Genomic DNA, 461,373 nt, shown 5'->3' with positions numbered 1-461,373 from the left:
TTGGAACACAAAGCGGTGATGCTCCATTGTTTCGAAAGCATTTATCCGCGCATGAGCAAGAATGCTATTTGTATCCTGATGGATTATTATGATGCCGAAGCAGGTGCTGAAGGCCTTGATATCAATCCCGGTGTTAAATTGGCCTATGATGAATTTTTTGCGGATAAACCGGAAAAGATCGTTTGCCTATGGGGCAATCAATATAATCATGCCTATTTCCGTAAAGTCTGATTAAATTTTGTGACTGCCACTTTAAAATAATGACGGACCTCGGTAACTGGAATAGCGGTTATTTGGGCTATTTCGGAAAAATCAAATTCTTCCTGATCTTTTAGGATCATAATTATTAGTTCCTTAGACGTTAAGCCATTTATTTGCACCACCGCCTTTTTTTCCAGAAACACTATAGTGTGCCTTGCCATTAGACGGTATAAAGCCAGGTCAATAGCAGTGTCAAAAATTTCTGTCCTCCACAAATTCAGGAAAACGTCTTGTATTAACTCATCAGTATCTTCATGATCAATGCCTAATTTCCTTAGAAAGTAATACAGCTTCCGGCTATAACTGTCTAAAATTTCTTTAAATGCTTCTTTCTTTGTCGTTTTGTTTTGAAAACGGCTCTTCAGCGTAATATCATCAGTTTCGACTAACATGGTTTCATGTATTTATTAAAAATCTATTCTAACTTCATCTTCTGTATTCTCACCGCATTCAGGATCGCCAGCAGGGCAACGCCTACGTCGGCAATGACCGCTTCCCATAAATTAGCCATGCCACCTGCGCCAAGAACCAAAACGATGACCTTCACCACCATGGCGATGGTGATGTTTTGCCACACGATCTGTTTAGTGATCCGTCCGATCTTTATCGCGACGGTAATTTTTGAAGGCTGATCGTTTTGAATAACAATATCAGCCGTTTCAATGGTAGCATCGCTCCCCAGTCCACCCATCGCTATACCGGCGTCGGCCAGTGCCACCACAGGTGCGTCATTTACACCATCGCCTATAAAAGCGATCCGGCTGCCCATATTTTTATATTCCTGTACCTTCTGTACTTTTCCATCAGGCAGCAGGTCGCCGAAAGCTTTATCGATTCCTAATGATTTGGCAACCTTATCCACTACGGCCTGTTTGTCACCGGAAAGCATCACGGTCTGAATCTTCAGGCTATGCATCTGATCAATGGCTTGTTTCGCGTCTTCTTTAATTTCATCTGCGATGGTCAGGTAGCCTGCGTATTTGTCATTAACAGCAACCACAACTACCGTGTCGACCAGCTTATCCACTTCCGTTGGATAAGGGATATTGTATTTTTTTAACAGCTTGGTATTGCCAGCTAAAACAGTCCTGCCTTCAACCGTTCCTTTCAAACCATGTCCGGAAATTTCTTCGACAGCATCTGCCTTAAGGTTACCAATACTATCACCGGCATAAGCAACTACCGCTTTAGCTATCGGATGGGTAGAATTGCTTTCAATCGCTGCCGCAACGCTAACCAGTTCCTTTTCATCAAAGTTATCGGTCACTACTTCCTGCACATTAAATACGCCTTTGGTCAGCGTACCCGTTTTATCCATGATGACCGTATTGATCGTGGTCATTACATCCAGAAAATTTGAGCCCTTAAAAAGAATACCGTTACGTGAGGCCAGCCCGATCCCTCCAAAGTAGCCCAGTGGAATAGAAACGACCAGCGCACAAGGGCAACTGATTACGAGGAACACCAACGCCCGGTAAAACCATTGATGGAAGTTGTAAGGGTCTGTAAAGAAGTAAGGCGCAAAACAAACTAACAGCGCCAGCGCAAATACAATCGGCGTATAAATCTTTGCAAAACGGCTGATAAATAGCTGTGTTTGCGATTTTCGTGACGTAGCATCCTGCACCATGTCGAGTATCTGGCTAAGTTTACTGTCTTTAAACAAAGCTTTGACCTGCACTTCGCTTACTTTGTCCAGGTTGATCATACCCGCAAGTACCTTTTCACCTTTTCTCTTCGTATCCGGTTTGCTTTCCCCGGTCAGGGCAGCGGTATTAAATGTTGCCGTATCCGAATAAAGCTCGCCATCGAGCGCAACTTTTTCGCCTGCTTTTACCTGGATGATCTCGTCTATTTTAATCTCTTTCGGATCGCTTATCAAGGTTTTGCCATCCCTTATCACGGTTACTTTATCAGGCCGGATGTCCAATAATGCTTTAATGCTTTTTTTCGCCCGGTTAACGGCCGAATCCTGGAACCACTCGCCAATGGAATAAAACACCATTACTGCGACGCCTTCACTGTAAGAACCGATGCTGAAAGCGCCAATGGTGGCAACACTCATCAAAAAGAACTCATTGAAAAAATCAAAGTGTTTCGCTTTGCGCCAGGCCATTCCCAAAACATTATATCCCGCCAATAAGAATGCCACCGAAAAAATGATCAGGTTAAGTGGGAAAGCTGGCTGGTATTTAAAGCCAAATTCAAGGGTTAGCATGATTGATAAAATCGCCAGCGCGGTTAGCAGCGGCCAGTGGCTTTGCCAGCCTTCTTCTTCCGCTGGTTTATTCAGGTCAAGCACTTCATCATCGTCTTCTTCCTCTTTCAATTCCCTGTCCTGCTCTTTCATGATATTCACCTGTGGTGTATCATTTTCAAGAATAGCTTCCTTTCCGGATGCTGTCGGTATTGCCCGCTTATTTTTGTTTTCTTTTTTCATTATTTGTACGCTAAATGAATTATCCTTCAGAATCTAAGAACCATAGTTCCGCCTCTGCGGTCGCTTTTTTCAAAGCGACTTCCGGTTGAGTTCCAGCAGCAACGTAGGCTGATGCCAGTTCCAATGCCTTTTCTTTTACTTCCGGGCGCAGATCTTTTAACTGATCATCGAATCCCTCAAATTTTTGTTCACTCATTTCAACCTATTCAAATTTAAGCAGGTATACCCTGCAATCGTAGTGCATTTATTTTTGACATTCAGGACATAAGCCCTTTACCAGCAAACTTGTTTCCTGCCGTTCGTAGCCTCCCGGTAATTTGACTTCCGGTATGTGTGTTCTGGGCAAACAATGCGTTTCCCCGCAATTAGTACAGTAGAAATGAACATGCAGGTCATGGTGACCATCAATTGTACAGGACGGCTGACAAAGCGCAAATTTGGTAATTCCAGTGCCATCATCTATCCGGTGGACCAATCCATGTTCTTCAAATGTTTTTATACTGCGGTACAAGGTTACCCGGTCTGTCTTTTCGAGGCTTAGCTCCATATCCGTCAGGCTTACCGCGTTGGTTTGTTTCAGAAGATAATCCAGCACAACCAACCGCATAGCGGTTGGATTGATCTGCTTTTGCAGCAAAATGTTCTCCAGTTCTTTCATTACTATTCTTCCTCCGCGCCACCTGTGGCTTTAGATTGCAAATAAAAGGCTCCCTTTAAGGCGACCTTCGCTGAAGCGGGCAGTTCATCAACCGGCCTGATCTGAATAAAGCCAAGTTCCGTAACCCCGGTGGTCACTTCCGCTTTTTTGAATCCGACTTTGCCGCCGGTGCTTTCGCCGGGAACAACTACAAAAATATACTGTTTGCCTTCGGCGCGAACAACGGCATCTACCGGCACTGCCGAAGTTAACCTGCTGCCGGTACTGATCAGCGCGGTAACATACATACCGGGGATCAGGTTCTTTTGTTCTTTGTTGTTGATGACCGCATGTACTGTGACCCCTTTGCTTTCATTTTCAAAAGATTTATTGATCCCGTTGATGGTGCCGGTAATAAGCTGGTTCTCCTGATTGGTCAACTGGAAGCTTACCTTCTGGCCGACTTTAACATGCATCAGGTCTTTTTCAAATACCGTGAGGTCGCAATGTATTTTGGAATTATCAACCACTTCCATAATGGAGGTGCCGGGCTGCACAAAAGCGCCGGTGTTGGCCGTGATCTGCCCGACCGTGCCGCCGATAGGCGAAAGTACCGGGAATTGCGAAACAATTTTACCACCCGAGATACTTCCGGGGGATATACCCAATTGCCGCAACTGGCTCTCATAAGCGGTTAAGCGGGAACGTTCGGCATTATAGGTGGCTTCCGCCGACTGGAAAGATTTACCGGTACCGGCACCAGCCGCCTGCAATTGCTTTTGACGGTTATATTCCGCATCCACATAAGTGAAATTATTCTTAGCGGCGAGATAATCCTGCTGGATCTTGATCAGGTCCTGGTTCTTGATAGTGGCCAGTAGCTGTCCGCGCCTGACCTGCTGTCCTTCAATAACGCTGATGTGCGCAATGATACCACCTGAGAGAATGCTCACATCCGCCTTGTTTTGCGGCGGAACCGCTAATTGTCCGTTGGCTTTGATCACGGAATCAAGGTTTTTTTGCGCGATTGGCCCGGTGACAATACCGACCGTTTGCATTTGTTCGGGGGTTAGTTCCAAGCCTCCGGGTTTTGGCTTTTCCGCTTCGGCGCTTTCCTTGTTTTCTTTGGTGTCTGCTTCCTTTTTAGCGGAATTTCCCGTACAGGATGTTAAGCCTGCGGCCAGCAGAAGGGCAATGGTGAAGTACTTATATTTTTGAATTTTCATGGTTATTCTCCTTTAATAAATTGTAGCTGGATGGCTGATTGGTTCAAACGGCTTACCGCTTCGATATAGGCTAACTTCACCTGAACGGCGGCCGACATATTCTGGATATACTCAATGTAGCCGATCTCACCCAGGTTGAACGATACCTGCGCGATGCGTAATTGTTCATCTGCCTGTTTCAATCCCTCAGACATATAATAATCTACGGATTGTTTGAATTTTTGATATTGCTGCATTTCCTGCTCATATTGCAAACGTACCTGTGATTGTGTCTGCTGGTAATTCGTTTGAGCCACCTGGGCGGATAAGCGTTCCGATTTAACCCTTGCGCGGTTTGCGCCGTTAAACAGCGGTAAGGCCACACCGACCTGTATACCGGCGATGCGGGTACCGGGTGAATAATCCCGGTTAATGCCCGCAGGGTTAAAGCCCGAGATCACTAATTGCTGGTTATAACCCAGTGTCAAATCAGGTAAACCTTTTGATTTTTCTAAAGCTATCCTGGCGTTAGCCACCTCAATGTTTTGCAGATCAATATTGACCTGCGGATTATTGCTAACATTAACCGAATCTGTAGTCATCGGTAAGAGGATCGGCAGTTTGCTTTCGGCGGCTATAATGGGTTCCGCAGTATTCAAGAGTTGCTGTAACACCAGTTCGTTGCTGCGCAGGTCTGCCTGCGCACCGATCTGCAGCGCAACGATCTCCTGGTACTTGTTCCGGGCGCTGATCAGTTCCAGGTTGGAGGTTTCGCCCGTCTTAAACCTGACCTCCGCTTTTTTGACGAAGCCTTTATAAACGCTGTCCTGATAGTCCAGTACGCGTAGTGTTTCCCGGTTCAGCAGATAGGCATACCAGGCGCTGCGTACCTGGCGGATGATCTCCGTTTTGGTTAAATGTCCGTTTCGTTCCGCTAATAAAGTTTGCTGGTTAAGCAGCTTACGCTGATTTTTGTAAACACCGGGCCAGGCGATGGTTTGTGTGATACCAATAGCATTATCCATGTTCCCGCCGCTGGTTGGGTCTTGCGTGACCATGACCTCGGTTTTAGGAATGTCTGTGCCTGACCTTTGCAATGCCCTGGCCTGTTCGACGGATAAGCGTGCCGAGCGTATTTGCAGGTTATTTTTTAAAGCTTTACTGATCGCGCTGTCTAAGGTTAACGGCATCCGGCTTTGAGCCGTTGCTTTGTTATTCTGGAGCAGACCAATACTAAAGATCAGCAATAGCGTGACTAATGCTTTGGGCACTTTGATCTGCCCGGCTTCCTTACGGTTAAACAGCAGATAAAGACAAGGCAGCACGAAGAGCGTTAAAAAGGTGGCGGTAATTAACCCGCCGATCACCACAGTTGCTAAAGGTCGTTGCACTTCGGCACCGGCGCTCGAAGATAAGGCCATAGGTAGAAAACCTAATGAAGCAACGGAGGCGGTCATGAGCACCGGTCGAAGCCTGGTCTTCGTACCTTCCAAAACACGATCATAAATATTGTCCATGCCTTCTTCCTTTAACTGGTTAAAGTAGCCGATCAGCACGATACCGTTTAAAACTGCCACGCCGAATAATGCAATAAAGCCAACACCGGCTGAGATAGAGAAAGGCATTCCGCGCAATAGCAATGCCGCTACGCCGCCCATAGAGGCCAATGGCACGGCCGTGAAAATGAGCAGGCTTTCTTTCACCGAGCGGAAAGTAACGTACAGCAGCACCAGAATAAACAATAAGGCTGCAGGTACAGCTACCATTAACCTGGACTTAGCAGCTTGCAGATTTTGGAACTGGCCGCCATAGGTAAGGTAATAACCCGAAGGCAATTTTAAAGCCTTGTCCAATTTACCCTGGATCTCTTTGACGGTGGTTTCTACATCCCGGCCCTGTACATTGAAGCCCACATAAATACGCCTTTTACCATCTTCTCGGGAAACCTGCGCAGGCGCATCTTTGAAGGAAATATCAGCGACCTGGCTTAAGGGCACCTTATTGCCTGACGGCAAGGGAACCAATAAGTTTTCAACCCCTGAAATATTTTCCCGCAGGTCACGGTTTAGCCGTACCACCATATCAAAGCGTTTTTCGCCTTCAAATACGACACCGGTTACGCTACCGGCAAATGCTGTTTTCAGGATCATGTTCACATCACTGATGTTTAAGCCGTACTGCGCCATTTTATCGCGGTTATAAGCCACCTGGATTTGCGGCAGGCCGCTTACTTTTTCAATATAGGGCTCGCTAACGCCTTTGACCGGCGCGATCAGCTTCGCCAGCTTTTTCGCTTGCACCGCCAGGATATCAAGGTCGTCGCCATAGATCTTGATAGCCACATCCTGCCGGATGCCGGTCATAAGCTCATTAAAACGCATCTGCATAGGCTGTGATATTTCCACATTGATACCGGGAATAGCGGATAAGGCGTCTTCCATTTTTTCGATCATTTCTTCTTTATTAGAAGCCGTTTTCCATTCGCCTTTTGGCTTCATGGCCAGCATCATATCGCCCTTTTCCATCGGCATCGGGTCGGTTGGAATTTCAGAACTGCCGATACGGGTAACCGCCTGTTTGATCTCAGGAAACCGTTCCTTTAACAGTTTCTCCGCTTTACCGAAGGTTTTGACCACTTCGGTGAGGGATGTGCCCTGCATCATAGAAATTTCAACAGTAAGGTCACCCTCATCCAAAGTCGGGATGAACTCGCCGCCCATGCGGCTGAATGCCCAGATAGCTATCCCAAATACGATAAACACTATGGTCACGGTAATGACCTTGATCTTTAATACGGCAATTAATGCCCGCTGGTATATGCGCTGCAAAAACTCGATAATGCGGTCTGATATGTTGCGCTTGTGCGCAGTTTTCTTGCTTAAAAACAAAGCGCTAGCCATCGGCACGTAAGTAAGCGAAAGAATAAAAGCGCCTAAAATGGCAAATGCAACTGTTTCCGCCATCGGCCTGAACATTTTACCTTCGATACCCACGAGGGATAATAAGGGCAGGTAAACGATCAGGATGATGATCTGCCCGAATGCCGCCGACTTCATTAGCTTGCTGGCGCTGTCACGCACCTCCACATCCATTTGTTCAGTGGTTAATTTTTCAACGCCTTTTTGCCGGTAACTGCCGGTGGTGATATGATGCACGACGCTTTCGACGATGATCACCGCGCCATCTACGATCAGCCCGAAATCAATTGCTCCTAAGCTCATGAGGTTACCCGAAACGCCGAACAGCCGCATCATGGAAAATGCAAACAACATGGCCAAAGGGATCACCGAAGCGACAACTAAACCTGCCCTTAAATTGCCCAACAGCAAGACCAATACGAAGATCACGATCAATGCACCTTCCAATAAGTTGCGTTTCACCGTGCCGATAGCCCGGCCTACCAATTCGGTGCGGTCAATGAATGGCTCGATCACCACACCTTCGGGCAGTGATTTTTGTATTTGCACCATTCGTTCTTTTACGTTTTCGATCACCTCGCTGAAATTCTCTCCTTTCAACATCAATGCAACACCGGCCACTACTTCGCCTTCACCATTGCGGGTAACCGCTCCATAGCGGGTAGCGCTGCCGAACTGCACGGTGGCAATATCCCGCACCAATATCGGCGAGCCTTTGGTATTGGCAACCACGATGCGGCGAATGTCGTCGAGGTTCTGCACTTGCCCTAAACCGCGAATAAAATAGGCGTTCCGCTGCTGCTCGATATAAGAGCCGCCGGTATTTTCATTGTTCTTTTGCAAGGCTTCGTAAACCTGCGGAATGGTTATGCCTAAAGAGTTCAACTTATCATTGTCCAAAGCGACCTCGTATTGCTTCACGTAACCGCCCCAGCCGCTTACTTCGGCCAGTCCAACCGTTCCGGCCAGCTGGGTTCGGACGATCCAGTCCTGGATGGTACGCAGGTCGGTTGGCGTATATTTATTTTCGTAACCTTTTTTGGTGTGGATCACATATTGGTAGATCTCCCCAAGGCCTGTAGTGATCGGTGCCAGTGATGGTTCGCCCAAACCTTCTGGAATGCTGTTTTCAGCCTCCTTTAATTGGGCATTCACCTGTTGCCTTGCCCAATAAATATCCACGTTATCTTTAAATACGATGGTGATCACGGATATGCCGGAACGGGAGATCGAACGTTTTTCGATGATCCCGGCAATATTGGCCATAGCTAATTCAATGGGAGCAGTTATGAACTGCTCCACTTCCTGTGCGCCGAGGCTCGGCGCTTGTGTAATGATCTGTACCTGGTTATTGGTAATATCGGGCTGCGCATCAACCGGCAGGTTATACGCTGAATAAATGCCTACCAGTATTAAAACCAGTGTCATGATCCCGATAGCTACCTTGTTCCTGATAGAGAACGCGATAATCTTGTCAAACATAAATTGTAAAAATTAATACGATACGGAAAAGCCATGCAAAGTTGATTGCAGGCGGAAACATCTAAAAATCGTATTAGCTTATTTGAGGGGGCTGCCAGATATTGATCGGCTGTTCCTGAAGGACAGGAATTATTAAGTGCGGATATTCTGTAAAAACCGTTTTAGTGAAAATACCGGTTCTGACTGTTTCTGTTAAGTGCCTGGCCGTAGAACAGCAAGAACAGGTACAGAACGGCGGGCAGGTTTCCTGACCGCGCTCATCATTTGGTGCGTGACTTTTTTGAACGGTTGTATGAGTAATGCTTGCGATCATATCCTCCCTGTCCTGGCACGGTAGTAATGCCAGAAGAACAAAGTAGATACTGAATATGAAAGCAATATATCTCATCTCATGCAAAGGTATAAAATAATAGGGCAAACATCCAAAATGAAAAAATCCTATAAATGAGAGCTGTACCGGCTTTGGATTGGTATATGAGTTGGGGGAGTCCGAACCTGTAGAAATAACTAAATTATTATCAATATGTATGTCATTATATTTAAGACATACACAAATTAGTATATACCGAGTTCTTTAGAACTATATGACAGTGTATTAGAACGTTAATACTTACGTATACGAATTAATTTCTAAATAAGAAAATATATTTGGTCAGAATTGAGCTTTTCAGTTTGGCATAAAATAGCGCAGGCAAGCAAAAGGCTGGATTTCTTTTCAGACAGGAAAAACCGGCATAAAAACTTTCTTATTTGATGAATCGTCTTGTCGCCCTGATTAGATTATAAACCATATATGATGACCATATTCTCATCAGTACATCAATAATAATCGTATAGCCTGAAAAGCTATCATCAAGCTTTCTCAGTGGGTTGATAAGGAATAAGTATTTGTCAATTGCGATCCTGAAACCATCTGAATCAGCATCAATAAAAGAAATATGCAATCCGTCTATTCCGTTGAAAGATATTAACACCATCAATAATGCGAAATGACCGACCAGCAAAGCAATCAGGGGGCGCGTAAAGCTTTGCCCGAAGTCACTGAACCAGTAACTAAATTTGATAATTACCGTCGTCCAGAAGTCATCCTCAAGGCGCAGGCTTTTATCGTACGCCAGCATTTCCTGCGTATGAAACTTTTGTTCATTGATTAAATCACCCTGCTTTCCCAGCGCGAATTTTAACTGCCGGAAAGTTTCGCGCAAATTGATAAAATAGCCGATCACAACAGGGTCTTCGCGTAACGGTTCACTATTGATGTTTTTAGCAAACCAATCCTCTTCGAGTTGTTTTAACTTACCTGGAAGGAGTTGCTCTTCGGCATTCAGGCCAATTCCGAAACCTTTTAGCGCTCTGATTTTGTAATTCCATTTAATATTTACAAATGTGGTATCGATCAAATGCGAATTGTAGAACGTTACGCTTTCAAACGATGTTAAATCCAGCGAATAGAATTCGGCCTTTCCCATATAAGATTCAGCAATGGAAATCTCTGACGGTTGCGGCCCTGGTAAAGGTTTAATATTGATCAGTCGGAACCCGTCCTCGTTCCGGTAACGGTACACAGACAGGACATTAACATTGATATCTTCTATAGAAATTTCAAGATCCTTCGAAGACTGAAAAATCGAAAGATGCTCAATGTCTGTGTTCTCCCCCGATATTTTGATATAGCCGGAAGTTTTTAGATTATGCAGCGTCAACTCGCGAAGTTTTGCTCCGCCCCAGTAACCAATATTTAATTCATCAAAGTCACCGCCTGCAATTTTTACAGTCGCATTTTCAAGAAAATTCCAGCGGCATTTATGGAAAGTGCCGCCTTCCACGTAGATCTGGCGGCCAAGTATCAGGTTGATCAGGTTAAATTCGTCAGTAAATTCCGACGTGCCGAAAACAAACAACTCGCCATCGCAAAGTGAATGGTTGATCGAAAGGTCATTTTGCACCTGACATTTGTAGAATTTAATGTCACCCTGAAAATAGCAGTTGAGGAACTTGATATGCGGTTTGAACTCCCCTGTAAAGAATACGTCCGATTCAAATATTTTATTCTCAACCGTTAATTTGGCATTTGAAATATCATCGTGAGGGTTATGTTTTTCAAAGGCTTGCAGGAAATTTTCGTAATAATTCTCCCAGTCCTTAATAACCTTATAACCGGCCAGATCTGCGGGTGGAATTCTATCAGTGTAACTCATGCTTACCGGTTAAGATTGAGTGGCTAATGATGTATGTTCTTTCAGCGCCAGGATATGCGAAGCATACCAAACCTGTTTAACTGTCGGCGTGTCCCCGTTTTTGAGTAACTCGCCGATCTGCCCGAATACAGAAGGGTATTTGACCGCTTTTGATTTTGCGAATTCCTGAACACGGTTAAATGCCGCTCCAACGTCTTCTCCCTCGCTTACGGCGTTGTTATATATCTGTACGATAAAATCAAAAATCTGCTGCCAGAATACCATCTCATTATTCACCATCCGGTCGAAGACTTCCGGTGCCTCCGTCCTTATCCGCCTTATTAGTTCCCGTTCAAAATCAACATGCGCTTCCTTAATGTTTTCGAGATTGGAAATGGAGGATTTGATAATTCCCAGCTTGTTCATCTCGGCTACTGTGAGAGATCTCCCATAACCTGTCAGCACGTTGTCGTAAAAACCAATGCCGTTGGTGTAAATTTCAATATTGTCTTTCAACAACTTGAAATCGACCTCAGCAAGTTTTGAATTTCTGGCATTACGTTTTTTACGTTCCTCATTGCTGATGGAATACTTTTTTATTATTTTCAGACTATTGGAAGTGGCCATGAATGCAGCAATTTCCCGGCATTCCGACACCTTATCCCATAATTCCTTTTTCCGGGTATTTTCGCCAACGTCGTCGCTGTCGGAATATTTTTTCAGCAGTTCATTTACCAGCTTCATCATGTCCTCCAGGTAAAGGGTCAGGTCGTCTTCAAGGCCTTCTTTCACCCATATTTTGGTCAGATCAAAACTGCTGCCTGATTTTGATCCATCGGTAAACCTGTAAAGAATAGAAATGGAATACGGAACCACGGCTGAACGGAGCTGACCTATTGAATTCTTACCCGCGCCATAAACTTTTTCCAGCTTGTTAAACAGGATCATTTTGGCAATGAGTTCTTCATAAAAGTTCCGGTCCACAATAACGCCCTTTTTCTTGTCGCCATCGCCGCAGATAGCGGTTATAAAATATTTGAAGACCTTGATTCCACCTTTTTTTACCATGTAAGGCTGGTCACCCCAGGATGAATAATACTTACCCAGCTGCTCTTTGGAGAACCGTCTTTCATCCGGATAGTCCTTCTCGATTTTTGTTTTGTTTCCAGACTTGCGTTTCATGGTGTTGAATTCGCCTTTTGCCCGGTCAAAAAACCATTTTTTGCCGCTTGGTGTAACAACGCTGGCGGTCATGGCTTTTAACTTAACGAGCTGCGGATTCTGCGAATCCAGATCGACGGTTGTTACCTTGGTTTGCGTATTGGAGTAGAGGCTGATCTCTTTTATAAATTTGTTCAGTTCGTCCTCAGCGGCTTCACTGACTACATTGATCTTTGCCGTCACAAACACCTTGCTGATGTCAATACCGCTTTTTCTGGCAAAATAGATAGCGGCGGTAGTCTGGCCGCCGTTAACAATCTGAAAGTCCGTCAGCGATCTGATCAGTGTCAGGCCACCCGACTCAAAGGTGTCGGATAATGTCGAGGTAATCGTCAGCCCGTTATTAAATGCTATGAACTTGGCAGGGTCTTTTCTGAGGGTTGTAAACATCCCCTTGTTTGCCTCATTTTTGAAATCAAGAAATGACCTGACGTTTTTTTCGAGAAGTCTTGTACTGTGAAGTTTATAAAGTTCTGCAAGATGCAGGGCGGGAAGTACACACAGGTACGATTCAAAATTCTGTTCGTTTGCAGCCTTTATCGCTTTGATGGGCGAATCAAATATACTTTCAAAATTGACGGTCAGAACCTCCCGGTTCCCCTGTGAAATTAAAATATCATAAAGGAAGTTGAGATCAATAAGCCTTCTGACAATCAGTATTTCCTTTGATAATCTTTGCCGGTCTTTAGTATAGGTTACTGTCAGATTTTCGTTTTCAAATTCAAGCCCTTTTGGTTGCGGAATACTACCGCGCGTCTCCACAGTTGCCGTTGCCGAAATTAAGAATATATCAACCACGTCAAACTGATCGGCGCCTTCTGAGGAAGAAAGGTGAGCTACCAGAGCGTTTACCGGATCGGAATCCTGCAGGCTTTCATTTAAGTGACCGTTCATTGCTTTCTTCAGAAATCTGGTCGTCCTTGCAAACTGCGTTTCGTAATATACTTTCTGGGAAATCTGAAGTTCGGCATTAGAAACTTTAATGTCGATGGAGGATTCATTCAGGATAATCAGCTGAAGCCGTTCTTCTGATTCATTGATGAGGTAACCGTTTACCTTCAATTTTTCGGTTTCCGATAAGAAACCGGTATCGTTCCATTCTTCAGAGTCGATAAGTTTGGCATCCAGCATGGAAGGCAGTACCGCATCGATAAATGAAGTTTCTGAAATAAAGCTGTCATCGTCCTGGGCGAGAACGAGCAGGTCTTTTCTGTAGCGTAAATATTCCTGAACTTCCATGCTTAATAATCCCTCCTGGTTAAAATATAGTCGTCAAGTGCAGAAATCCGAATGTTGTATTTTAAATTATTAATTTCCTGCGGTATGCCGGATACGGCCAGCCTGGGAAAGCCCTCTGCCAGGCAGTTATAGAAAGTTTCACTTATCAGCAGGTACCTGATGTCATTATATGCTTCGATATTGCGGAGGTTGAGTCCCTTCTGCGCAAGGGCTTTAAGGAATATGGAAGTGTCGCCGAGTCGTTCAACAATCAGCCCTCTGATTTCCAACGCCAGATCCTGCAAAGATAGGCCATCTGCGGGGTCAGGGTCAACAGCAACCACGACCAGTTCAAGACCTTTCTGAAACTCCGGCTCAAGTTGAAATTCACTGGAAATCCGCACGTCGGATTTTGCCACTTCCTTTGTTTTTATTTCCAAATTGCGGTCGTCAAGCACAAAATCCTGTGCTCTATCATAAGGCCCCTGCCAGCTATTAAGCACATCGTTTATGCTTGCAGAAGGGGCAGCTGCTACCAGCGATTTTAGTATTGTGAGTTCGCCGAACAGTCCTTTGATGATGTCCGCAGAAATCCGGTCAGAAAGTTTATCATCAAAAAACCCGCTCCATTTGTAGAACGCTTTTATCAATTCCCTTGAGTAAACATCGACATCAGAAATATCCTTTATTTTCTGGTAGAGCGAAATAATGAGATCGTTGAATAAATCATGGTAGGAATTGTCCGTGAGCTGAATGACAATATAGTTCGATCCTCTGTAAAATTCGATAGAAAGGTTCTGTTTAACAGTCCCCTGAAAATCAACATTGTTTGCAGGCGGTAATTCCAGGATCAGGCACCGGTTAAATAATTTATTAATCCCGATATTCAGTTCCGGAATACAATCTGCGCTGATCTTTTTAAACCTGAATTCAGCACTGCCGTCCTGAACAATTGTATTCCATTTTTCTTCAAGAAATTCTGTCGTCATCATCCAGATTATTCTTCATTAAGTGCGTCAATAAATTCTTCTTCCTGTTCTTCTTCGTTTTCTTCATTCATTCCCCTGTACCGCAGGTAATCTCCGCCAATATCAGCTCCCACGTCAGGGAAACCCAGGGCATAGCCAAAGAGCGGTATTTTAAGGTCAAGGTTCAGTTCCGCAGCTTTGTCCCGCAGTTCTTTATCCAAGACATTGCGTTCCGATTCAAAAACGCGCTCCAAATCAATCAGGTAGATCATCAGAATACCGTCCTTTTCATCCATTTCATAGCGGTAATCCTTATCCGGTATGGTCTGAATTTCCTCCGCTTTGTTTTTTGAATCAGCTGGTGACATTCCCGCATCTGTGAATTCTTTAATTTTCCGGTTCAGGAAACTCTTTTTGACCTTCGCGATCTGACCAGGGTCAAGTGTCAGTGCAAAATCGGCACCTGATGTTACGATCTGTGCGGAGCGGCCTGATACTTTAAATACCTCTCTGAACAGCAGTTCGTCTCTTGAAGGTGAACCTTCTTTTGGCCCCCGTCTGATGGACAGGTTGACATCCGCGGGCAGGCCTGAAACAGCTTTATCCAGGGGGATTTTAGTGACTGCATGGCGGTTTCGCTTTATGCCAATCGTCCAGTTCGTCAGTTTCCCCTGGGCGTTGCAAAGCGTTACATACTCTTTAACCCCTTGCAGATCAAAATCGAAAAAGGAGTTTTCAAGGTCAAGAAATTGAAACAACCCGGCAGAATCAGTTGAATAAAAACAGGTATCGATATCATCGCGGGAGTTCCAGTTCACCGATCTAATTAGCGCCGACAAACCTGCCCAGCTTTTTTCGATCCTTTGCTTATTGATGATGAATTTTGTCGACTGCTCAATTCCCGAACTGTAATTGAGCTTGACATCTTCCGCATTTTTTAGAATAGAAGCGCGGGTGATCTTAATTACCTTCGGGTTATTCCGCACTCTTATTTCAAAATCTGAGGGCCGCCCTTTTTTGCGGTTGATTTCTTTAAATACTTCTTCCAGTTCCTCCACGGTTACCGTCACCGTGTCGAACTTGTGAATATTTTCCCTGGTGGTAAACAGTTTGCAGCAATCCAGATAACCGGGACGGTAGCCGAACCAGCGGCCCATCTGAAGCAGGGTATCGGCGTAATCCGTGCTGCGGATAAAATAATTGATCGTTAATCCTTCCAGGGTAAACCCCCTCGAAAGACGGTTACCACCGATGGCGATGTATTTTTTCTCCGTTTTCTTGGTATAAACCAGTTCGTCTTCTGTGGCGCTGTTGATAGCCAGCACCTGAATGCCGCTGGCTGCCGAAATCAGCAGTTCCTTAATATTGTCAAACTCCCTGACGGTTAAAAATTCATCTTCGTAATCTTCGGCAAGATAGGTACGGATATTTCTGACTACCTCCGCATAGTATTTGAACCAGATCCTTTCAAATTCACTGTAGATGGAGCCAGCGCTGCTGGGCAGATCGGTATCAAGCCTGGTGAACAGTTCCTCTGCATATTTTTTTACCAGATCCTTTGTGGTGTTCTGCCAGTTTGTAAACCTTGAAATATGAATCAGCATGGTATTATGCGGCTGGAACAATTTGGAATCTATCATTTCGGATCGCCTGCTCAGCCGAATCGCTGTGGAGATAATAAAGCACATGATGGCCTCCTTCAGCGAATTCGGCAGATATTGGGGATAGGGATCATCCTTTTTTGACGCGCGGCTGTCGGGTTCATAATTATAAGAGGGCAATCCTGTTTCCTTAAAGACACGTGATGGAAAAGCATCCAGGTGATCGGTAACCGGGGGAGCGACCAGCGGCTCAATTTTTTTGACTTCCTCAATTCTCGTTTCAAAAAAGTGTTTCGCACCCACGTAAACGGATGGGGGAAACAGTAATTCGATAAAATCATCTGGTGCCAAGTTCGGCACCATTGCAAATTCCTTCACTACCGGCAAGCCATTTATTTTAGTCTTTACCTGCCATTTGCCATCGGGGGCTTCGTTTCTGTCCTGAAGGACATTTGCAAAAGGGGTTGCCGTATATCCGATATAGGTTTTCCGCTTGAACAGGCCAAGCAGCGCCCGGATATGACCATTAATTTTAGTGGCATACTCGCGACCCTGGTGCCCCATATTATTCAATGATGCGTTGTCGGCTTCGTCATCAACCAGCAGGAAAGGAATGCCGTGTTTGTCATTGTTTTCACTAAGGTAGTCGCTCAACCATAAAAGAAGATTAGTTAAAACGCTGCTGTTTTTTTTACATACCAGTACATTTTTGTAGTTCAGCGTAAATTCGGCAGCTTTGATATTTTTGTTAAAATCAGCTTTCGGCGAGGTAGGAATGATAACCTGCCGGATAGAATTATCGCCAAGTTCCCCGAACTTCAGAATATTTCCGACCCCCTTAAAATCAACGGTTCCTTTTTCGAGATCGGTGACGCCCCAGCCAATCACATCGTTTTCGATTCTGAGCTGCGTCTGCACCCGGAGATCTTCCATTATCCCGGACAACACGATGATGAGCGTATAATCCAGATCAATGGCACCGTTGATAACCGCATTAAAGTTGGCAGTTTTTCCGGATTGCACACTGCCCATCACCAGCCCCTTGATAAAAAAGGATTTGTCCTCCTTCGGGTCGCCAATTTTTTTGAGAATTTCGAGGGATGATCTTTGTGTTTCGGCTACGATCTTATCCGGTCTGCCATCATCCTTAAGATAGCGGAAATAGCGGTCGCTGTAATGCCAATTCGTGCTTTTTATCCTTGTTTCGTTAAGCCAGGATTCCTTCCAGGATTTTTGCAGGGACATGCTTGCCGTGATGTCAGTAGCGTTGTTAGCGCGGTACTCGCTGACTGCTGTCTGAAAACATTTCTTAAACGCTTCATCCGTCAGCTTCGTCCATCGGTATAAGCCCGAAATGATATCTATTGCCGATCTGGCCTTTGTTTCCAATTCCGGATTGTCAAAAAATGCGCGGGTCAGCGGATTGTTACCTTCGCGCAGTTCTGCTACTTCCGAATCAATGAATTTTAGGAGTTCGTCGGTGTAATTGCGGTTAATCATCAGTTCAGCAGGTTTAGTATTTCTTCGGGCAGTGAGGATTCGGTATAACCCAACCCATTCAGGATGTTATCCTTTATGTATTTATTCGATACTCCGCTACTCTTCAGGACAGTAATTGATTTAATGATATCATCTGCGGAAATCCCATCTTTCTCCTTTTCACCGGTAAATACGTTTGCATCATGCGCATGTCTGACGGTATTAACCGTGGTGTTTACCATTTTGATAATGAAATCCAGCATCGAATTTTGTTCACTGTTCAAACCGGTTCTCAGCGATTTGAGAAGCGGGAAATCGAAGTTGATTTCCATGGCAACTCCTTTGGAAGTAGCTTTTTTCTCAAAAAGCTGCAAATTGTCCTTTTTGCCTTTTTTTGCAAACTGCTGAATGCCCCGATTGTAGTACTCTCTTTCCGCTTCCGCCTTCAGCTGAACAACATAGCGTAGAAATGCGCTCTTCAGGTCAAAAGGAATAACGATCTGTGATTTGGCGACATTGAGGTGGAACAAATGATCTACTTTATTTCCTACCTCCACCCTTAAGCGGGCAAGCCGCAGGATAGGCGATTTCCTGATCACATCATTCCAGCCGCCGAAAACGATTATGCGGTCAGCCCGGTAAACGTAGATACCTTCCAGGTCCATAAGGCCCCTTGACTTTGTTGCCCACACAGAACCGTATTCCCTGCTTTCATCTATACTTCTTGACGGCAGGATAAATCCTTCCATTTTAACAACATCCTCTTTCAGCCATCGTTGTTTATTCGGAATCGGCCGGAAATCCTGTTCGCCGGGAAAAGGATTAAACGGTTGTATGACCCTGTTGTTTACCCGGATCAGAAGGGGGCTGTTTTTGCGTTCCAGAAACCGGTGAAATACCAAGGAAAGGTATTCCGTTGTGATTTCACTGATCTGATGTTTAATCGTTGTCCTCCGCGATTCCTCGTCGAGATATTCCTCGAACTTATAAAGACTATGCCAGACAACTATCGTATTCGCGTCAAAGTTTTCAGGCCGGTTCAGAAAGTTATTGCTCAAACCATAGTATTGTTCAAGCAGTTCATTTACTTCTTCCGGGGTGTTAACGATTATCCGCCATTTTTCTGATTTCTTAAGGAAGTCTACATCCCAGGTACGACCGTAAAAGTGCGTGGCACTTTTTTTTCTCGATAATACGGTAAATTTGCGGGACTGTGCAAATGAGGCCGTTTTTAAGCCAAGACCAAACCTGCCCAGATCTTTAACTGAGCGTACATTTTCAAGAAAAGAACTCGGAAAGTGCATGCTTTTTTTGAGCGTTTCCTCGTCCATGCCTGTGCCATCGTCCGCCAGGAACAGTACAAATGGTTCCGCATCTGTATTGATGATTACCTCGACATGACGTGCGTCTGCTGAAATGGAGTTGTCTATAAGATCAGCAAGTGAGGTTTCCAGCGAATAGCCCTGCTCTGCAATTGATTTGATAAGATACTCCGGGTTTGGGGGTACTTCCTCATATCTTTCACCGGGCTGGTTTGGTTCTTCCTGTTTCTTCATAGTTATTGTTTAAAACAGGACAAGATCATTGTTTACTGCTGCCTTTTCAGGAACAAGAATAGATTCGACCACGTTTGCGATCTGGTAGGCAAGGTACGGCGGCACCGCATTACCAACCTGGTGAAACTGTTGTGTCCGGCTGCCGCAAAAAAAGTAATTGTCCGGGAAAGTTTGTATCCGCGCAGCCTCCCTTACCGTTAGACTTCTGCACTGATCAGGATCATAATGAATAAAGTAATGGCCGTCTTTGGAAATATGGCTGGTCACGGTAGTTGCCGGTTCATTTGGCAGCTGGACCCGGAAACGGTCGTTAAATTTACCGGACTCTGCATTTTCGTGGTCGGGAATAAGATCTTCACCAAATTTTCGGTAATCTTCCATTCTGGGAAATTTATGAAAGAATTTGGTATACAGGGCCGCGAATAAATAACGCTTCAGATCAAGGGTAAGATGCCCTCTGGATATGTGGTGTACCGCTGCATTGAGCTTTGGATCGAGGTACCAGTCGTGGAGCGGGTGGTTTTGCGGCAAGGTATCACCGGACACCTCATAATATTCTTTACCGGTTATCTGCGGGTAAACCGGATTGAATTCGATGTCGTATTTCAGCCCGCTGAATGTTTTAAGCAGTTCCTCCGTATATTTTGATATCCTTTCAGACCATGCGGGGTAAGAGTCTTCCAGGTTATTATAGTTACGTTTCTTTTTCTGTACGCTTCCTGAAACCACGATGTCAGTATGGGTGAACTCCCGGTAAATTCCGCTGCGTACAGCCGGCAGCATTCCAATAACCGATCTGAGATCCACCTTTTTTGAAGGATTCAGTGTCGAAGGCTTGATTTGAATATCTTCCCTTATGCCGAGCAGAATTACCCGGTGACGTTTCTGGGGAATTCCATAATCTTCCGATTTAATCAGGTAGTCGGAATCACTTTTGATATTTGATCTGATAAGTGAATATATTTTATAGCCTGACGAGTTGAATTCTGGGAAAACTGATGATGGATGCTGAAGGTCATTTAATATTTTGGTAAATATTTTCTCACCGTTTAATTCAGCAGAAAGCAAGCCCTTCACATTTTCCATTACGAAAACAGAAGGCTGATGCCTGGCAATGATCCGCAGATATTCCTTATATAAATGTACGCGGTGATCACCTTCCTGGATGCCGCCAACACGCGAGCGCCCGGCAAGGGAGTACGCCTGACAGGGTGGGCCGCCAATCAGTACCCAGTTTGTTTCACCATTAAGACTTTCTTCGATACGCCTGTCAATTTCCGGTTCCGGTGTATCGCCGAGTGTAGCCTGCCACGCTTCATTTGTGGCTTCATTATATTCTTCTGGGTAACACTGATACAATTCTGCGATGGAAATATCGCGGCGAAGAAACTTATAATATTCTTCGGGCAGCTGTTTAAACGGAAACTGGCGTACAAATGAACGCAGCGTCAGTGTTTCGTGCGCATGGGTATCTTTTTCAATAGAAAGTTTGATCTTGAATACGCGTTCATTATCCGTTTCAGTCAGTGAACTAAATCCTTCAGCCAGTCCTCCAGGGCCTGCAAACAAATCAATGATGGGGAAAGGCATAGATTTTTTAAAGTAAAAATCTAAGATAGAAATATTAATGCTTACAACAATAATATTGTGTGTGCAGCGCGCAGGCTCATGTGTGCAATTCTTTTAAAAGGTTATCCAGCGTGCTGTCAGCGGTGTTTTTTCTGAGGTCACATTCCCATAGGGTCAGCACTTTCCAGCCTGCCTCACGGAGTCTGGAAACGGATGCCGCATCTTTATTGATGTTCGTATTGATTTTATTCAGCCACCATTCCGTGCGGGTTTTCGGAACCACAAAATAGCGGCAGCCTTCATGGCCGTGCCAGAAGCAACCGTGAACAAAGATGACGGTTTTATATTTCGGAAGTACAATATCGGGTTTGCCGGCAAGTGATTTATCGTGGAGTTTGTAGCGAAAGCCGCGTGAAAATAAAAATTTGCGGACGATCAGTTCGGGTTTGGTATCCTTACTGCGGATACGCGACATATTAAAACTTCTGGTTTCTCTGGAGTGAACATCCGTCATAAAAAGATCACAGCAACGACAGTGCCACTATTCGGGCAATGCCTGGGAAGGCAGGGGGATAAATTCATCAAGTCCCGTTTCTTTCAGGAATATCTCCATAGAAATATCATAGATATCAGCCCCGGCAGCTTCGCAAACCTCAAAACACTTATCATTTAACTGATTTCTCAGCAATGCCTCTGCTGGTGTGTAGGAAGGGTCGCCGGTTTGCATACTGACGTAATTGTCAAAATCATCATCGGGATGATAGTTCAGGCCTTCAGCCATCAGCTGATGAACAAATTCCTTAACGTCTTCAAGGGTCTTTATTTTGGTGATCATAGTTGATTATTTAATTTATTATCCGGTTTTCTTCCGCCTGCCGCAGCATAATTTCAAGGCCTTCTTCCCTGGACATGATTGCCCCGAATTCGTTTAGTGACTGTTCATCACTGTAAACGCCGTTCGGATCGTTCCACATAAGCCACTCGATAATATCAGTTCTGGTCAGTCCGTTTACCAGTTGCAGCAAAGCAGGTTCGCTAATTTCGACGACCGACTGATAAGAATATCCTGTTTTTTTCCAGAAGCTCATGCTCAATGAAATTTATTTTTTATTGTCCCTGTCATTCCAGGAATGAATATATGATTCAAGGTCCACCGCAACTACCACAAGCTGATCTTTTCTAACCCCAATTCGTTCAGCATTATCCGGGTTTCTGGCGTTGCGCTGCAGTTCTTTAAGCCCGACCACTAAAATCTCATCGTCTTCGTTAAAGTCAGCCGGATCTTCCGCAACGATATAAACTTCTTCCTCTTCCATGTCCGGCACATCCGAAACAATCTTGCATATCTGCCCCGGCTTTACCGGGATTAATGAAATGTCCATTTTCAAAATTAAATAATTATGATGAATGCCTCCGGGTTTATCACTGGTGATTTACATATCAGCATAAAATATCACTATAAACCTCTTAAATCTTTACAATAAATATAACAAATATCCCTCGTTTTACCAAAAAAATATGAAGTAATTAACTCATTATCAGTGATATTTATTAACAATTTTTCTAACACCTGAGATTCCGTCCTTTTTTTCAGGCAGGAATAAAAACCGGGAAAAGCCTCCTTTCAGAAAAGGCTCAACTGGATCATATTTACCTGTGTTTTTTCGATTTCTCTTAACGTAGCAATGATCACTGGCTGTTTATCATTGGTGGTGTCGGTACTACCAAGCTTTTTTGTCATCATGGACTTTAATTCATTCAATGCATGATTGAAGGCAGCATCACGGCTTCCAAATTGTTTGCCGTAGACCGACAGGCCATAGCAACCGCCTGCTACACCATAGCTATAGTTCATACCGTATGTCCAAATGTGGTTTGCACCTCTGCCTAAATAGATCAGGCTGTGGTTACCGCAATGGAGTTTATCACCAAATACTAATTCTTCTCTATCTAAAAACACGGGGCGTGTAAACCAATCGTACTTATCAAAGCTGATTTCCGTAAACCCGAATTCAAGGCCTTTACGATAAGCATATACATTCATAGTTATTTTTCTGAATGAATCACCGAAGCTGCGGAACCAATCCAGTTGTTGTTGATCTTTCGCTTTAATAGCAGCGATCATTTCCTGAAAGATACCCCGTTCGTAAGCAACCATGTGGTTGTCTTTCATGTAATCGGTGATTTGATTTTTTGATTGAAGATTTAATAGCAGGCTTTCCATAACATTACATTTTAGTTTTTTAATGCAAGGGTTTTAAAAGCACAGTGCGCAGTTGTCAAGGGCCCGGCCTGGTGCTGGGTTTCATACACCCTTGACGGCGGCGCAGGGGGCTTTACCTTTGCGGTTAAAAAACTGAAATTGTTGGGAAGCCTGTTTAATCGAAAAATGAAGCAACCCATTATGAAAGGGACAAGAGCAAGGGCCAGCATGCCGTTGGGCGCGCAAAATCGGCTGGTAAAGCGCAGCGTACGGACCGATTTGGACTGTGCGGTGGCTAAACGGCGGGCTGGCTTTTGCTGCGCGGCCGGTAATCTGTTGAACAGTAGTGAAACTGATTGCAGGCATGGCCGCATTAGCGATGAAAGCGGCATCCTTTTTTAGGAAAAAAAGATACAGCGGACAGCGCGGGCCGCAGGCAATGCCCGAACCCACTGAATAATGTTAACGGAGGTATGAAGGTTTTTAAAAAGGAATGACCATCTAAATCATTTTGTATCTTTAAACCTATAATGACTTTGCAAAATGATGATCAACCGATAGCTGATAGTTTCCCTGCGCCGTATCCAAAAACTTCGCCTACGGAACTGCAGTCTAAAATCACTTTCGAGTCCTTACTCAGTACGGTTTATGTTAAGCCGGACCTCCGGGTTATGGACAAGTACCCTAATACGGACGGGCATATCGAATTAACAGATCAGCACCAGCATCCTATCGGGAAAATCGAGGTTCAGCTGAAAACGCTGGCGGATGATGACCTGATCACCCCTAAATATCAGTGTGCTAAACATTTCCTGAAGTATTGCAGTGACAGCGTGCTACCGGTTATTTTGGTCGCGGTAAATAATGCGCAAAAAAAAGCTTTCTGGCTTTCTGTAGACGAGGATGTCATCATTGATGCCAACCAACGTATTACTGGTGAAAGTGTAAGTATTAAGATACCTTATGAAAATTGTTTAGACGGGCAAAACCATGCCTATTTAGCGGCATGGGAAAAACTAATCCGGGCGGCACAAACGAAGGTCAAGGGTTATAACGGCTTATTGCAGGAAAAAGGCTTGCTGGAAACCAAGTTAAAACAATTGGAGGAAGGCTTGCGTCCGTCCAGCTTAAGTCCGGAGGCCCTGACAGAAATCCATATCTTTTTAAATCATTATAACACGATACTGGATACCGAGTTTGCGGTCATGAAACAAACCCTGTACGCCCGTTATTGGAAAATTGGTATCGGCATTGCTTCCTATTCCGTAGATCGCTGTGCCTTTGTATTGATTCCGCTGGATTCGGGCCGTAACGATCCGATCATCCGGGAATTAGCAGCTGATTCATTTTTTAAACGGCATGAGGCGCTGTTTGATGGTACCATACTGAGTTATTCTGCCCATATCAGCCAAAATACCATCAGGAATAACCCCGAAGCGCTCAGTTATTCACTCATCAAATCGGAGTTTTTCCGCATCATGGAAAAATATAATCTCCCGGTAAATGAGCCGGTGATTGCCCATGAATACCTGGTCAATTTCATCGATTCGTTCCAAGTAACTTTGGGCTTTGAGCCGGAGCAAGATACCTACTCATTGAAGCAGTTAAATTTTATACTGAAAGAGGCATTGCCGGTGGAGATCGCGCAGAACTACAACTTCGCGGATTGGGTTAAAGATTTTAATTATAATATCGACAGCACTAAAAATACCAGACCACATCCGAATCTGACCAGGCGTAAGGAGAATGCTATCAGCCTGCTTAAAGCCGATTTTGTACCCGCAGTTAAAGTAACCGTCAGTTCAGAATTGTATCATATGGAACTGATCTACTATTACCTTGACCTGCTGCTGCAATCCGGCGAGCAAAATGCCATCAGAATGTACCAGCCGGAAATGGGACCGAAGATCAATATGAAATTCGACTGGGCCAACTGGAAAATGCCTGCAATCATCGCAAACCTGGAGCTGTTCTTTCAAAACTTCACCCGGCTGTATCAAAAATATGTTTACCAGAATTTCCGGCATTTACAGCAGGAACTGGATTTTTACGACGAAATTAATACGATCTTCTACGTGCTGGTATTTGATGATGACCCGGCCAAACAACCCTTTCTGGAGGTTTATAAACTCAATGCGGACACGGAAGTAGTTCCCAAAAGCTATTTCTTTAAGCAAAGTGATCCGGTCTGCCCGGTGAGCCGGAAAGAACGGTTTGAAATGGAAAAATGGGATTGCGACTTCAATGGCGTGCATTACAAAATCCTGTCGGTAAGCGTGGAAACGCTGGACTTCCTGTTTGAACTATCCCCAACCTACTGCCTGATCAATAAACAGGTCACGAAAAAGCTGAAGCAATTTTTTAAGAGTAAGGAAGAAGTGCAAGACACGTATTAGCAACGCAAACGCAATCGCCGAAGCTGAATATCAGGGAATGATACCCAATTCGGCCAGCACATCTTTTTTCAATTTGCTCAGCGGCCTTTTATTCAATTGATCATCATCCAGGTAAACGCCAAAAGCCAGGCGGTAAATCTCGTCTGTCGAAAGGGTTAACTTTAAAATAGAATTTAGGGAGCTGATATACGAGGCTGAATAAGCTTTCTTCAGGTAGATCAATTCCCTGATCTCATCGAGATGACCCGCATATATCTCCTTTAGCTTCATGGCCCTGATACTATTAGCTGTAAAATCATTACCGGAAACTATTTTGCTTTTTGCCACCAGGTGATCTTCCAGCGTGTAGGAAAATTTAAACGATAGCAATTTTTCCGTTTCAGGATGTTTCAGATAAGGATGAAAAATGTCTTTTAACGCTAAAGGCAAAGCGCCTTTAATGCTACTGTTGCAGACATTGCAGCTGGGAATTAAATTATAAAATGATAAAGCCAATAACGGATAGCTGCTTTGCGGGAACCAATGATCAAAGGTTGGCCGGGCTATAAATTCCCGGTTTTCAGTAATGATTGTATGGGTATATAGCCGGTTACAATAGATGCAGGTTTGTATCCCTAAATTTTCCGCCAGATGGTAGCCATGATAAAATCCAAAGGTTTTGTCAACGCTTTTGTCAATAAAGGCATCATACCTGATCAATGCCTTAATGCTGGCAATAGCTTTCTTACTGGAAAACCTTTTTTTGAAGTGGTTAAGTACATCAGGAGAACCGATAAGCAGGTCTTTTAAGTTCGTTTCATCATTCAAAAATGCGGCAACGGTAGAATGAATTCCAGTTACCTCATCTATTCTTTTATCCAGTCCTTTCGGATGGTCCTCAGAAAATCTTTTGCCCAATAACTTCTTTTTGATCACATACCGGACATTGGTATAATGTTCGTCCCTGGCCTGCAAAAAAGAAGGCGTTGTTTGGTCGATATAAAACATCAGATTTGCCTCCTTTTTTCCCGGAGCCTGCTGATTTCATCATCGATCAGGCGCGCCTCAAAACTTTGATCACCCAACGCCTCGGATAACATTTCGGCCAGTTTGAACTTAATAATGGGCTCGTCGATACAGTAAATTATCCGTTCAATAGCGATCTGCCTTTCCTCCGTCAGACGACCAGCGCCAATATCCTCAATAATGAAGTCAATCACTTCGGCAATATACGAGCCGATCTGCCCATCCTGCATAAAAAAGGAATCCTTCAGCAAATCCGCGATATTGGCACCAAGGGTGCGTTTAAAACCAGAGTTGCCGATTTTCGTTACCTGGTCAGTTTTTTCCAAAAACACCACGTTATTTTTTGGCAGATCGGATAAGGTAAGCGGATCATGGGAAGTAATGATGATCTGTATTTGATACCCCTCGAAAATGATTGGTATGATCTCGCGTAGGTATTTTACATACTCCTTTTTCCATTGTGGGTGAAAGGCATTGTCTCCCTCGTCGAGTAGTAACAGGATGTCCTTTTCAATGCCTTCCAGTGAATTGGAAGAATATCTATCAATGTCAACGCCCGTTTTGATATTATCGGCATGATCGTATAGGGTACTGAATAAATTTAAAAAGGACTGCTCGCCGGAACTGACATTGATCTCGGGTTTGAACTTAAACATCGGTTTGGTGTCGAAATTAAACCACTCTCCAATAAAAGAAACATTGAAAGCATCGTATAATTGGATCACCCGTAAAGCCTGGGCTTCGTTGATCACTATTGTCCGCCAATTATCCGTCAGAGTATCTTCGTTTACGAGCGACCGCACGTAATCCACCAGTTCCAGTAAAGTCAGGTGCTGTACAAACAGGTATTGTTCGCTACCTGCATATACCCCGGTGTTTTCCAGGAACCATTGAAAAGCTTCCCTAACGGTCAGTTTTTCAAGCACATTTTAAAAATCTTCGGGGATGATGCCCTCATCCAGGTAATGGTTTCCGGCCCTTTCCAAAAGGGACACCAATTTACCCAATGCCGTTTCAAACAGGTCATATTCAAACCGAATGCCATTGGAAAAAATTTTGGCTTCTTCTCCACGAATATCGCCTGTAAAATTCTTGCCCATTTGTATTTCCCGTTCGGATGCTTCCTGTTTAATCTTTTCATAGATCAGGGTAATGGCAGGTCGCAGCTGATAGGATGTATCATTAAATTTATCCGGCTTATGAATACTGGTATCAAAATACCCCAGGCTTAAAGTCACCTCATGGAATACCGGCAAAGTTATCTTTGTAAACTCGCGGTTCTTATAAAAATGGTTGAATTTGATCCAGCGTTTGGTGTTTTCTGAATTATGGGCTTCTAAAAAATCATCCAGTAAGCCACTGTCGCCGTGATTATCCAGTTTCATCAGCGTGAGTTTAGTGAGATCCTTGTAATTATTCCGGGCAGCATCTAATGAACTGTAATTTAGATAAGGCGTAAAATAAATTCGGTGAATCTTCTCGATATTCCGGGTCAGCTCATAACTGCCATCCTGTTCCTCCAGCACATAAGTGCAATAATATGCGTTGGCTATGTATTGCAGCAAGGTCGTCTTGCCGCCGCCATTATTACCCACTAAACAACTCAGCAGGGGGATGTCACTGCTCAGCAGGTCGTCAATATAATACCGGTTTAGCTCTACGGAATTCAGTTCCCCGTTTTTGAATTGATAGAGGTTGCGGCCACCCAGGTTAATAGTGACTTCCTGATGCCCCTCACCAAAAATTATCGATAAGTTGCCCTCCGGAATGTAAATTGCAGCGATCTTCATATAAATTTAGAAATTTAAAGATAGGAAAACCTTACCGATTGATATGACCGATGCAGCCAGCCTTTTGAACCATCATTTTACAGCCAGCCATGGGCTTGGCTATATACAGTTATTTACCGAAGAAAAGCTGGAAGATCATGAACTGCAAGGCCCTGAACGGGACTTATTCGCTTACCTGGATGCCATACTCAAATTGGGTTTATTAAACGGCAACAGCAAAGTTAAGGAGATCAATGAACACCGGCCAGGACAAGAAACACTGGCGGTGTTAGCCGACATTAGCCCCAGGATCATCAACCCTTATATCCGGGCCTACTTTTATGACATCTTACAGGTCAACAAGCAAGACAAATTTAACAACGCTCAAAAGGCCATTGACACCTACCTGTCGCTTATCGAAGAAGACAATACACTAAGCACCAAAAGAGATCGGTACATCCGCATCTTACGCATATTAGTTGGCTTAGGTAGGGGAAGATTGGCTCTACTGGATAAATATGTGCTGCCAATCCAACAGGAAATACTTGCCGCAGATATGCCGCAAGATTGCTACTCTATCACCAAACTTGCCGAAGAAATGATCCCATTGCAACTGGAACCGACCACGTACCAGTTGTTCATTCAAAAGGTAAAGGATGCGGTTCAGCCATTCCTTGAATCACGTGAACTTGAACGTTACCGGCAATGTAACCATGTGCTGGCTTTACTGATCCCTGCAGATGCAGTTAACTATGGTACCCAAGTTGCCAGGGGCTATATATTGGAAGCAGACGATTACGACCACCGTATGAATGCCCTGCAATATATGGTGGCTGACCTGTATAAGAAAGGCATCCGTCATTTTCAGCAATTGGGAATTAAGGATGCCGAAACGGAAACACTCCGGAAGAAGCTGGTTGAAATCCTGAAGAAAGCGGCAGCCCAGCACCAGCTGATCGGTGCATTACCCGCCATTCCATTAGATAAGCCGGAATTTGAAATGCCAGAATTCAGCCATTTATTCCAGGCCGTTTACTGGATGATCGACCGCGAATTTCCTGTTAAGCAGGAACTTGTCAAAGATCTGAAGGGTAAGTCCGACCAATTCCTGCACCTTAAATTTATGGGATCAACAATGACTGATGGAGAGGGAAATACTGTTGCCATTAGCGCAGACAATAGCGATCTGATCTATAAAGATGCCGCAATGATCAGAGACATTCACTGCAAAATGGTGCTTCGTCCAGCCTACGATAAATTTTCGGATAAATGTGCAATCAGCGAACCCGAAGTATTCTGGCTGATCAGCCACAGTAAATTTATCCCGCAGGACCGGCTGGATATCTACACCCACGGCCTTTATCATGGTTTCTGCGGCAATTTTGCGGTTGCGGCACATCTACTGATCCCCCAAATAGAGAACGGGCTGCGTCATGTGCTGCAAACCTATGGGGTCATCACCAGAAAGCTGACTGAAGATATTCAAACCGAAAATAGCCTGGCATTTTATTTCAACCACTTGAACGGTATTTTACACGAGGATCTGATCTTTGACCTGGAAGGCTTACTCAATGAATCGTTCGGCAACAATATCCGGAACCTGGTGGCCCACGGAAAATACGCCACTGGACAATTCTTTGCACCCGCCGGGTTTTATACCTGGTGGCTGGCCCTTAAATTGAGCTTGCATCTCGATAAATATCTCTTAAAAGAGATAACCGCGCTATCCTAAAAATCGCTAATTTTACATTAGCCAACATTTACGCCTATGGGATTCCTGTCATTTATCAGCAAAATACTCGGCTTTGGCCGCAGGTTCAACGGCACACCGGAACAATATCTGGCTATGGTTCAATACATGGCAAAGAAGAATAACCCTGATTATACCGCAGAAGAATTGTTGCAATGGGGAGAGGTGATGCAAAAGGTGATGAAGGTTAACCTTAATCCTTACCGGGATTTCCGCGACCTTGCTGAAAACGGTACCTCTGATTATTCTATGGTGGAGAAGGTTGATGATAAGGTGAAAGAGATGGAGCAGCGCCGCGATTTGAAACAGGCTATATACGGCCAAAATGCCGATCTTGGAGATGACGATGTAATGAAAAGCGAAGAGGACGGCGCTGTTTTCGCCCGTAAAATGGTTAAGGACCTGTCACAGCATGTCCGCTTTTCAGATGAGGAAGAACGAAAGCTTGATGAGTTATAGCTAACCGGGATGCTTCCCTGATACCACCCAAGACTGTTAACCGATAATTTTAATAATTTTACGGTAATGGAAGCAGAAAACCAGGCACCTGTTATTTACTCACCCGCTGCGGTGCTTAATCTTTTTAATAATTCAATTTCCCTAAAACAAACCCAAAGGATCATACAGCTTAAAGGTATTTTCCAGTTAGGTAAAGGTGCCTTTTACAATGGTTCTTATTATGATAGCCTCCGCGACGAATCTTCCGATGCGCAGATTACCCTGATTGTGCCTGCTCTTATCCGTAATGAGATGCAGCATAACAAAACAATCACTATAAACGGTTTTATAACGCGACGGGTGGTTAACAACGCCAGCCGCATCGATATTCAGTTAACGGTAACTGATTTGGTTGACCAAACCTTAAATAAGTATTCATCAGAAGAAATAAAACGGATAGAGATCCAGCAGGAAAAAGCAGCAGCGGGCTTCCGGGATGTGCAAAGCTGGATAAAAGAGAAGATCATTCAGGAACATCCGTTTAAAATCGGTGTGGTTGTCGGCAAAAATGCAATTATTGACAACGACATTAAACATCAGCTCAGAGAATCTATCGCCTTTTATCAACTCGATTTTCACCGCATCAACCTAAGCTCGGAAACTGAAATTATCAAGACCCTTAATCAGCTGGACGAACAGGGAACAGACATTATCGTTATTTCACGGGGTGGCGGAGAAAACCTCGAAATTTTTAATAAGCCTGCGATAGCCGAAAAAGCGACCGGATTAAATGCCTTGCTGATAACAGCTATTGGACATAAAGATGATGTAACATTGCTTCAAAAAGTTGCTGACAAGGCATTCATTACACCATCTGAATTTGGTCAGTTCCTGAATGATACTTATAATCAGACTATTGAGGAAGTGCAAAATTCAAGGGCGCAATTAGTTGAGTCGGTTAAGAAACAGCTAACAGCTAATTATGAAAAAGAAATCAATAATCTGAAACAGCAGATTAAAGCAGTTGAAGAACTTAAAAAGAAAAACAACGAGGACCTCGAAAAGGTGTATAGTGAAAAAATTAACGGATTAAACAGCCAGATCAGTTTGCTGACTAATACCTACAACCAGCAACTGGGCGAAAGCCAAAAGCTGCAAAATGAAAAGCAGGCGATATTTAATGACCAGGTTAACAATTATAAAGCCCAGCTATCCAAACTCGAGAACAAATCCTCGGTTAACTGGACAGCGGTTATCATCGCTGTAATCCTTGGCATCATAATCGGTATGCTGATTAAGAGTCATTAGCCAAAGCCAAAAATCCCGGTAACGGCTATAGTTTTGAAAGCAGGATCACGGAATTTTGCAGCTATACTATGCGACAGCAGATATCCTGCGGATCAAAATCCGTTTGCTGCGTTAGCATCATTAACCGGTTTATTAACAAAAGCTTTATAGTGACCGGTCTGACGAGACCTGATTTAAATCAATGCAGCAAATTGCATCAAAATCAAATGTCCTGCAATATTCCACTACCTGAGTATAATTGTAATCGCGGCCAGTTATGTTATTTATCAGATTTCTGGTCGCCTGCATAAAGCCGTCCTCCCTGTTGTTAAAGGCAGCAGAGGCAGCTCTTGCGCCATAATTACTTTCAGGTATCCGTATCCCAATTCTGCATTCAAGTAAGTGCCAGATCAGGCTGCCAATATTCAGAAAACCCGGCCATGGAACAAGATGGGTAAACAGACTATCCAAATCAGCCAGAACCCAATGAGTAATGGGCCTTCCGCCGCGCGCAATACGAATATAGTTGTCAATCTGATCAAGCAGACAGATAGAACTTAAGTGAGGATCGTAAGGGGGCCTGTGCTGTCGGTGAAAAAACATTTCAAAGGCAACAATTTCCGGGTTGGCTCTTAATAATCTGCGCTGCTTATTGAGTTGACGGGCAAAACGGCCATTGTCAAAATTGGGTTTTTCAATTTTACATTCGCAGACAGCAAGTTTAATTTCCCCGTTATATTTGAATGCAAACAGCGCATCAATACCGTGCTTTCTTTCAACGCTGTCACCGCTGCATGAAATGTTGTAAATGCCTTTATATTTATTGCCGCCGCTAACACGGGGATAAGCTGCAAGGGTCAGAAAACGACTAAGGTAATCACGTTCGTTAACAACTTCATTTATACTAAAATCATTCCGGGTGCGATGGTCTGCGTCAGTAAATATCTGACATATTTCTGCCATCAATGGTTCAGGTATCCAGGGCATAAATTGATTAATAGTTTAGTAAGCGTTTAAAATTACTATACAATAACTTAATCATATTAATCAATGACTTGCCGCCATCTGTCCATGTAGTCGTAGTCGCGCCAGTAACTCTCCAACCGAGTATGGGGCAAAGTGACGGGCTTTTCCTTAAAACTCCAGAGTTCCGCAGGATGCTCTTTTGCAACTTTGATTGCTCTTAAAAAAGTGTCCATTGACCTGATCTCAATGTGAAACCTCTTATGGTTGTAAATACGCCATTTTTGTGCGTGTTCAGTTCCCCAATGTTCACCGGAACCTGCAACCAAAATAAACCTGAATTCTGCCACCGCACCGAAAATGCGTTTTGCCTCTCCTTTATTTTCCTCAAAATACTGATCCCAGGTTTTGACCTGCTCCAATGCTCCCTGCAATTTGGCAGTTGGCTTACCATCTGCATTAAATAAGGACATTTTGGGTTTTTCCAGTTCGACAAGCACCCATTCCGGGCCGGAAGACTTATCATTTAACCATGCAAAATCACAGCGGAATTCGGCTCCAAAGTTTAATTCCCTGAAGACCGGCTGTATCCCATACTTTCTGTCGTAGAGATCATAAAAGAGAAAGCTGTTATCTTTCAATACTTTCAAAAGATCAGTTTCTGAGTCATTAGCAAAGGAGGCAAGTAAGTCCTTTTCCGCTTTAGCGATATCCCATGGCGAACTACCTTCATCATTGGGAACTTCCTGTTTATCTTCCGGTTGTTCAGGAGTAGTTGTAATAACTTCATCCTGTTCGGTTTTATCCCCGGCTTTCGCCGGGTCAACAATATCATTATTAGTTTCAGCGGCCTTAAGGATTTCAGTTTCCGGAGATTTATTGTCGTTCATAACTATGTTTCAGCGAAGATAAAGATAAGCTTTTGCTCAGTTGCTGCAATTGACAATACTGCCACCTGAACTTTTGCAACAACAATCAGCTGTTTCCATCAGTTAATATGATACTAAAAAACATAAGTGACTTGTTTGCCGTGGCCGATGAATCTCATTCCAGACTATTAACAATTTCTAAAGTTGTTTCTGCAGCTTCTTCGGTGCTTCCCAGCCTTAATTCGTCAAAGGCCTTATAAGGCGTCCACTTGGTCAGGCCGTCTGCCTCGGCGGCGATCCTGATACGGAGCCTTATGTCGCGGGTGAATTCCAGCAGATATTGATGGCCGTTACGTGTAATGTAAACATTGATGTCTTCGCCCCAGAAGAACTGTGTAGAACCACAGCGATTTTCGGTCCTTGCCCCGTGGTGCTGGCACAAGAGGTTGATGACCTCGTTTCTGCGATTGTCGATCATGACCTTATCAAACCAGGCGCTCGGCCTGATCAAATAACGATGACCGTAAAGTTCCTTTACTTTAGTAAGCTTATTCTCCTTTTGCGTCCAGTCGACAAAACGCTCGTCAAAGTACAGGTTCGTATGGATAAGCCTTAATTTAGCGTTCCCGTTATCCCAGCCGGATATCGCTGATGACCGGTTAATACCAGCGTTGATTACATGCTGCATGGCAGCTTCACTTTCACAGCCGCAAAGTTCATTGATGATTGTTTTGGCAATTTGATTTCTGCGAAGAATTAGCTGCCAGTTCTGGAAGTCATCAGCGTAGGTAAACGCATACAACGCTGACCAGTCCGGCAACGCGCTTATAAGGTAACGATACAGCCCGCGATCCTGCCTGAAGGCCTTGTTTGCGCCGTAATGACTAAACAGCAGAGCCGAGGTGGCAAATCTGTGTTCGAATTCGGCCAGGGTTGGATCGCCGAGCAACAGGAAGCCAATATTGCCCTGGAAAAGCGGATGGGCTTCGGCTTTTTTGATAATTTGTTCCCACCCTTCGTTTTCGAATAATCCGGCTTTCAGTTTCTCCTCTGCCAGCTGTTCCTTTTGGATATTACCGCTTCTTTCTGCCAGCGCTGTAAACTCCGGTGTCTTAAAGTAAGCATAAATATCCCCGCTGCCCGCTGCGAGGGAAGCTACTGTTTTCATAACAGCGATCATGGCACCGATGCTCCTGATGTCGGGGTCGATTATGATATTCCAGACCACCCGTATCCATTCTTTGAATTTTTGAATGTCATAAGTGTGTTCTTCCAGATATCCGGTAACCGCCGCTAACAGGATTCGCTGCACCTGGCTGATGCTTTCATCATAAATAAACCAATTGGGTGTACTGTTCAGGGATGTATTCAGGGCTGCACGGATGCTTTCCTGGTGAATTGCCAGCTGGTCCATAGCCCGCTCGAAACGGCCGGCAAAATCCCCGGAAAAGACAGGCCGGTAATAGGTGAACTCCCGGTAACGCGGCAAAGCGTCGCTGCCTTTATCGCCATATAGCTGGGTAAAGGTCTCTGACGTTTCAATTTGTGCCGCACTGCGGTCGGAACGGACTATAAATTCGTTGAGTACGTAACGGTTGATAAAACGAAAGTAATAGGGGTCGACGATCTTATCTTCTTCTTTTGGCTGCGCCCTTGCAACCGGCCAGAAAATGTCGGTCCAGCTGTTGTCAGTCTTGGAGGCGATTGCAAGGTAATGCGGCATCAACGTTTTACCATAGGAAACCTGCCGTGCAAGTTTCGTTGCATCGGGGTTTTCGTCCGACTTCATCCAGCCGATGAGATCGGCCTTAAAGTTTTCGAAACCCGTCAGCTGCTTACCGCGCGCGTTCATTTTGATATAGAGTTCATCGGTGAGTCTGAACCCATCGAGCGGCAGAATATAAAAGCACAGTCTGGCCAAACTTGCGAAAAGAGGTGACCCGCAGTTCGCATATCGCGCCTCAATGTCAGCAATGGTGCGCAGCATGGCTTTCACTGTAGGATCCTGCGCATAACCATTGTGGAACCAGTAAGCTTTCCTGATCTGTCCTGCAGCATCGCTCGTAAAAGTCAGGTGAGCAAGTTTCTGGCAGAAGTCTCTCGCTGTGGAGCGGGTGGCGTAACTGAATCTGGCCAGCTGTGCGCAGAAAAGCTGGCGGTCATGTGTGCCGAGTTCATTGTTGGAGACGACCCAATAAAGCAGGAAGAGTGTGGTCAGGCGCTGCTGACCGTCGAGTGGAAGGAACATTTCTGTTTCACCCGTTCCTTTTTTGACTGAGCCATAAATAAAATCAAGCTCCAACCCATTATCCTGTTCAAGAGCAGTAAATAATGCGGTAAGGAACCGTCCTCTGATCAGGTCCTCATCCGGACGTCCTTGGGCGTAATCGCGCTGTATAATCGGGATCGTAATGCCATCTATCTTTCGCGGATGGTCACCATCCGGTGTGGTTATTATAATTGTGCCGCCTAACAGGTCGAGCAGGTTATGCGTTTTCATGAGGTTTGGGTTTTAGAAAAACAGACATAGTATCTTCCAGGGCATTGCGGTAAGCTTTTACGTCATCCCCTGTCCAGGTGGCTTTGGGGTTGCCATCGAAGTATTTCAAAAAAACATGCTTTGTACAGATCGGCACAAAGGTGCCCGCTTTATCTTTTTCGATAATTATGCGCCGCTTTGAGGTGAAAAGCGCGTTGCCGTATCCGCGGTTAGTTCCTGCGTCCAGCAGAGTGAGGTTACCGAGACTGTGTTTTAATCTTTCTTCCATATTCGTTTCCCCGGAGATTAACAATACCTGTTCATGGAGTGACTCGAAACCTTCCCCATTAGCGACGTTAAGAAAGTGACGGACCGTAGTTTGCAGGGGTTCCGGCATCTCCTTTACATCTTCAATGGCATTCAGTAACCAAGTCTTTTGATCTTCCCATTTTTCCAGCTGGTTATCCGTAGCTGCGTTGATGTGTTCGATGTCCCAGTTATTTTCCTCGCCTTTCTTTTTTACTGTTTTAAAAGCTTTGAAGGGAAAACGGTAAACAAGATTTTCCTGCCCGGCTTTGCGGACGATATATTCAAGGTTAAACAAAAGGAAAAAGCGCTTTAGAAGTTCGCTACCTTCTTTATAGGTTACTTTCAGGTGGTATTCGTCGTCAACTTTTTCCCAATCGAGGTGTTCGAACTCTTTTTTGATCGTGTCGATTAATTCTCTGTCTGCATCTTCTTTGGTGAGAATATTTTTTTTGTTCAGTAGTTTAAGAATTTCCTCAACAGTTTTACCGGTATAGATCAAAAAGCCAATGTAATGGTACCATTTAGGATTATCGAACCATTTTTTAAAGGTAGCGAAGTATTCCTTCACGCGATCCCAGTTCGCCTTGATCACCTCATAGTCCGGCTCGTTACCAAAAAGTTTACTGAAAAAGCGGAAGGTGCGGTCTTTATCATTGCCGATCTCTTTATCCAGTTCTTTATTTTCTCCAACGATGTCGGTTTGCATAATATCAAAAATGAATTCGATATGAGATGAAGCGCTGTTACCGGATTTGTTCAGAAACCACCAGAAGTTTTCATCCTGTAACTGGTTTTCGATGTTGTCCCATTCCTGAGCAATCTCCAGTTGCATAAGCCTGGCAGCCTCACTTGAACCAAAATTACGCTCTTGCAGGAAAAGTGCTTTAATCAGCTCCGCGTTGGTCAGCGGAATCTTGCCAAGATTAATACGGATGAATGTATCAATAGCATTGGTGCTTCCGGGATGCATTTCATACCAGATCACCTGAACGACGCCTTCCTGCTTGTTATGTTTCTGATTGTAGACCAGTGTTTTAATAATAGTGTCGCACAGTTCATAAAACATTTCGCCGGACTGGACTTTTTCAGCGAACCAATTACTTATATAGTCATAGGATTTATAGACGTGGTAGAATTCAATGTTAGTTTCGTCTGCAATGATGTTATCCAGAAAAGGTGTTAGATCTGGACGCGTTTCGTAAACTAATTTAAACAACTTTTTGCCATAATATTTTTCAAGCGGCTGGCCGTGGTGATGTTCCTTTTGCAGATAGACCAGCAGTATCCGGATCGTTGTCAGCCTTTGCTGGCCATCGATTACCTCATAGTAATTCTTTTCTTCATCGAATTTTACGACGACTGGCTGGAGACAGTAAAATTCCCCCGGAGTCTTTTCCGTCTTTTTGGCAAAGGTGTATATATCTTCGAGTAAATCGGTTACTTGTCTTTCTGTCCAGCGATAACCGCGTTGGTAAGCCGGTACAAAAAAACATCTTCCAAGTAATTCGCTAACGGGCATGAGACCGATGGTATTTTCAATCATGCGCTAAAGCTAATGATAAAGGATTTTATTTAGCAAATTGGCGATTTGATTATAGAGCCTTTCAAAATCCGAAGAGCAACAAAAGTGGGAGCAAAAGATTCGTTACGGGTTGAATAAGTCAGACCGTTTCCCACTTACGTAATGATATATGGCGTTAACCTGGCATGACAACCAAAACCCGTCACAGCAACCAATCATGGTCTACCATAACTTCCATTATCTAAAAGAGGCTGACCTGGTCCGCCGGTGGTTCTTCCTGCCCATAAACTGGCAACTTCTTACCCCAGTCATAATACGCGTCCGGTATTATACCTTCCGGTTTTGGTTTACGGCTGCGTATGGAGTATACGGGATGATGTGCGACAGCATCGGATGGCATTTCAAAATGAAAGAACTCATCCATGTCGTCGTCACCAAGGTCATCCAGTACCCAGGCATGTTCCATTTCCGGTGTTAGGAACAATGGCATACGGTGCTTATTGTCGCCGGCATTATGTATCCACTGCATTTTATCGTTGGCATGCCGGGTGATCATCGTGAAAGATGCGACATTGTAGAACTCGCCGCTATGCTGATCTACTTCCTGGCTAACCTGGTAAAGTGCGGGCACATAGAATTGCTTGCGGCCTTCGAGGCTGATATGATAAGGGATCTTGTTTTTAAAGCCTTTAACTTCCCGGTGTTCGTAGATGCCGGTAACCGGAATCAGGCAACGGTTATTACGAATCCTATACCAGTAAGATTTTTTATCACCGATAATTCTTTCCGACCGGGCGTTAACGTAGTTGAGTCGCTGCTTTTGCCTTTCGTTAGGTTCGTCAATAAAGGTTGGTACCACGCCCCAACTCATATTCGCTAACACTAAAGCCTTCCTATTAACAACGATAGGATGCGTAGGCAATACCTCGCAGGTTACGTGCAACATTTCATTAGGGTAATGCGCCAAACTGGGGGCCAGTTGAATGCCTTTAAAATCCTGGGTGACGATTTGTATTTCTGAATGAAAGCTGATATCTCTGCACATAAGCTATTTGATCATATCATAAAAAAGGGCCGTATGGCTTTGGTCACCAGAGGTGATTTCTGCTTTCAGTCGGCCGTACACCACAAATATACGCACATCATAGTGATCTTGTTTTTTCATGCGGATATAGTGAATATACGCAGAAACATTTTTCACATAGGCTTTCTGCAGCCGTTTTTCATGACGGACATCTATTGTTTTATTGAAGAACATCGTAACGCCGGATTCGTTTTTTAAGAGCTTAACAACCGTTTGGTACTGGTTCAGGTCCAGCAGGTTTTGTGCTTTACCTTCATTCGGTCTTAATTCCTGTTCATGAGACTGCGCTTCCTGCTCATCTGCATATGCCGACAGTAAAAAAGTTTTTTGCAACGGCTGGCCCGGCCATGGAAAGCGTTGGATGACCACATAAGGATTACCTGCATCCATGAGTTTCTTCAAGGAGTCTTCCTTAATGCGCAGAAATGGATTATAAAACAAGCTATCAGTCATTTAGCCCAACTCTAAAATTATTTTCAAATATAAACAAAATGCTAATATTTTTAGTATTAGTTTTGTTATCCGTTTTTGGAACGAATAAAAGCAAAGTTATATAATGATTAAACACTGAAGTTTTAATACTAAAATCCGAGGCAAAATGAGCACAGACCGCCAGATCATCCACATGGACCAGGATGCATTTTTTGTATCCGTTGAAGTCCGTAAAAACCCAGAACTAACAGGCAAACCGGTGATCATCGGAAGCCTGTCGGATCGTGGTGTGGTGGCCTCGTGCAGTTATGAAGCACGTAAATTTGGTATCCACTCTGCCATGCCCGCCCGTATGGCGCGAATGCTTTGCCCTCACGGCATCTGGATCAAGGGCAACATGGATGAATATTCCAAAGCCTCCCACGAGATCACGGAAATCCTTAAAGAGAATGTGCCGCTCATTGAAAAAGCCAGCATAGACGAACATTATATCGATATGACCGGCATGGACAGGCATTTCGGTACGCTGCGTTACGCCAAAGAATTACGGGCAAAGGTGATGAAGGAAACCGCACTGCCAATTTCTTTCGGGCTTTCGGTCAATAAAACCGTTTCCAAAATGGCAACCAATGAATGCAAGCCAAACGGCGAACTGAATATCGAAAAGGCAGTAGTACGCCCCTTTCTGAACCCCTTATCCATCCGCAAAATTCCCGGCATAGGGGACAAAACGTTTGTCAAACTGAGCGATATGGGCATTAAGCGGATCTATGAACTTTCACAGGTTCACCCGGAATACATGAACAGTATCCTGGGGAAAAACGGCATCTGGCTTTTACAAAAAGCTAAGGGCATCGATGATTCGCCAATCATACCCTATCAGGAGCAAAAATCCATCGGAACGCAAACCATCTTCAAAAATGACAGTATCGACCTTGCAGCCATCAACGACCTGCTGACCTCGATGGTGATGGAACTGGCTTTTGAACTGCGTCAGAAAAAGAAACAAACCGCTTGTGTGACCGTGACCGTTCGATATTCCACCCGCGAGGATGTTACCAAACAGGCAACAATTCCCTATACCGCCTTAGACGGGCCGCTGATCAAAAAAGTGAAAGAGCTGTTTAAGGCGGCTTACCAAAAAAGGTTACTGATCAGGCTGGTGGGCATTCGTTTGTCTAATCTCGTGAATGGTTTCGAACAGATCGACCTGTATGCTGAATCTGAAGAACAATATAGTCTTTGCCAGGCAATGGACAAGATACGCCGACGTTTCGGCCCTGATTCCATCAAACTCGCTTCCGGTATTAATATCAATCTTTAAGTAGCTATGTATCTCAACGTTCACTCCCAATATAGCCTTCGTTATGGCACCATGTCGATCCCGGCATTGGTGGAAGAGGCTATTGCGCGGGGCGTGACCCAAATGGTGCTTACGGATATCAACAATTCGACCGGCATCATGGAATTTATGCGGGAATGTGAAGAAAAAGGAATTAAGCCCATTGCAGGCATGGAATTCAGGCGGGATAAACGGCTGCTTTATTTTGGGATCGCCCGGAATAAGGAGGGCATGAAGGAGTTGAATGATTTCCTGACGGAGCATAACCTGGAACAAAAGCCCTTACCTGATCTTGCGCCGGTGTTTGTAAATTCCTTTATTGTTTATCCCTATGGGCATCAGGAGCCACTGAATGAAAACGAATACCTGGGCATCCGCTATAACCAGCTCAATAGTTTATTCAACAAGGATCTCAGTGGAATCCGGGATAAACTGCTGGCTCTGCAGCCTGTCTTTATAACAGATAAAATTGAATACCGGTTACATGAATACCTGCGGGGTATTGATCTGAATGTGGTACTTACAGAAGTCACGCCGGAGGATAAATGTGCCGCGACGGATATGTTTTTAGCACCAGGTCAGCTGGAAGCGAAATTTTCGAGGTATGCCTTTATACTGGACAACACCCGCAACCTGATGAACCGCTGTGAGATGGATTACCCGAAAGGGAGGGTAAACCTAAATCGAAAAACCTTTACCGGTAACAAGAAAAATGACCGGGAGCTTTTGGAGAAACTGGCACTTAGCGGTATGGAATACCGGTATGGTAAATCCAACAAGGAAGCTCTAAAGAGAGTTAAGCATGAACTAAAGGTCATTTATGAACTTGACTTTTGTGCCTATTTTTTGATCACCTGGGATATTATCCGCTATTCCAGTTCGCAGGGTTATTACCATGTCGGGCGAGGTTCCGGGGCCAATAGCATAGTAGCCTATTGTCTCAAAATAACGGATGTTGACCCTATCGAACTTGACCTTTACTTTGAACGGTTCCTGAACGCGCAGCGTACTTCTCCGCCTGACTTTGATATTGATTATTCCTGGGACGAGCGGGAAGATGTTCAGGATTATATTTTTAAGCGGTATGGCAGCCAGCATACCGCTTTACTCGGTACGATGTCGACTTTTAAGGACCGCAGTATTATCCGGGAGATCGGTAAAGTCATGGGTTTACCGAAGTCTGAGATCGACGGCTTTACGGACACTACGCGATTAGCCTTTAACAGGGATAACGAAGCTTTTAGAAAGATAACCGCAATCTACGAGCGAATGGCCAATATGCCCAACCAGCGTTCCATTCATGCGGGTGGGGTGCTGATCACGGAAGAGCCGATCACTTACTATACCGCGCTTGACCTGCCGCCTAAAGGTATGGCGACAGTGCAGTGGGATATGTACGAAGCTGAGAAAATAGGCTTTGATAAATATGACATCCTGAGCCAAAGGGGTATCGGTCATATCAAGATGGCCGTTCAGCTGGTGGCGGAAAATCAGCAGTGCAAAATCGATATTCACCAGGTCAAAAACTTTATGAAAGACCCGGTAGTAAATGCCAATTTAAAGATCGGGAATACCAAGGGCTGCTTTTATATCGAGTCGCCCGCGATGATACAGCTCAACCGGAAACTGGGTTGCGATAATTACCTGGTGCTGGTTGCCGCCAGCTCTATTATCCGGCCGGGTGTGGCCAGTTCGGGCATGATGGGCACCTATATCAAATATCATCATGCCCCCGATAGCGTGCAATACCTGCACCCCGTCATGGAAGAAATATTAAAGGAAACCTATGGCGTGATGGTTTACCAGGAAGATGTAATTAAAGTTTGTATTCATTTTGCAGGGATGGATGGGACAGATGCCGATATTTTAAGACGTGGAATGAGCGGCAAGTACCGGTCAAAAAAAGAATTTGACCGACTGGTGGAAAGGTTTCACCAGGAAGCGATGGCGCTAGGGAGGCCGGAAGACGTAGTGAAAGAGGTATGGCGACAGGTATCCTCTTTTGCCGGTTACAGCTTTTCCAAAGCACATTCTGCCAGCTTCGCGGTGGAAAGCTATCAAAGTCTGTACCTGAAAACTTACTTTCCAAGGGAGTTCATGGTGGCGGTTTTAAATAATTACGGGGGATTTTATGACCGGGCGCTATACGTACAGGAGTTGCAGCGGTCGGGAGGGATCGTACATCTGCCATGTGTAAATAACAGCGACAGTATTGTCAATATAATTGGGGTGGACGTTTACCTCGGCTTTGTAGGTATTCACGGTTTGAATGAGACCTTCATCGAATCAATACCTGAAGAACGCCGGAGGAATGGACTCTATCAGAGCCTGGAGGATTTTGTAAAAAGAACAGGGATCGGTCTGGAACATGCGATTACCCTTATTCGCGTAGGTGCGCTCCGGTTTACCGGGAAAAGCAAAAAGGAATTATTGTGGGCGATACATCTTTTACTGGGCGCTAAAGCAAAACCCAACAATAATGCGGAACTGTTTTGCCTGGAGGCAAAAAACTATTCCTTACCTGTACTGGTAAATACCCAACTGGAAAATGCTTACCATGAACTGGAACTGCTCGGTTTTCCCTTAAGTATGACCATGTTTGATTTGTTGCAGACCGAATATCGTGGCGAAGTCGGTGCCAATGATCTGATCAATCATGTGGGTCAGCTCGTAAGAATGGTCGGACAGTATATCTGTGAGAAAACCGTACATACCAAAAACAATCAGAAAATGTGGTTCGGCAATTTTTTGGATGTTGAGGGGAACACCTTTGATACCGTACATTTTCCAAACAGGACACCCGTTTACCCTTTTCGTGGAAAAGGATGTTATTTAATACTCGGTAAAGTGGTTGCTGAATTCGGGTTTGCCAGCCTGGAGGTACTCAAATTTGCCAAGCTGCCAATTTTGCCCAATCCCGTCATTTCTTAACCTGATATAAAATGGATAGAATCAATATAAAATGCCCGATAGAAGGCCAGGAATTAGAACTGCAATTTGACAAAAAGGCAATGCCGGGTGAAGCCGGCCCCTGTTTTATGATCACCGTAGGCGGCTGCTTCAAGGGTTATATCTCAAGGCAAAAAAATGGCACCTATCAGCCGATTGGCACTCCTTATTATACTGCGCAGGATCTGCATGTTATAGGCGAGCATTTAAGAAAACAGATTTGGTGATTTCGCAACCGGACGAATTTCAAAGGGAACGGTATTAAAATAGAAAACCCCGATGCACTTGCTGCCCGGGGCTTTCAACCTAAACCTTATCACAATGCCGGCAAGGATGCAAGCATATAATGGTACAAAAATAGCAAAAATTCCTTTAAATGAGTGATCAGCGCAGCCGCTGGTAAATGTCGTCGCTGCTTTTTTGCGCTATTTCTCCGCAAATAATTGGCGAATCATCTTCAGCTTGTCCTCTGCTGCGGAAAACACTACGCTATTCGAGCACCAGTTCGGCATATATCCTGAAATTTGGGAAAACAAAAAACCCGCTGGGGCAGCGGGTCCTGTTAATTATCTTTTCAGCGTCCGGGCTTGCGCAGCTGGTAGCGCATATAGTTCTGAAACTGACGCTCCATATCACGGCGCTCATCATTTTTTTTCATGCGGCGATAAACGCCCCAAAGGAACAGCGCCCAAACCCCAAAGCCAACGGCATACAGCAGGAAGGGTGTTTTGGAATACAGGGCACCCATAAACGCACCGGTAGAAATAAAACAGGTAAATACCAAATAAACAAACGTTTTCATTACAGTAAAATGATCGGATTTCCTTGCTAAGCAACCTCGGGCAAATTGGCAAAAATACCCTCATGTTTTATATTTAAAGATACTAATTTAATTAGTTATTAGAAAGGATTTTAACAAAAAAGTTTAATTGATCTCGTAAATTTTATTGTTCAGCCGGGCCTGCTGTACATAGCCGCGCAGGGTATCTACGAGGTTGGAAGCCGGAATACCGCGCAGCCAGACAACGGGGTTTTCCGGGTCGGTACTTTTCAGTGTGAGGTTCATCAATCCGCAAACCTGTAATAAAAATGGCTGCGTTAAAATGTAGTCCTTGACCCTGTATAACTCAACCTGGTCGGTGCGTTTGAAAAAGATACCCCGCTTAATGCGGATGATCTCCGGTGTGATGGTATAACGAACGGAGCGGATAAACCAAAAGCGGTAAAGTCCGGATATAGCCGACAGCAAACTGATCCAAACCAGCCCCGGCCAGTAACGCCAGGCCAGCAACAAAAAGCCCAGGCTGCACAGCATAAAAGCCAAAACATGAACAAAGGCGAAAATCGCCGCCGGCCGGATCATGATCACCTGCGGCTCATCAATTATCAATGATTCCATATAAATTAAAAAGATTAATCAGATCTAAAGCCCGGCTTCCGCCTTCAGCTCGTCAAAAAAAGAATTATACACTTTGGGTTTGTCGGTGGCCACGCCAAACCGTATCCCGGCTGCCTTCTCGAAAGCGGCCAGGCTGAAGTTTTCCTGTCTGAAAGAAAAAATGCGGGAACGAAAACTGACAGTCACTTGCTCACCTGCACCTAAATAGACCGACAAAGGCCAGCCCTTTATTGCAGCTGCCAGCTTCACATCAGCTATGCCGCCCAGAACATCCAGCCCAAACAACAGCCGGAAGGCTTTACCTTCCAAATGCGCCCTGATCCACAACAAAACTGCCTCACTCACACCTGCCCCCAAACTCACGAACAGCAAATTTTCGGTTTGCGGAAAGGCAGCCGCCTTTTTGTTCAGCCAGGAAACGGCGTCGAGTGCCGAAGCGGACAGGATGACCAGCCGGACTTGCGAAAATTGCAGATTTCCCGCCAGCCAAAACCCATCCGTCACTGGTACCCGATGAAAAGCAAAACCATAGTGTTCCATTCCGTCACTATAAGCAAAGACCAGGTTACCCAAAGCGTCCGAATCATAAAATGGCCGGAAGAACCGTTGCACTTCCGGCCTGATACCTAAACGGGTAAAATAAGGGTGCATCAGCGGCTGATCGTTTCTGCCTGTTCCTCGTCCTCACCTTGTTCTGAGTGTGCAGTTGGCGCGGCCTGTCTTGCTTCCGCTTCTTTGAGTTTTTCCAAAGCCTTATGAAAGTTCCTGCCCGGTGCTGCCTCCTGCTTCCTGTTAAACAAGGCATTTAACCCTTTGAACAATATATAAGAAACACCGCCATCGATCAGCACAGAAGCGATCAAAGCCAAACGATCGGCACGTATAGCCTGTTTGTCTTTTGCAGAATATTGGATGGTCGTACCGTCTTCGGTTTCGACTTCTTTACCTTTACGGTAATTTTTCTTTTGCTGCTGTGTCAGCGGGATGCCGTTAATTTCATCTGGTGCAAAAATCTTCCCGGTATCAACTGTAATAAACTCATTGGTGTCCTTATCAAATTCGACGAGCACTTCGCGTTTATCGCCTTCGCCGTCACTAATGGTCTTTACGACGTTCACGGCTTCGCCCTTTTCCAGGCTTTCAATTTCGGTGTCGGTCAGGTATTCCGGCCCTTCGGCGAATTTATAGATCGGGTGCGCCAACAGTTCGACACCACCACTTTCATTGCGGCGCAGCGATAGCTTCGCATCCAATGCCGGGATATGCAAACCCTGCTGTTCCAGATTTTCCAAACGCAGCATATCCGTCCGGCGACCATTCAGCAAAGCGGCCAGGTCGTCATCGTCGATGTGCAGGACATTCCAATCGGCCAGCCCTAATTTTTGAAGTTCCTCCATCGGGAGTTCCTCTCTTTTGAATTGTTGTTTTATCATAGCGGATTAGCGTTCTATCTGGTATTGTTCATCCAGGGATTGATCAACGGCCTCGGTTTCATGATATGCAGCTTCTTCAGCGGAAATACCCCGGCTGGAAGACACTTCCTGTGAGTTATTCCGGGCATCCAGCAACTCGTTAAACAGTACATCTTTGGAACTCATTTTGAATTTGCGCTCACTTCCTAAATCCTGCATCTGGTAAACGTTGTTCTTCTGGGCCTTAACCACTTTAAACTCGGTGCCGTTATGGGGGATTACCTCGCCTTCGGTGAGTTTGGTGAGATCAATCTTTGGTGTATCTATTTGATTTTCTGCTACTCTTCCAATTTCTGTTTCTGATTGCTGAGTTTGTTCGACTTCCTGTTTTTCCTCGATCTGCTGCTCAAATCCTAAAATTTTATCCACGATCTTTTGCGCATCAGATACGGCTTTAAACAATTCGGCAGGGTCTTCTTTCATCATCACCGACCAACTTTGCACATAGCCAACATGGTCATTCAGGCCATACGGTAAATTCAGTTCCTTGCTCAAAAACAGAGAAGCTAAATTAGTGCGCAGTTCCTCACTGATCATGCCGCCCGGATCATTACCAGCCGGCGGACGGTCCAATGCTTCCACCGCATTGGTGCGGTGCGCCAACTGGTGCAGCGCTTCGGCATAATATTGTTCCGGGCTGGCAAACTGCTCCATTTCCGGGATAATGATCGCATCCAGCTGGCGGTCATAGAACATATCCTCGCCGCCATTTTCGATCACCACCTTGCTATTATCCAGGATAACCTGGGCACGTTCAGCGGGTGAAAGGATGTTAGGTTCTTTTTCCCATTTTTCAATATTGCGCATCTGCTCGCCGTTGAAGAGCCAGGCATCGACCTGTTTGGGTTCCTCCAGCCTGATCCGTTCGGTACGCTGCTTGCCGTTCTCTTTTAAAACGGGCTGGCCTTCATCGTCCACCATTTTCTGGTATTCATAATTGGACATAAACTGGATTAGTGAGCCGGTCGCGCCTTTGACTACCGCCGTATGGTTACGGTTAGCCTGGTTAGAGGTGCCCCAGCGCGGGTCGTCCCGCTTCTGCATTAAAAGGATCAGCGCCGACGGGCCCGCATAACGGTGGCCGCTTTCGATGTTGAACGGCAATGCCGAGTTTAAATTGTTGTTCGGCCGTTGAAAGATAGAAGTTCCGGCTTTCAGGTCCGCGATCATTTTTCCTGTGATCTGTTCGGACAGAGGTTTAAAAGGTGTACTCATTTTTCTTTATTTTTGATGATGGAACAATTTGATTTATTAAGACAAGCCGCCGATGGTATGATCGGCAACATGATTGCGGGTAAGGGCGACATTAAAGAGTTAAAATTCAATATAGATTTGGCAGGTAAGGGCTACCAGGTCTATTATCAGCGGGAAAGCGTAAACGGCCAGCAAATCTGGAAAATGACAGGCTGGGAACAAATTGGGGGGGTTAATGTAATAATCTATTTAAAAAAAGCAGCGGGTTGACAGGAACCTGCCGATAGCTGACGCTGAAATGCAAATGCTCGCCAGTCACGCGACCAGATGAACCCGTAATGCCCAATGGGGTATAGGAATTAACGGAATCCCCAGCTAAGACAAAAACCTGCGATAAATGGCCGTACAGCAAAGTAAAGTCACCGCTTGCCAGGCGGATATGCAACCCCGTCAACCGGTCATAGCCAACAAAGGCGACGTGGCCCGGCATCACCGCAAATAAGGTATCATGCCTGGCCTGGAGATCAACGCCAGAATGAAAACAGAACTGCCCAGTGACGGGATGAACCCTGTAACCATAGCCTGATGTTAATACCATGTGCCGCAGGGGCAACGCCAGCAAGCAGCAGTAAAATAATTTAATCACCGTCCGTATTGATTAGAGATGTCGCGGAAAATCTGATCTTTTAAGACTTCGACGCACATAGGTTGAATAGCCGGGAAGTCACGGGCCGTCTGCATGGCTTTGATTTTTTCAGTCACATCGCCGTAGCGCACCAGCAGCTCCACACTCCGCAATGCCCTGAATTCCACGGACGTCTTATCCTGTAACAGGTTCACGAGGTTATCCTGTATTTGATCCGAACGCAGAAAAGTAAACAGGGCATCGGCGGAAAAAAGCCCGACCTTATCCCGGAAGTCAACATAAATATTATCAAGGGCGATGTCGGCTTCGCTGATCACGCCTACCTGGTTGCGCTTGCCCAAAGGATCAGCGAAGAGTTCAGGATGCACAAATACCACCTCGCCCCGCAGCTTGTCATTTGCACCAGAAATTTTAAAGAAATCTAAATCGTTCATGTCATTCAGCGGCTCACGCTATAGTCCTGCTTCAATCCCAGTTCTTCTTCCAGCGACACCATGCTGTAGGCCAGCACCGCAGGGTTATCGCGCGAAATTTCAATCGCCTGCCTGTGATCCTTCGTTAAGTTTGAATTGGCGAGCATACCGACCCTCAGCAGGTCTTTAAAGTTCTGTGTATTCATTTTCAGATGGTCCTGCATGGTGTCAAAATGAATACTGGCGGGTTTTTTCAAAACCAGCAATGCATCAGCTGAAAACAATGCCTGCCCATGGTTGCCAAAGCTGACGATGACGTTATCGTTTTCGATCTCTGCGGAGGCAATGATGCCGATCTGGTTCTTTTTTTCGGCGGGGTCGGTCAATAATTGAGGGTGTACCAGCACTAAGGTGCCGGAGAGTTCGTCGTGTTTGTTCATGAGAAAATGGTTTAAAAATGATCGACTGGATTATTTAGGCCGTGGGATCGGCTTCATGCTGCCTTTGGGCAGCACCTGTACTTGCGGGATCGGTTTGCGGAAGCTTTCGACTATGGCATCGACCTCGCTGTTGATGCGCATAAAGTTCTCCCGCAGAATTTCGTCCTTGCGCCCCCCGAAGTCATAATAGACGGGCAAATCGCGATATCCCGCTTCTTCGGCGGAAAGCTCAGCGGCATTCAAATTCACTTTACAGTTAATGGCCGATGTTTCAAACTTGCCGGTGTACACTTCCTGCACATCCGCCGCGATCAGGCCAACCATTTCCCCTGTATTCAAGGAGGCCATTTTTCCCGCAGGGATCAATGGCTCCAGCTTTTCCTGTAAGGAAGTGGATGTTTTATTGCGGTCAATGGACAGGCTTTCGCCAATTTGTTTGTTTTTACCAAATATCCGTTCCAGCCAATCGAGGGTCTCCTTATTCCGGACGGAACCGGCAAGCACATTGCCTACTACTGCGGTAATGGTAGCAGCAGTATCTTTACCGTAGTGCTGGTTAAACTGCGGTAATTCTTGTAAACCCATCAAAATTGCCACCTTGTTCGACCGCGCAACTGCTTGCAGGTTGTCAATTTTATAAATATATAAAGTTGGAATTTCGTCAATGATTAAGGCCGACGGCAGATTACCCTTACTGTTAATGAGTTTTGTCAGCCGGTTCATCACTACGGAATAGCAGGCCGAATTGATATTTTGTGTGCTGGGGTCGTTGGCTAATACGACCATACCCGGCGTATCCTTATCGGATATTTTTAAATTGAAATCGTCCTCGGAGAAAACCCAGAAGGTTTCCTTTGTGGCCAAACGCGATATAAATATTTTCAGCGTACCGATCTGCCCCTCTAATTGCGGAAATGCTTTGGCGACATAAGCGGTTTTAAAAGGCGATAACAAGGAAACCAGTTCCGGTTCCGAAAACAGCGTATTAAAAATATCCTCGTAAGAATGGTTCAAAAATGATAGTACATGCGGTAAGCTTGAATATTTACCACCGGCATGTTTACTGAAAAAGTACACGCAAGCCGCTAAAAAGTTAACCGCAGACTGTGTAAAGAACTGGTCGCTGCCACCGCTCTTGTCGCCCTTCTTCATGGCTTCCACCAATCCCTCCGCACTTTCGGAAGCATCCGCCAGGGTCTTCAGATAATCATTCCGCCAGGGGTTTGTCCGCCTGCTTCGCTCAACGTCATTCAGGTTAATCACATGGAATTCATGCTTTTTGCACTTGCCCCGCTGTTTGGCCAGCAAATAATGGTAATAAGCGATCTTTCCTAAATCCGGAAATTTGTAATCATAAACACAGCAGCAAAATTCCTTGGCGATAAATTGCCGAATAAAGGGGTTGACAATACCAAAGGATTTGCCGGACCCCGGCGTACCAATTAAAATCGTAGCCCGGAACGGGTTTACGATGTTAATCCACCCATCCCTGACTTTGCCTTTGAAATAAAACAACATCGGAATGTTGACGGAATAAGGCGTAACCACCGGCTTTACCGGCTGCATAAAGCTTTCGCCCTCGACATTCCAGATATCCTTACCTAAACCGGACCGGATCATTTTGGAAACATTATCCATGGAAACGCTGATCAGAATAGCCCCGAACAGCGAACAAAGCATATAGGCCAGATCCCACCAACTGGTATATATGAATGCTAAGGCACCAACCCGGCCGTACAAAAACGCCGCACCAAAAAACAGCAACAGCCCTAAAGCCAGCGGGTAAAGGATATGAAGTTTCGGGTCAAGTTCCTGTTTCTTCTTGGCTAAAGTGCCAATGCTGACCAGGCAGATCAAAAAGAGAGTCGCCAGCTTACTGTACAGCAAATTACTGTAAATGACGACATGGCTCAGCTTTTCAATTGGCCCATAAAAAAAGCCCCAGAACGGGGCTTGCTTATAAACAAAGATGGCGGCTTCGAGCGCAATGGACACATAGATGAGGCATTGCATAAAACCATGAAGCTTATGCTGCTCGTGGGTTTCTTCCATAACAAAAATTGAAAAAAGTAAAATTCAAGGGTTAAAGCGTTCGATACTTGCAATTGTATCATGGATCGCGCCGCCGTGACTAAACAAGGCAATGCGCTCCAGTGAAAATTTCCTACCCGCCCCCATCACGATTGAGTGGTAGCCAAAGGTGATTACGATAGCGCCCGGCGACAGGCAGCGGGGTATTTCGTCTTTCAGTTGCCGGAACGGGCTGCAAATATTGCCTTTATACAACTCCATGCTTTTCCTTATTGCATAGGGAGGGTCGAGTAAAATCGTATTAAACATTTCTCCTGACCAGTTTCGCAAAAGTTCTAAAGCATCGAGATGATAATCGGCAGGCATAACAGGATCAAGGTCGTTCCTAACCTCATCCACATCGAGCAAGGTCGGGCCTGCAAACAGGTTGAGCACCCGGCCCTCGCAGCGCTTTTCCACCCATTGCCTTACCGGTTTAACTGAAAAAGTATAGCGGTGCAGAGGGCAGCGCAAATGCTCAAATAAGATCATAGAAAATAAATGGTTTATAAAATACCCTGGGCGGGATAATCATCCTGGCCCAATGCATCGGCGCGCAGGGTCCGCAGGTTTTCGGAATGATCAAGTGTATCAGTTGGTGTTTGCTCTTCGGTCAGTTCTTCGGTCTGTTCTTCTTCTGGCACCACTTTCATTTGCGTTTCCCTGATCTTGGCTGCGATCTCCTGTTCAAGCCTGCGCAGGTCTACCCTCAGTTCAACCAGTTCCTGTTCCTTTTCAAAGGTCTTTTGACTGAGTTCCGTTAAGGTCGGAACCTCTGTAAGCAATTCGGTTTGTTCTTTTTCATATTTTTCCCGTAAGCCGGTGACTTTATCAATGGCATTAAGGAAATAGCGCGCGGCCAGCTTGGGATTATCGATGTTAGGGTTCCCGCCATTGCTCTGGTATTTGATGCCACCAGGCCCTTCGGCGAACAGGTGATTTTGCATCCGGTATTTAAATAAACCCTGATCTTCATAACCTTCGCGCTGCTGCCGGATATAAAGGTTAAACCCGTATAAAGTCCCGATACGTTTTTCCTCGGGTTCGCCTTTACCGGGCTGCCAGCCACGATAGAGCGCGATAATCTTATTGCCCAAAGCTTCGGCATCTGCAGATGGAAAATCGGTCAATTGTATAGGGTTCAGCTTATTGCCCTCTTTGTTATGCTTTAACTGCGAATTGTACAGGGCTTCGTCCCGGAACAGGCTATCCATCGTGCCTTTGATTTCGCCCAGTCTTTTCCCGGCGGCTTCCAGGCTGTAACGGTTACGGGCGACTTCGCGAAAATGGGCCGATTTCCAGCCCTCCAGTTGCGCTACTTTCTTTTCTACCTTTGCCTTTTCCAAAAGTGTGGTGTCGCCGGAAAGGATGGCGATGTATTCGGAGAAGTTCATGCCGCTCTTTTCATCAAGCGCGCCCTCATCGAGTGTGCGCACATTCAGCTCGCAGTTCTTCATCTGTGAAATAAAGGTCTGCTTGTTTTTGAGCAGATTGAATTTATAGGCATCCAATGATTGCTCAACGCCATAAATAAAGTTCAGTACCTTATTATCGTAGAACTTTTTCGCCAGCCAGTTCCCTTGCCGCGCGCCTCTTCCATCGCGCTGCTCCAGGTCGCTCGGACGCCACGGGGTGTCGAAATGATGCATAGCCAATACCCTTGCCTGCACATTAGTTCCCGTACCTAATTTCTCGGTACTGCCGATCTGTATCCTGATCTCGCCGTTGTTCATCATTCTAAACATCTCGGGCCGTTTCTTGTCCGGCCAGTCATGGATAAATGAAATTTCGTGAGCAGGAATATTAAAATCATTGACCAGTTTGGTCTTAAGCGCATCATAAATATTGAACTCATCCGGTTTAGGGGTGCCGATATCGCTAAAAATCAGTTGGGTTCCTTTATGAGGTGTGCTTTCGTGATAGATCTCGGCAACCTTACGGGCACAAACATTCACTTTGTTATCAGGGTGGTCTTCATATTCCGGGTCAATCAGCCGCATATCCGCCGACATTTTCTTGGCGTAATTGGTGGCGATCAGCATCCTTGCATTATCTTCCTCGGCGGTCAGGCGCGGGCGGCCCAATAAGGTCGCGTCGCCCGTTTCCGCAAACTTCATCAGCTTTTTAATAAAGTCCTGCTGGTCAGGTGTGGGGTGAATATTTACTAATGTTTCAGAAAGCTCCGGCTTATCGAGGTTTATATGTTTCGCCGTTTTATAATCGGTGATCTCGTTATAAAAAAGCGCCAGCTCAGGTACTTTGATAAAATGACGGAAACGTTCTTTAGCCGTAATCTGATTAGTGACCGAAAATTCAAAGTCGGTAGTTTTCTTGGCGAATACCGCAGCCCAGGCATCAAAGTTGCTGATGCTCTGCCGTTCAAGTTCATTCGGCCGCAGGTATTTGAAGATCAAATACATTTCGGTCAGGCTGTTGGAGATCGGCGTACCTGATAGGAAAGTAACACAAAGGTCAGCATCAAACTTTTGTTGTAAGGTTCTTACCGCAAACAGCATGTTCAACGCCTTTTGGCTGCCATCCTGGTTGCCCAAACCGGCCACCCGGTTATGCCGGGTGGTAAAGGTCAGGTTCTTGAACTTATGCGATTCGTCCACAAAGAGGTGGTCGATATTCATTTCCAGGAAGTCGATGCCGGTGTCTTTTTTGTTTTCAAGCCCATATAATACACCCTCTAATTTGGCTTCGAGGTTCTTCTTGCGCAGTTCCAACCCTTTGAGGATCGAGCGCGAAACTTCGCCGCCCAGGGATTTGAGGGTATCAAGGTCGGCCTGAATATTATCCAGCTCGGCTTCTAATATTTCCTGCTGAACTTCGGGTGACTGCGGGATCTTGCCGAACTGGTCGTGTGTTAAGATGATACAGTCCCAATTATTATTCTTGATCTGGTGAAAGAGCGTTTGCCTTTTAACCGGGGTAAAATCATTTTCACCGGGTGCCAGTATTTTTGCTTGTGGGTAAGCCTTGCGGTAGGTATCGCTGATCTGCCCCACATTGGCTTTGAGCGCCAGGATCATCGGCTTTTGGACGATACCTAAACGTTTCATTTCCTGCGCGGCAACGATCATGGTCAGGGTCTTGCCCAAACCCACTTCATGATCAATCAGCGCGCCCCGGTTCTGAATAATACGCCAGGCGGCATTTCGCTGCGAACTGTACAAATCTTCGATGCCCAGTGCCTTTCGGTCAAGCCCCGGAAAAGCTAAATGGCTGCCGTCATATTCACGCAGCACATAACAGTTGAAAGTTTCATTGTACAGCGCTTCTATTTTGTTCTTTTCACTGCCAGGCAATTCGCGCAGCCATTCTTCAAACCGGCTGCGGATAGACTCGATCTTCTGGTGTCCTAACTGGATGGCCTCGTTGTCCGGCAGCCTGACCGCTGTATCACCCGAACCTACTTTATAGCTAAAATAAGGACTGGTGTTTTCCAGCGCATGTTCCAAAAGCGCCGCGCCCTTCATTTTGATGCCGGACTTCGGCATGATGGCAAATTCCTCGTCGGTTTTGGCATTGCCGTTTTTATAGGTAACCTTAAAACTGTCCGCAGAAGAAAAGTATTCGATATGCGTGTCCAGGCCAAACAGGTCGCTGGCAAATTGCTGGTAATAGCTCACCGGCATCCAGCGTTCGCCCAGGTTAAAATCCAATAATTCAAAGGGTATCTTTTCCGGCTGTACCCGACTGATCGCTGTCAGGCTTCGTGCAATTTGCAAATCATCGGGATGCGTCTCGGCTGCCCTTTCCGCCAACGCTAATTTCTGCACCACATTACCGGACAGGTAACTATCGTTGGTTTCCCAGGTGCGGTTGATTGGGTTCATCAATATTTTGCCATCCAGCTGGCGGATGATCGCGAAATCATCCAGCCCGGTCATGGTGCTCATATAATCCAGGTCAACGATACCCTTATCATTCAGGCTACGTGCCAATGCTTCGGTCGGATCATCGGTATGCAGGTTTTCCTGCTGCGGGAATACAGGGCCAAAAAAGATATCGGCTTTGGTCCAGGTCTCGTTTTCCCGGCGCTCCAATGATGAGAGTGCCACGAAACCCAAAGCGGCATCCAGTAATATCCGTTTCCGGTTGTTTCCCTTATTCAGGTCTCCATATTTGCCGGTAAAGCTTTCATAGTTCCGGTTGAGTATTGACCGCAAGTGCGGCTGCACCTGTAAAGTTTCCGCTTCCTTCGCATACAGTTCCATATAGCTGTCGCGCAGACCAATGTATTGCCTAAAAAAAGGGAGGTCGGTTTGCTGATCAAAAGGCTGGAAATCTGCCTGAGCGTTCTGGATCAGTCCGGTCAGACCGGCTTTGCCTTCATGAATCACTAAGGTATCCCGCTTATAAAACGGTTTGATAGCGGTAAATGGCACCGGCCTGTCAGGCAGTAGTTCAAAAGCAGGTTCCAAACTGCGGTCGCCTTCATAGCGGAAATCATGGCCGAAATATTTCAGTTTTGCAGATAAAGCTTTAAGTTCATAAGTCAGGGTATTGCCGCTGACCCATTTATTGGAAAAACTTAATTCCTGGACATTGCTGAATAACTTATACAGGTAGCGGCCGGATTGTTTCGCCTGCGCGGTAATCAAAACAATACTGTCATGGTCGAGCCTGGTGGTAGTGCGGATAGTGCTTATCTGCCTGCCGGTTGCCGGATCTACAAAGGCCTTATCCAGGTCAGATAAATAACCCTGCGCCTGGTCATTATTCAGGGTCGGGGCGTCGAACAGACCCAATTGTCCCTGACCGGAAATTGCTGAGGCCTGTACTGCAGGCATATCCTGAAAAGTAAAAAACCGTGCGTTCGGCACGGTTTTACTTTCAGTTTTGCTTTTCGATTGCTCATCAGCCAACCGCTGCTGTAAGGCTTTCCACCTGTCCAGATCAAAATTTGCAGCTAAACCTTCCGCGACCTGTTCAATGAGTTGCTGCCTGATGTCCTCCAACGGGCCTTTCTGCCAAATCCGCTGGCTTGGCTTGCCGTACTGGTTTTTGCCTTCCCCTATAGTATCGGCCAAACTTAGTTCAGGGTGCCGGTCGATATAAGCATTGACGGAAAATTTACCAAAGCTATTTTCCTGTTCGACGGTATCGATCAGTAGTAATTCGGTTGGGGTAAAAGCTCCTTTGTTGTCGTTCTTCTGAACCAGGAGCAAATGACTTGGCGCTTCCGTGTTGGCGGTATCCTTCATCAGGTTATCCGGCAAAACCGACAAGCTGATAAAATCTGCCGATGTAAATACATGCTTGCGCCCCAGGGTATTGGAGGCCGTATTTAAGAAAGCATCCGTCACCAAAAATGCAAGCAGGCCGCCGTCACCTAATTTATCCAGGCCTTTGGCAAAGAAATAGTCATGGATCTTGTTGGTTACCGCGCTGCCCTGGTAGGCCGGATCGAATACCTTGAAATTACCAAAGGGGATATTGCTGGTAATAAAATCATATTTGCCTTTTTCGTCCGGGGCTGTTTCCTCAAAACCACGAACCTGAACGATATTGTTTACCGGCAAAGTCAAGGCGAGCGCCATCAGCACCTTGCCGGTCAGGATGTCCTTTTCGACCGCGTTGACCTCCTGCAAATCCGGAAAGGCTTTAAGCGCTTCGGTGATGAAGATACCCGCGCCGCTGCTCGGCTCATACAAACGATAAGGCATAATGCCCTGTTGCTGCATGGCCTCATATAAAGCAGCAGGCAGCAACTCCGGTGTGTAAAATGCGGTATCGCTGCTGCTTTTAACCGCATCAATGGCCGCCTTGTAATCGGCAGGCGATAGTTTTTCCTGCAACAGTCCGTGCAGCTCCACCATCATCGGGTGCAAGCGAAGGTCATTTGCAGAGGCGTTCTGCTCCACCCAGGTTTCCACCGGCCCCGCGCCAAACAGGACCGCTTTTAAACCGCCGAAACCCGCGTAGCTTTTCAGCACTTCAATTTCTTTATCGTTGTAGCTTTCCTGGCCGGATAAGGCAATACGCAGGGCTGCGATATTCCCGGCCAGCTTCTTTGAACTGTTAAAAGCCATGATTCTGATCTCCTTCCAGGTATTCGGCAATGGTGCCGGTAACGGCGTAGCGCAGCAGGCGGCTGTCCTCGCTTTCGGGAAAGCCGAACTCATCAAACAAGTACTTGCATACCGCCAGCAAATTCAGCAGCTCATAAATGAGGATGCCGCTGACATGAAAAGCCAGGTGGGTTTGCTCAAATTCCTCCTCGAAGACCTCCTGCAAATAATCGTATCGCTCGCGTTCGTCCGGCTCCAGTAGCTTTAATGGGTTCATCAGATGGGGATTGTATCCGCATCGAGCACGTCCTGGTAAGTGATATTCAAATTGATCACCCGGCCGGAAATCTGCTTTTCGCTCAATTCGATATGCAGCACTTTATTTCCGGGAAAGGTTATTTTTTTTAGGACGATGATGTTGCGGTAGGTCTTTTGAAAAAGCGGGTTGTTAAATAAAATGAATTCGGGCTTGAGCTCCACTGACTGCACATTTGTAGCCTTGGTGATCTTTTTATCATCGATGTGAAAACGGAAGTCTTCAATATTGTAGGCAAGGTTCGTTTTGTTCCGGTAACCCAGGTCGATAAATACATAATCCCCGGCTGTATAGATATGGTATAGTTCTGCTTTCAAGTCGAAAGCTTTCGTTTTTTCAATGGCCCGCCACGGCCGTTTACAAAAGAGGTTGAGCGCCATTTGCTTTAACTGGTTTTGCGAAAGCCCGATACCCGAAATATCCAGTGGATGAGTGTTACCGGGATCAATCGCAATTTCCGTTCTGGCATCCCTGGCCGTTATCGAATCCGCCCTGATCACATGATATTGGGTAATAAATTTTTCACCCGCTATAGTGATCACCGCATCTGCCGAATTCACTGAATCCTTTAAGCGGATGCGCAGTACATTTTTTAGTGGCAGGTCGCCGATAACCGACTTGGCGGAAATGTCTACGTACTGGATCGGCTCCGGTGAGATAAACTGCACGGATACGTTTTCGGGCAGGTAAACAATTGGCAGGGAATTCTTTTTAACGCCCTCGGCGAATGGCGTTAATTGGGCATAGCTGTGCAGGCTTGCCATAAATACGGCAAGAAAAAGGTGTAATCGTTTCATGGTTAATAGTGTTGCTGCGCTTTTTCGAGCGCTTCGTTATCGATTAAATAGAGGTAAGAATTGTATTTGATCCTGGCCTTATCCTTACGGATCAGCCCGGCAATGGCAGATGAAGTGGATTCAAACATTTTACTGGCCGTGCTCATTGCAAACTGACTGGCAACCGATCCGGTGCCGCCACCGTCAATAGTCACACCCTGCACGGTATTGGTGCCGAGGTCTTTGGTAAAATCCCGAAAAGCCGATTCAGGCACATATAGCCCGGAAAGCCCGTCGAGGTCGTACACCTGCAATTTGACCGGCAATATTTTATTTTCGTACAAAATGGATTTGACCGTCAGTTCCACCCGCTGCCCGGAAAAGCCGGTGATCAGCGCATATAAATAGGTTCCTTTGGGGATGCGGTAATTCCCGGCATCAATATCATCCAAAAGCCGCAGGCGAATACGCGAACCGGCATAACCCGTCAGGTTCTCATCGATCACCACTTTAATGAAGTCCGGATGTTTTTCAGGCAGCACGGTATTAAATTCCGATGGTGAGGCATCTGCCAGCTTCACCGCTAATTTGGGTTCGGCTGCTTTTTGCGCGGCAACTTTAGACCGCGCCTCAGACTGCTGCCGTTCGGCTTTGACAGCCGGGTCGTTAGCCTTGTTCATACTATCAAGGTAGGCCATCTGTTGCCGGAAGGTTTCCATTGGGTCTTTAACCTTTTGATCATTGGCTGCGCTGTTTTCAGCGGGACGGCGGTTTTTTAAACCGTTCAGTGCTGCCAGCATGGCCTGGTCATTATTAACAGGCTGCTTGTGCACCGATGCGCCTGCCGGACTTTGCGCGTATTTGGCTTTCATCGCCTCATTGATCGAATCCAGCATTTTCTTTTCCTTGTCTGAATAGCTGCTTTGAAAGGCCGGATTACTTGTTTTCTCGGAGGGCAATGGGTTAACGGCGGTCATGCCGTCGCCTTCTTTATAAGTATTTCGGTAAGCGTCCAGCTTATCTTCCAGCTGTTTCTTTTGTACATCGCCGGATACCTGGCCTACGGAAGTGTTGATGCCATTTACCGGCTTATCTTCCGTCTTTTTGGCGGCAAAGCCGCTGTGATAAACAAAGAAGAACAAACACAGGAAAGGCAGCAGGATCAGCGGCAGGATGTATTTGGGTTGTTTTAAATTGATTTGCATAATGCTAATGGGGTAAGGTGAGACGGATGTGCTGCAGGCTGTCGAGATCGCGCACCAGGGTGATACTGTCAGATTTATTCAAAACTTGTTTAGCGGTAATACTATCTACCTGCCGCCTTAAATGAATGGTTGTCTTTAGTGCCGCACCTGCTGCCAGGATATTATCAAAACCGTTGTTTAACATTTCGCTTTGCGGCATGGCCTTGGGCTTTTCCTGTGACACCATTTTAGGATGAAGCAGGATAGCCAGCAAAGCCGAAGTCAATAATAGCGCCGTCATTAAACAAAACAGCAAGCGCGGATATTTGGCAGCCAACTCCTGACTGAACCGGCTGCCTTTATCCGCATAGACCGAAAATTCCTTTTTCAATTCACTATACAGCGTATCCCTGGGATCGCGGTTAGAACGTATTCTTCTGAACATTTTCGAGGTCTTTGTTTTCAAGTGTTTTCCAGTTCACAATGAGCACCCCATGCGGGTTATTATCGCTACGGGGAATATCTTTCAGATATCCTTCGGTAATCAGCGAACGGATGACCGTCGAACTGCGGCGGTCGATCTTCAGCTTGCCGAAATAGCGGAAATACCGCCTGGTCATATCCAATGAGATCGAATCCGTTTGCAGCGTAATGACCGAACTGGAAGACAGAATGGAGTTGAAAAAACCATTCTCCTTCAAATTATTGTACTGGTCAACGCCCGATTCATCTACGAGGTACATCGCCTTTTTTAACTGGTACTCGATATACTTATCATCCGGTGTCAGCGAAAAGAACAGGGCATGGAACAGGTCGATGTCTGCGCGGTACTCTGCCGGGCGGTTAACCTGCATATCCGTTTGACCAGCCTGCAATGGAATACCATTACTCAGGATGTAAATGCTTTTGCGGGCATCGCTGACCTGGCGGTAAGCATAGAAGCAGCAAATAGCCGACAAAACGATGGAGGTCAAAAAACTGCCCACAGCTACCCAGGTCGCCAGCCTTATTTTGGCTTCGATATTTTTTACGATCATAAAAGGTTGGAAAAAAGGTTAGATGAAACTGCCGACGATGCGGGTGGCTCCCGCCATTGTACTGGCACCACGGCCGAAATTGGAGGCTGCCGAGCTGATTCCTGATGTAGAAATTATCCAGGTAGAAATGCTGGGCACGGTAAACATACAGATCGCGCCGATGACAAAAACAATGATCACGGTACCAAATGATAAAATTCCATTACCGGCAAAAACCGCCAGCTTAGCCATATCGGCGGGCGCACCAGTCTTGCCAACGAGTTCCTGGTATTTACTGATCTCGGAAGTCAGCGCGTATTGCTGCATCAGTCCGCATAAATACATGATTAGGTAGGCGATCCCCGAATACAAATTGACCGAAACAAAACGGGCGACCCAGGTGCTGAAACTATCGCGGAAAGCAGGTAAAATACTGACCGCCACCGAAAACGGGCCGAGGATAATGAGGATCGAGGAATAGATAATTTGAATCATAAAAATTATGTACACAGCTATCCTAAGAATCCAGATGCCGAGCAATTCCAACAGCTGCGTAAAAAGCAATTGCATCCCGACAGTAAGCCGGTTCTTCAATTCCAATAGTGGGGACACTACATCGGCAATGCCCTGTTTGACCGTACTGGTCACGGTGTTCCAGGCCTGCCCGTACCAGGTATCGCTTTCCTTTTCGGCAACATCGGCCTGCGCCTGGAAGGTATAGAGTGAATTAGCAACCTGAAGCATCAGGTTAGCGCGTGTAAAGCGCAAACCGTCTACATCGCTCTGCACGCTGTCAAACATTTGCTCGGTCTGCTGGGCAACTAAATCCGTAGGGAAAGCAATCATTTTAACGAACCCGCCCCACCAGATAATGATCATCGCTAAACCAAAAGGCCGTAACAGCGGCATGATCTCCATACGCTTATCGCCCACCATCATTTCGTAACTCTTAATGGCAAAAAAGATGATCATAAAAATCGCGGCCAGCGCCTGCGCATCCGATATGAACAAATCGAAATGTGTCCAGATCGAATTTTTGAGGCCTTTTAAAAATACCATAACACCGCTTTCATAGACGGCATCTCCCTGTAAGTATTGCAGTGACTTTCGGCTGATGGCAGTATCGACGGTAGCCGTCTGGGCAAAGCCTGCCGTTCCCCAAAGGGTGAACAGCAGGCATAAAATGGATAATTTCTTCTTCATCAGTATTTAGCGTTCATTATAATTTTGTTGGCGATCTGCACATCACTGTTCGGCGTCCAGTTGGGAATAATGACCGTGCCTTTTTGCAAGGCCTGCTGATGCGCGGCCATATCCAAAGTCATTTGTGCAGTCGAGGTCCGTATCGCCCAAACGGATGAAAGGTTTTTGTAATCGTTCAGCATCCGGTAATAAGCCATGATCCGTGAACCGCGATCCATATCGGTGGAACGTGCGCCGTTCAGCCTCTCCTTTAATTTATCCAGTTCCCCGGTGTACCACCCGTAAAGTCCTTCGGATACTAATTTGCCGCTTACCTGCGGGGACAAGCCCCCTAAAATGGAAACCGGCGTATAATTCAGTAAGGGGTTAAATTGCTGCTTATAATATAATAGCCACAAGGGGTCGGCATCTGACAACAAACCCGACTGCAAAGCTATTTGCGATAGCGCCGTATTGCGTGCCGTATCGGATTGCAGCTTATAACGGTTATCGATACCGTTCATGGTCGCCACTAATGCCAGCCGCTGTGTTTGCTGTCCATTGGCGCTCAAAGGCCGGATGTCTGTTTTATGGTAATTCGGATCAAACAGTCCCCAAACCAGCCAGTAATAAGGGTTCAAACTTAAAAATCCCGCTTTGGGATAGAACTTGTTCTGGTCCCATTGCTGGAACACCATGCGCTGGCTTTGGTTATCCACCGCATCATCCTTGATGAGGGATTGCGCTTTAGCTGCGAACAGGCTAAAGCATAAGGCAAAAAGCATTAATATTTTTTTCATTCTTTGAGGTATTTAGCGTTAGTAATAATTTGCTGGACGAAGTATTTGTCCTTATTGATAAAGTCCTGCCAGGGGTTGATCGTGGCGATAATGCAGCGCTGTTTGGCCCAATACATGGCGCGCCAGGCACCATAGGCCAGACCGTCTAAAATCTGTAAGGTAGTCGTGACCTTTTTCAATAGCTGGTCGCGTCCGTTATAATCGGCCAGTATATTATCGCCGGATTTCAGCACGAAGGTCGATACCTCGCTGACCAGCGCCAATGACCGCACCTTCATTTCGTTGGCTATATTGGTGGCAAATAACAATAAGTAAGGATCGGATTTGCCTAAAGCCAATGCCTGGTTCAGATAACTGATCATATCGGCGGTAATGGTCGCCATGTATTTGACCTCCAAGCCATCCTTTAAAGCGGAGTTGACATTGGACAAACCGTTATAAATCATTTCTTGCGCCAGCACTACCGAACCTACGTTGGTATTGAGGTCTTCAATGTTATTGTTGATCTTGCCCAAATACTGATTGTGGGTTTCTTCTGCGCTGCTGCGAACCGCCTGATTAGCTTCGACGGAAGCGAAATATTTCGGGTCGAAAACGTATTGCTGTGCGGAGCAAGGCGAAAGGTAAAAGGCGAAAGCCGAAAGGAATAAAAGAAATAGCTTTTTCATTGTTTGAGGTATCTGGCGTTTTGAATAATACTTTCAGCGACGTTTTTATCCTGATCGATATAATTCTGAAATGGGTTGATGGAACGCAGCAGGGAGTTCAGGCTGGAATAGGTTAGCGTAGTGACGAGGTTGCCGGATAGTTCCTGTATTTCAGATAGCTGCATAAGCACGTAATCAAATAACAGTTTCCGGTCTGAAGCCTTCATCTGGTTGACATCGCCAATCGACAAGGTCAGTCCTGTCACATAACCGATCAGCCCCTGTGCTTTTTCGACAAACTCAATCTCTGTTTGATAACCCAAAAATGCAAGTGCCGGGTTCTTTTCCACCAGACTGATGATTTGCGCCTGGTAGCTTACGATCTGCTTCACTTCAGGCACCGCGTAAATTCCTATGTCCGCAATGTTAATGGCCGTTCCTAAAGTATTGTACCTGTTTTGTAGGGTGCGGTACATATTCTTCATCTTAGTAAGCAGCGTTAAATTCGCCTGCTCATTGGCCGTAACTGTCGCCTGGTTGTTCCGTGCCTTGACCTGCTGTGAATGTTCCGACTTGGACTGATCGATCAATTGGTGGATGCCTGCAATGTCGAGGGTGCTTTGCTGTGCGGATGCGGAAAGGGAAAAGCAAAAAGCTGAAAGCAGCAATACTATAAATAACTTCATTTCTTTAAGTATTTGGCGTTGTTTACTACATCATTTGCGATCTGGACATCCATGTTCTTCCATTCGGCCCAGGGATTGATCGAAGCCCATATCCCGCGCATTTTCGCCCAGTACATCGCGCGTCCCATACCGTAAGCAATGCCGCGCAGGATCTGCATTTCGCTCTCAATATGGTTGAGCAGCTTGCCGCGTTCGCCTGCATCCATCATATTATTTCCGCCTTTGAGCACAAAAGCGCTGACATCCGAGGCAAGTGTTACGGCGCGCGTTTGAAATTCACGCGCGCCTTCCTCGGCAAACAATAGAAGTACCGGATCAGATTTGGCGATGGTTATTGCCTGGCCCACATCATTTACAATATCAGTTCCGCAACTGGCGATCTCTTTGATGGAGGTGAGGTTATTAATAACCGAAGCTACCTGGCTCAGGCCGGTATAAATCTTGTTTTGGAGGTCATTGACAATAACCAGTTGCCCGGTCACGGCCAATTGGCCTTTTTGGATCGCACTTAGATTATTATTAGTTGTATTTAACTGGCCGTTGATCACGGCGCTGTTGACCGCAATAGCTGCCGAAGTCGCCGGGTCAACGACGATTTCCTGACCGAACACGGCTTTACACAGCAATACTGGCGGGAGGATAAGGAGCATTAATGTTATCTTCATAGATGTCATAGAAAAAAGGATGATCGATTTGATTAATATGGCTGACAAACTGTGCGAGGGACAGTTTACTGGCGTGAAAATCATTGACAAAAAGGTCTAACGCGTGCTGATACCTGCCAAAATATTCGATGTAAACTTCGAGTGCCGATTTCTCCGGCTTCTCCGTGGAGAAAGTCAAATACTGGTGCAGGCTGACCTCTACGCCATAGACCTCGCCAACCGCACCGCGCCGGATATACACTTCTTTAAAGCGCCCGCGTCCATCGGTATTCTCCAACTGGTTAATAGAAAATATCTTTTTTCGCTCAGTTTCATTTATCGATAACAGGGCGGCGATCTCGTTATAATTATCTTTAAACTTGGTCTGGTCAAGCAGGCAGATGGTATCTGAATTATTAATAATGCTGTCTTTAACTACCGCGTTACCAATGATATCGCCCAATTCCTGGGTAACCACAATGGCTTCTCCCCAAAACTTTCTGACTGTTTTGTAGAGGTATAAAAGGTAGGAAGCCATTAAAGGGCTTGCAATCGCTTTCCATGCCTCTTCGACGACCAAAGCCTTTCGGCGTGATGTCCTGAAACGCATCTTCTGAATGAATACATCCATTATCGCCAGCGTAACGATTGGAAATAGAACCCGATTTTCCTTCACGGCGTCAATTTCATAGACGATGAAGCGCTCGGTGAACAGCGATGAGTCTGTCGCTTCGTTCAGGATCTGTGCAAATTCGCCGCCCTTATAAAACTTCTTCAATACATAGCGAAACTCATCCACATCGAACGGAATGCGTTCTTCCTGCTTGATCTCCGGGATCTTCCAGAGCGCGAATTCATAAAAACTGTTGAAGTTTAAGTGTTCGATATGCGGCTTGCCCTCGGCTTTCAGGCGGCGCAACTGTTCTTCCTTAACGGCCTGGTGAAACTTTTCATCATAGGCCACGCGGAATGGATTGGCTTCGTTCGGTGTCAGCGTATCGCCGGAATGGGTCAGGCCATCTATCAAAACCTGGTCATCGCGCGACAGTTCACCGGCCAGATCATTGTCCAGCACTTCAATTTCAAAATCAGCAAATGGCAGAATGCCGCTACCGCCTTTCATTTCTTCCAGTACTTTTTTGCGGATGGCGAATTGGTCCTTTTTGGAGATCGGGGGCAGTTCTCCCTGCTCAAAGTATTGCAGGTAAAAGGCATTGATCACATTGCTAATCACATCCCGCTCCACCTGGCTGAAAGTACCATCGGCACCTTTCCAAAGCAGGCCGACCAGTGTGATCAGGAAATCCTTTTTCTCAATATTGAATTCTTCCACGGTAATCTGGAAGGGGTTCATCGTGATCGGCTTTTTATCAGTATAGGTAATGTACTTGCCCTTGTAATAAGCGCATAAGCCGGAATAAGAATGGCCGGTGTCCACAATGACCATATCCATATTGAACAGCATATACTGTTCGATCAGGCTATTCATGAAGAAGGATTTACCAGAACCGCTGGGGCCCAACACGAACTTGTTCCGGTTATTGATCCTGTTCGTCCGCATCGGGAGATCGGCTACGTCAATACCTACCGGTACGCCCTGCCGATCCGTAAAGCGTACCAAAAAATCGGAGGGCTCGTCGAGCGGCATCGATTCTTTCAGAAAGAAACAAACAGCGGCATCGCAGGTGGTCAGGAACCAGTCGTAATCTTTCAGTTCCACCGCATTACCCGGCAGGGCGCAGCGGTAAAGTTCCAGTTGGTTATAGCCATTCTTGCTGGCCATAATACCCAAGCCAAATAAGGCGCTTTCAATAAAATTGGCCGCTTTCTGTATTTTGTCCTGCTGTGCTGCCAGCACAATATTAAAATGGCAGTTGACCAATAACTGGTTCTCCCGTGCCACATCATTTAATAGCAAATCAATGTCCTCGACACATAAAGTATTTGCCGGGTCTGGTATGCCGGAGTGCCGCTTCTTTTTCAGTTCCAGCTTTTTGAGCGTCATGAACTGGCTGGGTATATCAATGACCTGGTTAAACAGGATTACCTCGAAATCGGGCACCCGGAACAGGAACGAAAGGAAATCCACCGGGAAACCCCGCAACGTTTCCTTTTCATTCATTTCGATGTGCGTACTTACCGATGGCGGCAAATCCACGTTATCGATATTGATCAGCGGGATATTGCGGATAGCGCGATCACCCATTTTGATCTCGGTATCGTTCGGCGCGAAGTTGTTGAGCACGATATGCTCCGGCTTAAAATCCATCGCCAGGAACTGCATGATCAGTAAATTGAGCTGCTGTTCTATCAGGATCACAGGTGCCGTCTTTGCGGCAACCAAAATGTCCATGACCTTGTCCAACTGCTGGCTGAAATCCCGCAGCATCTTTTTATCAAAAACATAAAAAGCACCCTTGCGTACCTGGCGGGTCAGTGTGATATAAGTATTGACCCTGATATAATCGCGCCCGGCAAAATGTTCATTATATTTCTGCTGCAAATACTCGCCGCCATCTTTGAGCGGGTATTCCTCTTTACTGATCACATCTGATTTTTGCAGTAAATACCCATCGCCCATGATCTTGACCACGTTTATCATCAGCGCGTGGAACTCATCGTAAGCCGCAGAGGCAGCCGAGAAGCGGGTAACTGGGTTAGTGATTTGAATAACCACCGAACATTCACCGCCTGCACCGACTAAAATATCGATACCATTATAATGGTCGATACCGATATAGGGAATGTTAAAGACTTGTTTTCCGGCCATAACGGGAGAGATTTTTGAAGTTGACCTGGTGAATGAATATGCCCGTCGGGCGGGCTTTGATATGGAGGCCTTGTTTCTGTTTAGCGGCGATAAAGACAAGCCCGCCTGCAACGGCGGCGATAAGGACGATCAGGCCCAGCCACATATTGACCAGCGCCATTGTTAATGCGCCCAATACCAGGCCGGCCAGTAAAGAGCCGACACCCCAATAGATAAACTTGCCTTTAAACCCACGGTATACGAGGGGCCTTTGGAGCCCCTTGTATACCTGGAATTGCCTGGCCATTAGGTGAGGCCAAAAAAGGCTTTGATCACAACGGCTGAAACCACGAGGAAAACGCAGCTTCCTCCCCAACCCATCAACTCCTTATTGATGTCCTGATCTCCACTGTTCCATTTAGAATAGACGCGGATAGCGCCGACAATACCGACGATACCGCCAATGACCAGCGTGACATTGGTCACCGGGGCGACATAGGTTTTTAAGGAGGTGGTAGCAGAGTTCAGGCCGGTAACACCGTTCTGGGCAAAGGCGGATGCCGTGCCCAGGGCAAGGACCACGGCTGTGGCCCACATTTTTTTGATTTTGTTCATTGTAGGGGTATTAAAAATTGAGTGGAATAAAAAAAGGCGGCCTCCCGATTTATCGGAAGAACCGCCGGGGTTATGGAGGGGTATTAAAGAATTTAGAGGCCGAATACGCCGCGCAGGAAAGCACCTGCCAGCACCATGAAAAAGGCGGCAAAAAACCAGGCGGCAACCTGCTCGTCGATACGCGGGTGGCCCATTTGCCAGTTATGGTAAATACGCACTGCGCCGATAATGCCAAACACGGCGGCGAGCACCAGCGAACAGTCCATCGCGGAAAAGAAAGTCGATCTTAAATTTTGCTGCGCCTGCTGCATTTCCGAAATGCCAGGCTGCGCGCTTGCGCCCAATGCCAGCAGGCAGCAGCAAAAAGTCAATAAAAATGCTTTCATATTAGAAGCTGACAGAGCGTGTATAGATGATGGCTTCCTGTTTGGCCAGGCGAAAGAGATCGGTGATCGGTATCCCACCGGAACCGATCACTTCACTTTTGATGGGGGATTTTGTTGGCTGTACAGCCTGGGCCGCCAGCTGAACCGGCGTGACCTGTTCGGTAAAGGTCAGTTCATGCGGATTTCCGCTGGCTACGTCCTGCCGTTTGCTATGCGCCAGGTCTGTCAGGATGACGATTAAATAGTAAAGGCCATACCCGCCAGCCAGCCAAAGTAAAAAATGGGTCCAGTTCATGTTTTGAGTTGTTTTAAGAATTGGTCAATAGCCAGCCGCAGTTCCGGGTGCTGTTTCAACAGGTCGCTGATGGCAAAGGCCATTACCTTGGTAATGTCAATGCCTGTGGCCAGCTTCAGCTGATTGAGGATTACGACCGTGTATTCATCGAGCCTGATGTGCACGACGCTGTGATGGTCGCTGTTATCATAGGCCCTGATTTGGTCTAATATCTCATTGAAGGCTGGGTCGCGCTGCTGGCGAAGGATTTTTGGGTTCATAGCTCGAAGTTGGCTAAGTGTGCTTTGATTAATGATTTGAGTTCGGGGTTCTGCTCGAATAGCTGCCTTATAGAAAAGCAGATCAGGCGCGTCACCTCTATGCCGGTGGCGATTTTCAGGTGATGGATCATTTGCGCAGTTTGCGCATCCACTCTTGCATGGATCAGTGTCTTGTTCGCGCTGACATCCAGACCGCGCATCAATGAAACGATCTCCGGGATGTCCGGCGGCTTTGCTGATTTGGGTTTAACCACTTTTACCGGCTTTTCCGGCGTGTCCGGTTTGGCCATTTTACTCCTTAACTGGTCGGCCAGCGTTTTGATCTCGCTCATAAATAAGGTTGGATAAAGTCTTTAAAAACCCTGTCGAAAACCGGCAGCAAAAGCGCCTGCACGTTGATTGGCGTCTGGAAAGTGTTGGTGCGCTGAAAATCGATACGGTCGGCAATAGCCTCGGTCACATGCCCCAAATGGTTCAATTGTTCGTTCACATCTACCTTGATCTCGTACTTCACATTGGCCTTAATGCGGTTGGGGACAAATAATAAATGCACCTCCGGGTTAATCTTCTTCAGTACCAAAGCAAAAGGGATCGTTGAATCAAAGCTGAACTCATCATAGGCAAATGGACAAATCGCTACCTGGGCTGCTTTAAAGACGCCGATAAGCCCATCATCATCCAGTTTACCCGGCAGGTCGATCAGCACAATGTCCTTTGGATTATCCCTGATGGTGTCCGCCATCATTGGAAAGTCTGCCAGCCCAAATGCCAATACTTCGTAAGGCTCGGCATTCTCCAGTATTTTTGCTTTCTCGAATTTTTGGGAGATCGACTGCTGGTAATCCATGTCCAGCACCGTGACCTTGCACTTTTTGGTTTGTGTTAGGTAATTGGCCAGCAAAAGTGTGAGCGTGCTCTTTCCGGCACCGCCTTTCTGGTTCCCGATAATAATGACCATAAGATTTGTTTTAATTGTCAGCGGAGATTAGTTCTTGCTTTTTTCTTTCGACGGCGCTTCATCCCTAATACCGCATCATCGTCTACGTCTGATGCCAGGTTGATACCGGGAATAGCCGGATGCTGTCGTTGCGGTTGTTCGGTGCTAAAGTGATTGGTTAACACCTGCTGCTGCTTTTCATTTAGCAGTTCATCAGTGTTGATGAATACACCGGCTGCCGGATCATGGAGGGTAAAGCCATTTTCGTTTTTAATTATGATCAGGCCCTGATGCTGTAAACCCTGAGTCAGATCAGGGTAATTGTACATCGCCGCTTTTAATAATGCGGCATAGTAGTTCAGTTGGTTCGTGTTATTTTCGTAACGAACCCGTGGCTTTTCTTTTTGAGCACTTTCTGTAACGTGCATGACCAATAATTCCTTTAAAGGCATGATCTCACCACCCTTGAAGATATTTTTACCGGAATGATCGATCACGGAATAGCCATAAGGCGGCTTATTGCCGGAAGCGTGAAATATCAATTCGACCCCGAATCTGACTTTCATAATAGCGTCAAATTCAGACTGGTACCCTTTTCGCCCTTTCACTAAAGAGGTATCATGAGCGGCTGAATATTTATGGAACCAGGCCTTTAATTGTACCTTTCGCTGCTGATCGGCATCCTTGTTCAGTCTTTGCGTGACCAAATTTCGGTTGATGGTTTCCTGTAACTTTCCGAATTTGATCACCTCGTAAAGCCCGTCCCGTTCCCGCAATACATAGCCCTTGCTTTCCAGGATCATCCGAAACTGCGCTTCAGTGGCAAACCGGAAGGCCAGCGCATTTTCAATATCGCTTTTAGCGTTATGTTTGGCATCAATACCCAAAACGCGGTTCAATGTCTCCACTGCCCGTATCTTTTCAAAGCGGTCGCTGATCTTTTTACCAGTGCGGTCGATGCGCGCTGTCACCAAATGGACGTGGTTATTGGCGGTATCCTTATGAAAAATGATCAGGTAGGGTTGTTTTTCATAACCCATCTGCGCCAGCCATTCCTCGCCTATGGCGGTCAGCTCTTTCTTGTCATAAGTGCGGCCTTCTGCTGAAATAACCACATGGAACTGCGGCCGCTTTACATGCTTATTCGTAGCCGATACCATTGCCAGGTGATTTTTGTAATCCTCCGGGCGCACGTTCATTAGGCCCTGCAAAGCGCCAAAGTTCGCCACATTCATCAACTCGCCCTTATTTGCATCAACCTTATCAGTATTATAGCTAACAGCGGGAAAGCCACCGGCAGGCGGCAGGATATGAACGATCATAATTTGTTTTAAGTGAACTTGTGTATTCAGAACTATTTCACTGCGCACAAACTCACTGCGAACAAGTTCACTTAAAACAAATTCGGACTGAATAAGTGCAGTGCAAACAAATTCGCTCCAACCAAATTCGTTGTGAACAAATTCGCAGCAATCAAGTTCCCACCGAACTAAGCTCCGGTCATCCGGAATACTTTGCGAAGGCTGGCATCCAATGCTTGTTGATTTTTGAGGTATTGCTCAAACAAAACATTAAACCGCTCGATCACGACAGGCGATAACATACCTCGCTTTTTCAGGATATTTGCATATTTTGCCAGCTGGTTAATGTTACTGCCGCAGCGTCCCATCTCGGCACCCACCTGATCCAGTAAAACAATCAGTTCCTTTGCATTCACGACCAGCAAACCGGCATTGCTTAACAGCCGCTGCCTGACCAGCTCTGTTTTGGTCACGCCTAATGTTTTCTCCAATTTGCAGATGATAGCATATTCATCTTCGGTAAAGCGGGCATCAATCTTTTTGTTCCTTTTACCGGCCAGCATTTGCGGCCTTCCCTTTGTTCTGCCTCTACCATTCATCAGAGTAAACGAGTTGCGAGTTTACGATACTCCCTGGTCTTCGCGCAGGTACGGAGCGAAGTCCAGGGCAAGATTGCGACTGGCTGGCAAAAAACGAGCGGAGCGGTTTTTTGTCGGACAGGAGCACATCTTGCAAGGGGAAAAACCAAAAGGGAACTTGTTCGTTTTTCATCGGTTTAGCTCATAGTTGGTTCGCCCAGCGACGATCAGATCGTTGTAATCATTATAGCCTCTATATATACCGGCGCGATCTTTGGCCCAGGGTAGTGCAGACGTAAAATCAAGCGTGGCCTGCCGTCCTGATTGGTCATTGTCCAGGTAGAGCGCAATGTCCCGGAAATCCTGAGCTTTAAATATTCCTGCCTGAAGCAAAGAAAGGGAGTTCAGAACGAGCACGCTGTCCGCTGCGAATGGGTTTTCTGTGAGCCAGCTCAGGTAATTAAAAAAACCTTCGAACACCGCCAGCTTCTTTTCCGAATTTGGAATAAAGCTGATCGCCTTATGGCCGAGGCAGCCTTTGAAATTCAGGTTGCGGATTTCCCAGGCACCATGTTCGTTTTGCCAGCCTGCAGCAAAGAAATTATTCCGCTTTTTATCTTCATCCTCAACGTAATAATATATTTCTTTGAGCCTGCCTTCCGCCACCTGACCGACACCCCGGCTTTCCAGGTAATTCAGGATGGCGGCATTGCTGCCGAGGTTTTTAATATCAAGGATTTCATAATTAGGTTCTTTTTCAGCCGACGGCTGTCTTTTATAAATCTGGGGACCTAAGACCGGAACTAAACCGCCGCAGGTCAACACGATCTTTTCCAATACTTCGGGAAAAGGCAAGCCTTTCCAATATTGCAAACCAAAATCTATAATGTTGCCGCCTTTGCCTTCGCCGAAATCGAACCAGGTACCCTGCTTATCATTGACCGAAAAGGAGGGTGTCGTGTCCGAATCGCGCAGCATACTCAAATAAAGCTGTTCATTGTGTATGCGCTTGACCGGCTCATAGCCCAGGTGTGTTAACAGGTCAACAAGGGAATAATTTTCTTTGATCTCGCTGGCTTTTAGTGGTTGTTTTTCCATAATTTCGGGCATAAAAAAAGGGGCACGAGGCCCCTTCAGGTTATTAATATGTTGTTCGGAACTACTCACGTCGTATTCTACAATACGGCCTCCCGGCTGCCAAGGCGCGTTCGCTTTATTGATACTATCTCAGCTTCGCAAAATTTCCATTTCTTAGGTGGATAATGCTTCGTTCCCCGATGTCAAAGACCGTAGAATTAGGATAACTTGTTCTTGCCTGATCGACGGTACAAAGGTTCGGAGAGTGCAGATTTTTACCGGGTTCCTTTAAGGGTCGGACCCTTAAATAATTATCAATTATTTGATTTTCAATAAGGTATAGGGCAATCCTGGTTAACCATTTTCCTCATTAATAAGAATAAAGAAATAATCAACCTCATCCCGGGATTGGATAGAAGACTTGCGATACTGAAATATTTTGCGGTTGATGATCCACTAAAATCATTTTCTCTTATGCAAAAAATCAGCCCTGTCTTATAAATTGGGGCAAATATTAATACAAATCGTTTAGTAAAAGATTTTGTAAAATTCAATTCCTAACATGTTTGGTAAAATTCCATTGAATACTTAGCGTAAAGTATTTTTCGACCGTTACCTAAAAAGTCAATCACTGTCATTTAATTGTAAAACATACAGTTAAAACCATAGGTTGTAAATTTCCCTATGTGGTTAAATTTGTAAATTGCCTTGACAAACATCTTAAATTCTTATACTATGAAAACAAACATTAACTTTTTAAAAGCAAGCTTTAAAGATTTTGAAAACATCCCTGATTTAAATGCGTTCCAAAGAGCTGAGGTATTTCAGGAATTTACAAACTATATGGGAGAAAGCGGCCAAATGAATTTCCGCTTTATGACCAGTAAGAAAGGATGTGGGCCTGAAATGTGGGTAACCTCACCGTTTAATAAGTCTCCTCAAAAATGTGTAAGCCTGGTATCCAATGATTATTTGAATTTCACGCAGCATCCTAAAGTCAAATTGGCAGCAATTCAGGGTATAGAGAAATATGGAACGGGCGCAGGTGCATCGCCGTTAATTGGTGGACACCATGATTATCATGAAATGCTACAGCGCAAAATATCCGGCTTTTTCAACAGAAGTGAAGACTCTGCATTAATTTACACAACGGGTTATACCGCAAACAGTGCAAGCCTTTTAGCCTTGTTAAAAGATAAAGACATTGCTATTTTGGATATGGCTGTTCACGCAAGCGTCTATGAGGGTTGCAGAGAAACAAACTTAAAAATGTTCTTACACAATGACCTTTATGCATTAGAGAAGATTTTAAAGGATGCCCAAGATAAGTACTTGACAAGACTGGTTATCATCGATGGTGTTTATTCACAGGATGGAGATCTGGCGAAAATGGATGAAATATATAAATTAACGAAACAATATGGTGGTTTCCTAATGGTTGACGACGCACATGGGATAGGCGTATTAGGAAAAAATGGCAGGGGAGCAATTGAAGTTTTTAATTTGACTGATAAAGTTGATATAATAGCCGGAACTCTTAGTAAGGCATTTGGGCATATTGGTGGTTTTATAGTCGCTGATCCCCAAATTATTAATTTCTTAAAATTTCAATCACGGCAACAAGTGTTTTCTTCAACATCCACACCGGCTGCAGCCGGCCTGCTAAAAGCTATTGATCTTATCGACGAAGAACCAAAATGGCGAAGTATGCTTGCTGACAACGTTGCTTATTTCAAAAAAGGCTTATTGGATTTGAAAATGGATATAGGTAATACAGAATCGCCAATTATACCTGTGAAGATTGGGGATGCACACAAAACAGGTGATGCTGGCCGGTTGCTATTGAAAGCCGGAGTATATGCCAATACTATTGTTTATCCGGGTGTTGCAAAGAAAAAAGCAAGAATCAGAACAAGTCTGATGGCAACGCATACGCGCGAACATTTGGATAAAGCGTTAAATGCATTTGAATATGTGGATCAAAAGTTGCATATTTCCTTAACAAAAAGGGAATGATAATGACCAAAAAAAGATACCAGGGAGAAACCAATGACAAAGAACGCTCCATGCATCGATTATTAGAAGCGGTTGGATGTGTAATAAAAGAAAAGGGATACGCCGGACTTGGCCCAACAAACATTGCTAAAGCGGCTGGCTTAAATAAGCGACTGATCTATTTCTATTTTGGTAGTGTTGATAATCTGATTGAAAAATATGTAAGAAGCAAAGACTATTTTGCAGGTGCATCTAACGGTGCAGATCAATTATTAGAACAGAATAATGGGTCAGGAACTTGTAAATTATTAGAGTCCATTTTAGTAAGCCAGTTAGAGCATTTCTACAATAATGAAGAAATGCAAAAAATAATCCTTTGGCAGATAAGTGAAAGGAGCCAGATTATGTTTGAAGTTGCAGAAACTCGCGAGCAGGTCGGGAGTCAATTTTTTGAATTGGCTGATAAGGAATTAAATCAAGAAAAAGCAGATTTACGGGCGGTAGCTGGTTTGCTTGTAGGTGGCATTTATTACATGGTTTTGCATGCCAAATCTAATGACAGCTTATTTTGCGAAATTGATATTAATACTGAAGCAGGATTTGATCGCATAAAAAATGCAATTGGCAATATCCTTTCCGATACCTACAGGCGGGCTAAGCTGCAAGAAAATTAGATATGGCATTTTAAATTATTGGGCAATTATTCTGAAGTCAGCCAAGGTAATTACTGTTGTTTTCTTATGCTTCCTCACCTCTAATAACAATTTGTCTCCTGTTATAAGGTAGTCAGCTTTTGATGTTTCAGATAATGTAAACAGGTAATTATCTTTAAGATCAGCGACAACATGCTCAATTTTTCCAATAGGATAAATAGTGGTTACTGTATCGTGTAAATCAACGACTTTTAAGATGGTGCTTGGTGAAAGGAATTTAGCCAGTTTTGGTCTACCTAAAACATTTGTAATTTCATTTCTTAACGTAGAGCACGTAGCTACGATAATTCCGTTGTCTGACAAATCGGCAATAAAATCTATCTGGCCATTAATGGATAAAGTAATCCAAATATTACAGTCAATAACAACAATCATGATTATTGTCCAGACCGAAAGGTATTAATCTCCGCAACGATTTCATCAAGATCAGGTTTTGGACCGGACTTAACGCTTTTGTTGATTTCCTCGGCCAATTGGCGAGCTTTAGTCTTGTTTTCTATTGTTACGCCCAGCTCTTTTAACAGTTGCTTTACTAATGAGCTTTTTTGCTCGGGAACATTTATCAGTAAGGTTTCCATAGTAACAAATTTAACGATTTTCAATAATTTAATAACCGAATTTTTGCAATATTTAAGCAACAATCTAAAATCTATCGTACAGTTTCAACCTCGGGCAATGTTAGTCACTATTTTTATTTCTTAAAATTTCGATTTTTTCACGCTCAACTTTTAGCAAGCTCTCGTAAAGTTCTATAATTTTTTCGACAGGATTATTGATGATGGTAAACTCGTAGCCATTATTTATTGATGAATGTGTAACAGAACTGCTGTCGTAGAAATTATGCGAATTATTTAATACGTTTTCATCGTTAAAGCGTTTTAAACCCTCTAAAGTAACCCCTAAAACGTTGGCAATTTGTTCTAATCTTTCTTCTTCAATCGACTCGCTTTGCTCCAATTTGGATACTGCTTGTTTGGTAATTCCCAATCCAGTTCCCACATCTTCTTGGGTCAGACCCCGTAATTTGCGAACTCTTTCAATTTTTCGTCCAATATGTAAAAGTTTTCCTTTAGCAGTAGTTTCCATGTGAGATATTCAATAGAATCAGATTTGATTACTTATTTTTTTAAAAGTTCATTTTTTTCCCGTTCAGTTTTTAACAGGCGCTCATATAATTCCGCAATCTTTTCAATGGGATTAAAAACAAAATTATTTGTCGCATTGTCCTTAATTTCATTGTTATAGATATTGTATTGATGATTGATTATATAGGTAATCTTATCTTCGTCAAAATTCTTAATTACCTCCGGGGTTACACCCAAAGCCTCAGCGATTTGCTTCAATAAATCGTCTTCGATTTCCTCTTGTTGCTCAATTTTGGAAACAGTTTGTTGCGAAACACCGAGTTTGCTCGCAAGGTATTCTTGCTTATACCCCCTGAATGTTCTAATACGCTCGACTTTCTGTCCTATGCTTAATGGCTTCTTGTTAAATATGGCTTCTTCCATCAGAAAATTTTATGCTTTAAAGTTAGTAAAAATCAAATTGAATAAAGTAAAGGTCAACCGAATAATTTTCCCTTCATAGGGAAAATTGAGTTAATTCGGACAATTAAATATGTGCAATATAGTCAATAGCGCCGACCAACAAAAAGCAGTACTTAACCGTCGAGTTAACTGCCGGTTTGCATTCGCTGTTGCGTCTAAAATATCCTTTTCTCCAGTTAATATTCAAACGGCTAATGAATACCTGGTTAAACCCTTTGCGCGAGGCAGAGGTTATTCCTTCCCCTTACAAGACCCGATCAAAAATGTCATCTGTTCACCGGAATGACTAAAGGGCGGCGGCAACCTGAATCAGTTAATAGTTAATCCCTGCAACGGTTGCCGTCTTTTTATGCCTTAATTGACCGATCCGCTAATTCTGCAATTAATTTTAAATGAAAACAACGCCTCAAAGCGTAGTGGCATTGCTATGTCCCTACTTTAAATATATAAAAGCCAAAATTCCCCTGCTTTTGTTGCCATTATTTATGTCCTTTTTAGCTACCCGGTCTGATGGCCAGCAGGTAAATGGTTTTACGATCACAGGGACAGTGCTATCTGCAGAAGATCAGAAACCGTTACCCGGCGCAACGATATTGGACGTTAAATCCAACAATAAAGCCTCGGCTGACGTGAATGGCAGATTTAAGCTTAACACAGCAGATACCAGTGGGTATTTGGTAATTTCTTACATCGGTTTTAAGACGACCCAAATAAGGTTCGGCCGCGGAGACCACCAGCCACTACGATTTTTGATCAATCCCGAAACTGCCATGCTGAAAGAAGTTTTGGTATCGACCGGCTATCAGACTCTGCCTAAAGAAAGGGCCACCGGTTCTTTTGTCCAGCTGGACTCAACGTTAATTTCCCGCAGGGTTAGTGGCGATGTACTGAGCAGGCTGGATGGTGTAGTTCCGGGTTTGCTTTTTAATAGGAATACTGTCAACGGTCAGGCTGGTCAAAGCGACATCAGCATACGCGGAATAAGCACCTTGTTTGCCAATAATCAGCCTTTGGTCGTTATAGATGGATTTCCCTATAATGGCGATCTGTCCAATTTAAATCCGAATGATATCCAAAGCGTAACGGTGTTAAAAGACGCGGCAGCCGCCTCCATTTGGGGCGTTCGCTCAGGGAACGGCGTAATTGTAATTACAACAAAGAAAGGGAAACGAAGCGGGGCACTGAAGATCGACCTGAATGCGAATATTACCCTAAGTGAGAAACCCAACCTTTACTACAACCCTAATTTTCTCCCGTCCGGTACTTTTATAGATTTAGAACAACAGCTATTTGACGCAGGCGCATATAACAGCGACCTGAGTACCGGTTATAAAGCCGTTTCTCCTGTTGTGCAAATTCTTGCGGCGCAAAAAGCCGGTACTATATCGGTATCCGATGCCACCGCGCAAATTAACGCCTTCAGGAACAATGATGTACGCAATGATCTTACTAAATATTTTTACAGGCATGCCATAACGCAACAGTACGCCCTAAGCTTTTCCGGGGGAAACGAACAAAGCGATTATTATTTTTCTTTGGGTGAGGATAACAGTTTAGCATCCCAGGTCGGTAATTCGAATAACCGGATCACGCTCAACTCGTTTTATAACTTTAACCCGGTAAAAAACCTGACCATTAACATTGGTTACAATCTGATAAAAACTGACGCAAAGAATAACAGTCCGGTTGGTTCAATCATAACAACCAGTAAAAATACTATTTACCCTTATGCCAGACTCGCTGCCGATAATGGTAGCGGTCTTTCTATCATTCACGATTATTCATCCGATTATGTTTACTCTACTGGCAATGGTAAGTTCCTTAACTGGATTTACAATCCTTTGCAGGAATTGGAAAATGCAGACAATAATTCTAAATCTCTGGACAACCGGATAAATTTTGGTGTGAACTATAAGTTTTTAAAGAACTTCAGCGCCGATCTTAAATACCAATATCAGAATTCGTCCTTAAATCTTAACGACTATTACAACTCAAACACTTACTATGCCCGTAATCTGATCAATACCTATTCAACCGTTGATGCTTCAGGGAATTTAAATACACCGATACCGGTTGGCGGCGTATTACAGACTTCGGATAGCTTTTTGATCTCCCAACAGGGCCGGGGACAGTTGAATTATAACAATGACTGGAACGACAAGAATCAGGTCACAGCCATTGCGGGATTTGAAATAAGCCAGGCCATTGCCAAATCTGATGCAAACACAGCTTACGGGTACGATAAGAGTACAGAGATCAGCAACGCGAATATCAATTACGCGACAAGCTATCCGCTTAATCCTAATGGCTCCGCCACCATTCCAACGACTTTAGCTTACGGCAAGACAACCAATAATTTTATTTCCTATTACAGCAACGCGGCTTACACCTATGATAGCAAATACACTTTTTCGTTAAGTGGCCGGATCGACAAATCAAACCTTTTTGGCGTAAATACCAACCAAAAGGCAGTCCCGCTCTATTCAGCGGGAATAGCATGGGAAGCCAGCAGGGAGAATTTCTATCATGTCGGATGGCTGCCGTATTTAAAAATAAGGGCGACCTACGGCTATAACGGCAATATCAATACCAATGCAACTGCGGTTACGACGCTCCGCCAGTTTCCGGCAAATTTCAACTCTTATCCTAACGGCAATCCTTATGACTTCATCGCTAATCCTGGTAATCCTGAATTGCGGTGGGAAAAAGACCGGATGATCAATTTAGCTGTCGACTATGGTTTTAAAAATCAAATGATTACCGGCAGCGTAGAATACTACTTAAAGTCAGGGCATGATCTGTTTGGCAATTCCCCTTTGGCTCCCTCAACCGGGTTAAATACCTTTTTTGGCAATACGGCAGATATTAAAGGGCATGGAATCGATATTGTCATTAACAGCCGTAATCTGCGAACACCCAATTTTTCATGGACAAGCAATTTGTTATTTTCTTATGTTTTAGACAAGGTCACTAAATATGATGCAACGATCAGCCCAAACAACTTTATCCAGCTGAGCAATGCGAGCGCCTTAAATCCTTTAGTAGGCAAAGCCCTTTATGGCATTTACAGTTATAAATGGGCGGGACTGACGCATGATTCTGGTGATCCGCAGGGTTATCTCAACGGCCAGGTAAGTACCGATTATTCTTCAATTTTATCTAAAACCTCGTTAAAGGAAATGGAGTATAATGGCCCGGCAAGGCCGACGACCTTTGGCGCATTCAGAAATAACTTCTCTTACAGGGAATTATCTCTTTCAGTAAACCTCAGCTACGAGTTTAATTACTATTTCAGAAGAAACTCTTATACGTCTTCCAACCTGCCCTGGCAGGGTAACTCGGATTACTTTCTCAGATGGCAAAAGCCCGGTGATGAAGGTAATACCAATGTGCCCTCCTTTCAACTGCCTCCATATACAACTGACCGGGATGCATTTTACCAGTACTCGTCCGCATTGGTCGATAAAGGCAATAACATCCGGTTAAAGGATATCAGGTTAAGCTATGAACTGGATAAATCAAAATTCAGGCACCTGCCTTTTGCACATATTTCCTTTTATGGCTATTTAGATAATATAGGCATCCTTTGGCGGGCCAACAAGGATCATTTAGACCCTGATCTGGTGATCGGCTCGTCACTTTCCGCCTACCCGTTACCAAGAACTTACGCATTCGGTTTTAAAGCTAACTTTTAATCACATGAAAAAGAACATTTACGCCATATTAATAATAGCCGCCTGCCTCTTAATGGTTAGTTGTAAAAAACAGGATGATTTCCTGAATGCCAAGCCCAATCAGGCGCTATTTGTACCATCTACTTTAAAAGACCTTGAAAATATTCTGAATGATCAGAATATTTTCAATACCGGTGATCCTGGCTTAGGCGAACTTGCCTCGGATGATTATTACGTAACTTCTGACATCTTAAATAATGAAGACATTACAGACCGGAATGGGTACATATGGGCCAAACAGCTTTACAACGTTGGGCAAAACGTCAATGACTGGAGTGTGCCATACCAACAGGTGTATCATGCCAATACGATCCTTGATTATTTACCCAAAATTTCAACCAGCCCTACACAGGTTGCCGAAGCAAACCAAATCAAAGGAAGCGCACTGTTTTTCAGATCGATGGCGTTTTATAACCTTGTCCAAACATTTGCGATGCCTTACGATGTGAAAACAGCATCGGTTGATTTAGGCATTCCATTGCGTTTAACCTCAGATTTAAATATAAAGTCAGTCCGGGCAACTGTGCAGCAATGCTACGACCAAATCATTGCCGATCTGCAAACCGCACTTCCCTTATTGCCTTTAAAAGCGAAATACCAAACCCTGCCATCCCAACCGGCGGCAAATGCATTGCTGGCGCGGGCCTACCTGGCGATGGCAAATTATCCTATGGCGCTCCAACATGCCGATGCCTGCCTTAACCAGTTTAACACCTTAACGGATTATAATACCTTAAACCCGACACCATATGCTATCAATACATCCCTTTTATCGGATGATATTTTCCATACGTCTCAGCAAGGGTGGGATCTGACCTTTCCGAATTATGTGGGAATCGCTGACTCAACATTATACAAATCCTATGCGGCCAACGATCTGAGGAAAACGGCCTGTTTTGTTTTGAACGGTGCGCTGCCTTATTTCTCGGGAACATATGACCTGCAATATAGTAACTACAGCGGTATAGCAACGGACGAAGTATATCTGATCCGTGCGGAATGCAATGCCAGGGCCGGAAACACCAGTGGGGCCTTAAAGGATTTAAACACATTGCTCGCCACACGGTGGAAATCGGGCACATTTATCGCCTATACCGCCAATTCGCCGGATCAGGCATTGACGGCGATTTTGTCCGAAAGACGGAAAGAGCTGTTGTTCAGGGGACTCCGGTGGACTGATCTACGACGATTGAATAAAGAGACACGTTTCGCCATCACTTTGACGCGGACTTATAATGGAACTACTTATACTTTGCCGCCCAATGATCCACGCTATGCGATGCCTATCCCGGATAATGAGATCAGTAACAGCGGCATCCAACAAAACCCCCGGTAAACTCAACAGATAAAAGTATGAGACGAATAATATTGATAGGTTGCCTTTTGATAACAGCAAGCAGCTTTGCGTTGGCACAACAAGCAAGGATTAGCGGTAAAGTAAACAGCTTAGCGGATGGAGATACTGTTTTACTGACGACCAATGATGTGGGTGACCCTTTTCTTTCAAACAATATCTCTTATAAGGCCACGATTACAAAAAAAGCTTTTTCGTTCAAAATTCCAACCGGCAAAACTCCAATGCATTTAAGCATCAGTTACATTGCCAGGAATAACGACGACCGACATGCTACCAATAAATTAAACAGGCTGGCATTGGATAATTATTACCTTGAAACCGGTGACAATATTTTTATTTCGGAGGATAATGAAAAATATCGTTTTCATGGCAGTGGTGCCGGAAAATTCAGCCTTATCAATGCTTTAAATGACTTACAGAAAAAGGTATATACCGGCATTAAATGGGGCGATCCCTCCGAAACGAAACGGTATTTTTTAAAGCACGATACTTTACTGTTGGAAAGAATGCGGCTGATCCGATCTGAAAAAAGATCCCTTTCGGAAAATGTCTTTTATCTGCTGGAAGCTGATGTCACAGGGGATTATTTAAGCCGGGTGGAATTTATTAATTCGATGCTGCCGAAATCGCTGATCAATACAGCCAGGCAAAATTTAAAAGGGTACAAAAGCATTGTCCCCAAAGAAATATTAAACTTTAGGCAACTTGACCGGCATGATATAACAAAACTTTCAGGTAATTATGCATCGGGTATAATTACCAGGTATAAATTCGACTCCTGCGCCTATGTAAATAAACCATTTTCCATATTTAAAAGCTATAATTTCTTTTTGCAACATCATTCAGGGGCGATTCGGCAACGTTTGTTACTTGGTATTATTTATTTAGACAAAGATTCCGGAAATGACCTTTATCCGCTTGTAAACAGTGCGATTGTCCGTATTGATTATCCCCCTTTTAAAAAGATATTAAATTCATTAAAATCCAACCGGCTTGCTGGCGCAGATGCCTATCCTTTTAATCTACCGGACACATCAGGGAAATTCCATAAACTCGGGGAATTTAAAGGAAAGGTGATATTACTTGATTTTTGGTTTACCGGATGCGGCATTTGTTTACAATCCGCGCCGTTCCTGAAGAAGATAGAAGAACATTTTAAGGAAGAGCCATTTGTTGTGATAACGGTAAGCCTCGACAATAAAATAAAGGTGTGGAAAGAAACGATCAAAAGCCACAAATACACCTCTGAAAATACCATAGACCTGTTCACGGAGGAAAAGAATTTCAATCATCCTATAGCCAAATACTATTTTATTGACGGTTGCCCTACTTTTATTTTGATTGATAAAGCCGGAAAATTGATGGTAAGTCCCGGAAGTCCAATAGCTGATAATGGCGCAAAACTTACCAGCCTGATCAGTAAAGCTTTAAAAGAATAGTGAATAAAGAGTTAAACTACACTTTCATGCAGTTTAACTCTTTAATTTTTCCGCAATTACATACCGTGTGATTTACCGGCATTATTAACCACCGTAAATTGAGCCGGGTAGGTATTTGGCGGTAACGAGGTCACATTGGCGCTGGTCGATGTGATGGTACAATCGAGCGCAGACGGCTGGCAGGCTGTACCCGGTTGCACGGCCCGCCAAACACTCTGTGTTGAATTGATTTTTTGTGAATAGTACACAGTACCAGTTAAACGTGTTTTGTGGCTGGTCGCATAAGCGCCGCCAACACCAGCAATTGCTGCTAAGGCTATAAAGCCCATTCTGATCTTTTTCATTTTGATAAAAATTATGTTCAATAAGATGACTGATTTTATCCAGGATCAGTACTTTAACCTGACTTCGCGCGTGAAATATCTTTACAAATGCTAAACCTGCATTCGGAGCTGTTTGTCCTGTAACGTTTTATGTCTTAGCCGGATCGCAGCGGCGATGATGACTGCGAAAAATATATTGAAAATCAAATGTTGCGGCCACGACAACATCCTGATCACGCCGCCGCACCCGCAAGGCACAAAAGCGAAAACATGCAACAGAATGGCCGCTGTATATCCTGTAAAGAGCAGCATCAGGGACAAGGCAAGATAAAGACCAAGTCCCCTTGTGCGTTTGAGCATTAATAATCCAGCTATGAAAATTTCCGAAAAGGGAATAGCCCATACCAGGATATTTTGCAGCCATTTAGGAAATGGCTGTTTCGACAGGTCATATTTAAAATACCACAGGTCGAATATCTTGCTAAAGCTTGCATACAGGAACAGAAGAATGACCAGAGCCGTTATGATATCCATGATTATTATTTTTTTCATGTTGTATATATGTTTATAACAATGTCCGTATCCTTTCATGGTCGGCATAGCCTATCAGAAAATGAATGATACCGGCATTGCCAGCCATGAGGTCACTTGCCGGATCTGTGTGGTTAGACTCTAACCAGTAAATAGAATTGTCATCAGGTTGCCGGAAAAGATGGCATAGCAGGTTTGCAATATGACCGGCCCGATTTAGCCAATCTTCATCACCAAAAACCCGGTAGGCATACAAAAAAACGTCACCAAGACCCGACAAGCCATTGGCATACGTAATATAATTGCTGGAAATATTTTTCGGATGATGATGTAGTGCTGATGCTGCCACATCTTTATAATCCTGGATTTTTAAGACCTGATAAGCTTTAATATAAGTCAATGCTACTCCCGTAAATCCAAATTCAAACCAGGGATCAACACTTCTATTTTTATTGCTTACCGGCCACAATGGTTTTCCGTCGATGTTTTTTCGCTGGCGTTTGAGCCAGTATAGTGATTTAATTATCGCCGATCTTACTTTCGTATCCTCGTATTTCTCATAATACGCCAATAAAAAGTAAATGACTCCTGCAATACCATAAGATAAACTATACAACTTGATCCCTTTCTTTTGACTTTCATCTTCCCTGATGTCCCAGGAACCATCAGGTTTTTGCTCCTTTATTATGGTGCCGACAATGGCTGAAACCATTGCGTACAGGTTGGGTAGTTTGGAACCGGACTGGCAATTCAATATGGCTAAGCCTTTCCCTGCAAGACCAGCAGCAATGCTCAGGCCACTTACCGTTCCATTGAGCGCCCTGTAAATCATATTGTTATTATTCACGCTGTTTTCCAATAATCCGGAAGCTATCATAGCGTTTATACCGACCGTGATACCGGCGGCTCCAAAAAAATAATCACCATAGTCAACAATACCTGTATCGCTGTTTGTATCCAGCAGCTTATAATTATGATAGATAAGGTCGTGCAATCCTGTTATATCGAATCCCGACTTATCTGCTTTGGCCAATACATAAATTATCCCTGAGACGCCATTTGCAAATCCGAGTGAAGATTCGGAAAACTTGAATTCGTTTAATATTTGATCGGCAGATCGAGTGTTCCTCGAAACCCAATAACCCATTGCATTGCGTAACTGTGGCAGATTTAAACCATTTATAGCTTTCTGAATAATATCATTAATATTGACGCGAGTTTCACTTTCTGCCCTGAGCTTATGATTCGAGGCTTCGGTCAGCAATAAGGCATCATATACCTCCAAAGTATGTTTTATGGATCTTATATCAGGCCTCATCGTGCTGTCCTCTTCTAAGCAGGAGCAGATCATGAAAGCCACCCGCTCGTTTCCCGTAAAAAACGTAAGATTTTCAAAGAGCATCTCGGAATCCGCCTTTAGAAATTTTGTCGGGGAAAGCCCTGTAAAAACTTTGATCATTAACCCTCCGAGGCCATAAATATCATCTTGAACACAGGGTATTTCTTGTCGTTGCTGTTGCGGCGAAATATAGCCGGGTGTTCCATAGGCAAAAGCCGGATCTGGTTTGCCTGAGCAATAGTCATAAACCAATTCGATGTCAATAGCTATAATTTCTCCGTTCTCCCGGATCAGGAAGTTGCCGGGATTTATATCTCTGTGCACTAAACCACTAATATGAAATTGATTTATGATTTCAATTATGGCCAGTAGGATTTTAATCAGTTGGCGCTTCGGAAGTACTGGCATGGAGAGCCAGACAAGACCCGCCTGTGTCGCGATGATCGTTTCGTTAATGTTTTGGCCGCTGACAAACTCGGTCACAAGGTAAGCATTACCCTGCCATTCGAAATATTCCAATGGTTTTGGTAGCGGTATTGCACCCTGCAATTTCTTTAGTAGTTCATGCTGCCATTCAAGCCGGTGTCTGATATTTCTACCATGATCATCTGAACACTGGTATGCCAGGCCCTGTTTGATCAAACACCAGTGAACATCCGTCCATGTTTTTACATTCAGACATTTATATACGCTGCCTTTGGCATCACCTTTTAACAGATGCACGATAAAATATCCTTTTAGCCACTTAATTTTTTTGGGACTAAGCCGCCTGGTAATTAAATCGAACGGCCACTTTAAGTTTACACTTTGTTCTTCTTTAACACCTGCATAAACGATACCTCGTAAATGAAAGGCGGCTGGAATTTCAGGTCCAACAAATCCTTTGGTTAATTCGATCAATTGACCGGCAATGACTGCCGCGTCTTCCTGACTGTGCGGATAAATTGTAATAACTTTTCCGATCTCAGAATAACCGAATCCGCCGTCTAAAATTAAAGTATGCGTCGTACTGTTTGCTGGCAGAATAAATGAACTTTTAAACTTAACCAGTGTTTCAAGGCATTCAACCATAAAGAGTGACATTTGCTGCCTGATAACTGAAAGATAGATAACCCAGCCAGACGCGGGCGGTGTATTACCGACTACTATATATGACCCCTCATGTTTATAGTCAAGACTAAAGTTGTTCAGATAGCAATCGTAATCAAGGATTTGGGAACTGCTGTATATTGTATTAACTCCGCAAACTGCGTTCCCGGTTTGTCTATTCAATAATGATGGTTCCATATACGGCTTTAATTATAGGTTAAACCTACGCACCGAAAAATTCTGTTTCGTTGAGGAAACATATCAATAAGGGTCATTTACCTTAAATAATTCTCACGGTTACCACGCCATATTTGTTACGGTATGTCAACAATCCTGACATTATTAAAATATGGGATATTATTTATTATTCGATTTATATAGGTTGTCGGCGGGCACCGGCAATGCACCGGTGAATTTTTGGCATGGCCAAAATAGAGCTAATCTCATCAATCAGAGCCATGAATAAATTGATTTACAATATTAATTTAGCAATATACCGTAAGGAATAAACTAAAGTAAACCGTAGCGAAAGTTACGGTAAATCAATAAGGTAGCCCCTTATGCAAACGGCTAAATGTCTCTTTTGTAACATTCAGATAAGATGCCACAAGATATTGAGGCACTCTTTTTAAAACAAAATCTTCGTTTTCATTTAAGAAATTATATCTGTCCTTGGCGGTTGCAATTCTAAGTAACTTCTCCCTGTATCGGGATTCGGCGGCAGTTTCGGCAATTAATAAAATCATTAATTCCATAGCCTCAGGCGTGGTTTCACCGATCTTTTTTAAACTTTTAAAAGAAAGCGCAATAAGATTTGTTTTAAAAACTGCGCTGATATATTCGTCACTTGGTTGCTGATTTACTATGCCTTGCGGTATAATCAGATCGCCATCCTGCTTGAACCAGGTACTTAACTTTTCAGTAGGGCCCTCAATCGCTCCCCGCACTATGCCTGATTCAACAAAGTAAATGGAACTGGCGTGATTGCCGGGTGAAACAAAGGTCTCCTGGGCCTCAAACCGGTTTACTTTAAAAGCTTCCATTAATGTGTTAGATAGTTTTAATGAAAGTGTTTTTGTACGGTTTAAGCGCTGTATGAAATTGGCGGCACTGCTCATTATTACTCTTATTTTTTAACAAATAAGCATAAACTTATAGTGCTCGTCAAGTGGCTGCAGGTTGCAGAAAAAATGCAACCTTTTAACGTAAAGCATTTTTTTGTAAAAATTTCGCAAAAGGCAATGCAAAATTCCCCAATGAGGGAAAATTATAATTAATTTTATTCAATTACTCCATTTAAGAATCCCTATAAAATAAACTACCCATGTAAATGTTTTCCCTAACACTGTGAAAGATTATGGCCGCTGCATTAACTAAACTGAAAGGATTTATTCAAACTTATACGAGTTTGATGTTTACGAATATTTCGCAAGGTGAACTTGACGAAATAAAAAGTTTCATAACTCAGGCCATTCTCACAATCCGATGGGAAATAGAAGAGGACATAAGCGCCATGAAAGATCAGTCCGCTAAAACCATCTATATACATGCCTTACAATTCCAGCTGACCTATATGGCTGATGGGATTAACGGGTTTCAACATGATGACAGTAATTTGTTAATAGCCTCAGGAATACTTGAGTGGCTGTCTATAAGCATTTATCAGTTATTAGATCATGTACGTGAATATTTTAGCGACTTCTTCGATTTTGACGCCGAACTCCCATCGCATTTTTTTGACCGGTTCGGAGCCGCAAACTCGCTTTTTTGTAACGTAATCAATGAGCGACTGACAAGCAATAATGTGGATCCGGAGCTGGCAGCGTTAATTTTAGGGTATAGCCAAGCAACAAACCAGACAGGGCGGTTTAAGATAAAAACATGGCGTCAATGGGATTACCTGGTAAAAACTGTTAATGTCATTTCTCAATATCTGGAAAATCCACCGAGGGAGGATATTGATCTCGAAGTATTGAAATTGTTGATATGCAAGGAGTTTAATAGTATCCAGGTATATGCTTACTTTCTGAAATATATCGAGCGGATTACCTTGAGTGATGCCGAATTTCATGAGCAGCAGCAGGACTTGATTTATCTATTAAAAATATTTCAGCAGGTAAGAGTAGAAGCCCGGCACTTGTACGATCCTAAAGTCCAATCCCTGAAACTCTCCGTTATTGAAAGCCTTGAGGCAGAACTGGCCTATATAGCACAGAAAGAAAAACTTTACACGCAAAACTTTAAGATTACAAGCCCAAATGAGCCTTCTAAATTTTATTTTGTCGTGGCGGTTACGCTGGCAGAACTGATGTTTTTTTTCAGAATATTGCTGGAGGTCGCTTTTATTCAAACAAAATTCAAATCTTATTTATACGAATTCGTGAATAATCATATCAAAACTGAAAGAGCGGAGAACATTTCAAAAAAAAGCCAGCGTAATCATTTTAGTAACAAGCCATTCCCGGATCGGATCGTTCAAAGCATAAGAAGTTGGCTACAAAAAATGATCGACCATATTGATCAGCATTACAAGTTTTAGGGTTAATTTTCCATCAATGAAAGTAAGTTTTGGGATTGCAGGAATTTAATCAATTCATTAAATTTTCTGTAATCAAAGCCGTCCATCTCTCTTAATCCATTCCATTTCTTAGCAATCACTTCCTGTAGATTGCTGAACCCTTGTTGTCTAAGATAGACCTTGCAATCGTCGCTTAATTTTATTTCGTCAAGTGACTGACAAAGTATTTTCAATTTATTTTCCTCCATAAAAAAATAGCGTGGGACACCAGTCATTCTGCTACAGGAGGTACGGCTAAGAACCTACACACAGGGTAAACCAATGCCCACGCATGCGTGGACGATCAGTCTATTACCCCCCTGTGTTAATTTTGAATTTAGCCGATTCCCTGTAACAAGGTTAATAGTATCGTATTATATTTTAAATTTCCTTTTTTCTATTTCATACTTCAAAGTTAAGCATCCTTTAACAATTGGCATTTATTGAAAAAAATAAAAAAATATTGCTAAAAAGGGTTGCATCTAAATCTACGTATTATCTGCTCAAATGCGTTCATATCTACTGTGTATGACACATTTATGTGCCATGTTAGCCACTTTACATCATAAGCCTGAAATACCAAGTTTGTCGCAGGTTTTAAAAAATGGTGTCAAAAATAATTTAAAGTTATGATAATCGAAGAAGCAAAAGCACGCTTAGTGCAACTTGATGAAGACCTGGAATTATTTGATGAAATGGGAATTCCAGCCGGGCAAAAATTAAATGGCAAGCTAAATGGTATCAGGCAGGCAATTGCCGACCTGAAAGCGTTGTTAATCCAGCAGTCCTTTTCCTCAACAGAAGAGGAAGTCCAGTTTTTTAAATATGTAAAACCGCAGTTCATCGCACGGCAGTTATTTGCTTTGGATGTTTTTACCATCGAAGCAGGTACACCGGTTGATACAGCTGAAGTAATTAAAAATTACTTTGAACAGGAATTAAGATATATGAGGAAATTTTACGATCAGAATAAATTTATGCATCAGTATTACCTGCTTGACGGCACTGAACTCGATGCTTTATTATTTGTCCGCAATGCTCAGCCGCCGGGTTCGCTCATCCATGACGTGCAGGGTTTTGATCCTCAATTTTCAACTGCCGGTGATTACGTATTTGCAAGGTTTATAACCAATGAGCGGATACAGGAATTTTTGACAGATCGCTTGTATAGCCCACAAGAAGCCGAAGCTTTATCCGGAATGACTAAGAAGAGAGTGACATTAAAGTGGACGGGCGATGCGATTAACCTGGCAGAAATGGCTTATGGTATTTGGCTGACTGGTCAGGTCAACCATGGCAACGCTGGGATTGCTGAAATTATGGGTTGGCTGGAAGTAAATTTTCAGGTAAACATTGGGCGGCCATTCAGAAGGTGGCAATCTATCTCCGGCAGGAAGCGGGTGAGCCAGGTTAAATATCTCGATCAGATGAAGGCAGCGATATTAAAGCGTTTGGATGACGAAAATGCCTGAAATAAAAGCCGGGGTGACCGGCTTTTATTTTACCTTTTGGGCTTTTTTGTGGTGCCTTCCATGAGCTGCATAATGTCCTCATAATTGTAATAAATGATGTGCCCGATCCGCGTGAATTTCAAAGTGCCGTTTGCGCGCAACGTGTGTAAGGTTCCCCCGGAAATCTTCAGCATATTTTTTACCTGGTAACTTTTTAAATATTTCTGAGGTTCCTCGATTCGTTTGGTTAAAAGTAATTTGAGATCCTGCAACATGGATTGCCTGAATTGCTCTAAATCATCCTTTGTTATTAGTTCTACTGTCATCTGTTTAAATTAGAGAAGACAAACCTATCTAATCTGTTTAACGCTGATTGTGTCCTTTCGGGGTGGCACCCTCAAATTTTAAGCACTTACAGCTAATCGCAGGGGGGCGTTATTTTCATACAGCTTATCATGCAATGCCTTCATATTGTTACTGATCTTCCTTTTGGTCATCTTTGCATAAATTTGAGTTGTCCTGATATCCTTATGACCGAGCATTTTGCTGACAGTTTCAATTGGTACATCGTTTTCCAAAGTAATTGTTGTTGCAAACGTGTGCCGGGCGGTGTGTGTGGTCAATAGTTTATTGATATCGCAGATGTCAGCCAGCTCTTTCAGATAGGAATTAAACCGCTGATTACTATTAACCGGCAACAATTTGTTTTCGTTGACGCAATAAGGATGACGTTTATATTTTTGGATGATCTCCAATGGGATAGGCAGTAGGGGTACGGTTTCTTCCGTACCTGACTTGGCCCGGTCTTTAGTGATCCACAAGCCGCCATCCACACCGGTAAAGATATTTTCAGGTTCAAGCGCATACACCGTTTCAAAGGCATAGCCGGTAAAGCAGCAGAAAACATAGACATCCCTCACTTCAGCGATCCGTTGGCAGCTTATTTTCTTGGTGTACATTTTAATGATTTCATCCATTTCCAGGTAATCGCGATCCGGGTCTTTGTAGGTACACTTAAAGTTGTTGATAGCGCTTTGGGCGATCATACCGTCATTCACGGCCTTTGTCATTACCTGCTTTAAAGTTTTGACGTATTTCATCGATGTGTTTTCATCTATATCCTGCATCAGTAAATAATGATAGAAGCCCGAAGCAAATGAATACTGGATTTGATCAAGGTTAATGTCTGTCGCTTTGAACTTCTTTTTCAGAAAGGCTTCTACTTTTCGCTGGAGGCGCTCGTAGCGGCCCAGCGTACCCTTTGTTCCTTTGCCTTTGTCTACCTTTTCTGCAAACTCATCGTTATGCACTTTAAAAGCCTGCATCAGGGTCGGTTTGGGTTCCGGTTTGAACAGGTAAGCGTCCTTGACCATTTTGGCGGTAACGTCTTCATGTTCTTCACAAAGCAGGTTATAGCACTTTTCCAGTTCCCTGGTGGTATAAGTGATATAGGTATTAATGGTAGCAGCATCTTTGCAAGCCCTGATGGCAAACCCGGTTTCATCATTCCAGTGATCTGCCATAATTTTCTTTCCGGATGAGAACTGATCTCTTAATCCGTTGACGGTGATGCGTACATAGATGGGGATCATCCCATCTGAGGTTTGTTTGGCTTTCCAAAGCCAGAACAAAATTGAAAGTTCCTGATTTACTTTCATTAGCCAGTTATTTGAGGTTAAACCATGGCCCCACCACAACCCCAAATTGAACTGTCGAAATAAATTCGGTATACTAAATTCCGTTTTTTTGCTAGTATACCGAATAGTATACCGAACGGCTTAAACTGTTTTGACCCTGCCTGAATGAAAAAGTGCCTTAGAATGGTTCAAAACGAGAAAAGCCATTCAACTTGAATGGCTTTATCTCTCCTTAAACGGATTTTGTGATCCCGCTGGGATTCGAACCCAGGACCACTACATTAAAAGTGTAATGCTCTACCAGCTGAGCTACGGAATCGTTTTATTTTTGCTTTAGTGAAAACGTTTAAGCGTTTTCTTTAAAGTGGTGCAAATATAGAAGTAAATACAATTCGGCGCAAGTGCAATCTACAAATATTTTTATAACATATAGTAAGGGCTTTATTGTCAGTGTACTAATTTTTAAATATTGCTATTTTGCCCTTATCTCCTGCTAGTAAAATCAAGTTTCCAGATTTCGCCTTCTCACAAACGTTATAACTTGCGGTGTCTATAGGCCTCCAAGTTGCGCCACCATCATTAGTTATATTGGAGCCCGAGGTTCCGGTTGACAAAAAAGTGTGATCAAACAAATAGGTAACGCACGACTGATAACCGCCTGGCATTTGCTTAGCCAACTGAAACTTCATCCTGCTTTCGTTACCACTGTAATAACAAGCAACAGAATCTGCTTTTTTATTTTGCTGATAATCGCCCCCTACTACAACGGTGCCACCACCGCCCACAGCAATTGAAAATCCACCCTGACTTGGCTGTCCGTGTATTAGTGGCACTTCAATGGTATTCCAGCTTTTCAAGCCCACCCCCAACAATATCCTTGATGTGCTTCCGCCCGTTAGCAGTAACACATTGTTGCGGCTATTTAAAACCCTTAGCGATGTACCGCTAGCAGCAAAAGCAGCTTCATTTGCTAAAGCTTCGGGCAAGGTTTTAAGTGCGTTCCAAGTCCGGCCGCTATCTGTGGTTTCCAACAATAGAAACTTTCCGTTAATCGGATCTCCCATCAATAAACCATGCTTTGCGTCAAAAAAGCCCATTCCATCCAGAAAATATGCTTTATCGTTATTCTGAAATGTAATATTCCAACTAGCACCGCCATTTACGGTTCTCAAAATAAGCGCAGGTGTTCCCGAACTCATGATAATTGCCTCCTTGTCAGAAAATGCTTCAACATCCCTGAAATCACTCTGCTCAAATCCTTTTACTTGTTGCCAGGCCCAGGTGTGCCCACCGTCGGTAGTAACCGCTACATGCCCCTTGCTGCCACTTACCCACGCAACTTTATCGCTTACAACAGACAAACCACGGATACTGGTAGATTTGCCCTGCTCAATTAATGTAATAGTTTGCGCTTGTAAGCAGTGAGTAATAAGCAAGCAAAAAATAATAAGGGCACTCTTCATATAACTATTATTTAACCCGTGTCCAGATTTCAGATCGGCCTAATAACGAAATGCCAATATATCCTCTGATCTTTAGTTTATTCCCGTTCAGCGTCATTTTGCAGCTATAAATTTTGCCATTTTTAGGGTCATAGATATTGCCGTCATCATACACGCTCTCTCCATCAAACTTAAAATCTTTCAGTATTTCCAATCCCAATATCGGGCGAGAATGTAAATTTTTATCCGGATTGTTTTTATCAGTTTTGGGCTGACCGGTTGTTTCATCGTTGGGCTGCTTTAACCAAGCCAACTTGCCATAAAATAAGCTACCTTTCTTATAAATCTGTATTTGCCCTTCCCCACTCGGATTGATCCACTTACCTAAAATAGCATCGGCACTTTGCGCAAAAGATGAAGCGCTAAATAAAAGCACACCCAATAGTGTTATAAAAAAACTGAACTTTTTTAACATAGATTTAAAAATTGATTACCCGAAAGTATCAGCTATAAATCACTATTTCAAACCCGTAAAGATTTTTATTATTTATTTGATGGCTTTTAGCATAATCTTCTATATTTGCAGCCTCATACTGATAAAGGCATTGCGTTTTTAAAACTTAAAGCCTACAAGTATCAGCCCAGGTGGCGAAATTGGTAAACGTTGCGGTCTCAGAAGCCGTTGAGAATTGTCTCTTGAGAGTTCGAGTCTCTCCCTGGGCACACCACCTTTTTAAATATAAGTTATACGTTGTAGGTTGAAGGTACACATCTTACAACCGTTTTCTGAAATACGCTCAGTTCACAACACATAACCTGTAATTTATTAAGCCCAGGTGGCGAAATTGGTAGACGCACCATCTTGAGGGGGTGGCATCCGTAAGGTTGTACGAGTTCGAATCTCGTTCTGGGCACAAAAAAAGCAACTCTTGTTAAGAGTTGCTTTTTTACTTTAAAGAAATTATTTTCCAATCACCATCCTATTTCCCTGGCTGTGCGCGTTAAATTCTGGCGCATACATGCTTTGTACACTACTTATGCCGGTTGAATAATTACCAGGCTGTACAACCGTTAACCGGTATTCAAACACATAATTACCTTTACTTAAGCGACTGATGAAAAAGTTGGTAGCCACATCTTTGGTTACCTGGTAATAATACAATCCGTCCTGATATTTATAGCCCGATAATGCATCAACCGGTTCAGTGCCAGCCGGGCGCATGTCTTTTAAATGAACATATTCATAGTCGCGCCCCGCCTTGAGGTATACCAACACTTTAAGTACATCTCCAATTTTGGGTGGATGAACAGCATCTACGGCTATTAAAACCAACCTTCCGTTTACATCGCGTTTTTCAACAAAATACTTTCGCTGCAATGTAAGGTCTGTATTCGATGGGGTAACCTTATCTAATTGTTCGGTGTACTGCCAGTACAATGCTCCCCAATTTATATGCTTACCAGTATTTACTACCTTCACTTTTCCGTACGCTGGTTTCACTTGCTCATCAATCCAATTGGTTTTCAGGTAGCCGGAGCCTGCTTCGGTCTTCAGTTCTGGTTTAAGTTCATTTAAAGATTTACCACCAAGTGTAATTGTGGGAGTTGTTGCTTGTGTAAGCAGGCTATCACCCTTCATGAGGAGCGCATAGCATGCAGCCGCTGTAGCTTTAGTAGTACGCCAATTGTTAGTCTGCTTATTGCGCAACAGCCATATCTTCATCTCCTCTACAGCCTTAGGTTGATTGCCAACTTCACTAAACAACTCAATAAGCAGTGCCTGCGTTTCGATAGGCGATTGGTACCAATACCAACCTAATTGGTTTTTGGACCAATACATACCCAGGTCGGCCGATTGTTGTGCAGTTTCATTCAGCGACCGAACGATAGCTTTGGCATCTTCGTGCTTGCCGTAGCGTTGCAAAGTAAGTGCAATTAAGGCCTGGCTGTACACATTTTGTAAAGGCCATTGCTTAGCAGCACGTTGCAGGTATTGCTGCTGTATTGTATACAAGTTGCTGCTCAATTTAGTTCCTAAGTGATAACTACGCGCATACCAGGCATGTATTTCGGTAGCGCTAAGCTCTTTTTCACTTTGATTGAAGGCCGTGCGCTGGTCATCATTCACTAATTCAGCGTCCAGATAGCGTATGGCATTGTTGCGAATGTTGGCTAGCTTGGTATTGGCTGGCAATATCACTTTTAAATTATAAAGCTGACCAATACCCGCAATAATATGTTGTGTAATATAACGGTCGGGGGATGTACCGCCGAACCAGGGAAAACCACCACCTGAAAGTTGCTGCTTTTGCAGTTTTTCCAATGCTGCGTCCTGCTCATAACTTAATTTATTCAGATCAAACAGTAAAGCAATACGCTTTTTCTGTTCTTGTTCATTTGCAGCATCTCTGAGCCAGGGTGTTTCTTCCAGTAAAACTGATTTTAACCCAGCGTTCTTTTCCAGGTTTGAAAGCAGTTCTTTGCTATCCGTTGCCTTCCAACTGTCAAACACCGCTTTTATTTGTGGATTATGGCTTACAACAGCAGCCGATAAACTATTAGCAAAGTAGCGACTAAAAGTTTGCTCCGAACATTCATAAGGGAACTCCATTAAGTAAGGCATAGCCTGCACGGCATACCACGCCGGGTTTTGTGTATATTCTAAAGTAAGGCTTTTATTAACGAGCGTATTGCTTTTGTTATTGTTAAACCTATCGAAACTAAACTCCTTTGTTTGGCCCGGCCGCACCATCATAGGCATGCTTTCGGTAATCAAGGTGCGGTTGGGCAGTACCGGCAGTGTGTTTTCTTCACCATCGCTATAAGATTCGCTGGCGGCAGTAACACGGTAGGTCAAGGCATCGAGCCCCGGTGGAACCACTATTGAAAAACTAACCGCTTTATTGCTGCCACCCTGCACTTCAATTTGCTGATTTGCTTCTGCAGGTTTAAGCAGTAAATTTACGGGCTGCATATTAAGCGCATTAAACAGGCGTAACTGCACGCTTCCTTTAAGCGGCTGGGCTGTTAAGTTGGCCACACGTGCCGAAAAAGTAATGGTATCGCCCTCACGCAAAAAGCGTGGCATATTGACACTTACCATCAGTTGCTTTTGGGTGATAACATCCTGGGTTATGTACCCTAAAGCCAAATTTTTTGTATGGGCCATAGCCCTGAAGCGCCACTTAGTGAGCGACTCAGGCATTGTGAAGTTGATGAGTGTCTGGCCATTTTCATCGGTACGCAACTGCGGATAAAAAAAGGCAGTTTCAATAAAATTCCTCCGCACTGCAATTTGGCCGCTCTGTTGGGCCGGTATGAGGCGGCCATTAACCCTTCTTGAGCCATCAGGATAAGCCACAGCTACTGAAGTGAAAATTTCGTTTGGTTGGTATTCTGTTACAGAGATACCGGCAGCCTTCCCCTGTAATGCCATACTTAGCGGCGCATTGCCCACAGGTTCGTCTATACGCACAGTGCTCACTACATCTGCATGTAAACTTGACGATCCCCTGATGCGTATAGTAGCTGCAGATAAATCAGAGCCTGTAAACCTGCGCGTTGCTAATTCACGTCGTAAAACCAACGTTTCCTTCAATGCTTTGCTATCAACTATTAACTTAATGGCGATCACATCAGCTTTGTTGGTCGCCTTCTCCTGTGTAATATAACCCACGAAACTGAATTGCAACTGGCCGCCTTTAGGCACTTTAATTTTGAACTTTCCGTTAGAATTAGTTATAGTACTTATGGTAGTGCCCTTTATTTTTACGGTTACACCTGGCAATGCCAAGCCATCGCCAGCACTTACAACTACGCCGGTTATATCGTATCCGTTTTTAACCAGAGCCGCATTGTTTTTGTAAGTTTCTTCTAACTGACTATTAAGCGGCGCCTTCTTTCCAATATCCTTAATACGTTGCAAATACTGCTGATAGGCGTAATTACTGCCTCCGTAATAATTATAGCCAAATAAGTTAATACGCTCATAACTCCTGCTAAGTGTTTGGTAATTTTTATAAATGTACAAAAGCTGTTGCGACTGTTGCTGTTGCGCAATAGCCCTGTCATTCCAATTAAAATAACGAAGGTTACGCTCATATGGAAACAAGCCGTTTCCCCAGGCATTCGGAAATCTGATATCATCCAGGGAAGCATCATACATACCGGCTAATACTTCGGCAGCCTGCTTTTCATTCTGATAACCTGATACCTGCAATTTCCATTCTTCCTTTTGGCCCGGTTGCAGTTTGTTCCGGAAGGTCAGCATCTTTAAACTGAGTTGCTTTTCGGGGTGCTGAATTTGGATAGGCTGGTAGCTGCTGTATAACCGGTTTTGATAAACCATCATAAACTGCACAGCGCTATTGTTATCGGCAGCAATAACCGGAACGGTTATTTTTTGCTGTTTTGAAGGTGTAATCCATTTAGAATAATTGAGCTTTGAACCGATATAGTGCTCTGACAGTATATAACTTTTTTGCCCAGTGCCCACCCAAAACTCAGCCTTTTCACCAGCTTTAACGCCGTTATATACAGGCACCACCCAGTTGGCCAGCGTTGGCAGCGTAGCAGGTTCATTAATTAAGTTCATGTAATACTTAACCGATGCAGTATCCCCTTTTGCAGACGTTGCCTGAACCATTATCTCGTACATACCTGACGGCTGTTTGCGCAAAACATCCAGGTTAACAACTGTTGTTGATTCAGGAGTTGCAGCAGCAGTCAACTCAGCAACTTTACTCTTTAAGGGCCAGTAAGCATACCGGTCCTCATTAGCGTACGTATATTCCGGAAAATACTGTTGATAATCAGCCCGGCTCATTAAATACTGATCGGGCAACGTCCACAGTCGTCGCTTGAATAATTTTTTGGGGCTTTGCAAGGCGTTTATGTGTACGCTTATAATGCCTTTTAGCCGTTGCGCATTTAATGTGGTTAGTGATACTTCAATTTTAGCCGGTTCTTTTGCCAACTGAGTGGCAGGCACAGCCGCTGTTAACCTGATGTCTGTATGTCCAATAGTTACATCAATAGACCCGTTATGCGTTTCGCCAACAGCATCTGTAACAGTTGCTGTAACCTGATAACGATACATTGTTGTAAGTAAGGGCTTATCGCCTGTAATAGCCTTAAAATTTATACTGAAACCGCCCTGGCTGTCTGACGTTATGGTGTCGGTTGCAATTAAGGCCGGTTCTTCATAATAATAGTAGGATGAGCCGTAAATAGCCCGCATGGCGGCATAATTGTAATTTGCAGTACGCCTTACCTCGTAAGCAATTCTTGCCTGCGAAAGGCCAAAGCCCGAAAAAGCCATCACTGTGCCCTTAACCTTTACACTATCATTTAACTTGTAACTCTCTTTTATCGCAGCATATTCTACCTTAAAGGTGGGCCGTTTATACTCTTCTACCTGTATATTTATATTGCCATTATCGGCTTGAAGGTTAACTGCACCATTCAGCATATTTTGCGGCAAAATGAATGACCCACTAAATGTGCCAAATTCATTTGTTACAAAGTATTGCAAGCCCAGCTCTTTTTGGTTTGCGTCTAAAAACTTTACTGCAATTTCTTTATTAGCCACAACATTACTTTTGTGTTTAACAGTTTCCATTTGCAGACCTTTAAAATACACAGTTTGCCCTGGGCGGTAAATTTGCCTGTCGGTAAATATTACAGTCTTAGGTTCCGGTTCATCATCTTCATCATCGGCCGCTTGGCCGCCCACATACCTTGACTTATCTACCAGCGTATCACCATTCAGCGTTAATCTTACCATCACCTGGCCTGCGTGCAACCTTTCGGCCTTAAACATGCCTTGTGCATCTGTCAAACCATCCTCTTCCGCATCTACATATTCGCCATCCCGTTTTAAGCTATCATATTTATATACCTTTCCTGATGCATGTACGTTTACGCCTTTTAAGGGTTGGCCGGTCTGCCTATCCATCACCCTAAACTCAATTTCCTCATCAGGGTTAACACGAACAACATTTGCTAACCTGGTTATGGCAAAGCTGACTACCTGCGTTGATAATGAATCGCCTTTGTGGCTAATCAGTACCACATAATTGCCCGGTGGCAAAGGCTCGAGCTTTATTTCGGTAGTATGCATGCTGTAATCATTCAGCTCGGGCAAATTTGTGCTTTGCTTACTATAGATTTCTAAATGATCAAAAAATGCCTGCAGCTCTTTGTAGCCGTTTTTACTTTCCCCGGCAGACCAACGCTGGCTTAATGTTGACTTATACAAGTCTTCATAATAATTTAACTGTGTTGTGCTTAATTTGTAAATCTTTAAATCGGCACGCTTAACGTTTTGATACCTTATGGCTGCCAGCAATGGTTTGTTTGGTACGTTTAAATGTTCTATAGTTACAGATGCAAAAGTTTCTTCCATTTGCTGAATAGCCACAGCCGCATTTTTGCCTCCCAAACTTTGCGGATAGGCGTTTACTGCTTTGCTGTAAGCTGCATGCGCTTTTACCAAATTATTCTTGGCTTTATAAAAGTGGCCAATTAACGTCCATGCTTCGGCGCTGATAGGTTTCTTAGCGTAGGTTTGGGTAATGGCATTCAGATTTAAAAGGTATAATGAATCCTTTTGAGCCAGGTGCGATTCGCTGTACAAGAAAGACAAACGACGTAAATCAAGATCTATCAGTGCTTCTGTGTTATTCTTTTTGATGTGGTACTGAAGACCTTGTTGTAATAGCTTAATGCCCTGATAGTAAGTAGAAGTAGTGTCTGTTGTACGCATAGATTGAGCTGCAAACGCATGGCTAACGTCAAATAAATGCACATCGTTCAAATTAAAGGGTGTTAGCGGTTTGGGCAATGAGGGTTCTTCGGCTAAAAAGAAAGTTAAGGCCCTGTGCAGCAGCAAGTCATACAAGGTGGGCCGCAGGTAACGGGTCTCTTTATCGCCAATTAACACACCTTCAAGTACTTCCACTTTTGTATGTTGAAGCCGGTCGGCCTGCTGTAATGAAATTTTGTACAGCTGGCTGGTTTGGTTTATTAGCGTTTGCAGATCCCAGTTGGTAAAATCAGCGTCCTGCGTTTGCAGCGTTGAGCGTTGCGTTATGCGCCAGCGGTTTTGCTGGTAATATTGCCAGTAAATATCGGCCAGCAGCGATTGCAGTACCGGCTTGGTAGGAAATGCCGACTTTTGGATATCAGCCTTTAGGGTATTAATGATGGCAACCAAAGCATTCTCTTCCAGATACGACTGCAAAGTCATCCGGTAAACAACCGCACGTATAATTTGAGAGGTATTATTGCTCTTGCGGGCCAGTTGATCCAATTTATCCACTTCAAGCAAAGCCGACTTGGGTAGGCCAATGCCAGTTAATGAATCGATACGTGAAATTATTGCAGGGTAAGTGTTTTGTGCACGGGTATTAACAAACGCAAAAACCAATACTGTTACAAACAATATTGAACGCCAGGAGAATGAACGAATGAAAGGCATAGGACCAAAGGTTTATGCCCGTAAGTTAGTAAATGTTTGTATTTGCTTAATGTTAAATTATCAAGCGCAAATGTTAATGTGTTACCCTTACTAATCATTTAAGTTTTGCATTACAGGGATACTAAACACAACTATTTATATGTTAATGTAAAAATATGTTAAACATAAGCGCTAAAGTATGGCTCCATGGGTTTGGCGTATTATATTTACCGCATCTTACCCAAAGGGTTTACACATGATATACCGTTACGTTGTTACTTTAATATTTTTAGCTGCATCGTTTTTGCCGGCCATGGCTCAAAAAGACAGCATTAGCTTAAATTCTGTTATCGAAAAAACCGGTAAACTCTCCAGCGCGCGCCCTGTGGAAAAGGTATACCTGCATTTTGACAAACCGTATTATGCGGTTGATGACACCATATGGTTTAAAGCCTATGTTACCGACAATTACAGACAGCCTACACCGCTCAGCAAAATTGTTTATGTGGAGATTATGAACAGCCGCGACTCGTTAGTGGATAACTTAAAGCTTCCGATTGCTAATGGTATGGCTTATGGCAACATTGCACTTAATGAGTTGAAGTACAGGCAGGATAACTATCACATCAGGGCTTACACCAGGTGGATGAGTAATTTCGATGCAGGTTACTTTTTCACAAAAAGCATTCCCGTTGGAAACGCGATTGACCGGGAAACCAGCTCTCATGTAACGTACAGCAAAACTGGTAGCGGCAAAAATGAGCGCATTAGCCTACGCGTAGTTTATAAAGATCCGGATGGCAATCCTCAAGCCAATAAACGTGTAACCTGGGAGGTAGTGAGCACCCTTGATGATATAGCGAAGGGCAAAAGTAACACTGATGCCAACGGCGCCATGACTATTAGCTTTGTAAACAGCAAAGGCACCGACCTAACTGGCGCTTCCATCGTAGCATTTATCGACTTAGGTAACAAAAAAACAGCCGGCCGCACCTTTTCGCTTAAACCAGTTCTGGGAAAAACAGATGTACAATTTTTTCCTGAAGGTGGCGAACTACTGGCTGGTGTACGCTCAAAAGTAGCCGTAAAAGCTGTAGGTGCTACCGGTACCGGCATGGGTTTTACCGGTACAGTAACCGACAACGCAGGAACAGTTTTGGCTAACATTAGTTCGCAACACGCAGGGATGGGCTTGTTTGTAGTAACGCCCGAAGCGGATAAGACTTACAAGGCCGATATAACCTTTGCTAATGGCACCAAGGAAACCGTTGATTTGCCTAAGGTACAGGCTAATGGCCTGAGCATAGGCGTAAATAATACCGATGCTGATAATCTAAGTATTAAGCTATCGGCTAGTCCGGCATTTTTTCAGGCCAACAAGGGCAAGTTCTTTTACATCATTGCACAAAGCGTAAACACCATTTGTTTTGCTGCGCAAACGGCGCTTAAAGAGCAGGTGTATTCGGCTACGATACCCAAAAATAAATTCCCTACCGGTGTTGTCCAGTTTACACTTATGTCTTCTTCAGGCGTCCCTATAAGCGAACGGTTGGTATTTGTTCAGCATAACGATCAACTCACCATGGGTCTTAACAGCGACAAACCAAGCTATGGTGTTAGGCAGAAAGTGAAGCTTACCGTTACCGCTAAAAATAAAACGGCGCCCGTTGAAGGCCATTTTTCGGTATCGGTTATTGATGAAAGTAAAGTGTTAGTTGATGAAGATAATGAAACAACCATCCTTTCCAGCTTACTACTTACCTCGGATTTGAAAGGTTATGTAGAAAAGCCGAACTACTATTTTTCAAAAATAAATGATAAAACTGAGGCTGATCTTGACCTCCTCATGCTAACCCAAGGCTATCGCCGGTTTAGCTATGCAGACGTGGTGGCCAACAGATACCCACAAGTAGCCTTTTTGCCCGAACAGGGTATCGAGCTTACCGGAACGCTCCGTAGTTTAAACGGTATGCCGCTTAAAGGCGGCAACGTGCGTTTGCTTATCCCCGATAAATATTTTTCGGCAAGCGCGGTAAGTGATCCTGAAGGAAGATTTAAATTTTCCAACCTGGTGTTTCCGGATTCGGCAAAAGTGGTTATTTCGGCCAAAAATAATTACAACGCTAAAAATATGATGGTAATGATGGAAGGCCAAACCTATCCCGCCATTCCTAAAAATCAGCCTTATCCAGACGAGGTTGTCAATATAGACAGTACGCTGAACACCTATCTTAAAAACAGCAAAAAGCAGTTCAACAGCATGCACGTTTTAAAGGAAGTTATTGTACGGGGAGAAAAACAAGCGCCTAAGATAGATCACTCTGCTTATCCTTCCCTTACGGGCCTGAGCAATATGCCAGATCACCTCATGACAAGCGACCGGTTTAAGGGCTGCAGCAACATGTTTTTGTGTTTGCAAAGCAGTATACCTGGCGTGACCTATGATAACAATTACTTTTATGTAACGCGCGATTATAACGCCGGCAAGAAAGTACCTATGCAGCTTTTTGTTACCGGAATGCCGGTTGATGCCAACTACCTAAATAGTGTATTACCTACCGACGTAGAATCGGTTGAGGTGTTTTTAAGAGATGATTTAGGTTTGGTTAGCAGTCAATATCAGGCTAATGGGATTATTGTTATTAACAGTAAAAAGAAACCTACAGGTACAAAAATAAGCCTTGCCGAATTGCAGGACTTACTACCGCAACCAGGCGTAGTAAATATGACACCCAAAGGCTACAATTTTACACGTGAGTTTTACTCGCCTAAATATGATGTGCCCAAACCAGTGGGGTTGGATTTACGTTCAACCATTTACTGGAACCCCAGAGTAGTTACTGATAAAACAGGTGCAACATCGTTAGAATTTTATAACGCAGATGGTAAGGGCAGCTACCGTGCTGTAATTGAGGGATTAGATAAAGACGGGAACTTAGGCCGCTTTATTTACCGGTACAAAGTACAGTAAGACTAATGACACTTAATACCTTACAAGAGCTTTACGGCAATATTGATATATACCTGTTCGATCAGTTATTGAAAGGCCGGTATGACGACTGCCGTAAAGTGCTTGACGTAGGTTGTGGGGCTGGCCGCAACCTGTTCTATTTTTTAAGAAACGGATTTGATGTTTACGGTATTGACCCTAATGCCGAAGCTGTAAAAGCAGTACAAGATTTATCGGCCGCGTTGGCTCCAGACAATCCGGCTATCAATTTTGCAGTAGCCACTGCTGAAAACTTGCCTTTTGACGACGCCGCTTTTGATTTGGCCATTTGTAGCGCTGTGCTTCACTTTGCGGAAAGTCCTGAACACTTTGATGCTATGCTGCGCTCCGTTTGGCGTGTAATTAAACCGGGCGGTTACCTCTTTGCCCGTTTAGCTTCAGATATTGGCATTGAAAATCTTGTAATGGATATAGGCGAAGGCCGTTACTTACTTCCTGATGGTTCAGAGCGCTTTTTAGTGAACAAGCCCATGCTATTACGCTATACCAGCGAACTCAACGGCCAACTTCATGAACCAATTAAAACCACCAACGTGCAAAATCTCCGCTGTATGACCACCTGGTGCGTTCAGAAACTTTGATCCAGGCCTCTAATCTGCGCCTTATACTGGGTAGGCAATATGGCTTCTTTCAACAACCAGTCTATCTTAACGCTCCTGGCCACTTTGTAGGCCCACAAAACCGGCCTTAATAGCGAAGTTTTGCCTAACGGAAGCATTTCTTTGATTGGTGTTGGCACAAGCAGCATTTGTACCTGTTTGAGCAGTAAGTAACGTAAATTACCCAGGTGCTGCTTATATTTAGTATACAAATCCACGCTGTAAGTACTCTTGATCAGGTCATCCTTTAAATGTTTTTTGCGCATCGGTTTCCATGCAGTATAGGTTAGCGGCAGCCCGCTTATGCCCATCCGGCTGCCAACCTTGTAAAAGGTATCAAATATCTCCTGTTTTTCTGCAGCAGTCAGCTTTCTTTCCAACAGCTCAAACGAGCGGATGGAGTAATCAATCAGCATAAACAATACGTCGCGGTAGGCCCAGTCGGGTATTTTTGCACCGCGCACCTGCTCAACGCCCTGGTGTATGGCCGTTATTTTATCGATGGCGGCAAGGGCATCGTCATGTTTCGAAAAAAGAATTAACCGGGCGTATTCCACTGTAGAAAACAAACGCCCGAGCGGATCGGCCGGCAAACGGCCAGTAAAGTATAGCCAGTCGACCGCCTTATTTAAAGCAAACTCGGCCGATGCACCTGCAAAAATAAACAGCACCGTATCAGCCTTGCCCCATATCTTCCGCACAATGGAGTGCTCATCTACAAAGTATTTCATCAGTTAATAAACGTTAGTTGGTTTAAAATAAATATAAAGGGAATCGTCATGCTACCTCAAACAGGTGCAGGGTGGTAATCTGATTAAGCGTTTTTAAATACTTGTGATGCATCTTTTTTATATAGCCCTTAAAGGTGTTACCGCCCGCCCTGAATAATTGGTAATGAGCGGCCCAAACTACTATGGCCGTCCCGTAAAAAAACGACTGATAAAAATACTTACGCCAGGTTTTACCCCATGCAGAGCGGTTGTCATAAATAACAGCTAACCTGTCGGTTTGAAAAGTAATGTGGTAAGCCTCATCAATCAAAATATCGGTACATATCTGTTTAAGCAGTTCGCAATTAGTGGCATCTTTTAAAGCCTGATAAAATATCTGTGCCGTACTTTCAACTGTTACCACTACCAGTGTCCAGGCCTCCATGCTGGTGTTAAAGTGCCGCATCCATCGAAACAGCGAATCACCGAGATTCTTTTTAATACGCGGCTGGTGAAGCGCATCCAGGTAACGACCCAGGTTTTCACCATGCTTCTGCTCCTCTTTGATGAAAAGTTCAACAGCTTTTACATAATCGGCATCGCTGGTGCGCCAGGCATACCGGTTAGCCGCCTTAATGAGCGTATACCCGTCTGATGTTTCGCCTAGTTGCCAGGCTTGCAGCGATGGCAATATTACCTTCACCTGTTGTGGTGTTAATGCCGGGGCCAAATCCCAGTTTATCCTTTGCTTGGTTAGGTTTGTGGTAAAATGGTTAATCCAGTGAGCACTTGTCTTCATAATTATATATTTTCATTTAAAAAGTACTTTCAAAAACAAAGTAAATAGAAATACCCTTACCTTCAAAGTGTTATTCTATTTATTTTTTGTTGGGCAAGTGAAATAGTAGATGGAGAGGAAAGAAAAAACTAGTAGAATGTCGGATTTGGCACCTTAATTTGTCGTTTATGTACAGTACTTATTAGCTATAATCGAGCTATGTTTGTATAACAACTTAAAAACCCAAAAAACATGGCAACTCAAATTTTTGTGAATATTCCGGTAAAGGATCTGAACAAATCAATAGCTTTTTTTACCGAACTAGGCTATACTTTTAACCCACAGTTTACCGATGAAAAAGCTACCTGCATGATTGTCAGCGAAACGATATATGTTATGCTGCTTACCGAACCCTTCTTTAAAAGTTTTACCAAAAAAGAAATTACCGATACAGCAGTGGCTAACGAATGCATCCTTTGCCTGTCGGCTGATAGCAGGGAAGCGGTAGATGAGATTATAAAAAAAGCTGTACAAGCCGGCGCTACTGCACTCAGCTCTGTACAAGACTACGGCTTTATGTATAACCATGGCTTTACCGACCTGGACGGCCACTTTTGGGAATACACTTGGATGGATCCCAGCCACATACAAAGCTAATTAACCTAAACACGCAAAGCCTTCCATAAGCCGGAAGGCTTTTGCATTTTTAATGCTCTGGGTTATATATGCAGAAGCGACTGTGAAAAATGTGCTACTTTAGTACCACCAATCCTAAAATTATGCGCAAACCTTTTTACGTCCACTTTATAGCGTTGATACTGCTTTGTTTAGCCGGCATCAGGCCATCCAATGCGCAAAGTGCCGATCATTTCTTTCCTAAAAAAGACTTGATGACTATTGGCTCGTACTATTACCCCGAGCAGTGGCCACATGCCTACTGGCAACGCGATTTAAAGAAAATGGCCGAGCTGGGTTTTGATTTTACGCACTATGGCGAATTTGCCTGGTCGTTTATTGAGCCGGAGGAAGGTAAGTTTGATCTTGCCTGGCTGGATGAGGCTGTTGAACTGGCGCATAAAAACGGCATAAAGGTAATCATGTGTACCTCCAGCCCTACCCCACCCGCCTGGCTGGCACAAAAGCATCCCGAAATTTTAATGGTGAACGATAATGGCACCACCATGCAGCACGGCTCGCGTCAGCAAATATCATGGAGCAGCCCGGTGTACAGACAGTATGTAAGCAAAATGGTAGAAGCACTGGCCAAACATTATGCTAATGATAAACGCATTTGGGGTTGGCAATTGGACAATGAGCCGTCACACTACGGCCAATATGATTACAGCGACGCCGCACAGAAAAGCTTTCGCGGCTGGCTCAAAAACAAATACAAGGTAATTGATTCGCTAAACGCCACCTGGGGCACTGCTTTCTGGAGCCTGCGTTATGACAACTTTGAGCAAGTACGCATCCCAAACGGCAAAGAGCTAATTGCACAGCCCAACCCGCATGCCGTGCTTGATTTTAAGCGTTTTAGTAGTGATGAAGTAACCGACTTTTTGGGCTTACAATACAAAATATTACGTAAATACATTCCGGCTAACCAGTGGATCACCACTAACCTTATGCCCGAGCATGCACCGGTTGAACCTACTCGCATGACCAATCTCGACTTTGTTACTTACACTAAATACCTGGTAGCAGGGTACGATAAGGGCTTAGGTCAGCAGGGCTTCAGAATGGGATCGCCTACCAGTATTGCTTATGCCAATGATTTGTTTCGCTCAATTAACGGTACCACAGGCGTAATGGAACTACAGCCCGGGCAGGTAAACTGGGGCAAGTTCAACCCACAGCCCATACCCGGCACCGTACGTATGTGGATATGGCATGCCTTTGCCGGCAGCAACAAGTTTGTATGCAACTACCGCTTCAAGCAACCCTTAACCGGCGGCGAGCAATACCATTATGGCATTATCAGCACAGATGGGGTTACGGTAAGCACCAGTGGTGTTGAGTATACTAATGTAATAAAGGAGCTAAACAGCATCAAACCGTATTATAACCCCAACGCTAAAATCCCGGCCGATTATGCTGCACGCTTAACCGCAGTATTGTACAGCCCCGACAGCCGCTGGGAAGAAGACAACCAGCCACAAAGCTATCAGTGGGATTACATGCAGCACTTAATGCGCTATTACGGCAGCTTAAAGCAATTAAATGTGCCGGTAGATGTAATTACAGAAGACAAAGATTTTTCGAAATACCCGGTGATGGTAGCGCCATCCTACCAACTGCTGGATGCCAAACTGGTTGAACGCTGGAAGCAATATGTTGAAAAAGGAGGACATTTAGTATTAACAAGCCGTACAGGGCAAAAAAACCGCAACGGCAAGTTATGGGAGATGAAATGGGCCGAGCCTATTTACAGCCTCATAGGGGCCAAAATTCCGTTTTATGATCTGATGCCTGATAGCGTAAAGGGAACCATTTTGATGAATAACCAAACATTCAATTGGAACAACTGGGCCGATATTATAGAACCCGATGCCAATACGCAGGTATGGGCCACTTACTCCAATCAATTTTACACCGGTCGTGCAGCTGTGGTATCACATAAACAGGGTAAGGGCTCTGTTACCTATGTAGGCCCCGATACAGACGATGGCGCCCTTGAAAAAGCAGCACTGCGCCGGGTGTATAAGCAAGCGGGTATTCCAGTTAAAGATTTACCAGCGGGCGTAATACTCGAGTGGCGTGACGGTTTCTGGGTGGGTGTAAATTATTCTGACAAACTGTATACGGTTGACTTACCTGTTAAAGCTAAGGTGCTGGTTGGCGATAAAGTACTTAAACCTGCCGGGGTAATAGTGTGGCAAGAGTAATTTGCTAGGTGATAAAAGTGGCTAAGGCATTTTACTATTCTCTAATTTTGCAGTTCTTAACAACAAAAATGGGAGATCATTTATGTTCATATCTATCGCTGACGCAAGCCGTTAACAGCAGATGCAAAAGTATTCACTGCCTGGTACAGTCAAAATACTTTTGCAATACCATTAACGAGATGAGATCCTCTTTCTGTTTATTCTGAAACTGCTTTACATACACATTGGCATTTTTGACGATGGCTTCAGCTTCGTGTGGATGTGCTATATAATATTTCAGTCGATCTTCCAGGTCGGAATAGTCCGCTTTTATTTCTATATAATGTACGTTGGGCATCAGCCGACCTTCCATAAACCAGGTTTCGTAAGTAGGTTTGGGCATTACTGCTATAGAGTTGGATGACATGATCCATTTTAAATTGGTGGCTACATCGTACCCTTCCAAGCTCAAAATAAATTTATAATTGAGGTGAGCGCTGATGGACAATTTAGGCTTAATCCATTCGGCCCGGCCTCCGTTTGTGTTTACCTGGCCCAAATTGCACAAAGTATTGCCAAAATACATCTCCATAAACTTAACCCTATGTGGCTGGTTTACCGCCGAGCGGCCAATGAGCATATCCTTTTTGGCATTGAACGGCTTACCATCTTTTACAAATACAAAGTGCCGCTTTTTGTCGAGTTTTAGCAGTATGGCATTAGCATTATTACCATTAATGGGGCGGCTTTTTTGAAGAGTGGGCACTTCGGGCACATGTATCACATCACCGAAAAGAAAGCATGCTTTTAGCGTTTCTTTAAAGTAACGGGTGTACTCAAAAGTGTCAAAGCCGTACGCTTTCGGACTTTTAAAAACAGGCATATCCTTAAGCACAACCGCCTCTGCACCCAACGCCGTGTTTTCTGTTAACTTATTGTAGTAATTTACCCTATCCAGTACCTCTGCTTTGTTGTAATGCTTTATAGATTGCAGTTTGTGGTGCAAACGCTTTTGATGCAAAGCCCTGGGTAAAAGCTGCCGCAATAGGTTTAAGGCATAATAAGGCAGCTTGTTCTTTCGTAACGCTCTGCCTATACGCTCTAAAGCCATGTTTTATACCGCCAGTCTTTGCAGGTACATTTGGATGGTATTCTCCAGGCCATAATACAAGGAATCGCATATAAGAGCATGACCAATGCTTACTTCCCGCAAACCAGGAATGTGCTGGGCAAAGTATTTTAAATTTTTTAAGTCCAGGTCATGGCCTGCATTCAAACCTAAGCCAACTTTTTGAGCCATTTCGCCGGCCTGTACATACGGGGCAGCGGCCAGCTCAATGCCCTGATGGTAGTGAGAGGCATACGCTTCGGTGTACAGCTCAATACGATCTGTACCGGTTTCGGCGGCGGCTTCAACCATGTCAGTTATCGGGTCAACAAATAATGAAACGCGTATGCCTTCGTCCTTAAAGCATTTTACCATATCCTGCAGGTAGCGCTTGTGGGTAATGGTATCCCAGCCATGGTTTGAGGTAAGCTGGTTAAGCGCATCGGGCACCAGGGTAACCTGGTGAGGCTTTACCGCCAGTACCAGGTCAACAAATTTCTTTTCCTCACAGTTGCCTTCAATATTAAACTCAGTGGTTACGGTTTCTTTAAGCGCATATACATCGTCGTAACGTATATGCCGCTCATCGGGTCGCGGATGCACGGTTATACCCTGCGCTCCAAAACGTTCACAGTCTTTTGCTACCTGAATGAGATCGGGATTATTACCACCGCGCGAATTACGCAACGTGGCTACTTTGTTTACATTAACAGAAAGGCGAATCATCGGCAAAAAATTTAGTGCAAATAAAAGATGTTTATTTATAACAGCACAACATTAAATAGGATTGCTATAGATTTAAATTACTCTCGAGCCCGAGCAATCACCATGCGGTAATCATCCTGGTCTGTATAGGTTACTCCATCGCTGTTCCAGTAAGAATTCTTTGCCCTCACCGGAGAAATGTTATGTTGAGCAAACTTTGTTCTAAGTTCATTATAAGCGTGCTCGGTTTCCGGATAAAATACCAACAGATAATCCTCATCGGGCTGATGCTGGGGTAAGTTATCAGACACAGTAAACTCGAGGTGCCAGTTGTTGTTGGCTAATCCTAAAAATATGCCATCATAACCATCATGCCCATCAAACCGGCCCAGTATTTCCAAGCCAAGCACATGGTGATAAAAGTGTATGAGGGGCTGCAGGTTGGCCGTATGCCGCGCCACCCGCATTTTCATAAAGCAGGGTTGGTAACTGTAATACCCGAGCCGTTTACGTAAAATGTGTTAACCGTTACCGGTAGTTTGCCAGCGGCGGTAAGTTGCCTGGTTAATACTTTGGTAGCGGCCCTTTGCATACTCTCATCTTTTTGATAAGCAGCTACCACAATGCCTGCTTTTTCTATACCCGGCATGTTACCCAAGGTATAAGGGTTAGCAAATACGCTGATAGCACTGTTTGGAAAGGAGGCCAGTTGTATGACAGCATTTTTAACATCAGCATTAAAATCGAGCTTACTTTGCGGACGCAAACGGGTGTCATGCACACCAACAATTACTTGTGCATAACTTTTCAGTTCGCTCAATAATCTATTTACCTCGGCAGATGACGCCCCTTTATCTAGGTTAAAGATTTTGCTGTTGGTGTAAGTTTTAGCCAGTTCCTGCTGAAAAGGCGTAGCCGACGATGTACCTATGCTTACCAAAGCTGTGTTTTGTGCAAAATTGAGGCGCTGTAAAAGGCCGTTATCCTGCAACAAGGTAACTGATGCATCGCTTAACTGCTGTACCAGGTCTTTAGCGGTAGAACGGTTTAGATCGTTAGGAATGCCTTGTGTGTTAACCGGCTGGTAGTGGTGCAGCCCAACAAAGTATTTGGCGGCTAAAACTTTTTTCACCTTGGCATCCAGTTCTGCCTCGCTTATCATCTTCTTGCGAACAGCCTTTTTAATTTTTTTGATCGCCCGTAAAGAGTTTTCAGATAACTCGATAATATCGTTGCCAGCCATGAATGCCCGCAGATCTGCTTCCCCTTCAGGAAAATATTTCACCACACCTTTCATTTCCATAGCGTCAGAAACGATCAGTCCTTTAAAGCCAAGGCTGTCTTTAAGTAAAGTGGTAACTATTGGCCTTGATAATGATGACGGCAGGTTTTTAGTAGTATCCAGCGCCGGGATACTCATGTGCGCTACCATAATACCGCTAATACCGGCTTGTATGGCCTGTTTAAACGGATATTCCTCCAAAGTATCTAACCGCTGGCGGGTAAAGTTCAGCAAAGGCAAATCGTAGTGGGAATCTACATTGGTATCACCATGGCCTGGGAAGTGTTTGGCTGTGGTAAGCAAGCCGGCTTGTTGCATGCCTTGCATATAAGCTACAGCGCGTAAGGCAACCTTGTACTTATCATCGCCGAACGACCGGTAGTTAATTACAGGATTGTTTGGGTTGTTATTTACATCTACAACCGGGGCAAAGTTAAGGTGCATACCCAGGCGTTTAAAATCATAAGCTACTTGCTGCCCCATTTGGTTAATCAACGCGTTATCCTGTATGGCGCCCAAGGTCATTTGGTAGGGATAGGATATAGTTGAATCCAAACGCATGCCCAGCCCCCACTCGCCATCCATAGCTACGAGTAAAGGTATTTTAGCCAGTTTTTGATACTGATTAGTTAAGTTGGCCTGCCTTACCGGCCCTCCCTGAAAAAACACCAAACCGCCTGGCTGCTCTTTCTTAATTACTTCGGCAACCGAGTCGGCATAAGCCTGGCCTTTGTTGGTATGGGCGCGTATAAAAAACAGCTGCGCAACTTTTTGCCTGCGGTTCAGCTTACTGAATACCGAATCTACCCAATGGTTTTGGGTATTTAGTAACGATATATAATCGGTTTGCTGTGCAAAGCTGCTGCCTGAGGTAAGGCTTATAAACGCCAGCAATGCCAAACGCTTTTTCAAATTGATCATAAAAATAAGCTCAGTCAAAAATAAGTAACCTGCCCTTGATAAGCACCAAACGTACTTAATGTTTAAACATTTTAAACAAAATTATTTACCGCTCAAATAAACCAATGCGTATTAATTGAATCTATAAAGCATTCAAGTATGAATTAAAAACTAACTCATGAAAAGAAAATTATTACTGGCAGCCATGGTGCTGCTTATAGTAGGCACTGCCGATGCACAACGCCGGGGTTATCGCAAACAGCGCTCATCCGACGATTTTTATCAGCCGCGTGTGGGCTTAACCGGTGGGTTGAACATTGCCAACACGGTGAGTTCACGCAACTCCGATTTTAGTACCGATACTAAGCTGGGCGCTAACTTTGGTCTGTTTGTCGACATTCCCATTGTTTACCCACTGTCTTTTCAACCCGAGATATTGTACTCGCAAAAAGGCTACCGTGCTAATACCGCTTATGGCGATTTTGCTCAACGCGCCAACTTTATCGACGTGCCGATTTTAGCAAAACTGAAGCTTGCTCCTGCTTTTAATGTACTGGTTGGACCGCAGGTGTCATTCCTGATGAATACCCGTAATACTTATTATGACGGTTTTGATGTAATACAGCAAGAAAAATACTCTTACAACGGCGATAAAACCTTTGTAGGCGGCGTAATAGGTATTCAGCTTGATTTGAACCGCAATGTAGATTTGCGCGGCCGTTATACCATAGATTTTCAAGAGAATAATCCGAACGGATCTTCGGGCGTTCCGGATTACCGTAACCAGGTTTGGCAAATTGGCCTGGGCTTTAAGTTCTAATCCCTTATATATATTAGCCGTTACCTCGAGCCGCCTGCCTTGCAGGCGGCTTTTTTATTTAAACACTTCCAACTTAAAAGCGATGAAAATGCGTTAAAGGATTATATTTTTGCCGGGCCAGATACTTTACGTGCCGCACAGCCTTTACATTTATGCAAAACTTAGTTAACGAAGCGCCTAAAAAGCACAATTACGATTTTATTGACCATATCAGGTGTATAGCTATGATGGCCATTGTAGCGGAACATGTTTTAGGCGCCGGCGTTGCACTTACACCGGGTACTGCTAAGGTAACGGCTTACAACTTGCTTACGCAGTTAACCAAATTTGGCACCATCACCTTTTTTTTGCTGGCTGGCTTTTTAATTGGCGATAAATTTACCGATTACACGCCCTGGCAATACTTAAAACGTCGTTTTAGTAACACGTTCAGCCCGTGGCTATTTTGGTCGGTGCTGTTTATTGTGTGCTTTGCAATCAATCTGAAAGTAAAAGCCAATATGTATCATGATGACCGGTTTAACTGGCCTAATATATGGCAGGAAATACAGCAGGTTTATCTGTATACCAATTATTGGTTTATTATTAACTTTATGGTGAGCATTACCCTACTGCTTATTTTTAAAAAGCATTTATATAGTAAATGGTTTGGCATAGCGCTACTGGCATGCACCTTATTTTATTGCGTAAACGCCTATTACGCGTGGATTAACCCTGCTCATACAACCGCTATATTGGGCTACGTTTTCTTTTTATGGTTAGGTGCCCAGTTGCGCAAGTACTGGCCTCAGGTTGAGGCTGCAGTAAACGGGTTACCCTACTTTGTAGCTGTATTAGCAATAATAGTTACTTACCTGGCGGCTAATTTTGAGGTTTATGCTTTAACTTCTATCCATAGCGGACATGCCACTAACACTTTGCGCTTTAGTAACATTTTATATTCTTTAGCAGTGTTCACCTTACTGCTTAAAGTGCGAACCATAAAAGGTTTAAATTACTTACAACCCCGCCAAAGTACTTACGGCGTTTATCTGATTCATCCCATCATTCTGGTTTTTTTAACGCCCGAGATTTTAAGGCCGTTACATATTGAGGCAAATGAGATAGGGCTGGGCGCTTATATAGCGTATAAGCTTCTATTCTTTTTGGTTACGTATGGCATTACGCTAATCGTGATCAGACTTATAAACCTGACTAAAGGAAAGACATTGATTGGGAATTAGCTGGCAACTTCTCCAGCTTTTTAACCGACCGATAGGTTAACCACAGCGGTATAAAGCATATTACGCCAAATGAGCTATCAATAAAACGCCAAAAAACGGGTATGTGGCGAATGGGGCCTGCAATAAAAGCTAAAGGAAAGATCAGCACGCAGGCAATCATACCAAATTGTATCACCCAAATGTTTTTAACCGGGTCAATCAATGGGCCAACAAATAAAATTGCCAGTACCACATGTGCAAACGCAAGCCAATCGGTACCATAACTCAGGTAAGGATATTGCTGGTTTGTTTGGCGGATAGCCTCATAAATCATGTTGAGCCATTTTTGCATACCCACCGGCAAAGCGCCTGAATGATGAGTTAGCCAGGCCAGTTCACTCTCTAGCGGGAAGGCTGTTAGGCCACTAATGGCCAAGCCAATGATAATGATCCATACGTATGTTTTGATTTGGCTACGCAGTTGTTGCTGTACTAAGTTCATGATGGTAAAGATTTACTGGTGAATTTTCGGCCGCACGCTTGATAAAATCGTTTCGTTGCTGCAGCATTTTTTGCAAATAGCTATGGAGCACAAGTTTGTCTGTTATTTTGCCCAGCCAGCCTAAAGGCGATTTAAAAACAAACTCATCGGTCATCAAGGTGCCGTTATTTTGCGCCCGAAAAGCATGGTAATGCCTGAACCACTTGAAGGGCCCTTTTACCATCTGGTCTACAAAATAAACCGGATATTTCATTTCGGTTAATTGCACAGTCATGGTAAAAGGCAGGCCAAAATGCCGGGCTTTCCAGGTAACCGTATCTCCAGGTCCAATCAGTCCGCTGGTTACACCTGCTATTGCTTTCTCGCTATGCTGCTGCATAGATTGCAGATGCAGATCAATACTGCGCGACAGATCAAAGCATCCCTCAACGGGCGCTTGTATAAAGGTTTGTAACGTAATTACTGGCATGGTTACTCTACGCGTTGTTTAATCACTTTTAATATATTGTTCTGAATATCCTTCATGATCCGGCCTGCCCACTAGGAGGCGTAGAAATTAAAGGTAGTGCACAGGGAACGAGCAGCAGGAAACTTACCGTCATTATACCCATTAAAGCTGAAAGACCTTTGAACAAAAAAACGGCATACACACCAAATGCGAACAATAAGGGCACTGCTATAACCAAAAAAGCTTTTGTTGATGACTTCATTATATTATATCCCTAACTGCTGCTTCAGCGTTACCGAATTGAAACCGATATCCCGCGTCTAACAAACGTTTAGGCGCCACCCAACGACTTTTAAGGATAAGCTCCGTTTCGGTACCAATAACCACTGCACCTATGGCTAGCAGCCATGCAGGGGCCGGCAAACCGAACGGCATTCCATAGGTTTTGCGGATAATACGCATCAACTCGGCATTGCCAACAGTATTAGGTGCGGTGCAATTGATTGTGCCATCTAAATCATCATGCTCCATAAGCCAATGGGTTATGCTGGCTGCGTCGTGCTCATGCACCCAACCTACTTTTTGCTGCCCGTTACCTTGTTTGCCGCCCATACCCAGCTTTACCAGGTTAAGCAACCGCGGGAAAACACCATCGCTGCGGCCCAATACAATACCCATGCGCAGAGCCACTTTACGGGTAGCCGGGGTATGGCAGTTAAAGAAGCTTTGCTCCCACTGCTTGCATATATCTACAGAAAATCCTTCGCCTATTTCTCCTGTAGCTTCGTCTTGCGGATGATCTTCGGCATGGCGATAAATAGTAGCAGATGTGACGTTGATCCATAACCTTGGAGGCTGTGCAAGGTTTTCAATCACTTTACCCAGCAAAGTGGTAGGCACAATACGGGATAATAGAATTTCCTGCTTGTTGCGCTCATTATAGCGGCAGTTCACATTTTTGCCGCAAAGATTAATCACTACATCAGCGCCTTGTAAAGCTGTAGTCCATGCACCCTCGGTTTTGCCATCCCAAACCAACGTTGTAATGTTACCCTTTGCAGGGGCGGCCTTGCGACTTAAAATGATAACCTGCTCAGCTAATGACTGGTAATAATTAGCGAGTACAGTACCTAGGTAACCGTTGCCACCTGCCAATATTATTTTATGATACATAATGATTTAGTTGAGTTTAAAGATAAGAAACAACACCAGTAACCGGTAAACTACCCACGTGATGGTAAGCAGCCAGCCCAATTGAAGTAGCTGTGTGCGACGAATATGCTCTAAAAGCATCAATCCGGCTACGCCCATAAAGCCTGCTGTATATAACCATGCGCTGAATGCCAACCATTTGCCTATCCATAAAACAGGTAACAATAATAATGCACCTGCCAGTGATATAGTCATCATGTTACCCAGGTAGTCCCACCGTTTAGCGGGCATGTACAGGCTAACGATCAAACCTTGAAAAATGATTTGCCCACCACATATCATGTACTCACGATACACGTTACCTAACGGAACGAGACCGGTAAGCCGGTGCGTGTAAATAGTTAATATAAAGCCAACCACCAGCCAGCTAAACAGCAGGTATAGTAACCGGTAGCTTAACCTGAACGTTGGCTGTAAACCTTGCTCACCTTTATGTGGAGCCGGAATAATAACCCGGCGGTTGTAAGAGATAAAGGCGTATACTTTACGCATTAACCAAACAAACGGCCCGAATGCAAATAATGGCATAAATACCGGAAAGGCATGACCTAATACCTTGAACACACTATCGACCCCATAAGTTACCTCGCCGGTTTGCGTGTTTACAAGGGCTATCTCATTTACGGCTCGCTGACGGTCAACTACCGGGCAGGCAACCTCGGGCATTTGCTGGTAGCTGGCACGGCCGTCGGCATTCAGCATACCGGTTTGTGTAAAGGCCCGGGTATACGCTTTACACATAGGGCATTCGGCATCGTAAAGAATGATGTGGTTTTGCAGTGTTTTCATGATCGCTTAGTTAATTCAGGCGTATAACAAGATTAAGCCCAAGGATACCTTACAACTTTACATAACTTAATTTAGCCGGCTTGTTAAGTTGCGCCTTGTTGCGCAGTTTAAAAAATACGATAAGATTAAGAAAGTGCATGGCACCCAAAATAAGAATGATACAGCCTAGTTTGCGGCTCAGCACCTCTATTAAAACCCGTGCATCGGTTATAGAACCGCCCTCTCTGAGCGCCAAACTTATATAACCTATGTTTACCAGGTAAAAGCCTACCAGCAAAAGCTTGTTCACAGAATCGGCCAGGGGGGTGTTGCCGTGAAAAATATCGACTAAAAATATGCGGCCGTTTTTAAACAGCACCTTGGCTACCCATACGGTGAGGGCTATACTAACCAGTAAATAAATGGCATAAGTTAAAATGAAGTAGTTCATGATCTAATTGTTTTAAGTTAAGATAATATATATTGTATTTTCAGTAATTTATGAAATATTGAGTCAAAAAAATAAGACCTATTTAAAGATCTTAAAAATTGATCCCCAAAACCAGTTCTCCTCGGCCTTGAGCATGGTTTCCAACGTCTTGTTCACGTTGCCGGCCAGCTTGCTAATATCGCCAACAGATTTTTTGAAGGTCTTATATTCCGGATCCTTTTCATCGCCTTTTACAGTGGATAATTCATTCAATATTTTAAGTACCGGATCAAGCTCCCGCTTTTTACGCTCCTGAGCTACCTGCCTGGCTATTGCCCAAGTGTCTTTCTCGGCAAAAAAGTACTCCTTTCGCTCACCCGCTTTATGCTGCTTTTCTATAAGTCCCCATCCTATCAGGTCGCGAAGGGTCATGTTGGCGTTACCACGTGATATGCTTAGCGCCTCCATAATTTCTTCAGTGGTCATAGCCTCGGGCGACATCAGCAGCAGCGCGTGTACCTGTGCCATGGTGCGGTTAATCCCCCACTCTGATCCTAACTTGCCCCAGGCCTCAATAAACTTCCGCTTCGCTTCCGCTAATTCCATAGTCAAATGTAGAACTTCTTATTAAACTTTCAAAACTTATTGAAACTTTTTTTTCAGTGCACTTATTAATTAAAACTCATCACCTTTCCGCTTATCCAATTTCTCGAAAGGAATAACGCCGATACGACTAGCCCACTGCTCATAAAGTGCTTCCAGCGCTTTCATTTTCTGAGGATATTTTGCGGCAAGATTATTTGTCTCAGAGCGATCTTGCGCTATGTTATATAATTGCCACTGGTTGGCTGGGTATTCCGACACCAGTTTCCAGTTGCCCTGCCTAACGGCCCGGTTACCCTCGTGCTCAAAAAACAGTGCGTTATGCCCTTTCCAGATTTGCCCCTTTATAAGCGGCAACAGGCTTATGCCTTCGGTTGGTTTAATTGCATTGTTGTTATAGGTTTTAGGATATTTCGCTCCTGCCAAATCCAAACAGGTAGCCATTAAATCAACAATGTGCCCGGGCTGTTCGCTTTTTTTGTGCGCTTTAATAACCGCAGGATAACTTACAATAAAAGGCGTAGCTATACCGCCCTCATAAACCCAGTGCTTAAATAATGTTAGTGGGGTATTACTAACGTTAGCACCGGTAAAGCCATAGGCTGTAAATGATGATGGATCACTTGCCGGCTTTTGACTGGCGGCAATCATTTCGGGTGTAAAGCCATTACCGCGAATACTTTCGCTACTGGCGCCGTTATCAGACATGAACATGATGATTGTATTCTGATCCTGCCCTGTTTCTTTCAATGCCTGGCGTATGCGGCCAATGTTCTGGTCCATACGATCAACCATGGCCGAGTAAACAGCCATCTTTTCATCCCAGGCCTGCTTCTCTTGTTCGCTCAGGCTACTCCAGTCGGGTACATTCTTATCGCGTGGCGATAGCTGCGTTGAGCTATTGATAACGCCCAACTGTTTCATGCGGTTAAAGCGTTGCTCGCGCACTTTGTCCCAGCCAGCCATAAACTTGCCTTTGTACTTTGCTATGTCTTCGGGCAATGCATTAAGCGGCCAGTGCGGGGCGGTAAAAGCCATGTATAAAAAGAAAGGCTTACCGCTACTTTTATTATCCCTTATGTATTTTACCGCATAGCTGGCATAACCGTCGGTAGCGTAAAAACCTTTTTCGGGCGTATACGGCTGATCATCTAACGCCACAGTAAGGTGCTGGTTGGGCCGGTATGGGTTAGTGGGATTAAAGTAACTTCCGGCTCCATCTATAAGCCCGAAGTAATGGTCGAAGCCGCGTTTTACAGGCCAGTTCTGTGGCGCTGTACCAACATGCCATTTACCAGCCATATAGGTATTATACCCACTGCCTTTCAGCGCTTCGGCAATGGTTACACAGTTGTTGTTAAGATAACCTTGATAGGCTGGTTCCTTACGTGTATTTACCATATCGCCCACGCCGGCCTGGTGCTGATAAAGCCCCGTAAGCAAAGAGGCGCGCGAGGGGCAGCAGCGCGAAGCGTTATAAAACTGGGTCATCACTAACCCGGTTTTGGCCATATTATCAAGGTTGGGCGTTTGTGTGGTAGCTCCAAAGCAGCCAATGTCCGAATAGCCCATATCATCGGCCAGTATAATAATGATGTTTGGTTTCTTAACCGGTTTTCCGGGTTTGTGTTGGGCTCTAACTGATGGCATACCTGAAAACAGCAAGCCAGCCAGGATTAGTAAAGATTTAAATTGCATAAAACTCGTTTATGATTGGTTGATGGTAAATATAAATACTTGGTGTACTTATTTAGCCAGCAAACCAGTTAAGAGCAGGACAGTTGAAAGCTTAGCACCTGCGCACGTAATTGCATTTACGCAGAAAAATGGAGAGTAAAGCATTAGCCGCTGCTGATATACACAAAGTAAGGCCAGCGGCTAATGCTTTTAATAAAAGTAAACGAAAAGATATTTAGCCACTAAAGCTATTGTTGCTGGAAAGATGGATGCAACGTAATTTGTGCGGCAATACCCAATATTTCATCTCCGGAGAAAGCGCCGCCGCCTTCAAAATCAAAATCGCGGTCGCTGCGTACAGTTATGGTTCCTAATAAGCCATCATCTGGTATATCTACCGAGCGGGCCTGTTCGTGGTCAATCCAATCCTGTGCCCTGTCGGCAGCAAAAATTTTATACGTATTGGTAGTTCCTTGCGGTTCAATTTTAAGCAGGCGCTGGCTTGGGCCAACTGGTATTTCAAAAGTTTCCATAGCAATAAATTGGTACTTACACAGAGACGCATCAGCCCGCAAAATGTTTGCCCTTGGTTACGGCATTGCAGGCATGCCCATTGCTTCCCACTCCTCTTGCGAGGGGCCGTATAAGCCTGGTACAGGCAAGCCTACCATGCGCATAATAATCGTCATTTGGCTACGATGATGCGCCTCATGCTGTACCAGTACGGATAGTACGGTACTTTTAGTCCAGGTTTGGCCGTACATATTCACTTCATCCTGTAAGTCAGCATCTGTCAACCGGCTGCTCACGTTTTCGGCTAATTGCGCATTGTACTTTTGATGAGCGGCGGCAATTTGGGCAAAGGTGGCAGGTATGGACTGGTGTTCGAGCAAGTCGTCATCAAACAACCCGGCCTTACTGCCCATCTCCGTTATGGTTTCGGTAATATGCCAGGCCAAAAACTCGAGCGTACGAATTTTAGGGTGAATCTTAATGGCCTTGGCATCTTCGGTAATGTAAGAAAACAGCTTGGCGGTGTTAGCTGCTTCGTTTTGCCAGTCGGTTAAAAAATCGCTGATGGTATGATACATGATGAGGTTAATTTTGAGATGTTAAAAGTGAACATTTTATAGTAATAGACATACTAATTTTTTTAGAATAAATAAACCATTATAAATCAGTTTTCTAAAATCCATTCTGAAAATAAATTAATCAAACCTTAATTACTTTGGCCAAAAACCGGTTACTTTGTAATTGCAAATGGCTTTATACATTACTTCACTTAACTCAGGGAGCAACGGCAACTGTTACTATGTGGGCAATCAGCATGAGGCTGTGCTGATTGACGTAGGCATATCATGCCGCGAAACCGAAAAACGCATGCAACGCCTGGGCCTTTCTATGCAAAAAGTGAAAGCTATATTCATTTCGCATGAGCACTCAGACCATATTCGCGGCGTTGCTGTGCTTTCTAAAAAATACCAGTTGCCGGTATATATTACCCATGCCACCATGCAATATGGCCGCTTATTTTTAGAGCAGCATTTGGTACGCACTTTTAGAGGCTACGAGCCTGTAAAGGCAGGCAACCTTACCATATCGGCATTCCCTAAATTCCATGATGCTGCCGAGCCGCATAGTTTCGTTGTGTCTTACAATGATATTAATGTAGGCGTGTTTACCGATATAGGTGCACCCTGCCAGCATCTTATCACACATTTTAAGCAATGCCATGCTGCCTTTTTAGAAACTAATTACGACGAGCAAATGCTGGCACAGGGTAATTACCCTTATCATTTAAAAAGGCGTATAACCGGTGGGCGCGGTCACTTATCCAACCGGCAGGCGCTGGACTTGTTCATCAATCATAAACCCGACTTTATGAGCCATGTGTTGTTGTCGCATTTATCTAAAGATAATAACTGCCCTAAACTGGCACGTAACCTTTTTGTTGAACATGCAGGTGTTACGCAGGTACATGTGGCCAGCCGCTATGAGGAATCGCCGGTTTTTATGATCACCAATAACAATTATGCTGCTATAGCAGTGCAAAACTATCAGCCGTTATCACCCCGGGCCATGCAGTATTCTTTATTTTAAAATTCTTTAAGCCCCCAAAATATATTATCCGTATCTATGTGGACATGCTTTTTATCTCTGATAAAGTGAGAATGCAGACATGCCCTGTTAAACTATTAGATGGAATCCCTACAGAATGATATTGCTGCACTTCGTGCGTTAATAGAGGAATCGCCCACCCCTATAGGGCTTTACACCGGCCCCGAGATGCGCATACATTTTGCTAACAAGGCTATGATTGTTGGCACATGGGGTAAGGAGGCTTCGGTTATAGGTAAGACATTGCATGAAGCCCTACCCGAACTGGATGGCCAGCCCTTTCATCAGCTCCTGCAAGACGTTTACAGCAGCGGTACTACTTATGAAGCTAAGGAAGATTTAGTTAAGCTTGTTGTAGATGGCGTTTTGCAAGATTATTTTTACAATTTTACTTACAAGCCTTTATTTGATAAAGACGGCATTGTTTGGGCAATATTAAATACAGCTACCAATGTAACGGACCTGGTACTGGCCCGTAAGCGTGCTGATGAAGCCGAGCAGCAACTGGCTTTCTCACTTACAGCTGCCGGTATCGGAACCTGGGATTTAGATCTTCAACATCAGTTAGTAACTTGGGACGACCGGGTTAAACAGCTTTTCGGGTTTTCGAAAGATGATGTGGTTGCTTATGACGAGGTTTTAAATTGCATGCATCCTGATGACCAGCTCATGGTTGACGGGGCAGTGAACTGGGCACTCAACCCGCAGTCGGGCGGTCAGTATAACATAAAGTTCAGAACCATTGGCGTGGAGGATGGACAGCTGCGCTGGCTGCATTGCAGAGGCAAGGCTTATTTTAACGAAGAAGGAAAAGCTATTCGTTTTTCAGGTATTGCCCAAGATATTAGCAGTCAGGTAATAGCTGATGAAAAAGCTCATACTGCCGAGCAACTGGCTCAGCTCGCCTTAGAAAATATTGACGCGGGCAGCTTTTTAATTCACCTGCCTACTAATAATATTACCTACACACCCTTATTCGCCAAAACTTTAACCGGAAACGACACTACAGGCATTACACGCAATGCCTTTATAGATTACGTACATCCCGATGACCGGCAACTACGCCAGGCAGCTTATGATGAAGCGATGAAAACCGGCAAGTTACTTTACGAGGCACGCTTTGTATGGAACGATGGCTCGGTACATTGGGCAAAGGTGCTGGGCAGATATTCCTTTGAAAACGGTAAGCCTGTGCATTTTGCAGGTATTGTACAGGATATAACTGCTGAAGCCGAAGCCAGACAGGAGCAACAAAAACTTTTATGGCTTATTGAAAACAGCAACGATTTTATTAGCCTGAGCGACTGGAGCGGCAAATTAACTTACCTTAACCATGCAGGCGTACGGATGATGGACTTTGACAGCTTGGAAGGAGCGAAACGTCATCTTGCAGAATATGTAATGCCGGCTGAGGTTGAAAGGATTGATCAGGTCATTAACCCTACTTTGTTAAAAGAGGGGCGATGGGAAGGGCAGGTAATGTACCGCAACTTTAAAACCGGCGAACCTATTCCCGGCTTTGCAACAACCTTGCTTTTAAGAGACACAGCAACGGGCGAACCTGTTGGCAACGCGTCGGTAGTGCGCGATTTAAGGCCTGAGATTGAAGCTCGCAAGGCGCTTATTGATAGTGAAGAAGTATTTAGGGCTATAACCACTGCTTCGCCTGCCGCTTTGTGGATGTGTAACGATGAAGGCGGCATTACTTACGTTAATAAAGTGTGGATCAATTGGACGGGAAGAGAACTGAGTGCACATCTTGGTGCCGGCTGGCTCAATTCTATTGCAACTGAAGACCTTGAATTTGCATCCAATAAATTTAAGGGGGATTTTCAGGCACAGCGATTTCACGAATGTCAATTCAGGCTTAAACACGTAGATGGTACTACCCGCTGGGTGGTATGTACGGGCAACCCGCAGTATAGTGCCGAAGGCTTTTTTAAAGGTTATATAGGCGCTTGCGTGGATATTACCGAGCAAAAGCAATTACAGCAGCAAAAAGACGAGTTTATAGGCATAGCCAGCCACGAGCTTAAAACACCGGTAACCAGCATAAAGGCTTATACGCAAGTATTGCAAGCTGTTTTTCAGCGCGAGGGCGATGAAAAGAAGGCAAACATGCTCAACAAAATGAATGCCCAGGTTGACCGCTTAACCAGCCTCATTGGCGACTTGCTGGATGTCACTAAAATACAATCGGGCCGCCTGCAGTTTAATGACGACTATTTTGATTTCGGTGCACTAGCCGGTGAGTTGATTGAAGACTTACAACGTACTACAACAAAACACCAAATAATTACCGAACTGCAACCCGGAATTACAGTTTACGCTGACCGAGACCGTATAGGGCAGGTAATTACTAACTTAATAACCAACGCCATTAAGTACTCGCCACTTGCAGATAAAATCATTATCAAAACAACCGTTGAAGGTGATGAATTGAATTTATGCGTGCAAGATTTTGGTATTGGCATAAGTGCCGATAAAAAGGACAGAGTATTTGAGCAATTTTATCGTGTAAGCGGCGATAAGCAACACACTTTTCCGGGGCTGGGCCTTGGGCTGTATATATCGTCAGAAATTATACAGCGCGAGGGAGGACGAATTTGGGTTAACTCTGTTGTAGGTGAAGGGTCCACCTTTTGCATTTCACTACCATTACACCGCTAGGACTGATATAGTCCCAAACGTATATCACAAAAGCCTTCTACTACTTATTTTACAAGTTGCAACAATTATTTTTAAATAATTTTTTAACTGATTTTACAATTATTTAAGTTTGTAGTTACCTAATGATAACATGGCAAAGCGAATACTGATTGCAGACGACGATCCGGGAATTGTAGATGCGGTAGAAATGATTCTTGAATTTTACGGGTACGAGGTGTCTTCTACCTATAACGGTATCGATGTTTTGGCTATTCAGGATGATTATCCGGATGTTTTAGTATTGGATATATGGATGTCGGGCTGTGATGGTCGCGATATTTGTAAGGAGTTAAAATCTAAAGCAGACACCCGCCATATCCCGGTGCTTATGGTGTCGGCCAGTAAAGACATTAAGGAATCGGCTTTGGAAGCTGGAGCCAACGACTTTTTAGCTAAACCTTTTGATATGGAGGAGCTAGTGAGTAAGATAGAAATGCTTTCTAACCAGCCTTCGTTTGTATAAAAGGCTATTATAACTGCCTTACATCCCTATTAATAAGGCAATGCGTAAAGTACTAGCTTACAATTTTAAAATTTGTGCGCATACCTCTTAATTTTAAACTAAGCTTCCTAATATTAATAATTTTAGTAGTTTTGTTTTAATTAAAAAATCTGACTCATTTTAGCACTTCCCGTACTCCAGCGTAGCGTAACACTATGCTTATGCACAACCTCTCAGCCTTTTTAATTTTAAAGCTGACAATATGTTGAAACGTATCTTGGTACTTGACGATAATATGGATATCCTGGAGATAGTGCATGAAGTTCTTACCTACGAGCAATTTGAGGTTAAAAGCACATCAGAGAGTAAATCTATAGTGACTGTAGCTGAAGACTACAAGCCCGATCTAATTATTTTGGATTATAAACTGATGGATGACAATGGTGGCGAGATATGCCGCATGTTTAAATCGCACAAATCCTTACATAAAATACCGGTCATTATCTTTTCGGCTTACACCTCCAAACTCGATTTCTTTAGTTTCGGTTGTGATGCGGTGATCGCAAAACCTTTTGATCTTAACGAATTTATAGATACTGTTAACAACTGCCTGAGATTAAATTAATCAAAGGTTAGTTTGTTACTTATTGGATATATATAAGGCAAACAGGCTTTAACAACCTGTATGCCCTTATGATTCGTTACTGTTAAAACCTGTAACCTAAGTTAACGTATACAAATTTCCCTTCTTTAGAGTGGCCTATGGTTGCCTGAATCAATAACAATTCGGCCGGAACCAGGAAGATACCGCCACCATACCCATCATGCCACTGTGACGATTTTTCACCTGGTGTCCAAACCCTGCCTACGTCATTAAAGCCAATAATACCCAAGCTGCCCGGAAACAGGTACGAATTAAAATCGAGTACTTTTAAACGCGCTTCAATATTGTTATATACCATGCTCTTACCAGTAAACCGCCACGTACGGAAACCACGAAGGTTATCTGACCCGCCCAGCTTTAGCTGTTGAAAATATTCGGCATGGCCTAAGGTAGTTCCGCCACCCAACCTGGTTGCAATTACAAATACCGAATCACGATCGGGGTTAACGAAAAAGCTAAACTCTGTTTGCAACTGCGCATACCGCTGGTTTCGGTGGCTTAGTTCCTGCAATCCTCTTAAAGTAGTATTCCAATAAACACCTTTTGAGGTTAGTAACTGGTTATTCCGGGTATCTATTTCTGCACCGGTAATTAAACCTGCGTAAGTTTTAGTACCAAACACCTGTTCTTGCGGATTTTGCAAATTGTAAATACCCAAGTAACGATTTACATTTTCGGTAGCATCTGCGTAATAAAATTGTCCGGTTACACCGGCGCTTAACTTAACCTTATTGTAAGTATGTGCCAGCCGTACATCGCCATATATATGGTCGTACTGGTTACGGAACAATTGGATACCGTTATTATCCGGATTGAACGAAGTTTCGTTGCCAACACCAAAGAAGTTACTGATGTTGTGCGGACCTCTTGAAGTAAGATGCGCTATAATGTCATTATTGCCAATTGCATTCTTAAAATCACCGTTATAACGTATCAGGAAAGATTTACGGCCAAACGCATAGTTTGCTATCACTTCCTGCCGCCATTCATAAGGATCGTTCCTAAAACCTTGCTTGGTATAGGCGTACCCTAGGCTTAGTATAACACCATAATCATTATTATACCGGGCAAATACAATGGGTTCGGGCCGGTCATACTTGAAGTTTTTGCGGTCAAAATACGTAACTGTGGTATCGGCTCCGGTGCGTACACGTGCCAAGCTGCGGTCTGGCAATACATTAGTTTCATCCTTGCGGTCATATACATAGAGCTTGTGTTTATTATCAACCTCCTTGCTTACCACAAACGTATCTACGCTGCCAGTTGCCCCAATCATTCTAACCTTTATAGGCGACTTAACGCTACCGGTTACCTCAAACTTATCGCCACCACCGAAACCGTAAACCCTTATTTCGTCGGTTACATCGGGGTTAAACGTACGCTCGTATACTTCGCGGCCCACCGTGTTGTCTTTCTTAATATTCCGAACAACCAGCTTAACCCGGCCGCTGTCGCGCATTTTTACCTCTATCAACTCATCCTTTTCACTTGCCGGCACATCCACTGTTTTTGACAAAAAACGGTAATACTCCATGCCTATCTTATTAAGGTTATCACGGCGTGCCAAAAGAGTTTTGGTTATCTTTTTACCGGATAGGGCATATACCTTTGGCGGCATACGGTGCATGGCTTTATCAACCACCTCATTGGTTAAATGCGCTTGTACGTACTCAATCTGTTCTTTCCAATCCTTCTCGCTCAGCTCATTTAAGAAGTACCGGTCAAAGTTACGGCCGTTAAAGTTCCAGGCACCAACATCGCGTACATTGTCACTATAAGGCTGAAACTTAGCTTTTAACCACTGGTGTGATACAATCCAGGGCAGCACGCCCGATGTTTTGTAATAGACCTGGTCGCGGTCGCGTGGGATGGGTGTATAAACTGTTTCCTTTTTGTCTTTAGCTTTATCCCAGCGCCACTGGTCATCATGGCGGTCCCAGTCGCCCAAAACGTGGTCAAGCAAACGTGCCCTTAAAACCAGCTTTTGGTCAACGCGAACGTCGTTATCTTCGCGTAGCTTCTTTTGTACCTTTTTGGTATTATCGGTATTGTCTGATTCGAGCGGTTCACGTTCTTCAAACAGATATACCGCATTTTTATAATCTTTACGAAACTTACCCAGTACCGGATCGTCGCCTATATAAACTATTTCCGGGTTAGAATGCTTTATCTGCAGCGCCTCGGCCAAAACCGGTACCGTTAACGAGGCAAAAGGATTAGCGGTAGATGTTTGATCCTGAATGATAGCTTTGGTTAAGCCCGAACGTAATTGCGGCGGCAAAACACGCTCCGGATACTTTTGTACCGAACGCAACACCCACTCCTGCCCTGTTTTGTCTTTTAAGCGCAGCGATTTGGTTTGCATGCCGCCTCCTTTTTCTTCAATAACCAATCCGCCCTTTTCGGTGGCAAGGTTAACAATACGCAGTTTAACGGGTGTGCCCCACTCTTTACGATAATTTTCGCCCAGAAGGAAACGATGAACTCCGCTCACGCGGTTATAGTCCGGCGCTACGGCGATGGTTATGCTGTCGGCTTTAGGTTTGCTTTGTGCTGAAATACTGGTAACAGGCGCTATAATGGCACCCGCCAAAATTAATAACGAAGTAGGTAAATAATGTCTGTATGAGGGCATCTTAGTGATAAACCGTTTGTAAGTATCTGTTAATTTATGTTTAGCTGCTTGTAAACTTCAACATTAACACTAAAAGGTTGATTTTGTGAGAGCCGAAGCAACGATGTGTAAAAAATTTATTAAAAACTCATTAAAATTTTAGACGTGCTGTAATATACTAACACAAATAACGTATAAACAAACTTATGGGCTTTATTATTGAGCCGATAAATTTACATTTGTAACATTGCCTGAGCACGGCTTAATTAGCGCAGATACGCTTAATCCTTTTAAGAACTTTTGATTGAATGCAGAATAAAAAACGAACCTTGTTTTATTTGGCGGACGGCGCCCACAGCGAAATAATGCCCGAACTGATAAACCAAGGTATACTACCCAATATAAAAAGGATTATTGACGAGGGCACTATCCGCAAAGCCACCACCTGTTTTCCTTCAACTACCGGACCTGCTTATTTGCCATTTTTAACCGGGCATTTCCCAGGCACTATGGGTATTACCGGTATACGCTGGTTTGATAAAAAAGAGTTTAAACGTACACGCTGGAACAAAAATGCCATGCGTTCCTACTGCGGACCTGAAGCGGCCTGGTTCAACACCGATATGCCGGCCGATAAGCCTACCCTATTTGAATTGATGGGCGAATCGTACAATCTGTACAACATGATTACGCGCAACGTACCCGACGAGTATGATTTAGGTAAGATGGGAAAAGGGTTATTATACACCCGCGCACATTTTTGGAAACGGCATCACCCGGTTGACCTGCAAGGCCACCAGCGTATTATGGATATGCTGCACTCGGGCAAGGATTTCGACTTTTTATTTGCCGTGTTTCCGAGTGTAGACTGGGATTCGCATTATCATCATGTGCGTGATGAGCGTACCATCGAAGCTTATAAGATTGTAGATAACAGCTTAGGCGAAGTGCGTGCGCTGCTGGAGAAGAAAGGATGGTGGGATGATACCTTATTCATCATGACCTCAGACCATGGCCTTACCCCTACCGATAAGCATTTAGACCTTGGCGACTGGATGACCAACCATGGCTTAAAATCTGTTTACTATCCAACAATATGGAAAAGCAATCCTAAATCGGCCGTAATGATATCGGGCAACTCATTCGGCAGTATTCACCTGCTGAACCATGAGGGCGATCATGTACTGCGCGAGAATGAGATTTTGACTGCCATGGGCAGCACCCGTTTAAACAGCCTCATTGCCGAAAAAGCGGTAGACTTTGCCATTTACCGCGGCAACCGGGAAGAAAGCTTTGTAGTACATAATTCGGACGGAAAAGCCACTATAGAAGTTGATGGCGAAACGTTCAATTACCGGCCTGAAAGTGCCGATCCGCTAAAGTTAGGTAAAGACATCAGCGTAAATGGCCATCGGGCTGCTCTTGAGGAAACTTTCGAAAGCGATTATCCTGATTCGTTATACCAAATTTACCAGTTGTTTCAGAGCCGCCGCGCCGGCGATATTGTGATAAGCGCCCGTGTGGGTTATGACCTGCGCGACTTTTGGGAATACCCTGAACACCTGGGCTCACATGGTTCGCTGCATAAATCACACATTAACGTGCCGCTTATTTACAACCAAAAAAACTGGAACACACACGCTGCCCGTACTGCCGATCTATTTAACTCGATATTAAAATGGAAAGGCATAACGCCTAAAGCATCAGAAGGTGAAGCTTTATATTAACCTGCACTAAAATTGTAATATATTAGCGACTACATATGTCGGACACAAACGAAGCCAAACCCGTTGCGCTAACGCCCCAGCAAGAAACGCAAATTGAAGCCGAAGGCAAGCAGGAAGCACAGTCGGTGTTTAATAAAAAGTTAATAATTAAAGGCAGCTTATGGTTTGCCTTAATTACGGTATTAACCATAGCCGGCATCTTTTTTTACAACAACACGGGCCAAACTATTGAGGCGTTAAAACACATCTCGTATAAATACATTGCCATCTGTTTGGTAATGCTGTTTGTTGATTTGATGCTGGGCAGCTGGCGTAATCACATTTATATACGTAAGCTTAATCCGGCTGTATCACATTGGGTAAGTTTTAGAGCCAATGTGGCCAACATGTTTATGGGTGCAGTAACACCCGCCCACGGCGGTGCCGGCCCGGCGCAGATTTATGTATACACCAGCAATGGTGTTACCTTTATTGATGCCTTTGCCGTAAGCCTAATTAACATGGGCGCTACGCTTATATTTATGCCGCTGGCAGGCTTTGTGGCCATTATGCTAATGGATACCAGTTACGTAAGCGGTATAGTGCCTGCCATGTTAAAATACGGTTTCAGCTTTTTCCTCATCTTTTTGCTGGCTTTTCTTTTAGCTTTCTGGAAACCGGTTTGGGTTGGTATTATCATCAAAAAAATTGCAAACGGGCTATCAGCTATCTTCCCTAAACGCCGTGAAAAACTCGAAGTTTGGGCTGAAAGATCTTTTTTAAATATTTCTAAATATCAGCAAACTTGTAGCGTAATTATTAAGCAACATCCTTTCCTTTTTCCATTGAGCTTAATTATTACTACCCTGCTGTACATGAATAAGTACTGCATGCAGTATGTAATTTTGCTAGGTTTGGGGGTAAACGCCAGTTTAGTTCAGGTAATATCGATACAAATTCTTATTCAGTTTATGATTTACTTTGCCCCCAGCCCTGGCGGCAGCGGCTTTGCTGAGGTAAGTATATCAGTACTATTCGGCAAAATCGTACCTTCAGGCCTGTTGTCTATATTTACATTATTGCAACGTTCGTTCCTACTCTTTTTCCCGGCCATAATAGGTGCTTATACAGTAATTAATCTTTTAAGGAAACAAACACAACAGCAACACCGTACACAGGTAAAAACTGATGGCGCTGCTTAATAGTAAGATTCAGCACAATTAAACGCAGCGCTAATCGTTTACAGTCTTCAGGTTATTTGAAAATATATTTTGAAACTGTTAATTTTTAGTTAATTTTATAAACACAACCTTTATAGGTTGATTTGAAAACCTAAGTTACGCTAACCAACCTTTCATTATTATAGTAAGTCGTTATTTGATAGTACATATACTTAGTAACCCCTTTTACTTAAAATAGATGAAATTTAAACTTATTGTGTTGATGCTCGTACTCCAGGCGTCGTTCGTTAAATCGCAAAACTGGGACATCAGCTTATTAAACAAGTTTAACCCTAACAACGGCAACCAAAGCTCGAGCTGGAAATTTGTTTCAAACAATGCCATTTATATGTCTGCGGCAACGCCGCTTGCACTTGCTGTTGCCGGAATAGCCACACACGATCAAAAATTAAAGCAAACCGCCTTAAACACGGGTGTAGCTTTAGTGGGTAATACAGCCATTACCTTCTTTATGAAGAACAGCATACAACGCCCACGGCCATTTGTTACCTGGGGAGATAAAGTGATGCTACAGGGTAATACCTCACCAAGCGATTATTCTTTCCCATCCGGACACACATCAACCGCTTTTTCAGTAGCTACATCTGTAAGTTTAGCTTACCCTAAATGGTATGTGATTGCGCCAAGCTTTGCATTTGCTTCGGCAACTGCTTACTCACGTATGTACCGGGGCGCTCATTATCCAAGTGATGTATTGTGCGGTATGCTGGTTGGCTCTGGCTCAGCTTATTTAACACACAAACTGCAAAAGATGATGTATCGTAAAAGCATGGAGCGCCGTGCCAAAGCATTAGCATTATCGCAGCAAGAAACTAACCCGGTTTTCATCTCAGGCAATTAAGTTTAAACTCTACATAAAAGCAAAAGAGCAACCCAATGGGTTGCTCTTTTGCTTTTACCGGTGTTAGCAACAGGTAAAGTTTATTCTTCAAAGTTTATGCTAACCCTTAAAGCTTTTAAGCCAACTACACCTTGCAGTTCTTCCAAATCAAGTTTTTCAACCTCGGGCTGAAGCATCTTTTGAGCTTGCAGCTGTTTAATGTAAGTGAGTTGTTCATCGGCCTCAGCCTCAGTAAAATACACCAGTGCTATTTTGCCGGGTTGGGTTAGGCGCTCATCGCTATCCTTTAACAGCACTTTGTCAATTCTCTTTTTTATAACCTCATAACGGATGTTATAAGCCCCCTCCACATCAAACCGACGCTCATCGTTACGGAAGCTGATATCAATAGGTACGCTGTGTATGAATATAAGCTGGGTAGTTTGCAGCGAAGCCGGCATATGATCAAGTAGATTGTGCGTAAGCCTCGATACCTCAACCATTGAAGTGAGTTGCCACATGCGCATCTGCTTCAAAAAATCGGGGGCAAAAGGCTGCTTAGGTGCTATAGCCTGACCAACGTATACGTCGTACTCCACACCATCCGTCCTAAACTTTTCAAAATAGCAAGGGTATATCTGCTGCAGCTGTTTTTCGGCCTGTTCAAAATAATTGCTTATAGTAGCGTTAATCATTTGCATGGCTGTTTCCAGGCGGTTACGCTGCGTAAAAGCAGGCCCTTCGCAATCCTGTGCAATCATCTCCAGGAAACGGTCAACAATCTCGCCCGATTCGGGATGCTCCGTTCTCAAATTGGCCAGCGTTAGTCCCGCCTCACTTTCCAGGAACTCGTTGATCAGCATTTCATCACTGGTGTTCACTTGCTTTTCAACTACCTGCAACCAGTCACTAGCTTTTTCAGTCAGCGGTTGCCACTGCTTTCCGGGATACCGGTCTTCCAAAATATGCAGTATTTTAAGCAGTAATTTTATTACCCGTTTCAAGTCATTCTGCAGCGCTATATTACGCTCGATGGTGGAATTACGTATATCAATAGCTCCGTACAGCGGATAAACATCTTTAAACTCAATAAGTGTTTGTGAGGTACGCCTGCGCCTGGCCTTAGGGTTCTTGATCTGCTCCCAAGCCACTTCATTAAACTTCCATTGCACGGCTGGCTGCAAGGAGGTAAACTTGTCTCTGATTACATCATCAATACAAGCATTAAAATACTCAATGCTGTTTTGCAGGAGTTGTGCAATTAGCGGAATGGCAAACTCTAACCTGGAAAGCAGGTTTTCATAAAACACCAGTTCCTTTTCAGAATAAACCTCCATTACCCCGGCAATATGCTTGTTATAAAACACCGGAATAACCGCGTAAGACTTAATACCAGCATCACGTAGCGTTTTCAGGAAGAAAAATTTTTGCTGCCTGGTTTCCGAAATAGAACTGAAAAATACGGCCTTAGGCTCTTTCTCGTACCGGCTTACCAGCGCATTATAGGTCTCTTCGGCTACACCATATTTTCGGGCCGATTGCATCAAAATACTCTCAGAACAAGACGACAAGTCAAACAGCGGCTGACCATTAAGCTTTATAAATGGCAATAAACCAAAACAAACATGGTTGCTTTCGCTCAGCGTTTTGAGCGATTGAATAACATTGCGATAAAGTTCCTTTTGGTCTTCCACCGGATCGGTAATGGCATCGCGTATATCTTCGATAGCCTTGCGTGCGGTTACGTCTTCCAAACTAATAACCGAAAACCCTTCAAACTTAAACAAGCTTAAAGGCAATACTTCTGTAAGTACCTCTACACTGGTGTCCTCGTGGAGGTAATTTTCTATGGTTTCGAAATCGAGCTCGGGCAGTTTGCCTTTTACTTCAATTTCAATAAAGGCTGTATCAATATTAATATGATAGTACCTGCTCAGGCCCGTATCGGCGTTTACATACGAGTAGTATATATTGTTGCTAAGTGCAGAGGTAAAGCCATAAAGGCGCTTTAAAATAAGCCTGTAAATGTACTCCAGCTGCTGTTTACGAAACATATCATCATTAGTGATAATGGATGATGATGCCTCGCGGATATCCTTACTGGTAATAAGCTTATAAAAAGAGTCGGTGCTATACAATATCTGGTTAGGTACCGGTGTACTTAACGCCCAATAGCATTCTTCCTCGTTAAGCAACACTGGCGACAGTGCGCTGTATATTAATTCCAGCGCATGCTCATTGGGCGGTACCCCTTCGTCAGAAGACACCTTTATATCCTCAGTCTCCGATTCAAAATGCTCCAGCGCAAAGCTGTAAAACCTTGCTTTGATGGTATCATCTGCAGGCCGTCGCTTTTGTAAATGATTTACAAATGGTTTGAATGATAAAGCAGTTTCTACCAGGTCGTGCCCGGCCAGATGTTTATTAATATAAAATGATTTTTTCTGCATTGAACTGCTTTTTCCCTTTATTTAGAAAACACAGCGTTAACCAAAAGTTTACGTCTTGTTAAAAATTTCTAAGAATATTACAATTGCAGGTAACTACCTGTTAAAATCGGGTAAACTTCATAACACTGCCTTTGCTAAACTCATCCCCTTCGCTTGAGATGTAGAGATTACCCTTCTTGTCAAACGCAATACCCTCCGGCTGCAAAAACGTTTTATGATTAAGCGGATAAACTTCTTTAACCTGCCACTTTTCATCAGCTACCACTAACAGGCCATTTACAGCCGATACGATGAACCACTCATTGGTAATCGGGTTTTTAGCCATAGCCGATGGCCTGAACTTGATCTTATCATCGCCTAATAACTTAGTAATTTGTTTAACCTCAATTTTAAAGTTGCCGGCCATTTGCAAACTATCATTAGGCTGAATGTTGAACACGTAACCTGTACTGCTTTTGGTTGTTTTTTCATCTGCACAATTTTTGCATAGTACATACAACTTATGCGCTGCTGCATCGGCGTACATACTTTCGTACTCGCCGGGTGGGAGAATATTAACCAGCTCTTTTACGTTCGACAGTTCTTGCTCACCAATTTCGCTAATGGGAAACATGTAAAGTTTACCATTGCTTTTAAGTACAATAACCTGGTCTCCGTTGATGGCTACATCTTCATAATCGCCATGTTTGCCAAATTTGGTGTGGCTTACTTTCATGTCTTCGGTAAGCTTACCATAATACAATTTGCCGTCCTCATCCTGTATAGCGTACAATGTGCGGCCGTCGCCGTCTTTAAAAGTATGCCCCGATATCTCCAGCAAATCTTCCGGCATTTTGTACTTAGTTCCCTCTTTTAAATTGTATCCTTTGGGGCTTTTATATTGTTTTTGCTGACTTTGCGCACAAGAGCAGAGCATCAAACTCAGGCCGATAGAAATAAATAATGCAATATTTTTCATGGTTGAAAAAGTTTTAAAATGGCTAAACGCTTTGCGCTTTTTTCTGCAGCAAGGCATATATCTGTTGTTGCGACCTTACAGCCGGTTCATTGTGCATAACAGGTATATTGTTTAATTGTGTGTCTATATATACAGCCTGTGTGTTATCCTGCAATTGCAGATCAATCAGCTGCATAATCTCCTGTTTTACATCTGCATTGTATACAGGAAAGCATACCTCAATACGGTGGTAAATATTGCGGTTCATCCAGTCTGACGAGCCCATAAAAACCTCTGTACTGCCATTATTGCCAAATATGAATATTCGGCCATGTTCCAGGTAGCGGTCTACAATACGGGTTACCGTAATATTTTCACTCTGACCAGGAACGCCAGGCACCAGCCTGCAAATGCTACGCACAATCAACTGCACTTTAACCCCGGCGTTTGAGGCCTCGTAAAGTTTATTAATCAGCTTTTCTTCCTCCAGGTTATTCATCTTAATGATGATGGACGATGGCAGACCTTGCTGATGGTTTTCAATCTCGCGGTCTATAAGCTGCATAAAGCGCTCTTGCAAGTTAAACTGTGCCACCAGCAGATGTTTAAACGGCCTGATACTAACCTCGGCAGGCTTCTTCCTCTTCGACAGAAAGATAAAGAGCAGTTCCATTTCGCGCAGCAAGTCGCGGTTGCCTGTGAGTAAGATATGATCGGTATAAAACCGGGCGGTGTTCTCGTTAAAATTACCTGTGGCCAGCAAGCCTCTGTACTGCATGCGCTCGCCCGAGCGTAACTTAACCAGGGCTATTTTGGCGTGCACCTTAAGGGCGGTAACACTATAAATTAGCCTTGCACCTGCCGCCTTCAGTTTTTTGGCCCATTTAATATTGTTAGCTTCGTCAAAACGGGCTTTCAGCTCCACCATTACGTTTACCTTTTTGCCATTTTTGGCCGCACTGATGAGTGCATTTACGATTTTAGAATCGCTGGCCACCCGGTATAGGGATACATAAATCTCTTCCACATCGGGCCTTATGGCAGCTTCGTTAAAAAAACGCAGTATGGTATCGTAGCTGTGATACGGCGGATGCAAAACGTAATCCTTCATACCCATCATATCGAGCAATGATTGTGTTTCAGACAACGCATCAAAACGCAACGCCGGCCATTTTTCGGCTTTCAGGGCTGGGTTACTAACCGGTAACGAGGCTAGATCTTTTAAGTTATGGTAACGTCCTCCCTCAACAATACTACTCTCATTCAGGTTGAGTATGCTGCTTACATTTTGTATTACCCGGAGGGATAGGCCAGGTTCATGTAAAAAGCGGGTAGCAAAACCATAATCCCGCTTGCGCAACTGCCGCTCCAACTGATCGGCTAAATCGCCGGTATACTCGTCTTCAAAATCAAATTCAGCATCGCGGGTAATTTTAAAGCTGTGGCATCCTTTTATTTCCTCTGAGAAAATCTTGTCGAGATTATAGCGTATAATATCATCCAATAAAACGATGTAATATGCTCCCTGAACGGTCAGGCTGTAAAAGCGCGGTAGTTCATCAGATGGTATATTTAAGGCAACAATGCGTTCCTGCCCACCACCCTCATTACCCAGTTCAATTAAAAAGTAAAGCTTATTGTTCTCGGGGAAAAAACTACCTCCCGCTGTAAGTGTAACCGGCTGCAAAAATGCCATCACCTGGCTCAAAAAGTAGTCGGCTATTTGCCGAACAATCTGTGGTGGGAATTCTTCTTTATAAAGCAGATTAACACCCTGTGCTTTCAATTCGGGCAGAATGCTCTGGGTAAGGATCTGCCCGTACTGCTCCTGGTTTTTTTGTATAAGTTGCTGGGCTTTAAGCAAATCATCAGCCTGAACATTTACCCCTCCTGTTTCCTTATTGCGGCTGTGCAAACGGTTTAAGGCCGATAGTACCGGCATCCGCACACGATAAAACTCATCCAGGTTTGAGGAATAGATAGACAAAAAGTTAATCCTTTCCAGTAATGGCAAGCTTTTGCGTTCAGCCTCCTGCAGCACACGCTCATTGAACGAAAGCCAGCTTACATCGCGGTTAAAGAATTTTGGATGCATATCTCTTTAGTGTTTACCACCATCGCCATTAACAGCAGAGGCAATAATGAATGCCAATACTGAGGCTATTAAACCAAACATAAATATGTTATAGGATATGCGCAGCAGCCGGTACTTACGGCCCAGGACAACGCCCTGCGAGTATACGTCAATAATAAGGCTGCCGTACAAATATTCACGATCGGCCATTACGTTACGCATCCCGGCTATATATTCGGGCAAATTCATACGGTAAAAATTACCGAAGAAAAGCAAATTCACTTTTTTATCATTAACGTCCTGTTGAGAAAACCGGCCTTCGGGTATAGAGGGGCGGGTGGCCAGTATGGCAAAAATCATGGTTGTTAAACTAACCACCAGAATAATGAATGTAGGGATAATCAGGTAACTGTAATCCTCCAGGCGGCGCAACAGTAAACTAATAATGGCCGACAGAATGATCGAATTAACCGTAATCATGATATGCGCCTTATTGTCGGCCATATCACTAAGACGCTGGTGATTGCTCGAACTAACCCTGAACATGGTTTCAATACCTTTATCAGGGCGCTCTTTCTTTTTCCCGGTCTTTTCTTGAAATATAGTAGCCTCCTTGTCGGTTGCACCGGGAGTCTCTGTTTTCTTGCCAATATCGGCCAGATTTACGCCTTGTTGGGCTGGCGCTTGTTGTATGGGCACTGCCGGCTCCTGCACTTCTTCTTTACTCCCTGCTTCAGCGGCTTTATTTTTTTCTTCCCAGGCAGCAACTTTATCTTTTAATTCCTGAATATTTTTTTCTTTTTGATCGGCAAGCAGCATCCGTGCGTAATCTGTATGGTAATGCTGGCTTTCCATAAACTTAATGGTCTTTATGCGCCAGTCCTGCTTTGTATAATCGTAGTTTAAAGCTGTTTTACACTCCTTACGCAATTGCTTGTTCTTAGCATCAAAGCCTTCGGTGCCCAGATGAAATAAATCAGCGTCGCATATAATTTCTTGCAACAGCCCTACCGGGTTTTGCGGCATGCGGGTAGCCATAATACAGTTTTTCACTTCCTGTATCACCGCTTCGTCGGCGTACTGTGCCCTTAAAAATTCTTCGGCTAAATGTGCGCTTCGCTCCTCATGGTTGCTCATGTTCTCGAGGTAACCGGTATCATGAAACCAGGCCGCCGCCGTTACCACAAAAAAATCATGATCATCCAGCTGGTAATGATTGGCTATTTGCACTGCCGCTGCAACCACATCCTCTGTATGGGTACGGTTATGATAGAGTAAACTTTCGTTGTTACGAAGCTTAAAATACGATAAGACCTGCTGTTTTACTTTTTCCAGCAGTTGTTGATAGTTCATAGGCGATTTTAAAAACGTTGCGAAATATGGATAAGTATCTGGTTAAAGGACGCCTCCAATAAATTAATCCACTGCATAATACCTAAAATACATGCATTTGGTTTTAACATCTTTGCAGGCGCGCACCTTAAACTAACGCTTGTTAAAGTTAGTAATTACCAGTAAATATTTACAAGGGTAACACTTAAGCTGCTTTTTACTGTTGATAAACATCAAGAAACACTTTTTGCCTACCTTGCAAACAAATGTTACAACACCTGATGAAGAGCATCATTCTTTTTAAGACACTGCCTGTAATAGCCATTTTTATACTTTTTAATTTGCGGCTAGAAGCCCAGGTTATGCAAGAGCCGTTTGGCCGAAGCCTGGACGACCGGATCATGATTCATTTGGCCGAAAACCGCACACCCGAACGCACCGGCTTTTACTATTTCATGTCGAAAACCAATATTTACGGAAATTTACTCACACCGGCGGGCTTACTCATAGGCGGCACCATAAGCAATGATAAAGCCATGCGCCAAAATGCATTGTATGTTGCCAGCAGTTCTGCTATTTCATATGGTACTATATTACTAATCAAGCGAATTTTTAAGCGCCCGCGGCCATTCAGGGGTAATTTCCGCATTGTACCTGTATATATTGCCGGCGATTATTCATTCCCTTCAGGGCATGCTTCATCTTCCATGAGCACGGCTACATCACTTTCTATGCTTTACCCTAAATGGTATGTGATAGCTCCCGCATTTTTATGGGCTGGCTCCGTTAGTTATTCGAGAATGTACCTGGGCCTGCATTACCCCAGCGATGTTGCCACCGGAACGCTTATAGGTGCCGGTACATCCGTTTATTTAAACACAATCAGGAACAGGGTGCAATAGTTTTTTGGCGTTTAACACGCAGTCACGTGCAAGAGTGAACCCTTTTATCTTTCATGTCGTTCTTGATTCTATACTCTCGCCTCTACCCCTCTCAAAGCAAAACTATTTTCCTATTTTTGCACACTACGAGTAAAGCTAGTTCATAGCTTGAAAATTTATGCATGGATATTTCAGTTGTTGTACCCTTATTTAACGAAGTAGAATCGTTACCCGAACTAACCACTTGGATTAGCCGGGTAATGGATGAAAACCGTTTTACTTACGAAATACTTTTGGTTGATGATGGCAGTAAGGACGGATCATGGGAAATGATCTGCAAGCTGCACGGCCATAACCCGCACGTTAAGGGTATCAAATTCAGGCGCAATTATGGAAAATCTGCCGCCTTAAATACAGGTTTTGAGGCCGCGCAAGGCAATGTGGTGATTACTATGGATGCCGATTTGCAGGATAGCCCCGACGAAATACCCGAGCTATACCGCCGTATTAGTGAAGAAAATTATGATCTGATATCAGGCTGGAAAGCTAAACGGTATGATCCGCTAACCAAAACCATACCTACCCGTTTATTTAACGCGGCTACACGCAGCATGTCTGGCATTAATAATCTGCACGATTTTAATTGCGGCTTAAAGGCCTATCGCAAAGCTGTGGTCAAAAATATTGAGGTTTATGGCGAGATGCACCGTTACATACCGGTAATTGCCAAATGGGCCGGCTTCACTAAAATTGGCGAACAGGTAGTGGAACATCGCGCCCGCAAATACGGCAAAACCAAATTTGGCATGAGCCGCTTTATTAACGGCTTCCTCGACCTGCTTTCCATCTTTTTTGTAGGAAAATTTGGCAAACGCCCCATGCACTTTTTTGGTTCAATGGGTGTGCTGAGCTTTTTCATCGGCTTAGTAATGACCACATGGATTATTGCGGAAAAGCTGATTCACATTGCGCACAATGAAAAATATCGCGATGCAACAGATAGCACCATGTTTTACCTTGCTTTGGTGGCCATTGTGGTAGGTTCGCAGCTATTTTTAACCGGGTTTGTGGCCGAACTGGTATCACGCAATTCGCCTGAGCGAAACAATTATCAAATAGAAGACAAAGTTTAATTTCGAATTAAGCCCCTGTCATTCCGAACCATAGCGAGCAGTATTTCCGGAAGTACCTGGTAATGGCTTTGAAACGATTTATCGTTAACACTCGAAATGACATAATCCATATTATTTGCAGATAAACTTATCATCTGCATATTTGCACATTCGCCCGTTTAAATAATGTTTTTCTCCATCATCATACCACTTTATAACCGCCCGCAGGAGATTAAAGAACTGCTGGAAAGCCTTATGCGCCAAACTTACCGGCAGTTTGAGGTTTTAGTAATTGAGGATGGTTCGGTTAAAGATGCAAAAGACATTGTAGCCGCATTTGCAGCAGATCTGGACGTACACTATTATTTCAAGCCCAACGAAGGCCAGGGTTTTAGCCGCAACTTTGGTTTTGAACGAGCCAAAGGCGACTATTTTATCATCTTCGACTCAGATATACTGGTGCCTGAAAATTACCTTGAGGTGGTCAACAATCGCCTCGAAACCGATTACCTGGATGCTTATGGCGGGCCTGATGATGCACATCCATCATTTACGCCCATGCAAAAGGCCATTAGTTATTCCATGACCTCGCCATTTACTACAGGCGGCATACGTGGCAATAAAAAAGGTATTGGCCAGTTTCATCCGCGCAGCTTTAATATGGGCGTATCACGACAGGTGTGGCAAAAACTTGGCGGCTTCATCATTACCCGCTTGGGTGAGGATATTGAGTACAGTATCCGCATTCATACCGCCGGTTTTAAAATAGGCTTGATACCCGAAGCCAAGGTTTACCACAAGCGGCGCACCAGTTACAGCCAGTTTTATAAGCAGCTTCATTTTTTTGGTAGGTCGCGCATCAATATCTACAAATTCTTTCCGTCAGAGTTGAAGGCCGTGCATTTTTTCCCGGCAGTATTTACACTTGGGGTTATGTTTACGCTTATAGCTAATTTGTTTGGCTGGCCTGTTGCCTGGTTGGGCAATGCGGTATTGGTGATATTCACTTTGTTAATATTTTTTCATTCGCTGTCTAAAAACAAATCGTTAAAAGTTGCATTTTTGAGCATAGGCGCAGCCTTCATTCAACTTATAGCTTACGGCCTGGGTTTTATGCAGGACTATGGTAAGCGCATTATTTTAAAACAATCATAAGCACCTATGTATCATCCTTTTTCCATAGCCGACACTATAAGAACAGCATGGAATGTTATCAAAAAAAATTATATCACGCTGATTGTTTACTCCATGATATCGTTGATCTTTTACGAGATCATCAAATTTCTCACTGGCTTTGTAGTTATATATGATAATGAGTATAAACAGGTAGCATTCGTTTTCTTCATGATGCTTGTACAATCCTACCTGGTACTGAGCTTTTACAAACTTATTTTAACCCTTATGGATAGGGAGTATTACGAATTTGAGTTTCGTGATATATTGCCATCATTCCGGATGGCTCTTTCCTTTGTCACAATCGGGGTGCTTTACACTATTCTGATCGGTACTATTATATTTCTGAATTTACAATTGGATATTGCACCAACCGTACGTAATGTAGTTGATAAGTTAGAAATAATAGCAGTTGGTTACCTTCTGGTACGCTCTATATACTGCCTTTGCTTTATTGTAGATGAAGATTCGGGGCCTATTGAGTCGCTTAAACAAAGCTTTTACATCACCTGGAATAACTTTTTCAAGCTGTTGGGCCTTATACTCATTGTAGTAGGTTTTATTGCCTTACTTCTAATTATCATCAATTTAATTATTACATTTTTATTTGATGTGGATAGCAGCAGTTACATCTTTAAAATAGCTTCAATATGCTGGTTTGCGGTTTCTTTTCCGCTCGTACAGGTGATGATCATGGTATCATACCGTAAATTAGTTTACAGCCATAAGGATGTAGATGATGACGTGTCAGAAACTTTATAAGCCATGGGGTTAAAATCCGTTTTAAGTAAACTTTTTGCAGCCCGGGTAAACCGCCACATAAACCACATGCGGCAAAATGCCGTGCAGCTACAGCACCAAACGCTGCTGCACTTAATTAAACAAGCGTCAGCAACCGCCTTTGGCAAAGACCACCACTTCCAAAACATTCATACCTACGAAGATTTTAAACTTAACGTACCCGTGCGCGATTACGAGGACTTGCGCCCGTACATTGACCGGGTTACGCATGGCGAACCGGATGTAATGTGGCCGGGCAAGCCTGCTTATCTTGCCAAAACATCGGGTACTACATCGGGCGTTAAATATATACCAATCTCAAAAGAGAGCATGCCCGAGCATATCAAAGCCGCACGCAATGCATTGCTTAGTTACATTCATGAAACCGGCAAGGCGGATTTTGTAGACGGAAAGATGATATTTTTGCAAGGCAGCCCGGTAATGAGCAAAAAAGCCGGTATTGCTACAGGTCGTTTATCGGGCATAGTGGCGCACCATGTACCTGCATATCTGCAAAAAAACAGACTGCCCAGTTACGAAGTAAATTGTATTGACGACTGGGAGCAAAAAGTGGATGCCATAGTGGAAGAAACTTACGATGCCGATATGCGCCTTATATCGGGCATACCGCCCTGGTGCCAAATGTACTTTGACCGGCTTTCGGCGAAAGCTGGCGGTAAAAAGATCAAAGACATTTTTCCTAACTTTAAGTTGTTTGTTTACGGTGGGGTAAATTACGAACCCTATCGGGCACGAATTGAAGAAAGCATAGGCTTTGGTATAGACACGATAGAAACTTACCCTGCATCAGAAGGCTTTATTGCCTTTCAGGATTCTCAAAAAGACAAAGGCTTACTTTTGCTGGCAGATTCGGGCATATTTTACGAGTTTATCCCTTCAGAAGAATATTTTAATGAAAATCCCAGCCGTCTAAGCCTCGGTCAGGTTGAATTAAATAAGAACTATGCCCTTATACTCAATACAAATGCCGGCTTATGGGGTTACAGCATTGGCGATACCGTCAAGTTCACATCCCTTAACCCTTACAAAATTGTAGTAAGCGGCCGCATTAAACACTATATATCAGCATTTGGCGAGCATGTGATTGGCGAGGAAGTAGAACATGCTTTAATGAGTGTAGCCCGTGAAGAAGGTGTAGATGTAGTAGAATTTACAGTAGCACCGCAGGTTAACCCGGCCGATGGTTTGCCCTACCACGAATGGTTTGTTGAGTTTGGCAAAACACCTGCAGATATGCCGGCTTTTGCACAAAAGGTGGACAGGGTGCTGCAGCAAAAAAATATTTATTACTATGACCTCATTGAGGGTAACATTTTGCGCCCTTTGGTAGTCAGATGTCTGCAACCGGATAGTTTTATTAATTTTATGCGCTCGCAAGGGAAGCTTGGCGGGCAAAACAAAGTACCCCGGCTATCAAACGATCGTAAGATTGCGGATGCCCTTGCTGGTTATATTATTTAATCTTAATTTTAAATCTTTTATAAATTAAACATCGTAGGTCATTGTAAATCCATCTACGTAATATCGGGCGGAGCTTCTTTAGCCCTGGTCCGTTATAGCTCAGTATAAATGCACAGTTCGTCCCAAACAGGAATTAAAAACATAGCTATTCTCGGCTCAACCGGCAGCATTGGCACACAAACGCTCGAGGTAATTTCCGAAAATCCAGACCGGTTTAAGGCCCATGTGCTTACCGCGCATCGCAATGCCGATTTACTGATTGAGCAGGCTTTACAATACGCCCCCGCCTATGCAGTAATATGTGATGTAAGCCTTTATGCACAGGTTAAGCAGGCTCTTGCGCATACCCAAACCAAAGTACTGGCTGGTTATGATGAGGTAAAACATATAGTTACCTTGCCCGAAATTGATGTGGTGCTTACCGCTATGGTAGGGTTTGCCGGGCTTGAGCCAACCATTAACGCGGTAAAAGCAGGTAAGGATATTGCCTTGGCCAACAAGGAAACTTTGGTGGTAGCCGGTGAGTTGATTACTGCGCTGGCTAAGCAGCACAACGTAAAGTTGCTACCGGTTGATTCCGAACATTCGGCTATCTTTCAGTGCCTGGCGGGCGAGGAATTGAACCCTATAGAAAAAATCATATTAACCGCCTCTGGTGGCCCTTTTAGGGGCAAGGATAAAAACTTTTTATCCAACGTTACCCGCCATCAGGCGCTAAAGCATCCTAATTGGGTAATGGGTGCCAAAATCACTATTGATTCGGCCTCGCTCATGAACAAAGGGTTGGAAGTGATAGAAGCTAAATGGCTGTTCGACTTATCGCTGGAGCAAATTGAAGTGATTGTTCACCCGCAGTCTATCGTTCATTCACTGGTGCAGTTTGAGGATGGCTCCATGAAGGCACAAATGGGTTTGCCCGACATGAAATTGCCTATACAATACGCCTTAGGTTACCCTGAGCGTATCAAAAACAACTACAAGCGGTTTGATTTTACCGCCTACCCGAATCTTAGTTTCGAGAAGCCCGATATGGCAACTTTCCGTAACCTGGCCCTTGCTTATGAAGCATTGGGCACCGCCGGCAATATGCCTTGCATAGTAAATGCTGCCAACGAGGTGGCCGTGGCCGGTTTCCTGGCCGATCAGGTGAGCTTTTTGGGCATGAGTGATGTAATTGAACACTGCATGCAGAAAATACCGGTCATGACACAACCAACTTTAGCCGATTATTTGGCTACTGATAAAGAAACACGCATCTTAGCACAAAATTTAATTGAACAAATGCCGTTAAAGGCATTGACTGTTTAGAACGTAATTTACAGAATGGATATAGTGATAATGGTAGGCCAGTTGATACTGGGCCTTTCTATCTTGGTTATTTTGCATGAGTTTGGTCACTTTATAGCGGCCCGTGCCTTCGGCATAAAAGTTGAAAAATTTTACCTGTTTTTTGATGCCTGGAACTTTAGCCTGTTTAAATTCAATTACAAAGGCGTAGAGTATGGCATGGGTTGGCTGCCGCTGGGTGGCTACGTTAAAATTGCCGGTATGATTGATGAATCAATGGATACTGAGCAGATGGCTGGTCCGCCGCAGCCTTGGGAGTTTCGTTCCAAACCGGCCTGGCAGCGTTTAATTGTAATGCTGGGCGGTATTTTTGTGAACATTGTACTCGGTATATTAATTTTTTGGGTACTAACCATTAAGTACGGCGAAACTTATATTCCTAACGAAAGCTTAAAATACGGTATAGTACCTGGCAGTATTGGAAAAGGGATTGGCCTTAAAGCCGGCGACAAAGTTGTTGCTCTTAACGGGCAAAAAGTTGATCGTTTCGAAGACCTCGTAAGCTCAAAAGTATTAATGGGAAACAGCGTTTTAACAGTAGAGCGTAACAACCAAACATTAAACATAAAAGTGCCCGGCAATATCCTTAATGATGTTTCGGATTTGGGCATCGAGCAATTTATTAGCCGTATGCCGCGTACCACTTTCCGGGTAGATTCGGTAGTGGCAGGTAGCAATGCACAAAAGGCTGGCTTAAAACCAGGCGACAGCGTGCTAGCTGTAAACGGTACTCCAGTACGCTTTTATGATGAGTTTCAGGCGCAGTTAATGCAGTATAAAAATAAGCCGGTTGGCTTAACTGTAAAACGCAATGAAGCTACCTTACCACTAACTGCACAGGTAAACAAGGATGGCATGCTTGGTTTTAAAGACGGTCGCTTCGGCATCCGTGTAAAAACCGACTTACCAGAGGAAAAAACATTAAAATTTGGTTTCTTTGGCTCGCTGCCTGTTGGTGCGTCAAAAGCCTGGGGCACCTTTAGCGATAATGCAAAAGGCCTTGGTAAAGTATTTACCGGGCAGGTAAAGGCAAATAAAGCACTATCAAGCCCAATTGGCATTGCCCGTTTATTTGGCAGCCAGGTTGACTGGTTACGTTTTTGGAGCCTGGTAGGATTATTGTCAATGGCTTTGGCTTTGATGAATCTGCTGCCAATCCCGGCGCTGGATGGTGGTCATGCGCTGTTTCTTATCATTGAAATGATTAAAGGCAAACCGCTAAGTGATAAATTTTTAGAGCGTGCGCAAATGGTAGGGTTTGTAATATTAATTACCTTAATGGTTTTTGTATTTGGTAACGATATTTTTAAGATCATTAAAAAGTAGTTAGCACACTCAATAAACCAAAACCCGCCAGGCTAAGTGCTAGTAGAGTAACAACGGTCAAATTTTGGCAAGGGTTATCCAAAGCACAAAGCACAGCTCGAAATTCAGTAACAAATGCTTGCTAATATTAGTCGTGAATATGACGACTAATATTAGCAAGCATTTGTCAATTAACGCCCAGTCTTGTAGGCATTATATGGCTGTTAAAAACAAGCCTATTGCGGTGTAAACTTTTCTTATGACCAGTATACTTACAATTTGCCTGTTAAGTTGTTGTACTCATAATCATGAAAAGACGAATACTGCTTATAGTAACCTTGATAGTTCTTTTAGTAATAGGTGGCGTAGTTTACTACCGCTATTATTTTGTGTTTGGCGACGGTACCAAAGCCGGTACCATGAATTACTTTGTACACAAAGGCTATATGTTTAAAACCTACGAGGGCAGGTTAATACAATCGGGAATCAGAACACCTACGCAGGGAAGCGTGCAATCTAATGAGTTCAGATTCTCAGTTGCTGATGAAAAAGTTGCTGAAAAACTCAACCGTAGTGCTGGCGCTTTCCTGGAACTTCATTATAAAGAATACAAGCATGCCCTACCTTGGCGTGGTGTAAGTAATTTTGTTGTGGACAGTGTATTATCGGTACGGCCATTTACGCCGCCAAACCAGCCTTATTAGGTCGGTATTAAGCTTGCGGCTGTGCCGGCCGCTCGCGCTTAAATAGAACGCCCAACACGGCCGATACTGCAAAAACTAATATAACCGAAACAAAAAGCGATCTGAAAAAGCTCTGAACCGTTACCTTACTACCCGCGGCGAAGGTTTGATTCATACTAACAACTTCCTGTTCAATTCTTTTGGCTGGTGTGTGGCTTGATTGCATAGCCGCTTTACGTGATGCGACAAATGATACGTGCGCTTTTTCAGCCAGCTCAGGATTTATCTTTCCCGAAAACAAGGCGATGCCGTTGTTCCAGATCAGGGTGGTAAAAATGAGCATAATAAATATGCCGGTAATGGCCTGCTTAAGGTTCCAGTACCGGCCTATTTTGTTTCTGAGTCCGCTTATAAAGAGCAGCGCTGCGCCAAAAAGTATTATATAATAAACCGGATATAGAACAACAAAGGTCAGGATAGGCGACGTGGATGCATGAGCCAGATAGTAGAGTTTTAGTATATCTACTACCAGCATAAGTATCCCAAATAATACGCCCCTTATCGCGCCCTCTTTTCTTACAGCCTGATTTAAGTTTTCCATTCAGTTGGTTAAATTCAGTCCTGATTAAAAGCTTCCAAAATGGCAATTACAGCCATGTCAAAGCCTTTTTCAACTGCGAATTGCGCTATTTCCTCTTTGTCGCTGTTGCCGGGTTTGGTGTTTTGGAAAAAGCTCATGATTGGATAAAACAAATCCTTCAGCTCTGCATCTTCTGATAGTTTAACAGCCACTTTCTGAATTTCCTCAGGCGAACTTTCTACCAGGATTTGGTTAGCTATAATAGGTTCATAAATCTGGTGCTCATCCTGAAACTCATCATCATCAACCAGCAGGAACTCCGTTAAGTAGTCTTCGAGTGATGGCTCAATACCTTCATCACGGCACTCGTTCAAGTATAGCAACAGGTTTAAAAGCTCGGTACCACGCTCAAGTGTTTCTTCCTCAATCGCAGCCCACTCTGGAGTATCAAGGTAATCTTCTTCCAGGCGGTTAATATCAGCACTAAAAAAGTTCACCATCAGCAAATCAAAGAACACCTCACGTAAGTGTTCTGCCTGCGGAAAATCGTTAAACACATTATCCAGTGCGTTCGCCTTGTCTAAAAATTCATCATCGGCTGTAAATACAGTGGTAAGCCTTTCTGTTAGCTGGTTAACGTTTATGGGTGTATAAGCTGTGTATGCCTGCAATGCCGCACTGATGGCATTTTCTATGTGTTGATCTATCATTTAATGAATGCTTAGTTTGTAAATACTTGTTTGTTGTTACAAGTTAACAGTATTTTACCTTTTAAGTTCTGCCCAAAAAACGGGGAGTTACATGATTTTGAATGGTTACTTTGCTTATCAAAAGTCCAGCTCTGACCGGTATTAAAAACAACCAGATTTGCTGGCTTGTTAGTGGTTAAATCAGGCGTTTGTACGTTTAAAACCTTACGTGGGTTGATGGCCATTTTTTCTACAATCAGCTCAGCAGAAAGGCCCGCTTGTAAAGCCAGCGAGAATGCAGTTTGCAACCCAACAATCCCGAAAGCGGCAATTTCAAATTCAACTTCTTTAAGTTCTTTTTCCTGGGGTGTATGCTGCGATACGATGGCATCAATAGTGCCATCTTTCAATCCTTGTAAAAGGGCGTCAATATCGCTTTGTGTACGCAGTGGCGGTTTTACCTTATACTGGCTGTCAAAGCCCAGCAGCGCCTCATCGGTTAGTACCAGATGATGTGCGGCCACATCGCAGGTTACACGGAGGCCCTTACGCTTAGCTTCGCGTATAAGCTCTACGGAACGAGTAGTGGTTATGGTACTAAAGTGTATAGGCGATCCGGTATATTCAGCCAGGTACAGATCACGGGCTATCATCAGTTCTTCGGCCAGTGAGGGAATGCCTTTCATACCTAAAAGCGTACTTACTACCCCCTCGTGTACTTTTGCCTTACCGGCTATAGCTACATCCTCGGGATAAGAAAATATCAGCGCATCAAAACCCTGGGCATATAATAAAGCACGTTCCATTAATCCGGCATCTTTAACCGGACTATTGCCATCGGTAAAGGCTTTGGCACCGCTACGGTACATATCATACATCTCGGCTAAATCCTTACCCTCGCGCTTATAAGATATCGTGCCCAGCGGATACACATCTACCAGTTTATTGCGGGTGGTGTTTAAAACATATTCTACCTCGGTTTTGGAGTGAATAGGTGGTTGCGTATCGGGCATGAGTGCTAAACCGGTGAAACCTCCGGCCGCTGCGGCTGCAAGGCCTGTACTAAAATCTTCCTTAGTTTCCAGACCAGGTTCACCCATGTTGCAGTTTAAATCAAAAAAGCCGGGCGCTATGTAACTGCCTGCTGCATCAAACACATCAACATCCGCATTTATGCTTTCGGCCACCTCGGCAATAAAGCCATCTTTAATTAAAACATCAGCAACTTTTTGGTAGAATGGCGAGCCGGGGTACAGAACAGTGGCAGATTTGATGAGCAGATTCATGTAAAGGAGGCTTTATGCTTACGCTATTAATACGATTTTAGGCTGGGCTGCTTTGCTGTTGTTTACCTGTTTTATATAAGCGAACAAGCAGTATTTCGCCAGCCACAAAAATCAGTGCCAAAATTATACAAAGTTTCCATAATTGCAGGCCAAAATTTGTATCGGTAACCGTATTGCTCATTGAACCCTTACCAGGCTGCCATACTTCGCTGCCTTTTGGTAGCAGTCCTATTAACGCCGACTTGTCCATATACGTCAAATCCGACTCCAGCTTATTGTTATTGAAAGCAATGATGGCCGCCAGACTATCCTGCTTACTAAGCTGATAATTACCAGGTTGCTGCAGCTGATCGGCAAGGTATAGCAATGTAGTGCCTTCCTGCTGGCGTGCATCCGGTATAATTGTCTGATTGTCTTTTGTAAGTTTCAAGATCTGTTTCTCGCCAACTTGCAAGGGTACCGTTTCAATAACGGCATCGTTGCCAAGCGTGTAAAACAAGGGCTGGTCATGTCCGCTTAACAGCGCCATTCTAAACAATATAGGAAGCAATAACGCATGCCTTGGCAGATTGCTATAGTCTTCCTGTAAAGGCACGGCCGATACGTATATTTTGCCACTACCGCTTTTATAACCACTCCAAAACGGTTGCCCGCCGGGTAAATCCATTAAACTTTCCCTTCGGGTTTGCGTAGCGGCACTTAGTTGATAGTACTTTTTAACGATAGGCAGATCCGGACTGCGTGGCACGTCTTCAAAAACGGTTTTAAATAACGCGTTTTGTATATTTAAACTGCTTACACGCGTTGCCTCGGTTAGCAGTTTCTGGGGAAAAGCGGCCCCCGCCGGTTGCAGCAATGACTGGTAACTTACAAGATCGGCCCCATCGGCCGGGAAAACAGCCAGTGTACCACCTTTGCTTACATAACTTTTTAGTTGCTGGGCCAAACCGCTTGAGATGGATTTAACATCACTGATTACAATGAGCGGATAGGCACTTAACCGGCTGTAGTTTACACTACCTTCATTAGTAAACACGGGCGAAAAAAAGTTATCAGAGCTAAATGCAGCACGCAGGTAAGCATTGGGCTGTCCGCCGTTAACGAGCAGTACCGGCAATTTATCTTTTACGTTAAAGCTAAAGTAAAACTGGTTGTCAAATGTCACCGGGTTATCCTGCAGCTGTATCTGTGCTTGTTGCCAGCCACTTTGCAAGCCCGAAAAGGTAAGCGTGTCCTGGCGGATAGCACGAGCTTTCACATCATAACTTGCCAAGGCTTTCTGCATACCATTAACCAGCAGTTTGAGAGGAATGCCACTGGCATCTTCGGCAGCATAATTGTGCAGTTTAACTACCAGCTTTTCAGTTTCGCCGGGGCGGTGCACGGCGCTAACCAGCCAAACAGAATCTACTGCGATGTTGGGCAAGGTGTTGGCCTTTATCTGGATAAGATTAACCTTGGTTCCTGTATCCGGCTTAAGTGTGGCCAATCCGGTTGCTTTTGCCTGAAAATCAGATATTACATAAGCTTGTTGTAAACTGCCCGGTTGCGTTTGTAAAAGGCTGAGCTGACGCGAAATTATTTGCTGCAGGTTACGGCTTTGCGCACTTATTTTAACTGCATCAACCGCATCGTTAAATTCCTGACGGTTGAGTAGTCGCTGGTGTTTACCCTCAAAATCTTGCGTGAGGATTTGAAAGCGATCATTTATAGCATACGCCGCAGCTATTTCTTTAGCTCTGCGCTTTGCTTCATCAAGCAAGCTTCCCTCAGGGTTAAGGGTTTGCATAGAATAGGAGTTGTCGATAAATACACTAACTGCCTGTTGCTGCCCGGGAGGAATGGTATTTTGGCTTGGCAAATACGGCTTGGCAAAGGCCAGCACTAAAAAACCAAGTGCCAATAAGCGGCTAAGCAGTATGAGCCGCTCGCGCAGGTTACGGCGCGACGACTGTTGTTCCTTAATGTCTTTAAGAAACTGAACATTACTGAAATTAACCTTTTTATACCGCCTAAAATTGAACAAATGCACTAGCACCGGAATAGCCAGTGTTATAAGCGCAAACAGAAAAGCAGGGTAGACAAAATGCATTCGGAAAATTTATACTTGCCGCTGGTGCTGCTAACAAATATACCCCAATAGCACTAACTTACAAAGCCATTGCTGGGTATTAACGTACTGCTGGCCTGAAAAGTGATGGTGAAAGCGCTTCCCTTACCGGGCATACTTTTGATTTGCAGCTTTCCATCCAGCTTTTTAATCAGATCACGAATCACCATTAAGCCAAAACCACTACCCTCTTCGTTCTGGGTACCTTTAGTTGAGTAATAATTTTCACTGTTAATACGCTCCAAAACGTCGGTACTCATGCCTATGCCAGTATCTTTTACGGTAAAACTGGTTTCATTGGCGGTAGTTTCGGCACTTATTTCGATACGGCCGCCAGCTGGTGTAAATTTTATAGCGTTGTTGAGCAGGTTTCTAAAAACAATACGCAGACTTTCAGCCTCGGTGAGCCAATTTAGCTGAGCCGGTAAAATGTTATCTACGTTAATATTTTTGTCGCTAATGGGTATTTTCTGCTCCTCGATAATGTTATCGGCTATCTGGTGCAAATTAACTTCAACTTTCTCGAGTGGAACACCACGCAATTGCGCTCTTATCCAAAACAACAAATTATCGGTCAAAGCCATTACACGAGTGTATTGTGCTTCCAACTGGCCAAATAGGTCTTTTGTTTCCTCCTGAGACAGTAAGCCTTCATTAACCAAGTGAACCAAGCTTTGCGTTGTGGCCAATGGTTTCCGCAAATCATGCGAGATGATAGACAGCAATTTATTTTTCAGGGCATTATCATCTTCCAGCTTTTTGTTTTGCTTGGTAATCTCGGTGTTCAGTTTATCCAGCAAAGCCAGGTTCCATTGAATCTCATTGTTTTTTGCATTAAGTTGAGTGGTATATTTCTTTGCCTTTTTGTAGTTGTAACCCAAAGCGAACACCACTATCACAAAAACAATTAGGAAACCGGTGTATAATAATATTACGCTCTTTTGCTGTTCCGATCTCTTTTGTGCCTTTTCAATATTTTGCTGTAACCTAACTTGCTGCTGCTCCTGCATCCGCAACGCATCAATAAAATCGCTTGATTCCTTGCGTTCCCTTTCGTTAATTGTATTATCTACATAAATAAGCTCATCCTGCCATTGAATAATAGCATCCTTATCGCGCCAGGCTTTGCTGACAGTTAACAGCAACTGTACCGATGTTTTCACCAATGCCAGGGCAGCAGTACTATCGGCTTTGCTATGAGCAAGCCTGGCAAAAGGCATAGCTTTATCAAATTCCTTTTTGCCAATATAAATTTTACTTAGCTCAATATATGACAATGCTTTGCCGTAAGTATCACCGGCTAAAGTATCCAGATGTAAAGCCTTATGTAAATAGTATATGGCCGAATCGGGCTTTTTCAGGGTTTGCAAAAGCAAGGCACGGTTATAATAGCTCTTTTTTTCACCATATCTATATTTTGAACGGCGACTCAAAAGATAAGCTTTGTCAAGAAAACGACGTGCCTCATCATACCGTTTCTGGTCTGCCTTAAGTAAGCCAAGCCGCAGTTGTATATTCACTACATCAATTGGCATATTTAAATCGGTAAACGTTTTCAACGTTCCGTATAGTAGTTTTTCAGCTTCTTTTAATCCGCCGCTTTTACGTTTTATGGAGCTGATATGCTGCTCGGCCCGGGCAACATTGTATATATCGTGATTGCGTCGACTTAGCTGCATAGAGCGATAATACAGCTCAAGAGCTCTTTTAGAATAGCCGCGCTGACTTAATACCTCGGCCTGATAAAGGTAAGCTATGGCCAGGCCTTTTAAATAATTATACTCGGTAGCCAGCAGCTCGGCCTGTGTAAGCAAGGTGAACGCCCTGCCCGCATCTTGCCTAATCAGTGGAACAGCTTTGTTGTTTAAAGAATCAACACGAGCAATAATGCGCGGGTGACGGCGCACAGAATCCTGCGCCCGCGCTGTTATCATAAACAAGCTCAAAAATAATGATAGCAGGCCTGTAACAAGCATTTTATTGTTTGTTATGTGGCCACACTTGTACATGATATATATAGTAATGATAGTAATTGTTGTTTTAGTTTGACTGAACTATTAACGGAATAAATCACTTTTTAATTTATTCAAACCCAGCCGTATAAGCATTTAATTTTTAGAGCTGAATACGTGTTATAACTATTGGTTGTTGCGCTTAAACTGATTTTTAATTTTTCATGTAAATAATGCGTCCAACTCGTTAAATGTTTGACCTTATATCTACTTAATAGTTTATACAAGGTTGTTATTAACATAATATACGGTATTTGACATGACTAAGACCGAACAAAATTTTTGGTGGTATGTTGTTTAAACGTCTATTTAAACATATATGGAATACAGAAAACTAGGAGAAACAGAGCTGGCGGTTTCGGCCATTACTTTTGGCGCATGGGCTGCCGGCGGATGGATGTGGGGCGGAAATGATGATCAGGATGCCATTAATGCCATGAGAGCAGCTTATGACGAGGGCATAACTAGTATTGATACGGCTCCCATTTACGGGCAAGGTAAAAGTGAGGAGCTGGTTGGCCAGGCTATTAAAGATCTTCCGCGCGATAAGGTGCAGATCTTAACCAAGTATGGTATGCGCTGGGATTTAGTTAAAGGCACATTTGGCTTCAAGTCGCAAGATAATAACGGCAACGACTTAGACGTATACAAATATGCTGGCAAGGAAAGCATTATTAAAGAGTGTGAAGACAGCCTTAAACGCTTGGGTACCGACTATGTTGATTTGTACCAGATACATTGGCCCGACGAAAGTACGCCTATAGCCGAAACAATGGAAGCTATTTTACGCCTGCAGGAACAAGGCAAAATACGGGAAGCCGGTGTAAGTAACTACAGCGTAGCTCAAATGCAGGAGGCCGAAAAGACGATTAAACTGGCATCAAATCAGGTTCCGTACAGTATGGTGAAACGCGACATAGAAGCCGACCTGGTGCCGTACTGCATCGAGAACCACAAAGGCATTTTAGCTTACAGCCCAATGGAACGCGGCTTATTAACCGGTAAAATGAAAGCTGGCCAACAGTTTGGCGAAGGTGATCACCGTGCCGGGCTAAAGTTTTTTAAGGATGAGAATATTAAGCGCACTAACGAGTTCCTGAGTAAAATTAAGCCGCTGGCTGACGAAAAGAATGCCACATTAGGCCAGTTGGTTATACGGTGGACAATTGAACGGCCGGGTATAACCGTAGCGCTGGTAGGTGCACGTAATGCAGAACAAGCCACCCAAAATGCTCAAGCCATTAATGTAAAATTAAGCGCCGAGGAGATAAATTTCATAACCGGCGAACTAGACAAATTAGAGTTGGTAGATTAATCACCAACTTCTACCTATTCTCCACTTGTAAAAAAAAGCCTTTCTTTTCTCATCAAATGGTTTAAAGAAAGGCTTTTAAATTATCTATGTCTTCTACGCTTTTTTGTAGTTTGTTTTTTGCGCGATGATGTGCGACGCTTGACCGACCTCCGGCTTGTTGATTTTTTGCGAACGCTTGAACTTTTAGAACCCGATTGAGTTTCCGTTTGCTGATTTCGACTTGCCACTGGTGCAATTGCTGTTTCTTTCGTTACAGAATCGGTACTTAACTGATCGGCCGAAAGGCTATTGCCCCTTAAAGTATATTGAATAAGACGCTTTTGAATAGGCTTTTTGGCCAGTGAGTCATTTTCATCATATACATCAAACTCGCGCATCAAGTTGCCGTCTTTGATAAAAAAGTTATCATTCCCCCTGTAACCTTTACGTTGCGAACGAGTAAGACGCGGAAAATCAATTTTGCGGGCATTATCGTCTTTATATTCAAAGGCAAATACCTCTGCTGCATTGGTGCTGTCGGCCGCCTGGGTATGAATGAACAGCTCCGGGTCGCCATCAGTATCCATATCGGCATTATAAACATCCACAATACGGCCTTCTAAGTCGCCTGTGGTGGTGGTATATTTCATGGACGCCGAATCCGACCGCAAAATTTCGAAAGCGCCCATACTTTCCGATCCTCTGCCCCATGCAAGCACATCATAATATTGCCCTGGAGACACCTCAATAGTTTTATGGAAACGGAACGGCGCCATTACCCTAGGAGCCTGCGTAGCAGCAGGTGCCGGCACCGATGCTTTGTCTGATGAGTTGCCTCCACATGCGGCCGCAAACGTCATATAGCCCAGCAGCAGGTATACGTATTGCTTCATTTTCATTAATCAGGTTTTATCAATAGTTTAAATTAGGGTTCTATTCTTCTTTTAATTGAACGATAGAATTATTGCAGACAGAAAATGCTTATAGTGCTCTGCAGTATGCCGAGGCCTTATTACTTTTAATTCACCATCGTTTCTGCCGAAAACTCGCCTTTAGGTTTGCCTGGCATAGTCAGGTACACCCGTAAGGTACTAAAAGCGCCGCCTTCAAAATACTTTAAAGTAAATTTATGCAATCCTTTTTGCAATAAAACTTCGCCTGGTTGCTCGTACAAGCTGTGCTTACCATCGTTATCTACCACCAACTGGTCATCGATGTAAATCACCGAGCCATCATCAGATTGGGTAGAAAAAATGTATTTACCATCAGCATCTATATTAAAATAACCCTCGTAAGTAACGCCAAACGTACGGTTAGCTTTTTTAAAGGCTGCTGTGTTAAATGTTTTTACCACGCCTGTATCTAAAACGCGTGCGCCATCCAACTGGCCTGTATTAGTAAACAACCCGGCAACTAACTCATATTTTACCCCAGGTATTTTACCGCCAAAGGTAACAGCAGGCAGAGGTGCACGATTATAAACCACTGTACGCGTTACTAAACTGCGCTTACCGCTTGGTGTAATAACGATTGTTTTTATCTCGCGGTATTGCTCTGCCGGAATATTTAACGTGAAAGGCTTAGTATAAACCAAATCTGTTGACGTGGGTTCATAGCCATCAATAGTGTAATAAATTTTGGCGCCTTCTACAGGTACTTTCAAGTTAACGGTTAATTGCGAGCCGGTGTATGATGTATCCTTAGCACCAATAGCCGCAGGTACACGATAATTGATATTGTTTTGATCTAACCAGGCCAAATGACCAGGCAAACGCGTTTCCGCAAAATCAGAATAGTTCTTGTTAGCAATGGGCGACCACGCCACTTCCGACAAAGCCATCATCCGTGGCAGCAGCATATACTCTGCCTTGGCTTCGGTACTTATGTATTCAGTCCATAAATTAGCCTGTACACCTAAAATATACTTTTGCTGAGCAGGGGTAAGTGCAGGTGTTAACGGATTATAAGCGTATGTTTTTGATAAAGGTGTAAAACCACCAATGCTTAGTGGCTCCAAATCAGACCTGGCCTGTGCATGGTCGAGGTACAAACCACTGCTGCTGGGCGTCATGATTACGTTATGGTTTTGTTTAGCAGCTGCTATCCCACCAGCTTCGCCGCGCCAGCTCATTACGGTAGCGTTAGGGGCTAGTCCACCTTCCAATATTTCATCCCACCCAATAATGCTGCGACCTTTGCTATTCACAAACTTTTCCATACGTTGTATAAAATAGCTTTGTAAACCATGCTCATCTTTCAGTTTCAGCCTTTTAATGATGGCCTGCGCCTCGGGCGATGATTTCCAAACAACTTTAGGCGCTTCGTCGCCCCCTATGTGTATGTATTTGCTCGGGAACAGGTCAATAACTTCGGTTAACACGTCCTGTAAAAAGCTGAAGGTTTTTTCGGTGGGGCAAAATATATTGTTAAACACCCCCCAGGTACCCGATACTTTATATTCTAGATTAGCATTGCAGCTTAGCTCTGGGTAGGCTGCAAGCGCAGCCATAGCGTGGCCGGGCATCTCTATCTCGGGCACTACGTTAATATACTTACTGGCTGCGTATTGTACTACCTCGCGTATTTGTTCTTGTGTATAATATCCGCCATAAGGCGTATTGTCAAACTGCTGGGGCATACGGTCATGGTAATTACCAATCAAAGTTTCGGCACGCTGGCTGCCTACTTGTGTTAAGCGTGGATATTTTTTTATTTCTATTCGCCAGCCCTGGTCATCGGTTAAGTGCCAGTGAAAAGTATTGAGCTTGTATGCTGCCATTAAATCCAGGTAACGTTTAACAAATTCTACCGGGAAAAAGTGACGGCAAACATCAAGGTGTATACCCCGGTAGCCAAAGCGCGGATAGTCTTCAATACGGGCACATGGTATTTTAGCAGTTGCGCTCCTTTCGAGCGGTAATAACTGCATTAGGGTTTGAATGCCGTAAAACAACCCAGCGCCTTTGCCTGCAATAGTAATTTGCTGCGGTGCTATAGTAAGACGATAACCTTCAGCTGGCAAATTTTCGGTACCGGCGGCAGTAAGCACAATGGCATTGTTGGCCGCATTACCTGTAAAAGCCTGCAAACGGTTTTTAAGCATATACTTATTTTGCAGGTAGCCGCTTAAAAATTGTACAGCTTTGTTGGTAATGGAGTCGGCTTGTATTATGGTTTCCTGGCTTAGCGTAAAGTAACCCGCCTGCTTTTGCAGCGTTACCGGGGCAGGTATGATACCCATGTAAGGGTCGGTTGGAGGCGTTTGAGCCTGCGAAGTGCTGATAGCTAATAAGATATTTAAACAGAACAGTAAACGGAACTTAAGAGACATAAAAAGATTTAACCAGTTTAATAACAACGAACCGTGAAGTTAATAGAATTTCGGGCCATTGCCATTCATTAGAACGAAAAAAGCATAATTCATGTTATAACGTGTTTCTTAAAAGCGTTCACTTTATAAGATATTACTTAAATACAAATGCCGGCCTTTCAGAACCAGCCTGTAGTATACCTTACTTAAATCTGCTTTTTAACTTTAATACAGGCATTTCAATAAAACGGTATGAAGCCTCCACCAAAAGCAAAGTCACAGCAATGCGGATAAGAGTTATAAGCAGTAAATTGGCTACACTATGATTCTCTCTAAATCTCTCAAAAAAGAAAAATATAGGCGGATGATAGATGTAGATTCCGTAAGATCTCATTCCTACCCAACGGGCAACTTTGTTTGTTAGAAGGCCATACTCGGGTAAGTTAATTGCAGCCAAAACAAAAAGACCGCATAACAGATTAGTGAACAGAAATCCGCCGTTATTGAAAAGACGGCTGTCTTTGTCGAGCGTAAAAAGCAAAACCGTAAATAGCATCATTACAAGTAAAAGCAGCGCTTTATAGTTAAGCTTTGAGTTATTAAAAAAACTGACGCCATTTAACTGGCAGTAGGCTAACACAGCACCTATCAGCATACAGTCAATCCTTGTAAATGTAAACCTGTACGTATCTATTCTAAATATACCGTAACTAATTACACCATCGTAATTAAATAAAAACAACCGGAGAGCACTTACTAGTACGATAAGTAACAATATGAAATAAATCCGGTGAGAAAACTTGAGCTTGCTAATCAAATAAAAGATTAAAGCGGGCCATATAAAGTAAAAATGCTCTTCGACCGATAACGACCACAAGTGACTCAAGGAACCCAACACATCTGGCGTGAGATTAGCAAAATAAAAAAAAGCGGCAAGTGATGCCAAATACCTGTTAGGATTACCGGGGTTTGTGTAGGACCAAAGTATATTGGCCAATAAAATACATACCAATAATGGTGGCAGCAACCGCAATAGCCGCCTGATATAAAATTTCTTAAATGACAGCTTCTTGGTATTAGCTATCTCAATCTCAAGTAGCGAAGTGATTAGATAGCCGCTTAAAACAAAAAACAGATCAACACCCAGCCAGCCGCCTTTTAACGTGCCATAAAAGCAGTGGAACAACAGTACAATTATGATAGCAAAGCATCTAACACCGTCTAAACTTTTTAGGTAAGTTAATTTTAATCTCATTAGCTTAAACATCCGGACGAGGTATATTATTGTATACTTCCGGAAAGGTCTAAAACTACAAAAATAAAGCTTAAATACAGGTTAACTGTATAATAAGGCATTCTTATAACCTGGTTAAATGTTGTAATAAATGCAAAAAGCCGCCTTTAGATTGGCGGCTTTTAAAAGTTTTTGTATTATGATCTTATTGATGAGCCATCATTTCTTCAGCTTCTTTAGCTGCTAAGTAACGCTCCGCATCGAGCGCGGCCATACAGCCCGTGCCTGCGGCAGTTACTGCCTGGCGGTAAACGTTATCCTGTGCGTCACCGCAGCAAAACACGCCTTCGATATTCGTTTGTGTAGTACCAGGCTTGGTTTTAATGTAGCCGGTCTCGTCCATATCAATCCAGCCTTTGAATATATCGGTGTTAGGATGATGGCCTATGGCTACAAAGAAGCCGGTTACATCCAGCGTTCTTTCTTCCTGCGTGCGGTTATTGATAATAACAACGCCGTTAACACCTTGCTCGTTACCTACAATTTCTTTGGTTTCGGTGTTATAAAGTACCTCAATGTTAGGCGTGTTCAATACCCGGCTTACCATTGCCTTAGATGCACGGAACTCCTCGCGGCGTACCAGCATATATACCTTGCGGCAAAGTTTTGACAAGTAAGTGGCTTCCTCGGCAGCGGTATCACCAGCGCCTACTATGGCTATATCCTGACCGCGGAAAAAGAAACCGTCACAAACCGCACAGGCTGATACACCAAAGCCATTAAACTTTTGTTCAGACTCCAGTCCCAGCCATTTTGCTGATGCACCGGTTGAAATGATTACAGTATCGGCCAAAATGGTCTTAACCTCGTCAACTACAACTTTATGCGGCAGGCTCGAAAAATCTACAGAACTTATGTATCCGAACCGGATATCCGAACCAAAGCGCTCGGCCTGCTTACGCAAATCTTCCATCATTTCAGGGCCCATTACACCATTAGGGTAGCCCGGAAAATTTTCAACATCGGTGGTTTGGGTAAGTTGGCCGCCAGCCAGCATACCTGTATATAAAACAGGTTTAAGATCGGCGCGGGCAGCATATATTGCTGCAGTATACCCCGCAGGACCTGAACCTATAATTAAGCACTTTACGTGTTCTGTATCTTGAGACATCAGCATAAGTATTAAGCTACAAATTTAAGCTTTTAATGCCTATACCACAAATGCCATACCGTCAATTAATTGACATGATTATTATGAGATTGCCCTTATAAAAGGAGCATTTATCGGTGGTAGGAGTAACAACTTGTCAGTTATTTAAATCAGTTTACTTTATAAGATAACCTCATGCGCAAGCCATGGGTATACTGGTCAGCGCATTTACATGGCATCCCTAAAATTCAATATTTTAATTCTTCCCTTCTGTCTTTTTGGTTAACAGCTCTATAATCTTTTCCTTGTCTTTTAGCTGGCTTTTTAACTGTTTAATTTGCTTTTTCAGGATATCGCCCTCGTTACTGTAAGATACCGATGGCTCGGCCAGTTGCAGATTGTCCCCTGCCATTTGGTAAGAATTACCTGCTTCGGCTAACTGGTTGTTTAAAAAAGCAGGTAGGGGTATTTGCAAAACCTCGCTTATCTTTTTGAGCGTTTTAACTTTAATGCTGTCTGTAGCCAACATCTTGTAAAAGCCCGCTTCGGTCATTTCAATTTGCTTGGATAGTTCAGCTAAGGTCATACCCATGGCTTTTGTGCGTATTCTGATATTACGCTCAATTACACCAAATAAATTATCAGGTTGTTTTTCAGCCATTTAAAAAATTTTAAGAAAAAAAAGTTTATTAACTTTACACTTTTACTAAACTTTAATATAGCTTAGTGGTTGTAATATATTACAAAACTTGGAAAATATTTTCTTTTTGAAGAATTTATGGATGAAATTGAATTTAAGTACCGTATAGAAGAACTGTTGAACCAGCTTTCTGTTAAACAATACCGACAAGCCGTACGCTTGATACCACAATACTTAGCCGTTAGTCCTAAAACATTTGCCAATTACAGAAATATCAGGTTGAACGACAGCCGCGACATTCCTCATGAAAAAGTTGCTATTATGGAAAAACTGTTTGCCCTGCAACCTGGCGAACTACAAAATTTTACAATAGACGCTTCTCCAATCTTTTAACTATTCAAAAACCAAACAATTAACTACACCTTATTACTGGTCTACCATGCCGTATATAAACGACGATTATTTTATTTCTTTGCTGGAAGAACAGCGCCGTAATCAGTTAGCTATTGATGAGCAAATTCAGGTAGAGCTCCTGGGCCTTACCGAGAGCATTGTAGCCAAACAACTGAGACGCAGATACATGGAACACCTGGCTATCCGGATATTGCAGATCGACAGCTTCCTGGAGCAGTGGCTCAATGGTATTCATTTACCGTCAGACCGGCCAGTAGAATAGTTGTGATTATTTAATTGTCCGCTTTATTACAACTTTCGCAACCTCATGCTCGGTTAATTCCGAACTCAACTCAGGTTGCGGTCTTTAAACCATACGTCGTCGGGTTCGGCTTTAAATCCGTCCATCAGGTTCACCAATTCTATAGCGCTGGCCGAGGTTAATACCAGGTCGCGGTTTACAGGCTTTAAAAAACGTTGCTCTACCATTACGTCCATTTGCTTCAACAGAAAATCATAAAATCCGTTTACATTTAAAATACCAATTGGCTTTTGGTGCAAGCCCAGTTGCAGCCAGGTGAGTACTTCAAAAAACTCTTCAAGCGTACCAAAGCCACCCGGTAAGGTGATAATACCATCGCACAAATCATTCATCATTTGCTTGCGCTCATGCATATTTTGCACCACATGCAACTCTGTTAAACCGGTATGCCCAACCTCCTTGTTCAATAAAAACTCGGGGATAACACCAACCGCCTTACCACCGTTTTTAAGGACCGCATTGGCAATCATACCCATTACCCCTACCCGACCACCACCAAAAACTAAAGTAATATCGCGACTTACCATTACTTGTGCCAATTGGTCTATGGCCTCGGTTAGCATAGGGTCGCCGTTAAAGTTGGCACCACAGAATACACATATAGATTTCATGAGAGGAATTAAGTAGTTGAGTGGGTTAAACAAGTTTCTTATTTACTTACTTGTAGAAAGCTTGTCCAAAAGTAAGTAACGTTCCGGATATTTTTCGCCTTGTGCCCTGCTCTCTACATCTATAATCATAACCTGGCGTGGGGTGGTACTTTGCAAAGTGTTCCAGGCGGGTAAACCTTTACCGTTAGGGTTGCCGGTTTTGATAAAGTTTACAAAGTAGTTCTGCAGGGTTTCCGACACTTTGAAATCATCAGGCGTCCAGTTATAAGCCTTGTTGTAGCGCAGGTTTCCAAGTGCATACTCAATCTCGGCCGAGTGTACGGCGCCTGGAGATTTGGCCGGGTCTCCTCGTTTACGGGTATAATAATAACGGTATACCGGTTTCCCTCCGGTTTTGCTATGGAGGTCGGTGAGTTTCCAACTGGCAAAAGCAATGAACCGATCAGATGCCAGGTCAGTAGCTGCCTGTTCAACTTCGGCCCCGTCTTTGGCCGCGTAGGCCTTCAATACTGCTGCTGCATTTTCTGCATAAAGCTTTTGAACGGCCAGTTGATAGGCATTAACCGTTACAGAGTCCTTACCCAGTATAGCCCGGTAACCGCTTTCGGCCGAATTCCAACCGGCTAATAAAGGCACTTTCATTTGCTGCCCGGCATTAAATATCTCCGAAGGCGTTTTGGGTAAAAAATAGCCGTCAACAGTAGTCGGAAAACGTGTGGCGGCCGATAGTTCAAGAAGCTTGTCGGCAGGCATATTTCGCAAATGGGCCAGCGAAGAAACACCAACCTGCGTCGCAAACTTCACGCCCACCTGTTCAGCATCAGCCAGTGGTACAGGCGACAGGTTACCCATTAATGAACCGCTTTCGGCAATAGCACCGGCAAACAAGCCTTTGGATAACGGTGATGCCATTTGCCCGCTTACCGACATAGAGCCGGCCGATTCACCCGCTATGGTTACTTTTTTAGGATCTCCACCAAAGGCTGCTATATTTTTTTGAACCCACAATAAAGCAGCATGCTGGTCCATTAAGCCATAATTGCCGGATGAGTGGTTGGGCGATTCTTTAGTCAGTTCGGGGTGAGCCATAAAGCCAAAAACACCCAGGCGGTAATTCACCGTAATAGCTACGATACCTTTGGTTGCCATACTTTCACCATCGTACCGCCCCTCAGAGCCATCGCCTGCTATAAAACCGCCGCCATAAAAGTATACCATTACCGGCAGGCGCTCTTTAGCAGATTTGGCGGGCGTCCAAACATTCAGGTATAAACAATCCTCGCTCCTGCCATCGCTTCTAAAAATCATATCGCTGTAAATAGCACGCTGCATAGCCTGCGGACCAAAATGATCGGCTTTGCGCACGCCCTCCCAGTTTTTTGGCGATTGCGGCGCCGCCCAGCGCAGGTTACCTACTGGCGGCTGTGCAAACGGCACACCTTTAAAGGCCCGTATGCCGCTAGCCTCCGTTACACCCTGTAGTACGCCATTAGCCGTTTTAATTTGAAGACTACCGGTTGTTGCCGTTTGGGCATGTACACTTATGACAAAAAATGTCAGAAACAGAATATTCAGAACTCTCATATATTTTGCGCTTTGGAGATGCGGTTAATTGGTAACGCAAATTTATAGTAATTGATGAACGTTTGGATTACTTTATTTACCACAAGGCAGATGAAATTGTAAAAAGTGCGACACAAAAAAAGCCCGGCTTTGCCGGGCTTTGATAAGATTACACTTTATCTAAAGGTTATTGTTTGGGTTTGCCATCGGCGTCCAATTCAACAATTGGGTAGCCCAACTTTTGTAAGCCTGGCAGTATACGTGCCTTATCACCAACTACCAGAATAACCATTTTATTGGTATCCAGGTATTTTGCCGATAACTGGTTCAATTCGGCTGGTGTAATGGTTGATAAGATTTTGTTTTGGTCATCAACGTATGTTGGCTTCAAATCATACTCCAGCAAGCGCGAGATGAAAGCTGCTTTCTGGTCGTTGGTTTCATACCGACGGGCATCACTTTGTCCTATCGAAGTTTGGGTAAACTTCAACTCCTCAGGGGTAATACCGTTTTGCTGATAATTACGTATCTCTTTCATAAACTCAACAACCGAACTGTCGGTGGCAGTGGCTAATACACCTGCAGAAGCGGTAAAATCGCCGCCATATTTGTTTGAGCTAAAGCCTGAGCGTGCACCGTAAGTCCAGCCGCGTTTTTCGCGCAGGTTTAAGTTAATATGGCTGTTAAAAGCACCACCTAAAATATAGTTGGCAATAATTAATTTATAATAATCGCCGGTTGGGTCGTAGTTCAACTTATCCAGGTAACCTATACGAATCTCAGACTGAGCCGCTCCCGGAATATCAACCAAATACATAGTTGTTTTATCAAACGTTTTACCTTCGACCGGAGTTGGAAGGGATACTTTTTTATCTGCCCATGAGTTAAGGAAGGCTAGATTACCTCTTGCAGTTCCCTGGTTCACGTCGCCAACAATCACAATTTGAGTTACCGAAGGTGAAAAATACTTATCGTAGTAATCCTGTACGTCCTGCAATGTAATGCCGGCAACAGTTTCCTCATTACCGCCTGTTGCATAAGTGCGCACATTATCAGTACCGTACAGTATTTTACTATATACGCTTGATGCCACACCTGCTGGTTGTGTTTTAGCTTGCTTAAAGCCTTCCAGCGTTTGTTTTTTTATACGGTCCAAAGCATCCTGCGTAAACTTAGGGTTCAGCATTCGTTCCTGCAGCAACGTCATGGTTTTAGGCAGGTATTTAGTTAACGAAGACACGCTGATGCCGATATTATCAAATCCGGCGTAGATAAAGATCTGGCTACCCAATTTATTCAGTTCAGAAGTGATCTGCTCTGCTGTATAATTCTTAGTGTCTTCATTCATCATTCGGGCAACAATACCCGCCAAGCCTGCTTTGCCAGGGTTATTAATGGCATGCAAACCACCGCCTTTAATAGAGATATCCATAGACACCGATGGAATTTCGCTGTTTTGGGTACCTAATATCTTAATACCGTTAGCCGTTGTTGCCGACCATATAGCCGGAACTTTTATAGCAGGGTTAGCACCGTTACCAGGTTTAGCAGCACGGTCAAAGTTATCGGTTGGCTTTTTATAAGTTAAGCCAGCGTAACCATAGTCGGGCGCTTTGTAACCAGCTGTGTTAACGGTATAATTATCGGCAGCAACGGGTTGCAAGGCACCACCTTTTGGCAATACACTTAATATAACCGCAGGTTTGCCTTTAACGTACTTGTTATACACACGCATTACATCCTCTTTGGTAACTGCACGTATATCGGCCAGTTCACGGCCAATTTGATTTGGGTTACCAGTAAGGTATTGCGCTTGCGCCAGTTCAGATACCTTACCACTAACGCTCGAAAGGCTGTTGATGTAGTTGGCTTCGGCACTTGCTTTAAAACGCACCAGGGCTTCGTCGCTAACACCAGTTTTTTCAAACTCAGTCAACGATTCGTCTACCAGTTTCTTTGCATCAGCCAAAGTTTGACCGGGGAAAGGAACTACACGGATGGTAATTTCGCCGGCCAGTTCGGTATTTGATGAACCCATTGATGCTTGGGCAGCTTTACGGGTTTTTACAAAGTTTTTGTAAAAGATGGAATTTCTTCCCTGACCGATAATTTCTGATAAAGCATCCAGCGGAGACATGTCTTTATCATACACCTTAACACCCGGATAGGTGATAGATAACAAAGGCAGCTTAGCATAATTGTCGGTATATGACACATAGCGGTCGGCTGTTAAAACCGGTGCCGGGAATGATGCATTTTTAACAACCGGGCCACGAGGGATGCTGCCAAAATACTTGTTTACTAATGCCAGCGTTTGTTTGGGATCCAAATCGCCACCAATGGTAATGGTTGCGTTATTAGGGCCGTACCAACGTAAAAAGAAATTCTTTAAGTCGTTTACACCAACTTTGTTTAACTCCTCAATGTAACCAATGGTTAACCATGAGTATGGATGCCCATAGGGATAAAGGTTTTTGGACGTGTATTCGCCTGCCAAGCCATACGGGCGGTTATCGTAATTTTGTCCGCGCTCGTTTTTCACGGTAGCACGCTGCACTTCAAATTTTTGCTGCGTTACGGCATCTAATAAAAAGCCCATACGGTCGGATTCCAGCCAAAGCATTTTTTCAAGCTGGTTGGCCGGTACGGTCTCGTAGTAGTTGGTACGGTCGCGGTTGGTTGAACCGTTAAGGGTACCGCCCGCTTCAGTAATAATTTTAAAGTGATCACCATTCGCCACATGATCGCTTCCCTGAAACATCATGTGTTCAAAAAAGTGGGCGAAGCCCGATTTACCTATCTCTTCGCGTGCCGAGCCTACATGGTAAGTTACATCAACATGCACTAAAGGGTCAGAGTGATCTTCGGCTAAAACAACGGTTAATCCATTGGGGAGCACGTACTTTTCATATGGTATTACCAGCTCAGTTCCCTTGCGGGTAACTTTTTCGACCAGTTTAGGCTGACCGCCGGTTTGAGCAATTGCACCCAACGACATTAATGCCACCGCAGGTACCAAAAGCGCACTTTTAAAAGATTTATTCATTTGTTTAAGGGTTGGTTTAACTATGTTTTACGTTAATTTTTTGGCGTAATAATATTAAGGATATTAAAACTCAAAAGGAAGCGAAAAGCAATTGTAACTAACTTGTGACAAACAACACACTCTTAGCCAAAAAAAGGTATTGGCAAATAAAAAAAGCAGGTTATCAGCTGCTATATTGCAACAATAACCTGCTCAGTTTATGCTTATCAGGATAATTACCTGGTGTAGTTAGGCGCTTCTTTAGTAATGGTAATATCGTGTGGGTGCGACTCACGTATACCTGCAGCTGTAATGCGTACAAAACGTGCCTTTTGCAGCGCAGCAATATCTTTGGCGCCACAGTAACCCATGCTGGCTTTTAAACCACCCACAAACTGGTAAGCTACCTCGGCAAGCGTACCTTTAAACGGCACCCTGCCAACAATACCCTCGGGCACTAATTTCTTTATATCATCTTCCACATCCTGAAAATAGCGGTCCTTTGAGCCAGATTCCATGGCTTCGATTGAACCCATACCCCGGTATGATTTAAAGCGACGGCCTTCGTAAATGATGCTTTCGCCAGGTGATTCCTCTACCCCTGCAAACAGCGAGCCTGCCATTATTGAACTGGCACCCGCGGCAATGGCCTTAGCAATATCGCCGGTATGTTTTATACCACCATCGGCAATAACCGGAACACCGGTACCCTCAAGCGCTTTGGCACATTCGTAAACGGCATACAATTGGGGTACACCAACGCCGGCTATAATACGCGTAGTACAAATACTACCCGGACCAATACCTACTTTAACCGCATCAGCACCAGCCTCGGCCAGGGCTCTGGCAGCATCGCCGGTGGCAATGTTGCCGGCTATTACCTGTAACTCGGGGTATTTGGATTTTACTTGCTTTAACTGGTTAATAACCCCTTTAGAGTGGCCGTGTGCCGTATCAATGGCTATTACGTCAACACCGGCTTTCACCAGGGCATCTACGCGTTCCATAGTATCGGCGGTTACGCCCACAGCAGCTCCTACCCTTAACCGGCCATGCTCGTCTTTGCAAGCTATAGGGTAGTTTTTAAATTTCTGGATATCTTTAAAAGTAATTAACCCGCATAAACGGCCTTCACCATCTACAACCGGTAATTTTTCTATTTTTTGATCTTGCAGTATTTCCTCTGCCTGCATTAACGTAGTACCCTGGGGTGCGGTGATCAGGTTATCAGTGGTCATTACCTCGCGCACCGGCTTGCTCATTTCTTTCTGAAAACGCAAATCGCGGTTGGTAACAATACCTTTTAGTTTATGGTCGGCATCTATAACCGGAATTCCACCTATGCGAAACTCGCGCATAATTTTGAAGGCATCGGCTACAATGGCATTTTCATCCAGCGTTACCGGGTCCTGTATCATACCACTTTCAGACCGTTTTACTTTGCGCACCTCATCGGCCTGGGCCTGTATGCTCATATTTTTGTGCAGCATACCTAAACCTCCTGCCTGTGCAATAGCAATAGCCAGTGCCGATTCGGTAACCGTATCCATAGCGGCCGAAACAATTGGAATGTTTAGCTTAATCTTTTTGGTTAGATACGAGGCGGTATCTACTTCGCGCGGTAAAACTTCAGAATATGCCGGTAAAAGTAAGACATCATCATACGTTAAACCTTCGGCAACAAATTTGGAGGGGTCGAGCTGCATGGCAAATAATTATTTGTTATTTGCCGGGCAAAGGTAATGTTAAATATGCAGATGTGCAAATAAGCCTGTTTGCCGACGCAGCGAAATGACAATTGGATGTGCAAGCATCTCATCAGTTCATTATAGATTTTTAAAACTATGACCATCAAACTTGCTATCACAACTTATAACGCTGGTTTGCACATTGCCTAAACAAAAAACAGCCATGTATCAACATGGCTGTTTATTCACTCTGCACCTTAAAATCACACTCACATTACTGATGCTATTAATACAAACCAAATGCCACTTTTAACTTTTTGAGAAATAAATTTTACTTCACATTAATATTAGTTAATCCCGACTTATTTCAGAGACTTTTAAACGTTTTGACCGCCGCAAACACTATGAATAGTGATCATGAAACAATATTGATGTTCAATCTATGTAGTCACTCCTGCATAAATTAGGACATTTTGCACTATATAACATACCTCAGTAACTAAGCATACAGCACCATTCATCATAAGTCCAAGTTTGTCTCGGCCTCTGGCTTTTCCTCTGTTTTTCAACGCTGTTTCTTTTTCTCTTCGTTTTCTTTTTTCATACGGTCACGCACGCCATCTTCAACTCCTCGGCCTGTTGACATAGGCTGATGAACGGAGCCTGAGGTTGCCTCCTTAGGCATGGATTTTTTATACTGTTGTTTGTGTACGATATTCCCGGAAAGCCACTCGGTAAAACGCGGAAATAAACGGTGCGAATTACGGGCACCGCGGGCTTTCCAGCCAACGGGCAGTTCTTTACGCGGCCGCAGGGATACGCGGATGACCGCATTTACCACTTTCTCGGGCCCATCCATAGCAGCCATGCGCGCAGTACCGCCACTATAATTGGCCGCGTGGCCCCAAAAAGGGGTATCAACCGCCCAGGGTTCAACGGTAACTACCTTGATTTGTTTTAACCCGCTCAGGCGCAATTCCTGGCTTAGTGCTTCATCAAATTTCAGTATAGCGCCCTTAGTTGCCGCATAAGTTGCATGATAAGCCAGCGGACTTTCGCTTTCAACAGACCCCATATTAATAAGCGTACCGTACCCCTGCGCTTTAAACAGTTTCACAGCGGCGTAGCTGGCATAAATAACACCTTTCAGGTTTACGTCAATTACCTTAGCCTGGTCTTCAAGCGGTATCTCCCAAAAGCGGCCAATGGCACCAACACCCGACATGTTTACCCATACATCAACTTTGCCATACTGCTTCACAACGGCTGCTGCCAGGTTTTGTACGTCGTCAGGTTTGCTAATATCGGTTGTTACCACCATAGCCGTACCGCCATTAGCACGTACTTTACCGGCCACTTCCTCCAGCAGATCGGTACGGCGGCTGGCCAGTACCACGTTGGCACCATAGGAGCCCAACTGCTCGGCCACACCACGGCCAAACCCGCTCGACGCACCTACAATGACATAGGTTTTACCTTTTACTTTAGCCTGGCCAGATGAACCTAATTTAGCGGTGGCGCAACCCGTAAGCATAAACCCCACAAGCAGGCAAAATGCAAAGCTGATGTAAAATTGTTTTAGCTGATGTTTTTGAGATTGTTTAACAGCTAGCGTGAGTTTGCTTAGACAGCCGTTTGTGTTATTTAATAAATGCGCAATCATATTTCTCTGTATTTATTTAAAGTGCAATTGAACGTGCTTTTTAAATAAGGGCTGATATATACAGGGGAGCGGCTATGATGCTTAAAAATATTTCATACTAACCAATTAAACAGGGGATAGTTTGGAGCGCATGTTTTGAAATTTGATGTGACCGGTAAAAAAGAAAAAGGGGAATTGCAATTAGCAATCCCCCTCCCTTTATAGTTCCACAGTATGGATTATGGCCTATTTTGTAGTACCATACAACTGGTTAAACAACAGTTTAAATGTACTATGTGCCTGCGCACGGAAAGTAATCTCCGGACCGAATACATAAAGCTTACCTGAACCATAAGGCGCTACAAAAGCGGCCATTGAACCTTTCAAGTATTTTTGGCCCCATGCCCAGCCGCTGCGTAAAGGCTTGTCGGTTGTATAGGTGGCCAGAGCCTTGATACCTTGTGCATTTGCATTGGGGTCAACCTTAAATGCCGGACTACTATCGAACATTACATCGCCAATGGCTGGCATACCCCAGGTAGCAGGCTGGGTGGTATCATACGTTACTTGTAATACGCTGCCAGGTATGTAAAATTTGTCGCCAGGCAAAGGCCTTTCTTGTCCGTTTACGGTTTCGGTTAAGGCATTTTTTACCGGCAATTGCAGGTGGTAAGCCAGGTTGGCGCTGCTGCCAATGGTTACAATGCTGCCACCTGCCTCTAAAAAGGCTTTCAGCTGCGGTACCGATTTATCGGCCGTAATGCGGCCGGTTTGCGTACGGTATTCGGCTGGTAACTCGTCGGGGTTAGGTGCGCGGCCGCCGAACTCGCCAAAGCCGCCGCCCTGACGTGGGTTTGCCGATGGGATAGCGCCGCCTACAAACACCAATACATCATACTTGCTTTTCAGGGCACCGGCATCAATTTGCTGGGCGTAAACGCGCTCAAAGTCAAAGTGCTGCTGTTCCAGCAACCAGCGTATCCATCCTGAAGGGATAGAACCGCCGTAAGTGTCCCACAAGCCAATGCGCAACTTATTTACCTTAACTGCACCCTTTGGTTTCTTGTTGGCAATAACTGCCTTTATACCAGTATTAGTTATTTTAGACAAAGCATTATGTGCTGCATCGCTTGCCGGAATGTAGAATGCACCAGCAGCCATACCTTCGGTTGCTGTTGGTACGCGGTACACATCAACACCAGCTTTCAGCAAATCATTCACGGCCGTAAAAGCGTTATTCACTTCGGGGCTAATAAGGTAACCGGCTTTGGCTACGTTAGGTGTGGCATGCAGCGGTGGTGTTTGCAGTTGGCCATAAGGCAGGCGTTTAAACGGCCCGTCAAAACCATCCAGCATACGGTCAAATTTAACGCCCATCTGGAATGCAAGTGTCCAGCCAGCGTTATCATAAGGGCGAATTGGAGGACCTCCGGGATATTGAAAATCGTTAGGGTGATCCTGCGGCTCAAACATATCCAGCACATGCGGACGGAAAGGCTGATCTGTTTTAACAATATAAGAGCCAGCCGGATAACTCACGCCATTCACTTTAAAATCGGCAGTAGCTTTTTGGATAACTATACCCGCACGCACCAGCGTATTAATGAATTTTACAGCTGTAGGAAAATCGGCCTGGTTAGCCGGGATGATATATCCACGCGGATCACGTAGTGTTGGGTCTTTCAGTACCTGGTCATAATATTTAAGCGGCACGCCGCCAAACCCGCGGCCACCCGCACCGGCAGTTTGCCCGGCAGGCTGATCTTTACGATAGGCTGCATTAACAGAATCAGCACGTTTGGGTGATAAAGTCCAATTATCTTTACTACCCCGGTTAATAGAATTTTTACCCATTACATACATGTTGTACAGTAACAGGTCGCGCTGGCGCACGGCATAGCCCAAAACCGCATAGTTTAACGACAGTGAATAATCTATAGACTGCTTATAGTGCCACGGCTGTGGCGTAACCGGAAACGGCGTATTACTGCTTGGTATTAAACGCTCGGGCACCAGGGGCACGCTGGCCGGGGTTGGGTTGCCAATAATTTCGGTTAGCAAACCCACCATATTGTGAAAGTAAGTGGTAGTGCGCAAGCCGCCGTTCCACCAGGTAGAGAAAGAGGTGCCGTTACGCTCGGTATAACCGGGTTTATTTTCGGCATTTAGACGGCTACTCATGGCGGCGCCTAAGGCATCAATACTGGTTACCAGCAGCGGATCATACACGTAGTTGAATGGATCGCGGTAAGGCGGGCCAGCCACTACCGAACCAGCCGGACCGGTTTGGTGATGATTGTACACAATTTGCGGAAACCACTCTAAATATTGCTGACGCGTAATATTTTGTGATTCTTTCATGTTCATCATGTAAAAATCGCGGTTGTTATCATGTCCTATATACTTTTCATACAGGCGCGGAATGTTCATATTACGCTTGGCCGGGTCTTTTTGGCTCATGTACCAGCTCGATACCAGCTCCTGCCCATCGGGATTGGCATGTACCAGGAGGATAACCGCATCATTTAATATACGCATGGTTTCTGCATCAGTACGGCTGGTGAGTTCGTAAGCGGTTTCAATTAGCTGGTGTGTACCTACGGTTTCGGTAGCATGCAAGCCGCCATCAATCCAAACAATAGCTTTACCCTGAGCTGCGAGGCTTTTAGCCTGTTCATCGGTCAGATTTTCGCTGAGCGCCAGTTTGCGCGATATATCTTTGTATTTATCTAAGTTTTTAATGTTTTCGGGTGATGAAACGATCAGCATCCACTGGTGGCGGCCTTCTTCGGTTAGGCCAATATCAACCAGCTTGGTACGGGGTGATGCAGACAGCTTTTTAAAGTAGGCTTCTGTTTGGGTGTAAGTTGCCAGTTGGTAATCGTCGCCTATGTTGAACCCAAAGTGCTCTTTGGGCGAGGGGACGGTTTGCGCCTGCACAGCCGTGGTAAGCCACACCGTGACGGCGAGAGTGCCGAGTAAGTTTAGTTTCATCAGGAAAGGAGTTTTAGTTTTACTCTCCTAATGTACTTAAAATGATAACCGCTTACATGTAACTTTTTTGTGGGAGCCCTGCGTAAAGTTAAGTTTATCAAGAGTCTTTAACTCATTGCCAACGTCCGTTTTGAGGGGGCTATAAAAGCGTTTTTCTCAACCTAAGTGCTTGTTTATTAAAGCTAACTCTTAGTTACCGGCCGTCACCTCCGTTACTTTAATAAGAAAGTTACGATCGACCATTAATCGCCCTGTAGCATTGGTAACGGTCAATGTTTGCCACTCGGTTGTGGGATTAATAACTGTAACGTTAGAGGGATCGAATGATATCTTAAGTGGCATATCAAAACCATCTACACAGCCCCACCAGCGATAATGTAATTTACCTGCTTGAAAATAATACTCGAGAACCGGAATTTTAGTTGTCTGTAAATATTGGGCAAAAACTTTTGAAAAGTCCTTTTTTGTATATCCGTTAAGAAGCTTTAAGATTTGTCCGGTATTTATGACCTGGTGATAAAATTTTCGGTTTATTTCATGTAGCCAGCCTCTAAAAACGGAATCGCCCACAAGCTGCCTTATGGTATGAAGCATGGCGCTTCCTTTGTAATACTTGTCTGATGTGTTTGTTCCTAAAATGGGGCTGTCGTTTTTTATCCTTTTCCATGTACCAAGTGCATACTCATTTCCAGCCTCCCTGCCAAACACAAAGTCGGTATACAAAGTCTCGAGATATTTAGTAAATCCTTCATGTATCCAGGTATCGCCATAAGTGGCCGCTGTAATGCTGTTTCCAAACCATTCATGCCCGCTTTCGTGAACCAGCATAAAATCCCATTTCAGCCCCCAGCCCGTTCCAGATATGAAGTCCTTTCCCCGATACCCATTCTGAAATCCGTTACCATAAGCAACTGCGCTTTGATGTTCCATTCCGGGCAATGGCGCCTCTACCAGCTTATAACTGTCGGCGTAAAATGGATAAGGCCCTAACCAGTATTCAAAAGCGCGCAGCATCGTATCTGTCTGTTTAAAATGCTCCTTACCTCTATTTAAATTATAATCTAATACCCAAAAGTCGCAATCAAGTACCTTGTTCAGCCCGGCATATTGCTTATGCCAGGTTACATAATGGCCAACATACGGAACGATGTTATAGCTGTTGATGGGGCTCTTAACCACCCACGTATAGGTAGCGGTTCCGTTATTACTGATTCTCCTTTTAAGCCTCCCGTTGGCTACTGCTACCAAAGTATCTGGCACGGTAATGTCGAATGACATGCCATTATCAGGTTCATCAGCCAGGACATCCTTACAAGGCAGCCAGATACTTGCCCCTGATCCTTCACAGGCTACACTGATCCAAGGTCTGCCTTTTTCATCTTTAGTCCATATCCAACCGTTATCAACCGGCGGATTCAAAGCCTCCCGAGGTTTTCCTTCGAACTGGATAATTATGGTATGCTTTTCCCCTGCTTTAATAACTTTAGGAAAGATAATTATATAGGCGCCCTCAGTTTTTCTTTTAAATAAAACATCCCTGTTATTCCAAACTACGCGGGTAATTTTCATGGGCTGTTGTAGGTCAACCTGCAAAGAGGCCCCGGCGTGTTTTGCCAGAAAAGCAATATGATTTTCTCCGGAAATAGATTTTTGACGATAATCAGGAGTCACAGCAATCCGGTAATGCGTTACATTCCACCAAGATTGTTCTGTTACGGTGTCTGATAAAACCAGTTCCGTACGCACACTGGAGCTATTTTGTGTTTTACCGTTTGCGTAAAAAGCGGTAAAAAGCAAAGTATGTAATAAGAAAGACAATCTGATAAGTGAAAATAGGCTCAGCATGTAGTTTGTGATATTTCGGTCTTTCATAAAGGTAAGGTTTTACGCATTAGCAAGTCCAAGAAACTCACTTATTGCTTGAGTCCGACTAATCTAAAATCAACATCGGTACGGCTAGTTAGCTCGTAAGCGGTTTCTATTAGCTGATACGCAGATCAAAATTACTGTGATTTCAGCTTGGCAGCCGGATTGAACCGTACAGCCTGATTGATTTGCAAACAAACAGTTACCAGTACTATACTAATAGAGATGAACAACGCGGCTAAAAATGGAGAGATGTTCATGCTAACGCGATAGGCAAATGTTTCTAACCACCTATGCCCAACTATAAAGGCAATAGGCCAGGCTATGCAGTTGGCCATTAATACGATGTAGAAAAACGGCTTGCTTAAGTTAATTATCAATTGCTGTGTATTAGCGCCAAGCACTTTTCTGATAGTTGTTTCTTTCATACGTACACGAATAGCTTGCGCTGCCAATGAGAAGAAGCCAAGAGAGGCAATAAATACTGCTAAAGCCGAAAAAAAAGTCAACACGGTTTGTAACTGCTCCTGCTTTACAAAAAGCTGTCCGTACAACTCGTCCAGGAAATGATAATTAAAATTGTCGCCATCGAGCTTGTTGATATCAACCCATCTTTTACCCAGGGTTTTTAAAATTGCCGGAATCCGATTGGCCTCTGCACTGATCATAATTTGCGTTTTTGACAATCCGCAGTTATCGTTCATTAAGTAAACGGTAGGCTGAATACTTTCCTCAAACCCTTGAGATTTAATATCTTTTACTATACCAATTATTTTGTATGAAGCTCCGCAACCCTGTATGCTACCACCAACAGGTTCCTTTAAATTCATTGCTTTGGCGGCAGATTCGTTAATCACTGCATTTAAAGAATCGCCTGGAATGGGGGAATTAAAAATGTGTCCGGCTTTTAATTTGATATTTAAGGTTTCGAAGTAATTGTAATCTACACCAATAGTATTTAAAGCATAGGGTTTGCCCTGAACTGCGTACTCATGTGTAACCGGCAATATGCCACCCGGAACATTCGTTGCTACAGTGACTTCTTTTACACCTGGAATTTCTTTGATCCTATTCCGCACAGGTTCGAAAGTTTTAGGGTTGTTATATAAGGCCAGATTATCAATGTATAACACCTGTTTAACTGTAAATCCTGGGCTTTCAGTCTTCATAAAAGTTACCTGCTGATTAATAACCACCAGCGTAATTATAAACGTAATGGCAATAGTGAACTGAAGTACGGTTACTGCGCTTCGTATCCAGGAAAGCTTTCCTTGCTTTGCAAGTTGGTTGCCCCGTAATACTTCTACAGGTTTAAAACCGGCCATAACCCAGGCCGGATAAACACCTGCTAATAAGGTAAGCGCAATTAAAGTAATGACGAGCCGAACCAGGATGGAAAAGTTAATACCTGAAACCAGCAGTTCGACCTGTAGTAACCTGTTGAAATATGGGAGCCCGATATACACCAGCCCGAATGCAATAAACAAAGCTGCCAGGCATTGAATAAATATTTCCAGCAAAAACTGCAGGGCTATGTGCCTTTTAATCACACCATTTACCTTTTTAATTCCTACTTCTTTTGAGCGTGTATCGGCTTGAGAGACATAAAGGTTGGTGAAATTAACAGCAGTTACAATGAGTATAATAACTGCTAGAACAGCCAGACTGTTGACAATTTGGTTGTTAACATGAGAACCGTAATGTGGCTTTAAATGCAGGTTTTCTAAAGCATCTAAATATATTGCAGGCCTGTTAAACCGGCTTATTGCTTCTCTGGCTACCTGGCTGGTATCAGTTAACGCAGCCTTTTTATAGATCTGGTCAATTTTTTTTGAGAGTGCGGCAATATCGGCATGAGGCTTAACGAGCAAATAGGTCTGATAAATTTGTGTTGCATAGCTTTGATCTTTGCCTGAGGTAATATCTGCCGAAAAACCGATACAATCAAATTTCAAGTTCGTGTTACCTGGTATATCGTCTGCAACTCCTGCAACAGGCATGGGCATGCCCGACCTTGACATCATGTTAACCGTTTTACTCTGAACCATTTTATCGCCTGGAAAAAGCACCGCAGCTGTTTCCTTAGAGAGTAAAATAGTTGGGCTTTGATTTTGAGGATTTAACTTAAACCCTTTAGGTTTTATACCCAATATCGTGGAAATGGAATAATCTGCACCCACCCATTTTTTGATCAGGAACCTCCCCGATGAAGTATAAAAAGGAATCTGAAACAAAGCGGTATTTATTCTGCCGGTTTCTTCAACTTCCGGGCACTGGCTTTTTATATCTGCTGCTAATTTACCAGGCGTATAAGGCGATGGTCCGTTGGGCATTTCCCTTTCCACCAAATAGATGCGATCTACGTTCTTGTTCCATTGGTCATAACTTGTTTCGTTGTTTACATACAAGCTAACAAAAATGAAAGCCGCTAAACCAATAGCTAATCCGGCTATATTTAAGAAATAGAAAGTCTTTCCTTTCAAAAAAGTACGAAATGCAATCTTAAAGTCTATGCTATTCATAGCGGTCGGTAGTCAATAAAAGGTATCTGTTTCAAATCCATCTACATTTAAGCCACTTAAACAAAGGTTTAATTATCAATTGGTTAAAGATACCTAAAGTGTACGATTGTGAACACTTGCGTCCGGTTTTGTAGCAAACATAATGTACGTTAAAGCATGTTGCCATTTTAATAATAAAAACTCATCACTTATTACGCAAGAGTAAATTAAAGAATTTCTGTACCAACGGTTTCCCTTTTACGGATGATAGGTAGGGCTACTTTTCTCAAAACAACTTTACCTGCATAATGGTTATAACTATAGCAGCATTCAACTGGCTGCGCTTTAACTTAAACAGATACTGCCATGAGAAATTACGAGACCTTAGTGGATGCCACTAACGACCTGATGCAAAGAGGATACGACGCCAATCTGAGCTTTGAAGATGATGGCGAAACCATAGATGATAAATCAAGAGATATACATATGCATGCTGATGACTTTGAAGTAGACGAGTTTTACCGCTTCGAAGGTCCCAGCAATCCATCTGACATGGCCATTGTGTATGCCATATCATCGGCCAAACATAACCTTAAAGGGGTATTGGTTGATGCTTACGGTACTTATGGTAACACCAGCACATCAGCTATCGAAGCTAAATTGCACCACCACCAGGTGAGTGATAAACTGCACGGCGAAGATCGCCCAACAGCGTCTTAATCCATACGGTTACTTTGCAACGCTTTTAGCAAACGGCGGCCCTTTGCCTGTATGGCAGGGCTGCCGTTTTGCATTAAATAATGTAGCTGGCTTTGCAACTCTTCGGCAATCCAGTCGTACCGCTTGTGCAAATTAAACAGTGTTTCACTTGCAAATGCTTTTACGGCTACTTTTGCTTTCTTATCTATTAACCAGTCGAAACATCGTTCCACAACCGGTTCCATATCGGTTGCCGCAATCATCATTTTCACATCCTGGGGTGCTTTGCCCGATGTTAAAAACACATATATGCGTGCATACTGCCTGTGGCAGCTATGATGCTTAGCTTTTACGCCATATTGAACAAGCATTTCCAAGTGCGGCGCATAGCGGCTTAAATTACCGGTTACTAATGTGTCCAGCAGCCACACCGCACGAAAAGCTATCTTACCGTCAGGGTGTAGCGTTAAGTTAAGTAAATCGGTAAATATAAAGCCTTCCGTTTCTAACTCTTTAGCTAATTTGTTTACCCAATTACTGGCCGTTCGGGCCGATAACAGCTTCAGTAATGTTTGTTGGTCTGTCATGTATAGGTTTAGAGCTATGTAAATCTATAAACTTTTCGGTTTAAATATCTTGTGGCGTATTGCAACGTTTTCGGCAATATGCTATCTAACAATCCTATTACACAGGACGGTTAACAGACAGTAATTACAAAATAATGTAATATAATAGCAAACCAATAAAGAGTTGCCCAACATGGGCCGCTAACCAATTAACCGAACATGAAAAACCTTACTACCTTGCTGTGCAGGCTTTTATCCCTTGCGCTTGTTTTAAATGTTGCCACGAGCTACGCCAAAGCTCCGGGGGCTCCCTCCTATTTACGCACTTGCGACAAGGTAAAGCCCACAGGCACCGATAACAAACCCTTTTTTGGCTGGTACGCGAACGATGTGGACAACAACGAAGTGCAGTCGGCTTACCAGATAGTGGTGGCATCCAGCCTGCAGAGCCTCAACAGTGATAATGCCGACGTATGGAATAGCGGCAAGGTAACTTCGGCTATGCAAAATTATGTGGAGCTACCCCAAAGGCTGCTAAAACCAGCCTCCCGATATTACTGGAAAGTGCGCACCTGGGATAGAACAGGCATTGCAGGCCCGTACTCGGCCGCATCTTACTTTGATACAGGTTTGTTTACCACTGCAGACTGGAGCGGGGCCAAATGGGTTAAGCGCAACACTACCGATAAGGATGATTATACCTACTATCGCAAAAACGTAAAACTTGGCGCCAAGCCCATTAAAAGGGCCATTGTTTATGTAGCGGCCTGCCATAACTACGAACTGTATTTGAACGGAAAGCTGGTTTCAAAAGGCTCATCTAACCATTACCCGCAATACGCTTATTATAATGCTTTTGATGTAACACTTTTAATTAAAGGCGGCCAAGCCAACAACCTGGCAGCCTTAACACATTGGTATGGGGGCGGCCAGGGCCGTGCTACCGGCAGCCGGGGCTTCATCCTTAAAATGGTAACCGAGTACGCCGATGGCAGCAAAACAACCACCGGTACTGATGCCACCTGGAAACAAAAACAAGCCGCTTACTGGACAGCTGGTCAGCCGCCGCGCAACGGTGAGGGTAACGGTTTTGTGGATAAGATAGACTCTCGTAACATTATTACTGGCTGGAACACCGCTGCATATAATGATGCAGCTTGGGATGCCGCTGTTGAAATTGGCGCTCCTCCGGTTGAGCCCTGGATAAACCCGCTACGGGCAGACCTTACACGTGTTATTGAAGAAAAGATTAAACCCGTATCGGTAAAAAGTTTGGGTAATGGTAAGTACCTTATTGATTTAGGAAAGATATATGCCGGCATGCCGTCTATCAATTTCCAGGGCGGTAAGGCAGGCGATGTGGTCAACATCCGTGGCTCTTACCTGCTGGATGATGAAGGCAATGCCTCAACGCGCAGAGGCAATCAAAGCACCAACCTGGCTTATTCCTTTACGCTCAACGGCAAGCAAGCCCTGTTTCAGCCCATGGTTTATTTGGCATACCGCTATATCCAGGTAGATAATTCGCCTAACGTGTTAACTACAGAAAATGTGCAGTTCATTACCCGGCACTTTGAGCTCGATCCATCGCGGGCGCAGTTCATATCATCGGATGATATGCTGAACCAGGTATGGAACCTTCAGCTACGTTCGTTGGTGCAGGGTGCGCAGGAAGGATTTGTAGATACCCCTACCCGAGAAAAAGGCGCCTTTTTGGGCGATGGCAGCTATCAAGGTCCGCCGGCTATGGCTACCATGGGCGAGCGCGCCATGAATCACCGCGTACTACTTGAGTTTTTAGACTCACAGGATCAGTACTGGCCCGATGGTCGCCTCAACGCCGTTTACCCCAACGTGGATGGCAAGCGTGACATTCCTGATTATACACAAGAATACCTGATTTGGATATGGGACTACTACCTGCAAAGCGGAAACAAAGAATTTTTGAGAACCAACTACGACAAACTTAAAAAAGTGGCCGATTATGTACATACCTACACTAACCCAACCACAGGCCTTATTCATAACCTGGCCGGTGGCGGCGGAGCTTACAAATACGGCATTATAGACTGGCCTCAAACTATGCGCTACGGGTATGATATGGCTACTGAATCGCGCACGGTAATTGATGCCCTTGCGTATATAGATTATGACATTATGGCTAAGGTAGCCGCGGCACTCGGAAATAACAACGATCAGGCGACTTACACTGGTTATGCAAGCGCTATAAAACAGGCCATAAATGCGAAGTTATTGAATGCCAATGGTGTTTATATTGACGGTTTGATGGCCGATTTATCGCAAAGCAAGCACATTTCGCAACAGGCTAATATGTATGCGTATGCCACGGGCATAGTGCCCGAGCAGAATAAGCAAGCCGTATTCGATGCCGTTAAAGAACGTAAAATGGCATCGGGCATGGTTACCCTGCGTTACCTGCCTGAAGCTATTGGACAAGCTAATGATGGGCAGCATATGCTCGACTTGTATACCAACCCCACATGGGACGGTTGGGCAAAAACCATTACCAAGGGCGGCACCATGACTTGGGAAGCCTGGGATGCCGATGTAGCCAACGAAAGCCTTTCGCACCCCTGGGGCGCTATTGGCTTGCTGGCGATGCAAGAGTACATGCTTGGCCTCAAAGTACTTAAGCCACAGCACGAACTGGTACAAGTAAAACCGCTTGACTTTCATAACCGGCTCAAATTTATTAGAGGAACATTCCCGACCGATAAAGGCAATATAACCCTCAGTTGGAACCGCGATAACAAACAATTCAGCATGACGGTTAAAATGCCAGTTAATGTTTTTGCTAAAGTTTACATACCTAAGTGTGGTGCTACCAGCAATCGGTTAATGATTGACGGAAAAGCCATAACCGGTACTAATGAAGGTGATTATACCCTGGCAGGCACTTACGGATCGGGCATACATACCTTTAGCAGGGCGCTGTAAAATATCGGTGGATAACAATTGTTTACGTGTGTATTTTAAATTATCATGGTTATCCGGCCTGTGTCATAAAGTGGCGTAGGTTAGCAATACAGCATTTTCTATTTCCTATTTAAAAATGAAAACCTTTACATTTGCCGGTCTATAAAAAACTTGTTCTGAAACTACATGGTTAAATTCGACCGCTTTACACTGAGCAATGGCCTGCGGGTAATTGTTCATGAAGATCATACAACACCCATGGCAGTGGTTAACATCTTATATGATGTTGGCGCGCGCGATGAAAATCCCGAACAAACCGGATTTGCCCACTTATTTGAGCATCTCATGTTCGGCGGCTCTGTAAACATTCCGGTATATGACGAGCCTCTGCAGCGCGTGGGCGGCGAAAACAATGCCTTCACCAGCAACGATATTACCAACTACTATATCACCTTGCCGGCCGCCAACCTTGAAACAGCCTTTTGGCTGGAGAGCGACCGCATGCTGAGCCTGGCTTTTAGCGAAAAAAGCCTGGAGGTGCAGCGTAACGTGGTAATGGAAGAATTTAAGCAGCGCTACCTAAACCAGCCTTATGGTGATGTTTGGCTGCGCTTGCGCCCGTTGGTTTACAAAAAGCATCCATATCAATGGGCCACCATTGGTAAAAACCTGGAGCATATTGAGCACGCTAAGATTGAGGATGTAAAAGCTTTCTTCAAAAAGCATTACACACCCCAAAATGCCATTATGGTAGTAGGCGGCGATGTTACTACCGAGCAGGTTAAAGAACTGGCCGATAAATGGTTCGCCTCTATTCCGGCAGGCCAAAAGTACTATCGCAACCTGCCCGAGGAGCCGGATCAGCATGAGGAACGCCGCGAGGTGGTTACTGCCAAGGTACCGTTAAACGATGTTTACATTGCTTTCCAGGTGCCGGCACGTACCGATGGTGATTACTTTGCACTGGATCTGATATCAGACATTCTTTCACGCGGGCAGTCATCACGCCTGCACCGTGCGCTGGTACGCGAAAAGCCATTGTTTAGCGAGATACACGCTTACCTCACCGGCAGCTTTGATAAAGGCATGCTGGTGGTAGAAGGCAAACCGCTGGAGGACGTGAGCATCGAACAGGCCGAGGCCGCCATTTGGGACGAGCTAACCAAGCTTTGTGATGCCCCCATCCCTGAAGATGAGTTGACCAAAGTGAAGAACAAAACCGAAAGCACGATGGTGTTTGCCGAGATGGCCCTGCTGGATAAAGCCATGAACCTGGCTTACTTTGAGCTTTTGGGAGATGCCGACCTGTTTAACCAGGAGACAGAGAAATATCTGGCTGTAACGGCCGATGAAATTCAGCAACAGGCCAAAACTGTTTTCCGTAAGGATAACTCGTCAACCTTAATTTACCTGGCCGAAAAATAAAAGCTTCATGTTAAACAGAACAACAGCGCCTGAATTTCAGGCCATCGATCATATTAATCTTATAGAGCCGGGCCATACCGTGCTGCCTAACGGCTGCCAGGTATACTGGTTTAATTCTGGCGACCAGGAACTGGTGCGTATGGAGTGGATTTTTGGTAACCTCCGTTTTGATGTAGCTAAACCGCTGCTCAATATGGCAGTAAACACCATGCTTACCGAGGGTACAAGCACTTTAAGTGCAGCCGAGATTGCCGATAAGATAGATTATTATGGTGCATTTTTACAGGCCGAGTATGGGTACGATCAGTCGAACCTTACTTTGTACAGCCTTAACCGCCACCTGGATCATACGCTGCCGGTTATATTGGACGTTTTAACGGATAGCCAATTTCCTGAGAAAGAATTGGATACCTTTATACGTAACCAACAGCAAAAACTGCAAGTGAGCTTGCAAAAGAACGATATACTGGCCCGCCGCGCTTTTAACAAAGCCGTTTATGGGAACAGTATATATGGCCAAAGTGCCGAAGCTGCCGATTACCAGCAATTGCAACGCGCCGATATGCTGAGCCATTTTAAGCAAATGTACCAGCCTGCCAATTGTACCCTGGTTGTGGCAGGCAAAGTTGATGATGATACCTTGCAGCGCATTACAAGCGCCTTTGGCAGCTGGACTAATACCGCCGAACAAGCCGATACTACGCAGCCGCTATTAACACCACAAACTGAGCGCTTTTATTTTACCGAAAAGCCAGATGCCCTGCAATCGGCCATACGCATGGGCATACCCATGGTAAACCGTGCTCACCCAGATTTTCCGGCCCTGCAGGTGCTCAACACGGTACTGGGTGGTTACTTTGGTTCGAGGTTAATGAACAACATTCGTGAGGATAAGGGTTACACCTATGGTATTGGATCGGGCATATCATCGCTTAAACATGGCGGCGCATTTTTTATTGCTACCGAGGTTGGCGCTGATGTTTGCCGTAGCGCCGTAAGCGAAATTGAGAAAGAAATAAACCTGCTAAAAACAGAACTAATCTCAGAGGGTGAATTATCACTCGTGCGCAATTACATGTTGGGTTCGTTGCTGGGTAGTCTGGAAAATGTTTTCTCGCACGCCGATAAATTCAAGAATGCCTACTTCTCTGGCTTAACATACGAGTACTACACCCGTTACACCCATATCATTAAAACCGTTACCGCCGAAGAACTACGCCAACTGGCCAACCAGTACTGGAACTTCGATGAGTTTTATAAAGTGATTGTAGGTAAATATTAGGCGAATCAGAAGGTACATTTTCTATTCGGATTTATCATCAATAAACAAGGGCTGCCAGGCAGCCCTCGATTATATGATAAAGTTTTGCATTGCTCCGTTCTAACCATCTGTAAGCAAGAGTCAGTTTGTTAACTTTGTATTAAGCATTGGTTAATAGCGCATATCGCCCCCAAGGGAATATCACCATATGTTATAAATTGAATTAAAATGGTAAGGAATTCTTTCCGCCTCAACACTATTGGCGTTGAGAATGAGTACCAAACAACGGCAGGATTATGCATTTACCTTTACGCCTGCTTATTTACAATATAGTTGGTACATTTGCCGCCAAAATAAGCGCTAAAGGCACTCCTAATCCTGCATGAAACAACATTTGCAACATCCTGTATTTACGGTAATATCGGCACTGGCGGCTGAGCAGCAGGTACAGGCCTATGCTATTGGCGGTTTTGTGCGTGATATTTTTTTACACCGACCCTCTAAAGACATTGATATTGTGGTGGTAGGCAACGGCATAGCCTTTGCCGAACAGGTGGCCAAAAAGCTGCACGTAAAAGTTTCGGTTTTTAAAAGCTTTGGCACGGCCATGCTTAAGTATCAGGATATAGAGGTAGAGTTTGTTGGGGCGCGTAAGGAATCCTACCGTGCACAGTCGCGCAAACCGGTGGTAGAAAACGGCACGCTGGAAGATGACCAAAAGCGCCGCGACTTTACCATTAACGCCCTGGCCATAGCCCTTCACGGCGATGAATTTGGCAATTTGATAGATCCGTTCGGCGGCATGCAGGATATGGAAAAAAAGCTCATTCGCACACCATTAAACCCCGAAGAAACCTTTTCGGACGACCCCCTGCGTATGATGCGTGCCATACGCTTTGCCGCCCAGCTTAACTTTATTATTGATGCGCAGGCCATTGAAGCTATTAAGCTGAACAGAGAGCGCATACATATTGTATCGCAGGAGCGCGTTACCGATGAGCTGAATAAGATCATCCTCTCACCCCTGCCCTCCATTGGGTTTAAATATTTGATGGATACCGGCTTGCTGAAACTTATTTTTCCGCAGATGGCAGCCTTATATGGGGTGGATTTTGTGAACGGCCGGGGCCATAAGGATAATTTTTACCATACCCTGCAAGTATTAGACAACATATCGGCCACTACTAATGATTTGTGGTTACGTTGGTCGGCTATATTGCATGATATTGCCAAGCCGGCAACCAAACGTTTTGAACCGGGCCACGGCTGGACCTTTCATGGCCATGAAGACCGCGGCGCCCGAATGGTACCTAAACTGTTTACGCAGTTAAAGCTGCCGCTTAATGATCGTATGAAATTTGTGCAAAAACTGGTACAGCTGCATATGCGGCCTATCGTTTTAACACAGGATATTGTAACCGATTCGGCCGTGCGCCGTCTGTTATTTGAGGCAGGTGACGATATTGAATGTCTGATGTTGTTATGCAAAGCAGACATTACCACTAAAAATGAGTACAAAGTAAAAAAGTACAGGCAAAATTTTGAGCTGGTACAGCAAAAATTAAAAGATGTTGAAGAGCGCGACAAAGTGCGCAACTGGCAACCTCCTATAACCGGCAACGATATTATGCTACTATTTGGCCTGAAAGAAGGCCGGGAGGTGGGTATTATTAAAAATCAGATTCGCGAAGCGATACTGGAAGGTGACATACCTAATACTTACGAGGCTGCTTTAGCGTTTACGATTTTAAAGGGTCAGGAAATTGGCTTAAAAGTTGTGGAAAACACAAATTAAATTAAAGAAGTAATTAAACACACAAAAATTAACCTTATAAAATGGCACTATACCGGTTCAGGGTAACTTTCGAAGATTATGATGATGTGAGCAGAGAAGTTGATATCAAATCGACTCATACCTTTGCCGACCTGCATCAGGCTATTCATCAGTCTATCGGTTACAGCCCTGATTATTCGTCTTCTTTTTACATCAGTAACGACCAATGGACCAAGGGCGAAGAGATAGCTTTTAAACCTAGCGAACGTAAGATAAACCGTGGAGTTGCATTAATGGAGAACTCAAAACTGAGCAGCTTTATTGATGATCCGCATCAAAAATTTTATTACACCTCAAACTTCGACCGTCCCTTTGATTTTCATGTGGAGCTGGTAAAAATTCTGGATGAAACACCGGGTGTTACCTATCCTGCTACAGTAAAAAGCGCAGGCGAGGCACCTAAGCAGTTCGGTAACGTTTACAACCCAACTGCAGTTGCACCTGTAAATGAAGATTTTGATTTTTTGAACGAAATGGAATACAACCCTGAGGAAACCGAAGATTTTACCGAGGTAACTGACACGGGTGTAGACGCAGAAGAGCATGACGAAACCGAAAGCAATGACGAGGAAGACGAGTTTGGCAGCGAATTTTCGGACAATGAAGGTTTTGACGAAGACGAACGTAGCAGCAGCCGCGGCCGTGGTGGCGACGATTATTAACATACTTTAACTTTTTTATACAAAAGCAGTTGCTGTGCAACTGCTTTTTCTGTTTAAGAGAATGATTATGGTGTGACAGAGATTTGTAAGGCTTGGCTTTTGCCTCCTTTGTGTACATGAAAAAGCAACAGCAAACTAAAGAGCTTGATGACTAAAAATTTAAGCGTTGCGTCGCTTTTTTATAAAAGCTACCACCTGCCGCAGAGATTGCTTAGTTCTCATAATTACACAAATGTGATACGACCTTAAAAAAGCGCTCAAAACAGCGTTAAGCTTAAAAACAGCTGTTTTGTGCAACGCTACTCATGAAATCCTTACTTTTGCAACAATTATAAAGCTTCACATTTTATGACCAGCAGCCCCTACCTCATTAGTATAGTCGGCCCAACGGCCGTTGGTAAAACTGCTGCTGCCATAGCGCTTGCACGTTATTACCAAACCGAAATCCTATCAGCCGACTCGCGCCAATTTTACCGCGAAATGAGCATTGGCACGGCTAAGCCCACACCCGAAGAACTGGCTGCAGCTAAACATCATTTTGTAAATTCGCACAGCGTAAACGAACCATTCAGCGTTGGAAATTTTGAGCGTGATGGTTTGTCGGCATTAAATGAGCTGTTTCAAAAGCATTCTGTTGTAATTATGGCAGGCGGCTCGGGGCTGTATATTAAAGCCATTACAGAAGGGTTTGACGAATTGCCCGGCATTGATCCATCCATCCGTGAAAAGCTTAACCTTCAGTATGCCGAACAAGGCATTGCTATACTGCAAGAAAAGCTTCAGACGGTTGATCCAGTTTACTACCAGCAGGTTGATCTGAATAATCCCCAACGGCTAATACGCGCACTGGAGGTATTCGAGAGCACAGGCGCGCTTTATTCATCATACCGCAAAGGCAGCTACAAGCAGCGGCTTTTTACCAGCATCAAAGTTGGCCTGGATATGCCGCGCGAGGAATTATATGACCGCATTAATAAACGGGTGGATGATATGATTGTTGATGGGCTGGTGGCCGAAGTGCAGCAACTGCTCCCCTACCGTCATCTCAACGCACTGAACACAGTAGGCTATTCTGAAATTTTCGATTACCTGGACGGTAAAACTGGTTTACCTGAAGCCATTGCGCTTATTAAGCAAAACACCCGCCGCTTTGCCAAACGCCAATTAACCTGGTTCAGAAAAGACAAAGACATCCAATGGTTTAAACCAAACGATGTCTCTGCTATGATTGAATATATTGATAAAATTATTGCTGGTTTAAGCGCTTAATACATTCTTCTAAACTATGGCGCCAGTAAGGTATCTCTATATTAAAAGTTGATTTTACTTTAGCCTTGTCCATTACTGAGTAAGTTGGCCGGGTGGCTGGTGTAGGGTATTGTGCAGTGCGTATTGGAGATACTTTAACTTCTGTGCCCGATATATCGAAAATAGCCATAGCAAAATCATACCACGAAGTTACCCCTTCATTACTATAGTGGTAAATACCGTATTGCTTATTGTCATTGCTAATGATATGTAAAATACATCCGGCTAAATCAATCGCATAGGTCGGTGTACCCACTTGGTCGGCTATGATGCTGAGCTGATCCTTTTCGGCCCCCAAACGCAGCATCGTTTTCACAAAGTTATTGCCGTACTCTGAGTAAAGCCAGCTGGTGCGCAATGTATAATGCGCTGGTAAAACCTCAGCAATAGCTTGCTCACCTTCTAATTTTGTTAAACCATAAACACTAACCGGATTAGCAGCATCCTCTTCGGTAAGCGGATCGGGGCTGCTTCCGTCAAAAACAAAATCAGTTGATACATGCACTAAGGTAGCCGCATACTTTTTACATAGCTTAGCTAAATTAGCAGCACCATCTTTATTTACCTTACGAGCCGTATCTACATCACTTTCGGCTTTATCAACTGCGGTGTAGGCAGCGCAATTAATGGCGTACTGTGGTTGGTACTTGTTAAAAAGCTTATCCAAGCCAGCTTCATTCAAAATATTGGCCTCGTCCTCGCCCGGGAAAACGATTTCGGTAATTTGCTGCTCATCAGCTACTTTTTTTATACAATGTCCTAACTGGCCTGAAGCGCCGAATACCAATATTTTACTCATACATCAATTATTATTAACGCAACTAATATAGCAAATTACCTATAGCCGTTATTTATTAAGTTCTTTAAATAGCTAAACTGTTGATTAGCAAGGGCAGTAGATCAATTGTTATTGCTCTTTTTTTGAAAATTACTGATGGCAAAAAGATGAAAATGATATTTGCTTGACCGTTAAAATTTTATAACATCTTAATAACCCTGTTTTGTAAGGATATATTTTTGCCCTTTAAAACAATATTTTTACTAATGATTAGTTATTATCTTAGTTTGCGTATAAAAACGCTTATTTTATTATATTTTATCATTGTCATACAAATTATTATTATTATTGTAATGAATTAAGTTGTTTTTTCATTAAGTTGCAAGAAACAATATTAATCTTAACTGGTTAAATAACCTTTAATTGGTTGTAACTTTAAAGGCTTTTGTGTTCTACTTACTTTGCTTATGGCAGTATTTGGTTCATCAGCTAACAACAGGGTGAAACCTTATTCCGATTACGTTTTGAAAATAATTGCAAGATCAATGAACATTAAGTTTTCTCAGATTGCTATCACTCTTTCAGCAGCTTTGGCTATTACCGCTTGTAAAAACAACAAGCGTCTGGAAGGAATGGATAACATTTCGAAATCAAAAGTGTCAGTGCAAACACTAACACCAATGGCTCCGCATGGTATGGTGTATGTACCCGCAGGTACTATAATTGAGCGCGAATTGGTAACTGATACCGCAATGGCGGTAGATACAGTGCCAAAAACAGTAACTGTAAGCGCCTTTTTTATGGATCAGACCGAAGTGACCAACAAACAGTATCGCATGTTTGTGGATTGGGCAGCAGATTCAGTTGCCGTTACCGATTACTTGAAAGATGAAAAATATTTCCAAAAAATAGGCAAAGCCCCTAAAGCTATTAAAAGAGGTAAGGGTGCAGCTGCAGTTGATGTACCTGTTTTTAGAGATACTACCAAAAGGATTGACTGGGGAAAAGTTGGTAACAAACCCCTTTGGCAAAGCAATGACCCTGTTATTAAAGGCTTTTTATTAGGCAAGCTTTATACCATGGAAAACGGCAGGCCAACGTTAATTAAAGATGCCGTAAAATATCGTTACACCCGCCTTAACGTTACCCGGTCAGGTGTAACCAGTTACATTTCTGATACCGTTTCAGTTGTGCCTGATACCAAAGTATGGTCTACCGATTTCCCTAACTCTCAAATGGAGATTATGGATAATAATTACTATACCAACGGCGGTTATAATGAGCATCCGGTTGTAGGTGTAACCTGGAAACAAGCCCGTGCTTATACCGACTGGCGCAGCAAAATGGTTTATGCAAGTGCCGGAGACCGTGCCCTGGCTAAACAATTTAACTTAAAATTCAATCTGCCTACTGAGGCCCAATGGGAGTACGCAGCTTCTAAAGATATGAAGCCTGAAGACTTTGATAAGCTTTCAACAGTGAACCTGAAAGACAAAAAAGCCAAAAAGAAGGTTGATGCACTTGCGGTTAATTTTAAGCAGCAGGAAGGCGATTACCGCCAGGATGGCGCCACTACAACCATGCACGTAAAATCATATGCTCCTAACTCAGTTGGCTTGTACAACATGATGGGTAACGTATCTGAATGGACACTTGATGCATTTAGCCCTTCTTACAAAGAACTGGTGCATGATTTAAATCCGGTTTTACTTTATGATGCTGCCGACACTGAAGCAGAAGCAATGAGAAGGAAAGTAGTAAGAGGCGGTTCATGGAAGGACAATGCTAATTTATTAACTCCATCCACACGCAGTTACGAAATACAGAACGTAGCGCACTCGTACATCGGTTTTAGATGTGTGATGCCGGCACCTGATATTGTTATTGAGCAAACTAAGACCCGTAAATTAGCTAAAAACTAACTAATTAAAAACGTAGCCGTTGCAAGCATTGCATTGCAACATAAAAATGATCCAAAATGAAAAATTCAGCACGTAATATAAGTATAGCTGCCCTGTGCCTTTTAGGTGCGGTATTAGTTAGCGAGCCTTCTTTTGCACAAAGGAAAAAGGCAAAAAGCACCAAGTCCCGTACAGTAAAAACTAAACCCAGAACAAGCACGGCTACCCAATACCCATCAGCCAACCTGTCAGAACAAAATGCCGCTAACACAACGGCTCCAGTGAACACCACTGCCTCTGTACAAACTGCAGTAAAAGATTCGTTACCAACCGACTCTTTACCTCCAATGGACGGCTACTACAGAAATGAGATGTTCAACAATGCTAAAGCATTTAACTATCCGGCCATCAACTCACGCGACGTTAAGTTTTACAAACGTGTTTGGAGAGATATTGATATTAATGATCCTAAAAATTCCCTTTTTAACACCCCAGGAGCAACGCTTGCTGATATTGTGTTAGAAGGTCTTAAAAAAGGAAAGCTTACTGCTTACGAGCCCAGTGCAACTAACAACGATAGCACTTTTGCAAGGCGCTTAAATGTAAACAACGCCCTGTCAAAGTTACAGGACAGTGCTATGGTTGATCAGTTTGATGCTAACGGTAACAAAATTGGCTCAAAGATGGTACTGAACGACTTCAATGCCGCCCGTGTAACTAAATTCAGAACTAAAGAAGATATTTACTTTGATAAAAAACGTTCAATGGTGGTTACCCGCATTATCGGTATTGCGCCGTTAATGTCTATACAGGCGGGTGGCGCTACTGTTGGTGAAGCTCCCGCTTTCTGGCTGTATTTCCCTCAGTGCCGCGATTATTTTGCAACAAAAGACCTTTCAGATCCGGATCGTAACTTATATGACACCACTCTGGACGATATCTTTGTTCAAAGAAAGTATTCCAGCACTATTGTACGTGCAACTGGTTCAGCAACAAACCGTGCAAATACCAATACACTGGCTTCTACCGCTGGCTTGCCAGGTGGAGCAGGGTTAGACTCTTTAAATAAAGTAAATACAGGTGAGACAGCTAAATTAGTTGAAGGCAAGATCCAAAACTTTAAAGCCAATACCTGGAGCTATAAAATACAAAAAACACCTACTGAGGCAGAAAAGAAAGCACAAAAAGCGGCTGAAAAACAAGCGGCAATTGCAGAAAAGAATGCCAAGAAAGCAGCTGAAAAGCCAGCTAAGACCAAAAAGTCTTAACAAAATAGATATTACTTAAAAGCGTCTCAAATGTATTTGAGACGCTTTTTTTTTGCTAAGCGCAGCATTGAATATAAACAAAAATGCAACCTTTTATCAGTTGCCACGTATTGCTATTAAATTAATATTTAGGTATCTTTAAGGGCGCCGCTATCTAATTTTCCGATACTTCAAATACACTTTCCGATCAGCTGTATCGACATAATTTGCAAAATACACACTACATATTTATGAGTAATGACATCCAATCCTTTTTGAAAGAAGGTGCCAGATTTGAGGACAAAGGAAAATACATTGAGTTTCCTATACTGAGGCAATCTGAATCTTTAAAAGCGAATGCCTACTATTTTGGCAACTTTGAATGGGCTGAAGAGTACCTTACTTATTGCCACCGAAGCGAAACATTTAAGAACAGGTGGTTAGCTGCAACGGGCGACTGGACCGGTAAAACAGTAATAGACATTGGCTGCGGACCTGGCAACATTCATGCTACTATACAGGGCAAACCCAAGCATCTAATTGGTATTGATGTGGCGCCTAAGTCGTTAGAATTAGCAAACGATTTGGGATACACAGCCGTTTTGGCCGATGCTAACAACTTGCCGTTTAAAACAGGAATTGCTGACATAGTAACTTTGAACGCAACCCTGCACCATACAGAGAATATTGACTCTGTACTGAAAGAAGCAGCAAGATTAGTTAAGCCCGGCGGCGTATTGGTAACCGACCACGATCCCCAGCGCTCAGCCTGGGATTATAAAGGTCCTGCCTTGTTGTTATGGAATGCACGCTTGCTCTACTATCGCTTAATTGGCTACAGCTTTCATAAGTCGCCAGAACAGCAGAAGTGGGCATTAGCTTGCGAAACTCATCACAAACCGGGTCATGGCGTAACCAAGGAGCTGTTTGAAAGCATTTTAGAGCCGCATGGCTTTCAAGTTAATGTTTACCCACACAATCATGAATTGGGGAAAGAAGTGTTGGAAGGAAAAACGGGACCGGTAGAATTTAAATACAAGTTGGGCAACATCCTATCGGGCAGAAACCCTAATACAAATAAAAGCGCTTTAACCTTAATGTGCGTTGCACGAAAGAATTAATTCAATAAATAAAAAAAGGCCCTGTTGTAACAGGGCCTTTTTTTATTTATTGAAAGCGTCGAACTCTTTGTGTTCGATGATATGCTGAGGGAGTGATTTGAAGTACTCGTAGGTGATCTTCAGTCCTTCCTGGCGTGATACCTTGGGCTCCCAGCCCAATATGGCTTTGGCCTTGGTGATGTCGGGCCTTCTTTGCTTCGGATCATCCGTTGGCAGCGGCTTGGAGATGAGCTGCTGGTTGGTACCGGTCAGCTTGATGATCTCCTCTCCAAATTCCCTTATAGTGATCTCATCAGGGTTACCAATGTTCATCGGCTGTACGTAATCGCTCAAAAGCAACCTGTAAATGCCCTCCACCAGGTCATCCACATAGCAGAATGCCCTGGTCTGGCTGCCGTCACCGAACATGGTCAGCGGCTCGCCTCTTAAGGCCTGGCCAATGAAAGCCGGCAGCACCCGCCCGTCGTTCAGGCGCATCCTTGGTCCGTAGGTGTTAAAGATACGTACAATGCGGGTCTCCACCCCGTGGAAGGTGTGGTAGGCCATCGTAATGGCTTCCTGGAAGCGCTTGGCCTCGTCATACACGCCTCTTGGTCCTACCGGGTTTACGTTGCCCCAGTATTCCTCCGGCTGCGGGTTTACGTTCGGGTCGCCGTACACCTCCGAGGTGGAGGCGATCAGCATCCGGGCACCTTTGGCCCGGGCCAGTCCTAAAAGGTTATGCGTGCCCAGCGAGCCTACCTTAAGCGTCTGGATCGGGATCTTTAGATAATCGATCGGGCTTGCCGGTGAGGCAAAGTGCAGGATGTAATCCAAATGCCCCGGTATGTGCACAAACTTGGATACGTCATGGTTATAAAACTCGAACTGCTCAAGCTTGAACAAATGCTCGATGTTCTTCAGGTCGCCCGTAATGAGGTTGTCCATACCGATCACCCGGCACCCTTCTTTGATAAAGCGGTCGCACAGGTGCGAGCCCAGAAAGCCTGCCGCTCCGGTAATGAGTACTCTTTTGCCTTTTATGTCTTGGTTCATAGTGGTTATTGGTTATACTTCATGGTTCATAGACCACGGTTCATCGCTTTTGTTGGTTGATGATCAATATTGGGTAGCATATCGTTTAAACGAGAAGTTCTTCTCACTTTATGTACCATCAACTATAAACCATCGAACGCAACTACTTCACTTCCTTGCGTCCAATAGAGTTATAGTAAAAGCCGCAGTCGATCATCTTGTCCAGGTCGTACAGGTTACGCCCATCAAAGATCACCTTGGCTTTCAAAAGGCTTTCTACCTTGTTAAAGTCCGGCGTGCGGAACAGTGACCATTCGGTCACGATCAGCAGCGCATCGGCGCCTTCCAGTGCTTCGTACTGGTTTTCGGCATACTTGATCTTATCACCGATCAGGTTCTCGACATTTTTCATCCCCTCGGGGTCAAAGGCGGTTACCGTAGCGCCGGCTGCTACCAGGGCATCGATGATGTACAGGGCCGGTGCCTCGCGGATATCATCCGTCTCGGGCTTAAAGGCCAGGCCCCACAGGGCAAAGTGCTTGCCGGCAAGTTCGCCGTTATAGTATTTCTTTACCTTTTCGGTCAGTACCGTCTTTTGGATCTCGTTCACTTCCATCACCGAGTTGAGGATCTTAAAGTCGTAGCGGTTCTCCTGGGCCGATTTAGCCAGGGCCTGTACGTCTTTAGGAAAGCAGCTGCCGCCGTAGCCAATGCCGGCAAACAAAAAGCGTTTTCCGATGCGTTCATCTGCCCCGATGCCTTTGCGCACCATATCCACGTCCGCTCCTACCAGCTCGCACATATTGGCAATCTCGTTCATAAACGAGATCTTGGTGGCCAGAAACGAGTTGGCCGCATACTTGGTAAGCTCTGAGCTCCGCTCATCCATAAAGATGATGGGGTTACCCTGGCGCACGTATGGGCCGTAAAGCTCGCCCATGAGTTTGCGTGCACGTTCATCAGAGGTGCCTACCACTACGCGGTCGGGCTTCATGAAGTCTTCTACAGCTACCCCTTCTCTTAAGAACTCAGGGTTGCTCACCACGGCATATTCCACCCCGGGTGCTGCATGCTGCTGCATAACGGCCGTTACCTTATCTGCCGTGCCCACCGGTACGGTTGATTTGGTCACGATCACTTTATAATCGGTCAGCAGTTTGGCAATGTCGCCGGCTGCACCCAGCACGTAACTGAGGTCGGCTGCGCCGTCGCCGCCCGGAGGGGTAGGCAGGGCCAAAAAGATGATCTTGGCCTCCCCGATGCCTTCGGCCAGGTTGGAGGTGAACGACAGGCGTCCCTGGGCGATGTTGCGGTGAAACAACAGCTCCAGTCCTGGCTCATAGATGGGCAGCTGACCTGCCTTCATCATCTCTACCTTCTTTTCATTGATGTCTACGCAGACCACCTCATTGCCCGTCTCTGCCAAACAGGTCCCCGTTACCAATCCCACATAGCCTGTCCCTACTACCGCTATTCTCATATAATATTGTTCTAATTATAAATTTTTATTGTGTTACTGTATGTTTTGTTAAAAAGTCCTGGTAAGCTAACCGGATACCTTCTGGCAGGTCTATTGTATGTTTCCAGCCCTTACTGTGCAATTTGGAGACATCCATTAACTTGCGCGGGGTACCATCCGGTTTCGAGGTATCAAAGGTAATCTCTCCTGGATAACCCACGGTTGCTTTAACCAGCTCCGCCAGCTCTTTTATAGACAGGTCTTCACCTGTCCCTACGTTTACTAAACCAGCTTCGTTGTAATTCTCCATCAGGTAATAGCATGCTGCAGCTAAATCATCGGCAAACAAAAACTCTCTTTTAGGCGAGCCGGTTCCCCAAATGGTAACCGAAGGTAAACCTTGCTCTTTGGCCTCATGAAACCTGCGGATCATGGCTGGCAAAACATGCGAATTCTGCGGATGGTAATTATCGTTATAACCGTACAAATTGGTTGGCATAACCGAGATATAATTACAGCCGTACTGTGCACGGTAAGCATCACACATTTTTATACCGGCGATCTTAGCTATAGCATAAGGCTCATTGGTGTCTTCTAACGGGCCGGTAAGCAGGTAATCTTCTCTTAAGGGCTGTGGCGCCATTTTAGGATAGATACAACTGGATCCCAGGAACATCAGCTTTTTTACGCCGTTGAGGTGAGCCGATTGAATGATATTATTCTGTATCTGTAAATTATCGTACAAAAACTCAGCCCGGTACGTGTTATTAGCTACAATACCACCCACCTTAGCGGCTGCCAAAAACACATAGTCAGGCTTTTCCTGTTCAAAAAACACAGCTACCGCTTCCTGATTGCGTAAATCAAGCTCTGATGAACCGCGCGTTACAAAATTTGTAAACCCTTCCTGCTCCAACTTGCGCTTTATAGCCGACCCCACCATTCCGCGGTGACCGGCTATATATATCTTCGCTCCTTTTTCCATCACGAAGCCTATTCGAACTGGTTTTTGATTTGGTAACCTGAGTCTTTCAGCAGTTTTTCACGTTGGAACAGGTCTACGTCCATAGCCACCATCTCAGCCACCAAACCTTGCAGGTCATACTTCGGTTTCCAGCCCAGCTTGGTCATTGATTTAGTTGGGTCACCAATCAGTAATTCTACCTCCGTAGGACGGAAATACTTAGGATCTACAGCTACCACTTCGGTACCTGCTGCAACCTGAAACTCCGGTTTTGAGCAGCTTACCACATAACCTTTTTCCTCTACACCTTCGCCTTTGAATTCAACCTCGATACCCACTTCGGCAAAAGCCATGCGCACAAAGTCGCGTACATAAGTGGTTACACCGGTGGCTATCACAAAGTCTTCAGGTGTTTCCTGCTGCAGGATCAGGTACATTGCCTCCACATAGTCTTTGGCATGTCCCCAGTCGCGCTGTGCATCCAGGTTACCCAGGTAAAGCTTGTCTTGCAAACCCATGGCTATCTTGGCTACCGCACGGGTGATCTTACGCGTTACGAAGGTCTCACCCCTGAGCGGACTCTCATGGTTGAACAGGATGCCGTTACAGGCATAAATGCCGTAGGCTTCCCGGTAGTTAACCGTAATCCAGTAAGCATACAGCTTGGCTACGGCATAAGGGCTTCTGGGATAGAAAGGCGTCGTCTCACTTTGCGGAACGGCTTGTACCAAACCGTAAAGCTCGGAGGTGGAAGCCTGGTAGATGCGGGTCTTTTTTTCTAATCCTAAAATACGGATAGCCTCCAGCAAACGCAGGGTACCGATACCATCGGCATTGGCTGTATACTCGGGCGTATCAAAGCTTACCTTAACATGGCTCATCGCACCCAGGTTATAGATCTCATCGGGCTGTACCTGCTGGATGATGCGGATCAGATTGGTGGAGTCAGACAAATCGCCGTAGTGCAAAACCAGGCTGGGATGTAGTTCATGCGGATCCTGGTACAGGTGGTCTATCCTATCAGTGTTGAACAACGATGAACGGCGTTTGATGCCGTGTACTTCGTAGCCTTTTTCCAGTAGTAACTCTGTTAAATAGGCCCCATCCTGACCTGTTATCCCTGTTAGTAGTGCTTTCTTCATGCGTATAATCTGAGTGAAGTTATGTTATATTTTAATTATTTTTAGGTAAATCCAATTCAAAAACAGGAGATTTATTTACTACCTGATCAATTAGAATACCCATTACATTATCAATATTGAGATACTTAAGTGCGTACTGCCGGGCATTATTACACTTTCTAATCGTCTCTTCTTTATTGTATCTTAATTGCAAAACTTTATCAGCTAAAATTTCGAAATTCTCAGGCTCAATAATATAACCTAAGTCATATTTATTCACAATGTTGTATAAAGAGCTTCCGGCAAGGCAAGTTACAATACATGTACCACCAACGGCTAATATAGTAGTGAGTTTGGATGGCATTACTAAATCACTTGCATTTGCTTTTTGCAGAACCAAATGAACATCAGCCAGATTCAAAAACTCATTGAAACTTTCTTTACCCTGCACAGGAACAAAGTTAATATTACTTAAGCCTTTCTCCCTGGCTATTTCTATCAACCGTTCTTTGTAAGGGCCTGATCCGCAAATTATGAATTTTACCTGGGTTTCCTGCTTTAGTATTTCGGCTGCAAATATTACGTTCTCGAGTCCTTGCTTTTCGCCTATAGCTCCTGAATAAAGTACAATGAGATCATTAGGCTGATAGCCCCACTTGAGCTTTATTTTGTCTTTTTCAGATATCGGAAAAAAGTACGAAGTATCGGCCCAGTTAGGAAAAAGTAAAACATCTTTGTCAACCTTCGCTTTTACTTTATCAACCATACCTTCAGATATAGTACTTATGTAATCCACCTTTGACAGTAAGTTATACTCAATTTCATATAACTTATCTAATAACTTATTGCTGGATAGCATTCCAAGGTCTTGAGCAGCCTCAATCTGCATATCTTGTATATGGTAAAGTAGCTTTCCGCCACTATAATTTTTCACCATTAACCCCAGGTAGGCCAAATGAAAAGGTGGAGCAACAGTTATTATCAAATCAAACTTCTTTGATGATAACAGCAACTTAAAAATTACCCAAGATTTAAAAAACCAGAATGATATATCTTGAACCATTCGGCGCTTTCCTGTAGGACGGGTGGGAATATAAGACGGACAACGATAAACGGTTACCTTGGCATCACTATCAGGATAATCTATGATTTCTTTTTTATACCACCTGTTGCTGTAAGGGGCCTGTACTTTCCACTGTGGGTAATATGGAAACGTAGTTATAACCGTACAGTCATAACCGTTTTTAGCCAACCATTCTATCATTTCGCCGTTATACTTCCCTATACCAGTAGGCTCGGGAGAAAAGTTATGGCTAATTAATAGGATTTTTTCCCTTTTCATTCAAGATAGTTTGATTCCGGCTAAGACAAATTAATTGTAAATATATAAAATATTTGCAAACAAGTTAAAAATACAGACTATTTCTTACAGATAACACAATCATCGTATTTATAATATACAAAATTATTAATTTATAGTAAAATGTAAATATTAATTCTACCACCTGTATTTAACAAAAGCGGCAGGATTTCCCCTGTAAACTCCGTTATCTGCTAAGCTATTTGTAACTACGCTTGATGCAGTAATTACAGCGTCGATTCCAATCACAACATTAGGCCCAACAAAGCAGCATGCACCAACCCAGCACCCGTCTAACAACGTAATAGGCCCATTACGATACGGCATAGAAGGGTCTTTATAATTATGATTTCCGCCGCATAAAAAGGCTCTTTGCGAAATACATACGTTATCACCAATAATTACCTTTTCAAAATTTAAAATGTATGCTTCTTCACCAATCCACACATCGTTACCGATATCCAGCTTCCAGGGAAAATGAATATTGATACGAGGTTTTAAAATCACCCTGCTCCCAACTCTTGCACCGAAAGCCTTCAATAAAAAAGCCTTAACGCTACTTGGAAAAGGCAACGGTGAAAGGAAAAAAATGACCTTAATAAGGTACCAGCACACTTCCTTAACTTTGCCGGTACCTCTGTTAAAGTTATTTGCGTTAAAGTCCTTTAAACTTACTTTGGAAACATTAGGTTGTGCATCTATTTCCATTATAGCTTTTTATCTTTCAGCTTTTCTTCTTCAATTAAGCGCAGCGCCAGGAGCATTTCAACCATTGTGCGTTGCAAAGTATAATGCCAGCCAGCCCAACCGTCTAATATTAATCCTTTCACAAAAAGCGAATAGAAAAACACGATGAACGGCGCCAATATTTTGTTTTTACGTATTTTAGAACTAAAAGATACCTTGTCATTGGCAGTATTTAACAATTTATTGCATTCTTTTATCGAATAGCTGTCCTGGTTGCTTAACCAGCGGCTTAATGATTTGCGGTCGTCATGCAAAATTGGGTTTGCAAACTCACCAGTTTCACCATTTATTCTAAGCCTTTGCGTATGGCCGTCATCGTAATAGATACAGTCGGCTTTTTTAAACAGAACAGGACGGGGTGTTGTATTATCCTTTCGCAAAGGCTTGCCAAATACCAAAAAAGTAAAATTCGATAAGTAGGCCGACCGGTTATCCTGCTTTATGAACGTTAGTATCTCTTCACAAAAGGCGGTAGTAAGTACATAGTCAGCATCGAGGCTTAACATCCATTTGGCATTGGCTAATGAAAGGCCGTAATTCCACTGTGTAGCGTGCGTATCAAACTGGCGTTGTACAAGCGTAACGTTTGGGTAAGAATTGGCAATGTTAACTGTTTCGTCGGTACTGAAGCTATCAACAATTATGATTTTACCGATCCAGGTTAGCTTATCTAAAACTCGTTTTAAATTAGGCTCCTCGTTTTTTGTTAAGATAACAGCTTGTAATATATCTGCACTCGTATTTTCCATGTATTATGCTTTCAAATATAAGCAGCCTATTTATTAATTCTTTATTTAATGATATTGTCAATTGCCTGATATAATTTGCTTATAAGCATGTATATAACCGGCAATAAGCTTTGATTCGGCAAACACACCGTTTATGATTTCCCGGCCATTGCGGCGAATATGCTGCCGCTTTTCTACCTGACTCTCAGCTTCTGTAAGCTTTGCGGCTATGTCATCAACCGTTAAGGTGCAAACCCAACCGGCATCGTTATTCTTAACGAAGCCTGCTAAAGCTACATCTTCAGAAATAAGCACAGGAGTGCCCATGTGCAATGCCTCCACCACTACATTGGCAAAGTTTTCATTGAAAGAGGTTAAGACAAATAGATCGGCCTGCAAGAGTTCAGTGAACTTATCCTCCCTCGATTTCCATCCCAGCCATTCTACGTTATGACTTATATTTAACTGTGTTGCCAAGGCTTTTAGTTGTGCAATATAATCTGCGTCCCCGTCGCCGGCAATCTTAAGCTTAACCTTAAAGTTAAATTGACTAATGGCTTGAAACAGTATTTCAAGACCTTTTTTAGGGTGTATTCTTGATAAAAACAACAATGTGAACACATCATTTTCCTGGCGTACAATGTCCGTGCCCGGCAATGATAATATGTTAGGCATCACAAAACCCTGCCAACCAGGTATAAGTGCCCTGCACTCCTGATATTCTGCATCGGCTGTGGCATGAAAGTGCGTTTTTTTCAGCAAGCTATAGCCAAATAATTTGTGCATAAGCTGTTTGGCTTTACTGCTGCCGGATGTAAATATATAATTGCTCAGCATACCCCTGGGTGCAACGATTACTTTTGCCTTTTTCATTAAGCAAATTTTTACGGCCACCATAACGAGTATATTCCACCAGGAATGAATATGTATTACATCGTATTGCTTGGCTGTTTGGTACAGTGTACGCCAAAGTGCCGGCGATACATGCGTTGGATCTTTAGTTATGCGCTTAAAATACGTTACCTGCACACCATCAACGTTCATAGTCTGGCCTGGCGCTATGTCAAGCTCAGTTGGCCCGTTTGCTGTTGTTGTATACACATGTACGGTATTCCCGTCTGCAGCTAATCCTTCACATAAACGTGCAACCGACTCAATGGGGCCGCCATACACGTAAGCGGGTTTGTAAGAAGGTACGATGTGTAAAATTTTCATAGTATGACAGGCAGTCTTTAGTTACGCCTTGTTAAGTAATTCCTTGTAAATTTCTTCAATCTGGTTAAGTGCTTTAGCCGAACTGAACCTGCTGCCGTTGTTTAGACCGTTATTAATTACCTGTTCCAGCTCAGAGGGCGATAGATTAATTACCTTATTAACTACCGCGGCAGCTTCTGTAGCCCATAAATTGCCCACATTGCCAAGCCTTTTGCGTGGGATATAAAATGCAGCGCTGCCGCCCACCTCGGTCATAGGCGCTTCGTCGGTTGTAATTACCGGGCAGCCGGAGGCCATTGCCTCGGCTATAGGCCAGCCAAATCCTTCGGCTAATGACGGAAACAAAAAAACACTTGCGCCATTGTAAGCCCACTTTATAAAATCATCGGTTCTGCTACTGAGTAGATGAATATCTTTTTGATAAGGCGAGTTGCTCCATTCTGACAGTAATGCGGCATTAGCCTTAGCGCCCACCATAAGCAGCGGCAAGCTTTGATTATAAGCTTTACGCCAGGCATTATATATTTTAATGACACCAACACGGTTTTTGTACCATTGATTTCCACCTATGTGCAGCAAGTAGCCAGCCTGGGTTTGTATGCCGGTTTCGCGCTCAATCAAACTTCTTGCTTCGTCCCTGTTTTGCGGGCTGAAGTTTTGTGTAAGGCCGTTATAAACCATTTTTGAATGCCGTGGCATGTAGCCTAACATTTGGTGCAAATCCTGCCGCGTGTTGTTCGATACGGAAATGAAATTTTTCCCTTGCTTGTACCCATCCCCTATAAACTTTTGATATTTTTTACCCGTACTGCTTGTTGGATTTTCGGGTATGTGTCCAAGCGCCGACTTTTGAGCTAAAAAATCATGACAGTGAATTACGTGCGGCAGGTGAGCCACCAAAGGCACCCAGGGGCCTAAGGCATGATCTGCAAACACAAATAAGGTATTAGCCGGTAAAGCTTTTAAACGTGCCCGTGTTTGTGAAGGAAATACCAGGTACTGATCAATATAACCCAGCCATTTTTTTAGGCTTGCTGGTACCGGCACCTTGTAAAACAAAGCCTTAGGAGTCCAAACCTCTACCTCGTGACCGCGTTGCTGCATACCTTCAGCCAAAAATTTAGCAAAACGAGGCATGCTTTGTGAACCCAGAAAAGGTGGATGTGTAAAGAGAACTATTTGCATTAAATAAATATATCAGACGGTACTTACAGGTTGTGGTTTTTTGGCTACAACCTTCCTTGGCTCATTAGTTGCGGCTATAACCAGCCCTATGGTTAGCACACTAAAACCCAAAGATGTAGGCTGCGCCCAGTTACCCTGCGGCCCCAATAACAAGCTCACGGATAACAACGTCCAGGGCAGCACTTCTCCGGTAGCCAGTTTACTATAAGCCATTTTAAACGTTTTTATACTGAGACTGGTGCGAATAATGAGTGCAATGATACCCAGTATAAGCCCCATTTCAGCAATCATCCTGCCTACCTCGCCCTCTGCAATACCCGAGGTAATAATACCCGTTGTTAGCTTACTACCTACGTTGGTTAGCAAGCCTATACCGAAGCCGAAAATCGGGGCGTCTAACGCCGAAGAAAGGGGCGTAATGATATCTCCTAAATAACGGTCAACCAGCGTACCCTCCAATCCGCCTTCGCTATTACCGGCCGATTCAAAACGATGGGTAAATGCCTCAGTAGCCGTTTGGAAAAAGCTCAGCTTGCTCAATATCATCAAAAGCAGAAATAAACCTACACTGGCCGCTATCACTTTCCCGATATACTTTGGCTTACGGGCCGAGGCCAGTACAACAAACAATGCTACCACACAAATGGAAAAAAGCAACGCCCGGCTTATAGAAAGCGGGATGGATGCAACGAGGCAAAACGTGGCTGCCAACAATACAATGCGGTTTATAAGTTTTTGATTGAGCCAGAAATAAAATACATAGCAACTTAAAAAAGTATAAAATAACGACACGCCATTAGTGAACGAGAAAGTGCCCGGCGGGCGGAAATACCCCATCGCACCGGAGAAGCCTCCGCCTTCATCACCGCCAACTGCGCGGTTAACCCAGGCCGACTGCGGACTGTAGAACTGGGCAGTTACAAGCACAGTCATGGGCAGAGCTATCCATAAGGTTGCTCTGCCGATTTCTATAACGTCGTTCTTGTTAAAAACCCTTCCTATCAGGAAAATAAAAGGCAGATAGAACAAAAAAGTCCTGGCTCCAAATAAGGCGACAAGTATGTTTCCGTGCCCAAACAGCACCGCCGTAAAAATACTGATCACGCCAATTACAACAGACGTGCTGATGTAGTTAGATTTAGGTAAGATGCCTAATTTATTTGCTTTGTACATAGCCCAAATTACAATAGGATCTCGTACCAGCAAAAGCGGTGTTGCTAAAAAGGGTAAAACCCATTTACGCAATGCACCTTCAAAAATAAGTAACAGGAAATAACTCCATAGCGCAATCTTTAACGATCTGTAAGGATCGTTCTTTTTAGCTGCATTTTGCCTTACTTGCCGCGCTACAGCTGGTTTACCTATATACTTTATTTCTTCAGCCATTCCATATCATTTAAGTAAATGTAACGATAATTAACACTACGTTCATTTACGGTTTAACGTCGCAATGGCGCGGGCCAGTTCCTGCCCGTATACATGCCAGGTGCGCTTGCTTGCAGTTTCCTGAGCTGCACGGCCCATTAAACGAATCCTACGTCTGTCATTAATCAAGTTTTCCAGGGCCAGGGTTATAGCCTGTGTCGAGCCGGCTTCAATAAGCAGTCCATTCTCGCCATTAGTTATGAGATCCGGCCCTGCGGTTCTGTCTGTGGTGATTACCGTTAATCCCTGAGACATGGCCTCCGTAATAACTAACCCAAAGCCTTCAAACAGTGATGGAAACACCAGTACATCCTGTGTACGCATCAATTTTAAAATATCTGCATGGGGCAGGCTGGGTATCCATTTATGTTTGTTTAATGCATTGTCTAACGCTGCACAATCATTACTTGCTTTACGCCCCACCACGGTTAGGTCCACAAAATCGGCTAACTCACCTGCCGCGGCAAAAAGATTGGCGATACCTTTACGTTGCGATAGTCCTCCAACAAACAGCACCCGTAATTTTCCATTACTGTTATAATCACTCCGCGGCTCAACTGCCGGAAAGCCATAAGGAATTACCGTAACGGGTGCCAGCCTCCCATTAAAATCGGCCAGTGTTTTTGCAGTAAAGCTACTTGCCACAAATATATGATCGGCCAATTGTAGCTCTTCGTCTTTATAACCGAGTTTAGTATCCGAATCTTTGAAGCCGGTTAAGGTCGAAGCCCATTCGGGCCATTTTTCAATCTCTTGTTTTAGCAAACGCCTTGCTGTACGCCAGTAGCCTATAGGCAAATCATAATAACAGGGAATATTAAGCCGCTTTGCTTCATTAAATGAATACCGAGCCCCATCCTCATAGGCATATACCGCAGTGTAGGCTGTGCTACCAGCCTGTGATTTTAAATTTCTGGCTACCCATTTATCATGCTGCCGGTAAACAGCATCAACAGAAAACATACCTTGCTCGTGCCTGGTCAATTTACTTAAGTGTAATTTAGAAGCCAGTAACCTGCCGGTCTCAAACCAAGGATAAAACTTGGTACGCGCCTGCAAAGCCGGATGAAACTGCCTGCGTTTAATTTCAGCCAAAGCACCTATACCACTTACGCGGTCGAGCCAGTCTCCAGGAAAAGAAGCTATAGCCGTATAAAAGCCCGACAGCGTCTCAGCTTCATTCAAGCCTTGCGCAACAGCTCTCACGTTGGCATTTCCGGTGGGATGGGATAAAATTATCTTCATACTACTTTAAGGTAGTTACGGCTTTTTCTATAACTTTCAGATATTCTTCAGCCACCTTTTGTGGCTCATGGCTTTTAAGATGCTCCGGCGCCGCATTTCTCAACTCCAGTTCAAGCGAAGAACTTCCTAACAAATGTGCTAATGAATCGGCCAGGGCATTAACACTGCCACGTTTTACTACCAAACCTGCTTTACCTACTGCATCAGGTAAGCCACCTCCGTCAGACACTATGGGTAAACAACCGCAAGCCATTCCCTCGAGTGCTACATTACCAAATGGTTCTTCCCAAATGGATGGCACTAATAGATACTGATGCTGATTAAGGTGTTGAACCAGCTTTTCGCCACTTAAAGCGCCTGTGAAGGTTACTTGTTCTGTCAGGCTCAATGCAGTTACCATTTGTTCCAACTTGGTTTGCTCAGGACCGTTGCCTATTATCGTTAACGACTTTCTGATTCCTTTGTCTGCCAATATATTGATAGCGTTGATGGCGATATCGGCACCCTTATCAGACACGAGCCGGCCCATAAATACAAAATCTTTACTCCGTTCTGTACCTGCAATAACCTTAAACAGCGTGTTGCGATACGGATTACCTATAACGATGGCTGCTGGCCAGCAGCGTTTACGGATAGCATCGCTTACGGCAATTACACCCGACGCCCGCTTGAGCCATTGAACTTTTAACTTGTCTTGCCAGGCAATGCTGCCATCCATACGGTTTATCCAGGTTCGAAGCGCAACTACAATGGGTTTACGAAAGAACAGGGCTGGCCATGACAAACGCAGCGATGGATTATTTTCAAAAACTACATCGGCCCAACGGTGCGCTTTAAAAAGCATTGCCCTGTTGGGTTGCCTTATAACTCTGAATGGAAACTCCTTGTCGCCGCTAGCGGCTGTCCAGGTAAGCATCTCAACCTCGTGCCCGGCAGCATGGAACTGCAAAGCAAGTATTTCGGAGTTTACCTCAATACCACCGATATCCGGATAAAACTTGTGAGTGATAAATAATATCTTGAGTGGCATGGCTATTAATTAACTTTAATACTGTTTAAATCGGCCAGGAATTGATTGGTTACGGTTGAAAGCTTGATAAGCTCACAGGCAGCCTCGACCGCAGCTTTTGCTTTTTCAACTTCCGTAAGGTTGGGATGAAGCACAATGCAGTCCTTTAACCGATCATCTAAAAAGCCTATATTGTTATTGTTAAAACCAGGATGTATGTTGGGTGCTGCCACCGGAACGCCATGTTCAATAAATGCAGCTGCACTTCCGCTTTTACCAAGCGCATGCCGTGGAACTGAGGTTATACCAAGATGGCAGCTTTGCAGTGCCTGTGACAATTCCTGATCATTTAAAAAGCCGGTAGAAGTCACTTGCTCAATAATCGACTGCGCTTTCAACACTGCTGCACCTTTATGAACTTTGCCGCCCTTGCCACCTATAAAAACCACTTCCAATGCTCTGTTTTCTTTAGATAAGGCGTCTTTTAAGCCTTTGATAAAAATAATAACATTGTTCGACACATCGGCCTGGCTAAAAAAACCCAGTATAAATTTTCGGACGTTACTGTTATACAACACGTTACCATGATGCATACTAATGTTCGAAAACAATGGCAGCGGGTTGATTTTTCTTTTAGATAACGCCGCTAATTGTTGTTTGTACTGGGGCAATTGCGTGTGTATTATCGAAGGATCTACGGATTTAATTAGATTGCCGATAATTCCCTTTTGCAATAAAGCGTAAATCTTTTTTTTGAAGTCGAATTGTTGCGCACCAACCCATAGTTCATGAAACATGATGTGCCATTTGTTATGCGTACCTAATTTACTTAACATACTGGCTAACTGGTAGGGTAAGCCCTTGCGTTGAAAGCTGTAAGGCACAAATTGCAGGCTGATCCAGTGGGGATCAAAGTGCTTAATATCTTCTACTACCTGATTAAAGCTGCTACTGGTATTAATACGTAAGATGCTGATTTTATTGCCCTCAATTTCTTGCCTTTCACGTGTGATTTGCGGAACATGCTGGTCATTCAAAGCAACAATCATTACCTGGTTACCCTGGCGTGTTAATTGCCCTGCTAAGCAGCGTGTATAATCACCCACCCCATCCTTTCCGGGCTCCAAACAACCACAAATGAATGCAATTTTCAAATCAGCTAATATTATAGTGTAATGAATAGGTATTACTCGTACTTACTAAAACAAGAATTTAGCAGCCCTTTGAACTGTCCGGTAAGTTGCTCCTTACGCTCTGCATCTTTTACAAAGAATCTTGCTGCGAGCAACTCAATGCTGTGCCGCAGCATTAATACAACCGGAAAAATAGCATATACAGCCGCCGGGCGATGCCTTAGAAAATAACGGAGGCGGCCACGATGAAACTGCTTGGCCCTAGATTTTGACCATGCCGATAAACTTTGCATATTGTCATGAATCACTTCATTGCTTTCGATGATCCCCATTTTCCACCCCAGGATTTGCAGCCTTTTTGCCCAATCTAAATCACAGTCTGAAAATGGGAACATTTGGGCATCCAGTCCGCCCGATTCCTGCCAGGCTTTCACCTTAACCAGCAGGGGGCTTGTATACACAATATCTGCATAACTGAATTTTATACCCGCAATTTGCTCATGCCAGCGGTACGGAATCCTTTCCAGTTTAAACTTGTGCACCACCTGTTTCCCCAAGGCAAAGTTCGTAATTTTAGGAAAAGGTGATCCGGCACCGGCAAAACTTCCGTCATGCCTTTTTACAGTGAACCCGCAGGCGGCCAATTTACTGTCATGCTCCAGCATTTGCTGTGCTTGCTTTAACGGCCCGGCACTCAAAATTTGATTATCCGTCTCGTAAAACAACAAATACTTCAACGATTTATACTCGCTTATGGCATAGGCTACACCGGCATTCAGCCCTGCTGCAAAAGACGTATCATCTCCCGGCTGGGGGATCATCAATCTAACAGGAATGTTCAATGATAAAGCCTCGCTTTGAAGCCATTCTACACTACCATCCTTTGATCCGGCATCGTATACAACTGCAACACAATTATCTTTAAATTCCGAACCAGGCAGCCAATCAGATAATACCGAGAGGCATTCCTTTAATAAGGATAGTCTGTTAAACGAGTTTATGATAACGGCTAATTCTGTTGTAATCATTGCTAAGTTTATGGTGTAAGGCGTTTGTAGCATACGCCCGTATACTGTTAACGTATTGTGCTTTTTGCGCCTAAGCTTTCTAAAATATTTATGGTATCAGTGGCATGTTTTTTCCAGGTTTGCTGCTGCACATCTTTATACGCTTGTAAACCATATGCTTTTATCTCATCCCGGTTGTTCAGCGCGTAGGTAATATTATTTAATAAACCCGCAGTATCTCCAAGATTGCTTATCAACATATTTTCCTTGTTGCGGCCAAAGTCGCGTAGCGCCCCTTCCAAATAGCCCACTACACATAATCCGCAAGCCATGGCTTCTAATGTGCTCTTGCCAAATCCTTCACCGTATGATGGCATTAAAAACACATCATTATCCAGGTATATATCCGCTAGTTCGTTACGTTTTACCCAAGGTTTAATCACAAGAGATTCACTATCTAAAAAGTCAAAATCCTGCCGGGCCTGTACTAAGGCATCGTCGTTAATTATAAATGTAACAACAAACTCTCCCGACCGATCGCTAAGCTGTTTAAATGCGCTTTGTAAATCTTTTATTCCCTTACGCACCAGATATTGCCCGGCAAACAAAAAGTGTACTTTCGTACTTGCTTTGGGGCGCAGGCCAATGCCGATATAACTGCTGTCTAATCCGTAACTTATTTTAAATATTTTGCCCGAATGTTCGGGATAATCATTCCTGAGGTATTCTGCATCATCCGAACCTGCACAGAAAACGGCATCACTGTACTTTACTGTTAGCACCGAGCAGTGCTTTAAAAATTTGATGAGCAACCATTTTTTCAGAGCGGCTACCGACGTTTCTTTTTTTGAAAAATTATATCTCGTTAGTGCTAACCGCAGTTCCCAGCCATGTGTCCGGTTGATAAAAAGTGTTTGCGGATATTGTTGCCTCAGGTTTTTGAAGGCATACCAGGCATGAGGTTGGCTAACTATCACAACATCATAATTGTGTTTAAGCAAGGCTTCCTTTAACTGGTTATATTGAACAAAAGGTAGTTCCAAGATCCGGCCGTAGTTGGGTCCTTTTACATACTTTCTATCCTTATGCCATAAGTAATCTACTTTATGCCCAAGTTGTTCCACATGGTTACCAATAGTGATTAAGCTACCGGCAGCACCGCTATCAGGCTTGTAAAGAAAATCACTTACAAATAAGATCTCCATCTAAAGTTTATTATCTGGTTGCGCTAAGCCATAACCGGCCATTAACCTAATCAATGCACTAAATCTTAACCCAGCCAATTAGGTTTACTGTTTACGACTTAACGGTCTGTTTAAGTTGCTTTATTCTTTCAAAATTTTTCAGCAAGTGCTTAACCGTATATTCTTTATTAGTAACCAGGGCCTTTGTTATGGCTGCCATAGTAGAAATTTTGTTACCCGCTGTTGGTTGATAAACGAACGACAATGACAGCAGTGCGTAAACCATGCTGTCCAGAATTTCTACGCTATTGTTAAAAGACCTCCTTACCGGTATAAAGTTGTGGTGTATAAAGGTATCAGACAGATGCCTGATACGATAGCCCAGATACTTTAACCGGGCACCATACTCTAAATACACGTAACCAAACCTGAAGTACTCGTTATTCAATATATTCCGGTCAACTACCTCGCGCGGATATATCGAGGCTCCGCATGATATGGCATGACTGTTTTGGCTGTCTTTAGGCTGCGTGGAAAACCCTCTTGGATGCAATTCGCCCGGGCCGCGGTAAGGTGCGGCGTTGGGTGGAACCCTTGGTGGCGAATACTCTCCTATCACCCAAATGGCTTTAGGATCTTCTTTGATCTTTTGTAGACAAGCTTCGAAGTGACCAACCGGAAAAGTATGATCATCGTCCATAGTACGGATGTGTGTTCCTTTACAATGCTTAGCCACAAAGTTGCGGTTAGCATATAGCCCTTTTTGTGGGCCCCTTAGGTATTGTGCATGATATGCCTCGGCAATCTCCCTGTTTTTTTGGATGGATTCCGACTCCGATGAATCATCAGATATTAAAACCTCGAACCACAAATGGGGTTGTTGGTAAAGGCTTGCTAAACATTGCTCCAGCAGATCGGGCCGATTGCGGGTAACTATGGCAATACTTAATTTATATTCAACAACATCTGCCATGCTTAACCTTTCCTATAAAAGCGGTGAATAAAAGATGACAGTAAAAGGGATGTCTTTTTTAATCGCTGCTCATAATCGCTATGTGCTTTTATGGGATACTTGGCATAAAGCCAGTAATGCTTATCGGCCAGTGAGGGGCCTTTGCCTCGCAATGCAGTACGTATAAACTTCTTTTTCCATGGCTTGGTAGATCCCAAAGCGTGTGACATAATTTTACCGCCACTAATCAAATCCATGCCTTCGGGCCCAATTTCGCTGATAGGCGAAAGGCTGCACATGGCAGTAATGTTCAATCCGTCCTGATCCTGTGCCTGAAAAAGATGTGACCTGGTTAATTTATGTTTAAACTGACTGGCGCTTAATTCGAAGTATTTAAACCCGGCATCCATTACACTTACCCAAGTTTGCAAAAACTCTATATGGCGTTTATTTACGCCGCAAAAGCCACCGTTTATGTACGAATATAAATCGCGCGTAACTGTTTTACCACACTTCTCGATCACCTTAAACCACCACTGCCTGAGCGGATGACTGGGCGGCATATCATTCATTGATCGCTCATGCACTAAGGCAACGCCACACTGCACCCAGCTCTCGAAAAACTCCCACTCGCATTTTACGGTTATGTCCGGGTCAAAGTAGAATATATTGTCGGCACTTTTAGCAGGGCCATCCCATAGCTCTAACAAAAAGTTTGGCTTATAATTCGTTAAATGATACTCTGTAGTAAGCGGTAAAAAATGGAGTTGAATCTGATCAGAAACGGTAAAGGTATAAGCCGTGGGCCAATTAGGGAGGCTGCTCTCTTTTGCATCTGCCGCCCAAAAGGGTAAACTTCCCCTGTATCCGGCAAAAATATCACCTGCAAATCCGTTCTTCTGTAAAGAATTAACAAGTGAGGCCACACCAAAATGATAATGCCCCTCAAAAAGTGTACATATTACAGAACTCATAGGGTTAGCTTTTTCCAATCAATTTTGCCCAAAAGCCTTTTTTTGGCTCGGCTTCACCATAATAACTATAATCATACTGGTAGCCATATCCAAACGAGGAGGCATCAATAGAATTAAAAATAATGTTAAGGTTTCTGAATACTCTTTTAACGTAAAGCTCATTAAGCAGCGTTATATGCGCTTTACGTGTAAAGTTATGCCTTATCAAAAAGAAAGTAACATCGGCATACTGCCCTAATATCTGCGCGTCAGTTACTAAGCCAATTGGTGGTGCATCGATAAGTATGTAGTCATAATCCCGCTTAAGCTCGGCAATCATGACAGGCATATTCCTATTCATCAAAATTTCGGCAGGATTTGGTGGAATAGTTCCACTCTCTATCATGTAAAAATTCTCCTGCTGAGGTACCTCTCTTATAATGTCTTTATAGGCAACCTTACCAATCAAATAGTCTGACAAGCCTACTTTCTTTTCCATGCCCAGGGTTGATAACAACTTTGGCTTCCGTAGGTCTAACTCCAATATAATTACCTTTTTGCCGGTGCTCGCCAAGCTTGCACCAAGGTTCAAGGAAATAAAAGACTTACCTTCACCACTCACTGTTGATGTAAAGAGAATGGTTTTACTATCCGGATTTGCGATCAGGAAATCGAGATTGGTTCTTAAGGCCCTCACCTGCTCAGCAATAACAGACCTTGGCTTGGCTGTAATTGTTAAGGCATTGGCATCATCTGAATGGGATATCTGTGCTATAATAGGCGCCCTTGTAGTTCGGGTAATGTCCGATTTACGACGAACGGTGTTATTCAGCATGTCTTTCAGGAGTATCACACCCAAGGGCAAACCTATGCCCAAACACACAAATATCATGTATAAGGTAGATTTCACAGGCTTTATAGGTGCTCCTGTGGCACGAGCTGGATTTATTACCCTACCATCTGCCGTATTTTGAGCCAGGGCAAGCCCGGTTTCTTCGCGTTTCTGTAAGAGGAAGTTGAATAAGTTATTTTTAATACTTTGGTTCCGCATTACATCTACTAATTCACGCTCTCTAACAGGCACTTGCTGTAAGTCAGATTCGAACTTTGAGTTCAGCTTTTCAACCTCACGCTTACTTAGCAATAAATTGCTGCGCAAGGTGCCCAGCGTTTCTTTAAGAGATCTTTTAAGAGATAGTATCTGATCATTAATCGATGCAACAACAGGATTAGTTTCAGGAATTGTTCTGAGCAGGCTTTGCTTTTGCAACTTAAGTGTTCCTAACTGGCTAACCATCGAGGTTATGGTACCATCCGAAAGGCCCAGCATAGAGGGCTGAACTACGTCCACATTATCGGGCTTTGCTAAAAAGCCTTCTATTTGCTTTAACATGGTTAACTGCAGATTTATGTCGGTAACTTTAGCGTCATTTGCTGTTACTCTTCCATAAATTTGCGATGCCTGGGTACCTAAATCAACTGTGTTGTTTTGTGACTTAAACTGCTGAACATTTCTTTCCTCTGTACCTAGTTCGCGCTGAAGTACTTTAATACGTTCATCAATCCATGCTATGGTATTGGCAATAGTTTGTGTCTTGTCGCTCAATGATGCCTCAATGTAGGCTTGAACCACGGCATTCAAAAAGTCTTCGCCACGCTTAGGTATAGCATCTTCGGTAGAAAGAACGAGCATGTTGCTTTGTTTACTAACGGGCGCAACCATTAATCTGCTCAGGTATACCCGTGCTACGTCTTCTACCGAACTAAAGCTGACAAAGTATGGTTCCTTTGTATAGGCTTGAACAGGCTTAACCAAAATAACACCAGCCGCCGTACTTGTTGGCTTATTGAAAGGCACTTTCTGTCCGTTAAATAAAACTTCGTTATTGTTGATAACCTGAATAGGCCATGGTTTGGTGTAAGTATTACGCGATGGCGTAATCATCTCAACTTTGGCGGGTTCGTTTAAGTAGAGTAAACGTTTATTTAACCTGCCTTCGGCATAATATTCAGTTTGCAGCGCTAAATCCTTAACCACTTTTTCAATTAACGAGCTTGACTTGATGATCAAGATCTCGTTTTCAACTTCAAGGTTCGGCGGTGTAACACCCAGTTCTTCCAAAACCATTTTGTTGGTGGCCTGCTTGGCGTCTTTTAGTAGAATTTGAGTTTGGATGGAATACTGCGGAACCTGCGTTTTTACGTAGAAATATCCTATTACCGAAAACACAAATAACGAAAGCAAGAACCACTTCCAATATCGTAAATAACCTAATATAAGGTCAACAATACCCCCTTCGCTCTCAGCACCGGTTTGTATCGTTGGATCGTATAATTCTTCTTCTGTATTCATGATTGAATTTGATGGCAGAGACAGCCCTTATAAAACCTGGGTAAATAGCGCTATAGCCAAGGTTATTACACCGGCAACAATCGGGAAAATTCTAAAGAAAGAGTTGTTCTGAACTGCCTTACCAGCAGAAGGCTCCGCATAAACCAAATCGTTTGAACGCAAATAGTAGTAAGGAGAATTAAACACATCCCTACTATTGAGATTTACATGGCCGAACTGCTTCTTACCATCAACCTCCCGGATAACCAGGATATTGTCTCTTCGGGCATATGTAGTTAAATCTCCGGCCAAACCTAAGGCTTCGGGTAAGGATACCCGTTCGTTAGGTATGTTAAAAACGCCAATGTTATTAAATTCGCCCAGGAAAGTAACACGGTAATTAACTATACGTAAGGTTACTGTAGGCTCTCTTAGGTACTTTTTAAGGCTATCTTTAACCAAGTTCTTCGCCTCACGTGTGGTTAAACCGGCAAGCTTAATGCTCCCTATAAGTGGTAAATCGATTTGCCCGGCTTGGTCTACCAGGTAGCCGGGTGCTTCCTGCGAATTAATAGCGCCTCCGGCAGCTGCTCCGCCAGCACCCTGATAGGGATTGAAAAAACTCGTTGCTGTTGCACTTAATGAATTAACCGTTACAGACAAGATATCCCCTGGTTGTATTGCCGAAGGAAAAGCTTTGGTATATCCGATGGTATCGGGATCGGTAACTGCGTTTTTTTGGAAGAGAGTTAGCTGCTTTACACTTTTGCATGAAGAAAACAGAGACAAACAGCTTAACAGCAAGACAAATATTCGAAAGTAACTTCTTTTCATTTACAGGAAGATATTGAACAGCACTTTATTTCTATAAATAATTATAGCGTATCTAATCAAGTATAAAGGCCACTTTAAGCAACCTATTATCGTCTAAAACAAACCCTCAATTCAAATTTCAAGGCAATTTGCGCCTTAAAATTAGCAATTTTTTAAATATAATTAAATATAATTGAATTATTAATAAACTTTATGCTTGTCCCATTGTACCACCAAAGTTGAGCGGGAAGCCAGGAGCATCGTTTTGGAGCTTTATACGGCCGTTTACCGCCTCAAACTTTTCAATATTATCTTCGAGTGCCGAAAGTAATCTTTTAGCGTGCTCGGGGGTTAAAATAATTCTTGATTTTACCTTTGCTTTAGGCACTCCCGGCATTACTCTTATAAAATCGAGTACAAATTCTGTATTAGAGTGCGTTATCACAGCCAAATTTGAATAAATTCCTTCTGCAATTTCTTCCGATAACTCTATGTTTAGCTGGTTTTCGTTTGCTTCTTCCATATTGCTAAAATACTAAACCTTATTATTTGTTATAGTGAATTTATATTTATTTAAAAGTTAATATTTAAGCATTGCTATTAACAAAAAAAGCCATCCTGTAAACAGGATGGCTTTGTAATTATTCTTTTGTTAATTACGCTTCTACGTCTTCAGTTTTTGAAGCCATTAAGCGGTCAAACTCTTCTTGTGAACCTACGCGGATATTGTCATATGCACGCAAGCCGGTTCCTGAAGGAATTAAGTGACCTACAATAACGTTTTCTTTCAAACCTAACATTAAGTCGCGCTTTCCGGCAATTGCAGCTTCGTTCAGTACTTTCGTAGTTTCCTGGAACGATGCAGCCGAGATGAACGACTTGGTACCTAATGATGCACGGGTAATACCTTGCAGTATTGGGCTCGAAGTTGCCGCAATAGCGTCTCTTACCTCAACCAGTTTCTGATCCTTACGTTTCAAAACAGAGTTCTCATCTCTTAAGCGACGTAATGATACAATCTGACCTGGTTTAAGCGTAGCAGATTCTCCCGGATCAACAACAACCTTTTTATCAAAGATCTCATCATTCTCGATCATGAAATCCCAGCTGTCAACGGCTTCTCTTTCCAGGAAGCGGGTATCGCCCGGATCCTCGATAGATACTTTCTGCATCATCTGGTGAACGATAACCTCAAAGTGTTTATCGTTAATTTTCACACCTTGCAAACGGTAAACCTCTTGTATACCATTTACCAGGTACTCTTGCACAGCAGCAGGGCCTTTAATAGCCAAGATGTCGGCAGGAGAGATTGAACCATCAGACAATGGCATACCAGCTTTCACAAAGTCGTTATCCTGCACCAGAATGTGTTTAGACAATGGCACCAGGTATTTTTTAACCTGACCATCTCTCGACTCGATAGTGATTTCGCGATTACCACGTTTTACACCACCTAAGGTTACCACACCATCAATCTCGGTTACTACAGCCGGGTTAGATGGGTTACGTGCTTCGAACAACTCGGTTACACGTGGCAAACCACCAGTGATATCCCGGGTTTTACCGGTTGAACGAGGAATTTTAGCAATTACCTGTCCGGTTTGTATTTTTTCGCCTTCTTCGATAGAGATGTGGGCACCTACCGGAATGTTATATCCTTTAATGATGTCTCCGCCACGTTCAGCAATCTGGATAACCGGGTTCTTGGTTTTGTCGCGGGTATCGATAATTACTTTCTCACGGTGACCGGTTTGCTCATCTGATTCCTCACGGAAGGTAATACCTTCTAATACAGCATCAAATTTAGCTACACCGGCAAACTCAGAGATGATAACGGCATTGTAAGGATCCCATGAACAGATACGATCGCCTTTGGTAATGTTGCTGCCATCTTTAATGTACAGGTAAGAACCATAAGGGATGTTATTTGTCATGATAACCTTGTTACTGCCCGGCTCAATAATGCGGAACTCGCCTGAACGGCCCAGAACCACTTCTACTGTGCCATCTTCGTCGGTCTCAAACGGTACAGTACGTACGTTTTCAAACTCAATGATACCATCGTAACGGGCATTGATTTGTGACTCAGCAGCGATGTTTGATGCAGTACCACCCACGTGGAAAGTACGCAGGGTTAACTGTGTACCCGGCTCACCGATTGATTGTGCTGCAATTACACCCACAGCTTCACCGGCTTGTACACGCTTCCCTGTTGCCAGGTTACGGCCATAGCACAAAGCACATACGCCACGCTTGCTTTCGCAAGTTAATACCGAACGAATTTCAATACCTTCAAGTGGCGAATTTTCTATCTTCTTAGCAATTTCCTCATCAATATCCTGACCAGCACCTACCAATTGTTCGTTGGTTAACGGGTCAAACACATCGTGCAGTGAGGTACGGCCTAAAATACGGTCGTATAATGGCTCAACAATATCCTCATTATCTTTCAGCGCTGTAGTGAATATACCGCGTAAAGTTCCGCAATCTGTTTCACCCACAATCATATCCTGGGCAACGTCATGCAAACGACGGGTTAAGTAACCAGCATCCGCTGTTTTCAAAGCGGTATCCGCCAAACCTTTACGGGCACCGTGGGTAGAGATAAAGTACTCTAATACCGACAGACCTTCTTTAAAGTTAGACAAGATTGGGTTTTCGATAATTTCACCGCCCGAACCTGATTTTTGAGGCTTGGCCATCAAACCACGCATACCTGCCAGCTGACGGATCTGCTCCTTGGAACCACGTGCACCTGAATCCAACATCATGTAAACAGAGTTGAAGCCTTGGTTGTCGGTCGAAAGGATTTCCATCACATTCGCAGTCAAACGGTTGTTGATACGGGTCCAGATATCGATGATTTGGTTGTAACGCTCGTTGTTGGTAATGAAACCCATGTTATAGTTATTCATTACTTCTTCAACCTCGCGTGATGCCTGCTGAATCAGATCAACTTTTTGTGCAGGAATGTTTACGTCCTGCAGGTTGAACGACAAGCCACCACGGAATGCCATTTGGAAACCTAATTCCTTAATATCATCCAGGAACTGGGCAGCACGGGCCATACCGGTGTTTTTAACAACTTCGCCGATAATGTCACGCAGTGATTTTTTGGTCAGCAACTCGTTGATGTAACCTACTTCTTCTGGCACGTGCTGGTTAAACAGTACGCGGCCTACAGTAGTATCAATCAATTTGTTTACGATGCTGCCATCGCGTTCTTTAAAGTTTGCTTTTACTTTGATAAAGGCGTGCAGGTCAACTTTCTTCTCGTTGTAAGCAATAATAACTTCCTCAGCAGAATAAAAGCTTAAACCTTCTCCTTTAACAACACGGGTATCGTCAGTTTTACGGCCTTTAGTAATATAGTAAAGACCCAAAACCATATCCTGTGATGGTACTGTAATAGGCGTACCGTTAGCAGGGTTCAGAATGTTGTGTGACGCCAGCATTAATATTTGGGCTTCCAGAATAGCAGCGTTACCAAGTGGTACGTGCACAGCCATCTGGTCACCGTCAAAGTCGGCGTTGAACGCGGTACAAGTTAATGGGTGCAACTGGATAGCTTTTCCTTCAACCAGTTTTGGCTGGAATGCCTGGATACCTAACCTGTGCAGCGTAGGCGCACGGTTTAGTAATACAGGGTGTCCTTTCAGCACGTTCTCTAATATATCCCAAACTAATGGGTCTTTGCGGTCAACAATCTTTTTGGCAGATTTTACTGTTTTAACCACACCACGCTCAATCATTTTGCGAATGATGAATGGTTTAAACAGCTCGGCAGCCATATCTTTAGGTAAACCACACTCGTGTAATTTAAGGTTAGGACCTACAACAATTACCGAACGGGCAGAATAGTCCACACGTTTACCTAATAAGTTCTGACGGAAACGGCCCTGTTTACCTTTCAGGATGTCTGAAAGTGATTTAAGGGCACGGTTACCTTCCGTTTTTACCGCGTTAACTTTACGTGAGTTGTCGAATAACGAATCCACAGCTTCCTGTAGCATACGTTTCTCGTTACGTAAAATCACCTCTGGTGCCTTAATCTCGATCAAACGTTTTAAACGGTTGTTACGGATAATTACACGACGGTAAAGGTCATTCAAATCGGAGGTTGCGAAACGACCACCTTCCAGTGGCACTAACGGACGCAACTCCGGCGGAATAACAGGAACGATCTTTACGATCATCCACTCTGGGTTATTATCAATACGGTTCTTCGCATCGCGGAAAGCCTCAACAACCTGCAAACGCTTCAAAGCTTCGTTTTTACGTTGCTGTGAAGTTTCATTAGCAGCCTGGTGACGCAGATCGTATGATAACTGGTCTAAGTCTATACGTTTTAATAACTCTTCCAAAGCCTCAGCACCCATTTTGGCTACAAATTTCTGAGGATCTTTGTCGTCCAGGTACTGATTTTCTTTTGGTAAGGTATCTAATACGTCCAGGTATTCTTCTTCAGTCAGGAAATCCATTTTAGAGATTCCGTCTGTTTCTTTAATACCTGGTTGAATTACTACGTAACGCTCGTAGTAAATAATTAAATCTAACTTTTTAGTTGGTAAGCCCAGCAGGTAACCAATTTTATTTGGCAACGAGCGGAAATACCAGATGTGTGCCACAGGAACCACCAGGTTGATGTGTCCCATGCGCTCACGACGTACTTTCTTTTCGGTTACTTCAACACCGCAACGGTCACACACGATACCTTTGTAACGGATACGTTTGTATTTGCCGCAATGGCACTCATAATCTTTAACCGGACCAAAAATACGCTCGCAGAATAAACCATCACGCTCAGGCTTGTAGGTCCGGTAGTTGATGGTTTCTGGTTTCAGAACTTCACCACTTGAACGCTCCAGGATAGACTCTGGTGAGGCCAAACTGATGGTAATGGTAGTGAAGTTACTTTTGATTTTATTATCTTTTTTGTAAGACATATATCGTTTTTGATGATTTAGTGATAAGTGACGGTGGTAACCGGAGCACTTTTCTTGCACATAAAAGTTAACAAAGGATTGGATGACTGCTCATCCAATCCCTCACTAATCAATTTTATTCTAATGTGATATCCAAACCTAAACCTCTTAACTCGTGAACCAATACGTTGAATGATTCAGGAACTGATGGTGTAGGCAGGTTTTCGCCTTTAACAATGGCTTCGTAAGTTTTGGCACGGCCAATTACGTCATCCGATTTTACAGTAAGGATCTCTTGTAGAATGTTGGCAGCACCAAACGCTTCCAGAGCCCAAACCTCCATCTCACCAAAACGCTGACCACCAAACTGAGCTTTACCACCCAGCGGCTGTTGCGTAATCAATGAGTATGGTCCGATTGAACGGGCGTGCATCTTATCATCAACCATGTGACCCAGTTTAAGCATATAGATGATACCTACTGTGGTTGGCTGGTCAAAACGTTCGCCGGTTAAACCATTATACAAGTAAGTACGGCCGGTAGCCGGTAAACCTGCTTTAGCAATCCAGTCTTCCACTTCCTGATAGGTTGCACCATCAAAAATCGGAGTAGCGAATTTAATGCCCAGCTCTTTACCTGCCCAACCTAACACAGTCTCATAGATCTGCCCCAAGTTCATACGCGAAGGTACACCCAGTGGGTTCAGAACGATGTCAACCGGTGTTCCGTCTTCCAGGAATGGCATGTCCTCGTCACGTACAATCCGCGCTACGATACCTTTGTTACCGTGGCGACCGGCCATTTTATCACCCACTTTAAGCTTACGCTTTTTAGCGATGTAAACTTTAGCCATTTGAACTATACCCGACGGAAGCTCGTCACCTACACTAATGGCAAACTTATCGCGACGGTAAGCACCCAGCTCTTCATTTACCTTAATACCGTAGTTATGCAGTAACAACTTAATCTGATCGTTTTTATCGTCGTCAGTTGTCCACTTGGTTGGGTTAATGTTTTCGTAAGGAAGCTCAGTTAATGTTTTTTGAGTGAATTTAACACCTTTTGGCACCAACAGCTCTTTGTAAACATTGTAAACACCTTGTGAGGTCTTACCATTTACAATCTCGAATAACTTATCAACCAAACGATTTTTAAGGTCTTTTATAGCCTTATCGTGTTTAGCGTCCAGTTTCTCTAACTGTGCTTTTTCCTCAGCTTTTGAAGTCTTTTTAGCACGAGAGAATAACTTGGTATCGATAACCACACCGCTAATTGAAGGCGGAGTTTTCAAAGAAGCGTCTTTTACGTCGCCCGCTTTGTCACCAAAGATAGCACGTAACAACTTTTCTTCCGGTGAAGGGTCAGACTCGCCTTTAGGGGTAATCTTACCAATCAAAATATCGCCTTCTTTAACCTCAGCACCTACACGGATGATACCGTCTTCATCAAGGTCTTTGGTAGCTTCTTCTGATACGTTAGGGATATCTGGTGTTAATTCCTCTTCACCACGTTTAGTGTCACGAACTTCAAGCTCAAACTCTTCAACGTGTAATGAGGTGAAAATATCCTGTGATACCACACGCTCAGAAATCACGATCGCATCCTCAAAGTTATATCCTTGCCAAGGCATGAACGCTACTTTCATATTACGACCTAAAGCCAGCTCACCATCTTGTGTGGCATAACCTTCACAAAGCACTTGTCCTTTTTCAACCCTCTGGCCTTTTTTAACAATCGGCTTCAAGTTCATGGTAGTGCTTTGGTTTGTTTTTTGGAACTTAATCAGGCGGTAACCTTTAGTATCCTCGTCAAACGACACCAAACGGTCATCGTCGTTACGGTCATATTTGATACGGATCTCGTTGGCATCTACATACTCAACAATACCATCGCCTTCGGCGTTAACCAGCGTACGTGAATCTTTCGCTACACGGCCTTCCAAACCAGTACCTACAATTGGCGCCTCAGGGCGTAAAAGTGGCACGGCCTGGCGTTGCATGTTCGAACCCATCAACGCACGGTTAGCATCATCATGCTCCAAGAACGGAATCAATGACGCTGCAATCGAAGTGATCTGGTTTGGTGCAATGTCCATATAATCCAAACGCTCAGGCTCAATAATCGGGAAGTCACCTTCAAAACGAGCTTTTACGCGTGGCGTAGCAAACACACCTTTATCATCATACACCGCATTAGCCTGACCGATGGTTTTACCATCCTCATCCTCTGCAGATAAGTAAATTACCGGCTCATCAACTGCAACCACGCCGTTATCCACACGTTTGTATGGCGTTTCGATGAAGCCCAGGTTGTTGATCTTGGCATGCACACATAGTGAAGAGATCAAACCGATGTTCGGTCCCTCTGGTGTTTCAATGGTACACAAACGACCATAGTGCGTGTAGTGCACGTCACGTACCTCAAAACCGGCACGCTCACGAGACAGACCACCAGGGCCAAGCGCCGACAAGCGGCGTTTGTGTGTAATCTCAGCCAACGGATTGGTTTGATCCATGAACTGAGATAATTGGTTGGTACCAAAGAATGAGTTGATTACTGATGACAAGGTACGCGCGTTGATCAGGTCGGTTGGCGTGAACACCTCGTTGTCACGAATGTTCATACGCTCACGGATGGTACGTGCCATACGTGCTAAACCAACACCAAATTGTGCGTACAATTGCTCACCTACCGTACGTACACGACGATTTGATAAGTGGTCAATATCATCCACCTCAGCTTTAGAGTTAATCAATTTAATTAAGTACTTAACAATGGCAATAATATCTTGCTTGGTTAATACTTTAATCTCGTCTGATGTATCCAGCTTCAGTTTACGGTTGATGCGGTAACGACCCACATCGCCCAGGTCATATCTTTTATCTGAGAAGAACAAACGATCGATGATACCACGAGCAGTTTCCTCATCAGGTGGTTCAGCGTTACGTAACTGGCGGTAGATGTGCTCAACCGCTTCTTTCTCAGAGTTCGAAGTATCTTTCTGTAATGTATTATATATAATGGTATAATCGCCGCTGGTAGATGCATCTTCCTTGTTCAGGATAATGCTCTTTACACCTGCATCGATTATCTGATCAATATTATCATCATTCAGTATGGTTTCGCGCTCCAGGATGATCTCATTACGGTCAATAGACACCACTTCACCGGTATCCTCGTCCACAAAGTCTTCCACCCATTTTTTAAGCACCCTTGCAGCAAGCTTGCGGCCAACAAATTTCTTGAGGCCAGATTTGCTTACTTTCACTTCATCAGCCAGTTCAAATAACTCCAGAATGTCTTTATCTGAATCGTAACCGATAGCACGAAGCAAGGTAGTAACCGGGAATTTCTTTTTACGGTCAATGTAGGCATACATTACGTTGTTAACGTCTGTAGCAAACTCTATCCATGAACCTTTGAAAGGTATAACACGGGCAGAGTATAATTTAGTACCGTTGGTGTGGCGGCTTTGGCCGAAGAACACACCAGGTGAACGGTGCAGCTGCGATACGATTACACGCTCAGCACCATTAATAACGAAGGTACCTTTTGGCGTCATGTAAGGAATGGTACCCAGGTACACATCCTGTACAATGGTTTCAAAGTCTTCGTGCTCTTCATCATTACATGAAAGGCGAAGCTTTGCCTTTAAAGGCACACTGTAAGTTAAACCACGGTCGATACACTCTTGAATATCGTAGCGTGGCGGATCAATAAAATAGTCCAAAAACTCCAACACGAAAATGTTACGAGAATCGGAGATAGGAAAGTTTTCGGCAAACACTTTAAACAAGCCTTCTTTATGACGGTTGTCTGAAGTGGTTTCCAGCTGGAAAAATTCCTGGAAAGATTTCAACTGAACATCCAGAAAGTCAGGGTAGTCGAGGACGTGCCTGCTGGTTGCAAAGTTCACTCTTTGATTATTTTTGTTTGCCAAGGGATTATAATTTTAATATGGATTAAACTCTTATTGGTTTATTTAAAGTTGTTCCTGAACTTCAAACAAAAATCAAAACGTTATAAACGGCAATAGACCCCGACCAAATACAGGTCGGAGTCTTATGCTTAAGGGCTCTATTGAGATAAATTATTTAATCTCAACTACAGCTCCGGCTTCTTCTAAGGCTTTCTTCAAAGATTCAGCTTCGTCTTTAGCAACACCAGTTTTTACTTCTTTAGGTGCACCATCAACTAAGTCTTTAGCTTCTTTCAAACCAAGGCCGGTTAAGTCTTTTACTAACTTAACAACAGCTAACTTCTGACCGCCAGCTTCTTTCAAGATAACGTCAAACGCAGTTTGCTCAGCAGCAGCAGGAGCAGCATCGCCACCACCAGCAGCCGGCGCAGCAACAGCAACAGCTGCAGCAGCAGGCTCAATACCATACTCGTCTTTCAGGATCTGAGCTAATTCGTTAACTTCTTTTACTGTTAAGTTTACCAACTGTTCAGCAAACGCTTTTAAATCTGCCATTTTATTCTAAATTTTACTTTTAATACTTTGTTTTGTAAATGCGCCCTTAAGGTGTACGCTTAACCTTCTCTTTCTTGTAATGTTTTTACCAAGCCTGCAATAGTAGTTCCGCCTGATTGAAGGGCAGAAAGTACGTTTTTAGCAGGTGATTGCAATAAGCCAATGATTTCGCCAACCAATTCTTCTTTTGATTTAAGGGTCAACAGTGCATCAAGCTGACTGTCGCCTACAAATGCTGAAGAATATACGTAAGCCGCTTTCAGAACTGGTTTATCACCTTGTTTTCTTAATTCTTTGATCAGTTTGGCCGGAGCTTTTGCTGACTTAGAGAATAAGATTGTTGAAGTTCCTTTAAGCGAATCGAATAATTGATCATAATCGCCTTCGGCAGCTAGTAAAGCTTTTTTAATCAAGCTGTTTTTAGCCACTTGCATGGTAATGTCGTTGTCAAAACATTTACGACGGATGTCGTTAACTTTAGCAACGGTTAAATCTGCAGTATCAGTAATATAGAAATTACCATACTCTTTGATCTGCTCGGTTAGAGCTTCAACCAGTTCGTATTTTTCTTCTTTATTCATGATTAGATCCCCGCTACTGTTTTGGTTTCAACTTCGATTCCGCGAGACATAGTTGAAGAGACGTGAATGCTCTTGAAATATGTTCCTTTTGCTGCTGATGGTTTTAATTTTGAAATGGTTTGCAATACTTCCAAAGCATTTTCATAAATTTTTTCAGCAGGGAAAGATACTTTTCCGATGGAGGCGTGAATGATACCGGTTTTGTCAACCTTAAAATCGATTTTACCAGCTTTAACCTCATTTACAGCTTTACCCACTTCTGGAGTTACTGTACCTGATTTAGGATTAGGCATCAGGTTACGCGGACCCAAAATACGGCCCAAACGTCCTACCTTAGCCATTACGCTTGGCATTGTGATGATAATGTCAACATCAGTCCATCCGCCTTCTATTTTAGCGATGTAGTCATCCAAACCTACGTAATCTGCACCGGCGTCTTTTGCTTCTTGCTCCTTATCAGGAGTACAAAGCACCAAAACGCGTACAGTTTTACCGGTTCCATGAGGTAAGGTTGCTATACCACGCACCATTTGATTGGCTTTGCGCGGGTCAACACCTAAACGTACGTCTATATCAACAGATGCGTCAAACTTAGTAGTGGTAATGTCCTTTACTAAGCTGGCTGCATCCTGTAAAGAGTATGCTTTGTTAGCCTCAATTTTGGATAGTACTGCTTTTTGATTTTTTGTTAATCTAGCCACTGTCTTAAACTGATTTGTGTGTTAAATAATTTATTCCGGATTTCGGATCTTAGATTTCGGAACTAAAAATGAATTTCGAAATCATCAATCCAGCGTCCGAAATTTAGTTGTTCCAGGGTGCTGTACCAGATACGGTAATACCCATGCTGCGAGCAGTACCAGCCACCATTTTCATGGCCGATTCTACTGTGAATGCGTTTAAGTCAGGCATTTTATCTTTAGCTATCGTTTCAACCTGCTCCCAATTTACATTGGCAACTTTTTTACGGTTTGGCTCGGCCGATCCACCTTTTAAACCTGAGGCTTCCAACAATTGGATTGCAACCGGAGGGGTTTTGATGATAAAATCGAATGACTTATCGGTATACACAGTAATTACTACCGGCAACACTTTACCAGGTTTATCCTGAGTACGTGCATTGAATTGCTTGCAAAATTCCATAATGTTCACACCTTTTGCACCCAATGCAGGCCCAATTGGAGGTGATGGATTTGCAGCGCCACCCTTAACTTGTAGTTTTACTAACGCACCGACTTCTTTTGCCATCTTTAATAAAATTTAATGTACTTAATGTTAGTAAGTTGGAAGCAATGTAACATTTAAGCGCTGAACATAAAAAATTCAGCCCGCAAAGATATGAACTTTACGGGCTGAATGCAAATTTATTCTGATTATTCTTTTTCTACCTGCATGTAGTTTAACTCTAGCGGCGTTCGGCGGCCAAATATCTTAACCATAACCTTCAGCTTCTTCTTCTCTTCGTTAACCTCTTCAATTACACCGCTAAAGCCATTGAACGGTCCGTCCATTACTTTAACGTTCTCACCTACATAATAAGGTACGTTTACCGTTTCGCCTTGCGCGGCCATCTCGTCAACCTTACCCAGTATACGGTTTACTTCGGCTTGGCGCAATGGTATAGCATTGCCAGCTTTATCACCCAAGAAACCTATTACACTGTTGATATTTTTGATAATGTGTTCAAGCTCGCCATCAAGCGCGGCTTCAACCATTACATAGCCAGGGAAGTAGTTACGCTCTTTAGCAATCTTCTTGCCATCGCGCATTTGGTAATATTTTTCGGTTGGTATTAGTACCTGTGGTATCAGGTGTGATATACCCAGGCGGTTAACCTCGGCATCAATGTATTGCTTTACCTTTTTTTCTTTACCACTAACGGCCCTAACCACATACCACTTTAACTGATCACTCATCTTTCGTTTACTAATTAGGCAAGTGAACTATAAAACAGTCTTAAAACGTAGCTAATAACCTGATCCATACCGAAGATAACCAGTGCGATAATTAAAGCAGCAACCAGCACCAGTATAGCGCTGCTTTGCAGCTCGCGCCAGGTTGGCCAGGTTACTTTCTCGGTTAACTCGATATAAGATTCTTTGATATATTCAGCTACTGCAGACATTTTTTGAATTACTTAAATGCACGGGAACAAGGATTCGAACCCTGATCAAAGGTTTTGGAGACCTCTATTCTACCGTTGAACTATTCCCGTTTGTTAATCCTAAACCTAATAGGCTTAAGAATTCTTTTCAAGTTATTAAAACAAAGTACCCGGCAATAAAGCCAAGTACTTTGTTTATAAATTAACCTATACCTTTTTCTTCCCTGTTAGGGGTTGAGGGCTAGGTCTTATTTTAAGATTTCAGTTACCTGACCAGCACCTACTGTACGGCCACCTTCGCGGATAGCGAAACGTAAACCTTTTTCCATTGCGATAGCGTTGATTAACGATACAGTGATTGTAACGTTATCACCTGGCATAACCATTTCTACGCCTTCAGCCAATGAAATTTCACCAGTTACGTCAGTGGTACGGAAGTAGAACTGCGGACGGTATTTGTTGAAGAATGGTGTGTGACGACCACCTTCAGCTTTTGATAATACGTAAACTTCTGCTTTGAAATCGGTGTGAGGAGTTACTGAACCTGGTTTACAGATAACCATACCACGACGGATGGCTTCTTTTTCAATACCACGTAACAATAAACCTACGTTATCACCTGCTTCACCACGGTCAAGGATTTTGCGGAACATCTCAACACCAGTAACAACTGATTTTAAGTTTTCAGCACCCATACCTAAGATGTCAACTTGATCACCAGAGTTGATGATACCACGCTCAATACGGCCGGTAGCAACAGTTCCACGACCAGTGATTGAGAATACGTCCTCAACTGGCATCAGGAATGGAAGATCAGTTAAACGTGGAGGAATTGGAATGTAGCTATCAACTGCATTCATCAAATCCATAATTTTTTCAACCCATTTAGGCTCGCCGTTAAGACCACCTAAAGCTGAACCTTGGATTACTGGAATATCATCACCAGGGAAATCATAGAATGATAATAATTCACGGATTTCCATTTCAACTAATTCTAATAACTCAGGATCGTCAACCATGTCAACTTTGTTCATGAAAACTGTCAAAGCAGGTACACCTACTTGACGAGCTAACAGGATGTGCTCACGAGTTTGTGGCATTGGACCGTCAGTTGCAGCAACTACCAGGATAGCGCCGTCCATTTGGGCAGCACCAGTAACCATGTTTTTCACATAGTCAGCGTGACCTGGACAGTCAACGTGTGCGTAGTGACGGTTTGAAGTTGAGTACTCAACGTGTGCAGTGTTGATAGTAATACCACGTTCTTTTTCTTCAGGAGCCGAGTCGATTGAATCGAAAGAACGAGCCTCAGATAAACCTGCATCAGCCAATACTTTTGTAATAGCTGCGGTAAGGGTTGTTTTACCGTGGTCAACGTGACCGATTGTACCGATGTTTAAGTGCGGCTTACTGCGGTCAAACTTTTCTTTTGCCATGATTTATAAAATGTTTGTAGGTTAATTTACTTTTTAATTGTCGTTTTTTATACGCCGAGCCAACGAAGGGATTTGAACCCTTGGCCTCTTCCTTACCAAGGAAGTGCTCTACCCCTGAGCTACGTCGGCTTATTCATTTAGTTTTCAGTTGCCAATTTTCAGTTGTCGGGTATTAACCGACTGCTGCGAACCGCTTGCTGCTAACTGGAAACAGAGCGGAAGACGAGGTTCGAACTCGCGACCTATAGCTTGGAAGGCTATCGCTCTACCAACTGAGCTACTTCCGCATAAAAGTTGGCAGTCTTCAGTTATTGGCTGGCAGCAACTGCAAACTAATAACTTAAAACTGCCAACTAAATTGTGGGGAGGGAAGGATTCGAACCTTCGTAGCCGAAGCAGCGGATTTACAGTCCGCCCCATTTGACCGCTCTGGTACCTCCCCAGAGCTTGATTTCGGATGACATAGATGCTTGATTCCGGATTAACCGTAAATCTCAACACCCTGATTTAAAAAAAATCGAAATCCGAAATTTAAACTTGAGCCCCCTATCGGAATCGAACCAATGACCTACTGATTACAAGTCAGTTGCTCTACCAGCTGAGCTAAGGAGGCTTAATTTTTATATTTTAAAGAACCGTTTCCTTTTCGTTAAGTACCTCTCCGAAAGGGAATGCAAATCTACACAAATTTAAACCCGTGCAAAATATTTTTCAAAAAAAAATCAGCAGGTTAAAAACCTGCTGATTCTATTATTTGTATTGTGCTGATTTTCAATATTCCTCGTCTTCGACAGCCAGTGTATTTACTTTTCTGGCTTCGTCTGTTATAGCAGTTTGTTTCTGTTTATGCTTCTGAATTTGCTTGCGTAAACTCTCAACTGCCAGGTCTGTGCCCTCCTCAAAGCTCTTACATTGGTGGCGGGCAAACAACTGGTTGCCTTTAATCAACAACTTAATCTCCGTTATTTTATTTTCATCCTCGCCAGTATTCTCCAGTCGCAAAAAAACGTCGCCGCTGGTTATACTGTCACTAAACTGTTCTAGCTTGTTAGCTTTTTTCTGAATAAAATCAATCAACTTTTTGTCTGCACTGAAATGAATCGCATGAACAGTAATTTTCATATGTTCCTCCTTGTTAATTAGCCTTTGGATGGGCTTGTTTATAAATAGATTTAAGTCGTTCAACGGAGTTGTGGGTGTACACCTGAGTAGCGCTCAGGCTGGCATGCCCCAGCAGATCCTTAATTGCATTAAGGTCTGCACCTTTGTTCAATAAGCTTGTTGCAAACGTATGCCGCAGCACGTGCGGGCTTTTCTTGTCCTGAGTGGATATGTAGTTTAAATATTTATGCACTATCAAGTATACCATTTTGGCGTAAGCATCGGCTCCTTTATTGGTAACGATTAATTTTAACGAATTGTTATCAAAAATTTCACTTTTCTTTAACACCAGGTAATGTTGCAGCAATTGCTGCAGTTCTCGGTTAAGCGGAATGATGCGTTGTTTATTGCGTTTGCCCAGCACTTTAACCGTGCCTTCGTACAGGTCAATATCCGCCTCTGTGATACCCAGCAGCTCGGCCAAGCGCATACCGGTACCAAACAGCAGCTCTATCACTAACTTATTGCGCACGCCTTTAAAATCGGCTTCAAAAACATGGTCGCTGTCCAGCATACGCGACAGCTTCTCCTCCTCTACTACAACAGGCAGTTGTTTGGCTATTTTTGGTGTTTGTATACGACCTGTGGGTGAGGCCGTTATGTGTTGGTTTTCCAGTAAAAACTTAAAATACTTACGCAACGTGGCCACCTTGCGGTTGATTGACCGGCTAGTGAGCTTCTGATTCATGAGCTCTACCATCCAGTTACGGATATGGTGATGCGTTACCTCAGATGGATGCGCAATAATAACATCAGGATGATTGAGGAATTGATAGAATTGAGTCAGGTCAGACTCGTAAGCAGCAACCGTATGAGGCGAATAACGTTTCTCATACTTGATGTAGGCTATAAACTGCTCTAAAAACATAAAAACTATTTGTGCAATGCCGGATGGGCAAAGTACAAATAGTTTTAATATATCAAAACAGGAAGTTTAAATTAAACTGTTTCCTGATTCATGCCTTGTTTGTAGATGGCGTGTTTCACCACATTTCTGCGGGTAACTGATTTTTTCTCGTAAGCCTGGCGACTGCGCAGTTCGCGTAAAACACCGGTTTTCTCAAATTTCTTTTTGAAACGTTTTAGGGCTTTATCTAACGATTCGCCGTCTTTTACATTGATAATAATCATAATCCTTCTAAATACCTCCTTTCAGGGAAGGCAAAGGTAAGTATAAGGTTTTGATTTTTAATACCTTTTTTTAAAGATTGTATTGATGTGCAAAAGATGTGCAGGCTTGGCACTTACAGCAGGTGCAAAAATTTAATACTCTGCTAATACGACCAATTTATCACTCAAAGGCGCAATCTTCTCTTTGCCTTTTAAAAAGCCCAACCCTACCACAAAGCTAAATCCTGCTACAATGCCGCCCATTTCTTTGATCAGCTCGGTAGTAGCAATAACGGTGCCGCCGGTGGCCAGCAAATCATCATGTATTAATATATGCTGTCCGGGGGCAAAAGCATCGGTATGCAACTCAATAGTAGCGGTGCCATACTCCAGCTCATAAACTTTTTGCTTTACCGTATAAGGCAGTTTACCGGCTTTACGTACCGGAATAAAAGGAACGCCCAGTTTGCCTGCCAGTTGTAACCCAAATAAAAAGCCGCGGCTCTCCACTCCTGCTACTGCATCAATCTTTACATGCTGCAAACGGGTGGCAAAAGCTTCAACAATACGCTCGCATAATATAGGGTCTTTAAGGATAGGGGTAATATCCTTAAATACAATACCTGGCTTAGGAAAATCGGGTACATCACGTATTGCGTTCTTAATTTGCTGCTCAATCATGGGGTTAAAGATAATGTGCAGAGGTGTGGATATGCAAATCTGCAGATGATTTTCGGTGTGCAGAAGTGATATACTATGGCAAATGTATCTGGAACAAACAGGATAGCTCATTCCATTTTCTATTTGTGTAATTCGCACATCCGCACATTTGCATATCTACACATCAAACATTTTGCACGTCAAAAAATCCGCTATCTTTGACGCGCTATGAGTAAAAATACCGACGAACTGTTTAAAAATGTGATTGCCCATGCTAAGGAGTATGGTTTTGTGTTTCCATCCAGTGAAATTTATGACGGCTTAAGCGCCGTATACGATTATGGCCAAAACGGCGCCGAACTGAAAAACAACATCAAGACTTACTGGTGGAAGAGTATGGTGCAACTAAACGAGAACATTGTGGGTATCGACTCGGCCATATTTATGCATCCTAAAATATGGAAAGCCAGCGGTCACGTAGACGGCTTTAGCGACCCTATGATTGATAATAAGGACTCTAAAAAGCGCTATCGTGCCGACCAGTTGCTAGAAGACAAGATAGACCGTTATGATAAAGACGGCAAAACCGACCAGGCTGAGCAGTTGCAAATTGAACTGGATAAAGCCATGAAAGCCGATGACCTGCCCCTCCTGCGTGAACTGGTTATTGAGCACGAAATTGCCTGCCCGGTAAGCGGCACCCGTAACTGGACCGAGGTACGCCAGTTTAACCTAATGTTTAGCACCCAAATGGGTGCAGTGGCCGATGACTCTGACGTAGTATACCTGCGCCCCGAAACTGCACAGGGTATCTTTGTAAACTACCTGAACGTGCAGAAATCGGGCCGGATGAAAATCCCATTCGGTATTGCACAAATTGGTAAGGCTTTCCGTAATGAGGTTATTGCCCGTCAGTTCATCATCCGCATGCGCGAGTTTGAGCAAATGGAAATGCAATTTTTTGTTCGTCCTGGCACCGAAATGCAATGGTATGAGCACTGGAAACAAACCCGTTTGAGGTGGCACCTGGCCTTAGGTACCCACAATGCAAAATACCGCTACCACGACCATACCAAGTTGGCGCACTACGCCAATGCTGCTGTTGATATTGAATTTGAATTTCCGTTCGGCTTCAAAGAAGTGGAAGGCATACATAGCCGTACCAATTTTGATTTAAGCCAACACCAAGAGTTTTCGGGTAAAAAAATGCAATATTTTGATCCGGAAACCGATCCTGAAACCGGCAAACCTTATGGCAACTATATACCCTATGTAATTGAAACATCCATAGGTTTAGACCGCATGTTCCTGCTTACGTTGATGAATGCCTACGAGGAAGAAGACTTGAGCACCGATGAAAAGCAGGACAGCCGCACCGTATTAAGGTTACACCCTTGCCTGGCGCCGGTTAAAGCCGCTATTTTCCCTCTAACCAAAAAAGATGGCTTGCCCGAAAAAGCGAAAGAGATTATGGACACCCTCAAGCTGGACTTTAACCTGCAGTACGAAGAGAAAGACGCCATTGGCAAGCGGTACCGCCGCCAGGATGCCATAGGCACGCCATTCTGTATTACGGTAGATCACCAAACGCTGGAAGATAATACCGTAACCATCCGTCACCGTGATACCATGGCCCAGGAACGCGTTCCGGCCGACCAACTGGATAAAATCATCGGCGATCTGGTAAGCTGGAAGAACGTATTGCAATAACAAACCCCAAGCACTCGTCAAAGGACGGCTTTGAATAGCATACTTGTTAAGACCTGTCATCCCCAACCATGGTGACAGGTCTTTTTTGTTAGCTCATCGCTTAAGATTTTTCGTTAATACTCGAAATGCTAGGTCTTATATTTAAGTAATTCCCGCACGATCTCCGGGCTGCTCTCATTGCCATTCGACTAGAGCCGTACAGTGGCTATGCGAGCAGCAGTAACCAAATTATAATTTCACAAAAAGCCTGGTGATGGTTATCATTGGGCTTTTTTTATCACTTGCTTTTATCAAAGTTTTTGTGGTACTTCAAACAAACCTTATTAAAACATGAAAATATTTTTCAGCTTCCTTATTGCCGCTATTTTTTGCACTGGCAATAGCAAAGCACAAGACACCAGAATAGCCCGCGCTCAGAACCTGGCCTGCGGATGCCTCGATAGTTTAAAAAGCCTGCCTTTTAAGCAACGGGCCGATTCGTGCCTGAGTAAATCTGGTGCACAAGCGCTATCAGAAGGGATGAAAAGTGGTACTAAAGTACCAACAACCGTTGAAGGTATGCGCAGTTTCCTTACCAGTGTACAAAAGGAAGTGTATAGCAGTTGCCCAACTTACAGGCAGGGGTATAATGAAGAACAGATGAAAGTCTATGAAGCCTTGTCGGCCAACCCCGAAGCCAAAAAGCTTTATAGTAATGGCGGCAATTTAATGGAGGCCCAAAAATGGGATGAGGCTATTGCAGCTTATGAAAAAGCAGTAAAGCTCGACCCTAAGTTTGCCTATGCTTATGATAACATAGCCATCTGCTACCGAAAAAAACAAGACTATAAAACCGCCATCAAATATTACCAAAAATCGCTTGAAGTTTTCCCGGCAGGTAACCTGGCGTTGCAAAATCTGGCAGCGGTATACTCCTATGATAACAACAATACCGAGGCCTTAAACCAGTATAATAAGCTAAAGTACCTATACCCGCAGGATGCAGAGGGCTACTTTGGCGCAGGTAAACTTCAGGCTATTGCAGCTAACTATGAAGTTGCTTTAGATGATATTTTTACAGCACACCTGCTTTACGCAAAAAATAATTCGGCCTATGTTAAAGACAGCCAGCAATTGGTTGCTTATGTATACACTAAAATGAAAGCTAATAACCAGGAGGATGCCTTTATGAAGAAAGCTAAGCAATATAATATCAACATCAATACTTCGGGCACAAATAAATAAGTACTAAAGCAACACGGCATTTAATAGCAAAAGCTATCCTAAACAGGTAGCTTTTGCTATTTCAAAACTTTACAGGCTGTTATTGCTTATGTAAGTATTACGTACCATTATGCAAACCAAGCAATACCCATTTTACCTTCAGGCCACGGTTATACTATTCGGGCTTATTCTATTTGTTTATGTGTTATCAACCCTGGCCGATATACTGATACCGCTGGCTTTTGCAGCTTTTATTGCCATATTACTGAACCGGCTCGTTAACCGCCTGCAAAAGATAGGTGTGCCCCGGGTACTGTCTATTGTTATATCGATGCTCATTGCCATCGTATTTATTGGCGGTATATTTTATTTTCTTTCAGCACAATTAGCCTCATTCGGTTCCACTGTACCGGCTATGAAGAGTAAGTTTTCGCAAGTAGTTACTGATGTTCAAAAATTCATCTTTCAGCATTTTGGTGTGGATACCCAGCGGCAGGGAAAGTTTATTAAAGATACCGTTAATAACAGTAAGGCCCTGGTTGGCCAAACCATCAACACGGTTTTAGGTACTTTAAGCTTGGTGTTCCTTATTCCGGTTTATGTGTTCCTTATGCTATTGTACAAAACTTTAATCATCAACTTCCTCTTCGAAGTATTTTCGGAAGAAAACTCTGCGAGGGTAGCCGAAATTTTGCAAGAAACCAAGGCAGCCATTCAAAGCTATATTGTAGGCCTGCTAACCGAAACTTTAATTGTGGCCATCCTTAACTCTGCTGCTCTTTTAATACTCGGGGTTCCTTATGCCATATTGTTGGGCGTAATAGGCGCTTTGCTGAATATGCTACCTTACATTGGCGGCTTAATTGCCATAGCTTTACCTATTTTAATGGCTACTGTAACTAAAGACGGCTATACCACACAGTTGCTGGTGATAGCCGCCTATCTTTTCATTCAGTTTATTGATAACAATATATTGGTCCCTAAAATCGTTTCGTCGAAAGTTCAGATCAATGCATTAATATCCATTATCATTGTTTTACTGGGTGGCGCATTATGGGGCATATCGGGTATGTTTTTGTCGATACCTTTTATTGCAGTACTCAAAATCGTATTCGACCGTATAGACGACCTGAAACCCTGGGGTAAACTATTGGGCGATAACGTACCTACCCGAAATATAGGGCAGATATGGCTACGTCGCAGGCAACGGGTAAGTACCCCGGCACAATAAAAGTCAATAGGAAAACTGGGGTGTTCAATTAAACTGTTGGCATAACACGGTTGAACACCCTGAAGATGCAGAACCCGTCTTTTTATACTTAACAACGATCAACTCACTGACGCAACCTTATTACTGAGCGCTAGAACCTTGAATCAGCGGGTATTGAAAGCCCAACAAAAGTCGAACACTTGTTTGAGCAGCATCAACGCAGCAAGAGATCATCACTGCAAGGCGTTATCTGAATTTAAGTACCACTGTTTTGCCTGATACACCTTCCAACAATGGCTTAAAGATAGTCTGCGCACTTTCGCGGGCTTTGCCGGTGATGTTCATTTCGCGGGCATTATCGCCCAGCCGCTTTTCGGCAAGTTTGTAAATATCTTCTATCATGGCCTTGGTGGTACTTGGCAGTATCACTCCACTTACGTCATATACTTTTGATCGTTGATGATCCAGCTTAGTATAGCAAATTTCGGGCTGTGGCAAAACTACTGTAATGCGGTTGCCCGAGCTGTCGCGGGTAATATCCTGCTTGCGCACTTTGGTTAAATCAATACAGGCGGTCACCTCCCCTACAGCTACAAACAGCACCCGCTCATCAGGCAGCAGGGTATGTATCTGCTTTTTTTCGAGCACATCTTTCATACTGTACTTAACCAGTTCAAGCTTACCCATGCTGGTTATCTTTTCTACCATTACATCTTCGGTCACTTCGGTACGTACGGCCGTAAACTGGTGCTTCATGTAAAAAAACAGGAAGATAAGAAAGCCAATGATGACAAGTGAGGCGATCAAAGTAAGGGGCGTTCTGGAACGGGTCATGATTTGAATGGATTTGCTATTACTGTAAAGCCTTTTTAGTGCGATATTGTTTAGACCCCACGCAACCAACATAGTTTAAACTACCTAATAATAGTTACATAGCCCGATAGTACTGGCTCACCCGCCTTTGGATCTATAACGTAATTAATAAACCCCATCCGGCAGTGAGCTGTGTTAACAGGCATTAACCAAATTACTTTGTCAACATCATAATTTTGCAGGTCAGTATACGATATATTAGGCGCTTGGGCGTGTGCACCAACAGAAAAGATAAAAGATATAATTAAATATAATGACCACACAACCATGTTGCCGGGCATGCTGCTTCTGAAGCGATGGAGTCAGTGAGTGATTGCCTTGATTTAAACAAACTCAGATAGCTATAAAGCTCTGGGACGCTTATAAACAACCATGCCGGATAAAGACCAAACTTTACCCGGCATGGCTAGATTATAAAGGTCAGTATGACCTATATATGCTTTTACGTGTTATTAAACGCCGTAAATTACATTGAGCGTAAAAGGCACGCTTAACGCTTTTGATATTATACAGTTCTTTTTGGCATCTTCAGCAACAGCCTTAAACTGCTCTTCAGATACGCCTTCGATAGTACCGGCTTTGAGTTCAAGATGAATTCCGGTTATGCTCAGGGCAGCCATATCTAAATCAAGCACGGCGGCGGTATCTAAATTACCCGGGGTAAAACCTTGCTGAGTTAAAGCAGCGCCAACGGCCATAGTAAAGCAACCGGCATGTGCGGCTGCAATCAACTCCTCGGGGTTGGTGCCTACACCTTGCTCAAAACGGGTTTTAAAAGAGTACTGTGTTTGATTTAAAGTAGTGCTTTGGGTGGTTAAGTGGCCACTGCCATCTTTTAAGGTACCATTCCAGTGGGCGGTTGCTGTGCGTTTCATGTTTTAAGTAGTTATGGGTTAAAAATTAGTTCTCATAAAAATCAATGCCATTTGGCGCGCTCATACTGCACTGGCCATTTTACGCTTTCTCCTAACTCATGTGCAGCCCTCAATGCAAAATGCGGGTCGCGCAGCATTTCGCGGGCAAAGAGCACTAAATCGGCTTGTTCTTTTTGTATAATATCGTTGGCCTGTTGTGCCGTGGTAATTAAACCTACAGCACCGGTTAGTATACCGGCTTCGCGTTTTACCTGTTCTGCAAATTGCACCTGGTACCCAGGTTTAACTGGTATGCTTGCTTTGGCTACGTTACCGCCGGTTGAGCAATCAATCAAATCTACACCTTTTTCTTTTAAAATTACAGCCAGCTTCACCGAATCCTCAGCCGTCCAGCCACCTTCTGCCCAGTCGGTTGCCGAGATGCGTACGAACAAAGGATAATCTTTCGGCCAAACTTCCTGTACCGTTTCCGTAACTTCCAGTAACAGCCGTATGCGATTCTCAAACGAGCCGCCATACTCATCGATACGCTGGTTGCTTAACGGTGAGTAAAACTGGTGCAAAAGGTAACCATGTGCAGCATGTAATTCGGCCACTTTAAATCCAGCTTCAACGGCACGCAGGGTTGCCGCTTTAAAATCGGCCTTTACTTTTTCAATACCTGCTTTATCCAATTCCACAGGCGCTTCTTCCCCATCAGTAAACGGCAGGGCGCTTGGAGCTACGGTTAACCATCCATTTGCCTGATCGCTTGGTATTTGCTTACCGCCGGTCCAGGGTTCGCTATGGCTGGCTTTGCGGCCGGCATGTGCAAGTTGTACACCGGCTACACAGCCTTGCTGTTCTATAAAATCTATGATTTGTTTAAGGCGGCTTATGTGCTCATCTTTCCATATGCCTAAATCAGCAAAGGTGATGCGACCCTCGGCCGATACAGCCGTTGCTTCGGTAATAATTAACCCGGCACCACCTGTGGCCATGCTGCCCAAATGTACCAGGTGCCAGTCGTTAGCAAAGCCATCCTCACTGGAGTACTCGCACATGGGCGATACAGTTATACGGTTTTTAAGCTCTACGCTTTTAATTTTTAGAGGTGTGAATAACGTTTTCATTGTAACCCAAATGTATAGCAATAACCCACGCAACAAATTAGTGTTTGAACAGATATACCAATACTTGAAATTGAAATGATAATATAGCCGAACAATTACATAAGCTTTACAGTTGATAAATCATGAGCATTAAAACGCAATACGTTAGTTTGAACATAGCCAATGGTAGCAGCATGCTGGCCTACACCGCCAAACCATATACCACTAGCGCCGGTACACCGGCCATTATTGTTTTACAGGAGGCGTTTGGCGTAAATGGCCATATACGTAAAGTAACTGAACGCTTTGCACAAGAAGGCTACATAGCCATAGCGCCCGAGCTGTTTCACCGTACAGGCCCCGAAAAATTTGAGGGCAGCTATGACAACTTTCCGGCCGTAATGCCGCACATGCAGGCACTAACGCCCGAAGGACTAACAGCCGACTTACAGGCCGCTTACCAATGGCTTACCCAACAGCCGATTGACCAAGATAAGATTTACAGCGTAGGTTATTGCCTGGGCGGGCGCGTATCGTTTTTAGCCAACGCCATATTGCCGCTTAAAGCTGGCGTATCCTACTACGGGGGTGGCGTAGATCAGTTGGCCGACAAAGCGCCAGACCTGCACGGCCGTCATCTGTTTTTTTGGGGCGGCAAAGACCAGCACATCAAGCCCGAAAACATCCAAAATATAATACAAGCGGTAGAAAACGCCGGCAAGGATTATGTGAACGTAAAGTTCTCCTACGCCGACCATGGTTTTAACTGCGATGAACGTGCCAGCTACAACGAAGCCGCATCAAAAGAAGCATGGGCGCTCACGCTGGCTTTTTTGAAGAATAATTAGTTATAATAGATAGACCTGTCATTTCCAGTGTTAATGAGAATCTTTCAGATGCGATTAATTTGTTTTCGAAAAGACCTCTCCCTGCTCTTTGAGGTGACATAACTAAATTAGGATAAATATAGGGCCCTCCTTACTGGTGGGTTTCGGAGGGACGGCAATTGAGCACATATACTACATTAATAATCCTTAGCGGATTAGTCATTTTTTCGTACCTATTCGACCTCATTGCCGGTAAAACCAAAATACCGTCGGTGTTACTGTTGCTCTTTCTGGGTGTGGGCATCAGGCAGGGGTTAGATTATTTTAATATTAAACTGTTTGATCTTTCAACCATATTACCAACCCTCGGCACCCTAGGATTAATACTTATTGTTTTTGAAGGTGCACTGGAGCTAAAGTATTCGCCGGCTAAAAATTCGGTTATTAAAAGATCCTTTTTTTCGGCATTAATTATTCTGTTGGTTACCACCTTCAGTATCTCCTGGCTGCTTTATGAGCTAAGCGGGGGCGATTATTACCGATGCTTTGTAAACGCTATACCGTTCTGCGTAGTAAGCTCAGCCATTGCTATACCTTCGGCATCCAGCATCAGCAAGCATAAAAAGGAATTCATTATTTACGAATCGTCTTTTTCAGACATTCTTACAGTAGTGCTGTTCAACTTCATGCTCAGCAATCAACATATTAATGTAGGGTCGTTTGCCAAACTTGGGGCCGAATTGGCTACCATAATGGCTTTTGCGCTTGGCGCTTGTTTGCTCCTGCTTTACCTTATTGGCCGCATTACGCACCACGTTAAGTTTTTTTTGATTATTGCGCTGCTCATCCTGGTTTATGCCATTGGCCAATCATACCATTTATCCTCACTTATTATTGTATTGGCACTTGGGCTATTCCTTAACAATGCCGACCAGATACGCCTGCCCTGGTTTCGAAAATATTTTATTTACCATGGTCTAAGTATCGACCTAAAACAACTACTGCAACTTTCAGCCGAGAGCGCTTTTCTGATGCGAACGTTCTTCTTCGTTATATTTGGCTTTACAATGGACGTTTACCAATTGCAAAAGTGGTCGGTACTTATTATAGGCGGCCTTATCCTGGTAGCTATTTATTTAATCCGTTTTCTGTATATAAAGCTGGTATCCAAAACCGACCTGATGCCCGAATTGGTAATTGTTCCGCGCGGATTGATCAGCGTACTACTCTATTATAACCTGCCCCCTGCCCTGCGCCTCCCTGGTGTAGAAACGGGTCTGCTTTTCGTAGTTATTTTGGCCACTAGCATAATCATGAGTATTGGCCTGTTTGCCTATAACCGAAGGGTGGGTAAAACTGAGTTTGAAAATGTTTAATTGTTAAGTCGAGTACACAACACGTTCAAGCTTATTTGGGATGGGTGCGTTAAAAAACTACTTAACTACCCGACCAATCAACTACTCACTAAACTTATTATCTTCGCCTCATGGCCACTAACCAAGCTAAACAACGAATTGAGACCTTAACAGCTGAGCTTAAACAACATAATTACAACTATTATGTGCTGGCCCAGCCTACTATATCCGATTATGATTTTGACCAGTTGTTGAAGGAACTTACCAAACTGGAAAAAGAATTCCCTGAATATGCCGATCCGGAATCGCCCACACAACGGGTAGGCGGAGAAGTAACCAAAGAATTCAAAACGGTAAAACACCGCTGGCCTATGCTCTCATTAGGCAATACCTATAATGAGCAGGAACTGCTGGATTTTGACCAACGCGTACGTAAAGCCATAGGCGATAATTTTGAATATGTAGTGGAGCTAAAGTTTGATGGCCTGAGCATGAGCATGGCCTACGAACAAGGCAAGCTTGTACGTGCCGTTACGCGTGGCAACGGTGTAGAAGGCGATGACGTTACCACCAATGTGCGCACTATACACAGCGTACCTAAAAAACTGGCGCCGGGTCACTATCCCGACTTTTTTGAGATACGCGGCGAGGTACTGATGCACCGCAAGGCATTTGAACGGCTTAATAATGAGCGTATAGAAAAAGGCGAAATAGCTTATGCCAACCCACGTAACTTCGCCTCGGGTACCATGAAATTGCAAGATTCGGCCGAGGTGGCCCGGCGTCCGCTGGATTGCTTTTTGTATTTTTTGTATACCGAAAAGCCATTGTTTAAAACCCACTGGGATAGCCTGCAAGCTGTTAAAAGCTGGGGCTTTCATGTAAGTGAACACACCCGTTTATGCAAAGGCATGGATGAAGTACTGGCTTTTATAAACGAGTGGGAACAAAAACGCTTTGACCTGAGCTTTGATATTGATGGCATTGTAATTAAAGTGAACAATTATGCACAGCAGGAAGAACTGGGCTTTACTGCCAAAGTACCACGGTGGGCCATATCCTATAAATACAAGGCCGAACAGGTAGAAACCCTGTTAGAAAGAGTAGCCTACAACGTAGGCCGTACGGGTGCGGTTACACCTGTAGCCAACTTAAAACCGGTATTACTGGCCGGCACAACCGTAAAACGTGCCACCTTGCACAATGCCAACGAGATACTACGGCTTGATTTACACGAGGGCGATTCGGTATATGTGGAGAAAGGCGGAGAGATTATACCCAAAATCATCAGCGTAAACCCTAATAAACGCAACCCCGATGCTAAGCCGATAGCTTACATTACCAACTGTCCATCGTGCAATACACCGCTGGAACGCAAGGAAGGCGAAGCGGCATTTTATTGTCCTAATGACGAAGGTTGCCCGCCCCAGATTGTAAGCAAGATGCAGCACTTTGTGGGCCGCCGGGCCATGGATATAGACGGACTGGGGGATGAAACCATTGAGACCTTATATCAGCATGGTTTTCTTTCCCACATCAGCGATATTTACGAACTGCATTTGCAGGCCGACTCGCTGAAGAAGATGGACCGTTTTGGCGAAAGATCAATCACAAACATGCTGGCGGGTATCGAAAAATCAAAAGAAATGCCTTTTGAGAAAGTACTGTTTGGCTTAGGCATACGCTATGTAGGTGAAACGGTAGCACGCAAACTGGTAGCCCACTTTAAAACCATTGAACGCTTGCAAGCCGCCACCCTGGAGGAGCTAATTGCTGTGGAAGAAATTGGCGAACGCATTGCCCAAAGCCTGGTTGAATACATGGGCGGCGAGGTACACCAACAGGAATTGCAAAAACTCAAAACGCTGGGCCTGCAATTTGCAGCGGAAGAAAAAGAAGTAACGCTGCAAAGCGAAAAGCTCTCTGGCCAAACCTTCATCATATCGGGTGTATTTGAAAAATACTCGCGCGATGATCTCAAAGAAATGATTGAGCAAAACGGCGGCAAAATACTCAGCAGCATATCGGCCAAACTTAACTACCTGGTAGCCGGCGATAACATGGGCCCTGCTAAACTTGAGAAAGCAAACAAGCTCAATATTCCGATTATAAGCGATGATGAGCTATTGAAAATGATTGAGTAGACGTATGAAGAATGTGAAGTGACTTTGAGTGGTTTTGAAATAGTAAGTACCAGGGCTATTCCATTGGTAAAAGCAGCCGGATCTCCTTGTATAAGACTCAGACCCGAATCTGGGCAAGCCGAAATACGCAGCGTTAACTTTAACACATTTTAACAAGGCACATCAACGAATTTTCGCATCTTTAGGGCACACCCCTAATCATAATGAAAAGTACCTTATCACTGCTCGCCTTTCTATTGTTATGCGTTAACGCACTGGCCCAAACTTTTACGCTGAGTGGAACGGTTAAAGATAATACCGGCCAGCCCATACCGTTTGCTACAGTAGTCATTAAAAATACAAGCAAAGGCTCACCGGCCAATAGTGATGGGCAGTATACCCTTACATTGCCTACCGGCAACTATGATTTATTGTTTAAGGCTATTGGCTACCGGCAAGAAACACGTCAGGTTAGTTTAAAAGCAAACCAAACTATTGATATCCAGTTACAACCCGAAGCTTACCAGCTGCAAAACGTAGTGGTAAAAGCCGGCGCCGAAGATCCGGCCTATGGCATTATTCGCAAGGCTATTCGCAAGCGCAAAACTTACCAAAACGAAGTTAAGTCATATACATGTGATACTTACATCAAAGGCTTACAGCGACTATTAGCCGCGCCCAAAAAATTTATGGGACGCAATGTTGATGACTTTGCCAAGCAAATGGGGCTCGACTCAAACCGTAAAGGTATTTTGTACTTGTCCGAGTCTGAATCTAAACTGAGTTACCTGCGGCCTAATCAGTATCATGAGGAAATGGTCTCCTCCAAAGTATCGGGCAGTAACAGAGCGTTCAGCTTCAACCGCGCATCAGATCTGAGCGTAAACTTTTATGATAACCTGCAAAACTGGGAAGGGTTGAGCAACCGGCCACTCGTATCGCCCATTGCTGATAATGCCTTATCGTTTTACAATTATAAATATATGGGTGAAACGGTCGAAAATGGCGAAACTATTAACCGTATACAAGTAACACCAAAGCGCCGTTACGAGCCTGCTTTTGAAGGCTATATTTATATTATAGAAGACAGTTGGCGTATTCACAGTATTGATGTGTTCCTGACCAAATCATCGGGCATTAACTTGCTGGATACTATTACGGTTAAGCAGCAATTTATTCCCGTGGAAAAACAAGCATGGATGCCATCGTCAGTAAAATTCGAATTCAGGGGAGGATTTTTCGGGTTTAAGTTTGGCGGTTATTATGTGGCTGTATATAAAAATTACGACATCGATCCACCATTTAATAAGAAAACCTTTGCCGAAGTAATGAAAGTAACGGCCGGGGTTAACAAAAAGGATTCGACCTACTGGCAGCAGGCGCGGCCCATACCCTTAACTGACGAAGAAAAGACAGACTATCAAAAGAAAGCTGTACTGGCCCAAAAGCGCGAATCAAAGCCTTATCTGGACTCATTAGATCGTAAGTTTAACAAGGTATCTGTTCCACGTTTCTTATTGTCGGGTATAAACATACGCAACCGTTACCAAAAAACATATTTTAGCACTCAAGGGATTCTCGGTTCCATGTTGTATAATACGGTTGAAGGCTTTGCCATAAATTACGGCGCTACCTACACACGGCAGATTGATAGCTTAAATAACAAGTACCTGCGCCTCGGCGGCCGCATACGCTATGGCTTTAGTAACCATTTGCTGCATGGAAGTGTTAATGCCGTTATACCGGTTAAAAGCTTCACCATTGGCGTTAACGTAGGTTCGGATGTGGTGGATTTGAACAACATGGAGCCATTAACACCATCTATCAGTACATTTTCCAGTCTGTTTTACCGCAATAACTTTCAGAAACTGTATGATAAGCATTTTGCTGCGATCAGCGTGTCGCACCGGCTGGCTGGCGGGCTAACAGCAACGGCCAGCGCCGAGTATGCCGACAGGCGCTGGCTGGATAACACATCGTTTTACAGCTTTTTTTACCGCGACAGGCAATACACATCCAACAACCCGTTTGTGCCAGCAATGGAAGGGGTGCCACTGTTCGAACGAAATCAGTCGTTTAAAATCGGCGCCAGGCTAAGCTATAATTTTAGCAACCGCTATGTCACCTATCCAACCGGGCGTTATTATTTGCCGTCCGAATACCCTACATTAACACTTAATTATACTAAGGGCTTAAAAAACGTGCTGGGTTCTGATGTAGATTTCGACCTGCTATCGGCCAGCTTAACTAAACAGGATATTAATTTAGGATTGTATGGCAAGCTGTCATTTTATGTTGCCGCAGGCAAATTTTCAAATAACAACAGGTTGTATTACATCGATTACAAGCATTTTTTGGGTACGCAAACCAGAGTATTTGATAATTCGGTTAACTCATTTCTATTGCTCGATTTTTACCGCAATAGCACGCCGAACCAATATGCAGAAGGCCATATAGAACAAAACTTTGGCGGCATTGTGCTGAGTAAAATACCGCTTATACGCAAGTTAAAGTTACAGGAATTGGTACAGGTAAATTACCTGCATACACCGGCACTCAAAAACTATACAGAAGTAGGCTTGGGAGTAAGATATTTGAACTTTACATTTATGTACGGCCGCACATTAAATGGAGGTGGACGCGAATCATCGGCGTTCCGTTTTGGTGTTAAATTATAGCATGCAGTTTAACAGGGTACCGGCTGCCGGTTTATGAAACATTTACAGAATGTTATGATTTAAGTAGCTATGAAAACGCTATCTTAGCACCCCTTTTAATAATATAGATGGAAATGTTTCACGGAACCGGAGTAGCTATGGTAACTCCGTTTGATGCCAATGGCCAGGTTGATTACGCAGGCCTTGAAAATTTAATTGATTACCTAGTTGAGGGTGGTATTAACTACCTGGTATCATTAGGTACAACCGGCGAGAGCGCCACTTTAAATAAGGAAGAGAAGAAGAAGATATGGGCTTTTACGGCCGAAAAAGTTAATAAACGTGTAAACCTGGTAGCCGGCATTGGCGGCAATAACACCCATGAAGTTGTTGAAGCCGTGAAGGAGTTTGATACCAATGGCTATGACGCTATCTTGTCTGCAAGTCCTTACTACAACAAACCTACTCAGGAAGGCATATACCAACACTACAAGGCCATTGCCGAAAGCGCTGCGCTGCCTATTATACTTTACAACGTGCCCGGTCGTACGGGCAGCAACGTAAGTGCCGAAACAACCGTTAGGTTAGCCAATGATTTCAAGAACATTATAGGCACAAAAGAAGCGTCGGGCAACTTTGATCAGTTTAACCAGATCATGCGCGATAAGCCGGCAGATTTTCTGTTCATATCAGGCGATGACCCGGTAACCCTGCCAATGATGGCGATGGGTGCGGTAGGCTTAATATCGGTTATAGGCAATGCTTTACCCAAACAACTGTCGACCATGGTTAATACCTGTTTAAGCGGCAACTTTAAAGCAGCACAACAAGGACACTACGAACTTATTGAGTTTACCCGCCTAATGTTTGCCGATGGAAGCCCGGGCGGTATTAAAACGGCCTTAAAACAGTTAGGGGTTTGCGGCGATGCACTTCGCTTACCATTGGTACAAGTAAGTGAACCTGTTGCAAATAAAATTGCCGCCGAACTAAAGAGTATTGTGGGGTAAGTAGTCTCCCGCTTTCAACATCAAACAAAAAAGCCTGCTAAGCAGGCTTTTTTGTTTGATGTAAACGTTTGTATAAACCGGCAAACATACCCGTGCTGATCTTGTAAACAAAATAATAAACATAAAAAAAGCCGGCTTGTGAGCCAGCTCTTTTTATACTTTACTAAGTAAAGACTCCGCTTATTTTTCAGCTTTGTTTTTTGACTCTTGAACCTCAAGACGGATAGCTTGCGCTAAGTTCTTCAGGTCTTGCATTCCTTTACGTACGCGGGTACCAGCAGCGCTGTTGCCTTTGTTGTAAAATTTGTCAGCATCGCCTTCTAATGATGCAATAAGTTCTTTTACTTCGTTAAATTTTTCCATTTTGAATTACTCCTTTAAAGATTGAGGTTAATTGTTTTATCTAAGGCTAATCTAAAGCGTTTTTTCGAATAAAAAAATATCTAAACCCCAAAAAGTGCGTTTAAAGCACTTTTTAAGCACTTTTTAATTTAAGCAGCCACTTTGGTTGAATTCTATTATCAATAGCATCCAATAAATTCGAAATTGGTAACAATACAATCCATTAATTGAAAAGTTTTCACGTATTTGGTACCATTTTAACGTCAGCATGAAGCTAAAATTACACAATTGAGGTTTGCAAAGGCGTACCTGCTAAATAAGTAAGCAGTTAGCAGTAACAAAAAAAGCCTTGCATGTATGGCAAGGCTTTTTTATTACTATAGTAATTTAATCAGGCAATCGCCATAGAATCTTCTTTGTATACCCCTTCTTTTAGCTTTTGTGCTACTTCACTGTAAGCATCAAGCGTGCGCTGCACATCTTCTAACGAATGCGTTGCAGTGGGGATAAGCCGGAGCACGATCAGTCCTTTTGGAATAACCGGATATACGACGATTGAACAGAATATACCGTAGTTCTCACGCAAATCGCGGGTGAGGCTTGTGGCTTCCAATAACTCACCTTTCAAAAATACCGGTGTTACCATCGTATTGGTGTTGCCAATATCAAATCCACGTTCTTTTAAGCCGGCTTGCAAAGTATGGGCAATAGTCCAAAGCTTTTCGCGCAGTTCGGGTTTTGATTTAAGCAGTTCGAAACGCTTTTGTAAACCAATAACCATAGGCATAGGTAATGCTTTAGCAAACGTTTGCGAACGCATATTATAGCGCAGGTAAGCAATAATATCTGCTTTGGCTGCCACGAAAGCGCCAATACCGGCCATCGATTTAGCGAAGGTACCAAAGTATACATCCACACCTTCAATACAATCCTGCTCCTCATGTGTACCTGCACCAGTTGGGCCCATGGTACCGAAACCGTGTGCATCGTCAATCAGCAAACGGAAGTTGTATTTATCTTTTAATGCTACAATCTCTTTCAACTTGCCCTGCGCGCCCGACATACCAAAAACACCTTCGGTAATCACCAGTATGCCGCCACCTGTTTGTTCAGTTAGCTTGGTGGCACGCTCCAGTTGCTTTTCAAAGCTTTCGATATCATTATGCTGGTATACATAACGCTTGCCCATGTGCAGGCGTACGCCATCAATAATACAGGCGTGTGATTCGGCATCGTACACTATCACATCATTACGGTCAACCAGTGTATCAATAATAGATACCATGCCCTGGTAACCGTAGTTAAGTAAGAAGCCAGCTTCCATGCCTACAAATTCGGCCAGTCCTTGCTCTAATGATTCGTGCTCTTTGGTATTGCCAGACATCATGCGGGCACCCATCGGGTAAGCCATCCCATAGTCAGCGGCAGCTTGCGCATCAGCTTTACGAACCTCCGGATGATTGGCCAAACCCAGGTAATTGTTCAGGCTCCAAACCAGGTGCTCTTTGCCATTAAAATTCATATGTGCCGATATTTCGCCCTCCAGTTTGGGGAACGAGAAATAACCGTGCGACCATTTCTGGTGCATCCCAATAGGACCACCTAAGTTTTTCGATATCTTGTCAAATAAATCCAAAATGCGTATCTCTAATCGTTAAATATCTACGCAAATATAGTGCTAAAAGTGCAGGGTAGCAATCGTTATAACTTATTATAATAGCTTATAACTAATTACTTGTGTTAAATAGCCATCTTTAATTGGCATTATTGAGATTTGCCATACGTGATTAATTGAATAGTATGATGCTAACACTTGAAAAAACTGTGGCTTAGATAAATACAAAGCATACAGTGTTAACATTAAAAATCTGTATTTTGCTTTAAAGTATCAACACGACCTTATTATGAAAACTCACATTCAGGAAGTATTGCAATTAACCCAACAACATCTGGAGACCATAAGCCAAGAACTTGTAACCGATTTGAATAGTGTGGCCAGAGGCGATTATAGCCTGTACAAACACCACACACCTAACGACATATACCTAATTGATATTGAAATTTTTGCGGACGGATACAGGCCTGTTGTTTACCTTATGGATCAGGATGAAACACAGTTAGGATTTAAACCTCTTTTGGCCAGTTACCCCGACGGAGTGCTGAGTGGCTATGACTATGACCTGGACTATGACAGTTATGATTTAAGCGACCAGGAAATAGATGATTTTTACGAAAAGCAAAAAGACCTGTTTATAAACTGGTTCATACAATGCTGGGCAAAAGTTGACAACTCCGGCTTGACAAAGCCCGTTTACCTAATGATGCATGATGATGCAGAATCATTTGATTTGCGCCGCAATAAATGGGCAAATGATGACGAAAAGTGGGGGTAGCTATTGCAAAGCTGTAGGCTAAAATTGTAAGGCATGGCCGTCGATAGACTGGAAGTTTTTCCAACAACTGTTCCTTTTTGCAGAACAATGCAAAAAGGTACAGTTGTGACCATCACATTCAAAAGCGCTTTTACAGTCGGTAATTAGAAAACCTCGGGCTTTCTTCCGGTCAGTATTAAATCCAAATCTTTAATTCTTGTCTCTTTTCTTTTTCTATAAAATTTATTTACCATGTTTGGGTAAAAGATAATTGCCATAACTGCAGGGAGTACCAGTAAAAACAGGGCTCCTCTTAACAGCCAGTATAAACCTGCACCTTCGCTAAAAAGAATATTATTGTAATAATTGTCATAAGGATTAAAGTGCCCGCCTACTACAGCTGCTAAAAACGCGCGAACTATAAGCATGCCAAACCAAAGCCCTAAGCCAACCAGAGCATATTTTTTAAAAATGGCTGCTCGCAAAGGTGGCTCCATATACTGTTCAACGGGTCTCTCTCCTATTATTTTGCCAGAAATATCGTCCATGTAAACATCATAAAAAGTATCGCCGTACATGCAGGACAGAGACCAGCATGGCAGATAAAAAGCGTTAGCCGCCTCCAACTCGTAGGTTAAGTAATGCTTAAACAAACTTGAATCTTTACCGTATTGGTTGCTTAACTGAACGTATACACTGTTTGCCACACTTAAGTTGCCATAGGTGTTCCAACAGGAATTACGATCAGCAATTTTGTTTAATGTTACGCCGTCAGTTTCAACGTCGTCAAATGGAACAATTAGACTTTTATCGATTGATGTTACAAAGTTACTTATTACGCTTCCATCTTCTTCAGCTTTACCGCCATAAGCGTATATCGAGAATGCTCCGCTTAAAGGCTGGTCGGCCCCATCAACTTTTCCTTTTTTGTTTAATGCATTAAAATGGCCCTTGTATTTCCCTTCGAAATACCATAGTGGAAAATAAGCCTTCTCCAACTCAAAATCGGCAGATAATATATCAGTAGGCGTTTGGTCACCCTCAATTATCCAATGCAATAATTTGCTTTTAACCTCGGTTATGTCTCGCTTAAAGGGAATGCAGCCCGCATTTGAGGTTTTAGAGCCTGCGCTGACTGGCTTTTTACCGGCTTTAATTTTATAAGCATTGCCACAATACTCACACTTGTTGGCATGCGTTGCAAAATTGTAAATAAGCTTAGCGCCGCAGCCAGTACAGTGCAATACTTCTTCAGTTTCCTTAATGTTCATTTATGGTATATCAGCTTTATTACCGACAGACTAACATAAAAAAAAGCCCTTGCTTACGCAAGGGCTTTTTTTTATGCAGATGAATTTCGCTTAGTCTACATTATCGTGCAAAAACGAGTTGTTCTTGCGAATCTCCGGGTTACCGTCGTTTTCAGACAGGGAGAACTTAGAGATAGAGCTTTCGTTAGAAGCCGGTGTTTGCTGCAGCGAAATTTCTTTACGCTTGTAGGCCGGTACGTTTTCCAGCTCCTGGATGTTGCCGTTGCGCAACTTCATGCTCAGGTCCTTCAGTCGCATAATGCGCTCGCGCGATTTACGCAACTGCTCTTCTATAGACTCATTGGTTTTGCTTTCATCAGCGCTTACCATGGGTGCAGGTGTTGGTTCTGGCTCAGGTTGTACCGGGGCTGGCTGTGGCAAAGGCTCAAAGTTCATTACCGTTTCGGTAACTTTAAATACAAGGCCATTTTCTTCTGGTTCCGGAGCTTCTTCAGGCTCCTCATCCATCAGGTTATGGCGTACCACACCTTGCTCCTCTTCGTTATGTGCCAACAAATCAAACAGATTGTTTTGCTTTTGCTGTGACGTAACCACTTTAGCCGTTACATCCTCTTTAACCGAAGGCTTAACAAACTCGTTGACCGGTTTTACCAGTGGTGTATTTTCGGGCATCAGCATGGATACCACCTTTTTGTTGCTTTGCTCTTTCTCGCGCTCGTCTTTGGTTTGGAAACCGGTTGCTATGATGGTAACCGAAATTTTGTTACCCAGGCTTTCGTCTATACAGTTACCCCAAATCAGGTCGGCTGCTAAACCGGCTTCTTCTTGTATGTAATCGGTAATAATGCTCACCTCGTCCATAGTAACCTCCTGCTCAGTACCCGAGCTGATGTTTAACAGGATGTAGCGGGCACCTTCAATCTGGTTATCTTTTAACAACGGTGATGACAGGGCTCCTTCAACCGCACGTGAGGCACGGTTATCACCATCGGCAGCATAACTACCCATGATGGCCACACCGCTATCTTTCATTACGGTACGCACGTCTTTAAAATCAACGTTGATATAGCCGGGGTGTGTAATAATTTCAGCTATGCCTTTGGCGGCAGTAGTTAAAATATCATCAGCCTGAGCAAATGCCGATCCTAAGGTAAGATTACCAAAGATCTGACGCATTTTATCGTTTGAGATCACCAAAAAAGAATCCACATACTTTTTCAGTTCTTCCAAACCCTCTTCGGCCTGCATTTTACGACGCTTACCCTCAAAAGAGAACGGCGTAGTTATGATACCCACGGTTAAAATATCCATTTCGCGGGCTGCTTTTGCAATAATTGGGCTTGCACCTGTACCGGTACCACCACCCATACCTGCGGTAATAAACAGCATTTTGGTATTGCTGCCCAGCATTTGCTTCACATCCTCAATGTTTTCAATAGCCGAGTTTTTACCTACTTCCGGAATTGAACCGGCACCCATACCCTCTGTTAAACTTGCACCTAATTGTACCTTGTTAGGTATAGGGCTAAGCTCAAGCGCCTGCGCATCTGTGTTACAAATTATGAAGTCAACGCCGGTAATACCTTGCTTGTACATGTGGTTTACCGCGTTACCGCCGCCACCGCCAACACCAACAACTTTGATGATTGACGATTTTTCTTTTAACATCTCGAACTGCATGATACTAATTTTCAGGGATATGTGAATCGATGGATATGCTATTTTATGTTATGTAATATTAAGACTTTTTTTGATGATATCTTGTCAACTTTTAACAGTTTATTAATAAAATATCACCTGCTAATTATTTCAAAAAATCCTCGTCTTTAATATCGTCTTTAATGAACTTTTTGCCTGTTTCCAAAATTTTGCCCAGTAAACCAAACTTGCGCTCATCGGTGTATTTGGCTTTTTCAACTTTGGCTGCAGGCAAGGTAACCGCCTGGTTGTTGTACTCCATTTTTTGAATACCTTTTATAAGCAAACCAATACCGGTAGCAAATGTTGGGCTTTGCAGCTCTTCATAAGTACCCTTTGGCAATACTTCATTTTTGGCCAGGTGCTCATTGGGGTAACCAATACGGCAATCTAAACCGGTAACATATTCCACCAGTTGCGATAAGTGCTTTAGCTGTGCACCACCACCGGTTATTACAATACCGGCAATCAGTTTCTTTTCGTAACCAGATGATTTGATTTCGTAGTATACGTGCTCAATAATTTCCTCAATACGGGCCTGGATGATGTACGCCAGGTTTTTTACCGAAATTTCTTTCGCTTCCCTACCGCGCAAACCCGGTACGCATACAATTTCGTTTTCTTTGTTCTCGTCTGCCAGGGCCGAACCAAATCTTACTTTCAGTTGCTCAGCAATATTGCGCATAACAGAACAGCCTTCGCGAATATCCTCGGTGATGCTGTTACCGCCAAAAGGAATAACTGCGGTATGACGAATGATACCTTCGTGAAAAATAGCCACGTCGGTTGTACCACCACCAATATCAACCAGCACTACACCTGCTTCTTTTTCCTCATCGCTCAATACCGATTCTGAAGAGGCCAATGGCTCCAGTATCAGCTCCTGGCTTTCTAACTGTGCTTTGGTTACACATTTTACAATGTTTTTAATTGCGGTAACCTGACCTGATATGATATGGAAATTTGCCTCAAGCCTAACACCCGACATCCCGATCGGATCTTTAATGCCCGGCTCATTATCAACCGTAAATTCCTGTGGTAACACATGAATGATCTCCTCTCCCGGAGGCATCACCAGGTTATACATATCTTCAATCAGCTTGTCAATATCCTTGCGGCCGATTTCTGTATTCAAATCACGACGGGTAATTAAGCCGCGATGCTGTAAGCTTTTAATATGCTGACCGGCAATACCCACGTTTACGATACGAATTTCGACGTTCGATTGTGAGCCTGCCACATCAACTGCTTGCAAAATACCCTGCACGGTTTTATCAATGTTCGATACCATCCCACGGGTTACACCGGCCGATTCTGCCTTGCCAATTCCCAGTACTTCTATCTTTCCGTTTTTGCTCCTGCGCCCAACAATAGCGCATATTTTAGTAGTACCAATATCCAGTCCTACTACTATTGGCGAGCTCTTTTCCTGCGGTATGCTTTTTTCCATAACTAATTCAATTGGGATGATGTATCTTTAAATAACTGCTGTTTCTTAACTAATGAATCTGCCTTGTTAGGCTTTATAACTTTTACTGATGTGCTATCAGTATAACCTTCTGTTTTGATGCCTACCACTTGGTTGGCGTATTTAATGTTGATGACTTTGTATTTATCCCACCCTACCTGTGGCAAGGCCTGTTTATAAAATATTTCCAGGTTATGAAACTTACTGGCCAGCGAGTCGGCATTGCCTAATAGTATCTTATGGTTGCCTACACGGGGTATCAACTCAATCTCGCGGCTTTGGTTTACATAAATTTGCGCTATCTGTGCATTCCAAAGGGTGTCTTTTCTGATAAACGCTACTGTGTTGAAAACGTCCCTGGCCAGCCTGGTTTGCAAGGTATCTATACGATTGGCAAAAAGTTCGTCTATATAACCATTGGCCACTAACACCCTTGCGGTAAAATTGTTAGACAGTGGTATTTTTAAACCATGCTCATCCACATAAAAGTCCTGATCAAACCGGTTCAGGACGCGCAGCACCGGATGGCGTTGCGTTATCTGCACCCTGATCAGTCCATCCATATCGGCAAATACCTTGGCCGATTCGATAAACGGATTAGCCTGCAATTTTTTTTCCAGGGCATGTATATTAATATTCTCCATTTTGCGGCCTACCAGCGTATGGCTGCTTACCTGCAAAATATTGTCTACCTCGTTCTGATCAATAAAGTACTCGTTGCCTGGTATAAATACCCTTACACCGGTACAAACCACTGCTGATTTTTTAATGCTGATGAAACTCATCAGCACAATAAGGCCGGTAATGCTAATTAACCAGCTAAACATAATGCCAATGCGCTTCCAGGGTATTCTATTCCACATATCCAAACGCTTGTTTTAAAGGTTCAACTAATTGGTCAATATCGCCGGCGCCTACCGTCAGCAACAATTGGGGCTGCAGGTCTTGTACGCGTTTTATCACTTCTTGTTTGCTGAGCAGGTGTTTATCTGCCAACTGCATTCGGTTTAAAATGGTATGCGCATCCACACCGTCTATAGGCAGCTCACGAGCCGGGTAAATATCCAGCATCAGCAATTCATCGGTCATATCCAAGGCTTCAGCAAATCCATCGGCAAAATCGCGTGTGCGGGTAAACAGATGCGGCTGGAATACCGTGGTGAGCTTAACATCTGGATATAGTTTTTTAACGGATGCAATACAAGCTTTCAGCTCCTCGGGGTGATGAGCATAGTCATCTATATACACATGCTTCTCTGTTCTTACAATGTACTCGAACCTGCGTTTTACACCTTTAAAAGATGCCAGCGCTGCCTTGATCACATTGCCGGTAACATTTAAATACAAGGCTGCTTGTATGGCCGCAACTGCATTTTCGATATTATGCAAACCCGGTATGCCCATTTCAATATCATTGATGGCAGTATCGCCATTTTGGAAATCGAAATAAAAGCTACCGTTTTGGATACGGATGTTGTGAGCAATGGCATCGGCAGCTTCGGCGCCAATGGTATACGTGGCACGCTCATGGTTTAGCGGCAAGCCTTGTTTAGCTATCAGTTTGCCGCCCGCCTTAATTTGCGAAGCAAACATGCGGAACGAATCGGTAAGCTGCCCATGGTCGCCGTAAATATCCAAATGATCAGCATCCATAGAAGTGATCACGGCAATATCCGGGTACAGGGTCAGGAAGGAGCGGTCATACTCATCCGCCTCAACAACTACCAAATTAGAGCCCCCGTAAAGTACATTACTGTTGTAATTGGTTGCAATACCACCTAAAAATGCCGTACAATCTTTACCGGCTGCGGTAAGGATGTGCGTTATAAGGCTTGAAGTGGTAGTTTTGCCGTGTGTACCCGCTACGGCTACAGTAAACAAGCCTTTGCTAATAATGCCCAGCACCTGTGAGCGCTTGTAAAGCTCAAACCTATTTGCTTTAAAATAATTGAGTATGGCCGAATCTTGAGGAATAGCCGGTGTGAAGATAATTAACGTACCCTGGTTAGGTTCGTCAAACTCGGCAGGCACCAGACTGGCATCATCGGTAAAAATAATGTCCATTCCTTCTGCATTCAAAGCGTCGGTTAATGGTGTTTCGGTTTTATCGTATCCGCATACCATACAGCCCAAATGGTTGAAATACCGGGCAAGGCCACTCATGCCTATCCCCCCGATTCCAACCAGGTAAACGCGTTGTATGTTGCGTAGTTCCATCATTCTTTTATTCCGTACTGTCCTTTCGATTGCTAAGGAGATATCTTTTCTAAGCGATAAGCCTTTATTGTTTGAAAAGATCTCTCACTACCGTTCGAGATGACATTTTTATTTTAGGTTCTTTTATTTATTCTCTTTTATAATATCTATCACGTGCTGCGCAATCACATCATCGGCGCTTGGTAAGGCCAGTTTGCTGATGCTTGCACTTAGCTTAGCCTGCTGCCCGGGATTGCGTAACAACTCCAGTGCGGCCGGTATCAGTTTGGTTTCGGCATTGGTATCGCTAATAAATAAAGCAGCGTTACTTTGTACCAGGGCCATTGCGTTTTTGGTTTGATGATCTTCGGCCACATTGGGCGAAGGCACCAATATAACCGGCTTGCCCACAATACATAACTCCGCAATAGTGCCGGCACCCGCACGCGAAATAATTACATCGGCTGCAGCATAGGCCAAATCCATGCGGTTTAAAAACTCCAGTATGCAAATGTTAGGGTGATAACTTTCGCCCAATTTGCTCATAATACCCTGGTAGTAAACCTTGCCGGTTTGCCAAATAAGCTGCACATCTGCAGCAATAATCTTATCCAAATCGGCCAGCAGACTATGATTGAGGGTACGTGCACCTAAACTACCACCAGTTACCAAGATGGTCTTTTTATTGGGCGACAGTTTAAACTGCGCCATAGCCTCCTCACGCTTGCCCACCGTATCTACCGACTGCTTACGCACAGGATTGCCTGTTTTTACGATTTTGCCAGCCGGAAAAAATTTTTCCATCCCATCAAAGGCAACACATATCTTTTTTGCCTTTTTGCTTAGCCATTTATTGGTAATACCTGCATAAGAGTTTTGCTCTTGTATTAAAGTAGGGATGCCTTTTAATGAGGCCGCGTACAACAGCGGGCCTGAAGCATAACCTCCTACACCTACTGCAGCATCGGGTTTAAAATCGTTTATTATACCAGCCGCTTTGCCAATGCTCGCAATAAGCTTAACCGGAAATAAAATATTGCGCCAAACAGCTTTACGCTGTATGCCCTGTATATCCAGTCCGATAATCTTGTAGCCAGCCGCCGGAACTTTTTCCATCTCCATGCGGCCATTGGCACCTACAAACAATATCTCGGTTGCCGGATTAAGCTTTTTTAATGCATTGGCAATAGCTACCGCCGGAAATATATGCCCGCCAGTACCACCACCACTTATAATGATACGTGGCCCTTGGCTTCCTGAAGAGGGAGTTGGAATAGCGGTATTTTCTGATCCGATCGACATTGTTATATATGCGTTTTATTGTTGTATCTTGATTTCGATTCTTGGCTCTTGTAGTTTAAGCTACTTCCAAAATCTTCCCTACAACTATTTTTTTATTCGCTTCTTTCTCTTTACTTGCTTCATTCTCATCAATATGGCGACTTACAGATAGAATGATACCAAAAGCCACGCTGGTGAATAGTATGGATGTACCACCCATGCTTACCAACGGCAGCGGCACACCGGTTACAGGCCCCAAACCTACGGCTACGGCCATGTTGGCAAAAGCCTGTATGGTTAAGCTAAAACTTAAGCCCGCAGCCAATAAAGCCCCGAAGGCCTTAGGCGCTTTGGTCACTATCTTAATGCATCGGTACAGCAGGAACAGGTATATCAGAATTATGAACAACCCGCCCATTAGTCCATACTCTTCAATAATGGTGGCGTAAATAAAATCCGAATAAGGGTGCGGTAAAAAGTTACGCTCGGTACTGTTACCCGGTCCCTTACCTACAACACCGCCGGTAGCGATAGCTATTTTAGCATGGTCTGACTGGAACGACTTATCATGATCCACCTTTTCGGGGTGCATGAAGGTGTTGATACGTGAGATATAGGTTTTACGACGCGGGCCTAATAAGATTACACCGGTAAGCAATACTGCGCCTGCCAAACATACTACAGCAATTTGCTTTACGCTGATACGACCAATAATCAATAACAGGATGCTTACACCAAAAAGCATCATGGCAGTTGATAAGTTGGCCAGCGCAATTAAGATGAACACTACGCATACCGAACCCATAATGGGAATGAAAGATTGCTTAACGTCCTTTATATTTTCCTGTTTGCGCGACAGTGTACGTGCCAGGTAGGTAATTAAAGCCAGTTTAGCCAAATCGGATGTTTGGAATGTTAATCCGGTACCCGGTATGGCTATCCAACGGCTGGCATCGTTTACGTGGTTACCAAAAATGAGCGTATACAGCAGCAACGGAATGGTAATGGCCATCAGCAATTTAGAGATACCAGCATAATACCGGTAATCCAGCTTGTGCGATATATACATTAGTGCAACCCCGCCAATCATCATAAACATGTGCTTCAGCAGGTACGTTTCATTGGCCTTACCCTGCTTGTAAGCGAGTGTGCCGGTTGAACTGTACACAGCCAGCAATGATATTACTGAAAGTACGATCACAATAAGCCATATCCACCTATCGCCTTTTGTTCTGCTTAATATCCTATGCATCTTCTAAAATATAATTATGCTGATTCTTTTAAATGACCACACATCTTCCCTATCACAATTTTTATTCATTTATACATCTGCACACTCGCCGTAAAAAGCGATTACAGCTCCATTACAGCTTGCTTAAACTGGTTGCCGCGTTCTTCGTAGTTTTTAAACAAATCGAAGCTGGCACAAGCAGGTGAAAGCAACACGGTATCACCTTTAGTAGCCAGTTTATAGGCGGCAGCTACAGCATCTTTAGCCGATGTTGTATCTACAATATTTTTCACCTCATCGGCAAAGGCATCATGTATACGCTGGTTGTTTGTACCCAGGCATACAATAGCTTTTACTTTGCTTTTTACCAGGCTGGTTAATTCGTTATAATCATTCCCTTTGTCTACACCACCTAAAATAAGCACCACCTTGTTATCGGGCATGCTTTCTAACGCATACCAGGTAGAGTTTACATTGGTAGCTTTAGAATCGTTGATGAACCTGATGCCCGATATATCGGCCACGTGCTCTAAACGATGGGGTACACTTTTGAAATCGCCCATGCTCTCACGGATATTGTCATTCCGCAATTCCAGTACTTTCGACACAATCCCGGACGCCATTGAATTGTAGATGTTGTGCTTACCCTGTAAGGCTAATTTGGTGATAGTCATTTGAAGATGGTTGTTTGGTGTATTTATGGTTAGTTCTTCGCCATTGAGGTATGCGCCCAATGGTAATGTTTTGCTTATTGAAAATGGAAGCAGCTGCGCTGCAAACGTGCGTGTTGCCATACCTTTCAAGGTTTCGGCATCATCAGCACAGTAAATAAAGTAATCATCGGCGGTTTGATTTTGCGCAATGCGGAACTTGCTATCGGCATAGTTCTGCAGCTGGTAATCGTACCGGTCCAAGTGATCGGGCGTAATATTGAGCAGCACGGCAATATTTACCCTAAACTTGTACATATCATCGAGCATAAAGCTGCTTAGCTCCAGCACATAGTGGTCAAACTTTTGGGTTGCCACCTGGTAGGCAAAGCTTTTGCCTATGTTACCTGCAAGGCCAACATTTAATCCCGCATTTTTCAGAATGTGATAGGTTAAGCTGCTGGTGGTAGTTTTACCGTTTGAACCAGTGATGCCAATGATGTTGGCATTAGTATACCTACCGGCAAATTCAATTTCGGAAATTACCGGAATTCCTTTTTCGCGCAGCGCCTTAATTAGCGGTGCTTTTTCGGGTATGCCCGGGCTTTTTACCACCTCTGCAGCTTTAAATATCTCCGCTTCGGTATGTTGCTTCTCCTCAAAGCGGATATTCCAGCCTTGCAGTTGTGCTTTATATTGGTCGGCAATGGCACCGAAATCTGAAACAAAAACATCATACCCCTGCTGCTGGGCCAGGTAAGCCGCACCCACGCCGCTTTCGCCAGCGCCAAGCACCACTAGCCTTTTGCCTGTGGCAGTCGCAGTTGTTGATATGTTATTTGGTTCGTTCATTTAGTCTTATCTTGTCGCTTCGCTCTACTCTTATCTCAGCTTCAGTGTAATTACGGTTATAATGGCCAGCATAATACCGATAATCCAAAAACGGGTTACAATTTTAGCTTCATGGAAACCTCTTTTTTGGTAGTGGTGATGCAGCGGTGCCATCAGGAACACCCGGCGCCCTTCGCCAAAGCGCTTTTTGGTGAATTTAAACCAGCTCACCTGCATAATTACCGATGCATTCTCTACCACGAATATGCCGCACAGTAGAGGCAGCATCAGTTCCTTACGAATCAGGATGGCAAACACGGCTATGATACCGCCAATGGCTAAACTGCCCGTATCACCCATAAATACCTGGGCAGGGAACGAGTTATACCATAAAAACCCTACGCATGCCCCTACAAAGGCACCGGCAAAAATCACCAGCTCACCTGTGTTGGGTATATACATAATGTTCAGGTAATCGGCAATGAGCACGTTACCCGATACATAAGCCAGTACTGCCAGTGTTACCCCAATTATAGCCGATGTACCGGTGGCTAAACCATCAATCCCATCAGTAATATTTGCACCGTTTGATACGAACGTGATAATCATAATCACAAAAAACATGAACACCATGAGTGCATAACGCTCGTAATTACCGCCTAAAAACTTGAGCACCTTACCGTAATCAAACTCATTGTTCTTATAAAAGGGAACGGTAGTTTTGGTGGTCTTTACATCCTGAGTATAAACCGGCGTGCCGTTCTTTAAATGATAACTTACCGGTGCGTCATATTTAACTGGCAGCTTTACTTCCTGGCGCATCTTGATGTCAGTATGAAAATACATAGTCCAGCCTACAATGAGGGCCAGGCTCACCTGACCTGTAATTTTGAACCTGCCAGCCAAGCCTTCTTTGTTCTTTTTAAATACTTTTATGTAATCATCTAAAAAGCCAATTGCACCCAGCCAAACTGTAGTAACCAGCATTAGAATGATATATATATTATCCAACCGGGCAAAAAGCAGTGTAGGCACCAGGATACCCAGCAGAATAATAACACCACCCATAGTTGGCGTACCTGCTTTTTGCATTTGTCCTTCCAAACCCAAGTTACGCACGGTTTCGCCAACCTGCTTAAAGCGCAGATAATCGATTAAACGGCGCCCCCAAACGGTAGTAACCACCAGCGATACAATAACCGCCATAGCCATACGGAACGTCAAGTACTGAAACACCCCTGCACCAGGGATATTGTAGTTGCGATCCAGATAGCTAAACAGGTAATAGAGCATGAGTTTTGGTTATTGAGTTGATTGTGTTATTAGTTAATTAAGTTATTCTTTATTTTCCTGCCATTGCGTTACTTGCAATCAGGGCTAGTGCCTATGTACTTAGTGATGCGAATGCATTTAGCAGTTCTTCTTTATCATCGAAGTGATTTCTCACGCCGTTTACCTCTTGATACTTTTCATGTCCCTTACCTGCCAATACTATAATATCGCCGGGTTGCGCCAAATGCACTGCAGTTTTGATGGCCTCGCGACGATCAACAATACTGATGGTTTTGCGCTGGTTAGCCGGATCCACACCCGCTTCCATATCACGGATAATCTGCGCCGGATCTTCGGTTCTCGGGTTGTCTGAAGTGAGGATCACCTTATCGCTCCAATCGCAGGCGGTTTTGGCCATTACCGGGCGTTTGGTTTTATCACGGTCGCCACCACAACCAATCACGGTAATAACTTTTTCAGTTCCTTTGCGGATGTCCTGCACCGTGCTCAATACGTTTTGTACCGCATCGGGCGTGTGTGCATAATCTACAATACCGATAATCTTGTTATCAGATATAGTATAATCGAACCTGCCTTCGGCACCTGATAATTTACTTAAGCTAGTTAATATAGCTGCCTTTTCTTGCCCCAGTAACGTAGCAGCGGCATATACGGCTAAAAGGTTGTAGGCATTAAAGCTGCCCACCATTTTAAACCATACCTCATCACCATCCACATTTAGCAGTAAACCACCAAACTGGTTCTCCAGGATTTTCACCTTAAAGTCGGCCATGTTTTTAAGGCCGTAAGTCTTTTTAGCGGCTTTGCTATTTTGCAGCATCACATTACCGTTTTTATCATCGGCATTGGTTAGTGCAAAAGCTGTTTTGGGCAGCATGTCAAAAAAACCTTTTTTGGCTTTTAAGTAGCCGTCGAACGTTTTGTGATAATCGAGGTGATCGTGCGTAAGATTAGAAAAAATACCACCGGCAAAGGTTAAACCATCAATACGGTGCTGGGCTACAGCATGCGAGCTTACTTCCATAAAGCAGTAATCGCAACCTTGAGCAACCATTTTATCCAGCAACTCATTCAAAACTACCGGATCGGGCGTGGTATGGGTTGATGGTATGACCTGTCCGTTAATCTGATTTTCAACAGTGGAAATTAGCCCGCATTTATAACCTAAATCGCGAAACAACTGGTAAAGCAGCGTAGCCGTAGTAGTTTTACCATTAGTACCGGTTACCCCTACCAGCTTTAGTTTGCCCGATGGACTATCATAAAAGTTGGATGCCAGGATGCCTAATGCTGCGGCTGAGTTAGCTACCATCAGGTAGTCTGCCTCATCGGCCGTATGACCGGGCAGGTCTTCGCAAACGATTACCACGGCGCCATCTTTAACGGCCTGCTCTATAAAGTCATGACCATCAACTGCAGTGCCGCGCACCGCTACAAACAGCGAGCCAGGCACTACCTTGCGCGAATCAAAGACCACGTTAGCGATCTCTACATCGGCAGCACCTTGCAATTCAGTAAAGGCCAGGCCTTCGAGTATGTCGCTTAGGTTTCTCATTCCAGTTCTAAAGTTATTTTGGCTCCTTTAGGTATCATGCTACCACCCGTTACCGATTGTTTAGCCACTACCCCGCTGCCCCGCACCGTTGTTTTGTAGCCGGCATTGCCCATTACGTACAACGCGTCGCTCAGGGTCATTCCGGTTACGGATGGTACAGTGCCTTGTTTAAATTTAATTTCCTGCGATGCAATACCATTGCTGGTATCGGCCGTACGGGGTGTATTCGATGCATACAATGGCTTTACACCCAGTTTTTGGTAAACTTGTTGCACAGCTTTTAAGTTGCCCGTTTTTATTTGCGGCATTTGTGTATTACCAACGTAATGCGATGGCAAGTTTTGGTGCATTTCTAAATCGCTGGAGTATACCTTATCTGCAATTTCCCGAAACACCGGACCAGCCACCAACGCACCGTAGTAACCGTTTTTGGGGTCGTTGATAACTACGATGAGCGAATACTTAGGCTTATCGGCCGGGAAATAACCGGCAAAAGAAGCTTGATATTGCCGCCTGGCTTTGTAACCTTTATTGGCATCAGCCACCTGTGCCGTGCCCGATTTACCCGCAATGCGGTACAAGGGATTATAAATAATGTTTTTACCAGTGCCCTCAGTTATTACACCCTCCATCATTTCCTGCATCTTCTTCAGGGTAACGTCAGAGCATATTTTATCATTAATAACACGAGCTTTAAACTGCTCAACCGGGTTGCCCAACCTTCTGATTTCTTTTACAAAAATTGGCGCTATGTATTTACCATTGTTAGCTATAGCGTTATAGAAAGACAACATTTTTAGCGGCGTAAGCTGCATTTCATAACCATAAGCCATTTGCGGCAGGGTCATGTTTTTGTTCCAGCTCGTATTTTTAGGGTTCTTAACAACAGGTTGCGCTTCGCCCGGAATTTGCAGGCCCAGTTTTTCATTCAAATGCCAATCATACAAGTGATCGGTAAACTTCGATTGATCTTCCTTGTAGCTTTTATTAACCAGGTAGGCAACCGCGGCGTTCGATGACTCTTCAAACGCCTTTTTAACGGTTACCACTCCAATACTCCCGTGCGAATCTTTAATAGTATGGCCGGGTATTTTATAGGTACCTGTACCAACCAGGGTACTGGTGTCAACCATTTTATCTTCAAGCAAGGCCAGATAAGAGGCTATCTTAAAAGTAGAACCAGGGTCCTGATTACCGGCAATTGCATAATTAAATTTTTCCTGATACTCGCCCGGGGCAACCTTTGAGTAATTAGCCACTGCACGAACTTCGCCGGTAGCAACCTCCATTAATATAGCAGCACCATGATGCGCATCACTTTTTATTAATTGCTTTAGTAATGCGTTTTGAACTACATCCTGAAAGTTCACATCAATGGTTGATATAATATCAGCGCCTTCTTTAGGTGCAATTTCTTCTTCCTGATTAACCGGCATCCAAACGCCACCGGCAATGCGCTGCATCAAACGCTTGCCGCTCTCGCCCTCTATATAGCTGGCATAGGCACCCTCTAAACCAACCGGATTTTTTACGTTTTTATTAGAATATCCAATGGTACGCGCGGCCAGCGAACGGAACGGCAAAATACGCTTGTTTTGCTGCACTATGATCAAACCGCCTTTATACCGCCCCATATTAAAAATAGGAAACTTGCGAATCTTCTTTAAATCCTGGTAAGACACTTTGCGGCGAATGAGCTGATAACGCAGGCTATCCTTACGTGCATCACGTAAGATCATGGAATACTCGCGGGCCGATTTATCACCAAAAAACTGGGACATTTTCATGGCCAGCGAGTCGACTTTCTCGTAGAAAACATCATCATCGGCAATGCCGCCGGCTAACATATCCATATGCAGCTCATACTCGGGTACAGAGGTAGCCAATAAACTACCGTCTACCGCAAAAATATTCCCCCGCGCAGCATCAATATTCACATAGCGGGTTGATAAGCTATCAGCCATAGCCTTCCACTTTTTGCCCTGCGCAAACTGCAGATAGCACAGTTTAAAAAACACGGCAAAAGCCAGTACTACAATAAGTCCGAATGCCAGGTAAACACGCAGTAATATATTGGTCCTGATGTTCATTTTACTACCTCCGCATCTGTTAATTTCTGTGGCGGCTCAACCGATTCGGTCACCCCTAATGTATCTGCCCGCTTAGCCACTTCAGTTAGTGTACTCTTGTAAGCCATTTCGGCCTTTGTAGTCTTAAAATCCCAGCTCAACTCTTTTACTTCCTTGCTTAACTTATCAATGTTGCGTAACGTGTTTTCGGCAACATGACGGTTTGCTATATAAACCATTCCTAACAGGGCTAAAAAAAACACAAAAGGCAAAGCCCGGGTAACATCATCAGTAGTGACAACACCCTTGCTTAACAAGTTGGTAAAAAAGTTTTCGGGCACATCCTGCACCGGGCGCTCTTCTACTACAAGCTCCTTTTCAGCTTCTTCTTCCTGAATTTCTGTACGCAAACGGTTACTCATTTCTTTACAGCTATCCTTAGTTTAGCACTACGTGCCCTGTTGTTTTCTTTTATTTCCTCATCAGTAGCGGTAATTGCGCCGCGGCTTATCGCCTCCAGCGGTTTTTGATCGTTACCGTAAAAATCTTTTTCAACCTCGCCGCTAAATTTTCCTTTAGCAATAAAGTTCTTAACCAGCCTATCTTCCAACGAATGATAAGACATAACTACCAACCTACCGCCCGAAACCAGCACATCTGCCGTTTGGATTAAAAAATCCTTTAAAGCCTCCAGCTCCTGGTTTACCTCAATACGCAAGGCCTGAAAAACCTGCGCCAGGTACTTATTCTCTTTACCACGCGGTATTAAACCAGCAATGGCATTTTTCAAGTCGGCCACGGTATCCATCGGGCTGTTTAACCGGGCAGTAACTATGTTACGCGCCAGTGATTTGGCATTTTGTATTTCGCCGTAAATGCCAAAAATGCGATGCAAATCAGCCTCGGCATAAGTATTCACCACCTGCTTGGCAGTCAGTTCTGACGACTGATTCATGCGCATATCCAGCTCCGCATCAAAACGGATGGAAAAACCACGCTCGGCCTGATCAAACTGGTAAGACGAAACACCCAGATCGGCCAGGATCCCATCAACCGGAATAGCCCCATGCAAACGGCAAAAATTCTTCAAATACCGAAAATTCTGATCTACAAACTGAAAGCGCCCATCATCAATAATATTCTGCTGCGCATCCGCATCTTGATCAAAGGCAATCAACCGTCCACCCTCGCCTAAATGCTTCAGAATTTCGCGCGAGTGACCACCACCACCAAAGGTTACATCTACATAGGTGCCATTAGGCTTAATATTCAAGGCCTCAATACACTCCTGAAGCATAACCGGCTTATGATAATTATTCATCACCCCTCCTTCCTAAACCACCCATTACCTCTTCGGCCAGGTTGGCAAAGTTTTCGGGCGCGCTGTCCAGTTGCGCATCATAAGCAGCCTGATCCCAAACTTCTATTTTATTAAACTGACAAGACAAAACCACATCGGCGCCAATACCAGCATACTCCAGCAACGCCTTAGGCAACAACACCCGGTTATTAGCATCAAGCGTTAACTCAGATGCCCCACGGGTAAAGTAGCGTATAAATTCACGGGTACGTTTCTCGTATTGATTAAGCTTACTCAGGTCATCTACAATTTTATCCCACTCCTTGCGAGTATAGATTACCAAATGCTTTTCAAAGCCACGGTTGATCACAAGGCCCTCACGCTCAGCTTCGGGAAGCTGCTTCTTGAGGCCCGAAGGGATCATCATCCGCCCTTTGGCATCCAGTTTACAATCAAATTCTCCTAAAAAGTGGGACATGCAGAGTCTTATCCTAAAATTCCAACGTAAAAGTAACACAGAATTTCCACTTTCCTCCACTTTTCCCCACTAAAAAGTTTTCAACACCCACCGTTCATAACTTTCCTTCCACTAGGCCAAACAATTGACATTTTGCTACCACCAAGCACATTTTCTTATTGAAAAATTGAGTTGTTTTTTAGTTAAAATTTTAATTAAATAATTACAAATCAGCGCTATTTAATCAACATTATCTATCGGCATGCATTTGTCTTTTGTTGGTGACTACATTTCTTCGTCAAGCTGTCTGATCAACATTTAATTGACTGATCGTTAAATACTTGGCCAAATACGCAGCATTATTATCAAATTTGGACCTCGACGGTGTAATGCCCGAGCAATAATGCCTGTTTATATCGGGTTGTTTTGCGGTTTAAGTCGTTAGAATCATGCATCGAACGGAAAACGACACTGATGATTTTGACTACCCTCCAACATCTCATTAAGTCTTTGTGCGTTTATCCGTTTTAAGCAATCTTCTCAGCTATTGGTACTAATACCTTCTGCGTTTAGTGGAATGATGAAGAGGAAATTATGCCTTTCTTAAACCGGACTTTCTTTACTGTATTTAACGCATTTTTGATAAGATGAAAGTTGCACGCATCAAAAAGCACTATTTAAAATCTGCTTAAGCACACTCCTGCAAATTTTATTACCTTTCAGGCAGCTATGATTATTATTATACAGTGCCGCGACCGGGTAGGCCTGGTTTCAGGCATTTCGGGGGCCCTGGCGCAGGCCGGTATCAATATCATCTCGATGGATGAATATGTGGACAAGGCCGAGAACCGCTTTTTTGTACGCGTTGAAGCTGAAGCTCCTGCCAGCCGCCTGCTGGATGAAAGTCAGCTAAGGCAAATATTGCCCGATGACGCCATCATCACTATTAACCCGCTGCCCGAAAAAAAGATAGTGGTACTGGTAACCAAAGAATACCACTGTTTGGCCGATATACTGGTACGTAACTACTTTAAAACTTTAGGCGCAACCGTGTCAGCAGTAATAGGTAACCACGATGTGTTACAAGACATTTGCAAGCGCTTTGACATTCCCTTTCACTATATATCGCATGAACAGCTGAGTAAGCCGGAGTTTGAAGAGGCGGTTGGTGATATAATTGATACCTACCAGCCCGATTTTGTAGTGCTGGCTAAATTTATGCGCATATTATCGCCCACATTTGTGGCTCGTTTTATCAGGCGTATTATCAATATTCACCACTCGTTTCTACCAGCATTTATTGGAGCTAACCCTTACCGGCAGGCGCATGAGCGCGGGGTAAAACTCATAGGTGCCACTGCCCACTATGTAACTAATGACTTGGATGAAGGTCCCATTATAGCCCAGCAAACCATCCCGGTTCACCATGGCTTTACTGCACAGGATATGATGAAAGCCGGACGAGAAATTGAAACCGCCGTACTAGCTAAAGCGCTCCGACTGGTATTGCACGACCGTGTGTTTGTGTACAAGAACAGAACTGTAATTTTTGAGTAATAACTCCTCCAACCTCCCCCCGGAAAGACAGCTTAAAAGAAACAAGAAAATGAAAACGAAAATATTTGTCATCCTCTTTACAAGCGTCTTAGTCATTACAGCTTGTGCAATACAGCATAAAGTGGCAGATCATGAGCGTTTAATTGGCCACTGGATTTTGATAGAAACGTTGAATGACCCTGGTGATGGCAGCGCTAAATGGAAACCACAAACTAAAGCCGACGCTGAGTACATAACTTTTGGCGCGGCGGGACACATAACTGGCAACTCCATTGAAGGAGCTACGGACTACAACATAATTGATAGCAACCATTTGACTATCAATATTAAAGACAATACAGCACCAATTACTTACCGTTATAAAACTAATAACAACACACTGGAACTAAACCCGCCATGCCGCGAAGCCTGCGGCATGCGCTACGTAAAAAGAAAGCGCTAGCCTATTACATTTAAACCGAACCACTATTTTTAGCCCATGGATTATTCGCAAAGCTTACCTAAACTTAACCACGAAGAGATACGCGTGCTGGGCTCGCTGATGGAAAAAAGCCGCACCACGCCCGATTATTACCCCATGACCATCAACAGCCTCACGGCTGCCTGCAACCAAAAATCATCGCGTAAACCGGTGGTACAGTATGATGAGGATACGGTTGTTCGGGCGCTCGATTCGCTTAAGAAAAAGGGCCTGGTTTCGACTGCTACAGGTGGCTCCAGCAGGGCGGTAAAGTACAAGCATAATTTTGCTATCGTGTTTCCAGTCATCCCATCGGAAGTGGCTATTATTTGTTTGTTGCTGTTGCGCGGTCCGCAAACGCCCGGCGAGCTAAACACCAACTCGGGCCGGCTGTATGAGTTTGAAACGCTGGATGATGTACAGCAGGCCTTGGAAAAACTAAGCAGCGGCGACCTGCCCTACCTTACGCTCTTACCACGCCGCAGCGGACAGAAAGAAGCGCGTTACATGCATTTATTAGGCGAAACATTGGAAATACCTGAAGACGACGAACCCGAACTAAACACATCATCATCCGGTTTGGCCGTAGCAGCTTTAGAAGAGCGGGTTGCCCGACTGGAAGAAGAACTGGCTACCATGCGCACTGAATTTGATAAGCTGATGAAAGAGTTAATAGGCTAAGCCTTTATTTCGTTTGCAAATTGCAGCAAATACCTTTAAAGCAACGTATTGTAATTAATTACAACCAGTAAAACCAATACAATAATGAAGCTGTATTTTCTACTTATAACTTTCCTTCTATTGAGTTGCAAAAAGGAAGGAAGCGATACTTTATTAAGTAAACAAATGGTGGGCCGTTGGCAAATGACCAGTTATGGAGGTGGCTTTGACGGGCGTGTATACCGTACCAGTCCTGACTCCGTGGTTATTTTGTTTAAAGCTGATGAAACCTACCAACGGTTCATTGAAGGACGCATAGCCAACACAGGCAAGTACCAGCTCGGCCAAGCACAAAGTATTTTATAGTGGCAAAACCGACAACGCCATTAAATTCGATGATGATGCTATTTGGAACATCATCAACATTAATGGCAATACACTTAACCTCAATCAAAATGCCTATGACGGTGGCGGAGCCTACCACGTTAGGAAAATAGCTTTTAAGACGTATGCGGAACTTTTTTAGCCGTACGTTTGGATATAACCAATCCGGCTATAACCATTATGCCGCCAATAATAGAGTATAGCGTTATCTTTTCGCCGAGCAGGAAGTAGCCGTATATAAAGCCAAGTATTGGTACTAAGTACAGCCATGTACCTGCCGAGACGGTATCGCGCTTAATGAGGTACAGCCACAATAAATTAGCTATAAACGACAGCATTATGATAAGCCAAGCTAATGACCAAAGCAGATTGGCATCCACCCTGTGTATGTGATAGCTGCTGAGCAACCAGCAAAATGGCAGTACCAGCAACCCACCTATAAACACTTGCCATATATTAAACACCATGTTGCTCAGTGCTACATTAACAAACGAGAAGTAAATGCTGCTTAAAGCGTACGATACCATATAGACAACCAACAGCGCAAAACCGGCCGGCGTAATACTGGCCGCAGGCAAGGCGGCCAAAGCGGCCAATAGCAAACCCGAAAAAGCTACCAGCATGCCTGCAATTTCTGCTCGGCTTAGCTTCCGCTTTAAAATAAGGGCTGAGAATAAAGCCATGAGCAAGGGCGCCACTGCCGTAAACAACATACTGATACCTGCTGAGGCGTATTTTTGCGCGGCGAAAAACGATCCAAGGGTGAGCGTGGTGTTCAAAAAGCCGTAAATAATGATAGGTTTCCACTCATAGCGATGCGGCAAAAACCGATGCTTTTTATGCAATAGAAAAAAAGGTGCGAATAAAAATCCGGTAGCAATAAAGCGTATAGCGGCCAGCATTAACGCATCAACTGAGCGCATGCCAAACTTGGCAGCTATAGCCCCACTTGCCCAAAGAACAGCAAATAGTAACCCGGGCAGAACATTTTTATACATGACTGGCAAAGGTAAAATTTTCTGAGAATGCCTAAATGATGTTTAAGAGGCAATGCAATTGCAAACTCGATATAGATGCAAGCCACAGACGAGCCGTCATAGAATTTTAATGTTCCTATTCTACGAGTCTATTTTTGTTTTAACATCGCTAAAGCTAATCTTATAGATACTCATTAATTGTAAGGCCTCAGCTAAACCACCTAAAGATGTAATAATCCAAATGTTATTTTCTCTATGGTTGTTAGCATTTAAAGCAATATATTTATTTAACGTCTTGAGGTTTATATCACCTCCCAACTCTTTTCTACCTCGTTAAAATATAAGTTTGTATCATATAAATAATATGTTGGGTAATCACATACTGCTTCTATTACTAATTTTATTATAGATAAATACCTTTCATCCAAAATAGAATTACACCTTTCTTGTAAAACTAGTACGTCCACAGATTCTTTTACAGCACTCTCACCTTTAAATAACTCGGATGTGCTTTTGAAGTATACACGCGGTGTGTTGCCTTCTTAAAGTCGGTATCTTTAGCTTTCATAATATCCTGAAACTGCTGCGTGTTACGGTCGATAAGCGGAAACCAGGTGCTTTGTACCTGTACCATAATGCGGTGGCCTTTCTTGAAGGTGTGCAGCACATCCTGCAGTTCAAAGTTAACCGGACTTATTTGCCCAGGTATGAATGCGCTGGGTTTATCTAAACCCGTACGGTATTTGCCCCGCATGCTTTCGCTGCGTACCATTTGCTGGTAGCCGGCCATTTGTACACTTGGCCGGGTCCATTTATTGCTGGTGGCGGTGTCGGGGTAAACATCAAGTACTTTTACCACCCAGTCGGCATCTGTACCAGTAGTAGATACTTTAAGGTTGGCCCATATGTTACCGGCCAGGGTTACGTCGTTATTTAAAACGTCGGTTTGGTAGGTTAGCACATCGGGCATGACGGCTACAAAGCGCTGATCGGCCGTCATGTAATCACGCTCCATATCCATTGTTTTTTTACTATAGTAAGGCACTGGTTTATTTGGGTCTGATACAAACTCATTAAACGTATCCTTACCTAAAGCCGGAGCCGTGAACGATAGCTTACCGCCCGGCAAAAAATACAGGAATTGTTCCTTAGCTGGTGCCGGCGGCCAGGTATTATAGGTTTTCCACTGGTTTACACCGGTTTGGAAGGTGGTTATCTTAGGCAGATCGAGTGGCGTACCTTTCAGGTAGTGGCTAAAAAAAGCAAATTCGATGTTGTCGCGGTAATAAGGCGCGGTTGCTCCGCCAAAATCCACATCGCCCAGGTGATCGCCCGCGCCCCGGGCCCAGCCGCCATGCACCCATGGCCCCATAGCAAAGTAAACTGGTGTGTTGGGGTTTTTAGCCGCTAATGTTTTGTAAGTATTAATAGCGCCGTACAAGTCTTCGGCATCGTACCAGCCACCGGTTACCAGGGTAGCCGTTTTAATATCATGCAGGTGCGTAAGCACGTTGCGGTCTTTCCAGTGCTGATCATAATCGGGGTGATTCATCATTTCATTCCACAGGCGGATGGTGTCTTTATAGTATTTGGCGTTGGTATTACGCATGGATCCCATCTTTAAGAAGAAATCATAACCATCATCCGTACCCGGGTCAAAGCTTTTGCCTCGACGTTGGGTAGGCTTATCATCCTGCCGGTTGGTAAAGCCAGGGTAAAAGCCAAAGTTAGCAGCCAAAAAGAAAGCACCATTATGCCAGGCATCATCGCGCCACAAATCGGCAATGGGTGCTTGCGGAGAGGCTGCAACCAGTGCCGGGTGACGGCTTAGCAAAGCGGTGGTAGTATAAAAGCCAGGGTAAGAAATACCCCAAACGCCTAACTTGCCGTTGTTATTAGCTACATTCTTTAATAACCAATCTATCGTATCATAAGTATCGGTACCTTCATCTACATCCTTGTTGGTTTTATGTACCTCCAGTTCAGGCGTCATTTCCTCGTAAATACCTTCGCTCATCCAGCGGCCACGCACGTCCTGGTAAACAAAAATGTATCCATCCTGCATAAACTGCGGCGATGGACCAAGTGTTGGCCGGTATTTATCCGATCCGTAAGGTGCTACGCTATAGCAGGTGCGGTCCATCATGAAGGGATATTTTTTCGATTGGTCTTTAGGTAAATATACCGCCGTGAACAGCTTTTTACCGTCGCGCATGGGTATCTGGTACTCATACTTAGTATAATGATCTTTAATATAAGCCGCATCGGGAGCACCGGTTTGAGCGAAGCCTATGGTGATGAGGAGGGAAAGAACACAGGACAGAAGAATTTTCATAATGAATTTTGGAAACCTAAACATACAAAAAAGACCGCTTTTGTTGAAAGCGGCCTTTTAACTAATCTATGTCATGCCGAACTTGTATCGGCACATTGAATATCACGCAGAGATTGCTTCATTTCCTCGCAATAACGGATATTTTCTTATTTACTCATTTATCGCCTTCACACCCGGCAGCTCTTTGCCTTCCATGTATTCGAGCAAGGCGCCGCCGCCGGTTGATACGTAGCTTACGCCATCTACCAGGTTAAACTTAGCTACGGCTGCTGCAGAGTCGCCGCCGCCTATGAGTGAGAAGGCACCGTTTTGAGTAGCTTCAACCACTGCTTCGGCTACGGCTTTGGTGCCTTTTTCAAATTTTTCCATTTCAAAAACGCCCATCGGGCCGTTCCACAATACGGTTTTTGATTCGGCCACTACTTTGGTAAATGCGGCAATAGAATCCGGACCGATATCCAAACCCATCCAGCCATCTTTAATATCGCTGTTAGAAGCAGTATCGGTATTAGCATCGTTCGAGAAAGCATCCGCAATGATGGAGTCAGTAGGCAATAATAAGTTTACCCCTTTGCTTTTGGCTTTTTCAATCAGTTGCAGCGCCAGATCAAGCTTATCATCCTCAACCAGCGATTTACCAATGTTGCCACCTTGTGCCTTAGCAAATGTATAGGCCATCCCGCCGCCGATAATCAGGTTATCCACCTTGTCGAGCATGTTCTCAATCAGCAACAACTTGTCGCTCACTTTGGCTCCGCCCATAATAGCGGTAAAAGGTTTAGCGGCGCCATTTAAAACTTTCTCGGCGTTGGCAAGCTCGGCACCCATCAGGTAACCAAAGTATTTAGCTTCGGGGAAAAATTGCGCGATGATAGCCGTTGAGGCGTGTGCACGATGGGCGGTACCAAAGGCATCATTCACGTATACATCACCTAATTTTGATAATTTTTCGGCAAAATCTTTATCGCCTTTTTCTTCTTCTTTATAAAAGCGTAAGTTTTCAAGCAACAATACTTCACCATCTTTCAAGGCAGCAGCCTTTTCGGTAGCGTCGGCACCAATACAGTCATCGGCAAACTGCACTTCCTTACCTAATAGTTCAGACAGGTGCGGGATGATGTGCTTCAGTGAATATTTTTCAGTAGGACCTTCTTTTGGGCGGCCCAGGTGCGACATCAGGATCAGCGAACCGCCATCAGCCAGAATCTTTTTCAAGGTTGGCAGGGCAGCGGTAATGCGGTTATCGTCGGTTATATTATAATCTTTATCCAGCGGAACATTAAAGTCAACCCTGATAAGGGCTTTTTTTCCGGCAAAATTGAATTGGTCAATTGTTTTCATGGAGGTTACACTTCAAAATGAGCTGCCAAATTCAGAAATATAATTCATAATCAGTAAGCTAATTTTAAAAAAGTGTGCAGTATACACTAAGGGATTATTTAAATGAGTAGATTCCTGGCCAAAATGCCTTATTATATTATTAAATAGCTTAGATGACCATAGGCGAATTTTATAAGCAACCAGCTGTGATAGAATGCATTAATCAGACCATTATACGTAATGCTGTAAAAATTGGCAACAAAATTGCTTAGATAGATTTGACTTTTGCCACTTTATTTAGTCAGATATTTATTCACCTTACTTAAAAACATTTATTATGATACAGGCAATGCGTTTATTAATAGTTACAGGAATATCGGTAGGTTTGGTTGCATGCCATTCTAACCCTAACTCATCTACTGCTACTACCGCTCCGGTGGTTGCTAAAGTAGACAGCCCAAAAGTTACTCAGGCAGACACAGCAGGGCTTGCTGCTTTTAGAGCAGAAAAAAAGGCTCGTTATGAAGACAGCTTGAAGAATGTAGGTGCCATGCGTGAGCGAAGCCGTACAAAAACAACGTACGCTGCTACACGCCCTAGATCATCTTATACTTCATCGGCATCAAGGTCATCTTATGCTGCATCAGGTTATGGCAGCAGTCCGGCATACCCTACTGCTAAAAAGAAAAGCCATGCAGGACGTAATGGTGCTCTAATTGGTGCTGGTGCCGGCGCTTTAACTGGTGCATTGGTTACCAAGAAAAACAGAGGTGTAGGTGCACTGATTGGTGGTGTTGCAGGCGGCGCCGCTGGCTTTGGTATTGGTAAGATTGTTGAGAAAAAGAAAGAAAAAGATCAGTAATCAATAACTCAGGACACAAAAAAAGCAACCCAATAAGGGTTGCTTTTTTTTATAGACACTTTCCGTATCAGTAGCATGTTTTACAGGCTACAACTGCTACATTATTTTCAAATACATGGCATAATGTGGGCCAATGCCTGGTATGTCAAACTCTTTTGAAACCACTTCGAAACCTACATTACCGTAAAAATTTACCGCTACTTGGCGGGCATTACACCATACGTAGTTCACTTTTTGCCCCCGCAGGTACACAATAGCAAAATTAACCAGTTGGGTACCCAAGCCCTTACCCTGGTATTGCTTTAACGTGGCCATACCGCGTAACTGGTAGCCTCGGCCTTGAAAATCGCCGTAACTCTGTGGATGGAATGAAGCTATACTTACCAATTGCTCCCCATTAAAATATCCTAAATGAAAGCTTTCAGGGTTGTCATCACCTGCAAAGCGGCATTGTTCCAGGGTTAATTTGCCTTCTCTTAAAATTTCGTTACGGATAGGTAAGATATCGTCTTTGGAAATGAATTTTACCACTTAATTATTCGTTATGGAGTTGTTAGTTAATCTATTACGTTAAAATTACAGTCATCTCTAATGTTGAAAATCCTTTCGAACGGACAAACCTATCGCTTTGAAAAATTTCAGGTTAACATTCGAAATTGACATACTCAGTGTAGTTTCTTATCTCAATGCCGCTATACGCTCCACTAAATCGGCCAGGCGGCTACTGTAGCCCATTTCGTTATCGTACCAGCCTACTACTTTTACCAGGCCGCCTACTATAGAGGTTAGCTGGGCATCAAAAATACAACTGTGCGTGTTATCTAATATATCGGTAGATACAATGGGATCTTCGGTATATTCCAAAATATCTTTCATGGGTCCTTGGGCAGCTTGCTTGAAGGCCTGGTTAATAGCCTCTACAGTAGCTTCCGTTTTTAGTGTACAGGTAAAATCGGTTAATGAGCCATTGAGCACGGGTACACGGATGCCCGCCCCGCCCAGCTTACCATCCAGATGCGGAAATATAGAGGTGATAGCCTTGGCCGCACCGGTTGTGGTAGGAATAATAGAGGCCGAAGCTGCACGAGCACGACGCAGGTCTTTATGCGGCGCATCATGCAGGTTTTGGTCACCCGTCATAGAGTGCACTGTGGTGATATAACCGTCGCCAATGCCCCAGTTATCTTCGAGCACTTTTACCAGGGCCGCCACGTTATTAGTGGTGCATGAGGCATTGGAGAGTACCGGCGAGCGCAGATCTATCTGCTCATCATTTACACCCAGCACTACCGTAGGCACCGTTTTACCTCCGGCCGGTGCCGATAAAATCACCTGCTTTGCACCCGCAGCCAAGTGCTGGTTAGCACCATCTAACGAGGCAAATTTACCTGTGGATTCAATCACCAAGTCAATATCCAACTCGCCCCATGGCAAATTAACCGGAATGCTTTCGGCCAGTACCCGTATACGCTTGCCGTTAATGTACAGGCTGGTCTCATCATAATCAACCTGGCCTTTAAAGCCCCGGTGTACGGTATCATACTTAAACAGGTGAGCTAGCGTGTGGGTATTAGTAATATCGTTTATAGCTACCACCTCAACACCCGGCCGGTTTAAAATACTGCGTAAAAATATGCGGCCTATTCGGCCAAATCCATTGATAGCGATCCTCATAGCTCAATCAAAAATCAGCTTGCAAAGCTATAAAATATAAAACTTACACCTGCGCAATAAACACACCGGCCGGTCATAATATAGCTATAACCGTTATAATCCTTAATTTAGCGCTTTAGTTATCTACATCACCACCATGAAAAAACAGTATTGGGCACCGCTCATTTTAGGCATTACCTTACTCGTAACGCTGGTAATAGGGGTGTTTAGCTACATTGCCCCCCCTGCTATTTTCCCCGACCCCAGCTGGGGTTTTCAAACCATGCGATCCATGGAAATGGGCGGCGACTTCAATATGCTGGTTGGGCCCGATCAGGATAATATAAGCAAAGATACAGGCATGTTCCTCACCTGGTGGTCTCCGGGACAATACCTGGTACCTTATTTTTTTAAAACGGTATTTGGCTTAAACACCGGCCAGGCATCTGCTGTTACCAGCGTACTCTGCGAAATGCTGGGCCTGTTTGGCTTTTACGCTTTCTTTAAAAAAGTAGGCTTTAAACCGCTGTTAGCTGCTGCCAGTGTGGCCTTTATAGCCTGCCAGCAATTTTACTACATCCCCTATATATTTTATAATGGCGGCGAGGTGCTCATGTTTGCTTACGCAGGATGGTTCTTGTACGGGTGCTTCTCCTTCAGAAAGATCGATGTGCTCTTGATCCTGTTTGTGTTGATAGCTGGTTGGGTTGGGTTCTTTACCAAGTCATCTATGATGCTGGTGTACATGGCGGGCTTGTTGTGCATGTGGATCAATATTTCACCGCGACGAAAAGACTATGCCGCTTGGCTTAAAAACGGCTTTGCCATAGGCATTCCAGCTCTAATATCGTTGGCCTGCGTTTATCTGTTCTTTTTAAGCAAGGGCGACAATCCTGCCGCTGCCCACAGTGCCGGGTGGCGCGTTATTTGGGAAACGTTTACTTTTCCGCTCGCCTCGCCCCTGCTGGCCGGCTTTTCGGTTGACGAATTAGCGAAAGGACTGGTTTACCACCCCGATGGCCCTATGTTTCCTCACGTTTGGACGGTTATTATTTTGGTAGCTTTGGCTGTAGCAAGCTTGTGGTTGGTGCTGAGCATTGTAAGGCATATACCCCACTCTCCATATAAAATAGCGGTGGCCGTTTATTATATCGTATTTGTATTATTTTTCGGCTATTCATTCTTCAGGCAGGCGGCTATATCATACGAGGGGCGGCATTTCAGGCTGGTGGGTTTGCTGGTGATACCCGGCGCTTTGTATCTGGTGAGCAGGGCCGGGCTATTTTATAGGGCAGCTTTTGCAGTGTTATGGGTGTTTATAACCTTTAGCAGCTTTAAATCCTTAATTCACGAATACCATTACAACAGTACAGAAGGAGTACGCGGCCCTAGCGGCTTAACACAGCAATTTATTGACCAGCCCACGCTCAACTACCTTTTACAGGCAGATAACCGCGAGCGCGACGGTATTTTTGTTTTTACCAGCGCCGATATAGGTTTGGAGATACGCCACAACCGCATAATTACAATTGAGCCTATTGGTTTGGATGTGAAGGTAGATTACCAGGATTATCTGTATAATGGTCATGCCGGACCGCTACACATCGTATTACCTGCCGATTATGAGCAAAATGGCCGGGCACAGTTTATCCTCAAATGCTTTCCGGGTTACAAGGGGTTTGTTACCAAGAAGTTGAGTGAGGATTATACCGTTTTTGAAGCGAGGTAAAGCGTGCCAACCTTTGCAGAATATGGTTGTGCTGATGAACTTAGGCTTGTGTAAGGCGTAAGTGGGTTAGTACTAATGGGCTTAAAAGTAAGCTTACCAATACTAATTCAACATTTAATGCAAAAGCTAACGGTTTCCTTTATTTATTAATCTCTATCCACAACAAATCTTTCAACGCATCCAACCCTTGTTGGGCTACGGCTGAGATGAACACCGAGGGGATGTTGGTTGGCAATTCAGCTTTCATTTCCTGCTGCAATTCTTCGTCCAGCATGTCTGATTTGGTGATGGCAAGTACGTGAGGTTTATGTGAAAGTTCAGGATTGTACTCCTGAAGTTCATTTAATAAAATGGCGTACTCTTCTTTAATAGTGCGGTTGGTGTCAGCCGGAATCATGAACAACAGTACTGAGTTACGCTCAATGTGACGCAAGAAGCGGAAGCCCAAACCTTTGCCTTTTGATGCGCCTTCAATAATGCCCGGTATATCGGCCATTACAAATGATTTGCCGCCACGGTAGGCCACAATGCCTAAATTAGGTACCAGCGTGGTAAAGGCATAATCGGCAATCTCGGGCTTAGCAGCCGATACTACAGATAATAAGGTTGATTTACCGGCATTAGGGAAACCTACTAAACCTACATCGGCTAATAACTTTAACTCTAATATATTCCAGTGTTCCTGTCCGGGTTCGCCGGGTTGGGCAAAGCGCGGGGTTTGCTGCGTGGCCGATTTGAAGTGCCAGTTACCTAATCCGCCGCGGCCGCCGTCAGTTAATATTTTAGTTTCGCCATCTTTGGTTATTTCAAAGATTACTTCGCCGGTCTCGGCATCCTTGGCTATAGTGCCCAGGGGCACTTCCAATATCTCGTCGCGGCCGGTTTTGCCTGTACACAAGGCGCTGCCACCGCTTTCGCCATCGCCGGCTATAACATGCTTACGATATTTAAGGTGCAGCAAGGTCCACAACTGGGCATTGCCTTTTACAATTACATGCCCGCCGCGGCCACCATCACCACCATCAGGACCGCCCTTGGCCGTGTGTTTATCGCGGTGTAAGTGCGCCGAACCACCTCCACCTTTACCTGAACGGCAGCAAATTTTTACGTAATCGACGAAATTGGAACCTTGACTCATGTGCTATTCTTTTTCAAATTCCGAATATCAACCCGAAACTGCTTTTTTTACTATTGCCATTACAAGTGCTAATAGGATATCTTGTTACTGGTTGTTCATCCTTTTGTACAAGATCTCTCACTATTATTCGAGATGACAGTCGTATTTATATTATAAATGTCTTAAAACAACAATTTCGGATTCAAACAGTTCGTTGTGACCCGTCTAAATCCGAAATCGCGAATGCTGTATTGTTATTTCTTAATACTGCTCCACCACAGCACTCACAGCGCTGAAAATATCGTCAATACCACCTATACCGTTAATGCTGGTAAACTTACCCTGTGCTTTGTAAAACTCGGCAACGGGGGTAGTTTTGCTGTTGTACTCGTTGATACGTTTACGGATGATTTCCGGATTGGCATCATCGGGTCTGCCAGAATCCTTACCGCGTAACAGCAGGCGGCTTTCCAGTTCCTGATCGTCAACCACCAAAGCAATCATACCTGATATGCTGGTATTTTTACCTTCTAACAAAGTATCCAGTGCAGCGGCTTGCGCTACCGTACGTGGGAAACCGTCGAAAATAAAACCTTTAGCATCGGGATTGGCGTCGAGCTTATTGCTTATCATACCAATAACTACTTCATCGGGAACCAAAACACCTTCATCCATCAACTTTTTAGCTTCGAGGCCTAAAGTGGTACCCTGTGCAATTTCATTACGTAATATGTCACCGGTTGAAAGGTGGATTAAGCCGTATTTTTCAATCAGTTTTTGAGATTGTGTTCCCTTGCCAGCCCCGGGCGGGCCAAACAAAACTAAGTTCAGCATCCTTTGATTTTAAATTTAAATAAAAAGCCTTTCTGCAATTATACGGAAAGGCTTTATGATTAAAAAGTGCACTCGAAGGGAGTCGAACCCCTAACCTTCTGATCCGTAGTCAGACGCTCTATCCAATTGAGCTACGAGTGCTTCCTGAAACGGAATGCAAAAGTAGCATATTTTGCCATTCCGTTCAAATATTTTTTAAAATTTACTGTAACTTTTTTTCAATTGCATTAAAATCAGGCAGATCGCCAGCTGATTCCAACACCTCTGCATATATGATACGCTGTTCTTCGTCGATTACAAAGGCTGCACGCTTGGATACACCTTTTAATCCAAATACAAATTCATCGTAAATAGCGCCATAATCGGCAGACGCCTGCTTATTGAAGTCAGACAGCAGCGGAAACTGGTATTCGTTCTCTTCTTTAAACTTAGCCAAGGTAAAAGGCGAATCAACTGAAATGCCTAAAACTTGGGCATTAATGCCTTCATAAAAACCAAAATTGTCTCTAAGCGTGCAAAGCTGCGTAGTGCAGGTACCGGTAAACGCCATAGGAAAAAAGTGAAGAACCACTTTTTTGCCTTTAAAATCAACTAATGATATTTCTTTTAAATCAGATGATATGAGTGTAAACTGCGGGGCCACCTGGCCAATAATTAATGACATAGGTTAATCTTATTTTACCTCAAAATAAACACTTATAACTGTAATTAACTATAGCCTGGCGCTATAAGGAGCAATTATGAGATTACATTAACCAAACTTAACTTACAAGCTAACGTTGATTTGTTAAAATTTACTGCAATGAAAGCACTGGTAATAACCAAACCGGGGGGCCCGGAAGTACTACAGATAAGAGACAGACCTGTACCCCAGCCTAAACCGCATGAAGTGCTTATTAAAGTAGCGGCCGCAGGTATAAACAGGCCCGATGTAGCACAGCGTAAAGGCGCATATCCACCACCGCCCGATGCACCGCAAGATATACCCGGCCTGGAGGTTGCCGGTACAATTGAAGCTATTGGTGATGCGGTTACCCTTTGGCAAACCGGCGACAAGGTTTGCGCACTGGTGAGTGGCGGCGGTTATGCCGAATATTGTACAGCACCTGAAGGGCAGTGTTTACCCGTTCAGCCAAACCTGACTTTGACCGAGGCCGCATCCTTACCCGAAACGTTTTTTACGGTATGGAGCAATGTTTTTGATCGCGGCCGTTTGCAACCAGGCGAAAGTTTATTGGTGCATGGGGGCAGCAGCGGCATTGGGGTAACGGCCATACAAATGGCTAAAGCGCTTGGCAGCGTCGTTTATGTTACCGCAGGTAGCGATGATAAATGCCGTTTTTGCGAGCAGTTAGGTGCCACCAAAGCAGTTAATTACAAAACTGAATACTTTATACATACCATAGCACAACTTACCGGCGGCAAAGGCGTAAATGTAATACTGGATATGATAGGCGGCGATTACACCCAGGGCAATATCCAATCGCTTGCTGAAGAGGGCCGGCTGGTGCTGATTAACACCATGAAAGGCAAAGACGTGCAGGTAGACCTTTCCATGGTAATGCGCAAGAGGCTTTTCATCACTGGTTCAACGCTTCGGCCAAGGGATAGGCCATTTAAATCGGCCATTGCTACGGCATTAAAAAAAACTGTTTGGCCCTTGATCGAAGCAGGGCAAATTAAGCCGGTTATCCATCAAACATTTGCAGCACAGGACGCCGCAAAAGCGCATGCGTTAATGGAAAGCAGCACACATATAGGCAAGATTGTGCTGGAATTTAGTTAGCCATAGCTTATAGTTGGACGTTTATGGCAAAATAAAAATGGTTGATGGTTAATGATGCTAACCAGTAGCTACCATGAACCATCAACCATTAAAATAACTTAACGGGTATTACTTTACCGGGAAAATGACGCTATTAAAGCTGTTTACATCGGCCTGCGGAATATTTGACCCATATTTGGTATTGATGGCTTTGATAAACTCATTAGCTTCGATAGCATAACCTTTAGGGGTTAAATGCACCCCATCCAGCGAAAAAATACCGCCGCGTACAAAATCGGCGCTTAAGTTTACACCATTTATTAATAAGCCTTTCTGCTTTAAAGCATTCAAGAAGGTAAAGGCATCAAACACAGCTAATCCTTTATTATTAGCTATTGTGTTAATGCTTTGATTATATGAGTTTACATAATCTCTAACTCTAGCAGCTTCTATTGGGTCTAAAATAAACTCATTCTCTATAGGATTTGATGGTGAGAAGCCATAACCCGTTGCTAACCGGTCGGTTGGGAATTTAAGGGTCACCAAGTCAGTAGCTGTTGCTGCACGGGTTTCATAGGTACCGTCGGCTTTAGAGGCCCTAACCCACAATGCAGTAAGTGTAGGAACGGCCTTTTGTGCGCCAGCTAGCAAAGCTGGTATAGTAACCGTATTAAAAAACGGAATTGCACTTACATCGGGAATGGTAGCCACTGCCCCTTTTTTGCCACCTGCTGTTAACCGTTCAATAACAGTGGTTAAGGCTGTTGTAAATTGACTTTTATCAGTCAAACTACTATTAGGATATTTAACAATGTCTCCACCGGCTGTTGCATAGCCTAATGCATCGTTGTTACCCAACCAGCATGTAAAAAAGGTATAAGGCTTCGCTGTAACGTAATCTAAGTAAGGCGTGTTAGCTAACGGAACAGATGCTGCAAGCAAACGCTCGTAATATCCATTTAAATTACCGTAAGCTGGAAAACCCGGTGCGGTTATTCCAGCAGCATCGGTAAGTTTAATACCTGGTATACCATAATTACTATTGTCGCCTGCATACTTTGTATACAACTCGCCGCCCGTTATGGGGTTAGCGCCACGTATAGCGGTTCCGGCCACCTTGGTAATATTGGGTGTACCATCAGCATTAAAACTAATTATATTACGATAACCCGATCCGCTGGCCTGCGCCTCGCTGAACAGTGGCTGTGCAAAATTACCGCCACCAACAGCTTTCAATTGCTGAGCAATAATATTTGGAAAAGAGTTGATCTGTCCGCTACGATACAAACCATCATCGGCATAACCGGCAGTTTGTGAGTCACCTACGGCAATGTAGGTTGTAAAATCGGCCGAGCCGCTGGTAGCCGGAGCTACATCGACAGTGGGTTTACAGGCGGCTAAAACCAGCAAACCCGCTAAAAATATATTTTTGTAATTATTTAGTTTCATCTTAAATCTCTTTTAATGTGTATTAATTTCCCTTCCCATGGAGGCCTAGCAGGGCGCTGTTTACCAATGATAAACCAACGCTACACCCGGTATATACACATTGCTTTTAAACGTTCCTGATAATTGTGTTTCGATATTGGTTTGTGTACGGGTACCGAGGCGCTCGTATTCAAAAGACAGGTCTAAATCAAAATGCTTGTTAACCAAGTAACTTAAGCCCGCAGTGTAAAAACTGCGGTTGGCATCGGGCACTTCCGGAGTTACATAACCATCCCTAACAGGGGTTGAGGCATAACCGCCACCCGCACGTAACATCAATTTATCAGTTGCCTTATACTGGGCACCCACACGTAAGCTTACTGCATTTTTGTAATTACGTGGCGAGTAAGTATCCTGCAAGGTTGTGGTGTTATTGCCATAATCAAAAGCCAAGGCTTTGTAAGTATCAAAATGCACGTAGTTGGCATCAAAAGCTACCAGCCATTTTTGCGCAAAGCTGTAACCAAAACCTATGGAGGTAGTTGCAGCCAAAGGCAGCTCGGCTTTAAATGTGTTAGGGCTTGGAAAACTGGTTTGTAAACTTCCCGGCACTGTAAGTACAGCATCTCCATCGTTTAGCTTAGTATTTACTTTTGAGCGGTGGGTAATACCAATAGTTAATCCTTTCTTGGTGTCAATAAATACCCCAGCGTTAAAGCCGTAGCCATTACCGCCACCTTTCAGTTCTGCTTCGCCCTGCGGATTGTTTGCATCTGCCAGCGGAATGGCACGTTTAAGGTTTACGCTGCCATGGTTGTACACAAAACCGGCACCTACGCTTATTACATCGCTTATTTTGTAACTCACTGTAGGCTGAAAAAAGATGGTTTTCAGGTCGAGCGAAACTAAAGTGTACTTACCCGGCCAATTAGTGCCCCAGTCGGTTAAACCACCATATGGCGTGTAAACGCCTAAGCCTACTTTCCATTTAGCGGTCTTAGGTCCCCAAACGGCATAAACGTTAAATGGCGGCGCTATTTTATCGGCCGTGTTGTATTGTACGTTAGAGCCGGTGGCTACAAACCCCGATTTGAACATAAGCGGACTTATGCCTGCCTGTACATAATTTTCGGATAGTTTGGCAACAGCGCCGGGGTTAAAAAACACCGAGGAACCATCCAACAACAAACCGGTACCCGTATGGCCCATCCCAATTTGCTTTTGGCCTTCCAGGTTAACCTGAAAGCCTTGTGCAAAAACCGAAAATGGCACGCAAGCCAGCATCAGCAGTATAATTTTTCTCATAATTAGAAATTGGTTTTATTTAACTGACAATTTTTATAAAAAGGCTGCTAAGATAAATAAATTAACAAAGTTCGTATGGTTCAGGTTTTACTTAAAATTCTTTCATTTAAGTAGTTAAAAATTCATTATAAACCTTAACTTTGCGCTCCGAAATAGTGTGATATACTCATACGCACTCGTTTCATTATCAGTAAATAAAAATTACGCAAGGTATATATGCCAAACATTGGAAAAATCTCACAAATCATTGGTCCGGTAGTTGACGTAAGCTTTAGCGATGATGCACATCTTCCCAAAATTTACGATGCGCTGCAAATCACTAAAAGCAATGGACAAAAAGTTGTTTTAGAAGTTCAGCAACACCTGGGCGAGGATCGCGTTCGTGCTATTGCCATGGACTCAACCGACGGCTTATTGCGCGGCATGCCGGTAACCGACCTTGAATCACCTATCCGTATGCCTATTGGCGACGATATCAAGGGCCGGGTATTTAACGTAGTTGGTGAAGCTATTGATGGTATTCCATCTTTGGATACAACCAATGGCCGCCCTATTCACGCTACGCCTCCAAGATTTGAAGATTTATCAACCGAATCAGAAGTACTGTTTACCGGTATTAAAGTAATTGACCTGCTGGAGCCTTATGCTAAAGGTGGTAAAATTGGATTGTTTGGTGGTGCTGGTGTTGGTAAAACGGTATTAATTCAGGAACTGATCAACAACATTGCTAAAGCATACTCTGGTTTATCAGTATTTGCCGGTGTAGGTGAGCGTACCCGCGAAGGTAACGACTTATTGCGCGAGATGCTGGAATCGGGTATTATTAAATACGGCGAAGCCTTTATGCATTCAATGGAAGAAGGTGGCTGGGATCTTTCAAAAATCGACAAAGAAGAATTGAAAGACTCTAAAGCAACCTTTGTATTCGGTCAAATGAACGAGCCGCCGGGTGCACGTGCACGTGTTGCCTTATCAGGTTTAACTATTGCCGAGTATTTCCGTGATGGTGATGCTGAAGGTAAAGGTCGCGATATTCTGTTCTTTATCGATAACATTTTCCGCTTTACCCAAGCTGGTTCTGAAGTATCGGCACTGTTAGGCCGTATGCCATCAGCGGTAGGTTACCAGCCAACACTTGCTACCGAGATGGGTGTGATGCAGGAGCGTATTACATCAACCAAACGTGGTTCTATTACATCTGTACAAGCGGTTTACGTACCTGCGGATGACTTGACCGACCCTGCGCCGGCCACAACCTTCGCTCACTTGGACGCTACAACGGTATTGTCTCGTAAAATTGCCGAGTTGGGTATCTACCCTGCGGTTGACCCTCTTGATTCAACTTCACGTATCCTGAGCCCTACTATACTAGGTGCTGAGCATTATGATACTGCACAACGTGTTAAAGAAATTTTGCAACGCTATAAAGAGTTACAAGACATCATTGCCATTTTAGGTATGGATGAGTTATCTGAAGAAGATAAACTTACTGTATCACGTGCACGTCGCGTACAACGCTTCTTGTCACAACCTTTCCACGTGGCCGAGCAATTTACCGGTTTAAAAGGTGTATTGGTTGATATTAAAGATACCATCAAAGGCTTTAACATGATAATGGATGGCGAAGTGGATGAATATCCTGAAGCCGCTTTTAACTTGGTAGGCAGCATTGAAGATGCTATCGAAAAAGGTAAAAAACTGTTAGCAGAAGCGAATAACTAATAGATGTGAGACATTAGATTTGAGATTTGAGATAAAGACAATGATTAAACGCATCGGTCTCACATCTCAAATCTCACATCTCAAATCTAACCCCAATGACTTTAGAAATTCTTACTCCCGATAAAAAAGTGTTTGAAGGTGAGGTTAACTCTGTTACCGTACCGGGCACTATGGGATCATTTGAGATATTAAATAACCACGCGCCTATCATCTCTACTTTAGAAGATGGCAAGCTTACCGTTCGCGGCACCGGCAAAGAGGATGTATTTCTGATTAAAGGTGGTGTGGTTGAAGTGAATAACAACAAAGTGATGGTATTAGCCGAAGGTATTACCCACCGTTAGTATTCCAATACCATTATAAACAAGAAACGCCCGACTGCACAGTCGGGCGTTTCTTGTTTATAAGCCTCTCTACTGTCCACATATTCCCTTCTGCAGTTTCGGGCAGGCGGCAAAAATCCTGTTCAAGCAATAGCTATATGCTAATACTACATACCGGTACCCTTGCATAACACATCTTTGCAACACATTCTGTTAATTTCCATCCCGTTAATTGCTGTTCAAGCAAAACCCTTACTAAGCCATACCACCGCCCGGACAAATTAAGTACTCATTATAAAAGAGCGCAGGGACTAAAAACAGCAACGAAAAACTTTTAGAACTCAATGCTAAAGCACAACCGCCGCCTAGCTTTTTTCGCTTCTACGTATTTTTAAGTCATAATTAAGCAGCAATGCTATGCATGCATAACATACATACCGAAAACCAATTTAAACTTTGGTATACTACGTTAAGAACATAATTCTGTATATATTAATAATTGTAAAACATTATTCTGCAATTCACATCTAATCAGAATAAAAAACTTTGCAAAAAAATTTAATTTGGCTATTGCCACTTTTAACGCATCTCCCTACCTTACAAATATTGATTGTAACCTAAGTCGACAACCTATTTAGCACGCGGGCGCATTTGTACCAACAATAAAGCGTTTGCTCAGAAGTTGAAAAGGCCGCATCAAATTTAACCAAAAAGAGCTGTTCAAACTAAAATGAGTTATACAACCGATACTACCGAAGCAACAGAGTTAAACCGCTACAGCAAAACCCTTACGGCCGACCCTACCCAGCCGGCAGCACAGGCCATGTTATATGGCATTGGCTTAACCGATGATGACATGAAAAAGGCGCAGGTGGGTATTGCCAGTATGGGTTATGACGGCAACACCTGTAACATGCACCTTAATGATTTGGCCCAGGTGGTTAAAAAAGGTGTTTGGGGCGAAAACCTGGTGGGCTTAATTTTTAACACCATTGGTGTAAGCGATGGCATGAGCAATGGTACCGACGGCATGCGCTACTCACTGGTTAGCCGCGATGTAATTGCCGATTCGATTGAAGCGGTTTGCGGTGCACAATATTACGATGCATTAATTGCCCTGCCTGGTTGTGATAAAAATATGCCTGGCTCATTAATAGCTATGGGTCGGTTAAACCGCCCATCTATTATGGTATATGGTGGTACTATAAAACCTGGCCATTATAAAGGCGAGGATTTGAACATCGTATCGGCATTTGAGGCGCTGGGCAAAAAAATTGCCGGCACTTTAGACGATATTGACTTTAAAGAGATCATTAAAAATGCTTGTCCTGGCGCTGGTGCTTGTGGAGGCATATATACGGCAAATACTATGGCCGCCGCTATTGAGGCGCTGGGCATGAGTTTGCCATACTCATCATCAAACCCGGCATTAAGCGAAGACAAACAAAAAGAGTGTTTGGCCGCTGGCAAAGCAATTTATAAGTTACTGGAGCGCGACATTAAGCCATCGGACATCATGACCCGCAAGGCGTTTGAAAATGCTATTGTTACCATTATGGTAATGGGTGGCTCTACGAACGCCGTGCTGCACATGATAGCTATTGCCAAGAGTGTTGATGTACCTTTAACATTGGATGATTTTCAAACCATCAGTAACCGTATACCGCTATTGGCCGATATGAAACCGAGCGGTAAATACATGATGGAAGATTTGCACAAGGTTGGCGGCATACCTGCCGTTATGAAATACCTGCTTAAATTAGGCTGGCTGCATGGCGATTGCTTAACCGTAACCGGAAATACACTGGCCGAAAACCTGGCCGATGTACCTGACTTTGATTTTGAGAAGCAAGACATTATTATGCCGGTTGAAAAAGCAATTAAAGCAACCGGGCACTTACAGATACTATACGGCAACCTGGCAACTGGCGGTAGTGTAGCCAAAATTACCGGCAAAGAAGGGGAGCGTTTTAGCGGCCCTGCCAGGGTGTTTGAAGGTGAACAATCACTTATAGCCGGTATAACCAGCGGCCGCGTACGCCCGGGAGACGTGGTGGTAATAACCCACGTAGGCCCTAAAGGAGCGCCTGGCATGCCCGAAATGCTCAAGCCAACATCGGCCATATTTGGAGCAGGTTTGGGCAGTTCGGTAGCGCTGATTACCGATGGCCGCTTTTCCGGCGGCACACATGGCTTTGTGGTAGGCCACATTACGCCTGAGGCCTGGGAAGGTGGCAACATAGCCTTAGTGAAAGACGATGACCACATTACTATTGATGCGATAAGTAACACGATCACCTTAGATATTAGCGAAGAGGAACTGGCACAGCGCCGCAGCCAATGGCAGCAGCCTAAGCCGCCGGTTAGCAAAGGCTTACTATTTAAATATTTTAAAAGCGTAAAAGACGCCAGCCAAGGCTGCGTTACCGACGAAGAGTAAATCGGGCTGTAGGTTGTAATATACTGTGTTATAAGCTTTAAATAAAAACAGCACATATAGCCCACACCTTAAAAAAAGAACAAACAACTTAGAACGAATACCATGGAAGTTGCACAACAAGACGTACTTACTGCACCTGAAGAGCAGGCCGCTGTTGAAATGACGGGATCGGCTGCGCTGTTGGAAGCCCTGATTGTGGAAGGCGTTGATACCATTTTCGGTTATCCGGGTGGTGCCATTATGCCTATTTATGATGCTTTGTATGATTACAAAGAAAAGCTCAATCACATCCTCGTGCGCCACGAGCAAGGAGGCATTCACGCCGGGCAAGGCTACGCCCGTTCATCAGGCAAGGTAGGCGTCGTCTTTGCAACAAGCGGTCCTGGTGCCACTAACCTGGTAACCGGCCTGGCCGATGCGCAGATAGATAGCACACCATTGGTATGTATAACCGGACAAGTGTTTGCCCACTTGCTGGGTACCGATGCCTTTCAGGAAACCGACGTAATTAACATCACCACCCCGGTAACCAAATGGAACTACCAGGTAACCGATGCTAACGAAATTCCGGAGGCTATCGCAAAAGCGTTTTACATAGCACGCACCGGCCGGCCCGGTCCGGTATTGATTGATATCACCAAGAACGCGCAGATACAAAAATTCCAGTATAAAGGATATGAACCGTGCAAGCACATCCGTAGCTACAGGCCCAAACCAATTGTTAGGCCGCAGTTTATTGAGCAGGCTGCACAGGTCATTAATGAGGCTAAAAAACCTTTTATCCTTTGGGGGCAAGGCGTTCTGTTAGGCAGTGCCGAGCAGGAGTTTAAAGCCTTTGTTGAAAAAAGCGGCATTCCGGCTGCATGGACAATTTTAGGCGCCGGCGCTATCCCAACCGATCATCCTCAGAACGTGGGTATGCTGGGAATGCACGGCAATTATGGCCCCAACGTATTAACCAACGAGTGTGATGTGTTGATTGCCATTGGCATGCGTTTCGATGACCGCGTAACCGGCCGTTTAGATAAATATGCCAAACAGGCTAAAGTTATCCACCTGGATATTGACCCGGCCGAAATTGACAAGAACGTAAAAACGCATGTTGCCGTTTGGGGCGATTGTAAGGAAACCTTACCCCTGCTAACGCAGCTGGTTGAAGCCAAACAACATACCGAATGGCTGGAGAAATTTAATGACTTTACCCGCAAAGAGTTGGAAGCCGTTATTGATGCCGAGCTGCACCCGCAAACCGGCGAAATGACCATGGGCGAGGTAATTGATCAACTCAATAACTTAACCAACGGTGATGCAGTAATTGTAACCGACGTAGGCCAGCACCAAATGGTAGGCTGCCGTTATGCTAAATTTAACCACACCCGCAGCAATGTAACCAGCGGCGGCTTAGGCACCATGGGCTTTGCTTTACCTGCGGCTATCGGCGCTAAGTTTGGCGCACAGGAACGCACCGTTGTAGCTGTAATTGGCGATGGCGGCTTCCAAATGACACTGCAGGAACTGGGCACTATTATGCAAAGCGGTGTTGACGTAAAGATCCTGATCCTGAACAACCGTTTCCTGGGCATGGTACGCCAATGGCAGGAACTGTTTAACGAGCGTCGTTACTCCTTTGTAGATATCCAAAGCCCCGATTTTGTACAGGTGGCTAAAGCTTACGGCATTGCCGGCAAGTGTATAAGCGAGCGCGAAGATTTGGGTTCGTCACTTCAGGAAATGCTGCAACACCCCGGCTCGTTTTTATTGGAAGTAATGGTGACTAAAGAGAACAACGTTTTCCCGATGGTACCACAGGGATGCAGTGTAAGCGAAATCAGACTTAAATAAACCACACCTCATGAGCAACGAAGAGATATTACCTGAGGGTAAACAGGAATTTAACATCACGGTATATACCGAAAACCAAATTGGTTTACTGAATCGCATCGCTATTATTTTTACTCGCCGTAAAATTAATATCGACAGCCTGAACACTTCTCCATCAGAAATTGAAAGCATTCACCGCTTCAATATCGTAATTGACGAAACTGAGGAAGTAGTGCGCAAAGTTTGTCGCCAGATTGAGAAGCAGGTAGAGGTTTTAAAAGTTTACTACCACACCAACGCCGATATTATTTGGCAAGAAATGGCCCTGTACAAGGTGCCTGCCGATATAATTGCTGAAAAGGCCTCAGTTGAACGCCTGCTACGCGAGAATGGGGCACGTGCGGTAGTAATTCGTAAAGATTACATCGTATTTGAAACCACAGGTCACCGCGAGGAAACGGACAATTTGATAAAAGTACTGCAACCTTATGGCTTAATTGAATTTGTACGCAGCGCTCGCATTGCCATTATTAAAGATAGTGATGGTTTTAACCGCAAGCTGCGCGAGTTTGAACAACGCGAACCGGGTGAGGATGTAATCGAAAACGAATATTTAAACCAGGGGCAAAAAGTATTCACCATGTAGGTTTAAGGTTTTGGGTTGAAAGAATCTGACGATTCATACCCTTAACCAATAATTATCAACCCATAACGAAAAATTAAAAAACGAAATCATAACACAATAACTAAATAAAGAAATGGCACAATTAAATTTTGGCGGTACCGAAGAAAACGTAGTAACCCGCGACGAATTTCCTTTATCAAAAGCACAGGCTGTATTAAAAGATGAAGTAGTAGCGGTAATTGGCTACGGCGTTCAGGGTCCGGGCCAGGCGCTTAACCAAAAAGACAATGGTATTAACGTTATTGTTGGTCAGCGTAAAAACTCAAAAACCTGGGATAAAGCCATAAGCGACGGCTTTGTACCCGGCGAAACTTTATTTGAGATTGAAGAAGCACTGGAGCGTGGTACCATCATTTGCTACCTGTTAAGCGACGCTGCCCAGATTGAATTATGGCCAACTGTTCAAAAGCACTTAACGCCAGGTAAAGCCCTGTATTTTTCACACGGTTTCGGTATCACCTTTAACGAGCAAACCGGCATCGTTCCGCCAGAAGGTGTTGACGTGTTCCTGGTAGCGCCAAAAGGTTCTGGTACATCATTGCGCCGCATGTTTTTACAAGGCCGTGGTTTAAACTCAAGCTTTGCTATCTTCCAGGATGCAACCGGTAAGGCATGGGAACGTGTTATTGCTTTGGGTATTGCCGTAGGTAGTGGTTACCTGTTCGAGACCGACTTTAAAAAAGAAGTGTTTAGCGATTTAACCGGTGAGCGTGGTACGCTGATGGGTTGTATACAAGGCATCTTCGCCGCCCAATATGATGTCTTGCGCAGCAAAGGCCACTCACCGTCAGAAGCCTTTAACGAAACGGTTGAAGAATTAACCCAATCATTAATGCCACTGGTAGCCGAAAACGGCATGGACTGGATGTATGCCAATTGCTCAACCACTGCACAACGTGGCGCTTTAGACTGGTGGAAAAAATTCCGTGATGCTACCAAACCGGTATTTGAAGAATTATATGAAAGCGTAGCTACCGGTAAAGAATCTCAGCGTTCAATTGACAGCAACAGTCAGCCTGATTACCGCGTAAAACTGAATGAAGAACTGAAAGAACTTCGCGAGAGTGAAATGTGGCAAGCCGGCAAAACGGTTCGCAGCCTGCGCCCTGAAAACCAGGAAGTAGAAGCATAAATTTGCGGTAGAAAGTACAAAGTAGTAAGTACGAGGTTCAAGGTTTTAAATTCGACCTGAGTAACGTACTTGCTACTTTGTACTTACTACTAATTACCTTAAAAGATATATGGGAAAAACACTGTTTGATAAGATTTGGGACGCGCACATAGTAAGCAGCAACGAAGGCTTCCCGGATATTTTATACATTGATACACATTTTATACACGAGGTAACCAGCCCTCAGGCCTTTGATGGTTTACGCCAGCGGGGCTTGCCTGTTTTAAGGCCAAAGCAAACGGTGGCTACGGCCGACCATAACGTACCCACCTGGGACCAGCACCTACCCATCCGCGAAGAGCTTTCGCGCTACCAGGTTGATATGCTGACCAAAAACTGTGCTGAATTTGGCATTGAGCTTTACGGCTTAGGGCATCCCTACCAGGGCATTGTACACGTAATTGGTCCGGAGCTGGGCATAACCCGCCCGGGTTGCACCTATGTTTGCGGCGATAGCCACACGTCAACCCACGGTGCTTTTGGCGCTATTGCATTTGGTATAGGCACCTCGCAGGTGGAACAGGTTTTAGCTACGCAGTGCCTGTTGCAGCAGCGCCCTAAACGCATGAAAATTGAAGTGAACGGCCAGTTGCAAAAAGGTGTGGGTGCTAAGGATATCATCCTGTATATCATTTCCAAAATTTCCGCTGCCGGAGGTACCGGGTATTTTGTAGAGTATGCAGGCGATACCATACGTTCCCTAAGCATGGAAGGCCGCATGACTATCTGTAATATGAGCATCGAAATGGGTGCCCGTGGTGGTTTAATAGCGCCTGATGAAACTACAGTTGAATACGTAAAAGGCCGTGAGTTTGCGCCCAAAGGCGAAGAGTGGGATAAAGCTGTTGACTACTGGAAAACACTATACTCCGACGCAGATGCGGTATTTGACAGCGAACTTTACTTTGATGCGGCCGATATTGAGCCGATGATTACCTACGGCACTAACCCAGGCATGGGTATTGGCATCAGTCAGCACGTGCCCGAAACGGCCAGCTTTGAGGCTAAAGAACAAGGCTCATACGCCAAGGCGCTTAACTATATGGGTTTGCATGATGATGAATCGCTGCTTGGTAAACCTATCGATTATGTTTTTATAGGCAGCTGTACCAACTCCCGCATTGAAGACTTACGCCTGGTTGCCGACTTTATAAAGGGCAAACACAAGGCCGATAATGTTACCGTATGGGTAGTGCCGGGCTCTAAACAAGTACAATTGCAAGCCATTGAAGAAGGCTTGGATAAAGTATTTGAAGCAGCAGGTTTCCCACTGCGCGAACCAGGTTGCAGTGCCTGTTTAGGCATGAACGAAGATAAGATACCGGCAGGCAAATATTGTGTATCTACCTCCAACCGTAACTTTGAAGGCCGCCAGGGACCAGACTCTCGTACATTTTTGGCCAGCCCCTTAACTGCTGCAGCGGCAGCTATTACCGGTAGGGTGACGGATGTGAGAGCGTTATTACAAGAGGAGGAAGTAGCATAATGGCGACTAAAATATTTAAACACTTACAAACTTCGATAGTGCCTTTGCCTATCGAGAATATAGACACCGACCAGATCATACCGGCCCGGTTTCTGAAAGCCACAACCCGCGAAGGCTTTGGTAATAATCTGTTTCGCGACTGGCGCTTTGATAACGAAGGCCAGCCCAAGCAGGATTTTATATTGAATGATCCGACTTACTCGGGCAAAATCCTGGTAGCCGGTAAAAACTTCGGTTGCGGCAGTAGTCGTGAACATGCTGCCTGGGCCATAGCCGATTACGGTTTTGATGTAGTGGTAAGCAGCTTTTTTGCCGACATTTTTAAAGGCAATGCCTTAAACAATGGCCTGTTGCCTATCCAGGTAAGCGACGAATTTTTGAAAAAATTATTTGAAGTAGTTTTTTCTGATCCAAACGCCGAGGTAGAAGTTGATCTGGAAAACCAGTTCATCAAAATTGTGAGCACCGGCCAGCAGGAAAGCTTCGAGATTAATCCATACAAAAAAGCCTGCTTAATAAACGGCTATGATGATATTGATTATATCTTAAGCAAAAAACAATTAGTAGAAGAATACGAAGCGAAGTGAGTTGTATGTCGTGAGCCGTAAAGCCATTCTAACACTTAAAACTCACAACTTTCAACCTACAACTAAATAACAAATGGGAATTAAAAAACACATACTGGTCATCCCGGGTGATGGCATCGGGCCTGAGGTTACTACCTGGGGCAAAGCTGTTTTACAACATATAGCTGCCGCGTTTGGCCACGAGTTTACCTTTGATGAGGCATTGATGGGCCACGCCGGCATCGAGGCAACAGGCAGCCCCCTACCTGACGAAACTTTAGAAAAAGCCAAAGCTAGCGATGCTATATTGTTTGGCGCAATTGGCCATATCAAATACGATAATGATCCATCTGCCAAAGTTCGTCCCGAACAAGGCCTGTTAAAGATACGCAAGGAGCTTGGCTTGTACGCTAACCTGCGTCCCATCATGTTGTTTGACGAACTACTGGATGCATCGAGCTTAAAACCGGCTGTGCTACGGGGTACCGATATCCTTTTCTTCCGCGAGCTGACCGGTGATGTTTACTTTGGCGAAAAAAACCGTAGCGAGGACCGTAATACCGCGTCCGACCTGATGATCTATCATCGTTATGAGATAGAGCGCATTGCCCGTAAAGCTTATGAAGCCGCAAGGGTACGCAGCAAACGGCTATGTTCGGTAGACAAAGCCAACGTGTTGGAATCATCGCGCCTTTGGCGCGAGGTGGTGCAGGAACTGGCCAAAGAATACCCTGATGTAGAAACCGAACACATGTTTATTGACAATGCCGCCATGCAGCTGGTTAAAAACCCTAAAAAGTTTGATGTGGTGTTAACTGCAAATCTTTTTGGCGATATTTTAACTGATGAAGCCTCACAAATTGCAGGATCAATGGGTATGCTGGCTTCAGCATCAGTAGGTGATGGTACCGGTTTTTTTGAGCCTATACATGGTTCTGCACATGATATTGCTGGACAAAACAAAGCTAATCCGCTGGCCTCTATCCTTTCTGTAGCCTTAATGCTGGAGATAAGCTTTGGCCTTAAAGAGGAAGCCAAACGAATTACTACCGCTATAGATCATGTACTGAAAGCAGGTTACCGTACAGGCGACATTGCAGATGCGCATACAAATACCGAAAAGATATTGGGAACCGATGCCATGGGTAAAAAGGTATTAGAGTTTTTAGCCAATCCGGCATTATAACGCATTGTTTGCTTGATTTGCAGGAAATTAACAGAATATAAATTTATAAACCATTAATTAAAAATCACACCTCGGGAAAATTGGAGGAACTTCGTATGAAATGGAATGCAGACTTATATGATGATAAACATGGTTTTGTTTCGCAATTTGGTGCAAGTGTACTTGAACTGCTGGATGTAAAGCCTGGCGAATCAGTACTGGATATTGGCTGCGGAACAGGTGATTTAACCAAGCAAATACAAGAGCAGGGCGCAGATGTATCAGGTACCGATTATTCGGCCGAAATGATTGCCCAGGCTCGTTTCAAATACCCGGACGTACCGTTCGAGGTGACCGACGCTGCCAACTTTTCGGTGGAATATCCCTACGATGCGGTATTTTCTAATGCTGCGCTGCACTGGATTCATAATTCGGGCGGTGTTATTAAATCGGTTTATGAAGCACTGAAACCTGGCGGCCGCTTTGTGGCCGAAATGGGCGGCAAAGGCAACATAGGTAAATTACGGGCGGCTATAAAACAAGTACTGCAAAAGCATGGCTATACTCACCAGGCCGAAACACAGATATGGTATTTTCCATCGCTGGGCGAGTACACCAGTTTACTGGAGAGGCACGGGTTCCGGGTAACTTACGCTATTCACTTTGACCGGAAGACTCCCCTACAGGATGGCGATCAGGGCGTAGCCAAGTGGATTAAAATGTTTGGAGCACAATATTTTACTGGCATACCCCAAGCCGAGCATGCCAAATTACTAAAAGAAATAACAACCCTACTGGAGCCCCATTACAACGAAAACGGGCAATGGTACGCAGATTATAAAAGACTAAGATTTAAAGCAGTGAAAGAGATTTAAGCATTTAGTGTGAGATATGAGAGTAACTCACATTTAAGCTCATCTTCTGATAAAAAAATAACTAAACATGATAAAAGATTAAGGATAGAGACCCCGCAAAAGCTTGTCTCAAATCTAAAATCTTACATCTCAAATTTAAAACAATGTTACACGATCCAAACCGAGTTTACGTATTTGACACCACCTTACGCGATGGTGAGCAGGTACCGGGCTGCCAGTTAACCACGCCTGAAAAGATAGAGATTGCGCGCGAGCTGGAAGCGCTGGGCGTTGACATTATCGAGGCCGGTTTCCCGGCATCGAGCCCCGGCGATTTTCAAAGCGTGGTAGAAATTGCCAAAGCTGTTCAATCACCAACCGTTTGCGCCCTTACCCGTGCACACAAAGGAGACATTGATGCCGCTGTTGAGGCTTTGCGATACGCAAAGCGTCCGCGTATACATACCGGCATCGGCTCGTCTGACATGCACATCAAGCATAAATTTAACAGCACCCGCGAAGAAATATTGGAGCGCGCTGTTGAAGCCGTTAAGTACGCCAAAAAATCGGTTGAGGATATTGAATTTTATGCCGAGGATGCCGGCCGTGCTGATATAGAATTTTTAGCTAAGATGGTAGAAGCGGTTATAGCAGCCGGCGCTACCGTGGTTAACATCCCCGACACTAACGGTTATTGCCTGCCCGACCAATATGGCAGCAAGATCCGTTTCCTGAAGGAGAATGTTAAGAACATCGATCAGGCCATCATATCCGTACACTGCCACAACGATTTGGGTTTGGCTACAGCTAATTCGGTAGCAGGCTTGCAAAATGGCGCCCGCCAAATTGAAGGCACTATTAACGGTATTGGCGAACGTGCAGGTAACACGTCTATTGAGGAAGTCGTCATGATCCTGAAAACGCACCAAACGCTGGGTTTACATACAAACATTAATACCCAAAGCTTTTACGAGCTAAGCCGCATGATCAGCACACAAATGCGCATGCCGGTTCAACCCAACAAAGCGATAGTTGGCAGCAATGCCTTTGCACACAGCTCAGGCATCCACCAGGATGGTTTCCTGAAAAACCGCGAAAATTACGAGATCATTCGTCCCGAAGATGTAGGCTTCCCGAGCGCCAGCATCGTATTAACAGCACGCAGTGGTCGGCATGCATTAAAATTCCACCTCGAGCGTTTGGGTCATAGTCTGAGCAAGGATGAACTGGCTACTGCTTATCAGCAATTTTTAGCACTGGCCGATAGTAAATTGAACATTGATGATAATGACCTGCTTACTTTGGTAGCGCATCGTTTGGTTAAACAATAACACATGGAAACCGATACCACAAGGCAGCTTCAGTTTGCAGCAGCAAAGGAACGCCTTAAAAACGTTGTAAAGCGCACCCCTCTGGAGTTTAACCAGGGCCTGTCAGACAAATATGAATGCGAAGTGTACCTAAAGCGTGAGGACATGCAGGTGGTACGCTCGTATAAATTGCGTGGCGCTTATAACATGATTAGCCAGCTTAGCCCAGAGCAGCTGGCTAAAGGCGTGGTATGCGCCAGCGCGGGTAACCATGCACAGGGCGTTGCTTTTTCTTGCCGCAGGCTGGGTATTCAAGGTGTAATTTTTATGCCCGAAATTACCCCCAAGCAAAAGGTAAAGCAAACCCAGATGTTTGGCAACGGTAACGTAGAGATTGTGCTAACCGGCGATACCTTTGACGACTGTTTGCAGGAGGCATTGGCCTATACTGAAGCCCATGAAATGACCTTCATCCCTCCTTTTGATGATTACCGTATTATTGAAGGCCAGGGTACCGTTGGCATGGAAGTTTTGGAAGACCTGCCAGACACCGAACTGGTAATTATGCCGGTAGGCGGTGGTGGCTTAGCTGCCGGCGCAGGCAGCTTCTTTAAACAAATTAATCCCAATATCAAGCTTATCGGCGTTGAGCCTGAAGGTGCCCCCTCCATGGTTGAAGCTATACGCCGTGGTCAGCCTTATACCCTATTGCAAATTAACCGTTTTGTGGATGGTGCCGCAGTTAAGCGTGTGGGCCATCTTACCTACCAGCTGTGCAGCGAGGTACTGGACGAAATGCTTTCGGTACCCGAAGGTAAGGTTTGTACTACCATCCTGAAACTATATAATGAAGATGCGATTGTTGTGGAGCCGGCAGGAGCGCTATCGGTAGCAGTACTTGATCTGGTAAAAGAGCAGATTAAGGGCAAAAAAGTAGTTTGCATTATCAGCGGCGGCAACAACGATATCGACCGCATGGGCGAGATCAAGGAACAATCGTTGCTTTATGAAGGATTAAAGCACTACTTTATTGTACGCTTTCCGCAACGTCCGGGTGCATTAAAGCTGTTTGTAAATAATGTATTGGGTCCTCATGATGACATTACCCGTTTCGAGTTCATCAAAAAAACTGAGAGAGAACGGGGACCTGCACTGGTAGGTATCGAACTAAAATCGGCCGATGACTATCCCGCTTTACTTCAACGTATGGAAGCCCACCGCTTTGATGTCATGGAAATAAACCGCGATCAAACGCTGTTTGAGTATTTAGTATAGATTACTAAAAAAGCAGCAGTCCTAATTACACATCCTTTAAAAAATCGACAGCTTTTCTACACAACTCTTGTAGTGCTAAAGGCAAATCTTGTTGCACATATGGGTGTGTAGCGCCAAAAACATGGTCGGCGTTTGGAATGAGCGCCAAGCGGGCATTGGGCTGCATGGCCTTTAGGTCGTGTGCATGGCTTGGAAGTACTACTGTGTCAGCCGTGCCATGCAACAGTAACCAGGGCTGTTGTACATCAGCCGCGCGGGCCAGCACATTCAGCCGGCCTGGGTTGCGTTCTAGGTCGTCTAACAAAGTTGATTTTACGGGCATGTCCTGTCCGGTACGTTTATTGGTAAAGTTAAGCACACCGGCCAGCTTCCATTGCTTTTCAATCTCCTTGGGCCATAAATTACGGAACGACGCAACAGACGCCATAGTGATTAAACGGCTCACCCGCTTATCCTCTGCCGCTTTAACAATGCTAATACCGCCGCCCATACTATGCCCTATCAAACAAACAGATTGCACCGCCGGTATAACCGAACCACTGCAAGCAAAATCAATTACATACTGCAGGTCTTCCAATTCTATCGAAAAAGTATTCTCGCTAAAAGCAATCATATCGGTAAGGTCATTCGCATCCTCAGGTGTTGTACCGTTGTGCGAAAAGTTGAATTTTAAAAACCGGTAACCGTTTTGCGCAAAGTAGCGGGCTACCAAGTGATGAGTTCCCCAATCCTTAAAACCTTTAAAACCGTGTACAAATATAAGGAGCGGCGCGTGCGGGTTGGTCTCTTCAAAAGTGAGGTCCATTAGCATGTTGCGCCCTTTTGCGCCGGGCAGGGTATGGCTTTGTGTAATAATCATAAATGCTAAATACTCATTTAAGCAACAGGTTTACGTTTTGTTTGCATATGCCAAAAAAGCCACAACATGAGCACCGGTTGCAAAAACAGCCGTAGCCAGGCCAACAACGGCGTTATAAATAAACTACCTACCCACACAGGTGCCTGGTGCAGCATGGTTATATGTACGGGCATAAACAAGGCCAGCATCATTATAAGTCCTGAAACACCATAATTACGGGTAGTTGGCAAAACAAGCAGCAGGCCAAAAAATATTTCAAAACCGCCTGAAATGTAGTTTAACTGATTGGGGTAAGGCAAATAATCAGGAATAATTTTTAGATAACCATCTGGATGTACGAAGTGATTAATACCGGCCGCTATATAGCCAATAACCAGGATAACCAGACTAATTTTTTTGAGCATTTTATTCGGGCAGTAAGCGTATAATAATTTAAGTAACAGGTTGTTTTAATAATATGCAAGTATTTAAAAGGTAAAAAGGCAACTGCGCACCTTTGCTTAAATATGGTTTAACCGCTTTATTTGCATCCAGGCAACCATTTCAATTGTTTTAGCGTATTTATTTATACTCGTTCTAAATTAATGTGTTTGACAAAGGGTTGACATAGCAACAAGGTATAAGATACTACTTTTGTGAGTTGAATTTTTTGTACCAATAACAAGGCTTTGAAGTATTTAAAAGTTATAGCTTTTACGCATAAGCAAATTGAACTGAAGGAACTCGGGAAGTTAGTGCTATGCCAGGAAAATCTGACGGAGAAACTTCAGCAGGTGAAGGATCAGTTTAACATCCCTGAACTGTTTTACCTCTCAACCTGTAACCGTGTCGAATTTGTGATGGCCACTTCACAGCCTGTTGACAGGGATTTTGCACAGCAGTTCTTACAGGCGCTTAGTGTGGGTTTATGCCCGTACTATATGAATACTTTTATCGATGCGGCATCCATATACGAAAACCACGAGGCGCTTAACCACCTCCTGCGTACGTCATGCTCGCTCGAAAGTTTAGTTGTTGGCGAAAAAGAAATTTTGGCCCAGTTGCGCAAAGCTTATGAAAACTGCCGCCAAGCCGGCTTAACCGGCGACTTTTTACGCATGGTAATGAACTGTGTGGTAAAAACGGCTAAGGAGGTTTACACCCATACTAATATATCACGAAATCCCATTTCGGTTGTGTCATTAGCTTACCGCAAGCTTAAGGAGTTAAAGCAATGCTCAAACGCCCGGGTACTTATTATTGGCGCAGGCGAAACTAACCGCAACATATCCAAATACCTGCAAAAGCATAAATACAGCAACTTCTCGGTGTTTAACCGTACGCTGGCCAATGCCGAAAAACTGGCGGCTGACCTGAACGGCGAGGCTTACGACCTGGAAGCGCTTAAAAGTTTTAAAAAAGGTTTTGACGTCATCATTACCTGCACATCGGCTACTCAGCCTATCATCACTACCGAGATTTACGAATCGTTACTAAACGGTGAAACCAGCCGGAAAACCGTTGTTGATTTAGCAGTGCCTAATGATACTGCCGCCGAAGTACTGGAGTTGTTTTCTGTAAATTATATTGAAGTGAACTCACTGAACGAAATTGCCAAGAAAAACCTGCAAGAACGTTACCAGGAACTGGTACATGCCGAAAAAATCATTAACCAAAATATAGACGAGTTTTTGCCCCTGCTTAAACAGCGCCGTATTGAGGTAGCCATGCGCCAGGTGCCCGAGACCATTAAGCAAATCAAGGAAAAGGCGCTTTATACCGTTTTTGCCGACGAGGTACAAGCCATGGACGAACAGTCACGCCAGGTGTTGGAGAAGGTTATCAGTTACATGGAAAAGAAATACATCAGTGTGCCCATGGTTATGGCCAAAGAGATCATGATTGAAACCAACTGATAAAAACAACATCTACCTGTTATAAAATATAAAACAATGAGCAATTTTTGCAAAAAGCCCTGCATGTTATTGCTACATGGCACTGTGTTCATTTAGCATCGTTAACGTAACTCCTTTAGTTTCCTGCATAACTCCCCTCAGCGGCAGTTATTAATTTCACTTATACCAGCGCTTCAACTGCGTATTGGTGATGGTTTTTTTATTATACTAAATACGTTAACCATGTTTTCTTCAATTTTCACACCTAAACCCCTAAAGCAACAAAACGAGGGGGTGGCCACTATACTTGCGTTTGCATTATTGCCTTTATCGGGCTTTGCTACTGATATTTATATCCCTTCACTGCCATCAATGGCAACATCGCTGCATGTGGGCAGCATACAGGTTCAATTCACCCTTACTTTATTTTTAATAAGCTACGGCCTCACTCAATTGTTTGTAGGCAGCTTGCTGGATAGTTTTGGCCGCTATAAGATAGGATTAATTTCCCTGATGCTTTTTACTGTAGCCAGCTTGGTTATTGCCAATACCCAAAGCATTTATATTATTTACCTTATGCGCATACTGCATGGCATTACCGTAGGCGGTATTGTAGTGGCCAAGCGAGCTTACTTTATTGATGTATTTAGCGGCGATAAGCTGAAACATTACCTCAGCCTGTTCTCTATCATCTGGTCAACCGGACCAATTATAGCACCGTTTATTGGTGGTTATTTCCAGGTTGCTTTCGGTTGGAAATCCAATTTTTACTTTCTGGCGCTGTTTGCCGCGGTTGCTTTGGTATTAGAGGTAATTTATAGCGGCGAAACGCTGCAACATTACGCAGAGTTTGCCATTAAGAAGATAGCCGGCATTTACGCAACTATGTTTAAAACGGTAAGCTTTACCCTTGGTATTGTGATGCTGGGCCTGGCTTATACCATGGTTATGATCTATAATATGACAGGGCCGTTCATCATTGAGCATAAACTTCAGCTGTCTCCGGTTGTGGCTGGCTATAGCTCGCTGGTGCTGGGTTTTGCCTGGATGGTAGGTGGCTTTATTGGTAAGGCAACCATTAACCGGCCATTTTTTAACCGGCTTGCATTAAACATTGGGTTACAGCTCATTTTTGCCTTAGCTATGCTGTTAAGTATAAAGCTTGTAGAAAATTTATACTCAATGCTATTTTTTGCCTTTATTATTCACGTAGCTGCGGGGTTTACTTTCAACAACTTCTTTACCTACTGCTTAAGCCGCTTCCCAAAAAATGCCGGCATAGCCAGCGGTTTAACCGGCGGCATCAACTACGTTATTGTCTCTTTTTTGAGCTACGGTATTGTGGCTGCTTTCCCGGCAAAAGATGAGTATAACCTAGGATTTAGTTATCTGATGCTCATCCTTATTTCTGTAGCAGTAATGTTATGGCTTAAAATAAGAAAAACAGCTTGGTAAGATAAGCTCCCTTCCAGGGGGAGAGGTTTGAATAATAAAAGGATAACAATCAACCTGTCATTTCGATCCTGAAGTATCCTTCAAGGAGGATCCATTACTATCGTTTAGATGACACGTTGGCGTTGGTGATAAGTTTGCACCTAAATTTTGGCCCTCGTTTCTCGGCTACCAGCTCTACTTATCGTCAATTTATCCTCACATTGTGATAAAAATTCCTTATAAAACCGTCTAAAAGTTAAATTTGCATGTAAATCAAAAATCAATCTTGGACAGGACAGTTATTATCGGAACCCGTGGTAGTGAATTAGCCTTATGGCAGGCCAACTTTGTTAAAGACAGCTTGGCGGCAATTGGTGTAACAGCACAGTTAAAAATCATTAAAACACAGGGCGACCGCATCCTGAACCTTAGTCTTGATAAACTGGAAGGCAAAGGCTTTTTTACCAAGGAACTGGAAGAAGAATTAATGGCAGGCACCATCGATGTTGCAGTACATTCGCACAAGGACCTGCCCACAGAGCATCCGCCGGGACTCATTATCGCAGCAGTTTCAGAACGGGAAGACCCTTCTGAACTGTTGTTGATCTTGAAGGATTGTGTGGATGTTCATCAAAAATTATCGGTAAAATTTGGTGGTTTGGTAGGCACCTCATCTAATCGCCGGAAGGCACAATTACGTGCTCTTCGCCCCGATTTGGAGATGGATGACCTGCGTGGTAATGTACCTACCCGTATAGGTAAACTGCGTAGCGAAAACTACCATGCCATTATGCTGGCCAAAGCCGGCGTAAAGCGTTTAGGCATTGACTTGAGCGATTTCCATGTAGAGGAACTAACCCCTACTGAGTTTGTGCCTGCACCCGCACAAGGTGCGCTGGCCATACAAATACGCGAAAAAGATACCGACTTATACAATACATTACAGCAACTACACCACCCTGAGGTGGCCGAGGCATTAGCTATAGAACGCAGTGTGCTTAAAAGTTTTGGCGGCGGCTGCCACATGCCGTTAGGCTGCTATTGCCGTAAGCACGAGGGCGTTTACCAGGTATTTACTTCTAAGGCCGATACCGAAGACGATTTGCCTGACCGTATGTTTATCACCTCGCCTACTACCGACGGCTTGGTTGACAAGATTTTAGCAAAATTTGATAAGAACCGCAAATTGGCTGGGCAGGTATTCATCTCACGCGAATTACCGCCATCCAGCTATTTTAGGCGTGTTTTGCAAAAGCATGGTATGGAGGTTGAGGCACGCTCCCTTATACGCACGGTACCTATCATGACCATCTTAAACCCGCACATACTCCAAAATATAGATTGGGTATTTTTTACCAGCAAAAATGCGGTCGAATACTTTTTTCAATTAAAGCCACAGTTTGCAAAACCGGTTAAGTTTGGTGTAATGGGTAGCGGCTCTGAAGATATGCTGCGTCGTAACGGCCACTTTGCCGACTACGTAGGCGAAAGCGTAGACACGGCGGAGGTGGCTCAGGAATTTGCTAAAATAGCCAATGGCTTAACCATCTTATTCCCCGGAGCAGAGAGCCCTATGCGCAGTATTCACAAAGCATTATCGACCGAAACTAAGATAATTGATCTGCCTGTGTATGCCACCATGCCCGAAGAGGTAGCCTGCGGTACTTCAGCCGATATACTGGTGTTCACTAGTCCGTCTAACGCTGACGCCTATTTTAAAGATAATTTACTGGATAACAATCAGCGGGTAATTGCCATTGGGAAATCGACCGGCAAAAAGCTTGAAGATCTCAATATACCCTACACACTGCCTTTCTCGCCCGATGAAGTAGGACTGGCCGAGGCTGTGTTTGGACTATAACAGCCCCTTTCCACCTCCCCGGTAGGGAGGCTTAATTTATAAGGGGACCATTTTTACATTTTAAACAAAAGTCTTCCTTACCCGGGGGATTTTAGAACGGCTTATGCTACAACGACCCAGAAGAAATAGAAAGAGTGAAGTAATCCGGCAGATGGTGCAGGAAACATATGTGAGTGCGGCAAATTTGATATTCCCGTTGTTTATTATCGATGGCGAAAATCAAAAAACAGAAGTTTCTTCAATGCCTGGTATTTTCAGATACTCGGTTGATAACCTTTTACGCGAGGTAGAAAGTTGCATGAAGTTGGGCTTAAAGACTTTTGATTTGTTTCCTAACATTGATGAAGCTTTAAAAGACACGTTCGCAACTGAGAGTTACCGTGAGGAAAGTTTGTACCTCCGCGCCATCAGAGAGGTAAAAAAGGAATTCCCGGAAGCTTGCGTAATTACCGACGTTGCCATGGATCCATACAGCAGCGACGGACATGACGGGATTGTAGACAATGGTGAGATTTTAAATGATGCTACTTTAGAAGTACTGGGCAAAATGGCTTTGGCTCATGCCCGCGCCGGTGCCGATATTATAGCACCATCAGATATGATGGATGGCCGCGTAGGCTTCATCCGTCAGGTATTGGACGAACATGGCTATAGTGGTGTATCTATCATGTCCTATTCGGCCAAGTACGCCAGTGCATTCTACGGCCCGTTCCGTGATGCGCTGAACTCCGCTCCCAAATTTGGCGACAAAAAAACCTACCAAATGAATCCTGCCAACCAGCGCGAAGCCCTTATTGAGGCCAACCTGGACGAGCAGGAAGGGGCCGACTTTTTAATGGTAAAACCGGCATTACCTTACCTGGACGTAATAAAATTACTGAAAGACAATACCGAACTACCTATTGCAGCCTACAACGTAAGCGGCGAGTATGCTATGATTAAAGCAGCCATACAAAAAGGCTGGCTTAACGAGCAGCGCGCTATTACCGAAGTGCTTACCAGCATTCGTCGGGCAGGCGCAACTGCCATACTTACTTACCACGCTAAAGAGGTTTTGGAGAATAAGTGGCTGTAACATAAGGTAAATAAACCAGGAAGAACTACAAACGTTATGGTGAGGAACGAAGCAATCTATGCCTAGCACAAAAAATTATGTATAGTTCAGTAATTGCTTCGTTACCTGAAAGGACGAGATAGATATTAATCGAATGTCAGAAATAAAAGAAATAAGCCGCGAGAACTCGTCGGAATTGTACGCTAAGGCTAAAACCTATTTCCCGGGTGGAGTTAATTCACCGGTTAGGGCATTTAAATCGGTTTATGGTACGCCGCTGTTCATCAAAAAAGGTGATGGCGCCTATCTGTGGGACGCTGATGATAACCAGTTTATCGATTTCTGCGGATCATGGGGTCCGCTTATTTTAGGCCATAATCATCCCGCCATTCGCGAGAAGGTGATTGAAGTAATGCAAAACGGCATGTCATTCGGCGCACCTACCGCACTGGAAAATGAGCTGGCCGAACTAATTTTGAGCAATAACAGGTTCATTGAAAAAATACGTTTTGTAAGCTCAGGTACTGAAGCGGTAATGTCGGCCATAAGGCTGGCCCGCGGCTATACTAAGCGCGATAAGATATTAAAGTTTGAAGGCTGCTACCACGGTCACGTTGATGCGCTGCTGGTAAAAGCTGGCTCGGGCCTGGTAACCTTTGGCGAAACATCATCAGCCGGTGTACCCAAAGCCTTTGCAGACGAAACAATAGTTATTGCCCTGAATGATAAAGAGGCACTGGCTAAAGCGTTTGGAGACTTTAAAGACCAAATTGCCGCCGTAATTATTGAACCTATACCAGCCAATAACGGGTTGCTGCTACAGCACCAGGAGTTTTTGCAATACCTGCGCGAGGTTTGTACAACCAACGGCACGCTGCTGATCTTCGACGAGGTGATCTCTGGTTTCCGGGTGAGCTTTACAGGTGCAGCCGGTTTGTATAATATCAATCCTGATATTATAACCTACGGCAAAATTATAGGTGGTGGCCTGCCTGTAGGCGCTTACGGCGCATCGGCTCAAATTATGAGCAATGTATCGCCTGAAGGGCCCGTTTATCAGGCTGGTACATTATCGGGTAACCCGGTAGCCATGGCAGCGGGTATAGCGCAGTTAACCGAATTATTAAAGCCGGGCTTTTATGAGGATCTGAACAACAAAACAAAATCCTTTGTAAATGATATTCTGACGTTTGCAAACCAGCGTAACTACCCGGTTAATATATCGCACATCGGATCGATATTTTGGTTTGCATTTGATACTACTGATACTATTCGCAAAGCTGAGGATATTGATCCGCACAGTATGGACCGCTTTAAAACCATGCACCAGCATTTGCTGAATAGTGGCGTTTATTTTGGTCCGTCGGGTTACGAGGTAGGCTTTATATCGGCCGCCCACACAATGGCTATACTGGATACCGCAAAACAAGCTATATTTGATAGCTTGGATGTGGTGTTTGCTCCCTCCCCACCCTCATCGGAAGGGACGGCTCTTGCCAGTAAAGATGATTTCAGAGAATAATTCACCTATTTTAAATACCCATCCTTTGAGGGTGGATTAAGAGGGGCTATGAAAAGACCATTTGCTATATTTTACGCGCTCATCATTTACACCTTAATGGAGTTGGTATGGTGGGGATATATGCTCATAAAACTACAGCCCGAACGTACCGGAATGATACTGGGCGAAGGCTCCATGTTTATCATTGTTATAATGGGTGGAGCTACCTTGTTCCATAAATCGTTAAATAAAGAGCGCCGCCTGCAGGACCAGAAAAAAAACTTCCTGCTTTCGGTTACACACGAGCTGAAATCGCCGTTGGCCGCTATAAAGCTTTATCTGGAAACCATACAAAAACGCAGCCTGAGCAAGCAACAGGTAGATGATTTTGTGGGCAAATGCTTGTTAGACATTGACCGCCTGAACGATATGGTGGAAAACATGTTGCTTGCCGCCAAGATAGAAAATCAATCCTATACGTTTCCCAAACAGGAATTTAACCTTTCGGTACTGGTTGATGGTATTGTGAACCGCCTGCAAATTAACAAATGCGACCTTACACAGCAGTTGATTAATGCCGAGATTGAGCCAAAAATAGAAGTTACAGGTGATAAATTTGCCTTAACGTCAGTTGTAACCAACCTCATAGAAAACGCCATAAAGTACTCGGGCCCCTGCGAAACCGTAGATGTGAAGCTGTTTAACAAGAACGGCAAAGTACACCTGCAAGTGGCCGATCATGGTATTGGTATAGCAGATGAAGAAAAAAGCCGTATTTTTGACAGGTTTTACCGTGTAGGAAGCGAAGAAACCCGTAACACAAAAGGCACGGGTTTAGGTTTATACATTGTAAAACAAGTACTGGATAAACACCAGGCCATTATCAATGTAAGTGATAACAGGCCCGCCGGCAGTGTTTTTGAAGTTATATTTGGTTAAACCTGTTTTCAACACAACCTACATGACAAAAAAGAGAATCTTATTGGCTGAGGACGAAGAACATCTACTCGAAGCCATCAAATTAAATCTGGAGCTGGAGGGTTATAAAGTAACCACCGCCAACAATGGTAAAAAAGCACTACAAAAATTTAAAGAGGAACGCTTTAACCTGGTAATACTGGATGTAATGATGCCCGAGGTTGACGGCTTTGTTGTAGCCGAAACCATCCGTTTGGAAAACTCGGAGGTACCGATCATGTTCCTCACCGCTAAGAATACCAATGAGGATAAGATACAAGGCCTTAGAAAAGGAGCAGATGATTACCTAACCAAACCTTTTAACCTGGAAGAACTCATTTTACGGGTTAACAATCTGGTTAAACGCGGCCTGAAAGGCGAAGACCTGAAAGAGTTCAACAGCTATAAAATTGGCGACAAAACTATTCACTTCAATTCTTTCGAGCTGATTAACGAGGACAATTCGGTTACACCGCTTACCAAAAAGGAAACCATGTTGCTTAAGCTGCTGATTGAGCGCCGTAATGAGGCCGTATCGCGTGAGCAGATCCTGGAAACCGTGTGGAATTATGACGTTTACCCATCTACCCGTACTATTGATAATTTTATATTAACCTTCCGCAAGTATTTTGAACCCGATCCTAAAAATCCGGTATATTTTCATTCTATACGCGGCGTGGGTTATAAGTTTACCGATAATCACCATTAATGTTCACTAATCAGGCCCGCATCGGGGTAGCTGTCGCTTTCGGCCTGCTAATGGGTTTCTTTATCTACCAGCAAACTTACCAGTTGGCAGCCATAGCTTTACTGTTTATTGGCTTACTTATTTGGGGTTACTTTAAAGAGGGAACCATTATATTGGCCGCTAAGCAGTTTCATGTTAAAAACTACGAAAAGGCAGAGGCCCTGCTTTTGCAGATAAAACGCCCAGAATGGCTGAGCAAAAAGCGCCGAGGTTTTTATGAGTTTATTATGGGTGGTATAAGCTTGCACAAGCAGGAATACCAGGCTGCCGAACAACACTACGAGGTAGCTACACAATACCCATTGCGGTCGGTTAACGATCATGTGGCCGCATTGGTACACATTGTTAACATTAATATAAGGCAGGGCAATTACGATAAGGCGCGTGCCTACCTGCAGCTGGCCGAAGATAAAGGCGAGCAGGTGAACGCCAAGATGAAGGCCGTGATAGACAAGCTGCATAAGGAATTGCAATTACACAAAAATTAACACAGCAGGCCGTTGAGGCTATGCTTTTTTATATGGAAGATTCATTATTTTTAAAAGCCGCATTCTCGCAAAAAACAGAGCGCCCACCCGTATGGATGATGCGCCAGGCCGGTCGTTTTATGCCCCAGTACTGGGAAATTAAAAACAAGTACTCGTTTTTGGAGATGTGCAAAACGCCCGAAATTGCAGCCGATGTAACCATGCTGCCGGTTGATTTGCTCGACATTGATGCTGCCATCCTGTTCTCTGATATATTGGTAACCGGCGAGGCTATGGGCGGCGATTTAAGCTTTACGCAGGGCGTGGGCCCTAAGTTTGCCAATCCTGTACGTACCCAGGCCGATGTGGACAACCTGAGCGTAAATGTGCTTGACAGGTTACAGTATGTGGCCGATGCCATTAAAGTTATACAACAACGCCTGAACGGTCGTATCCCGCTGATAGGTTTTGCCGGTGCACCGTTTACTGTGATGAGCTACCTGGTTGAGGGCGGCTCCTCGCGCGATTTCAAATTGACCAAGCTGATGCTGCACAACCAGCCTGAGTTGGCTCATCAATTATTAAGCAAAATTGCACAGGTAACGGCAGATTACCTGAACCTGCAGATTGAAGCAGGTGTAAATGCCGTACAGATATTTGACAGCTGGGCACAGGCCCTCGCTTGGGACGATTATAAAGAGTTTTCGCACAACTACATCGTAGAAATCATCAGCAGGCTTAACCGTAAAGATATCCCGGTGATTTCTTTTTGTAAAGGCAGTTCGGTATTTGCGCCGTTAATGGCCGAAGCCAAACCTGACGTAGTATCGATTGACTGGAACGTAGATTTGCTGGATATTAAACGCCGCCTGCCTCAAGGCGTGGCTGTGCAAGGTAACCTCGATCCGCACATATTATATGCCGATAAAAAGGTAATTAAAGACCGTATACACCGTTTGTTCGACCGCATGAAGAACGAACCTGGCTTCATCTTCAACCTGGGTCATGGCATTATGCCCGATATTCCGTTTGATAACGTTAAGTATGCGGTTGAGGTAATAAAGGAGTACAGCTACTAATTAAAAACAGAACCATGTCGTTGCGAGCGTAAGCGGGTAATCTCCTCCTTACTTACCTGTAGGCCAAGATTGCCATGCCGCTGTTGTGACTCGCAATGACACGATGATAACAAAAAATGTACTTCTATATTAAAGCCATACATATCATTTTTGTAGTCAGCTGGATGGCTGGACTGTTTTATGCGGTGCGCCTGTTTATATACCATACTGAGGCGCAAGAAAAACCCGAGGTAGAACGCAACATCCTTACGGCCGAATACGAACGCATTGAACGCCGCCTATGGAATATCATAGCCACCCCGGCTATGATCATGACACTTATTGCGGGTATCGCTATGGTAATCATAGAACCTTACCTCATGCACCAGAACTGGCTCATTGTAAAGCTATGCTTTGTAGTGGGTTTAGTATGCTATCATCTTGTTTGTGCCAATATGATGGAGCAGATGCGTAAAGGCATTTTCAAATGGACTTCTTTCCAACTACGCCTTTGGAATGAGGTAGCTACCATCTTTCTTTTTGCCATTGTATTCCTGGCCGTTCTTAAAAATGCCGTTGACTGGATCTACGGAATGCTTGGCCTTATCGCTTTTGCCATGATCATCATGTCGGCAGTAAAGATTTATAAGAATTACAGAGTTAAAAAAGGGATTAAGTAAGGCAGCGTGGTTCTAATTTAATGTAGCGACGCGGCCAAACTCAGGATAAATTTCTTCAGCCACTTAATTTAAGCCTAATACTCCAAATATTTCTCTACCTGCACACCCATGTGGCTGTAATTGTCAAACAAGCCCGGCTCGTGGTTAAGGAGGTGGATTTCTATTGGGCCGTACTCTAAGTGAATTTCTTCATAGGCCCCTTTAAACAGAATCTCTTTAATGGTCCACTCTATGTTTTTGCCTGTGGCAATAGGCTTTATCCATTCGGGATAGATCACCACCTGGCCTTTCACGCCTTTTACACGCAAGGCCCTTGCCTCTTCCCGCATCAGCACATTGCAGTGCGAAAGCAAGCGGGCGGTGTATAAGTTTTTGGGCTGGTTATATACATTTTTTGGAACACCGCTTTCCAGTATCTGTCCGTCTTTAATAACCACCAGTTCATCAGCCATCGAGAGCACTTCGGCCGGGTCGTGCGATACGATGATTACCGTAAGGCCGGTTTCCTTAACAATCCTGCGGATATCCTGCTGCAAGCCGTCTCTAAAGGTGGTGTCAACCTGGTTAAAGGGCTCATCCAGCAATAACACCTCGGGTTGGGTAACCAGTGCCCGTGCAATAGCTACACGCTGTTTTTCACCGCCACTCAGGTCGGCCACACGTTTATCGGCCAGGCGATGCATGTTCAGCTGCTTCAGCACCCGTTCGGTACCCTCCTGCTTGGCTTGCAAATTAGTATTGGGAAGTAAAATGGCTATATTGTCCCATACCTTGGCAAAAAGGTTGAGATCATCAGTATGCTGCGTTACCATTTTCATGGCATCGTGCCCGGGTATCAGTTTTTCTTCCGGTCCCCAAATACGCTCTCCTTTAAATTCAACACGCCCGCTATCAACACTAAGCAAACCGAACATTAAACGCAACAATGTGCTTTTGCCGCTGCCGCTCTCGCCTATTATAGCGGTAATTTTACCCTGCTGAATACTTAGATCGATACCTTTTACACCCGACTGCTGCTTACCGGGATATACTTTATTAACTGCAATAGCCTGCAAGAAAGGGGTGGTTTTTACCATTGCGCAAAGATACATAAAAGCAACAAAGGCTACCCGTTTAAGGTAGCCTTTGTTGCTTTTATAGTTAAGCCGTTAAAAGCCAAGCATTATACCAAAGGAGAAGTTACGCAAACCTTCCTGAGCGGCGGTATCAAACATGTCGTTAAAGTAATACTTTCCAAAAACTCCCCATGCGCCGTAACCTACCCGGCCGGTTAAGCCGTAACGTACTTTGGTAAAGTTGTAACTATCGTTAAACTTCTGTTTACCGTTCTCATCGCTTTTTTGCTTTACACGGCCGTTGTAAAGAATGCCGATCATTGGTCCGCCTGCTATGTGAACAGCTTTACCTCGGCTATCGTCATGACTTCTCCAGTCAAAAGTTAATGGAATGCGGAAGTAGCTTGATGTAAAACGATTTTTATCGTATTGAATATTATCACGCGTATAAACCAACCCTTCTTTTGGCCCGTCGGGCTGAATGGTAATGTTTTCGCGCAGGCGGAAGTGTGTCCAATCAAAACCACCCGATACATAAATGCGGAATGAACTGGTGAAGCGGTAACCGGCCTGGATCACATCAAAGCCTACGTTACTGCTTTTCCACGAGCGGTAACGCAAAAAATTATTGGTTGGCGACAGGTCGAAGCTACCATTATCAACCAAGGTAGCTAAGCCCAAGTCCAAACGTGCTAACGTTAACCCCCATGAAAAGCCGGAGGATTTAGATACCTGCTTTACCGTATCAGGCTGATTTACATATACACCTTTGGTATCCTCGCCCGAACCAATAGTGAATTTGAATCTCCTTTTTTTGGTTTTAATAGTGTCTGATTGGGTTTTTACGGTATCGCCCTTGTCATTTACTACAGTTGTAGTAGTAACTTTGGTAGTGGTAACAGTTTGTGCAGATGCACAGGTAACAGCCGCAAAAAATATAGCAGTAAGTAAAAAGCGTTTCATGTGTGGTTAAGTATAATAGATTAGGGATTTATTTTTCTTTCTTTATTTTGATGATACCCAGATTTAGCCCGGTAACATTCGCCTGGTCGTCGTCGGTTTCGGTAAATTCGATCAATTTGTCTTCACGTTTATCTACCTTGGCTACAACCGCATTAATAAGGCCGCCCAGGGTACTGATGCCACGCTTTCTCCTCTTTTCTGGCTGGTGTGCCATAGCCGGTTCAACAGCTGGTTGGGTAATCGGTTTTAAAGCAGCTGCATCATTTTCATCAAGCTTATTGGTTAAAGGCATTTCGGGCACTACCGCATTAGGGATAGTTTGTGCCGGCACGGCCGCCAGTACCGGTACAGGTTGCACGGTGGGCTGATCATTAGCTGGCTCGTTTGCCGGTTCAATGCGTTTATTGGACAGCTGATTGCCAGAACTGATACGATGCTTTACCCCAGTTACCTGCATTACGTTTTGTATAGCAGGTTGCTCATAAGTTGAAGTTTGCAATGCTTCAGGCGACCTCATTTTCAACTTTACTTCTCTTTCAATGGTTTTCACTAATGGCTTGTTCCGGTTTACGGCAACTTGATTTTGCGCTACCTTAGCCGGCTTGTTTAACAGAAACAAGCTTCCAATGCCAAGCACTACCAGTATACTGGCGGCTATGCTCCATACAGGCGCTAATGAACGCTTTTGGGGTGTACCCAACTCAGCCGATATGTTTCCCCAAACGCGGGCCGAAGGCTCAACCTCCAAATTACCCAGCTTTGTACGGAACAAGTCGTCCAGTTCGTTATCTTGCATATTCATATCTCGTTCCCTCAGTTTGTTCAATTTTTTGTTTCAATAAAGTGCGCGCCCTCGATAATTGTGATTTGGACGCACCCTCAGTAATGCCGGCCATCTCTGCAATTTCGCGGTGTGAGTAGCCCTCAATGGCATACAAGTTAAACACCATGCGGTAACCTGCCGGTAGCTGATTAACTATTAGCAGCAAATCCTTTGTCTCCAGGCTTGATGCAGCTACAGCGTTAACCGGTGGCTCGTAACCGCTTTCCTCCATATCTACCAGCGTCATTTTATGATGCTTGCGGTAATACTCAATAGCGGCATGCACCATAATGCGGCGCATCCATCCCTCAAAACTCCCCTCGCCCCGGTAATCATTTATTTTCTGAAACACGCGTACAAAACCGTTCTGCATCATATCTTCAGCTTCCATCTTATCTACCGCATAACGCATGCACACGGCCAGCATTTTTGCAGCAAACTGTTTGTAAAGTAGTTCCTGTGCCTTGCGGTCAGCTGCTTTACATTTTGCGATGAGGTCTTCGGTTGAATATTTATGTTTTAAAAACATCATTTGTTATGAAGATGGCAGATAGCGACAAATGGTTGCATCACCTTTAAAGTTTTTTTAAAAATATCCATAAAAGCGCAATAAACCACTTTTTATATCTTTAACCGCTATGAAAAAAATCCTGCCTGCACTCTTATTATTACTATTGACAACCTTAGGCCTGAGTGCCCAAACACTACCAGCCGCAGCGCCTTATACACTGTTTAAGCCCGATCGCGTATTTGATGGCCATGACCTGCATACAGGTTGGGTGGTGCTGGTGCAAGGCAAAGAGATTGCAGCAGCAGGGCCAGCCAACCAAATAAAAGTACCTGCACAAGCCACCGTTACCGAACTAAAAGGCATGACCTTACTGCCGGGACTGATTGAAGGCCACTCGCACCTGTTTTTGCACCCCTATAACGAAACCACCTGGAACGACCAGGTGCTTACCGAGAGCCGTGCCGAGCGTACGGCCCGCGCCGTGGCACATGCACGCGAAACATTGATGGCCGGCATTACCACCACCCGCGAGCTTGGAACCGAAGGGGCCGGCTATGATGATGTGGGCTTAAAGGCAGCTATCAATAAAGGCCTGATACCGGGTCCACGTATACTGACGGCAACGCGGGCTATTGTAGCTACCGGCAGCTATGGCCCTAAAAGCCCCGTAGCCGAAATTAGCTTACCCCAAGGTGCCGAGGAAGCAGACGGGGCCGAGGGTTTAACCCGCGCTATCCGTTCGCAAATTGGCCATGGTGCCGATGTGATAAAACTCTACGCTGATTACCGCTGGGGACTTGGCGATCAAGCTGCGCCTACCTTTACGCTGGAAGAATTGAAACTGGCCGTGCAGGTGGCCGGCAGCAGCGGACGCATGGTGGCAGTACACTCCAGTACGGCCGAGGGTATGCGCAGGGCAACGCTGGCAGGTGTAACTACTATTGAGCACGGCGACAACGGCACGCCGGAGATATTTAAACTAATGAAAGAACATAACGTAGCCTTGTGTCCCACACTCGCCGCCGGTGAGGCAACCAGCAGCTATAAAGGATGGAGAAAAGGCATAGACCCTGAGCCTGAACGCATCAAACAGAAACACATCAGCTTTGCCAATGCGCTTAAAGCAGGCGTTACCATTTGCTTTGGCGGCGATGTTGGCGTATTTGCCCACGGCGACAACGCCCGAGAATTGCTATTGATGGTTGATTACGGCATGAAACCGCTGGACGCCCTACGCTCAGCCACATCGGTAAACGCAGAAGTATTTAAGCTGAACCACTTAGGTTTGATTAAGCCCGGTTACATGGCCGATTTAATTGCTGTAGAGGGTAACCCGGCTGAAGATATTACGGCGGTAAAAATGGTTAGAATGGTGATTAAAGATGGCGTAAGGGTAAAATAACCAATAGACTTCTAGCTATTTTATCAAAAAATCCGGTGCTTAATTCCCTGCACTTATATGAGGAAAATGTAAAGTTATTTTACAATTGGTATAAAATGCTTGTTGCCTTGTATATTGCTGCCTTTAATTCAGTTACGTATGCAACTTAAAGGTTCCCGCAAAGTGGGCAACAAATTTCAAAATCCTATACCTACCGACGAAGCCGGCTTTAATAAGTTACTGCCCATTATGTGGGAATATATTGTAAACAAAGCCGAAAACACACCGCGTAAAACACTTGGACCATTTACTACTGATGCATCGGTGTACCACACGCCGCCGGCAAGCGGCCTGCGGGTAACCTGGATGGGGCACTCAAGCCAGCTTATAGAAATTGATGGCAAGCGCATTTTAACTGACCCCGTTTGGAGCAGCCGCGCTTCTTTCGTACAATGGGCCGGTCCAAAACGCTTCTTTCCTGCCCCGTTGCCTTTAAATAGCCTGCCTAAGCTTGATGCCGTACTTATATCGCATGATCACTACGACCATTTTGATGACGCTACCATACGCACCCTGGCTAAGCTGAATATACCATTTTACACCTCGTTAGGTGTTGGCCGCTACCTGCGCCAATGGGGCGTTGCCGACCACCTGATTACCGAAATGGACTGGGGCGATACAGCGCAAATTGGCAACGATTGCACACTTACCACCGCACCTACCCGCCATTTTTCGGGCCGGGGCATTGTTAACCGTAATGAGACGTTATGGTCGGCCTTTGTAATAAAAGGGCATACGCATAATATATTCTTTGGGGCAGATTCAGGCTGGTTTAACGGCTTTGCCGACATTGGTGAGGCATACGGCCCGTTTGATTTAACCATGCTGGAGATTGGCGCCTATGGTAAAAACTGGCCAGATATACATATGGGGCCGCTTAGTGCCTTTAATGCACATAAAGCTTTAAAAGGCAAGCAAATGATGCCCATACACTGGGGCACCTTTAATCTGGCCTTACATGCCTGGTACGAGCCTATTGAGATTCTACTGGAATTGGCCGCAAAAGAAAGCATCACTCTTTTTGTACCTGAACCGGGCAGACCTACCGAGGTAACCGGCGCAGATTTCAACTCAGAATGGTGGATAAAATATAAAAGTTAGAATTATATGTTGCTTAAAATCGGTCGTTTGGTACAGGTCAAAGCAACATATAGTTCTTCGTACGTGATATCTTCGATGTTATACCCTTGCTGCCAGCTATTAAAACACCTCTTTAATATGCTTGTAATTGGCTTTAATAGTGTCCCAAACTTCGCCAGCCTGACCGTTAAGCATTAGTTTTGACATAGCCAGGGTCATTCCTTTTACTTGTCCAAACTCTACACGAGGCGGCATTGCCAGAGCATTAGGATCAGTCATTACGTCTAACAATACAGGGCCGTTAAACATCATGGCTTCGCGCATGGCTTGCTCAACCTGGTCGGGGTCGGTTACTTTTACACCTTTAATACCCATAGCCTGCGCTACTAATGCAAAATCGGGGTTAACCATATCGGTTTGCCAATCGGGCAGACCAGCTACTTCCATTTCTAATTTCACCATACCCAAAGAGCGGTTGTTGAAAACCACTATTTTAATAGGTAGCTTATACTGCGCAATGGTAGCCAAATCGCCCAGTAACATAGAGATACCACCATCACCGGCCATAGCAATCACCTGCCTGTCAGGGCAAGCCAGCGCTGCACCAATGGCCTGCGGCATGGCATTGGCCATAGAGCCGTGGTTAAAAGAGCCAATCATACTCCGTTTTCCGGTAGCGTGGATATGACGGGCACCCCACACGCAGCACATGCCGGTATCTACTGTAAATATAGCATTGTGGTTAGCCAGCCTGTCCAGCACATCGGCCACAAACTCCGGGTGAATGTTATTAACCGATCCTTTATCATCTATGTAAGTACGAAGATTATCTTTTACATGCGCATAGAGCTTAAGTTGCTCCTGCAAAAAGCTATCGTTGGTTTTTTGTAGTATGAGTGGCAACAGCGCTTGGAGCGTATCTTCAATCTTACCGCATAAGCCTACATCCACCTTGGCGCGGCGGCCAATGCGTTCGGGTTTAATATCCACCTGCACAATCTTACACTCCTTAGGCATGAACTGCTCATACGGAAAATCGGTACCCAGCAGTATCAGCAAGTCAGACTCGTGCATGGCGTGATATGCCGACGGCAAGCCCAATAAACCAGTCATCCCTATCTCGTTAGGGTTATCATACTGCACAAACATCTTACCGCGGAACGAGTAGCCTACGGGTGCATTTATCCGTTTAGATAACTCCACCACCTCATCATGCGCGTTGGCGCAGCCAATGCCACAAAATATAGTGATCTTTTCGTGTTCGTTAATCAATGCCGCCAGGTTGTTTAAATCACGGTCGGTTGGGCGTATCACCGGGTTGGTATGGTAATTCTTTAAGGCTGATGGCGTTTCTGCAGCTTCCATTTCGGTTACATCGCCGGGTAAGCCTATTACCGATACCCCTTTTTTAGTAATAGCGTGTTGTATACCGGCCTGCAGCATACGCGGCAGTTGTGCCGGGGTGGTGGCTAACTGGTTGTAATAGCTGCAATCATCAAACAATTTTATGGTATTGGTTTCCTGAAAGTATTCGGTACCGTACTGGTGCGACGGACAGGTAGAAGCTAAAGCAATAACCGGCGCGCCCGACCGGTGCGCATCGTACAAACCATTCACTAAATGCACGTGGCCCGGGCCGCTACTGCCTGCACAACAGGCAATACCTAACAGTTCGGCCTCGGCGGCGGCGGCGTAGGCACCCGCTTCCTCATGGCGCATGTGTATCCATTGCATGCGGTTATCGCTACGCCTTACGGCATCATTTACATGATTTAAACTATCGCCGGTTACGGCATATATTCTTTTTACACCGGCGGCTGTTAACATCTCCACCACTTGCTCTGCTACTTTTTGGGCCATACTTCAGGGTATTTAATTACTTAAGATAACCTGATTGCCTTTACCGGGTTTTTTAATTTTACATAAAGCGCTATCTTTATTACAAATGGCTGAAGAAATTAAAAACATTCAACTGAAGTATAGCTGTAACGCCAATTGGGAAGCTATGCCCGAAACCGAAGGTGGCCGGCAGTGCGATAAATGTCAAAAGAAGGTTCATGACTTTACCAACAGCAAAGCTGAAGAGTTTGAACGAATTTTGGCAGAGAATAATTACAGCATATGTGGGCGTTTCATTAAGACACAGGTAACATCAGCACCGGATAGAATTTCTACGTGGAAGAAATGGGCTTCGGCTGCTATGCTATTGGTAGGGTTTAACTTAGCAGCATGCCAAGACAAGGAGCGAAAAGCAACTGTTTTAACAGGTACCCCATTAATTCCGCTCGATACTGCTGAGCAAGAAGATGTTAAAGGAGAAGTATCACCGGATGTCATTAAACAACTTGCCTCATCATGCAAAAAAGTGAAAATTTCGCCGAATGATGTTTTTACATCAGTAGAAGTTGTACCTGTGTTTCCGGGTGGAGAAAAAAAGTTTATGGCTTTTATGGATAAACATTTAAAGTCAGGTAAAACTGTAAAAAGGAGCCGGGTACATATAGCCTTTATCATAGAAAAAGACGGCTCGCTAAGTAACATTAAACCTGTTGGCCCGAGTACAGAACCGGCCGCTTTAAAGGAAGCCATTAGAGTGCTTAAACTTTCACCCAGATGGATACCAGGTAAGCAAAACAACGAACCTGTAAGGGTGCAGTATGTTGTACCGGTTATTTTCAACTAAAATCCAGGTCTCCGCTTTTAATCGATTTTGCAAATCCTGTTTATTCGTCGGTGGAACGTATATCCCTTTTTAACCGTGGATATTAACATCTCCACTATTGCTCTGCCGCTTTTTGTCCTATCTCTCAGGAATTTTGTTGTTATATACACCGATTGCCTTTAAGGTTTTATAATTTTGAATTAAGCGTTATCTTTATTCAAATGGCTAACGAAATTAAAAACGTTCAATTGCAGTTTCGCTGTAATGCAAATTGGGAAGCTATGCCCGAAACCGAAGGTGGCCGGCAGTGCGATAAGTGTCAAAAAAAAGTTCATGACTTTACCAACAGTAAAGCTGAAGAGTTTGAGCGAATTTTGGCAGAAAACAATTATAATATTTGCGGCAGGTTTAAATTAGAACAATTAGCACCGCCAAGTTTGCCGCTATGGAAAAAATGGCTATCGGCTGCTATGGTGCTTATTGGTTTCAATTGGTTTGCAAGCAAAGCGCATGCACAAAATGTAAAAGCGACATCCGTTAAGGATACAACAAGAAGCAGTAGCAAAGCCACTGTCTCAAGCACGTTGAATGCTACATCTTCCGGTAAGTTTCCCGATGGGATATTTGGTTCTTTTGAAATCTTACCTAAACCTCCTGCAAATTTTCAAGACTTTTTAGATAAAAATCTGGATAAGAAAAAGGCATTAACGCCAGGCAGGCTAGTCTTAACCTTTGTTATTGAAACAGATGGTTCTTTAAGCGACATCCATGCCATCGGAAAATACCAAGACGAGGGCGCCGTTAATGAAGCAATAAGAATTTTCAAACTATCGCCCAAATGGACGCCCGGTCAAATACTTGATAAAGTGGTAAGAGTTCAGTATACCGTGCCTATTTTTTTCAACTAAAATGCAAATTCTCCGCCTTTAACCGCTTTTGCAAGTCTTGCTTGTAATTGCGGCCTATTGGCAATTCATGCCCGCTTACTTCTACTACGGTAGCGTAAAAGGAATCAATCTTTGAAATTGCCACGATAAACGAACGGTGAATACGCACAAATCGCCGCTCGGGCAGCATCTCCTCCAGAAAGCTGATCTTTTGCTTGCTAATGTATACTTGCGAGGCCGTAACCACCTTCACATAATCGCGCAGGCTCTCAATCCACAAGATATCGTTGATGTTGAGCTTTATGGTTTTACGTTCTACTTTGAGGTACAGATAAGCGTCGGTATCGCCAACCGGAACTTCATGCGACAGCACGGCAGCCTGTTTATGGTGCTCATTGAGTTGATAAATCTTATCCATGGCCCGTAAAAAGCGGTCGAACGAAATCGGCTTTAGCAGATAATCAACCGCATTCAATTCAAAGCCTTCCAATGCAAACTCGCTGTAAGCTGTAGTGAAAATTACCTTCGGCGGGTTCTTCAGGCTCCGCAAAAAATCATTGCCGTTAATGCCCGGCATCTTAATATCCAGAAACATCAGGTCTACTGGTTTTTGCTGTATAATCTGGAATGCCTGTATTGCGCTGTTACAGCGACCGGCAATTTCCATCTGGTCAAAATTGCCCAGGTAATTTTCAATCACCTCAATGGCGTGTGGTTCATCGTCAACAATAAGGGTGCGTATTTTCATGCTGAGGTTAGGTTAGGCACAGGTTGGTTTTGCGAAATAATGGTAAGTTCTAATACAATCAGAAATGTATCTTCATCATCCATTATTTTGAGCTGATAGGCAGATGGATATAGTAGTTCAAGGCGCTTCCTAACATTCTGCAAACCTATGTTGCCATGATGCACATCTGCATCCGCAGGCGTTGTTTCGGGCTTGCTATTGGCTACTTTAAGTTTAAGCTGTTCATTGTTAACCTGAAGATCAATATTTACCCAGGCCTCACCTACTGTATTACTGGCGCCGTGTTTAAAAGCGTTTTCAATAAAAGTGAGCATAATGAGCGGTGCAGTCAACTTATTTTCCAAATTACCACTTACCGTAAAATTCAGATCTATGCGCTCTTCATAACGGATCTTTTCCAAACTGATGTACTGCTGCAGCATCAACACCTCTTTTTGCAGACTTACGTAAGGTGTGTTACACTCATACAGCATATACCGCAGCATATCTGAAAGACCCAGCACCACCTGCGATGCTTTAGATGAGTTGGTAAGTGTAAGTGCGTATAAATTATTAAGGGTATTAAATAGAAAATGAGGGTGTATTTGTCCCTTAAGTGCCCTTAACTCGGCCTGTAATGCTGCCTGCTTGCGCTCGTACCACATCCGGAAAAGCTTGATACCCAAGGCCGCCCACACCACAAAATGCATCATTTTAAATGCGTTTATAAAAAGCACCTCATCAGTTATTTTTTGCAAGAAGGTGCGTTTATAAATACTATCTACAAACTCCTGCTCAATGTTTGGAAATTGCTGAATAATGTAAGGACTGGCTATGAAGATATCTACCAGCCGACTACAGATGATAACAGAAAACATAAGAACCAATAACCTGAGTGCAAAACCTACGTACTTACCTCTGTACAAATATTTAGGTAGCAGGAAATAGGCCAGCACGTAAAAATAAGTCATGTGAATAGGCGCATAGAAAAGATTATTGCGAAAGGAAACCCAAAATGTGCTTTTTACGGCGTACATACCAGCAAATAGCCAAAATATAACTGTCCAGAAAATTACATGCTGTGCTACTCTGTTAATTTGCAGTTTTCCTATAGTTATAACCGTGCTGCTTTCCATTCTACTAATTTACTCTAAGTCAGCAAAATCAGCCAATGTTTATGTTAAATGTAGACTAAAAACACCCTTTCATCGACCAACAACAGATGATTTGGTGCAAACGCATGCTTAATGCATACCAACTGTGTTTGGCTGTTAAAACGCACGGTTTAACAGTTAACTCATGGTGTGTAACTACTGCTGTTTTAAAGAACAGGAAGTCAGGATAAATTTGGTTAACAATTAAAGCACCATGAAAAAGATATTTTTAACCTTAACCCTTATCACCGTTTACTTTTTAAAAAGTTATGCACAAACAAATCACGCCACCTGGGTAATTGAAAGCGAAAGCCCTAAAGCCAAAATGCAAACCGTAAAGTTTTATGACGATAACTCGCAGCTTATTTATACCGAAACTATAAACGCACGGCTTAACATCAGTAAAAAGAAGGTACAAAAAGCATTGAACCGGATTTTAGACAGCCTGCTTACCCAACAAAACTATCGGGAAAATAAAAATGTATTGGCGGCTTCATTTAAGCTGAAGCCATAAAGATTTTTTGTTTTAATGAACGTAAGCGGTGCTGGCGCGAGGCTGGTACCGCTTTTTTTGTGAAGTGGTTTTAAATTACATATCAAATACTTACCTTCATTTACCAATTACCAAAAATGAAAATCTTTGCTGCTGCTATTCTATGTTTATGTGCTTGGAGTACAGCTTGTGGACCGCCGCAGGCACAACAGCAACAGGCCATGCCCAAACCTAAGCCAGACGCACAAACCGTACGAATTGATGAACCGGTTTGTGGACCATCAAGACAGATGATTTTAAAAGGCGGCATTTACAACTATGCCGAAATTTTTCCGGTATTTCCGGGCGGGGATAAAGGTTTTAAGGATTATATCACTAAAAATATCCGCACTATTAAAGGAGTTCAGTGCCGGGTTGTTGCATGTGTGGTTATAGAAAAGAATGGCTCAGTGTCTAACATCAAGATAATAAGAAGCTGTAGTGCTAAAACCGACAGGGAAGCTATCAGACTGCTTAAACATTCACCACGTTGGATACCGGGTAAACAGAAAGGAAAACCAGTTAGAGTACAGTATTATTTACCTATTTTATTTTCTTAAAGCGTCACAGCTGGATCAACCCAGTTGCCATCCTCCTGGATGATGCCAATCAGTTCGTCTAATGCGCTGGTGGTGTTTACATTCTTTTTCACTACTTCCTTACCCCGGTATAATGTAATTTTACCCGGACCAGCACCTACATAGCCATAATCAGCATCGGCCATTTCGCCCGGGCCGTTCACAATACAGCCCATAATGCCAATTTTCAGTCCTTTGAGGTGACTGGTGCGGCTGCGGATCATTTGCGTGGTTTCCTGCAAATCGAACAGTGTGCGTCCGCAGCTTGGGCAGCTGATGTATTCGGTTTTAGATATACGCGAACGGGTGGCTTGCAAAATGCCAAACGCTGTTGAGGTAATTACCGCAGGCGGCATACCGGGTGCATCAATCCAAACCCCGTCGCCAAAGCCATCAACCAGCAAAGCGCCCATATCGGTAGCGGCATAAAGTTGCAATTCAGTTACCTGATCAGTTGGGTGGGTAGCAGAAATTAAAACTTTGGAGTTATCAGCATTAACTATAGACGATGTACCGGTATTTGGTGCTATGTTTAGTTGCTCTGCTCCCTGTTCGTGGCTCTCTGCGCCAAACCCGTAGCTTCTTTTAATAATAACCGGCGTAGCTATGCCCGCCGCTGCTAATCTGAAAAAGAAGGAGCGCTGCTCGGCCATGCCGTGCAGTGCATCAGTTTCTAAAACCAAAACCAGTCCTTTATCATCATGAGCGAGTTTAATTAGCTGGGCGGCATCAAAATCGGCCAGGGCAATCTTCACCAGGTTTAAAGCTGATGAACGGTCTTCGGCTGCCAGGTATTCGGCTAACGTAAATACCGGGTGGCAATTCTTTTTATGTGTTAAGGTTTGCCAGGTGGTGTAATTGTATAACTGCTTTAAATTACCCGGAAAGGTAAACGAAGGCAGCTGATTGGCCAGGTAAACAAAATCAACCGACTGATCGGCCATATTATATTTATCCAGCACGGGCGAGTACAGGTAACCGGCATCATTCAATACAGATGGGTCTTTCAGGTTACTCGTGCTCAAATCCAGCACCACACGTGGTACCATATGCCCGCCAATAAAGGCGTTAGCCTCATCGGTAACACGCTTTTGATACTCATAGGGGCTATGCTGAGGAGCGGAGATCGGAGCTATTAGAGGAATGGCAGAAGATACCTTGCTTATGGATTGTGACTCTTGATTTTTTTCCACGCCCTTTGCGCCCCGCTCTAAATACCGGTTCACTAATGCAATAGCTACAGGCGCTTCAGCCTCAGGCTCTTCGGTTAGGGATACACGTACGGTATCGCCCAGGCCATCTTCCAGCAGGGTACCAATGCCTACCGCCGATTTGATACGGCCATCCTCACCATCGCCGGCTTCAGTTACGCCCAGGTGCAGCGGATAGTTCATGCCTTCAGCCACCATAGTATCAACCAGCAAACGGTAAGCCTGTACCATTACCTGCGGGTTGCTGCTTTTCATACTAATAACCAGGTTATAGTAATTCAAAGCTTCGCACATGCGTATAAATTCCATGGCGGACTCTACCATGCCCTGCGGCGTATCGCCATACCGGCTCATAATGCGGTCGCTCAGCGAGCCGTGGTTGGTGCCGATGCGCATGGCGGTACCGTACTCTTTGCAGATATTTACAAGCGGGGTAAACTTTTGAAAGATACGGTCCAGTTCGCCCTGGTATTCCAGGTCGGTATATTCCAGTTCGTCAAATTTCTTTTTATCGGCGTAGTTACCAGGGTTAACGCGTACTTTCTCTACAATACGGGCAGCCACCTCAGCAGCATTGGGCGTAAAATGAATATCGGCCACCAGCGGCACCGTGTAACCACGCGCACGTAACTGCTTTTTAATCTCGGCTAAATTCTGTGCTTCCTTTATACTGGGTGCCGTAATACGTACATACTCACAACCGGCATCAACCATACGAATGGTTTGCTCTACCGTACCTATGGTGTCCATGGTATCGGTAGTGGTCATGCTTTGAATACGGATGGGGTTACTGCCACCCATTGGCACATCGCCAATGGTTACCTCGCGGGTTACAAAACGGGAGTATTGGGTTAATGAGTTACAATAACGGCCAGGCAGCACTTTTACAGCATCAGCATTCATCATATGCACAGAGAGATAACTTTGATTATAAATACAAAGTTAAGCATTATCCGCTTATGCTTGTTTCAAGAGAATGTTAATTTAAAGCTCGTCCTTCCTGATCACGTACGTCTTAGCCAGCATATCGTGTATGCCCTGCTTGTGCTGCATAAAAAGCACGCTCCAAAAACCAGCGCCGCAAAACAAAAAAGAAAATATTTTAGCAGCGCTTCTAATCATTGCTTTTAATGGGTTTATCTTCCTGCCCTCGCCATCCACTATAACTAACCGGCACAGGGCCTGCCCCAAAGTACTGCTTAAAGGCAGTGCACACAACAACAGGTTATAAACAAAAAGTGTGATCAGATAAATACGCTGAACCAGATCCCGCGTATGCGGTTCTTCAATGTTAAAGGTATTGATACTAAACGGAAGATAATCGGCAAATAACACAAAACCGAAGCCTATCAAAAAGGAAACAATGACATGGTCTATGATAAAGGCAAGTAGGCGTATCCAAAAACTAGCCAGGTTGGTTTCGGTAGCAAAGTAGTAACCCTCGTACCGGAAGTATTCTGCGAAGTCTAAAATATCACTGGCTTTTTCCCAACTGGTAAAATCGGTACGTACCATATCATTAGGCTCCAGGCGACCATCAGTCAGTTCTTCAAACGTAAACGGACCTTTTTCGCCGTCATTATCTTTTACATAAAAATTGTCCATGCAGTACGCTGTGTTTAACAGGCCGGGCAAAAGTAACCTTTTAGTATTGCTTACCCAAACCCTTACGAGCTCATGGCATATACCACAATATTTACGCCGAACTTAGTGTTATCCTCGGCCAAAAAGCGCTTATTCCTGAAATCGTAATCCCACTCGCACCCGTAATCCTTATTACTATACAAAACGGCTATCCGGCCATTTATGGTGATGGCTTTCAGGTAATCATGCACCAGGTCATCTCCCCAGCCATTCAACTCAAATGATGTATTGGGCGGACCTTTTTCGAACGTAAAGAAGGAGCGATACAACTCGTGATTGTTGGGGATCTTTTTTAACGCCTGCGGCCCAAAAAGTGATGCCATTTGCGCCTCAAATGATTTGGCAAAAAGACCATCTATATCATGGTTGCAATCGTCTACAAATACAAAGCCGCCATTTTGAACATACTTTTTAAAATTGGCCCGTTCTTGCGCATCAAACTGTACCAGCTTGTGCCCGCTCAGGTAGCTAAACGGCGAGTTAAACACATCGGGGCTGCTTAAGGCCACCACCTTCTCTTTATTATCAATAGGAATGGTAGTGTACTCCAGCAATGAGTTCAGGATATTGGTGGGCATCCGCTGATCGGTGTCCCAATCGCCTGAATGATAGCTAAAGCGGGTAAAAGTAAACTTGGAATTTAATGACATTGCTGTTAAAACTTTAAAAGTAGAAGAAAATTTTAATGCTCTGACAGATTTTGCTTACCGTGTTTGTAATTTTTTAAATACTTAATTTAATTTTTCGCAAAATCTAATGCCTTTTAATCCAAATCACAATATATTGTGATGCGAAACTGAACAACACCTTTATAAATTAGAGGGCGCTATAAAATAAGAGCTTTGGAACTAACAGAAACCCACGTAAAATCGCTGCTGGCTAAGCTTCCGCAGCTAAAAACTGAAATACAAAAGGTGATAGTAGGCCAGGAACACATTCTGGATGAACTCCTGGTAGCTTTTTTGGCCGGTGGGCACTGCCTGCTGGAAGGTGTACCCGGGCTGGCTAAAACCTTACTGGTTAAGACCATGTCTCAGGCTTTGCACCTGTCATTCCGCCGTATACAGTTTACACCCGATTTAATGCCTACCGATATTGTAGGCACCGAAATACTGGAGGAAGACCACGTAACCGGCAAGCGCTTTTTTAAATTTAACAAAGGCCCATTGTTTGCCAACATTATACTGGCCGACGAGATAAACCGCACGCCGCCCAAAACGCAGTCGGCTTTGCTGGAAGCCATGCAGGAGTTTGAGGTTACTTACGGTGGGCAAACTTACCCGCTCGATAAGCCTTTTTTCATCCTGGCTACCCAAAATCCTATTGAGCAAGCGGGCACCTACCCCCTGCCCGAGGCACAGTTAGACCGCTTTTTACTACTGGTACAAATTGGCTACCCTACCGCTGAAGAAGAGTTCGCCATATTAAACCGTACTACCGGCACCAGCAAAGCCACCATTAACCCGGTTATTAGCGCTGAAGAGATACAGCAGGCCCAGGCCCTGGTGCGCCAGGTAAGCATTAGCGAAGAACTGGTGCGCTATGTAAGTGAGCTTATACGTGCTACCCGGCCCGATACCTCTACCCTGCCTTATGTAAAAGAGTGGGTACGCTGGGGCGCTGGCCCGCGTGCGGGGCAGGCGTTAATATTAACTGCTAAAGCGCGTGCATTGCTCAAAGGCCGCTATGCCGTGTTATTAGAAGACATACATGCCATGGCTACTCCTGTGCTACGCCACCGCGTACTCATGAACTTTAAAGCCGAAGCTGAAGGAATTACCTCAGACAAAGCCACCGCTGAATTGATTAAATTAATAGAAAGACCACGGGTTTAGTAATAAGAATTAAGGTTATGCAACCGCAATAATCCGAACATCCGAAATAAAATCATGCTCGACCCGAAAGTACTCATGACGATCAAGAACCTGCCTTTGCTGGCTAAAACGGTAATTGATGGATTTATGAACGGCTTTAACAAAAGCACCGTTAAGGGGCCCGGATTGGAGTTTAGCCAATACCGCAGCTACCAGCCCGGCGATGATCTGCGCTGGCTAGACTGGCGCATGTATGCCCGCAGCGACCGGTACTATATTCGTGAGTCAGAAATTGAGACCAGCATTTCAGTACGTTTTTTGATTGATGCCAGCGCCTCCATGAACCATCATGATGGCACCCTCACTAAAATAGAGTACGCCCGTTTCCTGGCAGCGTCACTGGCTTATTTGGCCAATTTACAAGGAGATGCAGTGGGCTTGTATGTTTTTAAAGAAGGTGGCCTGTTTTCACTGGCCTCGCGGCCCGATCCGCAACATTTACAGCGGCTATATCACCAGTTAGAAAACATAAAGCCGGCCGGTAGTTTTACTCAACCCGTACATTATAAACAATTATTTGCCGGTACAGGCCGAAAGGAACTACTGGTATTTATTACCGACATGTACCAGCCCGAGTGCGAGATCATGAAATTGTTAGATTCACTCGCGGCACTCAGGCACGAGATCATTGTATTTCAATTAATGGGGCAAAACGAGCTGGATTTTGACTTTAAGGGCTATTCCGCTTTAGAAGATCTGGAAACGGGCCAAGTAATACAGGTAGGGCCACAGGCCAGGCAGCAATACCAGCAAGCCTTACAAGCCCACCTCGAAAACATACGCATGCAATTACTCGGCAAACACATTGTACACCGTATGCTCAGCACAGCCCAACCTCTTGATGTTGCTTTGCGTGACTTCTTGGTGCAGCGGAACAAAGGGTAAACCGGCCGCGCCACACCGACGGAACGGAGATAAAAGAGATAGAAAACGATGACAATATACATCAATAACGCAATTGCAAATCAAGAGTCGTCTTTTCGGGAGAAGATTATTGGTAGTGTAAAATATGGCGACGGCGCTCATAAGTGTTACGTCGTTTAAAACGAGTTACATGTTTCAATTTATAAATCCCATATGGTTTTTCAGTGCTGCCGCAATAGCAATTCCGGTATTGATACACCTGTGGAATATACGGCCGGGCAAAGTGCTAAAAGTGGGCAGCATATCGCTTATTAATGCTGCCTCACGTAAAAGCAGCCGGAGTTTTAAATTGCTGGATGTACCACTATTTATTTTGCGCTGCCTGTTGCTGTTATTGGTAGCATTATTACTGGCCATGCCGGTATGGCAAAAAAAAGCGCAAGCGGTTAAAGTAAAAGGCTGGCTACTGATACCCAAAGAGAACCTTACCGAAACTTACAAAAAATTTAAGCGTACTATTGACTCGCTTAACCGTGCAGGTTACGAGTTTCATTATTTTAATACGGGCTTTGCAAAATCTAACCTTAAACAGATACTGCTGCACCCAAAAGATTCAATTCTTGCCTCGCCACCCGCTCCCGCCGCTCCGCTTGCCAACTACTGGAGCCTGTTCAAACAACTTAATAACCGCGTAAGTTCACCATTGCCCGTTTTTGTGTTCACACCTAACCAGGCCAAATATTTTAGGGGTAACAAGCCAGAGATAGCGCTTGATTTGCATTGGCAAACCTACACCCCGGCCGATTCAGCAAGCAGCTGGATACAGGATGCATGGTTTACCAACGCCGGCGATATAAGGGTTATACAGGGCAACAGTACACCATTGGGCACTGCCTATACCTATAGCACAGTAAGCGCAACGCGAAGCAATCCGGCGTTCAGCATACAAACCGCCGGAGACAATGCGCAGGTGAAGCCTGCTAATAACAACCAGGCGCCGTTTAATATTGATACCACCACTCATCGGCTCCTCATTTATGCCGATAACAGTACGGATGCCGCCTACCTGAAAGCAGCCTTACAAGCGGTAAGCAGCTTTACACAGCGTAAAACCGTATTGAGGATAATTACTAACCCAGGTCAGATCTCTCCACAAACGCAATGGCTCTTCTGGCTGTCGGACAAGGCGCTTAACCATCGGGCAATAAAAAGCTGCAATCACATCTTTGCTTACCAAAAAGGCAAAATCTTAAATGTAAACACTTTAATGAGTAACGCGGGCTACTTTTCAACCGCGCTGCCTGATGAAGGTAAAGTGCAGTTATTTAAAGCCGTGAGCGGAGATAGTCTAGATCCTAGTATATGGCGGGATGGTTTTGGTAAACCCATATTATCTGCACAGCAGTACGGTAAAACCAGCATTTATCGCTTTTACAGCCGTTTCAACCCGGCCTGGAATAACTTGGTTTGGAGCAATGCCTTCCCCGCATGGTTACTTCAATTAATGCAGGCAAGCCACCAGGCAAACCAGCCTAATTCAGATAAAAGAATATTAAGCCGCCAGCAATATATGCCGGTTATCACTTCAGCAACGCACACCATCGCAGCTGGCAAGCCGGCTGAAAACAAAAGCCTCGGCCGCTATTTCTGGCTGGCGCTGGTTATAGTATTTGCTGCCGAACGCTGGCTGGCCCATCGCACACCTCAAACTCATAACGCCTAAATGGAACAGGCCGCATTACATAAAATAAAGCAATTACAGCAGCGCTACATTGGCTATCAGTTACTGGCCGATGCCTTGCTGGCTACAGGCTGCGCCTTTTTAATAGCCAGCATTTTGTATCGCCCATGGCAAGCACGTGCTGTGTGGTGTGGCATAGTATCCTTCATGGTTGTTATGGGCATACTGGCAACCATCCGCCGGCCATGGAATACCACCCTGGCTACTCTTTGCCGTTATTTGAATGTTACTTACCCGCAGCTGGAAGAAAGCAGTGCGCTGGTGATTAAACCAGCCGCGGAATTAAATTTGCTTGAGAGCCTGCAACGCTCCAAAGTGGAACAGGAAATTGTGCACCTGCCGGGCCAGCCGCCGCTGGTCATGCATCGGGTAAAAAAAGCTGCAGGATTATTGGCATTAGCCTTAATTTTAAGCGCGGGCATGCTTTGGTTGGGTAAGCACTGGCCGACCGCAAAAGGAGGTTACTACTTTGGCGACAAAAAAACTACTGCTCAAAACGCTGCACCGCCAGAAAAGGTACTGCCGCAAATCGATGGTGTAACCTTAAAAATAACGCCGCCCGCGTATACAGGCAAGCCAGCACGCCAGCAGGATAAATTTACCATTATTGCCGAAGAAGGCGCAGTAGTAACCTGGCACATCAGCACCAACATTGCCGTTAATAGCGTAACGCTCCTGTTCAATGAACATGAAAAGCTGGCATTAACGCACCAAAAGTCCACTGAATGGGCGGCACAACGCCTGCTCAGCAAACCTGGCTTTTACCAGGTAAGTATTGATGGCAAACTATCCGACCTTTATCAAATACAGGTGGTAAAGGATGAATTACCGGCCATTCACATTAAATCGCCCAGGCAATATACCCATATTGATGCCGGCGAGGTTCCCCGTGTTATTATCAATGCCAATGTAAGTGATGATTATGGCGTTAACAATGCTCAGATTTTTGCTACGGTGGCTAAAGGCAGCGGCGAGTCTGTAAAGTTTAAGGATACGGTTTTCAGCTTCAATACATCGTTCGGTAAGCACAACCGGCAATACAATCTGCAACGCACTATTGATTTACCAAAGCTGAACATGAAACCCGGTGATGAACTTTACTTTTACGTGCAGGCACAGGATACACATCAGCAAAAAAACCGCACGGATGTGCTCATTGTATCCATACAGGACACAGCACAACTGCTCAGCATGGACGGATTGGTGGCAGCTGCAAACATAAAACCCGAATATTTCAGAAGCCAGCGGCAAATTATTCTGGACACCGAAAAGTTATTAAAAGAAAAAGACAGCATTGGCGTAACCACCTTTAAAAATCGTTGTAATGATTTAGGCACCGATCAAAAAATGCTGCGCCTGCGCTATGGCAAATTTTTAGGAGATGAAGAAGAAGGCAGTCATGAAGACAATGAACATGATGAACTTGGCAAAGCAGAAAATTTTGGCAACGCCGCTATGGTGATGGATGCTTACACCGATAAGCATGATAATGCAGAAGATGCCACATTTTTGGAACCTGCCGTAAAAGCGCAATTAAAGGCTACGCTGAACGAAATGTGGAAAGCCGAGCTGCGCCTACGCCTTTACAAACCCCTGGAAGCACTGCCGTTTGAATATAAAGCTTTACGGTTGTTAAAAGACCTACAGCAAAAATCGCGCTCATTTGTGGCCAAAACCAATTACAACCCGCCCCCGCTTAAACCCGAAAAACGCCTGAGCGGCGACCTCAGCAAAATCGGCTCACCAGTTAATCAGCAAACGTCAAGGCCGGGGATGGATAAATATGAAACACTGAAAAAAGCAGCCGGCATACTGGAGCAGTCTAAACATCAGGCGCTAAGCATCGCTGATAAACGCATACTGCAACTGGCTGCGCAGCAGTTAGCCGTACGGGCGTCGGCACAACCTGGCATCTACTTAAAAGCGGTTGGCGCATTACGACGTATGTTAACCAGCAATGTAGTACAGCCGACCGACCGCAGTATAATTGAAAAGGCTATACAAAAAAGTTTGCCATCCAGTAAAACCTCACCTTACCCTGCGTCAGCCACTGCCGACATGGGTTTGGCTCAACGTTATTATCAAAATTTAAACCGGTAAGCAAGCATGAACTGGATTATATCGGTCAGTATTATTTGTATTGTATTAGCACTTGTTTTTAGCTGGCAGGAATATCGCCGTACCGACCGCAGGCGTTTATTTTGGCGTTTGTTGGCTGTATGGCTGGCTGTGGCTGCCCTTGGCTGCATAGCTTTACCTGTTACTTACAACGGCACCACACAAACCGCTGCACAAACAACCAATGCTGTGCTTTTAACAGACGGATTTAACACCGATGATATAAATAGTAGCGATTCAGTGTTTACCACCGATGCCAGCATCAAAAAACGTTACAAAAAATCGATTCTACTCGGCAGCTTAGAAGAGTTAAGAAACCACAAACCGGCTTTTACTGGTGTAAGAATTTTAGGTTATGGCCTAACAGCTAACGAGTTAGAATTGTTAAGTGATTTACCGATTGGCTATCGCCCGCCAAAGCGGCCTACTGGCCTCCAATCCATAAGCTGGCCAGCCACATTAAAAACGGGTGAGTCGTTGTTGGTACAAGGCAGCTTTCAAAATAATGAAGAGAAACCTGTTAAGTTCTTATTCAAAGGTTTGAATACAGTGTTGGATTCTATTATCCTGCCGGCCACTAAAACAACCAGCTTTCAACTTAGCACATTACCTAAACCAACGGGGCGGGTTGTTTACCAGTTACTGGCCTTGGCTGGCAACGATACCTTAGCTGCCGAAGATCTGCCCGTTCAGATTGAACCGACTAGGCCGTTAAAAGTGTTGATGCTGAATGCGGCTCCCAACTTTGAAACACGTTTCCTTAAAAACTGGTTGGGCGAAAATGGCTACGCGGTTGCCAGCCGCTCTGTGATTAGTAAAGATAAAATCAGTGAAGAATACACCAACCTTGATAAATTGAACTTACAAAAGCTTTCAGCCGGGGTGTTAGATAGATTTGATGTAGTACTGGGTGATCTCTCTGCCCTAAAATCACTCACTGCTGCAGAAGGAGCACTATTGAAGCAACAGGTAACTCAAAAAGGATTAGGCGTTATTGTTCGGGCCGATAGCTCAGATAAGGCTGCCTCATGGCTGCAGCGCGATTTTCCTGTTACCACCGTTGCTGTAAAAGAACAGCCTTTGGTGCAGCTTATTTTACAGGGCCAGGCACGTAAAACAGCCAAATTAGGAATTGACGCAGCATACATTAATTATCATAACAACACCCAAAGCCTGGCAACTGATGCACAACGCCACGAACTGGCTGGCATAGCGCTCGCCGGCGCTGGTAAGGTGATATTCACTACTTTAAATCATACTTATAGCTGGCTGCTGGCTGGCAACAAAACAGATTATGCGGCGCTATGGTCGCTGCTCATCAGTAAATCAGCCCGTAAACTACCACCATTACAAAACTGGCATATTGCATCGGCATTGCCTTCAGAAAACGAACAGGTAAGGCTAGTATTGCAAAGTCCGGTATCGCCCCAAGATGTGATCATCAATGGCCAAAAAATAGCGCCCGAGCAAAGTGCAGCCATCCCTTACGAATGGAATTTCAGTTACTGGCCTCATAAAACAGGTTGGCAGGTGGCAAATTCAGGCAATGGGCCGTCATTTTGGTGGTACAACTATGCAAAAACAGGCTGGAGAAGCTTAAAGCAGCTTAAAAGAATAGCTGAAACGTCAACATTTGCCGCCGTTCAGCAAAAAAAGATGGCTGTAACAAAACAAATACAGCAAAAAATAAAAATTGAGGTTCCTAAACTGATTTTTTATTTACTTTTATTAGCGTCTTGTACCTTTTTATGGGTCGAGCGCAAATTTATAAGCTAGAAAACTAAACAACTCATACCAACTAATTACTAAAAGGAGGATTAAACCTTGAAACGTAGAAATTTTATTTATCTGTCGGGTGTAGGTGCCGGTGCCTTAATGCTGCCCAACCTGCCATCCTTCGGTAGCCCAATCGATCCGGCTCAGGCACTGGAGCAGGTTGACGTGCGCATCAAAAAAGAACTGGCTGATGTAGCACTCAACACGGCTAAATCTAAAGGTGCCAGCTATGCCGACATTCGCATAGGCCGCTACCTCAACCAGGCTGTTATAACCCGCGAAACCCGCGTACTTAACGTAGCCAACGCCGAATCGTACGGCGTAGGTATACGCGTGTTGGTAAATGGTTGCTGGGGCTTTGCCTGTACCAATACCGTAACTAAAGACGGTGTAGCCAAAACAGCCGAACGTGCCGTTGCCGTGGCTAAGGCTAATGCTAAAATTGGCGGTCCGCCGGTACAACTGGCTCCGCAAAAAGGTTATGGCGAGGTAAGCTGGAAAACCCCAATTGAGAAAAATGCATTCGAGGTTCCTATTAAGGAAAAGGTAGACCTGCTGATGGCTGTAAATGGTGCAGCATTAGCAGGTGGTGCAAGCTTTGTAAATTCGACCATACTGGCTATTAACGAGCAAAAATACTTTGCTTCAACCGATGGCTCTTACATCGATCAGGACATACACCGTTTGTACCCCAACTTTAGCGTTACCAAGATAGACCCAGCTAAGGGCGCTTTTGAAACGCGCGCCGCCTTGAGCTCGCCGGTAGGTATGGGTTACGAGTACTTAACCCCATCAGAAGCTGAAAAAATGCAAGGCGTTGTTACCCGTTACAGAAACCGGTACGATATGCTGGAGGATGTGAAGAACGCCGCCAAAAATGCTACTGAAAAGGTATCAGCAAAATCGGTTGAGCCAGGCAAATACGACCTGGTATTGGATCCATCGCATCTTTGGTTAACCATACATGAATCGGTTGCCCACCCTACCGAGTTAGACCGTGTACTGGGTTATGAAGCTAATTATGCAGGCACCAGTTTCCTGTCTTTAGACAAGTTAAAATCGGGTAACTTTAAATTCGGCAGCACTAACATGAATGTTGTAGCCGATAAGAACCAGAAAGGCTCTTTAGGCGCTGTGGGTTATGATGACGAAGGCGTTAAACCTAAACAGTGGGAAATTGTAAAAGACGGCACACTGGTTAATTTCCAGGCCATACGCGATCAGGCACACATGCTGGGTTTAAAAGAATCACAAGGCTGCTGCTACGCTCAAACCTGGGCCGACGTGCAGTTTCAACGCATGCCTAACGTATCGTTAATGCCAGGCAAAACACCACTTAGCGTAGCCGAAATGATTAAGAAGGTCGAAAAAGGTATCTACATTGTAGGTAACGGTTCATTCTCTATCGATCAGCAACGTTACAACTTCCAGTTTGGCGGCCAGTTGTTCTATGAGATTAAAAACGGGCAGATTGTGGGCATGCTGAACGACGTGGCATACCAGGCTACCAACCAGGAGTTCTGGAACTCACTGGCTGCAGTTTGCGATGAGCGCGATTACCGACTGGGCGGTGCGTTTAACGATGGCAAGGGTCAGCCGAGCCAGTCGAACGCCGTATCGCATGGGTCGTCGACCTCGTTATTTAAAGGAGTAAATGTTATAAACACTAAACGTAGAATCGGATAATCAGCATATGCCAATACTTAGCAAAGAAGAAGCACAGGCTTTATTAAAGAAAGTGCTCAGTTACTCAAAAGCCGATGAATGCGAGATAGGCTTAAACGGTCAGGAAGGCGGCAACATCCGTACCGCATTAAACGCCGTATCAACTGCAGGCGATATCAGCACCCTGGGTTTGGCGGTAAGCTCAACCTTCGGTAAAAAAACCGGAACCGCTACCATCAATGAGTTCGATGACGCCTCATTAGAAAAAGTGGTGCGCCGCTCAGAAGAACTGGCCCAGCTGGCTCCGGAAAACCCGGAGCATATGCCACCTTTAGGCGGCCAAACTTTTGCCGAAGCTAACACCTATAATGCCAAAACTGCAGCCATGACGCCCGAAAGTCGCGCCGAAATGGTTGCAGCCAGTTTAAAAGCATCAAAAGAAGCCGGTTTAGAAGCCGCAGGCTTTTTAGAAAATACTACCGGCTTTTATGCCACCATGAACAACAAAGGTTTGTTTGCCTATAACAAGTCAACCGATGTTACTTTCTCGGTAACCACACGTAATAAAGAAGGAACAGGTTCGGGCTATGCAGCACGCGGTTTTACCGATGTAAGCAAGCTGGACACCTATGCCGCTACTAAGATTGCCACTCAAAAAGCAAACGGCTCCATAGGCGCACGTGCCATCGAGCCTGGCAAATACACCGTTATACTGGAACCCACAGCGGCGGTGTACATGATGGAAAACATGTTCCGTTTTGATGCACGCAGTGCTGATGAAGGCCGCAGTTACCTGAGCAAGCGAGGCGGAGGCACCCGTTTAGGCGAAAAACTAATGGACGATAAAGTAAATATCTATTCTGATCCATTTAACGCCGACCTGCCGGCCAGCACTTGGAGCGGCGAGGGTTTACCTTTAGAAAAAACTTACTGGATACAGAATGGTGTAGTTAAAAACTTAAGCTATTCGCGCTATTGGGCCGAGAAAAAAGGTGTGAAACCAATGCCTGGTCCAAGCAATATTATTATGGACGGCGGCACGGCCACACTGGATGAAATGATAAAAAGTACAGAGCGCGGCATATTAGTATCGCGCTTGTGGTACATTCGTATGGTTGACCCGCAGGTACTGGCTCTAACCGGCTTAACCCGCGATGGCACTTTTTATATCGAGAACGGCAAAATTAAGTTCCCAATTAAGAACATGCGCTTTAACGAGAGCCCGATTATCATGTTAAACAACGTAGAAACATTGGGCAAGCCAGAGCGTGCTATCAGTGTAGAAAGTTACCGTAGCTACATGATACCGCCGATGAAGATTCGGGACTTTACGTTCACGTCACTTTCAGACGCGGTGTAATCACGTCTAAAGTCAATGTTATAAGCCGTTCTGCCAGCCAGAACGGCTTTTTCTTTTTAACCTTTTTTAACAAACGCTTCAGTCTTGAAACACTAAATTTAAACATGCCTAAATTTAGCTTACTATTATGCGTTGCGCTCTGCCTTGCCGCCTTTTTGAGTTATGGACAACAAGCTGTAAAAGGCAGGGTATTAGAGGATAAGACCCGTGTTGGTTTGGCTGGTATACATGTGCAAAATCTTAACACCAAACAAAGCGCGGTTAGCGATAATAAGGGCAAGTTCATTATTAAAGCTAGCCTAAACGATTTACTCTTGTTTAAAGGCTTCGCCTACCAGAACGACACATTGCTTATTACTAAACTTAATGACTTTGAAGTGTTCCTGCTACCACAGCAACATATGCTTAACGGCGTCGAAGTAAAAACTAGGGAAGGACCAAGCCTGATATTTTCAGACCCTTACTTTCATGGGCAAACCACTGCTTACCAAACCGATCGGGCTGGCAACTTCAAAGGCGGGGTAGCCTTTAGGTTCTGGTACTGGAAAAAGGATGAGCGACGCAAGCAACGGCAGGAACAAATGCTCCGAAATGAAGAGACTAAAACACAGATAGCCAAAGTATTCAGCACCGCCAACGTTTCTAATTACATACCGCTCCGCGGCACCGAATTGGAGGCTTTCGTACGCCGTTATACGCCTGCTGTAAATATCTACCGGGCCAATGATTTTGTGTTAGTTAAATACCTGAATAACTGCTATAAGAAGTTCATGCAGTTACATCCATCTCAAAGGCAAATTTTGCCTGATTCAGGCGTTTTTAAGCAGTGATTTTTGCGCGTATATTACTATATTACGCAATCAAATACCACTGCTTTGAATAGAAAGGACTTTTTATACCTCACCGGTATGGGCATGGGCGCAGCATTGTTGCAGAGCCTCCCGGTTATAGGCTCGCCGGTACCTCATGATACGGTTTTACAACCGGTTGATAACGCTATCAAAAAACGCATGGCCGATGTAGCGCTTAATGCTGCTAAAAGCAAAGGTGCCACTTATGGCGATGTAAGGCTGGGCCGTTATCTAAATCAATCTATAAGCACCCGCGAACTGCGTGTGCAAAACATAACCAGTGCCGAATCATACGGTATGGGTATACGGGTGCTGGCTAACGGCTGCTGGGGCTTTGCCGCTACCGATAAACTGGATAATGACAGCATTGCCAAAGCCGCCGCACAAGCTGTGTCTATAGCTAAAGAAAACGCACGCCTGCAAAGTGAGCCGGTGCAACTTGCTCCGCAAAAAGGCTATGGTGAAGTAAGCTGGAAAACACCAATTGAAAAGAACGCTTTTGAAATACCGGTTAAGGATAAAGTTGATCTGTTACTGGCTGCCAATAATGTGGCGTTAAAAGCAGGAGCCAGCTTTATTAACAATAACCTGTTCATGATTAATGAGCAGAAATACTTTGCCTCAACCGAAGGCTCTTACATTGACCAGGATATTCACCGGTTATGGCCATCCTTTACTATCACTAAAACCGATTCTAAAAACGGTGGTTTCGAAACCCGCAACTCATTGAGCGCCCCGGTAGGTATGGGCTTTGAGTATTTGATACCCGACGAAAAAGAAAAGATACAAGGCATATTCCCGATTTATAAAAAACGGTATGACATGCTGGAGGATGTGCGTATAGGCACCGCTCAGCTGGAAGAAAAACTTAAAGCCAAACCGGTTGAACCTGGCAAGTATGACCTGATATTAGACCCCACTAATCTGTTCCTTACCATACATGAATCGGTTGGCCATCCTACCGAGCTTGACCGTGTACTGGGTTACGAGGCCAATTTTGCCGGTACCAGCTTTTTAACGCTTGATAAATGGGAATCAAAAAAATTCCAGTTTGGCAGTAAGATGGTAAACTTTGTAGGCGATAAAACACGTCCCGGTTCACTTGGTGCGGTTGGGTATGATGATGAAGGTGTGAAGAGCGGACAGTGGGATATAATAAAAGATGGCGTGCTGGTTAACTACCAGGCCACGCGCGACCAGGCGCACATATTAGGCCTGCCCGCTTCACAAGGCTGCTGTTATGCCCAAACCTGGAGCGATGTGCAGTTTCAGCGTATGCCAAATGTAAGCCTGCAACCAGGCAAAACGCCGTTGAAGGTTGCCGAACTGATAAAAAATACCGAGAAAGGCTTATACATGTTTGGCCGTAACTCCTACTCTATCGATCAGCAACGTTACAACTTTCAGTTTAGCAGCCAGCTTTGTTATGAAATTAAAGATGGCAAAATTTTAGGCATGGTTAAAGGTGCCGCCTACCAGGCCAACACCCAGGAGTTCTGGAACTCTTGCTCAGCCATTTGTGATGAAAGCGATTTCCGTATGGGCGGATCTTTCTTTGACGGTAAAGGCCAACCCTCACAGGTTAGCGCTGTATCGCATGGCTGCTCAACCACCAAATTTGATAAGGTAAATGTGATCAGTACGGCGAGGAGATTAGGGTAGAAAGTTAAAGACATTTCGCATCCCTCCTCGGGAGGGCGGGGAAGAATTAATAATTGCATAGCTTTTTGACAAGTAACTCCAACAGATGGATATACAAGCAACCCGCCCCCAAGTTAGGGAGGGACGTTTTAATATATAGTAAGACATTAGAACCAATCAACTATTCAAAAAAAGACATTGAACAGAAAAAACTTCCTTTACCTCACCGGGATGGGTTTCGGTGGGGCTATGCTGAGCCGGATACCGGTGTTCGGCGCACCAGTTTCGCCGGAGGCGATGCTGCAAAGTAGCGTTGATGTGGCCACCAAAAAGCGCATGGCTGATGTAGTACTGAATGCCGCCCGATCAAAAGGCGCTACCTATGCCGATGTGCGCATAGGCCGTTACCTGAACCAGTATGTGATTACGCGCGAAAACAAAGTACAAAATATAGTCAACACCGAATCTTATGGCATGGGCATACGGGTGCTGGCCAACGGCTGCTGGGGCTTTGCCGCTACCGATAAGTTAGATACCGACAGTATTGCAAAAGCCGCCGCACAAGCTGTAGCCATTGCCAAAGAAAATGCGCGGTTGCTAAGCGAGCCGGTGCAGTTGTTGCCGCAAAAAGGCTATGGCGAGGTGAGCTGGAAAGCGCCTATTGAACGCAATGCCTTTGAGGTACCTATTAAAGAAAAGGTCGACTTATTGCTATCCGTAAACGATGCAGCCTTGAAAGCCGGAGCCAACTATGTAAATTCCATAATGTTTCTGGTGAATGAGCAAAAATACTTCGCGTCTACTGATGGTTCTTATATAGACCAGGACGTACACCGTATCTGGCCGCTATTTTCAGTAACCAAAATTGATGCGAAGACCGGCAAGTTTGAAACACGCCAGTCGTTAAGCTCACCACGCGGCATGGGGTACGAGTACGTAATGCCACGCGAAAGTGACAAAATAAAAGGTGCGCCTACCGTTTTGTACCGCGACCGCTACGATATGCTGGAAGATGCCCGCGCCGCCGCTACACAAGCTGAACAAAAGCTGAAAGCCAAATCAGTTGAACCAGGTAAGTATGATTTAATACTGGATCCTTCACACCTTTGGTTAACCATTCACGAGTCGGTGGGTCACCCTTCGGAGCTTGACCGGGTACTGGGTTATGAGGCTAACTTTGCCGGTACCAGCTTTTTGACGCTGGACAAATGGCAGTCTAAAAAATTCCAGTTTGGCAGCAAGAACGTGAATATTGTGGCCGATAAACTACAGCCTGGTTCGCTTGGCGCTGTGGGCTATGATGATGAAGGCGTTAAAACCAAACAGTGGGACATAATTAAAGACGGTGTGCTGGTTAATTACCAATCCATACGTGATCAGGGCCATATTATTGGCTTAACCGAATCGCAGGGCTGCTGTTATGCCGATAACTGGTCGTCAGTACAGTTTCAGCGCATGCCAAACATCAGCCTGCAACCGGGCAAAACGCCGCTTAAAGTGGCCGACATGATTAAGAATACCGAAAAGGGTATTTACATTATTGGCGACAGCTCTTTTTCTATCGATCAGCAACGTTATAACTTCCAGTTTAGCGGACAGTTATATTACGAAATCAAGAATGGGCAGATTGTAGGTATGCTGAACGATGTAGCCTATCAATCAAATACCCAGGAATTCTGGAACTCCTGTTCGGCCGTTGCCGACCAGAGCGATTACCGTTTGGGTGGTTCGTTCTTTGACGGTAAAGGGCAGCCAACCCAATCAAGCGCCGTATCACATGGCTCGTCAACAGCCCGTTTTAATGGGGTAAACATTATTAACACAGCACGTAAAATCTAACAAACTTATCATGGCTATATTAACCGAAGAACAAGCGCGTGAGCTTTTGAAGAAAGCGCTGAGCTACTCAAAAGCCGATCAGTGCGAAATAGTACTCACCGGGGGCGACTCATCCAACATTCGCTATGCCCGCAACTCTGTATCTACCAGTGGTGCCATAAACCGCAGCACAATGATCATATCATCGGCCTTTGGCAAAAAGCTGGGCACTGCTACCATCAATGAATTTGATGACGCATCATTACAAAAAGCAATAAGCCGCTCGGAAGAGCTGGCCCAGCTGGCGCCCGAGAATCCGGAGTTTATGCCCTTTTTGGGTCCGCAAACTTACGGCCCACCAACCCCTCGTTTTGTACCGGCTACTGCCGCCATTACACCTAAACAGCGGGCCGATATGGTGCAGCAAAGCTTGCAGGTAGCTAAAGACAATAACCTTACCGCTGCAGGTTTCCTGGAAAACAGCTCAGGCTTTTCAGCCCTGCTCAACTCAAAAGGATTATTTGCTTACACAACCGCAACTGATATTAACTTTTCGGTAACCCTGCGCACAGCCGATGGCAAAGGGTCAGGCTACGCAACCAAAGCTTTTAACGATGTAAGCAAGATGGATACGCTTGCCTTCTCAAAAATTGCAGCTAAAAAAGCAACCGGCTCTGCTACCGCCAAGGCACTGGAACCTGGTAAGTATACTGTTATTTTGGAGCCGGCTGCCGGCATTGTGTTATTGGAGCAATTATTTGGCAGCCTGGACGCACGTAGCGCCGATGAAGGCCGCAGTTTTTTAAGCCTGCCGGGCGGCAAAACCCGCCTGGGCGAAAAGCTGGTGGACGAACGTGTAAACATCTACTCAGACCCATCGCACCCTGAACTACCTACCGCCCGCTGGAACGGCGATGGCCGCCCAATGGAAAAAATAAACTGGATAGAAAAAGGTGTTGTTAAAAATCTTTCATACTCCCGTTATTGGGCCGAAAAGAAAGGCGTTAAAGCTATACCCGGTCCCGATGCCGTGATTATGGAAGGTGGTACGCAAACTTTAGAAGAGTTAATTAAGGGAACAGAAAGGGGTATATTAGTAACCCGCCTCTGGTACATTCGCCCGGTTGACCCTCAAACTTTGCTTTACACGGGCCTAACCCGCGATGGTACTTTTTACATTGAGAATGGCCAGATCAAATTTCCGGTAAAAAACTTCCGCTTTAACGAGAGCCCGGTTATAATGCTCAACAACCTGGAAGCTCTGGGCAGAAGCGAGCGCACAGTAAGCGGCGAAAGTGGCACTAACGCGCTGATACCTCCCTTAAAAATTCGCGATTTTACGTTCAGTTCATTGTCTGATGCGGTGTAAGTAATCTCCAAATCCTTATAAGCGTGTGCCTAACCAGTACACGCTTTTTGTTTTTAGATGCCGGTTGTGTACTAAACAGCACCCTTCTGTTGGCCGTGATGGTTAATACCAAATCGCAGTTTTTGCATTAACAGATTTGCATAAAACAAAAGCGGCTGAAGTTTTACAACTACAACCGCTTTACAATCAATCAGTCAAAAAAGAAAGTATTATTAATACCTGCGTACGTTGAAGTCGGATACGCCGCCCTTTAGTTTCAGGTAAATTTTATTTTTAGCAGCCTCAAAACCTGGTGTGGTATAGTGGCTACTGCTTATTTTGGTAAAGCCATCAAAATCGTTAGACGACAGGCCACTGGATACAGCTATATCGCAAGCCGCGTTCTTAGGAATCCGGATAGTAACTTCAGAAGCCCCGGTAGATACCGTAACATCAGTAAGAGGCAGATTGGCTGCCATTTTAATATCACATGATGCTGCACCGCCGCTAATATTAAGGCTTCGTACTTTGTAGGGTGTTAAATCGAAATCGACTTTTGCAGCGCCACCGCGCAGATTAAGATCCCATATCGGTGCCGTATTTAAGCTAATTTGTGCAACGTTCATATGGCCGCCATTTAAGCGGAAATGCTGATTGTGCTTATCCATATCAAAATCTACCACGGTAACCGAGTCCTCTTTAGAGGTACTTAAATTGTAGTTGCCATAATACTCACGTGTGGCAGCCTTAAACAAACTATCGGTTGATGTATTCAGGACATAAGTGGTTGCACCACCGCTTACGTTTAAACGGGCATGCTTAATATCGGCCGTATAGGGTTGCTGAAAAACATTAGTTGCATTAGCTTTCAGTGCTTTAATGTCGTCATCCTTATCGTCATCTATGTCAATATCAACATCGTTGTCATCATCGTCATCAATATTGTAATGAAAGTTAAACAACGAGCTATCATTATGGCGGCGGCCTGCATTACTGAAAAGCACAAAGCCTAAACCGATTACCAGTACGCCAACTTTTACAATGGTTGCCCATACTGTCCGGGTATTGGCCAACAGCAGGTTTATGCCACCAATCACCAAAAATATAGGCCAAAGGCGAACAATGTTATACCAGTGAAAATCAACCACACCAAAATTGTGCAGTAAAAATGCGGCGCCTATAATGACGAGCACGAGACCCGAAAACAATCTGTCGTTTTTCATACCTTATGCAATTGGAGGGTTAGGGTTTGTAGTATTCTTTTTGCCGGCAGAGAATATTAGCATCAGACCAATGATAACCAGGGGCACGGGCCACAGATGGCTAAAATCCCAATCGGGTATAATGTTAAACTCATCCAGCAATAAAATACCACCCAGTACAATCAGTATAGTACCAGCTACCAAGCCAAAGCTGCCTTTACTTTTGGTTTTATAAACAAACGGCTGTGCAGGTTCGGCTTCGGGATTCATCGGTGGCACGGTGTAATCTACACCCGGCTGGGCTACATAATTCTCTTTTTTGGGCAATACTATCCATAAAACAATGTACAGCAACACGCCAGAACCTTTAAGCACCAGAGCGAGCACAAACAATGCCCTGATGATAGAAACGTCTATGTCGAAATAATCGGCCAGGCCTTTACATACACCGCCAACTGTTTTATTCAGTTCATCGCGGTAAAGTCTTTTACTATTCATATTGTTAAGTATTTTAAAATGGTTAATTATAACTGGCCCAAAACCGGCTTAATCACTATCTCATCTACGTTAGCGCCTTTGCTCATTTGGTAAGCGTTTAATACTGCAGCTGCTACATCTTCGGGCATTACGAACCGCTCGGGGTGCACCTCCGTTCCGGCCCATGAACCTGTTAGTGTTGATCCTGGCAGCACGGCAGTTACTTTTACGCTATGAGCCTGCATTTCGAGCCTCATTACAATATTAAGACTGTACAGCGCAGCTTTTGTTACACTATAAGTACCAGCATTTATTGCCGGCTGTAAAGATGCAGCCGAGCATATATTAAAAATGTGCCCTAAACGCCTACCAATCATGTCCTTACCAAAAAAACGGTATAACTCATAAGCCGGCATCAGGTTGGTATTAATCTGCTGCATAAAGGCATCGTCTTCATCATCTAAAACACTTGATGGCAAAAACATGCCTACATTGTTAACCACCACTTTTATAAAGCCTAATTGCTGCTGCGCCCGGCTGGCAAAATCCAATAACTCTATTTTTTTGCTGCAATCGGTTTTTTGTGTGTAAATCTGTATGTTAGGATTAACCAAAAGCAGTTCTTGCTTTAATTCTTCTAAATCTTTTACCTTGCGCGAACAAATTGCAAGGTTTAATCCTTGTTTAGCAAATGCAACTGCAATTGCACGGCCTATGCCTTGTGTAGCACCGGTAATGAGGGCGTTTTCCATAATTTTAAAGTAACACAATATAGTTAAGCCGTAAAGCTTAATGATAAAAATGTATTTTTAACAGCATATTTAAAAGTTTACATGTTTCAAACTCTAGGCAAATACATCCTGTTAATCCGCCTGAGCTTTCGTAAGCCCGAAAAATTTTCGGTTTACTGGGCCGAGGTCATGCGCGAAATGGTATCTATCGGTATCGGATCGCTGGGCATTATCAGCATCATATCCGTTTTTATTGGCGCTGTGGCAACTATACAAGTAGCATTTCAGCTGGCCAGTCCGCTTGTACCGCGCAGTATTGCGGGCAGCATCTCGCGCGACTCCACCATACTGGAGTTTAGCCCGACCATATCGGCACTGGTATTAGCCGGCCGGGTTGGTTCCAGCATTGCCTCACAAATTGGTACCATGCGGGTAACCGAGCAAATTGATGCCTTAGAGATTATGGGTGTTAATGCCCCTGGTTACCTTATTGCACCTAAAATTATAGCAGGCATTATTATGGTGCCCTTACTGGTTATTTACTCCATGGTGCTTGGCATCTTAGGCGGTTACATTGCCTGTGCCGTTACAGGAGACATTGCCACCACTGATTATGTAGCCGGCTTACGTGATGGCTTTAATCCGTTAATAATTCAGGTTGCCTTGGTAAAAGCAACTTGCTTTGGATTTATCATTACTTCTATCTGTGCTTACCAGGGCTTTTATACCTCGGGCGGTGCGCTTGAGGTTGGCCAATCGGCCACTACTGGTGTGGTGTACAGCTGTATATTTATTCTATTTGCTGATTTAATGGTTACTTCGTTAATGTTATGATTGATATTAAAGACATCTATAAAACCTTTGGTGAGAACGAAGTACTTAAAGGCATTACCGCTACTTTTGAAGCGGGCAAAAACAACCTTATTATAGGGGGTTCGGGCTCGGGTAAAACTACTTTACTTAAATGTATTGTGGGATTACATGAACCTACTAAAGGCAATGTAAATTTCGACGGGCAGGACTTCACCGGTATGGATTTTGAACAACGTGTTCCGATACGTAAAGAAATTGGCATGTTGTTCCAGAATTCAGCCTTATTCGATTCTATGACCGTAGAGCAGAATATTATGTTTCCGCTAAACCTGTTTTCGGAAATGAGCCAGTCGGAAAAGCAGGAACGTGCCAATTTTTGTCTTGAACGTGTTAACCTGAAAGATAAGAATAAGCTATTTCCGGCCGAGCTATCAGGTGGTATGAAAAAGCGTGTGGGCATTGCGCGGGCTATAGCAATGGAACCGAAATACCTGTTTGTGGATGAACCCAACTCGGGCCTCGACCCTAAAACATCCATTGTAATTGATGAGTTAATTAATGAACTTACCCAGGAATATAAAATTACCACAGTAATTGTAACGCACGATATGAACTCCGTTATGGGTATAGGAGATCATATCATCTTTTTGCATCAGGGTCAAAAATGGTGGGAAGGCACTAACAAAGACATTGCCCATACCGATAACCAGGAACTAAATGACTTTGTATTTGCCAGTAAGTTTACCCAAGCCGCGAAAGAAAAGTTATAGGAATTAGCTCCCGATATAAAGCCATAAGTGTAAGGTAATTTTTACCGTACACTTATGGCTTTCTTATATCACTATTAGATTCTGAGTGCCAACTTCCATCGTCAATCAATTTTGATTACGCTAATTTATCTTTTGAAAGCATCCTAACTACCATAAACGGCCAGATCAATACTGCAATTAAACAGGCCATGGCGTAATACCTTCTTTTTTCCTTAAAGGGGAGTTTGTGGAGTACAGAATCTCCTGAGTCTTCGAGCAGATAATTCCAAAACGAAGAATGCCTGAATGCAACAACGTACATGGATAATATGCCCAGTGATAAATAGCCTATTAGGTATTTCATATTATAAGAGACGTTTTATTGCACCACGGTGTTACAAGATTTTGTAACACCGTGGTTAACAACAGTAATGTTAACAGCTCAATTAGTATTATAAAAACGCTTAAGCATGGTTGTACCTGTAATGAGAAAAATTGTACAAGAATATTTTCTTCACAGACTAATATAAGCAAATAACGCTAAAGTTGGCAATCGCCTTCATAGTGTGCATGAAATCAATGTACTACGCGCTGTATTACCGGAAAGCCACTCATGTATTTGATACCCAAGCACCCTCTCTTAAACTTAAACTTCAGGATGTCGCCCGGAGCAAGATTTCTGAAATAAACATATAGGTAACAAAGTCCTGAAACTTTTAATTCAGGATAAGCATATAGTTTAATAAAATAATTTGCATTCCGATGTCTTGACCTTTGCTCCAACTTTACCAATTGTTTTTCTAGTGTTTCTACTTCAGAGGCTCCTATGCGGTTTACAAATAGCAAGATGGGATCGGTAACTAAAATTTTCAAACCCCAGGTTACCATTACTAGGACAAATGTAAAACCACCTATGGCACGTAGCCAATCGCTTTTATCAAAATGAGGATGTATGATATATAAAGCTATTACGGCAACCATGCCAGATGGCAAATAAGCTAAATACTTCCAAACACCATCTATTTGTAAACCATCAGGTACAATCTGTATATCACCAACCAACAGTGGTATAACTGAAAACGCTAAACCGAAAGCAAAAGCCGGATGTATGTACAGTACACCGTAAATACAAACCGGAATAAAGCATATTGCCTTTTGCCAAAGTGGTGCAAACATCAGCATGATAAATGCCCAAATAAAACCCGCAGCTGCAAATAAAAAGATCATTGAGTGTATGAACAGCTGAGCGGCTAAAATGATTGACGTACCAAGTAATGTTGACTTTAAATGTGGTTAATCTTCAAAACACTGATAACAGTGTAACCTTAGCCTGAAACGTACTTAACCTCATAAAGCTTTTTTTGTAAATCTTCTGGTTTGAAAGGCTTTAAAACACAGTCATCAATACACGGAAACTTCATAACCTCATCTATCGCGGTACCTACCGATGCCGTGAGCGCTATAATACGTGGTGCAACAAAGTCAGGTTTCTCTATACTCTTTATAGCTTTAGAGGCTTCAAATCCATCCATTACCGGCATGTTGATGTCCATAAGCACCACATCATAATCATTTTGCATACATGTTTCTAACGCCGCCCTCCCGTTCACCGCTTCATCTGCTTTTATTCCCCATTTGGCCAGTACTTTCTTAACAACCATCAAATTCAACTTTTCGTCATCCACCGCAAGTATTTTCAGTTTGGCCAGATCCACATTAGCCGATGCGGTTACAAGCGTATCTGCTAATTCTTGCTGTGCAGCTACGTTATAAATAACGGCGAAGCTAAAGCAAGAACCTTTTTCCTCTATGCTTTCTATTTCGAGCTGGCTTCCATGCAGTTTTAACAACTGGTAGGCAATGGTTACCCCAAGGGTGGTTTGATATTGGCGCTGGGTGCGGGGCAGCTCTCTTTTAAATGGGTCCAGCAGTTGTTGCTGCTTCATTTCAGAAATGCCTATTCCAGAATCCTTCACTTTAAAGTTCACTTCAATTTCAGATGCGTCGTCACAGTTACAGATAGCCTCAATACTAACAAAGCCTTCATTCGTAAATTTGATTGCGTTACCAATAAGATGAAAAAGCACCTGGCTCAAACGCAATTCATCACCGTAAACCGATAAACCTTTAAACTTCTCATCGATGATACAATTAAACTTTAAACCTTTTTGCGCTGCCTGTTCACGGAATGTGCCACATACATTAGTAACAATTTGATATAACGAAAACGGTTTGTTTTGCAACTGTACTTGTCCGTTATCCAGGTTGTTAAAATCTATAATATCATTAACAGTTGCCATGAGGTTCTCGGTCGAGAAGTTAAGAACCTGTAAGTTTTCTTCCTGCTCCGGTAATTTACTGCCCGAGAGTAAGAGGTTGCTCATACCAACAATAGCGTTCAACGGTGTCCTGATTTCATGTGACATCGTATTTAAAAAGTTAGTTTTTGCTAAGGCTTGCTCACGGGAATATTCCAAGGCCTGCTCCAGGTGTCGTTTAAAGGACGTTTCCCTTTTCTTGAATTTGGCCAGCGACTTAAAAAAAAGATTGTGGATATACAGAATAAGCGAAAAATTAGACAGAGCTGCGATGGCGTAACCGGCATAGCTAACATTCACTGTTCTTGAAGGGATATCTACGTTTAAAAAGTCATTAAAGAAAACATCTCCCAGCACGGGCAATATTGCTGCAATTGCATATCGAAGACCGATTTTAGAACCCAAAATGTAATAACCGGCGGCAATTACCAGCAAGCAATATTGAATATTAATTACATAAAGACTTTGATGTACCAGCAACACATTGGTCCATATTAAAAGTGTAAGACTGGTCAGAAAAAAATGGGCAGCCACATGCCAGGCTTTGTTGCTCCAAAACAGATACATTGCCGTTACAAATAGTGCGAAAAAGAACGCAACGCGATATAACAGCAAATTAGGGGCATTAAAAAGATAGATAATAAACAGTGTAGCAGTTAATAAACAAAAGGTAGCAATACAGGCAAATAGAATACGTAAGCGCGTCCAGTTCAATAGACTAACATCTTTCGAAATAAGCTTACGAAAGAGGTGAAAATAATATGTCCTCATAGGCGTATTGACTATTTATTAATATCTCATTTTTGCTTTATACGCAATAAAAAATAATTTGTTGATGTTCAGAAGCTTACCACTTCACTCCGATTTTCTCTATTGGGCACACACGATAATGGCTGAAATAAGTAAAAGAAGACACAGAACGTAACTCCACATTAAATTTTCTGAAACTTATAAAATAAGCATTACTATAATTATTATCCGAAGCTACACTGCCGAAGTATATTGCGCTTGATTGCGCAACAGCTACTTTGCCCCCTAACTAGTTGCGTCTAAACCGGTGTTATAATTATCCTTACAACATATTACCTATCTTTGCCCCAGCTAACACATTATAACTGATAACAGACTACTAAATACAATGATCCAACTCCTTACCCCTTCGCACTGGAAAGATTACGAACTGATTGATTGCGGCGATTTTGAAAAGCTGGAACGCTTTGGGCAGGTGATACTTATACGACCCGAACCGCAGGCAGTGTGGAGCAAAGCGCTACCGCAAACAGAGTGGCAGCGTTTGCACCATATACGCTTTAAGGGTCGCTCGGCCACGGCAGGTGAATGGGTAAAAAAGAATTCAAACACACCTGACCGCTGGCACATTGAATACAAAAACGACCATGCAACCATTAAAATGCGTATGGCGCTTACCTCGTTCAAACACCTGGGCATCTTCCCTGAACAGGCCGTTAACTGGGATTATATTGCCGAGAATTTAAAGCGCTTTAAAACGCAAAAGCCAAAAGTACTTAACCTGTTTGCGTACACCGGGGGTGCATCGCTTATTGCCCAAGCAGCAGGGGCCGATACCACGCATGTTGATTCGATTAAACAAGTGGTTACCTGGGCTAACGAAAACCAGGAACTATCGGGCCTGAAAGACATACGCTGGGTGGTAGAGGATGCCTTAAAATTTGTAAAGCGCGAATTAAAACGCGGCAAAAAGTATAACGGTATCATTTTAGATCCGCCGGCTTATGGTCATGGCCCTAACGGCGAAAAATGGAAGCTGGAAGACCAGATTAACGAAATGTTACAGGAAGTTGTACAACTGCTTGACCCGGAAGAACACTTTTTAATACTCAACACTTATTCGCTAGGTTTCTCTTCAGTTATTGTCGAAAACTTAATTAAAGGTGCATTTCCGGCAGTGCAAAACCTCGAAATTGGAGAACTTTACTTACAGGCAACTGCAGGTTCAAAGCTGCCGCTAGGGGTTTTTGGAAAGTTCTATAAAATTTAAGTTACAATTTCCGTAAAACTTATTGGCGTAATAGTTATATTTACAACGCCATAACAAGCAAAAAATTTTATTGTAACTAAAATATTTTACACAACAAGATACCAGCCCTCAGGCTATTTTTTATGAGTAATTTTAAAGCTTTTGCTTTCTCTTCTACGGTATTACTTTCCTCACTTTTCCTGTTATCTAACTGCACAGAAAACAGCAAAGCCGGAAAAGTAAGCACCTCTACAACTACCACCACAACTGCTTCGACAACTTCTGCTACAGATACTACCAAGCCAGCCTATCAGCCGGTAGACAAGGCACTGTATGACAGCTTGAATAAGCGCCTGGCTAATGGCGATACGACAGGGCACTGGCCGGTTAAAAACCAACCCTACCCTGTCCCGGGCGCTATATTGCCGTTTAAGCGCATAGTAGCCTTTTATGGCAACCTGTTTTCTAAAAAGATGGGTATTTTAGGTGAGCTACCTCCTAAAGAGATGCTGGCTAAGCTAAAAACAGAAGTTAAGAACTGGGAAAAGGCCGACCCAAAAACACCTGTACAACCCGCATTGCATTACATTGCAGTAGTTGCACAAGGTGATGGCGGCAAGGATGGCAAGTTCCGTTACCGCATGCCATTTAAGCAAATTGATACGGTACTATCTTTAGCCAAAAAATCAAATGCAATTGTATTTTTAGATGTGCAGGTGGCGTTGAGTAATATCCGCTCGGAGTTACCTCAGTTAGAGAAGTACCTGATTATGCCGCAAGTGCACTTTGGTATGGACCCCGAATTTTCGATGAAAGACGGAAGCAAGCCTGGCCGCAAAATTGGCACTTACGATGCGGCTGATGTTAACTATGCAAGTGAATACTTAGCTGGCTTGGTAAAGAAATACAATCTGCCACCTAAGATTTTAATTGTACACCGTTTTACACGTAAAATGGTTACCAACTATAAAAACATTAAGCTACGCCCAGAAGTTCAGGTGGTTATTGACATGGATGGATGGGGCGAGCCGGATTTAAAATTGGGCACTTATCGCAACCATATCTTCCCGGAACCCGTACAATTCACCGGCTTTAAATTATTTTACAAAAACGATCTAAAAAAAGCGCCGCATCATATGCTGACGCCACAAGAAGTGTTGAAATACAAACCGCAACCTATTTATATACAGTACCAGTAACATAAAAGACCCTACTGGATGTGGCGAAGCCCGATGGTAACATCGGGCTTTTGTTATTAATACTAGTGTGGAAACAGGTTGCAAATAAACATAACAGGTGTAGAGCCTTAAGCTATAACCTATAATAGTCTATATTAAATACGGTAAGCTGCAATGTATTGCGTATTTTTGTTTTTGATTTTATATATTAAAAGGTTTAATTTAACATTTGCTCAAGTATAATTTTGTAACAAACAAAAGCGATATACGTGTCTTTAGGTCATTGTAAGCTGCTCATTTATTTACTATTAGTGTTTAAAGTTGAAAACAAAAGCTCGCAATTTCTCAAACCCGCTTGAGGGGGCATGGTACCAGTACAAATTATTTGTCGATAGAGCGATAACGGGGATGCCCGTATATCAAACTAAAGACATAAGCTACTGGCAGGAACGCCTTTTTGTAAATCTCATTGTCTTTTCGCTTCCGCTAAGCTTACTTGCTGTGGTTCCGAGTATGATTGCTGCATACCTGCAAGGGCATCTATTTATACCGCTTATTGACGGATTGGCCGTTACTTCCATATCTTTTATAACGCTGAGCAACCGTTTTAAACTGGCTTTTAAAAAGGCCTTTGTAGCCGTAGTACTGTACGCGGTTGCTATATGTTTAACTACCATACTAGGATCATTTGGTATCGGTGCTATCTACTTTTTGGCCTTAAGCGTTTACATTACGCTTCAATTTTCATCCCGAATTGCTTATCGTACCATTGCTGTTAACGCTTGTCTTTATATAAGCTTTGCATGTATCATTTATTTCAAACTATTCAATTCGCCCCTAAGTGTTAAGTACACCTTGCCGTTCTGGATCGTTTACGCACTTAACTTTATGTTTTTGAATGTGGCTGTGGTGGTGCAAATCAGCCATATTATACGGGGGGTAAAAAAAACCTTTATACAAGAGGCCCGCTTGATGAATGAGCTGCAAACAGAAATGGCCGAAAAGATACAACGCAATGAAGTATTAAAAGAGTCGGAAGCGCATTACAAGAGTCTTTTTCAGCAGAATCCATCGCCCATGTGGATATTTGACACCGAAACCTTGCAGTTGCTGCAAGTAAACGATGCGGCTATCAGAAGATACGGCTACTCGCGCGAGGAATTTTTAAGCATGTCTATCAAGGAACTCCGCCCTGAGGAAAAACTTAATGATTTGACCGCATTTTTAGACAGATCATCAAAACGCAAAACCATTTCGTTAGTGAATACCGTGCACCGGCATAAAAACGGCGACTTGTTTTACGCCGAAGTAAGATGCAGCAATATTCCGTTTAAGGGCAAAAAAGCCAGGCTGGTTATGGCACGTAATATCACTGCGCAATTAGAATATACCCAGGCCATTGAAAAGCAAAACGCTAAGCTTAGAGAAATATCGCACATGCAATCGCATGTAGTTAGAGCCCCTTTAGCCCGCATTTTAGGCTTAACAGACCTGGTGCTGCAAAGCAGCCAAGACCACCCCGACAAACAACTGTTCGAATACCTCGATATTTCTGTTAAGGAGCTTGACGACGTTATCAAAACCATTATCCAGAATAGCGAAGAGGTAATCCCTGAAAAAAAGGATGACGAATACCTACGGCTTGAGAGCAAATAAAACAGGTTAATTGCCGGGATGGTTTGCCTTTATTGCCTGACTATCCTTTACCACTTCAATTGCTGGGTTAACTTTAAGCAATTCGTCTACAAATAAATCTTTGTCTTTAGGGGATATATAAATATCCTCAAACTTATTGTATTTGATGATACATCCTTTTGCTGCCAGCGCCGGCTTAAGGCCTACATACTGAGACTTACTGATAATAACAGTGTGAATGCTGCCAATATCGATAACGCCATTTATCGGGCCCGACCGGTATCGCAGTTCCTTGTCTTCAATAACATAATAAGTACCCAGCCACATCCATAGCAGCATACCTGCTATAAGCGCAACTAATAACACAAACCACTGCTCGGCGCCGCCGTGCTGCATAATCTCTACGCCACTGGATGCCAGCAAAGCTATAGCGCCCCACACCACTATGCTTATCCATATATCACGCTTTGAGTTAAATCTCATTGTAATAAGCTTTTGTAAACAATACTTATTTAGCCTGTAATATTAATTTGGCCGCGGGCAATCCATCAGCCGTTGCAGTAAGTGTTATTGTACCCGCCTGCTTACCAGCTGATTGAATTATGGCCAGCGCCAAACCATGAAATGCCTTGCGATAATTTGCCTTAAACGGGTCATGACTTAGAGGGTCGCCGTTATCAACGCCGGCTATAAAGCCTTTACCCTGCAGGTTAAAATTAACCTGATTGGTGGCGTCGGGTACCACGTTACCGGCAGCATCCAATATGCGTACTGTCACAAAAGAAAGGTCCTGCCCGTCTGCCTTTATTTGTTTGCGATCGGCCACCAGCTCTATACGAGCCGGAGCGCCGGCAGTATTAATGGTGCGGGTTAACACTACTTTGCCATTTTTACGCGATACCGCTTTGAGCGTGCCAGCCTGGTATTGCACACGCCACATTACATGCAAATCATCACCTGTTTTTTTGCGGATGCCTAATGATTTGCCGTTCAGATACAGTTCCACCTCATCGGCGTTATTATAATAGGACCACACGTCAACCGTTTTGCCCGGTTTCCAGTTCCAATGCGGAAAAATGTGCAGTACCGGCTTACTGGTCCACTCGGCCTGGTACATGTAAAAAATATCTTTAGGAAATCCGGCCAGATCTATCACACCAAAATAAGAGCTGCGTGCCGGCCAACTGTAAGGCGTAGGCTCGCCCAGGTAATCAAAGCCTGTCCAGATGAACATGCTGTTCAGATAATCATGTTTTTTAATCAGCTTCCAGGTTTCCTCATGTGTAGAGCCCCATCGCGCCGAAACGTTATCATAAGCCGATACGGTAAAATCTTCGTTCATCGTCCCTACCCCGTTCTGGCTATCCTTATTATTTGGCCAGCGACGTATACTGTCTGACGGCATATCATACACGCCACGGGTTTCCAGCGCCGATGTAGTTTCGGTACCAATAAATATCTTGCCAGGGAAAGTCTCATGAAACTTTTCATACTCGCGGTGGTGATAGTTATAACCTACCAGTTCAAACTCGCCCGATTTTACGATGAAGTTTCCGCTCGACGGCCTGTCGTTAGCCGTAACAATTGGCCGGGTAACATCATATTGGCGTACGGTACGTGCCAAGTCATGCGCTATAGCTATCCCGGTGCTATCTGCCTGCTCGCGTATCTCGTTGCCTACGCTCCACATAATAATGCTGGGATGGTTACGGTCGCGCAATAACTGATCGGCCAGGTCGCGGGTATGCCACTCGTCGAAATATAAATGGTAGTCATATTTTGCCTTCTCCTTGCGCCATACGTCAAATGCTTCGTCCATTACCAAAAAGCCCATGCGGTCGCACAGGTCTAACAGCTCAGGTGCAGGCGGATTGTGCGAAGTACGGATAGCATTAACACCCATGCTTTTCAATATCTCCAGCTGGCGCTCTAACGCACGCATATTAACAGCGGCACCAAGGCTGCCCAGATCATGGTGGTTACACACGCCCAGCAGCTTCATATTCTTACCGTTCAGGAAGAAGCCTTTATCTTTATCAAAGCTAAAATAACGGATGCCCAGCGGTGTAGTGTAAGTATCAACTACCTGTTTGTTATGCATTATTTGGGTAACCGCTTTGTACAAGTAAGGGTTAGTTGTTGACCACAAACGCGGATTGTTAAGGACTACATCTTGTACATGCGTACCGGCAGTGTCGTTTAGCTGATAACCAGTTGTGCCAAAAGCAGCAACAGTTGCACCAGCTGCATCTAAAACACGTGTTTTGATCTCTATACTTTGTTTAGCGCCTGTGGAATTTTTAAGACTCACCGCAAATTTAATGGTAGCTTTTGCAGCACTCACTTGTGGCGTAACTACATAAGTACCCCAATGATTGATAGCTATTTTGCCAGTACTTACCAGCCAAACATTACGGTAAATACCCGACCCACTGTACCAGCGCGAGTTAGGCTGTACGCTGTTATCAACTTTTACGGCAATTACATTCTGCTGCCCGCCAAAGTTCAGATAAGGCGTTAAATCATACCTAAAGGAGATATAACCATTAGGCCTGAAACCCAGCTGATGCCCGTTGATCCAAACGGTGCTTTTTTGGTAAACTCCATCAAAATCAATATATACCTGCTTGCCTTGCAGTGTTTGCGGCACGATAAATGTTTTGCGGTACCAGCCAATGCCGCCCGGCAATGCGCCGCCCTCGGGTGTGGCAGGATTATCTTTGCTAAAGGTTCCTTCAATGCTCCAGTCGTGGGGCAGGTTTAACTTACGCCATTGCTCATCTTTAAAACTGGCTTGCTCAGCACCGCCGGCATCACCTAAATGAAAGGTCCAGCCGGTGTTAAAATTTTCAACCTTACGGCCGGTTTGCGCATGGCCAACGGTGGCACTGGTAAACAGCAAGATTATTGCTGTTAACATTTTAAAGTAACGGTTTATCATAACAGGTTTATAATTGGTCGGTTGTTTAGTTAAAGCTAAAATTGGCATTTGCATTTGGGTTATCCAGCTTGGTGCTTTTGCGCTCGCCTTTAACAATAACGTGCAGCATGTTTATTTGCTCGTCATGTTCGGTATATAAAAGGTCATCGTGCACTTCAATTTTTTGAGCCTTGCTAATGCCTTTTACCTCCAGGTAACTCCAGGCGCCATCTTCCTGAATTTCGTATCCTAAAAAGGCGGGGTTAAGCACCTTGCCGTCCACTTTAACGATCAAATGTTTATGAATATAATCGTTCAGCATCTGCTTAAGCTGTTCTTTGTTTTTAGGCTTTACAATATCCAGTTGCGTACGGTATTGTTTCTCAAGCACATGCTCCAAATCATCATAAAACATGCGGCAGCTAATTTCGATCGACTGCGTTTTAGCATTATGATTTATTTCGGTAACGCTTACATAAAACGGGTGGAAAACGTTCAGGAAAGCAACTATCAGGCATTGTAACATCTTCGTATAAAGTTATTCGCTTTTTGCACAAATTAAGTTATTATTATCGGTAATTTTTATTTTGAGCCGATGCGCGATTTCTCTTTATATTTTGAGCTGGGCTGGCAGCACATCTGCGACTGGCAGGGATACGATCATATCCTGTTTGTGATGGTCCTCTGCGGTACTTATTTACTGTCCGACTGGCGTAAAGTGCTTGTTTTAGTTACCGCCTTTACCATAGGCCATTCCATTACCCTGGCCCTTAGTGCACTGAACATTATACATGTTAACACCTCGCTTATTGAGTTTTTGATACCGGTTACCATTGTTATCACCAGCTTAATTAATATCATTAAAAAGAAGCGATCAAACACCACCGTGCGGCTGTCTTACATACTGGCATTGTTTTTTGGCCTTATACACGGATTAGGCTTTTCAAACTATTTAAAAAGCCTGTTAGGAAGCAATACCAATATTACGGCCCAATTACTGGCCTTTAATGTAGGGCTAGAGTTTGGGCAGGTGCTCATTGTACTCTGCATCCTAATCGTATCATTTATTTTACTCAATATCGCTAAAATTCAGCGGCGCGAATGGACATTATTCCTGTCATCTGCTATATTTGGCATAGCGTTAATTATGTGCATTGAGCGCTATGCTCTTATTCATTTTCGATGAAAAAATTTTACTACTTACTAGCTGGCTCGCTCTTGCTTTCCGCTGCAACACAAGCCCAGCAAATTCAAAACAACCCGGGGTCAAACCACGGCAATAAGTTCGAACAGTTAGGCAGCACCTACCTGGCCGACCCTAATATGTACCGCTCGGCATCGGGCGCACCAGGACCCAAATACTGGCAACAGAAAGCTGACTATGATATTGTAGCTAAGCTGGATGATGAGAAGCAGCGCCTGGACGGTACCGAAACTATTACTTATTATAATAATTCGCCCGACCCGTTAACTTACCTTTGGTTACAGCTTGACGAGAATGAGCATAAAAAAGATGCCGAAAGCGCCAAGTTTGACGAGAGCCGTATGCAGGATAAAATGAGCCTGCGCCAGTTGCAAAGCATTATGGGCCACAACCTCGATTTGGGTAACCATATTGTGAGCGCTAAAGATGCCGCCGGCAATCCGCTTAAATACACCATTAACCAAACCATGATGCGTATTGAGCTGCCGCAAACTTTGGCACCGGGCGCAAAATTTACATTTAAGATTGCCTGGTGGTACAACATATCCGACCGCCTAACCATTGGTGGCCGCGGTGGTTACGAGTACTTCCCCGAGGATAAGAACTACCTGTACACGATGGCGCAGTGGTACCCCCGCATGGCTGTGTATAGCGATTTTCAGGGCTGGCAAAACAAGCAGTTTACCGGCCGTGGCGAGTTTGCGTTAACCTTTGGCGATTTTAAAGTAGCCATTAACGTACCAGCCGACCACGTGGTAGATGCTACCGGCCAGTGCTCTAACTACAGCGCGGTATTGAGCGCAGCCCAGTACAAACGCTGGCAGCAGGCACAAACCTCTTATAAAGAACCAGTTGAGGTGGTAACATTAGCAGAAGCCCGCAACGCTTTAAAAGGCCATGCCACTGCACGCAAGGTGTGGAACTGGCATGCCGAAAACGTACGCGATTTTGCATGGGTATCGTCGCGCCGGGTGGTGTGGGATGCTATGGCTACCCAAATTGATGGCGGCCGCAAGGTAATGGCTATGTCGGTTTACGGGCCTGAGGCTTATCCACTTTACCGCCGTTACAGCACCAAGGTAGTGGCGCATACAGTGAAAACCTACTCAAAATACACCATTCCTTACCCCTATCCTTGTGCAACATCAGTTGAGGCCAGCAACGGTATGGAGTACCCCATGATTTGCTTTAATTACGGCCGTGCCGAAAAGGATGGCACTTATAGCGAGGCTACCAAGAATGGTATGATTGGCGTAATTATTCACGAAGTGGGTCATAACTTCTTCCCGATGATCGTGAACTCCGACGAGCGCCAGTGGACCTGGATGGATGAAGGCTTGAACACTTTTTGCCAGTACTTAACCGAGCAGGAATGGGATCCTACTTTCCCGTCTAACCGTGGTCCGGCGTACAAGATTGTAGATTACATGAAACTGCCTAAAAACGAGCTGGAGCCTATCATGACCAACTCGGAGAACATACAGCGCTTTGGACCAAATGCCTACGCTAAACCTGCTACTGCGTTGAACGTGCTGCGCGAAACGGTGATGGGCCGCGAACTGTTCGACTATGCATTTAAAACTTACGCCAAGCGCTGGGCTTTTCACCACCCTACCCCGTCGGACTTTTTCCGTACCATGGAAGATGCCTCGGCCGTGGATCTGGACTGGTTTTGGCGCGGCTGGTTCTATGGAACCAATCCGGTTGATATTTCTATAGACAGTGTGAAATACTACCGCCTCAACACCAAAAACCCGCAGGTAGAAGGCAATTACGACCGTGCCCAGTTTGACCGTAACCTAACCAACATTAGCACCACTCGTAACAAAGCTGCCGGCACCCGTTTTGCCGTAGAGGCCGACACTGCCCTTCAGGATTTTTACAGTAAGTGGGACCGCTTTGCCGCCACACCTATGACCGAGCAAAGCTACAAGGCCATGTATAATGCCTTAAGCCCCGAAGAACGCAAGCTGTATGATAGCCAAAACTATTTTTACGAACTAAGCTTTAGCAACAAGGGCGGCCTGCCTATGCCACTGTTTATTGAGTGGACTTATGCCGACGGCAGCAAAGAGCTTGAAAAAATATCGGCTTATATTTGGCGCCACAATGAGCTGAACGTAACTAAAGTGTTTGCCAAAACCAAAGAGGTAAAAAGCATACGGTTAGACCCTTACCGCGAAACCGCCGACATAAACGAAGGCAACAACAGTTGGCCGCAACAATATACCCCAACCCGGTTTGAGCTGTTTAAACAGCAAAATACCATACGGGGCGCCAGCACCGGCGGCAACCCGATGCAGGATTCGAGAAAGACAACACCATAAAAGAGAAAGCCGGTTGAGAGACCGGCTTTTTTTGTTTAAGTTTGCTTTTACAGTCTTATTCATGCTGAAAAGACCATTTATTGAGTTGTAAAAAGCTTTTTTCATTATGCTTCAGAACGATCCAATCGATCTTTTAAAAGCCAAAATATTATCAGATGATATAGAACAAGGCAGCAATGCTATTGACAGTTTTATAAGGCTGGATAAAAAAACTGCTCTTGATTATTTAATTACGCTTTTGGACCATCCTAATCCCCTTATTTTTAACCGTGCTGCTATTGGTTTACATGATATTGGTGATAATCGTGCGCTTGAGCCATTACTTACAACGATTAAAAAACAAGAAAACATTAATAGAAACGGGACACTCGTTTTTGCTTTACTAGCCCTAGATTGCTCTACTAGGCTTTTGGATATATTTGATTTACTTTTTTACGGCGACTATGAGGTCAAGGTTAGCGTAGCTATTATTCTTGATGAACAAGCTTTTGAGTTTAGTAAAGCTGACCTGTTAAACATTCAAGACAAATGGAGCTATATTCAATCTCATCCTGAATTGTGTCCTAATTTTGAAAGATCAAAAGAGGATATAGAAGATTTTGTAAATTCATATATGTTACATTTACAGAAGTAGTCTAAGTGCTAACCATCATGCCGCGTTACCTCTAATTAAATAATATAGATATAATGAATAATAAAAGCTTGGATTACCTGATTGTTCTTATTTCACAAAGCTACACCCCCGATCGCTAAAAAGTACTACGAACTTTTCTTCAAAAAATACGCTTATTGTCATTCTATATCAATCGCAAAAGTAAGACCAGCCTTGTATAAGTTCGTTGATACAGTAGGCTGACTAAATAAGCTTTACGACGTAAACCTTTATCAGCACAAGGCAACAACGCTACCATTGAAAAATAAAATTATATGGGACATTTATAAAAAAAATAAAGGATACTTAGATCGTTGCTAACCTTTTCAGGCTTGTGGTCGGCGTTATCACCGCAACAATCCTCCTATACCTATTCCATTCACAACAGCACGCACAACTAAGTGACTGAACAAAGCTCGGGCTTTCCCGTTATAATGCTATAGCTGAAGCTTTTGTCATGAGTCAACGCACTTACCTTTTTCGGTCAACCAACGGCCATCGCGAAGTACTGGCCGAAATCAAAAACATGATTCCGTTTTTCTGGCTCACGCTTATCAGGAAGTCAGATCTGCAAGCGAAAGTTCCCGAAATGGAAAAAGCCGCCAAGGCTTGGGAAGATGAAGCTGCTTATGAGCAGTACATGGATGCTCATCCCGGAGCTACCCATATTAAAGTGCCGGGCACACAGGCCATAAAAAATGCGCAAGCGGCCGTTCCATTTATTCACAGCTCCTTTCCGCATGTGGCCGAATTGTTTAGCGACTTTATAACTTACCTTACCCAGCACCTTAAACCCGGCGACGATTTGGAGCTTGATATTATTGCTTTAGCTGATTTTTCAGGGATAGAGAAATTTATCGACACGCTTATGATGCAGCTAAGCTGTATAGAGCAAAAAAACGTCAAACCCATCAGTGGTAACTTCGAAGGCGATGTAAAATATAGTTTAACCGGATACGCCGGTGACTTTGAAAAGCAATCGCCCGGATTCAGAAAAATTGCGCAGGTAAAAAACCAGGTGCACCGGAAAGGACCTGTTAAGCAAATACCCCTTACCAGCGCTCAGCTCCGGTCCAGGCGTATTAAAAGCATCATTTTACTGCTCATTGGCGTCGCAACAAGCCTGCTGTCCATATTATATATGGTAAGGCATCAAATAACATTTTCGTTTACCATATTGGCACTGGCAGGTGTGGTTTGTATATGGGAGGGTGTTGCCAAGCTTCGAAGCCGATTTTATGACGTGTGGTAAACAGCATTGTAAAATTGGCATGAAAACAACGTACCGTCTTTTTTCTAACAACATTTTCTTGAATACCATTGCCTTGCTCTTTCTTTTAATAGTCTTGAGCATGATTGCGCAGGGAATATTTATACTCGCCCAACGCGGGGCGAGCTACTTCACGTCAGAGAATATACTTTATATGCCGGCTCTATTAGCTTTATTAATCTTTGAAAGCTGGCTATTAACTTCCTCTGCTTTGCCTTTAATAATAATTGATAAAAGAGGAGTTACGGCCTATTCGCTTTTTTGGAGAAGAACAATTGCATGGAAGGATTTGCGTATGGTTAGATTATTAAAAGTTAAAAACAGTTATCATCCCAACGGATCTGCGATACACTTCGAAAATACCAAGGAACCCGAAAAGAAAAGCGTAGCCATATTTAACAAAGGTGTACGGGTTAACACTTTTATTTTAATGTCGGCCGGTAATTGGCAAACGCCTCAAAACACTATCCTAACAAGAGGCTTATACACTCACCGTAAACTTGCTGGCCGGGATGCAATTGTTTTTGAATATGATGCCCGAAGCTGGGAACTGATCAAAAATATGCGCACTCAACAAGCACTTATTTAATACAGCAGGCAAGCACAAAGCCAAGTAAGGGCACACACCCATACTGTGATATTAAGACATAATGCTCTTAAACGCCTGCTATTGATTTAACTAGCAAAAAGTTCTGAAAAGGCAGCTATAATGTAACTTAACATACCCGCAGTTAGTTTATGCCTTCGCTGGTATAAGTTCCTGAATAGATAAACCCCTACGGCCTTTGCCTTTCGGGGTAAGTTGCCGATGCTTTTATACCTGATCAGCTTATTCACTTTATACTGGTCGGTTCCGCTTACTAACAGGCACTCTGCCTGGGTTTTTTGCCATACAATTTTGGGTAGTGCAAAACTGTTCAATACCCTGGCCTTTTGATCGGGGCGGCAGTATTGCAACAACAGTGCATGGCGTTTGTGGGTGGTGTTATTGCTCGTGGCATGCCATAGCTTGCCCGAAAACACAAAGAATTCACCGTCGGCTATATTTAGTTCAACCAGTTCGGCAGCAGGATTTTCACTTTTTGCCAATTGTAAAAGCTCCGCATCGTTGCTTGTATCTACACCACTGCTTTTCAAATCATCCGGACTAAAGCCGAATAAATGCGAGCCCGATATTACCTTCATGCACTCCCGGGGTTTTACGTTGCGGAGCGCAACCCAAACCGTTACGCCGTTCCATGCCTGGTGTTCGATATCTACATGCCATGGATGTATAACCCCCGGACTTTGTTTAATGACCTGGCTGCCAGATAAGAGTATATCGTTGCCCAGTAAGGTTTTGATACGGCCTATAATCTCAGTTTGAGAGGCAATATCGGCAATGGTTTTGTTCATAGTATGCCTGCCTTTTACATAAGGCAGCAACAAATCAGACCAGCGTTTCTCCCTGGATACCAATAGATCGGCTTCCTGCTTATTGTTGATAGGAAACGGACCCGCAAACCCGTCTCTTTCAAATTCGTAGGTGTTCAGCATATGATGATTCGGATTGTGAAAATATATGGCCATTATGATGGCTTTTACATACACAATGTAGCGCGAAATGTTCGGCTATATCCAATGTTTAATCAATCGCTCACAAGTTGTAAAATATGTGAAGAAAAGTGAGAAAAAAGCACAAAACATCACGCAGAAAACTCCAAATCCGGGTGTATTTAACTTTTTTAAATTGGCATAAAATAGCTGAGTTTTATTTAATATTACTTTGCGCAAGCAAAAGTTAAACGCTAACTGTTCATTTTTGCAAAAACAATACATTTATGACCTTAGTAAAAGCATATGCTGCACCTGCAGCAGACCAACCTCTTTCTCCATACTCGTTTGAACGACGCGAACCTCAAGCAGAAGATGTGGAGATTGAAATATTATATTGTGGCGTTTGCCACTCTGACATTCATACCGCCCGTAATGAGTGGGGCGGTACAGTTTACCCAGCCGTTCCTGGTCACGAAATTGTGGGTAAAGTTACCCGTGTAGGCAATAACGTTACACGGTTTAAAGAAGGCGACACAGTTGGTGTTGGCTGCTTTGTTGATTCGTGCAGGCATTGTACAAATTGCAACAACGACCTTGAACAATACTGCGAAAACGGGCATACGCAAACCTATAACTCCTTAAGTCAGGATAAACAGTACGTTACCAAGGGCGGTTACTCAAGCCATATTGTGGTTACGCAGCACTTCGTTCTTTCCGTATCAGACAAGTTGCCCCTCGAAAAAGTAGCGCCATTACTATGCGCCGGCATAACAACTTACTCGCCGTTGCGCCACTGGGGTGTAAAAGCGGGCGATAAGTTGGCCGTTGTAGGATTAGGCGGTTTAGGGCACATGGCCGTTAAGCTGGCGGCATCTATGGGTGCTGAGGTAACAATGTTAAGTCGTTCGGCAAGTAAAGAGAAAGATGCTACCGAGTTAGGTGCGCACCACTTTAAGCTTACCACCGATAAAGACACGATGGCAGGCCTGGCCAATAGCTTCGATTTTATTATCGACACTGTATCGGCACAGCACGATTATAATGAATATCTGGCTTTGCTTAAAACGGATGGAGTGATGATATTATTAGGAGCACCTGCAGAACCATCGCCGGTGGCGGCGTTCCCACTAATTATGGGCCGCCGCAGCCTGGTTGGCTCGCTGGTTGGTGGTATCAAAGAGACCCAGGAAATGCTTGATTACTGCGCAGAACATAACATAACGTCAGATGTGGAAGTGATAGACATTAGCCAGATTAACGAAGCTTACGAGCGCACCCTGGCTGGTGATGTACATTACCGCTTTGTGATAGATATGGCTTCTCTGTAAATTGAAGTACTCCTCTGTAAAATTAAAAAGCCGGCAAAACCGGCTTTTTAATTTTAGGCCAATCACCAGCCAATTCCCATAATAAAAAACCATAACTAAAAATAGCGCCTTATAAACAAACTTACACGTAGCCGACTGACGTGAAATTAAACTGGCATACTTTTCGTACACTAAGGTTATGAACTTACAGAAAGCCACATTTGGCAACGGTTGCTTTTGGTGTACCGAGGCCATTTTTCAAGCAGTTAAAGGCGTACAAAGTGTACGGTCAGGATATACAGGCGGCCATGTTGATAACCCAACCTACATGCAGGTTTGCGAGGGTGATACCGGCCATGCCGAAGTAATTGAACTGAACTATGATGCCGACGAGGTAAGCTTTGAGGAACTATTGCTGGTGTTCTTTAAAACACATGATGCTACCACGCTTAACCGCCAGGGCAATGATGTGGGCACACAATATCGTTCGGCTATTTTTTATCATAACGATGATCAAAAGCAGCAGGCCGAAGCCATGATCGAACGCCTCACCAATGAGCACGTGTTTGACAAACCAATTGTAACTGAGGTAACGCCCATCGGCGAATTTTACGAGGCCGAAGATTATCATCAAAACTATTTTAATGATAACCCAACCAAGCCTTACTGCGCTTTTGTAATTCAGCCCAAGCTTAACAAGTTTGCCCGGCAATTCACCGAAAAAGTAAAACCCGAGTTGTTGTAAGGGTTTCATATATTATAACACAAGGTCATTGCTACTTCATTGAAGCAATGACCTTTTTGTTTAGCAGCGGTTTGAGTAGCTTTGGCACTACAAAATAGTTATCATGAACAATCGCTACTCCTGCTTTCTTATAAGTCTCACTATACTGTCTGCCTGCAGTGCTACCCGCACTACGGTAACTACTCCAGGTGCCTCGACCGTAAATAACGGCAAGGTATGGGCATCTTTATGGCAGCAACGGGCGGCCGAATACAGGGCGCTGTGTTTTCAGGCTTATAACCTGGCTAAACTGCGGTTAGATGAAGCACTTAAAAACCCCGGCACTAAGCCATTGGCTGTAGTAACTGATATTGATGAAACAGTATTAGACAACAGCCCTTATGATGCACAGCGTGCTTTCAATAACCAGGAATATGATGCAGCCACCTGGAAACAGTGGACCGCCAAAGCCGATTGTGACACCGTTGCCGGAGCACCGGGCTTTTTTAAATACGCCGCCAGCAAAGGTGTAACGGTATTTTACATCACCAACCGCGATGAAGATGAACGTAACGGCACTTTAAAAAACCTGCAACGCTACAACATGCCCAACGCCGATACAGAACACTTAATGCTTAAATTGGGCAGTTCAAGCAAGGAGAGCCGCCGGTTGCAGGTGCTGAACAAGTATAATATTATATTGCTATGCGGCGATAACCTGGCCGATTTTGATAAGCTGTATGATAACCATCCGGCAGAGCAAAGCCGGAACGCCACCACTAGACAACTTACGCGGCAGTTTGGCAGCAAATATATTGTACTCCCAAATCCGTCTTATGGCGATTGGGAAGGCGCTTTGTTTAACTTTAATTACAAGCTTACACCCGCCCAGCGCGATTCGATCATAAAATCGCGCCTTAAGTTTGCTAATTAATAAGCTATTGTTAAGTTTTTGTTAATGGCATATATTGCCCGTGTTAAGCAGTATTTTTGGCTAGTAAAGGTCTTCTGCTATTATGAAAAAACTACTGCTTTTAAGCGCAGGCTTACTGTTATCATTTTGGGCTTGTGCACAAATGCCGGGCAAAACAGCCACAGGGCAGGTGTTACTGCCCAACGGCTGGAAACTGAGCCCTGCCGGTCGGTCGCTCCCCCTGGGCGATTTGCCACTAAACATCCAACTATCATCATCTGGCCGCTTGCTGGCAGTTACCAATAATGGCCAAAGCACGCAATCCATACAACTTATAGATCCAAAAAGCGAGAAGCAACTGGCCCAGCGTAAAGTGGCTAAATCATGGTATGGCCTGGCTTTTAGTGATGATGAAAAATACCTCTACGCTTCTGGCGGTAATGATAACTGGATCTACCGCTTTGATTTGAAGAACGACAAGTTAAATAAGCCCGACACGCTACGCCTTGGCAAACCCTGGCCTAATAAGGTTGGTCCAACCGGTATGGCCCTTAACAAAGCCAATAACAAGCTTTATGTAGTAACCAAAGAAGATAGCAGCCTGTACGTACTTAACCCGCAAACCGGGCAAATTATTAATCAGCTTAAATTAGCAGCCGAGAGCTATACCTGCCTGCTTTCTGCAGATGAAAAAACGCTGTATATATCTTTATGGGGCGGCGAGAAGGTGGCCATTTATGACACCCAGAGCCAGCGCATCATCAAAAGCATTAAAGCCGGCAGCCACCCCAATGAGCTGCTGCTAAACAAGAAGAACACTTTACTGTACGTAGCTAATGCAAATGATAACAGTGTATCGGTTATCAATACCCAAACACAAAAGGTTATTGAAACTATCTCGGCAGCTTTGTACCCTACCAAGCTAACCGGTGCCACTACCAACGGACTTGCTTTATCTGCCGACGGCAAAACCCTTTACATAGCCAACGCCGATAACAACTGTTTGGCTGTTTTTGATGTTACTAAGCCAGGTACCAGCCAAAGCCGTGGGTTTATTCCGGTGGGCTGGTATCCAACCAACGTAAAAGTATTGGGTAATAAACTTTTAGTAGCCAATGGTAAAGGTTTTGCCTCAATGGCTAATCCTAACGGCCCACAGCCTTTAAGCAAAACAGATAACAGCGGGCACCATATAGGCTCTATCAATAGCCGGGAGCAGTACATTGGCGGTCTATTTAAAGGCACCTTGTCGATGATTGACCGGCCCGGTCCTGAACAATTGAAAGCTTATACGCACCAGGTATATGCAAATACGCCTTTTGATAAGCAAAAAGAGGTAATGGCAGCTGGCGAAGCGGGCAACCCTGTTCCGCGCAAGCCTGGTGATAAATCGCCTATGAAGTATGTGTTCTACATTATTAAGGAGAACCGTACATATGATCAGGTTTTGGGCGATATGCCCAATGGCAATGGGGATACCTCCTTGTGCATATTTGGACAAAAGGTAACGCCTAACCACCATGCCATAGCCAGCAACTTTGTGCTGCTCGATAATTTTTATGTGAATGCCGAGGTAAGTGCCGATGGACACAACTGGAGCACCGCCGCTTATGCTACCGATTTTGTGGAAAAAAACTGGCCTACCAGCTATGGCAACCGGGGCGGCACTTATGATTTTGAGGGCTCGCGCCAGGCAGCTTACCCACGCGATGGCTTTATTTGGGATTACTGCAAGCGTGCCGGAATTAGCTATCGCACTTACGGTGAGTTTGGCGAATATGGTAAAGCTAACATTAAATCGCTTAGAGGCCATGTTGCTCCGCACTCGCCGGGCTTTAACATGGATATTAAGGATGTTTTGCGTGCCCGACTTTGGGCCCAGGATTTTGACTCCCTTTTAAACATCAATGCTGTACCACGCTTTAATACCATACGCATATCAAACGACCATACCAGCGGGCAAAAGAAGGGCAAGTACTCCCCTACCGCTGCTGTTGCTGATAATGATCAGGCTATTGGCATGATACTGGAGCACCTGTCTAAAAGCCCGGTATGGAAAGAGTCGGTGGTTTTTATATTGGAAGATGATGCTCAAAACGGCCCCGACCATGTAGATGCACACCGCTCGCCAGCATTTATAGCAGGCCCTTATGTAAAGCGAAATGCTGTGGTTAGCCAGATGTATTCTACCTCGGGCGTATTGCGTACTATTGAGTTGATATTGGGCTTACCCCCTATGAGCCAGTATGATGCTGCTGCAATTCCTTTATATGAGTGCTTTACTGCCAAGCCCGACTTCAGCTCTTACTTAAAAAAGCAGGCCTCTGTTGATTTGGAAAAACGCAATGTAGCTATTAACGAAAGCAGCAAGCGGTCGGAATTCTTCAACTTTGCCAAAGAGGACGCCATACCCGACCTGGAGCTTAACGAGGTGGTTTGGAAATACGTAAAAGGCGAAAAAGCTGTTATGCCGGCACCCAAACGAAGCGCCTTTGTAATACTCGAAGCCAAAAAGAAAGGTGACGACGATGATGATTAAATTACTAATTTAGCATTATCTACATAATACCAAGTCTATGATTACTATCGAGAATGAGTATCTTAAGGTATCTATTACCACTAAAGGTGCACAGTTGGCCTCACTGTATAACAAAGCTACCCAAACCGAACATATGTGGCAAGCCAACGCAGATATTTGGCCATGGCATGCCCCTAACCTTTTCCCGGTGGTGGGTGGATTGGTGAACAACCAATTACATGTAGACGGTAATAGTTATACTTTACCCCGGCATGGCTTTGCCCGTCAATCAGAATTTACGGTGGCCGAGGCTGACCATGAACATGCAGTGCTCGACTTGACTTCCAACCATGATACCCTGGATGTATATCCCTATCACTTTTCTTTTCAGGTATTATATACGCTTATCGAGAATGCGCTTCGTGTTACTTACAAAGTAATTAATCAGGATACGAAAACGATCTACTTCTCGGTGGGTGGGCACCCGGCATTTAATGTTCCTTTTAAGGGCAAGGGCCGGTACGAAGATTATCACCTGGAGTTTGAATCTACGGAAAAACTGGAAAGTCACCTATTATCGGCCGACGGCTTCTTTACAGGTGAAACAAGGCCAATTGAATTGGACGGCAATAAGCTGCACTTAACGCGCGACCTGTTCAAAGACGATGCCTTGGTTTTTAAAGATATTAAATCAAAACTGATTACTATCAAATCGACACTTCATAACGAGACCCTGTCTGTGGAGTTTCCATACTATAAGCATTTAGGCATATGGGCTAAGCCCGGGGCAGATTTTGTATGTATAGAACCATGGTTGGGTTACGCTGATGCGGTAGGAGAACCGGTTGATATTAGCCACAAGCCAGCCATCCAAAAGCTGGACAAAGGGCATGTGTTTGAAGCCCCATATTATATTAGTATTTAACATGAAAATAATATTAGTTGAACTTTTTTAAAACTTTATACTCCGTAAAGCAGTTTTGCAATCAGTACAATTAATCTACAATCACATGAAAAAGAAAATTTATTTACTAATGACCGTTTTGATGTTAAGCTTTGTTGCTTTTACATCTCAAGCTGCAACTAACGACAATGGCGTTAACTACAAAGAGTATTATGCCACCAAAACCGTTGAAGAAAGAAATGCCCGCGTAGAGGAAATTAAAGCGCGTGTAGACGAAATCCGCTCAATGGACAAATCTCAATTAAGCAAAGTAGAGCGCAAAGCTTTAAGAGCTGAGTTAAAAGACCTGAAAAAAGAAGCTAACGCTGCTGCAACCGGTGGTGGTATCTATCTTTCAGTTGGTGCTATAATTATCATCATTTTAGTGTTGATCCTGATCCTGTAATCGGCTCCAATCGCATAAACAAAAAGAGGGACTTTACGGTCCCTCTTTTTTGTTTTAGAACAATCCTAATTGTCCTTTACTTAAATCTATATCATCTGGATTAGTAATTTCTAAGCCTATGATCTTGGCAGCAGTTTCAGGATTAGTATCCGGCTCCTCCTTTTCCTGCGTAACATCTGCCAGCACCTGGGTGTCGGCTACTGATGCGGGTGAAGGGTCGGGCACATCTTCGGCGTCGTCATGCTCGGCTATCAGCTGTACGGTTTGCACCACGTGCGCCGAAAGACGGTTACCCATAGCTTTCATGCCTTTTACATCAATCAAATCAGTAAGATTTAATTCTACCAGCTCAAGCACCTGTGCTTTACCTTTTAACTGCTCTACCTTAACCACCGGCTGCGCCGCGCCTGATATAAGGATGAGCTTTGAGCCATTTTCTTCACTAATGAAGCTGCCTTGCTTACCAATAACCGTATTTTCGAATATAAAACGCTTAACCAGGTAATTTTTGGATTTACCGTCATAGTGCACTACCGAGTATACCTTTTCAGGATCGTACTTTTCGATAATCTGCATTTTGTCATCAAAGTGGTTATTCAGATCAAAGCTGGTTAATTCGTACACGCCGTTGCTCAGTATAGTGAGTATTTTATCTTCACCGTCAAACTCACCCAGGTAACGGCCCCGGCCATCAACATTCAGGCGTTTCAGTATATCATCATACCAAATTTTGCGCCCGGCCAGTGTAGACACACCTTTGCTCTTTAACAGAATCTTTTTAACCGGATATTTGGTAACCTGGTTGCCTATAGAACTACGGCCTTTAATTGCTATAGCAGCAAAGTCTTCGTCGAACTGTAGCTTTTTAAGCTTAGAGTGCGGCTTAAGCTGTATGTTCACCACCTCAGCCTCCCCATTAGGATTGGCTGAGAAGTATAACACTTTTGTTCCTTTTGTACCCTTGGTTAAATCATACTCCTTATCGCGAGTCACACCTACTACCGAGAAACGCTTGATGAACGTAGTACCTGATTCGCCATCCTTATAAATCATGTTATATACGGTACGCTCATCGTTCTTTTTAAATACGGCAACGTGAATAATATCTTTACCCACAAAAACTTTATCCTGTACCTTGGTAATGATGCACCTGCCGTCTGACCGGAATACAATGATCTCATCTATATCTGAGCAATCGCATACATACTCGTCCTTTTTCAGTCCGGCACCAACAAAGCCATCTTCGCGGTTTACGTAGAGCTTAACATTTGCCAGCGCTACCTGTGCGGCTTCTACCCGGTCAAAAGTCCGTAGTTCGGTTCTACGGCCACGGTCTTTACCATATTTTTCTTTAAGCTTGGTAAACCAGGCAATGGCATAATCAGTTAAATGCTTCAGATGATGCTTTACCTCTTTGATCTCATTCTCGAGCGCCTTCATCTGCTCATCGGCTTTCTTTACGTCAAAGCGGGTAATGCTGCTCATCGGCTTATCAATAAGCCGCTTATAATCTTCTGGTAAAATGGTGCGGTAAAACTGCGGAAAGAACGGCTCAAACAAACGGTTCAAAACCTCTACTACTACATCAAAGTTTCCGGATGTTTCATAGTCGGGGTGCTTGTACATGCCTTCCTGAATGAAGATCTTGAGCAGCGAACTGAAGAATATTTTTTCTTTCAGTTCCTGCAAGCGTATCTCCAGCTCCATTTTAAGCAACTCGCGTGTATGGTTGGCACTTTGAATAAGCACATCATTCACACTCATAAAGTGCGGCTTATCGTCAAAAATTACGCAGGTATTGGGCGATATGGATACTTCGCAATCAGTAAAAGCGTACAAGGCATCGATAGTAACATCGGGCGATATGCCTGGTGCAAGGTGAATGATAATCTCCGGGTCCCAGGTAGTATTGTCTTCAATCTTTTTGATCTTGATCTTACCTTTTTCATTAGCGCTGATGATACTATCGATCAATCCGCCGGTATTGGTACTGAACGGAATTTCGGTAATAACCAGCGTCTTTTTATCACGCTCCATTATTTTGGCGCGTATGCGCACTTTGCCACCGCGTTGCCCTTCGTTGTAATTGGAGGCATCGGCCATACCACCAGTCGGGAAATCGGGTAACAGGTTAGGGCGGTTGCCGTTTAGTACCTCAATAGCCGCGTCAATCAGCTCAACAAAGTTGTGCGGTAAAATTTTGGTAGCCAAACCTACGGCAATACCATCTGCCCCTTGTGCCAGCAATAGCGGAAATTTCACCGGCAGTGTAATAGGCTCGCGGTTACGGCCGTCATAACTGGCCTGCCACTGGGTAGTATCGGGGTTAAAAACAACATCGAGCGCAAACTTGGAAAGCCGCGCCTCAATGTAACGCGGGGCAGCAGCCGAATCGCCGGTAATGGGATGGCCCCAGTTACCCTGGCAATCAATAAGCAGATTTTTTTGGCCTAATTGTACCATAGCGTCGCCAATAGAAGCATCACCGTGAGGGTGATACTTCATGGTGTTACCAATTACGTTTGCTGCTTTATTGAAGCGCCCGTCATCCATTTCTTTGAGCGAGTGCAGTATACGGCGTTGTACTGGCTTTAAACCATCATATATATGCGGAACAGCACGATCTAATATAACGTAAGAAGCATAGTCAAGAAACCAGTTCTCGTACAAGCCATCCAGCGGAATGATATTATGAAGCTTTTCGTTAGAATCTAAATTATCTGACATATTAAAAACTTAAAAAGACGGATTGATCTTTTTAAACATTATCCGGGTTAATCAATTGCTAAAAATATTAGCCAAATATACTAAAAACGAGGCAAATTACCTATATATCGGCTAACATTAATATGCTTTGGGGGATGAATATATTATTTATTTTGCCAAATTTTTCATTGATTTACAGTCTGTTGTAAACCTATGCCCATAAAGGGTGTTTTAATTGTACTAACCAATTATTTGATGACTAAGCCATGCCTTTTATTAGGGGCGGCGGTATTGCTATTGCTTTCCTGCCAGGCGCCTGTTGCTAAAAATCAAGCCGTTTATTTAAACGACACCGTTAACTATGCCTATCAAATTAAACAATCAGACCAATGGCGTATAAACGTAAATAAACAAAATATTTTAATTGCCTTAAAAGCGCTTAAAGCTTATGAAAGCGGTGACACCGCATCGTTAAAACGATTCATTGCCGAAAATTTAGCCGTTTTTTACGATGGTGGTATGTATAAAGGCCCCAGCAGCGAATTTATGTATCTGATTAAAGCAAATGCCCAACTACATAAAAACCTTAGGTTTAAAATAAAAGACTGGGAGTCTGTAGTTAGTAAAGATGGGCAGCAGCAACGGGTAACACTACGTTACACCCAAACCTGGATTACTGCCAAAGGCCAGCCAGACTCTGTAGACATTGTAAATGATGCACTTTTTAGTGCCGGTAAGATTACCACTTTGTATGATTATACCCGCCGTTACCGGTTAAAACACAATCAATAAATTTCTTTTCGCCCTGCTCTTATCATTTGCATATAATCCATATGGTTAGCCATGGCGTTACATATTTGTATGATGCGTTTGGTGCGGGTAGGTTCGGTTTTGGCGCTGTTTAACCAGTTCACAAAATAGCGCCGGTGTGATTCAAGCAGGCTGTTAAAATAAGCCAGCGCATCCGGATCATCGGCCAGGCACTCTTGCAAATCCTCCGGTACTATTAGTTTAAAATCAACATCCTCCTCGAGGCGTACTTGCAGCATTGCCCCTTTGCTTTTACGAATACCTTTACGCATACCGGCGTTTAAGGTGAGTATAAAGTTGCCGTTTCCCATGGGCATGAGTGCTACACCAGCAATAGGGAAACTATCGAGCTGCCCGCGCACTCTGAAAGATTTTTTGTTGTCGGGCTTAATTTGTTGCGCAATATCTGCAGGTACATCGATATAAGTCCATCCGGTTTTTTCGCCCTGATCATCAAATTTTAAAATTATAGCAGTAAAGATTACCATATTATTACTTAAAGCGCATTAGTGTTTACTATAACTTCACTTTGAAGGGATAAATGTTAAAGAGTTGTTAAATCTTCAATTATAATAAAAATAGTTGTAACGTTTCGGTAACTGGGTGTGTCTTATGGATATAAAACAAATTTATAAAACACATTAAAACATAAAGATATGAAAACCACCTTAAAAACAATTGTATTAGGCTTAGCCTTATTAGTAGTTACCAGCGTAGTAAAAGCTGACGAACCAGTAGCTGCAAAACTTACAAAAAACCACGCCATTACTACTTACGTTAATGCCATGACTCAAGGAAAAAACGCTGGCTTAAAAGACGTAATTGACCAAACTGCAAAATTCAGCACGCTGCGCGGCAAACAAGTAGTAAGTTTTGACAAAGCCGACATGCTTAAATTTGCCGATCAGAACAAAGATATCCAACAAGCCTGTACCACCACCACTACTGAAGTAGAAACCAATGCTGACATGAGCGTTGTAAAAGTAGACATGAAATATGAAAACTTTACCCGTACTAATTATGTAACCATGGCCAACACCGGTGATGGCTGGAAAATTACCAACGTGTACTCAGTATTCAAATAAGAAATTAGTTTTTATCGCTAATAGTTTTAGTTAATCATGAAGAAGCCGCTGCGAGAGCGGCTTCTTTATTTTATAAGGTTTTGTCTTAAACAGCCTGTTGCTTACAGTTAATATAAGTATGCTTTTAACATCTTCATGTATTACGGATGCGTTGAGCTTACAAACTAATCGGTTTTTAAATTACCGATCATTTGATTTAACAGAACAACACTTTGTTGTAAAGCTTCTACATCAATGGCTAGCGTAGCCTTTTCATAAACTTCGGCCACCCATGGGTGTAACTGTTCCTTTAAAGCGTTGCCTTGCTCGGTTAAATAAATCAACTTGTTACGACGATCATTTTCGTCTTCCATCCGTTTAACCATTTGGCGCTTAACCAAATTATCAATCAAATAGGTCATGCTCGATTTATCTCTTAAGGTTACATCGGCTAACTCCTGCTGGTTAATACCGTCCTTTTTCCAAAGCACCGACATTACCTCAAGCATCTCAAAAGTGATGCTTATATTATTCTCCTTTATTTTGAGCTGTATATGCTGGCGAATATAGTTTCTCAGCTCGTGCATAGCACGTCCAAGTTCAAATGTTAATTCTGTTTTTCTGCTAGTCTCAGCTGCTGTTACCATGATGTAGCAAATCTAATATAATAAGCCAATTGCTTAGTGGGCTGCGTCGGCCAGGCTTACTTTACTTTTGGCCGTTTTAACAAAAAGCAGTACAACAGGCACAAAAACCAGGAACATTATGCCCACCCATAAAAAAACGTCCATGTAAGATAGTAAGGTTGCTTGCTTGTTTACCGAGCCGTCCATAGCTGTTAATGCCATTCGGTGCGCTGTAATGCTATCTGCACCTCTAGTTCTGAAACCGCCGGCCATTTGCGATAACCGCTGCTGCACATCAAGGCTATTCACGCCAAGGTGACTTATTAAACTACTACGATGAACCTGCGTTTGCCGCGATACAAAAGTAGAGATAACGGCCACTCCAAATGAGCCGCCCAATTGGCGCATCATGCCCGAAAACGCAGCCCCTTGCCCTATTTCTTTACCCTTTAACGTGGATAAAGACATAGTACTCACCGGCACCGATAACAAGCCCAGCCCAAAACCACGTACAATAAGTGGCCAAAAAAAATCGGCACTGCTGGTATATGGCGTGATGATGAGGTATGACATATAGCTGTAGATAAAAAAGATTGCCATACCTATAGCAATCAGATATTTTTGAGGCACTCCACGCTGAATTAATTGTGCTACAACCGGCATCATAAATGCCACAAACAAAGTACTTGGCAATTGCAGCATACCTGATTGCTGGGCTGTCCACCCTAACAAGGATTGCGTATACAAGGGAATAATAAAGGTGGACCCGAACAAACCGAAACCCATAACAAATGAGAGTATAACACCTATCCGGAGGTTGTTATCTTTTAAAACCCGCAGCTCTACTATTGGGTACTTATAGCTCAACTCACGCCATATAAACAGTAAAATACCAAATACTGCTGTTACCGTTAAAATAGTTATTGCCTCGCTACTATACCAATCTTCCTCCTGGCCTTTTTCTAAAACATATTGTAATGAAGAAATACCTACTGTAAGCAGGCCTATGCCCCACCAGTCTACCTCACTGGCCGGCCTCTTTTCATCATACTTTGGGCTACGCACATACTGCAGGGTAAGTATAGCGGCAATTATACCAACCGGGATGTTTATGTAGAATATAAATGGCCATGAAAAATTATCAACTATGTAACCACCCAGCGGCGGGCCAAGTGTGGGGCCAACTATAACCCCTAGTGTGTAAATGGCTTGTGCCATCGCCCGCTTTTCAACTGGCCAGCTCTCGGTTATGATGGTTTGCGATGTTACCAGCAGTGCACCGCCGCCTATGCCCTGCAAAAATCTAAACAATACTAGCTCCCAAATATTAGTGGCGTTACCACACAAAAATGAGCATACTGTAAAAAGTATAACCGATGCAGCAAAGTAGTTGCGCCGGCCAAACTGCTGTGATAGCCAACTGGTCATGGGTACGATGATTACGTTGGCCAGCGAGTAGGCGGTAATCACCCAGCTTATTTCGTTTAAAGTAGCACCCAAATTGCCGCGCATATCGTTAAGCGCTACGTTCACAATAGTGGTGTCTATAATCTCGAGCAGCGCGCAAAATACCGCGGTAACGGTAATGATAACGCGCCTGGCTCCATATTCAACTAATGAGTTTGCAGGTTGTGCCGCTGTTGCCATTATTAAAATTTTAACAGCAACAAAGTTAAATACTTGATAGTTTTAATTCAAACTAATATGATAAAATTAAGAGTACTTTGACAATCATTTAATAAATACGCTACTTTAAACTACTAACTATACAGGCACAGTCACCAGCCGATCCTCAAAAAACAGGAAAGGCAAAAAGCTTTCAACACCATTAGTAACCCACACAGAGCCTTCCTGGCAGTAAAGCAAGGTGCGTATAGGTTGAGCTTGTTTCTTTTCGTACTCGGCCAGTACCTGCAAACAGGAACCACAAGGTGTGATGGGTTTATTAATTACAAACTTCGCTGTGTAAGCAGTTACGGCCAGGCTTTCAATAGGATCATTAGCGTAATTTGCGCCCCAGGCAAAAAGTGCCACGCGTTCAGCACACAGGCCCGATGGGTAAGCGGCGTTCTCTTGGTTGCTTCCATAAATAATACGGCCACTTTGCAAACGCAAAGCCGCGCCTACGCTAAAGTTTGAGTAAGGAGAGTGTGAGCCCTTCAGGGCCTTAACGGCTTCCAGACATAGGGCCTGGTCTTTTTTGTTCAGCTCCTCGAAGCTGTTATATTCTTCAAATGCAATTTTAATTTCGTGGTTAATCATTGTTTCAGATAAACCCCTTGTTGTAAAATGACTGGGATGAACTACTCGTATACTATAAGCACCACTCCATCAAAAAAGGGCTTATAAGTTACCACTTATATTTTAAATAAGCAATAGCAACTTACAAGCCCTTAAATATTTGTGTATCTAGCTTATGCCACAAGTACTTCAGCCTCTGCTACAAGCGGATTAATGGTTTCATCGTCCTTTTCAACACGCAGGTTTTGTACAATATGCTGTTGACGCGTTGGGGTATTTTTACCCATAAAGTACTCCAGCAAACCTTTTACGTTGGCATCTTTCAGTATCACGGGATCCAAACGCATGTCTTTTCCTATGAACAAGCCAAATTCATCAGGCGATATTTCACCTAAACCCTTAAAGCGGGTTATCTCAGGTTTGTTACCCAGCTTAGCTATCGCATTGCGGCGTTCTTCATCGCTGTAGCAATAGATGGTTTCTTTTTTGTTACGCACCCTAAAGAGTGGCGTTTGTAAGATGGATACGTGCCCTGCTTTAACCACATCAGGAAAAAATTGCAAAAAGAAAGTCATAATGAGCAAACGGATGTGCATACCATCAACATCGGCATCAGTTGCTATTACAATGTTGTTGTAACGCAAACCATCAAGCCCATCCTCAATATTCAGCGCGTGTTGTAAAAGGTTGAACTCTTCGTTCTCGTAAACCACTTTTTTGGTTAAGCCAAAACAGTTTAACGGTTTACCTTTTAAGCTAAACACCGCCTGCGTTAATACATCACGCGATTTGGTAATAGAGCCGCTTGCCGAGTCACCCTCTGTAATAAACAGTGTGGTATCCTGTTTACGCTCATGGGTATCATCAAAGTGAAGTTTACAATCGCGCAGTTTGCGGTTGTGAAGCGATGCTTTTTTTGCACGCTCATTAGCCAGCTTTTTGATGCCTGCAATATCCTTACGTTCCCGTTCTGACTGCAGTATACGTTTCAATATAGCATCTGCAGCCGACGGATTTTTATGTAAGAAGTTATCAAGCTCTGTCTTTACAAAATCATTGATAAAGCCACGCACAGTAGGCCCATCCGGGCCTACGTTTTGTGAACCCAGCTTGGTTTTAGTTTGCGATTCAAAAACAGGCTCTTGCACTTTAATGGCAATAGCCGCTACTATAGATGAGCGTACGTCCGACGCGTCAAATTCCTTTTTATAAAACTCGCGCAGGGTTTTTACCACGGCCTCGCGGAAAGCTGCCTGGTGCGTACCACCCTGCGTGGTGTGCTGGCCGTTAACAAACGAATAATATTCCTCGCCGTATTGCTGACCGTGGGTCATGGCTATCTCAATGTCCTCACCTTTCAGGTGGATGATTGGATAACGTATGGTATCAGGGTCGGTCTTGCGCTCCAGCAAATCGCGGAGGCCATTTTGCGAAAAGAATTTTTCGCCGTTGAAATTAATGGTTAGCCCTGCGTTTAGGAACACATAGTTCCAAATCATATTTTGCACAAACTCCGGTATAAAGCGGTAGTTACGGAAAATGCTTTCGTCCGGAAAAAAATTAATTGCTGTACCGTTGCGCTGACTGGTCTCTTTCTCAGGCTCGTCTCTTACAAGTTCGCCCTTGGTAAACTCCGCAATTTTAGTACGACCATCGCGGTAGGATTGTACTGTAAATGCCGCCGACAAGGCATTTACCGCCTTGGTACCCACGCCATTTAAGCCTACTGATTTTTGGAAAGCCTTGCTGTCATACTTACCGCCGGTGTTAATTTTAGAAACACAATCAATAACCTTACCCAACGGAATACCCCGGCCATAGTCACGAACGGCAACTTTATGATCGCTCATGTTGATATCGATGGTACGGCCGGCACCCATTACAAACTCATCTATAGAATTATCTACAATTTCTTTAAGCAGTACGTATATACCATCATCATAAGCCGAGCCATCGCCCAGTTTACCAATGTACATACCCGGACGCAAGCGGATGTGTTCTTTCCAATCGAGCGAACGAATACTGTCTTCACTATAATTTATCTCTGCCATGTTCAAATATCGGGGTTAAACAGGTGATAGTAAACACCATAAATAGATAGAAAAACCATTGCGAATGGCTTGTATTTCCATTTCAAATATACTAAAATAATTGGCAAAAACACGCAGCTAAACTACTTGAACTTGATGCAATCTCGCGCTTTATTGATGTTTCTGAAAAATTCGGGGCCCTTTTGATTAGTAAGGCAAACAGCTAGCATATAACCGGTGTGATGCTTTTGTATAGCTATAAGCAACGCGTACTTATATTGCTTGGTTTCGGGCAAATTTGAAAGGCTGAAGAAATAGGTTTTTCCAGCATCGGCATTATACTGTTGCAGCACCTCGGATGTTAATGAGCGCACAAAATACTTGTCGTCTTCATCGCTCATGGCTGCTACATGCGCCTTGGCCGCATCCAGGTACGCTGAATCCGGATTAGCCAGCGCTTTGCCTGTGATATTTTTTACCTGCTCATAGCTCGACCAGTTTTGCTTTAAAGAGTGCACCTGAAGCCACACCTCAAAATCCTGACTGGGCATGACCATGGCGTAATCAAAAGAAAAGTTCTCGTTATTAATGGCCGGTATTTCTTTAAAATGTGCGGGTACCTTAAACTCAATACCGGCATTAGTCGCTTCTTTGAGGAATGCAGACAGCGCCGTATTGGTAACTGGAGCTTTTATGGTGCTGCTGGCAGCTTTGGGCTTGCTGTGTTTTTTTACCTGGGCAGTAACAACTGAGCCTGCCAGGCATAATGCGCCCACAGTAAGTACCAATATTTTGCTAATTTGCTGAATAATAATCTTCATTAGTTGCAATGCGGCAAAACGTTTTGTTTATTATTACCTGCCAAGCATCAGGCATCGGTTTTAACAAATGTATAATATAAAATTAAAAATCAAGTATCCAAAACTATAATGAGTATTAAACCTAAACTTAGCCGGTTCGATCTTACTATGATCGTTATCAGCCTCATTATAGGCACAGGCATATTTAAATCACCGGGCGAAGTTGCTATACGTACCGGCAGCCCTGCCTTGTTTTTTGCCGCCTGGGTTGTGGGTGGATTAGTAACGCTGTGCGGCGCACTAACATTTGCCGAAATAGGTGCTCGCTACCCTAATACCGGCGGCTTTTATAAACTATTTTCTTATTGCTATCATCCGGCATTTGCCTTTATGATAAACTGGATAGCGGTATTAGCAACCACCGCATCGGTAGCTGCCGTGGCCTTAATTGGCGCAGAATACTTAAACCCGCTGTTACTGCCTCAAAGCATGCAGAACGTTACAGGCACCCGTATCACAACTATTGCAATGGTATTGCTGGTTTATTTTATTAATTTTTTGGGTATCAAAACCAGTGCCCGTACGCAAAACCTGCTCACCATTTTTAAAGTAGGCATGATTGTGCTGCTGTGCCTTGCTATTTTTATGGGCAACAATAGCACTGTGATCATCAAAGCTGCTTTGCCTGCAGGCAATCCTATCGCTTCGTTCGGGTTAAGTTTGGTGGCTGTATTTTTTACTTATACCGGCTACCAGCAAACCATTAATTTTGGGGGAGATGTGATTGATGCCAAGCGGAACATTCCTAAGGGCATATTTGCCGGCATAGCTATAGTGATAGCTGTTTATATGGTGGTAAATTTTGCTTACTACAAGGTGCTGGGCATGGGTGGCCTGCAGCAAAACACGGGCTTGGCTGCTAAGATGGCTTCGGTTGTTTTTGGAGAGCTGGGTGCCAGAATTACCTCCGTGCTCATGTTTATATCGGTACTGGCTTATGTAAACGTCAATATCATGTCGGTGCCCAGAGTATACTATGCCATGGCCGATGATGGCGTACTTCCAGCTATTTTCAAGCAGGTAAATCCACGTACCCAGGCACAGGAGTTTGGCATGAGCTTTTTTGTGGGTACCATTCTGCTGATTCTGTTTTTTGTAAGCTCTTTTGGTGAAGTATTAAATTATGCTATGTTTTTTGAGTGCATTGGGTTAAGCACAGCAGCCATTGCCATATTTATATTACGAAAGCGCACCAGGCATTTAGATGGTACCGGTATTTATACTATTAAATGGTACCCGCTGGTACCCATAATTTTTATTGCGGTATACTGGTTTGTAACCCTCAGCATTTTTATGGCTAATCCTAAAGCCACGCTGGTTTGTATGGGTGCTTTTGTAGTTGGACTGGTTATTTATTATGCAGCCAGGCAAAAGAACATCAATAGTTCTCCTTTATCGAAATAACTTCATAGCCGGCATATAGAACAGCCGCTTACCTTTAAATTGGAGTATGGCATTGATGCCCACCATTATAATGTTGTACCCATAAAACGCTGGAAAAAAAAGAAGTAAAATTTCGGGACTTAAACTGAAATGTACCGGCAATCGAATATTGAAGTGGAAAAATACATTCCCCAATATAAAGGCAAATATCAGGAAGTATAATATACACCAGGTAATTTGAAAGTTTAATACCCGTTTGCTTGTTTGTGCAATGTCTTTAACTTCATTACGCTTTACCGTCCATAAAATAAAGGGCAGCAAAACACCTAACAGCGGAATATGATAAAGCTCAATGCCGATAAATGGATAAGAACAAGATATGGCTTATTCTCGGACAAGTCTGATACGATTTACCTTCCCAAAAATCGGCCACATTAACATCTAAACTTGCTGCAAGCCGCTGAAGCGTATCACCATGCGGTTCTGTTTGCCCGCTTTCAATACGTTGTATGGTGCGCAGGCTCAAATTTGTTCTTTGGGCAAGCAATTCCTGTGAATAACCTTTTTCTGTTCGCAAAGTCTTTACTTGGTTAGCCAAATAACTATTTTTCATCTTAATTGATTTTGCCGTAAAACTACCGCTTGCATTCTGGATTAAGGTCGGTATTGTTTACGTCATTTATATGACAAGGCCCTAATTAAGTGTACAATGCAGATTTGATAAGTGCTATTTATTTAAATCATCCTGTAATCCACCCCTTCTTGCAATTAAAATTTTAAAAGCATTTTAAGACTTTGAAATGCTAAAAGATTCTCCTTACCATGGCCCAACCTAAAAGTTCATTCCTAATCCGTTAGCCGGGCAGGACATACGCTTTACTGTAACTGCTACACAGAATAATGAAAAATTACTGAAGATTAAAATACTTACAGCAAGCACTCAATTTAACCAGTGCCTCATTACTACCCTAATCAGGAAGAAGCCTTCACAGTAACACAAGGTGAGTTTACTGGAAATTTGAACAGGCAACCTATTACGCTAGATGCTATACATAACTAAGAACCATGTACACAGCATGTGGAACAACACCGATCAACCCACCGTAGTGAACTGGTAGGTCCGGCCCGCAGTGAACACCGAACACCTGCTGGAAACCATTACCGGCCTTGCAACCAACGGTAAAACCAACAGTAGCGGCATGCCGCCACTATTACAACTCGCATTAACGGCTGATTATTTCATGAACGTATTACGGCTGGCTAAACCGCCTTAATTCTACAAAGACAGTGTTTGGTTTGTTAAGCCCATTTGCGAAGATAAGCGGATATAAGGCGGTTTATGAGAAATACTTAGATTAGAAAAAGCAACTAAGCTAAAGTTGTGACCTTCTGAACTTCATAACTAGTATATTACACAAACTCTCTGTAATAATAGATTTACTTCCAACTTAAATGTTATTATTTTATTCTTAAAGAAAGGCCGAATCAATGCATGTAAGATTAGCCAGCTTAATTTTAAATTTATATCAAATGTTACAAATATGAAGTTACCAAAATGTGGTTTTAACTTGGAAATCTAATATGCTTGCAATAAGTGTGCTGCCTTATACCGGCCGCATGCGAAGACAACTTTACATACAAGACAGGTTAAAAGTGACAGCGACCATCACAACCAAAATCTAATTCATACCAACAAGAGTATATTTTCTGGCGTAAATTGTTCCTTTTAACTGGCTCAAATAACAGCCACTACATTCCGGGTTTTTACCAGCGTAAGTAATAAGTATTGTATTTACAGGTGTATTCTCCGGCTGATCATCATATTGAGGAGAATAAAAAATTTGCGACATCTCTCCCGGTTTAACTTCTTGGTAAGATCCTGGGGTCAGGCGGATAATTATGCCATCCTTTCTATTATTTTTTATTTGATAAGAGGTAAGCGCTCCAGGTAATACATTAATGTTTTTTTTAGCGGTAACAAAATTCTTATTTATGACACCACCCCATCCAACGCTAACCTTAATGGTTTTATTTCCAGATATTTGATAGTTATGCACGCATTTTTTAAATGGTGTGCTTTCAGAAAGGTAACCATCACCCCAATCAATAACAAAATTTACAACCTTAGGCATCGTATCTACAAATTTCAAAGTTACCAATTCGTTATAATTATAAACATCTTTATCAGTGGTAAAAGCGGTTACTTTTGCACTATCTAATTTAGGAAAAATCTCGCTAGCGGGCTGTTCTGCCGTTTTGCTGCATCCGCATAATACTAATACCGAAATGACAAATAATATACCAACAAAAGCAAATCTTTTCATAATGTTATTTAGACATGTATTATCTGAATAAAAGTACATGAATCAGTGACAAAATACGCGACTAATTTTTGCTACATAACATTCTTTAGTTATTGCATGCTTTTTAAGCAACCTCAGTCAGTAGTAAACGTCCCAGCCTCAAACAAATGTATAAGAATTTTATAAACAATGGATAACCGAACTTTAAATGACTCTTTACACACAGTGCTAGATGGCTTCGGCAAGAAGTGATTCGCAGCAACTAAAAATATATCGCATAAAAAAACACATAAATAACAGTTAGAATATTGAATCACTAACAAAAAAGACTGTCCTTGTGAGACAGTCTTTATCAAAAACTTAATAACTACCTACACCCCTAACAGCAAACGTGCAGGATCTTCCAGTAACTGCTTAACGCGTACCAGGAAGCTAACCGATTCGCGGCCGTCAACAATACGGTGATCGTATGATAGGGCGAGGTACATCATTGGGCGGATAACCACTTGTCCGTTAACCGCTACCGGACGCTCAATAATATTGTGCATACCTAAGATAGCAGATTGCGGTGCATTAATGATTGGAGTTGACAGCATAGAACCAAACACACCACCATTGGTGATCGTAAAGGTACCACCGGTCATATCTTCGATAGTCAGTTTATTTTCGCGGGCTTTACCGGCCAGTGTTACTACGGCTTTTTCAATCTCGGCCAGGCTCATAGCATCAGCGTTACGGATGATAGGAACCACCAAACCTTTTGGAGCCGATACAGCGATAGAGATATCAGCAAAGTTGCTGTATACTACTTCTTCGCCTTCAATGCGGGCACCAACGGCTGGCCACTCCTGGAGGGCCACGCAAACCGCTTTGGTGAAGAAAGACATGAAGCCTAAGCCTACACCATGTTTCTCTTTAAATTTATCTTTGTATTTGCCACGCAGCTCCATTATTGGCTGCATATCCACCTCGTTAAAGGTAGTTAGCATAGCGGTTTCATTTTTAACCGCTACCAGGCGCTTGGCAACTGTTTTACGCAAATTAGACATTTTCTCGCGGCGCTCTTCGCGTGGGCCTGAGGCCTGAGGAGCTGCGGCAGGTTGTGCAGTAGCAGGCTTGGCGGCAGGTGCAGCTGGTTTCTGTGCGTTTAAAGCATCTTCCTTAGTAATGCGGCCACCAACACCAGAACCACTTACACTTTGAGGACTAACACCTTTCTCGGCCAGAATTTTACCGGCAGCAGGTGAAGGTGTACCAGCGGCATAACCACCTTGTGTTGCCGGCTGCGAATTTGCAGCAGCAGGCTGTGATGCGGCAGGTGCGCTTGGCGCAGCGGCGGCAGGTGCAGCACCGCCACCGGTTATAGAACATACAACGGCACCAATAGCTAATACATCACCTTCGGCAGCAAGCGTTTTTAGGGTACCGGCACTTTCGGCAGTCAGTTCAAATGTAGCTTTATCTGATTCCAGCTCAGCAATGGCTTCATCCATTTCTACCTGATCACCGTCTTTTTTAATCCAGCGCGACAGGGTTACTTCGGTGATAGACTCTCCTACCGGCGGAACTTTAATTTCTATAGTTTTAGCTTCTGCACCAGGTACTTCGGCTACTTCTGCAACAGTTGCGTTAGGTTTATCCAATCGCTGGCCTGGTGCACTTTCGTCTGTAGCGGCAGCAGTGCTTTTATCAACCGCTGGAGATGCTGCAGCAGCGTCTCCGGCTTCAATGCTGGCTACTACAGCGCCAATAGCCAGGGTATCACCTTCGGCTGCTACAGTTTTTAAAGTTCCGGCACTTTCAGCTGTTAACTCAAAAGTGGCTTTGTCTGATTCTAACTCGGCGATTACTTCGTCCATTTCAACTGCGTCGCCGTCTTTTTTAATCCAGCGCGACAGGGTTACTTCGGTAATCGACTCGCCAACCGGCGGAACTTTGATCTCTAAACTCATATTTTTTATATGTTGTAGGTTTTATTTAGGAGCTAAGATGCCGGTTGCGAGTTTGCCGGAATAAAAAGTTAAAATCTTTTATTCCCCGCCCTCCCAACCGGCCTCTGGCTACTGTTTTAGTCTGCGTTAGTTTCAGCCATTTTGTTGGCTATTGATTTTACTTTTTCTTTTTGGTTCTGGCTCACCGGCGCTTCGAAAGCTTTGCCAATAATGTACAATTGCTGCGAGGCGTGTTGCTTGGCGTAACCAGTGGCAGGGCTCGATGATTCTTTACGTGAAATTACGTCGAGCTGCAAATCACCTTTGCGGAACTTGCGCAGCATGTAAGGCCATGCACCCATGTTCTCAGGCTCTTCCTGTACCCAGAAAAACTCTTTAGCGTTGCTGTATTTAGCCTTAACAGCTTCCATTTCCAATACAGGTGTTGGATATAATTGCTCCACACGTACAATGGCAACATCGTCGCGTTTGTCGGCCTGTTGTTTATCTAACAGTTCGTAATAAATTTTGCCACTGCAGAACAGTACGCGTTTTACTTTTTTAGCATCTGTGGTAAAGCTGTCATCAATCAGTTCCTGGAATTTACCTTGTGTAAATTCTTCAATTTTAGACACACAAGCCGGGTGACGCAGTAAGCTTTTTGGTGAGAAGATCACCAATGGCTTACGGAAATCGCGGTGCAACTGACGGCGTAAGATGTGGAAGAAGTTAGCTGGCGTGGTACAGTTGGCTACCTGAATGTTATTATCGGCACAAAGCTCCATAAAACGCTCAATACGTGCAGATGAGTGCTCAGGTCCCTGGCCTTCATAACCGTGTGGCAATAACATTACCAAACCGTTACCACGTTGCCATTTAGTTTCGGCACTTACCAAATATTGGTCAACTATAATTTGAGCGCCGTTAACAAAGTCGCCAAACTGAGCTTCCCAAATAGTTAGCGCATTAGGATTGGCCAGGGCATAACCGTAATCAAAACCTAAAACACCATATTCCGAAAGTAATGAATTGTAAATAGACAATTTAGCCTCAGTACCCAAGGTATCTAACGGTGTATATTCTTCGTCGGTATCGGGCAGGGTAACCACAGCATGGCGGTGTGAAAAGGTTCCGCGCTTAACGTCCTCACCACTTAGCCTAACCGGGTGGCCTTCTTTTAACAAAGTACCATAAGCCATTAACTCGCCCATAGCCCAGTCAAAAGTTTTGGTTTCGTTCACCATTTTACGGCGGTCCTCAAATAATTTCTCAATTTTCTTGAAGAACTTCTTATCAGACGGCAGTTCGGTTAACCTTTGGCCTATGGCCAGCAGGTCAGCTTCACTTACCGCAGTATCGGTAGTGGCATAAACCTCCTCTTTGGTAGGTAAATGCAAACCTTGCCATGAACCGGCAAACATTGGGTTACTACCCTGTACGCGGGCTTCGGCCTTGGTTTCGTCCAGTTGTTTCTGCAACAAATCCTTGAAAGCTTTTTCCATTTGTTTAGCGGTCTCAGCATCAATGCTGCCTTCGGCCAGTAACTTCTGGTAATAAATTTCGCGTGGATTTGGATGCGCTTCAATAGCCTTATATAAAGTAGGCTGTGTAAACTTAGGCTCGTCAGACTCGTTGTGGCCAAATCTGCGGTAGCACAAAATATCAATAAACACGTCTTCGTTAAACTCCTGACGGTACTCCATAGCCATGTTAATCACATAAACCAGGGCCTCGACATCATCACCGTTTACGTGAAAAACCGGTGATAGTACCGTTTTGGCAATATCCGTACAATAAGTGCTCGAGCGTGCATCCTTATAGTTGGTGGTAAAACCAATTTGGTTGTTAATAACCAGGTGAACAGTACCACCGGTTTTATAACCATCCAGTTTTTCCATTTGCAGCACCTCATATATAATGCCCTGGCCTGCTACAGAAGCATCGCCATGAATTAAAATAGGTGCAATCTTATCATGATCGCCATTATACTTGGCGTCAATCTTAGCACGAGTGATGCCTTCAACCACCGGTCCAACTGTTTCCAGGTGCGATGGATTAGGGCATAGGCTCAGGTGTATGGTTTTATTAGCCGAAGTTTGAACATCTGTAGAAAAACCAAGGTGATATTTCACATCGCCACCAAATGACGATTCCATATCATAGTTCTTGCCTTCGAACTCTGAAAAAATCTCTTTGTAGGTTTTGCCCATTATATTGGCCAAAACATTTAAACGGCCACGGTGAGCCATACCAATGGTAAACTCATCAATGCCCAATTGTGCACCTTTTTCAATAACCGAATCAAGTGCCGGGATCAACGCTTCTGCTCCTTCCAAAGAAAAACGCTTCTGGCCTAAGAATTTAGTACCTAAAAAGTTCTCGAAACCTACGGCTTCGTTCAGCTTTTTAAGCATGCGTGTTTTTTCTTCTTTTGTAAAGGATGGCTGGTTGCGCTTGGTTTCCATGCGCGCTTCAAACCATTTGGCTTTTATAGGATTACGGATGTATTTGTACTCCGCACCTATAGACTGGCAGTAAGTGTCTTCCAGCAGTTGGCGAATATCGCGCAGCTTAGCAGGCCCAATGCCTACTTCAACACCGGCGTTAAACACAGTTTCCATATCCGCTTCGGTAAGGCCAAAGGTTTCCAGTTCTTTGCCCGGAAAATATTTGCGACGCTCGCGAACGGGGTTGGTTTTAGTAAACAAGTGCCCGCGTGTACGGTACCCGTTTATCATGTTCAGCACGTTTATTTCTTTTAAAACATGCTCGGGAGCACCTGCATTAGCTGCATCTGCAGTTTTAGGTGCTGATCCTTGTCCAAAATCGAAGCCTTCAAAGAATTTTTGCCACCCGTAATCAACCGATTCGGGGTCTTGTTTATATGCTTCGTATAAGGAATCTATATAGGCAGCGTTTCCGCTATTAACATAAGTGAGACGATCCATCTGAATACCAATCTGTAAAACGGTACAAAACTAAGAATATAAGATGTAAGTTACACGGTTTAATTTGCTTTTGGTTTTGTTTTTTGTATATTATGGCATTTGCAGACATGATTTTTCAAGTTTAGTGTTAAGCAGACAAGTAATTAAGCCTCATTGGGCGTTTCTCGGTAAGCCTGGTCATCCGCTTATACGCCTGCAGCCTTAACCAAAGGCCGGTATCTGCTACTACCCTAACATATTTTATGGCAAATTAAGGAGCTACCTAAATGGGCTACTATTGAAGCCCTCTTTTATTTATAGAAAAAGGGATTACCGGTTTGCCGGCAACCCCTTTTGCATATAATTTTTGTAATGGCTAATAAATAGCTTTTTAACATGCGCCTAAGCTTTGACACTAATTACAGCGCGAAGGATGTTCCTTCCTCCTCTACTGCCATTACGCCAGGTATCTGCTCTACAATTGCTTTCTGATCTGGCCGGCAAGAAACCGACAAGATGGCAATTACATCCATTTGTTTGGTGATAGCTATACCCTGCTGCTTCAATGCTGAAACAACCGCATTGAACATGTCCGGGTCTGTACTTACCAGGTAAGTTTTCATATGGCTATGCTTCTTCTAAGTTGTGTGGCAATTTAGGTGTAAATATCGGTGTTGGCACTAATATCGATTTTGAAGGAGCCTGAACCAACCCGGCGCCTACATCACGGGCAGGCAAATTCAGCCTTTTTGCAGTTTGTATTAGTTTGTTCCATAATGCGGCACCTCTTACGCCTGCAGATTCTGCCCAAAGCGCAGCAATACCAGCAACATGCGGCGTTGCCATACTGGTTCCGTTCATGGTAGCATATTTGGTTGGCAGTTTAGTGGATGAAAACACCCCAACACCCGGCCCCGAAATATCTACCGAACCCTGAGGGGTAAATATACCGCCGTTGGAAAAATTAGCTACTTTCATGTTGCTGTCTAAGGCACCAACAGCCATAATGGAAGGACAATTGGCGGGGTGGCTAACCGGCTTAATTGCCCCGCCTGCACGGTTAGAATCATTACCGGCGGCGGCAACGATTAAACTACCTAAACTAAGCGCACGGGCGGCGGCTGTTTCAAAAATAGCCGAATAAGCACTGGCATTGGTAGGTGCGCCAAGCGACATGCTAATTACCGCACAACCTTGTGAAACGGCCCAGTTAATACCCGCTAAAATACCACCGTCGGCGCCACTGCCAGCATTACTTAAAACTTTGCCTACGCAGATAGACGCATTATAGGCTATACCATACCGGGGTTGCGGAGAATTTACTACGTTTAACGGGCCACAGGACGTACCAATGCAATGGGTGCCATGTCCATGCCCATCGGCACTGGTTTGGCCGGAGACAAAACTTTGTTGAATAATGTTTCGACCGGCAAAATCGGGGTGATTAAATTCAAATCCGGTATCCAACACGGCTACTTTAATGCCCTGGCCCGAATACTTTCTTAAAAGAATGGTAGGTATAACATTTGTTGCCTGCAACCCCCAGGTGCTGCCAACCGATTCTACTGTACTTTCTCCGTCGCTTTCGGTTTCTTCTTCCAGTAAAAGCTCCGAAGCCATATTATTTACGGCATCAACATAACCTTTTAAATAATTTTGATTTAAGTTATTGCCAAACGCATACACCACACGTTCTGGCTCCACAATTACCGGATTTTCATCTGTACCCAATGCGCTAATGCCCATCAGTTGATCGGGCACTGAGTTTACAATGGCAATACCCAGTTTATCCAGCACAATACCATCCGAGCCGGCCAGGTCTTCCTCGGTAAAAATTTCGTTCTCAAATTCTGTTGAACTGAGCAGGTTTAAACCAGAGGCTTCGTTCAAACTTTTTACGTGATTTTCCGAGTTTTTATCGGGTAACAAAATGAGGTATCTGCCGGTGTATTCCACTTCTTCATGAACACCATTTGTCTCCATTCCATTCTTCATAACTAATTGATTTAATAAAATTTATAATTGATTTTAGATTAATTTATGCGGCAGATACCTCACTTCATCCCTCTCCAATTAATCATAAAGCTATCGGCTATATTCTGCATATCATATAGCTACCACTCGTCATTTTTAAAACAAAGTCAGCGTAAAATTTTTTACACAAAAAGGCGTAGAATGCACAGTAATAGCCCTTACTCACCGGGGCATAAGCAGCTGCTTATAGGGTTTAATAAGGTATTTACAACGCTAAGTGTATTGTAACAACAGTGATGAAGGATGCGCTTTGAAATTATAGATTGTTTAAATCATCCAGATAGGTTTCGGCCTGCTGCATAATCTTTTCTTTCTCATCAGGCTTCATTTTTTTGAGAGTAACATAAGCCATACCTATGCGAGGATTGTTTTGCAACTTTTCCGCATTGCGGTCAAAAAAGTTCCAATACAGGCTATTGTATGGGCAAGCCTTATCTCCTGTTTTCTTTTTATAATCGTAATGGCAATGCTTGCAGTAGTCGCTCATTTTGTTAATGTAGGCTGCAGATGCCACATAGGGCTTTGACCCTATGATGCCGCCATCGGCAAACTGGCTCATGCCCCGGGTGTTAGTAATCTCTACCCATTGTATGGCATCAATATAAATGCCCAGGTACCAGGCGTCTACATCATCAGGATCAATACCGGCCAGCAGGCAAAAATTACCAATAACCATTAAACGCTGTATGTGGTGTGCCCATGCCTCATTAAGCGATTGGCCGATGCATTTATTCAGGCAGTTCATTTTGGTTTTGCCATCCCAAAACCAGTGCGGAATTTCGGTTTGATGGTTAAAAAAGTTCTTTTCATCATACCCAGGCATATGAGCCCAATATATACCCCGCATAAACTCGCGCCAGCCAATCACCTGCCTAATGTAACCTTCAACCTGCGCCAAACTAATCACATCTTTATTGTGCTGGTAATGCTGCAGCACCTGGGTCACGATCTCTACCGGTGATATTAATTTAACATTTTGCGCAAACGACATGCGCGAATGAAACAAGCTGATATGCTCCTGCAACATCGCATCCTCATAGGTTCCAAAATGCGGCAACAGGTGCTCACAAAAGTAATCGAGCGATTTGAAGGCCTCTTGCCGCGAAAGCGGCCAAACCAAATGCGCGGCGTCTACCTCGCCAAAATATCGCACCTTCATCTGGTCAATCATACCCTTAAGACTGCTTACATCATGGTTGTATAACAACGGTGGCTCAAGCGGAACTTTGCCATCGTACTTTTTACGGTTATCGGCGTCAAAATTCCAGCGGTCGCCTAAAGGTTCGTCGCCATTCATCAAAATGTGCAATTTTTCGCGCATGTGCCTGTAAAAGGCTTCCATGAGGTAACGCTTTTTACCGCCAAAAAAGTTTTGTACATCCAGGCGCTCGGTCAAAAAGTGTTCGGTATCGGCACTGTCCGTTTCGATACTGAGGCGCGTGCAAATTTGCTTAAGCTGCTCATCCAGCCGGTACTCATCTGGTAATTGGTATTCAAAGCGGGTAATTTGCTCTTTTTGTATTATACGCGTTATGTTATTTTCGAAATCCTGCAGATTATAATCATCATCGAGCTTTACATAAATAACCTGGTGGCCTTTCTTGGCAAGCTGGTGTGCAAAGTTGCGCATGGCTGCAAAAAACGCAAGTATCTTTTGCACGTGGTGCATTACATAGGCCTGCTCCTGCATCACTTCGAGCATAACGTAGGTTACGTTAGGGTTAACCTGCCTGTACCAGCTATGATTACTGTGTAGCTGATCGCCAAGAATTAAACGGAGGATTTTGGCCATGCGTAAATAACAGCCACAGCACATTGTAGTTTTAAAGCACTTAGTGCATCAAGTTGTAGAAATTGTTAAGAAAGCAAGTTACCTGTCAGATTCAAATTAAGCAACCTTTTGTTCGGCAAGCCATATTTTAGCATACTCTCCTTTTGGATCAAGTTCGGCCGGACTTTTGGGGTTAAAGTAGCGGTTTTCGCGCGGATCATTGCCTACACCGGCAATGTAAGCCCAGTTACCCCAATTACTCGCAGGCGAGTAATCAATGAGGTTTTCTTCAAACCATTTTGCCCCCCAGGTCCAGTTCACCTTAAGCGTTTTTACCAAATGATAAGAAACCGCCTGCCTGCTTATGTTACTAATAAAGCCGGTTGCGCTTAACTCATGCATACTGGCATCTATGAAAGGCACGCCAGTTGCGCCAGCTTTCCATTGCTCAAAAAGCTCTTCCTGGTTAGCGGCCAGTTCGGGCGCTTCACTTTTAAAACCTTCGGCGTCAAAAAACTTGCGACTGTATTTTTTAAACATGAACCTGAAATAATCACGCCACAAAAGCTCCAGCATAAGCGGATGATTGTGCGTGTTCTGTTCATGCTTTACAATTTCCCAATACACCTGCCGGGGCGAAATACAGCCTAACGCCAGCCACGGCGAAAGTTTTGATGAGGCTGTAGAACGGCCACCTTTAGCCGGAGCGTGATTGCCCGATGTAAAAAACCCGGTTAACTGTTGCCAACCTATGGTTTCGCCACCGGTGAAACGGTACCCGCGTGCATCATCAACCGGCTCGTTTAAGCCCAATTGTTCCAGGGTAGGTAACTCGCCGGCATTGGCAATAGGCGGTGTTTGGATAACCTCAGGCGTAGCCAGCGACGGGCGCACATTACTGTCGCGCTCTACTTTCTTTTTAAAGGTATTAAAGCTATCGGGGATGTCTTTAATAGGGAAAGGTAAATCCTCTTTATGGTATAGCGTATGGCCAATAAAGTGCTTAAGATTGAGCTTCATTTTCCATAAAGCCGCTTCTACTTCCTCCGAGATGTTAGTTTCTTCAAAAGCTACCTCACGGTGATGATATACTTCATTTACCTGATACTGCTCAGCCAATTGCGGAATTACCTCGGCCGGATTCCCGTTAGCAATCAATAACTCCCCGCCCAGGCTGCGAAGATTATTACGCAGATCAGCCACACTTTCAAGTAAAAACCGCGCACGGAAATTGCCCGTTTTATGAACACCATCTGCCGGAAAATAATGAGGATCAAAACAATATACCGGTAGTATTTTATCGGCTTTACGGGTGGCTTCCAACAATATTTCATTGTCTTGTACCCGTAAATCGTTTCTAAACCAAACCAGTATTATTCTTTCACTCATTTTTAAAATCAGTCTAAATTAACATACAAAAATGCTAATTATTTATTTTTTCTGCACCTGTCACTACAATATTTGACATCATCCCAACACTTTTCCCACTTCTTTCGCCAGGTAAAAGGCAGGTTGCAGACAGCACATTTTTTTTGTGGCAGGTTAGCTTTAGCAGGCTTTTTAAGCGCAGTCATATCAAACTGAACAAACTAGCAATACGTATGTTACAGCATCTTCAACAATTAAAACGATAGCCAGATGAGCTTTAACGGCAAGAACATATTAGTAGTGGGCGGAAGCTCGGGTATAGGCTTAGCTTTGGTTAAGCAACTGTTGCATGATGGTGCAAATGTAATCAATCTGTCGCGTAGTTCGTCGCCGCAGTGGCCGGAAGGTGTTCAACACATTGGCATGGATGTACTTGGCGATGTTACCAGCCTGGAAAGCCAGCTGCCCGCACAGTTGCACGGATTGGTTTATGCAGCCGGCAGTATTAATTTAAAACCCTTTAACCGCCTAACCGCCGATGACTTTCTCAACGATTATCGCATTAACGTATTGGGTGCGGTTAGCGTTATTCAGCAATCGTTAAAAGCTTTACGCAGTGCGGGCCAAAGTTCGGTTGTTTTGTTCAGCACGGTTGCGGCTAAGGTTGGGTTAAGTTTTCACACCAGTATTGCTTCGGCAAAAGGAGCGGTTAATGGTTTAACTATATCCTTAGCGGCCGAACTATCTGCACAGCATATACGGGTTAATGCCATTGCACCCTCGCTTACCGATACACCGTTGGCTGGCAGCCTGCTCAACACCGACGAAAAGAAAGAAGCCTCTAACAAACGGCACCCGCTGGGCCGCATTGGTAAGCCGGATGACCTGGCATCGGCCGCGCGTTTTCTGCTTTCTGATGAAAGCAGCTGGATGACGGGGCAAATCATATCTGTAGATGGTGGCATGTCTGCACTGAAGTAATGCCCGCAACAAGCAAGTTGTTGCGCAATACTGACACAAGCTTACCGAATAAAGCGTACATTAGATTATTACCAAAACAAGATAACATGGCAACTACCGAAAGCATACAGGCCGCATACATAGATTACGTACTTACCGAGGGGCATGAACCTAAATCTGTGTATTTGTTCGCCAAAAATAATGACATGACCGAAGAAGAGTTTTACCGCTTTTTTGGCTCATTTGAAGCTGTTGAGCAAAATGTATGGGCTGAGTTTGCCCGTAAAACGGTTACCGAAGTTAAATCGCAGGATATTTGGGCACAGTATTCATCACGTGAAAAGGCGCTGTCGTTTTTTTACAGCTTTTTCGAGTTATTGAAGAGCAGCCGAAGCTTTGCTATATACAGCTACCGCAAGCACGCCCGTGGCCTGGCCGCACCCCGTGTACTGGATAATTTGAAAACCATTTTTGAAAGTTTTGCAGACGAAATTTTACGTGATGGCCTGGAAACCGGCGAACTAACTGATCGTAAATTTTTCTCGAGCCGTTACAAGGATGCCTTGTGGATACAGTTTGGCTTTGTGTTAAAGTTTTGGGTTGGCGACAACTCTGCAGCCTTTGAAAAAACCGATGAGGCGATTGAAAAAGGCGTTAACGTAACATTCGACCTTTTCCAGCGCTCACCTATTGATAACCTGCTCGATTATGGTAAATTTTTAGCTAAAAACGGCGGGTTTAAAGAAAAGATGGGGTTCTGAATGGATCGGGCTTCGTAAGGTTCGGCTGTCTTTATCTTTTAATTTATTAAGCCACTAATTTTCAGTGAAACGATAACAAATCCAAATTTAATATTTGAAATCCGAAATCAGAGTGACACCATACGCTGCTATTTTTGATATGGACGGCACGTTAATAGACAACAATACGTACCACTTTAAAGCCTGGAAAGATCTTTTTGAAAAATATAACCGCCCACCGGTTACCGATAAGCTTTATAACGAAAAATTGAGCGGCCGACCTGGTATTGCCATTATGCGCGAGTTTTTTAGTGAGTTTAACGAGGACGATATGCAGAAGCTTTTTGATGAGAAAAGCCGGCTTTACCGGGAAGCATACGCCCCTTACCTTGCGCCAATCAACGGATTGGAGCGCTTTTTAACAGAATTAAAAAATGCTGGTGTTAAAATAGCACTGGCTACATCGGCAGCTACTAATAATATTGATTTTGTAATGAGCCTGTTGCCGGTACGGCACTTTTTTGATGTGATAATTGACGGGCCACATGTAAGCGAACCTAAGCCGCATCCACAGATATTTTTAAAAGCCGCCGAAGGTTTAGGTTTTAAGCCCGAAAACTGCGTTGTATTTGAAGACTCGCTATCGGGTGTTAAAGCGGGCAACGCAGCAGGCATGAAAGTGGTAGGTATAACCACAACGCACCAGGCCGACGAGTTACAACCGGTTGACCTGGTAATAAACGATTATACCGGACTTACAGAACGCCAAGTGGCGGCACTGTTTGATAGAAACTAAATATATGAGCTACGAGAAAGCGAAAGAACAAAACAGCATACCTACCAGTAAAGTAGAGCGGTCGGCAAAATTTGTAAAGACCGGATTTAAGGTAGGTGGCAACTATATAAAGCACTACTCTAAAAAGCTGTTTAACCCGAATTTAGATCGTACGGAACTGAATGAGGATAACGCAGCAGATATTTACGAATCGCTGAGTGAGTTAAAAGGCAGTGCACTTAAGGTGGCGCAAATGCTGAGCATGGATAAAAACATCCTGCCCAAAGCATATGTAGATAAGTTTTCGCAATCACAGTACAACGCTCCTCCCCTTTCGGGTCCGCTTATCGTGCAAACTTTTCGCAAGTATTTTGGCAAGTCGCCTGAGCAAATCTATGACCGGTTTAATCTGCGTTCTGCAAATGCCGCCTCCATTGGCCAGGTACATCGTGCGGAGTTAAACGGAAGAAAGTTAGCCGTAAAAATACAATACCCAGGTGTGGGCGATTCCATTTCATCAGACCTTAAACTTGTTAAGCCTTTTGCTTTCCGGCTGCTGGGTATGAGCGAAAAGGAGCTGGATGTTTACATGCGTGAGGTTGAGGAACGTTTGCTCGAAGAAACTGACTATGAGCTGGAGGTTCGCAGGTCTATTGAGTTCTCCAATGCGTGCTCTGGTTTAAATAACACTGTTTTTCCTACTTATTACCCTGAGCTTTCGAGCAAGCGCATTATCACCATGAGCTGGATTGACGGCCAGCACCTGAAGGAGTTTTTACAAACAAACCCATCACAAGAACTGCGCAACCAAATTGGCCAAGCCTTATGGGATTTTTATAACTTTCAGCAGCATGAATTGCGTGCCGTACACGCCGACCCTCATCCCGGCAACTTTCTGATTACACCAGAGGGCAAGTTGGGCACAATCGATTTTGGGTGCATCAAAGAAATGCCGGAGGACTTTTATTACCCTTTCTTTTCGCTTACCTCAACCAATTTGCTCGATAATAAGGAAGAAACCATCAAAGCTTTCCGTAAACTGGAAATGATTTTGCCTAATGATAGCGCCCAGCAAATTGAGTTCTATTACGGCATGTATCACAAAATGATTAGCTTGTTTGCCAAACCTTATATGAGCAGCTCTTTTGACTTTGGCCAAACGGCGTTCTTTGATGAGTTGTATGGTTTTGGCGAGCAAATATCTAAAATGCCCGAATTTAAGCAGGCGCGCGGTGTAAAGCACTTCATATACGTTAACCGCACTAACTTTGGCCTGTACAATATTCTGCACGAATTAAATGCACAGGTTAAGACGGATACTTTCAAGCCGCACGTAGTGTTAGCTCATTAAGCATTTTTTGCGCTATAATCATAAGGCGTTACAGCAAAAAAATATTGCTGTAACGGCTTATGAATTGTGCTTCGAATTTACTTAAGCCGGCTCAAACAAAGACCAATTTAACTACGTAAACCATAATTTTAAAACTCCGGGCCGTTTACGTTGTTGCTTTTTATTGTATGAAGATACTGCTTACAGGTGCCAATGGTTATATTGGAGCAAGGTTGATACCAGCCTTGTTGCAGCAAGGCCATGAGATTGTGTGCCAGGTACGCGATCCGAAACTTTTTCAGAAACAAAGCCCGTATGCCGACCAGGTAACCCTGGTAAAGGGCGATTTGCTGCGTAGCCGCAGCATGGAACCACTGCCTACCAATGTTGACGCAGCATATTACCTGGTAAATGCCCTGCCCCAAACATCAGGTTTTGCTGGTTTGGAGGCGCTATCGGCCGAAAACTTTATACAGGCCGTTGACCAAACCGCCTGCAAACAAATCATTTCATTAAGTGAAATTGACGACCATTTGGGCCAGGCGGGTTTATCGCGCCAGCATGTGGAAGATATTCTGCGCACCAGTGATGCTGCCATAACTATATTAAAGTCTACCATGATTGTAGGCACAGGCAGTATAGCGTTGGAACTGATGGAAGGGCTTACAAAAAAATCGCCTATTATTATTGCTGCCAACTGGGCGCGTGCACAAGAACAGCCCATTGCAACCGATAATGTAATAGATTATCTGGTGGGTAGTCTTCTTAACGAGGATACCTTCAACAGCGAATTTCACATCAGCGGGCCGGATATTCTGACGTTTAAAGATATGCTGCTTATGCACGGCGAAATTTGCCGGCAGCGTAAAGTTAAAATTGTGACTGTGCCGCAGGTATCGTCAGCATTATCTTCTTACTGGCTCAATTACTTAACACCCATCAGCTACTCGCACGCTAAAACACTGGTGGAGAATTTAAAGTTTGACCTGGTTTCGCGCGATGATGCCATTAAAAGCATTATCCCATTGCGTTTACTTACTTTGAGGGATGCCTTGCAAACCAGCATACAAGTAAGTTCGTAGATATATCATCAATACTCAGCCCATGCAACACGTTTTAATAACCGGTGGTACCGGCCTTATCGGTAACCCATTAACAGAAGCATTGCTGGCTAAAGGTTATCAGGTAAGTCACCTGAGCCGTAGCCCTGGTAAAAACCCAAATGTTAAAACTTACTTATGGGACGTTGCCAAAGGCCAGATAGACCCCAGCTGCATAAACGGCGTCGATACCGTAATACACTTAGCCGGTGCAGGCATAGCCGATAAACGCTGGACGGCAGATCGCAAAAAACAGCTTATAGAAAGCCGCACCCAATCTATTCAGCTTATTTACGGCTTGTTAAAGCAAAACACTAATCATCAGGTAAGGCACATTATTTCGGCCTCGGCTACCGGCTACTACAGCAACCGTGGCAACGAATGGTTAACTGAGAATAGCGTACCCCTGCATGATTTTTTAAGTACCTGCTGTATTGAGTGGGAAAAAGCTGTTGATGAGGGCCTAGAGCTTGGCCTTACCATTACCAAATTCAGAACTGGTGTGGTACTCACAACCAAGGGCGGGGCTTTACCGCAACTGGCTAAACCAGTACGGCATGCCTTGGGTGCGCCGCTAGGCAGCGGAAAGCAATACATTCCGTGGATACATATACAGGATGCAGTAGACATATACCTGCAAGCTATTGAAGGCAGCTTAACCCCCGATACCTATAACATGGTTGCCCCTAACCCGGTTACCAACCAGCAACTTACGGAGGCCGTAGCCAAAGAATTTAACAAGCCGCTATGGTTACCCAATGTACCTGCAGCTGTGCTAAAGCTTATTTTTGGGGAAATGAGTATTGTAGTTTTAGGAAGCACCCGCGTTTCGGCCCAAAAAGTACAGGATGCCGGTTATCAATTTAAGTACAATAACATAGATAACGCGCTAAGAGATATTTATGCCTGATCAAAACCCCGTTACCTTATTCTGGTTCCGGCGCGACTTACGCTTACACGACAATGCCGGGTTATATTATGCATTAAAAAGCGCCAACCCCGTACTGTGCCTTTTTGTTTTTGACCGCGACATTCTGGATAAGCTGGAGGACCGGGACGATGCACGCGTTACCTTTATCTACAATGCGGTAATTGAATTAAAAAAGGAACTGGAGCAGCAAGGTAGCAGCCTACTTATTAAATACGCCCGGCCGCAAGAAGCATTTGAAGAAATTTTGAATGAGTACAACGTAACCGGGGTTTACACAAACCGCGATTATGAACCCTATGCCAAACAACGCGACAGCAATATTGGCGAACTGTTACAAAGCCGTAGTATCAGCTTCAAAACGTTTAAAGACCAAATAATTTTTGAGCGTGACGAGGTGGTAAAGGACGATCAAAAACCATATACCGTTTTTACACCCTACAAAAAACGTTGGCTCCGGACACTGAATGATTTCTATTTAAAGTCATACCCAACCGAAAAATATTTTAACAACCTGTATTCCGCGGCACCATTACAGGCAATTACCTTAAATGACATGGGTTTTGTGGAAAGCGCTATAGAGTTTCCCGCAACGGAGTATGAACATATTATTGATGATTATGCCCGCAACCGCGATTTTCCGGCCAAAAAGGGCACTTCACACATAGGCATACATTTGCGTTTTGGTACCATAAGCATAAGAGATGCTGTACGTGCTGCTTTTACGCGCGAACAAACCTGGTTGAGCGAACTGATATGGCGCGAGTTTTACATGATGGCGCTGGATCATTTCCCTGACACTGCACAGCACGCTTACCGGCCCGCTTTTGACCGTATACAATGGCGTAACAATGAAGAAGAATTTGAACTTTGGTGCCAGGGAAAAACCGGTTATCCACTGGTTGATGCAGGCATGCGGGAGCTGAATGCTACCGGTTTTATGCACAACCGCGTGCGTATGGTAGCCGCCAGCTTTATGGTGAAACATTTACTGATAGACTGGCGCTGGGGCGAACATTACTTCGGCCGCAAGTTACTGGATTACGAAGCCTCCACCAATATTGGTAGCTGGCAGTGGGTAGCCGGTTCGGGTACTGATGTAATGCCTTACTTCAGGATTTTTAATCCGGAGGCACAGGTTAAAAAGTTTGACCCCCAATTTGAATACATAAAAAAATGGGTTCCGGAATATGGCACCAGCCAATATCCAAAACCCATTATTGATAACCCCGACGGTAAAGAGCGTGCGCTTAAAACTTACCGGGCTGCAGTAGCTAAAGTTTAATTAGCTACCGATAAAATATTCATCTCAAAATGCAGAATAGAATAAGGAGATATGGCTCCATTAGATGAGCCGGTAGCTCCGTAACCTAATTTTGACGGAATAAATAGAGACAATTGTCCACCAGCTTTTGCAAATGGTAATCCACCTTGCCACCCTTTAATTGTTCCTCCCAATAAAAGCGGAATGCCTGCTTCCGTATTACCATCTTCAAAGATATATTGACTTAAATAAGGGCCGTTCAGGAGTCTACCTGTATACTGAACAGTTACTGTAGATGAGTTAGATATAACATCAGTACCTGTGCCTTGCCGGGTTACCTTATAGTACAATCCGGTGTATTCGCCAGTGTTAATCCGTGTATAACCAGTTAAGTTATTTGTTTTTAAGTAATTCGATATTACGTAATCATCATACTCATCCTGGTTGTTCACAACGTTTATATAAACATCCAAACTTTCGTTACCGGGTAAACGGCCGCTGCCGGTACCTAACCCGCTGCGCCCGTAAGCTAAACGAGAGGGTATTAAAAGGCGTGCACGGGTGCCTTTGTATTTAACTAAATTTTTAACCGCAAGCCGCAACCCTTCAGGTACTATATAACCAACCGGGCTGTAAGCCCTGCTGTAAATACCTTGTATGGTAGAACCTAAGATGGTATCGGTTAATGCAAACCTGCCGTCTAATGATTTCAGCGTACATAAATAAAATATACGGTCTGAATATTCAAGCGGAGTACCTTTGCCCTGACCTAATATTTGGTAATAAGTACCGGTGGTATCAACACCTCCCGATTTATCGCGCTGCATATTGGTTAAATTGTTAGCCTTTATGTAAGCTTGTATCTGTTGCTCATCGTAAGTTTTGATGTCAACATCATTACCCTCTTTGCGACAAGAGAACAGCCCGGTGGTTAACAATAAAAAAAGTGCTAAATAAGATTGTTTCATTTAAATTATTAGTTCGTTACATCAAATACTTCTATCCTAAAATCCAGTACCGCATTAGCATCCAGTCCTAACAGCGGTTGCCGGTAAGGCCCGTATGCATAGCGCGATGACACCAGCAACCTGATTATGCCACCCTTGTAAACCTTGGGTAAGCCAACCTGCCAGCCTCTTATTACTTCGCCCAATCGGTAAGCCGGGTGTACATCACCGGTAGTGGCAAATTGCCGCCCCGATGTTAACTCACGGCCTGTAAAGCCTACTGTTATATTACTGGCTAAACTATACAGGGTATTAACCGGCCCTTGTTTCTCTATCACATACCAAACGCCTATAGTATCGGGCCTGCCCAGTACGTTTTCTACCCGCTTTGCGCCGGTTATACCATTGTCGGTTATATACTTCTGAATAATTTGATCGTCGGTAGCAGCCTGGTCGGGGTTTATTACGGCAGGGTCATCTTGCTTTTTACAGGCCGTAAAAAGCAATACACAACAACAAAACCATAGTAACCTGTTCATCACCTTGTTAGTAATCGGCAAATTTACCTTTTTAAAGAATAAATAAGGCAGGTTAACAATTTTTAACATTTAAAAAGCAATACGTAAAGCGACGTGAAAATGAAACATGAAGATTGATTACCACACTAACGTATTATTCGGGGTTATAATCTAACGTAAGCTGATTTATTTTTTTTAGCGCTTTAGTAAGCTGCAGCTTCTCCTTTTCGCTGATATGCTCATTTAAATAAGCATTAAACTGTTTTACAATGGTGCGGGCCATCTGGCGCTTTTCTTTACCCAACGCTGTTAAATATATTTTAACGGAGCGCTTGTCGCCCTCGTTAGATTGCCGGTAAATAAGATCCATTTTTTCGAGCTGGGTAAGCATACGCGATAAACTGGTTGACTTTAAACCTAGCAGCGCCGCCACCTGCGATACGGTGGTACCTTCTTTTTCATCGATATTAATGAGCACATAACCAATGGATTGGGTTATGCCAAAATCGGCCACGAGCTGATTGTAGCGGTTGGCCATATTTTGCCATACAATCTTTAACAGGTAATCAATGGTTTCGTGCTGATGTTTCACATTACTAGGCATGCTTACCAAAGGTAGTTAAAATTGGGGTGTGGGCAAGAGGTGTGGAATTGTTAAAATTATAAGAGGACCAAGCATCTCAAACAAAAATAAGCATCTTGATTCTTCTAAAGGCGCTTCCCTTAAGGGCCGGGCTATCCGCTCATACTGCACCGGCCTTAACCACAAAGCCGGTATCCGCTACTATCCCTAACGCAGGACATTGTCAGGTCGATTCATCTTCAATGACATCCAGTTTCCATTCATCGTTATTTTTTACGAAGTGGTAAGTTACATGCACTCCGGTATCCTCCATTTCTAAAATGGCCGCAGCTTTATTACTGCCAGTTTCTTGTCTTGTAGTTATGTACGTTTTTTCGGTTTCAAACTTCCAAAACTTCCAGTCCCTCCTATTGATTACTTTAATTGTATCGCCCTCTTCGTAACGCAAAATATTTTTCAAAGGAAAGTTGATGCTCGACAGTTGCAGAACAGAGTCAGTCTTAAACCTCTGAAAAAAGGAATCAAAAGATTCTGTCCTAATGCCATTATTCTTCCTAAAGTCACTACCCGATACTTGCTGGAAAGCTTGAGAAGAATTATGCCGATCATTTTTGCAAGAAACCATCATGCAGGACATCATTACAGCTATTAGTATTACCCTCATCACTTACCAACCCATTTTAGTATCATCCCCCCTCGGGTCGGCACCGCCAACATACCCTTTTGGTGTAACCACAATAGCATCTACACGGCCAATACCGCCCCGATTGATGATCTTGTAACCTTTTTGCTGCAGCTTACTTATTACGCCGGCGTTCAAAGACTCATCCTCTATATACACTTCATCCGGCAACCACTGGTGATGAAAACGTTTGGAGGTTACCGCCTGCTGAGCATCCTGCCCAAATTCAACAACATTCAGAATGGTTTGAAATACTGAAGTAATAATTGTTGAACCTCCGGGGGTACCTACCACCATAAACAGTTTGCCATCCTTCTCTAAAATAGTTGGCGTCATGGACGATAGCATGCGCTTACCTGGTTGAATGCTATTTGCTTTACCACCAATAAGACCAAACATATTAGGTACACCTGGCTTGGCGCTAAAGTCGTCCATTTCGTTGTTCAGCAAAAAGCCGGCGCCTGCTACAAATATCTTGTTCCCAAACGAGCCGTTTAACGTAGTGGTTATAGACACGGCATTGCCCTGTGCATCAACAATAGAGTAGTGCGTGGTTTGGTCGCTTTCATAGCCAGCAAAGCTACCAGGCTGTACAGAGCTGCTTGGCGTGGCTGCGTTCCAATTAAAAGTTTTCATGCGATTGGCAATGTAACCGGACCTTAGTAAGCTATCAGCCGGTACCTTATAAAAATCGGGGTCGCCCAGGTATTTGGAACGGTCGGCATATACGCGGCGCTCCGCTTCGGTTATCAGCTGAACGGTGGAGTCTTGGTTGTGGCCCCAACGTGTTAAGGGGAAAGGCTCAACGCTTCGTAATAACTGCAATAAGGCAATTCCTCCGCTTGAGGGTGGCGGCATAGTGATAACCTTGTACTGCTTGTACTGCCCGGTTACCGCTTTACGCCATACGGAATGGTAGTTATCCAAATCGGCCTGAGTAATGAGGCCGTTACCCTTTTTCATTTCAGCAACCATATAAGATGCAACGGAGCCTTCGTAAAAACCGGCACGACCGTTATCGCGTATCTGGGTTAGTGTTTTGGCCAGGTCTTCCAGCACCAGTATATCGCCTGCTTTCCAGGGTGTATCTTTTGTAAAGTAATTTTTGCCAGCTGCATTCAGGCGATTAAAATCAGCCTTGTTTCGGTTAAGGTCATTAGCCAGGTGCTCTGTTACCTTAAAGCCTTTACGGGCCAGATCTATTGCGGGTTGTACCAGCTCCGCCCATTTTAACTTGCCATACTTTTTGTGGGCCTGCACCATGCCATCAACAGAGCCGGGAACACCGGCAGCCTGGTGGGTATACAGGCTTTTGTTGGGTATAACGTTTCCGTTGGCATCAAGGTACATGTTAGCACTGGCTGCTGCCGGCGCTTTTTCTCTAAAATCGAGCGTATTGGTTTCGCCCTTGCCAGACCGGTATACCATAAAGCCGCCGCCGCCAATATTGCCTGCCTGTGGCAGCGTTACAGCCAATGCAAATTGCACCGCCACGGCAGCATCAACGGCGTTACCTCCTTTTTTAAGTATAGATAAACCAGCTTGTGCAGCATCAGGATAGGCACAAACCACCATGCCTTTGTGATAGGCATCGGGCTCGCTTTGCGCTTGAGCTGTGGTGGTCAGCAAGCTTGCGGTAATCATAAAGGAAAGCAGTTTGCATATCTGCATGCGGATATTTAAAGTTGTGGTAACGATGGTGATCATTTTACTAAGTTAATGCAATAGCATTAAACTATCCTAATACGCCACAGTCAAAGAGGCGTTTTTGTGGTTAAAAATCAGCCACAAAATAATTAAGTCAACTTTTTTTAAACCCTTAAAGGCACAAAAACCGAAATTTGCCGTTAAGTAAAAAATCACATCATGAGAAAAACAGCTCTATTATTAATTATTGCAGCGTTTGTAATGCTGTTGCAACAGAAAGCCAGTGCACAAGATTACAGAGGGGCCGTGGGTTTGAAATTTGGCGGCTACGAGAACGGCATATCCGGCAAATACTTTATGAAACCTAATACCGCCATTGAGGGTATTTTAGGCATACGCTCACATGGTGTGGTACTAACCGGCTTATACGAAATACATCAAACTGCTTTTGATGTAGCTGAACTTAAGTTTTATTACGGTGCAGGTGCCCACTTAGGTGCCGTTGGTGATGGCTACTACAAAAGATACGGCGGCGACGACGAGTACTACAAGAGCGGCCTTTTACTTGGTGCGGATGGTGTAATAGGTTTAGAGTACCTTATTCCGCAAAGCCCTATAGCCATTAGCCTGGATCTTAACCCACGCGTTGAATTAGCCCGCGGTCCGTTTTTTGACCTGGCTCCGGGTTTAGGTATTAAGTATACATTTAAGTAAATTTCGTTTACATAATAAACGGGCCCGCATGTTGTTTACATGCGGGCTTTTTTGTTGGACCGGGAATTTCATGCTACCCTTTCTTCTTACGAAAACAAATTTCCTGATTGAGCACTTTAATTAGTGCATTTACTATTTAACAAAACATGAAAAAGATAATATTTCTGAGCATTACGGTAATGACAATAAGCCTCATTACAGCATGTTCACGTTATTCTTATTACTCTGTAGGTGGCACCGCCACCACACTAAGCAAGTACCGCACCTTTGCCTGGTTGCCGCCGCTTAAGCAAACGCGCAATGCAGCGCTTAACAATGATATTGCCGACCAGCGCATACATGAAACTGCCACAACAGATTTAGAGGAGCGGGGCTTGCGACTGAAAGGCAAAAACCCGGATTTACTGGTGCGCTATATGATTATGTTAGACGAGAAAGAGCGGATCTATGACCAGCCTGTTTATGATTACGCTGGCGGCGGTTATTACCCGCGGCTGGGTTATTACCATGGCCGCCGTGCTTACTATTATGCTTACAGCGCTCCATACCAGGTATACCTAGGCAATGACGTTGAGCGCGTACCCTATAAGCAAGGGACATTAATTATTGACCTTATTGACCGCAGAACCCGCAAAGTGATATGGCGGGGCTATGGTGTAGGCGAGGTAGATAACCCTGCACAAGCCACAAATGATATACCTAAAGTGGTAAACGGCATCATTAAAAAGTTGCCTTTAACGGCGGTTAAACAGCGTTGATTTTTAAGAAAAAAAGTTGCAACAACCATTAAACCTTTGGCTCGGGTTTTGTCTAACTTACATTAGCAAAATTATATCATGAAAAGAATACTAAATATAGCAGTGTTGCTGGTTGTCATCACTGCCTTTTCGGCTTGTAGCAATTACAGGTACTACACCGCCGGAAAAGACGACATTAGTTTGAGTCAGTACAAATCATTTGCTTTTGCACCGCTCCTTAAAGCACGCAAGCCCGACAGCGTTTTAGTTAATAAACGCGATTTAGGCGCACGTTTAAATTACGTGAACAATAACCGGTATTACAACAACCCGGAGGCGATGCAAAAAATTAAGGATGCTACCGTAAGCAATTTGCAAAGCAAGGGTTTAACCCTGCAAGAGGGCCGTGCCGATTTATTGGTACGCTTTAATACCATTGTTGACCGCGGTACCCGTACCAGCTACTACTCGCCTTATTATGGCGGTTGGGGCTGGGGACCAGGTTGGGGCGGCTGGGGTTTCCGTGGCCGTTTTAGCCCGTACTTTTACGGCGGCTGGGGCGGTGGTTATGCCTATCCAAGCCAGGAACATTTTAAAGAAGGCGTACTGTCAATTGAGCTGATAGATGCCCGTACCCATGAGCCGGTATGGATTGGCTACGGCGCCGGCGAGCTAAGCCGCGACCCGCAAAAGGTGATGACGCAACTGCCAAAAATTGTAGAAGACATTTTTAAACGCTTACCTGTGCGTTCATAAAAATTCTGCTATTTAATGATTCCTGCAAAGGGGGCTTTACAAAGCCCCCTTTGCTTTTTGTAGGTTATTGCTGCATCTCTTCCTTCCGAAAAAGTGATATCCCGAAAAAGCAGCAACTTTGTGCTTTAAATCGCCTCAAACAATGCCTGCATTACAAGGATTGAGTTACTCTTTCAATTAAAATGCAGCATCCAGCGTAATCCTAACATCGCGCTTTGCCACCGTTCCCCTTTCTACTTTAACCGGGTTTAATATCCCTTGGCCATCAGTCTCTGCCGCAAAAAGCCCGTTGCTTTCCTTTACAAAAACAGAGTAAGTTCCCGCTGGTAACTTCGCCTGGTAATGGCCTGTACTATCACTTTTAACCTTAGCGGCTAAACGGCTGTTCACTCGGGTAAACAATGGCATATTACCTTGCGTTTGCTGTGTGTTGGTGGCCCGGTAAATCCATACTTCGCGCACAACGCCTTTGCCCTTGCCACCAGATGACTTGCCTTTCATGGGCATCGGATTTCCACTCAACCGGTAGATATAACCTTCAACCCCCTCTGTAACTCGTGCCTGTGATTGCGCTTTTTGCGTAGAACACGACAGTAAGGCTAACATATTTATAGCTGTAAGTTTTAACATCATCTTTAATGTCGGCATATTTTGTACAAATTTGATAGTTGTAAAAAGGTAAATTTAAGGTAAATATCCGGCAGTAAAATGTTGCCGCATAATACTTAACTTACGCCTGCTTTACCATCCCCGCCGGTAAGGCTACTAAATTACAATATGCATATAAACTACTACTTTAAAAGTATTTCGGGAGCGTTATTGCTGGTGCTTTTTAGTGCCGGCGTTATGGCGCAAAAGCCCTTGGTTACTGCAGCCAAGAAGGCAGAGTTGGACCAACTGGCCACCCAGCTCGAAAGCACGTACACCACCAGCCTACAAAAAGCTTTAAGCGCAGCACCGCAATTTAACTGGCCTACCCGTAAAGTATCCAAAAGCGGCACGGTGTTTTCCTTGCAAAGATTAAATCGCTTAGGCTTTCCTATTTATTATAAGACTTATAATAACGTTATAGCTGCATCCACCACACGTACTAATACAGTACAACCGGGCGGCGCTACAGGGCTCAATCTTTCAGGTGCAAGCACACTGCTTAATGGTAAGTTAGCCATATGGGATGGTGGTTCGGTATATACCGGTCACCAGGAATTCGCCGGTAAGACGATTACCTTGCGCAATGCAGCAGCCGCTATAGATTTGCATGCTACACACGTTGCCGGTACCATGATAGCCAAAGGACTTTATGCACCTGCCAAAGGCATGGCCTTTAATGCCTCAACACTGCAATCGTACGATTTTAATAATGACGTAGCTGAGATAACAACAGCAGCGGCTACCGGTCTGTTACTGTCTAACCACTCGTATGGTACTTTAGCGGGATGGAATTACGATGAGGATGAAGCGCGCTGGGAGTGGTACGGTTTACCCGGCGATACTGAGGATTACAAATTCGGTTTTTATGACAGCGAATCGCGCAGCCTTGACCAGGTGGCCGTAAACGCGCCCTATTATTTAATTGTAAGCGCATCTGGCAACAGCAGAGGGTACCCCGGTCCGGCAGATGGTGCTAATTATTGGGGCTATACCAGCCGCACCAACCCAACGCTGATAAACAAAGGCCCGCGTCCGGCCGGCATTAGCAGTAATACTGGGTATGATGTAATACCCGGTTTTAGCAATGCTAAAAATGTTTTAACCGTTGGTGCCGTTAACCAGTTACCTTACGGTCCAACTACCCGGCAAGAGGTTGTGGCAGCGTACTTTAGTGCTATTGGGCCAACTGATGATGGCCGTATTAAACCTGATATTTGTGGTGATGGTGATGCGGTTTTATCAACTAGTAGCAGCAGCCCAACTGCTTATACTACACTGTCGGGCACATCCATGGCTACACCAAATGTTACAGGTTCATTATATCTATTGCAAGAGTTGTACAGCCAGCGCAATAGCAATGCTTTTATGCGCTCGGCTACTTTGAAGGCACTGGTTTGCCATACCGCTTTCGATGCCGGTAATATTGGGCCCGATTATATTTTTGGCTGGGGTGTACTGGATATGCAAAAGGCAGCACAAGCTATAACCGACCGCGGCACCAAAAGCCAAATCAATGAAAATACACTTACCCAGGGGCAAACTTTTACAGGTGCTTTTACTGCATCGGGCAATGGTCCATTTAGTGTAACCATTGCCTGGACAGACCAGCAAGGCACGGTTTCGGCCGATGGAACAATAAACGACCGCACACCAAAACTGGTGAACGATTTGGATGTAAAAGTAACCGATGGTACCACTACCTATAACGCCTGGCTTTTAGATCCGCTCAATCCGTCAGCCGCTGCCACACGCGGCAATAATATACGCGACAACATAGAGCAGGTATATATCGAAAACGCGGTTCCAGGTAAACGTTATACCATAACGGTTACCCATAAAGGCACCTTAACAACCGGCTCACAGCCTTACTCCATGGTTATTACCGGCATTGGCGGCGCGGAGTATTGCACATCAGCACCCGCTTCGAACGCCGACTCGCGTATTAATAATTTCACCCTGTCGAACATCAACAATACACCGGCCGCAGGCTGCACCGGCTATTCAAATTTTACCGGCCTCACTGCCCAACTCGAAAAAGGCCGTAGCTATCCTGTAAGCATAACTTTGGGTACCTGTGGAGCCAATTTTGACAAACGCGCTAAAGTATTTGTAGACTGGAACGGCGATGGTACTTTTAACCCTGTGACCGAACTGGCCGTTACTACAAGCAATAACATCAACGGAACAGGTACTTTTACCGGCCAGATAACCGTGCCACCCGATGTGATACCAGGCAACTACAGCCTCATGCGTGTAGTTTTAAATGAAACCAGCGATCCTAATACCATAACGCCTTGCGGAACTTACAGCAAAGGCGAAACGCAGGATTACCGGGTACAATTTATGCAAGCGGCGCGCGATGCCGGTGCACTATCGGTAAGTAACAGTGCTATAGGCGGTGGTTGTGCGGGAAATTCACGCATTAGTGTGCGGTTAAAAAACTTCGGTACGTCAGAAATTAATAACATTCCTGTCAGGGTAACCATCACGCCGGCCAACGGCGGGCAGGTTACCACCTTAATTGAAACGTACACCGGCACTTTACCGCAGGCTGCCGAAGATGATTTTATTTTGAACAGTACCTACACTACAGTAGCAGGTGCATCTTACACGGTAACGGCCGAAGTATTGTTGAACAATGATCCAATTTTAGCCAACAATACAGTTACAGCATCAGTAGTTATTGGCTCAACGCCTGTACCTACCAACCTATCTGCCGTTTATTGTGATGATACACAGCAATACCTCCTATCGGGTACAGGTGATGGCGCAGTATTATGGTACGCTACGCCTACCGGCGGTGTTCCGGTAGCAGCGGGGCAAACTACTTTTACCAAAACTGCACCTGCTAACAAAACTTTTTATGCAGCTTTAAATGACTATAGCGCAAGCGTAGGGCCGGCCACCAAATATGCCTTTAGTGGCGGCAGCTATAACCAGTTTGGCCAAATTGTAACCGTAACTACTAAAATACCCGTTATTATTCAAAGTGCGCGCTTATATGTTGGCAATTCGGGCCGGGTAACTATAACCGCAAGCAACGCAAATGGCGAAGAGGTGGGCCGCACGGTGCTTAACGTTACCGCTACCCGCACTACACCGGCCGCAGGCGCACAGGCCGATGACCTGGCCGACCAAGGCCAGGTTTACAACCTGAACTTGTTATTACCCGACCCAGGATCTTACCGTTTAAGCATAACCTACGCTAACAACGCTACCCTTTATCGTAGTAATGGTGGGGTAAGCGGGTATCCGTTTGGTAATGATATTTTTGCCATTACCCGCAATAATGCCACGCTGGCCACTAACCCATCAGACACAACAGCTTACCGGAGCTTTTACTATTACTTTTTTGATATGAAAGTAGCCAGTGCCGGCTGCGCCTCGGTAGCCAGGGTTCCGGTTGTAGCCGCCAGTCCGGTAATTACTCAAAACGGCACTACGCTGGTATCAAACTTTACGGCTAACAACCAGTGGTATTTAAACGGCGTGCTCGTACCCGGCGCTACCGGTCAAACCTATGTGCCCGCTCAGAGCGGCAATTACCAATTAAAAAATGTATTGGTAACCGGCTGTACAGCTATATCGCCTGTATATACTTATATAAAGAGCGATGCGGCAACCAATACACCAACCGCCATCAGACTGTCGGCTTACCCGGTGCCTGCCACTACGGAGCTTAATGTGAGCTTTATAGCCGATGCTGCCAGCGACATGACACTATCATTGGTAAACACACTAGGCAAAACGGTTTACAGTAATAAAGCCAGTATACAGGCCGGCAGTTACAGTACCACTTTCAGCGTATCAAACCAACCAGCCGGAACTTATATTCTACGCGTATTGCTTGGACAGAAAGCCTACAGTGCCAAGGTGATTATTATAAAGTAAAGAGGTGTTATAAAACAAAGGAGGCCGGTTATCATCAACCGGCCTCCTTTGTTTTTATAGTGTTAGGAAACAAGCCTACGGTGTTAGCAACTAAATGCTTTAGGCCAGTTTCACAATTTTTCTGTAATTAGCTCACTAAGATAAATACTTGCCTACAATAGGCATTCTGCGGCCCATACCAAAAGCTTTGGGCGATACCCGCAAAATGGGCGGTGTTTGATATCGCTTATGTTCGGCCGTGTTTACTAATTTAATTACCCGGCGTACCGTTGTCTCATCGTAACCCGACTGAATGATCTCGGCTGATGACAGGCGCTTTTCGATATATTCCACAAGGATGGTATCCAGCGTATCATAATCGGGCAGCGAGTCACTATCTTTCTGATCGGGGCGCAACTCTGCTGATGGTGGCTTAACGATGGAGTTTTCGGGGATAATTTCGCTGTTACGGTTGATGAATTTAGCCAGTTGGTAAACCTGCGTTTTGTATACATCGCCCAAAACGGAAATGCCGCCGCACATATCACCGTAAAGGGTGCCGTAACCTACTGCTGCCTCGCTTTTGTTAGAGGTGTTTAATAAGATGTAACCAAATTTATTACACATTGCCATCAATACCACCGCACGGCTGCGGGCTTGTAAATTTTCTTCGGCAATGTTAAATGGCAGGCCGTCAAACTGTGGGTGCAGGGCGGTTTCAAAGGCATCGGTAATATTCTTAATTTCTACCGTCTCCGTTTTGCAACCCAGATTCTTAATCAGATCTTCGGCGTCGGTTATGGAGTGGCTGGTTGAGTATTTAGATGGCAGCAGCACGGCCATCACGTTCTCAGCACCTAAAGCCTCTGCGGCCAAAGCACAAACCACTGCAGAGTCTATACCGCCCGAAAGTCCCAATATAGCTTGCTTAAAACCTGATTTATAAAAGTAATCACGAATGCCGAGTATTAAACCCTGATAGATCTGCTCGATGTCGCTTTGTCGTTCGGGCATTAAAGTTGCCGGCTGGGCAGGCGTAACGGTAGCATCGTCGTTTAAGGTATAGTAGGCCAGCTTTTCTTCAAAGTAAGGTAGCTCGTCCACCAAGTTACCATCACTACCAAAAACCAGTGAGCCACCGTCAAAAATAATTTCGGTTTGGGCTCCAATATGGTTTACGTAAAATAACGGTAGTTTATAACGCTTTGCATTATTCCCTAAAATGGCAATGCGCTCTTCATCATGGTTATAAGCAAACGGCGAAGCTGCAATATTTATCATTACATCGGGCTTTTGCTCTATCAGTTTATCCATTGGCCGTGTAATGTACAGCGGGTTTTCTATAGTATTCCACAAGTCCTCACATATAGTAAGCGCTATGCGGCGGCCTTTATATTCTACACACTGAAACTCTGTTTCAGGTTCAAAGTAGCGATATTCATCAAATACGTCGTAATTTGGCAATAACGCTTTGTTAACTACCTGTTGCACCTTACCATCGGCAATAAAATACGCTGAGTTATGCAAGTCCTTGCCGCCCTTGCTTTTATACTTATTAGGTGTTGGGGTACCAATTATGCAAGCAATGCCTTCACATGCCGCAGCAATTTGCTGGGCCGATTGTTCGCACAGGCCAATAAATTCTTTAAATTCCAGGAAGTCGCGGGCCGGATAACCACTTAGGCATAGCTCAGCAAATACCACCAGATCGGCTCCGTTTTGACGTGCCGTATTGATAGCCTCAATAATTTTAGCGGTATTGGAGTCAAAATTACCAATGTGGTAATTTAGTTGTGCGAGTGCAATTTTCATAGTATGCATTTATTAGATGGAGTTGCCAATAATAAATGCAACCCAAAACCTTTAATTTTGTTGAAAGTAATATGACGATACTCTACAGCGGCAAATTAAAACAATTTTATGCGCTTTTTTTAGCGGCAACTTTGATAACGGCTTGCGAGCAGGACAAGAATAAGGTTGATATCAGCAACATTAAGCTCGAAGTACATATTGAGCGTTTTGATCACGACTTTGATATGCTCCGCACCCGGCCCATGCCGCAACAGGTTACCGTACTTCAAAAAAAATATGGCGATTTTTACCAGGATTACATAGAACGCATACTGGAAGTGGGCAACATTGCTGATACCAGCTACTTTGCCGACCTCCGGCAGGTGGTTAGCGGAAAGCCATACATGGATCTGAAACATGAGGTTGACTCGGTTTATCCTAACCTGGATAAGCAAGAAGAAGGGTTGACCGATGCTTTCAAACGTATTAAATATTATTTTCCGGCTAAACAACTGCCAAAAGTATATGCTTACTTTTCAGGTTTTCAGGCGCAAACCACATTGGGGAATGGTTATTTTGGAGTAGGGCTCGATATGTTCCTGGGTGCAAAATCAAAATTTTACCCGGCGCTGGTTAATACATTTCCACACTACCTTTCGCGCCGGTTTACGCCTGATAATATGGTGCCAAGAATAATTGAGGGTATTATACGTGAAGACATGTTCCCTGAGAGCGGCAACGATAAATCTTTACTGGCTAAAATGATTTACGAGGGCAAAATGATGTACCTGATGGATCAATTGTTGCCTGATGTGCCCGACACCACAAAAATTGGTTATACCAGGCAACAATTGGAGTGGTGCCAGGCTTTTGAAAGCAATGTATGGGGTTACTTTTTGGAAGAAAATCTGTTATACGAAACTGATTACATTAAACTGCAGAAATACCTTAACGAAGCTCCCTTCACCCCTGGCCTTGGTGAAAAAAACGAGTCGGCACCTAAGCTGGCTGTTTGGACCGGCTGGCGCATTGTCCGTCAATACATGATTAAACACCCCGATACCACCTTACAGCAGCTATTAGCAATGACCGATGCACAGAAGGTATTGAATGATGCAGGGTACCATCCCAAGTAAAGATGATAAAATAAAAAAGAGCTTTCTGAAATTATCAGAAAGCTCTTTTCTTTTATAGATTAAAGTGTGGTTACGCTTTTAAAATTGCAAAAACACCTTTCAAGGCAATTAAAATACCAATTACTAAGATGATGTTTGAAACGCTGGTGAATAAAAATCCGTGACCAAAAGCTTGGTCTAAGAAACGGAAAAATACACCTACAGTGCCCACAATGATGGCAACCGTTAAAATTGCATAGATATTGATTGAGTTTGCCTTTTCCATCGAGCTCATAGTGATTTCAATTATGTTGTCGCAAAAATAAAAATGTTTAGCTAATATCGGGCAACTCATTGCATATTTTTAACAGGCTTTATCTGCACGGCATCTTTCATTACATAACGCTTTACCAACAGCCATACACCTACCCCAGCTAATATGAAAACCCATAGGTTGGTAAGGCCTATTATGAAGGATGCAAACAACTGCCAGCCATTGGCCAAAGCAAATGTAAACTGTTTAAAAAATGAAATTTGGTAAGCGCCCGGATCGTCGTTTGCAATGTTCTCTTTCATAACTACGTCGCTTTGGTAAAGACTCATATCAACCACGCTGTTTCGAGCAGCGTCATCAATACGTTTATTATTAATCTTTTCATCAACCATATCATCTTTTAGCATCAATACGGCTGCCGGGTCTTTAATTTTTATCTTCCCTGTCTTTTGCTGGCTGATGAGTTGCGTACGACTGTTTAGTTTCAATTGCGACGACAGGTAATCCAGTGTGCGATCTTCAATGTCCATGCGCCTGGCCTTTACATGTAGCCCAAGTTTGCCAACACGTGTCATAAATTGCTCCAAGCTATCTGACGGGATCTTGACTGCAATACTCGCCGTGGTATGCAAAACAGATACGCGTTGCAGAGAGTCGCTGCTCAAAAGCATATCCTGCGATCTAACCTCTTCTGACTGCATTTGATGATGCATTACCATGCCATGAAATTTATTCGTAAGATTCACAATGTGCTCACTGGCAGCCGAAACATCTTTAACTTTCATATCCATGTCGGCCGTTTTAACCAATTTTGTAGCGGTACTGTCGGCTGCAACCGTATCGGCGGCGCTGCTTGCACTATTGTTAACGGGTTCGTAATTGCTTCTCCCTTTGCAGGCTCCCAGCAGGCAAAGCGCGGCCAGGAGCACTAATAAGTTACTCATTTTCATTTGGTTAAGTTTAAAGGTTTTGTTATTGATACACCGAAACCCAAAAAAGTAACCTATGTTTGGCTTGTGTGATAAGTTTGTTACGTAAGCAAAATAGTCCAGGTACTACTAACGAATGGCAAACGCACATCAGGCGCAGATGCGGTTAGCTAAAATTTTGACGCCTTGCCTGCCGGAAACGAAAAAAGCCCCGAGAGTTCGGGGCTTTAAACACATATTTAAGTTTATAATTATCCGTTTGATAATGCCGCAGCACCGCTCACAATCTCAGTAAGCTCAGTGGTGATTGCGGCTTGCCGGGCTTGGTTGTATGAAAGCTTTAACGCCTTCAACAGATCGCCGGCATTTTCAGTCGCCTTGTCCATAGCCGTCATACGTGCGCCGTGTTCAGAAGCATTTGAATCCAGAACGGCACGGTACAACTGTATTTTAATATTCTTAGGAATCAGCTGCTCAACAATAGCTTTCTGCGATGGCTCCAATATGTAATCGGTTTGTTCGGCAGCACTCTTAGTTTTATCGTCGCTTTCTGCTTTTGGCACAGGCAACAACTGCTCAGTTACTAAAAACTGCGTAGCAGCGTTGCGGAAGTGGTTATAAACCAGCTCAACGCGGTCATAATCTCCATTCACAAAGCCCTGCATAACCGACTCTGTAATTTTCGATACGTTAATAAAGTTCAAATCACTGTAAACTTCATTATTATCACCAATTACATTGTAATTACGTTTTAAGTAATAGTCTTGCGCTTTGCGGCCTATGGCTACTATAGATACATTACCTGCTCTCAACTGCTCGCTGTATTTCTCGGCAATAATGTTATTAGCAGCTTTAATGGCATTAGTATTAAAAGCACCTGCAAGTCCGCGGTTTGATGATACCACTACCACCAGTACACGTACAGGCTCACGCTCCTGCAAATAAGGTGATGCGCCATCTTCAATACTGGCCGATAGGTTAGCCAGCATTTCTTTAAGTTTAGTAGCGTAAGGACGCAACTGAACAATAGCATTGGTTGCTCTCTTCAGCTTAGCTGCCGAAACCATTTTCATGGCTTTGGTAATCTGCTGCGTTGAGTTTACAGATGCAATACGGTTTCTTACTTCTTTTAAATTAGCCATCTATTTGAGATGTAAGTATTGAGATATGAGATATGAGCTTAAAACAAGGATTTAAAATCTTGTCTCTATACTCACGTCTCCTATCTCCTATCTAAATATTAATATTTTCCTGTTAGTTCTTTAGCTACCTTTTCCAGTACGCCGGTTAACTGGTCATCAAATTTACCAGCTTTAAGGGCTGCTAAAACTTCAGGATGACGCATTTCCAGCTGGCTGGTAAACTCGCTTTCAAACTCCCTTACCTTGTTTACAGGCACGTTACGCATCAGGTTTTTAGTACCGATGTAAATAATGGCAACTTGTTTTTCAACAGATACAGGTGAGTACTGACCTTGTTTAAGGATCTCTACGTTACGGGCACCCTTATCAATCACGTTTTTAGTAGCCGCATCCAAATCAGAACCGAATTTAGAGAAAGCCTCTAACTCGCGGTATTGTGCCTGGTCAAGCTTTAAGGTACCGGCAACTTTTTTCATGGATTTAATCTGCGCATTACCACCCACACGTGATACCGAAATACCTACGTTGATAGCCGGACGCACACCTGCGTTAAACAGGTTCGACTCCAGGAATATCTGACCGTCGGTAATTGAAATTACGTTAGTTGGGATATAGGCAGATACGTCACCAGCCTGTGTTTCGATGATTGGCAATGCTGTTAACGAGCCACCGCCTTTTACCAGGTGTTTGATTGAATCTGGCAAATCGTTCATCTCACGGGCAATCTCATCATTTGCGTTGATTTTGGCCGCACGTTCTAACAAACGGCTGTGCAAATAAAACACGTCACCAGGATAAGCCTCACGGCCCGGTGGACGGCGAAGTAATAATGATACCTCACGGTAAGCAACAGCTTGTTTAGACAAATCATCATAAACAATTAGTGCCGGACGACCGGTATCACGGAAGTACTCGCCTATAGCAGCACCTGCAAATGGCGCAAAGAACTGCATTGGAGCAGGCTCAGCAGCACTGGCAGCCACAACGATGGAGTAAGGCATAGCACCGTTCTCCTCAAGCGTGCGTACAATGTTGGCAACAGTTGATGCCTTTTGACCACAAGCTACATATATACAAATTACCGGTTGGCCGGCAGCATAAAATTCTTTTTGATTGATGATGGTATCGATACAAACCGCAGTTTTACCAACCTGGCGGTCACCAATAACCAACTCGCGCTGGCCACGGCCAATAGGAATCATTGCATCGATAGCTTTGATACCAGTTTGCAATGGCTCAGTTACCGGCTGACGGTAAATAACACCAGGAGCTTTACGCTCCAGAGGCATGTCATAAGTAGCACCGGCAATAGGGCCTTTGCCATCAATTGGCTCGCCCAGAGTGTTCACCACACGGCCAAGCATACCTTCACCTACTTTTAAAGAGGCAATTTTGTTGGTACGTTTAACGGTATCACCTTCCTTTACTTCGTCATACTTACCCAACAATACCACACCCACGTTATCTTCTTCCAGGTTAAGTACGATACCTTGCAAGCCGTTATCAAATTCAACCAACTCGCCTGATTGAACTTTTGTTAAGCCATAAACGCGGGCAATACCGTCGCCTACCTGAAGCACAGTACCCACTTCTTCTAATTCAGATTCTGACTTAAAGCCCGACAACTGCTGACGCAAGATGGCCGATACTTCGTCTGGTCTAACCTCTACCATTTTAATGTTTTATTTTTAGTATAAGTGTCTATAAATTATTGTATCACCTTTTGGGCGAATTCTTTTCTCATTTTCTGCAGGCTTGTTGAAACTGATGTATCAATTTGGCGGTCGCCTACAGTTAATATAAAACCACCAATTAACGATGCATCAACCTTAGCCAGCAGTTGCACCTCTTTACCACCAAGGCTTTTCACCTCGCTGATAATTTGCTGCTTATTAGCTTCAGAAAGCGGTGCTGCAGAAACTACTGTAGCTTTTACTACTTCCTTTTTAAGATTATACTGATTCAAGAACTCCTGGGCTGTAGGATATAAAATCTCACTGCGGCTCTTATCCACCATAATCTTAAAGAAAGCGTCGGTGTTAGGATTTACCTTGCCAGTAAATATGGCCTGCAGTATTTTTGTCTTTTTATCGTGCGAAACAATAGGGTTGCGCAACACAGCTTGCAGTTGGCTATTAGCCTTAACTGTTTGCACAAAAAAGGCCATATCATCCTTAATGGCTTCTAAAGCATTTCTCTCCTCCGCCAAATCAATCAACGACTTTGCGTACCGGTATGCAACTGTTATTTCTGACATTCTATTGAGTTGTCGGTTGGTGGTTATTGGCTGCCATTGTAATTACTTACAACACGCAACTTTAAACTCGCAACTTATTTTATCGTTACTTCTTTTAATAAATCGGCTACTAATGCATCTTGCGCTTGCTGATCAGAAATCTCTTTGCGTAAAATCTTCTCTGCAATTTCTACAGATAAGGTTGCAACCTGGTTTTTCACATCGGCCATAGCAATCGCTTTAAGGCTGTTGATTTCGAGGCGTGCATTTTCAATCATACGGGCACCTTCAACATTAGCAGCATTTTTAGCCTCGTTCACTATCTGATCTTTCAGCTGGCGGGCTTCGCGTAAAATTAAATCACGCTCGGCACGGGCTTCTTTTAACAGTTGCTCGTTCTCATTGGTTAAACGCGCCATTTCTTCCTTAGCTGCCTCTGCTTTCAATAAAGCGTCCTCAATTGAACGCTCACGATCGCCGATAGCGGCCATAATTGGCTTCCAGGCAAATTTGCTCAGTAAGAACAACAGTATTAAGAATGCTACTGCGGCCCAAACCACAAAGCCTAAATGATCATTTAATAAACCTTCGAATAATTGTTCCATTTATTGAATATTGTTATCTAAACAACACTTTTTAACTTTATAAAAACCTTACCTGCCGCCAACCGCTGCAAGTAAGGTTTTATTTTTTGCCGGGATGATTATTTACCCAACAGTGCAACTACCACACCGAACAGTGCAACACCCTCAATAAGAGCGGCAGCGATGATCATTGCAGTTTGAATTTTTGAAGAAGCTTCAGGCTGACGAGCAATACCTTCCATGGCTTTGCCACCTACCTGACCGATACCGATACCTGCACCGATAACCGCTAAACCTGCACCTAATGCAGCAATACTTCCAGTCATGTTTGTTAAATTTAAAAGTTAAATATAGTGTATAATTATTTACAAATTAGTGGTGATGCTCCTCAACTGCGGTACCAATAAACAGCGCAGTAAGCATGGTAAAAATAAACGCTTGTAAGAATGCTACTAGTAACTCCAGCACATCCATAAATAGTACGAATACGATAGATACCGGCGCAATCCACAACGTTTTGAAAATGAAGATCAACGATATCAAACTCAACACGATGATGTGACCTGCCGAAATGTTAGCATACAAACGTATCATTAATGCAAACGGACGAGAGATTACACCGATCAGCTCCACCGGGATCATGATAGGATATAACCAAACCGGTACAGGCGGCATAAAAATGTGTTTCCAGTAGTATTTGTTAGCGCTGAAGTTTACCACTATCAATACAATGAAAGCCATTACAAACGTAAGCAGAATATTACCCGTAACGTTAGCACCTCCTGGGAATACCGGAATCAAGCCCATCAGGTTATTGATCCAGATAAAGAAGAATATGGTTAACAAAATAGGCATATAACGCTGGTAACGGTAACCAATATTAGGGCGGGCAATTTCATCACGCACAAACATAATAACCGGCTCAATAAGCGATTGCAAACCTTTTGGCGCTTTACCTTCACGCTTTTTATAAGCAGCGGCAACAGTAAAGAAGATCACGAACAATATGATACCGGCTAACCACATAGCCAATACGTTTTTCGTGATCGAGAAATCGTAAATATGCTTTGAGGCTTCCTTATCAACTTCGCCGGCGGCATTTACTACCCTTATCTTATCTTCTACCAGTTTGTAGGTATAGAACTTAGCCTGATAAGCCTCATGCCCGTGGTGAAAATTTGCTGCCGAGAAAAATTCAGTTCCCTTGTCGGTAAAAAGAATAATTGGCAACGGCAATGATGTTTCACCCCACAAGTGCCAATAGTGCGAGTCGGCAATGTGCTCCAGAATTGCAGTGGTTGGATTGAAGGCTTCCTGTTCTGCATTTTTAGCCTCTGCGGATGCTTCTTCGTGTTGTATAGCGAAAGTTTTACACGTGGTTAGTGTAAAAAGAACACCTAAAATTAACCGAAGGAATATTTTTTTTGAGTTCAAAATGTGCCTAAAATCCATTAATTGCGAGATTTTTACTTTTTATTTTGGACGCGCAAGTTACTCAACAAACTGTAAATTTCAAAGGCTGTGTATAAGAAATATAGATAAAAATAGTTGAGTACAAAAACAATGTCGTTTACCTTGTATCTGTGCGTGTAAATAAGGGCTATTGTCATGCACAAAAGCAGTTTTAGTGTAGTGGCTCCTAAAAACACTTGTCCGCCCAGTGTGCCGTTTTTTTGCTGAGCCCATATCACACTTAGGCTAATCAGGAACGTTAGTGATGAAAAAAACTGGAAGATGAGCCAAAAGCCCGGGATAAGCCAGGCCGCGTTACCTGCATAATTGATCAGCGCAGGTGGCAGCCCAATGGCTAGGGTAGTTATACCAAAGGCAATAAAAAATCTTTTCAATCTTTAACGGATTTGATGACCAGGTACAACGAAATAAAAACTCCGGCCAGTGACATAGCCGCCGTAACCCAGGGCGTAGCATGTGCGCTGCGTTTATCAATTTCATATCCCACAAATGATAAAACACCAATTATGGCAATCATTTGAAACGCAATTCCCGTATACTTTATATAATCGTTAGCAGGCTTATTCATTTAAGGTATTGTAGCTAATGCTATTATTAGCCTACAAATTTATGAAACGGTTACATAGTATTTAGTAAATTAGCCAGGCTTTTTATAAAACCCGATTTAGTGTTCAAGGATATCAAAAAAATAATGCCGCTAACGGTTACCGCCCTGCTTATGCTGGTGGTTGGCTGTTCGCTCGAAAAGGAAAGCGCCGTAAATCGCGGACTACAAAACTTAACCGCACGTTATAATATACTTTTTAACGCCAATGAGCTGCTCAGGCAGAAGCAGGAAACCTATGCCACTACCTTTGTAGATGATTACGATCAGTTGTTAAACGTTTATCAGGATACGGCATCGCACCTGGCAACCGGCGATAAAGACCTGGAAGCCGTTGTTGCTAAAGCTAACGCCATTATTAGTATTAAAGAACAGAGCCATTATATAGGCGATGCTTATTTGTTGTTGGGTAAGGCAGCCCATTTAAATGCCGATTATTTTAATGCCGTAGAGTACTTTGGTTATGTGATCCGTTCGTTTGCCAACAAACCCGACCTGGTGCAAGAGGCGCGTGCCTGGCAAATACGCTCGTATGTATATCTGGATCAGTTAGGTCTTGCTAAAAACGTACTGGATACCGCTTTGCTTAATGCTACGCCAAAAACAAAGACCCAAACGGGTTACATTTACGCTGCTGGCCTACAATATTACACAGCAGCACAAAACTATCCGGAGGCCATTAACATGGCGCAAAAGGCTATTGAGCTAAGCAAGCAAAACCAGCTACGCTTAAGGTGGACATTTATTTTGGCGCAACTACAGGAACTCACCCGCCAACCCGCCGATGCTTATACCAATTACACACGAGTTGTTAAAAGTAATGCCCCGTTTATAATGGCATTTAATGCTGAGCTGAACCGCATCCGCATTGAGGATACCCAAAACGGCCGCCACTTGAGCCGGGCCGACCGCCTTAAAAGCCTTTTGCGTAACGAAAATAACGAAGAGTTTACTGATCAGATCTACTACCAGTTGGGCGAGTTGGCGCTTACCGATAACAAGACCGACGAAGCGATCAAAAACTATAACCAGTCTATTAAGAGCAGCCTTAAAAATCAAACACAAAAAGGTCTGAGCTATTTGCGCCTGGCCGATATTAGCTTTAAAACTAATGGCGACTATGCGAAGGCCAAGCAATACTATGATAGCACCCTGCTCAATTTATCACCCAATTATCCTGGGTACCAAACCATACGCAAAAAGGCCGATAACTTGCAACTACTGGCCGATAGGCTGCAAACCATTGCCCGTGAAGATACCCTGCAAGCCTTAGCCAAATTAGATGAGCCGGCACGCGCACAACGTATTGCTGAGCTTACCCGTGTACAAGGGCAGCAGTTAGCCGCTAACAACACAAACGCTAATTCTCCATACACCACCACCAATGCGCAACCCATGTTAGATGACAATACGGCTGTGCAAGGCCCCCCTTCTAACGCCGGAAGCGGCTTTTACTTTAACAACGTAAACGCGGTGAGCCAGGGGTTTACGGATTTTAAGCGCAAATGGGGCAACCGCAAGTTAGAAGATAACTGGCGCAGAAGCGTACGTTATAATAGCGACATTACCACCAATACCTTAAATACTACACAAAACGTTGACCCTGCCGTACTGCCCGGCTTAACACAAAAAAGCACTGCCGATGTGGTAACCACCAATTACCGCCAGCAGCTGGAGCAAAACATTCCGCTTACACCGGCTTTAATGGCGCAATCTAACTTGCGTATTTATAATGCATACTTGGACCTGGCCGTATTTTACCGCGATGTGCTGAACGACAAACCAGAGGCTATTGCCATTTATGAGCAGCTGGTTAAGCGTTTCCCTAAAGATGAAAATTTAGCGGCCAGCTACTATAACCTGTACCGTTTGTATGCTGATGTAGATAAGGCGAAATCAGATGAGTACAAAAACATGCTTATTGCGCAGTTTCCGCAAAGCACCTATGCCAAGGTCATTACCGACCCGGATTACGCCCGCCGCATGAACGATCAGGATGCTGAGCTAAGCTATTTTTATAATAAGCTATATGATGAGTATGCAGCACGCCAGTACCCACAGGTAATTATCCATGCCGATGACTTGCTGAAACAAAACCCTGATAACAAGTTTGCCGCACAGATTGCCTATTTACGCGCTATAGCATCGGGCCATCAGGAAAAAGTAACACCTTTCCAGAGCGAATTGCTTCAGATAGTAAACAAATATGCTAATGATGAGCTGATTACGCCTTTAGTAAGACAGCACCTGGCTTACATTGACGCCAACATGACGGAAATGGCTGCCCGCAAATTTGCCATTATTGACAGCGACCCAAACGCCGCCAGCTTTATACCAGCTCCGGTTGTGCAACAACCGTTGGCAGCAGCAACCCGTTCGCAACCTGCGGTTAAGGAACCAACCCAGCCCGCAGTGGCAAAGCCGGTTGAAAAAGCTGCAGTAACAGAGCCAGTTGTTAAGCAGCCCTCCGTAAATGCGGCTGCAACACCTCGCATACCGCCGCCAGCTGCTCCATCTATCTTCAATAACCGCGACAGTACAAATTATTACTTTGCCATTAATGTAAACAGCGGTACTACCAACCTGGCTTCATCAAGGTTTGGGGTTGGGCAGTTTAACCGCACCAGTTACCAGGGTAGCGCTATTAAGCACCAGCTTAAACCTGTAGGGACCGATAACCAGCTCATTTATGTGGGCCGTTTTAATAACTTAGAGGATGCTAAAGCCTACGCGCGTAAAATTGTACCGTTAATGCCGCAGATAATGAAGGTGCCGGCCGATAAATACAGCTTTTTTATCATCACTCAAGAAAATCTGGATAAATTAGCCGACCGAAAATTACTGGATAGCTACGTTGAGTACTATCAGAAAAACTTTTAAGCATGATTGTTAAGCTCTCTAAACCCGAAATACGCAGTTATAACTGGCTCATCTGGAAAATAGCCCTGGGCTGTCTGGCCTTCTTTATATTAATTATAGCGCTTACTGCCTTCGGCGTATTTGGTCCCCTGCCCTCTTTCCGCGATTTGGAGAATCCAAAAAGTAACCAGGCTTCTGAAATAATGTCATCTGATAAAAAGATTTTGGGTAAATATTACGTGCAAAACCGCTCAAACGTAAGTTACAGCCAAATATCGCCAAATGTGATACATGCACTGGTAGCCACTGAGGATAATCGTTTTTACAATCACTCAGGTATTGATTTTGGCCGCGCTTTCACCATTATCTTTTATAACTTAATTGGTAAAAAACAAGGTGGCAGTACCATTACGCAACAGCTGGCACTTAATCTTTTTTCAGAGCGTTCGCATGATCGTCTTACCCGTATCAGGCAAAAACTACAGGAATGGGTTATTGCCGTACGCCTGGAGCGCAATTATACCAAGGAAGAAATCATTACCATGTACCTCAACACGGTAGATTTTGGCGCTTATAATACGTTCGGCATTAGTTCGGCTGCGGCTACCTACTTTAATACCACGCCAGATAAATTGACACCCGATCAGGCCGCCTTGCTCATTGGCATGGTAAATGGCCCCGGTATTTATTCACCTATACGCCACCCCGAAAATGCTATAACCCGTCGCAATTTTGTATTACGCCGCATGACCGAAGAGGGTTATTTAAGCGATGGCCAGGCCGAGGAATATAAAAGCAAATCTCTTGGTTTGAACTTTCACCCCAGTGACCATAACGAAGGATTGGCCACTTATTTCCGCTCGGTACTGAAAAAGGATGTACAACGCATACTGAATGAGCAGGACCTGCATAAATCTGACGGAACGCCTTACGATCTTGACCGCGACGGATTAAAAATATACACTACCCTTAACTACACCATGCAGCAGTATGCCGAAGAGGCGCAAAAAGAATACATGAAACAGCTGCAGCAGCAATTTAACCAGCACTGGCGCGGCCGCAGCTTATGGAAAAGTGTTCCGGATTTTGGTATGCTGATGGATCAGGGCATGAAACGTTCAGACCGGTATAAATCTTTAAAGCAACAGGGCAAGTCTGACGAGGAAATCAGGCAGGATTTTAACACGCCAACCAGTATGAATTTATTTACCTGGCATGGTAATATTGACACCACCATGAAACCGGTTGACTCGGTAGTATATTGTAAAATGTTGTTACGTAACGCCATGATGAGCATGGACCCTACCACAGGCTATGTTAAAGCATGGGTGGGCGGCATCAACTACGAGCATTTTAAATACGACCAGGTAAAGATGGGTACGCGCCAGGTAGGCTCAACTGCCAAGCCGTTTACCTACTCGGTAGCTATCGAGAATGGCTTTTCGCCATGTATGCAGGTAAATAACGTACCCGATACCATTTACAATTATGGTAAACCCTGGGCACCTGGCTCAAATCCGTCAGAGACTGTACATGGTATGATTACCCTGCGCAAGGCACTGGCGCGTTCGCAAAACTGGGTAACGGCACACGTAATGAAAGAAGTTACGCCGCAGCCCGTTGCTGACCTGATTAAAAAGATGGGTATTACCAGCAATGTTCCGGCTTATCCGTCTATCTGTTTAGGCACATTTGATGCCTCATTATATGATATGACCGGTGCCTACGGCGTGTTTGCCAACGAAGGATTGTGGACCGAGCCTACCTATTTACTGCGTATTGAAGACAAGAACGGCAACTTGTTATATGACCATAAAGCCCGCGTTGTACAAGCCATGAATCCGCAAACAGCCTATGTAATGACCTATATGTTAAAAGGCGTGGTTGATGAAGGTACAGGTTGGCGCTTACGCAGCAAATATGGCTTACGTAATCCTATTGGCGGTAAAACCGGTACTACCCAAAATAACTCCGATGGCTGGTTTATTGGGATAACCCCTCAACTGGTAACCGGTGTTTGGACGGGCTGCGAAGACCGAGCTATTCACTTCCGCTCTACTAACCTGGGTGAGGGCGCCAACTCTGCCCTCCCTGTTTTTGCATTGTATATGAAGAAGATTTATGCCAACCCCTCCTTAGGCATTAAGCAAAATATTGATTTTGCGCAACCTAAAAGCGGCATCAACGTTACGCTGGATTGTAATGCTTACGGGCAGCAGCAACAGGAAGCAGCCGAGGTAGACAATAAACTGGGCTTTTAAGCCGTAGCGTAAACAATACTTCATACAAACGCCCGTTCAAATTTTGTTTGAATGGGCGTTTGTATTCTGCTACAGTTGAAACAAAAGTAAACGTAATTACATTTATTAACAGATGTTAACAACTCTTGTGCTTCGCCATTAAAGGGTTTGAGGATGATATGTTTGACTATAAAGAAGCATTAAAAAAGATACCGCATAAACCTGGTGTTTACCAATACTGGGATGACAGTAATGAACTAATTTACATTGGTAAGGCTAAAGATCTGCGCAATCGGGTATCATCTTACTTTGTTAAAGACCACCAGCTTAGTTCCAAAACGCGGGTATTGGTGTCAAAAATCCGCAATATTACTTTTACCATTGTTGATACAGAGGTAGATGCCTGGCTGCTCGAGAACAGCTTAATTAAAAAGCACAAGCCTAAGTACAACATAGATTTAAAGGATGACAAGACCTACCCCTGGATTGTTATTAAAAACGAGCGTTTCCCCCGCATTTATTGGACACGTAATATTGTGCGCGATGGCTCCAAATACTTAGGACCTTATCCTTCGGTAAGCATGATGCATACCATATTGGGCGTAATACGCGAAACCTATGCGTTACGCACCTGTAATTTGGCCTTAACGCCCGAAAATATTAATGCCGGTAAATTTAAGGTTTGCCTCGAGTATCAGTTGGGCAATTGTAAAGGCCCCTGCCAAAACTACCAAACCGAAGATGACTACAACCGTAGCATCAACGAAATAATGGATATATTGAATGGAAAGATTGGTAGTGTACTGAAAGATCTGAAACGTGATATGGAAGGGGCCGCTTCTAATCTTGACTTTGAACTGGCGCACAGGTTAAAGCGCAAATATGATTTACTCATCAACTATCAAAGTAAATCTACTGTTGTTAATTCGTCTATCACCGATGTTGACGTATTTAGTATCGCCTCTGATGAGAAGCATGCTTTTGTGAACTTTTTGAAGGTAATGAACGGTACAATTACCCAAACACAAACCATAGAGTTAAAAAAGCGGCTGGATGAAAGTGATGCTGAATTGCTGACTTTTGCTATATCTGAGTTTAGGACGCGGTTTAACAGCAAATCGAAAGAAATTATTGTGCCCTTTGAGATTGAACTGGTTGATGACAATATAAAGTTTACGGTACCTAAACTGGGCGAAAAAAGGAAATTGCTTGACTTATCACAAAAGAATGTGCATTTCTTTAAACGCGATAAGCTGGAACAATACGAGAAATTAAATCCCGATGTGCGCACCGAACGCCTGCTTACGCAAATGATGAAAGACTTGCGCATGAACCAGCTACCGCGTCATATTGAGTGTTTTGATAACTCAAACTTTCAGGGAAAGTACCCGGTATCGGCCATTGTGGTATTTAAAGATGCCAGGCCTTCCAAAAAAGATTACCGCTTTTTTAATGTAAAAACGGTTGAGGGGCCTAATGACTTTGCTACCATGGAAGAGGCCGTGTTCCGCCGCTACCGCCGGTTGCTGGATGAAGGCACGTCATTACCGCAACTGGTGATTATTGATGGTGGCAAAGGCCAGCTTTCTGCCGCTTTAAAGAGTTTAAAATTGTTGGGCATCGAAAAACAGTTAACTGTGATAGGTATTGCCAAACGGCTCGAAGAAATTTTCTATCCAGGCGATCAGTACCCTTTATACCTTGACAAACGCTCCGAGTCATTAAAAATAATACAGCAACTGCGTGACGAGGCACACCGCTTCGGTATCACTGCCCACCGTAAAAAACGCGACAAAGGCACGTTAGCCACAGAGCTGGAACTTGTACCTGGTATTGGTCGTCTATCAGCCGAAAAGCTGCTCAAATACTTCAAGTCTGTTAAGAAAATTCGAGAAGCCAGCCTTAATGAATTACAGGAAGTTGTAAACCTAAAACAGGCGCAGGCGGTGGTTAACTATTTCAAACAGGATGAGGCCGTTGCCAGCGAGTAATAAATAACTAAATAATAAAAAAGCCCTTGCTATGCAGCAAGGGCTTTTTGTTATTTAAGGATGTGAGTAAGCAAGCAATCACTTAACCATCAACTCTTTTGATTAGTGCTGCCATAAGCCAAGTTCCCAATCCATTAACGATTTCTTTACTTTTTCAGATTCATAAAGCTTATCGATGCCTTGCGCATAATCTTTTATACGCTCGTCTTTTTGATTGGATACTTTAACAATTACACTGGCAAATAAGCGTTTCATGAACACGTCATCAAAGCTTAAACCGGTGGCATCGTTGTTGCGACTTACCGCTTCTTTAGAAGCTAACACTTGGCGCGCTTCTGGGAAGTAAATCCAGAAAACCGGCTGAAAATCGGTATCGATACCAGCAGCCTTAATTTTCATTAAAGGCGCAATACCTATAATACGCGGCTCAAAAATTGAGCGTTGTCTGTCAAAAACCCAGTCTTCCTTAATACGGAAACGAATTACACTATCAGGGTTAAAATCACCGGCTTGTAACTTAGAGCCAATTTTATTGCCCTGCGCATCAAATTGATCAACTACCGCACTATCTGCCAGGCGGGCTTTAGCTTTGCCCGGGGTAAGCGGTACGGCAAAACCGTCTCCGTTAGGATCATCCTTACTCGGGTTAGGATCATAAGCAGTAAGCTCACCGGCATCTACAGCTTCCATCAGCACATCAATTAACCTGGCTTTCGGTGAACCTAAGTACTGGTTCATCTTCTCGCGCAGGTCAAGCTCGCGCCAAACACGCTTCGAATACACAACGTCAGCTTCGCGCAGGTTAGCATATGGAGTAACGCGGGCACTTAAAATGTTGGCTTTTTTGTAATAGCCATCCATTGGCCGCTCAAAAGGCTTAGCTTTTTTAGCCGTATCAACAGCAGGCTGTGCATTAAATGTGGTATTAGCTACATTACTTTGCGTTGCTGCTTTAGTTGTACGTTTACGTGTGGTGCCGCGCCTTTGAGCGTAAGTGCTCAAACAAATTAAACTCAATAGCCCCAGCACAAAAATCTTCCGTCTCATATTTTAAGTTTTTTAATTTGCACTAATGATAATGTCTTTCAAGCCACGTTGTGAACCATCAGGACCAACAGCAATTACACTGGTGAATGCCACACGGGTACCCGGCACAATGCTGGCCATAGCGGCACGCATTTGACCTGATAATTGGTTACCGCTGGTTGACAGTAAAATAGGATCCTGACGTGGTTTCAATATCAACAGGTTAAAACGTTGGATGTTAAAGTTCGCATCAAATTCGAAATTCTCCAGTTTTGCAAACACTCTATCCTGCGCTTTTAAGTTAGCAGTTGAAGTTTGGCCGCCATCTTTACCGCCAAACATCACTACCGGATCTGGTATACGTTTTACGCGGAATAAAGTTGACCCTAAAACCTGAGTTTTTCCGGGAGATGCTTCGCCCGATACGGTTACATTAACTGTACCTGGTGAAGTTACACGAGCAGTAAACGAACCATTAGAACCGCTTACCGATCCGCCCGACATGCTTACACGCAGCTTGTCTTTAGGAATACCCGGCGCTGATACTGACAAAGGGTTAGATACACCGATGTATAAAACGTTCATCTTCTCAGCTGCAACAGTTGCCGATGGTTTTGCTACCTGGTACGTTTGAGGAGCGGTTTTGTATTCTTTAATCGTACCATCGTTTTGGCGCACACGAATAGTGCCTATCCAGGTACGGGTGCCCTCGCCGCTTGTACCGGTGCTGTATGTACCACGGCCTTCGCTTACCTGTAAACGCGAACCGTTTACAGAGATATCAGGATTTGATTTTGAATCAGACGCGGTTAAGAACACTTCAGCTTTATAGGGCTGACCGGCAATAATGTAGCTGCTTGGTGCTACGGCAACCGCCGAAAACTTATCCAAGTTAACTACAGCCTGGTCTACTTTACCTAAAATCTTCTTTACAACTTCCGATTCAGCATTTTTAGCGTCTGCCTGTACCTTAGTTAATGAAGTCATGGCAGCACCCATCGGAATACCATCACCAAAGTAAGCTTCTTCCCATTTCAGTTTTGCGTTGCCTTTTTTAGCTTCTGGCGCATCAGCTGATAAAGACAACTTTGTTGAAGTTCTGTCTTTAGGATCAAGCAGGTTTAGTAACTTTTCGCGGGTCTCGTCAATTTTTTTACGTAGCTCCTCGCCCTTTTTACCGTTAATCATCACTTCAGCAGAGATGTCAAGGTTATCACGGCCTTTCCAGTCGTTAATGTTCTCGTCAAAACCACCGGCTTTGTCAATAAGCACTTTTTTCAGACCTTCAACATAGTCGTCAAGCTCTTTAGCCACTTGGCTAGCCTGCTTAGCTTTATCGTATATAGGTTTTGCTCTATCTGGTTGCTCTTTAAGTTTGGTCTTTTCAAAAGCATCGTAAGTATTATCAATACCGGTTTGTACGTTTGATTTTGATGAAGATAAACTATCACTAATATTTTTAAATGCGTTAAGTAAGCTATCCGGCACGTTTAGTGCCACTAAGCCCAATAAAACCAAGTACAGGATGCCGATCATCCGCTGCCTTGGGGTTTCTTTACCTCCAGCCATGTGTTGTTAGTTGTTAATTTAAATAAATTTTCAAAAGGTTAATTACTTAAATTATCAAACACGTGGCTGGTTCATAGCTGCCAGCATATTACCGTATACAGAGTTCAATGAGCCTAGGTTTTTAGCTAAACGGCCTACTTCATCTTTAAACTGTTTTGAATCATCTAATGACTCGTTGAAGTTATTCATGGTTAAAGACAGGTTCTGGTAAAACTTGTTCATCGATTTTAAGTGAGCGCTTGAATCTTGCAATTCCAGTTCGTAAACAGCATTAAGGGCCGATAAATTTTTGGCCAGGCTGTTTACCTGATCATGATATGCTTTTGAATCAATGTTAGAGTTAGCCATTTCCTCAAGGTTGGCAGAAGCTTTAGAAAAAGCAACGCTAAGGGTATCGTAACTTGCGCCTGCTGCTTTCAATTTAGTAGCAAACTCGTTGGTAGCTGCACCAGCGTCGGCTACCTTAGAAATACTGGCCACTTTATCGCCAAATGTTCTTAAACCTTCGCCCAATGTACCAATCAGTTCGGGATTAATTTTAGCATCGGCAAGCATTTTATCTAATGCAGCAGTATGGCCGGTGCTTACTTGTTGCGGAGCCGCAGCAGCGCGTTTAACTGGCTCGCCGGTATAATCGTCAGCCAATTCAGGATATGCTTTAGTCCAGTCAACTTCGGTAGGTTCAGGTTGTAAACCCAGTAATAAAAATAGGAATGCTTCGGTTAATAAACCAACTGTAATGAAAACTGTGGCAAAAGGCCAGTGCTGTATCTTAAATAACAATCCGACGATTACCACGGATGCACCAATAGATACAATGTTACCAATTCCAAATTTTCCTTTTTTCTTGCCAGCCATAATTAATTAAATTGTTTTGTAGTTTTTAGATGTATGTTTATTTGAGTGTTTGAGCGAATATTAACGTTTGTCTCGGAAATCACGACCTACGAAGTGTGATACACAGCGGAAACCGATGTAAGATTTTGCGGTATCCTGATACTCGTAAGAACGGGTTGCATTTTGCAGGAAGTAGCCAATGTCTTTCCATGAACCGCCGCGTACAACTTTACGTTTCAGCACTTCGGGGTCGCTGGCTTTGGCCTCATAGTTAAACGTAGGCGACATATCATGCACAAAGGTAGAAGCCGCTTCATCAAAGGCAGACTGTGTCCACTCTGATACGTTACCGGCCATATTGTACAAGCCATAATCGTTAGGGAAATAAGAACGTACGTTTACGGTGTATGCGCCGCCATCATCAGTATAATTACCACGGCCGGGTTTAAAGTTGGCCAATAAACAGCCTTTAGCATTTTTGATATAAGGACCACCCCAAGGGTAATCGGTACCGATACGGCCACCGCGCGATGCGTATTCAAACTCAGCCTCGGTAGGCAAGCTGTAAGGCAAACGGTGTGGAAGTCCATGTGCATCTTTAACTGCATCATTTACGCGTGAGCGCCAAATACTGAAAGCACGTGCCTGACGCCAGGTAACGCCTACTACCGGATAATTTTGGTATGATGGGTGCGAGAAATAACCTTCTACCATTGGCTCGTTAGCCGCATAAGAAAAGTCATTTAACCAAACCAGCGTATCAGGATAAACAGGAACAGTATCGCGTAAAATGAAATCTGAACGTTTTTTGGTTTTGTCAAAGCGCTGGTCGGATGCATTGCGTAACACCATCATGGCATAGTTATATTTTAACTGGCGTACGTCAATCTCGTTACGGTCAAACACACGATCATCCCCTTGGTAATACATACCATCAAGCTTACCTGCGTTTGACGCCTGTCCTTTACCTTTACCGCTGCGAAAGACCGGATGTTTACTCACATAATCCCAATTGATGTATTTTTTGCCATTGGCAGATGCATCTTTGGATTTAACATAGTATTTATCGTCATTTAAATAGTTGGTGATAGCAATAGAGTCGCGTACGGTGTTCACAAATTGCTTGTACTGGCTATTGGTTATCTCTGTTTGATCCATAAAAAACGGAGATACCGTAACCTGCTTGGTTTGCGCTATTTGGGCAAAAGTAACATCCTGATCAGTTTGCCCCATCAGGAAAGAACCACCCGGTATGTAAACCATGCCAGCAGGCAATTCTGCTCGGAAAGGTTTGCTGCGTACACCCAACACCTCTCCTTTGTTGCCTGTACCACAACCACTCAAAATCGCCCCTGCTAACAATAACAAAAGAAAGTAACGTGTCTTCATGTTTTGTGCTTAATCTAATAGTCTGTTTTTAAAGCCCCAATATACCTGTTGAAATTAAATTCCAATCAGGTTTATACTTAAATCTATAAATAAAAAATGCCCTTAAAGCTTCAAGCTGCAGCTTACATTATTACTCGTCGAAAATAATAATTAGAAGCACATTCTCAAAGCTTTACGGGCTTATACGGGCAAAGCACCAGCAAGGTTGCGGTGTTTAGATCAAAAAACTCAAGATTTTTACTTATTGGCTTGCTTTACATACTGTTCAATGGCCATTGTCATTGAAGGAGCGCCAGGTGTAGGTGCCGGAATATCCAGTATTAACCCTGCATCTAAAACAGCCTTGTGTGTAGTAGCGCCAAAGGCAGCAATACGGGTGTTGTTCTGCTTAAAATCGGGAAAGTTTTGATAAAGCGACAGGATACTTGATGGGCTAAAAAAAGCGATTACATCATAGAACACCTCTGCAAGATCGCTCAGGTCGCTACATACCGTGCGGAAAAGCACTGCCGGTGTAAAGTTGTAACCGTTCTCCGTCAGGAACTTTTGCGTTTCTTCAGCAGCCACATCAGAACATGGGTAAAGGAACTTTTCGCCTGAGTGCTTTTTCAACACCTCTGCCAAATCGGCTGCGGTTTGTTTACCGAAAAAGATTTTACGTTTGCGGTACTGAATGTATTTTTGGAGGTAAAGGGCAATGGTTTCTGACAAGCAGAAGTACTTCATATCAACCGGAACCTCAAAACGCATTTCTTCGCAAATACGGAAAAAGTGATCGGCCGAGTTACGGCTGGTGAAAATTACTGCTGTAAAGTCGGCAAGGTTAATTCTTTCTTTACGAAAATCTTTAGCCGGTACACCCTCCACGTGAATAAAAGACCTGAAATCAATTTTAAGATTCAGTTTCTTAGCCAGCTCAGCGTATGGATTTTTGTCGTTCTCAGGTTTGGGCAAGGTAACCAATATACTCTTAACCCTTTTCTTTCTGTCTTCCAATTTGTTCTTTCTAACTACCTAAGTGTCTAATTGTTCAGTGCCTTAATCAATATCAAAATGGGGCAAATTTCGAGGGCACAAAGATAGATAAATAAATAAAATTTATGAAATCTAAAGTTTGAAATAATATTTACGCTACTCCTTAAATATTGCCACACAAAGATAACAACCACCAGCAACAAAGCTACGCCCAGTACATATGGTATATATTGCGCTGCCAGCAAGCTAAAACAAAGCGACACAGGCAAAAAAACGAAGGTGATATTAAAATAGGTAAGGTATAAGATCGACGTATATTCGCCTACCAGACGATTTACGTTAAAAACTAAACCTAAAAAACGTAATACGAGCAGCTTTACAGCAAACAGAACAATAATTAGCAATGCAAATGAACCAAACAATTGCACTCCACTAATGCTATAAAACACCTCATAGTAAGCGGTAAGCTGGTACAGAAATAAGCCAAAAGTAACCCCAAACAATATAAAGAGCCCCAAAAACGTCCATGAATTAAGCAGGTTTTCTTCCTTACTTACCTGGGATAGGATGCGATTGTTATAAAAGGACTGCAATACGTTCCTGATATCCTTACTCATGGCCCGGTTTAATACAGCCATGTATACCAGCAAGGTTACAATAATTACAATTACCCACTGGTCGCGCGTGCGGCGGGTGCTGCCTTCACGCAAAATACTTCTTACATTGCCTGCCTGTTTATAAAAGCCGTATTCACTATAAACCTGCGTTTTGAACATACTATCCAAAAACTGGTTGTGACGAAGCGAATCGGGTTGCTTAATATAAATGAGCGACAATGAATCGCCGATAAAGCGTTGCCGGTTAGCCAGAGCGTTGGCAACAGAATCGAGCAGGCCGGCGGCTGCAGGCGGCGGTTGATAGTAGCGGCGTTGCGGTACGCTGTCAGGCTGGGCGTATATGGTACTATCCGTTTGGGCAAACGCAGTTAATCCACACACACACCATAATAATAAACATAATGCAATATACCGCATAGTACTAAACAGCCGGGCTATTAAGCTGCAAAAGTACCTAAAAAAAATCAGCCCTCAAATCAATCATTTAAGGCTAATTGTTATAGCCGCAGTCAAGAAAAAACAAGTAAGTGGAGGCTGCAAGCTTTCCTGCTTACAAACATCTTACAGATAAGTGACGCGCACGCTTTGCTTACTGCCTGTCTTAAATCTTATCTTTGCCGCACATGGCAGGTATTTATATTCATATTCCGTTTTGCAAGCAAGCCTGCCATTATTGCGACTTTCATTTCAGCACCTCGCAAAAATACCGTACGGAGATTGTGGAAGCGCTGGGCAAAGAAATAGCTCTGCAGCAAAATTATCTCAACGGCGCTACTATAGAAACTATTTATTTTGGCGGTGGTACCCCATCGGTGTTAGATGCGGACGAGATTAGTTTTTTGCTGGATACTATCGCATGTCATCACCAGGTTAGCGCAGATGCCGAGATCACACTCGAAGCCAACCCGGATGATTTAACCAAAGAAAAAGTGCTGGCGCTACGGCAAACCGCCATCAACCGCTTTAGCATAGGTATACAATCTTTTTTTGATGAAGATTTAGCTTGGATGAACCGCGCACACCGCGCACAGGAAGCTGAAACTGCTATAAAACGGGTGCAGGATGCGGGCTTCGACAACATTACCGCCGATTTAATTTATGGTTACCCATTGCTTACTTCAGCTAAGTGGGAACATAATATGACCGTGCTATTTGAAATGAATGTACCTCACCTATCGGCATATTCATTAACGGTTGAACCACGCACCGCCCTCGCTTCATTCGTCAAAAAGAAACAAACGCCGCCCATAAATGACCAGCAAAGTGCCGAGCAATTTATACGGCTTATGGAGCGCATGCAACAACAAGGTTTTGAGCATTACGAAATATCTAACTTCAGTAAACCGGGGCAGTACTCGCGACATAATTCCAATTACTGGAAAGGTGTGCCTTACCTGGGCATAGGCCCGTCGGCACACGCATATAACGGCAACACCCGGCAATGGAACGTAGCCAACAATGCACTTTACTTAAAAGCATTAAGCACCAACAGCATTCCGGCCGAAGTGGAAGAACTAACGCCCGAAAACCGACTGAACGAATACATCATGACCTCGGTACGCACCATGTGGGGTTTAAACCTTGATACCCTAAATGGTATACAAAGCGGGGCGTCCGCTATTGTGCTAAAAGAAGCGCAACCTTTCATTCATAAAGGCTGGCTTATGCAGCAGCAGCAAACCCTTACACTTACACAGCCCGGCAAACTTTACGCTGATCATATTGCCGCCGAACTCTTCTTTTAACAGCCGCCCCATACGAGAATTAACGGCTACCGGTTTTAAATTTAGCCGCAACTACTTACACCTTAAAGCGTTAACAAGTATCCCGAATTTGTAAATCTGAACAGCACAGGCAGCCGTATCTTGCTACATACTCACATAAATCTTAGAGACTATGAAAAAATTATTTATCGCGGCTTTTGCTTTAGTAGCTATGGCAACCGCATCTGCAAGTTATGCACAAACAGTAATGGTAGGCGGTGCGCCCATGTACCCTAATAAAGATATTGTTGATAATGCCGTGAACTCAAAAGATCACACTACACTGGTTGCCGCTGTTAAAGCTGCCGGTTTGGTTGAAACGTTGAAAACCACTGGTCCGTTTACTGTATTTGCACCTACTAATGAGGCTTTTGATAAACTGCCTGCCGGCACCGTACCAACCCTGCTAAAACCTGAAAACAAAGCAACGCTAACCAAAGTGTTAACTTACCACGTAGTGGCCGGTCGCTTAAGTGCTGCTAACCTAATGGCCAAAGTTAAAGCAGGCGGCGGTAAAGCCGAACTGAAAACCGTAAGCGGCGGTACATTAACCGCCATGGTTGACGGTAAAAAGCTGTATTTAGTTGACGAAAAAGGCGGTAAATCATGGGTAACAATTGCCGATGTATTTCAAAAGAATGGCGTAATACACGTGGTAAATACCGTACTGATGCCTAATTAATTTGAAGCCAGATCCCTTAATTTTAGCTTATAAAAGCCCGGCTGCCTTGAGCGCCGGGCTTTGTTGTTTTATGTCAGTAACACATCAAAAATAAAGTTATTGAGCAGGCACTTTTAAATTTAGTTAACTTTGTATGTTAAATTGATGTGAATGATATGGGTTTAATACTTTCTCAGATTGACCGGGTTGATAATATTAGTAAAGAAGATTTCATACAAAATTATTTAAATCCGCGTAAACCTTTGGTGATTCGCAAGGCTACCGAAAGCTGGCCTGCTTTACAAAAATGGACTTTTGAATATTTGAAAGAAACCGTTGGCGACCAGGTAGTGCCTTTATATGACAGCTCAAAAGCCGACCCTAGCAAGGCCATCAATGCATCAGCTGCCGAAATGAAATTTGGAGATTACATTGACCTGATACAAAAAGAGCCAACCGACCTGCGTATTTTTTTATTCGACCCGATTAAGCATGCACCAGATTTGCTGGATGACTACCGCTCGCCTACCGACCTGATGGGGGGCTTTTTAGATAAATATCCCAACATGTTTTTTGGTGGTGCAGGCTCTGTAACCTTCCTGCATTATGATATAGATCTGGCCCATATTTTTCATACCCATTTCAATGGGCGCAAACACGTTATGCTGTTTGACTATAAGTGGAAAGAGCGTTTATACCGCATTCCGTTTGCTACTTATGCACTGGAGGACTACGACATAGAAAATCCGGATTTCAGTAAATTCCCTGCGTTGGACGGCATCGAAGGGCAGGAAACCGTACTTGAACATGGCGACACCCTGTTTATGCCAACCGGCTACTGGCACTGGATGAAGTATCTGGACGGCTCGTTTTCTATATCGCTGCGCGCCTGGGATAAATCATGGGGTATAAAAGCCAAAAGCTTATACAACCTTACTATTCAGCGCGAACTGGACAGCTTTATGAAAAAACGCTACAAGAAACGTTATATGGACTGGAAAGAAGAGCTTGCCGTTAAACGTGCCAATAAGGCCTTAGCAGCAGGCGAGCCAAGGTAAGTTAAAAGGATGAAAAATAATACTTTAGTGAAAAAACTGCTTCTTAGCTTAGCGCTGCTGTGTTTTAACTGCCTTTTTGTACATGCACAAACGGCACAAAATCCTGTACTTTATGAAGCAAAAGTATACACAACGCAGGGTGTAAAAACCGGTATTTTAGAGCGTGTATACAATCACGGTGTTGGTATTGTACTGAACGATGATGTATTATATATAGACGCATTAGATATTAAAGAAATTAAAGTTAAAAAACACACCGGTTCATTAGGGTCAAAAATTTTAGGTACGGCGTTAATAGGTAGTATCACTGCACTCAATTTGGCTGCCCAAGCTGACGAGGATAAAACCAATCCTGCTAGCAGTAACTACGGTGATAAAAGTTCGACCCTTTCTGACAACGCTGCCTATGTGTTTACCGGCGCTACCATTGGTACTTTGATAGGCACCATTCCGTCCATCCGCAAAAACAAGAAATTTTTCATCAATCAAGACAGCTCACTGTACTACAAAGTGTTAGCTGATATGGCACAATACGGACGGTACAACCAGTTAGTTCCGATGTCGGTTAATGCTGCCGATTAAGCTTAGCGATGCCGAGTTACCCCAACCTGCCGGCAATAATCTAACACCGGGCAAATTGAGCATTTAGGTAGGTTATGGGTGCAATGAAACTTACCAAAGGGCATTAGCAGGCGATTTATATCAATCCAGCGGTCTTGCGGCACTAGTTTCTCTAAAGCCGATAAAGTTTTTTCGGGCTGAGCGGTTTGAATGTATCCCCAGCGGTTAACCACCCGGTGCACGTGGCTATCCACGCTTATGGCTGGTATTTGGGCAGCTATGCCTAAAACCAGGTTGGCGCATTTAGGTCCAACACCTTTTAAGCTGGTAAGTTGTTCATAATCGGCTGGCAATTGGCCGTTATACTGGCCAATCACCGTTTGAGCAATGCTCAGCATAGTATAAGCTTTTTGTCCGTTATAGGAGGACCCATGCAATACATCTTCTAATTCCAACGGTGATAGTTTAAGCAGTTCCTGCGGGGTACGGGCCTTAGCAAACAATCGCTTTGATACGGGGATAGATACCTCATCCAAGGTACGGATGCTGATAATGCAGGACAGTAACTGTTCAAACAGTGAAGTAAAACCCTCCTCGTATAACTGAAACATAGCCGCCTTAGGATATTGCACCATAAGCTCCGCAATACGGTTGAGCATGCCGTTTATATCAAAAGGCTTTTTCTGAACTTCATTCATTCACAAAAAACTTCGTGTACCTTAAAAAGTTTAGGCCGTCAGACTTAAATCTCTTTACTAAGATCGCTTCAGTCTCACTATAACGGAAAAGTCCTGCTTCTTAGTTCTACTAAGAGCTATGGTCAGCCACCACTTTCCACTCACCGTTTATTTTACGTAGCAGGAGTGTAAAGTAGCCGCCGGGTGCATCTCTATCCCGTTGTAGCTGCCAGCCGCCGAGTACAAAGGCGTTGGTTTTATCCAGTAACTGCACTTTTAATATCTTAAACACAAGCTGGCCCATCGCGGCTTTGTCAGGGTAGCCGCTTTTATAGTTATCCAGCGTAGTTTGCCAGCCGTATTTGGGACCGCTTTTACCTACAAATAATAGCGAATCTGATTTCCAGTAACCTTGCATGTAGCCTTCCAGATCGCCGCGGTTCCAGGCCTGCCGTTGGGTTTCCAGTACTTTTAAAATGGCCGGCTTGTCTTGCGCAAAACCATTTAAGGCAAGCATTAGCAATAACCCCAAAAGCAACCGTGTTTTCATAAAAACTAAAGTAAACAAATTTCACCGCTAAATCTTTTAGATTTACACTTCATCTGCTAAAAATTTATGAGCAAACAGGTACTATGCTTCGGCGAGGTTTTATGGGACACTTTTGAAGACGGCAAAAAAATTGGCGGCGCACCGCTCAACGTAGCGCAACATTTAACGCAACAGGGCATACCCTCTTACATCGTAAGCCGTGTAGGTGCCGATGCCTCGGGTGATGATCTTTTGCTTGAACTGCAGAAAGCTAACGTACCACTTCAGTACATACAAAAGGACAGGCATTTGCCTACTTGTGAAGTTACCGTTTCGCTTGATGCCAGCGGCCAGGCTACCTATACAATCCCTCAGCCGGTAGCATGGGATAACATACAACCCACTGATGAATTATTGAACGAGGCCGGGCAATTGGCAGCCATTGTATTTGGCAGCCTGGCCAGCCGTGAACAGGCTACCCGCACTACGCTACTGAATTTGCTAAGTGAATTTACTATACCGCTAAGAGTGTTTGATGTAAACCTGCGCCCGCCTCATTATGACTTAGATACTATTGAAACGCTAGCGGCCCTGGCCAATGTTGTAAAAATGAATGAGGATGAAGCCAACTTACTTATCCACAGCACGCATGGTAGCCTGAAGGATAAAATGGTAGAATTTCACAAGAAGTTTCACTCTAATACCATTTGTGTTACCCGCGGCCAGAACGGCGCTATTATATGGCATGATGAGGAGTTTTACGAACACCCGGGTTTTGAGGTGCAGGTAGAAGATACCGTAGGCGCGGGCGACTCTTTTCTGGCCACCTTGGTAGCCGGCCTACTGTTAGCACAGCCCATTCCGCAAATATTGGAAAAAGCCTGCGAAATAGGCGCCTTTGTAGCCAGCCAGCGCGGTGCCAATCCCGTTTACCCTGATAACCTGTTTTAAGATAAGGGACAGGAAAACAAAAACCGGAAGCCAAGATCAACCATGAGCTAATCCGTAAGATCTGCTACACGGGGCAAGTCTTGTTTCCTGTGTCTGGTTTCTTAGCTCTCGTCTTTATCACCTATTGTCATTTAATTCTGTTAATTCCACAAATTCTGACGATTGCGGTTATTATTGGTAAACTTTAACCACTTTTTTTCCGTTAATTTATTCTAAGAAAGGTATACCTATGCGTGGTTTTGGGTTTTCAAAATATACACCCCGTGAAATTCCGAAAGGCGGGTTTGATGAGTTATTAAAGCTTTTTATGGAGTTGCTCAATTATACATCGGGCGATGCCGGCGAAGCTTTAACCTGGATGAATGAACTGGATAAGCAATACAATATCACTAATGACGAATATGGCATGGGTGACTTTATTGATGACCTGAAACAAAAAGGCTACTTATCAGAAGATCAGCAAAAAGGGGAGTTTAACATTACGGCTAAAACAGAGCAAAGCATTCGCCAGTCGGCGCTCGAAGAGATTTTCGGCAAGCTTAAAAAGTCGGGCAAAGGCAACCACCGTTCCCCCCAGTCAGGCCAGGGCGATGAAAAGAACTCTGAACGCCGTGAGTTTGAATTTGGCGACAGTTTGGATCAGATTGACATGACGCAGTCTATTCATAACGCCCAAGTTAATCATGGCATTGGCGATTTTATGATGACCGAGCGCGACCTTGAAGTGGAGGAAATGGATTACAAAACCCTCACCTCAACAGTGCTCATGATCGATATTTCGCATTCAATGATTTTGTACGGTGAAGACCGTATTACGCCGGCTAAAAAAGTAGCTATGGCTTTGGCCGAGCTTATTCGTACCAAGTACCCTAAGGACACATTAGATATTGTGGTATTTGGTAATGATGCCTGGCCTATCACCTTGCAAGACTTACCATACCTGCAGGTTGGCCCGTACCATACCAACACTTATGCTGGTTTAGAACTGGCTACCGATTTGCTGCGCCGACGCAAAACGCACAACAAGCAAATTTTTATGATTACCGATGGTAAACCCACCTGTTTAAAGGAGGGTACAAAATATTACAAGAACAGCATAGGCCTGGACCGTAAAGTGGTAAACAAGACCTTAAATATGGCTGCACAGTGTAAACGCCTTAAAATACCTATCACCACGTTTATGATTGCGCGCGACCCTTACCTGCAGCAATTTGTACGCAAGTTTACCGAAACCAACGGTGGCCGGGCTTTTTACAGCTCGCTAACCGGGTTGGGCGAATACATATTTGAAGATTACATTAAAAACCGCCGCAAAACGGTAAGATAATAAGTGTTCGGAGAGTCGGTGAGTCCGTTAGTCCGAAGACAAAATAACAACATACAAGCAAAACGGACCTGCCGACTCACGGTCTTCCGTACAACAAAACGAATGAGCAAATTACTTGAAATAACAACCCTTGGCCAGCTGAAACAGACAGACTATCGCAGCCGGTCGGTTAAGGAAGAATTGAGAGAGAATTTAATAGCACAGCTACAAAAAAAAGACGGTGGTTTTGAGGGTATTATAGGTTATGAAGATACTGTAATTCCAGATCTGCAAACTGCCATCTTATCGCGTCATAACATTTTGCTACTGGGTTTACGCGGACAAGCCAAAACCCGTATTGCACGCTTGCTGGTAAACCTGCTGGATGAATATGTGCCTTATATTGCCGGTTCAGAATTGTATGATGACCCACTGGCACCTATATCATGGTACGGCCACAATGAGGTAGAAACAAAAGGCGATGATACCCCTATTGCATGGGTACACCGCTCAGAGCGCTATACCGAAAAGCTAGCCACTCCAGATGTTACCGTTGCCGATCTAATTGGCGACGTTGACCCTATTAAGGCAGCTACCTTAAAACTGACGTACTCTGATGAGCGCGTTATTCACTTTGGGTTAATACCGCGCGCGCACCGTGGCATATTTGTAATAAATGAGTTGCCCGATTTGCAAGCGCGTATACAGGTATCACTATTTAATATATTGCAGGAAAAGGACATCCAGATTCGTGGCTTTAAACTGCGCCTGCCGTTAGACTTGCAGTTTGTGTTTACAGCCAACCCGGAAGATTATACCAACCGTGGCTCTATAGTTACGCCGTTGAAAGACCGTATTGAAAGCCAGATACTAACCCACTACCCTCGTACGGTTGAAATATCGCGCAAAATAACCCAGCAGGAAGCTTTGCTTACAGCTGAACAGCGCAATTTGGTAGAAGCTGACGGACTGGTTAAAGACCTGGTTGAGCAAATTGCATTTGAGGCGCGTAACTCGGAGTACATTGATAAAAAGTCGGGCGTATCAGCACGCTTAACCATATCAGCTTACGAGAATCTGATCAGCAACGCCGAACGACGCATGATTATCAATGGGGAGAAGAATACCTTCGTACGCATATCCGATTTTTTAGGCGTTATACCTGCCATAACCGGTAAAATAGAACTGGTGTATGAGGGTGAGCTGGAAGGCCCTGCAAAAGTGGCTAATATTTTGATAGGCAAAGCGGTAAAAACACTCTTGCTGCAATATTTCCCGGATCCGGAGAAAGCAAAAAAGAGCAAAAAAGCAAATCCGTTTGCCGAAGTGATCAATTGGTTTGCAAGTGGCAATACGCTATCGCTAGTAGATGATTTACCACTGGCCGAGTACAAAAAAGCATTAAATTCAGTAACCGGCTTAAAAGATATCATCAAACAGTTCCACCCGCGTTTGAGCGAAAATCAGCAATTACTGCTGATGGAATTTGTTCTGCATGGCTTGGCGGAGTTTTCACAAGTAAGCAAAGGTTTTCTGGATAACGGTTTTGCATTTTCAGATATGTTCGACAGCCTGTTTAACATGCAGCCTGATGAAGATGATCTGGATCAGGATGACGATCGTTATTAATACCTCTTTACGAGGTATTCCTGAAGCGAGAATTTAATACATTTGCACAGCCCCCTGCCTTTGGCAGGGGGCTGTTTTGATACTTATAATTTCATACCATCACATGCAGGGACAAGCCCCTACTTTAATTATAATTTGCATTGGCCTACTCCTGGCTGATATTTATATCACCAATGGCTTGCGCGAGGGCTTTAAAAAGTGGCGCTTTATACAGGCTAAAAGCTTTTTAGTGTTATACTGGGTGTTCTCATTACTGCTAGTTGCAGGTGTAATAGCCAGTGTGTTTCTAAAATTCAATTTAGGCTTTAAAGGTGCTGTGCTGTTGCTTTTCTTTTTAACCCTGTTTTGCAAAGTATGCTTTTTACTATTTTTACTGGTTGACGATATACGTCGCTTATCACTCTGGTGGGCACACAAACGCCATAAGCCCGAGCCCGAGTTTCCGGCAAGCCAGCCTAAGCCCGATAATATAACGCGGTCGGAGTTCTTGTTGAAGGCCGGTTTAATTGCCGGATCTTTGCCGCTGGCTGGTTTAACTTATGGCATTGTGAACGGCGTATACAATTACCAGGTAAAGCGGCGCACACTCTACTTGCCTCATTTGCCTAAAGCTTTCGACGGCATAAAGCTGGGGCAACTATCAGATATCCACTCGGGCAGCTTTTACAATAAAAAAGCTGTTTTGGGCGGAGTAGAAATGTTATTGGGCGAAAAGCCAGATTTTATTTTCTTTACTGGCGACCTGGTCAATACTGTGAGCAGTGAAATGCGTAATTATCAAGACATTTTTGCCAAAGTGAAAGCTCCCCTGGGCGTTTACTCCAGCCTGGGCAACCACGACTATGGTGATTACAAAGACTGGCCAAGCTTAGCCGCAAAGCAAAAAAACTTTAACGATTTACTGGTTACTCACAAAAATATGGGCTGGGATTTGCTGCGGAATGAAAACCGCCGGCTAAAAGTAGATGGCGAAGAAATTGGCATTTTAGGAGTAGAGAACTGGGGAGCCTTAAGCCGTTTCCCTAAATACGGCAAGTTGGATGAGGCGCTGGAAAATACCGACGATTTACCGGTTAAGCTCCTCCTCTCGCATGACCCTTCGCACTGGCGCGCACAGGTATTACCACATTATCCGCAGGTCGACGTGATGTTTTCGGGCCATACGCATGGCATGCAATTTGGCGTACAAACCGAACATTTTCAGTGGAGCCCCATCCAGTTTGTTTATAAAGAATGGGCCGGCTTGTACCATGAGGGCAACCAACAGTTGTACGTAAATGTTGGTTACGGCTTTTTAGGTTATCCGGGCCGGGTAGGTATTTTGCCGGAGATTACTATTTTTGAATTAAAGGCCGGACCTGATCCACTACAACATAAATCTTAATAAAAGATACTTTTCCCCTTAATTTCTTTCTAAACAAAAGCGGCTTGCTTATCATTGCATCAATAATGAAAAAGTTTGTACAAGCCGCCTTTGATGCTTTGCTGTTTAGCAATGTGTTTATGGCGCTTTGTGCCGTAGCGCAGGGGCTGGTTACTTTTCATATTGTAGGCGCCAAGCCGGTGTACCCTGTACTGGCCTTGCTCTTTGCGTCTACGTTAGGGCTGTATAATTTCTGCATATTAATTATCCGCCCCAAGCAACCACAAAACTCACCTTATAAGCGGGTGCGATGGTTTTTCAAGCATCATCACTTAATGGTTACTATCACCATTGCTGCTTTGCTGTCTTTAATTCCACTGTTCTTCCTGTTAGCCACTTCATCAAAAATATTATTGATAGGCTTGGCGGCATTATCATTTGGGTATGGCTTGCCTTTATTCGCCAACAAAGGGCGTAAATCTGGCCTTAGAAATGTACCGGGATTAAAGGCTATATTAATTACCCTGGTTTGGACATTAAGCTGTGTGCTGTTGCCTATATTTGAGGCACAAGATACAACACATGCCTACATACCGGCCGGCAGCACCTGGATTATTTTAGCCAAACGCTTCTTGTTCATTGCCGCCCTTACGGTTCCTTTTGACATACGCGATCTCTTTCAGGACCGTATAGCCGGCTTAAAAACCATCCCGGTAGCTTTTGGCGAAAAAAAGGCTTATTTATTTTGCCAGTTCCTACTGGCCGGGCACATCCTGTTGCTGTTACTGCTTCGCAACTACCGGATCACGAGCGATTTTTACGCATTAACAGCTGTAGCCATATTAACCGGGTGGCTTATTTTTAAATCGACCTGGAAACGTAACGAGTACTACTACTTTTTTTACTTGGATGGCGTACTGATACTGCAATACGTAGCGCTGGTATTATTTAAGCTTGCTTAATATGGCTGCCAACTATGATAACACTACCTGGTTTTACGAGCGCTTATCAAAACTGGTATTTGGGCAGGCTCAAATGAGCGCGCAGGAATATTTCCTGAAGCTCATCGAACCTCAAAGCAACATCCTGATCATTGGCGGCGGAACAGGCGAAATACTGGAAAGGCTTACCCGCTTGCACCCCGCAGGTTTACAGATTACTTACATCGAGATTTCGGCCAACATGTTAGCGCTATCACGTAAAAGAAATACGGCCCAAAACGAGGTGCGTTTTATTGAAGCAGATATACAGCACTATAGTCTTGATCGATCTTTTGACGTTGTGATAACAGCCTTTCTTTTTGATAATTTTTCTGAACAAGATTTATCGTATGCCTTCTCCAAGATACACCAGCATCTAAAGCCACGGGGCTTATGGTTGAACACCGATTTTCAGCTTACCGGCCCTTTATGGCAAAGGTTAATGCTAACAACGATGTATGTTTTTTTTAAAATATGGAGTGCTGTAGAGGTAAGGCAGCTCCCCGATGTAAAAGCATGCTTTAAGCGCTATGAGTATGAAGAAATAGACAAGAAAACTTTTTACGGAAAGTTTATATTGAGCAGTGTGTATAAGCGCTTTTAAGTAGACGTTACAGCTCCGTGAGAGATGCTTAATCATCTCTCACGGAACCTCCCCTATTCGTAAGCAAACTTATACCCTACTCCTCTAACAGTCTGCAGGTACTGGGGCGAATCGGGGTTGTTTTCTATCTTTTTGCGTAAGCGAACAATGTGCATATCAAGCGTACGGGTATTTACATCAGCGTTGTAGCCCCATACTTCCATCATGAGCTCTTCGCGGTTAATTACCTTGTTTCTGTTTTTCAGAAAGTAAAGCAAAATGCGGTTTTCCAGAATAGTCAGCTCAACTTTTTTACCAGCTTTTACCAGCAAGTGCGTATTAGGATGATGCTCCATATCTGCAAAGCGGTGCACTTCGGATTTATCGTTGTTTAACGAGAACTTGATCTTGTTATCAATCATGGCCACCAGTACATCCATATTGAATGGTTTGGTGATATAATCGGACACGCCGAAATTATAGGCTTCGATCTTGTCTATATCCTGCGCCTTAGCCGTCATCATAATTACCAGCTTATCAAAACCCTTTTGGCGTATATTGCTGCAAACTTCAGAACCCTGTATACCAGGCAGCATCCAATCCAGCAATACAATATCAGGTGTATTTTCGAGTATTATCTTTTCGGCATCATTACCATTGGCAGCCTCCAGTACTTTGTAACCTTCGCTCTCTAAACGCTCCGCTACCAAAAAGCGTAAGTTCTCGTCATCCTCAACCAGGGCAATCTTAATTTCTGTGTTCATGATCTAATTTTCGTAAGGCAAGGTTACTATAAACTCCGAGCCTTCATTTACTTTACTCTTTACCTGCAAATCTCCGTTCATAAAGTTAACCAGTTCTTTACAAAAAGCCAAACCCAGGCCAACGCTTCCGTTCTGGTTATACTGATTCTCGATGCGGTAAAACTTTTTAAATATATTGTTAATCTCGTCTTTAGGTATGCCAATACCCTTATCGGCAAACGAAAAAACAATATTACGCTTTTCGTAACCAATACTTATAAATAACTCTTTTTGCCCGGGATTAGAATATTTATAAGCATTTTCTATCAGATTTTGAAAAATACTGCCCATCAGCACCGGGTCGGTATAAAAGTTATAAATACCCTCAACCTTGTACCCCATTTCAAAATCAGGATACTTAATGCTAAAAGTATTAATGTATTTCTGAACAAACTGGTCCAGATTAATCTCTTCCTTATTCAACTTGATAGACCGGTTCTCGATCTGCGTAAACGAGAGCAGCTTGTTCATCAGCTCATTTAGCTTATCGGCTTCCTCATCCAGTATTTTACCGTAATGCTTGCGTTGCCGCTCGGTTAGCTCGCCTTCGCCCCGCAGGTTGGAGCCGGCTATTTTTATTACGCTCACCGGTGTTTTAAACTCGTGTGTAAAGTTGTTTATAAAGTCGTACTGAAGCTTGAACAGCTTGAGGTTAACGTTAAGGTTCCTGTAAATAAGCCAGCCGATTAAAACCAAAAAAACATAAATCAACAACACAATAGCACCTGTTGGCATGAACCGGCGGTTAATCTCATCCGATAAATGCCCTTTAGCCGACTGGAAGTATAACTTATAATCGGCAAAGGCACCCGGGAAAGCTACCTCTGTTCGCAGTTCGTTTTTATCATTATTCAGCGGATCGTACACTACGGGTTGTACGGATATATGCTGATACAGCTCCGGATGCGTATTTCTTAGCTTTATGGTGTAAACATCCAGCATAAACGTCATCATGTTATGCTTATAGTAAGCGGCCGTATTTCTGCCCTTTTGCAGTTCGCGGTAAATTTTTATGTCTTCGCGACGCGGGATGTTGAGGTAGCTGATCTTGCTGGGTCTTACATCATAAAAGGTACGGTATACCTCATCCTGACTGGGCACGCGTGAAGTATCAGCCTGAACGATGTAGTAATTAAACTTGGCCGCCATGGTTCTGAAATCCACATCGTCGGCATTTACACGCTGCCTGGCTCCAATTATACCGTTCTTACCCGTTTGGTATTCATAAACAGCTTTAACCGATATGCCCATACCGCTGCCAGCCCGGCTGCCAATAGCTATCTCATCATACCTGATCAGTTTCACAAATGGATAATCCTGAAATACCGAACGGGCATAATTGGCCGCAGATGATGAATCCAAAAAGCCTTGATAAGAGGTTATTTCGGGTATGCGGTTCTGAAAAAAATCGTTATAAGGCTTAATAGTTTGTTCCAGCACATCCAATTTGCGCGAATTGAATTCATTTTCCACATACCGGTAGGTAAAGTTGTAAGCAATAACCAGCGCTACAACTAAAGTAATGGATATAAGAATCAAAAAAGCTGCAATAAGCGAGAAGTTTTTTTGATAAACTGTATTATGCGCTTTCATGGGCATGATAAGTTAGGGCTTAACTTTCATGTTGCTGTTCAAAAACTTTTCAATCCTTTCGTACATATCCATACGGTTATGCTCGCTTTTAAAGAACATACGTTCATTTTCCTTAAGTACATACTCAACTGGTACGTTACGCTTTTGCAGCTCGCGCACAAACTGGTTAAGCTCGCTGATGTTAGCCCGTGGGTCTTTAGCACCCTGAAAGATGAGTAAAGGAGCCTTAATTTTATCGGTGTGAAAAACCGGCGATATATCCCTGAACATTTTGGCATCTGTTTCGGGATTGCCCACCATTTCATAAGTCATTTGAAGGCGTGGCTTAAAAAACGGAGGTATATCTTTTAGATAAGTAAAAAAGTTAATAAGCCCGTACTGCACCACCGCACAATTATAAAGTTTGGGATTAAATGAGATACCGTACAAGGCCGAAAATCCACCAAAGCGGGCGCCCATAATGGCCACCCTTTTAGGGTCGGCAACTTTTTGGTCAATAAGCCATTTCACGCCATCACTCAAATCGCTTTGCATTTTGCCACCCACCTGTTTAAAACCGGCACTCATAAACGCTTTGCCGTAACCGGTAGAACCCCGGTAGTTGGCTTGAAACACGGCGTAACCCCGGTTGGCCAAAAACTGTACTTCGGCATTATAGCCCCAAACATTACGGCTCCATGGCCCATCGTGCGGCATTACTATCAGCGGTAAGTTTTCTGCTTTATCACCTAGTGGCAACGTAAGGTAGCCGTTAATCAGCATCCCATCACTGGCTTTGTAAGCCACGGGCTTCATTACACAAAGCTCGCCCGGTTTTATGCTGGTATTTAAGTTGCTTAACTGGGTTAGTTTGCCGCCACTGCGTTCATACATATAATATGTACCCGGGTTACGGTCGGTATAGCTATTAATGATGTACTTGGCCTCGGCCGTATCACGGTCAACGAAGCGAATAATGCCGCCTTTGATCTTCTGCTTCAGATCGGCATAAATGCTCTTGGCTTCATTGTTCAGAAAATACTTATGTGGTTTATCGTCTTCCCAACCCGCATACTCCAGGCGGTGCTTATTACGCGAGTAACCAACATCCATTATATCGGCCTTGCTGCCTGCATAAACCACTTTCTCTTCGCGGCCGTTTTCGGCATTAATCTCAACCAAGGCTGTTTTATCCCTGTTCACGTTAGATACGGCGTAGAAAGATTTTCCACCCAATGTTATAGCTATAGGATCTACCCGGTTTTTGAAATTATTTTTAATAATGGCTTTGAACGGCGAAAGCTCATTTGCCCGGTATAATATGGTTTCATCAACCCCATCTGATGCTTTGGCTAAACGTATCTTACCATCATTATCGGGGTACCATTCGGTAATATTGCCCGGGTTAGGAATATACAGGTCAAGCGCTCCGGTTTTAATGTTCAGATGATAAACGTCAAAATTGGCAGGGTTGCGCTTATTCATAATAATGGTAACCACATCTGGCTGTTTACGGCTACGGTTGAGCAACTTAATACGGGTTTTGGTTTGCGTAAGCAGCGTACGGGTTTGCAGCGTGTTTACATCCAGGGCATACATTTTAAACTCATCGGCCTCGGTTAAGTCCTGGTTAAATACGAGTTGGTTATTGTAGGTCCAAAAGTAATCGCGAACTGAATTATCGGTAAATGAGGTAGCCATTCGCTCCTTACCATCGGCCAGCGACTGGATGAACAGATTTTGCTTATCTTTATATGGTTTTAGGTAAGATAAGTACTGACCATCAGGCGATATTTTGAAGAAACTTTTCTCTGGCGTTTTAAAAAAATCACGTATCGGAATCTGCCTCTGTTCTTTTTGCCGGCACGAAAACGCCAGCGCGAGTATCAATATGAGCACAAACTTTAAACGGCTTAACATAGTGTAATCAGTCTCCTGCTTTTTCAATCAGGTCAAATTAGATAAATTATATTGTCTGCTTAACAATGTCACTATAATTTTACCCGTTAGTAAAGGCATAAACTATTGGTAAATATATAACTGGCTACGCCCGCAATTTATTATTTTTGGTAACATGAAGTATAGCTTTTGGCTTATTGTTTTACTCCTGGCATTATCCACAAGCCTGCATGCGCAGGATAAGGATCTGCAGTTGGCCAGGCAGTATACATCAAACGGCGAACTTCAAAAAGCGGCCGATATTTACCAGCGGCTTTATAAGCAGGATAACGAAACTTACTTTTCGTTGTACACGGATAACCTCATTGGCTTAAAGAAGTTTGATGAGGCCGAAAGCGCAGCTAAAAAAATGATGCGCAAATATCCCGCAGAAAATCAGTACGCCATAACGCTGGGTAAAATTTATACTGAACAAGGCCGTGCCGATAAAGCTAACGATGTATACAGCGATCTGGTTAAAAAGCTGCCCGCCCAACCCGGTGCTATCAGTGCCCTGGCCACCCAGTTTTACCAGGCCGAAAACTTTGACCTGGCTATTAAGATATTGCAACAAGGCCGCAAGCAATTACAAAACGAGCAGTTGTTTGCCATGGAACTTATTAGCCTTTACCGCATAAAACGCGATAAAGCCGCTTTAACTGAAGAATACCTGAACCTGCTCACGGTAAATCCTATGTACTTTAACCAGGCGCAAAATACGCTGGCCACCGTGTACCAGGGCGAAGCCGATTACGACTTACTGCGTGTGGCCCTGTTAAAACGCCTGCAAAAAGACCCGCAGCAAATTATTTATACCAATTTGCTTACCTGGCAGTACCTGCAACAAAAAGAATATGACCAGGCGTTAAACCAGGCTATAGCGCTTAACCGCAGGCAAAGCAATAACGGTAATGATGTATTTGACCTTTGCCAAACGCTGGTAGCTAACGGCGCTTATGATGCCGCTATACGAGGCTATGAATACCTCCTCACTAAAAACACCCGTACCGATGAGCTTTATATACCTTCAAAAATAGAACTGGTTAATACCAAAAACCTAAAGATAACATCCGGGAAGTACGTACAAGAAGATTTGCTGAGTCTGGAAAAAGATTACACTGATTTACTGACCGAATTTGGCCGTACAGCCAATACTGCCTTTGCCATGCAAAAGCTGGCTAACCTGCAAGCGTTTAAACTGCACAAGCTTAATGAAGCGCAAAAATTGCTCGAAGAAGCGGTAAACATTAAAACCCTGCGCCCGCAGCTGATGGCCGGTTGCAAGCTGGATTTGGGCGACGTTTACCTGATAAACAACCAGCCCTGGGAAGCTACCTTGATTTACAGCCAGGTAGAAAAGGCGTACGCCGGCACGCCGATGGCGCAGGATGCTAACTACCGCAATGCTAAACTCTCCTACTACACCGGCGATTTTAAATGGGCTAAAGGGCAGTTGAACGTTTTAAAAGCTGCCACCTCACAATTAATCGCTAATGATGCGCTTAATTTATCTTTGTTGATAGCCGATAACCTGGTGGCCGACACCGCTGGCAACGCCTTAAAATTGTACGCGCGGGCCGATCTGCTGATTTTTGCCGAGCAGCCCAATAAAGCTATGCTTACACTGGATAGTATTGACAAGAAATTTCCAGGCAATGCCTTACAGGATGATATATTGATGGCCAAAGCCCGGTTATTTCTGCAAAAGAAGGAATACCAAGCTGCTGCGGTAAATTTAAAGGAGATTGTGGCCAATCATCCTGCCGACCTTTGGGCCGACGATGCGGTGTACATGCTGGGCACCATTTATGAAGAACAGCTTAATGACAAGGAAGCGGCCAAAACGTATTTTCAAAAAATTATTACCGATTACCCGGGCAGTGTATGGATTGGGAACGCCCGTAAACATTTCAGAATATTAAGGGGCGACAAGGCTGATAGCGCTTCATAATTTATATTTTTGCTACCGATGATTATTTATAACGAAACGTTTGTAGTTGAAGCCAGTGCCGAACAGGAATGGCTGCAATGGATGCAAACAGAACATTTGCCTGCCGCCCTGGCCACCGGCTATTTTACCAGCCACCAAATACTACAGGTGCTCGACTCGCCTAATGAGGGAGTTACTTACTGCATACAGTACCTAACCGACGATATACAAAAGTATCAATTGTTTAAAGAGCGGCATTTACACCATCTGCATACCCGGCACCACCAGCAGTTTGAAAACCGCTATGTACTTTTTAACAGCTTAATGAAATCTGTCAATTAAAAATATTTATCCATCACATGAAAGTTACCACCACAGCTATTGAGGGACTGTTGATTATTGAACCCCGTATTTTTCCGGATGACCGCGGATACTTTTACGAAAGCTTTAACAAACAAAAATTTGCAGAGGCCGGCATTACAGCCGATTTTGTACAAGACAACCAGTCGTTATCTCAAAAAGGTACGCTGAGAGGTTTACATGGGCAGGCCGATCCTTTTGCACAAGGCAAGCTGGTGCGTGTGCTGCAAGGCCGGGTATTGGATGTTGCGGTTGATATCCGTAAAAATTCACCTACTTATGGCCAGCATGTAACAGTTGAACTGAGTGGTACCAATCATTTACAGTTCTGGGTTCCACCAGGTTTTTTGCATGGCTTTGTAACTTTGGAAGATAATACCATCTTCACTTATAAAGTAACTAACTTTTACAACAAAGAATCTGAAATTGGTGTAATTTGGAACGACCCCAAATTGGCTATTGGCTGGGGTATAGATACGAAAGAGGTATTGCTTTCTCCCAAAGACGAATTATTACCAAGCTTCGAAGATTTTAATAGTCCGTTTTAATCGGTAGCAGTTAGAGTAGCAGTAGCAGTTTTACTCAAAGGTTTACCTTTCAAACTGCTACTGCTACTTCATGCTATTGCTCCTTAAGCTACCCGTAAATCCTTGGGCATACGGCCGTGCAATAAAAACTGCGCCCACTTTTCGCTGCCGTTTAATAGCGCTGCCTTAGAAGCCCGCTGCCAATTATAATGGCAAAGCACTTGTTCAATAAAAATGCAGTCTCCATCAGCCCTTACAAGTGCGTACTTTGCATGTGGTGTCATTGATTCCATGGCAAAACGATTTTCCCCGTTACCCAAGTAAGCGGGCAACCCAACACTACCCGGATTCAGTATAATTTTTCCGTTAGAAAGATATACCACCCTGTTAACATGCGAGTGGCCACACAAAATAATGCGTTGCTTAATGTACTTTGTCTTTTCAATTAGTTCTTCGTCGTTATAAACAAATACGCCATGGGCTGTCACTTTTTCCAGAAAGTACTCGTTATCGCTTTCTGGCGTGCCGTGGCAAACAAAGAACAGGTCATCGCAAATTGCGGTTGTGGGCAAATTCTTCAGCCAGTTAATCGTTTGTACCGACAAGTCGGCTTTAACCCTTTCCATGTTCTCCTTTTCCGACGGTTTATCCAGACTCTCCAATATTTCGCGGTCGGTATTGCCGCTAATACACAGCATGTTAACCTGCTGTATAATTTTTGCGCTAACCTCAGGCTCTAACGCACCAAAAACATGGTCGCCCAGGTTAATGATAGTATCTACCTGCTTTAATTGAATGTCTTTCAATACCGCCTGTAAGGCCAATGAATTGCCGTGAATATCAGAAAGGATCGCGTAAGTCTTCATATGTAAGTACTAACAAAAAAGGTTGAAATTTGTCGCTTTCTTTACACGAAATAATTAACGATAGGTTACTGGATTAAATTTTTTGATTCTATTGGCAACAGTGTCAAAAAAAATGTCATCTCGAGCTGTAATAAGAAGTCTTGTACATCGATGCAATATCGCTGCAAAAAAATTTCTCGCTTACGCTCGAAATGACATAGAGTTATGCTTTCTTAAGTACCTACTTTGTTGCAGGCGTGCTAATCAAATTGTACAGTTCATCTAGTTTCGGTGTCAACACAATCTCTATACGGCGGTTCTTGGCGCGGGCCTCGGTAGTTGTAGCCGGGTCAATTGGCTGGAACTCACCTTTACCCGTAGCCGTAATGCGATGCGGATCGATCTTTTCAACTTCTGTTAAGTAGCGGCTTACCGATGTAGCACGTAGTACGCTCAGGTCCCAGTTATCTTTTATCTGGCCAAGGTTTACCACACGCTGGTTATCGGTATGACCTTCAATAGCCAGGTTGATATCGGCCTCCTTATTTAAAACGGCAGCCAATTGCTTTAAAGCTTGTTTACCTTTCTCATCAATCACAATACTACCCGAAGGGAAAAGCAATTTGTCGGTTAATGATACATAAACCTTACCGTTGCGTATATCAACCGAAAGGCCGCTTTGCTGAAAGCCCAGCAACGCTTGCTGCAGTTTATTTTTTAACGCATTTGTAGCCTCATCGCGTTTACGTAAAATTTCTTCAACCTCACGCAGGCGGGCCTCACGCTTTTGCAAGTCGCCCGATACTTTGCTTAATTGAGTTGAATTGGCATTGTAGCTGCTGTTTAGCGCATTATAGTTGCGCTGCAGGTCGGCCAGTTCGCGGTGCAAGCGGGCGGTATCACTTTGCAGGCGTGCCAGCTCGGTTTCGAGATTCGTAGTGCGACTTTGCAGCGAATCAC

Annotated in this window: 398 protein-coding genes and 9 tRNA genes (2 of these 407 cut by a window edge); 157 read left to right on the top strand and 250 right to left on the bottom strand. The window is 43.9% G+C overall.

Annotation, left to right across the window (positions count from 1 at the left end):
* Positions 1-231, top strand: partial view of a hypothetical protein gene (locus tag ABDD94_RS07235; protein WP_345955287.1) — the 3' portion only. 489 nt of this gene lie to the left of the window's left edge; the window shows 231 of its 720 coding nt (coding positions 490-720); its start codon lies beyond the left edge, outside the window; the stop codon is at positions 229-231.
* Here the strand turns inward: ABDD94_RS07235 and ABDD94_RS07230 are convergent.
* The 18 genes from ABDD94_RS07230 to ABDD94_RS07145 all read right to left on the bottom strand — a co-directional run bounded on the left by ABDD94_RS07230 (position 213) and on the right by ABDD94_RS07145 (position 22,956).
* Positions 213-653, bottom strand: coding sequence for a sigma-70 family RNA polymerase sigma factor (locus ABDD94_RS07230; RefSeq protein WP_345955286.1), 441 nt, complete (start codon positions 651-653; stop codon positions 213-215). The two genes, ABDD94_RS07235 and ABDD94_RS07230, sit on opposite strands and share 19 nt — an antisense overlap.
* 23 nt (positions 654-676) lie before the next feature.
* Positions 677-2,701: a heavy metal translocating P-type ATPase gene (locus ABDD94_RS07225; protein WP_345955285.1), complete on the bottom strand. Its 2,025-nt coding sequence runs from the start codon at positions 2,699-2,701 to the stop codon at positions 677-679.
* A gap of 19 nt (positions 2,702-2,720) precedes the next feature.
* Positions 2,721-2,897, bottom strand: coding sequence for a hypothetical protein (locus ABDD94_RS07220; protein ID WP_345955284.1), 177 nt, complete (start codon positions 2,895-2,897; stop codon positions 2,721-2,723).
* 48 nt (positions 2,898-2,945) lie between these two features.
* Positions 2,946-3,359, bottom strand: coding sequence for a transcriptional repressor (locus ABDD94_RS07215; RefSeq protein ID WP_345955283.1), 414 nt, complete (start codon positions 3,357-3,359; stop codon positions 2,946-2,948).
* A gap of 2 nt (positions 3,360-3,361) precedes the next feature.
* A complete protein-coding gene (locus ABDD94_RS07210; RefSeq protein ID WP_345955282.1) occupies positions 3,362-4,564 on the bottom strand; it encodes an efflux RND transporter periplasmic adaptor subunit in 1,203 nt (400 codons plus the stop codon).
* 2 nt (positions 4,565-4,566) lie between these two features.
* The gene (locus ABDD94_RS07205; protein WP_345955281.1) at positions 4,567-8,943 is read right to left on the bottom strand and encodes a CusA/CzcA family heavy metal efflux RND transporter; all 4,377 of its coding nucleotides are present in this window, start codon (positions 8,941-8,943) and stop codon (positions 4,567-4,569) included.
* A gap of 73 nt (positions 8,944-9,016) precedes the next feature.
* Positions 9,017-9,331: a DUF6660 family protein gene (locus tag ABDD94_RS07200; protein WP_352432890.1), complete on the bottom strand. Its 315-nt coding sequence runs from the start codon at positions 9,329-9,331 to the stop codon at positions 9,017-9,019.
* 358 nt (positions 9,332-9,689) lie between these two features.
* Positions 9,690-11,141, bottom strand: coding sequence for a hypothetical protein (locus ABDD94_RS07195; protein ID WP_345955280.1), 1,452 nt, complete (start codon positions 11,139-11,141; stop codon positions 9,690-9,692).
* A gap of 9 nt (positions 11,142-11,150) precedes the next feature.
* Positions 11,151-13,580 carry an AIPR family protein gene (locus ABDD94_RS07190; protein WP_345955279.1) on the bottom strand — a complete coding sequence of 810 codons (2,430 nt, stop codon included), beginning with the start codon at positions 13,578-13,580 and terminating at the stop codon, positions 11,151-11,153.
* A 2-nt stretch (positions 13,581-13,582) separates the two neighbouring features.
* Positions 13,583-14,551, bottom strand: coding sequence for a PD-(D/E)XK motif protein (locus tag ABDD94_RS07185; RefSeq protein WP_345955278.1), 969 nt, complete (start codon positions 14,549-14,551; stop codon positions 13,583-13,585).
* Positions 14,552-14,556: 5 nt separating this feature from the next.
* Positions 14,557-17,628 carry a Z1 domain-containing protein gene (locus tag ABDD94_RS07180; protein ID WP_345955277.1) on the bottom strand — a complete coding sequence of 1,024 codons (3,072 nt, stop codon included), beginning with the start codon at positions 17,626-17,628 and terminating at the stop codon, positions 14,557-14,559.
* Positions 17,628-19,163, bottom strand: coding sequence for an ATP-binding protein (locus ABDD94_RS07175; protein WP_345955276.1), 1,536 nt, complete (start codon positions 19,161-19,163; stop codon positions 17,628-17,630). Before ABDD94_RS07175 ends, ABDD94_RS07180 begins: the two co-directional genes overlap by 1 nt.
* A 9-nt stretch (positions 19,164-19,172) precedes the next feature.
* Positions 19,173-20,753: a DNA cytosine methyltransferase gene (locus ABDD94_RS07170; RefSeq protein ID WP_345955275.1), complete on the bottom strand. Its 1,581-nt coding sequence runs from the start codon at positions 20,751-20,753 to the stop codon at positions 19,173-19,175.
* A gap of 76 nt (positions 20,754-20,829) precedes the next feature.
* Positions 20,830-21,207: a DNA mismatch endonuclease Vsr gene (vsr, locus tag ABDD94_RS07165; RefSeq protein WP_345955274.1), complete on the bottom strand. Its 378-nt coding sequence runs from the start codon at positions 21,205-21,207 to the stop codon at positions 20,830-20,832.
* Positions 21,208-21,273: 66 nt separating this feature from the next.
* A complete protein-coding gene (locus ABDD94_RS07160; RefSeq protein WP_345955273.1) occupies positions 21,274-21,567 on the bottom strand; it encodes a hypothetical protein in 294 nt (97 codons plus the stop codon).
* 10 nt (positions 21,568-21,577) lie between these two features.
* The gene (locus ABDD94_RS07155; RefSeq protein ID WP_345955272.1) at positions 21,578-21,820 is read right to left on the bottom strand and encodes a hypothetical protein; all 243 of its coding nucleotides are present in this window, start codon (positions 21,818-21,820) and stop codon (positions 21,578-21,580) included.
* Between the two features lie 12 nt (positions 21,821-21,832).
* Positions 21,833-22,114 (bottom strand): hypothetical protein, encoded by a 282-nt coding sequence (locus ABDD94_RS07150; RefSeq protein ID WP_345955271.1) that lies wholly within the window; start codon positions 22,112-22,114, stop codon positions 21,833-21,835.
* A 242-nt stretch (positions 22,115-22,356) separates the two neighbouring features.
* Entirely contained in the window at positions 22,357-22,956 is a 600-nt protein-coding gene (locus ABDD94_RS07145; protein WP_345955270.1) for a hypothetical protein, read from the bottom strand.
* A gap of 165 nt (positions 22,957-23,121) precedes the next feature.
* Here ABDD94_RS07145 and ABDD94_RS07140 point away from each other — a divergent pair, with 165 nt between their 5' ends.
* Both ABDD94_RS07140 and ABDD94_RS07135 read left to right on the top strand, forming a co-directional pair.
* Positions 23,122-23,337, top strand: a complete 216-nt coding sequence (locus ABDD94_RS07140; protein WP_345955269.1) for a hypothetical protein — start codon at positions 23,122-23,124, stop codon at positions 23,335-23,337.
* Positions 23,338-23,465: 128 nt separating this feature from the next.
* Positions 23,466-25,331: a DUF4365 domain-containing protein gene (locus ABDD94_RS07135; RefSeq protein ID WP_345955268.1), complete on the top strand. Its 1,866-nt coding sequence runs from the start codon at positions 23,466-23,468 to the stop codon at positions 25,329-25,331.
* 30 nt (positions 25,332-25,361) lie between these two features.
* Here the strand turns inward: ABDD94_RS07135 and ABDD94_RS07130 are convergent, their stop codons facing one another.
* Genes ABDD94_RS07130 through ABDD94_RS07120 form a run of 3 tightly spaced genes read right to left on the bottom strand, consistent with a single transcriptional unit; the run spans position 25,362 to position 28,126 of the window.
* A complete protein-coding gene (locus ABDD94_RS07130; RefSeq protein WP_345955267.1) occupies positions 25,362-26,318 on the bottom strand; it encodes a hypothetical protein in 957 nt (318 codons plus the stop codon).
* Positions 26,318-27,262, bottom strand: coding sequence for an AAA family ATPase (locus ABDD94_RS07125; RefSeq protein WP_345955266.1), 945 nt, complete (start codon positions 27,260-27,262; stop codon positions 26,318-26,320). Before ABDD94_RS07125 ends, ABDD94_RS07130 begins: the two co-directional genes overlap by 1 nt.
* Before the next feature lie 3 nt (positions 27,263-27,265).
* On the bottom strand, positions 27,266-28,126 hold the full coding sequence (locus ABDD94_RS07120; RefSeq protein ID WP_345955265.1) for a hypothetical protein: 861 nt from the start codon (positions 28,124-28,126) through the stop codon (positions 27,266-27,268).
* 43 nt (positions 28,127-28,169) lie between these two features.
* Here ABDD94_RS07120 and ABDD94_RS07115 point away from each other — a divergent pair, with 43 nt between their 5' ends.
* From ABDD94_RS07115 to ABDD94_RS07105, 3 genes are all read left to right on the top strand, one after another.
* Entirely contained in the window at positions 28,170-29,837 is a 1,668-nt protein-coding gene (locus tag ABDD94_RS07115; protein ID WP_345955264.1) for a DUF4209 domain-containing protein, read from the top strand.
* 36 nt (positions 29,838-29,873) lie between these two features.
* The gene (locus ABDD94_RS07110; protein WP_345955263.1) at positions 29,874-30,314 is read left to right on the top strand and encodes a hypothetical protein; all 441 of its coding nucleotides are present in this window, start codon (positions 29,874-29,876) and stop codon (positions 30,312-30,314) included.
* 66 nt (positions 30,315-30,380) lie between these two features.
* Positions 30,381-31,601, top strand: coding sequence for an exodeoxyribonuclease VII large subunit (locus ABDD94_RS07105; RefSeq protein WP_345955262.1), 1,221 nt, complete (start codon positions 30,381-30,383; stop codon positions 31,599-31,601).
* A gap of 144 nt (positions 31,602-31,745) precedes the next feature.
* Here ABDD94_RS07105 and ABDD94_RS07100 read toward each other — a convergent pair whose 3' ends face one another.
* From ABDD94_RS07100 to ABDD94_RS07075, 6 genes are all read right to left on the bottom strand, one after another.
* The gene (locus ABDD94_RS07100; protein ID WP_345955261.1) at positions 31,746-32,567 is read right to left on the bottom strand and encodes a hypothetical protein; all 822 of its coding nucleotides are present in this window, start codon (positions 32,565-32,567) and stop codon (positions 31,746-31,748) included.
* Positions 32,568-32,623: 56 nt separating this feature from the next.
* Complete coding sequence (locus ABDD94_RS07095) at positions 32,624-33,433, bottom strand: Shedu anti-phage system protein SduA domain-containing protein (protein WP_345955260.1); 810 nt, start codon at positions 33,431-33,433, stop codon at positions 32,624-32,626.
* A gap of 154 nt (positions 33,434-33,587) precedes the next feature.
* Positions 33,588-35,912, bottom strand: coding sequence for a DUF262 domain-containing protein (locus tag ABDD94_RS07090; protein ID WP_345955259.1), 2,325 nt, complete (start codon positions 35,910-35,912; stop codon positions 33,588-33,590).
* Positions 35,899-37,719 (bottom strand): DUF262 domain-containing protein, encoded by a 1,821-nt coding sequence (locus tag ABDD94_RS07085; protein ID WP_345955258.1) that lies wholly within the window; start codon positions 37,717-37,719, stop codon positions 35,899-35,901. The genes ABDD94_RS07090 and ABDD94_RS07085 overlap by 14 nt, the downstream gene beginning before the upstream one ends.
* Before the next feature lie 244 nt (positions 37,720-37,963).
* Positions 37,964-38,767, bottom strand: a complete 804-nt coding sequence (locus tag ABDD94_RS07080; protein WP_345955257.1) for an SOS response-associated peptidase family protein — start codon at positions 38,765-38,767, stop codon at positions 37,964-37,966.
* Between the two features lie 3 nt (positions 38,768-38,770).
* On the bottom strand, positions 38,771-39,259 hold the full coding sequence (locus tag ABDD94_RS07075) for a hypothetical protein (RefSeq protein WP_345955256.1): 489 nt from the start codon (positions 39,257-39,259) through the stop codon (positions 38,771-38,773).
* 145 nt (positions 39,260-39,404) lie between these two features.
* On the opposite strand from ABDD94_RS07075, the gene dinB reads away from it, so the two are divergent.
* Genes dinB through ABDD94_RS07060 form a run of 3 tightly spaced genes read left to right on the top strand, consistent with a single transcriptional unit; the run spans position 39,405 to position 43,756 of the window.
* Complete coding sequence (gene dinB, locus ABDD94_RS07070) at positions 39,405-40,562, top strand: DNA polymerase IV (protein WP_345955255.1); 1,158 nt, start codon at positions 39,405-39,407, stop codon at positions 40,560-40,562.
* A gap of 6 nt (positions 40,563-40,568) precedes the next feature.
* Positions 40,569-43,511 (top strand): DNA polymerase III subunit alpha, encoded by a 2,943-nt coding sequence (gene dnaE, locus ABDD94_RS07065; protein ID WP_345955254.1) that lies wholly within the window; start codon positions 40,569-40,571, stop codon positions 43,509-43,511.
* Positions 43,512-43,522: 11 nt separating this feature from the next.
* Positions 43,523-43,756 carry a hypothetical protein gene (locus tag ABDD94_RS07060; protein ID WP_345955253.1) on the top strand — a complete coding sequence of 78 codons (234 nt, stop codon included), beginning with the start codon at positions 43,523-43,525 and terminating at the stop codon, positions 43,754-43,756.
* 347 nt (positions 43,757-44,103) lie between these two features.
* Here the strand turns inward: ABDD94_RS07060 and ABDD94_RS07055 are convergent, their stop codons facing one another.
* From ABDD94_RS07055 to ABDD94_RS07035, 5 genes are all read right to left on the bottom strand, one after another.
* The gene (locus ABDD94_RS07055; RefSeq protein ID WP_345955252.1) at positions 44,104-44,331 is read right to left on the bottom strand and encodes a hypothetical protein; all 228 of its coding nucleotides are present in this window, start codon (positions 44,329-44,331) and stop codon (positions 44,104-44,106) included.
* Between the two features lie 123 nt (positions 44,332-44,454).
* Positions 44,455-44,928: a PH domain-containing protein gene (locus ABDD94_RS07050; protein ID WP_345955251.1), complete on the bottom strand. Its 474-nt coding sequence runs from the start codon at positions 44,926-44,928 to the stop codon at positions 44,455-44,457.
* A gap of 24 nt (positions 44,929-44,952) precedes the next feature.
* Positions 44,953-45,579, bottom strand: a complete 627-nt coding sequence (locus tag ABDD94_RS07045) for a hypothetical protein (protein ID WP_345955250.1) — start codon at positions 45,577-45,579, stop codon at positions 44,953-44,955.
* Entirely contained in the window at positions 45,579-46,361 is a 783-nt protein-coding gene (locus ABDD94_RS07040; RefSeq protein WP_345955249.1) for a DUF4099 domain-containing protein, read from the bottom strand. Before ABDD94_RS07040 ends, ABDD94_RS07045 begins: the two co-directional genes overlap by 1 nt.
* 6 nt (positions 46,362-46,367) lie before the next feature.
* Entirely contained in the window at positions 46,368-47,570 is a 1,203-nt protein-coding gene (locus ABDD94_RS07035; protein WP_345955248.1) for a zincin-like metallopeptidase domain-containing protein, read from the bottom strand.
* 60 nt (positions 47,571-47,630) lie between these two features.
* Between ABDD94_RS07035 and ABDD94_RS07030 the strand changes: the two genes are divergently transcribed.
* Positions 47,631-47,864 carry a hypothetical protein gene (locus ABDD94_RS07030; protein WP_345955247.1) on the top strand — a complete coding sequence of 78 codons (234 nt, stop codon included), beginning with the start codon at positions 47,631-47,633 and terminating at the stop codon, positions 47,862-47,864.
* Here ABDD94_RS07030 and ABDD94_RS07025 read toward each other — a convergent pair.
* Genes ABDD94_RS07025 through ABDD94_RS06945 form a run of 17 tightly spaced genes read right to left on the bottom strand, consistent with a single transcriptional unit; the run spans position 47,827 to position 67,204 of the window.
* Positions 47,827-48,240 (bottom strand): M23 family metallopeptidase, encoded by a 414-nt coding sequence (locus tag ABDD94_RS07025; RefSeq protein WP_345955246.1) that lies wholly within the window; start codon positions 48,238-48,240, stop codon positions 47,827-47,829. The genes ABDD94_RS07030 and ABDD94_RS07025 overlap by 38 nt on opposite strands.
* Positions 48,237-48,674: a hypothetical protein gene (locus ABDD94_RS07020; protein ID WP_345955245.1), complete on the bottom strand. Its 438-nt coding sequence runs from the start codon at positions 48,672-48,674 to the stop codon at positions 48,237-48,239. Before ABDD94_RS07020 ends, ABDD94_RS07025 begins: the two co-directional genes overlap by 4 nt.
* Positions 48,675-48,679: 5 nt before the next feature.
* Positions 48,680-49,093 (bottom strand): hypothetical protein, encoded by a 414-nt coding sequence (locus tag ABDD94_RS07015; protein ID WP_345955244.1) that lies wholly within the window; start codon positions 49,091-49,093, stop codon positions 48,680-48,682.
* 30 nt (positions 49,094-49,123) lie between these two features.
* Positions 49,124-51,145, bottom strand: coding sequence for a type IV secretion system DNA-binding domain-containing protein (locus tag ABDD94_RS07010; protein WP_345955243.1), 2,022 nt, complete (start codon positions 51,143-51,145; stop codon positions 49,124-49,126).
* A gap of 24 nt (positions 51,146-51,169) precedes the next feature.
* A complete protein-coding gene (locus ABDD94_RS07005; protein ID WP_345955242.1) occupies positions 51,170-51,637 on the bottom strand; it encodes a hypothetical protein in 468 nt (155 codons plus the stop codon).
* Positions 51,638-51,669: 32 nt separating this feature from the next.
* Positions 51,670-57,204: a DNA methylase gene (locus ABDD94_RS07000; RefSeq protein WP_345955241.1), complete on the bottom strand. Its 5,535-nt coding sequence runs from the start codon at positions 57,202-57,204 to the stop codon at positions 51,670-51,672.
* Positions 57,194-57,460 carry a hypothetical protein gene (locus ABDD94_RS06995; RefSeq protein ID WP_345955240.1) on the bottom strand — a complete coding sequence of 89 codons (267 nt, stop codon included), beginning with the start codon at positions 57,458-57,460 and terminating at the stop codon, positions 57,194-57,196. Before ABDD94_RS06995 ends, ABDD94_RS07000 begins: the two co-directional genes overlap by 11 nt.
* The gene (gene traN, locus ABDD94_RS06990) at positions 57,460-58,296 is read right to left on the bottom strand and encodes a conjugative transposon protein TraN (protein ID WP_345955239.1); all 837 of its coding nucleotides are present in this window, start codon (positions 58,294-58,296) and stop codon (positions 57,460-57,462) included. Before traN ends, ABDD94_RS06995 begins: the two co-directional genes overlap by 1 nt.
* A gap of 2 nt (positions 58,297-58,298) precedes the next feature.
* Positions 58,299-59,480 carry a conjugative transposon protein TraM gene (gene traM / locus ABDD94_RS06985; protein ID WP_345955238.1) on the bottom strand — a complete coding sequence of 394 codons (1,182 nt, stop codon included), beginning with the start codon at positions 59,478-59,480 and terminating at the stop codon, positions 58,299-58,301.
* A 4-nt stretch (positions 59,481-59,484) separates the two neighbouring features.
* A complete protein-coding gene (locus tag ABDD94_RS06980) occupies positions 59,485-59,904 on the bottom strand; it encodes a hypothetical protein (protein WP_345955237.1) in 420 nt (139 codons plus the stop codon).
* Entirely contained in the window at positions 59,882-60,496 is a 615-nt protein-coding gene (gene traK / locus ABDD94_RS06975) for a conjugative transposon protein TraK (protein ID WP_345955236.1), read from the bottom strand. The genes ABDD94_RS06980 and traK overlap by 23 nt, the downstream gene beginning before the upstream one ends.
* Positions 60,497-60,514: 18 nt before the next feature.
* Complete coding sequence (locus tag ABDD94_RS06970) at positions 60,515-61,678, bottom strand: plasmid transfer protein (RefSeq protein ID WP_345955235.1); 1,164 nt, start codon at positions 61,676-61,678, stop codon at positions 60,515-60,517.
* On the bottom strand, positions 61,678-62,457 hold the full coding sequence (locus ABDD94_RS06965; RefSeq protein ID WP_345955234.1) for a hypothetical protein: 780 nt from the start codon (positions 62,455-62,457) through the stop codon (positions 61,678-61,680). Before ABDD94_RS06965 ends, ABDD94_RS06970 begins: the two co-directional genes overlap by 1 nt.
* Positions 62,454-63,125: a hypothetical protein gene (locus ABDD94_RS06960; protein WP_345955233.1), complete on the bottom strand. Its 672-nt coding sequence runs from the start codon at positions 63,123-63,125 to the stop codon at positions 62,454-62,456. Before ABDD94_RS06960 ends, ABDD94_RS06965 begins: the two co-directional genes overlap by 4 nt.
* A complete protein-coding gene (locus ABDD94_RS06955) occupies positions 63,122-63,790 on the bottom strand; it encodes a hypothetical protein (protein ID WP_345955232.1) in 669 nt (222 codons plus the stop codon). The genes ABDD94_RS06960 and ABDD94_RS06955 overlap by 4 nt, the downstream gene beginning before the upstream one ends.
* On the bottom strand, positions 63,787-64,455 hold the full coding sequence (locus ABDD94_RS06950) for a hypothetical protein (RefSeq protein WP_345955231.1): 669 nt from the start codon (positions 64,453-64,455) through the stop codon (positions 63,787-63,789). The genes ABDD94_RS06955 and ABDD94_RS06950 overlap by 4 nt, the downstream gene beginning before the upstream one ends.
* Positions 64,406-67,204, bottom strand: coding sequence for a DUF87 domain-containing protein (locus ABDD94_RS06945; protein ID WP_345955230.1), 2,799 nt, complete (start codon positions 67,202-67,204; stop codon positions 64,406-64,408). The genes ABDD94_RS06950 and ABDD94_RS06945 overlap by 50 nt, the downstream gene beginning before the upstream one ends.
* Here ABDD94_RS06945 and ABDD94_RS06940 point away from each other — a divergent pair.
* On the top strand, positions 67,179-67,370 hold the full coding sequence (locus ABDD94_RS06940) for a hypothetical protein (RefSeq protein ID WP_345955229.1): 192 nt from the start codon (positions 67,179-67,181) through the stop codon (positions 67,368-67,370). The two genes, ABDD94_RS06945 and ABDD94_RS06940, sit on opposite strands and share 26 nt — an antisense overlap.
* A gap of 119 nt (positions 67,371-67,489) precedes the next feature.
* Here ABDD94_RS06940 and ABDD94_RS06935 read toward each other — a convergent pair whose 3' ends face one another.
* The 9 genes from ABDD94_RS06935 to ABDD94_RS06895 all read right to left on the bottom strand — a co-directional run bounded on the left by ABDD94_RS06935 (position 67,490) and on the right by ABDD94_RS06895 (position 72,653).
* Complete coding sequence (locus ABDD94_RS06935; protein ID WP_091151819.1) at positions 67,490-67,798, bottom strand: DUF4134 domain-containing protein; 309 nt, start codon at positions 67,796-67,798, stop codon at positions 67,490-67,492.
* Between the two features lie 92 nt (positions 67,799-67,890).
* Entirely contained in the window at positions 67,891-68,184 is a 294-nt protein-coding gene (locus tag ABDD94_RS06930) for a DUF4134 family protein (protein WP_345955228.1), read from the bottom strand.
* A 1-nt stretch (position 68,185) separates the two neighbouring features.
* Complete coding sequence (locus ABDD94_RS06925) at positions 68,186-68,479, bottom strand: hypothetical protein (RefSeq protein ID WP_345955227.1); 294 nt, start codon at positions 68,477-68,479, stop codon at positions 68,186-68,188.
* A complete protein-coding gene (locus ABDD94_RS06920) occupies positions 68,476-68,739 on the bottom strand; it encodes a hypothetical protein (protein ID WP_345955226.1) in 264 nt (87 codons plus the stop codon). Before ABDD94_RS06920 ends, ABDD94_RS06925 begins: the two co-directional genes overlap by 4 nt.
* Positions 68,736-69,071, bottom strand: a complete 336-nt coding sequence (locus ABDD94_RS06915) for a hypothetical protein (protein ID WP_345955225.1) — start codon at positions 69,069-69,071, stop codon at positions 68,736-68,738. The genes ABDD94_RS06920 and ABDD94_RS06915 overlap by 4 nt, the downstream gene beginning before the upstream one ends.
* Positions 69,068-69,697, bottom strand: coding sequence for a ParA family protein (locus ABDD94_RS06910; RefSeq protein ID WP_345955224.1), 630 nt, complete (start codon positions 69,695-69,697; stop codon positions 69,068-69,070). The genes ABDD94_RS06915 and ABDD94_RS06910 overlap by 4 nt, the downstream gene beginning before the upstream one ends.
* A 17-nt stretch (positions 69,698-69,714) precedes the next feature.
* Entirely contained in the window at positions 69,715-70,998 is a 1,284-nt protein-coding gene (locus tag ABDD94_RS06905; RefSeq protein WP_345955223.1) for a relaxase/mobilization nuclease domain-containing protein, read from the bottom strand.
* A gap of 167 nt (positions 70,999-71,165) precedes the next feature.
* A complete protein-coding gene (mobC, locus tag ABDD94_RS06900; RefSeq protein WP_345955222.1) occupies positions 71,166-71,576 on the bottom strand; it encodes a plasmid mobilization relaxosome protein MobC in 411 nt (136 codons plus the stop codon).
* Positions 71,577-71,744: 168 nt separating this feature from the next.
* A complete protein-coding gene (locus tag ABDD94_RS06895) occupies positions 71,745-72,653 on the bottom strand; it encodes a toprim domain-containing protein (RefSeq protein ID WP_345955221.1) in 909 nt (302 codons plus the stop codon).
* A gap of 714 nt (positions 72,654-73,367) precedes the next feature.
* On the opposite strand from ABDD94_RS06895, the gene ABDD94_RS06890 reads away from it, so the two are divergent.
* Both ABDD94_RS06890 and ABDD94_RS06885 read left to right on the top strand, forming a co-directional pair.
* A complete protein-coding gene (locus ABDD94_RS06890; protein ID WP_345955220.1) occupies positions 73,368-74,648 on the top strand; it encodes an aminotransferase class I/II-fold pyridoxal phosphate-dependent enzyme in 1,281 nt (426 codons plus the stop codon).
* 2 nt (positions 74,649-74,650) lie between these two features.
* Complete coding sequence (locus ABDD94_RS06885) at positions 74,651-75,301, top strand: TetR/AcrR family transcriptional regulator (RefSeq protein WP_345955219.1); 651 nt, start codon at positions 74,651-74,653, stop codon at positions 75,299-75,301.
* A 15-nt stretch (positions 75,302-75,316) separates the two neighbouring features.
* On the opposite strand, the gene ABDD94_RS06880 is transcribed toward ABDD94_RS06885, so the two are convergent.
* From ABDD94_RS06880 to ABDD94_RS06865, 4 genes are all read right to left on the bottom strand, one after another.
* Positions 75,317-75,715 (bottom strand): putative toxin-antitoxin system toxin component, PIN family, encoded by a 399-nt coding sequence (locus ABDD94_RS06880; protein ID WP_345955218.1) that lies wholly within the window; start codon positions 75,713-75,715, stop codon positions 75,317-75,319.
* A 2-nt stretch (positions 75,716-75,717) separates the two neighbouring features.
* Entirely contained in the window at positions 75,718-75,918 is a 201-nt protein-coding gene (locus tag ABDD94_RS06875) for a hypothetical protein (protein WP_345955217.1), read from the bottom strand.
* Between the two features lie 100 nt (positions 75,919-76,018).
* Positions 76,019-76,426 (bottom strand): helix-turn-helix domain-containing protein, encoded by a 408-nt coding sequence (locus tag ABDD94_RS06870; RefSeq protein ID WP_345955216.1) that lies wholly within the window; start codon positions 76,424-76,426, stop codon positions 76,019-76,021.
* Positions 76,427-76,458: 32 nt separating this feature from the next.
* Positions 76,459-76,848 carry a helix-turn-helix transcriptional regulator gene (locus tag ABDD94_RS06865; RefSeq protein ID WP_345955215.1) on the bottom strand — a complete coding sequence of 130 codons (390 nt, stop codon included), beginning with the start codon at positions 76,846-76,848 and terminating at the stop codon, positions 76,459-76,461.
* A 431-nt stretch (positions 76,849-77,279) separates the two neighbouring features.
* Between ABDD94_RS06865 and ABDD94_RS06860 the strand changes: the two genes are divergently transcribed.
* Genes ABDD94_RS06860 through ABDD94_RS06850 form a run of 3 tightly spaced genes read left to right on the top strand, consistent with a single transcriptional unit; the run spans position 77,280 to position 83,417 of the window.
* Complete coding sequence (locus ABDD94_RS06860; RefSeq protein ID WP_345955214.1) at positions 77,280-80,582, top strand: SusC/RagA family TonB-linked outer membrane protein; 3,303 nt, start codon at positions 77,280-77,282, stop codon at positions 80,580-80,582.
* A gap of 4 nt (positions 80,583-80,586) precedes the next feature.
* The gene (locus tag ABDD94_RS06855; RefSeq protein ID WP_345955213.1) at positions 80,587-81,957 is read left to right on the top strand and encodes a RagB/SusD family nutrient uptake outer membrane protein; all 1,371 of its coding nucleotides are present in this window, start codon (positions 80,587-80,589) and stop codon (positions 81,955-81,957) included.
* A gap of 17 nt (positions 81,958-81,974) precedes the next feature.
* Positions 81,975-83,417 carry a TlpA disulfide reductase family protein gene (locus ABDD94_RS06850; RefSeq protein ID WP_345955212.1) on the top strand — a complete coding sequence of 481 codons (1,443 nt, stop codon included), beginning with the start codon at positions 81,975-81,977 and terminating at the stop codon, positions 83,415-83,417.
* 56 nt (positions 83,418-83,473) lie between these two features.
* On the opposite strand, the gene ABDD94_RS06845 is transcribed toward ABDD94_RS06850, so the two are convergent.
* From ABDD94_RS06845 to ABDD94_RS06830, 4 genes are all read right to left on the bottom strand, one after another.
* Positions 83,474-83,761, bottom strand: coding sequence for a hypothetical protein (locus ABDD94_RS06845; protein ID WP_345955211.1), 288 nt, complete (start codon positions 83,759-83,761; stop codon positions 83,474-83,476).
* Positions 83,762-83,851: 90 nt separating this feature from the next.
* Positions 83,852-84,292 carry a MauE/DoxX family redox-associated membrane protein gene (locus ABDD94_RS06840; protein WP_345955210.1) on the bottom strand — a complete coding sequence of 147 codons (441 nt, stop codon included), beginning with the start codon at positions 84,290-84,292 and terminating at the stop codon, positions 83,852-83,854.
* Positions 84,293-84,305: 13 nt separating this feature from the next.
* On the bottom strand, positions 84,306-86,897 hold the full coding sequence (locus ABDD94_RS06835; protein WP_345955209.1) for a lanthionine synthetase LanC family protein: 2,592 nt from the start codon (positions 86,895-86,897) through the stop codon (positions 84,306-84,308).
* A 344-nt stretch (positions 86,898-87,241) separates the two neighbouring features.
* Complete coding sequence (locus tag ABDD94_RS06830) at positions 87,242-87,817, bottom strand: Crp/Fnr family transcriptional regulator (protein WP_345955208.1); 576 nt, start codon at positions 87,815-87,817, stop codon at positions 87,242-87,244.
* 239 nt (positions 87,818-88,056) lie between these two features.
* Here ABDD94_RS06830 and ABDD94_RS06825 point away from each other — a divergent pair, with 239 nt between their 5' ends.
* Positions 88,057-89,238, top strand: coding sequence for a hypothetical protein (locus ABDD94_RS06825; RefSeq protein ID WP_345955207.1), 1,182 nt, complete (start codon positions 88,057-88,059; stop codon positions 89,236-89,238).
* A 2-nt stretch (positions 89,239-89,240) separates the two neighbouring features.
* On the opposite strand, the gene ABDD94_RS06820 is transcribed toward ABDD94_RS06825, so the two are convergent.
* Positions 89,241-89,492, bottom strand: a complete 252-nt coding sequence (locus ABDD94_RS06820) for a hypothetical protein (RefSeq protein WP_345955206.1) — start codon at positions 89,490-89,492, stop codon at positions 89,241-89,243.
* A 393-nt stretch (positions 89,493-89,885) separates the two neighbouring features.
* Between ABDD94_RS06820 and ABDD94_RS06815 the strand changes: the two genes are divergently transcribed.
* On the top strand, positions 89,886-90,728 hold the full coding sequence (locus ABDD94_RS06815; RefSeq protein ID WP_345955205.1) for an RteC domain-containing protein: 843 nt from the start codon (positions 89,886-89,888) through the stop codon (positions 90,726-90,728).
* 29 nt (positions 90,729-90,757) lie between these two features.
* Here the strand turns inward: ABDD94_RS06815 and ABDD94_RS06810 are convergent, their stop codons facing one another.
* The 5 genes from ABDD94_RS06810 to ABDD94_RS06790 all read right to left on the bottom strand — a co-directional run bounded on the left by ABDD94_RS06810 (position 90,758) and on the right by ABDD94_RS06790 (position 94,261).
* The gene (locus tag ABDD94_RS06810) at positions 90,758-91,033 is read right to left on the bottom strand and encodes a DNA-binding protein (protein WP_345955204.1); all 276 of its coding nucleotides are present in this window, start codon (positions 91,031-91,033) and stop codon (positions 90,758-90,760) included.
* A gap of 78 nt (positions 91,034-91,111) precedes the next feature.
* The gene (locus ABDD94_RS06805; RefSeq protein WP_345955203.1) at positions 91,112-92,365 is read right to left on the bottom strand and encodes a site-specific integrase; all 1,254 of its coding nucleotides are present in this window, start codon (positions 92,363-92,365) and stop codon (positions 91,112-91,114) included.
* A 225-nt stretch (positions 92,366-92,590) separates the two neighbouring features.
* Positions 92,591-92,663 (bottom strand) — tRNA-Lys (locus ABDD94_RS06800).
* 136 nt (positions 92,664-92,799) lie between these two features.
* The gene (locus tag ABDD94_RS06795; RefSeq protein WP_345955202.1) at positions 92,800-93,807 is read right to left on the bottom strand and encodes a YCF48-related protein; all 1,008 of its coding nucleotides are present in this window, start codon (positions 93,805-93,807) and stop codon (positions 92,800-92,802) included.
* A gap of 7 nt (positions 93,808-93,814) precedes the next feature.
* A complete protein-coding gene (locus tag ABDD94_RS06790) occupies positions 93,815-94,261 on the bottom strand; it encodes a DUF2147 domain-containing protein (RefSeq protein WP_345955201.1) in 447 nt (148 codons plus the stop codon).
* Positions 94,262-94,425: 164 nt separating this feature from the next.
* Between ABDD94_RS06790 and ABDD94_RS06785 the strand changes: the two genes are divergently transcribed.
* Both ABDD94_RS06785 and ABDD94_RS06780 read left to right on the top strand, forming a co-directional pair.
* Positions 94,426-94,509 (top strand) — tRNA-Leu (locus tag ABDD94_RS06785).
* A 107-nt stretch (positions 94,510-94,616) separates the two neighbouring features.
* Positions 94,617-94,700, top strand: a tRNA-Leu gene (locus ABDD94_RS06780).
* 47 nt (positions 94,701-94,747) lie between these two features.
* Here ABDD94_RS06780 and ABDD94_RS06775 read toward each other — a convergent pair.
* Positions 94,748-101,266 (bottom strand): alpha-2-macroglobulin family protein, encoded by a 6,519-nt coding sequence (locus tag ABDD94_RS06775; protein ID WP_345955200.1) that lies wholly within the window; start codon positions 101,264-101,266, stop codon positions 94,748-94,750.
* 235 nt (positions 101,267-101,501) lie between these two features.
* Between ABDD94_RS06775 and ABDD94_RS06770 the strand changes: the two genes are divergently transcribed.
* On the top strand, positions 101,502-104,216 hold the full coding sequence (locus tag ABDD94_RS06770; protein WP_352432889.1) for a carboxypeptidase regulatory-like domain-containing protein: 2,715 nt from the start codon (positions 101,502-101,504) through the stop codon (positions 104,214-104,216).
* A gap of 5 nt (positions 104,217-104,221) precedes the next feature.
* Positions 104,222-104,836 carry a class I SAM-dependent methyltransferase gene (locus tag ABDD94_RS06765; protein WP_345955198.1) on the top strand — a complete coding sequence of 205 codons (615 nt, stop codon included), beginning with the start codon at positions 104,222-104,224 and terminating at the stop codon, positions 104,834-104,836.
* On the opposite strand, the gene ABDD94_RS06760 is transcribed toward ABDD94_RS06765, so the two are convergent.
* On the bottom strand, positions 104,824-105,585 hold the full coding sequence (locus ABDD94_RS06760) for an oxygenase MpaB family protein (protein WP_345955197.1): 762 nt from the start codon (positions 105,583-105,585) through the stop codon (positions 104,824-104,826). The two genes, ABDD94_RS06765 and ABDD94_RS06760, sit on opposite strands and share 13 nt — an antisense overlap.
* Positions 105,586-105,631: 46 nt before the next feature.
* A complete protein-coding gene (locus ABDD94_RS06755; protein ID WP_345955196.1) occupies positions 105,632-106,363 on the bottom strand; it encodes a ferritin-like domain-containing protein in 732 nt (243 codons plus the stop codon).
* A 231-nt stretch (positions 106,364-106,594) separates the two neighbouring features.
* Between ABDD94_RS06755 and ABDD94_RS06750 the strand changes: the two genes are divergently transcribed.
* Positions 106,595-106,999, top strand: coding sequence for a VOC family protein (locus tag ABDD94_RS06750; protein WP_345948293.1), 405 nt, complete (start codon positions 106,595-106,597; stop codon positions 106,997-106,999).
* Between the two features lie 122 nt (positions 107,000-107,121).
* The gene (locus ABDD94_RS06745) at positions 107,122-109,227 is read left to right on the top strand and encodes a beta-galactosidase (protein WP_345955195.1); all 2,106 of its coding nucleotides are present in this window, start codon (positions 107,122-107,124) and stop codon (positions 109,225-109,227) included.
* A gap of 133 nt (positions 109,228-109,360) precedes the next feature.
* Here ABDD94_RS06745 and ABDD94_RS06740 read toward each other — a convergent pair whose 3' ends face one another.
* The 4 genes from ABDD94_RS06740 to ABDD94_RS06725 all read right to left on the bottom strand — a co-directional run bounded on the left by ABDD94_RS06740 (position 109,361) and on the right by ABDD94_RS06725 (position 113,222).
* Positions 109,361-110,317, bottom strand: coding sequence for a glycosyl transferase family 90 (locus tag ABDD94_RS06740; RefSeq protein ID WP_345955194.1), 957 nt, complete (start codon positions 110,315-110,317; stop codon positions 109,361-109,363).
* A 3-nt stretch (positions 110,318-110,320) separates the two neighbouring features.
* Entirely contained in the window at positions 110,321-111,040 is a 720-nt protein-coding gene (locus ABDD94_RS06735) for a pyridoxine 5'-phosphate synthase (RefSeq protein ID WP_345955193.1), read from the bottom strand.
* Positions 111,041-111,117: 77 nt separating this feature from the next.
* Complete coding sequence (locus ABDD94_RS06730; protein ID WP_345955192.1) at positions 111,118-111,492, bottom strand: VOC family protein; 375 nt, start codon at positions 111,490-111,492, stop codon at positions 111,118-111,120.
* Positions 111,489-113,222, bottom strand: a complete 1,734-nt coding sequence (locus tag ABDD94_RS06725) for a glycoside hydrolase family 3 N-terminal domain-containing protein (RefSeq protein ID WP_345955191.1) — start codon at positions 113,220-113,222, stop codon at positions 111,489-111,491. The genes ABDD94_RS06730 and ABDD94_RS06725 overlap by 4 nt, the downstream gene beginning before the upstream one ends.
* 157 nt (positions 113,223-113,379) lie before the next feature.
* On the opposite strand from ABDD94_RS06725, the gene ABDD94_RS06720 reads away from it, so the two are divergent.
* Together ABDD94_RS06720 and ABDD94_RS06715 are read left to right on the top strand one after the other, a co-directional pair.
* Complete coding sequence (locus ABDD94_RS06720; protein WP_345955190.1) at positions 113,380-114,021, top strand: porin family protein; 642 nt, start codon at positions 113,380-113,382, stop codon at positions 114,019-114,021.
* Positions 114,022-114,173: 152 nt separating this feature from the next.
* Positions 114,174-115,244: an acyltransferase gene (locus tag ABDD94_RS06715; protein ID WP_345955189.1), complete on the top strand. Its 1,071-nt coding sequence runs from the start codon at positions 114,174-114,176 to the stop codon at positions 115,242-115,244.
* Here the strand turns inward: ABDD94_RS06715 and ABDD94_RS06710 are convergent.
* The 9 genes from ABDD94_RS06710 to ABDD94_RS06670 all read right to left on the bottom strand — a co-directional run bounded on the left by ABDD94_RS06710 (position 115,216) and on the right by ABDD94_RS06670 (position 121,954).
* A complete protein-coding gene (locus ABDD94_RS06710; protein ID WP_345955188.1) occupies positions 115,216-115,725 on the bottom strand; it encodes a hypothetical protein in 510 nt (169 codons plus the stop codon). The genes ABDD94_RS06715 and ABDD94_RS06710 overlap by 29 nt on opposite strands.
* On the bottom strand, positions 115,697-116,194 hold the full coding sequence (locus ABDD94_RS06705; protein WP_345955187.1) for an SRPBCC family protein: 498 nt from the start codon (positions 116,192-116,194) through the stop codon (positions 115,697-115,699). Before ABDD94_RS06705 ends, ABDD94_RS06710 begins: the two co-directional genes overlap by 29 nt.
* 240 nt (positions 116,195-116,434) lie before the next feature.
* A complete protein-coding gene (locus ABDD94_RS06700; protein WP_345955186.1) occupies positions 116,435-117,346 on the bottom strand; it encodes a TIGR01777 family oxidoreductase in 912 nt (303 codons plus the stop codon).
* Positions 117,347-117,352: 6 nt separating this feature from the next.
* Positions 117,353-118,174, bottom strand: coding sequence for a DCC1-like thiol-disulfide oxidoreductase family protein (locus ABDD94_RS06695; protein WP_345955185.1), 822 nt, complete (start codon positions 118,172-118,174; stop codon positions 117,353-117,355).
* A 49-nt stretch (positions 118,175-118,223) separates the two neighbouring features.
* Positions 118,224-118,604: a hypothetical protein gene (locus tag ABDD94_RS06690; protein WP_345955184.1), complete on the bottom strand. Its 381-nt coding sequence runs from the start codon at positions 118,602-118,604 to the stop codon at positions 118,224-118,226.
* 78 nt (positions 118,605-118,682) lie between these two features.
* The gene (locus ABDD94_RS06685) at positions 118,683-119,189 is read right to left on the bottom strand and encodes a MarR family transcriptional regulator (protein ID WP_345948306.1); all 507 of its coding nucleotides are present in this window, start codon (positions 119,187-119,189) and stop codon (positions 118,683-118,685) included.
* 69 nt (positions 119,190-119,258) lie between these two features.
* Entirely contained in the window at positions 119,259-120,884 is a 1,626-nt protein-coding gene (locus tag ABDD94_RS06680; protein WP_345955183.1) for an arylsulfatase, read from the bottom strand.
* Between the two features lie 227 nt (positions 120,885-121,111).
* Positions 121,112-121,396 carry a hypothetical protein gene (locus ABDD94_RS06675; protein WP_345955182.1) on the bottom strand — a complete coding sequence of 95 codons (285 nt, stop codon included), beginning with the start codon at positions 121,394-121,396 and terminating at the stop codon, positions 121,112-121,114.
* Between the two features lie 57 nt (positions 121,397-121,453).
* Positions 121,454-121,954 carry a DinB family protein gene (locus ABDD94_RS06670; protein ID WP_345948309.1) on the bottom strand — a complete coding sequence of 167 codons (501 nt, stop codon included), beginning with the start codon at positions 121,952-121,954 and terminating at the stop codon, positions 121,454-121,456.
* Positions 121,955-122,123: 169 nt separating this feature from the next.
* On the opposite strand from ABDD94_RS06670, the gene ABDD94_RS06665 reads away from it, so the two are divergent.
* The 4 genes from ABDD94_RS06665 to ABDD94_RS06650 all read left to right on the top strand — a co-directional run bounded on the left by ABDD94_RS06665 (position 122,124) and on the right by ABDD94_RS06650 (position 126,757).
* Entirely contained in the window at positions 122,124-122,963 is an 840-nt protein-coding gene (locus ABDD94_RS06665; RefSeq protein WP_345955181.1) for an MBL fold metallo-hydrolase, read from the top strand.
* 99 nt (positions 122,964-123,062) lie between these two features.
* On the top strand, positions 123,063-125,651 hold the full coding sequence (locus ABDD94_RS06660) for a PAS domain S-box protein (protein WP_345955180.1): 2,589 nt from the start codon (positions 123,063-123,065) through the stop codon (positions 125,649-125,651).
* Positions 125,652-125,781: 130 nt separating this feature from the next.
* Entirely contained in the window at positions 125,782-126,153 is a 372-nt protein-coding gene (locus ABDD94_RS06655; protein WP_345955179.1) for a response regulator transcription factor, read from the top strand.
* A 241-nt stretch (positions 126,154-126,394) separates the two neighbouring features.
* Entirely contained in the window at positions 126,395-126,757 is a 363-nt protein-coding gene (locus ABDD94_RS06650) for a response regulator (protein ID WP_345948313.1), read from the top strand.
* 82 nt (positions 126,758-126,839) lie between these two features.
* Here ABDD94_RS06650 and ABDD94_RS06645 read toward each other — a convergent pair whose 3' ends face one another.
* On the bottom strand, positions 126,840-129,431 hold the full coding sequence (locus tag ABDD94_RS06645) for a BamA/TamA family outer membrane protein (protein WP_345955178.1): 2,592 nt from the start codon (positions 129,429-129,431) through the stop codon (positions 126,840-126,842).
* A 287-nt stretch (positions 129,432-129,718) separates the two neighbouring features.
* Between ABDD94_RS06645 and ABDD94_RS06640 the strand changes: the two genes are divergently transcribed.
* The 3 genes from ABDD94_RS06640 to ABDD94_RS06630 all read left to right on the top strand — a co-directional run bounded on the left by ABDD94_RS06640 (position 129,719) and on the right by ABDD94_RS06630 (position 133,198).
* Positions 129,719-131,137, top strand: a complete 1,419-nt coding sequence (locus ABDD94_RS06640; protein ID WP_345955177.1) for an alkaline phosphatase family protein — start codon at positions 129,719-129,721, stop codon at positions 131,135-131,137.
* A gap of 35 nt (positions 131,138-131,172) precedes the next feature.
* Complete coding sequence (locus tag ABDD94_RS06635; protein ID WP_345955176.1) at positions 131,173-132,318, top strand: lysylphosphatidylglycerol synthase transmembrane domain-containing protein; 1,146 nt, start codon at positions 131,173-131,175, stop codon at positions 132,316-132,318.
* Between the two features lie 217 nt (positions 132,319-132,535).
* On the top strand, positions 132,536-133,198 hold the full coding sequence (locus ABDD94_RS06630; RefSeq protein ID WP_345955175.1) for a phosphatase PAP2 family protein: 663 nt from the start codon (positions 132,536-132,538) through the stop codon (positions 133,196-133,198).
* Between the two features lie 80 nt (positions 133,199-133,278).
* On the opposite strand, the gene ABDD94_RS06625 is transcribed toward ABDD94_RS06630, so the two are convergent.
* The 4 genes from ABDD94_RS06625 to ABDD94_RS06610 form a co-directional block, all read right to left on the bottom strand.
* The gene (locus tag ABDD94_RS06625; protein ID WP_345955174.1) at positions 133,279-135,627 is read right to left on the bottom strand and encodes a GAF domain-containing protein; all 2,349 of its coding nucleotides are present in this window, start codon (positions 135,625-135,627) and stop codon (positions 133,279-133,281) included.
* 100 nt (positions 135,628-135,727) lie between these two features.
* Positions 135,728-136,585 (bottom strand): SdiA-regulated domain-containing protein, encoded by an 858-nt coding sequence (locus ABDD94_RS06620; RefSeq protein WP_345948319.1) that lies wholly within the window; start codon positions 136,583-136,585, stop codon positions 135,728-135,730.
* 22 nt (positions 136,586-136,607) lie between these two features.
* The gene (gene ppk1 / locus ABDD94_RS06615; RefSeq protein ID WP_345955173.1) at positions 136,608-138,659 is read right to left on the bottom strand and encodes a polyphosphate kinase 1; all 2,052 of its coding nucleotides are present in this window, start codon (positions 138,657-138,659) and stop codon (positions 136,608-136,610) included.
* A 6-nt stretch (positions 138,660-138,665) separates the two neighbouring features.
* A complete protein-coding gene (locus ABDD94_RS06610; protein WP_345955172.1) occupies positions 138,666-139,991 on the bottom strand; it encodes a Pycsar system effector family protein in 1,326 nt (441 codons plus the stop codon).
* Positions 139,992-140,251: 260 nt separating this feature from the next.
* Here ABDD94_RS06610 and ABDD94_RS06605 point away from each other — a divergent pair, with 260 nt between their 5' ends.
* The 8 genes from ABDD94_RS06605 (at position 140,252) to ABDD94_RS06570 (ending at position 148,754) form a co-directional block, all read left to right on the top strand.
* A complete protein-coding gene (locus ABDD94_RS06605; RefSeq protein ID WP_345955171.1) occupies positions 140,252-140,872 on the top strand; it encodes a phosphatase PAP2 family protein in 621 nt (206 codons plus the stop codon).
* A gap of 161 nt (positions 140,873-141,033) precedes the next feature.
* Positions 141,034-141,984 carry a glycosyltransferase family 2 protein gene (locus tag ABDD94_RS06600; RefSeq protein WP_345955170.1) on the top strand — a complete coding sequence of 317 codons (951 nt, stop codon included), beginning with the start codon at positions 141,034-141,036 and terminating at the stop codon, positions 141,982-141,984.
* Positions 141,985-142,149: 165 nt separating this feature from the next.
* Complete coding sequence (locus ABDD94_RS06595) at positions 142,150-143,118, top strand: glycosyltransferase (RefSeq protein WP_345955169.1); 969 nt, start codon at positions 142,150-142,152, stop codon at positions 143,116-143,118.
* A gap of 6 nt (positions 143,119-143,124) precedes the next feature.
* Positions 143,125-143,898, top strand: a complete 774-nt coding sequence (locus ABDD94_RS06590) for a hypothetical protein (RefSeq protein WP_345948325.1) — start codon at positions 143,125-143,127, stop codon at positions 143,896-143,898.
* A 3-nt stretch (positions 143,899-143,901) separates the two neighbouring features.
* Complete coding sequence (locus ABDD94_RS06585; protein WP_345955168.1) at positions 143,902-145,398, top strand: GH3 auxin-responsive promoter family protein; 1,497 nt, start codon at positions 143,902-143,904, stop codon at positions 145,396-145,398.
* Positions 145,399-145,506: 108 nt separating this feature from the next.
* A complete protein-coding gene (locus ABDD94_RS06580) occupies positions 145,507-146,706 on the top strand; it encodes a 1-deoxy-D-xylulose-5-phosphate reductoisomerase (RefSeq protein WP_345955167.1) in 1,200 nt (399 codons plus the stop codon).
* Positions 146,707-146,721: 15 nt separating this feature from the next.
* On the top strand, positions 146,722-148,071 hold the full coding sequence (gene rseP, locus ABDD94_RS06575) for an RIP metalloprotease RseP (RefSeq protein ID WP_345955166.1): 1,350 nt from the start codon (positions 146,722-146,724) through the stop codon (positions 148,069-148,071).
* Positions 148,072-148,358: 287 nt separating this feature from the next.
* Positions 148,359-148,754: a hypothetical protein gene (locus tag ABDD94_RS06570; protein ID WP_345955165.1), complete on the top strand. Its 396-nt coding sequence runs from the start codon at positions 148,359-148,361 to the stop codon at positions 148,752-148,754.
* Positions 148,755-148,761: 7 nt separating this feature from the next.
* On the opposite strand, the gene ABDD94_RS06565 is transcribed toward ABDD94_RS06570, so the two are convergent.
* Genes ABDD94_RS06565 through ABDD94_RS06545 form a run of 5 tightly spaced genes read right to left on the bottom strand, consistent with a single transcriptional unit; the run spans position 148,762 to position 155,374 of the window.
* Positions 148,762-149,334, bottom strand: a complete 573-nt coding sequence (locus ABDD94_RS06565) for a DUF4199 domain-containing protein (protein ID WP_345955164.1) — start codon at positions 149,332-149,334, stop codon at positions 148,762-148,764.
* Positions 149,335-149,348: 14 nt separating this feature from the next.
* Positions 149,349-150,023 carry a hypothetical protein gene (locus ABDD94_RS06560; protein ID WP_345955163.1) on the bottom strand — a complete coding sequence of 225 codons (675 nt, stop codon included), beginning with the start codon at positions 150,021-150,023 and terminating at the stop codon, positions 149,349-149,351.
* An 11-nt stretch (positions 150,024-150,034) separates the two neighbouring features.
* Positions 150,035-151,288: a dihydroorotase gene (locus ABDD94_RS06555; protein WP_345955162.1), complete on the bottom strand. Its 1,254-nt coding sequence runs from the start codon at positions 151,286-151,288 to the stop codon at positions 150,035-150,037.
* A gap of 37 nt (positions 151,289-151,325) precedes the next feature.
* A complete protein-coding gene (locus tag ABDD94_RS06550) occupies positions 151,326-153,380 on the bottom strand; it encodes a BatA and WFA domain-containing protein (RefSeq protein WP_345955161.1) in 2,055 nt (684 codons plus the stop codon).
* A 53-nt stretch (positions 153,381-153,433) separates the two neighbouring features.
* Complete coding sequence (locus ABDD94_RS06545; RefSeq protein WP_345955160.1) at positions 153,434-155,374, bottom strand: tetratricopeptide repeat-containing sensor histidine kinase; 1,941 nt, start codon at positions 155,372-155,374, stop codon at positions 153,434-153,436.
* Between the two features lie 355 nt (positions 155,375-155,729).
* Here ABDD94_RS06545 and ABDD94_RS06540 point away from each other — a divergent pair, with 355 nt between their 5' ends.
* Positions 155,730-156,725: an aldo/keto reductase gene (locus tag ABDD94_RS06540; RefSeq protein ID WP_345955159.1), complete on the top strand. Its 996-nt coding sequence runs from the start codon at positions 155,730-155,732 to the stop codon at positions 156,723-156,725.
* 80 nt (positions 156,726-156,805) lie between these two features.
* Here the strand turns inward: ABDD94_RS06540 and ABDD94_RS06535 are convergent, their stop codons facing one another.
* From ABDD94_RS06535 to ABDD94_RS06515, 5 genes are all read right to left on the bottom strand, one after another.
* The gene (locus ABDD94_RS06535; protein ID WP_352432888.1) at positions 156,806-157,597 is read right to left on the bottom strand and encodes a hypothetical protein; all 792 of its coding nucleotides are present in this window, start codon (positions 157,595-157,597) and stop codon (positions 156,806-156,808) included.
* A gap of 125 nt (positions 157,598-157,722) precedes the next feature.
* Positions 157,723-160,035 (bottom strand): family 20 glycosylhydrolase, encoded by a 2,313-nt coding sequence (locus tag ABDD94_RS06530; protein WP_345955157.1) that lies wholly within the window; start codon positions 160,033-160,035, stop codon positions 157,723-157,725.
* A 181-nt stretch (positions 160,036-160,216) separates the two neighbouring features.
* Positions 160,217-161,269: an acyltransferase gene (locus ABDD94_RS06525; protein WP_345955156.1), complete on the bottom strand. Its 1,053-nt coding sequence runs from the start codon at positions 161,267-161,269 to the stop codon at positions 160,217-160,219.
* Positions 161,270-161,453: 184 nt separating this feature from the next.
* A complete protein-coding gene (gene trxB / locus ABDD94_RS06520; RefSeq protein ID WP_345955155.1) occupies positions 161,454-162,419 on the bottom strand; it encodes a thioredoxin-disulfide reductase in 966 nt (321 codons plus the stop codon).
* Positions 162,420-162,654: 235 nt separating this feature from the next.
* Positions 162,655-163,059 (bottom strand): helix-turn-helix domain-containing protein, encoded by a 405-nt coding sequence (locus tag ABDD94_RS06515; protein ID WP_345948340.1) that lies wholly within the window; start codon positions 163,057-163,059, stop codon positions 162,655-162,657.
* 117 nt (positions 163,060-163,176) lie between these two features.
* Between ABDD94_RS06515 and ABDD94_RS06510 the strand changes: the two genes are divergently transcribed.
* Both ABDD94_RS06510 and ABDD94_RS06505 read left to right on the top strand, forming a co-directional pair.
* Positions 163,177-163,431: a hypothetical protein gene (locus ABDD94_RS06510; protein ID WP_345948341.1), complete on the top strand. Its 255-nt coding sequence runs from the start codon at positions 163,177-163,179 to the stop codon at positions 163,429-163,431.
* 46 nt (positions 163,432-163,477) lie between these two features.
* Positions 163,478-163,714 (top strand): hypothetical protein, encoded by a 237-nt coding sequence (locus tag ABDD94_RS06505; protein ID WP_345955154.1) that lies wholly within the window; start codon positions 163,478-163,480, stop codon positions 163,712-163,714.
* 65 nt (positions 163,715-163,779) lie between these two features.
* Here the strand turns inward: ABDD94_RS06505 and ABDD94_RS06500 are convergent, their stop codons facing one another.
* The 8 genes from ABDD94_RS06500 to ABDD94_RS06465 form a co-directional block, all read right to left on the bottom strand.
* The gene (locus ABDD94_RS06500; protein WP_345955153.1) at positions 163,780-164,364 is read right to left on the bottom strand and encodes a TIGR00730 family Rossman fold protein; all 585 of its coding nucleotides are present in this window, start codon (positions 164,362-164,364) and stop codon (positions 163,780-163,782) included.
* A gap of 42 nt (positions 164,365-164,406) precedes the next feature.
* Complete coding sequence (locus ABDD94_RS06495; protein ID WP_345955152.1) at positions 164,407-165,948, bottom strand: carboxylesterase family protein; 1,542 nt, start codon at positions 165,946-165,948, stop codon at positions 164,407-164,409.
* A gap of 166 nt (positions 165,949-166,114) precedes the next feature.
* Positions 166,115-168,973: a pitrilysin family protein gene (locus tag ABDD94_RS06490; RefSeq protein ID WP_345955151.1), complete on the bottom strand. Its 2,859-nt coding sequence runs from the start codon at positions 168,971-168,973 to the stop codon at positions 166,115-166,117.
* A gap of 215 nt (positions 168,974-169,188) precedes the next feature.
* Positions 169,189-170,658: an IMP dehydrogenase gene (guaB, locus tag ABDD94_RS06485; RefSeq protein WP_345948346.1), complete on the bottom strand. Its 1,470-nt coding sequence runs from the start codon at positions 170,656-170,658 to the stop codon at positions 169,189-169,191.
* Positions 170,659-171,205: 547 nt separating this feature from the next.
* On the bottom strand, positions 171,206-172,303 hold the full coding sequence (locus tag ABDD94_RS06480) for an SDR family NAD(P)-dependent oxidoreductase (RefSeq protein WP_345955150.1): 1,098 nt from the start codon (positions 172,301-172,303) through the stop codon (positions 171,206-171,208).
* A 225-nt stretch (positions 172,304-172,528) separates the two neighbouring features.
* Positions 172,529-175,276, bottom strand: a complete 2,748-nt coding sequence (locus ABDD94_RS06475; RefSeq protein ID WP_345955149.1) for a M14 family metallopeptidase — start codon at positions 175,274-175,276, stop codon at positions 172,529-172,531.
* Between the two features lie 189 nt (positions 175,277-175,465).
* Entirely contained in the window at positions 175,466-177,148 is a 1,683-nt protein-coding gene (locus ABDD94_RS06470) for a M1 family metallopeptidase (RefSeq protein WP_345955148.1), read from the bottom strand.
* A gap of 131 nt (positions 177,149-177,279) precedes the next feature.
* Positions 177,280-179,664 (bottom strand): ABC transporter permease, encoded by a 2,385-nt coding sequence (locus tag ABDD94_RS06465; protein WP_345955147.1) that lies wholly within the window; start codon positions 179,662-179,664, stop codon positions 177,280-177,282.
* Between the two features lie 345 nt (positions 179,665-180,009).
* Here ABDD94_RS06465 and ABDD94_RS06460 point away from each other — a divergent pair, with 345 nt between their 5' ends.
* A complete protein-coding gene (locus tag ABDD94_RS06460) occupies positions 180,010-180,363 on the top strand; it encodes a phosphoribosylpyrophosphate synthetase (RefSeq protein WP_345948351.1) in 354 nt (117 codons plus the stop codon).
* On the opposite strand, the gene ABDD94_RS06455 is transcribed toward ABDD94_RS06460, so the two are convergent.
* Positions 180,360-180,929, bottom strand: coding sequence for a hypothetical protein (locus tag ABDD94_RS06455; protein ID WP_345955146.1), 570 nt, complete (start codon positions 180,927-180,929; stop codon positions 180,360-180,362). The two genes, ABDD94_RS06460 and ABDD94_RS06455, sit on opposite strands and share 4 nt — an antisense overlap.
* A gap of 198 nt (positions 180,930-181,127) precedes the next feature.
* Between ABDD94_RS06455 and ABDD94_RS06450 the strand changes: the two genes are divergently transcribed.
* The 6 genes from ABDD94_RS06450 (at position 181,128) to miaA (ending at position 190,296) form a co-directional block, all read left to right on the top strand.
* A complete protein-coding gene (locus ABDD94_RS06450) occupies positions 181,128-183,866 on the top strand; it encodes a family 78 glycoside hydrolase catalytic domain (protein ID WP_345955145.1) in 2,739 nt (912 codons plus the stop codon).
* Between the two features lie 165 nt (positions 183,867-184,031).
* Entirely contained in the window at positions 184,032-185,270 is a 1,239-nt protein-coding gene (locus ABDD94_RS06445) for a pitrilysin family protein (RefSeq protein WP_345955144.1), read from the top strand.
* A gap of 7 nt (positions 185,271-185,277) precedes the next feature.
* Positions 185,278-186,552: a pitrilysin family protein gene (locus ABDD94_RS06440; protein WP_345955143.1), complete on the top strand. Its 1,275-nt coding sequence runs from the start codon at positions 185,278-185,280 to the stop codon at positions 186,550-186,552.
* A 361-nt stretch (positions 186,553-186,913) separates the two neighbouring features.
* Positions 186,914-188,326, top strand: coding sequence for an HD domain-containing protein (locus ABDD94_RS06435; protein WP_345955142.1), 1,413 nt, complete (start codon positions 186,914-186,916; stop codon positions 188,324-188,326).
* 41 nt (positions 188,327-188,367) lie between these two features.
* Positions 188,368-189,027, top strand: coding sequence for a hypothetical protein (locus ABDD94_RS06430; RefSeq protein ID WP_345948356.1), 660 nt, complete (start codon positions 188,368-188,370; stop codon positions 189,025-189,027).
* 348 nt (positions 189,028-189,375) lie between these two features.
* Positions 189,376-190,296, top strand: a complete 921-nt coding sequence (miaA, locus tag ABDD94_RS06425; protein ID WP_345955141.1) for a tRNA (adenosine(37)-N6)-dimethylallyltransferase MiaA — start codon at positions 189,376-189,378, stop codon at positions 190,294-190,296.
* On the opposite strand, the gene rfbD is transcribed toward miaA, so the two are convergent.
* The gene (gene rfbD / locus ABDD94_RS06420; RefSeq protein ID WP_345955140.1) at positions 190,274-191,134 is read right to left on the bottom strand and encodes a dTDP-4-dehydrorhamnose reductase; all 861 of its coding nucleotides are present in this window, start codon (positions 191,132-191,134) and stop codon (positions 190,274-190,276) included. The genes miaA and rfbD overlap by 23 nt on opposite strands.
* A 524-nt stretch (positions 191,135-191,658) precedes the next feature.
* Here rfbD and ABDD94_RS06415 point away from each other — a divergent pair.
* The 3 genes from ABDD94_RS06415 (at position 191,659) to ABDD94_RS06405 (ending at position 195,382) form a co-directional block, all read left to right on the top strand.
* Positions 191,659-193,035 (top strand): SUMF1/EgtB/PvdO family nonheme iron enzyme, encoded by a 1,377-nt coding sequence (locus tag ABDD94_RS06415; protein ID WP_345948359.1) that lies wholly within the window; start codon positions 191,659-191,661, stop codon positions 193,033-193,035.
* A gap of 56 nt (positions 193,036-193,091) precedes the next feature.
* On the top strand, positions 193,092-194,282 hold the full coding sequence (gldN, locus tag ABDD94_RS06410; protein WP_345955139.1) for a gliding motility protein GldN: 1,191 nt from the start codon (positions 193,092-193,094) through the stop codon (positions 194,280-194,282).
* A gap of 230 nt (positions 194,283-194,512) precedes the next feature.
* On the top strand, positions 194,513-195,382 hold the full coding sequence (locus ABDD94_RS06405; protein WP_345948361.1) for a class I SAM-dependent methyltransferase: 870 nt from the start codon (positions 194,513-194,515) through the stop codon (positions 195,380-195,382).
* A 42-nt stretch (positions 195,383-195,424) separates the two neighbouring features.
* On the opposite strand, the gene ABDD94_RS06400 is transcribed toward ABDD94_RS06405, so the two are convergent.
* The 38 genes from ABDD94_RS06400 to ABDD94_RS06215 form a co-directional block, all read right to left on the bottom strand.
* Positions 195,425-196,405: a UDP-glucuronic acid decarboxylase family protein gene (locus tag ABDD94_RS06400; RefSeq protein ID WP_345952085.1), complete on the bottom strand. Its 981-nt coding sequence runs from the start codon at positions 196,403-196,405 to the stop codon at positions 195,425-195,427.
* Between the two features lie 154 nt (positions 196,406-196,559).
* Positions 196,560-197,876: a UDP-glucose/GDP-mannose dehydrogenase family protein gene (locus tag ABDD94_RS06395; protein WP_345948362.1), complete on the bottom strand. Its 1,317-nt coding sequence runs from the start codon at positions 197,874-197,876 to the stop codon at positions 196,560-196,562.
* 25 nt (positions 197,877-197,901) lie between these two features.
* Positions 197,902-198,840: a GDP-L-fucose synthase gene (locus tag ABDD94_RS06390; protein ID WP_345955138.1), complete on the bottom strand. Its 939-nt coding sequence runs from the start codon at positions 198,838-198,840 to the stop codon at positions 197,902-197,904.
* Between the two features lie 8 nt (positions 198,841-198,848).
* On the bottom strand, positions 198,849-199,961 hold the full coding sequence (gene gmd, locus ABDD94_RS06385; protein WP_345955137.1) for a GDP-mannose 4,6-dehydratase: 1,113 nt from the start codon (positions 199,959-199,961) through the stop codon (positions 198,849-198,851).
* Between the two features lie 31 nt (positions 199,962-199,992).
* Positions 199,993-201,282: a WcaI family glycosyltransferase gene (locus ABDD94_RS06380; protein ID WP_345955136.1), complete on the bottom strand. Its 1,290-nt coding sequence runs from the start codon at positions 201,280-201,282 to the stop codon at positions 199,993-199,995.
* Positions 201,283-201,438: 156 nt separating this feature from the next.
* A complete protein-coding gene (locus ABDD94_RS06375; RefSeq protein WP_345955135.1) occupies positions 201,439-202,008 on the bottom strand; it encodes a WcaF family extracellular polysaccharide biosynthesis acetyltransferase in 570 nt (189 codons plus the stop codon).
* Positions 202,008-202,796: a glycosyltransferase family 2 protein gene (locus tag ABDD94_RS06370; protein WP_345948367.1), complete on the bottom strand. Its 789-nt coding sequence runs from the start codon at positions 202,794-202,796 to the stop codon at positions 202,008-202,010. The genes ABDD94_RS06375 and ABDD94_RS06370 overlap by 1 nt, the downstream gene beginning before the upstream one ends.
* Before the next feature lie 57 nt (positions 202,797-202,853).
* Complete coding sequence (locus ABDD94_RS06365) at positions 202,854-203,990, bottom strand: glycosyltransferase (RefSeq protein ID WP_345955134.1); 1,137 nt, start codon at positions 203,988-203,990, stop codon at positions 202,854-202,856.
* Positions 203,991-204,011: 21 nt separating this feature from the next.
* Entirely contained in the window at positions 204,012-205,127 is a 1,116-nt protein-coding gene (locus ABDD94_RS06360; protein WP_345955133.1) for a glycosyltransferase, read from the bottom strand.
* Between the two features lie 60 nt (positions 205,128-205,187).
* The gene (locus ABDD94_RS06355; RefSeq protein ID WP_345948370.1) at positions 205,188-206,561 is read right to left on the bottom strand and encodes a hypothetical protein; all 1,374 of its coding nucleotides are present in this window, start codon (positions 206,559-206,561) and stop codon (positions 205,188-205,190) included.
* A gap of 42 nt (positions 206,562-206,603) precedes the next feature.
* Entirely contained in the window at positions 206,604-207,845 is a 1,242-nt protein-coding gene (locus tag ABDD94_RS06350) for a glycosyltransferase family 4 protein (RefSeq protein ID WP_345955132.1), read from the bottom strand.
* Position 207,846: 1 nt separating this feature from the next.
* Positions 207,847-208,875, bottom strand: a complete 1,029-nt coding sequence (locus tag ABDD94_RS06345; RefSeq protein ID WP_345955131.1) for a glycosyltransferase family 4 protein — start codon at positions 208,873-208,875, stop codon at positions 207,847-207,849.
* Between the two features lie 5 nt (positions 208,876-208,880).
* Positions 208,881-210,008: a hypothetical protein gene (locus tag ABDD94_RS06340; RefSeq protein WP_345955130.1), complete on the bottom strand. Its 1,128-nt coding sequence runs from the start codon at positions 210,006-210,008 to the stop codon at positions 208,881-208,883.
* 32 nt (positions 210,009-210,040) lie between these two features.
* On the bottom strand, positions 210,041-211,015 hold the full coding sequence (locus ABDD94_RS06335) for a glycosyltransferase (protein ID WP_345955129.1): 975 nt from the start codon (positions 211,013-211,015) through the stop codon (positions 210,041-210,043).
* Positions 211,016-211,062: 47 nt separating this feature from the next.
* Positions 211,063-212,199 carry a glycosyltransferase family 4 protein gene (locus tag ABDD94_RS06330; protein WP_345955128.1) on the bottom strand — a complete coding sequence of 379 codons (1,137 nt, stop codon included), beginning with the start codon at positions 212,197-212,199 and terminating at the stop codon, positions 211,063-211,065.
* A gap of 91 nt (positions 212,200-212,290) precedes the next feature.
* Positions 212,291-213,151: a glycosyltransferase family 2 protein gene (locus tag ABDD94_RS06325; RefSeq protein ID WP_345955127.1), complete on the bottom strand. Its 861-nt coding sequence runs from the start codon at positions 213,149-213,151 to the stop codon at positions 212,291-212,293.
* A 2-nt stretch (positions 213,152-213,153) separates the two neighbouring features.
* Complete coding sequence (locus ABDD94_RS06320) at positions 213,154-214,104, bottom strand: hypothetical protein (protein ID WP_345955126.1); 951 nt, start codon at positions 214,102-214,104, stop codon at positions 213,154-213,156.
* Positions 214,105-214,108: 4 nt separating this feature from the next.
* Positions 214,109-216,436, bottom strand: a complete 2,328-nt coding sequence (locus tag ABDD94_RS06315) for a polysaccharide biosynthesis tyrosine autokinase (RefSeq protein WP_345955125.1) — start codon at positions 216,434-216,436, stop codon at positions 214,109-214,111.
* Positions 216,437-216,463: 27 nt separating this feature from the next.
* Positions 216,464-217,249 carry a polysaccharide biosynthesis/export family protein gene (locus tag ABDD94_RS06310; RefSeq protein WP_345955124.1) on the bottom strand — a complete coding sequence of 262 codons (786 nt, stop codon included), beginning with the start codon at positions 217,247-217,249 and terminating at the stop codon, positions 216,464-216,466.
* Between the two features lie 190 nt (positions 217,250-217,439).
* Positions 217,440-217,751 (bottom strand): DUF3467 domain-containing protein, encoded by a 312-nt coding sequence (locus tag ABDD94_RS06305; protein ID WP_345948380.1) that lies wholly within the window; start codon positions 217,749-217,751, stop codon positions 217,440-217,442.
* A gap of 133 nt (positions 217,752-217,884) precedes the next feature.
* Positions 217,885-222,174: a DNA-directed RNA polymerase subunit beta' gene (gene rpoC, locus ABDD94_RS06300; protein ID WP_345948381.1), complete on the bottom strand. Its 4,290-nt coding sequence runs from the start codon at positions 222,172-222,174 to the stop codon at positions 217,885-217,887.
* A 115-nt stretch (positions 222,175-222,289) separates the two neighbouring features.
* Complete coding sequence (gene rpoB, locus ABDD94_RS06295; protein ID WP_345948382.1) at positions 222,290-226,093, bottom strand: DNA-directed RNA polymerase subunit beta; 3,804 nt, start codon at positions 226,091-226,093, stop codon at positions 222,290-222,292.
* A 150-nt stretch (positions 226,094-226,243) separates the two neighbouring features.
* Entirely contained in the window at positions 226,244-226,627 is a 384-nt protein-coding gene (gene rplL, locus ABDD94_RS06290; protein WP_345948383.1) for a 50S ribosomal protein L7/L12, read from the bottom strand.
* A 59-nt stretch (positions 226,628-226,686) separates the two neighbouring features.
* Positions 226,687-227,208 carry a 50S ribosomal protein L10 gene (gene rplJ / locus ABDD94_RS06285; protein ID WP_345948384.1) on the bottom strand — a complete coding sequence of 174 codons (522 nt, stop codon included), beginning with the start codon at positions 227,206-227,208 and terminating at the stop codon, positions 226,687-226,689.
* 2 nt (positions 227,209-227,210) lie between these two features.
* Entirely contained in the window at positions 227,211-227,909 is a 699-nt protein-coding gene (gene rplA / locus ABDD94_RS06280) for a 50S ribosomal protein L1 (RefSeq protein WP_345948385.1), read from the bottom strand.
* 103 nt (positions 227,910-228,012) lie between these two features.
* Entirely contained in the window at positions 228,013-228,456 is a 444-nt protein-coding gene (gene rplK, locus ABDD94_RS06275) for a 50S ribosomal protein L11 (RefSeq protein WP_345948386.1), read from the bottom strand.
* Between the two features lie 125 nt (positions 228,457-228,581).
* Positions 228,582-229,124, bottom strand: coding sequence for a transcription termination/antitermination protein NusG (gene nusG / locus ABDD94_RS06270; protein WP_345948387.1), 543 nt, complete (start codon positions 229,122-229,124; stop codon positions 228,582-228,584).
* A 14-nt stretch (positions 229,125-229,138) separates the two neighbouring features.
* Positions 229,139-229,333 (bottom strand): preprotein translocase subunit SecE, encoded by a 195-nt coding sequence (gene secE / locus ABDD94_RS06265; RefSeq protein ID WP_345948388.1) that lies wholly within the window; start codon positions 229,331-229,333, stop codon positions 229,139-229,141.
* A 19-nt stretch (positions 229,334-229,352) separates the two neighbouring features.
* Positions 229,353-229,423, bottom strand: a tRNA-Trp gene (locus ABDD94_RS06260).
* 137 nt (positions 229,424-229,560) lie between these two features.
* Positions 229,561-230,748, bottom strand: coding sequence for an elongation factor Tu (gene tuf / locus ABDD94_RS06255; protein WP_345955123.1), 1,188 nt, complete (start codon positions 230,746-230,748; stop codon positions 229,561-229,563).
* Between the two features lie 57 nt (positions 230,749-230,805).
* Positions 230,806-230,877, bottom strand: a tRNA-Thr gene (locus tag ABDD94_RS06250).
* 85 nt (positions 230,878-230,962) lie between these two features.
* A tRNA-Gly gene (locus ABDD94_RS06245) sits at positions 230,963-231,035 on the bottom strand.
* 74 nt (positions 231,036-231,109) lie between these two features.
* Positions 231,110-231,190: transfer RNA gene (locus ABDD94_RS06240), tRNA-Tyr, on the bottom strand.
* 98 nt (positions 231,191-231,288) lie between these two features.
* Positions 231,289-231,361 (bottom strand) — tRNA-Thr (locus ABDD94_RS06235).
* A 158-nt stretch (positions 231,362-231,519) separates the two neighbouring features.
* A complete protein-coding gene (gene raiA, locus ABDD94_RS06230) occupies positions 231,520-231,870 on the bottom strand; it encodes a ribosome-associated translation inhibitor RaiA (protein ID WP_345948390.1) in 351 nt (116 codons plus the stop codon).
* A 13-nt stretch (positions 231,871-231,883) separates the two neighbouring features.
* Positions 231,884-232,777, bottom strand: coding sequence for a tyrosine-type recombinase/integrase (locus ABDD94_RS06225; protein WP_345955122.1), 894 nt, complete (start codon positions 232,775-232,777; stop codon positions 231,884-231,886).
* A 71-nt stretch (positions 232,778-232,848) separates the two neighbouring features.
* Positions 232,849-233,040 (bottom strand): 30S ribosomal protein S21, encoded by a 192-nt coding sequence (gene rpsU / locus ABDD94_RS06220; protein ID WP_345948392.1) that lies wholly within the window; start codon positions 233,038-233,040, stop codon positions 232,849-232,851.
* A 132-nt stretch (positions 233,041-233,172) separates the two neighbouring features.
* The gene (locus ABDD94_RS06215; protein WP_345955121.1) at positions 233,173-233,700 is read right to left on the bottom strand and encodes an adenine phosphoribosyltransferase; all 528 of its coding nucleotides are present in this window, start codon (positions 233,698-233,700) and stop codon (positions 233,173-233,175) included.
* A gap of 207 nt (positions 233,701-233,907) precedes the next feature.
* Between ABDD94_RS06215 and ABDD94_RS06210 the strand changes: the two genes are divergently transcribed.
* The 3 genes from ABDD94_RS06210 to ABDD94_RS06200 all read left to right on the top strand — a co-directional run bounded on the left by ABDD94_RS06210 (position 233,908) and on the right by ABDD94_RS06200 (position 237,823).
* Positions 233,908-235,389, top strand: a complete 1,482-nt coding sequence (locus tag ABDD94_RS06210) for a glycine--tRNA ligase (protein WP_345955120.1) — start codon at positions 233,908-233,910, stop codon at positions 235,387-235,389.
* A gap of 330 nt (positions 235,390-235,719) precedes the next feature.
* Positions 235,720-236,613, top strand: coding sequence for a tetratricopeptide repeat protein (locus ABDD94_RS06205; protein WP_345955119.1), 894 nt, complete (start codon positions 235,720-235,722; stop codon positions 236,611-236,613).
* Between the two features lie 109 nt (positions 236,614-236,722).
* Positions 236,723-237,823: an AI-2E family transporter gene (locus ABDD94_RS06200; protein ID WP_345955118.1), complete on the top strand. Its 1,101-nt coding sequence runs from the start codon at positions 236,723-236,725 to the stop codon at positions 237,821-237,823.
* Between the two features lie 225 nt (positions 237,824-238,048).
* Here ABDD94_RS06200 and ABDD94_RS06195 read toward each other — a convergent pair whose 3' ends face one another.
* The 3 genes from ABDD94_RS06195 to ABDD94_RS06185 all read right to left on the bottom strand — a co-directional run bounded on the left by ABDD94_RS06195 (position 238,049) and on the right by ABDD94_RS06185 (position 240,662).
* Positions 238,049-238,636: a DUF4230 domain-containing protein gene (locus tag ABDD94_RS06195; RefSeq protein WP_345955117.1), complete on the bottom strand. Its 588-nt coding sequence runs from the start codon at positions 238,634-238,636 to the stop codon at positions 238,049-238,051.
* A gap of 491 nt (positions 238,637-239,127) precedes the next feature.
* Positions 239,128-239,550, bottom strand: a complete 423-nt coding sequence (locus ABDD94_RS06190; protein WP_345955116.1) for an OsmC family protein — start codon at positions 239,548-239,550, stop codon at positions 239,128-239,130.
* Positions 239,551-239,591: 41 nt separating this feature from the next.
* Entirely contained in the window at positions 239,592-240,662 is a 1,071-nt protein-coding gene (locus ABDD94_RS06185; protein WP_345955115.1) for an NADH:flavin oxidoreductase/NADH oxidase, read from the bottom strand.
* A 122-nt stretch (positions 240,663-240,784) separates the two neighbouring features.
* Between ABDD94_RS06185 and ABDD94_RS06180 the strand changes: the two genes are divergently transcribed.
* The 5 genes from ABDD94_RS06180 (at position 240,785) to dapA (ending at position 248,613) form a co-directional block, all read left to right on the top strand.
* Entirely contained in the window at positions 240,785-241,489 is a 705-nt protein-coding gene (locus ABDD94_RS06180) for a dienelactone hydrolase family protein (RefSeq protein ID WP_345955114.1), read from the top strand.
* A gap of 158 nt (positions 241,490-241,647) precedes the next feature.
* Positions 241,648-242,844 carry a cation:proton antiporter gene (locus ABDD94_RS06175; protein WP_345955113.1) on the top strand — a complete coding sequence of 399 codons (1,197 nt, stop codon included), beginning with the start codon at positions 241,648-241,650 and terminating at the stop codon, positions 242,842-242,844.
* A gap of 110 nt (positions 242,845-242,954) precedes the next feature.
* Complete coding sequence (gene ligA, locus ABDD94_RS06170; RefSeq protein WP_345955112.1) at positions 242,955-244,967, top strand: NAD-dependent DNA ligase LigA; 2,013 nt, start codon at positions 242,955-242,957, stop codon at positions 244,965-244,967.
* Positions 244,968-245,170: 203 nt separating this feature from the next.
* A complete protein-coding gene (locus tag ABDD94_RS06165; protein WP_345955111.1) occupies positions 245,171-247,624 on the top strand; it encodes a DUF5686 and carboxypeptidase regulatory-like domain-containing protein in 2,454 nt (817 codons plus the stop codon).
* Positions 247,625-247,731: 107 nt separating this feature from the next.
* The gene (gene dapA / locus ABDD94_RS06160; protein ID WP_345955110.1) at positions 247,732-248,613 is read left to right on the top strand and encodes a 4-hydroxy-tetrahydrodipicolinate synthase; all 882 of its coding nucleotides are present in this window, start codon (positions 247,732-247,734) and stop codon (positions 248,611-248,613) included.
* 180 nt (positions 248,614-248,793) lie between these two features.
* Here dapA and ABDD94_RS06155 read toward each other — a convergent pair whose 3' ends face one another.
* A complete protein-coding gene (locus ABDD94_RS06155; RefSeq protein ID WP_345948405.1) occupies positions 248,794-248,976 on the bottom strand; it encodes a histone H1 in 183 nt (60 codons plus the stop codon).
* A 370-nt stretch (positions 248,977-249,346) separates the two neighbouring features.
* Positions 249,347-250,591, bottom strand: a complete 1,245-nt coding sequence (locus tag ABDD94_RS06150; RefSeq protein WP_345955109.1) for an aminotransferase class I/II-fold pyridoxal phosphate-dependent enzyme — start codon at positions 250,589-250,591, stop codon at positions 249,347-249,349.
* A 268-nt stretch (positions 250,592-250,859) separates the two neighbouring features.
* On the opposite strand from ABDD94_RS06150, the gene ABDD94_RS06145 reads away from it, so the two are divergent.
* Entirely contained in the window at positions 250,860-251,348 is a 489-nt protein-coding gene (locus tag ABDD94_RS06145) for a hypothetical protein (RefSeq protein WP_345955108.1), read from the top strand.
* A 143-nt stretch (positions 251,349-251,491) separates the two neighbouring features.
* On the opposite strand, the gene ABDD94_RS06140 is transcribed toward ABDD94_RS06145, so the two are convergent.
* The 14 genes from ABDD94_RS06140 to mraZ form a co-directional block, all read right to left on the bottom strand.
* Complete coding sequence (locus tag ABDD94_RS06140) at positions 251,492-252,598, bottom strand: hypothetical protein (RefSeq protein ID WP_345955107.1); 1,107 nt, start codon at positions 252,596-252,598, stop codon at positions 251,492-251,494.
* Positions 252,599-252,688: 90 nt separating this feature from the next.
* Positions 252,689-254,278 carry a cell division protein FtsZ gene (gene ftsZ / locus ABDD94_RS06135; protein ID WP_345955106.1) on the bottom strand — a complete coding sequence of 530 codons (1,590 nt, stop codon included), beginning with the start codon at positions 254,276-254,278 and terminating at the stop codon, positions 252,689-252,691.
* Positions 254,279-254,402: 124 nt separating this feature from the next.
* Positions 254,403-255,746, bottom strand: coding sequence for a cell division protein FtsA (gene ftsA / locus ABDD94_RS06130; protein ID WP_345955105.1), 1,344 nt, complete (start codon positions 255,744-255,746; stop codon positions 254,403-254,405).
* 2 nt (positions 255,747-255,748) lie between these two features.
* Positions 255,749-256,627: a cell division protein FtsQ gene (locus ABDD94_RS06125; RefSeq protein WP_345955104.1), complete on the bottom strand. Its 879-nt coding sequence runs from the start codon at positions 256,625-256,627 to the stop codon at positions 255,749-255,751.
* Positions 256,617-257,981, bottom strand: a complete 1,365-nt coding sequence (gene murC / locus ABDD94_RS06120; protein WP_345955980.1) for a UDP-N-acetylmuramate--L-alanine ligase — start codon at positions 257,979-257,981, stop codon at positions 256,617-256,619. Before murC ends, ABDD94_RS06125 begins: the two co-directional genes overlap by 11 nt.
* A gap of 123 nt (positions 257,982-258,104) precedes the next feature.
* Entirely contained in the window at positions 258,105-259,262 is a 1,158-nt protein-coding gene (gene murG, locus ABDD94_RS06115) for an undecaprenyldiphospho-muramoylpentapeptide beta-N-acetylglucosaminyltransferase (RefSeq protein WP_345955103.1), read from the bottom strand.
* A 55-nt stretch (positions 259,263-259,317) separates the two neighbouring features.
* On the bottom strand, positions 259,318-260,493 hold the full coding sequence (locus ABDD94_RS06110) for a putative peptidoglycan glycosyltransferase FtsW (RefSeq protein WP_345948413.1): 1,176 nt from the start codon (positions 260,491-260,493) through the stop codon (positions 259,318-259,320).
* A 101-nt stretch (positions 260,494-260,594) separates the two neighbouring features.
* The gene (gene murD, locus ABDD94_RS06105; protein WP_345955102.1) at positions 260,595-261,974 is read right to left on the bottom strand and encodes a UDP-N-acetylmuramoyl-L-alanine--D-glutamate ligase; all 1,380 of its coding nucleotides are present in this window, start codon (positions 261,972-261,974) and stop codon (positions 260,595-260,597) included.
* A gap of 30 nt (positions 261,975-262,004) precedes the next feature.
* The gene (mraY, locus tag ABDD94_RS06100) at positions 262,005-263,246 is read right to left on the bottom strand and encodes a phospho-N-acetylmuramoyl-pentapeptide-transferase (RefSeq protein WP_345948415.1); all 1,242 of its coding nucleotides are present in this window, start codon (positions 263,244-263,246) and stop codon (positions 262,005-262,007) included.
* A gap of 91 nt (positions 263,247-263,337) precedes the next feature.
* On the bottom strand, positions 263,338-264,801 hold the full coding sequence (locus ABDD94_RS06095; RefSeq protein ID WP_345955101.1) for a UDP-N-acetylmuramoyl-L-alanyl-D-glutamate--2,6-diaminopimelate ligase: 1,464 nt from the start codon (positions 264,799-264,801) through the stop codon (positions 263,338-263,340).
* Positions 264,798-266,891 carry a penicillin-binding protein gene (locus tag ABDD94_RS06090; RefSeq protein WP_345955100.1) on the bottom strand — a complete coding sequence of 698 codons (2,094 nt, stop codon included), beginning with the start codon at positions 266,889-266,891 and terminating at the stop codon, positions 264,798-264,800. The genes ABDD94_RS06095 and ABDD94_RS06090 overlap by 4 nt, the downstream gene beginning before the upstream one ends.
* Complete coding sequence (locus tag ABDD94_RS06085) at positions 266,888-267,292, bottom strand: FtsL-like putative cell division protein (RefSeq protein ID WP_345955099.1); 405 nt, start codon at positions 267,290-267,292, stop codon at positions 266,888-266,890. Before ABDD94_RS06085 ends, ABDD94_RS06090 begins: the two co-directional genes overlap by 4 nt.
* Positions 267,289-268,194 (bottom strand): 16S rRNA (cytosine(1402)-N(4))-methyltransferase RsmH, encoded by a 906-nt coding sequence (rsmH, locus tag ABDD94_RS06080; protein ID WP_345955098.1) that lies wholly within the window; start codon positions 268,192-268,194, stop codon positions 267,289-267,291. Before rsmH ends, ABDD94_RS06085 begins: the two co-directional genes overlap by 4 nt.
* Entirely contained in the window at positions 268,184-268,648 is a 465-nt protein-coding gene (gene mraZ / locus ABDD94_RS06075) for a division/cell wall cluster transcriptional repressor MraZ (RefSeq protein WP_345948420.1), read from the bottom strand. The genes rsmH and mraZ overlap by 11 nt, the downstream gene beginning before the upstream one ends.
* Before the next feature lie 708 nt (positions 268,649-269,356).
* Here mraZ and purU point away from each other — a divergent pair.
* The 4 genes from purU (at position 269,357) to ABDD94_RS06055 (ending at position 271,670) form a co-directional block, all read left to right on the top strand.
* Positions 269,357-270,184, top strand: coding sequence for a formyltetrahydrofolate deformylase (gene purU / locus ABDD94_RS06070; RefSeq protein WP_345955097.1), 828 nt, complete (start codon positions 269,357-269,359; stop codon positions 270,182-270,184).
* Positions 270,185-270,233: 49 nt separating this feature from the next.
* Positions 270,234-270,626, top strand: a complete 393-nt coding sequence (locus ABDD94_RS06065) for a hypothetical protein (RefSeq protein ID WP_345955096.1) — start codon at positions 270,234-270,236, stop codon at positions 270,624-270,626.
* A 36-nt stretch (positions 270,627-270,662) separates the two neighbouring features.
* Positions 270,663-271,325, top strand: coding sequence for a YceH family protein (locus ABDD94_RS06060; RefSeq protein WP_345955095.1), 663 nt, complete (start codon positions 270,663-270,665; stop codon positions 271,323-271,325).
* Positions 271,326-271,409: 84 nt separating this feature from the next.
* Complete coding sequence (locus tag ABDD94_RS06055; RefSeq protein ID WP_345955094.1) at positions 271,410-271,670, top strand: hypothetical protein; 261 nt, start codon at positions 271,410-271,412, stop codon at positions 271,668-271,670.
* 134 nt (positions 271,671-271,804) lie between these two features.
* Here ABDD94_RS06055 and ABDD94_RS06050 read toward each other — a convergent pair whose 3' ends face one another.
* The 3 genes from ABDD94_RS06050 to ABDD94_RS06040 form a co-directional block, all read right to left on the bottom strand.
* The gene (locus ABDD94_RS06050; protein WP_345955093.1) at positions 271,805-272,686 is read right to left on the bottom strand and encodes a DMT family transporter; all 882 of its coding nucleotides are present in this window, start codon (positions 272,684-272,686) and stop codon (positions 271,805-271,807) included.
* Positions 272,687-273,140: 454 nt separating this feature from the next.
* Positions 273,141-275,000: a CocE/NonD family hydrolase gene (locus ABDD94_RS06045; RefSeq protein WP_345955092.1), complete on the bottom strand. Its 1,860-nt coding sequence runs from the start codon at positions 274,998-275,000 to the stop codon at positions 273,141-273,143.
* Positions 275,001-275,150: 150 nt separating this feature from the next.
* On the bottom strand, positions 275,151-276,341 hold the full coding sequence (locus ABDD94_RS06040) for a phosphoglycerate kinase (protein ID WP_345948428.1): 1,191 nt from the start codon (positions 276,339-276,341) through the stop codon (positions 275,151-275,153).
* Between the two features lie 328 nt (positions 276,342-276,669).
* Here ABDD94_RS06040 and ABDD94_RS06035 point away from each other — a divergent pair, with 328 nt between their 5' ends.
* A complete protein-coding gene (locus tag ABDD94_RS06035) occupies positions 276,670-277,182 on the top strand; it encodes a glycine zipper domain-containing protein (RefSeq protein WP_345955091.1) in 513 nt (170 codons plus the stop codon).
* Positions 277,183-277,278: 96 nt separating this feature from the next.
* Here ABDD94_RS06035 and ABDD94_RS06030 read toward each other — a convergent pair whose 3' ends face one another.
* On the bottom strand, positions 277,279-277,713 hold the full coding sequence (locus ABDD94_RS06030; protein WP_345955090.1) for a GNAT family N-acetyltransferase: 435 nt from the start codon (positions 277,711-277,713) through the stop codon (positions 277,279-277,281).
* A 147-nt stretch (positions 277,714-277,860) separates the two neighbouring features.
* The gene (gene gap / locus ABDD94_RS06025; protein WP_345955089.1) at positions 277,861-278,856 is read right to left on the bottom strand and encodes a type I glyceraldehyde-3-phosphate dehydrogenase; all 996 of its coding nucleotides are present in this window, start codon (positions 278,854-278,856) and stop codon (positions 277,861-277,863) included.
* A gap of 136 nt (positions 278,857-278,992) precedes the next feature.
* Between gap and ABDD94_RS06020 the strand changes: the two genes are divergently transcribed.
* On the top strand, positions 278,993-280,564 hold the full coding sequence (locus tag ABDD94_RS06020) for a hypothetical protein (protein ID WP_345955088.1): 1,572 nt from the start codon (positions 278,993-278,995) through the stop codon (positions 280,562-280,564).
* 139 nt (positions 280,565-280,703) lie between these two features.
* Here ABDD94_RS06020 and obgE read toward each other — a convergent pair whose 3' ends face one another.
* The 4 genes from obgE to ABDD94_RS06000 all read right to left on the bottom strand — a co-directional run bounded on the left by obgE (position 280,704) and on the right by ABDD94_RS06000 (position 283,179).
* Positions 280,704-281,702: a GTPase ObgE gene (gene obgE, locus ABDD94_RS06015; RefSeq protein WP_345955087.1), complete on the bottom strand. Its 999-nt coding sequence runs from the start codon at positions 281,700-281,702 to the stop codon at positions 280,704-280,706.
* Between the two features lie 240 nt (positions 281,703-281,942).
* A complete protein-coding gene (locus tag ABDD94_RS06010; protein WP_345955086.1) occupies positions 281,943-282,515 on the bottom strand; it encodes an adenylate kinase in 573 nt (190 codons plus the stop codon).
* A 67-nt stretch (positions 282,516-282,582) separates the two neighbouring features.
* A tRNA-Arg gene (locus ABDD94_RS06005) sits at positions 282,583-282,656 on the bottom strand.
* Between the two features lie 61 nt (positions 282,657-282,717).
* Positions 282,718-283,179 (bottom strand): redoxin domain-containing protein, encoded by a 462-nt coding sequence (locus ABDD94_RS06000; RefSeq protein WP_345955085.1) that lies wholly within the window; start codon positions 283,177-283,179, stop codon positions 282,718-282,720.
* Positions 283,180-283,317: 138 nt separating this feature from the next.
* Between ABDD94_RS06000 and ABDD94_RS05995 the strand changes: the two genes are divergently transcribed.
* Complete coding sequence (locus ABDD94_RS05995) at positions 283,318-284,301, top strand: NAD(P)H-quinone oxidoreductase (protein ID WP_345955084.1); 984 nt, start codon at positions 283,318-283,320, stop codon at positions 284,299-284,301.
* Positions 284,302-284,409: 108 nt separating this feature from the next.
* Here ABDD94_RS05995 and ABDD94_RS05990 read toward each other — a convergent pair whose 3' ends face one another.
* Both ABDD94_RS05990 and ABDD94_RS05985 read right to left on the bottom strand, forming a co-directional pair.
* On the bottom strand, positions 284,410-285,729 hold the full coding sequence (locus ABDD94_RS05990) for an SGNH/GDSL hydrolase family protein (RefSeq protein ID WP_345955083.1): 1,320 nt from the start codon (positions 285,727-285,729) through the stop codon (positions 284,410-284,412).
* Positions 285,730-285,789: 60 nt separating this feature from the next.
* Positions 285,790-287,013, bottom strand: a complete 1,224-nt coding sequence (locus tag ABDD94_RS05985) for an outer membrane protein transport protein (RefSeq protein WP_345955082.1) — start codon at positions 287,011-287,013, stop codon at positions 285,790-285,792.
* Between the two features lie 216 nt (positions 287,014-287,229).
* Here ABDD94_RS05985 and atpD point away from each other — a divergent pair, with 216 nt between their 5' ends.
* From atpD to ilvA, 12 genes are all read left to right on the top strand, one after another.
* The gene (gene atpD, locus ABDD94_RS05980) at positions 287,230-288,735 is read left to right on the top strand and encodes a F0F1 ATP synthase subunit beta (RefSeq protein ID WP_345948439.1); all 1,506 of its coding nucleotides are present in this window, start codon (positions 287,230-287,232) and stop codon (positions 288,733-288,735) included.
* A 95-nt stretch (positions 288,736-288,830) separates the two neighbouring features.
* Positions 288,831-289,079, top strand: a complete 249-nt coding sequence (gene atpC, locus ABDD94_RS05975; protein WP_345948440.1) for an ATP synthase F1 subunit epsilon — start codon at positions 288,831-288,833, stop codon at positions 289,077-289,079.
* Positions 289,080-289,788: 709 nt separating this feature from the next.
* Complete coding sequence (gene ilvD / locus ABDD94_RS05970; protein WP_345955081.1) at positions 289,789-291,498, top strand: dihydroxy-acid dehydratase; 1,710 nt, start codon at positions 289,789-289,791, stop codon at positions 291,496-291,498.
* Between the two features lie 102 nt (positions 291,499-291,600).
* Complete coding sequence (gene ilvB, locus ABDD94_RS05965) at positions 291,601-293,340, top strand: biosynthetic-type acetolactate synthase large subunit (protein ID WP_345955080.1); 1,740 nt, start codon at positions 291,601-291,603, stop codon at positions 293,338-293,340.
* Between the two features lie 10 nt (positions 293,341-293,350).
* A complete protein-coding gene (gene ilvN / locus ABDD94_RS05960; RefSeq protein WP_345948443.1) occupies positions 293,351-293,965 on the top strand; it encodes an acetolactate synthase small subunit in 615 nt (204 codons plus the stop codon).
* 112 nt (positions 293,966-294,077) lie between these two features.
* Entirely contained in the window at positions 294,078-295,136 is a 1,059-nt protein-coding gene (gene ilvC, locus ABDD94_RS05955) for a ketol-acid reductoisomerase (RefSeq protein ID WP_345948444.1), read from the top strand.
* Between the two features lie 109 nt (positions 295,137-295,245).
* A complete protein-coding gene (gene leuC / locus ABDD94_RS05950; protein ID WP_345955079.1) occupies positions 295,246-296,661 on the top strand; it encodes a 3-isopropylmalate dehydratase large subunit in 1,416 nt (471 codons plus the stop codon).
* A complete protein-coding gene (leuD, locus tag ABDD94_RS05945) occupies positions 296,661-297,248 on the top strand; it encodes a 3-isopropylmalate dehydratase small subunit (RefSeq protein WP_345955078.1) in 588 nt (195 codons plus the stop codon). Before leuC ends, leuD begins: the two co-directional genes overlap by 1 nt.
* Before the next feature lie 73 nt (positions 297,249-297,321).
* Complete coding sequence (leuB, locus tag ABDD94_RS05940; protein ID WP_345955077.1) at positions 297,322-298,413, top strand: 3-isopropylmalate dehydrogenase; 1,092 nt, start codon at positions 297,322-297,324, stop codon at positions 298,411-298,413.
* 95 nt (positions 298,414-298,508) lie between these two features.
* A complete protein-coding gene (locus ABDD94_RS05935; RefSeq protein ID WP_345955076.1) occupies positions 298,509-299,267 on the top strand; it encodes a methyltransferase domain-containing protein in 759 nt (252 codons plus the stop codon).
* A gap of 143 nt (positions 299,268-299,410) precedes the next feature.
* Complete coding sequence (locus ABDD94_RS05930; RefSeq protein WP_345955075.1) at positions 299,411-300,577, top strand: 2-isopropylmalate synthase; 1,167 nt, start codon at positions 299,411-299,413, stop codon at positions 300,575-300,577.
* Between the two features lie 3 nt (positions 300,578-300,580).
* Positions 300,581-301,831: a threonine ammonia-lyase IlvA gene (gene ilvA / locus ABDD94_RS05925; RefSeq protein ID WP_345955074.1), complete on the top strand. Its 1,251-nt coding sequence runs from the start codon at positions 300,581-300,583 to the stop codon at positions 301,829-301,831.
* Positions 301,832-301,856: 25 nt separating this feature from the next.
* On the opposite strand, the gene ABDD94_RS05920 is transcribed toward ilvA, so the two are convergent.
* Both ABDD94_RS05920 and ABDD94_RS05915 read right to left on the bottom strand, forming a co-directional pair.
* On the bottom strand, positions 301,857-302,690 hold the full coding sequence (locus ABDD94_RS05920) for an alpha/beta hydrolase (protein ID WP_345955073.1): 834 nt from the start codon (positions 302,688-302,690) through the stop codon (positions 301,857-301,859).
* 17 nt (positions 302,691-302,707) lie between these two features.
* Positions 302,708-303,094 (bottom strand): DoxX family protein, encoded by a 387-nt coding sequence (locus ABDD94_RS05915; protein ID WP_345955072.1) that lies wholly within the window; start codon positions 303,092-303,094, stop codon positions 302,708-302,710.
* A gap of 264 nt (positions 303,095-303,358) precedes the next feature.
* Here ABDD94_RS05915 and hemA point away from each other — a divergent pair, with 264 nt between their 5' ends.
* The 10 genes from hemA (at position 303,359) to hemJ (ending at position 314,324) form a co-directional block, all read left to right on the top strand.
* Positions 303,359-304,585, top strand: coding sequence for a glutamyl-tRNA reductase (gene hemA, locus ABDD94_RS05910; protein WP_345948453.1), 1,227 nt, complete (start codon positions 303,359-303,361; stop codon positions 304,583-304,585).
* A 222-nt stretch (positions 304,586-304,807) separates the two neighbouring features.
* Positions 304,808-306,019: an MFS transporter gene (locus ABDD94_RS05905; RefSeq protein ID WP_345955071.1), complete on the top strand. Its 1,212-nt coding sequence runs from the start codon at positions 304,808-304,810 to the stop codon at positions 306,017-306,019.
* A gap of 265 nt (positions 306,020-306,284) precedes the next feature.
* Positions 306,285-307,859: a hydroxymethylbilane synthase gene (gene hemC, locus ABDD94_RS05900; RefSeq protein ID WP_345955070.1), complete on the top strand. Its 1,575-nt coding sequence runs from the start codon at positions 306,285-306,287 to the stop codon at positions 307,857-307,859.
* 103 nt (positions 307,860-307,962) lie between these two features.
* Positions 307,963-308,934 carry a porphobilinogen synthase gene (gene hemB / locus ABDD94_RS05895; protein ID WP_345955069.1) on the top strand — a complete coding sequence of 324 codons (972 nt, stop codon included), beginning with the start codon at positions 307,963-307,965 and terminating at the stop codon, positions 308,932-308,934.
* A 133-nt stretch (positions 308,935-309,067) separates the two neighbouring features.
* The gene (gene hemL / locus ABDD94_RS05890; RefSeq protein WP_345955068.1) at positions 309,068-310,435 is read left to right on the top strand and encodes a glutamate-1-semialdehyde 2,1-aminomutase; all 1,368 of its coding nucleotides are present in this window, start codon (positions 309,068-309,070) and stop codon (positions 310,433-310,435) included.
* Positions 310,436-310,483: 48 nt separating this feature from the next.
* Positions 310,484-311,353, top strand: a complete 870-nt coding sequence (locus ABDD94_RS05885; protein WP_345948458.1) for a HAMP domain-containing sensor histidine kinase — start codon at positions 310,484-310,486, stop codon at positions 311,351-311,353.
* Between the two features lie 22 nt (positions 311,354-311,375).
* A complete protein-coding gene (locus tag ABDD94_RS05880) occupies positions 311,376-312,080 on the top strand; it encodes a response regulator transcription factor (protein ID WP_345955067.1) in 705 nt (234 codons plus the stop codon).
* Complete coding sequence (locus ABDD94_RS05875; RefSeq protein WP_345955066.1) at positions 312,080-312,607, top strand: tetratricopeptide repeat protein; 528 nt, start codon at positions 312,080-312,082, stop codon at positions 312,605-312,607. The genes ABDD94_RS05880 and ABDD94_RS05875 overlap by 1 nt, the downstream gene beginning before the upstream one ends.
* A gap of 32 nt (positions 312,608-312,639) precedes the next feature.
* Entirely contained in the window at positions 312,640-313,665 is a 1,026-nt protein-coding gene (gene hemE / locus ABDD94_RS05870; RefSeq protein WP_345955065.1) for a uroporphyrinogen decarboxylase, read from the top strand.
* Positions 313,666-313,781: 116 nt separating this feature from the next.
* On the top strand, positions 313,782-314,324 hold the full coding sequence (hemJ, locus tag ABDD94_RS05865; protein WP_345948462.1) for a protoporphyrinogen oxidase HemJ: 543 nt from the start codon (positions 313,782-313,784) through the stop codon (positions 314,322-314,324).
* A gap of 74 nt (positions 314,325-314,398) precedes the next feature.
* Here the strand turns inward: hemJ and ABDD94_RS05860 are convergent, their stop codons facing one another.
* The 4 genes from ABDD94_RS05860 to ABDD94_RS05845 form a co-directional block, all read right to left on the bottom strand.
* Positions 314,399-315,400, bottom strand: coding sequence for an ABC transporter ATP-binding protein (locus ABDD94_RS05860; RefSeq protein WP_345955064.1), 1,002 nt, complete (start codon positions 315,398-315,400; stop codon positions 314,399-314,401).
* Positions 315,401-315,472: 72 nt separating this feature from the next.
* Positions 315,473-316,342 (bottom strand): outer membrane beta-barrel protein, encoded by an 870-nt coding sequence (locus tag ABDD94_RS05855; protein ID WP_345955063.1) that lies wholly within the window; start codon positions 316,340-316,342, stop codon positions 315,473-315,475.
* Between the two features lie 28 nt (positions 316,343-316,370).
* Positions 316,371-317,144 (bottom strand): hypothetical protein, encoded by a 774-nt coding sequence (locus ABDD94_RS05850; RefSeq protein WP_345955062.1) that lies wholly within the window; start codon positions 317,142-317,144, stop codon positions 316,371-316,373.
* Entirely contained in the window at positions 317,128-317,697 is a 570-nt protein-coding gene (locus ABDD94_RS05845; RefSeq protein ID WP_345955061.1) for a sigma-70 family RNA polymerase sigma factor, read from the bottom strand. The genes ABDD94_RS05850 and ABDD94_RS05845 overlap by 17 nt, the downstream gene beginning before the upstream one ends.
* 106 nt (positions 317,698-317,803) lie before the next feature.
* On the opposite strand from ABDD94_RS05845, the gene ABDD94_RS05840 reads away from it, so the two are divergent.
* Both ABDD94_RS05840 and ABDD94_RS05835 read left to right on the top strand, forming a co-directional pair.
* The gene (locus tag ABDD94_RS05840) at positions 317,804-319,078 is read left to right on the top strand and encodes an amidohydrolase family protein (RefSeq protein WP_345955060.1); all 1,275 of its coding nucleotides are present in this window, start codon (positions 317,804-317,806) and stop codon (positions 319,076-319,078) included.
* A gap of 138 nt (positions 319,079-319,216) precedes the next feature.
* Positions 319,217-320,218: an MBL fold metallo-hydrolase gene (locus tag ABDD94_RS05835; protein WP_345955059.1), complete on the top strand. Its 1,002-nt coding sequence runs from the start codon at positions 319,217-319,219 to the stop codon at positions 320,216-320,218.
* Positions 320,219-320,317: 99 nt separating this feature from the next.
* On the opposite strand, the gene ABDD94_RS05830 is transcribed toward ABDD94_RS05835, so the two are convergent.
* The gene (locus ABDD94_RS05830; RefSeq protein ID WP_345955058.1) at positions 320,318-322,057 is read right to left on the bottom strand and encodes a thiamine pyrophosphate-dependent enzyme; all 1,740 of its coding nucleotides are present in this window, start codon (positions 322,055-322,057) and stop codon (positions 320,318-320,320) included.
* Positions 322,058-322,142: 85 nt separating this feature from the next.
* On the opposite strand from ABDD94_RS05830, the gene ABDD94_RS05825 reads away from it, so the two are divergent.
* Positions 322,143-322,880, top strand: coding sequence for an energy transducer TonB (locus ABDD94_RS05825; protein ID WP_345955057.1), 738 nt, complete (start codon positions 322,143-322,145; stop codon positions 322,878-322,880).
* Positions 322,881-323,080: 200 nt separating this feature from the next.
* Positions 323,081-323,767, top strand: a complete 687-nt coding sequence (locus ABDD94_RS05820; protein WP_345955056.1) for a hypothetical protein — start codon at positions 323,081-323,083, stop codon at positions 323,765-323,767.
* On the opposite strand, the gene ABDD94_RS05815 is transcribed toward ABDD94_RS05820, so the two are convergent.
* Together ABDD94_RS05815 and ABDD94_RS05810 are read right to left on the bottom strand one after the other, a co-directional pair.
* Positions 323,760-324,494, bottom strand: a complete 735-nt coding sequence (locus ABDD94_RS05815) for a LytTR family DNA-binding domain-containing protein (RefSeq protein WP_345955055.1) — start codon at positions 324,492-324,494, stop codon at positions 323,760-323,762. The genes ABDD94_RS05820 and ABDD94_RS05815 overlap by 8 nt on opposite strands.
* On the bottom strand, positions 324,491-325,609 hold the full coding sequence (locus ABDD94_RS05810; protein ID WP_345955054.1) for a histidine kinase: 1,119 nt from the start codon (positions 325,607-325,609) through the stop codon (positions 324,491-324,493). Before ABDD94_RS05810 ends, ABDD94_RS05815 begins: the two co-directional genes overlap by 4 nt.
* Before the next feature lie 232 nt (positions 325,610-325,841).
* Here ABDD94_RS05810 and ABDD94_RS05805 point away from each other — a divergent pair, with 232 nt between their 5' ends.
* Positions 325,842-326,141 carry a hypothetical protein gene (locus ABDD94_RS05805; protein WP_345955053.1) on the top strand — a complete coding sequence of 100 codons (300 nt, stop codon included), beginning with the start codon at positions 325,842-325,844 and terminating at the stop codon, positions 326,139-326,141.
* 116 nt (positions 326,142-326,257) lie between these two features.
* Positions 326,258-326,719: an energy transducer TonB gene (locus ABDD94_RS05800; protein ID WP_345955052.1), complete on the top strand. Its 462-nt coding sequence runs from the start codon at positions 326,258-326,260 to the stop codon at positions 326,717-326,719.
* Here ABDD94_RS05800 and ispG read toward each other — a convergent pair.
* From ispG to ABDD94_RS05785, 3 genes are all read right to left on the bottom strand, one after another.
* Positions 326,716-328,851 carry a (E)-4-hydroxy-3-methylbut-2-enyl-diphosphate synthase gene (gene ispG, locus ABDD94_RS05795; protein ID WP_345955979.1) on the bottom strand — a complete coding sequence of 712 codons (2,136 nt, stop codon included), beginning with the start codon at positions 328,849-328,851 and terminating at the stop codon, positions 326,716-326,718. The genes ABDD94_RS05800 and ispG overlap by 4 nt on opposite strands.
* An 81-nt stretch (positions 328,852-328,932) precedes the next feature.
* The gene (locus ABDD94_RS05790) at positions 328,933-329,553 is read right to left on the bottom strand and encodes an RDD family protein (RefSeq protein WP_345948476.1); all 621 of its coding nucleotides are present in this window, start codon (positions 329,551-329,553) and stop codon (positions 328,933-328,935) included.
* 62 nt (positions 329,554-329,615) lie between these two features.
* Positions 329,616-330,242 (bottom strand): DUF4159 domain-containing protein, encoded by a 627-nt coding sequence (locus ABDD94_RS05785; protein ID WP_345955051.1) that lies wholly within the window; start codon positions 330,240-330,242, stop codon positions 329,616-329,618.
* A 192-nt stretch (positions 330,243-330,434) separates the two neighbouring features.
* Between ABDD94_RS05785 and ABDD94_RS05780 the strand changes: the two genes are divergently transcribed.
* The 11 genes from ABDD94_RS05780 (at position 330,435) to ABDD94_RS05730 (ending at position 346,669) form a co-directional block, all read left to right on the top strand.
* Positions 330,435-331,427, top strand: a complete 993-nt coding sequence (locus ABDD94_RS05780; RefSeq protein ID WP_345955050.1) for a MoxR family ATPase — start codon at positions 330,435-330,437, stop codon at positions 331,425-331,427.
* 54 nt (positions 331,428-331,481) lie between these two features.
* Positions 331,482-332,351 (top strand): DUF58 domain-containing protein, encoded by an 870-nt coding sequence (locus ABDD94_RS05775; RefSeq protein ID WP_345955049.1) that lies wholly within the window; start codon positions 331,482-331,484, stop codon positions 332,349-332,351.
* 169 nt (positions 332,352-332,520) lie between these two features.
* On the top strand, positions 332,521-334,053 hold the full coding sequence (locus ABDD94_RS05770) for a BatA domain-containing protein (RefSeq protein WP_345955048.1): 1,533 nt from the start codon (positions 332,521-332,523) through the stop codon (positions 334,051-334,053).
* Positions 334,054-336,171, top strand: coding sequence for a DUF4175 family protein (locus ABDD94_RS05765; protein ID WP_345955047.1), 2,118 nt, complete (start codon positions 334,054-334,056; stop codon positions 336,169-336,171).
* 6 nt (positions 336,172-336,177) lie between these two features.
* On the top strand, positions 336,178-337,965 hold the full coding sequence (locus ABDD94_RS05760; RefSeq protein ID WP_345955046.1) for a hypothetical protein: 1,788 nt from the start codon (positions 336,178-336,180) through the stop codon (positions 337,963-337,965).
* A gap of 48 nt (positions 337,966-338,013) precedes the next feature.
* The gene (locus ABDD94_RS05755; RefSeq protein WP_345948483.1) at positions 338,014-339,651 is read left to right on the top strand and encodes a TldD/PmbA family protein; all 1,638 of its coding nucleotides are present in this window, start codon (positions 338,014-338,016) and stop codon (positions 339,649-339,651) included.
* Between the two features lie 7 nt (positions 339,652-339,658).
* Entirely contained in the window at positions 339,659-340,990 is a 1,332-nt protein-coding gene (locus tag ABDD94_RS05750) for a TldD/PmbA family protein (RefSeq protein ID WP_345948484.1), read from the top strand.
* 104 nt (positions 340,991-341,094) lie between these two features.
* Entirely contained in the window at positions 341,095-341,820 is a 726-nt protein-coding gene (locus ABDD94_RS05745; RefSeq protein ID WP_345955045.1) for a hypothetical protein, read from the top strand.
* Between the two features lie 45 nt (positions 341,821-341,865).
* Entirely contained in the window at positions 341,866-343,503 is a 1,638-nt protein-coding gene (locus tag ABDD94_RS05740; RefSeq protein WP_345955044.1) for a TldD/PmbA family protein, read from the top strand.
* Between the two features lie 177 nt (positions 343,504-343,680).
* Positions 343,681-345,321: a TldD/PmbA family protein gene (locus ABDD94_RS05735; protein WP_345955043.1), complete on the top strand. Its 1,641-nt coding sequence runs from the start codon at positions 343,681-343,683 to the stop codon at positions 345,319-345,321.
* 10 nt (positions 345,322-345,331) lie between these two features.
* Positions 345,332-346,669: a TldD/PmbA family protein gene (locus tag ABDD94_RS05730; protein ID WP_345955042.1), complete on the top strand. Its 1,338-nt coding sequence runs from the start codon at positions 345,332-345,334 to the stop codon at positions 346,667-346,669.
* Positions 346,670-346,881: 212 nt separating this feature from the next.
* Here ABDD94_RS05730 and ABDD94_RS05725 read toward each other — a convergent pair whose 3' ends face one another.
* The 3 genes from ABDD94_RS05725 to ABDD94_RS05715 are packed head-to-tail and all read right to left on the bottom strand — an operon-like array spanning position 346,882 to position 349,079.
* Positions 346,882-347,871 (bottom strand): DUF5668 domain-containing protein, encoded by a 990-nt coding sequence (locus tag ABDD94_RS05725; protein WP_345955041.1) that lies wholly within the window; start codon positions 347,869-347,871, stop codon positions 346,882-346,884.
* 3 nt (positions 347,872-347,874) lie between these two features.
* Entirely contained in the window at positions 347,875-348,348 is a 474-nt protein-coding gene (locus ABDD94_RS05720; RefSeq protein WP_345955040.1) for a PspC domain-containing protein, read from the bottom strand.
* Positions 348,349-348,374: 26 nt separating this feature from the next.
* On the bottom strand, positions 348,375-349,079 hold the full coding sequence (locus ABDD94_RS05715; protein WP_345955039.1) for an SDR family oxidoreductase: 705 nt from the start codon (positions 349,077-349,079) through the stop codon (positions 348,375-348,377).
* Positions 349,080-349,160: 81 nt separating this feature from the next.
* Here ABDD94_RS05715 and ABDD94_RS05710 point away from each other — a divergent pair, with 81 nt between their 5' ends.
* Together ABDD94_RS05710 and ABDD94_RS05705 are read left to right on the top strand one after the other, a co-directional pair.
* Positions 349,161-349,892, top strand: coding sequence for an ABC transporter permease (locus ABDD94_RS05710; RefSeq protein WP_345948492.1), 732 nt, complete (start codon positions 349,161-349,163; stop codon positions 349,890-349,892).
* Entirely contained in the window at positions 349,889-350,641 is a 753-nt protein-coding gene (locus tag ABDD94_RS05705; protein WP_345948493.1) for an ABC transporter ATP-binding protein, read from the top strand. The genes ABDD94_RS05710 and ABDD94_RS05705 overlap by 4 nt, the downstream gene beginning before the upstream one ends.
* Before the next feature lie 115 nt (positions 350,642-350,756).
* On the opposite strand, the gene ABDD94_RS05700 is transcribed toward ABDD94_RS05705, so the two are convergent.
* The 3 genes from ABDD94_RS05700 to ABDD94_RS05690 all read right to left on the bottom strand — a co-directional run bounded on the left by ABDD94_RS05700 (position 350,757) and on the right by ABDD94_RS05690 (position 353,709).
* Positions 350,757-350,984: a hypothetical protein gene (locus tag ABDD94_RS05700; protein WP_345955038.1), complete on the bottom strand. Its 228-nt coding sequence runs from the start codon at positions 350,982-350,984 to the stop codon at positions 350,757-350,759.
* 212 nt (positions 350,985-351,196) lie between these two features.
* Positions 351,197-351,847: a hypothetical protein gene (locus tag ABDD94_RS05695; protein WP_345955037.1), complete on the bottom strand. Its 651-nt coding sequence runs from the start codon at positions 351,845-351,847 to the stop codon at positions 351,197-351,199.
* 98 nt (positions 351,848-351,945) lie between these two features.
* Positions 351,946-353,709, bottom strand: coding sequence for a response regulator (locus tag ABDD94_RS05690; protein WP_345955036.1), 1,764 nt, complete (start codon positions 353,707-353,709; stop codon positions 351,946-351,948).
* 367 nt (positions 353,710-354,076) lie between these two features.
* Here ABDD94_RS05690 and ABDD94_RS05685 point away from each other — a divergent pair, with 367 nt between their 5' ends.
* The 3 genes from ABDD94_RS05685 (at position 354,077) to ABDD94_RS05675 (ending at position 357,771) form a co-directional block, all read left to right on the top strand.
* Positions 354,077-354,958 carry a class I SAM-dependent methyltransferase gene (locus ABDD94_RS05685; protein WP_345955035.1) on the top strand — a complete coding sequence of 294 codons (882 nt, stop codon included), beginning with the start codon at positions 354,077-354,079 and terminating at the stop codon, positions 354,956-354,958.
* A 122-nt stretch (positions 354,959-355,080) separates the two neighbouring features.
* Positions 355,081-356,136 carry a hypothetical protein gene (locus tag ABDD94_RS05680; protein ID WP_345955034.1) on the top strand — a complete coding sequence of 352 codons (1,056 nt, stop codon included), beginning with the start codon at positions 355,081-355,083 and terminating at the stop codon, positions 356,134-356,136.
* Between the two features lie 300 nt (positions 356,137-356,436).
* Entirely contained in the window at positions 356,437-357,771 is a 1,335-nt protein-coding gene (locus tag ABDD94_RS05675) for a PAS domain S-box protein (protein ID WP_345955033.1), read from the top strand.
* Positions 357,772-357,777: 6 nt separating this feature from the next.
* Here the strand turns inward: ABDD94_RS05675 and ABDD94_RS05670 are convergent, their stop codons facing one another.
* From ABDD94_RS05670 to ABDD94_RS05660, 3 genes are read right to left on the bottom strand one after another with little or no spacing between them, the layout of a single operon-like run.
* A complete protein-coding gene (locus ABDD94_RS05670) occupies positions 357,778-358,233 on the bottom strand; it encodes a PH domain-containing protein (protein ID WP_345955032.1) in 456 nt (151 codons plus the stop codon).
* Between the two features lie 25 nt (positions 358,234-358,258).
* The gene (gene galB, locus ABDD94_RS05665; protein WP_345955031.1) at positions 358,259-360,670 is read right to left on the bottom strand and encodes a beta-galactosidase GalB; all 2,412 of its coding nucleotides are present in this window, start codon (positions 360,668-360,670) and stop codon (positions 358,259-358,261) included.
* A gap of 46 nt (positions 360,671-360,716) precedes the next feature.
* A complete protein-coding gene (locus ABDD94_RS05660) occupies positions 360,717-361,196 on the bottom strand; it encodes a DUF6702 family protein (protein ID WP_345948501.1) in 480 nt (159 codons plus the stop codon).
* Between the two features lie 69 nt (positions 361,197-361,265).
* On the opposite strand from ABDD94_RS05660, the gene ABDD94_RS05655 reads away from it, so the two are divergent.
* The 5 genes from ABDD94_RS05655 (at position 361,266) to ABDD94_RS05635 (ending at position 366,712) form a co-directional block, all read left to right on the top strand.
* The gene (locus ABDD94_RS05655; RefSeq protein ID WP_345955030.1) at positions 361,266-361,856 is read left to right on the top strand and encodes a HupE/UreJ family protein; all 591 of its coding nucleotides are present in this window, start codon (positions 361,266-361,268) and stop codon (positions 361,854-361,856) included.
* On the top strand, positions 361,853-364,201 hold the full coding sequence (locus ABDD94_RS05650; RefSeq protein WP_345955029.1) for a M1 family metallopeptidase: 2,349 nt from the start codon (positions 361,853-361,855) through the stop codon (positions 364,199-364,201). The genes ABDD94_RS05655 and ABDD94_RS05650 overlap by 4 nt, the downstream gene beginning before the upstream one ends.
* Before the next feature lie 106 nt (positions 364,202-364,307).
* The gene (locus tag ABDD94_RS05645; protein ID WP_345955028.1) at positions 364,308-364,835 is read left to right on the top strand and encodes a HEAT repeat domain-containing protein; all 528 of its coding nucleotides are present in this window, start codon (positions 364,308-364,310) and stop codon (positions 364,833-364,835) included.
* Positions 364,836-365,310: 475 nt separating this feature from the next.
* A complete protein-coding gene (locus tag ABDD94_RS05640) occupies positions 365,311-366,105 on the top strand; it encodes a hypothetical protein (RefSeq protein ID WP_345955027.1) in 795 nt (264 codons plus the stop codon).
* Positions 366,106-366,418: 313 nt separating this feature from the next.
* Positions 366,419-366,712, top strand: coding sequence for a hypothetical protein (locus ABDD94_RS05635; protein ID WP_345955026.1), 294 nt, complete (start codon positions 366,419-366,421; stop codon positions 366,710-366,712).
* Positions 366,713-366,798: 86 nt separating this feature from the next.
* Here ABDD94_RS05635 and ABDD94_RS05630 read toward each other — a convergent pair whose 3' ends face one another.
* Positions 366,799-367,692, bottom strand: coding sequence for a phytanoyl-CoA dioxygenase family protein (locus ABDD94_RS05630; protein WP_345955025.1), 894 nt, complete (start codon positions 367,690-367,692; stop codon positions 366,799-366,801).
* A gap of 251 nt (positions 367,693-367,943) precedes the next feature.
* On the opposite strand from ABDD94_RS05630, the gene ABDD94_RS05625 reads away from it, so the two are divergent.
* The 6 genes from ABDD94_RS05625 to ABDD94_RS05600 all read left to right on the top strand — a co-directional run bounded on the left by ABDD94_RS05625 (position 367,944) and on the right by ABDD94_RS05600 (position 374,470).
* Positions 367,944-368,987, top strand: a complete 1,044-nt coding sequence (locus ABDD94_RS05625; protein WP_345948507.1) for an NAD(P)-dependent alcohol dehydrogenase — start codon at positions 367,944-367,946, stop codon at positions 368,985-368,987.
* A gap of 178 nt (positions 368,988-369,165) precedes the next feature.
* On the top strand, positions 369,166-369,711 hold the full coding sequence (gene msrA / locus ABDD94_RS05620) for a peptide-methionine (S)-S-oxide reductase MsrA (protein WP_345955024.1): 546 nt from the start codon (positions 369,166-369,168) through the stop codon (positions 369,709-369,711).
* A 103-nt stretch (positions 369,712-369,814) separates the two neighbouring features.
* Positions 369,815-370,624, top strand: coding sequence for a 5'-nucleotidase, lipoprotein e(P4) family (locus tag ABDD94_RS05615; protein WP_345955023.1), 810 nt, complete (start codon positions 369,815-369,817; stop codon positions 370,622-370,624).
* Between the two features lie 82 nt (positions 370,625-370,706).
* Positions 370,707-373,142, top strand: coding sequence for a bifunctional YncE family protein/alkaline phosphatase family protein (locus ABDD94_RS05610; protein ID WP_345955022.1), 2,436 nt, complete (start codon positions 370,707-370,709; stop codon positions 373,140-373,142).
* A 37-nt stretch (positions 373,143-373,179) separates the two neighbouring features.
* Positions 373,180-374,046, top strand: coding sequence for an aldose 1-epimerase family protein (locus tag ABDD94_RS05605; protein WP_345955021.1), 867 nt, complete (start codon positions 373,180-373,182; stop codon positions 374,044-374,046).
* An 85-nt stretch (positions 374,047-374,131) separates the two neighbouring features.
* On the top strand, positions 374,132-374,470 hold the full coding sequence (locus ABDD94_RS05600; protein ID WP_345948512.1) for a hypothetical protein: 339 nt from the start codon (positions 374,132-374,134) through the stop codon (positions 374,468-374,470).
* Between the two features lie 54 nt (positions 374,471-374,524).
* On the opposite strand, the gene ABDD94_RS05595 is transcribed toward ABDD94_RS05600, so the two are convergent.
* Positions 374,525-377,197 (bottom strand): DNA gyrase/topoisomerase IV subunit A, encoded by a 2,673-nt coding sequence (locus ABDD94_RS05595; RefSeq protein ID WP_345955020.1) that lies wholly within the window; start codon positions 377,195-377,197, stop codon positions 374,525-374,527.
* A 234-nt stretch (positions 377,198-377,431) separates the two neighbouring features.
* Between ABDD94_RS05595 and ABDD94_RS05590 the strand changes: the two genes are divergently transcribed.
* On the top strand, positions 377,432-377,968 hold the full coding sequence (locus tag ABDD94_RS05590) for a hypothetical protein (RefSeq protein WP_345955019.1): 537 nt from the start codon (positions 377,432-377,434) through the stop codon (positions 377,966-377,968).
* Here the strand turns inward: ABDD94_RS05590 and ABDD94_RS05585 are convergent.
* Positions 377,962-378,474, bottom strand: a complete 513-nt coding sequence (locus ABDD94_RS05585; RefSeq protein WP_345955018.1) for a YdeI/OmpD-associated family protein — start codon at positions 378,472-378,474, stop codon at positions 377,962-377,964. The two genes, ABDD94_RS05590 and ABDD94_RS05585, sit on opposite strands and share 7 nt — an antisense overlap.
* A gap of 168 nt (positions 378,475-378,642) precedes the next feature.
* Between ABDD94_RS05585 and ABDD94_RS05580 the strand changes: the two genes are divergently transcribed.
* Entirely contained in the window at positions 378,643-379,071 is a 429-nt protein-coding gene (locus ABDD94_RS05580) for a nuclear transport factor 2 family protein (protein WP_345948516.1), read from the top strand.
* A 164-nt stretch (positions 379,072-379,235) separates the two neighbouring features.
* Here the strand turns inward: ABDD94_RS05580 and ABDD94_RS05575 are convergent, their stop codons facing one another.
* The 5 genes from ABDD94_RS05575 to ABDD94_RS05555 form a co-directional block, all read right to left on the bottom strand.
* Positions 379,236-379,637, bottom strand: a complete 402-nt coding sequence (locus tag ABDD94_RS05575) for a MarR family transcriptional regulator (RefSeq protein WP_345955017.1) — start codon at positions 379,635-379,637, stop codon at positions 379,236-379,238.
* A 93-nt stretch (positions 379,638-379,730) separates the two neighbouring features.
* Positions 379,731-381,323, bottom strand: coding sequence for a DHA2 family efflux MFS transporter permease subunit (locus ABDD94_RS05570; protein ID WP_345955016.1), 1,593 nt, complete (start codon positions 381,321-381,323; stop codon positions 379,731-379,733).
* Between the two features lie 117 nt (positions 381,324-381,440).
* Positions 381,441-381,938, bottom strand: a complete 498-nt coding sequence (locus ABDD94_RS05565) for a cytidine deaminase (protein ID WP_345955015.1) — start codon at positions 381,936-381,938, stop codon at positions 381,441-381,443.
* 152 nt (positions 381,939-382,090) lie between these two features.
* Positions 382,091-383,968 carry a DNA topoisomerase IV subunit B gene (locus ABDD94_RS05560; protein WP_345948520.1) on the bottom strand — a complete coding sequence of 626 codons (1,878 nt, stop codon included), beginning with the start codon at positions 383,966-383,968 and terminating at the stop codon, positions 382,091-382,093.
* 122 nt (positions 383,969-384,090) lie between these two features.
* On the bottom strand, positions 384,091-384,768 hold the full coding sequence (locus tag ABDD94_RS05555; RefSeq protein WP_345955014.1) for a hypothetical protein: 678 nt from the start codon (positions 384,766-384,768) through the stop codon (positions 384,091-384,093).
* Between the two features lie 108 nt (positions 384,769-384,876).
* Between ABDD94_RS05555 and ABDD94_RS05550 the strand changes: the two genes are divergently transcribed.
* Positions 384,877-386,211: an amino acid permease gene (locus ABDD94_RS05550; protein WP_345955013.1), complete on the top strand. Its 1,335-nt coding sequence runs from the start codon at positions 384,877-384,879 to the stop codon at positions 386,209-386,211.
* Here the strand turns inward: ABDD94_RS05550 and ABDD94_RS05545 are convergent.
* The gene (locus tag ABDD94_RS05545) at positions 386,200-386,511 is read right to left on the bottom strand and encodes a DUF4870 domain-containing protein (RefSeq protein WP_352432887.1); all 312 of its coding nucleotides are present in this window, start codon (positions 386,509-386,511) and stop codon (positions 386,200-386,202) included. The genes ABDD94_RS05550 and ABDD94_RS05545 overlap by 12 nt on opposite strands.
* A 28-nt stretch (positions 386,512-386,539) precedes the next feature.
* Positions 386,540-386,803 (bottom strand): helix-turn-helix transcriptional regulator, encoded by a 264-nt coding sequence (locus ABDD94_RS05540; RefSeq protein ID WP_345955012.1) that lies wholly within the window; start codon positions 386,801-386,803, stop codon positions 386,540-386,542.
* Between the two features lie 517 nt (positions 386,804-387,320).
* Here ABDD94_RS05540 and ABDD94_RS05535 point away from each other — a divergent pair.
* Positions 387,321-387,464, top strand: coding sequence for a hypothetical protein (locus ABDD94_RS05535; RefSeq protein WP_345955011.1), 144 nt, complete (start codon positions 387,321-387,323; stop codon positions 387,462-387,464).
* Positions 387,465-387,869: 405 nt separating this feature from the next.
* Here the strand turns inward: ABDD94_RS05535 and ABDD94_RS05530 are convergent, their stop codons facing one another.
* The 8 genes from ABDD94_RS05530 to ABDD94_RS05495 form a co-directional block, all read right to left on the bottom strand.
* Positions 387,870-388,514, bottom strand: a complete 645-nt coding sequence (locus tag ABDD94_RS05530) for a hypothetical protein (RefSeq protein ID WP_345955010.1) — start codon at positions 388,512-388,514, stop codon at positions 387,870-387,872.
* Between the two features lie 350 nt (positions 388,515-388,864).
* Positions 388,865-390,445, bottom strand: coding sequence for a 2-oxoglutarate dehydrogenase complex dihydrolipoyllysine-residue succinyltransferase (odhB, locus tag ABDD94_RS05525; RefSeq protein WP_345955009.1), 1,581 nt, complete (start codon positions 390,443-390,445; stop codon positions 388,865-388,867).
* A 116-nt stretch (positions 390,446-390,561) separates the two neighbouring features.
* Positions 390,562-393,372 carry a 2-oxoglutarate dehydrogenase E1 component gene (locus ABDD94_RS05520; RefSeq protein WP_345955008.1) on the bottom strand — a complete coding sequence of 937 codons (2,811 nt, stop codon included), beginning with the start codon at positions 393,370-393,372 and terminating at the stop codon, positions 390,562-390,564.
* Positions 393,373-393,770: 398 nt separating this feature from the next.
* Positions 393,771-393,974, bottom strand: coding sequence for a hypothetical protein (locus ABDD94_RS05515; RefSeq protein ID WP_345955007.1), 204 nt, complete (start codon positions 393,972-393,974; stop codon positions 393,771-393,773).
* Between the two features lie 4 nt (positions 393,975-393,978).
* Positions 393,979-395,346 (bottom strand): S8 family serine peptidase, encoded by a 1,368-nt coding sequence (locus tag ABDD94_RS05510; RefSeq protein ID WP_345955006.1) that lies wholly within the window; start codon positions 395,344-395,346, stop codon positions 393,979-393,981.
* Between the two features lie 295 nt (positions 395,347-395,641).
* Positions 395,642-397,177, bottom strand: coding sequence for a cryptochrome/photolyase family protein (locus tag ABDD94_RS05505; RefSeq protein WP_345955005.1), 1,536 nt, complete (start codon positions 397,175-397,177; stop codon positions 395,642-395,644).
* A gap of 96 nt (positions 397,178-397,273) precedes the next feature.
* Positions 397,274-398,545, bottom strand: coding sequence for a DASH family cryptochrome (locus ABDD94_RS05500; protein ID WP_345955004.1), 1,272 nt, complete (start codon positions 398,543-398,545; stop codon positions 397,274-397,276).
* 38 nt (positions 398,546-398,583) lie between these two features.
* Positions 398,584-398,730: a DUF2256 domain-containing protein gene (locus ABDD94_RS05495; RefSeq protein WP_345955003.1), complete on the bottom strand. Its 147-nt coding sequence runs from the start codon at positions 398,728-398,730 to the stop codon at positions 398,584-398,586.
* A 64-nt stretch (positions 398,731-398,794) separates the two neighbouring features.
* Between ABDD94_RS05495 and ABDD94_RS05490 the strand changes: the two genes are divergently transcribed.
* The 7 genes from ABDD94_RS05490 (at position 398,795) to ABDD94_RS05460 (ending at position 405,642) form a co-directional block, all read left to right on the top strand.
* A complete protein-coding gene (locus ABDD94_RS05490) occupies positions 398,795-399,505 on the top strand; it encodes an SDR family oxidoreductase (protein WP_345955002.1) in 711 nt (236 codons plus the stop codon).
* Between the two features lie 86 nt (positions 399,506-399,591).
* Positions 399,592-400,245 carry a TetR family transcriptional regulator C-terminal domain-containing protein gene (locus ABDD94_RS05485; RefSeq protein WP_345955001.1) on the top strand — a complete coding sequence of 218 codons (654 nt, stop codon included), beginning with the start codon at positions 399,592-399,594 and terminating at the stop codon, positions 400,243-400,245.
* 94 nt (positions 400,246-400,339) lie between these two features.
* Positions 400,340-401,020 (top strand): HAD family phosphatase, encoded by a 681-nt coding sequence (locus tag ABDD94_RS05480; protein WP_345955000.1) that lies wholly within the window; start codon positions 400,340-400,342, stop codon positions 401,018-401,020.
* 4 nt (positions 401,021-401,024) lie between these two features.
* On the top strand, positions 401,025-402,350 hold the full coding sequence (locus ABDD94_RS05475) for an AarF/UbiB family protein (protein ID WP_345954999.1): 1,326 nt from the start codon (positions 401,025-401,027) through the stop codon (positions 402,348-402,350).
* A gap of 167 nt (positions 402,351-402,517) precedes the next feature.
* Positions 402,518-403,411 (top strand): NAD(P)H-binding protein, encoded by an 894-nt coding sequence (locus ABDD94_RS05470; protein ID WP_345954998.1) that lies wholly within the window; start codon positions 402,518-402,520, stop codon positions 403,409-403,411.
* A gap of 22 nt (positions 403,412-403,433) precedes the next feature.
* Complete coding sequence (locus tag ABDD94_RS05465) at positions 403,434-404,339, top strand: TIGR01777 family oxidoreductase (protein WP_345954997.1); 906 nt, start codon at positions 403,434-403,436, stop codon at positions 404,337-404,339.
* Positions 404,332-405,642 carry a deoxyribodipyrimidine photo-lyase gene (locus ABDD94_RS05460; RefSeq protein ID WP_345954996.1) on the top strand — a complete coding sequence of 437 codons (1,311 nt, stop codon included), beginning with the start codon at positions 404,332-404,334 and terminating at the stop codon, positions 405,640-405,642. Before ABDD94_RS05465 ends, ABDD94_RS05460 begins: the two co-directional genes overlap by 8 nt.
* Here ABDD94_RS05460 and ABDD94_RS05455 read toward each other — a convergent pair.
* The 5 genes from ABDD94_RS05455 to ggt all read right to left on the bottom strand — a co-directional run bounded on the left by ABDD94_RS05455 (position 405,639) and on the right by ggt (position 410,058).
* Positions 405,639-406,589 (bottom strand): FKBP-type peptidyl-prolyl cis-trans isomerase, encoded by a 951-nt coding sequence (locus tag ABDD94_RS05455; protein ID WP_345954995.1) that lies wholly within the window; start codon positions 406,587-406,589, stop codon positions 405,639-405,641. The genes ABDD94_RS05460 and ABDD94_RS05455 overlap by 4 nt on opposite strands.
* An 8-nt stretch (positions 406,590-406,597) precedes the next feature.
* Positions 406,598-407,176: an FKBP-type peptidyl-prolyl cis-trans isomerase gene (locus ABDD94_RS05450; protein WP_345954994.1), complete on the bottom strand. Its 579-nt coding sequence runs from the start codon at positions 407,174-407,176 to the stop codon at positions 406,598-406,600.
* Positions 407,177-407,240: 64 nt separating this feature from the next.
* Positions 407,241-407,690, bottom strand: a complete 450-nt coding sequence (locus tag ABDD94_RS05445) for a MarR family transcriptional regulator (RefSeq protein WP_345948539.1) — start codon at positions 407,688-407,690, stop codon at positions 407,241-407,243.
* A gap of 202 nt (positions 407,691-407,892) precedes the next feature.
* Positions 407,893-408,294 carry a DUF4348 domain-containing protein gene (locus tag ABDD94_RS05440; RefSeq protein ID WP_345955978.1) on the bottom strand — a complete coding sequence of 134 codons (402 nt, stop codon included), beginning with the start codon at positions 408,292-408,294 and terminating at the stop codon, positions 407,893-407,895.
* Positions 408,295-408,336: 42 nt separating this feature from the next.
* Complete coding sequence (ggt, locus tag ABDD94_RS05435) at positions 408,337-410,058, bottom strand: gamma-glutamyltransferase (RefSeq protein WP_345954993.1); 1,722 nt, start codon at positions 410,056-410,058, stop codon at positions 408,337-408,339.
* A gap of 159 nt (positions 410,059-410,217) precedes the next feature.
* Between ggt and ABDD94_RS05430 the strand changes: the two genes are divergently transcribed.
* The 3 genes from ABDD94_RS05430 (at position 410,218) to ABDD94_RS05420 (ending at position 412,205) form a co-directional block, all read left to right on the top strand.
* Positions 410,218-410,712 carry a hypothetical protein gene (locus ABDD94_RS05430; protein ID WP_345954992.1) on the top strand — a complete coding sequence of 165 codons (495 nt, stop codon included), beginning with the start codon at positions 410,218-410,220 and terminating at the stop codon, positions 410,710-410,712.
* 146 nt (positions 410,713-410,858) lie between these two features.
* Positions 410,859-411,470: a DUF4136 domain-containing protein gene (locus tag ABDD94_RS05425; RefSeq protein WP_345954991.1), complete on the top strand. Its 612-nt coding sequence runs from the start codon at positions 410,859-410,861 to the stop codon at positions 411,468-411,470.
* Positions 411,471-411,548: 78 nt separating this feature from the next.
* A complete protein-coding gene (locus tag ABDD94_RS05420) occupies positions 411,549-412,205 on the top strand; it encodes a DUF4136 domain-containing protein (RefSeq protein WP_345948548.1) in 657 nt (218 codons plus the stop codon).
* 177 nt (positions 412,206-412,382) lie between these two features.
* Here the strand turns inward: ABDD94_RS05420 and ABDD94_RS05415 are convergent, their stop codons facing one another.
* Positions 412,383-412,811: a hypothetical protein gene (locus ABDD94_RS05415; protein WP_345954990.1), complete on the bottom strand. Its 429-nt coding sequence runs from the start codon at positions 412,809-412,811 to the stop codon at positions 412,383-412,385.
* Between the two features lie 171 nt (positions 412,812-412,982).
* Here ABDD94_RS05415 and ABDD94_RS05410 point away from each other — a divergent pair, with 171 nt between their 5' ends.
* Positions 412,983-416,747 carry a S8 family serine peptidase gene (locus ABDD94_RS05410; RefSeq protein WP_345954989.1) on the top strand — a complete coding sequence of 1,255 codons (3,765 nt, stop codon included), beginning with the start codon at positions 412,983-412,985 and terminating at the stop codon, positions 416,745-416,747.
* A 135-nt stretch (positions 416,748-416,882) separates the two neighbouring features.
* Here ABDD94_RS05410 and ABDD94_RS05405 read toward each other — a convergent pair whose 3' ends face one another.
* The gene (locus ABDD94_RS05405) at positions 416,883-418,538 is read right to left on the bottom strand and encodes an NAD+ synthase (RefSeq protein ID WP_345954988.1); all 1,656 of its coding nucleotides are present in this window, start codon (positions 418,536-418,538) and stop codon (positions 416,883-416,885) included.
* Between the two features lie 71 nt (positions 418,539-418,609).
* Here ABDD94_RS05405 and gldB point away from each other — a divergent pair, with 71 nt between their 5' ends.
* Positions 418,610-419,653, top strand: a complete 1,044-nt coding sequence (gene gldB / locus ABDD94_RS05400) for a gliding motility lipoprotein GldB (RefSeq protein WP_345954987.1) — start codon at positions 418,610-418,612, stop codon at positions 419,651-419,653.
* 70 nt (positions 419,654-419,723) lie between these two features.
* Here the strand turns inward: gldB and ABDD94_RS05395 are convergent, their stop codons facing one another.
* From ABDD94_RS05395 to ABDD94_RS05350, 10 genes are all read right to left on the bottom strand, one after another.
* A complete protein-coding gene (locus ABDD94_RS05395) occupies positions 419,724-419,918 on the bottom strand; it encodes a hypothetical protein (RefSeq protein ID WP_345954986.1) in 195 nt (64 codons plus the stop codon).
* A 65-nt stretch (positions 419,919-419,983) separates the two neighbouring features.
* Positions 419,984-420,850: a DUF4349 domain-containing protein gene (locus tag ABDD94_RS05390; protein ID WP_345954985.1), complete on the bottom strand. Its 867-nt coding sequence runs from the start codon at positions 420,848-420,850 to the stop codon at positions 419,984-419,986.
* 236 nt (positions 420,851-421,086) lie between these two features.
* Positions 421,087-421,977, bottom strand: a complete 891-nt coding sequence (gene atpG, locus ABDD94_RS05385; RefSeq protein ID WP_345954984.1) for an ATP synthase F1 subunit gamma — start codon at positions 421,975-421,977, stop codon at positions 421,087-421,089.
* A gap of 98 nt (positions 421,978-422,075) precedes the next feature.
* Positions 422,076-423,650, bottom strand: a complete 1,575-nt coding sequence (gene atpA / locus ABDD94_RS05380) for a F0F1 ATP synthase subunit alpha (protein ID WP_345948556.1) — start codon at positions 423,648-423,650, stop codon at positions 422,076-422,078.
* Positions 423,651-423,685: 35 nt separating this feature from the next.
* Positions 423,686-424,234 (bottom strand): ATP synthase F1 subunit delta, encoded by a 549-nt coding sequence (gene atpH, locus ABDD94_RS05375; protein ID WP_345954983.1) that lies wholly within the window; start codon positions 424,232-424,234, stop codon positions 423,686-423,688.
* Positions 424,235-424,308: 74 nt separating this feature from the next.
* A complete protein-coding gene (gene atpF, locus ABDD94_RS05370) occupies positions 424,309-424,818 on the bottom strand; it encodes a F0F1 ATP synthase subunit B (RefSeq protein WP_345948558.1) in 510 nt (169 codons plus the stop codon).
* A gap of 98 nt (positions 424,819-424,916) precedes the next feature.
* Positions 424,917-425,123, bottom strand: coding sequence for an ATP synthase F0 subunit C (gene atpE / locus ABDD94_RS05365; RefSeq protein WP_157540113.1), 207 nt, complete (start codon positions 425,121-425,123; stop codon positions 424,917-424,919).
* Between the two features lie 46 nt (positions 425,124-425,169).
* Positions 425,170-426,231, bottom strand: a complete 1,062-nt coding sequence (atpB, locus tag ABDD94_RS05360; protein ID WP_345954982.1) for a F0F1 ATP synthase subunit A — start codon at positions 426,229-426,231, stop codon at positions 425,170-425,172.
* A 32-nt stretch (positions 426,232-426,263) separates the two neighbouring features.
* Positions 426,264-426,644, bottom strand: coding sequence for a hypothetical protein (locus ABDD94_RS05355; RefSeq protein ID WP_345948560.1), 381 nt, complete (start codon positions 426,642-426,644; stop codon positions 426,264-426,266).
* The gene (locus ABDD94_RS05350) at positions 426,641-426,838 is read right to left on the bottom strand and encodes an AtpZ/AtpI family protein (RefSeq protein ID WP_345948561.1); all 198 of its coding nucleotides are present in this window, start codon (positions 426,836-426,838) and stop codon (positions 426,641-426,643) included. The genes ABDD94_RS05355 and ABDD94_RS05350 overlap by 4 nt, the downstream gene beginning before the upstream one ends.
* 123 nt (positions 426,839-426,961) lie before the next feature.
* Between ABDD94_RS05350 and ABDD94_RS05345 the strand changes: the two genes are divergently transcribed.
* The 3 genes from ABDD94_RS05345 to uvrC all read left to right on the top strand — a co-directional run bounded on the left by ABDD94_RS05345 (position 426,962) and on the right by uvrC (position 433,964).
* Entirely contained in the window at positions 426,962-429,754 is a 2,793-nt protein-coding gene (locus ABDD94_RS05345; protein ID WP_345954981.1) for a tetratricopeptide repeat protein, read from the top strand.
* Positions 429,755-429,756: 2 nt separating this feature from the next.
* Entirely contained in the window at positions 429,757-431,994 is a 2,238-nt protein-coding gene (locus ABDD94_RS05340; RefSeq protein WP_345954980.1) for a transglycosylase domain-containing protein, read from the top strand.
* Positions 431,995-432,152: 158 nt separating this feature from the next.
* Positions 432,153-433,964, top strand: coding sequence for an excinuclease ABC subunit UvrC (gene uvrC / locus ABDD94_RS05335; RefSeq protein WP_345955977.1), 1,812 nt, complete (start codon positions 432,153-432,155; stop codon positions 433,962-433,964).
* Positions 433,965-434,066: 102 nt separating this feature from the next.
* Here the strand turns inward: uvrC and gldN (ABDD94_RS05330) are convergent, their stop codons facing one another.
* The 6 genes from gldN (ABDD94_RS05330) to ABDD94_RS05305 all read right to left on the bottom strand — a co-directional run bounded on the left by gldN (ABDD94_RS05330) (position 434,067) and on the right by ABDD94_RS05305 (position 440,758).
* On the bottom strand, positions 434,067-435,011 hold the full coding sequence (gene gldN, locus ABDD94_RS05330; RefSeq protein ID WP_345948565.1) for a gliding motility protein GldN: 945 nt from the start codon (positions 435,009-435,011) through the stop codon (positions 434,067-434,069).
* 12 nt (positions 435,012-435,023) lie between these two features.
* Entirely contained in the window at positions 435,024-436,559 is a 1,536-nt protein-coding gene (gldM, locus tag ABDD94_RS05325; RefSeq protein ID WP_345954979.1) for a gliding motility protein GldM, read from the bottom strand.
* A gap of 54 nt (positions 436,560-436,613) precedes the next feature.
* The gene (gldL, locus tag ABDD94_RS05320; protein WP_345948567.1) at positions 436,614-437,417 is read right to left on the bottom strand and encodes a gliding motility protein GldL; all 804 of its coding nucleotides are present in this window, start codon (positions 437,415-437,417) and stop codon (positions 436,614-436,616) included.
* Between the two features lie 60 nt (positions 437,418-437,477).
* On the bottom strand, positions 437,478-438,785 hold the full coding sequence (locus ABDD94_RS05315) for an SUMF1/EgtB/PvdO family nonheme iron enzyme (protein WP_345954978.1): 1,308 nt from the start codon (positions 438,783-438,785) through the stop codon (positions 437,478-437,480).
* Positions 438,786-439,022: 237 nt separating this feature from the next.
* Positions 439,023-439,781, bottom strand: coding sequence for a uroporphyrinogen-III synthase (locus ABDD94_RS05310; RefSeq protein ID WP_345948569.1), 759 nt, complete (start codon positions 439,779-439,781; stop codon positions 439,023-439,025).
* A gap of 26 nt (positions 439,782-439,807) precedes the next feature.
* Positions 439,808-440,758, bottom strand: coding sequence for a DUF4271 domain-containing protein (locus ABDD94_RS05305; RefSeq protein ID WP_345954977.1), 951 nt, complete (start codon positions 440,756-440,758; stop codon positions 439,808-439,810).
* Between the two features lie 242 nt (positions 440,759-441,000).
* Between ABDD94_RS05305 and hemW the strand changes: the two genes are divergently transcribed.
* The 4 genes from hemW (at position 441,001) to ABDD94_RS05285 (ending at position 444,441) form a co-directional block, all read left to right on the top strand.
* Positions 441,001-442,122, top strand: a complete 1,122-nt coding sequence (gene hemW / locus ABDD94_RS05300) for a radical SAM family heme chaperone HemW (protein WP_345954976.1) — start codon at positions 441,001-441,003, stop codon at positions 442,120-442,122.
* A 151-nt stretch (positions 442,123-442,273) separates the two neighbouring features.
* Positions 442,274-442,822, top strand: a complete 549-nt coding sequence (locus tag ABDD94_RS05295) for a fasciclin domain-containing protein (RefSeq protein ID WP_345948572.1) — start codon at positions 442,274-442,276, stop codon at positions 442,820-442,822.
* Positions 442,823-442,977: 155 nt separating this feature from the next.
* Entirely contained in the window at positions 442,978-443,859 is an 882-nt protein-coding gene (locus ABDD94_RS05290; protein ID WP_345954975.1) for a cupin-like domain-containing protein, read from the top strand.
* A 9-nt stretch (positions 443,860-443,868) separates the two neighbouring features.
* Positions 443,869-444,441: a hypothetical protein gene (locus ABDD94_RS05285; protein WP_352432886.1), complete on the top strand. Its 573-nt coding sequence runs from the start codon at positions 443,869-443,871 to the stop codon at positions 444,439-444,441.
* 2 nt (positions 444,442-444,443) lie between these two features.
* Here the strand turns inward: ABDD94_RS05285 and nth are convergent, their stop codons facing one another.
* Together nth and ABDD94_RS05275 are read right to left on the bottom strand one after the other, a co-directional pair.
* Entirely contained in the window at positions 444,444-445,118 is a 675-nt protein-coding gene (gene nth, locus ABDD94_RS05280) for an endonuclease III (protein ID WP_345954973.1), read from the bottom strand.
* 109 nt (positions 445,119-445,227) lie between these two features.
* On the bottom strand, positions 445,228-445,647 hold the full coding sequence (locus ABDD94_RS05275; protein WP_345954972.1) for a nuclear transport factor 2 family protein: 420 nt from the start codon (positions 445,645-445,647) through the stop codon (positions 445,228-445,230).
* A 66-nt stretch (positions 445,648-445,713) separates the two neighbouring features.
* Between ABDD94_RS05275 and ABDD94_RS05270 the strand changes: the two genes are divergently transcribed.
* From ABDD94_RS05270 to ABDD94_RS05245, 6 genes are all read left to right on the top strand, one after another.
* Positions 445,714-446,577, top strand: a complete 864-nt coding sequence (locus ABDD94_RS05270) for a carbohydrate kinase (RefSeq protein ID WP_345954971.1) — start codon at positions 445,714-445,716, stop codon at positions 446,575-446,577.
* A 229-nt stretch (positions 446,578-446,806) separates the two neighbouring features.
* Complete coding sequence (locus ABDD94_RS05265) at positions 446,807-447,904, top strand: VWA domain-containing protein (RefSeq protein ID WP_345948579.1); 1,098 nt, start codon at positions 446,807-446,809, stop codon at positions 447,902-447,904.
* Positions 447,905-448,006: 102 nt separating this feature from the next.
* Positions 448,007-449,512 (top strand): sigma 54-interacting transcriptional regulator, encoded by a 1,506-nt coding sequence (locus ABDD94_RS05260; protein ID WP_345948580.1) that lies wholly within the window; start codon positions 448,007-448,009, stop codon positions 449,510-449,512.
* A gap of 103 nt (positions 449,513-449,615) precedes the next feature.
* Positions 449,616-450,896: a metallophosphoesterase gene (locus tag ABDD94_RS05255; protein WP_345954970.1), complete on the top strand. Its 1,281-nt coding sequence runs from the start codon at positions 449,616-449,618 to the stop codon at positions 450,894-450,896.
* A 65-nt stretch (positions 450,897-450,961) separates the two neighbouring features.
* Positions 450,962-451,837, top strand: a complete 876-nt coding sequence (locus ABDD94_RS05250) for a hypothetical protein (protein WP_345954969.1) — start codon at positions 450,962-450,964, stop codon at positions 451,835-451,837.
* Position 451,838: 1 nt separating this feature from the next.
* Positions 451,839-452,459 (top strand): class I SAM-dependent methyltransferase, encoded by a 621-nt coding sequence (locus tag ABDD94_RS05245; protein WP_345954968.1) that lies wholly within the window; start codon positions 451,839-451,841, stop codon positions 452,457-452,459.
* 53 nt (positions 452,460-452,512) lie between these two features.
* Here the strand turns inward: ABDD94_RS05245 and ABDD94_RS05240 are convergent, their stop codons facing one another.
* The 3 genes from ABDD94_RS05240 to ABDD94_RS05230 are packed head-to-tail and all read right to left on the bottom strand — an operon-like array spanning position 452,513 to position 456,760.
* A complete protein-coding gene (locus ABDD94_RS05240) occupies positions 452,513-453,202 on the bottom strand; it encodes a response regulator transcription factor (RefSeq protein ID WP_345948584.1) in 690 nt (229 codons plus the stop codon).
* Between the two features lie 3 nt (positions 453,203-453,205).
* On the bottom strand, positions 453,206-454,834 hold the full coding sequence (locus ABDD94_RS05235) for a HAMP domain-containing sensor histidine kinase (protein WP_345954967.1): 1,629 nt from the start codon (positions 454,832-454,834) through the stop codon (positions 453,206-453,208).
* A gap of 12 nt (positions 454,835-454,846) precedes the next feature.
* Positions 454,847-456,760: a S9 family peptidase gene (locus tag ABDD94_RS05230; protein WP_345954966.1), complete on the bottom strand. Its 1,914-nt coding sequence runs from the start codon at positions 456,758-456,760 to the stop codon at positions 454,847-454,849.
* Positions 456,761-456,887: 127 nt separating this feature from the next.
* On the opposite strand from ABDD94_RS05230, the gene ABDD94_RS05225 reads away from it, so the two are divergent.
* Genes ABDD94_RS05225 through rfbC form a run of 3 tightly spaced genes read left to right on the top strand, consistent with a single transcriptional unit; the run spans position 456,888 to position 459,589 of the window.
* Positions 456,888-458,702, top strand: a complete 1,815-nt coding sequence (locus ABDD94_RS05225) for a tetratricopeptide repeat protein (RefSeq protein WP_345954965.1) — start codon at positions 456,888-456,890, stop codon at positions 458,700-458,702.
* 18 nt (positions 458,703-458,720) lie between these two features.
* Positions 458,721-459,023 (top strand): DUF4286 family protein, encoded by a 303-nt coding sequence (locus ABDD94_RS05220; protein ID WP_345954964.1) that lies wholly within the window; start codon positions 458,721-458,723, stop codon positions 459,021-459,023.
* 17 nt (positions 459,024-459,040) lie between these two features.
* Entirely contained in the window at positions 459,041-459,589 is a 549-nt protein-coding gene (gene rfbC / locus ABDD94_RS05215; protein ID WP_345954963.1) for a dTDP-4-dehydrorhamnose 3,5-epimerase, read from the top strand.
* An 83-nt stretch (positions 459,590-459,672) separates the two neighbouring features.
* On the opposite strand, the gene ABDD94_RS05210 is transcribed toward rfbC, so the two are convergent.
* Together ABDD94_RS05210 and ABDD94_RS05205 are read right to left on the bottom strand one after the other, a co-directional pair.
* Positions 459,673-460,434 (bottom strand): metallophosphoesterase family protein, encoded by a 762-nt coding sequence (locus ABDD94_RS05210; RefSeq protein WP_345954962.1) that lies wholly within the window; start codon positions 460,432-460,434, stop codon positions 459,673-459,675.
* A 220-nt stretch (positions 460,435-460,654) separates the two neighbouring features.
* A protein-coding gene (locus ABDD94_RS05205; protein WP_345954961.1) for an OmpA family protein crosses the window boundary here: on the bottom strand, positions 460,655-461,373 show its 3' portion. It continues 100 nt past the right edge of the window; only the last 719 of its 819 coding nucleotides appear in the window; its start codon lies beyond the right edge, outside the window — the gene reads right to left on this strand; it ends in the stop codon at positions 460,655-460,657.

This window comes from Mucilaginibacter sp. PAMB04168 (assembly GCF_039634365.2).
Classification (GTDB): Bacteria; Bacteroidota; Bacteroidia; order Sphingobacteriales; family Sphingobacteriaceae; genus Mucilaginibacter.
The sequence above is the reverse complement of the archived record's forward strand: the minus strand, read 5'-3'. Positions and strand labels throughout refer to the sequence as shown.

What these genes read in the sequence shown, in the direction of transcription:
- ABDD94_RS07230 (WP_345955286.1), bottom strand. Translation starts at nt 653, where the DNA reads ATGTTAGTCGAAACTGATGATATTACGCTGAAGAGCCGTTTTCAAAAC.
- ABDD94_RS07225 (WP_345955285.1), bottom strand. Translation starts at nt 2,701, where the DNA reads ATGAAAAAAGAAAACAAAAATAAGCGGGCAATACCGACAGCATCCGGA.
- ABDD94_RS07220 (WP_345955284.1), bottom strand. Translation starts at nt 2,897, where the DNA reads ATGAGTGAACAAAAATTTGAGGGATTCGATGATCAGTTAAAAGATCTG.
- ABDD94_RS07215 (WP_345955283.1), bottom strand. Translation starts at nt 3,359, where the DNA reads ATGAAAGAACTGGAGAACATTTTGCTGCAAAAGCAGATCAATCCAACC.
- ABDD94_RS07210 (WP_345955282.1), bottom strand. Translation starts at nt 4,564, where the DNA reads ATGAAAATTCAAAAATATAAGTACTTCACCATTGCCCTTCTGCTGGCC.
- ABDD94_RS07205 (WP_345955281.1), bottom strand. Translation starts at nt 8,943, where the DNA reads ATGTTTGACAAGATTATCGCGTTCTCTATCAGGAACAAGGTAGCTATC.
- ABDD94_RS07200 (WP_352432890.1), bottom strand. Translation starts at nt 9,331, where the DNA reads ATGAGATATATTGCTTTCATATTCAGTATCTACTTTGTTCTTCTGGCA.
- ABDD94_RS07195 (WP_345955280.1), bottom strand. Translation starts at nt 11,141, where the DNA reads ATGAGTTACACTGATAGAATTCCACCCGCAGATCTGGCCGGTTATAAG.
- ABDD94_RS07190 (WP_345955279.1), bottom strand. Translation starts at nt 13,580, where the DNA reads ATGGAAGTTCAGGAATATTTACGCTACAGAAAAGACCTGCTCGTTCTC.
- ABDD94_RS07185 (WP_345955278.1), bottom strand. Translation starts at nt 14,551, where the DNA reads ATGATGACGACAGAATTTCTTGAAGAAAAATGGAATACAATTGTTCAG.
- ABDD94_RS07180 (WP_345955277.1), bottom strand. Translation starts at nt 17,628, where the DNA reads ATGATTAACCGCAATTACACCGACGAACTCCTAAAATTCATTGATTCG.
- ABDD94_RS07175 (WP_345955276.1), bottom strand. Translation starts at nt 19,163, where the DNA reads ATGAAGAAACAGGAAGAACCAAACCAGCCCGGTGAAAGATATGAGGAA.
- ABDD94_RS07170 (WP_345955275.1), bottom strand. Translation starts at nt 20,753, where the DNA reads ATGCCTTTCCCCATCATTGATTTGTTTGCAGGCCCTGGAGGACTGGCT.
- vsr (WP_345955274.1), bottom strand. Translation starts at nt 21,207, where the DNA reads ATGTCGCGTATCCGCAGTAAGGATACCAAACCCGAACTGATCGTCCGC.
- ABDD94_RS07160 (WP_345955273.1), bottom strand. Translation starts at nt 21,567, where the DNA reads ATGATCACCAAAATAAAGACCCTTGAAGACGTTAAGGAATTTGTTCAT.
- ABDD94_RS07155 (WP_345955272.1), bottom strand. Translation starts at nt 21,820, where the DNA reads ATGAGCTTCTGGAAAAAAACAGGATATTCTTATCAGTCGGTCGTCGAA.
- ABDD94_RS07150 (WP_345955271.1), bottom strand. Translation starts at nt 22,114, where the DNA reads ATGGACATTTCATTAATCCCGGTAAAGCCGGGGCAGATATGCAAGATT.
- ABDD94_RS07145 (WP_345955270.1), bottom strand. Translation starts at nt 22,956, where the DNA reads ATGGAAAGCCTGCTATTAAATCTTCAATCAAAAAATCAAATCACCGAT.
- ABDD94_RS07140 (WP_345955269.1), top strand. Translation starts at nt 23,122, where the DNA reads ATGAAGCAACCCATTATGAAAGGGACAAGAGCAAGGGCCAGCATGCCG.
- ABDD94_RS07135 (WP_345955268.1), top strand. Translation starts at nt 23,466, where the DNA reads ATGACTTTGCAAAATGATGATCAACCGATAGCTGATAGTTTCCCTGCG.
- ABDD94_RS07130 (WP_345955267.1), bottom strand. Translation starts at nt 26,318, where the DNA reads ATGTTTTATATCGACCAAACAACGCCTTCTTTTTTGCAGGCCAGGGAC.
- ABDD94_RS07120 (WP_345955265.1), bottom strand. Translation starts at nt 28,126, where the DNA reads ATGAAGATCGCTGCAATTTACATTCCGGAGGGCAACTTATCGATAATT.
- ABDD94_RS07115 (WP_345955264.1), top strand. Translation starts at nt 28,170, where the DNA reads ATGACCGATGCAGCCAGCCTTTTGAACCATCATTTTACAGCCAGCCAT.
- ABDD94_RS07110 (WP_345955263.1), top strand. Translation starts at nt 29,874, where the DNA reads ATGGGATTCCTGTCATTTATCAGCAAAATACTCGGCTTTGGCCGCAGG.
- ABDD94_RS07105 (WP_345955262.1), top strand. Translation starts at nt 30,381, where the DNA reads ATGGAAGCAGAAAACCAGGCACCTGTTATTTACTCACCCGCTGCGGTG.
- ABDD94_RS07100 (WP_345955261.1), bottom strand. Translation starts at nt 32,567, where the DNA reads ATGCCCTGGATACCTGAACCATTGATGGCAGAAATATGTCAGATATTT.
- ABDD94_RS07095 (WP_345955260.1), bottom strand. Translation starts at nt 33,433, where the DNA reads ATGAACGACAATAAATCTCCGGAAACTGAAATCCTTAAGGCCGCTGAA.
- ABDD94_RS07090 (WP_345955259.1), bottom strand. Translation starts at nt 35,912, where the DNA reads ATGAAAACGCATAACCTGCTCGACCTGTTAGGCGGCACAATTATAATA.
- ABDD94_RS07085 (WP_345955258.1), bottom strand. Translation starts at nt 37,719, where the DNA reads ATGCCCGTTAGCGAATTACTTGGAAGATGTTTTTTTGTACCGGCTTAC.
- ABDD94_RS07080 (WP_345955257.1), bottom strand. Translation starts at nt 38,767, where the DNA reads ATGTGCAGAGATATCAGCTTTCATTCAGAAATACAAATCGTCACCCAG.
- ABDD94_RS07075 (WP_345955256.1), bottom strand. Translation starts at nt 39,259, where the DNA reads ATGACTGATAGCTTGTTTTATAATCCATTTCTGCGCATTAAGGAAGAC.
- dinB (WP_345955255.1), top strand. Translation starts at nt 39,405, where the DNA reads ATGAGCACAGACCGCCAGATCATCCACATGGACCAGGATGCATTTTTT.
- dnaE (WP_345955254.1), top strand. Translation starts at nt 40,569, where the DNA reads ATGTATCTCAACGTTCACTCCCAATATAGCCTTCGTTATGGCACCATG.
- ABDD94_RS07060 (WP_345955253.1), top strand. Translation starts at nt 43,523, where the DNA reads ATGGATAGAATCAATATAAAATGCCCGATAGAAGGCCAGGAATTAGAA.
- ABDD94_RS07055 (WP_345955252.1), bottom strand. Translation starts at nt 44,331, where the DNA reads ATGAAAACGTTTGTTTATTTGGTATTTACCTGTTTTATTTCTACCGGT.
- ABDD94_RS07050 (WP_345955251.1), bottom strand. Translation starts at nt 44,928, where the DNA reads ATGGAATCATTGATAATTGATGAGCCGCAGGTGATCATGATCCGGCCG.
- ABDD94_RS07045 (WP_345955250.1), bottom strand. Translation starts at nt 45,579, where the DNA reads ATGCACCCTTATTTTACCCGTTTAGGTATCAGGCCGGAAGTGCAACGG.
- ABDD94_RS07040 (WP_345955249.1), bottom strand. Translation starts at nt 46,361, where the DNA reads ATGATAAAACAACAATTCAAAAGAGAGGAACTCCCGATGGAGGAACTT.
- ABDD94_RS07035 (WP_345955248.1), bottom strand. Translation starts at nt 47,570, where the DNA reads ATGATCGCGGACCTGAAAGCCGGAACTTCTATCTTTCAACGGCCGAAC.
- ABDD94_RS07030 (WP_345955247.1), top strand. Translation starts at nt 47,631, where the DNA reads ATGATGGAACAATTTGATTTATTAAGACAAGCCGCCGATGGTATGATC.
- ABDD94_RS07020 (WP_345955245.1), bottom strand. Translation starts at nt 48,674, where the DNA reads ATGAACGATTTAGATTTCTTTAAAATTTCTGGTGCAAATGACAAGCTG.
- ABDD94_RS07015 (WP_345955244.1), bottom strand. Translation starts at nt 49,093, where the DNA reads ATGAACAAACACGACGAACTCTCCGGCACCTTAGTGCTGGTACACCCT.
- ABDD94_RS07010 (WP_345955243.1), bottom strand. Translation starts at nt 51,145, where the DNA reads ATGGAAGAAACCCACGAGCAGCATAAGCTTCATGGTTTTATGCAATGC.
- ABDD94_RS07000 (WP_345955241.1), bottom strand. Translation starts at nt 57,204, where the DNA reads ATGGCTTTTAACAGTTCAAAGAAGCTGGCCGGGAATATCGCAGCCCTG.
- ABDD94_RS06995 (WP_345955240.1), bottom strand. Translation starts at nt 57,460, where the DNA reads ATGAACCCATTAAAGCTACTGGAGCCGGACGAACGCGAGCGATACGAT.
- traN (WP_345955239.1), bottom strand. Translation starts at nt 58,296, where the DNA reads ATGAAACGATTACACCTTTTTCTTGCCGTATTTATGGCAAGCCTGCAC.
- traM (WP_345955238.1), bottom strand. Translation starts at nt 59,480, where the DNA reads ATGCAAATCAATTTAAAACAACCCAAATACATCCTGCCGCTGATCCTG.
- ABDD94_RS06980 (WP_345955237.1), bottom strand. Translation starts at nt 59,904, where the DNA reads ATGTTCAGAAGAATACGTTCTAACCGCGATCCCAGGGATACGCTGTAT.
- traK (WP_345955236.1), bottom strand. Translation starts at nt 60,496, where the DNA reads ATGATCGTAAAAAATATCGAAGCCAAAATAAGGCTGGCGACCTGGGTA.
- ABDD94_RS06970 (WP_345955235.1), bottom strand. Translation starts at nt 61,678, where the DNA reads ATGAAGAAGAAATTATCCATTTTATGCCTGCTGTTCACCCTTTGGGGA.
- ABDD94_RS06965 (WP_345955234.1), bottom strand. Translation starts at nt 62,457, where the DNA reads ATGAAAAAAATATTAATGCTTTTTGCCTTATGCTTTAGCCTGTTCGCA.
- ABDD94_RS06960 (WP_345955233.1), bottom strand. Translation starts at nt 63,125, where the DNA reads ATGAAAAAGCTATTTCTTTTATTCCTTTCGGCTTTCGCCTTTTACCTT.
- ABDD94_RS06955 (WP_345955232.1), bottom strand. Translation starts at nt 63,790, where the DNA reads ATGAAGTTATTTATAGTATTGCTGCTTTCAGCTTTTTGCTTTTCCCTT.
- ABDD94_RS06950 (WP_345955231.1), bottom strand. Translation starts at nt 64,455, where the DNA reads ATGAAGATAACATTAATGCTCCTTATCCTCCCGCCAGTATTGCTGTGT.
- ABDD94_RS06940 (WP_345955229.1), top strand. Translation starts at nt 67,179, where the DNA reads ATGTTAAAGACTTGTTTTCCGGCCATAACGGGAGAGATTTTTGAAGTT.
- ABDD94_RS06945 (WP_345955230.1), bottom strand. Translation starts at nt 67,204, where the DNA reads ATGGCCGGAAAACAAGTCTTTAACATTCCCTATATCGGTATCGACCAT.
- ABDD94_RS06935 (WP_091151819.1), bottom strand. Translation starts at nt 67,798, where the DNA reads ATGAACAAAATCAAAAAAATGTGGGCCACAGCCGTGGTCCTTGCCCTG.
- ABDD94_RS06930 (WP_345955228.1), bottom strand. Translation starts at nt 68,184, where the DNA reads ATGAAAGCATTTTTATTGACTTTTTGCTGCTGCCTGCTGGCATTGGGC.
- ABDD94_RS06925 (WP_345955227.1), bottom strand. Translation starts at nt 68,479, where the DNA reads ATGAACTGGACCCATTTTTTACTTTGGCTGGCTGGCGGGTATGGCCTT.
- ABDD94_RS06920 (WP_345955226.1), bottom strand. Translation starts at nt 68,739, where the DNA reads ATGAACCCAAAAATCCTTCGCCAGCAGCGCGACCCAGCCTTCAATGAG.
- ABDD94_RS06915 (WP_345955225.1), bottom strand. Translation starts at nt 69,071, where the DNA reads ATGAGCGAGATCAAAACGCTGGCCGACCAGTTAAGGAGTAAAATGGCC.
- ABDD94_RS06910 (WP_345955224.1), bottom strand. Translation starts at nt 69,697, where the DNA reads ATGGTCATTATTATCGGGAACCAGAAAGGCGGTGCCGGAAAGAGCACG.
- ABDD94_RS06905 (WP_345955223.1), bottom strand. Translation starts at nt 70,998, where the DNA reads ATGATCGTTCATATCCTGCCGCCTGCCGGTGGCTTTCCCGCTGTTAGC.
- mobC (WP_345955222.1), bottom strand. Translation starts at nt 71,576, where the DNA reads ATGAATGGTAGAGGCAGAACAAAGGGAAGGCCGCAAATGCTGGCCGGT.
- ABDD94_RS06895 (WP_345955221.1), bottom strand. Translation starts at nt 72,653, where the DNA reads ATGGAAAAACAACCACTAAAAGCCAGCGAGATCAAAGAAAATTATTCC.
- ABDD94_RS06890 (WP_345955220.1), top strand. Translation starts at nt 73,368, where the DNA reads ATGAAAACAAACATTAACTTTTTAAAAGCAAGCTTTAAAGATTTTGAA.
- ABDD94_RS06885 (WP_345955219.1), top strand. Translation starts at nt 74,651, where the DNA reads ATGACCAAAAAAAGATACCAGGGAGAAACCAATGACAAAGAACGCTCC.
- ABDD94_RS06880 (WP_345955218.1), bottom strand. Translation starts at nt 75,715, where the DNA reads ATGATTGTTGTTATTGACTGTAATATTTGGATTACTTTATCCATTAAT.
- ABDD94_RS06875 (WP_345955217.1), bottom strand. Translation starts at nt 75,918, where the DNA reads ATGGAAACCTTACTGATAAATGTTCCCGAGCAAAAAAGCTCATTAGTA.
- ABDD94_RS06870 (WP_345955216.1), bottom strand. Translation starts at nt 76,426, where the DNA reads ATGGAAACTACTGCTAAAGGAAAACTTTTACATATTGGACGAAAAATT.
- ABDD94_RS06865 (WP_345955215.1), bottom strand. Translation starts at nt 76,848, where the DNA reads ATGGAAGAAGCCATATTTAACAAGAAGCCATTAAGCATAGGACAGAAA.
- ABDD94_RS06860 (WP_345955214.1), top strand. Translation starts at nt 77,280, where the DNA reads ATGAAAACAACGCCTCAAAGCGTAGTGGCATTGCTATGTCCCTACTTT.
- ABDD94_RS06855 (WP_345955213.1), top strand. Translation starts at nt 80,587, where the DNA reads ATGAAAAAGAACATTTACGCCATATTAATAATAGCCGCCTGCCTCTTA.
- ABDD94_RS06850 (WP_345955212.1), top strand. Translation starts at nt 81,975, where the DNA reads ATGAGACGAATAATATTGATAGGTTGCCTTTTGATAACAGCAAGCAGC.
- ABDD94_RS06845 (WP_345955211.1), bottom strand. Translation starts at nt 83,761, where the DNA reads ATGAAAAAGATCAGAATGGGCTTTATAGCCTTAGCAGCAATTGCTGGT.
- ABDD94_RS06840 (WP_345955210.1), bottom strand. Translation starts at nt 84,292, where the DNA reads ATGAAAAAAATAATAATCATGGATATCATAACGGCTCTGGTCATTCTT.
- ABDD94_RS06835 (WP_345955209.1), bottom strand. Translation starts at nt 86,897, where the DNA reads ATGGAACCATCATTATTGAATAGACAAACCGGGAACGCAGTTTGCGGA.
- ABDD94_RS06830 (WP_345955208.1), bottom strand. Translation starts at nt 87,817, where the DNA reads ATGAGCAGTGCCGCCAATTTCATACAGCGCTTAAACCGTACAAAAACA.
- ABDD94_RS06825 (WP_345955207.1), top strand. Translation starts at nt 88,057, where the DNA reads ATGGCCGCTGCATTAACTAAACTGAAAGGATTTATTCAAACTTATACG.
- ABDD94_RS06820 (WP_345955206.1), bottom strand. Translation starts at nt 89,492, where the DNA reads ATGACTGGTGTCCCACGCTATTTTTTTATGGAGGAAAATAAATTGAAA.
- ABDD94_RS06815 (WP_345955205.1), top strand. Translation starts at nt 89,886, where the DNA reads ATGATAATCGAAGAAGCAAAAGCACGCTTAGTGCAACTTGATGAAGAC.
- ABDD94_RS06810 (WP_345955204.1), bottom strand. Translation starts at nt 91,033, where the DNA reads ATGACAGTAGAACTAATAACAAAGGATGATTTAGAGCAATTCAGGCAA.
- ABDD94_RS06805 (WP_345955203.1), bottom strand. Translation starts at nt 92,365, where the DNA reads ATGAAAGTAAATCAGGAACTTTCAATTTTGTTCTGGCTTTGGAAAGCC.
- ABDD94_RS06795 (WP_345955202.1), bottom strand. Translation starts at nt 93,807, where the DNA reads ATGAAGAGTGCCCTTATTATTTTTTGCTTGCTTATTACTCACTGCTTA.
- ABDD94_RS06790 (WP_345955201.1), bottom strand. Translation starts at nt 94,261, where the DNA reads ATGTTAAAAAAGTTCAGTTTTTTTATAACACTATTGGGTGTGCTTTTA.
- ABDD94_RS06775 (WP_345955200.1), bottom strand. Translation starts at nt 101,266, where the DNA reads ATGCCTTTCATTCGTTCATTCTCCTGGCGTTCAATATTGTTTGTAACA.
- ABDD94_RS06770 (WP_352432889.1), top strand. Translation starts at nt 101,502, where the DNA reads ATGATATACCGTTACGTTGTTACTTTAATATTTTTAGCTGCATCGTTT.
- ABDD94_RS06765 (WP_345955198.1), top strand. Translation starts at nt 104,222, where the DNA reads ATGACACTTAATACCTTACAAGAGCTTTACGGCAATATTGATATATAC.
- ABDD94_RS06760 (WP_345955197.1), bottom strand. Translation starts at nt 105,585, where the DNA reads ATGAAATACTTTGTAGATGAGCACTCCATTGTGCGGAAGATATGGGGC.
- ABDD94_RS06755 (WP_345955196.1), bottom strand. Translation starts at nt 106,363, where the DNA reads ATGAAGACAAGTGCTCACTGGATTAACCATTTTACCACAAACCTAACC.
- ABDD94_RS06750 (WP_345948293.1), top strand. Translation starts at nt 106,595, where the DNA reads ATGGCAACTCAAATTTTTGTGAATATTCCGGTAAAGGATCTGAACAAA.
- ABDD94_RS06745 (WP_345955195.1), top strand. Translation starts at nt 107,122, where the DNA reads ATGCGCAAACCTTTTTACGTCCACTTTATAGCGTTGATACTGCTTTGT.
- ABDD94_RS06740 (WP_345955194.1), bottom strand. Translation starts at nt 110,317, where the DNA reads ATGGCTTTAGAGCGTATAGGCAGAGCGTTACGAAAGAACAAGCTGCCT.
- ABDD94_RS06735 (WP_345955193.1), bottom strand. Translation starts at nt 111,040, where the DNA reads ATGATTCGCCTTTCTGTTAATGTAAACAAAGTAGCCACGTTGCGTAAT.
- ABDD94_RS06730 (WP_345955192.1), bottom strand. Translation starts at nt 111,492, where the DNA reads ATGAAAATGCGGGTGGCGCGGCATACGGCCAACCTGCAGCCCCTCATA.
- ABDD94_RS06725 (WP_345955191.1), bottom strand. Translation starts at nt 113,222, where the DNA reads ATGATCAATTTGAAAAAGCGTTTGGCATTGCTGGCGTTTATAAGCCTT.
- ABDD94_RS06720 (WP_345955190.1), top strand. Translation starts at nt 113,380, where the DNA reads ATGAAAAGAAAATTATTACTGGCAGCCATGGTGCTGCTTATAGTAGGC.
- ABDD94_RS06715 (WP_345955189.1), top strand. Translation starts at nt 114,174, where the DNA reads ATGCAAAACTTAGTTAACGAAGCGCCTAAAAAGCACAATTACGATTTT.
- ABDD94_RS06710 (WP_345955188.1), bottom strand. Translation starts at nt 115,725, where the DNA reads ATGAACTTAGTACAGCAACAACTGCGTAGCCAAATCAAAACATACGTA.
- ABDD94_RS06705 (WP_345955187.1), bottom strand. Translation starts at nt 116,194, where the DNA reads ATGCCAGTAATTACGTTACAAACCTTTATACAAGCGCCCGTTGAGGGA.
- ABDD94_RS06700 (WP_345955186.1), bottom strand. Translation starts at nt 117,346, where the DNA reads ATGTATCATAAAATAATATTGGCAGGTGGCAACGGTTACCTAGGTACT.
- ABDD94_RS06695 (WP_345955185.1), bottom strand. Translation starts at nt 118,174, where the DNA reads ATGAAAACACTGCAAAACCACATCATTCTTTACGATGCCGAATGCCCT.
- ABDD94_RS06690 (WP_345955184.1), bottom strand. Translation starts at nt 118,604, where the DNA reads ATGAACTACTTCATTTTAACTTATGCCATTTATTTACTGGTTAGTATA.
- ABDD94_RS06685 (WP_345948306.1), bottom strand. Translation starts at nt 119,189, where the DNA reads ATGGAATTAGCGGAAGCGAAGCGGAAGTTTATTGAGGCCTGGGGCAAG.
- ABDD94_RS06680 (WP_345955183.1), bottom strand. Translation starts at nt 120,884, where the DNA reads ATGCAATTTAAATCTTTACTAATCCTGGCTGGCTTGCTGTTTTCAGGT.
- ABDD94_RS06675 (WP_345955182.1), bottom strand. Translation starts at nt 121,396, where the DNA reads ATGGAAACTTTTGAAATACCAGTTGGCCCAAGCCAGCGCCTGCTTAAA.
- ABDD94_RS06670 (WP_345948309.1), bottom strand. Translation starts at nt 121,954, where the DNA reads ATGTATCATACCATCAGCGATTTTTTAACCGACTGGCAAAACGAAGCA.
- ABDD94_RS06665 (WP_345955181.1), top strand. Translation starts at nt 122,124, where the DNA reads ATGGCTTTATACATTACTTCACTTAACTCAGGGAGCAACGGCAACTGT.
- ABDD94_RS06660 (WP_345955180.1), top strand. Translation starts at nt 123,063, where the DNA reads ATGGAATCCCTACAGAATGATATTGCTGCACTTCGTGCGTTAATAGAG.
- ABDD94_RS06655 (WP_345955179.1), top strand. Translation starts at nt 125,782, where the DNA reads ATGGCAAAGCGAATACTGATTGCAGACGACGATCCGGGAATTGTAGAT.
- ABDD94_RS06650 (WP_345948313.1), top strand. Translation starts at nt 126,395, where the DNA reads ATGTTGAAACGTATCTTGGTACTTGACGATAATATGGATATCCTGGAG.
- ABDD94_RS06645 (WP_345955178.1), bottom strand. Translation starts at nt 129,431, where the DNA reads ATGCCCTCATACAGACATTATTTACCTACTTCGTTATTAATTTTGGCG.
- ABDD94_RS06640 (WP_345955177.1), top strand. Translation starts at nt 129,719, where the DNA reads ATGCAGAATAAAAAACGAACCTTGTTTTATTTGGCGGACGGCGCCCAC.
- ABDD94_RS06635 (WP_345955176.1), top strand. Translation starts at nt 131,173, where the DNA reads ATGTCGGACACAAACGAAGCCAAACCCGTTGCGCTAACGCCCCAGCAA.
- ABDD94_RS06630 (WP_345955175.1), top strand. Translation starts at nt 132,536, where the DNA reads ATGAAATTTAAACTTATTGTGTTGATGCTCGTACTCCAGGCGTCGTTC.
- ABDD94_RS06625 (WP_345955174.1), bottom strand. Translation starts at nt 135,627, where the DNA reads ATGCAGAAAAAATCATTTTATATTAATAAACATCTGGCCGGGCACGAC.
- ABDD94_RS06620 (WP_345948319.1), bottom strand. Translation starts at nt 136,585, where the DNA reads ATGAAAAATATTGCATTATTTATTTCTATCGGCCTGAGTTTGATGCTC.
- ppk1 (WP_345955173.1), bottom strand. Translation starts at nt 138,659, where the DNA reads ATGCATCCAAAATTCTTTAACCGCGATGTAAGCTGGCTTTCGTTCAAT.
- ABDD94_RS06610 (WP_345955172.1), bottom strand. Translation starts at nt 139,991, where the DNA reads ATGAACTATCAACAACTGCTGGAAAAAGTAAAACAGCAGGTCTTATCG.
- ABDD94_RS06605 (WP_345955171.1), top strand. Translation starts at nt 140,252, where the DNA reads ATGAAGAGCATCATTCTTTTTAAGACACTGCCTGTAATAGCCATTTTT.
- ABDD94_RS06600 (WP_345955170.1), top strand. Translation starts at nt 141,034, where the DNA reads ATGGATATTTCAGTTGTTGTACCCTTATTTAACGAAGTAGAATCGTTA.
- ABDD94_RS06595 (WP_345955169.1), top strand. Translation starts at nt 142,150, where the DNA reads ATGTTTTTCTCCATCATCATACCACTTTATAACCGCCCGCAGGAGATT.
- ABDD94_RS06590 (WP_345948325.1), top strand. Translation starts at nt 143,125, where the DNA reads ATGTATCATCCTTTTTCCATAGCCGACACTATAAGAACAGCATGGAAT.
- ABDD94_RS06585 (WP_345955168.1), top strand. Translation starts at nt 143,902, where the DNA reads ATGGGGTTAAAATCCGTTTTAAGTAAACTTTTTGCAGCCCGGGTAAAC.
- ABDD94_RS06580 (WP_345955167.1), top strand. Translation starts at nt 145,507, where the DNA reads ATGCACAGTTCGTCCCAAACAGGAATTAAAAACATAGCTATTCTCGGC.
- rseP (WP_345955166.1), top strand. Translation starts at nt 146,722, where the DNA reads ATGGATATAGTGATAATGGTAGGCCAGTTGATACTGGGCCTTTCTATC.
- ABDD94_RS06570 (WP_345955165.1), top strand. Translation starts at nt 148,359, where the DNA reads ATGAAAAGACGAATACTGCTTATAGTAACCTTGATAGTTCTTTTAGTA.
- ABDD94_RS06565 (WP_345955164.1), bottom strand. Translation starts at nt 149,334, where the DNA reads ATGGAAAACTTAAATCAGGCTGTAAGAAAAGAGGGCGCGATAAGGGGC.
- ABDD94_RS06560 (WP_345955163.1), bottom strand. Translation starts at nt 150,023, where the DNA reads ATGATAGATCAACACATAGAAAATGCCATCAGTGCGGCATTGCAGGCA.
- ABDD94_RS06555 (WP_345955162.1), bottom strand. Translation starts at nt 151,288, where the DNA reads ATGAATCTGCTCATCAAATCTGCCACTGTTCTGTACCCCGGCTCGCCA.
- ABDD94_RS06550 (WP_345955161.1), bottom strand. Translation starts at nt 153,380, where the DNA reads ATGCATTTTGTCTACCCTGCTTTTCTGTTTGCGCTTATAACACTGGCT.
- ABDD94_RS06545 (WP_345955160.1), bottom strand. Translation starts at nt 155,374, where the DNA reads ATGCTTGTTACAGGCCTGCTATCATTATTTTTGAGCTTGTTTATGATA.
- ABDD94_RS06540 (WP_345955159.1), top strand. Translation starts at nt 155,730, where the DNA reads ATGGAATACAGAAAACTAGGAGAAACAGAGCTGGCGGTTTCGGCCATT.
- ABDD94_RS06535 (WP_352432888.1), bottom strand. Translation starts at nt 157,597, where the DNA reads ATGAAGCAATACGTATACCTGCTGCTGGGCTATATGACGTTTGCGGCC.
- ABDD94_RS06530 (WP_345955157.1), bottom strand. Translation starts at nt 160,035, where the DNA reads ATGTCTCTTAAGTTCCGTTTACTGTTCTGTTTAAATATCTTATTAGCT.
- ABDD94_RS06525 (WP_345955156.1), bottom strand. Translation starts at nt 161,269, where the DNA reads ATGAGATTAAAATTAACTTACCTAAAAAGTTTAGACGGTGTTAGATGC.
- trxB (WP_345955155.1), bottom strand. Translation starts at nt 162,419, where the DNA reads ATGTCTCAAGATACAGAACACGTAAAGTGCTTAATTATAGGTTCAGGT.
- ABDD94_RS06515 (WP_345948340.1), bottom strand. Translation starts at nt 163,059, where the DNA reads ATGGCTGAAAAACAACCTGATAATTTATTTGGTGTAATTGAGCGTAAT.
- ABDD94_RS06510 (WP_345948341.1), top strand. Translation starts at nt 163,177, where the DNA reads ATGGATGAAATTGAATTTAAGTACCGTATAGAAGAACTGTTGAACCAG.
- ABDD94_RS06505 (WP_345955154.1), top strand. Translation starts at nt 163,478, where the DNA reads ATGCCGTATATAAACGACGATTATTTTATTTCTTTGCTGGAAGAACAG.
- ABDD94_RS06500 (WP_345955153.1), bottom strand. Translation starts at nt 164,364, where the DNA reads ATGAAATCTATATGTGTATTCTGTGGTGCCAACTTTAACGGCGACCCT.
- ABDD94_RS06495 (WP_345955152.1), bottom strand. Translation starts at nt 165,948, where the DNA reads ATGAGAGTTCTGAATATTCTGTTTCTGACATTTTTTGTCATAAGTGTA.
- ABDD94_RS06490 (WP_345955151.1), bottom strand. Translation starts at nt 168,973, where the DNA reads ATGAATAAATCTTTTAAAAGTGCGCTTTTGGTACCTGCGGTGGCATTA.
- guaB (WP_345948346.1), bottom strand. Translation starts at nt 170,658, where the DNA reads ATGCAGCTCGACCCCTCCAAATTTGTTGCCGAAGGTTTAACGTATGAT.
- ABDD94_RS06480 (WP_345955150.1), bottom strand. Translation starts at nt 172,303, where the DNA reads ATGATTGCGCATTTATTAAATAACACAAACGGCTGTCTAAGCAAACTC.
- ABDD94_RS06475 (WP_345955149.1), bottom strand. Translation starts at nt 175,276, where the DNA reads ATGAAACTAAACTTACTCGGCACTCTCGCCGTCACGGTGTGGCTTACC.
- ABDD94_RS06470 (WP_345955148.1), bottom strand. Translation starts at nt 177,148, where the DNA reads ATGAAAGACCGAAATATCACAAACTACATGCTGAGCCTATTTTCACTT.
- ABDD94_RS06465 (WP_345955147.1), bottom strand. Translation starts at nt 179,664, where the DNA reads ATGAATAGCATAGACTTTAAGATTGCATTTCGTACTTTTTTGAAAGGA.
- ABDD94_RS06460 (WP_345948351.1), top strand. Translation starts at nt 180,010, where the DNA reads ATGAGAAATTACGAGACCTTAGTGGATGCCACTAACGACCTGATGCAA.
- ABDD94_RS06455 (WP_345955146.1), bottom strand. Translation starts at nt 180,929, where the DNA reads ATGACAGACCAACAAACATTACTGAAGCTGTTATCGGCCCGAACGGCC.
- ABDD94_RS06450 (WP_345955145.1), top strand. Translation starts at nt 181,128, where the DNA reads ATGAAAAACCTTACTACCTTGCTGTGCAGGCTTTTATCCCTTGCGCTT.
- ABDD94_RS06445 (WP_345955144.1), top strand. Translation starts at nt 184,032, where the DNA reads ATGGTTAAATTCGACCGCTTTACACTGAGCAATGGCCTGCGGGTAATT.
- ABDD94_RS06440 (WP_345955143.1), top strand. Translation starts at nt 185,278, where the DNA reads ATGTTAAACAGAACAACAGCGCCTGAATTTCAGGCCATCGATCATATT.
- ABDD94_RS06435 (WP_345955142.1), top strand. Translation starts at nt 186,914, where the DNA reads ATGAAACAACATTTGCAACATCCTGTATTTACGGTAATATCGGCACTG.
- ABDD94_RS06430 (WP_345948356.1), top strand. Translation starts at nt 188,368, where the DNA reads ATGGCACTATACCGGTTCAGGGTAACTTTCGAAGATTATGATGATGTG.
- miaA (WP_345955141.1), top strand. Translation starts at nt 189,376, where the DNA reads ATGACCAGCAGCCCCTACCTCATTAGTATAGTCGGCCCAACGGCCGTT.
- rfbD (WP_345955140.1), bottom strand. Translation starts at nt 191,134, where the DNA reads ATGAGTAAAATATTGGTATTCGGCGCTTCAGGCCAGTTAGGACATTGT.
- ABDD94_RS06415 (WP_345948359.1), top strand. Translation starts at nt 191,659, where the DNA reads ATGAACATTAAGTTTTCTCAGATTGCTATCACTCTTTCAGCAGCTTTG.
- gldN (WP_345955139.1), top strand. Translation starts at nt 193,092, where the DNA reads ATGAAAAATTCAGCACGTAATATAAGTATAGCTGCCCTGTGCCTTTTA.
- ABDD94_RS06405 (WP_345948361.1), top strand. Translation starts at nt 194,513, where the DNA reads ATGAGTAATGACATCCAATCCTTTTTGAAAGAAGGTGCCAGATTTGAG.
- ABDD94_RS06395 (WP_345948362.1), bottom strand. Translation starts at nt 197,876, where the DNA reads ATGAGAATAGCGGTAGTAGGGACAGGCTATGTGGGATTGGTAACGGGG.
- ABDD94_RS06390 (WP_345955138.1), bottom strand. Translation starts at nt 198,840, where the DNA reads ATGGAAAAAGGAGCGAAGATATATATAGCCGGTCACCGCGGAATGGTG.
- gmd (WP_345955137.1), bottom strand. Translation starts at nt 199,961, where the DNA reads ATGAAGAAAGCACTACTAACAGGGATAACAGGTCAGGATGGGGCCTAT.
- ABDD94_RS06380 (WP_345955136.1), bottom strand. Translation starts at nt 201,282, where the DNA reads ATGAAAAGGGAAAAAATCCTATTAATTAGCCATAACTTTTCTCCCGAG.
- ABDD94_RS06375 (WP_345955135.1), bottom strand. Translation starts at nt 202,008, where the DNA reads ATGGAAATAGATGCACAACCTAATGTTTCCAAAGTAAGTTTAAAGGAC.
- ABDD94_RS06370 (WP_345948367.1), bottom strand. Translation starts at nt 202,796, where the DNA reads ATGGAAAATACGAGTGCAGATATATTACAAGCTGTTATCTTAACAAAA.
- ABDD94_RS06365 (WP_345955134.1), bottom strand. Translation starts at nt 203,990, where the DNA reads ATGAAAATTTTACACATCGTACCTTCTTACAAACCCGCTTACGTGTAT.
- ABDD94_RS06360 (WP_345955133.1), bottom strand. Translation starts at nt 205,127, where the DNA reads ATGCCTCGTTTTGCTAAATTTTTGGCTGAAGGTATGCAGCAACGCGGT.
- ABDD94_RS06355 (WP_345948370.1), bottom strand. Translation starts at nt 206,561, where the DNA reads ATGGCTGAAGAAATAAAGTATATAGGTAAACCAGCTGTAGCGCGGCAA.
- ABDD94_RS06350 (WP_345955132.1), bottom strand. Translation starts at nt 207,845, where the DNA reads ATGAAGATAATTTTATCCCATCCCACCGGAAATGCCAACGTGAGAGCT.
- ABDD94_RS06345 (WP_345955131.1), bottom strand. Translation starts at nt 208,875, where the DNA reads ATGCCACTCAAGATATTATTTATCACTCACAAGTTTTATCCGGATATC.
- ABDD94_RS06335 (WP_345955129.1), bottom strand. Translation starts at nt 211,015, where the DNA reads ATGATTACAACAGAATTAGCCGTTATCATAAACTCGTTTAACAGACTA.
- ABDD94_RS06330 (WP_345955128.1), bottom strand. Translation starts at nt 212,199, where the DNA reads ATGGAGATCTTATTTGTAAGTGATTTTCTTTACAAGCCTGATAGCGGT.
- ABDD94_RS06325 (WP_345955127.1), bottom strand. Translation starts at nt 213,151, where the DNA reads ATGGCAGATGTTGTTGAATATAAATTAAGTATTGCCATAGTTACCCGC.
- ABDD94_RS06320 (WP_345955126.1), bottom strand. Translation starts at nt 214,104, where the DNA reads ATGAGTTCTGTAATATGTACACTTTTTGAGGGGCATTATCATTTTGGT.
- ABDD94_RS06315 (WP_345955125.1), bottom strand. Translation starts at nt 216,436, where the DNA reads ATGAATACAGAAGAAGAATTATACGATCCAACGATACAAACCGGTGCT.
- ABDD94_RS06310 (WP_345955124.1), bottom strand. Translation starts at nt 217,249, where the DNA reads ATGAAAAGAAGTTACTTTCGAATATTTGTCTTGCTGTTAAGCTGTTTG.
- ABDD94_RS06305 (WP_345948380.1), bottom strand. Translation starts at nt 217,751, where the DNA reads ATGGAAGAAGCAAACGAAAACCAGCTAAACATAGAGTTATCGGAAGAA.
- rpoC (WP_345948381.1), bottom strand. Translation starts at nt 222,174, where the DNA reads ATGTCTTACAAAAAAGATAATAAAATCAAAAGTAACTTCACTACCATT.
- rplL (WP_345948383.1), bottom strand. Translation starts at nt 226,627, where the DNA reads ATGGCAGATTTAAAAGCGTTTGCTGAACAGTTGGTAAACTTAACAGTA.
- rplJ (WP_345948384.1), bottom strand. Translation starts at nt 227,208, where the DNA reads ATGAATAAAGAAGAAAAATACGAACTGGTTGAAGCTCTAACCGAGCAG.
- rplK (WP_345948386.1), bottom strand. Translation starts at nt 228,456, where the DNA reads ATGGCAAAAGAAGTCGGTGCGTTAGTAAAACTACAAGTTAAGGGTGGC.
- nusG (WP_345948387.1), bottom strand. Translation starts at nt 229,124, where the DNA reads ATGAGTGATCAGTTAAAGTGGTATGTGGTTAGGGCCGTTAGTGGTAAA.
- secE (WP_345948388.1), bottom strand. Translation starts at nt 229,333, where the DNA reads ATGTCTGCAGTAGCTGAATATATCAAAGAATCTTATATCGAGTTAACC.
- tuf (WP_345955123.1), bottom strand. Translation starts at nt 230,748, where the DNA reads ATGGCAAAAGAAAAGTTTGACCGCAGTAAGCCGCACTTAAACATCGGT.
- raiA (WP_345948390.1), bottom strand. Translation starts at nt 231,870, where the DNA reads ATGAAAATTACTGTTCATGCGATTCATTTCAGTGCAGACAAAAAGTTG.
- ABDD94_RS06225 (WP_345955122.1), bottom strand. Translation starts at nt 232,777, where the DNA reads ATGTTTTTAGAGCAGTTTATAGCCTACATCAAGTATGAGAAACGTTAT.
- rpsU (WP_345948392.1), bottom strand. Translation starts at nt 233,040, where the DNA reads ATGATTATTATCAATGTAAAAGACGGCGAATCGTTAGATAAAGCCCTA.
- ABDD94_RS06215 (WP_345955121.1), bottom strand. Translation starts at nt 233,700, where the DNA reads ATGATTGAGCAGCAAATTAAGAACGCAATACGTGATGTACCCGATTTT.
- ABDD94_RS06210 (WP_345955120.1), top strand. Translation starts at nt 233,908, where the DNA reads ATGAGTAAAAATACCGACGAACTGTTTAAAAATGTGATTGCCCATGCT.
- ABDD94_RS06205 (WP_345955119.1), top strand. Translation starts at nt 235,720, where the DNA reads ATGAAAATATTTTTCAGCTTCCTTATTGCCGCTATTTTTTGCACTGGC.
- ABDD94_RS06200 (WP_345955118.1), top strand. Translation starts at nt 236,723, where the DNA reads ATGCAAACCAAGCAATACCCATTTTACCTTCAGGCCACGGTTATACTA.
- ABDD94_RS06195 (WP_345955117.1), bottom strand. Translation starts at nt 238,636, where the DNA reads ATGACCCGTTCCAGAACGCCCCTTACTTTGATCGCCTCACTTGTCATC.
- ABDD94_RS06190 (WP_345955116.1), bottom strand. Translation starts at nt 239,550, where the DNA reads ATGAAACGCACAGCAACCGCCCACTGGAATGGTACCTTAAAAGATGGC.
- ABDD94_RS06185 (WP_345955115.1), bottom strand. Translation starts at nt 240,662, where the DNA reads ATGAAAACGTTATTCACACCTCTAAAAATTAAAAGCGTAGAGCTTAAA.
- ABDD94_RS06180 (WP_345955114.1), top strand. Translation starts at nt 240,785, where the DNA reads ATGAGCATTAAAACGCAATACGTTAGTTTGAACATAGCCAATGGTAGC.
- ligA (WP_345955112.1), top strand. Translation starts at nt 242,955, where the DNA reads ATGGCCACTAACCAAGCTAAACAACGAATTGAGACCTTAACAGCTGAG.
- ABDD94_RS06165 (WP_345955111.1), top strand. Translation starts at nt 245,171, where the DNA reads ATGAAAAGTACCTTATCACTGCTCGCCTTTCTATTGTTATGCGTTAAC.
- dapA (WP_345955110.1), top strand. Translation starts at nt 247,732, where the DNA reads ATGGAAATGTTTCACGGAACCGGAGTAGCTATGGTAACTCCGTTTGAT.
- ABDD94_RS06155 (WP_345948405.1), bottom strand. Translation starts at nt 248,976, where the DNA reads ATGGAAAAATTTAACGAAGTAAAAGAACTTATTGCATCATTAGAAGGC.
- ABDD94_RS06145 (WP_345955108.1), top strand. Translation starts at nt 250,860, where the DNA reads ATGAAAACTCACATTCAGGAAGTATTGCAATTAACCCAACAACATCTG.
- ABDD94_RS06140 (WP_345955107.1), bottom strand. Translation starts at nt 252,598, where the DNA reads ATGAACATTAAGGAAACTGAAGAAGTATTGCACTGTACTGGCTGCGGC.
- ftsZ (WP_345955106.1), bottom strand. Translation starts at nt 254,278, where the DNA reads ATGCAGTTCGAGATGTTAAAAGAAAAATCGTCAATCATCAAAGTTGTT.
- ftsA (WP_345955105.1), bottom strand. Translation starts at nt 255,746, where the DNA reads ATGGAAAAAAGCATACCGCAGGAAAAGAGCTCGCCAATAGTAGTAGGA.
- ABDD94_RS06125 (WP_345955104.1), bottom strand. Translation starts at nt 256,627, where the DNA reads ATGTGGAATAGAATACCCTGGAAGCGCATTGGCATTATGTTTAGCTGG.
- murC (WP_345955980.1), bottom strand. Translation starts at nt 257,981, where the DNA reads ATGGAACTACGCAACATACAACGCGTTTACCTGGTTGGAATCGGGGGG.
- murG (WP_345955103.1), bottom strand. Translation starts at nt 259,262, where the DNA reads ATGTCGATCGGATCAGAAAATACCGCTATTCCAACTCCCTCTTCAGGA.
- ABDD94_RS06110 (WP_345948413.1), bottom strand. Translation starts at nt 260,493, where the DNA reads ATGCATAGGATATTAAGCAGAACAAAAGGCGATAGGTGGATATGGCTT.
- murD (WP_345955102.1), bottom strand. Translation starts at nt 261,974, where the DNA reads ATGAACGAACCAAATAACATATCAACAACTGCGACTGCCACAGGCAAA.
- mraY (WP_345948415.1), bottom strand. Translation starts at nt 263,246, where the DNA reads ATGCTCTATTACCTGTTTAGCTATCTGGATCGCAACTACAATATCCCT.
- ABDD94_RS06095 (WP_345955101.1), bottom strand. Translation starts at nt 264,801, where the DNA reads ATGAGAAACCTAAGCGACATACTCGAAGGCCTGGCCTTTACTGAATTG.
- ABDD94_RS06090 (WP_345955100.1), bottom strand. Translation starts at nt 266,891, where the DNA reads ATGAACATCAGGACCAATATATTACTGCGTGTTTACCTGGCATTCGGA.
- ABDD94_RS06085 (WP_345955099.1), bottom strand. Translation starts at nt 267,292, where the DNA reads ATGAGTAACCGTTTGCGTACAGAAATTCAGGAAGAAGAAGCTGAAAAG.
- mraZ (WP_345948420.1), bottom strand. Translation starts at nt 268,648, where the DNA reads ATGTCCCACTTTTTAGGAGAATTTGATTGTAAACTGGATGCCAAAGGG.
- purU (WP_345955097.1), top strand. Translation starts at nt 269,357, where the DNA reads ATGATTATTATTATACAGTGCCGCGACCGGGTAGGCCTGGTTTCAGGC.
- ABDD94_RS06065 (WP_345955096.1), top strand. Translation starts at nt 270,234, where the DNA reads ATGAAAACGAAAATATTTGTCATCCTCTTTACAAGCGTCTTAGTCATT.
- ABDD94_RS06060 (WP_345955095.1), top strand. Translation starts at nt 270,663, where the DNA reads ATGGATTATTCGCAAAGCTTACCTAAACTTAACCACGAAGAGATACGC.
- ABDD94_RS06055 (WP_345955094.1), top strand. Translation starts at nt 271,410, where the DNA reads ATGAAGCTGTATTTTCTACTTATAACTTTCCTTCTATTGAGTTGCAAA.
- ABDD94_RS06050 (WP_345955093.1), bottom strand. Translation starts at nt 272,686, where the DNA reads ATGTATAAAAATGTTCTGCCCGGGTTACTATTTGCTGTTCTTTGGGCA.
- ABDD94_RS06045 (WP_345955092.1), bottom strand. Translation starts at nt 275,000, where the DNA reads ATGAAAATTCTTCTGTCCTGTGTTCTTTCCCTCCTCATCACCATAGGC.
- ABDD94_RS06040 (WP_345948428.1), bottom strand. Translation starts at nt 276,341, where the DNA reads ATGAAAACAATTGACCAATTCAATTTTGCCGGAAAAAAAGCCCTTATC.
- ABDD94_RS06035 (WP_345955091.1), top strand. Translation starts at nt 276,670, where the DNA reads ATGCGTTTATTAATAGTTACAGGAATATCGGTAGGTTTGGTTGCATGC.
- gap (WP_345955089.1), bottom strand. Translation starts at nt 278,856, where the DNA reads ATGAGGATCGCTATCAATGGATTTGGCCGAATAGGCCGCATATTTTTA.
- ABDD94_RS06020 (WP_345955088.1), top strand. Translation starts at nt 278,993, where the DNA reads ATGAAAAAACAGTATTGGGCACCGCTCATTTTAGGCATTACCTTACTC.
- obgE (WP_345955087.1), bottom strand. Translation starts at nt 281,702, where the DNA reads ATGAGTCAAGGTTCCAATTTCGTCGATTACGTAAAAATTTGCTGCCGT.
- ABDD94_RS06010 (WP_345955086.1), bottom strand. Translation starts at nt 282,515, where the DNA reads ATGCTGAACTTAGTTTTGTTTGGCCCGCCCGGGGCTGGCAAGGGAACA.
- ABDD94_RS06000 (WP_345955085.1), bottom strand. Translation starts at nt 283,179, where the DNA reads ATGTCATTAATTATTGGCCAGGTGGCCCCGCAGTTTACACTCATATCA.
- ABDD94_RS05995 (WP_345955084.1), top strand. Translation starts at nt 283,318, where the DNA reads ATGAAAGCACTGGTAATAACCAAACCGGGGGGCCCGGAAGTACTACAG.
- ABDD94_RS05990 (WP_345955083.1), bottom strand. Translation starts at nt 285,729, where the DNA reads ATGAAACTAAATAATTACAAAAATATATTTTTAGCGGGTTTGCTGGTT.
- ABDD94_RS05985 (WP_345955082.1), bottom strand. Translation starts at nt 287,013, where the DNA reads ATGAGAAAAATTATACTGCTGATGCTGGCTTGCGTGCCATTTTCGGTT.
- atpD (WP_345948439.1), top strand. Translation starts at nt 287,230, where the DNA reads ATGCCAAACATTGGAAAAATCTCACAAATCATTGGTCCGGTAGTTGAC.
- atpC (WP_345948440.1), top strand. Translation starts at nt 288,831, where the DNA reads ATGACTTTAGAAATTCTTACTCCCGATAAAAAAGTGTTTGAAGGTGAG.
- ilvD (WP_345955081.1), top strand. Translation starts at nt 289,789, where the DNA reads ATGAGTTATACAACCGATACTACCGAAGCAACAGAGTTAAACCGCTAC.
- ilvB (WP_345955080.1), top strand. Translation starts at nt 291,601, where the DNA reads ATGGAAGTTGCACAACAAGACGTACTTACTGCACCTGAAGAGCAGGCC.
- ilvN (WP_345948443.1), top strand. Translation starts at nt 293,351, where the DNA reads ATGAGCAACGAAGAGATATTACCTGAGGGTAAACAGGAATTTAACATC.
- ilvC (WP_345948444.1), top strand. Translation starts at nt 294,078, where the DNA reads ATGGCACAATTAAATTTTGGCGGTACCGAAGAAAACGTAGTAACCCGC.
- leuC (WP_345955079.1), top strand. Translation starts at nt 295,246, where the DNA reads ATGGGAAAAACACTGTTTGATAAGATTTGGGACGCGCACATAGTAAGC.
- leuD (WP_345955078.1), top strand. Translation starts at nt 296,661, where the DNA reads ATGGCGACTAAAATATTTAAACACTTACAAACTTCGATAGTGCCTTTG.
- leuB (WP_345955077.1), top strand. Translation starts at nt 297,322, where the DNA reads ATGGGAATTAAAAAACACATACTGGTCATCCCGGGTGATGGCATCGGG.
- ABDD94_RS05935 (WP_345955076.1), top strand. Translation starts at nt 298,509, where the DNA reads ATGAAATGGAATGCAGACTTATATGATGATAAACATGGTTTTGTTTCG.
- ABDD94_RS05930 (WP_345955075.1), top strand. Translation starts at nt 299,411, where the DNA reads ATGTTACACGATCCAAACCGAGTTTACGTATTTGACACCACCTTACGC.
- ilvA (WP_345955074.1), top strand. Translation starts at nt 300,581, where the DNA reads ATGGAAACCGATACCACAAGGCAGCTTCAGTTTGCAGCAGCAAAGGAA.
- ABDD94_RS05920 (WP_345955073.1), bottom strand. Translation starts at nt 302,690, where the DNA reads ATGATTATTACACAAAGCCATACCCTGCCCGGCGCAAAAGGGCGCAAC.
- ABDD94_RS05915 (WP_345955072.1), bottom strand. Translation starts at nt 303,094, where the DNA reads ATGCTCAAAAAAATTAGTCTGGTTATCCTGGTTATTGGCTATATAGCG.
- ABDD94_RS05905 (WP_345955071.1), top strand. Translation starts at nt 304,808, where the DNA reads ATGTTTTCTTCAATTTTCACACCTAAACCCCTAAAGCAACAAAACGAG.
- hemB (WP_345955069.1), top strand. Translation starts at nt 307,963, where the DNA reads ATGCTACAACGACCCAGAAGAAATAGAAAGAGTGAAGTAATCCGGCAG.
- hemL (WP_345955068.1), top strand. Translation starts at nt 309,068, where the DNA reads ATGTCAGAAATAAAAGAAATAAGCCGCGAGAACTCGTCGGAATTGTAC.
- ABDD94_RS05885 (WP_345948458.1), top strand. Translation starts at nt 310,484, where the DNA reads ATGAAAAGACCATTTGCTATATTTTACGCGCTCATCATTTACACCTTA.
- ABDD94_RS05880 (WP_345955067.1), top strand. Translation starts at nt 311,376, where the DNA reads ATGACAAAAAAGAGAATCTTATTGGCTGAGGACGAAGAACATCTACTC.
- ABDD94_RS05875 (WP_345955066.1), top strand. Translation starts at nt 312,080, where the DNA reads ATGTTCACTAATCAGGCCCGCATCGGGGTAGCTGTCGCTTTCGGCCTG.
- hemE (WP_345955065.1), top strand. Translation starts at nt 312,640, where the DNA reads ATGGAAGATTCATTATTTTTAAAAGCCGCATTCTCGCAAAAAACAGAG.
- hemJ (WP_345948462.1), top strand. Translation starts at nt 313,782, where the DNA reads ATGTACTTCTATATTAAAGCCATACATATCATTTTTGTAGTCAGCTGG.
- ABDD94_RS05860 (WP_345955064.1), bottom strand. Translation starts at nt 315,400, where the DNA reads ATGGTAAAAACCACCCCTTTCTTGCAGGCTATTGCAGTTAATAAAGTA.
- ABDD94_RS05855 (WP_345955063.1), bottom strand. Translation starts at nt 316,342, where the DNA reads ATGAAACGCTTTTTACTTACTGCTATATTTTTTGCGGCTGTTACCTGT.
- ABDD94_RS05850 (WP_345955062.1), bottom strand. Translation starts at nt 317,144, where the DNA reads ATGAATATGCAAGATAACGAACTGGACGACTTGTTCCGTACAAAGCTG.
- ABDD94_RS05845 (WP_345955061.1), bottom strand. Translation starts at nt 317,697, where the DNA reads ATGATGTTTTTAAAACATAAATATTCAACCGAAGACCTCATCGCAAAA.
- ABDD94_RS05840 (WP_345955060.1), top strand. Translation starts at nt 317,804, where the DNA reads ATGAAAAAAATCCTGCCTGCACTCTTATTATTACTATTGACAACCTTA.
- ABDD94_RS05835 (WP_345955059.1), top strand. Translation starts at nt 319,217, where the DNA reads ATGCAACTTAAAGGTTCCCGCAAAGTGGGCAACAAATTTCAAAATCCT.
- ABDD94_RS05830 (WP_345955058.1), bottom strand. Translation starts at nt 322,057, where the DNA reads ATGGCCCAAAAAGTAGCAGAGCAAGTGGTGGAGATGTTAACAGCCGCC.
- ABDD94_RS05825 (WP_345955057.1), top strand. Translation starts at nt 322,143, where the DNA reads ATGGCTGAAGAAATTAAAAACATTCAACTGAAGTATAGCTGTAACGCC.
- ABDD94_RS05820 (WP_345955056.1), top strand. Translation starts at nt 323,081, where the DNA reads ATGGCTAACGAAATTAAAAACGTTCAATTGCAGTTTCGCTGTAATGCA.
- ABDD94_RS05815 (WP_345955055.1), bottom strand. Translation starts at nt 324,494, where the DNA reads ATGAAAATACGCACCCTTATTGTTGACGATGAACCACACGCCATTGAG.
- ABDD94_RS05810 (WP_345955054.1), bottom strand. Translation starts at nt 325,609, where the DNA reads ATGGAAAGCAGCACGGTTATAACTATAGGAAAACTGCAAATTAACAGA.
- ABDD94_RS05805 (WP_345955053.1), top strand. Translation starts at nt 325,842, where the DNA reads ATGAAAAAGATATTTTTAACCTTAACCCTTATCACCGTTTACTTTTTA.
- ABDD94_RS05800 (WP_345955052.1), top strand. Translation starts at nt 326,258, where the DNA reads ATGAAAATCTTTGCTGCTGCTATTCTATGTTTATGTGCTTGGAGTACA.
- ispG (WP_345955979.1), bottom strand. Translation starts at nt 328,851, where the DNA reads ATGAATGCTGATGCTGTAAAAGTGCTGCCTGGCCGTTATTGTAACTCA.
- ABDD94_RS05790 (WP_345948476.1), bottom strand. Translation starts at nt 329,553, where the DNA reads ATGGACAATTTTTATGTAAAAGATAATGACGGCGAAAAAGGTCCGTTT.
- ABDD94_RS05785 (WP_345955051.1), bottom strand. Translation starts at nt 330,242, where the DNA reads ATGTCATTAAATTCCAAGTTTACTTTTACCCGCTTTAGCTATCATTCA.
- ABDD94_RS05775 (WP_345955049.1), top strand. Translation starts at nt 331,482, where the DNA reads ATGCTCGACCCGAAAGTACTCATGACGATCAAGAACCTGCCTTTGCTG.
- ABDD94_RS05770 (WP_345955048.1), top strand. Translation starts at nt 332,521, where the DNA reads ATGTTTCAATTTATAAATCCCATATGGTTTTTCAGTGCTGCCGCAATA.
- ABDD94_RS05765 (WP_345955047.1), top strand. Translation starts at nt 334,054, where the DNA reads ATGGAACAGGCCGCATTACATAAAATAAAGCAATTACAGCAGCGCTAC.
- ABDD94_RS05760 (WP_345955046.1), top strand. Translation starts at nt 336,178, where the DNA reads ATGAACTGGATTATATCGGTCAGTATTATTTGTATTGTATTAGCACTT.
- ABDD94_RS05750 (WP_345948484.1), top strand. Translation starts at nt 339,659, where the DNA reads ATGCCAATACTTAGCAAAGAAGAAGCACAGGCTTTATTAAAGAAAGTG.
- ABDD94_RS05745 (WP_345955045.1), top strand. Translation starts at nt 341,095, where the DNA reads ATGCCTAAATTTAGCTTACTATTATGCGTTGCGCTCTGCCTTGCCGCC.
- ABDD94_RS05730 (WP_345955042.1), top strand. Translation starts at nt 345,332, where the DNA reads ATGGCTATATTAACCGAAGAACAAGCGCGTGAGCTTTTGAAGAAAGCG.
- ABDD94_RS05725 (WP_345955041.1), bottom strand. Translation starts at nt 347,871, where the DNA reads ATGAAAAACGACAGATTGTTTTCGGGTCTCGTGCTCGTCATTATAGGC.
- ABDD94_RS05720 (WP_345955040.1), bottom strand. Translation starts at nt 348,348, where the DNA reads ATGAATAGTAAAAGACTTTACCGCGATGAACTGAATAAAACAGTTGGC.
- ABDD94_RS05715 (WP_345955039.1), bottom strand. Translation starts at nt 349,079, where the DNA reads ATGGAAAACGCCCTCATTACCGGTGCTACACAAGGCATAGGCCGTGCA.
- ABDD94_RS05710 (WP_345948492.1), top strand. Translation starts at nt 349,161, where the DNA reads ATGTTTCAAACTCTAGGCAAATACATCCTGTTAATCCGCCTGAGCTTT.
- ABDD94_RS05705 (WP_345948493.1), top strand. Translation starts at nt 349,889, where the DNA reads ATGATTGATATTAAAGACATCTATAAAACCTTTGGTGAGAACGAAGTA.
- ABDD94_RS05700 (WP_345955038.1), bottom strand. Translation starts at nt 350,984, where the DNA reads ATGAAATACCTAATAGGCTATTTATCACTGGGCATATTATCCATGTAC.
- ABDD94_RS05695 (WP_345955037.1), bottom strand. Translation starts at nt 351,847, where the DNA reads ATGATCTTTTTATTTGCAGCTGCGGGTTTTATTTGGGCATTTATCATG.
- ABDD94_RS05690 (WP_345955036.1), bottom strand. Translation starts at nt 353,709, where the DNA reads ATGAGGACATATTATTTTCACCTCTTTCGTAAGCTTATTTCGAAAGAT.
- ABDD94_RS05685 (WP_345955035.1), top strand. Translation starts at nt 354,077, where the DNA reads ATGATCCAACTCCTTACCCCTTCGCACTGGAAAGATTACGAACTGATT.
- ABDD94_RS05680 (WP_345955034.1), top strand. Translation starts at nt 355,081, where the DNA reads ATGAGTAATTTTAAAGCTTTTGCTTTCTCTTCTACGGTATTACTTTCC.
- ABDD94_RS05670 (WP_345955032.1), bottom strand. Translation starts at nt 358,233, where the DNA reads ATGAGATTTAACTCAAAGCGTGATATATGGATAAGCATAGTGGTGTGG.
- galB (WP_345955031.1), bottom strand. Translation starts at nt 360,670, where the DNA reads ATGTTAACAGCAATAATCTTGCTGTTTACCAGTGCCACCGTTGGCCAT.
- ABDD94_RS05660 (WP_345948501.1), bottom strand. Translation starts at nt 361,196, where the DNA reads ATGTTACAATGCCTGATAGTTGCTTTCCTGAACGTTTTCCACCCGTTT.
- ABDD94_RS05655 (WP_345955030.1), top strand. Translation starts at nt 361,266, where the DNA reads ATGCGCGATTTCTCTTTATATTTTGAGCTGGGCTGGCAGCACATCTGC.
- ABDD94_RS05650 (WP_345955029.1), top strand. Translation starts at nt 361,853, where the DNA reads ATGAAAAAATTTTACTACTTACTAGCTGGCTCGCTCTTGCTTTCCGCT.
- ABDD94_RS05645 (WP_345955028.1), top strand. Translation starts at nt 364,308, where the DNA reads ATGCTTCAGAACGATCCAATCGATCTTTTAAAAGCCAAAATATTATCA.
- ABDD94_RS05640 (WP_345955027.1), top strand. Translation starts at nt 365,311, where the DNA reads ATGAGTCAACGCACTTACCTTTTTCGGTCAACCAACGGCCATCGCGAA.
- ABDD94_RS05635 (WP_345955026.1), top strand. Translation starts at nt 366,419, where the DNA reads ATGGTTAGATTATTAAAAGTTAAAAACAGTTATCATCCCAACGGATCT.
- ABDD94_RS05630 (WP_345955025.1), bottom strand. Translation starts at nt 367,692, where the DNA reads ATGGCCATATATTTTCACAATCCGAATCATCATATGCTGAACACCTAC.
- ABDD94_RS05625 (WP_345948507.1), top strand. Translation starts at nt 367,944, where the DNA reads ATGACCTTAGTAAAAGCATATGCTGCACCTGCAGCAGACCAACCTCTT.
- msrA (WP_345955024.1), top strand. Translation starts at nt 369,166, where the DNA reads ATGAACTTACAGAAAGCCACATTTGGCAACGGTTGCTTTTGGTGTACC.
- ABDD94_RS05615 (WP_345955023.1), top strand. Translation starts at nt 369,815, where the DNA reads ATGAACAATCGCTACTCCTGCTTTCTTATAAGTCTCACTATACTGTCT.
- ABDD94_RS05610 (WP_345955022.1), top strand. Translation starts at nt 370,707, where the DNA reads ATGAAAAAACTACTGCTTTTAAGCGCAGGCTTACTGTTATCATTTTGG.
- ABDD94_RS05605 (WP_345955021.1), top strand. Translation starts at nt 373,180, where the DNA reads ATGATTACTATCGAGAATGAGTATCTTAAGGTATCTATTACCACTAAA.
- ABDD94_RS05600 (WP_345948512.1), top strand. Translation starts at nt 374,132, where the DNA reads ATGAAAAAGAAAATTTATTTACTAATGACCGTTTTGATGTTAAGCTTT.
- ABDD94_RS05595 (WP_345955020.1), bottom strand. Translation starts at nt 377,197, where the DNA reads ATGTCAGATAATTTAGATTCTAACGAAAAGCTTCATAATATCATTCCG.
- ABDD94_RS05590 (WP_345955019.1), top strand. Translation starts at nt 377,432, where the DNA reads ATGACTAAGCCATGCCTTTTATTAGGGGCGGCGGTATTGCTATTGCTT.
- ABDD94_RS05585 (WP_345955018.1), bottom strand. Translation starts at nt 378,474, where the DNA reads ATGGTAATCTTTACTGCTATAATTTTAAAATTTGATGATCAGGGCGAA.
- ABDD94_RS05580 (WP_345948516.1), top strand. Translation starts at nt 378,643, where the DNA reads ATGAAAACCACCTTAAAAACAATTGTATTAGGCTTAGCCTTATTAGTA.
- ABDD94_RS05575 (WP_345955017.1), bottom strand. Translation starts at nt 379,637, where the DNA reads ATGCACGAGCTGAGAAACTATATTCGCCAGCATATACAGCTCAAAATA.
- ABDD94_RS05570 (WP_345955016.1), bottom strand. Translation starts at nt 381,323, where the DNA reads ATGGCAACAGCGGCACAACCTGCAAACTCATTAGTTGAATATGGAGCC.
- ABDD94_RS05565 (WP_345955015.1), bottom strand. Translation starts at nt 381,938, where the DNA reads ATGATTAACCACGAAATTAAAATTGCATTTGAAGAATATAACAGCTTC.
- ABDD94_RS05560 (WP_345948520.1), bottom strand. Translation starts at nt 383,968, where the DNA reads ATGGCAGAGATAAATTATAGTGAAGACAGTATTCGTTCGCTCGATTGG.
- ABDD94_RS05555 (WP_345955014.1), bottom strand. Translation starts at nt 384,768, where the DNA reads ATGAAGATTATTATTCAGCAAATTAGCAAAATATTGGTACTTACTGTG.
- ABDD94_RS05550 (WP_345955013.1), top strand. Translation starts at nt 384,877, where the DNA reads ATGAGTATTAAACCTAAACTTAGCCGGTTCGATCTTACTATGATCGTT.
- ABDD94_RS05540 (WP_345955012.1), bottom strand. Translation starts at nt 386,803, where the DNA reads ATGAAAAATAGTTATTTGGCTAACCAAGTAAAGACTTTGCGAACAGAA.
- ABDD94_RS05530 (WP_345955010.1), bottom strand. Translation starts at nt 388,514, where the DNA reads ATGAAAAGATTTGCTTTTGTTGGTATATTATTTGTCATTTCGGTATTA.
- odhB (WP_345955009.1), bottom strand. Translation starts at nt 390,445, where the DNA reads ATGAGTTTAGAGATCAAAGTTCCGCCGGTTGGCGAGTCGATTACCGAA.
- ABDD94_RS05520 (WP_345955008.1), bottom strand. Translation starts at nt 393,372, where the DNA reads ATGGATCGTCTCACTTATGTTAATAGCGGAAACGCTGCCTATATAGAT.
- ABDD94_RS05515 (WP_345955007.1), bottom strand. Translation starts at nt 393,974, where the DNA reads ATGAAAACTTACCTGGTAAGTACAGACCCGGACATGTTCAATGCGGTT.
- ABDD94_RS05510 (WP_345955006.1), bottom strand. Translation starts at nt 395,346, where the DNA reads ATGAAGAATGGAATGGAGACAAATGGTGTTCATGAAGAAGTGGAATAC.
- ABDD94_RS05505 (WP_345955005.1), bottom strand. Translation starts at nt 397,177, where the DNA reads ATGGCCAAAATCCTCCGTTTAATTCTTGGCGATCAGCTACACAGTAAT.
- ABDD94_RS05500 (WP_345955004.1), bottom strand. Translation starts at nt 398,545, where the DNA reads ATGAGTGAAAGAATAATACTGGTTTGGTTTAGAAACGATTTACGGGTA.
- ABDD94_RS05495 (WP_345955003.1), bottom strand. Translation starts at nt 398,730, where the DNA reads ATGACTGCGCTTAAAAAGCCTGCTAAAGCTAACCTGCCACAAAAAAAA.
- ABDD94_RS05490 (WP_345955002.1), top strand. Translation starts at nt 398,795, where the DNA reads ATGAGCTTTAACGGCAAGAACATATTAGTAGTGGGCGGAAGCTCGGGT.
- ABDD94_RS05485 (WP_345955001.1), top strand. Translation starts at nt 399,592, where the DNA reads ATGGCAACTACCGAAAGCATACAGGCCGCATACATAGATTACGTACTT.
- ABDD94_RS05475 (WP_345954999.1), top strand. Translation starts at nt 401,025, where the DNA reads ATGAGCTACGAGAAAGCGAAAGAACAAAACAGCATACCTACCAGTAAA.
- ABDD94_RS05470 (WP_345954998.1), top strand. Translation starts at nt 402,518, where the DNA reads ATGAAGATACTGCTTACAGGTGCCAATGGTTATATTGGAGCAAGGTTG.
- ABDD94_RS05465 (WP_345954997.1), top strand. Translation starts at nt 403,434, where the DNA reads ATGCAACACGTTTTAATAACCGGTGGTACCGGCCTTATCGGTAACCCA.
- ABDD94_RS05460 (WP_345954996.1), top strand. Translation starts at nt 404,332, where the DNA reads ATGCCTGATCAAAACCCCGTTACCTTATTCTGGTTCCGGCGCGACTTA.
- ABDD94_RS05455 (WP_345954995.1), bottom strand. Translation starts at nt 406,589, where the DNA reads ATGAAACAATCTTATTTAGCACTTTTTTTATTGTTAACCACCGGGCTG.
- ABDD94_RS05450 (WP_345954994.1), bottom strand. Translation starts at nt 407,176, where the DNA reads ATGTTAAAAATTGTTAACCTGCCTTATTTATTCTTTAAAAAGGTAAAT.
- ABDD94_RS05445 (WP_345948539.1), bottom strand. Translation starts at nt 407,690, where the DNA reads ATGCCTAGTAATGTGAAACATCAGCACGAAACCATTGATTACCTGTTA.
- ABDD94_RS05440 (WP_345955978.1), bottom strand. Translation starts at nt 408,294, where the DNA reads ATGGTTTCTTGCAAAAATGATCGGCATAATTCTTCTCAAGCTTTCCAG.
- ggt (WP_345954993.1), bottom strand. Translation starts at nt 410,058, where the DNA reads ATGATCACCATCGTTACCACAACTTTAAATATCCGCATGCAGATATGC.
- ABDD94_RS05430 (WP_345954992.1), top strand. Translation starts at nt 410,218, where the DNA reads ATGAGAAAAACAGCTCTATTATTAATTATTGCAGCGTTTGTAATGCTG.
- ABDD94_RS05425 (WP_345954991.1), top strand. Translation starts at nt 410,859, where the DNA reads ATGAAAAAGATAATATTTCTGAGCATTACGGTAATGACAATAAGCCTC.
- ABDD94_RS05420 (WP_345948548.1), top strand. Translation starts at nt 411,549, where the DNA reads ATGAAAAGAATACTAAATATAGCAGTGTTGCTGGTTGTCATCACTGCC.
- ABDD94_RS05415 (WP_345954990.1), bottom strand. Translation starts at nt 412,811, where the DNA reads ATGTTAGCCTTACTGTCGTGTTCTACGCAAAAAGCGCAATCACAGGCA.
- ABDD94_RS05410 (WP_345954989.1), top strand. Translation starts at nt 412,983, where the DNA reads ATGCATATAAACTACTACTTTAAAAGTATTTCGGGAGCGTTATTGCTG.
- ABDD94_RS05405 (WP_345954988.1), bottom strand. Translation starts at nt 418,538, where the DNA reads ATGAAAATTGCACTCGCACAACTAAATTACCACATTGGTAATTTTGAC.
- gldB (WP_345954987.1), top strand. Translation starts at nt 418,610, where the DNA reads ATGACGATACTCTACAGCGGCAAATTAAAACAATTTTATGCGCTTTTT.
- ABDD94_RS05395 (WP_345954986.1), bottom strand. Translation starts at nt 419,918, where the DNA reads ATGGAAAAGGCAAACTCAATCAATATCTATGCAATTTTAACGGTTGCC.
- ABDD94_RS05390 (WP_345954985.1), bottom strand. Translation starts at nt 420,850, where the DNA reads ATGAGTAACTTATTAGTGCTCCTGGCCGCGCTTTGCCTGCTGGGAGCC.
- atpG (WP_345954984.1), bottom strand. Translation starts at nt 421,977, where the DNA reads ATGGCTAATTTAAAAGAAGTAAGAAACCGTATTGCATCTGTAAACTCA.
- atpA (WP_345948556.1), bottom strand. Translation starts at nt 423,650, where the DNA reads ATGGTAGAGGTTAGACCAGACGAAGTATCGGCCATCTTGCGTCAGCAG.
- atpH (WP_345954983.1), bottom strand. Translation starts at nt 424,234, where the DNA reads ATGTCAGAAATAACAGTTGCATACCGGTACGCAAAGTCGTTGATTGAT.
- atpF (WP_345948558.1), bottom strand. Translation starts at nt 424,818, where the DNA reads ATGGAACAATTATTCGAAGGTTTATTAAATGATCATTTAGGCTTTGTG.
- atpE (WP_157540113.1), bottom strand. Translation starts at nt 425,123, where the DNA reads ATGACTGGAAGTATTGCTGCATTAGGTGCAGGTTTAGCGGTTATCGGT.
- ABDD94_RS05350 (WP_345948561.1), bottom strand. Translation starts at nt 426,838, where the DNA reads ATGAATAAGCCTGCTAACGATTATATAAAGTATACGGGAATTGCGTTT.
- ABDD94_RS05345 (WP_345954981.1), top strand. Translation starts at nt 426,962, where the DNA reads ATGCCGCTAACGGTTACCGCCCTGCTTATGCTGGTGGTTGGCTGTTCG.
- ABDD94_RS05340 (WP_345954980.1), top strand. Translation starts at nt 429,757, where the DNA reads ATGATTGTTAAGCTCTCTAAACCCGAAATACGCAGTTATAACTGGCTC.
- uvrC (WP_345955977.1), top strand. Translation starts at nt 432,153, where the DNA reads ATGTTTGACTATAAAGAAGCATTAAAAAAGATACCGCATAAACCTGGT.
- gldN (WP_345948565.1), bottom strand. Translation starts at nt 435,011, where the DNA reads ATGAGACGGAAGATTTTTGTGCTGGGGCTATTGAGTTTAATTTGTTTG.
- gldM (WP_345954979.1), bottom strand. Translation starts at nt 436,559, where the DNA reads ATGGCTGGAGGTAAAGAAACCCCAAGGCAGCGGATGATCGGCATCCTG.
- gldL (WP_345948567.1), bottom strand. Translation starts at nt 437,417, where the DNA reads ATGGCTGGCAAGAAAAAAGGAAAATTTGGAATTGGTAACATTGTATCT.
- ABDD94_RS05315 (WP_345954978.1), bottom strand. Translation starts at nt 438,785, where the DNA reads ATGAAGACACGTTACTTTCTTTTGTTATTGTTAGCAGGGGCGATTTTG.
- hemW (WP_345954976.1), top strand. Translation starts at nt 441,001, where the DNA reads ATGGCAGGTATTTATATTCATATTCCGTTTTGCAAGCAAGCCTGCCAT.
- ABDD94_RS05295 (WP_345948572.1), top strand. Translation starts at nt 442,274, where the DNA reads ATGAAAAAATTATTTATCGCGGCTTTTGCTTTAGTAGCTATGGCAACC.
- ABDD94_RS05290 (WP_345954975.1), top strand. Translation starts at nt 442,978, where the DNA reads ATGGGTTTAATACTTTCTCAGATTGACCGGGTTGATAATATTAGTAAA.
- ABDD94_RS05285 (WP_352432886.1), top strand. Translation starts at nt 443,869, where the DNA reads ATGAAAAATAATACTTTAGTGAAAAAACTGCTTCTTAGCTTAGCGCTG.
- nth (WP_345954973.1), bottom strand. Translation starts at nt 445,118, where the DNA reads ATGAATGAAGTTCAGAAAAAGCCTTTTGATATAAACGGCATGCTCAAC.
- ABDD94_RS05275 (WP_345954972.1), bottom strand. Translation starts at nt 445,647, where the DNA reads ATGAAAACACGGTTGCTTTTGGGGTTATTGCTAATGCTTGCCTTAAAT.
- ABDD94_RS05270 (WP_345954971.1), top strand. Translation starts at nt 445,714, where the DNA reads ATGAGCAAACAGGTACTATGCTTCGGCGAGGTTTTATGGGACACTTTT.
- ABDD94_RS05265 (WP_345948579.1), top strand. Translation starts at nt 446,807, where the DNA reads ATGCGTGGTTTTGGGTTTTCAAAATATACACCCCGTGAAATTCCGAAA.
- ABDD94_RS05260 (WP_345948580.1), top strand. Translation starts at nt 448,007, where the DNA reads ATGAGCAAATTACTTGAAATAACAACCCTTGGCCAGCTGAAACAGACA.
- ABDD94_RS05255 (WP_345954970.1), top strand. Translation starts at nt 449,616, where the DNA reads ATGCAGGGACAAGCCCCTACTTTAATTATAATTTGCATTGGCCTACTC.
- ABDD94_RS05250 (WP_345954969.1), top strand. Translation starts at nt 450,962, where the DNA reads ATGAAAAAGTTTGTACAAGCCGCCTTTGATGCTTTGCTGTTTAGCAAT.
- ABDD94_RS05245 (WP_345954968.1), top strand. Translation starts at nt 451,839, where the DNA reads ATGGCTGCCAACTATGATAACACTACCTGGTTTTACGAGCGCTTATCA.
- ABDD94_RS05240 (WP_345948584.1), bottom strand. Translation starts at nt 453,202, where the DNA reads ATGAACACAGAAATTAAGATTGCCCTGGTTGAGGATGACGAGAACTTA.
- ABDD94_RS05235 (WP_345954967.1), bottom strand. Translation starts at nt 454,834, where the DNA reads ATGAAAGCGCATAATACAGTTTATCAAAAAAACTTCTCGCTTATTGCA.
- ABDD94_RS05225 (WP_345954965.1), top strand. Translation starts at nt 456,888, where the DNA reads ATGAAGTATAGCTTTTGGCTTATTGTTTTACTCCTGGCATTATCCACA.
- ABDD94_RS05220 (WP_345954964.1), top strand. Translation starts at nt 458,721, where the DNA reads ATGATTATTTATAACGAAACGTTTGTAGTTGAAGCCAGTGCCGAACAG.
- rfbC (WP_345954963.1), top strand. Translation starts at nt 459,041, where the DNA reads ATGAAAGTTACCACCACAGCTATTGAGGGACTGTTGATTATTGAACCC.
- ABDD94_RS05210 (WP_345954962.1), bottom strand. Translation starts at nt 460,434, where the DNA reads ATGAAGACTTACGCGATCCTTTCTGATATTCACGGCAATTCATTGGCC.